This window comes from Sinorhizobium sp. GQ132, from assembly GCF_059758575.1.
This window is the reverse complement of record NZ_JCAXDX010000005.1, coordinates 1-445668: the sequence shown is the minus strand read 5'-3', so window position 1 is coordinate 445668 and position 445668 is coordinate 1. Positions and strand designations below refer to the sequence as shown.

The following is a 445668-nucleotide window of genomic DNA, read 5'->3' as shown; positions in this document are numbered from 1 at the left end:
GCCCGGCGACAGCGCGTGGCCGCTCGTGGTCTATGCCTCGACAATGGCCGGTGTCGTGCTGATCGCGCGCCGGCAGTTGCAGTCCAGAAGGCACGCCCAGGCATGATTGAAGAGGAAGTCGGGCAAAAGCCCGGCTTCCACGCCCTCAAGCGAGGGTGCTGAACCCTTTGTTAACGCTGATCTGACAGAAGTGAAGCCCAGTATTGCGTAATGTCAGGGTGTCCTCGTGTTCATGGCGGTATGTCAATCGGCCGGACGAATGCTGCCGTCGGCGCTGAGATATCGCCTGCCTCTTCTTTTGCACGGCCTCGCGTCGCTTCTTGCAGGGGACGATCCCAGGAACCGTGCACAGCGCGTGGCGCTCATCGCCTTTCTGATCCGTATCGTCAGCGCAGCCATCGCCTTCGTCTCGCAAATCGTCCTTGCGCGCCTCGTCGGCGAGTTCGAATACGGCATCTTCATTTTCGTCTGGGTGCTGGTCGTCCTCTTCGGAAACCTGTCCTGCCTCGGTTTCCATGCGACCGTGATCCGCTTTCTGCCGGAATACCATACGACCGCGGCGCTTGCGAATATCCGCGGTTTGACCACGACGGCGCGGGTCTTTTCGATGCTTTCCGCGACCGTTCTCGCCGCAGTCGGCGGAGCCGGCCTCTGGCTCTTCGGCTCCGCCATCGAAAGTTACTATGTGATTCCCCTCTATCTCGGCCTGTTCACTCTGCCGATGATCGCGCTCGGCGACGTACTGGACGGCACCGCGCGGGCGCATAGCTGGCCCATCGTCGCGATGAGCCCGACCTATCTCGTGCGGCCGCTGCTGATCCTCGGTTTCATGGTCATCGCGATCGCCGCCGGGCTTCCGCGCGATGCGACGACAGCCATGGGCGCTGCGCTGGGGGCGGCCTATGTCACCACGCTCGGACAATTCGTGACGATGGCATGGCGGCTCCGCCGCCATTACGTGCGCGGGCCGATGAAGATCGAGCTCGGGCGGTGGCTCAGCGTCTCCCTTCCCATTTTTCTGGTCGACGGTTTCGGTTTCCTGCTCACCAATTCCGACGTCGTCATCGTGGGCCTCTATCTCAATCCCGACGATGTGGCGGTTTATTTTGCGGCGGCCAAGACCATGGCGCTCGTCCATTTCGTGATGTTCGCCGTCAAGGCGGCAGCAGGTCCGCGTTTCTCTGCGGCAATGGCCGCGGGCGATCGCAGGCAGCTGGCTGAAATCGCCGTCGAAAGCGCGCGCTGGTCCTTCTGGCCGTCCCTGGCGATCGGCGGCTGCGTACTCGCAGCCGGCAACACCCTGCTTTCGCTGTTTGGCCCGGCGTTCACGGCGGGCGCCCCCTTGATGGCGATCCTGCTGACGGGAATTCTCGCCAAGGCCTTTGTCGGACCCGCCGAAACGCTGCTCACGATGGCGGGGCGGCAAAAGCTCTGCGTCCTGCTCTATGCGGCCGCGCTCGGAGTCAACATCGCCTTGAACGTGACACTCATCCCGGTCTTCGGCCTGACGGGCGCAGCGGCCGCCACTGCCGGCGCGATGTTCGTGGAGGCAGCCATCCTGCATTTCGCCGTAAGGCGCACTTTCGGCTTTCCCCTGCTGGCCGTTGCCGGCGCGGGGAGCGTGAACAACAAGAACGAGGCGATTTGAGCCATGATCGGCAATGTCCTTCCCGCAGACGTGAACGGCAGCGCCAACCGCCTGCTTGGCAGCCTCGCGCAATCGGGTTCCGATACGTTGCAGTCCGAGCGGACATTGATGGTCGGAAGGCCCGGACGGCACCTCGCGGTCTATCCGGCGAGAGCGGGATACGACCTGCAGCGGGAGCTCGACTTTCTCTCCAATCGCGCCATCGAGCAGAACGTCTTCTTTACCGGGCGCTTTCTCGCGCCGGCCATGCCGCGCCTCGAGGACCGGGTAATCCGGCTTGCGGTCATCCGCGACCAAAGCGAGCAGAGAAGCCGCATCCGCTTTCTCATGCCGTTCTCGATAGAGAAGCCGGGTTTTTCGATCGGCGCGACCATTATTCGCGCCTGGTCCAATCCATTCGGGCCGCTGGGCACGCCCCTCCTCGATGCCGAAGACGCGGCCGAGACGATCAGCAATCTTTACGAAGCGCTGGCCGCGCCTTCCGCCGGCCTGCCGCCGGTGCTCGTGCTTCCGGACATCAGGTTGAACGGCAAATTTGCGCAGCTTGCCCGTGCCGTCGCGATCGGCGAAAACCTGCCGCTGACGGTGACGGATACATTCAGCCGGCCGATGCTCGAAAGCCTGCTGGACGGCCCCACCTATTTGCGCGAGGCCGCGGGCCCCCAGCGCCTGAGGGAGCTGAAGCGGCAGTGGAACAATCTCGCGAAGCAGGGATCGCTGGCCTACAATGTCGCGCGCCAACCCGATGAGATCCGCCTGCGCATGGAGGAGTTCCTGGTCCTCGAAGCGTCCGGCTGGAAAGGCCGCGAACGCAGCGCCATGATCATGGACCGGTTCCGCGCCGCTTTCGCGAGGGAAGCGGTAAACAATCTGGCCGAGGCCGACAGCGTCCGCATTCACACGCTCGATCTTGACGGCAAGGCGATCGCGACCATCGTCGTTCTGCTGATGGCCGGCGAAGCCTATGCCTGGAAGACCGCCTATGACGAGCGCTATGCGAAATACTCTCCGGGCAAGCTCCTTGTCGCGGAGCTCACGGAGTGGCATCTCGACGATGCCAATATCATCCGCTCCGACTCCTGCGCCGTGCCCGATCATCCGGTGATGAGCCGCCTGTGGCAGGAGCGAGAGGAAATGGGCACGCTCGTGATCGGGCTGGCACAGAACCGCGACCGCGACGTGCGTCAGGTCGCCGCGCAGCTCCACCTTTATCGCAATACCCGAAATATGGCCCGGCTGCTGCGTGAAAAGATCCGGGCGTTGGCAGGCCGCTGATCTTTCAACCGAACATCAGCCGCCGGACGCGGCGCGCGCCTCTGCCGCCGCCTTCTCCCGCAGAAGCCGGCGGATCACCTTGCCCGAGGTGGTCAAAGGCAGGCTGTCGACGAAAGCGATCTCGCGCGGATATTCATGCATCGACAGCCTGTTCTTCACCCAGTCGCGGATCCCTGCCGCGGTCTCGTCGCCGGCAGAGACGCCGGGTTTCAGCACGACATAGGCCTTGACGATCTCGGTCCGGAGCGGGTCCGGTTTGCCGACGGCCGCGGCGAGCTGCACGTCCGGATGCCCGGCGAGACAATCCTCGATCTCGCCCGGGCCGATGCGATAGCCTGACGACGTGATGACGTCGTCGTCACGTCCGAAAAAGGTGAAATAGCCCTCTTCGTCCATCGCGCCCTGGTCCCCGGTTGTCATCCAGTCGCCGATGAACTTGGACTCGGTCGCCTCTTCGTTGCGCCAGTAGCCGAGGAACATCACCGGATCGGGACGCCTGATCGCCACCTGCCCGACCGCGCCGGGCGGCAGAACCCGCCCCTCGCCGTCGATGATCGCGACCTGATGACCCGGTGCCGACTTGCCCATGGAGCCGGGCTTCGCCACGCCGAGATCGGTCGCAGAGGAGATGACGATATTGCATTCCGTCTGGCCGTAGAATTCGCTCACCTCGACGCCGAGCGCCGCCCTCGCCCATTCGAAGGTCTCCCGCCCGAGCGCCTCTCCGGCCGAACCGACGGTGCGCAGCTTGAGCGCGTAGCGATCGCGCGGCCGCTCGACGGATTTGAGGAGCCTGAGCGCCGTCGGCGGGATGAAGGCGTTGCGCACATCCATTTCCTCCATGATCCGGAACGCGGTATGCGCATCGAATTTCTGCGCCGGCGAGGATACCACTGGCACGCCGAAGAAAAGCGACGGCAGCAGAGCGTTCAGGAGACCGCCCGCCCAGGCCCAGTCGGCAGGCGTCCACATCCGGTCGCCAGGCTGCGGCAGGAAGTGGTGATGGAACTGGAACCCCGGCAAATGGCCGAGCAGCACGCGATGGCCGTGCAGAGCTCCCTTCGGCGGCCCGGTGGTCCCCGAAGTGTAGATCATCAGAGCGGGATCGTCCGGCTTCGTTTCCGCGGGATCGAATCGGCCCTCCCGGGCCACGAGTTCACCGAACCGCACGGTGCCGGATTCGTGCTGTTCTTCGGAAAGCACCACCAGGCGCAAATCCGGCAGCTCTTCCCGGATCGCCGTTAGCCGCTCAAGGCCGAAGCGATTGGTGACGATCGCTGCCGCACCCGCATCCTTCAGCCGGTAGGCAAGCGCCTCGGCGCCGAAAAGCAGAGCCAGCGGCAGCGCGATACCACCCAGCTTGTAGATTGCCGCATGGGCTATCGCCGGTTCGAACCCCTGCGGCAGCAGGATGGCAACGCGATCGCCGGGCTTCACCCCATGCGCGGCAAGTCCGCCGGCAAAAGCGGACGAACGGGCGGCAAAGGCGCCATAGGTCAACGCAAGATGCGCGCCGTCCGAGCTGAAATGCTGGAGACAGACGCGCTCCGGCTCCCGCGCACCCCAGGCGTCGCTGACGGCTACGCCGATGTTGAAGGTATCGGGTATCCGCCAGCGGAATTCGCCGTAGAGTTCGTCATAGTCTTCGATCTTCGGTAGCATGAGCTTGCTGCAGCTGGGTTTTGCTGCAATGCAGCTAGCATTTGAGCGCGGGGGAATTCAATGGCGGTGCCGACCGTGGGCGCGGATTTCGGGGAGAGGCGAACGCACCGGGGTCGGTGCGTTCTTTCCGGTTCGATCGGCCATCGACGTTATTGCTCGATGCCGCGGTCTTTGAACGATTGATCGATTGCCTTATCCACTTTGGCCCGCGGCGCAGCTATTGGTCGCGCCGAGAACCGAGGAATATTCCAGCAGAATAGACGGAAAACAGATCAGAATAAGATGAAGGTTTTGCGAATGGCGCGAGGACTATCAGACGCCAGAAGAAAAAAGCGCAATGAAACCAACACGATAAGGTAGTTGTGGTGCCCCATGCCGGAGTCGAACCAGCACTCCTTTCGGAACTCGATTTTGAGTCGAGCGCGTCTACCAATTCCGCCAATGGGGCTAGAGGCATGCGTGATATCAGCGCTTGCGATTTACACGATCGATTTCGGGCCGGTCAACCGCGAAGTTGCGAATTTCGCCGATCGTGTGAATTTGGCCGAGTGCTCCCACGAAAAGGGCCGCCGGCTGCTCCATACGATCACAAAAGCGTGCAGGCGGCCGAACATGCGACCCGATTTACAGAGCCGGCGATCCTGCCTAAGAAGGCGGCGTTCGATTTCACTGGCGCCCGGGCGGCATGTTCGCCGCTCCGCGCGCCGAGGGGTGTGCATGTTTGCAGTTTCGTTCGCTCAGCGCCGGCAACTCATTTGTGCCGTACTCGTCACCATCGGCATGGCGGCGACCGTCGGCGGTGCGCTCGGCTTCGAGCATATCGGCGGCTATATCCCCTGCGCGCTGTGCCTGCTTCAGCGCGATCCCTATTATTACGGCATTCCGCTCGGAGTTCTCGCCATCGCAACCAGCGTGCTGAAGCTGCCCGGCTGGACCACCCGCACGCTGCTCCTCGGCGTCGGCATACTGATGCTGGTGGGTGCGGGCCTCGGTGTGTACCATGCAGGCGCCGAGTGGCACTTCTGGGAAGGCCCCTCGACCTGCGCCACCACGGCGCAAGGCATTTCTTCCGATGTCGGCGACCTGCTCGGTGATCTGGATGCGAAGCACGCGCCCTCCTGCACGGATGCGGCGCTGCGCGTGCTCGGGCTTTCTTTCGCAGGCTGGAACGTCATTGCGAGCCTGATCCTCGCGGGGATCGCTCTGCGTGGTGCCTTGAAGGCATCAGCTCAGGGTCGGGCGTCTTAACCTTACGGCTGCAGCTCGACATCCCAGTAGAGATAATCCATCCAGCTGTCATGCAGGTGGTTGGGCGGGAAAAGGCGGCCGTTATTGTGCAGATCCTGAACCGTCGGGTGATAGGGCTTCTGGTGCGGGAACATGCCGGCCTGCTTCGGCAGCTTGCTGCCCTTGCGCAGGTTGCAGGGAGAACAGGCGGCGACGACGTTTTCCCAGGTGGTCTGGCCGCCATGCGCACGCGGGACCACGTGGTCGAAGGTCAGGTCGTCCGGCGAGCCGCAATACTGGCACTCGAATTTGTCCCGCAGGAATACGTTGAACCGGGTGAAGGCCGGGTGGCGTGACGGCTGGACATAGCTCTTCAGACAGACGACGCTCGGCAGCCGCATCGAGAAACTCGGCGACGAGACGGAGTGTTCGTATTCGGCGAGGATAGTCACACGGTCGAGAAAGACCGCCTTGATCGCGTCCTGCCAGGACCAGAGCGACAAGGGATAATAACTCAGCGGCCTATAGTCGGCGTTCAACACGAGCGCCGGCAGGGCCTGAGGTGAGACTGCAATCGTCAAGCGTATTCTCCTGAGCGATTCGGCATCTGCCTCTTCTATATTAGGCGCGTTGCGACAGGATTGTGAAGCCACAAAGAAAAGGGAGCAAAGGATCCGCTTTTTTCTTCAAGGCGTCACGGGAAGCGCATCGCGGCGCATCTCCTGCGCATAATAGGCCCAAAAAAGCCGCGCGGCGACACTGCGCCATGGCGACCAGCCGCCCGCGAGCGAGTCGACCTCGCTTGCCGTCGGTCGCAGTTCGAGCCCAAGCGCATGGCCGATGGCATTCTGCAGGGCGACATCGCCGGCCGGGAACACATCCGGATGGCCGGCGCAGAAGAGCAGATAGACCTCGGCGGTCCAACGGCCGATGCCCTTGATCGCCGTCAGTTCGTGAATTGCCTTGACCGCTTCGGCATTGCAGATGGCATCGAGATCGATCTCGCCCGCAATTGCGGCAGCGGCGACCCTTCTCAGCGTATCGGCCTTGGCCCGGGACAAGCCGAAGCGTCGGCAATCTTCGTCGTCGAGCGCAAGCACCGCGTCTGCGCTGATCTCGCCGAGCGAGGCCTCCATCCGGTTCCAGATCGCCGCCGCGCTCGCCTTCGAGACCATCTGGGAGACGATTATGTTGGCGAGGCCGCGGTAACCGGGGTCGGTGCGCCTCAACGGTACCGGCCCCGCCTTGTCGATGACGTGTTCGAGCCGGGCATCGAGCATCACCAGACCGGCAAGACCGGCCTCTATATCCTCGTGTGTCCGGATGATCCGCATGCATCCTCCCACTGCACGTGTCCGGGATCGTCGCCGATTTACGGACGAAGCATGCAGGAATTCAAAGTGCTACAGAGCCCTTGGTGCGCAGGAAGACGCACGGCCCTGTAGAAAGCGGGTGATCTTTACAACGCTTCCATGGCAAAGGAAAAGAATGCCGATTTCACGACCAGAACAACCGGTTTTTCGTTTCGCGCCGAGTCCGAACGGTCTCCTGCATCTCGGCCACGCCCTGTCGGCGATCCTCAATCACGACATGGCGACAGCCATGGGCGGCCGTTTCCTGCTGAGGATCGAAGATATCGACCGGACGCGCTGCCGGCCGGAATTCGAGGCGGCGATCTTCGAGGACCTCGCCTGGCTCGGTCTCGATTGGGAAGAGCCGGTGCGGCGCCAATCCGAACATCTCGGCGTCTATGCCGCTGCGCTCGAGCGCTTGAACGCGATGGGCCTCGTCTATCCCGCCGTGATGACGCGCGGTGAAATAAGGGCGGCGGTGGCCGCGGCAGAGGCGAAGGGGCAAGCGTGGCCGCGCGATCCGGACGGGACACCCCTATATCCCGGCCGCGAGCGCGGCTTCACGCCGGACGAGCAGGCGGCTCTCCTGGCGAGCGGCCGCCCCTATGCCTGGCGTCTCGACATGGGAGAGGCCCTGCGGCGGGCCGGCGGGCCACTCACCTGGCGAGAAACGGGATCGAGCCAATCGGGCGAAGCCCAATCGGGCGAAGCGGCCTCGGTCGTCGCCGATCCGGCCGCCTGGGGTGATGTCATCCTGTCGCGTTCGGATGCGCCGTCGAGCTATCATCTCTCGGTCGTGGTCGACGATGCCCTGCAGGGGATCACCCATGTCGTGCGCGGCCGCGACCTCTACCACGCGACTTCGGTGCATCGCCTGCTGCAAAGACTTCTCGGCCTGCCGCAGCCGGTCTATCACCATCATCGCCTCGTTCTCGGGCCGGACGGACGGAAACTGTCGAAGAGCAACAGCGACACCGGCATCGCCTCCTTCAGGGCTTCGGGGCACAGGCCTGCGGATGTCAGGTCCATGATTCTCGGCGAGCGATGAGAAGAGAAATCCGCGGCCTTACTCTCCTCGGCCCCCCTGGAAACTGCGCCTGACCATGAGCTTCACCTTGTATTTCAGGATGGCAGCGTTGATTTCCGCGCCGATGATGAAGATCGCGCCAAGCATGTAGAGGAAGACCAGGACGATCATGATGGAAGCGAGCCCGGCATAGGTCGTCACGTAGTTGGAAAAATTGGCGATGTAGGAGGCGAAGGCGTAGCCGCCGACGGACCACAGCACCAGCGTGAGGAAGATGCCGGGCAGGACGTCGACGACGTTGCGGTGGCCGGCCGGCAGCCACAGATGCGCGACGAGCAAGCCTGCCGTCAGCATGGTCAGTGTCAGGGGCAAGCCCCAATCGTCCACCGCCGCCATCAGCGTATCCAGCCAGGGGAACCACTGATCCGCATTGCGGACCGCCAGAGGAACCGCGACCAGAAGAAGGCTGAGGGCGGCCAGAATGAGCACGGCGCCGAGCACGAAGCCGAGGCTCGCAAGCCGCGTCACATACCAGTAGCGGCTTTCGGCAACCCTATAGGCGCGATTGAGCGCGATCCTCAATGCTTCGACGCCGTTCGACGCGAAATAGGCTGCAGCAAGAACGGAGATCGTAAGCAGGCTGCCGCGCGGGATGGTCAATACGCGCACGACTTCATCGGCGACCGGCTTGGCGATCGATTCCGGCCAGGTGTCGAAGATCAGATGGACTGCCGTCTGCGCGAACTGATCGGCGCCCAGAAAACTGGCAAGCGCGGTGCCGAAGATCAGAAAGGGAAAGACGGCCATAAGGGAAGAAAGCGCCACGTGACTGGCCATCGCCCAGCCATCGTCCTCGCTGAAATGCCAGAGCGCATCAAACACGACCTTCCAGATGATGCGAACGAATGCCGGCATTCCGTCTCCCACTCTTTCACCAATCCCGCTCCTGATGAGGACCAGCCGGCGCAGTACCTGCGAACGGCCTTGACGTCACGTTCCGGTCCCAGCCATCGCCTTTGCAATTCAATTGTATCCCAACGATGAATATGGGAAATGGGGCTTGGATTTCTACAGGAATCGCGTGGATGCCGGATCGCCCCACAATCATCGTCACCGGTTGCTCGTCAGGCATCGGGGCCTATTGCGCCCGGGCGCTGCAGCGGGACGGCTGGCGGGTCTTCGCGACCGTGCGCCGGCCGGAGGATCAGGCGCCGCTGGAGGCCGAAGGCATCGAGACCTTCATCATGGACTATACCCGGCCGGAGACGATTGCCGCGCTGGTGGAAGCCGTGATGGCGCTGAGCGGCGGACGAATCGATGCGCTTTTCAACAATGGCGCCTACGGCCAGGCCGGCGCGGTGGAGGATCTGCCGACGGAGGCCTTGCGGCTCCAGCTCGAAACCAACGTCATCGGCTGGCACGACCTGACGCGGCGCGTCATCCCGGCGATGCGCGCCCGCGGGCATGGTCGCATCGTCCAGTGCTCGTCCATTCTCGGCCTCGTGCCCTATCGCTGGCGCGGCGCCTACAATGCCTCGAAGTTCGCACTCGAGGCGCTTTCGCTCACATTGAGGATGGAGCTCGCCGGCAGCGGCATCGGCGTGAGCCTGATCGAGCCCGGCCCGATCGCCTCGAAATTCACGACCAATGCGATCGCCTATATCGAGCGGTTCATCGATCTTGAGAATTCCGTCCATCGAGCGGAATACGAGCGGCAGATGCGGCGCCTGCGCGGCGAGAGCAAACCGGCAGCCGGCAAGCTCGGGCCCGACGCCGTTTATGCCGTACTGAAACACGCTTTGACGGCACGCCGTCCGAGGCCGCATTATATAGTGACAAGGCCGGCCAGGCAGGGAGCGCTTCTCAAAAAGCTCCTGCCGGCGGCACTGTTCTACCGCATCATCGGTCGTCTCGGCTGACCGAACCACAAGGATTTACGCCATGAACAGCTTCCTTACCGGTCTGACCCTGCTCGTCATGGGCCTGGTAGCGATCGTGCTGATCCGCGGCCTGCTCAACATGGCCAGGGGCGGCAGCGGCAACACCTCCAACAAACTCATGCAGGCCCGCGTGCTGTTCCAGGCCATCGCCATCGTGCTGATCATGCTGACGCTCTGGGTGACCGGCGGCGGCCGTCCGAGCTGAGGTAAAGCGACAGCATCATGGTGAAATTGAACAAGATCTACACCCGGACAGGCGACAACGGCACCACCGGCCTCGTCTCCGGCCCGCGCCGCCTGAAAAGCGACCTCAGGGTCGAGGCCTATGGCGCCATTGACGAGACGAATGCCTTTGTCGGCCTCGCCCGCCAGCACACGCATGCGATTCCGGATCTCGACGCGATGCTCATGCGCGTCCAGAACGATCTCTTCGATCTTGGCGCCGATCTCGCCACACCGGATACGGGCGAGAAGCCCGAATACGAGCCGCTTCGCATCGTCGCTGCCCAGGTCGAGCGCCTCGAACGGGAGATCGACCGGCTGAATGCCGACCTCGAACCGCTGCGCTCCTTCGTCCTGCCGGCCGGCAGCGCCGCTTCGGCCGCGCTCCATGTTGCCCGTACGGTAGCGCGGCGCGGCGAGAGGCAAATGGTCGCACTCGCATCGATGGAAGGCGAGGCCGTCAGCGCGGAGGCGATTGCCTATGTCAACCGCCTTTCGGATTTCCTGTTCGTCGCGGCCCGCTGGGCGAATGACAAGGGGCGCGCCGATGTCCTTTGGGTCCCCGGCAACAACAGATAACGTATTTTTGTTTCGGCGCGGGTCGTCTCGGGGATCGCATGTTCATACCGCTGCATGACAGGAACGAGCTGAAACACATAAGGGTGCAGTATGTGACGATCACGCTGATCGTCATCAATTTCGTTGCCTGGCTCGCTACCGGACCCGTCGCAAGCGAGGATTTCGCCAATGCTGCGATCCTCGGGCTAGGCTATATCCCCGCGATCATCTTCGAGTATGCCGCCCTCGATCCCTCGCTGGTGATCGTTCCGGACGAATTCACCTTCGTCACCTACTCGTTTCTGCATGGCGACTTCATGCATCTCGCCATGAACATGCTTTTCCTCTGGGTCTTCGGCGACAATGTCGAGGACGCGCTCGGGCATTTCCGATTTCTCGTTTTCTATCTTCTGTGCGCGGCGGCCGGAGCGCTGGCCCATGGGCTCCTCGATCCGGCCTCGGAGGCGCCGCTGATCGGCGCCTCCGGCGCCATATCCGGCGTCGTTGCCGCCTATTTCCTCCTGCACCCCAAGGTGCGGGTCTGGGTGCTCGTGCTCTTCCGCATCCCGCTGCCGCTCCCCGCCGCCATTCCGCTCGCCTTCTGGATCGGCCAGCAATTCTTCATGTTCGTGGCCGATCCCGCCGGCGGCGTTTCCTGGAGTGCGCATGTCGGCGGCATCGTCGCGGGTCTCCTGCTCGTTGTCGTTTTGCGACGCCGCGGTGTGCCGCTGTTCGATCGGACCATCGTCACTCCACGCGCCGTGGAGCACAGGACGAGAGCGCCCGATGAAACGTTGCCGGCAGCCGCCGGCGCTTCGAAGCCCGCTCCGCAATGGGGCCGGCCGGGTTGATTTTCGAGGGGAGCCCGAGAAATAAAGGTCGAGTTTTCAAGGGATTGCATGCCCTGCGTTGGGGGTCATGCCCGATAGAAGCCGGCCTTACGCCTCCGCTTGCCAGCGGATTTTTTTACCTGTACGTAAACGTAAGTATGAATAAGCCTGGTCATATCGAATTGGCGTTGGTTCATCGCATTTTAGCGTCAAGAACGGCTTGTCTATGGAGCAAAAACGCGTATCGATGTCGCCAACCGACAATCAGGCCGCCTTGTTAAGGCGCATTTTCCTGCGAACGTTCTTGGAGGGAAAGAATCCATGAAAATACTTGTGACGGTGAAACGGGTCGTCGACTACAACGTCAAGATCCGGGTCAAAGCGGATGGAACGGGCGTCGAGCTTGCCAATGTGAAGATGTCGATGAACCCCTTCGACGAGATCTCGGTCGAAGAGGCGCTGCGGCTGAAGGAAGCCGGCAAGGCGAGTGAAGTGGTGGTCGTGTCGATCGGCCCGGCCAAGGCGGAAGAGACGCTCAGGACCGCGCTCGCCATGGGCGCCGACCGGGCGATCCTGGTCGAGACCGAGGACCAGGTCGAGCCGCTCGCTGTGGCCAAGATCGTCAAGGGCGTCGCCGAGGCCGAACAGCCGGGGCTGATCATCGTCGGCAAGCAGGCGATCGACGACGATTCCAACCAGACCGGCCAGATGCTGTCGGCATTGCTCGGCTGGGCCCAGGGCACCTTTGCCTCCAAGGTCGAGATCGGCGACGGCAAGGTCAACGTCACCCGCGAGGTCGACGGCGGCCTGCAGACGGTCGAACTGAAGCTGCCGGCGGTCGTCACCACCGATCTGCGCCTCAACGAGCCGCGCTATGCCTCGCTGCCGAACATCATGAAGGCGAAGAAGAAGCCGCTCGACAAGAAGACTCCGGCCGATTTCGGCGTCGACACGGCGCCGCGGTTGAAAGTCTTGAAGACCGAAGAGCCCTCCGGCCGCAAGGCCGGCGTCAAGGTGAAGACGGTCGCCGAGCTCGTCGACAAGCTCAAGACCGAAGCCGGCGTTCTTTAAGTTCATGCGTCCGGAAAGCGGACACCGGCTTCCGGACAAACGCATGAACCACTTCAGACTCATGAGCTCCGATCCGGAACGGATCGTTGAGCTCGATCGAAAGGGAGAATTCTACCATGGCCATTCTGCTTCTGGCTGACCACGACAACAGCCACCTTTCCGACCAGACGGCGAAGGCGCTGACGGCGGCAACGAAGATCGCCAGTGGGACCGGAACCGACGTGCATGTGCTGGTTGCCGGTCAGAACGTCAAAGGGATTGCCGAGCAAGCCTCCAAGCTTTCGGGCGTCGCCAAGGTGCTGGTCGCCGAGGACGCCTCGCTCGCCAACAATCTCGCCGAGCCGCTGGCCGCGCTGATCGTTTCGCTCGCCGGCAATTACGACACCGTCGTTGCCGCCGCCACCTCGGTCGGCAAGAACGTCATGCCGCGGGTCGCAGCCCTTCTCGACGTCGCCCAGGTTTCGGAGATCATCGAGGTCGTCTCGCCTGATACCTTCAAACGGCCGATCTATGCCGGCAACGCCATCCAGACGGTGCAGACGAGCGAGCCGAAGAAGGTGATCACCGTGCGCACCGCCTCCTTTGCCGCCGCTCAAGACGGCGGCTCGGCCCCGGTCGAGACGGTTGCCGCCGCGGCGAATCCCGGCCTTTCCGCCCATGTTTCCGATGCGCTGTCGTCCTCCGACCGGCCGGAACTGACCTCGGCGAAGATCATCATCTCCGGCGGCCGGGCGCTCGGCTCCTCGGAGAAGTTCAAGGAAGTCATCCTCCCGGTTGCCGACAAGCTCGGCGCCGCCGTCGGCGCCTCACGCGCCGCCGTCGATGCCGGCTATGCGCCGAACGACTGGCAGGTCGGCCAGACTGGCAAGGTGGTCGCCCCCGACCTCTACATCGCCTGCGGCATTTCCGGCGCGATCCAGCACCTCGCCGGCATGAAGGACAGCAAGGTGATCGTCGCCATCAACAAGGACGAGGAAGCGCCGATCTTCCAGGTCGCCGACTACGGCCTCGTCGCCGATCTCTTCGACGTCCTGCCGGAACTCGAAAAGGCGCTTTGACGCACCGGGCACCGGCACGAAAAAGCTGGAAAAAGCGCCGACATGGCATTAACAATCATACCGGGCCGGCCCTGCCGGCCCGGTAATTTTGCATTTGCGGCAGCGTCATTGCCGCAACCTGTTGAACATGGGTGTTCGCTTCAATGATCAAGACGGTGGGAATTATCGGCGCAGGACAGATGGGCTGCGGCATTGCCCATGTTTCGGCAGCCGCCGGATATAAGGTTCAGCTCTACGATATCGCCGCGGACCGCATCGAGGCGGGGCTTGCCACCATCAACGGCAATCTTGCCCGGCAGGTCTCCTCCGGCAAGATGAGCGACGAGGACCGCAAGCGGGCGCTTTCCCTGATCAAGGGCTCAGGCGACATCAACGACCTCGCGCAGGCCGATCTCGTCATCGAGGCGGTCACCGAAGACGAAACCGTCAAGCGCAAGATCTACGGTCAGGTCTGCCCGGTCATGAGGCCGGATGCAATCCTGGCGACCAACACATCGTCCCTGTCCATCACCCGGCTCGCCTCCGCGACCGATCGTCCCGAACGGTTCATGGGCATCCACTTCATGAATCCGGTCCCGGTCATGAAGCTGGTGGAGCTCGTACGCGGTATCGCCACGGAGGAAGAGACCTTCAAGGCGGCAAAGGAATTCGTCGCGCATCTCGACAAGACCGTCACCGTCGCCGAAGATTTTCCCGCCTTCATCGTCAATCGCATCCTGTTGCCGATGATCAACGAGGCTATCTACACGCTCTATGAAGGCGTCGGCACCGTCGATGCCATCGACACGGCCATGAAGCTCGGCGCCAATCATCCGATGGGCCCCTTGCAGCTCGCCGATTTCATCGGCCTCGACACCTGTCTGTCGATCATGCAGGTGCTGCATGACGGCCTGGCGGATTCGAAGTATCGCCCCTGCCCGCTGCTGGTGAAATATGTCGAGGCCGGTTGGCTCGGCCGCAAGTCCGGCCGCGGCTTCTACGACTACCGGGGCGAGGTGCCCGTACCGACGCGCTGACCTTTCAGATCAGGCGGAAGGCTCCTGCGGCGACCCCTCAACTTCCCGCAGGCGGAGCCAGCGCCGCTTCGATGAGGTTCTTCGCGTCATCGCTGTCCCATACGGCCGGTCCGTTCATCGACCCCAGAAGGCAGCCCTTTTCGTCGAGAAGCAAGGTAGCGGGAAGGCCGAAGGCGAGCCCCTCCTTCTTGAGCGTGTTGAAAACTCCCATCGAGGCATCGCGGTAGTAGCCGAGCGCATGAACGCCGACCTCGTCGAGGAACGCCTTCGGCTTGTCGTCGGCACCGGTGTCGATGTTGATTGCGACCACCTCGAAGCGGTCGCCGCCGAGCGCCTGTTGCAGGGCGTTGAGCGCCGGCATCTCCTCGCGGCAAGGCACGCACCAGGTGGCCCAGAGGTTGACGAGGACTGTCTTGCCGGCAAAGGCGGCAAGCGTCAGCGGCTTGCCATCGGGACCTGCGAAATCGAGGCCGCCGATCGGGCGCGCGTTGTCCGCCGGCGTCATCGCCGCCACCTGGCCGCGCATCAGCGGGGTGAGCGAAGCCACCTTTTGCCCGGCCAGCGGGCAGCTCGCATCCGCCGTCGCCGCGACGCCGCCATTGCCAGACCCCGTCTCCTTCACGTATACCGCAGCCGCACCGGCGATCACGCCCAGAAGGGCGGCGAGCGCGAACAATTTAAGGGCCGGAGGGCGTTTCTTCTGGTCTGGCATTTCATTCTCCAAGGCGGGCATCCTGATGGCTGACGGCAGTTCCGAGACGAAATCCTCCAACCAGATGTGGGGCGGTCGCTTCGCCTCGGGCCCGGACGCGATCATGGAGGAGATAAATGCCTCGATCGGCTTCGACAAGAAGCTCTATGCCCAGGACATCCGCGGCTCAATAGCGCATGCGACGATGCTGGCGCATCAAGGCATCATTTCCGCCGAAGACAAAGACAAGATCATTCACGGCCTCGACACGATCCTGTCAGAGATCGACAGCGGCGCATTCGAATTCTCGCGCCGCCTGGAAGACATCCACATGAACATCGAGGCGCGGCTGGCGGCGCTGATCGGCCCGGCCGCCGGGCGCCTCCATACGGCGCGCTCGCGCAACGACCAGGTGGCGCTCGATTTCCGCCTGTGGGTGAAAGAGGAGCTGCAGAAGACCGAGAAGGCGCTGACCGGTCTCATCGCTGCCTTTCTCGACCGCGCCGAAGAGCATGCCGACACGGTGATGCCCGGCTTCACCCATTTGCAAACGGCGCAGCCGGTCACCTTCGGACATCACTGCATGGCCTATGTGGAAATGTTCGGCCGCGACCGCGCGCGCGTTCGCCACGCGATCGAGCACATGGACGAAAGCCCGATCGGCGCAGCCGCGCTTGCCGGCACCGGCTTCCCCATCGATCGGCACATGACCGCCAAGGCGTTAGGCTTCCGCGAGCCGACGCGCAATTCCATCGATACTGTCTCCGATCGCGACTTCGCGCTCGAATTCCTGTCGATCGCCGCGATCGCGGCGACCCACCTGTCGCGGCTCGCGGAAGAAATCGTCATCTGGTCCACGCCGCAATTCGGCTTCATCCGCCTGTCGGACGCCTTTTCGACCGGTTCGTCGATCATGCCGCAGAAAAAGAATCCCGATGCGGCCGAGCTCGTGCGCGCCAAGACCGGGCGCGTCAACGGCTCGCTGGTTGCGCTGCTGACCGTGATGAAGGGTCTTCCCCTCGCCTATTCCAAGGACATGCAGGAAGACAAGGAACAGGTCTTCGATGCGGCCGAGAGCCTCGAACTCGCAATCGCGGCCATGACCGGCATGATCCGCGACGTGACGATACGCGCCGACCGGATGAAGGCCGCAGCCGGCTCCGGCTACTCGACCGCCACCGATCTCGCCGACTGGCTGGTGCGCGAGGCAGGCCTGCCCTTCCGCGACGCCCACCATGTGACCGGCCGCGTCGTCGCGCTTGCGGAACAGAAAGGATGCGACCTCGCCGACCTCCCGCTGGCCGAGCTGCAGGCGATCAATTCCGCGATAACGGACAAGGTCTACGGCGTCCTGACGGTCGAGGCCTCCGTGGCAAGCCGCACCAGTTTCGGCGGCACTGCGCCCTCCGAAGTCCGCAAGCAGATCGCCTGGTGGCGGGCGCGCAACTAGAGCGCTTCAGGAAAAGTGTGTAACGGTTTTCCGTTGCAGAATGCGTCGGCTCCAATGCTGCTCTCTCCTGCGCAGAAACAGGGTGCACAAGGCGCTGAAAAATCGGTAAGACATCGCACCGGAGCGGCGCAGGAACATGTTCCTGCCGCCCCCGCGCTCCCAAGATCAATCGGCTCTCAGCTTCGGCAAAGGGAAATGACGATGACATTCAGGAAGGCCGCCCGAATCGCGCTTCTTCTGGCAATCCCGGGGCTGGTTCTCGCCGGCTGCGGGCGTAAGGGCGACCTCGACCGGCCGGGGGCCACCGCACCGATCAATACGAAAGCGCCCGCCGGTACTGTCGCGCCGAAGCAAACCGTCGACGACCGCCCATTCCTGCTTGACCCCCTCCTCTGAGCCGAGGAAAGACCGTGAATCATTTCCAATACCGTGACGGAATTCTTTACGCCGAAGACGTGCCTCTGACGGAGATCGCGCGCGCCGTCGGGACGCCGTTCTACTGTTATTCCACCGCCACGCTGGAGCGCCATTACAGGGTCTTTTCGCAAGCCTTTGCCGATGTGGACGCCATGGTCTGCTATGCGATGAAGGCCAATTCGAACCAGGCCGTGCTGAAAACGCTCGGCCGTCTCGGCGCAGGCGTGGACGTGGTGTCCGAGGGTGAACTGCGCCGCGCCCTTGCAGCGGGCATTCCGGCAGGCCGGATCATGTTCTCGGGCGTCGGCAAGACCGCGCGCGAGATGGATTTTGCTCTCGAGGCAGGCATCTATTGCTTCAATGTCGAATCCGAGCCGGAATTGGAGGTCCTGAACCAGAGGGCCGTACGCGCCGGCAGACGAGCACCGGTTTCCTTCCGCATCAATCCCGACGTCGATGCCCGCACACATGCGAAGATCTCGACCGGGAAGAAGGAAAACAAGTTCGGCATTTCCTGGGAGCGGGCCCGTAGCGTCTATGCTCACGCCGCCGAGCTTCCCGGCATCGAAGTGACCGGGATCGACATGCATATCGGCAGCCAGATCACCGAGCTGCAGCCTTTCGACGATGCCTTCAAGCTGTTGCGCGAACTGGTCGATACGCTGCGTTCCGACGGGCATGTCATCGAGCACGTCGATATCGGCGGCGGTCTCGGCATTCCCTACCGTGAAGACAACAACCCGCCGCCCTTGCCGGATGCCTATGCCGATATCGTCAAGAACCAGCTCAAGGGCCTCGACTGCAAGATCGTCACCGAACCGGGCCGGCTGATCGTCGGCAATGCCGGCATTCTCGTGACCGAAGTGGTCTATGTGAAGGACGGCGGCGACAAGACCTTTGTCATCGTCGATGGAGCGATGAACGATCTCATCCGCCCGACGCTCTACGAGGCCTATCACGAGTTACGCCCGGTGAGGATTTCCGCGGCCAGCGCACCGCGCATCAAGGCCGATGTCGTCGGGCCGGTCTGCGAGACCGGCGACTATCTGGCGCTCGACCGGGAGATGGCGATGCCGAAGCCCGGCGATCTTTTCGCGATCGGCTCGGCGGGCGCCTACGGTGCCGTACAGGCGGGAACCTATAACAGCCGCCTGCTGGTGCCCGAGGTGCTCGTCAACGGCGATCGTTTCCACGTGATCCGCCCGCGCCGGGGCTACGACGAGCTGATCGGCCTCGACTCGGTGCCGGACTGGCTCGACTGACCTCGAGCGACGCTTTCACGATTGGGGTCGCCGGCGGCGATCACGCATTGTTTTACGGGCCGCCCTCGTCTTCGCCACAAACAATGTTATCCTGACCGTTGACCCCCTGCGGTCGAAGGATCGAAAGGAAGTTTCGGCGGATGACGCAATTCCGGCAGGATGAAACGCCAAAACCGCAGTCGTTCGCCAGGATGCTGGCGGCGAAGCGATTCCTCGCCCGTTTTGTTCTTTTGGCCGAAGAGCTGCTGCCACGCATGCTCGTCCCCGCCTCGCTCGTTCTTCTGTTTCTCTCCGCCGGCTGGGTCGGCCTCTTTCGGGCTGCGCCGTTCTCGCTGCATGTCGCCCTTCTTCTCGCTTTCGTCATAGGGCTGTTCATCTCCCTGTTGCCGCTGACCCGCATTCGCTGGCCCGAAACGCCCGAGGCGGACCGGATGCTGGAGGAGCGCAACCGGCTGCCGCATCAGGCGATCCGCGTCCAGGAAGATGCACCCGCGACGGAGGGCGCGTTCGGCGCCGCACTCTGGCGCGAACATCAGGCGCGTATGGCGCGTATGGTCAGGGAACTCGACACGGGTCTGCCGCGCCCCGATATCGCACGGCATGACCCGTGGGCGCTGAGGGCGGTCCCCGTCCTCCTTGCCTGCGTCGCCTTCGCCTATTCCTATTCGAATCGCGCCGGACTGGTTTCGGATGCCTTCCGCCTGCCCGAGCAAGAGGCAGCGACGGCCGACATCCGTATCGATGCATGGGTGACACCACCCGCCTATACCGGCCGCGCACCGATCTTTCTTACGGGTCGACAGGACGCGACGGCCCCGGCCGAGGACAAGGAGCAGGATCCGCAGGAGAAGCCTCAGATCACGATACCTCAGTTCAGCGATCTTACGGTCCGGATAACCGGCGCCGGGGCCGAGGAACCGGTCAGCTACGCAGCCGCGGGCGACGAACCCTTGGTTATCCCTCAGTCGGACGCCAAGGCGGAGACGACATCCGGGCCGGAAAAAGCCAAACCGGAAACGCCCCAGGCAACTCCCAATGCGGTCCGCAATCATGTTTACAAGATCGCCAAGGACGGAACGCTCTCCGTCGGCGGCCAGAGCTGGAGCTTCAAGATCACGCCCGACAGCGTGCCCGACATCGCTTTCGACGGCGAACCGCGTCCAACGGTCAATGCAGCGCTCGACATCAGCTACCTCGCCCATGACGACTACGGCATCGCGCAGGCCTGGGCCGAGATAAAGCCCATCGAGGAGCCCGCGAAGGACGCCCATCCGCTCTACGGCCCTCCCGAATATCGCCTCGATCTGCCGCGGCGCAATGCCCGTGAAGCAAAGGGTACCACGAGCCGCAATCTGAGTGAGCATCCGCTTGCCGGAAAGCGCGTGAGCATCACGCTCGTCGCTCGTGATGCAGCCGGCCAGGAGGGACGAAGCGTGCCGCAGGAGATCGTTCTGCCGGCCCGCCGATTCTTCGAACCCCTCGCCGCTGCCGTCGCAGAACAGCGCCAGGTCTTCGCGCTCGACGCCAACCAGTTGCCGCGCGCGATCGATCTCAACGATGCGCTGACGCTTTATCCCGAGGAGACGATTCCCAATGCCACCCACTTCCTGCTGCTGAAATCGGCACGCACGCGCATGCAGCTCGCCCGGAACGACGACATGCTTCGCGACGCCGCCGACCACCTGTGGGAAATCGCGCTCGGCATCGAGGACGGTGACCTGTCGCTCGCTGACCGGCGGCTGCGCGACGCGCAGCAGGCGCTGTCGGACGCGCTCGAACGTAACGCCTCGGACGAGGAAATCGCCCGGCTGATGGACGAGCTTCGCCAGGCGATGCAGGAATATATGCAGGCGCTCGCCGAGCAGGCCGCGAAGAACCCCGCCGTTGCCGCCAATCCTGAGATGAACAACGTGCTGCGCCAGCAGGATCTGCAGAAGATGATGGACCAGATCGAAAATCTGGCCCGCTCCGGCGCGCGCGATCAGGCGCGGCAGATGCTTTCCGAACTGCAGAGAATGATGAACAATCTCCAGGCCGGACGCATGCAGCAGATGGGCGAGCAGAACAACGCCATGCGGCAGCAGATGGACAAGCTCGGCGAGCTTATGCAGCGGCAGCAGCAGCTGATGGACGAAACTTTCAAACTGGACCAGGCACTACGCGACCGGATGCAGCGCGGCGATCCGCTCGAAGGCGAGGACGAGGAACTCTTCGGACAGGACATGCCGCAGGATCCGGGGCAGCGGAGTGACCCCAACGGCCAACCCAACCCCATGGACGATATGACCGCCGAGCAATTGAGGGAAGCTCTCAAGCAATTGAGAGAGCAGCAGGAATCGCTTGGCAAGCAACTCGGCGACCTGCAGAAGGGTCTCGAGAATTTGGGCATCAAACCCGGCAAGGGCTTCGGTCAGGCGCAGCGCGAGATGGAAGGTGCCGCCGGCGCTCTCGGGAAGGGCCAGGGCGAGCAGGCGGTCGGCAGCCAGGGCCGGGCCCTGCAGGCCCTGCGCGAGGGAGCGCAGGACATGATGAACCAGATGCAAGCCCAGGGACAGGGACAAGGTCCCGGACAAGGCGTTCCGCAATATGGTCAGAACGGACGTGACCCCCTCGGCCGCCGACAGCAGAACGCCGGTCCCGATTTCGGCGATCAGGTCAAGGTGCCCGACGAAATCGACACGCAGCGCGCCCGCCAGATTCTCGAAGAGATCCGTCGCAAGTTGGGTGACAGCCTGTCGCCGGAACTGGAGCGGCAGTATCTCGAGCGGCTGCTCGACATGCGATAATGGGTCTGCGGGACGTGGGGTCGCGCGGCCTCTCCGAAGCCCCTCTTCCCGCGTCCCGCATCAAAAGTTTACGAACGGCGTCAGGCGGCCAGCGCGAGCGCGACGGCCTTGCGAATGTCGGGCAGTGAAAATGGCTTCTCGATGACGTCGACGACCTTGCCGGAGAGGTCGTCGGCACGCTCGCGTTGCTCGGCGTAGCCGGTCATCAACAGGATTTTCAATGCCGGAAAGGCAGCGGACGCCTGATGCGCAAGCTCGATGCCGTCCATGACCGGCATCCGGATATCGGATAGCAAGAGATCGAACGGCTGATCGCGAAGGCAGGCAAGCCCATCGGCTCCGTCCCCGGCTTCAACCGTTTCGTGCCCGTCGAGCCGCAACGCGCGCGCCACGAACGAGCGCAGGCCGTCTTCATCCTCGGTGATCAGGATTTTCGCCATCATGGCCTCCCGTATTATTTCTGCGGGGAGCGGCGCGGCGATTGGATGCCATTGACGCTCCATTGGATCTGCGTATCGTCCGCCGCCTCATGCGACCGCGATACGTCTTCCAAACAAACAGCTTTTCGTTTGATTCCGGTAAACGCGATAGGAGGCATTTTAATCATTCAGCACGCCGGAACGATCCCCCGTGATGGGGCCACGACAGAAACGGCGCGCCCGGTTACGTTGCGTCGCCGGTCACAACCCCGACGAACGGCAGTTCGCGGAACGCGTAGGCCACATCCATTCCGTAGCCGACTACGAAATGATCCGGGCATTCGAAGCCGACATAGTCCGCTTCGAGATCGACGCGGCGCTTCACCCGCTTGTCGAGCAATACCGCGATCGTGACGTTTCGTGCGCCGCGCTCCAGAAGCAGGTCCTTGGCGAAACGCAGGGTGCGGCCGGACTCCAGAATATCGTCGATGAGGAGTACGTCGCGATCACGCACGTCGCTGTCGATATCCTTGGTGATCTTGACGCCCTTGGATTCGGTCCCGGTTCCGTAGCTCGAAAGCGTGATGAACTCGACCTCCGGAGCAAGGCCTGCCGCATGCATGGCGCGGATCAGATCGGCCGCGAAGATGAAGGAGCCCTTCAGGATCGAGATGACCAGGAGATCCTTGTGCGGCCCGCGAACGATATCGCCGGCCATTTCCTGATTTCTCTCCGCAATGGTTTCGGCGCTGTAGAGGACTTCGATATTCTTGCCGCGGACGACGGGCATACGGGTATCTCCATTCGCAAGGAAGAACACCGGCCTTCCCTTCTTCAGCCGCGCTTAGCACATTCAGCGATCGGAAGCACCGCCTTTTCCGCCCTCCATCGGCAACGGGTGCATGTCGGCCCGTCCGTCGCCCCCGAAACCGGCGATCAGCAGGAAAACCGTAAGTCCGAGAAAGGCGGCCAGGCCGGCAAAGCGCCGGGGCGACATCGCATCGATCCTGGTCCCGGCCGCGACCAGGATCCGCCGTGCTGCCCTCCGCATTCCCGGGGCGGTCGCCGCGCCGGCCTTCGGCCGGGCGCCGGCCCGGCGGTTGTCGTTGAACACCGGATACGGGCTGCGCCGTGCGGTCGGCGCAACCGTTTCGAACTCGACATCGATATAGTCGAGCCGCCTCGGCTGAGCGGCGCTCGAACGCGAGGCGCGCTCCGGTGGAATGAGGTCGATGCCCGCGGTCTTTGCGCGAAATGCCTGCATGGGCGCTCCCCGAACGCGGCGCCGGACGTCTTGCCTGCAGCGCCGTACGTCTTCGCTCGATGCACATGCCATCCGCGATGGATGCAAGGCATTGCTTCGAATCCTGACGAGACGTAAACCGAAATGGTTAATCTTTTGAAAACGAGGCCGCGAAAGCGGCGTCTTTTCATGGAACGTTAACCCTTGCTTAACCATGGTGTCACGCACGGTTTTGCCTTGGCAGAAGCGCAGTCCTACTGCATGTTCCTGAATTCGGAGCCGGTGCAGGCAGACATGCGGTGCTTCAAGTGCTTCACCGCCCGTCGCGCATCTGATAGACGGGTGGAGCTGCGATAATCCGGCCTTCGGCGGATTTGGCGAGGGTCGTGACGAGAGACTGGGCTGTCCCATTGATTCATTTTGAAAACGTCGGCTTGCGCTATGGCATGGGACCGGAGATCCTCCGGGACCTGACATTCGATATCCCGCGCCGTTCCTTCCAATTCCTCACCGGTCCGTCAGGCGCCGGCAAGACGACGCTGCTCCGCCTCCTCTTCCTGTCGCTCAAGCCGACGCGCGGCCTCATCCGCATGTTCGACCGCAACATCTCCTCCATTCCCCGTGAGGAGTTTCCGATGCTGCGCCGTCGGGTCGGCATCGTCTTCCAGGACTTTCGCCTGCTCGACCACCTGACGACCTATGAAAACGTCGCCCTGCCGCTCCGGGTCCGCGGCAAGGAGGAGTCGAGCTACCGTTCCGACGTGCTCGAACTCCTTAAATGGGTCGGACTCGGCGAGCGCATCAACGTGCTGCCGCCCGTGCTCTCCGGCGGCGAGAAGCAGCGCGCCGCCATCGCACGGGCGCTGATCGACCGGCCGGAGATCCTGCTTGCCGACGAGCCGACCGGCAACGTCGATCCGCCTATGGCGCGCCGATTGCTCAATCTCTTCATGGAACTCAATCGGCTCGGGACCGCGGTGGTGATCGCCACGCACGACCTGTCCTTGATGGATCAGGTCGAGGCCCGGCGCATGATCCTGTCACAGGGACGGCTCGACATCTATGAATGAGAACCGCGTTGCCCGCCGCGAGCCTACCCCTCCGCCGCAACAACAGCAGCGTCGCAGCGAGATGCGCGTGCGCCCGACCGGGCCGATCGTGCCTTCGGCCAACGTTTCCGGCCACGCGCTCATGTGCGTCATCGCCATCATGTCCTTTCTGGCCTGCCTGACCCTCGGCGGCGTCAGCATGGTGCGCGCGACCGCCCAGAGCTGGCAATCACAGATCTCCCGCGAGATCACCATCCAGATCAAGCCGGACGACAACCTCGACATGGAGAGGGCTCTCGCCGACGCCCGTGATCTGGCCCTGACCTTCAACGGCACGACAGGCGGCACGATCATCGACCGCGCTGCGACCGCGCGCCTCCTGGAACCGTGGCTCGGTGGTGGACTCGACCTGAACGAACTGCCCGTGCCGCGGCTCGTCGTCATCACGATCGACGAGAGCAATCCCCCCGATTTCGCCGCGATGCGAAAGGCGCTCACCGAAACGATCCCGCAGGCCTTTCTCGATGATCACCGCACCTGGGTCGATCGCCTGGTTGCGATGGCGAGCACGACCACGATGATCGGCACCGGCGTCCTGGTACTGGTCTTCTCCGCAATGGTGCTGACGGTGGTTTTCGCCACCCGCGGCGCCCTTTCCGGCAACCGTCACATCGTCGAGGTCCTGCATTTCGTCGGGGCGGAAGCGAGTTTCGTCGCCGCCGAATTCCAGAAGCACTTTCTCCGAATCAGTCTTAAGGGCGCCGGCGCCGGCGGCCTTCTCGCTGCGCTCTCCTTTGCGCTGGCGAGCTTCTGGCAGTCGCAGACGCTTGCAACCCCTGAAACGGATCAGGCGACCGCTCTGTTCGGTACCTTCGCCATCGGTTACACCGGCTATCTCGGCATCTTCGCCATTATCGTCGTGATTGCCCTGCTGACGACCTTGACGGCGCGCCTTACAGTCATGCGGACCATCTACGAAATCGACCTTATCCGATCCGATCCGGGCCGGACCGACACCTTTCAGGGTTGAAATCGGCCGGAAGACCATGAATTGCCCGCAATCGATCTATTCCCTGCCGCAATCTGCGGCTATGTGATGGGAATCATGAAGGCGGGAGAACTACGCGGGAGCGGGATGGCCGAAAGGGGCAAATGGCTGGAGAGGGCCGCGCGCCGTCGCCAGTCCCGCAGCCTGTTGCGCAAAGTGCTGCGCCGCGGCTTCTTCGTGCTGCTCGCCTTTCTCACCATATTCATCGCCGGCTTCCTGCAATTCGCCGACACCGTCGCCTCGCTGCAACCGCCTGCCACTCCGAAAGCGGATGCGATCGTCGTGCTGACCGGCGGCTTCCAGCGAATAGACCAGGCTGTCGATCTCCTGAAACTCGGCGCCGGAAAGCGGCTCTTGATTTCCGGTGTTCATCCATCGACGACACGTAGCCAGATCCGGCGCAATACGCAGAGTTCGGCCGACCTGTTCAAATGCTGCGTCGATATCGGTCGTGCGGCGATCGATACGATCGGCAACGCCACCGAAACCTCGCAGTGGATCCGCAACCGAGGTTATCGGACGATCCTCGTGGTGACGAACAATTACCACATGCCGCGCAGCCTGCTGGAACTGCGCCGCGCCAGGCCCGAAACCGAATTCATTGCCTACCCGGTCGTCAATTCGGATCTCAAGACGACCAACTGGCTGCGCAATCCGCTGGTGCTGAAGGCCATTCTGCTCGAATACGGAAAATACTCCGTCGCCTCGCTGCGCGATGTGATGGGCGCCCGCTGGACGAACGGCCTCAGGACGGAGCCCTTGCCTGTTGCGCCGGCCGGGCAATAGCGCCGCCGGAGAAAGGCGCTCCCGTCGCGAGGCTGTTTTCCTCCGCCGCATATTCGTGTAGGCAGCGTGTCGCCCCCGCACCCGCACCCGAGAGTCTGCCTGATGATCATCCTGCGTTCGATCCTCTTCAATCTGGTCTTCTACGTTAACCTGATCGTGCAGATGATCGTGCTGACGCCGTTCTATTTCCTTGTGCCCCGCAAGACGGCCTGGTTCGTGCCCAAGAACTGGGCGCGCAGCAACCATTGGCTGCTCGCGAAGATCGTCGGTACGACCTTCGAGATCGAGGGCCTCGAGAACATTCCGAAGGGCGCCTACATCTTCGCGCCGAAGCATCAGTCCTTCTGGGATGCCTATGCGCTTCTGCCTTGGCTCGACGATCCCTTCTATATTCTCAAGCGGGAACTCACCTGGATACCTCTGTTCGGCTGGTACATCGTCAAGCAGCGCATGGTTCCGGTGAACCGCGCCGCGCGCGGCAAGGCGATGACAGAGGTCATGGACCGCACGAAAAACGAGATGGCGACCGGGCGTCAGTTGATCATCTATCCCGAGGGGACGCGCCGCCCGCCCGGCGCACCGCCGGAGTACAAATACGGCATTGCCCGGCTCTATCGGGATCTCCAGGTGCCGGTGGTTCCCGTCGCGATGCATCCGGGGCTGTTCTGGCCGCGGCGCAAGTTCCTCCGTTTCCCTGGCCACTTCAAGGTGCGTGTCCTCCCGCCGATCGAGGCCGGGCTGGATCCGGACGCATTCCTGGCGAAGCTGGTGGAAGTTACCGAGGCTGCGAGCGACGACCTCCTCATCGAAACCGTGCGGGCCAATCCGCACCTGCCGTTGCCGCCCACCGCTGAACAGCGGCTGCGCGAACTCGGGGCACGGTAGCCTCCCTTCAGGCCCGGACGGACGCAGCTCCGCCGGCCGTCAACTTCGCGGCAACTTCCTCCAGCCAATGGTCGCGGATCCCCATTTCGCGAAGATGTTCGAGCGTATTGAGAACGTATTCGCTGTTCGGCCCGGACTTGCCGGCGGCGACGGCGACCGTCGCGGCCGCCTCCTCCGCGCTCAGCGCACCGGCATACTGGACATGGCAGCGGTCGATCACATAGGTCAGCGCGGGCACGCGGTGTCCGCTGGAAAGTTGCACCGGCATGATCCTTTCCTTGTAGACGTGCGTGACCAGCTCGCGTTCGCGCAGGTAGTCGATCACCTCCGCCTTTTGCGCAGGCGCCACGCGGAATGCCGTCCCGATGCAGGAGCCGCCATAGTCGAGCCCGAGCACCAGGCCGGGGTGCCGTTCGGTCCCGCGGTGAACCCAGGAGCGCACGCAGAGGGATCGGCGGTAGCCGAAAGCGCGCGCCGTCAGCTTCTCCTCGAAGCGAAAGCCCGGATTCCACATCAACGACCCGTAGCCAAAGACCCAAAATTCGTCCATATCCGCTGCCATTCAAACATGCCGCCGGCCGGCCACCGAATCAGTCTACCGAATCAGTGTTCGACGCTCCTGCGGCGTACCGAAATTTTTACTGCATAATTCCCGGGACCGTACCGGTCGAAGGACAAAATTGTGCAGCAATTCTCTTGCAATCGAACTGGTCGCGCCGATAGCCCGTGTCGCGATTGCGGATGAAGGTTAGTTCGCCGCATGGGAGTCGGCCACGCGAAACGCCCTCCCGGCGGCAAGAGCGAGATGAGGTTCAGGTCGACCCGACCTGAAACCGTCGTGATCTAGTGTGGAGTACCCGACAACATGACTGTGACCGCCGTCGCCAAGCCATCGCCTACCGGCAGGAAGTTCTTGTGGCTGGCAGCAGGTATCGTGTTCGTGATCGGCCTTTATTCCGCCGGTTGGTTTCTCGCCGCCGACCAGATCCAAAGGCGGCTGACCGCCTATCTGACGAAGGGGCAGGCGATCGGCTTCAGCGGCGAATGCGCCGAGATGGAGGTGCGTGGCTTTCCCTTCCGCCTCGGTTTGTTCTGCGACAAGGTTCGCCTCGACGATACGCGCCGCGGCGCCTCCGCGTCCTTCGGCGCCCTGCGAACGGCGGCGCAGGTCTATCAACCCGGCCGTGCGGTCCTCGAGCTCGACGGCCCCGCCGAAATCCGTGTTTCTCCCGGCGTCACCGTTTCCGCCGACTGGACGCTGCTCCGAGCAAGTGTCGCGGCGACCCTCTCCGGCATCGACCGGACCTCGGTGGCCTACGACAATCTGACCGGCACCGCGCGCTCTCCCCTGACGGGCGAAGGCCTCGGCTTCGGCGCCAGCCATGGCGAGCTCCATCTGCGCCAGAACGACGGTAACCTGGACGCGGCACTCAGCATCGAAAAGCTCGACCTGCGTCCGGACCAGGGACCCAGTCTTGCCGCACCGGCCGATGTCGCAATGGACCTGACCGTTACGGACAAGGCAGAATGGCTTCAGGCGGGCGCTTTGCCCCCCCATATGCTCCGCGGCACCAGAGGCGAGTTGCGGCAATTGACACTCGATGCCGGCTCCGGAATGAGCGCAAAACTCACCGGGCCCTTTTCGGTGAATGATCAGGGGCTGATTTCGGGGGAATTCTCTCTCACGCTTGCGAATATCGACGCCTGGCGGGAAAACTTCGTGAAGATCGCTCCGGACGAAACCGACCTGATCGACAACGTCGCCAACATGTTGAAGGCGCTTGCCGGCGGCAAGAACGAAGCGACGGTCAAACTGAACGTCCGCGACGGGACCGCCTTCCTCGCCTTCGTTCCGATCGGTATGCTGCCGGCTCTGTGAGCGACGGTCTTCGCAGCCGACTTCCCGCAGCCTACTTCTGATCCATCGCGTGCCGGCCGAAATCGGGCATGGCGGTGTCCTGACCGGCCTGAACGATCGAGCGGCGTATCGCCCGCGTGCGGGTGAAGAGATCGAAGAGCTTGTCGCCGTCGCCCCAGCGGATCGCGCGTTGCAGGGAGGCGAGATCCTCGGAGAAGCGGGCGAGCATTTCCAGGATCGCGTCCTTGTTGTGCAGGCAGACGTCGCGCCACATGGTCGGGTCCGAAGCGGCAAGGCGGGTGAAGTCACGGAACCCCGAGGCCGAGTATTTGATCACTTCGGACTCGGTCACCGTTTCCAGGTCGTCCGCGGTGCCGACAATGTTGTAGGCGATGATATGCGGGAGATGCGAAACGATCGCCAGCACCTTGTCATGATGTTCCGGATCCATCTCGTCGACCATCGATCCGAGCGTTTCCCAGAACAGCCTGAGCCTGGCGACCGCGTCTTCGTCCGTGCCGGCCGGCGGCGTCAGAATGCACCAGCGCCCGCGGAAGAGGCCCGCAAAGCCGGCATCCGGGCCGGAATGCTCGGTACCCGCGATCGGGTGACCGGGCACGAAATGGACGTCCTTGGACAGGTGCGGCGCCATCTGCGCGATGACCGATCCTTTGGTCGAACCGACATCGGTGACGATCGCACCGGGTTTCAGATGGGCTGCGATCTCGGCGGCGACTGCGCCGGATGCCCCCACAGGCACCGACACGATGACGAGATCCGCGCCCTCGACAGCCTCGGCCGCCGAAAGCGTGTAGCGGTCGCCGAGGCCCAGCTCGCCGGCGCGCTTCAGCGTCGCTTCGCTGCGCGTCGTGACCACGATCGTACCGGCGAGCTGCTTCTCGCGAATGTCCCGGGCGATGGACGATCCGATCAGGCCGATGCCGATGAGGGCGATGGTTTCGAACTGCTGAGCCATCATTTCCGTCCCATGAATTCAGTCAGTGCCGCGACCACGCCCTCATTCGCTTCTTCCGAGCCGATCGTCATTCTCAGCGCATTGGGGAAACCGTAGGCGCCGACGGCGCGCAGGATGAAGCCGCGGCTCGTCAGATAGGCATCCGCGTCGCTGGCCGACATGCCCGCTTCCTCAGGGAAGTGAATCAGCACGAAATTGGTGACCGAGGGGGTGACGCGCAGGCCGATATCCGTCAGCGCCTGACCGACCTTTGCCAGCCAGGTGTGATTGTGGTCAGCCGCCGCGGCAACGAGGGCCTGATCGCGGATCGCCGCGGCACCGGCGGCGATCGCGGGCGCGTTGAGATTGAAGGGACCGCGGACGCGGTCCAATGCCTCCACCACGTCGCGCGGCGCGTACATCCAGCCGATGCGCAGACCGGCAAGGCCGTAGATCTTCGAAAAGGTTCGGGTCATCACCACGTTGCGGTTGGACGAAACGAGCTCCAGTCCCGCCTCGTAGTCGTTGCGCCGTACATATTCCGCATAGGCCGCATCGAGCACCAGCAGGACGCCGGCGGGCAGGCCCGCATGCAGACGCCGGACCTCCTCGACGGGGATATAGGTGCCGGTCGGATTTGCCGGATTGGCGATGAAAACGATCTTCGTCCGCTCGGTCACGGCCGCGAGTATCGCATCGACGTCGACACGCTCCTCCCTCTCCTTGACCGTGACGGGTATCCCGCCCGACGCGGTGATCTGGATCCTGTAGACGAGAAAACCGTGTTCGGTGACGATCCCCTCGTCCCCGGGGCCGAGATAGGTATGGCAGAGAAGACCGAGCAGTTCGTCCGACCCGTTGCCGCAAAGGATGTTGGCGGGGTTGAGCCCGTGAACCGCCGCGATCGCTTCCTTGAGCGCATTCGCCTGACCGTCCGGGTAGCGTTCGAGATTGAAAGCCGCCTTCTGGAAAGCCTCGACCGCGCGCGGGCTCGCGCCGAGCGGCGTTTCGTTCGACGACAGCTTGTGAACCTTTGCGGCGCCGGGCGCATGTTCCTTGCCAGGCACATAGGCGGCGATGTCCAGGATGCCGGAACGCGGCGCAGGGCTTTTCAGGGCAAGATTCATCGGACCAGCTTTCACGGGAAGAATGCGGTCCAGCCAATACCGGGGACGGTGATATTTGTCGAGTGCGACGTGACGGCCGGTGCGGCAGGAGGCAAAGGGGTGACGGGCAGCAGACTGCGACCTACGGCGCTTTCGTTGCCCGACTGCGCGTGCTGGGCACGCCCCGCGGAGCCAGCACCGGGACGAAGACGCGGCGCGAGGCGCGTGCGGCCACCGGCAGGCCCTGATAAAGCCGCTTCTGCGCCTCGACGATGATCACCCCCGAAAAGACCGGCCAGAGCGATCGCCCGAACCGTTCCAGACCGTGGCGCAGCCGAAGGGCAAGCTTGCGCTTCGAGGGCGGAAAGAAGAGCGCCTCCGTCGTGGCGCCGGGCGTGAAGTTGGTCTCGCGCAAGAGCGCCGTCAGCTGCCCGCGGGAATAGGGCCGCCCCGAGCCGAAAGGCGTGTGCTCCATCTGTGCCCAGACGCCGCGGCGATTCGGTACCACGATGATCAGACGTCCGCCGGGCGCCAGCACGCGCCAGATCTCCTTCATCGTTTCGCGCGGGCTTTCGGCAAATTCCAGGGAATGGACCATCAATACGCGATCGATCGAGGCATCCGGCAGCGGCAATTCCTCGTCGAAGACCAGTGCCGTCGAGGACAGGTCTGCGACCGGCCAGTTCACCGCACCCTGCCCGGCCGGCATGAAGGCGAATGTCCGCTCCGTATCGGCACGGAAGCGCTCGAGATAGGGCACCGCATAGCCGAGCCCAAGGAGCCTTTCCTCGGGCAGGCGTGCCCAGATGGAAGCAAGGGCTGAGCTCACCGACTGTTCCGCCATGCGGCCGAGCTCGGAGTGATAGAATTGGCGGAGATCGACGATATCAGTGTGCATGGGCAACATGTTAGACTCCAAGCGGTAGACTTCAAGGCGAGCCTCGCTACATTCGAACCGAGCGGGACTCGCCGCTTTCCGATGCCCCACACCGATCGGAGGACCAAAACATGGCCGCGCTCGAACTCGATCTCTTCCTCTGCCGCACCGACAATTACGGTGTGCTCCTCCACGACCGGATTAGCGGCGCTACGGCATCGATCGATGCACCGGAGGAGCGGCCGATCCTCGACGCGCTCGAACGGCGCGGATGGCAGTTGACGCATATCCTCACCACGCATCACCACGGTGACCATGTGGCTGCGAATGCCAGCCTGAAGGAACGCTTCGGCCTCACCATCATCGGGCCGAAGAACGAAGCGTCGAAGATCCCCGGCATAGACAGATCCGTGGGACATGGCGAACGCTTCGACTTCGCCGGCCATCCGGTCGATGTCATCGAAACGCCGGGGCACACGTCCGGCCACGTCTGCTACCATTTGCCCGAGGACAGGCTGCTTTTCGCCGCCGATACGCTTTTCGCGCTCGGATGCGGCCGTCTCTTCGAGGGAACGGCCGAAACGATGTGGCAATCGCTGAGCCGGCTGATGGCGCTTCCCGACGACACGGCCATCTATTTCGGCCATGAATACACCCTTGCCAACGCCCATTTCGCCGTCACGGTCGATCCGGAAAATACGGCCTTGAAGGAGCGTGCGGCCGAGATCGAGGAGACCCGCTCAGATGGCGGCTTCACCGCGCCGACGACGATGGGCCTCGAAAAGCGGACAAACCCGTTCCTGCGCGCCGGCGATCCGAAGATCCGCGCGCTGCTCGGCATGGAAAAGGCGAGCGATGCCGCCGTCTTCGCGGAAATACGAAAGCGCAAGGACAATTTCTAAATGGCGACTCGGGAAATGACGGCGGCGGCTATCATTGAAACGCTGGGTCTCGCCCGGCATCCGGAAGGCGGCTGGTACGGGGAGACGTTCCGCGATGCCAATGGTGGCGCGCGTGGCCACTCGACGGCCATCTACTACCTTCTCGAACGGGGCGACCGGTCGCATTGGCACCGGGTCCACGATGCCGCCGAGGTCTGGCACTACTACGCCGGCGCGCCGCTCGCGCTCAGCATCGCCGAGCCGGGCAGGCCCGCTTCGCAGACCCGGCTCGGTCCCGACCTGCTCGGCGGGGAAAGGCCGCAACAGGTCGTGCCCGCCGGCTGGTGGCAATCCGCCACTTCGCTTGGGGAGTGGACGCTCGTCGGTTGCACCGTCGCACCCGGCTTCGACTTCGGCGCCTTCGAGATGGCTCACCCCGATTGGCGGCCGGCCGAGGAGTGAGTTCTACTCCGCCGGTAACGTGACCCTGCCCTTTCGGAAGATCATGTCCTTTGCCGCAAGCACGGCGCCGCCCGTCACCAGCAGGCAGGCAGCCACGATCCGCCAGGACGGCTCGGCAAAGCCGAACAGAATGAGGATCAGGGTCGAAAGCACCGGCGCCGCATAGCTTGCGACGCCCAGGAATTGGATGTCGCCGTTCTTCACGCCGTAGTCCCAGGCATAGAATGCGGCACCGACCGGCAACAGGCCGAGCCCCGCCACGGCGAGCCACTCGAAGGTGGTTTCAGGCCAGACCGTCGTTTCGAGTCCGAGATGGCAGAGGAAGGACAGGGCGGACGTCGCAAGGCAGAAACCGGTCACGACATCGGTGGATACCGCGTCAAAGCGGCGCGTGATCAGCGAATAGCCGGACCAGGTAAAGGCGCAGAGGAATGCTGCGCCGTAACCGAGTGCATAGGCGTCATCGAAGGCGATGCCGTTGCGCGCAACGATCAGGATCGTTCCGACGAGCCCCGCAAGGGCGCCTGCAACATGATGCCAGCGAAGCTTCTCGCCCGGCAGCAGCGCCGAGCCGACAACAATGAAGAGCGGCCAGAGATAGGCGATGAGCCCCGCCTCCACGGCCGGCGCATTGCGAAGCGCCGTGAAATAAAGAAAGTGGTAGCCGAAGAGACCGGCAATGCCGATGATCCACACCCTTGCCGGCTGCTTCAGAAGTGCGAATCGCTCGGGCTTCGACGCCAGGACGGCGATGCCGGGCAGGCTGCCTATGAGAAAGCACACGGCGGAGAGTTGGAACGGCGGCATCTTGCCGGATGCGGCAGTAAGGAGCGCCAGCAGCGACCACATGAGGATCGCGGTGAAACCGATCAGCGTTGCCTTGAACTTCATTCCCCCCTCCGCGGCCCTGCTGAATGCTCTTGTCCTTTGATCGTAGCCGATCAAAGGACAAAAACATGCAGCAGATCAACGTGTATACTTCGGCGGACGCGGCCAGCACCCCACCCGAATCCCACTGATCTATCGCGCTTAGGTGATTCCGGGAAGAGGGAGTGCGATTCTTGAGGCCCCGTCAGGAAAGGGCCCGGAGAATCCCGCCGGCGGGCTCAATCGCCGAAGCGCGTCGCCGAAACCGTGACCGCTCCGATCTTCGTCGGTATGCGGGCATAGACCGGAGCATAGACGTCCACTCCGTTCGCCTTCGCGTACCAGATCTCCATCGTTCCCAGGCGGCGCAGATATTCGACGTCCTCGCGGCCCTTCCGGTATCCCGCCTTCGGTACGAAGCGGATGCCGCAGACGATCACCTCACCCTCGAATCCCCTGGTTTTGAAGTTTCGCGTTCCCTTCGGAGACAGTCTTATGTCGAGCCGGGATTCCCCGTCGAAGATCGGCAGCGTGTTGGGGCAGACCCGGGCTTTTGCCGGAATGAGCAAACCGGAAAGCGGGTCCAGCACATTGCGCATGTCCCGGCTCGTGACCGGCACCCAGTTCTTCGGCAGTGGATTACGCTTCGGAACCATGCTTGCGCGCACGACATTGCCGTTTCGGAAGCTCACATTGATGGCGCGGCCCTTCCGGCCGCTGCGGTAGGACATGGAATATTCGCTTGCCCGGAGATGGTCGCGGTCGATTACTCCGGAGACGCGCGTCTGCCCCGTGGTGCGGCTGATGATATCCACGAGGCCCGCCGAATTCAGGGTTCCCGAAATCGTGTAGCGATTCTTTTCGACCTCGGTGTGGAACGATGCGCGCGCCAAAGGCAGGCCGGCGAGCGCGATGCTGTAGTCCGTCTGGTGCGAGACTTCCGCAGCAAGCGGGGCTGTGGAAAACATCATGGCGGCCAGGAGTGCCGGCGCGCGAAAACCAATGCACAACTTCATGCCCGAAAGCCCCATTCTCTCCTGCATGGCCCTGATACCGGACCGGCTCAAACTCCATGCAGCGGTTCACAGTGTTGCAGCGACTTGCCGATCCGAAGACAGCCGGCGCATTTATGTCGCAATCCCCCGGAATGCAGGCGGTTTGCGGCATAAATGCGCCCGCTCGAAATCTGGCGCAGTCCTCATGGAAAAGATAGCGCATCGGCCGCTCTCTTGGAATGCGTCTTGCGCGCCGGAACGGCCGTCCTTATGAGTGCAGAACAGGCCAAATCGCCCCGATCGCTCGGGAATGCAAAGGTTTGACTTGACTGGCGGGCCACCTGTGACTATAGAACCGCGACTTTCCAATAATGGCCAACAGGAACGCGGCCTGGGCTCTAGGCCCGCTACCGCATTGTCCGGCGGCGATAAGAGAATAGGTGTACCATGTCCCGTAGTTGCGAATTGACCGGCAAGGGCGTCCAGTCGGGCAACAATGTCAGCCATGCCAACAACAAGACCAAGCGCAAGTTCCTGCCGAACCTGTGCAACGTCACGCTGATTTCCGATGCTCTCGGCCAGCGCTTCCGCCTGCGCGTTTCCGCTGCGGCTCTCCGTTCGGTCGAACACCGCGGCGGTCTCGACGCCTTCCTGCTGAAGGCCGACGAAAACGAGCTCAGCATGCGCGCCCGCCTGCTGCGTCGTCAGATCGTCAAGAAGGCTGCCGAAGCCGCCTGATAGCGCCGGTACTTCTGCCGAGATCTTGAAGAGGCTTGCGGGTTTGCCCGGCAAGCCTTTTTCTCGTGTCGTCCATCGCCGCGCAAGCACCTGCCTGCGCATCCGTCAACTGGTGGCATAACCCAGGATAAAAAAATGCTGATCAACCGTACGTTCTACCTTTATGTGGCGCTGATGACCTTCGTGGTCGTGGCGTCGAACTTCCTCGTCCAGTATCCGCTCCCCGGTTCGATCGCCGGGATGCAACTGGGCGACCTCCTGACCTGGGGCGCCTTCAGCTATCCCTTCGCCTTCCTCGTCACAGACCTGACCAATCGCCAGTTCGGGCCGCGAATCGCGCGCCGCGTCGTCGTTGCCGGCTTCGCGGTCGCCGTCATGCTCTCCGTTCTCGCCGCGACGCCGCGCATCGCGATCGCCTCCGGTTCAGCCTTCCTGCTCGGCCAGCTTCTGGATATCTCGATCTTCAACCGGCTCAGGCGCCAGACCTGGTGGCAGGCGCCGCTCGCGGGCTCGCTGATCGGTTCGGCCCTCGATACGGCGATGTTCTTCTCTTTCGCCTTCGCCCCGTTCTTCGTGTTCTTGGGTGCGAATGACGGCTTTGCGCTGGAAACCGCGCCCGTTCTCGGCCTGCTCAGCGTCGACGCCCCCCGCTGGATTTCCTGGGCGCTCGGCGATCTCGCGGTGAAGATCCTCTGCGGTATCGTCCTGCTGCTTCCCTATGGCGCACTGATGAGCGTCGTCAAACCCATGCCGGCGGCAAAAGCAACCGCCTGAAACCCTCAGAGCACTTCCGCATGCGGAAGTGCGTGGTTCAAAGCATTGGAGCGGCGGGGCATTCGGCCCCGTTTCACTTGATCAGCCGGAACTCGAGCATCAGGTTTCGCTCGAGGATCGAGTGGTTGTCATCCGAGACCAGGATCAGCCGGATCTCGCCGTCAGGCCACGAGATGACGTCGAGCGCCTCCATATTGTCGATCTGATAGCTCATGTCCGCTTCGAGCATGACGTCGCCGTCGACCACGGCCCCAGGTCGGATTTTCCCCGCGGCGATACGGCGAACACGCATGCCGAGACCGGAGGCGAAATTGAATCGCCGCTCGAGGAGAAGCAGGTCGCCATCCGGCAGAAAGGCGCCGTCGGTTACCGAATAGGGATCCGCGCGCACGACCGTGAAGGCGCCTTTCATCGGCCCCTCCAATATCCCCGCAAAAAGATTGTCCGCCTTGTCGACGCTGCGCTCGGAGACGACCACGGCCGCGCCGCGAAGCGGGCCGTTCTTCGGCGCGATCGCGATCGTCTCGATGCCGCCATTGCTGCGCAGCTCTTCGACGGAGAACGGCAGGGTCATCTGCCCCAGGGGACGCGCCTCGGCGAAGCCGGGAAAAGGATAGATTTCGATGCGTGGAGACTGCTCGAAGCTGACGACCGCCTGACCTTCGCGCAGGGCCAGCCCTTCGGAATCGACGCGCCATTTCTCGAGCTGCGCTTCGCCCGTCGCGTCGGTCATCGGCGTGACCTTGAGATCGGTCAGCCCTTCGAGCCCGCCGGCATCGTCGCGGATGACGGCCCCCTCGACCCAATGGCCGGTGTCCATCACCGCCACGAAGGACTGGCCGTCCGACAGGAACCGGATCGCCGACAGCGCACCGAACAAAGGGTTGGCCGACGTCATCTCGATGCCGCCCATGAACTCGAGCGCGCCGAAGACCATTTGACCGGAGCCGACCTTGAACTGGGATATCTGCCGGCTCTTGACCGGAACGATCTCGCGCGCCGGCTCCGCGCGCGCGACAGCAGCCGAAATCAGCAGGAAAAGGACGGCAAAGTTTCGGCAGAACATCTGAAGAATGACCTTACGGGTGGCCGCGGCCGGAAATCCGTTAACCGGCGCGACGTGCTCCGCCCGGGCGGCGGCGCATACTCTCGTCCTCGAAGAGCGCCGCAAGCTGATCCGTCATCGCCCCTGCCAGTTCGTCCGCATCGACGATGGTCACGGCGCGGCGATAGTAGCGCGTGACGTCATGGCCGATGCCGATCGCAAGCAGCTCGACCGGCGAGCGCGTCTCGATCTGCTCGATAACGGCGCGCAGATGCCGCTCGAGGTAATTTCCGGGGTTGACCGACAGGGTGGAATCGTCGACCGGCGCTCCGTCCGAGATCATCATCAGGATGCGTCGCTGCTCGGACCGCGCCAGGAGACGATCATGCGCCCACATCAGCGCCTCGCCGTCGATGTTCTCCTTGAGCAGTCCCTCGCGCATCATCAGGCCGAGATTGCGGCGCGCGCGACGCCAGGGCGCGTCGGCGGACTTGTAGATGATGTGACGCAGATCGTTGAGGCGGCCCGGCGACTGAGGCTTGCCGCCGGCAAGCCATTTCTCGCGCGATTGTCCGCCCTTCCACGCCTTGGTCGTGAAACCCAGGATTTCGACTTTCACGCCGCAGCGCTCCAGCGTGCGCGCAAGAATATCGGCGCAGGTCGCGGCGACGGTGATCGGGCGGCCGCGCATCGAACCGGAATTGTCGATCAGGAGCGTGACGACCGTGTCGCGGAAGTTCGTGTCCTTCTCGCGTTTGAAGGAGAGCGGCTGCATCGGATCGATGATGATGCGCTGCAGGCGGGCGGAGTCGAGATAGCCCTCTTCGAGATCGAACTCCCAGGAGCGGTTCTGCTGTGCCATCAGGCGGCGCTGCAGGCGGTTTGCGAGGCGTCCGACCGCGCCCTGGAGATGGGCGAGCTGCTTGTCGAGAAAGGCGCGCAACCGATCGAGTTCCGCCTCGTCGCAAAGCTCCTCGGAGGCGATGGTTTCGTCGAACTCCCGGGTATAGACGGAATAATCGACCTTCTCGTTGAAATCCGCGAAGGGATGGTTCGGCCGCTTCACCTCGCCGGGCGTTTCGCTGTCCTCGTCGCTCTCGTCCTGGAGATCGTCGTCGGAAATTTCCGCGCCATCCATCTCGCCTTCTTCCATCTGCTCCTCGGCAGACTGGTTTTCGTCGGCGGGCGCGGCGTCGGAGCCTTCTTCCTCGTCGCTGGCGTTTTCGTCCTGCTCCTGGCTGCGCGGCTGGTCCTCGTCGGTCTCGCTCTCCTGCTCGTCCGGCTCGTTATCGTCCTCGCCGTATTTCTCGGCGACATCCATCGAAGACAGCATGTCGCGCACGACGCGGGCGAAAGCCTGCTGGTCGTTGATCGTACCCGCCAGATTGCGCATGTCGGGACCGGCCTTCTGCTCGATGAAGTCGCGCCAAAGGTCGAGGACCTGACCAGCCGACTCCGGCGGCTTCTCCCCGGTCAATTTCTCGCGCACGAGCAGTGCCACCGCCTCTTCGAGCGGCGCGTCCGCTTGAACGTCGATGGCAGCGAAATTCGCCTTGCTGTATTTCTCCTCGAGCATGGAGGAGAGGTTGCCCGCCACGCCCGGCATCCTGAGTGCGCCGATCGCCTCGACGCGCGCCTGCTCGACCGCATCGAAGATCGCCCGCGCGTCCGCCCCTTGCGGCGACATCGTCGCATGGACCCGAGCATCGTGGCAGGCCTTGCGCAGCGCCATGGAATCGCCGAGGCCGCGCGCCACCGCCAGTTCCTGGCGGGTCGGGCGCTTGGAGAGCTCCGGCAGCCGGATGCGTTCGGCTGTCATTCCGGGCCGCTCATTGGCGAAAGCGACCTCCAGCTCCGCATCGCCGGCGATCGACCGGATGCAGCCGGAAAGCGCCCGCTTGAACGGTTCGGCGGCGTTTTCCCTCGTAGTCGGTTTCGCCTTGGAATTCGAACTCACGACAATTCCTTCTTCAACCGGATCGGCCGTTATGCGAGCACATCGATTTTCAGGCGGTCGCTTCCAGGACGATGTTGGCAGCGCTCTCCTTGAGTTCGACGCCGAAGGCGCGCTGATAATGCTCGGCGACCAGCGCCCGCTCCAGCTCGTCGCACTTGTTGAGGAAAGTCACGCGGAACGCAAAGGCGATGTCGCCGAAGATATAGGCGTTCTCGGCCCAGGTGATGACTGTACGCGGGCTCATGACGGTCGACAGGTCGCCGTTGATGAAGGCGGCACGGGTCAGGTCGGCGACACGAACCATCTTGGAGACCGTCTCGCGGCCCTTGTCGGCGACGAAGCCCTTGACCTTGGCGGAAACGATATCGACTTCCTTGTCGTGCGGCAGGTAATTGAGCGCCGTCACGATCGACCAGCGGTCCATCTGGGCCTGGTTGATCTGCTGCGTACCGTGATAGAGGCCGGTCGTGTCGCCGAGACCGACGGTGTTCGCCGTCGCAAACAATCGGAAGGCCGGATGCGGGCGGATGACGCGGCTCTGGTCGAGCAGCGTCAGGCGGCCGGAGGATTCCAGCACGCGCTGGATCACGAACATGACGTCGGGCCGGCCGGCATCGTATTCGTCGAAGACGAGCGCGACATTGTGCTGATAGGCCCAGGGCAGAATGCCGTCCTTGAACTCGGTCACCTGAAGCCCGTCCTTGACGACGATCGCGTCCTTGCCGACGAGATCGATGCGGCTGACATGGCTGTCGAGGTTGACGCGCACGCATGGCCAGTTGAGCCGCGCCGCGACCTGCTCGATGTGGGTCGACTTGCCGGTGCCGTGATATCCGGAAACCATCACGCGCCGGTTGTGGGCGAAGCCGGCGAGAATGGCGAGCGTCGTCTCACGATCGAAGAGGTAGTCCGGGTCGATTTCGGGCACATAGGCATCGCCCTTCGAATAGGCCGGAACGCGCAAATCCGTGTCGATGCCGAAAGCCTCCCGGACAGAGACCGTCGTGTCGGGGAGGTTGGAAATGTCGAGGTCAATCTTGCTCATCATAACTCCAGAGCGGACGCCCGCCGGCACCCGCGCATTCGCCTGCAGATAGTGCTTCTGTCATAATCCGGGTTGTTAGCAGAAACCAGCCTGTTTTAACAATTGGTAGGCTTGAATAACCGCCCGGAAGCGGTCTTCCGATCCCCTGTCTCCGCCATTTGCGTCGGGGTGGTGCTTCTTGACGAGCTCCTTGTATGCCGCCTTGATGTCGGCGGTCGTCGCCGAGGCCGCAAGACCCAGCGTCTCGAAGGCCTTCGCCTCGAGCGTCTTCAGCTTGCGCAGGCGCGGCTCGTGCCGTGCCTGTCGGGCGCGCGCCTCGTTGAAAAATCCGAAAGGATCTCGCATGCGCGCCTGTGCGCCGGCGGTGCCGGAGCGCATCTGCGACTGTGTCGGGCCGTTGCGGGCGCTCTTGTTGACGCCGACCGTCCAGGTCGGACGATGGCCGGTCACCGCTTCCTTCTGGTAACGGGCGATCTCGGTATCGGAGAGGCCGGAAAAGTAATTGTAGCCCTTGTTGTATTCCTTCACATGCTCGAAGCAGAACATGAAATACTCGCCCTCGGCATTGCGCCCGACGGGAGCCCGATGGACCGCCGTCTTGTCGCAGCCATCCCATTGGCACACCGGCGCGGACGGCTCCACGCGCGCTTGACCCCGGGGGCGCGTTCGGATGCGGTCGAAATATTTTGAATCGAGCTTCATGACGCACATTATGGGGTTTGCGGAGGGTCACAACAAGAATTGACAAAACGGAATGTTGCTGGCTTTGTGCGGGCATTTTGCATTGCGCGGATGATGCTGCCGCCTGGCTCCAGCGCCCGCAGCAAAACAGGGAAATGGGACTGAAAATATGTCGCTGCAACGCCGCATCGAAGAGAAGCTCATGGAAGCCTTCCATCCCGAGCGGCTGATGGTGATCAACGAGAGCGGTCAGCATGCCGGTCACCAGCCGGAATTCGACGGCGGCGGCGAAACGCATATGCGCGTCCGCATCGTTTCGAGCGCCTTTACCGGCATGAGCCGTGTGGCCCGCCACCGAGCGATAAACGATCTGCTGAAGCCGGAACTCGATGCCGGCCTCCATGCTTTGGCGGTGGAACCCGCAGCGCCGGGGGAACCGACGCGGTGGTGAAGTGCAAAAGGCAGAGGGTGCGTCGCTGAGCCGCCGTTGCGGACTTGTCTTTGAAGTGCCCTAACCCACCTGCCCCTCGTCTTCGGCCGCGCGGATGCGCAGCTTGGTGATCCGGTTCTTCACGCGCTTCATCACGGTGAAACGCTTCCCATAGAACGTGAAAGCCTGCCGCTCCTCCGGAATGCTCTTCGATTCATGGATCACGAGGCCGGCAACTGTCGTCGCCTCCTCGTCCGGCAACGACCAGTCCAGCGCCCGGTTGAGGTCGCGGATCGGCACGGAACCATCGACGACGATCGAACCGTCGGCCTCCTGACGTACGCCCTGGATGTCGATGTCGTGTTCGTCGGCAATGTCGCCGACGATCTCTTCGAGAATATCCTCCAGCGTGACGAGCCCCTGCACCTGGCCGTATTCGTCGACCACGATGGCAAGATGCAGCTTGCGGCGCAGGAAGGCATTGAGCTGGTCTTTGAGATTGGTCGAGTCCGGAACGAACCAGGGTTTCTGCGCAATCTTGACGATGTCGAGCGTCTCGGGCTCCACATTCGGCTCGGCGAGCGCCCGGAGCAGGTCCTTGGAATGGACGACGCCGATGATGTTGTCGGCCGAGCCGCGCCACAACGGCAGGCGTGTAAACGGACTTTCGAGGATCTCGCGCACGCAGGTCTGGGGCGGGTCATCGGCATTGATCGCCCGCATGCCTGTCCGGTGGATCATGACGTCGGAAACCTCGAGTTCGCCGAGATCGAGCACCCCGCCGAGCCGGTCGCGGTCAGCCTTGATGACCGACCCTTCGCGGTGGAGCAGATTGACCGCGCCGCGCAGTTCCTCATGCGCGGTGAGCATCGGCAAGTCGGAAGAAAGATTGATGCCGAAGAGATGCAGGATGCGCCGGACGATTGCGTTGACGAGGGAGGATACCGGACCCACGACGACAACGAAGGGGCGGACCAAAGGCGCAACCGCCAGCGCAAACCGGTCCGGCGACGCGATCGCCCAGCTCTTCGGCAGGACCTCGGAGAAGATGACGAGCAGTACCGTCATGGCGACGGTGGCGATCGCCACGCCCGAATCGCCGAAGAGGCCGATCAGCAGGCTCGTCGTCAGCGACGAGGCCAGAATGTTGACGAGGTTGTTGCCGATGAGCAGCGTCCCGATCAGACGGTCGCGGCGCTCGATCAGCCGGGTGACCATACCCGCCCGCTCATCGCCGTTGTTCTCCAGCGTATGCATCCGCGAGCGCGAGGCCGCGGTCAGCGCCGTCTCCGAGCCGGAGAAAAAGGCGGAAATAACGAGAAGGGAAATAACGGAAAGCAGCGACAGCCAATATTCCGTCAGAAAGCCCAGTAGCACATCGGTCATCGCGGGTGCTTTTCCGTAAGAAAGCTCAACACCTCCGAGGAGGGCACGTCGTCCGCCACGAAGGACTGGCCGATGCCCCTCGTAAGGATGAAGGTGAGCTTGCCTCCCTTCACCTTCTTGTCCTGGGCGATCGCCTCCATCAGCCGATCGGCCGGCGGCAATGCCCCGGGAATGTCGGCCAGGCGCGTCGGCAGGCCGACGATTTTCAGATGGGCCTCCACGCGCCGCGCATCGTCAGGGCTCGCGAGATTCATCCGGGCTGAGAACTCATGCGCCAGAACCATGCCGATCGCAACGCCCTCCCCGTGCACCAGCCGCTTGCTGTCGTAATCGGTGGCGGCCTCCAGCGCATGGCCGAAGGTATGGCCGAGATTGAGGAGCGCGCGACGTCCGTTTTCGCGCTCGTCCGCGGCAACGACGTCAGCCTTTGCCTGGCAGCTGACGGCAATCGCTTCGATCCGGGCGGGTCCGCCTGCAAAAACCGCCTGCCAGTTTTTCTCGAGCCATTCGAAGAACTCCGGCTTGTCGATCAGCCCGTATTTCGCGACCTCGGCATAGCCTGCGCGGAACTCGCGCGGGCTCAGCGTGTCGAGCGCGGCGGTATCGGCGAGGACGAGGTCCGGCTGATGGAAGACGCCGATCAGGTTCTTGCCGTGCGGCGAATTGATCCCTGTCTTGCCCCCGACGGAGGAATCGACCTGCGCCAGCAGCGATGTCGGGATCTGGATGAAGCGCGAACCGCGGCGGACGATACCGGCGGCAAAGCCGGTAAGATCGCCGATCACGCCGCCGCCGAGCGCGATCACCGCGTCGTTGCGCTCGATTCTGGCGCCGAGGACGGCCTCGCAAACCGGGATCAGATGCTCGAAGCTCTTGGTCTTCTCGCCTGCCGGCAGGATCAGGGAGACAGCCTCGATGCCGCTTTCCCCGAGGCTCGCTATAAGCGGTTCGAGGTAGCGGGGCGCGACGTTCTCGTCGGTGATGACCGCCATCTTCCGGCCCTTGAGCCGGGAAGCGACCTCCCGGCCTGCCGCGGCGATCAGACCGGGGCCGATGAGAATATCGTAGGAACGCTCTGCGAGATCGACGCGGACCCTGCGCTCGGCGGTTGGCATCACATGGCTGGTCATGGCTTCAGGCCTTCTGATGATCGGCGATGGCGGCGAGAACCTCCTCGACCATCGCTTCCTTTTTCACATCGCGCGAGAGAACGGTCAGGTCCGCCTCGGCATAGATCGGGTAGCGCGCGCGCATCAGGTTCTCGAGCGTCTGCTTCGGATTCTCGGTCTTCAGAAGCGGCCGGGTGTCGCGCTTGTTCACCCGCTCCCATAGCACGTCCAGCTCGGCGTTGAGCCATATGGTCAGGCCGCCCTTCTTGATATGCCGCCGCGAGCGCTCGTTGATATAGGCGCCGCCGCCGGTCGACACCACCCGCGGGCCGGACCTGAGCAGGCGCTTCAGCACGCGGGCTTCCAGCGCCCGGAACTCTTCCTCGCCGTAGGTTGCGAAGAGATCGCTGACCGTCATGCGCGAGACCCGCTCGATCTCGTGGTCGGAATCGACGAAAGGAACGCCAAGCGCCTGGGCGGTCAGCCGACCGATTGCCGATTTACCCGCCCCCATCAGGCCGATGAAAACGAGATTACGCTTACCGAGAGTGCGCTTCGCCCTTTCGGCCAGCGTCGCGGAAACCGGTTCGGTCACATCGTTCATTGCGCTTCAAATTCCCCATTCCTCTCCGGTATCGACAAAACGGGGGGGAGCGTCAAGCCGTCGCTTGGTGTCGCGCGGGCTTCTTGAACTTCAGGGCGGGCCCGTTCATATAGATCACGCATCCGCGCCAGCGAACGCCCTGCTCGACTGCAGCGATCGTGGTAACGCTTCGAACAGACGGCATGATCCGATGCCGTACCGTTCCTTTCCGGCGCCATGCAGAGGAGACTTGAATGCCCACCCTCTTCCGCTTCCTGTTCATCTGCGCCGTCGGAGCCGGCATGGTCTATGGCGCGATGGTGGCGCTCGTCACTTTCGTCGACCCGGTTGAGCGGGACGTAACCGTGCGCATTCCCTCGGAACGGGTCAACAAGCCGCAATGACGGATATGTCCGCAGCCTACGTCGAATCCTTCCTGGAAATGATGAGCGCCGAGCGTGGAGCGGCGGTAAACACGCTGCAATCCTACGAGCGCGACCTCGAGGACGCGCGTTCCTTCCTGCGCACGCGCGGCACCGGGCTCACCGACGCCTCGGCCGACGATCTCAGAAGCTATCTCTCCCATCTCGCAGGCCAGGGCTTCAAATCGTCATCCCAAGCGCGGCGGCTCTCGGCGCTCCGGCAGTTTTACAAGTTCCTCTATGCTGAGGGGCTGCGCACGGACGACCCGACGGGCATCCTCGACGCGCCGAAGAAAGCCCGCACACTCCCCAAGACGCTGAGCATCGAACACGTCACCCGGCTGATCGGTCAGGCGGAAGCGGAGGCGAAGTCCGGCAAGGGCGATGCGATGGCGAATTTGCGCATGCACGCGCTGATCGAGCTCCTTTATGCGACAGGCATGCGCGTCAGCGAACTCGTTTCGCTTCCGGCAAGCGTGCTTGCGCAGAACGGGCGTTTTCTCATAATTCGCGGCAAGGGTAACAAGGAAAGGCTCGTACCGCTGTCGCAGGCGGCGATCCGCGCCATGCGCGCCTATGGCGAACAACTGCAGGAAGACGGTGCGGACAGCCCCTGGCTGTTCCCATCCAACGGCAAGACCGGCCATCTACCGCGGCAGGTCTTTGCCCGCGACCTCAAGAGCCTCGCGGCGCGGGCAGGCATCCGGGTGGCGGCGATTTCGCCGCACGTGCTGCGCCATGCCTTCGCCAGTCATCTGCTCGCCAACGGCGCCGACCTTCGCGCCGTGCAGGAACTGCTCGGCCATTCAGACATTTCCACGACACAAATCTATACGCATGTGCTGGAAGAACGGCTTCACGACCTCGTGCAGAACCATCACCCCCTTGCCAAACAGGCGAAAAAACAGGATTAGGTCCGCCTGATGGAATGACTTGGCAGGGCGGCCCTTGTCGAAAAACGATCGGAAACGCGTCTGATGCACAATTATCTCGACTTCGAAAAACCCATCTCTGATCTCGAAGGCAAGATTCTCGAACTGAAGAAGCTCGCCAGCGAAGACGAGAGCGTTAACACATCAGACGAGATCGCCCGATTGGAAGGGCGCGTCCGCGATGCGATGGTCGAGATCTACTCCAAATTGTCCCCCTGGCAGAAGACCCAGGTCGCTCGCCACCCCTCGCGTCCGCATTTCCTGGACTATGCCTCGCGCCTCTTCACCGAGTTTACGCCGCTTGCCGGCGACCGGAATTTCGCCAATGACGACGCGATCCAGGCGGGGCTGGCCCGCTTTCACGGCACGCCCGTCGCCGTCATCGGTCAGGAGAAGGGCAACGACACCAAGTCGCGTATCAAGCACAATTTCGGCAGCCCCCGCCCCGAGGGCTATCGCAAGGCGACGCGCATAATGGAGATGGCCGACCGTTTCGGCCTGCCGCTGATAACGCTGGTCGACACGGCAGGCGCCTATCCGGGCGTCAACGCCGAGGAGCGGGGCCAGGCCGAGGCGATCGCCCGCTCGACCGAAATGTGCCTCAACGTCAAGGTGCCGATCGTCACCGTGGTGATCGGCGAAGGCGGCTCGGGCGGCGCGATCGCGATTGCGACCGGCAACCGCGTCTACATGCTGGAGCACGCGATCTACAGCGTGATCTCCCCGGAAGGTGCGGCCTCGATCCTCTGGCGCGACTCGACGCGCGCCAAGGAAGCCGCCAGCAACATGAAGATCACCGCCGAAGACCTGAAGTCGCTCGGCGTCATCGACGGAATAATCCCGGAGCCTGTCGGTGGAGCCCACCGCGACCCGGACGCGGTCATCAGCCGCACGGAAACCGTGATCGGCGACGCTCTCAAGGAGCTTTCCGCACGCAATGGCGACGAATTGCGGGCCGACCGGCGGCAGAAATATCTGAATATCGGCCGTAACCTCTGATTACGGCTCCGTCCGAGCCGTTCCAATCCGAACCATTGCGATTATTCCAGGCGGTCGGCAACCGGAAATCGGACTGTGGCCAAATCTTGGCCATATTCATCAGGTCATGAGAGGTGGCCATTCGCAGGGGGCGCCTGCACGGTTAAGATTTCGTGAAGAATAATAACGTACTGATTCGTTGACGCCTGCCCTTCGTGGAACAGGCGTGCACGGATAGAATGTGGCTAGAACGGGCTTTTGCCGATGCGTTTCAGGAACCTTGTCCTCACCGCCGCTGTCGCAGCCGCTCTTGCGGGCTGCACCAACGAGACGCTCGATTCGGTCAACCTGTCGTCCGTCAAGAACAAGACCGAGTATCAGCTTTCGGGCAAGATGGTCAGCAAGATGCGCGAGCTGGGCATGCAGAAGACGTCCCCGATCCTGTTGCGCATCTTCAAGGAAGAAGGGACGCTCGAAGTCTGGAAGGCGAACACGGCGAACCGGTTCCAGCTTCTGAAGAGCTACAAGATCTGCGCATGGTCGGGCAAGCTCGGGCCTAAGATGAAGGAGGGAGACCGGCAGGCGCCGGAGGGATTTTACCCGCTCTATCCGCACCAGATGAACCCGAATTCGAGCTACTACCTGGCGATCAATACGGGCTATCCGAACACATATGACAAGGCCAACGGCCGCACCGGCACCCATCTGATGATCCACGGTGCCTGCTCTTCGGCCGGCTGCTATTCGATGACGAACGAGCAGATCATCGAGATCTTCGCGCTCGCCCGCGACGCGTTCAAGGGCGGCCAGGAAAGCGTGCAGCTTCAAGCCTTTCCCTTCCGCATGACGGCGGAAAACATGGCGCGCCACCGCGACAATCCGAACATCGAATTCTGGAAGATGCTGAAGGTCGGCTACGACCAGTTCGAAGTGACCAAGCGCCCGCCGGCAGTGAATGTCTGCGAGAGGAAATACGTCTTCAATCAGCAGGCTGAGGGGCAGTTCAGTGCGGCCGGCCAGTGCCCTGCCATGACGACGCCGCCGGCGCTGCAGATGGCGATGGCGAGCTACGACAAGGACTATCGGCGCGACTACGAGAAGGCCTTGAAGAAATTTGAGGGCATGGTCTGGTACGAGCCGACCGAGGCCGAACGCAAGGCGGTCGTCGCCGATCAGCGCAAGGGCCGCGAGCTTGCCTATGCGCCGACCGGCACCTCGCTCGATGCGGGCAAGCTGCTCAAGGTAAGCGATCTCGAAAAGAAGCTTGCCGAACAGAAAGAGGCCGAGGAAGCCAAGCAGGCAACCTTGATCCAGAAGGAAGCGCTGGAAAAGGCGGCCCGCGAAGGCAAGGGCCCGCCGGTGCCGCAGGCCAACCCGCTCGAGCGCCCCGTGGAGCAGGCAGCGGTACAGGCCGAGCCCCCGAGGAAGTCGCTCTGGGGCCTGTTCTCTCGCAACGAGCCGGCGGCCGCGCCAGCCGCACCCGCCGCCGGGACTCCCGCGCAGCAGGCCGCAGGCCAGCCAACCGCTCAACAGCCCGCACCGGGCCAGCCGCCAGCCGCCGCCGGCGGGCAGCAGGCAGCACCGCCGGCGCAGGACAATGCTCAGGTGGCCGCCGCTCCCGCCGGGAATGCGCAAGCGCAAGCACCAGAACAGCAGCCCGCCGAGCAGCCGAAGAAGCGCCCGTTCTGGAAACTCTGGGGCAATTGATGCCCGAGGAAGCGAGGCTACGCTACGATCTGAGGGGGCTGAAATGTCCCCTTCCCGTTTTGAAGACGCGCAAGCGAATGGAAAACCTGCCGCCCGGCGCGCTCATCGAGATCGAAACGACCGACCCGCTGGCCGTGATAGACATCCCGCATTTCTGCAACGAGGACGGGCACCGGCTGGAGCAGGCTGAGCCGCTCGCAGACGGACATCGTTTCCTCATTCGCAAGCGGTGCTAACTAAATTGGCGGCGCATCGCGCCTTCGGATCTGTCACAGCCAGTTCTCGACCCTTACACCCGGCATGCGGACGATCTCGCGTATATTGTTGGTCACGACAATCAGCCCTTCGCTGCGCGCATTTGGGTGAGCATCAGAACGATCCGCGCGTTTCCGCCACCGGCTGCTTACGCTCGCTCATGAAATCCTCGCTGAGGCGCGGCCCGCTGGGGAACAGATCGTCCCATCTTTTGCCCTGGGGCACGATCACGCGGCTGCGGCCGATCTTGAGAATATCGACCTGATGCACGCTCTCGGGAAAGGCGAAGGCCTTTGGCAGCCGCACCGCCTGGCTACGATTACTGATGAACACGGTCGAACTGGCCAAGACCCATTCCTTTCTCAAGCCCACCGGCGAGCGGGTGCTGATGAAGAAAGTCCGGCCGGAGCCGTCAGAACTTCATCCCCGGCACCGCCAGGGGGTTGTCCGCGAGCGCCTGCGCATCCGGTCGGTCGACGCGCGGCTTGCCGGTGAAGGCGTCGAAGAGGTCGCGCACGAATGCTTCCTCCAGGCCTTTGGTGATCAGCACCATTCGCGTCCGGCGATCGGCCGGGTCGGGCCAGGCGGCAAGCCGTTCCGGCGCGTGAAAGACCGTCTGCACGCCGTGCAGCACCACCGGCCTCTCCGGATTGTCCGCGACGGAAACGATCGCCTTCATGCGCAGCAGCTTTTCTCCATGGGCCGAGCGCAGGAGGTCGATGAACATCTCTAGCGCCATCGGTTCGATCGGCCGGTCATGCACGATGCTGAATGAGCGGATGTCCGAACCATGACGATTGACGTCGTGATGGTGGTTCCCATGGCCGTGGCCATCTTCGTGGTGGTGGTCATGGTGGTGGTGGTGGTGGTGGTGGTCGTCCGCATGGGCCTCGTCCTGAAGCCAGCGCCCGACATCGGCGACCTTGGTCGAGGCGTCGTAAAGACCGCAGGCGAAGAGATCGGCCCGGCCCGCCTTTTCCGTGTCGCCGTCGATGATCGGCGCGCGCGGGTTGAGATCCCTGAGCTGCGCCTCGAGCCTGCCGATCCCATCACCTTTGGCGTGCCCGCTCTTGCTGATCACCAGCCGGTCGGCCACCGCGATCTGCTTCATGGCCTCCACATGATTGGCGATCGTCTGCTCGCCATTGACCGCATCGACGACGGTGACGACTCCGTCCAGCCGGAAATTCTGGGCAATCACGGGATTGCCGAGGACGGATTGAAGCACCGGTGCCGGATCGGCAAGACCGGTGGTCTCGATGACGACGCGCTTCAGCGGTTTGATGCGGCCGGTCTGCATCCGGTCCATGAGATCGGCCAGCGTATCGACGAGCTCGCCGCGCACGGTGCAGCACAGGCAGCCGTCGGAAAGCTCGATGACGCCGTCACTCGAAGCCTCGACCAGGAGGTGGTCGATGGAGACATCGCCGAATTCGTTGATGATAACGGCCGTGTCGGCAAGCGCCGGATCCTTGAGCACCCGGTTCAGAAGGGTCGTCTTGCCCGCGCCGAGAAAGCCGGTGAGGATCGAGACCGGCACCACCGGCATTGGACCGTTCATGAAAGACTCCGTTCAGAAGCTCGGGCGCGGGATCGGAATCGGCACATTGGCGATCTCGACCGCATCGCCCTGTGCCGTGGCATCGCTGCCGGCTTTTGCCGTCTTGTCGTCGCTGCCGGGTATGAGGCCGGCGAAGGCAAGTTTCAGCGGGCGGTCGATCTCGTGGATATAGGGTGAAAGCAGCTTCTGCCGGCCGGCCTCGTCACGCCCCTCGCTGCGCACCTTCGCCGCCTGCTTCGAGCAGATTTCCTTGCTGATATCGGCAACCACCTCGCGGGTTTCGCCATACGGCACGATCTCCGCAAGCGAGGGCTTGCCCGTGCCCACCGTGGTAAAAGCCATCTGCAGGAGCCTGGCCGACTCGTCGGCACGCGCTGCAAGGCTGTCTTCGCCGAGCACAACCGAAACCACCCTGCGGCCGCCGCGGCTCGCCGAGGAGACCTGGTTGAAGCCCGAGGCGCAAATGAACCCCGTCTTCATGCCGTCCGCGCCATCGAAGCGGCCTATCAGCATGTTGTAATTGGGATAGTCCTTCTTGCCGGTGGTGAAGCCTTCCAGCGCGAAATAGGAAGCATATTGCGGGAATTCGCGCTTCAGCGTAAGCGCGAGCACCGCAAGGTCCCGGGCCGTCGTATATTGCCCTTTGCCGGGCAGGCCGTTGGGATTGATGAAATGCGACGAGGTCATGCCGATGCGGCGCGCCTCGGCATTCATCTTGTCGATGAAGGCCTGTTCGGATCCGCCGACCGTCTCGGCGATCGCAACGGCGACGTCGTTCGCCGACTTGATCAGCATCATCTTCAACGCGCTGTCGAGCGTCATCTTCTGGCCAGGCTTGTAGAACATCTTGCTCGGCGGCTCCGAAGCGGCGTTCTTCGTCATGACCACCGGGCTTTCCAACGTCAGCTGCCCCGCCTGGATGGCCCGGAACGTGGTATAGGCCGTCATGAGCTTGGTCAGTGACGCCGGATACCATTTCTGGAAGATGTCCTGATGCTCGTAGACCTTGAGCGTATCCACGTCGATCACCAGCCGCGGATTGGCCGATGCAGGCAGCGCCGCAGCCAGGACGACCGCGCAAGCTCCCGCAAGCATGCCTATCCTGCCCAATCTGTCGCCCAACGGGAATCGTGCTATTGCCACAATCCAAACCTCGAAATTCCGGAGTTGCCTCGTATCGTCCCGCTATTTAGCCTATATGGCAAGGAGATGGCAAAGCCCATTCATCGGGCTGCCGCGCCAATCCACCGCCCGGACACTCCAGCGGCGAGACTCCAGCCGACGCTGAAGCGTCGGGACTCGCGTGTCGAACCGAAGTGAACGAACAGACCGACAGGAACGAACAATGCCGATTCTAAACCGTGCCGCCGAGCTCAAGAACGAAGTGACCGAATGGCGGCGCCATCTGCACCAGAACCCGGAGCTCCTGTTCGCGGTGGAAAATACGGCAGCCTTCGTCGAAAAAAAACTGAGGGAATTCGGCGTTGACGAAATCGTGACCGGCCTCGGCCGGACCGGGGTCGTCGGCCTCATCCGCGGCAATCGCGGCCCGGGCCGCACCGTCGGGCTCAGGGCCGACATGGACGCCCTGCCGATCACCGAAGCAAGCGGCAGGTCCTGGTCCTCGACGGCCCCCGGCAAGATGCATGCCTGCGGCCATGACGGCCATACGGCCATGCTGCTCGGCGCGGCGAAGTATCTTGCCGAAACGCGTAACTTCGCCGGCAATGTCGCGGTGATCTTCCAGCCGGCGGAGGAAGGCGGCGGCGGCGGCAACGAGATGGTGAAGGACGGCATGATGGAGCGCTTCGCGATCGAAGAGGTCTACGGCATGCACAACATGCCGGGGATGCCGGTCGGCCACTTCGGCAGCCGCGCCGGCCCGATCATGGCCTCGACCGACGAGTTCACCATTACCGTCAAGGGCCGCGGCGGCCACGCCGCTCAGCCGCACAAGACGATCGACCCGATCGCCATCGGCGCCCAGATCGTCAACGCGCTGCAGACGATCGCCTCGCGCACCGTCGATCCGCTTGCCTCCGTCGTCGTCTCCGTCACCAAGTTCAATGCCGGCTTCGCCCACAATGTCATCCCCGAACAGGCCGTACTCGCCGGCACCGTGCGCGCGCTGACGCCGGAAGTGCGCGACACCGGCGAAGCCCGGATCCGCCAGATCGCCGACAACATCGCCGGTGCCTACGGCGCCACCGTCGACGTCTGGTACGGCCGCAACTATCCCGTGACCGTTAACCACGCCGCCGAGACCGGTCACGCGCTCGCCGTCGCCGCCACGGTCGCCGGCGAAGGCAACGTCAACGCAGCGCTCGACCCGATGATGGGCGGCGAGGACTTTTCCTACATGCTGCTGGCCCGGCCGGGCGCCTTCGTCTTCATCGGCAATGGCGATACGGCGGGACTGCATCACCCGGCTTACGACTTCAACGACGAAGCCATTCCGCACGGAATTTCCTATTGGGTGAAGCTCGCCGAAACACGGCTTGCCGCCTGAGGCACGGAAAGCGGGAGGCGACCATGCACCAGATCGACAAGACGGACCGGAGAATCCTCAATATCCTGCAGGCGGACGGGCGGATTACCAATCTGGAGCTGGCGGACCGGATCGGGCTTTCCCCGACGGCGACCAGCGAACGCCTGAGGCGGCTGCTGAAGGAAGGTTACGTCTCCGGCTTCGGTGCGCGTCTCGACCCGCACAAGCTCGGCTTCGGGCTGTTGGTCTTCATCGAAGTGATGCTCGACAAGACGACGCCGGAAGTCTTCGACCAGTTCGCGGCCGCCATAAAGCAGGCGCCCGCTGTGCTCGAATGCCACATGGTCGCGGGCGGCTTCGACTATCTCGTCAAGACCCGCTTCGAGGACATGGCCGCCTACCGCAACTTTCTCGGCCAGGTGCTTTGGACGCTCCCGGGCGTCAAGGAAACCCGGACCTATGCGGTGATGGAAGAGATCAAGAATGACGGGCCGCTGCCGCTGCTTTGAGTAGCGGCAGCGGCCCGTCAGAGCGGGATTAAGAAGTGTGCGGTTTCCGCCCGCAATCACCTATCGGAATCGATCACGCCTTGATCGATTCCATGTCGATCACGAAGCGGTAGCGCACGTCGCTTCTCACCACCCGCTCATAGGCCTCGTTGATCTGCTCCATGCGGATCGTCTCGATCTCCGAAACGATGCCGTGCTCGCCGCAGAAATCGAGCATTTCCTGCGTCTCCTTGATAGAACCGATCATGGAGCCGGAAATGCTGCGCCGTGCCGGCACCAGCGAGAAGGCATGGACCGGCACCGGATTCTCCGGAATGCCGACGAGCACCAGATCGCCATCGACCTTCAAGAGGTTGAGATAGGCGTTCCAGTCGATTTCGGCCGCGACCGTGCAGATGATCAGGTCGAAGCTGCCGGCGAGTTTGGTGAATGTCTCCGGATCCTTCGTCGCGTAGTAGTGATCCGCCCCGAGCTTAAGCCCGTCCTCTTTCTTCGAAAGCGTCTGGCTGAGCACCGTAACCTCCGCGCCCATCGCATGGGCGAGCTTCACGCCCATATGGCCGAGACCGCCCAAGCCGACGATCGCCACCTTCTTGCCGGGGCCGGCCTTCCAGTGACGCAGCGGCGAGTAGAGCGTGATGCCGGCGCAAAGCAGCGGTGCGGCAGCGTCGAGCGGAAGGTTGTCCGGAATGGAGAGCACATAACCCTCCTTGACGACGATATGGTCGGAATAGCCGCCCTGGGTCGGTGTTCCATCTGCCTCGACGCCGTTGTAGGTCACCACCAGGCCGGGCAGATACTGCTCCAGATCGAGGTCGCGCTTGGCGCAGGTCGTGCAGGAGTCGACGAAGCAGCCGACGCCCACCCGATCGCCGATCTTGAACCTGGTGACCTTGGAGCCGACCGCCCTGACGATGCCGACGATTTCGTGGCCGGGTACCATGGGGAAGGTCGAATTGCCCCATTCGTCGCGCGCCTGGTGGATATCGGAATGGCAGACGCCGCAATATTTGATGTCGATCACCACGTCGTCGTCGCGCGGTTCGCGACGCTCGAAGGTGAAGGGTGCGAGCGGCTTCGACGCGTCGGTCGCCGCATATCCTCTTGCAATGGCCATGGGTCTGTCCTTCATGTCTGGGAGTGGCATGTCTGCGAGTGGCATGTCTGGGAGTGGCGCGCCCATCGGCCTATGGACCGCAGGCGGCAGGGCGGACTATGCTGCCTCACAAGGCCATTGCGTTAGTGCGATCCTGCAAAACTTTTGCACGATTCTGCGAGAATCGCCGAAGGCAGCTGGCGCGATAGCACCGACAACCTATCTGACCCCCTGTCTCCGCACGGATCTAAGCTATTGGAAAGTCCACCGAAGATGACAGAATCACAGCGCGTGCCGCGTCAGGAAATGATCGACATCATTGCCCGGATCGCCGGAGAGGACGGCGATCATCCAACGATTATACCAGGGCTGAGCGTTCACCGGCATTCCGTTTCGGCGAAGCCGAATTGCGCCGCCTACAAGCCGAGCCTGGCGATCATCGTCCAGGGAGCCAAACGTGTCGTGCTCGGTGAGGAAACCCTCGTCTACGGCGCCTCGGACTACCTTTTGACCTCCATCGACCTGCCGGTTCTCTCTCAGATATCGCTCGCCTCGCCCGAGGAGCCCTATCTCAGCATGGCCTTCCAGATCGATACGACGAGGCTTCCGGCGCTCCTCGACGCAATCGGCCCGGAGGCGGCGAAAGCTCCGGGTTCGCCGCGCGGCATGACGGTCAGCAAGCTCACACCCGATCTTGAGGACACGGCGCTTCGGCTGCTGCGGCTCCTCGACAGACCGGATGACATCGCGGTGCTGCTGCCGCTGATCGAGCAGGAACTGCTTTATCGCCTGCTGCTCGGACCGCACGGCGCCAGGCTCCGCCAGATGGCGACCACGGAGAGCCAGCCGCACCAGATCGGCCGCGCGGTGTCCTGGCTGAAGGAACATTATTCCCGCCCCTTGCGCATCGACGACCTCGCAAGCCGCGTCAGCATGAGCGTCTCCTCGCTTCATCACCATTTCAAGGCGATCACGGCGATGAGCCCGCTGCAGTACCAGAAGCAACTGCGCCTGCAGGAGGCAAGGCGGCTGATGCTCGAGGAGCGTCTCGATGCCGGCGATGCCGGCCACAAGGTCGGGTATGAGAGCCAGTCCCAGTTCAGCCGCGAATATGCCCGCCATTTCGGCGAGCCGCCGATGCGCGACGTCGGCCGCGTCCGCCGAAGCCTCATCGGCCGTACGATCGGCGAGGTTGAGATGCTGAGCGAGGGTTAGAGCACTTCCAGGAAAAGTGTCGGACGGTTTTCCGCCCGGAGAGCGGAGCCGCTCAGCTTCGTTCGATATCGCGGCGCAGAACGATCGAGGTCGTCAGATCCTCGACATTGTCGAGCTGCGCGACTTCGTTGCGCAGCTCGTTCAGCGCGTTGATCGAAGCGACCTTCACTTCCACGATGAGATCGAGCTGACCGCTGACCGAGAAAACGCGTCTGACGGAGGAAAACCCGGCTAGCCGATCGAGCACGCCGAGCGAGGGCGTCCGCTTCAGCGTCACCAGCAGGAAAGCCTCGATCTCCCCCTCCTCCAGCTGGCCGATGTCGGCGCGATAGCCGCGAATGACGCCGGCCTTCTCCAGCCGCGCGACACGCTCGGCCGTCGCGCTGCGCGACAATCCGATACGCCCGGCAAGCGACTTCATGGGAATACGCCCCTCGCGGCTCAATATGCTGAGGATCGTTCGGTCTGTCGCGTCGATATCCTGCCTCCTGCGGCCGGCCAGAGGGACTGCCGGGCGGCTGTCGAGCGCCGCCGACAAGATGACGGTTATAATAACCAAAGTGCCGGTGCAACCGGCGAAATGCCGGATGCACATACCGAACGGGCGTGCAACTCTCGTGACAAGAGCGGGGGTCTCCATGAACGACATGCTGAAAACGACGCCGGATTTCACGATCGAGGAAGCACAAGCCCTCCTCGCGCAGCACTTCGGCCTGGACGGGTCACTTCAGCCGCTGGACAGCGAGCGGGACCAGAACTTCAAGGTCAATACCCGTGATGGCCGCTGCTACATTCTGAAGATCGTCAACGGCGCCGAACCGGAAATCGAAAGCGACTTCCAGACAGCGCTGCTGAAGCACGCCGGCGAAAATGCAGGAGACCTGCCGGTTCCGCATTTGCAACCGACTCTGTCCGGCGAGAACCTCGCGACGACCACGAGGCGCGGGACCGTCCATCGATTGCGGCTGGTCACCTGGGTTCCGGGAACTCCGCTCGCACAGTCCGATCGGAGCGATGGAGCACTTCACTCCCTCGGCCGGATGCTCGGCCGCTTCGACGCCTCGCTCAAAGGCTTCATGCATCCGGGCGCACTGCGCGATCTCGACTGGGACATCCGCAATGCCGGACGTTCTGCCGGACGGCTCGCATATGTGGCCGATCTCCAGGATCGTGCTCTTCTCCAGCGCTTTCTCGACCGCTTCGACGAGCGGGTCGCCCCGCGGCTCCCGATGCTGCGCTCCGCCGTCATCCATAACGACGCAAACGACTGGAACGTCCTCATCGACGAAGACGACCACGACCGCATTTCCGGCATCATCGACTTTGGCGACGCCCTCTACGCGCCCGTCATCGCCGAAGTCGCGATCGCCGCCGCCTATGCCGGCCTCGACCACCCCGATCCGATCGGCGCTGCGGCTGCGATCGCCAACGGCTACCATGCCGAATACCCGCTCCTCGAAGAAGAAGTCGATCTCCTCTTCGACCTGATCGCCATGCGGCTGGTCACCTCGGTGACGATCTCTGCATCACGCCGGGCGCACACCGCCGACAACCCTTATCTCGCGATCAGCGAAAGGCCGGCCTGGGCGCTGCTGCGCAAACTCGATGCGATGAACCCGCGTTTCTCAACGGCGATCCTGAGAAAGGCCTGCGGTTTCGAGACAGTAGCCGGAGCCCGCGCCGTCGCCTCCTGGATCGTCGGAAATCGCAAGAGCCTCCTGCCGCTTCTCGATCGTCCAGCCGCGGCTTATCCGGCCGCTCTCGTCCCCTACGGCGATCCGGCGCATCCGATGACCGTCAGTTCGGCGGCCGGCCGGCCGCATGACGCGCAATCGGTCTGGGAAGAGCAATGCCGCAGGGCCGGCGTCGAGCTCGGCATCGGCCCCTGGGGTGAAGCCCGCACCGTCTATTCGGGCGAGATGTTCGTCTCCCGCATGATCGAAGAGACGCGCCGCACGCGCCATCTGGGTCTTGACCTCTTCATGGCCGCGGGCACCAAGGTCCATACGCCGCTTGCAGCCACCGTCGCGAGCGTCGAGATCGAGAAGGATCCGCTCGGATACGGTTGCCTTATCGCTCTGCGCCATGAACCGGACGGCTGCCCGCCTTTCCTGACGCTATGGGGCCATCTTGCCCATGAGGCCGTCGGCCGGCTGAAGGCCGGCGACCGGCTGGAGGCCGGCGCGCTTGTCGGTGAAATGGGCGCTCCGGAAGAAAACGGCGGCTGGGCGCCGCATCTGCATCTGCAGATCTCCACCGACACAAGTCTCGCAGCGACGGACATCCTCGGCGTCGGCGAGGAGCGCTACCTCGACGTCTGGGCGGAGCTCTTCCCCGACGCGAGCACATTTGCCGGCATCGCGCCGGAATTCTACGACCGGAGCGGCCGCCCCCACGAGGACATCATCAGGCAACGGAAAGAGCTGCTGCTGCCGAACCTGTCGATCTCCTACGAGAAGCCGATCAAGTTCGTGCGCGGCGAAGGCGTCTGGCTGATCGACGATCGCGGCCGCGCCTATCTCGACTGCTTCAACAATGTCTGCCACATCGGCCACGCCCATCCGGCCGTGGTGGACGCATTGGCCCGGCAGGCAGGGACGCTCAACACCAACACGCGCTACCTGCACGACAACATCGTCGCCTATGCCGAGCGGCTGACGGCCACGATGCCGAAGGAACTCGCCGTCGCCGCCTTCGCCAACAGCGGCTCCGAAGCCAACGGTCTCGCCCTGCGCCTGATGCGGGCGCATACGGGCAAAGAAAACGCCGTCGTGTTGGACTGGGCCTATCACGGTACGACGCAGGAGCTGATCGATCTCAGCGCATACAAGTTCCGCCGCAAGGGCGGAAAGGGCCAGAAGCCGCATGTTCACGTGGCGGCCGTTCCGGACAGTTACCACGCGCCGGCCGCCTGGCCGCCGGAGGAACACGGCAGGCGCTTCGCCGAAGACGTGGCCGAGCTGATCGCGGCGATGCGCGCCCGAGACGAAGCGCCGGGTTTCTTCCTCGCCGAATCCATTCCGAGCGTCGCAGGCCAGGTGTTTCTGCCGGATGGCTACCTCAACGAGGTCTACCGCATGATTCGGGAGGCCGGCGGCGTCTGCATCGCCGACGAGGTGCAGGTCGGCTTCGGCCGGGTCGGCAGCCATTGGTGGGCCTTCGAGACGCAAGGCGTCGTTCCTGATATCGTCACCATGGGCAAGCCGATCGGCAATGGTCATCCACTCGCCGCAGTCGTCACGACGCGTGAGATCGCGGCCTCGTTCGACAACGGCATGGAGTATTTCAACACCTTCGGCGGCAACCCGGTGTCCTGCGCCGTCGGTCTCGCCGTGCTCGACGTCATCGAAGGCGAGGACCTGCGCCGCAATGCGCTCGATATCGGCAATCATCTTCTCGCCGCCTTCCGGACCATGCAGGAGCGCTACGAGGTCATCGGCGACGTTCGCGGCCTCGGCCTGTTCCTCGGCATCGAGCTCGTCAGCGACCGCAGAACCAGGGCGCCGGCGACGGAGATCGCCCGGGCCGTCGCGAACGGAGCCCGCCAGCGCGGCGTGCTGATGGGCACTGAGGGCCCACATGACAACGTCCTGAAAATGCGACCGCCGATGATCTTTTCGAAGCGCGACGCGGATCACCTGATCGCCGTGCTCGAGGAAACGTTCGAGGCCGTGCTGGCGCGAGCCGGATAATTACGAGGTAGCGGTATCACCGAAGAACCAGACCACTCCGGGCGCGACGCGCGTCCTGGAGCTCAATGATTGCGTCTTATAACGGAGGAGGACAGGACGATGAAAACCGGCATTTTGGCACTCTTTGCGACGGCGTTTCTTGCCGGCACGACGGCGCAGGCCGCAACCCTCGACGTCGTCAAGCAGCGCGGCGAGCTGCGTTGCGGCGTGAGTCAGGGCGTGCTCGGCTTCTCCGCCCCGGACGATAAGGGCGAGTGGTCCGGCTTCGACATCGATTTCTGCCGTGCGGTCGCGGCCGCCACCCTTGGCAGTCCGGAGAAGGTGAAATATGTGCCGCTTTCGACCAAGGAGCGCTTCACCGCGCTCCAATCCGGCGAGGTCGACCTGCTTTCGCGCCAGACCACCTGGACGCTTTCGCGCGACACGGATCTGGGCATGAGCTTCGTCGGCGTGAACTATTATGACGGTCAGGCCTTCATGGTGCGCAACGATATCGGCGTGAAGAGCGTCAAGGAGCTCTCGGGCGCCTCCGTCTGCACGGAGACCGGCACCACGACCGAACAGAACATGGCGGACTATTTCAGCGCCAACAGCATCGAGTATCAGGTGATCGCCTTCGAAAAGGCGGACCAGACGATCCAGGCCTTCAATTCCGGCCGCTGCGACGTCTATTCCACCGATGCCTCCGCCCTCTATTCGCAGCGGCTGACGCTCAATGATCCTGACCGCTTCGTCATCCTGCCGGAAGTCATTTCCAAGGAGCCGCTCGGCCCTGCCGTCCGCCAGGGCGACGATCAATGGTTCAAGGTCGTTCGCTGGACGCTCTTCGCGATGATCGAGGCAGAGGAGCTGGGCATCACCCGGGACAATGCCGCTTCGCTCCTCGAAAGCGGAACCGCCGCACAAAAGCGCTTCCTCGGCATCGACAACGAAGCCGGAAAGGCGCTCGGGCTCGATCCGAAATGGGCCTACCAGACGGTGGCTGCGGTCGGCAATTACGGTGAGATCTTCGAGCGTCACCTCGGCAAGGAGAGCGCGCTCAGGATCGATCGCGGCCTCAACAGGCTCTGGAACCACGGCGGCCTGATCTACGCGCCGCCGGTCCGCTGACCTACTGCATGTTTCCTTCGATCGCAGCCGATTGAAGGACAACGACACGCAGCGGAAAGCAGGCGCCGCAGGGAATTCCGGCGGCGCCTTTCTCCTACCATCCCTCTTCGAGCACCCTGGCCAGCATATCGGCGAAGAAATCGGCGCTCTCCCGGGCGAGGCAAAGCGGCGGTTTGATCTTCAGGACGTTCAGATGGTCTCCGGTCGGCTGCATGACGATGCCGAGATCGAGAAGGCGGTCGCAGATCGCCGCGGTTTCCTCGGTGGCCGGTTCGAGCGTTTCGCGGTCGCGGACGAATTCGACGCCCAAGTAAAGCCCCATGCCGTGAACGGCGCCGACGAGAGGAAACCGGTCCCCGAGCGCCTCGAGCCGACTCTTGAGATGGGTGCCCACCGCGCGGGCATTTTCCTGCAGGGCGTCGTCGTGAAGAATGTCGAGGACGGTCAGGCCGACGACGGAACTCACGGGGCTGCCGCCGGCGGAAGAGAAGAAATAGCCTTCCTTCTCCAGCGCATCGGCAATCTCGCGCCGCGTGATGACCGCGCCCAGCGGATGGCCGTTGCCCATGCCCTTGGCGACGGTGATGATATCGGGCACGACGCCCTGTTGCTCGAAACCCCAGAAATGATGACCGAGCCGCCCGTAGCCGACCTGCACCTCGTCGGCGATGCAGACGCCGCTCCTCTCCCGGACCATGGCATAGACCGCTTCCAGATAGCCGGAAGGCAACGGAATGCCGCCGGCATTGCCGTAGACCGATTCTGAGATGAAGCCGGCGAGCTTCCCGCCTTTCTCGTCCAGTTCCGCGAGCTTTCGAGACACGGCGTCGACATAGTCGCCCGTCGAACCCTCCCCGCGGAACGGGCCTCGATAGGTGTTCGGCGAGACGACGGGCTGGACCCAGTCTGGACGCGTCGTCAGCGCCTGCGGATTGTCAGCGATCGAGGTGGAAACCGCGTCGCTCGCGACCGTCCAGCCGTGATAGGCCTCCAGCAGCGAGATCATGTTGCGCGCTCCGGAATGGGCCCAGGCGAGCCGGATGGCGAGATCGTTCGCCTCGGATCCGCTGTTGACCAGAAAGACAGTGTCGAGACCTTCCGGCGCGAGCGCCGCAAGCCGCTCGGAAAACTCCGTCACGGCAGCATAGTGGAACCGCGAATTGGTGTTGAGCAGCGACCATTGCCGCCCGACCGCAGCCGACAGGCGCGGATGCCCGTGGCCGACGAGCGTGACGTTGTTGACCATATCGAGGTAAGCGCGCCCTTCGACGTCGAAGAGATGCTCCTTCCAGCCGCGCTCGATCTGCGGCGGCGTGCGGTAATAGTTCTTCTGCGGCCGGGCATAGTGCCGGCGGCGGCGCTCGAGGAGCCCGGCCGCGTCCGGCAAGGCCGCGTCGCAATCGAAGCCCAGGATGGGCGCGGGCGACGGGCACAGCCGGCGCCATGCCTCCGCCTGATGCGACGCAGCGAAGGCGGGCGGGTCCACCTCCGGCGTCGTGCAAAGCTGGACGCGCATGAACCCCAGGGCCGACGGATCGCCGGGGACCACGCCGATCCGTGCGCCCGCCTCGAACGAGTCTTCGGCGAGGTCGGCTGCCTCCACGCCGTAAAGATGGAGATGGAGACCTTCGCCCGAGAAGATCAGCTTGCCGCCGCGCTGGTGGAGCCGGCCGGCAAAAGGCGCGTGCACGGCAGTCTGCCCATGCAGGCATAAATCCACGTGCAGGGCGAATGTCCGGGGGGCGCTTGCCTGCAGGAGCCTGGTTTCCGTCAGCCGGTACTCGCCATAGCGCGTGGCCGCGGCACCGGCCGCGCGCGCCGCCGATTGCAGGAGCAGGGCTTCGGTGTCCTCGTAATGCCAGCGATCGGCAGGAAGGTGCGGGCCGAGCGAGGAAAGATCGACGATGCCTATTTCCGAAGGGTCGAGCTCGGGCAGCAGCCGACCGCCCATCTCGGGCGGAGAAAGCTGCGGAGCCCTCTCCACGGCCTCTCCGATCGCATGCTCCATGAGTTCGAGAGGCACGGAAACGGCAACGTCGAAGATTTCCCGCTCATGCGCGGCATTGCCTTCGACATAGGCATTTTCCGGATCGACCTCGAGCTGCTGCGCCGTGCTCGCCACGAGAACGCAGGCACGCGCGACGATCAACGGCCACAGCGCCTTCAATTCGGCATCCGTCAAAGGGCAGACGGCATGGAACGCCTTCACCGCCGGCAGGATATGGAAGGGGTCTCCGTCCGAGTGATGCAGCAGCGATGCGCAGGTAACGGCAAGATCGGCGACCACCCATCCTTTCAGCACGTCGCCGAAATCGATGACGCCGTCGGGGATGAGGCGCCCGCTCCTGTTCGCGCGGCTCACGACATTGTCGTCGGTGACGTCCTGATGGATCGCCTGCAGGCGCAGCTCCGGCATCAGCGGCTGAACCCTGCGCATGGCGCCGACCATCGCCTCGGCAATGCGCTGGCGCAGATCGATGTCGCTCATGGCCGAAAGCAGGTGAAGCGCGACCGGCCCCGCCTTTCTGAGGTCCCATTGCAGCTCCCGCTCGAGCCCCCGGTGATCGAAATCCCTGAGTGCGACGGCCAATCGACCTGCAAGATCGCCAAGTGCCGCCACGGTTTCCACGGCCAGGTGCCTGCGGCGCGTCAGAGGCGTGCCGTCAAGATAGGTGAGCAACCGGAACTGATAGGTTTCCTCGCGAACGGATGCGGCAACGATTTCCTCGCCGCTCAAAGCGGACATCACTTCGGGCACTTTGGGAGCATCGGGCCTGGTGGCGACATGCCGCAAAGCGGCATTCTGGGCTTCGATCTCGGCCCGCGGATATTCGGCACGCGCGATCTTGAGGACGAAACGCCCCTCGCTTGTGTCGACGCGGTAGTTGCGGTCCTGCTGGCTGCCGAGTTCCGTAAGATCGCCGGAAAGGCCGTAATGTTGAGCCAGGATCGCCTGCGCCTCTTCGATCGACACATCCGGTCTCGCAAGCTGCGTGCGGCGCTTCAGCAATTCGTCTTCCATCATTTCCTTCCCGTCTCTGCGAAGGTGTCCTTCTTACTGCGAAACACCTTCAAGACGATAGCGCGTACCCGGATAGGTGAGCCACGCGACCGTCACATTCGCAGCTTCCGACCAGGTCCGTCGACGGATCATCAGGCACGGTTCGCCGCGGCCGATCGAAAGGAGCTTGCATTCCCACGGCTTCGGCAGAACGGCTTCGACGATCTGCTCCGTCCGCGTGATCGGCGCCACCAACGTCAGATAGACGTTCGGGGTCATGCTGGTGAAATCCTGTTCCAGGTAATTGGGGCAGATCGCAGGATTGACGAAACGGTCCTCGATCTGGATCGGAACGTCGTCCTCCGCGTGGACGATGATCGAGTGAAAGACCCGCGCGTTCGTCGCAAGCCCGAGCGCCTCTGCGACCCCGGTGCTTGCCTGCTCCTCCTCGAGGAGCGTGATCCGCGAGGTATGCCTGTGGCCGCGCTCGCGAATCTCGTCGGCGATATTGCGCACCTCGAGAAGGGCCGTGCTGCCCTTGTGGGCAGCCACGAAGGACCCTACCCCCTGGACCCGCGTGATCGCACCCTCGCTCGCCAGTTCGCGAAGTGCGCGATTGGCGGTCATCCGGCTGACTCCGAGATCGGCGACGATATCGTTTTCGGACGGTATGCGATGGTGCGGCGGCCAATCGCCGCTTTCGATGCGGCTGCGGATGAACTGCTTGACCGCTTCATAGCGCGGTACCGGCCCGTCGTCGAAAACCGCCCTGTCGCTCTTACGACCCGATACCGCCATGCGATGCTCCGTTGCGGCCGGGCGCCGCCGGCCCGGCAAATCAGCGCTTGTTTTCCTTTATTTCCAGCTTGCGCGCCACAAGAAAATATCTATAGTTCCATATACAACCACGCACAGGAACGGCGCTCATGACAGCTTTGTCCGCTCATCGACTGTTTGCCGAACAGGCGCTGCTGCCGACCGGTTGGTCCAAGGACGTCGCGATCTCCGTCGACGCGGCGGGACGCATTCTCGCGGTGGAAGCAGGGCAATCGAAGGCACCGGGCGACGAGCATCTGTCCGGACCCGTCGTGCCGGCGATGGCGAACCTGCATTCCCACGCCTTCCAGCGTGCGATGGCCGGCCTTGCGGAAGTGGCCGGAACAGGCGACGACAGCTTCTGGACCTGGCGCGAGGAGATGTATCGCACCGTCGGCCTGGTCGACCCGGACGATCTCGAGGCAATCGCCGCCAAGCTCTATGTGGAAATGCTGAAAGGCGGCTTCGGCCGTGTCGTCGAATTCCACTACCTTCACCATCAGCTCGACGGCACGCCTTACACGGACCCGGCGGAAATGTCGCTGCGGATACTAAGGGCCGCGCAGACGAGCGGTATCGCCCTCACCCATCTGCCGGTCTTCTACGCCCATGCCAATTTCGGCGGAGCTGCGCCGAGCGCGGGGCAGCGTCCCTTCCTCAATGATCCGGACCGCTTCCTCGCGCTGCTCGATCGTCTCTCGCCCGCTTGCAATGCGACAGGCGCGAGGCTTGGCTATGCGATCCATTCGTTGCGCGCGGCGACGCCGGAGGAAATGCGCGCGATCCTGGAATCATCGCCCCTCACCGGCCCCATCCACATCCATGTCGCCGAGCAGCCCCGCGAAGTGGAGGATTGCCTGGCCTGGAGCGGCCGGCGCCCGGTCGAATGGCTTCTCGACAACATGCCGGTGGACGAGCGCTGGTGCGCGATCCACGCGACGCACATGACGCCCGACGAGACGAACCGGCTCGCCCGGTCGGGAGCGGTCGCCGGCCTTTGCCCCGCGACCGAGGCCAATCTCGGCGACGGAATTTTTCCCGCGGTCGATTTTCTTGCGGCAGGCGGACGTTTCGGGGTCGGAACCGACAGCCATGTCGCGACGAGCGTCGCGGAAGAGCTTCGGCTCCTCGAATACGGGCAGCGCCTGCGCGACCGCAGGCGCAACCGGCTCGCCGCACCCGGCGCCTCCGTCGGCAGGACAGTCTTCGATGCGGCGCTTGCCGGCGGCGCCCAAGCGGCCGGACATGCCGCCGGAATGGAAGAGCCGGGCATCCGCGTCGGCGCGATAGCCGACCTCGTCGTTCTCGACGGATCCAATCCCTATATCGCCGCGGCAAGCGGCAACCAGATTCTCGACCGCTGGCTCTTCGCACTCGGCGGGGATACGGTTCGCGACGTCATGATCGCTGGCGAATGGAAGATCCGCGACGGACGGCATGACCGGGAGGAAGACATCGATCGCGCCTTCGCGTGCGTTCTGAACAAGCTCAAATAGCAATCGAATCGCGATTAAAAATGGGGGAATGCGCATGTCGATCAGCACAATGAGACTCACCTTCGCTGCCGCCGGCCTGATGCTGGCGGCTTCCGCCAGCGGCGCCAATGCTTCCTATTGCGGCGACGGCAAGACCGTGACCTTCGCCGGCATCGACTGGGAAAGCGGCGCCTTCATCACCGAGGTCATGAAGACGATCCTTTCCAAGGGATACGACTGCCAGGTCGACTCGATCCCCGGCAATTCCGTGACTCTCGAACAGGCAACCGCCAACAACGACGTGCAGATTTTCGCCGAGGAATGGCTCGGCCGTTCGGACGTCTGGAACAGGGCGGTCGAAGAAAAGAAGGTGGTGGCCGTCGGCAAGACCTTCGTAGGTGCCAGCGAAGGCTGGTTCGTGCCCGACTATGTCGTCCACGGCGATCCCGCTCGCAATATCGAAGCCAAGGCGCCGGACCTGAAAAGCGTATCACAGCTTACCGATCCGAAGATCGCCGAGATTTTCGCCGATCCGGAGGAGCCATCCAAAGGCCGGTTCCTCAACTGCCCCTCCGGTTGGACCTGCGAGGGCGTGAGCACCGCCAAGCTCGAGGCCTACAAGCTCGATGAGGCCTATGTGAACTTCCGGCCGGGGACGGGAACGGCGCTGGATGCGGCGATCACCTCCGCCTATCTCCAGGGTGAGCCTATCCTCTTCTATTACTGGTCGCCTACCGCGATCATGGGGAAATTCAAGCTGATCCAGCTCGAAGAGCCGGCCTATAACGAAGCCTGCTGGAAAGAACTGAGCAGCGCCAACGGCAAACGTGACGAAGGCTGCGCCTTCCCTTCCGTCGACGTGGCCTATGGCGTGAACAGCACCTTCGCTTCGGAAGCGCCGGAAATCGTCGAGATTCTGGAAAAGGCAACATTCCCGCTCGAGGAGGTCAACGCCAGCCTCGCCTATATGGCCGACAACAAGGTCGACGCCACGGCGGCTGCCGCCGAATTCCTGAAAACCAAGGGCGACGTCTGGAGCAAGTGGGTCTCGGAAGAGGCGCGCGGCAAGATCGAAGCCGGTCTCAAGTAAAAGCGGCCTTTCCGGCGATGGTAGGGAAAGGGCTGCTTCCCCGGGCCAGGAGGGTCTTGGCTTCGCGCCGCCGCCCTGAACAAGGAACGATATCCGATGTTTCCGGACTCTCTCAATCTCTCGATCCGCGCGCCGGTGAACGATTTCATCCAGGCGCTCGTCACCAATTACGGCTGGGTCTTCAAGGCGATCAGCGCCGTCATCCTGAAAGCCGTTCTGTTCATTGAATGGATCCTGCGCGGCCTGCCCTGGTGGCTCGTCATTCTCGCCTTCATGGCGCTTGCCTGGCGGAGTTCGCGGCGCTGGTCGCTGACGCTGGCGGTCGGCGCGTTGCTGGTTGCCGTCGGCGTCCTCGGACTCTGGGACCTGACGATGCAGACGCTCGCGCTGATGCTGATGGCGACCATCGTCTCGGTAGTGATCGGCGTGCCCATGGGGATTCTCGTCGCGAAGAGCCGCACCGTCCGCAACATCACTCTGCCGGTGCTCGATGTCATGCAGACCATGCCGAGCTTCGTCTATCTCATCCCGGCGCTGATGCTCTTCGGGCTCGGCAAGGTGCCCGCTATCCTCGCGACCATCATCTACGCCGTCCCGCCGCTGATCCGGCTCACCGATCTCGGCATCCGCCAGGTCGACGCGGAAGTCGTCGAAGCTGCGACGGCGTTCGGCGGCAGTCCGCGACAGATCCTCTTCGGCGTCGAACTGCCCCTTGCGACGCCGACGATCATGGCCGGCCTCAACCAGACGATCATGATGGCGCTGTCGATGGTCGTCGTCGCCTCGATGATCGGCGCGCGCGGCCTCGGCGAACAGGTGCTCAACGGCATTCAGACGCTCGACGTCGGCAAGGGCCTCGAGGCCGGCATCGGCATCGTCATTCTCGCGATCGTGCTCGACCGCATCACGCAAGGCTTCGGCAAGCCCCGGACGGAGGACGCCCGCAATGGCTGATATAGAGATCCGGAACGTCTACAAGATATTCGGGCATGACGCCAAGAAGGCGCTCGCCATGCTCAAGGACGGTCTCGATAAGGCCGATATCCTGGCGAGGTCCGGCTGCAGCGTGGGCCTCAACGATGTCAGCCTGAAGATCGGCGCCGGAAAGATCTTCGTGATCATGGGGCTTTCCGGATCGGGCAAGTCGACGCTGGTGCGCCACCTCAACCGGCTGATAGAACCAACGAGCGGCGAGGTCCTTTTCGACGGCGACAACATCCTCGACCTGGGTGCGAAGGCGCTGCGTGCCTTCCGCATGCGGCGCGTCAGCATGGTCTTTCAGAGCTTTGCCCTGATGCCGCACCGGACCGTGCTCCAGAATGTCGTCTACGGACAGCGCGTGCGCGGCGTGTCGAAGGACGATGCCCGCGAAATCGGCATGAAATGGATCGAAACGGTCGGCCTGTCCGGCTACGACGCGAAATTTCCCCATCAGCTCTCGGGCGGCATGAAGCAGCGCGTCGGCCTTGCACGAGCGCTCGCCGCCGACACCGATGTGATCCTGATGGACGAGGCTTTCAGTGCCCTCGACCCGCTGATCCGCGGCGACATGCAGGACCAATTGCTGCAACTCCAGCAGAATCTTGCAAAGACCATCGTCTTCATCACCCATGATCTCGACGAGGCCCTACGCATCGGGTCGGAGATCGCGATCCTGAAGGACGGTCAGGTCGTTCAGGTCGGCACACCGGGCGACATCCTCGACAACCCTGCCAACGACTATGTTGCCCGGTTCGTCCAGCGCAGGCACGAAAGGCCGGAGACCCATGGGTGAGATGATTTCGATCGATGGGCCGCTTACCTGGCGCGAGATCGCTTCGATCGCCGAGGGCGTCCGCCTCGACCTGTCGGAGCCTGCGCGCCGGCGGATCGCCCATGCCCGCCGGATCGTCGACGCATTGGTGGACCGCGGCATCCGTGGCTACGGCATCAACACCGGCGTCGGCGCCCTTTGCGATGTCGTCATCAGCCGTGAGAACCAGCAGGCGCTCTCGCGCAACATCATCCTGAGCCACGCTTGCGGCGTCGGAGATCCGCTAGGTCTAGTGGAAGCCCGGGCCGTCATGGCAGCACAGATAGCCAACTTCGCCCACGGCTATTCCGGCGTGCGGATCGAGACGGTCGAAACACTCTTGGCGCTGCTCAACGCCGACATCATCCCTCTCATTCCGTCGCGTGGTTCGGTTGGATATCTGACCCACGCCGCCGCGATCGGCCTCGTGCTGATCGGTCACGGCTCGGCCATGCTGGGGACTGAAAGACTGAGCGGCGGCGATGCCCTCGCCCGTCTGGGGCTTGTGCCGTTGCGGCTCGAAGCGAAAGAAGGTCTCAGCCTCGTCAACGGAACCCCGTGCGCCACCGGTCTGGCGGCGCTGGCGCTCGCACGCACGGAAAGGCTCTTCGCCTGGGCCGATGCAGCCGCGGCGATGACTTACGAAAACCTCGGCAGCCAGGCCAATGCCTTTGCCGAATTGCCCTTGGCTCTGCGCCGATCCCCTGGCCTGAACGCAGTGGGCGAAAGCCTGCGCGACTGGCTGGCGGATAGCCCGATGCTGGCAGGTACGGCCGGCACCCGCACCCAGGATCCGCTGAGTCTCAGGGCCGTGCCGCAGGTGCATGGCGCCGCCCGCGACGCCTTTGGCCAGGTAGCCGAAATCGTCGATCGCGAACTTGCAAGCGTTACCGACAACCCGGCCGTTGCCGGTGCGCCGGAGGCACCCGAGGTGCATTCGCAGGCCCATGCCGTCGGTGCCGCGCTCGGCCTCGCAATGGACAGCCTCGCCGTCGCGGTGGCGGAGGTCGCAGCGATGTCCGAGCGCCGCATCGACCGGCTGGTGAACCCTCTGGTGAGCGGTTTGCCTGCCTTCCTCGCCGGCGACAGCGGCGTGTGCTCGGGGTTCATGATCGCGCAGTACACGGCTGCCGCGCTCGTGGCGGAGAACCGGCGGCTCGCAGCGCCGGCCAGCCTCGACGGCGGCATCACCTCCGCGCTTCAGGAAGACATGCTCACCCACGCGACACCGGCGGCCTGGAAAGCGCTCTCGATCGTCGACAATCTCGAGCGGATCCTGGCGATCGAACTGCTTGCGTCCGCTCAGGCCTATGAACTGCAGCCGCAGGGACCGGGCAAGGCGCAACGCACTGCTGCCCTTTACGGGCGCATACGCTCGGCGATTCCAGCCTATCGCGACGATCGCCCGATGAACGAAGACTTCGACCGGATGCGGCTGTTGATGCGAGCCGCGCCGGCGAAGGCCAGCCTGTAACCCCGCTCTGAACGGGAAGGGAGGAGACGACATGACGCACATCACCACCGAGGCAGGGGGCTCGCGCGGCGGCGCAGCCTTGCGGCTCATTCTTTTCAGCCTCATCGGCATATTTCTGTTCTTCGTGCCGGTCGAAATCGCCGGCAAGTCGACGATCCTGCTCGACCATGCGGCAACGGCCATATCGACCCATGCACGGCCGGTGGCGATCGGCTTCGTATTGCTGCTGATGGCGTACGGCGCCTTCGGACCCATCGTGAAGGGGACCTGGCGCAAGACGACGACCGATGCCGTCTTTTCGGTCCTGCGCGTCCTCGGACTGGTGCTTGCCGGCCTTTATCTCGCCGGCATCGGGCCCGCGATCCTCTTCGCGCCCGACATGCTGCCCTTCCTCTTCGACAAGCTGGTGCTGTCGGTCGGGCTGATCGTACCCATCGGCGCTTTGGCACTCGCCTTTCTGATCGGCTACGGCCTTCTCGAATTCACCGGCGTGCTCGTCCAGCCCGTGATGCGGCCGATCTGGCGTACGCCGGGCTGGTCCGCCATCGACGCCGTCGCTTCCTTCGTCGGCAGCTACTCCCTTGCACTCCTCATCACCGACCGCGTGTTCCGCGAAGGCAAGTACACGGTGCGCGAAGCGGCGATCATCGCGACAGGCTTTTCCACCGTGTCGGCCACGTTCATGATCATCGTGGCGAAGACGCTGGGGCTCATGGATATCTGGAATTTCTACTTCTGGACGACGCTCGTCGTCACGTTCATCGTTTCTGCCATCACCGCCCGGATCTGGCCGCTTTCCCGCCTTGCGCACGAGGGCGATCGGGACCAGCCGTTGCCCCCGGGGCGCAGCCGCCTGAGCGTCGCCGCGGAGACCGGCCTTGAGCAGGCGGCAATCGCCAAGAGCCTGCCGGCGCTGCTGCGCGAAAGCTTCCTCGACGGACTGCGCATGGCGGCGATGATCCTGCCGAGCATCATGGCAGTCGGGCTCATCGGACTTCTCGCCGCCAAGTTCACGCCGATCTTCGACATTCTCGGCCTGACGCTCTACCCCTTCACCTGGCTCGCGCAGTTCGGCCAGCCGATGCAGGCGGCAAAGGCGCTCGCCTCCGGGCTCGCCGAGATGTTCCTGCCCGCCATCCTGCTCAAGGAGGCAGTGCCCGAGGTGAAGTTCCTGGCCGCGGTGGTATCGGTCAGCCAGGTTCTGTTCCTGTCCGCCTCGGTCCCCTGCGTGCTGGCGACCTCGATCCCGCTCAGCTTTCGCGATCTTCTGGTGATCTGGTATATTCGCGTCGTATTGAGCATACTGGTGACGGCGCCGATCATTTGGATCGGAACGTCGATGGGATGGCTCGGCTGACGATGATGCGAATTCTGCGCTCGAGCGAGTACAGGCATATGCCGTGGAAGAACGGCGGCGGAGAGACGGTGGAAATCGCCGTCTCTCCGGACCGTGCCACCATCGCCGATTTCGACTGGCGCATAAGCATGGCGACCGTCGCCACCAATGGCGCCTTCTCGATCTTTCCCGGCATCGACCGCACCCTGTCGATCCTGGAGGGTAGCGGGATGACGCTCGCGATCGAGGGCCGGCAACCGAAACTGCTGACCGCCTCGGACGCCCCCCTCACCTTTCCTGCCGATCTGCCGACGTCCGCGACCCTCGCGGATGGCCCGGTCACCGATCTCAATGTGATGACACGCCGCCAGGCATTGAAACACCGCGTACGCAGGATTCATGTCGAGGGCTGGCAGCCGGTGGCTACGAGCGCCCGCGATCTCGTTCTCTTCTGTCATCGCGGCAGCGTTGCGCTCGTGACCGAAGGCGTTTCCGCAACCCTGCACGGGCTCGACACGGCGGTTCTCGTCCAGCCGGCCACGCTCACGCTCTCGGCCGACATCGCGTCGGAAGTTTTCCTGATCGAGATCGGCCCGGCCTGAACGCCGCGCCGTCGGCCGTTTTTGTCTCGTCCGGGAACCGGGAGGCACGCTGTTTCAGCGCATGCCGAAGAGCAGGAGAATGCCGCCGATCACCATGAGCACGACGCCCAGCCAGTTGCGCAGCGGGCTCAGAAAACGGAGCCCTTGCCCGCGCGGCTCAAGCGTCTGCTTGGGATTGCCTTGCGGCGGCTGGCTCAACCGCCGCCGCCCGAGCGCCTCCCAGGCCATGTAGAGAAGCCCGCTGATAAAAAGAACTGCACCGGTGAGAGTTGCCCACACGTGCGCCTCCTGCGGCTGCTGCTGCGTGTATCGCCGTTTCGACGGAACAGCGAACGATTAGACGGCGATGGAAACGCGGAGATGTCAGCGCATGCGCGTCTGAGGACGCACGATGTTCATCTGAAGCTCGTGGCTGGATGCAAATCGCCCGAGAACCCTGATCAGGCGGCGTTCCTCGGCCTTGTGGATGCCGGTGCGCCTGCAATACTCCGCCACATCCCAGACATGCCTGGCCTGGGATTTGTCGAGCTTTCCAATTTCCGCGTGTTTCATCCTGCGCCTCCCAACTGCGTTGGTACTAACGCCGGACGGGCACAAATGGTTCCGCATCGCGTTAAGTCCGGCGGACGCTCCCGGGGCCGGAACCTTTGCGCGCGGCCGCGGTTTCGACCATGACCTACCGGAGGTGATGTCATGACCCGAACCTGGGAGCGACTGGCGCTGATCGGCGCCGCCGTCATCATAATCGCCAGTGCGATTTTCTACGTCTATGTCGACCGCTTCCCCTCGACCAATTCCACCAGGATCGAGGACACCAAGGTCAATGCCGACGGCATCAACACCATCGATGAAAATCCGCCGAGCGCCACGGGCGACAAGGATAACCCTTCGTGAGCCCTTCCCCTCGCGCCCTCGCGGGGGCCCGAATGGCACGCGCCCGCACGAGGCCGAAGCGGACCGGCTCGGCGCAAGGGCATGGGGCCGAAAGGCCGGAAGCGGCTCAAGGACCTCAAGGGCCTCCTGCCATCGACCCCACGACCACCATCACCACCGCGTCGACGTCGATTTCTCCGTTGACCGCGAGCTTGTCTCCCGCCTGGCGGACCTGAAGCTTCGAAGGGTTTTCTGCCGCCTGCCGCTGAAGTTCTTCGATAACGGCATTGATGGCCTTCGCCTCCAGATTGCCTTCGTTCAGATGGCTGGTACCCATTTCCAGAAGACCCCTTCCTTTCGCTCGGGATAATATTTGAATTCGCACTCGAACCGCCGCCCGTATGCGGCTGCCTCGGCTAAAGCCGTTTCCGAGGGCGGGTTCATTCCCGTTCCCGGGGCGAACCAGTCCTCCAGGAGATCGTCGGGGATATAGGCCCCGATTCTCAAGGGAAGACTGGTCAATGCGGAATCCATCTCTTTCGGCGCCGGCATGCGATCCTCCTGACCGACCCGGAGCGGGATGAGGAAAAGTGTGTGCGATTTTCAACCCGCATCCGCTCCAACTTCTTGGAATCGATCACGGTTGTGTTTTTGGGTCAACCAGACCTGAAAACATCGTGATCTGGAGCATTTCCGCTCCGCCAATGCTCTAACCTTTCGTTGCCGCAATTCCGAACGGAAGACGTCTGCGCACTTTCCCGGAATTGCTCGAACAAAGCCGGCGCAGGGAAGTTCCGTCGCGGCTCATTCGTACACACAATGCAGCCGCGTCGACCGAGCGTTGCCGTTCGTTGCAGCGTGCTGAACGGCGCCGTGCGTCCGGAAACGCGCGGCACCATATGCTGGCGGCCGTTCGGCTATACTAGCAGAAGAGGCTCAACCTATGCGAGGACATCCCGGCCGATTTGCGAAATAGACGGTCGTAAGCCGACCGCGCCGGCCGACACCGTCGACCGCAACCTCGCGCCGCGTGATCGACCGGATATCCGGATCGCGGATTCCAAGCCGATAGGCGCGACGGATGGCCTGACGCTCGCTGCAGCCGCGAGACCGACGATAATCATAGTCGTCATCGTCGTATCTGCGATCACGCAGCTGCGGACCGTCCGGACCGATGTACAGGTCGAATGACTGGGCTGACGAAGCAGAAGGTACAGCAGCCGCCGCGCCGCCCAAAATCAACCCGGCCGCGAAAAGCCTGCCGATGTTCATGACTTCTCCTCCATGCTCTCATTTGAGAGTTTGCTTAAACTCATATTTGAACGGCAGGGGAGCGGATTGGTTCCGCCCATCAATGGCATTTGGCTCGCCATCTTCATGCGGAATGATCTGGGATATTTCGACCTGGAGCAGAGGACTTTGCAAACCATCGACAATCCGTTCGGCACGAAATTGTCACCCATGCCTTAGGTACATTCTGTTACCTATGTCTTCGGGCTGGACAAATGTCTGATTGGTAGCGGAGGAGGGATTCGAACCCCCGACACAAGGATTATGATTCCCGTGTCAACCTTGTTTTTAATGAGCTTTTTGCATTTATGTCGCAGTTATGTCGCAATGAGCCCTGCCTTGTCGCGCTAGCCTTTAGCCCAGAAGGGACCGCTCAGCAGCGGCTAGCTCGTCGGCATCGTCGCCGCGCGGGAAAAGATGCCCGTAGGTGTCCAGCGTCATCTGAATAGAAGAGTGGCCCAGCCTTTCCTGCACCGACTTGACCGGCAGCTCTAGGCCGCCGTCAACCTTTCGGTTGATGCACCACGAGGCGAAGAAGTGCCGGAGCGAGTGAAGGCCCGTGTACTTCGCCAGCATGACGGGTTTGCCGTTCTTGCCCAGCTCCTCTGAGGGAACCGAGACCCCTGCCCTGATACCAGCCGGGATCAGCGCCCGGTTGATGATGTTGGCGTGGCTTTCGATGTTGCCGTTCCCGTTGGGGAAGACGTAATGAAGCTCGAGAATGGGATTGCCGGCAGCATCGACCCGGCCGGTATCACGTCGCGGGCAACCAAGGCGCCATTCCCGGAGAGTGTTGATGACGAATGGCGGGATCGGAATTGTCCTCTCGCCCGCCTCCGTCTTCGGTCGCCCGATTTTACCGTACTCGTCCGCTCGTTGGGTGACGCTAATCGAACGTCCCTCCAGATCAACATCCTCCCAGCGCAGTCCGCGCAACTCCGAAGATCGCATACCGCTGAAGATCGCGGTTATCAGCAGCGGACGCCAGTGACTCATGCCGTCGAGCGCATTGATGATCGCGCGGACCTCGGCCGGCGCCGGGATATGCACGCCCACCTTGAGCTTGCCCTTGTGACGCTTCTCAGCCCGGGCCTCTTTTCCCTTTCGGCGCTGGCGCATGTCCCTGACTGGGTTCCGCGTTGCCAGCCCGCGTTCAACCGCATCGCCCAGGATACCGCCGAGTGACACGAGCACCTTCTTGATCATCGCGGCAGACCGGCTATTCTCCCTGAGCTTGTCCTCGAACTCCCGAATCAATGGCACCGACAGCTTGGAGACCAGCGTATCGCCGATAAACTCCTCGATATGAAATTTCAGATGACGCTTTCGCTGATCTATGGAGCTGCGCTCAAGGCCCTCCCCTTCGCCGGTTGCAATCCATAGCTCGGCGGCCTTCTTGACGGTAACGCTATCGCGGTCGGCAACGTGAACGCCTTCCTTAACCTCCATATGTGCTTTGCTGGCGAAGGTGTCCGCGTCTTTCTTCTTCGCGAACGTCTTCTGGCGCTTTACCCCTTTGGTGTCGAAGTAAGTGACAATCCACGCCTCTTTCTGAACGCCGTGCCCAGTCCATGTGCGCTTACGTACCGACATGATCAGTTCCTCCCTCTCGGTTGCGCTTCATTCGTCGTCCTCGCCTAAACGGTCCTCCTCAATGGCCTGGAGCATGACCCGCACCATCTTGGCCCTCTCTTCCGCCTCTTTCCGGATTCCATCGGCTTCCTTGGTCTTGTCGGTCACCTTGCCGTCGGCCCGCAGGCGGTGCACCTGCTCCGTCAATGAGGTCACTTCAACCATGAGCGGCGTAAGCGCCTTGGTAAGATCGCCGAGAGCGAGAAGCGCGGCTTTTAAGGTCAGATCATGATCGAGTGGATCAGATGTAATCGCGTCGGTGCGGCTGAGAAGCTGCACGTACGCCTCTCGCAGCTGGTGATAGATGCCGTCGACCGGCGCATCGACCCGCAAGGCCAGTTGGGTTAACCGCCTCACGGCATCTGCCCGGGTTCCTACGCGGTTGTTGAAACGCCATGTGTCAATCGCTTCAAGCTCGCCGGGCGAGATCAGCATATGCAGGCGCTCGGTCTTCTTTGATTGGGCGGCGTCATCATTCGTCATCTACGATCCCCTTTCTGTCTCTTCATGCACCTTATGCACATATTGTTGTTGTGGGCAATCCGTGTTCGTCCTATGTTATATGTGCATGTGACACATTAACCGCATATAGAAGGGATCGAAGATGACGCTCGACGAAGCACTTTCCCGCCCGACGCTTCCCGTCCCTGATGCAGGCCGCGTCTTCTATGGCCTGAGCCGTAACGGCAGCTATGAGGCGGCCAAGCGTGGCGACATTCCAACAATAAAAATCGGCCGCAAGATCATGGTGCCCGTTGCATTGATCGCAGACCGGCTAGGACTTCATCACAATCTAAGTGAGCAAAGTTGATTGGGCCTGCCGCTGAAGTTTGCCGCGCGCCAGGCTCAGGCTCGATCACGATGGTGGGGGAAGTGAACATATAGTCTGAGTTTTGGCCTGGGTCAAAATCGGCGGCGGTTTCCGCGTAACGGAGACCCATCCATGAAACACAACATTTCGGCTTCTCGCCGCCGTCGCCTACGACATTCTGTGGATCAGCTGCAACTGTTCGCCGAACTGATCGAAACAGCCACGACCCGCGACCAGCCGTTCGAAGTTGCTGACGGCTGGGGGACAAAGGTCACCCGACCGCCCGGTCGCGGCTGGCGCATCGCGGATTTCTCGCACGATAAACGGACATGCTGGGTGCGGCGCATGCCGGTCCTCTTGCCGGTTCGGCCCTCGGCCGGCGGCTGGAGGCGGCGATGACGGTTCCAGTGAACGGGCATGGGCCGCTGCGTGCGGTCTTGGAGGCGGCGCGTCAGGAGCAGCGCTGCGGACAGGGCGACCTCACGGTGCTGGCGACCCAGAACGACCCCTATCGTCTCGACACACCAGCCAATCATCGCGATGCCGCATGGTTCCGCGAGCAGTTCGAGCGGTGTGGTCGCCGCCGAATTCATCTCCGAGGTCTGCATTATTCCGTGGTGGCTCGCGGAAACGTCCTGAGACCTAATGGCTTGCCATTAATCTCGTCCGCCTGGCCTTGGCCAGAGCAAACGCGGGCTCTGAGGGCGCGCAAATCCTACGAGGATAAGTCATGAGCGACCTCGGTTCGCGCGAGGTCGAGAGCTTGACGGGCGACCTCCTGCAAGCGGCCTTGGAATATGCCTCGCGCGGCTGGCCGGTCTTCCCGTGCGATCCGGCGACGAAACGCCCGCTCGTCAAGCACGGCTTCAAGGCGGCAACAACCGCCCCGGCGACGATCCGGCGATGGTGGAAACAATGGCCGGCCGCGATGGCCGGAATGCCGACCGGCGAGCCCTCCGGGGTTGTCGTCATCGACATCGATGTAAAGTGCCCGTTCGAGGCAGATGAGATCGATGGCGAGAAATCGTGGAACGACCTGCTCGTCGATCATGCAGCGGCCGAACCGGCAACACGGATCGTCCACACGCCATCTGGAGGGCGGCATCTCTATTTCCGCTGGCAAGCGGGAATTGGCAACTCGGCAGGTCGGCTCGGACGCGGCATCGATACACGCGGCCGGGGCGGCTATGTCGTCATTCCGCCATCCGTCAACGCGCAGGGTGTCGCTTACGAGCTTTTTCACGACCGTCCCGTTCTGCCGCTCCCCGTGTGGCTCGCTAGCCTGCTGGAGCGAGACGATGACTAGGGGCAACGGCGTGGATCAGGATCGAGCCTGGGCGCTGGCGGCGCTCAATGCCGAATGCCAGACTGTGGCCGGTACAGCCAAGGGCGGACGAAACGACCAGCTCAATCGGTCGGCTTTCGCCATAGGCCAAATCGTCGGTGGCGGGCACCTCGCGGAAAGCGAGGCGGCCGAACACCTTTGGAAAGCCGCGAAAGCCTGCGGCCTCGGCAACGCCGAGATCGCGCCGACCCTCGGCAGCGGCCTCAAGGCGGGCAAGGTCAAACCGCGCCATCCGCCCGCCCGTGGCTACGACAGCAACACTCGCTTCAGGTCAAACCCGGATCGCGGCAACGGAGGCGAAGCCGGGGCTGGAGGCGCCATCCGATTGCTGACTTTCCAGGAATTCCGCAGCAGCCAAGCTCATTCCTCGGCCGATTCGCTTATAAGCGGCCTGATGCGGCTTGGCACCATCGTTGCAATCGGTGGCCGGCCCGGCAGCGGCAAGACCGCGTTCGCGGTGGCGCTCGGCCAAGCGCTGGATCAGGGCGAGCCATTCCTTGAACGGGAGGTCAAACAGGCTGCCGTAGCCTACATCGCGGTTGAGGATGCCGGCGACGTGGCGAACCGGCTGGAGGCAACGGGAGCCGATGGAGTGCTCCTCGTTCATTCGGAGGAAGGCATCCCGTTGGCCAAGCCCGCTCGGGCAAGGGCCATCATCGCCGAGGTCATCCAACACGCTCGGCAACGCAGGCCGGGTCGCCCGATTTTCGTGGTGATCGACACGCTGCGGGCCGCGCTGGGCGGCACCTCCGTCTTGGAAGACAAGATCGTATCGCCGGCCTTGAACGCCCTCCGTGAGCTTGCGGAGGCCGAGAACGCGGTGATCTGCATCCTCAACCACACGAACCGCGCCGATCCGAAGGCGATGAAGGGGGAGACACTGGAAGCGGTCGCCGCCTTGGAAATGATCCTGCTGCCGGGCGAAGGCGATTGGCACACGATCCATGTGGGCAAGAACCGCTCGGGGCCGGGAAACCGGCAGATCGGTCGGCTCCGTTTCACCTCGGTCAAAGTCGGCGGCGTCGAGGCGGCTATCGTCGAGGAAATTGTTTGCGATGAACAGGCCGGCGACGGCCCGAAGGATCGAAAGCCCGGCGCGAACCAGAGGCTCATCCTGAAAATCCTGACACGGGAGGTTCTGGCTTCCGGCATCGACTATCGGCCCTATGGCAGCAACGGCCCGCAGGTGAAGGCGGTTCGCGAAGGCGTGCTCCGGGACGAGTTCTTGAAGATGAAGGCCGGCGACAATCGCAACTCGAAGAATGTTGCCTTCAATCGTGCGCTCGATTGGCTCTTGGAGCGTGCCGAAGTCGTCCGCAACGAGGATGAGGCTGGCGTCGGCATGATCTGGTTCGGAAGCCGGGATGACGAGGACGACGCGATGCGGCAGCGCCTCAAGGTTGCACCGGGCAATGACGCCGGGCGAGAAGGCGGTGACGGGTGACATTTTCGAGAAGGCCCGGAAAATCGGGCGAAAAGGGCGGTGACATTTTCCCTATCCAAGGTTTTGTCACTTATGTCACCGCTTAAAAAGAGGGTGGTGACATCGGTGACATTTCTTGGGGGGAATAGGGAAATGTCACTTTTGTCACCGGCAACCAGAACATGAAACCGCAAAGGAGACCGTCATGGAACGCCCAAGAACCCCCGCCGAGGCGATGCAGCGCATCCTGTGCGACCGGCTGATCGAACGTTGCGCCGTCACCATGTTCCAGAAGCTCGACGCGCCCGTCGAGGTGATCATCGACCGGCTTGCCGCCTACACCTTCGCACAACTGGTCCAGATCGAGGGCCGGAACGACGCGGCCCGCATCCTCCGTGATTTCGCTCAGCAGATCGAGGACGGCGCGCTCGATGCCTACGAGCGGGGCGAGGGAAATTGACCATGCGGGAATTCTTTCCTATCATGTGGGCGGCTCGATTGGATCGGCGCACCGGCTGGACCGGGCGCTCAAGCCGACGATCCACCTTCACGTCACCGGCTGGTCCGGGACCGAAGCTTTGAAACGGGCACCATGCCCGCGCTTTGTGTGAAGGTGAGCCATGAGCTATTTCTCGAAATTCGATCCAACCGCGATCCGCCTCGCCCCGGCGCTCGACCTTGAGGTCAAGGCGGCCGGCGACGGATTGATCGAGGGCTATGCGTCTACTTTCGGCGGCAAGCCGGATCGTGCCGGTGATATCGTCGCCAAGGGCGCCTTTGCCCGGACCCTCGCCGAGCACGCCCGCGAGGGCACGACGCCCGCCATGCTCTGGAGCCATCGGATTGAGGAGCCAATCGGCAAGTGGACGGCCCTCCGGGAGGACCGTGAAGGTCTGCACGTCGCCGGGCGGATCAACCTCAAAACCACGCGCGGCCGGGAGGCATTCCAGCATATCGCGGCCGGCGATGCCGGCGCTTTCTCGATAGGCTATCTGATCCCGGAAGACGGCCGGAAATATAATGGCGATGGCTCTTTCACACTCCTCGATGTCGATCTGGTCGAGGTGAGCGTCGTCGCCGTCCCGGCCAATCCGCGTGCTCGGATCGCTGCCGTCAAAAGCCTCTCCAGCAAGGGCGAGCTTGTCGATCTCCTGCATCATGTCGGCCTCCCAAAGGCCGCCGCTAAACAGGTCGCGAACGGCGGTTGGCGGGCGCTTGCTGGCGATGATCAGAGCGAGAAAGCAGCGCGGCTGATGGCCGCCATAGACGCCGCCACGGCGCGATTGAAAGGAAATTTGACATGACCATGCACAACATCCCCATGACGCGCTCTGCCGCCGCTCTGCTGGCCGCTGGCGGGCGAATTCACCGCAAGGACGCGGGCGGCGACGACGTGCTTGACGCATTGAGCGCGCGCTTCGGCGAGCATGCAGCGGAAGTCTTGCGGAAGCTTGGCGAAGCCGACGAGAAAATGGCGTCATTCGCCGAGCAGCTTTTCGAACTTGAGCAGAAAGGCGCGCGAGGCAGCTTCGGTGGCGGCGGCGGAAACCGCGTCCCAACGTGGGGCGATCAGGTTGTAAAATCCGCCGAGCTTCGCTCGTTCGCCGAAGGCGGCAGGAATGCCAAAACGCGAATTCCGGTCGAAACGAAGGCGACGCTTACCAGCACCGACTTCCCAGTGATCCCCGATTTCGACCGCGAGATTGTGCCCCTTGGCCGCCGCCGGCTGCTTGTCCGTTCACTCCTCGGCTCCGCGAACACGACGAGCAACGCGATCAGCTACAGGCGCGAGACCGGCTTCACCAATTCCGCCGCGCCGGTCGCCGAGGCCGCTTTGAAGCCGGAAAGCGATCTCAATTTCGAGGAAGTGACGGCGCCAATTCGGACAGTCGCACATTGGCTCAAGGCGTCGCGGCAAGTTCTCGACGATGATGCTCAGCTTCGCAGCGAGATCGATACTACATTGCGCTACGGCTTGGGCTTCGTGGTCGAGGGGCAGTTGCTCCATGGCGATGGCAGCGGCCAGAATTTGCATGGTCTAATCCCGCAGGCGACCGACTTCGATGAAGCCCGGCGCGCGGCGGGCGACACGGCGTTCGACATTTTGTTGAAAGCGATCAGCCAGAGCGAGGAGGCCGACTATCCGGCGAGCGGCGCGATCATTTCAACGCGCGACTGGTACGCGATGATGGGCGTCAAGGACTCGCAGGGTCGATACATCGGAGGAGGTCCTCTGGGCGATGTCCCAGACCGTGTCTGGCGTCTACCGGTCGCGCCATCGAACGCCATGCCGGTCGGCCAGTTCCTCGTCGGCGCGCTCGATCTGGCTGCGAAGGTCTACACGCGCACGGACGCGACGGTCGAACTCGGATACGTGAATGACGACTTCATCCGAAACCTGCTGACGATCCTCGGAGAGGAACGCCTGGCGCTCGCTGTGCGTAGGCCGGAAGCCATCGTCTATGGATCGTTCACGCCGCCGGCTTGATCTGCAATCGGGGAGCGCGACCACCTCAGCGTGCTTTTTCGCGGCGGGTCTGATTAGCCGACGTTCCCCGGGCGTGCCGCGCTAGCAGGGGATCGCATCATAATCAATCCTCTCGAAACGGTCGTTCTGCTTCATCAGCACGGTCCAATCGAAATCATAAAGTTGGGCGTCGGCCCAATCATCCGGATACTTGATCCTGAATAGGGAGCCGATCGAAGGCTCCATCGGGTGATAGCCATATCCGGAAAACGTGACCCCTTCCGAACCCGCAGTGAAGTCCTGATCGCGAAACTGCGAGGAAATAAGGACCAGAAGGCCGGCGACAGCCATTACAAGGTTCTCAAGATTTGCCTTCTTGAACTCGTCTTGTCGGTCGTGCTTGCTTGCATTGTAGGCTCGGTACCAAGGGAGGCTTAAGCCGCCGGGATTTGGTAGGCCACGCGCTGACTTCCACGGCTCGAAAGGCTTTAAGATCGGCGGCACGCCATTCCAGATCGGAAGCATCACCTCGTAGGAGGATAAGTGGTGCGTAGCGTCCACCTTTCTATAGTCGGTCATATTGACTGACCGGTTCGGAGGGGGAGTGAAAGTGTTTTCCTCCAAAATCGCCTTGAAGTTGGCCTCAATCTCAATGCAGGTGCGCATAAGCAGCGCGTGTATCCGGTACGAATATGCAGTCCGACACTCATCGCTCGGCTCCAGATACTCGAAAATCGACTGGAGATCATTTTGGATCAAGGTGAATGCGCGCACGTAGTGCTCGGCATTCTTCGCGTAGTCGCGGTCACGGATGTAGGCCCAACCGCTGTAGCCCGACTGCGGACCTGGTTTCATGGCCCGATAGTTTCGATGAAACGGCTTCGCTAGACTCACGGGCCCCCCTCTTGCGATATTAAACGTCAGTCTATCGCACGCATTTTAGATCAGCGCCACCGCGGCGGCCGTGGGCGTGGAATCCGGAGGAAGCTACCCACAACATACGAAATGCAAGGGGGGCGGATGAAACTCGCCAAGGCAAGCGGCCTCGGGGCCCGCGTCCACCACACGCGGAGATTTTTTCTCGCGCAGAAAAAAACAGGTTTCCCGGCAAACGTTCTCCCAAAAACAGCATTATTTTCTACCGTTATGGAAAACGCAACGCGATCAAAGGGACGGCCGGCGCATGATCCATCCGCAATGACGCGGCGCTTTGTCGAAGCGATGGCTGGCGCGAGCGTGCCACAAAGCGAGATCGCCGCCGTGCTCGCCGTAACCGTGCCGACACTGCGCAAGCATTACCGCAATGAATTGCGGCGTGGAGCCGCAATTATTGAGGCGCGCCTCGCTAGTCACCTGTTGCGCATCGCTAGCGGCAGCGATGGCACGGCGCTCAGGGCCATCATGTTCACGCTTCAGTGTCGCTTTGGTTGGTCTCGATATGCACCGCCGCCATTGATCGCCTCGCGAAAATGAATAAGTATTCTTAAACTCTCAGATTTTTATAGCGGTCCTGAAGAAATGTTAAAGTATGACGCAAAATAGGCGCCACTTTAACGACGTCGTTATAGTTATCCTCCAGCGCCTCTTCCGCCAGATATTCATGAGAAGTTGTATTTCTGTGACCGATCATGTCAATCCAAATGGCTTCGTCGTGAAGCCACCCGATTCGGAACGCCTCGGTTACACTCTCGCGCGGCGTGTTGGGATGAATGCCTTCGTACTTCAAAGCGCGCTTCAAAGTTTTCCACGTCAATTCAATAGTCACTTCAAACCGATGTATAGTGCCTTCAAAAACCAACTCGCGGTCACGCGGAACAGCGAGCGCTTTCTCCAAATTTGAGACGGCCTTTTCTAAATTAGATAAGCTATCAAGAAGCTTTCGTTCGCTCATAGATCACTAGTCCCTGCTCTAATACTCTAGTTTTCAACTTAGCTGGCATGCCTTCCAACTGAGTTACGGCTACTTTGTATAACGTCCGTGCTTTCGCGATATCATCTCGCAGAAATATCAGCTCCCTTCTCGTCAACTCTGGCGCAGCAATAGCTATATCAATGTCAGATCGCTGATCGTGGTCTCCTACAGCACGCGAGCCGAACAATATTATACGCTCCACCTTTGAACAGGAGATCAGGCACTCTAATGCACAAGCGGCACTCTCGGGTAGGTTGAACGAACTAGGCACAGGGGTTCTCCATCGGCGGCAATGCTTATTCAAACGCTATCGAGTCGTCCAAAACTATTAGGCGCGAGATCGTCGGGATGTCGTAATTGTACCGGGAAAAAAGCATCATTAGCGTGTCAGCATTTGCGCGAAGTGGCCGGATTGGCTGCGTCGGCCGGACGGGCGCGGCTGAAGTATGGGTTCCGAACCTCGGTGGGGCGGAGCTTGATTTTGGACGGCGCGGACATGGGGAAAGAATGCCGGATTCGCGGGGAAGCGTCACTACTTTCAGCGCCAACTTATGTCGCAGTCTATGTCGCATGGACTTGCCGGCACTAAAAAGGACTCGTTGAAAAACAAAGGTATTTATTGCGACATAACTGCGACAAAGGCCCCGAGAACCCGGAGCCTTTTTCTCACTAAGCCGCTGCTTTTCTTAGAGAATTTGCTGGTAGCGGAGGAGGGATTCGAACCCCCGACACAAGGATTATGATTCCTCTGCTCTAACCTACTGAGCTACTCCGCCGCCGGTGCCGTGAAGCTTCTGAACGAAGCCCGTCTCGGCTGGTCGGGCGGCTTATAAGGCGCTGTTCCGGCTAGTGTCAAGCAATGTCTTCGGGAAAAAGCGATGTTTTCCCGCCACGCCGGGATCCCCCGCTTTACGCTGCCGCCGGCGCCTGCAAAAGCGCCTTCAGCGCCGCTTCCGCGGCCGGCTCGCGCTCGGACCTGCGGATGAAGCCGCCGCCATAGACGCGCGCATCCTCGCCGGTGCCGGAATAGAGCGCGCAGGCCTGGCCGGGCGCGACACCCGCCTCGCCTTCGACGAGCTCGACATAGAGCCCTTCGGCATCGCTCTTGAGCACCGCCGGGGCGGGGCGGCGGGTGGAGCGCACCTTGGCAAAGCATTCGAAGCCCTGCCCGGCTGCCGCGTCCAGTTCCGCGTCACCAAGCCAGTTGACGTCGCGCAGGTAGACGCGGCGCGTCTCCAGCGCCTCCTTCGGGCCGACGATCACGCGGCGCGAGCGGGCGTCGAGATAGACGACATAGAGCGGCTCGCCGGTCGCGACACCGATGCCGCGGCGCTGGCCGATCGTGTAATGCAGGATGCCCTCGTGCGCGCCCAGCACGCGACCGTCGAGGTGGACGATTTCGCCGGCAAGCGCCGCGTTCGGCTTCAGCTTCGAGACGATGTCGCTGTATTTGCCCTGGGGCACGAAACAGATGTCCTGGCTGTCGGCCTTCTTGGCGACGACAAGGCCCATCTCCTCGGCGAGCGCCCGGGTCTCGCTCTTGGGAAGACCGCCGAGCGGGAAGCGCAGATAGTCGATCTGCTCCTGCGTTGTCGCAAAGAGGAAATAGCTCTGGTCGCGCTCGGCGTCGGCCGGCCGATAGAGCGCGCGCTGGCCGGCATAACGCGGCTTCGGGCTCGGCCGCGACCGGATATAATGGCCGGTGGCGAGCGCATCGGCGCCGAGTTCCTTAGCGGTCGCGAGCAGGTCGGCGAACTTGACCGTCTGGTTGCAGGCGACACACGGGATCGGCGTCTCGCCGGCGATATAGCTTTCGGCGAAGGGATTGATCACCGTCTCGCGGAAACGCGCCTCGTAATCGAGGACATAATGGGGAATGCCGATCGTCTCGCAGACGCGCCGGGCGTCGTCGATATCCTGACCGGCGCAGCAGGAGCCGGCCCTGTGCACCGCCGCGCCATGGTCGTAAAGCTGCAGCGTGATACCGAGAACGTCGTAGCCCTCGCGTTTGAGAAGCCCCGCCACGACGGAAGAATCGACGCCGCCGGACATGGCGACGACGACGCGCGTATCTTCGGGCTTGCGGTCAAAATCGAGACTGTTCACGGGATCCAATCCGGCATCCGGGGGCGGCTCCTGTGCCGGCACCCTGTTTCACGCTTGAGGCCGCACGGCGACACATGAGGGCGGCGCGGCATTTTCTGAAGGGTTTACGCCCTTGCGGTATTTTCTTCGTGCATATCGTCACCCAAAACCGCTCTCGGTGCCGGGCGGCATGCATCAGACTTTTCCGTGCCGCGACATATAGAAACTTGCGCCCGTCAGGGCAAGAGCGGACGCGGAACGTCCGCCGAGCGCTCGATCCGTCAGATCAGCTTCATCCGCATCGCCCGGGCGATCGCCTGCATGCGGTTGACGGCGTCGAGCTTACGGGTCGCGCTCTTGAAATAGCTGCTCACCGTATAGGCGGATATTCCGAGAATGATGGCGATCTCGTCGCTGCTCTTTCCCGCCGCCGCCCAGCGCAGACATTCGACCTCCCGGCTCGAGAGCTTCTCGCGGGCGCCGCTGCCGGCATCGAAGGTGCGCTCGAGGCATTCGAAAAGCTGCAATAGCGCCAGATAGAGCGTCGCACGCTCGGCGCCGGCCGGCTCGTCCCGCGTGCCGGAGAGCACTGCCACAAAAGGCTCGCCATAAGTCGTGTGCAGCAGTACCGCGAAGTGACCCATACCGGCATGGGGCGGGAGGCGGAAAACCGCGGCCTTGCCGCCCCCCTTGCCCGCGGGCTCCATGAGTTCAGGGCCGCCGGTGACGGGCAGCTTCGTCTGACGCAGCCGCTCGACCAGCTCGCTCGTCTGGAACGTCTCGCCGGCATCATACTGCCGCACCAACTCGGCGGGCCAATTGCTCAGCACGAGGCGCTCGGAAAAGCGTTGCTCGTCGGCGAGAGGCAGGCGCGCAATCATGAAATGCGCGAAGCCGTAGCGCGAGATCAGCCGCCGCAGCAGATGCAGGAGCTCGTACTCCGTGCGTACCGAGGCGGGGTCGACCTCGAAAGGCATGTTCGTTTCGGCCTCACGCCGCGAGGCCGGTTCGTTCGAATCCTTCATTCCGGTCACCGTGCTGCCGGCGTTGCCGCCGCTATGGAGACTAAGGCGGTCTTGGCCTGGTGGGGCTGAGAGGGCCGCCCTGCCCGCGCCGCGGACATGAGCCGCGCCGCCCGCAAACTGCGTGACGCCCGGGTTTATTCCGGGAGCGTCCACGCGGACGCGGTTGATCCGGCGCCCTGCCATCGCTCCAGTCGAAGCGAAATGTGGTGATTGCATGGCCTGCATGGCGAAAAGTCGTGGAAGGCCCGCCGTTCCCTTGCGTCACGAACAGCCGCCCGTGCGACCAATCCGTGGCCGAGGCCGCTCAAATGATGATCAAATGGTTATCGGCGGTTTAGGCAATTATTAAATGTGGCAAGCTAAGGTCACAGCCATATGGTCTTGAGTTTGTGTAGAGAGTCCCATGACCGAAATGATGCGTCCACGCGTGAAATATGTCATCGGCCCCGATGGCAGTCCTTTGACGATCGCGGACCTGCCGCCGGCCAATACCCGGCGCTGGGTCATCCGCAGGAAGGCTGAAGTCGTCGCCGCCGTGCGTGGTGGCCTGTTGAGCCTCGAAGAGGCATGTGAGCGTTACACGCTGACCGTAGAGGAATTCCTCTCCTGGCAATCCTCGATAAATGACCATGGTCTCGCCGGCCTGCGCACGACGCGCATCCAGCAATATCGCCACTGATCAATCCCTGCAGGGCCATAATTCGAGCCGGCGGCTGGGGTGTTCCCGAGCCGCCGGTTTCGTTTTTGCCGATTTGACGATAAAACCATCCAGCACATCATGCTGCAGCTACGGTATCGCCACCAACGCATAGGCAACGAAGGACGCCCGATGGACATCGCCCAGGAAGAAACGGATACCAAAGGCCGCTACACGGCGACGCTCGACGGCCACACCGGGGAGATGACCTATTCCAGGTCGTCGCCGCATCTCATAATCGTGGACCACACCCTCGTTCCGGACGCCTTGCGCGGCAAGGGCGTCGGCCAGGCGCTGGCCCTTCACGCGATCGAGGAGGCCCGCAAGGGCAGCTGGAAGATCATCCCGCTCTGCCCGTTCATGCGCGCCCAGGTCATGCGCCATCCGGAATGGCGGGATGTAATCCAGGGCTGACGCAAGGGACCCCCTTGTCCTACCCCATCGGCCCGAAAATCGGAATCGATTTTCCGAAAGGACGTTGCGTCGGTTTAATAGTTGTAGCGTTCTTTGTGCGTGCATTCCGACGCACGGCGCTCCAAGACACCGCGCGTCTCATCAGATACGCGGTGCCGTAGCTGCTCTCTCAGGCGCGCAGCCGCGCGCCCGTATCCCGCTCCTCGAGCGCTGCTGCCCTCGCATATTCCGCCTGCACCTCCTCGAGCGCGAGCTCGGCCGCATCCTGCTGCATCTTCAGCTCGCGAATGGAAACCTGGAGATTATCGGCCCGCTGGCGGGCAGCCTTGGCGAAGGTGGGGTAGGCGAAGTGCGAAGGGTCGGAAATTCCCGACTTCTTCTCCTCGAAGACGATCTGGTTTTCCAGATCCTTGGTCATGCGCTCGAACTCGGCCATCATCATCTGAAGCTGACTGAGCTGGCGCTGCTTTTCCCGAACCTGAAATTCCTTCAGTCGGACTAGGCTCTCACGTGCTTTCATACGCAATACTCCCGTGGATACCGAGACCCCGGTTACTGTTCCCGAGCGGAATAAGGGAAAGGTGTGACGAAGATCTCCGCCCGCATCCCGCTCTAACTCCTTCTAGCCGACCACATTCAGATCCCGGACTCCGGAATCGTCGCGATCTGCGGCCCGTTGTGCCGGCCCAACCGAGCCGGAAACAAAAATCGACCGCGGCCTTAACAAATGCCTACCGCTGGTAACCTTTCGTTTACGGGCATCGTTAATCATAGGTGCGATGATTTAAGGCTCCGTAAATGCTGATGCATGAAATGTGGACTTTCGAGCATTTACGAGTCGGTAGAGTCAGTTAACGGCATTCCCTCATATATCACATGAGGAGCGCAATTTCAGATTTACGTTTTGAATCAGGGGACTGCTAAAAATATTTAACATTTTCGATACACCTTGCCAGAGTGAATCAGAATTTGTTAACCATTTGGTGGCAGCCTCCAAATCAGGCAACGACTGGATCCGTATCGCGTAAGGATGCCACGACAACCTTGGGCGGCGGAAAAGGGGAAGACTATGCGGGTTCTACTGATCGAAGACGACAGCGCGACGGCTCAGAGCATCGAGCTCATGCTCAAGTCCGAAAGTTTCAACGTCTACACCACCGATCTCGGTGAAGAAGGCGTCGATCTCGGCAAGCTTTACGACTACGACATCATTCTCCTCGACCTGAACCTGCCGGACATGTCCGGTTACGAAGTTCTGCGAACGCTGCGTCTGTCGAAAGTCAAAACACCGATTCTCATCCTTTCGGGTATGGCGGGCATCGAGGATAAGGTCCGCGGCCTCGGCTTCGGCGCCGACGACTATATGACCAAGCCTTTCCACAAGGACGAGCTGGTGGCCCGTATCCACGCGATCGTGCGCCGCTCCAAGGGCCATGCCCAGTCGGTCATCTCGACGGGCGAGCTGATCGTCAACCTGGACGCCAAGACCGTGGAGGTCGGCGGCCAGCGCGTGCATCTGACGGGCAAGGAATACCAGATGCTGGAGCTGCTCTCGCTGCGCAAGGGCACGACGCTCACCAAGGAAATGTTCCTGAACCACCTTTATGGCGGCATGGACGAGCCGGAGCTGAAGATCATCGACGTCTTCATCTGTAAGCTGCGCAAGAAACTCGCCAATGCCGCCGGCGGCGCCAATTACATCGAAACCGTCTGGGGCCGCGGCTATGTGCTGCGCGAGCCGGAAGGCAGCGACTACCTGGAAACCGCCTGATTTCCGGCATTACCGGGCCGCGAAAACCCCGCATCCGCCCCCTGCCCCCAAAAGCAGCCGAACCCGCCTAGTCTGGGCGGGTTTTTTGTTGTTACCCTTCGCCTGCCCCGCACCGTGCTCGAAAGAAAGCAGGAAACGGATTGGCGGGCAAAAATGGTCGAGATTTAGAGAAAGCCGGTTGAGTGTGGCTGCCCTTCGGGGGCCCCCACTCAGGTCAAAGCCTTGGGCTGGCCGAAATTCCGGCACAAACGGGGATCAAGGGTAGACCACGCGCAGATGAATGCTTGCGGGCTCTGTATCAGGCTGCCATGGACTGACCGGCGAAAACACTCGTCAGTATCTTGCGGTCGAAGGGCTTCAGCAGGAAATCGTCGGCACCGGCCCGCTTGCCGGCCATCATCTTCTTGAGATCCGCCTGGACGACACAGTAATAGATCCGCACCGAAGCGCCCTCAGGCAGGCGACGGATATTGCCGATCAGGTCGAGGGCGCCGTCTAGCCCCGCGTCGACGATAAGGATGTTCGGCAGTTCGGCCTCGCATCGCACCAGCGCTTCAAGGCTGCTCGGCGCCTCGGAAACCAGGAATCCCATTCCCGACAGGATGCGCTTCCCGACCTTGCGCACAACATCCGATCCGTCAGCAATCATCAAGCGCCGCACGTCCATCTCCTTCCCGCTTCGCCACACGCGAAACCATCTCCATCAAGCAATCCTATACGGATTTGGCAAAGAAACAGTTACCGCGGTGACGCGGCATCACCCGCCGCGCTGAAATCCGCCGGTGCTTCCCGTCGGTTGGAGCGATGCGGTCGTGAAGCATGCGGGAGGGCGCGTGAGTCCTCCCGTCACCAGAGCAATGAGACGATGGAATTGGCCAGATGTGCCGAAAGCCGCGCTCGGTTCCGCCTCAGGCGCTCACCGTTTCGGGCGCTACCACGCGAGCGGTGAAGACGATCGCTTCGCCGGTCGATACGACGTCGATCTCCATGCCGGCCTCTTCCGCCAGGAGCACCGTGTAATAGGGCTGGATCGAATGGGCGTCGACCGCCTCCTCCGGCGTGCCGGAGATGAGCTCCACCAGCTTCGGCGGCACGCGCATCATCCGCCCCTTGGCACTGAGGGTGAATATCGCGTCGAACTCCGGATTTTCCAGAGTGATGTCGATGACGCCGCCACGCGGGATCGAGCCATAAGCGATCAGGAACAGGTTCAGGAGCAGCTTGACGCGGTTCTTGGCGATGATCGCGCGCGGTCCGTTCCAGTTGACCTCGGTCTTCTTCTCCGAAGCGGCAAAATCCTTGGCGGCCTTCTCGGCCTCGCCGGTGTCGATCGAGGCGCCGACCGAGCCCGAGGCCCCGAAGGCAAGGCGCGCGAATTTCAGCCGTACGGAAGCATTGAGCGCGCTGGTGCGAATCAGGTCCATCGCATCCGCATCGGCGCCGCCCTCGTCGAGGAGTTCGAGACCGTTGTTGATGGCGCCGACCGGCGAGATGATGTCGTGGCAGACGCGGCTGCACAGCAGCGCGGCCAGATCGTGTCCCGTCAACGTCAGATTCGGATTCTTTGCCATCATTCTTCCTTGCTCGCTTCAAACCGGATCACGGGCTGTCGCGGCGCCGGGCGCGCATAAGCCCGACGCAGCTCCCGCACGGTCGTGAGTAAGATCATGAGGCGGGCGGTCGTGCCATATGTCGATAAGCCATAATGACATCACATTTGGTAAACCGATTGTTAAGATGATCCGTTCAAATTGTTGGAGCACCCCGATTTCAGGTGGGTTCCTGGAAGCCGATAAGGTGCACTCGTTCCAAATGCTAGTGCGTTCCGCGCGCATGCTTGTGAAAAATGGCCCGTGCCGGCACCGACGGCGCAGCCGATGGAAGAGCCGGTCATGACGGCCGGCGCGCGAGCCGCTTTCGCGCCCCGACGGAGGAAACGATGCAGCCGATGATGAAGACCACCCTGATGGCTGTCCGCGCTATTGTGACCATGATGGCCGTGGTGGCCAGCACCCTGATCGCCGGCACCTCTGGCGCACAGGCGCAATCCCAAAACTCCAGCCAGTACACGATGCAGGAGATCGTCGACGCCGGTCACGGTTTCTTCGGCGAAACGTCCGGGGGCCTTGCCAAGGTCGTCGAGCGCGCCTTCGAGCGCTATGGTCTGCCGAACGGCTATATCCTCGGCCAGGAAGGATCCGGTGCCTTCATCGCCGGCGTCACCTATGGCGAGGGCGAGCTCCATACCAAGAATGTGGGGCAGCACAGCGTTTTCTGGCAGGGCCCGTCGCTCGGGCTCGACTGGGGCGGCCAGGGCAGCCGCGCCATGATGCTCGTCTACAATCTGCCGAGCGTGCCTGCTCTCTACAAGCGCTTCGGCGGCGTCTCCGGTTCGGCTTACGTGGTCGCCGGCGTCGGCATGACGGTGCTGACGGACGAACATGTCGTGGTGGTGCCGATCCGCACCGGCATCGGCGCGAGGCTCGGCATCAATGTCGGCTATCTCAAGCTGACGCAGCAGCCGACCTGGAACCCCTTCTGAAGCGCCCGCGACACGGCACCGATGAACCCTGCCCGAAAAGACGTGCAAGCTTGCGGTAATTGTTGCAGCATTTCCTGCATCATGCTTACTGCATGAACGCGAATGACTGCCTGCTGCAGACCCGGTCCACACTGAAACGGCCAGCACGTGATTGAATATGCGCTCCTCTTTGCCCTGGGCTTCCTGACGGCGGTCGTCATCGGCCTTCTCGTCGCCCCCGCCATCCAAAGGCGCATCGTGCGCTTTGCGGAGGACAGGCTGAAGGCAACGATGCCTCTGAGCCCGCAGGAAGTGCGCGCGCAAAGGGATGCGGCGCGCGCGACCTATGCCGTCGAAAACGCCAAGACGCTTCAGGCGCTGCGCCGCGAGCGCGACAAGGCTGTCGCGCTGATGGTGCAGCATGAAAGAACCCTGAGGGACACGCGCCATCTGGTGAGCGAAAACACCGAACTTCAGGCGCAGCTGGCGGATATGAACGTCGAGGCGGCCACCATGCGCTCCACGATCCGTCGGCTGGAACAACGCGTGGAAAGCATGGAGGCGGCTGCCAAAAGCTCGGCACGAGAAAACGGCGCGCATTCCGAGACCGTCCGCGCGCTGCAGAGCCGGGTCGACAAGCAGAGCGCGGACCTCGACGGCCTCAAGATAGACCTTGCGGCGCGCGACACCGAAATCGAGCACCTGAAGAGCCGGATGCGAGCGATCCAAGACGAGCGCGAGACTTTGCGCGCCGACCTGGAGGCGGAAACCGCCCGCGCCGGGGAAATGGAGCAGCGCCTCACCCAGGACGAGACACGCATGCATCAACTCGAAAACCGGCTCGCCCGCGAAACGGCGGCCAACGCCGATCGCGAGAGTGCCCTCGAACAACGCGCGGCAGAGATCGCCCATTTGAGGTCGCAGGTCAAAACGCGCGGCGTGAAGCGTTCGAAGCATGCGGACGAGCACGACGCCACGATGGATGGCCTCGACACGGCCGCGCTTTCCGACGATCTCAGAAACCGGGCGACAGCGCTTTCCGAACGCCTTGTCGGCTCCAAATCGGCTGCTCACGATGAGGCGCTCCGCGAGGAGATGGCCGAAATCGCAGCAGGCATGGTCACCCTGACGGCGACGCGCGAGGGCAACACCTCGCCCATACACGGCCTTCTTGCCGGCGAAGATGCCGAAGGGCGGGCAGGCCGAAGGAGCCTGGCGCGGCGGGTGAAGGAGATGCTGGAGCCCGAATGAGATCAGGCCGGGGATGCCGGCGGCAGCATCCGCACCGATCGTGCCGAAACGCTCGCCGTTCCGCTCAAACCCTGCCGTTGATGCTTGCAACCTGATGAAGCGCGATGCCCGCCGCCATCGCCACGTTGAGGCTGTCCAGGCCGGGCCGTTGCCGGATGCGGGCCGTGCGAATTTCCGAAAGTATCGTTTCGGGCAGCCCCTCGCCCTCGGTGCCGACCAGCAATGCGGTGCGCGGCGCCGGCGGGATGGCGGTAATGTCGGCGGTGCCGCGCGGGGACAGACCCCAGAGGACGAAACCTGCCGTCTGAAGACGTTCGATCATCTCCGCCGCTGTGCCCTCGCGCGCGAAGGGCAGCGTGAGCACCGACCCCACGGATACGCGGATTGCCTTGCGGTACATCGGATCGCAACTCATCGAGTCCATCAGCACCGCATCGACCCCGAAGGCCGCAGCGTTGCGAAAGAGCGACCCCATATTGTCGTGGTTCGATATGCCGCAGGCGGCGAGCACGAGGCTCGACTGCGGTAATCCTGCAATCAGCGCATCGCTGCCGGGCGCAGCATCGCGCCGGCCGAGCGCCAGCACGCCGCGATGCATGTTGAACCCGGCGATCGCGTCGAAGACGCGGCCGGTCGCCACATAGACCGGAACGTCCGGCGGAAACTGCGCGAGCAGGTCAGCGATACCGGCCACCCGGCTCTCGAGGAGCAGGATCGCCTCGGCTGCGATGCCGCGCCTTTCGCGATGCGCGGCCGCAAGCATCCTGAGCACGACGGTCCCCTCGGCGATGAAGCGGCCCTGCCGTCCCGTCAGATCGCGCTCCTTGATCGACAGGAACCCGGCTATGCGCGGGTCCGCCGGATCGTCGATGCGAAGGAGAGGTTCAGTCATATCGTCAGTTGGTCCTGACAGTGACGTCGGCGACGATGCGGCCGGCCCTGATGTCGAAAACGATCGCACGCGGCTCCGCACCGGGCAGGCTGCCGTAGAAGACGAGCTGCGAGCCGGAAAGCGCCACATTGCTCACCGAGAAGCCGGCCGGCAGCGCCGCAATGGCGCTTACCGGGGCATCGCCGGGCACGCTCAAGGCCGGCTGCGCCGCCTCGGCCCTTCCGTCCGTGCGGGTCAGCTTGTAGACAATGGCTCCGAGGACGGCCATAAGCATCACCAGCATCACGCCGGCCGAGACGAGCTGCAGGCGCACCATCTTGCGACGGACGTTCTCCATCGCTGGATCAAGCGGCTTGTCTTCCTGTTCTTCAGGCTCGATTGCGGTCATGGTCGGCTTTCTATCGGAATTGGAACGGAATGAACGATCCCTTTAAACAAGCGCCCGGCAATAGGAAAGTCCTGACGGCAGGCGATGACGCGGCCGGGCGTCTCGACGCCTTCCTGACGGAAGCGCTTGCGGGCGAGTTTTCCCGCAATCGCATCAAGGGCCTGATCGAGCAAGGAGCCGTCTCGATCAACGGCGCGACCGTCACCGAACCGAAGCGAAAGGTTCACCCCGGCGACTCCTTCCGGATTGCCCTGCCCGAGCCGGAGGATCCCGAACCCAAGGGTGAGGCGATCCCGCTCGACGTGCTTTACGAGGATGCCGACCTGATCGTACTGGTCAAGCCGGCCGGCCTGGTCGTGCATCCCGGCGCCGGCAATTGGACGGGAACCCTCGTCAACGCGCTCATCCACCATTGCGGCGACAGCCTTTCCGGCATCGGCGGCGTGAAGCGCCCCGGTATCGTGCATCGCCTCGACAAGGACACGAGCGGCGTCATGGTGGTCGCGAAGAACGATGCAGCACACCGCCACCTTTCGGATCAGTTTGCCGACCACGGCCGCAGCGGGCCGCTCGAGCGCGCCTATCGCGCCGTAGTCTGGGGCCGGCCGCGCCAATTGAAAGGCAAGATCGACGCGCCGCTGGGGCGAGCCGGCGACCGGACGAAACGGGCCGTCAAACGCGAAGACAGCGACGATGCACGCGAGGCGATCACACATTACGAGGTGGTCGAGCGCTATCACGAGAAACCGGACGGCACCTCTCTCGCCTCCACGGTCGAGTGCCATCTGGAGACCGGGCGTACCCACCAGATCCGCGTGCACATGGCCCATATCGGTCATCCGCTGATCGGCGATCCGGATTACGGCGCGGCCTTCCGCACCAAGGCCAATCTGCTGCCGGAACCGGCGAGAGCCGCCGTCAACCGCTTTCCACGACAGGCCCTGCACGCCTACATGCTGCAGTTCGAACACCCCGCAACCGGCGAAACCATGCATTTCGAAACGCCCGTGCCGGCGGATATGCAGGAACTGATCGCGGCGCTGCGGGTCGGAGCCCCTTGAATTTGCGTGTGAAGATTCCAATCTTATAGGCGTTTCAACCCGCCGATTTCTTTCTCCAGTTTCACGACAGCGTGAAACTGGATTCCTTGAATCATGCTTTCGCCGCACTTATCTATTAGCCTCGTGGGGTCTTGGATGAAGACCCACAGGCCCGGCCTGCCGTCCCGGAGGCCGGCGACGCACAAAGGGGGTGCTTCATGGCCCGCAATACCTTGCCGACCATTGCTGCTGGAGAGGGCGGTCTCAACCGCTATCTCGACGAAATTCGCAAATTTCCCATGCTCGAGCCGCAGGAAGAGTACATGCTCGCCAAGCGGTACCAGGAGCACGACGACCGCAAGGCCGCGCACAAGCTCGTAACGAGCCATCTTCGCCTCGTTGCCAAGATCGCGATGGGTTATCGCGGCTACGGTCTGCCGATCGGCGAAGTCATTTCCGAAGGCAATGTCGGCCTGATGCAGGCGGTCAAGAAGTTCGAGCCCGATCGCGGCTTCCGCCTCGCGACCTACGCCATGTGGTGGATCAAGGCTGCCATCCAGGAATACATCCTGCGTTCGTGGTCTCTGGTCAAAATGGGCACGACGGCCAACCAGAAGCGCCTGTTCTTCAACCTGAGACGGCTGAAAGGCCGCATCCAGGCCCTCGATGAAGGCGATCTCAAGCCGGAACAGGTGAAGGAGATCGCCACGACCCTGAAGGTCAGTGAGGAAGAGGTCGTCTCGATGAACCGTCGCCTTTCGGGCGACGCTTCGCTCAATGCGCCGATCAAGGCGAGCGAAGGCGATTCCGGCCAGTGGCAGGATTGGCTGGTGGACGATCACGACAATCAGGAACAAATCCTGATCGAACAGGACGAGCTCGAGAGCCGCCGCGCACTGCTGGCCAATGCCATGAAGGTTCTGAACGACCGTGAGCGCCGGATTTTCGAGGCCCGCCGCCTCACCGAGGAGCCGATCACGCTGGAGGATCTCTCGACCGAGTTCGACATCAGCCGCGAGCGCGTGCGGCAGATCGAGGTTCGGGCCTTCGAAAAGGTGCAGGAGGCAGTTCGCAAGGCCGCGCTGGAAAGAGCCAGTGCGCTGCGCGTGGTTGAAGGCGCTTAAAGCCCACACATTCACCCCCACAACGAAATTCCCGGCGGGAGATCCAGCCGGAATTTTTCATGTCTTCATGTGTTCTGACACTGCGCACTTCCGGATGGGCGGCGGCCGCGAGATGATAATGGCGTTGAAGCTCTGGTCGGTTTTGTCGGCACGGATGGCGATGCGCTTGAATTCCATGAGTACCGAGCGAGCAGCAGCTCAAGTGCTACAGCGACCTTTGCGCGTCTCGTAAGACGCGCGGCGCTGTAGGACACTTTTCGGAGGGCTGCAATCTCTCCTCATCCTCATCTCTCTGTGCTTGTCACAGAGATCCAGCAGCGCCGCGTCTGCGGCGCGGGAAGCTTTCTTTCAGCCCAAGGACTTGGCCTGGCTGGATTCCTGTGACGAGCACAGGAATGAGGGACCGGGATGTGCGGCTCCTACATTCTCGCATCGAAGCGAAGCGGGACGCTTTACACGGGCGTGACCCGCCTTCCGCGCCGCCTCACCATCTTCACGGTTTATGAAGCGCGCCGAGGGACCGCACCCTCTCAACCCCCATCTCTGTGCTCGTCACAGGAATGAGGCGATCAAACAGGCGGCGGCGGGTGGCCCGGATCTCAACAGGTCTTAGACTATTGCCCGCTGGAAGCTGTGCTGCCGGGACTTCCCCAAGCCTGCAAGGCCTTGTTGAAGGCGTCCGCTCCGCCCTGCCCTTTCTCCAGGGTGAGAAGAGCGCGGCGGCCGTTGCGGTAGGTGATCGGGATATCGATCCAGCTGCGGCTGCGCAGAAGCTCGGTGTTGTTGCTGACCGCTTCGGCAAAATCGTTGAGTGCGATCATGTGGAAGTCGTCGGTGATCTTCGCCGGAACGGCGATCAGCGGATCGCCGCGGTCCTGCTCGGTTCGCTTCATCGAGACGCGCTGGACGCCGTCTATGGCGCCGCCCTCGAAGCTCTCGGGCAGCGAAAACACGAATTCGATCACGTGGCTTGCCGGCAAGGACGGATCGGCATTGCGCTTGATGGTCATCAGAGCCGTGAGGCCACGATCGGGAACCGTGATCTGCGCCTGGATGGCGGGCTCGGGCTTGGCATCGCCGCCTGGCGACTCCTCCTTGATCGACCAGGCGACGGTGCCGGGGATCGCGGTCGGCGAGGACTGGCCGAGCCTCTCTTCATAGAGGAACATCTTCTCGCCATCGGCGACGGAAACCTCGGGCTGCGCTGCTGCCTCGCTGGCGGTCTGGCCGGGCACCGGCGAGGCCGTCTGGTCCGCTGCCGCCTGTTGCACGCCGGCATTGGCGTTCGGCGGCTCTACCGCATGCGTCCGTGCAGCGACGGATTTGCCTTCCTGAGAAGCGGCCGTCTCGGTCGCGACGGCAGGTCCCTCGTCCCTTTCCGTTCCATCGGCAAGCAGCCGCTGGGTGAACTTGGTGGAAGCAGCATCGGAAAGCGCCGTATTTTCCTCGGTGCCGGACTGTTCGGCCGGTTGGTTCGCCGGCTCGGCCTCGCCACCGGGTGTCGCCGGTGCCGGCGTCTCGGCGGGATCGCTCGGCATGATCTTCGCGACCATGCCCGTGAGCCAGGCATTGCCCGCCTCTCTATTCTGCCAGTAGGCGTAGCCGCCGGCGCCGAGGAGAAGCACGACCGCCCCGCCGATCGCCAGGCGTTTGATGCTGAACCGGCTGGGCTTGGGCGTGGCGCGATAGGACGCGGGGCGAGCGGGAACCGCAGGCGGCGCGGCAAGGCTGCTGTCTTTGTCCTTGTTGCTCGCCGAACCATTCGCCGTCCGGCCGTCGTCCTCAAAACCGAGCAGATCGTCGACATGATCCCAGGCAGTGCCGGCACGCTCTTCCTGGTTCGCGGCGGCCGGAGCCTTCTCGACGGGCCACGACCATTCGGAAATTTCCGGCTCGTCTGCCGGCCGGTCCTTCTTGCCTTCGGTACCTTGGGCGAAGGGATCGCTGTCGTCGAATGACCAGGAGCGCGCTGCATCCGCCTCGCCGCTATGCTGTTCCGTTTCGGCCTTTTCCGGCTCGACCGGATGTATCCCCAGCCGCTCGGGCTCGGCCGGCGACGTCTCGTCCTGCCTATGGTCTTCCGGCTCGACCGGGACCTCGCTCGGCCGTGGCGAGGGGGTGGTATCCTCCCATTCGGGCAAAGCCCACTCGGATGGTCCCCGCCTGTCCGGCACATCATCGGCCTGGACCTCCACCGGCGTCGCCTCGGCCGGTGCCGGCTCGGCCGGATATGATTCGACCTCAGCCTCATTGCGGCTGACATCCTGCGGATCGGGCTCGGCGGCCGTCACGTCTTGGGCAGGATGTTCCTGCTGCGCATCGGCTTCGGCGGCCGGTTGCTGTTCCTCGGCCGGCTCATCCCGTTGCGGAACAGCGGCGGCAGCGTCGGCCGGCTCCTCTTCGTGAAGCGGTGCCTCGTCGCGCATGTCGACCGTGGGTGCCTCGGCAACCGGTGCGGGCGGCTCCTCATCGGGGGCCGATTGCACCGGATCTTCGGGCTCTTCCGGGGCGGCTTTAGAAGCAGGCTCGTCGGCCGGCGTTGGGGCGGTCTGCTCCGCTTCGACGGAAGCGGCCGGCAGTGCCTCGGGCTCCGCCTGCTGTGTTACCGGTGTGGCGGCCTCCTCGCCCGGCGGTGCTTCGAGCGTATCCGGCTCGAGAGCTTCGGTCTCCTCGACCGGCGGCAGGGCTTCGGCGTGCTCGCTTTCAACCTCGGAGATTGCCTGTTCCAGCTTGTTGAGCTGGCGGTTGATCATGTCGTCCGACGGCCGGGGGTTCATGCTCTCGAGCTGGCGGCGCACGGCACCGCGCGCCTTCTCGTAGACCCTGCCTCGCATTTCCAGTGTGTTTTCCGACAGGCCGTCGACCGTCCTGCGAATAACTGCAACAAAATCCGCCATCAGTACTTTCTCAATTTCCAGACCCGCGGCAATTGCCGCGTCGCCGCTTTCCTTGCGCCGACACTAGTCCTCAAAAGGGTCCGTCACAAGTATCGTGTCGTCCCGTTCCGGGCTGGTCGAAAGTAGCGCGACCGGCGCGCCGATCAGTTCCTCGACCTGGCGAACATACTTGATCGCCTGCGCCGGAAGATCGGCCCAACTGCGGGCGCCCACCGTCGATTCTTTCCATCCCTCGAGCGTGATATAGACCGGCTTTGCCGAAGCTTGCTGTGCCTGACTTGCGGGAAGATGGTCGATCTGCTGTCCATCCAGAGTATAGCCGACGCAAATCTTCAACTCGTCCAGCCCGTCGAGCACGTCGAGCTTGGTGAGCGCTATGCCCGTGATGCCGTTAGCGGCCACCGACTGGCGCACCAGCGCAGCATCGAACCAGCCGCAACGGCGCTTGCGCCCCGTCACCGTTCCGAATTCATGGCCGCGCTCTCCCAGGAAGCGGCCGATCTCATCGTCGAGTTCGGTGGGGAACGGCCCTTCGCCGACCCGCGTCGTATAGGCCTTCGTGATGCCGAGGATATAGCCGAGCGCGCCGGGGCCCATGCCCGAGCCGGCGGCGGCCTGACCGGCGACCGTATTCGACGAGGTCACGAAGGGATAGGTGCCGTGATCGATATCGAGCAGCGTGCCCTGCGCGCCTTCGAAGAGAATCCGTGCGCCCTTGCGGCGCTGCCGGTCCAGCAGCAGCCAAATCGTGTCCATGAACGGCAGCACGCGCTCGGCAACCGACGACAACTCGTCCATGATCGCCTGATGGCTGATTTCGGCCTCGCCGAGGCCGCGGCGCAACGCGTTGTGATGCGTCAGCAGCCGATCGACCTTTGCCGGCAGCGTGTCGAGATCGGCGAGATCCATGACGCGGATCGCGCGGCGGCCGACCTTGTCCTCGTAGGCCGGACCGATGCCGCGGCGGGTCGTGCCGATCTTCGTGCCGCTGTTTGAAGCCGCGTCCTCGCGTATGCCGTCGAGCTCGCGGTGCAGCGAGAGAATGAGCGTGGCATTGTCGGCGATGCGCAGGTTCTCGGGCGTGACCTTGACGCCCTGGGCCGCAAGCTTGTCGATCTCGGCGAGCAATGCATGAGGGTCGATCACCACGCCATTGCCGATGACGGCGAGCTTGCCGGGGCGGACGACACCCGAAGGCAGCAGCGACAGCTTGTAGCTGACGCCGTCGATCACCAGCGTGTGGCCGGCATTGTGGCCGCCCTGGAAGCGCACCACGATGTCGGCGCGTTCCGAGAGCCAATCCACGATCTTGCCTTTGCCTTCGTCGCCCCACTGGGATCCGACCACCACGACATTCGTCATAATTCTCTTCCTGTTTACGCGCGCATGCGGACGTTGCGCTGTTCTCAAACCCGCGCATCTATACTGTGTTGTCTTTCGGAAAGCGACCCCGTTATGAGCGGTGGCCAGCCCTTTTTGAATGACAAACCGCGGATTTAACGCCTATATCTCGAACTCTCGTGCCATTCCGGCAATCCTCCTCCATCCCGCACGGACCGTATCATCGTGAACGCCAGAGCCTATTTCTATCTCGGTATTACCGCGCTCTTTTGGGGCGGCAATTCAGTGGCGGGCAAGATGGCGGTCGGGCACGTCAGCCCGATGATGCTGACGACCTTGCGCTGGTTGCTCGCGCTTGCGGTCATCCTGGCCCTGATGACGCCGCAGATCCGCCGCGACTGGCAAAAGATCCGCCAGCACTGGCTGCAGCTGCTTGCCTATGGCGCCGTCGGCTTCACCATGTTCAATGCGTTCCTGTATTCCGCGGTGCAATACACCAGCGCCATCAATGCCGTCATCCTTCAGGCCGGCATTCCGATGCTGATCTTCATCTTCAATTTCGCGCTTTTCAAGATGAAGGCGTCGCTCGCCCAGGTCATCGGCTTTACCGTGACGTTGATCGGCGTGCTCATTACCGCCGCCCATGGCGATCTCGGAAGCCTCATGCGCCTGAGCTTCAATTTCGGTGACGCGCTGATGATCCTCGCCTGCATCGTCTATGCCGCATATACGGTTGCGCTGCGGTGGAAACCGGCAATGCATTGGCAGAGCTTCATAGCCGCCCCGGCCTTCGGGGCGCTGCTGAGCGCCATACCGCTCCTCTTGTGGGAGATCGGGAAAGGCACGGCAATCATGCCGGATGCGACCGGCTGGGCGATCGTGATCTATGCGGCGATCTTCCCCTCGCTGATGTCGCAGGTTCTCTATGTCCGCGGCGTCGAGATGATCGGCGCCAATCGTGCCGGCCTGTTCATCAACGCCATTCCCGTGTTCGGGACCCTTCTCTCCGTCCTTCTGGTCGGCGAGATATTCCACCCGTTTCATCTCGCGGCTTTGGCACTCGTCCTCGGCGGCATCGCCATTGCCGAACGCGGCCGGCCGAAGCTGCCGCGGTGACCTATATCGTAAAGCCCCTCCCCTGCGGACGCCTGCGGGAAGGGGCAATTTGAAAGCCCGAGTGCGGCTCAGTCGATATTGAACACCAGCGGCTTTGCCTGGCGGATCGCTTCGTTCGCCCGCAGCTTGTCGAGCACGGTCTCCGAAACCGGGCCATCGACGTAAAGCAGCGCGATCGCATCGCCGCCCTGCTTCTCACGGCCGAGCTGGAAATTGGCGATGTTGACGCCCGCGTCGCCAAGGGTCGATCCGATGAAGCCGATCATGCCGGGAACGTCGGTGTTGGTTATGTAGACCATGTGATTGCCGACATCCGCATCGAGATTGATGCCCTTGATCTGGATGAAGCGCGGCTTGCCGTCGGAGAAGACGGTCCCTGCGACGGAGCGGGTCTGGTTCGCCGTCTTGACAGTCAGCTTGATGTAGCCGTCGAAGACACCGGTCTTGTCGCGCTTGACCTCGGAAAGGATCACACCCTTTTCCTTGACCATGACCGGCGCCGAAACCATGTTGACGTCGGCCACCTGCGGGCGGATCAGCCCGGCGAGCGCCGCGCTCGTGAGCGCCTTGGTGTTCATCGCCGCGGTCGAGCCGTCGTAGAGGATCTCGATCTCCTTGATCGCGCTTTCGGTGACCTGCCCGACAAAGGCACCCAGAACGTCCGCGAGCCGGATGAAGGGCTTCAGGATCGGCGCCTCTTCCGCCGTGATCGACGGCATGTTGATGGCGTTCGTGACCGCACCCTTGACGAGATATTCCGACATCTGCTCGGCGACCTGCAGAGCGACGTTCTCCTGCGCCTCGGTCGTCGATGCGCCGAGATGCGGCGTGCAGACGACGTTCGGCAGGCCGAAGAGCGGGCTCTCGGTGGCGGGCTCGACCTCGAAGACGTCGAAGCCTGCGCCGGCGACCTGGCCGGACTTGAGGGCCTCGGCAAGCGCCTTTTCATCGACGAGACCGCCGCGGGCGCAGTTGATGATACGCACGCCCGGCTTGGTCTTCGCAATCGCCTCCGCGTTCAGGATGTTGCGGGTCTTGTCCGTCAGCGGCACGTGCAGGCTGATGAAGTCTGCCTGGGCGAGGAGTTCGTCGAGCTCGACCTTGACGACGCCCATTTCCTCTGCCCGCTCCTTCGACAGGAACGGATCATAGGCGATGACGTGCATCTTGAGACCGATCGCGCGGGCGCAGACGATCGAGCCGATATTGCCGGCGCCGATGACCCCGAGCACCTTGCCGGTGATCTCGACACCCATGAACTTCGACTTTTCCCACTTGCCGGCCTGGGTCGAGCCGTCGGCGGCGGGAAGCTGCCTTGCAACGGCGAACATCAACGCGATGGCATGCTCGGCGGTGGTGATCGAGTTGCCGAAGGGCGTGTTCATGACGATGATGCCGCGGCGCGAAGCGGCGGGAATGTCGACATTGTCGACGCCGATGCCGGCGCGGCCGACGACCTTGAGATTGGTCGCGGCGGCGATCAGCTTTTCGGTCACCTTGGTGGCGGAGCGGATGGCAAGGCCGTCGTAATTGCCGATGATCTCGGCAAGCTTCTCCTTGTCCTTGCCAAGCTTCGGCTGGAAATCCACTTCCACGCCATGGTCGCGGAATATCTGGACAGCGGTTTCCGACAGTTCATCGGATACGAGAACGCGAGGTGCCATGAAGGCCTCCTTGAAAAACAGGTCTGAACCATTGGGGATTAGGCTTCGCCCTCAGGGAGAGCGAAGCGGATCGCATCGGATCAGGCGGCAGCCTGCGAAAGCGTCGCCTTCTGGGTCTCGAAAGCCCAGGCGAGCCAAGGCATCAACGCTTCCATGTCGGACGTCTCGATCGTCGCGCCCGCCCATATGCGAAGCCCGGACGGCGCATCGCGATAATGGCCGATGTCGAATGCGACGCCTTCCTTTTCGAGGAGGGCCACGACCCCCTTGGCGAAGGCGGCCTGTGCGTCCGCGTCGAGCGCCGACACATCATTGTCGGCGATCTTCAGGCAGACCGACGTATTGGAGCGGGTTTCGGGCTTCACCGCGAGGTTGGCGATCCAGTCATTGGCCGCAACGAAACGGTGAATGACCTCGGCATTGGCATCGGCGCGGGCCATCAGACCCTCGAGGCCACCGACCGACTTCGCCCAGAGAAGCGCGTCGATATAGTCCTCGACGCAGAGCATGGACGGCGTATTGATCGTCTCGCCGGTGAAGATACCCTCGATCAGCTTGCCGCCCTTGGTCATGCGGAAGATCTTCGGCAGCGGCCAGGCGGGGACATAGGTCTCCAGCCGTTCGACTGCGCGGGGGCTGAGGATCAGCACGCCATGGGCGCCCTCTCCGCCGAGCACCTTCTGCCAGGAGAAGGTCACGACGTCGAGCTTGGCGAAATCGAGCGCCTGCGCGAAGGCGGCGGAGGTCGCATCGCAGATGGTCAGGCCCTTGCGATCCGCGGGAATGAAATCGGCATTCGGGACCCGCACGCCGGAGGTCGTGCCGTTCCAGGTGAAGACCACGTCGCGATCGAAATCGACCTTGGACAGGTCCGGGAGCGCGCCGTAATCGGCCTCCAGGCGGCGGACATCGGAAAGCTTCAACTGCTTGACGACGTCGGTCACCCAGCCGGCACCAAAGCTCTCCCAGGCCAGCATGTCGACGCCGCGGGCGCCGAGGAGCGACCAAAGCGCCATCTCAACGGCACCGGTGTCCGAAGCGGGCACGATACCGATACGGTAATCGGCCGGAACTTCGAGAATTTCGCGGGTGAGGTCTATCGCTTGCTTGAGCTTTGTCTTTCCGATCTTGGCTCGGTGCGAGCGACCGAGCGGGGCATCGGAGAGAGCTTCGAGCGTCCAACCGGGACGCTTGGCGCAAGGACCAGAAGAAAAATGAGTATTGGCCGGGCGCATGGCCGGCTTGGCAGGCTTCGTCATATGCTATCCTCTCAGATAGAAGCCCCTCGTTGGGGAGGGGTGTCCCGCCGCCGGGAATATTGCGGCTCGGAGAGGAAGTCAAGCGGTCGCGTCGCGTTTGAAGAAACTTTTGCCGTTTCGAGCAAACCGGCACCGCATCACCAAAGCGCGAAACGCAAGCCGACGCGGAACTCATGACGCGACAGTCCATCGTCATAGCCCTTCGCGCCCCCGGAGCCAAACATGTCGCCATCCGCAATCTGCGAATAGCGATAGCCGGCATCGAACTTCAGCCGATCCGTGACGTCGTAGGAGGCGCCCGCCATGAGGGCATAGGTAAAGCGCCAGCTGTCCCGCCCGCCATAGGAAGCACCGCCCGCCGCCCCGGAGCAGGCCCCGCCTGCCCCGACGCAGGTCGAGGTCTCATGGGTCGTTTTCCAGTCGATCCGGGTCGCTCCGATACCGGCACCGAGATACGGCGTGAACCCAGCAAGCGTCGCCAGATCGACATAACCGTTTGCCATCAGGCCGAGCGCGGAAAAATTGGCGCTATGGGAAAGCGCGCACCTCGTCCCCGCGCCCTCGCCCGCGCACGGACTGGCCGACAGCGACGCCCCGTCGAAGCGGCCCTCGAAATATTCGGCCGTTAGATCGGCGCGAATGACGTCGGTGAATTGATAGCCCAGGCCGATGGTGGCGGAGGCCGGCTTGTCGAAGCGCGCGTCGTCGAAGGAAACGGCTCCCGTGCCGCCAGAGGAGCGGTAGAAGGGATCGCCCTCGTCCAGCCAGGCTGCGTAGCCGATGTCGCCACGCAGATAAAGGCCGCCGCCGGTCGCTTCCGGCGAAATCGTGATCTCGGGCGCGTCGAGCAGTTCTTCGTCGGCGGCCTGCGCAGAGAACGGCGCCAACAGGCCGGCGCAGAATGCCATGCTGCAAAATCCCCGTCGCCAATCCATGCCATGCCCTTTCGCTCGGCCAGGTGCTGCGGGCTTGCGCATATATGGGGAGACGCAAAGCGCTGCAGCATGAAGCTGGCCATTCGCGTTAACTATTGCAGGCACGGGTTAACTACGGGTTAACCATGTCTCTTAGGAAGGTGGAAAGCGATCAATGGACAAAAACATGCAGCAGCTCAAAGGGCTACAGCGCCGTTTGCGCGTCTCATAAGACGCGCGGCGCTGTAGGCAACTTTTCGCAGGACTGCAATCTGGCCTCTGCCTCGTCCCTGTGCTTGTCACAGGGATGAGGCGATCAAACAAGCGGCGGCGGTGGCCCGAATCTCAACGGGCCTTAGCCCGGATCACTTATATACGATCGGCTCGGCCGGCGGCACATAGGCCGCTTCGCAATTGTTGCCGAAGGAATAGCGCAGGCCGGCGCGCGCCTCGTGCACATAGATGTCCTTGTCGTAGGCCGGACCGCTGTTGAGATTGTAGCCGAACATGTTTCCGCCGTTGATATGGCGGAAGCGGTAGCCGACATCGGCCTTGAGATTGCAGGTGAGATCCACGGCGGTACCGGCCATCAGCGCATAGGTGAAGCGCCAATCGCTTTCGCCCTTGTGCTCGATCGTCGGGTCGCAGTTGCCGGGATCCGTAACGTCGCAACTCGTGTTGCGCAGGGTTCCCCACTTTACCCGGGTGCCACCGATACCGGCACCGACATAGGGCGTGAAGGCGCCGTAGGTCCCGAGGTCCACATAGGCATTGGCCAGCAGGCTCCAGGCGGACATCGATGCGACATCGTTCGAGACGCAATTGACGGCAACCCCGCAACCGCCGCTGGTAGAGCCCTTGAAGTCGGACTCGCCGAGATAGTCGAGCGTGACGTCGGCACGCAGATAGCTGTTGATCTGGTATCCGACACCGCCGCCAAGGACGTAGGAGTCATCCACATCGGCGCGGTCGAAATCGACCAGGTTGCTGTTCGAGCCCTGGAAATAGTGGGCCCCGCGCAAGTCGTTCCACGCGTAACCGACGTCGCCACGCAAATACCAGCCGCTGGCTTCGACCACCTCCACCGGCTGCTCGACGAACGGTGCTTCTACGGGCGGCTGATAGACGTCCGCTGCATAAACCGGCGTGCCGCTCAGCAGAGCCGCAGCAACGCCCCTAAGAATCTTCTTCATGCCCCAACTCCAATACATTAGTGTATTCTTGAATGGCTGACGGATCATAGTCGCAGCCGTTTCGTATGCTTCAACGCATGATGAAGGGGAAAGGTTAATCCCTGATTAACTACAAAAATTTACCTTGAATATTAACTTTTGGAAGTATTCGGTCGCTATATTCACGTACAGTGACTGCCCCCTCATCGGCCAGCGAATGAGGGGGCAGCGGCTGCTTCTTAATCAGGCAGCGTTGCGCACGCCGCCGATCACGTTGACGAGTTCGTCGACGATGCGCTCGACCTGACCGCGGTCGTCGCCCTCCGCCATGACGCGGATCAGCGGTTCGGTGCCGGAGGGCCGGATGAGCAGCCGCCCGTTCTTGGCGAGCTGCGCCTCCGCATCGGCGATCGCCTGCTGCACGCCGGCATCCTCCAGGGGCTTGCCGGCCGCAACGCGAACGTTCTTCAGGACCTGCGGCACGGGCTCGAAACGACGGCAGATTTCGCTCACAGTCTTGCCCTGGCGCTTTACGACCGCGAGGATCTGCAGCGCCGCGACGAGGCCGTCGCCGGTGGTGCCGAAATCGGAAAGCACGATGTGGCCCGATTGTTCGCCACCGACGTTCAGGCCGTCCTGACGCATCTGCTCGACGACGTAGCGATCGCCCACCTTGGTTCGGTGGAGCTTGAGCCGGCGCGCCTGAAGGTAGCGTTCGAGGCCGAGATTCGACATGACGGTCGCGGCAATGCCGCCGCCCTTGAGCATGCCATCTGCCGCCCAGCTGTCGGCGATGACCGCCATGAGCTGGTCGCCGTCGATGACCGCCCCCTCCTCGTCGACGATCAGAACACGGTCGGCGTCTCCGTCGAGCGCGATGCCGATATCCGCCCTTACCTCGTGCACCTTCTTCTGAAGCGCCGCCGGATGCGTCGATCCGCACTCAAGGTTGATGTTGACGCCGTTCGGCTCGGTTCCGATCGTAACGACTTCTGCGCCCAGTTCCCAAAGGGCGGAGGGCGCGACCTTGTAGGCGGCACCGTTTGCGCAATCGATGGCGATCCGAAGACCTTTCAGCGTGACGTCGCGCGGCAGCGTCCGCTTGGCTTGCTCGATATACCGGTAGATGTCACCGTCGACGCGCTTGGCCCGGCCGATATCCTCCGGCTTGGCGAGCTGCCCGGACATATCCTGCTCCAACAGTTCTTCGATCTTCTGTTCGATGTCATCCGAGAGCTTGTAGCCATCGGGTCCGAAGAGCTTGATGCCGTTGTCGCGGAACGCATTGTGCGAGGCGGAGATCATCACGCCGATATCGGCCCTCAGCGACCGCGTCAGCATGGCAACGCCGGGCGTCGGGATCGGGCCGAGCAGAAAGACGTCGAGCCCCGCTGCCGTGAAGCCCGCGACCATCGCGTTCTCGAGCATATAGCCGGACAGGCGCGTGTCCTTGCCGATCACCACCCGGTGGCGGTGAGCGCCGTTTCTGAAAATCGTTCCTACTGCAATGCCGACCCGCATGGCGAGGTCCGGCGTCATCGGAAATATATTGGACTGGCCGCGAATGCCGTCGGTGCCGAAATATCTGCGCTTCATAAAAACTCCATTGTCCTGCTTCGGCGTCGCTTCTTGTGCCGGCCGCGTGCGCCTGCGTGTTCCGCTTTTGGTTTTCATAGTTCCGCGACCCGCCCGCAAATCTGCGCCATATTTGCCATAAAACCGCAATATACGGCACCGATCATAACATCAGAAATCATTACAGCGCGTTACAACCGGATCTTTCCCTGAGCAATGCTTGGGCGCACCACTGTTCCACTGAAACGCGAACATCCAAAAATGCCGCCGCCCCTTCCGGAGCGGCGGCATTGGATTTGCGCATGTGTGGGAACCTATTGCGGCTGCGGTTCGAAGCCGCCTTCGGGCTCCTCGCCCTTGGTGCCGGCTTCCTTCTTCGTGCCGGCTGAAGGCACTGCAGAGCCGCGATGCGGTGGTGTGTCGTCGCCGAGATCGCGCGCCGGCTTCTCGCCGCGAATCAGAGCCTTGATCTCGTCGCCGGTCAGCGTTTCGTATTCGAGCAATCCTTCCGCGAGAGCCACGAATTCATGGTTCTTTTCGATGAGGATGCGGCGCGCCGTCTCATAGGCCTCGTCGATCAGCCGGCGGATTTCGTTGTCGATTTTCTGGGCGGTCGATTCCGAAACGTTCTTCTGCTGCGCGACGGAATGGCCGAGGAAAACCTCCTGCTGATTCTCGCCATAGGCGACCTGGCCGAGCTGGTCGGAGAAGCCCCATTGCGTCACCATCGCCCGGGCAAGCTTCGTCGCCTGCTCGATATCGGAAGATGCGCCGGAGGTGATGTTCTCCTTGCCGAAGGTCAGTTCCTCGGCAACGCGCCCGCCCATCATGATCGCAAGCCGCGAGATCATCCACTTGTAGCTCATCGAGTAGCGGTCGCCCTCGGGAAGCTGCATCACCATGCCGAGCGCACGGCCCCGGGGGATGATCGTCGCCTTGTGCAACGGATCGGCCGAGGGGACGTTGAGCGCGAGGATCGCATGGCCCGCCTCGTGATAGGCGGTCAGCTTCTTCTCGGCTTCGGTCATGGCCGAAGAGCGGCGCTCGGCGCCCATCATGATCTTGTCCTTGGCGTCCTCGAACTCCTGCATGGTCACGAGGCGCTTGTTGCGCCGCGCCGCCATCAGCGCCGACTCGTTGACGAGATTCATGAGATCGGCGCCGGAGAAGCCCGGCGTGCCGCGCGCCAGCACCTTGAGGTCCACGTTCGGTGCGAGCGGCACGTTGCGGACATGCACTTTCAGGATCCGCTCGCGGCCGTTGATGTCCGGGTTCGGTACGACGACCTGGCGGTCGAAGCGGCCCGGACGCAGAAGCGCCGGGTCGAGCACGTCCGGCCGGTTCGTGGCGGCGATGAGGATGATGCCCTCGTTCGCCTCGAAGCCGTCCATCTCCACCAGCAGCTGGTTCAGCGTCTGCTCGCGCTCGTCGTTGCCGCCGCCGAGACCGGCGCCGCGATGGCGGCCGACCGCATCGATTTCGTCGATGAAGATGATGCAGGGTGCGTTCTTCTTCGCCTGTTCGAACATGTCGCGGACGCGCGATGCGCCGACACCGACGAACATTTCGACGAAGTCCGAACCCGAGATCGTGAAGAAGGGGACGTTCGCCTCGCCGGCGACCGAGCGGGCAAGCAGCGTCTTACCGGTGCCGGGCGGTCCGACCAGCAGCACGCCGCGCGGGATGCGGCCACCGAGGCGCTGGAACTTCTGCGGGTCGCGCAGGAATTCGACTATTTCCTCGAGATCCTGCTTGGCCTCGTCGACACCAGCGACGTCGTCGAAGGTCACGCGGCCATGCGCTTCCGTCAAAAGCTTTGCCTTGGACTTTCCGAAACCCATCGCGCCGCGCGAGCCACCTTGCATCTGCCGCATGAAGAACAGCCAGACGCCGAGGATCAGGAGCATCGGCAACAGCGTTCCGATATAGCTGAGGAAGCCCGACGAGCCGTCCGTCTCCGGCCGAACCGTGACCGTGACGTCCTTGGCTTCCAGCCGCTCCGTCAGCGCCGTGTCGACGGCGGGCGCATAGGTCTGGAAAGTCGCCCCGCTTTCGGTGTAGCTGCCGATCACCTTCGAACCGGTGATCACCACGTCCTTCACACGGCTCGCGTCTACGTCCTTGAGGAACTGCGAGAATGGAATTTCACGCGAGCCTGCTCGTTCGGTCGGCTGCTGGAACATGCTGAATAGCGCTATCAGGAGAAGCGCTATGATTGCCCAAAGGGCAAAATTTCGAAAATTAGGGTTCATCGAACTCCCCGGAACCTGTCGCAGCCCGCGCATTCGCCGGACTGTATTGTTGGTCCTAACATAGGTGTCCGGGGTGACCTTGCCAAGGAAAACCGCCGGTTACGTTTCCATTTCTATCAAAACATCGTGCACCGGCGGCGCGGGGTATCGATCACGCCCAAACGACACGGCGACCGCATCCGCCATGATCCTGTCGAAACCCGGCAAAAAGGTGTCGTAAAGCGCGATGTGGTACTCGACTTTCGCCGGAGCCTCGCCGAAGGCGAGCCCCGCGCCGTCCGCCGACGCGATTTCTGGTGCCACCATGGATCCGCGCTTGGCAATCCCCGTCGGCAGCCCTGCGTCAATAAGCCTCTGAGTCCACAGCCTCCCCGACGCGTCCGCGGCGACCGTAACCGCTGACCCGCCGCTCTTTACCGTGAACCGCCCATCCCAAATACCCTGCCCGCCCGGTCCGACGGCGAGCCCCGGCAGGTTGCGCGCCTCTCGATAGAGATAGAGACCGCTTGCTCGCCGGTCGAAGACGACCCGTCCCGCCGTCATGCGGCCGGGCTCACCCGATAGCAGGAACTGCGAAAGCCGCTGCACCGTGGCGCGAGCGGGCATGTAGTCGCGCCCGCCGAGAACCGACGCGACCGTCAGGAGCGCACGGCGCCAGTCCGCATCGTCGATCTCCCCGGCATGCCGGGCCGAGACCTCCGCGACGAGCGCCTCGTGAACGCGGATGCGCTTCTCGATCAGGGCGGCGGCTCTGGCGGAAGAGGCGGCGCGCTGGCGCCCGTTGCACAAGGGCGCCGGCATCCCCTGGGATGTCGCTATCCGGGCACGCACCCGGACCCGCTCGAAGGCGGGGTTGGCATTGCTCGGATCGTCGATCCAGGAGACGCCGCATGCCTGGAGAAAGCTGCGGATGTCGGCGCGCGCCAAGCCGAGAAACGGCCGCAACACCCAGATCCGCCGTCCGTACAACATGGCCGCGGCCATGCCTGCGCCGCCATGCCCCTCGCCCTGCCCGTCGTCTCCCGCGCCATCGCTTCTGCCGCGGGCAACGCGCATGGCGACGGTCTCCTGCTGGTCGTCGCGCGTATGGCCGGTCGCGATGCAATCGGCGCCAAGCGCCCCCGCGGCCTCGGCCAGCAATTCGTAGCGTTTGTTTCGAGCCGCCGCCTGAATGCCGGTCGACGGCTTCGCGCCCTCCCAGCGATACACCCGGTGGGCAATACCGAGCGCGGCACAAAAAGCCGCCACATCTTCTGCTTCGCGAGCCGACTGCGGCCTCAGCGCATGGTCGACGGTGCAGGCGGCAAGGGAAAATCCGCGGCGCTCATCTGCGGCGATCGCCGAATGCAGGGCTACAAGCAACCCCATCGAGTCGCTGCCACCGGAGACGGCAACCAGAATCCTGCAGGGCCTGATAAAGGATCGGAGAAAATTTCGGGCCGTATCGAGGACGGCATGGGGCATCCTGGCCCGCCTCAGCAGCCGAAACGGCTCTGCTCGCTCGCCACCTTCGCCTTCACGGCGGGTGATGCTTTCGGATAGCGCTTGTTGACCTCGCGCAGCGTGGCGCAGGCGGTCTCCTTGTTGTCGAGGGCGCCGAGGGACATGCCCAGCTTCAAGAGCATTTCGGGAGCCTTCGGTGACTTGCCGTGGCTCTGATGCGCGTTGAGGAAGGTCTTGGCCGCGTCGCTGTACTTGCCTTGCGAATACTGTGCCTCGCCCATCCAGAAGCTCGCATCCGCCGCCTTGTCACCGCCTGGAAAGGCATCGAGATAATCGCGGAATTCCTGCTCTGCGATGCTGTAATCACCGGAAAGCACGTGGCTGTAGCCTGCTTGGTAAAGATCGCCCGGATCGCTGAGAGACGCGGTCGCCTGTCCGCTGTCCGGCACGCTTCCCGGATTGTCGTTGAGGCCACCGCCCTGGGTCGCAAGCCCTGTATCGACGCCGGGCAGAGTGGCGTTGGCCCCGGGCTCTACGCCCGCCGTTGCAGAGACGGGGTTGCCGTTCTCGTCGAAGATGATCTGCCCCAGCGTCGTCGGCGCGGGCGCTGCGCCCGGCCCGATGGGATCGACACCCGCCCTATCGGCACCGCCGGCAGCCGGTGCGCCCGAAGGCCGGCTATCCGTCACCCCGGGGGTGACGGACGCCTGATCATTCGATTTCGGCGTTTCAAGCGCGCCGCTCTTCTTGGAGGAGGACCTGCCGTTTTCCAGGTCCTGGAAGCGGAACTCGTTGTCCTCCTGGAACTTCCGGATCTGCTCCTGCATCTGCAGGAGCTGGAAGCTCATTTCCTCGATACGCCCGTTGAGAGAGCGGATCTGTTCCTCGAGTTGACCGACCCGTGCGATATCGGATGACTGCACCTTCATTACCGGAAGGTCGCCCTTGCTGCCGGCATCGGTCTGCGTCGTACGGGCAAAGAGCCCGGAAAGCGGCATGGCATCTGCTGTAGAGCCGAGACCCGCAAGGGTCACGAGGCCAAGCAGTCCTGCCACGACAAATTTCTTCATTTCATTTGTCCTGTTCGTAACCGATTATCCCGCCCCTGAATCGCCTTGCGCAGTACATTCGTCGAATCCGAGGTGGGGTGCCGCACAGTTTTCCAACTCCCGTGAAAAAGCAACGGAGTTCGGCCAAAGTGTGGTAAAAAAGAAAGGGCGGCCTGCAGGCCGCCCTTTCGAATCCCCCTCGTTGCCGAATAGTCAGCTGCCGGCGCCGCCGAGAACGGTAACGGCGCGGCGGTTCTGCGACCAGCAGGAGATGTCGTCGCAAACGGCGACCGGCTTTTCCTTGCCGTAGGAGATCGTGCGCATGCGGTTTCCAGGGACGCCGCGGCTGACGAGATAGTCGCGGGTCGCGGCAGCGCGGCGGGCGCCGAGCGCGAGGTTGTATTCGCGGGTGCCGCGCTCGTCGGCATGGCCTTCGATGGTGATTGCGTAGTTCGGATATTTTGCCAGCCACTGCGCCTGGCGGTCGAGCGTCGCCTGTGCGTCGGCTCGGATCGATGTCGAGTCGGTATCGAAGAAGATGCGGTCGCCGACGTTCACGGTGAAGTCCTGCTGTGAGCCCGGGGTCGCCGCGCCTGCGCCGAGTCCGAGGCCGGCGGCATCGTTCGGGAGGTTCTTCTTGGAAGCGCAGCCAGCAAGGGCAAGCGTCATGACGAGCGCGATCATGACCGGATTGCGGGCGATGGTCTGCATGCGGCTTGCTGCCGGGGTGTCAATTCGGCTCATGGGCCGGGTCTCCTTGAGAAGTGTCAAATTCACGGTTGCCAGACTGTAACCGGAAGCGGTTAATTGCTTTTCAACGGATATGGTTAACAAATCGACAATGTGCGTCAGGGCGCCTGCTACACCAGCACTTTGCGGCGAGAAAGCGGCACATTCGCCTCATTCCCTGCCATAACTGTGGACGCGCGATCACGAAGAATTTCGGGCCGTATCGGCCCGAAATCTTTGAATCTCATCAATTCTCTCGATCGGGCCTGCCGGCGGCCCTATTCCATCAGCGGCGACCAGGCCGGGTCCGAGGCGAAGCCCTGCGTCTGGACAAGCTGTTCGTTGTAGCCCGTCAGATCGATCGAATAGAGCTGCGGACCTCCCGCACCGGCGTTCTGGCGGAAGAACATGAGAACGCGGCCGTTCGGCGCCCAGGTCGGGCCTTCATTGTGGAAGCCGGTGGTGAGAATGCGTTCGCCCGAGCCGTCCGGCTTCATGACGCCGATCGAGAACTTGCCCCCTGACTGCTTGGTGAAGGCGATGAGGTCGCCGCGTGGAGACCAGACGGGCGTCGAATAGGAGCCGTCGCCGAAGGAAATGCGCGTCTGGCCGGAGCCGTCGGCGCCCATGACGTAGAGCTGCTGCCTGCCGCCGCGGTCGCTTTCGAAGACGATCCGGCTGCCGTCGGGCGAGTAGGAGGGAGAGGTGTCGATCGCCGCGGTGTTGGTGAGCCGCGTCGTCGTGCGCGAGCGTAGATCCATCGTATAGATGTTGGCGTTGCCTTCCTGCTGCAGGCTCATGATCACCCGCTGGCCATCCGGCGAGAAACGCGGGGCGAAGGTCATGCCCGGGAAATTGCCGACGACCTCGCGCTGCCCCGTTTCGAGCTGCAGCAGATAGACGCGCGGCTGCTGGTTCTCGAACGACATATAGGTGATTTCCTGACGGTTCGGGGAGAAACGCGGCGTCAGCACGATGTCGTTGGCATTGGTGAGCGCCCGGGAATTGGCCCCGTCCTGGTCCATGATGGCAAGTTGGCGCTTGCGCGCGTTCTTCGGCCCGCTTTCGGCGACGTAAACGATGCGCGTGTCGAAATAGCCCTTCTCGCCGGTGATCCTCTCATAGATCGCGTCGGCGATGATGTGGGCGACCCGGCGCCAGTTCTCCGGCTGGGTGTAGAACTGCTGACCGAGCATCTGCTGGCCGGCAAAGGTATCCCAGAGGCGGAACTCCGCCTTCAGCCTGCCGTCGCCTTCCTGCGTGACGCGGCCGATGACGAGCGCCTGCGCGTTGATCACTTTCCAGTCCTCGAAACGCGGTGCGGCATCGGGATTGGAGATCTTCTCGATGAAGGCGCCCTTGTCGATCGGCGCGAAAAGCCCGGAGCGCTTGAGGTCTGCGGCAACGACGTCGGAGATCTTCCGGGCGAGGTCGCCCTGCAGGAAGTCCGTGATCGCGATCGGCAGCGGCTCGACGTTACCCTTGTTGATGTTGATCTCGACGAGCGCATTTGCCGGCGAGGCAATGAGCCCGCAGCCGGCGACCAGCACCATCAGGAGGCGGAAAAAATTGCGTCTCAGCATTTCCATAAAGCCTTTCAGCCTTTCGTGTTCCGAGCAGGATGAGGCGCAATGTTCCGCCCACAACCAGCCCAACCTGTCTAGAGCATCGAGCTCGGGTCGAAGTTGACCACGACCTCGCTCCACGAATCGTATTTGTCGGCCGGCAGCCCCTTGAAGGGAGCAGACTTCAGAATGGCCCGGCGTGCACCACCCATGAGTGCCCGCCGCGCCGCATCCGAGCCGCCGCTGGCTTCCACTTCCGGTTCGCCGATCAGGTCGCCGTTCGGGTCGAGCCGCATCGTTACCTTGATGCGGACATCCGCCGCGTCGGCCATGCCGGGAATGATCGACCAGTTGTTCTGGATCTGGCCGCGAAGCGCGTCCATTTCGCTCTGCGAAAGCGTATTGCCGCTCGTCGTCTTCTTGCCGCCGAGGGCCGCCTCCTCGGTCGAGCGCTTGGCGCCGCCGCCGGAGGATTCCTGCTTGTTGAGCAGCGCCGCGATCTCGTCGGCATTGAAGTCGCTCTCCTTCTGGGAGGACGCCTTCTTCTGCTCCTTCTTGGCCTCGTCCTTCTTGCGTTCGGGCGTCTTGGCCGTCTGCGCGGGCTTTTCGACCTTGGGCTTCGACTGCGGCGTCGGCACCCTGTCCGGCAGAGCCTCGGCCTCGGGATTTTCCGCAGGCTGTTCTTCCGCCGGCGCGGGTTCGGGCTTGGTATCCGGCTTTACTTCCTGCTTGGGCTCGGGGAGCGCGGCCACTTCCGTCGCCGGCTCGGCCGCCGGCTTCTCCTCGACGTTCTCGATCGCTTCCTTCACCGGATCGGGCGTCGGCGGTGCCTTTTCGGTCTTCTGCGGCGCTGCGGCCGACTCGTTTTCGACCGGCTTGACATTAGGCGTGGGCGGCGTCTTCAGGTCGACGTCGTTCTCGCCGACATTCTCGGCGTTTTCGACAGGCGTCGGCTTCTTGGTCGGAACGGGCGATGCCCTTTCCTTGGCCGGAGCCTTCTTGTCGCCCTGTTGGATCTGCGTGATCGACTCGACCGGCACGATGTCGACCGGCAGCGCCTCGACATCCGCGACCTCGAAATCGGCCGGGCTGCCAAGCGACACCAGCGCCCAGGTGAGAACCAGAGCGTGGAGGACAGCAGATGTAGCGATACTGCCCTTCATTCGGACGATCACTTCTCTTGTTCTTGAAGCGTTACGAGACCCAGATTCTTGAAGCCTGCCGCGGAGATGCGTGCCATCACCTTCATCACGGTGCCGTAATCGGCACTGGTGTCGCCGCGCACATAAATGCGCTCATTGTAGCCGGTCGTGGCAATCGCCTCGAGCTTCGGCACGACCTCGTCGATCGCGATCGGAGTCTCCTGCAGGAAGATCTCGCCCGCCGGGTTGACCGAAACGGTGATCGGCTGGGTATCGGCGTTCATGGCCTTCGCCTGCGTTTCCGGCAGATCGATCGGCACGCCGACCGTCATCATCGGCGCGGCCACCATGAAGATGATGAGGAGAACCAGCATGACGTCGACGAGCGGCGTTACGTTGATCTCGCTGATCGCGCTTCTTCTGCCGCCACGGCGGCGGCGCCCGCCGCCCGCCCCCTTGGCTCCGCCAACTGCCATACCCATCAGCGTGGTCTCCGTGCTTTGAGGTCGTTATTGCGCGGCCTGACGAGAAGGCTGCAGCTTCTCGTCGATCTGCCGCGACAGGATGGCGGAGAACTCGTCGGCAAAGGCTTCCATGCGTGCCGTCAGCTTGCCGGCATCCGCGGTGAACTTGTTGTAGGCGATAACGGCAGGAATAGCGGCGAGCAGACCGATGGCGGTCGCCAGCAGCGCTTCGGCGATACCGGGCGCAACGACGGCGAGGTTGGTGGACTTGGAACCGGCGATGGCCTGGAACGAGGTCATGATACCGACGACGGTACCGAAAAGGCCGATGAAGGGTGCAGCCGAGCCGATCGTCGCCAGCGAGCCGAGCCTTGCCTCGAGCGCTTCGGATTCCCGGGCGAGCGTCACGTCCATGGCGCGGTCGATACGCATCTGCAGGCCGATCGGCGCGCGCGCGCCGCGCTCGAAGCTTTTCTTCCATTCGCGCATGGCCGAAACGAAGATCGCGCCCATTCCGCTCGTCTGCCTGTCCGAGAGGGTCCGATAGAGCTCCTCCAGCGATTGACCCGACCAGAATACCTGCTCGAAATTGTCGAGCTGCCGGCGGACGCGCCCGTAATTGAGGCTCTTGTCGACGACGATCGCCCAGGTCCAGACCGAGGCGGCGATGAGCCCCAGCATGACCAGCTTCACGACCAAGCCCGCTTGCATGAAGAGCGACCAGAGGGTCACGTCGCTCGTCGCGGCCAATCCAACCTGTTCCATCGATTTCAGTCCCCGAATCCAAACACCCGGCAGAGCAACTCATGCTCGAGACCGGGTCGCCCAAACGTCCTGCAGCAGGAATGCCCCGGTATTGCCACCGATCGCGGCATTGCGATCTACTCGCGTCAGCCTGCCTTCTTGCCGTCAATTTTGGTCAAAGGATGACGTGCACTGCACAAATCCTGATACACGGATTAAGACACCATTATGGTTAAGGGAGTATTACCGCGCGCGCAGTTCGACTGAGCTTGAGCGACACGGAACTTCGCACCGGGTCGCACGTTTCGGTGCCATGAGCCCCTGGCCCCCGAAACATATAGCCTTCCAGCCGAAATCGGGCTGACGATCCATGGCCGCTCGCAATCAACCGCTTTCCGAATACAACCGGCGCCGCGATTTCACGCGGACCAGCGAACCCAAGGGTGCGGTCGCGCGGCGCAGCGGGGACAACAGGATGCGGTTTCTGGTCCAGAAGCACGCTGCGACCCGCCTGCATTACGACTTCCGCCTGGAATGGGAGGGTGTGCTGAAGAGCTGGGCGGTGACCCGCGGCCCGAGCCTCAACCCCGAAGACAAGCGTCTGGCCGTGCGTACCGAAGACCACCCGCTTGCCTATGGCGATTTCGAAGGAACGATACCGAAGGGAGAGTACGGCGGCGGTACCGTGATGCTCTGGGATACCGGTTGGTGGGAGCCGGAGGATGATCCGTCGAAGGCCTTGAAGAAGGGCAAGCTCTCCTTCAAGCTGCATGGCAGCCGAATGAAGGGCGGCTGGGCGCTGGTGCGCATGCGGCCACGCGAAGGCGAAAAGCGCGAGAACTGGCTGCTCGTCAAGGAAACGGACGAGATCGCCTCCGAAGACGGCGAGAGTCTCATCAACGAGAACATCACCAGCATCGTCACCGGCCGGACAATGGAGGAGATCGCCAACGGCAAAGGCGAGAAGCAGGCACGGGTCTGGCATTCCAACGAGAGCATCGCGGCCAATCTCAAGGCCGGCGCGATCGCCGACACCGGCAATGCGGGCAAGTCTGTGACGCGAAAAGCCTCCGGTAAGCTGCCCGCCTTCAAGGCACCGCAGCTGGCGACCCTGGTGACCAAGGTGCCTGCCGGCGATGCATGGCTGAACGAAGCCAAGTTCGACGGCTACCGTCTTGTCTGCGCCGTCGGCGCCGGCACCGTGCGCTGCTACACGCGCAACGGCCTCGACTGGACCGAGAAGTTCCCGGCAATTGCCGCCGCCCTTGCCGAACTCGACTGCAGGTCCGCCCTCATCGATGGCGAAGTGGTGGCGCTGTCGGAAGGCGGATCGACGTTCTCGGCCTTGCAGAAAGCGCTTAGAACGGGGGCCAGCACACGGCTTTACGCTTTCGACCTCGTTGAGCTCGACGGCAAGGATTTGAGCCGTAAGCCGCTCGTGGAACGCAAGGAACGGCTCGAAGCTCTGCTCCAATCGCTCGGCACCAACTCGACCATACAATTCAGCGAGCATGTCCGCGGCAATGGCGAGCACGTGCTTTCCGCGATATGCAAGGCCGGCCAGGAGGGTATAATCGCCAAGGAGGCGGATGCCCCCTATCGCAGCGGGCGCAGCCGAAGCTGGCTGAAGGTGAAATGCACGAAGCGCCAGGAGTTCGTCATCGGTGGCTATACCCCATCTTCGAAGAAAGGACGCGCCTTTGCCTCGCTTCTTGTCGGGACGTTCGAAGGCCGGAAGCTGATCTACCGTGGCGGCGTCGGCACCGGATTCAGCGGAAAGACGATGAAGGAACTCGCTGCGGCCTTCGCGAAGCGCAGACGCGACACGTCGCCCTTCGACAGCGTGCCGCGAGAGAGAATGCGAAATTCGGTATGGCTTGAGCCGGACCTGGTGGCGGAGGTGGATTTCGCCGAGTTCACGGCTGACGGACATGTCCGCCACGGTTCATTCGAGGGATTGCGCGAGGACAAGGAGGCCAGGGCCGTGAAACTGGAGACAGCGAAGCCGTCGGAAGCGGAGCCGGAGACCGCCAAAAGCAAAACCTCGGCCAAGCCGCGCAAGACGCCGGCTGTGCAAGGAGACGGCGATGTCCTCGGTATCCGCATCTCGCATCCGGACCGGGTGCTCTTCGAAGGCCAGGGCATCACCAAGATCGATCTCGCCCGCTATTATGCCGTCGTCGCCGAGAGGATGCTCCCCTTTGCCGCCGATCACCCCGTTTCGCTGGTGCGCTGCCCGCAAGGCGGCGACCGGCACTGCTTCTTTCAGAAACACGCGAGCGACGGCTTCCCCGAGGCGATCCGGGAAGTGCCTATCACCGAGTCATCGGGCGACACCGAGAACTATATGTACATCCACGATGCCAAGGGCCTCGTCGCCGCCGTGCAGATGGGAACGCTCGAGTTTCACATCTGGGGTTCAGGCATCGATCGACTGGAGAAACCCGACCGTCTGGTCTTCGATCTCGACCCCGATCCGAGCGTCGACTTCGAGACGGTCAAGGCGGCCGCCGTCAAGCTTCGCGACGAGCTCGCCGAGATCGGCCTGAAGACAGTGCCCATGGTGACCGGCGGCAAGGGCGTCCACGTCATCGTTCCGCTCCGCCCCCATGCCGAATGGGAGGAGGCCAAAGGCTTCGCCAAAGCGCTCGCGCGATCTATTGCCGAGCGCGATCCGGATAATTTCGTCGCCACCATGTCGAAGGCGAAGCGCAAGGGAAGGATTTTCATAGACTGGCTGAGAAACGATCGCGGCGCCACGGCGATCGCACCCTATTCCACCCGCGCGCGCTCCGGCGGACCGGTGGCCACTCCGGTCGGCTGGGACGAACTCCAAGGGCTCGAGGCCGCCAACGGGTTTCACATTCCGGACATTGTCGAGCGGATAGAATCCGGAACCGATCCGTGGCGGGAGATCGGCAAGATCAGTCAGTCGCTGACGAAGAAGATATTGAACTCGGTCGAGTGAGCCGGCCGCTCACCCGGAAGCCGCCTGCGCAGCAAGGAATTTCGTTGCCAGTGCCTCCGGCAGACGCCTCGGCCGCCCCTGACCGTTGATGACCGCAATGATTACCTTGGCCGCGATCAGCAGCGCGTCGCCGCGCCTGATCTGCTGCTGCAGGATCATTTTTGCGCCGCCGGCCTTTTCGGTCGCGGTCTCGATGGTGAGGACGTCGTCCATGCGCGCCGGCGCCTTGAAGTCGATTTCCATACGATGGACGACGAAGACGAGGCCTTCCACGTCGCCTTCGATCGCCAGCGACGCCTGCTCGACGCCGAGAAGCCGCAGATAGTCGGTCCGGGCGCGCTCCATGAAATGCAGATAGCGGGCATGGTAGACGACGCCGGAAAAATCGGTGTCCTCGTAATAGACCCGCTGGATCAGTCGGTGGCCGGTCTCGGTCAGCTCGCCGGCAAGCGAAATCAGTGACATGGCATTCTCCGGGAGGATTTTTTGCGTTTTCCTGTGCAGGAACAAAAAGACATTTGCAAGCACTGCAGCTTTGTCACAATCCTATCCTATCAGGACCCTGTCCTCTTCCCGAGCAGGAGAATCGTGCATGAAGATTGCAGTCCTCGGCGGTGATGGTTTCGTCGGCTGGCCCACCGCCTTGCATTTGTCCGATGCGGGCCACGACGTTCACATCCTCGACAATCTCTCCCGCCGCTGGATCGACACGGAACTCGGCGTGCAATCTCTCACGCCGATGGATTCCATCCAGGAGCGCACGCGCATCTGGCACGCCGAAACCGGCCGGCGTATCCACTTCAATCTGATCGATCTCGCCCGCGACTACGAACTCCTGAAGAATTGGCTGGCGGAGCATCGGCCCGATGCGGTCGTCCACTTCGCCGAACAGCGAGCCGCTCCCTATTCGATGAAGAGCGACAGGCACAAGAATTACACGGTCAACAACAACGTCAACGCGACCCACAACCTCCTCAACGCACTGGTCGAACTCGACCTCGATGCGCATCTCGTGCATCTCGGTACGATGGGCGTTTACGGCTATTCCACGATCGGGGCCGCGATCCCTGAAGGCTACCTGCCCGTCGGCATCGAGACCATGGGCGGAGAGACGGTGAACCAGGAAATCCTGTATCCTTCCAACCCGGGCTCCGTCTATCACATGACCAAGTGCCTGGATCAGCTGCTTTTCCAGTTTTATGCGAAGAATGACGGCCTCAGGATCACCGATCTGCATCAGGGCATCGTCTGGGGCACGCATACGGAACAGACGCGGCGTCATCCGCAGCTGATCAATCGCTTCGACTACGACGGCGATTACGGAACCGTCCTCAACCGTTTCCTGATCCAGGCAGCAATCGACTATCCGCTGACGGTTCACGGAACCGGGGGCCAGACGCGTGCCTTCATCCATATTCAGGACTCGGTGCGCTGCATCGAACTCGCGCTCAAGAACCCGCCGGCGCGCGGCAGCCGTGTGGAGATATTCAACCAGATGACGGAAACGCATCGCATCCGCGATCTCGCCGAGATGGTCGCACGCATGACCGGCGCGAAAATCGCTTGGCTTCCCAATCCGCGCAAGGAAGCGGCCGAGAACGAGCTCGTGGTGCAAAACGAGAAATTCCTCGCGCTCGGCCTCAATCCGGTTCGGCTCGAAGACGGGCTGCTTTCGGAAATCGTCGATGTGGCGAAGAAATTCGCCTATCGCGTCGATCGCTCGCGCGTGCCGGCCGTTTCCGCCTGGACGAAGGACATCGCCCCCTTGATCAACCACGATCCGGAGGGCAAGCGGCTGAAATCCGTTTCATGAGCCGCGTCTTCGCCAGTCCGGAGGGGCTCAGCCCCTCCTCTACGGTGACTGCGCGCCACGCTTTCGTGACGCTCGTCACCAATAGCGACTACGCGCTCGGTGCGCGGGCCCTGCTCAGATCGATCCGCCTCACCCGGACGCCCGCCGATATCGTCGTGCTCCACACCGGAGGGGTGGATGCCGCCGCTCTCGAGCCGCTGCGCGAGTTCGACTGCCGCCTGATCGAAACCGACCTGCTGCCGCTCTCGGACGGATTCAACGCCCGGCATCAACGCCGCAACGTGCATGAGCAGGCACCCTTCACCAAAGGACGCAAGCCCGATTTCCATTCGCCGCTCGACAATTTCTGCAAGATAAGGCTGTGGCAACTCGTGGAATACGAACGCTGCATCTTCATCGATGCCGACGCGATCGTGTTGCGCAACATCGACAAGCTGTTTCTCTATCCGGAATTTGCCGCAGCGCCGAACGTCTATGAGAGTCTCGCGGACTTCCACCGCCTGAACTCCGGCGTCTTCGTCGCCGAGCCGGCAGTCGCGACCTTCGAGAAGATGCTCGCGGCCCTCGATGCGCCGGACGCCTTCTGGCCGCGCACGGACCAGACCTTTCTGCAAAGCTTCTTCCCCGATTGGCATGGACTGCCGGTGACGATGAACATGCTGCAATATGTGTGGTTCAACCTCCCTGAGCTTTGGGACTGGCGCTCGATCGGGGTGCTTCACTACCAGTATGAAAAGCCGTGGGAGAAGGATCATCCGCGCGCGGACGCGCTGCGCCCGCTGATCGGTCTCTGGCACGCCTATCTGACCGGCAGGGAGATTCCGGATATTGCCGGTCTTGCCAATCCGCCGCAGCCGGGTCCGACGTCGCCATGACCCGCGTTCTCGTCTCCGGCGGCACCGGATTCGTCGGCCGCTTCATCGTCGAGCACCTGCTGGCAAACGGCTATGAAGTCACGGTCGGCGGGCGCTCGCCGCCCCCTGCTGGCTTGTATTCGCAACGGGTGTCCCATGTGCCGCTGCGGCTCGATGCGGATGCGGACCAGGCCGGCGCGTTCGACGATATCTATTTTTTCGTCCATGCCGCCTTTGAGCATGTCGAGGGCAGATATCGCGGAGGAGAGGGTGATGACCCCCAGGGGTTCCGCCGCGCCAATCTCGACGGCTCCGTTCGCCTTTTCGAGGAAGCGCGCGCCGCCGGCGTACGCCGCTGCGTTTTCCTGTCGAGCCGCGCGGTCTACGGCGACACCGCGCCGCCCCTTGTCGCAGAGACCTCACCTGCCGCTCCGGACACGCTCTACGGACAGGTAAAGCTCGCCACCGAGAACGCCTTGAAGTCGATGGCCGACCACAGTTTCGTCACGACGAGCCTGCGCGTCACCGGTGTCTATGGTCCCGCGGGCCCGGGACGAAAACACAAGTGGAGCGATCTCTTTTCCGATTACATTGCCGGCCGGCCGGTACCATGGCGCATCGGCACGGAAGTCCACGGCGACGATGTCGCCCAGGCCGTCCGCCTCATGCTCGAGACCGAACCGGCGAGAATATCCGGTCAGGTGTTCAACGTCTCCGACGTGCTGACCGACAACCGCGAGATTCTCTCCTTTCTCCAGGCCGCAACCGGCTGTCCGCACCCGCTGCCGCCGGCAGCGGAAGCCGCCGAATTCAAGACGATGTCGACGGAGAAGCTGCGCGCTCTCGGCTGGGTGCCGGGCGGAAGGGAAAGACTGGCTGCGACGATCCGGGAACTTGCGGAGAGACGGTGACTGGCAGGCGGATGAGGGGCGATTTCCCACTTATCCGAGATCGACGACCACAATTTCCGGCGGCACGCCGAAACGGATCGGCGCGATGGAGCAGCCGAGGCCGCCCGAGACGATGAGGTTGCGATCATGCTCGACGATATGACCATAGGCGTACCGGTCACCGAAACGCGACGGCACGACGGGCGAGTGGCCGGCAAAGCGCACCTGTCCGCCATGGGTGTGACCGGATAGCGTCAATGCGACCCGCGAGGGCACCTTCGGAAAAATGTCCGGCTCGTGCGCGAGCAGGATCACTGGCGCCTCGTCCGTCACCTGTGCGAGCGTGCCATCGAGATCGTCGAGCCCGCCCATCCACGCGCGTTTCCACTTCCGTCCCGGCAGGAGCGCAAGCTGGTCCTCGAGCCCTGCGAGCCAGAAAGGGAAGCCGCTCTTCTCAAGCCGGACCGCGCGATTGCTGTGCACCTGAATGCCGGCCCCGGCCAATGCCCGATGACCGAAGGTATCGCCGCCGCCGTTCTTCTGGGCGGTCGCGTCTTCCCACCAATCATGATTTCCCATGATGGCATGGACGCCGAGGGGCGCCGTGAGCGTGGCAAGCGCCTTCGACCACTCGCTCGCATGGACATACCGCGTCACGAGATTCATGCCGGAAGCGTAGTCGCCGAGAAGGACTGTCACGTCGCCGCCGAGGTCGTTGGCGCGCTCGCAGATGGATGCGATGCGGCGCGCAGACATCCAGGGTTCGCAGGCGTGAATATCCGCGAGCGCGACCAGGCGGAGCTTCAGGCCGGGCGTCCAGCCGGGTGGCGTCAGGGCGTAGCGGGCCACCCTCAGACGCGCAAGCGGTTCGATGGCGAAGGCGTAGCTGCCGAGGGCCACGGCGCTCGCCAATCCACCTCCGAGGACCCTCATGAAGCCCCGCCGGGTGATCATTTCAGTCGTCCTCGAGCGTCAGCCGGAATTGGCTTGCCTCGACATCCCGTGGCGGATTGAGGCCGAGATGCTTCCAGGCATTCGCCGTGAGCACGCGACCACGCGGCGTGCGCTGGATAAAGCCCTGCTGGATCAGATAGGGCTCGATGATGTCTTCGATCGCGTCGCGCGGCTCGGAAAGCCCGGCGGCGATGGTCTCGATCCCCACCGGCCCGCCGCCGAAATTCTGGGCGATCATCGTCAGATACCGCCGGTCGAGCTGGTCGAGACCCATGCTGTCGACGAGCAGCCGGGTCAGCGCCTCGTCGGCAATCTTCCGCGTCACGGCCTCCGCCCGTGCGACCTCGGCGAAGTCGCGCACCCGGCGCAGGAGACGGCCGGCGATGCGAGGCGTGCCGCGCGCCCGGCGGGCAATCTCGCGCGCGCCTTCGTCGGTCATGCCGAGACCCATCAGCCGCGCGCCACGCCGGACGATCAGCTCCAACTCCTCGACCGTATAGAAATTGAGCCGCACGGGGATGCCGAAGCGATCGCGCAGCGGCGTCGTCAGCAGTCCGAGGCGCGTCGTCGCCGCCACCAGGGTGAACTTCGCGAGATCGATCTTCACCGAACGGGCCGCCGGCCCCTCGCCGATGATGAGGTCGAGCTGGAAATCCTCCATGGCCGGATAGAGAATTTCCTCGACGGCCGGATTGAGGCGGTGGATTTCATCGATGAAGAGCACGTCGCGCTCTTCGAGGTTGGTGAGCAGCGCCGCAAGGTCACCGGCCTTGGCGATCACCGGCCCGGAAGTCGAGCGAAAATTGACGCCGAGCTCCTTCGCCATGATCTGCGCCAGCGTCGTCTTGCCGAGCCCGGGCGGACCGACGAAGAGCACGTGGTCGAGCGCTTCGCCGCGATTGCGCGCCGCCTCGATGAAGATCTTCAGATTGGCGCGCGCTTCAGCCTGGCCGGTGAAGTCGTCGAGCGTCTGCGGGCGCATGGTCGCATCGAGGTCTTCGCCTCCCTTTTCCGGCGCGATCAGACGTGCGGCTTCGCTCATGTCACTGCTTCCGTTTCGGGCTGTCCGCGGCCATAGGGGCACCGGCGTCGAGGCCGGTCACCGTCGCTGCCGCGCTCAACCATAATAGCGGCGCCCGGATCAATCCAGCGAGAACGGCCAGCGTCCCTCTATTCCAATGCTTTTGTGGCCGCAGGAAGGCTCGTGGCTTCCTCACCGCGACAGCTCCTTCAAGCCGAGGCGGATCAGCTTGGCGCTGTCGCCGCCCTCCCCGCCGTTTTTCAGCGCAGCCGCAACGGCATTGGCCGCCTGGTCTCGCGAATAGCCGAGATTGGTGAGCGCCGAGACCGCGTCCGCAACCGGCGCCGCGGCAACGCCTTCGCCGAGCTCCTGCTTCAGGCCGATCGACGGTGCCATCTCGCCGGCGAAGGCCGGAGCCTTGTTCTTCAGTTCGGTGACGATACGCACGGCAACTTTCGGACCCACGCCCGGCGCGCGCGAGATCGACGTCTTGTCCTGCAAGGCGATCGCGTTGGCGAGTTCCCCGGGGGTCAGCGTAGAGAGCACCGCCAGCGCCACCTTGGATCCCACACCCTGAACGCTCTGAAGCAGTCGGAACCATTCGCGTTCCAACGCGCTCAGGAACCCGAACAGCTTCAGCTGATCCTCGCGCACATAGGTCTCGATGAAGAGAACGGCCGCCTCTCCGGCGCTTCCGAGCTTTCCGAGCGTGCGCGCCGAACAATGGGCGACATACCCGACCCCATGCACGTCGAGAACCACGTGATCCTCGCCGATCTCGTCTATCGTGCCCTTGAGCTTGCCGATCATCTGGTCTCTCTGGATGGTGTTGGTCCGTCGTCTTTGAAGAAATGCCGTTGCCCGGCCTACCCCGCAAGCGCCGCAAGGCGGCTCGTCACCGCCTGCCTGTTATGGGCATGGCAGATGGCGATGGCGAGCGCGTCGGCGGCATCGTTGCCTTTGAACTCGGCCTTGGGCATCAGCACCTTCAGCATCATGTGTATTTGCTGCTTTTCGCCGTGGCCGACGCCGATCACGGCCTTCTTGACGGCGTTTGGCGCATATTCCGCGACCCTCAAGCCCGCCCGGGCCGGCACCAGCATGGCGATGCCGCGCGCCTGGCCGAGCTTCAGCGTCGCCGTCGCATCCTTGTTGACGAAGGTCTGTTCGACAGCGGCCTCGTGCGGCTGATAGCCGTGCACCACCTCGGCAAGTCCGTCATGCAACTGGCAGAGACGGGAGGCAAGATCCATCTCGCCATCGGAGGTGACGGTGCCGGAAGCGACGAATCGCAGCGAATTGCCGAGCGTTTCGATGACCCCCCAGCCGGTGCGCCTCAAGCCCGGATCGATGCCGATAATGCGAATCGTAGTCTGCATGCTTCACCCTATTTCGGTCGGCGGGACGCTGCCAGCAAAAAGTGAACAAAACAAAAACATTGCACAGAAATGGTCGCGCCTTGCCTAAAAGCGCCGGCGCACCCTTGGCGTAAGGAAACTTGAACCTACATTGCGGAAGATCAATTTCTCTTAATTGAAAGCCCCGCCATGATCCCCTTCTCCATTCTCGACCTGTCGCCGATCACCGAAGGGGGCAGCATCGCAGAGTCGCTCGAAAATTCGCGGCGGCTGGCAATCGCCGCGGAGGAGAACGGCTATGAGCGTTTCTGGCTGGCCGAACACCATGGCATGAAAGGCATTGCCAGCGCCGCGACGTCTCTCGTGATTTCGCATGTGGCTTCGGCCACGCGAACGATCCGCGTCGGCTCGGGCGGCATCATGCTGCCCAATCATTCACCGCTCGTCATTGCCGAGCAATTCGGCACGCTTGCGGCGCTTTACCCCGGCCGCATCGATCTCGGCCTCGGCCGCGCGCCCGGCACGGACATGAGAACGGCGCAGGCGCTCCGCCGCAACATGGAGGCGAGCGCCAACAACTTCCCGAACGATGTCGTCGAACTGCAGGCGTTGCTCGGCCCGGCGACCGAAGACCAGAAGATCATCGCCGTTCCGGGCGCGGATTCGAACGTGCCGATCTGGCTGCTCGGTTCGAGCCATTTCAGCGCCCATCTCGCCGGCATGCTCGGCCTTCCCTTCGCCTTCGCCTCGCATTTCGCGCCGGACATGCTGCTTTCCGCGCTCGAAATATATCGCGAGCGCTTCACCCCGTCGGCCCAGCTCGACAAGCCGCATGTCATGGTGGGCGTCATGGGTGTCGCCGCGGACACCGACGATGAGGCGAACCACCTCTTCACCTCCATGCAGCAATCCTTCGTCGCGCTTCGCCGCAATGCCCGCGGGCGCTTTCCGCCGCCGGTCAAATCGATGGACGGCCTCTGGAGCCAGGACGAGAAGATTTTCGTCGACCATGCAATGAGCTACGCGGTGGTCGGCGGCCCCGAGACGATCCGCCGCAAGATCGAGGCATTCGTGGATCTCACCAGAGCGGACGAGCTGATCGTATCAATGCCGATCTTCGACATGGAAGCGCGGTTGCGGTCGGTGAAGCTGTTTGCCCAAGCGCAACGCGATCTCGCCGCCGCCTGACGCGAACAGCAAAGACCCGCATCGCTCGGAGCGATGCGGGTCAATTGCATTGGGATGTTCCGAACGCTCAGGCGGAAAGCTTCGCCAGAACCTCGTCGGAGACCTCGAAGTTCGAATAGACGTTCTGGACGTCGTCGTCATCTTCGAGATTGTCGATGAGCTTCATCAGCGACTGTGCCTTTTCCTCATCCACCGGCACGGTATTCTGCGGCTTCCAGACGGCCTTTACGGTCTCCGCCTCGCCGAGCGCGCCTTCGAGCGCCTTCGATACTTCGCCGATATCCTCGAAGCCGCAGGTGATGGTGTGGCCTTCCTCGTCGGTCTCGACGTCGTCGGCACCCGCTTCGATTGCCGCTTCCATCACCTTGTCGGCGTCGCCGGCGGAAAGCTTGTAGGTGATTTCACCGACCCGATCGAAGGAGAAGGAAACCGAACCGGTTTCGCCGAGCGCCCCGCCCGCCTTGGTGAAGGTGGAGCGTACGTTGGAGGCGGTGCGGTTGCGGTTGTCCGTCAACGCCTCGACGATGACTGCGACGCCGCCCGGGCCGTAGCCCTCGTAGCGAACTTCTTCGTAATTCTCGGCATCGCCGCCCGCAGCCTTCTTGACCGCGCGCTCGATATTGTCCTTCGGCATCGACTGCGCCTTGGCGTTCTGGATCGCCAGACGCAGGCGCGGGTTCATCGTCGGGTCGGGAAGGCCGGTTTTTGCTGCGACGGTGATTTCGCGCGCGAGCTTGGAAAACATTTTGGAGCGCACCGCATCCTGACGGCCCTTGCGGTGCATGATGTTCTTGAACTGTGAATGGCCAGCCATGACGCCCTCTGCATGCGTGATTTTGGTGAGATCGGGCGCCTTATAGTTTCATTGCCGCGTCCAGTCCAGCAGGCGCGTCGTGTTTTCAGGAGACGGAAATGCGTTGCCGCCGTCCTCAAACACCCTGCAGGACATAGATGAGCGGTCTCCTCGGCAGGGAGCGCAGCGACACCTTCACGGAAGGTTCCGTGGCGAAGCGCTTGTCGAAGTCGTCTCCGAACATCGCCAGAAAGTTGTTGGTCATGGGCCTGTGCATCGGCAGGATCAGCGCCGAGCGCAGCCGCGAGACGACGCGGCTCATGCTCTCCGCTCCCATCGTCAGACCGCCGTCCACCGGCACCATGAGCACGTCGAGGCGGCCGATTTGCCGGTAATGGCTTTCGTCGAGCTCGTGGTGCAGATGGCCGAGATGGCCGATGCAGAGCCCGGCAATCTCGAAAATGAAGATCGAATTGCCGTCCCGTTCCATGCCCTCGAAGCCTGAACGGATATCCGTCGTCACATTGCGGATATAGGCGTCGCCGACGACGAGATCATGATCCGCCGGCTCGCCGTTGTCGCCCCAGCCGTGCAGGACATGCCGGATCGCCGGATCTGGCGCCAGGGTGTAATGACTGGAATGGGCCCTGTTCATCGTCACCACCGTTGGCGGCGACGGCGTGCGGAACCAGCCGTTGTAGTCGGTGGCGATCGAAACTCCGCCCGGCGTTTCGATCAGGAAGGTCGAATGACCGAGAAAGGTGATCGTCACCTCGCTTGTGTCGGCAGAGGCCACGGGAGTGGCGGCGGGGACCGAGAAGCTGGCGAACGTCGCCGCCGGCGTGGCTGCCGCGATCGCCTGGCATTGGCTCACATGGGCTTCCGCCTGCTGCGCGTGCGCCGGTGTCGGCCAGAGCGCATGGATAATCCAGATGACGGTCACGGTGTAGGCAAGGTATCGCAGCAGCATCCTTCACCTCTCGCATGTGCGGGAAGAAAAACTTGCTCTGGTACTCCGCCCGCATAGCGCATTGCTGCTCATGCCGGGCGGCACGCAGGATCATTCAAGGCCGCGATCGCGTCCAGCGTCTAACGACCGGCGGCCGCTCACAATTGCGTCATTGCCGATGCACCGGTCTCTTCACTCCCCCGGCGCCGGCGCCGGCGCGGCCGCCGGTGCACGCTTGCGCCGCAATGAGCGCAGGGCCACATAGAAGACCGGCGTCAGGAACAGGCCGAGGACGGTGACCCCGAGCATGCCGGCAAAGACCGCCGTACCGAGCGACTGGCGCATTTCGGCGCCGGGCCCGGTGGCGATGACCAGCGGCACGACGCCGAGGATGAAGGCGAAAGCGGTCATCAGGATCGGCCGCAGCCTGAGCCGGCTCGCATCGATCGCCGCCTCGATCGGCGTCTTGCCCTCCTCCTCGCCCTGGCGGGCGAATTCCACGATGAGGATCGCGTTCTTCGCGGCAAGACCGATCAGGACGATAAGCCCGATCTGGGTCAGCACATTGTTGTCGAAGCCCCGGATCGAAACGCCGAGAAGCGCAGCGAGCACGGCAAGCGGCACGATCAGGATGATGGCCAGCGGCAGCACCCAGCTTTCGTATTGCGCAGAGAGCGCCAGGAAAACGAAGACCACCGAAAGCGCGAAGATGAAGACCGCAGTGTTGCCGGTCTGGCGCTCCTGCAAAGCGAGTTCCGTCCATTCGAAGGTGGTGCCCTGCGGCAGGATCTGACCTGCAAGCGCTTCCATCTTGTCCAGGGCGCTGCCCGTAGAAACGCCCGGCGCCGGATTGCCCTGAACGGGGACCGAGACATACATGTTGTAGCGCTGGACGAGCGCCGGTCCGCTCGTATCGCGGATCTCGACGAGCGTGCCGAGCGGCACCAGGGCGCCCGAGGCGGAGCGTACCTTAAGCGCAAGTATGTCCTCCCGCTCCAGCCGGAATTGCTGGTCGGCCTGGGCACGGACCTGATAGACGCGGCCGAAGGCGTTGAAATCGTTGACGTAGGACGTCCCCAGATTGATCGAGAGTGTCTCGAAAATATTGGGAATCGGGACGTTCAGCGCCCGCGCCTTGTCGCGATCGATCGCCAGGAAGAATTGCGGGCTGGAGGCCGTGAAGGTGGTGAAGACGCCGGTCAGCCCCTCCGTCTGGTTGGCCGCTCCCATCATCTGATGGGCGAGCCCGAGCGCCCGGCGCATGTCGGCGCTCTGGCGGTCCATGATCTGCATCTTGAAGCCGCCCGAATTGCCGATGCCTCGCACGGAGGGTGGCGGAACGGCGATGATGAAAGCCTCCTGAATGCCTTGCATCGCACCGAAGATCTGGCCGATGATCTGTTCCGCACTCTGCTTTTGCTCGAGGCGTTCTTCGAAGCTGTCGAAGGGCGTGAATATCACGCCGGAATTGGATGCATTGGTGAAGGTCGCGCCGTTGAAACCGGCAAAGGCGACCGCATCCTTTACGCCGGGTACCTCCCGGATAATCTCCGAGGCCCGCCGGACGACCTTATCGGTGCGCTCGAGAGAGGCACCGTCCGGAAGCTGAATGACGACGATGGCATAGCCCTGGTCCATCGTGGGTATGAAGCCGCGAGGTACGACCTGTGCCATGTACCAGGTGGCTCCGAGCAGGGCGACGAAGACGACGAGCGCCCCGGCTAACGCGATCCGCGTCCTGACGAGGTGGCGCACCGTCCATGCATAGCCATCGGCCATGCGGTCGAAGCCGCGGTTGAAGCCGTTGGCAAAACCGCGGCCGATCCGCGTCAGGGGATTGCGGCTCTCATGCTCGTGGTTCTCGTGCGGCCGCAACAGGATTGCGGCAAGCGCCGGCGAGAGCGTCAGGGAATTGACCGCGGAGATCACCGTCGCGACTGCGATCGTCACCGCAAATTGCAGGTAGAACTGCCCGGCAATACCCGGAATGAACGCGGTCGGCACGAACACTGCCGTCAGGACGAGCGAGATCGCTATGACCGCGGCGCCCACCTCGTCCATAGTCACATGCGCCGCCTCTCGCGGCGTCATCCCGCGCGCGAGGTTGCGCTCGACGTTCTCGACAACGACGATCGCGTCGTCGACCACGATGCCGATCGCGAGAACCAGGCCGAACAGCGTCAGCATGTTCAGTGAAAAGCCGAAGGCATAGAGAAGCGCGAATGTGCCGACGAGCGAAACGGGGATGGCGACGATCGGAATGATCGCCGTGCGCCACGACTGCAGGAACACGATCACGACCAGAGCGACGAGGAGCGCGGCCTCCCCGATCGTCTTGTAGACCTCGTCGATGGATTCCGAGATGAATTCCGTCGGATTGTAGATGATCCTGTATTCGAGCCCTTCGGGAAAATCCCGCGAAAGTTCGGCCATCGTCGCCTGGATCGCGTCGGCCGCAGCGAGCGCATTGCTGCCGGGGCGGGAGAAGATGCCGAGCGCGACGGCGGGGCTGCCGTTGAGATAGCTGTTGGTCACGTATTCGCGCGCACCGAGTTCGATGCGGGCGACGTCCTGCAACTGGACGAGCCTGCCTTCTTCGGTCGCTTTGACGATGACGTAGCGGAACTGGCGAGCGTCGCTGAAGCGGCCGTCGGTGGTCACCGTATACTGGAAGGCGCTGTCGCTCGACATCGGCGGACCGCCGATGGATCCGCCCGAGACCTGGACGTTCTGCTCGCGCAGCGCGGAGACGACATCGCCTGCGGTCATGCCGTAGGCGGAGAGCTTCTGCGGGTCGAGCCAGATGCGCAGCGCATATTCACGCTCGCCGAACAGAAGAACGTCGCCGACTCCGTCCAGCCGGACCAATATGTCGCGGATGCGCGTGCGGGCGTAGTTGGAAACATAAAGCTGGTCATAGCGGTCGTTCGGCGAAAGCAGATGAACGACCATCATCAGGTCCGGCGAGCTCTTCGTCGTGGTTACGCCGATGCGCCGGACTTCCTCGGGAAGCCGGGGCTCGGCGATCGAAACACGGTTCTGCACCAGCACCTGCGCCTGATCGAGATCGGTCCCGAGCTTGAAGGTGATCGTCAGCGCCATCGAGCCATCAGCGGTGGCATAGGAGGACATGTAGAGCATGTTCTCCACGCCATTGATCTCCTGCTCGAGCGGGGTGGCAACGGTATTGGCGACGGTCTCCGCATCCGCGCCCGGATAGGAGGCGCGCACGACGATGGTAGGCGGCGCGATCTCCGGATACTGCGCCACCGGAAGCTGGAAATAGGCGATGCTGCCGACGATCAGCAGAACGATCGAAAGCACCGACGCGAAGATCGGTCTGTCGACAAAGAAATGCGCGAACCTCATTGGGCATTCTCCGCCGATTGCGCGGCCTCGGGGGGCAGGACGATGAGCTCGGGTTTAACCTTCACGCCCGGACGGACGCGCATGAGACCGTTGACGACGATCGTCTCGTCCCCCGTCAAGCCACTGCGGATGACCCTGTAACCGTGGAGCCTGGGACCAAGACGCACCGGTTTGGTTGCGACGCTGCCATCCTCGCCTACCGTGTAGACGATGCGTTCGTTCTGGTCGGCGGCGATTGCCTCGTCCGGCACCAGAACCGCCCGGTAGGTGTTCGATCCCTCCACTTCTACGCGCCCGAACAGGCCGGGCTGCAGGATCAGTTTGGGGTTTGCGAGGCGCGCGCGCACCCGCATCGTACCCGTCTGGTTGTCGACCCGGTTCTCCGCGAAGTCGAGCTTGCCCTCGAACGGCGGCTCGTTGGCGTCGGCGATCGTGACCAGCACCGGAATGGAGCCCGCCCCCTCCTGCAAAGCGCTGCCGCGGTCCCGAGCCGTACGTGCATAGGAGAGCAGCCGGCGCTCGTCGACGTCGAAATAGAAATCGATCGGATCGAGCGAGACGATCGTCGTCAGCACCGTCTGGTCCGCTTGTACCAGATTGCCGGGGGAAATGAGACGCCGGTCGACGCGTCCGCTCAGCGGCGCCGTGATGGTCGTGTAATCCAGATCCAGCTTCGCGCGCTCGACGGCCGCCTCGGCGCCGCGCACATTCGCCTGGGCCGCGAGCAGCGCACGGCGGTCGTCGTCAAGCCTGGACACCGAGAGCGTGCCCGATTCCGCGAGCGATTCCGTTCGCTTGAACGTGGTCTCCGCGAAGACAAGGGTCGATCGCGCAGCCTCGAGCGAGGCTTCCGCCTGGGAAAGGGCGGTGCGGAACGGCCGCTGGTCGATGACGAAGAGCTTGTCGCCCTTCTTCACCATGGCGCCGTCGGTGAAGAAGACCTGATCGAGATAGCCGCCGACCCGTGCGCGGATCGCGACCTGGTCGACCGCTTCGAAGCGGCCGATGAATTCGTCGGCGTCGACGACATCGCGCACGACGGGTTTGGCGACGGTCACCGTCGGCAACTGCGCATCCTGCGCGCCTGCCGGGACCGAGACGAGAAGGGAGACGAAAAAGCCGGCGATGGCCGGCAGACGCCACTTTCGCAACATGCACGCTCTCCAGATATCTGAACGTCAGATCGCCGGCACCGGGACTGCAATTGGTGCGGCGCCTTTGGATACCGGAGCGCCACAGCGACTCTGTGCGCCCGACCGAGCTGCGACGCTATGGAACTCCGGCTGCATTACCTGCATGTTTCCCTTGATCGTTTTCGGTCAAAGGAAGACACATGCAGCAATCAAAATGCTGCAGCGACCTCTGCGCGTCTGAGGAACGCGCGGCGCTGTACGCCGGGATGAGGGAAAATATGAGCGCTTCCGCCCGCATCCCGTTTCAATTATTGGCATGGAAACTTACGAATAGCGGCCGCGTGCGGTGCGGCTCTCATTTTGGTCGCTAACCTGCCACCATTTGGCGGGTCTGTCACCCTTGAAAAAAGGAGATCCGAACAGAGCGCCCGCATCTGGAAATGGATGCGCAGACGGAGGATGCTTTGCCGCTCAAACCCAGAATTGCGGGATCGTCTCGGCCAGGCGCGGGCCGATCCTGAGCGGCGCGATCTTCTCCGCCAACCCCGTCCGGTCCGAAATCTCGATCCCGACGCCGCAGATGGTGGCCGGGCCGGATGCCGCTTCGAAGCGACCCTTGGGCATCTTCGAGATGAAGCGGTTGAGCGGCTCTTCCTTGTCCATCCCCAAGGACGAGTCGTAGTCGCCGCACATGCCGGCATCGCTCATATAGCCGGTGCCACCGTTGAGTATCTGATGGTCCGCCGTCGGCACATGGGTATGCGTGCCGACCACCAGGCTGGCACGCCCGTCGACGAAGTGGCCGAAGCATTGCTTCTCGCTCGTCGCCTCGGCGTGAAAATCGAAGACGACTGCATCGGCCTGCTCGCCGAGAGGGCAGGCGTCGAGGATCGTCTCGGCCGTCTTGAAGGGATCGTCGAGCTCGGGATGCATGAAGACGCGCCCCATGACATTGGCAACCAGAACGCGGGCGCCGTTTCGCGCGAAGAAGAGATTGGAACCGCGACCCGGAGTCCCGGCAGGATAGTTTGCCGGCCGCAGGAACTGATCGTGCCGCTCGCAGAAGACCACCGCCTCCTTCTGATCCCAAACGTGATTGCCGGTGGTCACTACGTCGGCACCGGCGCTGATCGTCTCGAGAAAGATGTCTTCGGTGATGCCGAATCCGCCGGCAGCGTTCTCGCCATTGACGATAACGAAGTCGAGCTTGAGATCGCTCACGAGTCCCGGGAGGCGCTCCCAGACGGCCATGCGGCCCGTCTTGCCCACCATATCCCCCAGAAACAGAAGTCGCATGCCGTTCAATCCCGCTTGGACCAAGGCAATCTGGATCGACTCCAATTCATGCACGTGGTCGGTTCAATGAATTTTAAGCAGGATGTGGCGGAATCCGCGCAAAATCCTCATCCCGCTCAGAAATGCCGAAAACCGCTCTCCGTCAATACGGCGTCCAGCGCCACGTCGTGCGGTTCAGCCGGCACTGATGCCACTTCCTGGCAGTCGAATGCAATCCCGATCAGGCGCGGCATGTGGCCTTTGCGGCGCAGCCGGTCGATCGCCCGATCATAATAGCCGGCGCCATAGCCGATCCGATGGCCCACGGCATCGAAGGCCGAGAGCGGTACGAGCATGATGTCCGGATCGACTTCCGGCGCATCGGGGCCAGGGCCAGTGGTGCCGAAACCGGTTTCGACGACCGCGATGCCGTCGAGCAGTTCCCGGAAAACGATGGCCTTGCTGTCCAGGATCACCGGCAGGCAGAGGCGCGCACCGCGATCCCTGAGCCGCACCATCAGCGGCCGGACGTCGGCCTCCGAACGGATCGGCCAGAAGCCCGAGACGACGTGTCCGGGATCGAGCGCGATGACCTCGGCCGCATGATCGGCCATGGCAAGGCTCGCCTCGATACGCGCTTCCGCCGGCATGGCATCGCGGAGCGCCAGGCGCTCCTTCCTCAAAGCTGCTTTCAGATCCTTGGGTGACATCCAACCTTCCCCTGCGGGCAAATATTGCCGCGGTGACCAACCTCAACGCCATGCCATAGCGCAAAACGACCCCGAAGCGGAACCACGCGGGCGCCGCTTTCGCAATACTTCGCGACTCGTGCGTGTGTCACAATGGCTTTGGATGCCAATTCTCGAAGGAAGTTGCCTCAGAGCATCCAGTGCAGATGCCGGACTGCGTCACGGTGGCGCCGGTCTTCCTCGCATGCGAGGCGATAGGTGTCGGGGATAGCGGCGTCTGCCAGAAGGTGCCGGTCGCCGCGGCGGCTCACCAGCGCCCATTGCGTGCGAAGCGAAAGCCACAGCCGCCAGCGCGCAAGGGCCGTCGCAAGCGGCGGGGAGGAGCTTCTGACGGGCTGTGCTGAGACGACCAGAACGGGCATGGCGAGGACCTCGGAAGGGATGGCGACAGGTCCATCTTTGCGCCGTCCTTGACATGTGACAAATGAATTGCAACCATGCCTGTCATCAGCGTTTCTTATGGCAGCGACATGACAGCACCGCTCGACAGCGACCTGCTCAGAACCTTCCTGGCGGTGGCCGACACCGGCAATGTCACACGCGCTGCCGACATGGTGCGGCGAACCCAATCGGCCGTCAGCATGCAGATCCGCAGACTTGAGGATCTCATCGGATCCGCGCTCTTCGAACGCCATTCGCGTGGCGTGATACTGACCGGTGAAGGCCGGCGCCTTGTCGACAATGCACGCCGTATCGTTACCCTCCTCGACGATACGGCTGCGGCGATGCGCTCACCGGCGCTCGACGGGTCCGTCCGGATCGGGATTTCCGAGGAATATGTCAACTCCACCCTGCCGAAGGCGCTCGGCGCTTTCGCGGCCATTCATCCCGGCGTCGAAGTGACGGTGCGTCAGGAAACCTCCATGGCCAACTCGGCGGCGCTCGCGGCCGGAGAACTCGACATCGCCGTCGTCTTCGAGCCGGGCGGACGAACCCGCAGCGAGGTTCTGATGGTAAACCCAACCGTTTGGGCCACCTCCGAGCAGCATGGCACCCATTTGCGGCAGCCCCTGCCCATCGCGACCTATACCTATGCGGAAGGCGGCTGGTGCGACGACCTGGCCCTGCGCAGCCTGACGACCCGGAATATCGAGAACCGCGTCGCCTATGTGAGCCGCACGAGCGGCGGGCTCATCGCCGCCGTCGTTTCAGGCCTCGCCATTGCGCCCCTGTCGCGAAGCACCATACCGCCCGGCTGCCGCGAGCTCACCGAGGCGGATGGCTTCGGCATCATCGATATGTCGAATGTCGTGCTGCGGACGAGGCGCGGGAACCGGTCGCCGACGGTCGAGGCGATGGCGGATGCAATCCGCCGCGCTTTCCGGGCACCGAGCGAGAAGGAAAGGGAAGAAGTGCGATCCACGACGACCGATGGAGAGTTTACGATCCCGGGTACCTACTAGGTAGGTGGGCACCGTATGCCCGGACCCACGGGTCCGGCCAGGGACAGTTCCCTTGAGATCGTGTATGGCCCCGGGGATTGTGGTTCCTGTCGGGAAGCGCAGATCGCCCCGCAGATATAGAGCGTCCCGGGGCTTTTCACCAGAGCCGGATGCCGCGGAGCTGCATAATTTCTGCGAAATCGCAGGCCGGACTCAATTTGCCGGGGGAGTCGGCCGCCCGTTGAGCTTGGCGGCGATGTCCTGAATCTGCGCCGTCACTTCACCGAGCGCCGAGGCAAGCGCCTCCTCGCTTCTCGTGTGATCCGAAAGCGCGGTGTCGCGGCCTCTCTTCAGATCGTCCACTTCGGCTTCGATACTCTTCAGCCGGCGATTGACCTCGCTCAACTCGTCCATGACCATGATGCCTGCCATGACGGTGATCCTGAGGTCGCCTATTTCGCCGAACTGGGCCTTCAGATGGCCGACATACTGGTCGAACCTGGTCGCGAGGTCGCCGAGGTGCTCTTCCTGCCCTTCCTCGCAGGCCATGCGATAGGCCTTGCCGTCGATCGTTACCGTCACCTGCGCCATACGTTCAGAACCTCAGCGATCCAGCACCGCGCGAATGGTCTCCATCGCCGTCACGAGACGACGGGATACCTCGCGATTGACCTCTTCCAACCGGTTGGCGCGGAATTGGGATTGGTCGAGTTCCTGTGCCAGGCGAGACCGGTCCTCATTGACCCGCCTGACCTCGCCTTCGAACTCGCTCACATCCTTTTCCTTGTCGAAGCGGCCGTCGATCGCGATTTCAAGTGACTGAACCGCGTTGCGCAACTCGTCGATCGCCGCCTTGACCGTCTTTGCCGGCATGTCTTCCGATACCTCTCTAGGGGGAGCGGCTTCGCCCTGCCCTAAAACAAAGTGCGGAGCGCTTGCACCTTGCCTGGACGGGCCTCGCTCCAAGGCCGAATCGTAGAGCTTTCATCACTTCGGCCCTTTTCTTTTTAAACCTATTACGCAAGTCTCAACAATGCCAAGCGCGGCATTGAACTGCGGAAGCTGTGGATGGTCGATTTCGCCTCCCGAACCGGCAACCGGCCGGCGGCGTTCCTGCCGTTCGAGAGGCACCGCGCGGGGGCCGCCGCATTTGGTCGCGGAGGGCCCGTATTTATTGACTCGGCTCACGCACCTGCTATGTGTCTGCCGCTTCTCATGCGGTCTTTGGAGGATAGAGACCGTCCCCTGACCACCGAACGCAAACGGAACAGTCATGATCTCTCGCGAAAAACACGACCGGATGGCGAATGCAATCCGCTTCCTCTCCATGGACGCCGTCGAGAAGGCAAATTCCGGCCACCCCGGCCTCCCGATGGGCGCCGCCGATATCGCAACAGTGCTGTTCACCCGCTATCTGAGCTTCGACCCTAAAAACCCCGCCTGGCCGAACCGCGACCGCTTCGTCCTGTCGGCCGGCCATGGGTCCATGCTGCTCTATTCGCTGCTCTACCTCACGGGCTACGACGACATCACCATCGACGAGATCAAGAACTTCCGCCAGCTGGGTTCGCGCACGGCGGGCCATCCGGAATACGGCCACGCCGCCGGCATCGAGACGACCACCGGTCCGCTCGGCCAGGGCATTGCCAATTCCGTCGGCATGGCGATCGCCGAGCGCAAGCTGCGCGAGGAGTTCGGCAGCGAGTTGATGGAGCATTATACCTATGTGCTGGCCGGCGACGGCTGCCTGATGGAAGGCATCAGTCAGGAAGCGATCGCGCTTGCCGGCCACCTGAAGCTCAACAAGCTGATCGTCTTTTGGGACGACAACAACATCTCGATCGACGGTCCGATCTCCATTGCCGACTCGACCGACCAGCACGCCCGCTTCCGCGCCAGCAAATGGCACACGATCGCCATCGACGGCCATGATCCCGAAGCGATCGCCGCCGCGATCGAGGAAGCCCAGAAGTCCGACAAACCGACCATGATCGCCTGCAAGACCGTGATCGGCTTCGGTGCGCCGAACAAGGCCGGCACGCACAAGGTCCACGGCTCTCCGCTCGGGGCCGAGGAAATCGCCGCCACCCGCAAGGCCCTCGGCTGGGAAGCCGAGGCTTTCACGGTTCCCTCCGACGTGCTCGACGCCTGGCGCATCGCAGGCCTGCGGTCGGCCAAGGCGCGCAAGGAATGGGAAGAGCGGCTCGAAGCCGCAGAGGCGGAGAAGAAGGCGCAGTTCGTCCGCCGCTTCTCCGGCGAGCTCGAAGGCAGCCTCGCCTCGGCGATCGGCGCCTACAAGCAGAAGCTTGCCGAGACCAAGCCCTCGCCGGCGACGCGAAAGGCTTCGGAGGATGCGCTGGAAGTCATCAACGGCGTACTTGCCGAGACGATCGGCGGCTCCGCCGACCTGACCGGCTCCAACAATACCAAGACGAGCCAGACGCACTCCATCACGCCGGACGATTTCTCCGGCCGCTATATCCACTACGGCGTGCGCGAGCACGGCATGGCGGCCGCGATGAACGGCATGGCGCTGCATGGCGGCCTCATCCCCTATTCCGGTGGCTTCCTGATCTTCTCGGATTACTGCCGCCCGTCGATCCGCCTTGCCGCGCTCATGGGCATCCGCGTCATCCACGTGCTCACGCATGATTCCATCGGTCTCGGCGAGGACGGGCCGACCCACCAGCCGGTCGAGCACATGGCCGCGCTTCGGGCCATCCCCAACCTTCTGATGTTCCGCCCCGCGGATGCGACGGAGACCGCCGAATGCTGGCAGCTTGCCCTGGAAAACCGCAAGCGCCCCTCCGGTCTTGCGCTCACCCGCCAGAACCTGATGGCGGTGCGCACGGAATATGAGGAGCAGAACCTCTGCGCCCGCGGCGCCTACGACCTGATCTCCGCAAGCGATGCGCAGGTCACGATCTTCGCCACCGGCTCGGAAGTCGAGATCGCCGTCAAGGCCTGCCAGACGCTGACCGCCAAGGGCATTGCGACGCGCGTCGTCTCCGTCCCCTGTTTCGAGCTTTTCGCCGAGCAGAGCGAGGACTACCAGCAGGCAATCATCGGCACGTCGCCGGTCAAGATCGCCGTCGAAGCCGGCATCCGCCAGGGCTGGGACCACTTCATCGGCAATGACGGCATCTTCATCGGCATGTCGAGCTTCGGTGCTTCGGGCCCCTACAAGGATCTCTACAAGCACTTCGGCATTACGCCGGAAGTCGTGGTTGCGTCCGCCGAAGCCAAGCTGTCCTGATCAAGCCAGGAGGACATTCCCCGATGCCCTCCTTTCCACCCCACGCATTCTGACAGGGAGAGACCCGATATGACAGTGAAAGTCGCCATTAACGGTTTTGGCCGCATCGGCCGTAACGTTCTCCGCGCCATCGTCGAATCCGGCCGCACCGACATTGAAGTCGTTGCCATCAACGACCTCGGTCCGGTCGAGACCAATGCTCACCTGCTGCGCTTCGATTCCATCCACGGCCGCTTCCCGGCCGACGTGAAGGTCGACGGCGACGCGATCGTCATCAACAACGGCAAGCCGATCAAGGTGACCGCCATCCGCAATCCGGCGGAACTGCCGCACAAGGAACTCGGCGTCGACATCGCGATGGAGTGCACCGGCATCTTCACCGCCCGTGACAAGGCAGCCGCTCACCTGGAAGCCGGCGCCAAGCGCGTCATCGTCTCGGCCCCGGCCGACGGTGCGGACCTGACCGTCGTCTACGGCGTCAACCACGACAAGCTGACGAAGGATCATCTCGTCATCTCCAACGCATCCTGCACGACCAACTGCCTGGTACCGGTCGCTAAGGTGCTGCACGATGCCATCGGCATCGATCACGGCATGATGACCACGATCCACTCCTACACCAACGACCAGCCGTCGCTCGACCAGATGCACAAGGATCTCTACCGCGCCCGCGCCGCGGCGCTGTCGATGATCCCGACCTCCACGGGTGCGGCCAAGGCGGTCGGCCTCGTTCTGCCGGAGCTCAAGGGCAAGCTCGACGGTATCTCGGTGCGCGTGCCGACCCCGAACGTCTCGGTGGTCGACCTGAAATTCGTCGCCAAGCGCGAGACGACCAAGGAAGAGATCAACGCCGCCATCAAGGCTGCCGCCGACGGCCCGCTCAAGGGCGTTCTCGGCTACACGCTTCAGCCGAACGTCTCGGTCGACTTCAACCACGACCCGCATTCCTCGGTCTTCCACATGGACCAGACCAAGGTGATGGAAGGCAAGTTCGTGTCGATCCTGTCCTGGTACGACAATGAATGGGGCTTCTCGAACCGCATGGCGGATACGGCGGTTGCCCTGAGCAAGCTCCTCTAAGACCGATGTTCCGGGCCCTTTCCTCAACGACGGTGCGCTGGCGCCCGCTCGAAGGGGAAGGGCTCGAACATCTGACGCTCAGGACTTTCGACACATCGCTCGGCGCGGCCATCCGCGCCGAAAGCGTTCTCATCGGCGAACGCGGCGCAACGGCCTATGGCGTCCGCTACCGGATCGACTGCGATGCCGGCTGGCGCGTCTTTTCCTTTCTCATCGAGACGACCCAAGGGCTGAGGCTGCACCTCATGTCCGATGGGCACGGCCATTGGCGCAAGGCAGACGGAACGGCCTTGCCGCAATTCGACGGTTGCGTCGATATCGACCTCGCCGGCACGCCCTTCACGAACACGCTGCCGATCCGCCGCCTGGGCCTCACCCGGCAATCCGGCACCGCCAGGCTCGACATGCTTTACGTGCCCTTCGACAGCTTCGAACCGACCGTCGACGGTCAGCATTACACCTGCCTCGACGACGGCAAGCTCTACCGTTACGAGGCGGCGGACGGCAGCTTCACGGCGGACCTGCCAGTGGACGAGGATGGCCTCGTCATCGACTACCCTACCCTATTCCAGAGACTATCACCGGAGACCATCTGATGACTTTCAAGACTCTCGACGATCTGACCGACATCGCCGGCAAGCGCGTTCTCGTGCGCGTCGATCTGAACGTGCCTGTCAAGGACAATCAGGTGACCGACACCACCCGCATCGAGCGCGTGGCGCCGACCATTCGCGAACTCTCCGAGAAGGGCGCGAAAGTCGTTCTGCTCGCGCATTTCGGCCGGCCGAAGGGCGAGCCCGTCGCCGGCATGTCGCTGAAGGCGATCGCCCCCGCCGTCGAGGAGATTCTCGACCAGCGCGTCTATTTCGCTGCCGACTGCATCGGCGACAAGGCCGCCAACGCCATTGCCGAATTGAACGACGGCGAAGTGCTGCTGCTCGAGAATACCCGCTTCCACAAAGGCGAGGAGAAGAACGATCCGGACTTCGTGACGGCGCTCGCCGCCAATGGCGACATCTATGTCAACGACGCCTTCTCCGCCGCCCATCGCGCCCACGCCTCGACCGAAGGGCTTGCTCATCACCTTCCCGCCTATGCCGGCCGCACCATGCAGACGGAGCTCGAAGCGCTTGAAAAGGGACTCGGCAATCCGAAGCGCCCGGTGGTTGCGATCGTCGGCGGCGCCAAGGTCTCGACCAAGATCGACCTTCTGCAGAACCTCGTGAAGAAGGTCGACGCGCTCGTCATCGGGGGCGGCATGGCCAACACCTTCCTCGCGGCGCAAGGCGTCGATGTCGGAAAGTCGCTCTGCGAGCACGATCTTGCGGAGACCGCCAAGGCCATCCTCGCGGCCGCCTCGGAAGCGGGATGCGCAATCGTTCTTCCGGTCGACGGCGTCGTTGCCCGTGAGTTCAAGGCCGGTGCGGACAACGAGGCCGTCGATATCAACGCCATCCCTGCCGACGCCATGGTGCTCGACGTCGGGCCGAAATCGATCGATGCCATCAACGAATGGATCTCCCGCGCCGAAACCCTCGTGTGGAACGGCCCGCTCGGCGCCTTCGAGATCGCGCCGTTCGACAGGGCGACCGTGGCAGCCGCGAAACACGCGGCATCCCGCACGCGCGCAGGCTCGCTCGTCTCCGTCGCCGGGGGCGGCGACACGGTCGCAGCGCTCAACCATGCCGAGGTCGCCGACGATTTCACCTATGTCTCGACCGCCGGCGGCGCCTTCCTCGAATGGATGGAAGGCAAGCCCCTGCCGGGTGTCGATATTCTCCGACAGCGGAACTGAGCCCGGCTACGGTGCTCTGCATGCAAGGTGCGTCGCATTCAAATCACTCATGCGACGCGCCCATCGCCTCGATAGCTGAACCCGACAAGTTGTTCCAGATTCGAACGCCTCGTCGTGCAGGTGACATGCACCTTCGCGCCGGAACTAAGCCACCCGAAATAATTACGATTTTTCAAACGATTAAAATTATTTAAATCGTTTTAGCCCGTTTTACTGCCATTTTCCCGCACGGTATCTTCTGTTAACGCGGCTTTGTTCCCGAGGCGCGAAAGACGGTTCTGCGCCTCGCTCCGAGATTGGTTTCATTCGCTGTTCCGATTGCTGATCAGCGCTGTGTGTAGGAGAAGAATATGAGCGAAAGACTGGAAGACATTGCGGTTGCCATGGTGGCAAACGGCCGCGGCCTGCTTGCGGCCGACGAGTCGACCGCGACGATCAAGAAGCGCTTCGACAGCATCGGCCTGGAGTCCACCGAGACGTCGCGCCGCGACTATCGCGAGATGCTGCTGCGCTCGGACGATGCGATGCGCGAGTATATCTCCGGCGTCATCCTCTATGAGGAAACACTGTTCCAGAAGGCTGCCGACGGCACGCCCCTCACCGACGTCATCCGCAATGCGGGCTCGATCCCGGGGATCAAGGTCGACACCGGTGCCAAGCCGATGGCCCATTTCCCGAACGAAACGGTAACCGAAGGCCTCGACGGGCTCGCCGCCCGCCTTGCCAGATATCATGAAGCCGGCGCCCGCTTCGCCAAATGGCGGGGCGTGATTGCGATTTCCGACGCTCTTCCGACCTGGGGCGCGATCAGGGCCAATGCCCATGCGCTCGCCCGCTATGCCGCGCTGTGCCAGGAGGCGAAGATCGTACCGATCGTGGAGCCGGAAGTGCTGATGGATGGCGCCCCCGGCGATCACTCGATCGAGCGCTCGGAAGAGGTCACCGAATGGGTCCTGCGCACCGTCTTCGAGGAACTTGGCGAACTCCGCGTCAGCCTCGAAGGCATGATCCTGAAACCGAGCATGGTGATCGACGGCAAGAAGGCGCGCAAAGCGTCCGTCGATGAGGTCGCCGAACGCACCATCAAGGTGCTGAAGCGCACCGTTCCGGCGGCTGTTCCCGGCATCGCCTTCCTCTCCGGCGGCCAGTCGACCGAAGAGGCGACGGCGCACCTTTCAGCCATGAACGCGGCGCACGACCTGCCCTGGCAGCTTACCTTCTCCTATGGCCGGGCGCTGCAGCAGGAAGCGCTCAATGCCTGGGGCGGCAAGTCGGAAAACGTCGCGGCCGGCCAGCGCGCCTTCGCCCATCGCGCCAAGATGTGCAGCCTCGCCGCCAAGGGAAGCTGGACGAAGGACTTCGAAAAAGCCGCCTGAGCGCCAGAATAGTTAGAGGGAGCGAGGAGAGGCCCGGTGACAGCGATGCCGCCGGGCCTTTTTTATGGCGCCGCCTTGCTGCCTCGACAATTGTCAGGGAGACAAGTTCGCTGTTCAGCGGCGCCGGCGACGACTTTAAATCTACGCCATCTGCGACCGACCGGAGGGCCCATGAACACCGTCTCCTTCATTACCGTCGACGTCTTCACGACCGACCGTTTCGCCGGCAATCAGCTTGCCGTCATCCCGGATGCACGGGTCTTGAGCGACGCCCAGATGCAGGCGATCGCCACGGAGTTCGGCTATTCCGAAGTCACCTTCGTCCTTCCGCCCGAAAATCCGGAGAACACCGCGCGCGTGCGCATCTTCACGCCGACGACCGAAGTGCCTTTCGCCGGCCACCCGAATGTCGGCACGGCCTTCGTGCTCGGCCGGCAACGGGAAGTCTTCGGCCGCAAGCCGGGCGGCGCATTGCGTTTCGAGGAAAAAGCGGGCCTTGTCGAAGTGAGTCTTCTCGGCAGTGACGGCATCGTCACGGGCGCAAGGATCGTCGCCCCGCAGGCGCTGCAAATCGGACCCGCCATAGACGCCGCGACGATTGCCGCCTGCGCATCGCTGCGCCAGGACGACCTCGTCGACCGAACTCATCCGCCGGTGCGCATTTCGGTCGGCCTGCCCTTCTCGGTCGCCGAGGTGCGCGACGTCGATGCCCTTTCGACAGCGCGGCCGAACGTCTCGGCCTTCGAGGAGGCGAACAGCCGCTATCCGCTTGCGGAAGACAGCTTCAGCCTGTTTCTCTATGCCCATACGCGCGAGCGGCCCGGCCATATAAGGGCACGCATGTTCGCTCCGCTCGACAACGTCATCGAGGATCCGGCAACCGGCAGCGCTTCGGCGGCGCTCGGCGCTTACCTCGTCTCGCTGCTTCCCGAGGCCGACGCGAAGGCCGAACTCGTCATCGAACAGGGCGTGGAAATGGGCCGCCGCAGCCTCATCACGGTCGGTGTCGACAAGAGGAACGGCACAGTCCGCAACGTCAGCGTCTCGGGCGACTGCGTTTCGGCGATGCGCGGGGAGATCTTGATCTGATCGCCGTAATGTTCAGCGCCTTCCGACCTTGCACTCTGTGAGCGCGTCGAGGAGCGCGCGGAAGCGCGGATCGTCGCGTATGAGGTCCAGGTCCGGATCCTGGTTGAACCACTGGACATGGTAGCTGGAGCTCAGCGGCACCACGGTTTCCAGCAGTTCCAGCGCGCGCTCGCCCTCACCGAGGAGCGAATGGACGCAGGCTGCATTGTACCGCGCGACGATATCGTCCGGATCGATCGCCAGCGCGCGAGAAATCCATTCCTTCGCACGTTCCGCCTCGCCCATATGCGCCAGCGCCAATGCACCGCGATGCGCCGGGCTGGCATTCTCGGGGTTCCGCTCCATCGCGCTTTGCGCTCTTTCGATACCGATCCGCGCCCAGCGCTGGCGCTCGGTCTCCATACCAAGGGACAGGTGGCAACCCATCAAATGGATCGGCGAAAAGTAATCGTCCGACCGGATTTCCGCCGCACGCTCGAAGAATCCGATCGCTTCCCGGAAGCGGCCCTGCGCGAAGAGAAAACGGCCATAATAGAGATTCGCCTCATAGAGCGAAGGATCGAGCGCCAGGGCCTGCAGAAACTCACGACTTGCCTCCTCCGTCTGGCCGTCGTGGTTCAATGCGAGCCCGCGCGAGGCATGCGCTTCCGCCAGGTTCGGATCGAGCGTGAGCGCCCTGGCGCTCATGTCGAGTATGCTCTCCAGCGGAAACTCCTTTTCGTGCCAGTCCCTGATCGCACATTCGCACTCGGCGATGCCGGCATAGGCACGCGCATAATTCGGGTCGAGTTCGACGGCCTTCAGGAACATGCGGCGTGCGAGCAGCAGATAGGGCCGCGTCCACGTATGGGAGAACTGCCGACCGCGGAGATAGTACGTATAGGCCTCGACCGAGGTCGTCGGGTCGCTTTCGATCGCCCTCTTTTCCTCCGGCAGAAGCTTTATCTTGAGCTGGTCGACGATGGCATGAGTGATCTCGTCCTGAATAGCGAAAATATCCGTCAGATCGCGGTCGTAGCGGTCGGCCCACAGATGCCCGCCGGTCTGGGCGTCGATCAACTGGCCGGTGATGCGCACACGTCCGCCCGCCTTGCGCACGCTGCCTTCGAGGATGAAGCGAACGCCGAGTTCATGGGCGATCTGCTTAACCTTCACCGACTTGCCCTTGTAAGTGAAGACGGTGTTGCGGGCGACGACGTGCAGGCGCGAAATCTTCGAAAGGTCGGTGATGACGTCCTCTGTGATGCCGTCGGAGAAATATTCCTGCTCGGGATCATGGCTCATATTGGTGAAGGGCAGGACGGCGATCGATAATTCGTAGCCGCGGTCGACGACGCCGGACGGCTCCCCACGCTTGCCGAGCGAATTGCCGCCGAGCGACACCGTATAGACGCGGACGGTCGATGCGATGTTCTTCAGGCTGTATTCGCCCTTGTCGATGAAACCGACATCGAGTCTCGAGCCGACATGGTCCCGCACGGAGGCAGAAACGGCGATGCCGGAAGGATCGGCAAGCCCTTCGAGCCGTGCCGCGACATTGACGCCATCGCCGAAGATGTCGCCGTCCTCGACGATCACGTCGCCGAGATGGATGCCGATCCTGAGTTCGATGCGCCTGCTCTTCGGCAAGCCTTCGTTGCAGGCGAGCATGCCGCGCTGAATCGCGGCGGCACAGGCAACAGCGTTCACCACGCTCGAAAACTCGACGAGCATGCTGTCTCCCGCCAGTTTGACGATTCGGCCTTTATGTTCGGCGATCTTTGGTTCCAGCAGCTCGCGGCGATGGCGCTTCAGCGCCGCGAGCGTGCCGGCCTCATCCGCTCCCATGAGGCGGCTGTAGCCCACGACATCGGCTGCGAGAATGGCGGTGAGACGACGTTCCAACAGAGCCTCGATCTTCATCTTGTGGCCGAGCACGGTAATTTAACCTTTTCCTGTCGTCATGTCGTGCGGAGATAGAGCAACTTGAGCGCGACAATAGCGCGGCCCTTTCCCAAGTTGCTGTTTCTCAAGGAACGCCGAAGCCGCCGGACTTCGAAATCTCGCGCGGCACCGCAGGAGGCTCAGGGACGCACGAGCACCGTGACCATCATCACGACGATGGCGAAGACGGCAATCTTCCAGAAATCGCGGCGCTGCCTCAGTCCCGGATAGCCGAGCGGCTTGATGAGCTGGACGCACATGGCCAGCAGCAGGAGAACCGTCAGTGCCTTTGACATTCGCTCATTTCCGGGAAGATCCGCTGCAATGGGAGCGACGTCATACGGACGTCACTTTTCGTCGCATAGAGGGCTATTGTTTTCGCCGTCGATTTGCAATGACCGGTGGTATTGATTTCCATCGGCAGAGCGGCGGTCCTCGTCACGACACGCCGAAGGGCGAACGAATTCCGGGTGGACGATGAGAAATAACCTGCTTCCCGTTGCCGCGCTGCTGCTTGGCACCCTGTTTCTCTTCCTCGGAAACGGTCTGCAGGGCCTGCTCCTGCCGGTGCGCGGCACCGCGGAGGGCTATCCGACAACCATCCTCGGTCTGTTCGGCACGCTCTGGGCCACCGGTTTCGTGCTTGGCTGCTTCTTCTCTCCGAATGTCGTCAAGCGCATCGGGCATGTGCGCGCCTTCAGCGTGTTCACGGCCCTGATCGCAATCGTTTCCCTGCTGACGGGCATTCTGATCGACCCGGTCTGGTGGCTGGCGCTGCGCGCGGTGACGGGTTTCTCCACTGCCGGAACGTCGATGATCATCGAAAGCTGGCTGAACGAGCGCGCCACCAATGAGAGCCGCGGCGTGATCTTCTCGCTCTATATCGCCATCACCCTTTTCGGCGTCGTCGGCGGCCAGATGATGATTCCCTTCGGCGAGACGTCCACGACCTTCTTCTTCATGATCTGCGGCATTCTCTATTGCGTAGCGATGCTGCCGACGCTGTTGTCCAGGGCCGCCTCGCCGCAGCCGCTGAAACAGGTGCGCCTCGACCTGCGCGGCCTCTACCGCAATTCGCCGGTTTCCTTCCTCGGCATCCTGCTCATCGGCATCGCCAACGGCGCCTTCGGCACGCTCGGCGCGGTCTTCGGCCGCCAGGCCGGGCTGTCGGACAGCACCGTCGCGGCGATGATGAGCGTGGCGATCTTCTCGGGCGCCGTCATGCAACTGCCGGCCGGCCGCATCTCCGACCGTATCGACCGCCGCTATGTGCTTGCCGCGCTCGCCGGGGTCGGCGCTTTCGCCGGCCTCCTGATCTTCCTCGTCGAGCCCGGCCAGGTCTGGATCGTTCTGACGTTGATCGCGATCTACGGCGCAGCCGCCAATGCGCTCTACCCGATCGCGGTTTCCCACGCCAACGACTTCGCGACCCCCGAGGATTTCGTGAAGGTTTCCGGCGGGCTCCTGCTGCTCTACGGCATCGGCACGATTATCGGCCCGACGATCGGCGGGCCGATAATGACCGCCAGCGGGCCTTATGGCCTCTTCATGATCACGGCCTGTGCGCATATGCTCATCACTGCCTATGCGATCGTCCGCAGCCGCCGGCGCGCACCGGTGCCCGCGGCCGAGCGCGAAAACTTCTCGCCGGTCAATGCCGGTACGGCGACGACGCCGGAGAGCCTGCAGCTCTCGCCGCGTGCGGCTCCGCTGGAGGAACTGCCGGACGAAGGCGCCGACGATCCCCAGGAAGAGGAGAGATCGAATGAGCCTGTTTGACGATGACCAACCGAAAAAGAAGACCGAGCACGAGATCGGCAGCGATCTTTCGCTGCTCTCCGTGGACGAACTGACCGCGCGCATCGCGCTTCTGACGGAGGAAATTGCAAGGCTCGAAGCGGAAAGACAGCGCAAGTCGGCGAGCCGTTCGGCCGCCGAAAGCCTTTTCCGGTGAGCGCGGGCTGGAATGATTGCGGACTTTTAATCCAGAAGAATGCTTGGGCTTTAACCGCAAATTAAGCATTTTCTGCGATTGTCCGAGCATCCGGTCCTTCCGGACTCAGACAATTTCACCGACTGGCGAATGGGTCTGATTTTTCTCCCTGTTTTCCCTTGAGAGCCGCTTCACGCGGCTCTTTTTTTGCTTTGCGACAGGGCGGCCTCCAAAGAAGTGTGGAGATTAACCCTTTCTTAAGAATGCTCTTGCGCGGAATGCGGTATGGGATCATTCTTCGAGCATGGAGGGGCCTCAGGAAACTTTTCCCAGAGCCGCCCGTTTCCTGACAGTTGTGATGCGTTGGAACCAGGGAATACAGGCATGTCCGAAAGAGGATTGAATACCGTCAGTTTCGCCGGTCACGCTGCGTCTTCGGCGCAGTTCAAGGCGCTCTACGCTGAAGGGATGGGCCTGGTCGAGGAAACGGCAAGCTATCTCGATGGCCCTGGACGCACCGCCGCCAAGGTGCTGCCGCGCATGGCATCCGTTCTCTATGCTGCCGAGTCGATGCGCCTCACCACCCGGCTGATGCAGATGGCGTCATGGCTCCTGCTGCAGCGCGCCGTCAACAATGGCGAGATGAGCCGCGAGCAGGTCCTGTCTGAAAAGAGCAAGGTGCGCCTGGACAGCTTCAACGTCGACCGCAGCGCGCCGGGCTGGAACGATCTGCCGGAGAGCTTCCGCGAGCTCATCGAGCGGTCGCTCCGGCTGCAGAACCGGGTCGCATTGCTCGACCGCGAGATTTATCGGCCGCAGGAAGCAACGAGCTTCGTTCCGGACAACCAGAACGGCGTCAAGGCGCAGATCAAGCTGCTGCAGACGGCCTTCGGAGCGAGTTGAGCGAGGCAGAACCCTGCCGCTGTAAGCCAAAGCCCGGCCATGTGCCGGGTTTTTTGTTGGCGCGGGCGTGATTGCGGGTGGATCCTCGCGTCAAGCCCAGGGTCAAGCCCGAGGATCCATGCACGGACGACTTGAGCGAGAAAGCACCTGCCCAAAGCCCGCAGGAAAGAGTGAAAGCCAACAAAAAAGCCCGGCAATGCCGGGCTTCGAAACACGCTGTCGAGCGGCTGAATCAGAGGCCGAGGCCTTCGAAGCGCTTCTTGAACTTGGAGACGCGGCCGCCGCGGTCGACGAGCTGCTGGTTGCCGCCGGTCCAGGCCGGATGCGACTTGGGGTCGATTTCCAGGTTCATGGTCGCACCTTCCGTACCCCAGGTCGAGCGGGTTTCGTATTCGGTGCCGTCGGTCATGACAACCTTGATCGTGTGGTAGTCGGGATGGATGTCTGCCTTCATAACAATCTTCCTAGAGTTCCAGGGTCCAATTGTCGCAAGGCATTGCGACTTTGGGACCGAACACGTAAATGAAGCCGCAGACCGCTCTTGGGCCGCGGCTTCCCAATTCGATGCCGTGCCTATACATGAAGGTCTGCGGGATAACAAGTGCCGCGCGGAAGACTTGTGATCTCTGCATGGTTCGTCGGATCGGCACGGTCCGGGGCGCCAGCAGATCGCAGTCGCACAGCTCTGGCGCCTCGGCGGCGTACAGGCCTGTGGCCCCGTGACAGGCGAACGGGGGGCTACGTGCCAAGACAAGAAAAACAACCGCCGGCGCGCAGGTCCATCCGCCCGCTCGCAACCGTGCTGCCTTATCTCTCGCGTTACCGTGGCCTCGCCATCGGCGCCGCCGTCTCTCTGACCGTTGCAGCGGCCACCACGCTGACCTTGCCGCTGGCCGTTCGACGGATGATCGATCACGGCTTCTCCAGTTCCGACTCCGGCTTCATCAACACCTATTTCTCCATGCTAATGGTGCTTGCAGTGGTCCTCGCCCTTGCCAGTGCCGCCCGCTATTACTTCGTGATCTCGCTCGGCGAGCGCATCGTCGCCGACCTCAGACGCGACGTCTTCGCACGCGTCATGCAGCTCTCGGCCTCATTCTTCGACGTCAATCAGTCCGGCGAAATCGTCTCGCGGCTGACGGCCGACGCGACGCAGATCAAGTCGGCGGTGGGTGCGACGGCATCGGTGGCGCTGCGCAACCTGATCCTCTGTCTCGGCGCAATGGGCATGATGGTCTATACGAGCCCGAAGCTTTCGAGCCTCGTGCTTGCGGCGATCCCCCTCATCGTCTTCCCCCTCGTCGGCTTCGGACGCTCGGTACGCCGGCGTTCCCGCGAAGCGCAGGACATGCTCGCGGCCGCCTCCGCCTATGCCGGCGAAGCGATCGCCGCCACCCGCACCGTGCAGGCCTTCAACGGTGAGGAGAGCGCGCGCTCGCGCTACGGCAGCGCTGTGGAGGCTGCCTATCGCGCCGCGCGCGCTGCGACCAAAGCGCGCTCGGTGCTGACCGCCTTTGCCATCACCATGATCTTCGGAAGCGTCGTCGCCGTGCTCTGGTTCGGTGCGCGGGACGTCCTGGCGGGCTCGCTTTCCGCGGGGACGCTCGGTCAGTTCCTGCTCTATTCCGTTTTTGCGGCAGGCAGCCTCGGCGCACTCTCGGAAGTGTGGGGAGAGCTCTCGCAGGCGGCGGGGGCCGCCGAGCGTCTGAACGAGCTTCTGAGCGAAGTGCCGGAGATCGGGGCGCCCGAGCATCCGGTCGCAATGCCCGTCCCTGCCGCGGGTGCGGTGGAGTTCGACGGTGTCCACTTCGCCTATCCCGCCCGGCCGGACTATAAGAGCCTCCGGGGCTTGACCTTTGCGGTAAGACCGGGCGAGACGGTGGCCATCGTCGGCCCGTCCGGCGCCGGCAAGAGCACGGTCTTCTCGATGCTCCTGCGTTATTACGACCCGGCGAAAGGCACCATCCGCGTCGACGGTACGGACATACGCGCCGTCGATCCCGCGAATCTTCGGGAGAGACTTGCGATCGTGCCTCAGGACGTGACCATCTTCGCCACCTCGGTGCACGACAACATCGCCTTCGGCGTGCCGGAGGCAAGCCGCGAAGCGGTGCGCGCCGCCGCCGTCGCGGCGCAGGCCGAAGAGTTCATCGGCAGGCTGGATCAGGGCTACGACACGCTGGTCGGCGAGCGCGGGGTGACCCTTTCGGGCGGCCAGCGCCAGCGCATCGCGATCGCCCGCGCCATCCTCAAAAACGCTCCGATCCTTCTCCTCGACGAGGCGACCTCGGCGCTCGATGCGGAGAGCGAAACGGCGGTGCAGAAGGCGCTTGAGAACCTGATGCAGGAGCGCACGACGCTCGTCATCGCCCATCGGCTCGCCACCGTGCTCAAGGCGGATCGCATTCTGGTAATGGAGCACGGCCGTATCGTCGAGGAAGGAACCCACGAGTCGCTGATCCGCCAGGGCGGGCTTTATGCGAAGCTCGCGCGGCTCCAGTTCGATCACGGCGCAGAAGCACTGTTCGTCGGCTCGCGAGTTTAGCTGACGTTGATAGCTGCTCCTTCTTCGCAAAGCTGCAGGCGTGGGCGTCCTCTTTGAACCACGCACTGCCGGAAGGAAGATCGTGGCAAACCTCCCGCAGGTGGTCCGGAATTCGCGCGCTCCTACTTCACCTGGCGAAGATAGTTGTCGAGCCTCTCGCCCTCCATGACAAGTTTGGAACGCAGTTTGCCCGCCTTCTGCAGGACGGCTGCGAGATTGGCCGGCTCGCCGGCCTTGATCACGCCGATCATGCTCATCATCAAATGGGGCGGGCAATAATAGACATAGACACCAGGCCGTTCGATCTTAACGGTGGCTCTTTCGTCGAGCGGCGTATTCCAGGTTTCCACCCCCTCTGGAACCGCATAGGAACGCACATTGTGGCCGCTGTTGGTGGGCACAAACGTGACTGTATCACCCACCTCCACTTCAAGAAAACCAGGCTCGAACACCATGCTGCCTTCGGCGCCGTAGTTCACCATTTTCACTTCATGGTCCGCCGCCTGGGAGACAGGCGGCACGGCAATGGTTGCGAGCATGATCAGGGCGACTTGGGCGAGGCGGTGCATTGTTTTCTCCGGCTGAGGCATGGGAAGGGATTTCACGCGAGAACGGATCGCTTGGGGCGCACGACGGGCGCGCCGGCACTGTCGGTAAGTATCTCCACTTCCACGCCATAGGTGCGGCCGATGAGGTCAGCGTCGAGGACTTCGGATGGACGTCCCACCGCCTTCACTTGGCCGTCACCGATGAGGATCAGCTGGTCGGCGTATTGAGCCGCGAGGCTGAGGTCGTGCAGGACAAGGATGCTGATCCGGTTGCGCGAGCGGGTCTCCCTATGGGCGAGGTCTAGGAGTTTCTGCTGGTGGTGCATGTCCAGCGCACTCACCGGTTCGTCCAAAAGAAGAATGTCCGGATCCCGCAGCAGCACTTGGGCGAACAGGGCGAGCTGCCGCTGGCCGCCACTGAGCGACAGAATGTCGTGTTCCGCCAGATGCGCGATACCCGCCGCCTCCATGGCCTCGGCCGCCGCGCGCAGGGTGTCGTCATCGACGTGGAAGGAGAGTTCGCCCATGCGCCCGAGAAGCACCACCTCGAGGGCAGTGAGCGAGGCATCGATGGTTGTATCTTGCGGCATGTAGCCGACAGCGTTTCGCCACGCGCGCAGATTGCGATGCGACAGAGCGGTACTCCCGCGACGGATCGTGCCCGCAACCGGCCGAATTTCGCCGAAGAGCGCGCGCAGGAGCGACGATTTTCCCGCTCCGTTTGGGCCGAGGATGACATGCATCTGCCCAGGCAGGAAGCGCAGGTATAGGTCCTTGGCGACGCAATGACGGCCGCGATACAGGGTAAGATCATCCAGGACGAGTTCGCTCATCGGCGTCGCGCCAGCATGATCCAGAAGAAGAACGGCACACCGACCATGGCAGTGACTATACCGACGGGAAAGAGGGCGCCGGGGATAACGACTTTCGAGATGATGGACGCCATCGACAGGAATGCCGCCCCCGTAATCATGGAAAGCGGCAGGAAGAAGCGCTGATCCTCGCCTGCAAGCAATCGCGCGACATGCGGCGCAACGAGACCGACGAATCCGATGATTCCGACGAAGCTGATCGCGGTGGACGTCATTAGCCCGGTAAGAACCAGCGTCGTCAGACGCAGACGGGTGAGATCGACGCCGAGGCTTTGCGCGCGTGCCTCGCCAAGGCGAAGCGCCGTAAGCTTCCAGGCGTCACGAAACAGCAAGGTAATGCAGAAGACCGTCACGCCGAGCGTGACCCAGAGGTTCGTCCACGTGGTCTTGGTGAGGCTGCCGAACAGCCAGAAAAGGATCTGCTGGCCGACTTCCGGCGAGGCGATGAATTGCAAGAGCGAGAGCAGGGATTGGAAAAAGAAGAGGAGCGCGATGCCAGCCAGCACGAGCATGGTCGAGGTTATGTTCGCAAAGCCGGCGAGCAGGAACAGGAAGGCCGAGGCCAGCATCGCAAAGACGAATGCGCCGAGCGGCACGGACATTGCGGGATGCAGGCCGAAGCCGCCTGTAAAGATGCTGATGGCCGCGCCGAAGCCGGCGGCGGCGGCGAGCCCGAGTGTATAGGGACTGGCCATCGGATTGTTGAGAAGCGTCTGAATTTCCGCTCCCCCGGCACCGAGCGCACAGCCGACGACGAGAGCCATCAAGGCCATGGGCAAGCGGAGATCGTTGACGATGGCTAGCGTCATATCGTCGGCGGCTTCCGCGCGGAAAAGCGCGGCGAGCACCTGGGCTGGCGACACCATGGATGGTCCGGTGCCGATGTCGATCACCAATGTTACACAACAGAACAGCGTCATGCCGAAAAGCAGGCGCCAGCGCCGCCGCTCCCGGCGACGCTGGCCTGCCATGGCTGAAGCGACCAATGTGGCGCCAGTCATGTGGGATCACCCACCAGCCTTGTCGGAAAGCGACACCGTGAAGGTGCCTTCCGGAACGACGGGCAGATACTTTTTGTAAAAGTCCCTGTAGGTTTTCTCCGGGTCAAGATCGGCGAAGAGATCGGGATAGAGCGCCTTGGCGAAGAACTGCATCATCGCATGATCGGCCAGCGTACGCGATGCACCCTGATAGACTCCGAAGATCCGCCCTTGCCGGGCCGCAGGGATCTGGTCCCAGCCTGCGCGGGCAGTGAAGCCCTTCAGGCGCTCCAGTGCCTCGGCTTTGCTAATGCCTTCACCCATCAACATTGCGGTCGGATTCTTGCGGGATTCGGTGCCCGATATGACAATCACATCCGGTTTGGACGCCAGAACCTGCTCAGGATTGATCGGGCCCCACCACTCCACGAAAGGGGCGGCGATATTGTCACCGCCGGCCGCCGTCGCCATCGCGCCCCACATATTCTTGCCATAGGTGAAGCTGTATTCAGCTGGCCCCTTATTGCCGAATTCCACATAGATTTTCGGCTCCTTTTTGCCGGATTTGGCGAGCCGCTGACCAATCAGGTCGACGGTCGCCCTGTAGTCCGCTGCGATCGTGCTAGCCCGCTGCTCTTCGCCGGTGATCAGGCCTAGAATCCAGGCGCTATCGAGGTGCCGCTCCAGCGCCTGGGCATTGAAGTCGACAACGGCAATCGGAATGCCCGCATCCTCGATGCGATCGGCATCTAGACCAAGGCCCTTATACTGCCAGTCCGCCAGCACGACGATGTCCGGCTTCAGCTCCAAAACTTTCTCGATGGAAAAAGTCTGGGCTTCGACCTCTCCGACATCGGGGATTTTGTCGAGCGACGGCCGATGGGCGACGTATTTGGCCCAGCTGGTCGGCCGCCAACCCTCCCAGGCCTCACGGGAGATGCCGACGACCTTGTCATAGGAAGCCTCGCGGCCCACGGCCATGTAGTCTTCGAAATAGAAGCCGAGCAGAACCCTTTTGGCGGGCAGGTCAGCCTTCACCTCTCGACCGATGACGTCAACGAACGTCTTTTCTTCGGCAGCGGCTCCCGCGACATCGAGCAGTGCGGCAACAGCGAACGCGAATCCAACGGCTGTGGATCGGACCAGGCAAAGAGTCAAGTTTGAATCATCAGGAAACAAGCGTCAGTAGAGCGAAGGTAAGACACCCGGATGGTTTGTTGAAAAACTGAAACGTTGCAACGGTTTGTACCCTGCCCGAATCCGAGCGGACGCCCTTTACTGGGAAATGCTTCGGCGTTTGGCCCTCGACCTTCCCGCCGGCGCAGCACGCCGCGTCAGTCGGGAAAAGATGCAGCCGCCGACAGCGCCGCCGCCCGGCACGGAGCGTCACGCACGGCGAGCATCGACAGCCCTGCCGCGTCCAAGGAAGGGCAGACGGCGAGAAGTCAGTGCGACCATCATGCCGACGTCTATCCAACACGCAGGGGAGCTTATTTCTCCGTGAGCTTGAGCTCGATGCGGCGGTTCTGCGCGCGTGCTTCCTGGCTTTCGCCCGGTGCGATGGGCTGATACTCCCCGAAGCCGGCCGCCACCAGCCGGTCGGCCGGAACGCCTTTCGAGATCAGGAACTTGACGACGGACGTCGCGCGGGCGGACGACAGTTCCCAATTGTCCCGGAAGCGCCCTATCCCCGACAGCTGAACGTCGTCCGTGTGGCCGTCCACGCGCAGTACCCAGTTGATCTCCGCCGGGATCTCCTTGGCAAGGTCGAGAAGGGCTGTCGCAAGTTTCGCCATCTCGGCCTGCCCTTCCGGGTTCAGGTCGCTGCCGCCCGATGGAAAGAGCACTTCCGACTGGAAGACGAAACGGTCGCCGACGATGCGGATATTTTCCCGATCCGACAGGATTTCCCTCAGCCGGCCGAAGAAGTCCGAACGGTAGCGGTTGAGCTCCTGGACACGCTGCGCCAAGGCGACGTTCAGCCTGCGGCCGAGATCGGCTATCTTGGCCTGCGAGGCGTCGTCCTTCGCCTCCGATGCCTGGAGTGCGCCTTCGATGGCGGCGATCTGGCTGCGAAGCGCTGCGATCTGCTGGTTCAACAGTTCGATCTGACTCATGGCCCGGGCGCTGACCTGCCGCTCGTTTTCGAGCTCGGACCCAAGCCGGCCGATCTTTTCGTCGGCGACTTCGGCACTGCCGGCGCCCCGGTCGAGCAGGGCCTGCAGGCGGGACCGCTCGCCTTCCGACTGTGAAAGCGACGCCTGCAGGTTGGCGAGCGAATCCTCCAGATCCTGCTTGCCGCTTTTCTCGAGCGCCAGAAGCTGGGTGAGTTCGTTGATCTGGCTGTTCAGCCGGTTCAGCACCTCGTCCTTGCCGCTGATCTCCCGGCCGAGCAGGAACTGCGCGGTGACGAAAACGCTGAGCAGGAACATGATCGCCATGAGCAGCGTCGAGAGCGCGTCGACGAAGCCCGGCCAATAGTTGATCGCCCGCGGATCGCGGCGTCGGGAAAGCGCCATGCTCAATCCCCTCCGCCGTCTTCGATGCGGCTGAGCTTCGCCTGTCCTGCGGCCTTCTCGCTTTGCACGGTGATCCGGTCGGCCTGGCCGATGCGCGCCGTCAGCCGGTCGAGAGTCTTGCGCATCGCCTTGGCTTCCTCCTGCTGCGCCTCGATCCAGTCGCGCAGCATCTGCTGCTCGCCGCGCATGTTCTTGACGAGGCCCTGGATGCCTTCGGCGAGGCTCGCCATGGCCGCGGTGGTGCGCTGGTTCACGCCGCCGTCATGCGTCAGGCGCGTAAGCTGGTCGGTGAGCCGCCGCAGCTCTTCCACCGGAGCGCCGTCGGTCATGTCGCCCGGCGAGGAAAAACCGGAGCTGACGTCGGTTACCGACGAGAGCCAGTTCTCGAGCTCCGTATAGAAGCGATTCTGCGCGCGTCCCGCCTGCAGATCGAGAAAGCCCACGATGAGCGAACCGGAAAGACCGAAGAGCGAGGCGGAGAACGCCGTTCCCATGCCGGTGAGAGGTGCCGAAAGACCGCTCTTGAGGGAGCCCAGGAGGTCGTCGGTGCTGCCGCTTCCCGCATCCAGCGACTGGATCACGGTGTTGATGGAGCCGATGGTGCCGAGCAGGCCCCAGAACGTGCCGAGCAGGCCGAGGAAAACGAGAAGTCCGGCGAGATAGCGGGTGATGTCGCGCGACTCGTCGAGGCGCGCAGCGATTGAATCCAGGATGGACCGGAGCGCGGCCGTCGAGATTGCCGTCGTTTGGCGCCCCCCGATGAGAGCACGCATTGGCGCAAGCAGCACCGGATCGCGCCCGACCTTATCGGCGCTGCCGGCGGCACGGAAGGAGTTGAACCAGCGAACCTCGGGTCTCAGACTGAGGACATGGTTGAACGCCAGCAGGATACCGATCACGAGCACGCCCAGGATCAGCCCGTTGAGGCCGGGATTGCCGGCGAAGGCCTCGCTTGCCTGGCGGAAGAGGATCGCAGCGACGAAACCGACGATGATCAGGAAAAGGACCATCGTCCAAAAATAGGGCATCGGGCTCGAAAGCTTGTGCGGACCGTAGTCCTCCTCCACGTCTTCGCGATCGCGCCAGCCGGACAGATTCAGTTTCGCCATAAGTTCGCCAGTCTCCCGGTTTTGCGGCAGTTTCCGCGCCTGTCCGACGAACAAGAGGGCGGCCGCATCACTCTGAATTGCTACACCATTCCCAAATCGAAGACGATCGAAGAGCAGTGCTGCCGATGGCCTGAGGCCATCCGTATTGGCCCGGAGACTAGTGGAAGTTTGCGCCGAATTGAAGGGAAAACAAAGGGCACGGCACTAAAGCGCGTCGCATTCAAATCGAATTCACACGGCACGCTTCAGCTTGCTGTTTTATGCATGTTGCCCTCCCGGAAACGTTGCACCGTTCCGGGCGAACTATATTGCCGTTACTTGGACGGAATCGGGCGCTGGATCACCTCGCGAAGCGCCTTTGCGATATGCTCGTTGCCGCAGACGATCGAACCTGCTTCCAGCGGTTTGCTGCCGCCTTCGGCATCGGTGGACCACCCGCCGGCCTCGCGGATGAGCAAGAGGCCGGCAGCCATGTCCCAGGCGGCAAGGTCCCGTTCCCAGAAGCCGTCGAAGCGGCCGGCCGCAACATAGGCGAGATCGAGCGAGGCGGAGCCCATGCGGCGAATGCCGGCGACCTCGCCCATTACGTGGCGCAGCTCGACCAGATACTTGCCGTGATTGCCGCGGCCGAGATGGGGCGTGCCGGTCCCGATCACGGCATCGGAGAGGGCCTTGCGCGCGCCGACGCGCAGGCGGCGGTCGTTCAGGAAGGCGCCGCCGCCTCGCTCGGCGGTGTAGAGCTCGTCCGTCGCCGGGTTGAAGACGACCGCGCCGACGATCTCGCCCTGGCGCTCGAGCGCGACGGAGATGGCGAAATGCGGAATGCCGTGCAGGAAATTGGTGGTGCCGTCGAGCGGATCGACGATCCAGCGATGGGCGCCGTCCGTTCCCTTGATCTCCTCGCCCTCCTCGCCGAGGAAGCCGTAGGTCGGGCGAGCCTTCATGAGCTCCTCACGGATGATCCGCTCGGCCTTGCGGTCCGCCTGCGAAACGTAGTCGGCCGGTCCTTTCAAGGAAACCTGCAGGTTCTGTACTTCGCCGAAATCGCGTGCCAGCGACTTGCCGGCCTTGAAGACGGCCTGGACCATGACATTGAGAAGGGCGGAGCGGGCCATACGGCAATTCCTCTAGCGAAGGCCGGCCGAGACCGCTCGACCGGACATTGAACCTGTCTGACAGTTCGCATGCGGGCCGCAGCTCGAAGCGCGGGCAGGAGAACCGTCGTCAAAAAACCGAGTGAGATGTCACTCCGTCCGCGGCGGCACAGGGGTGGAAGGCCGCGGAGAAAACCGGGGCTTCAAGACCACAAAAACCCCGGAAGTTCAAGCGAAATAGATCGGGTCTGCCGGCGCGTGTCAGGTCGAGCGATATTTGTTTGCCGCCGCCAGCGCCGATTTCTGCTGCGTTTCGTTGAGGCCGAGATAGAAATCCTCGAGCGCATCGTCCTTGAGGCCGGCCCGGCGCGAGAGCACGTACCACTTTGCCGCCTCCACCGGGTTCGGACGGGTTCCAATGGCATTGACGTAGAGATGGGAAAGCCGGTTCTGGGCGACGACGTTGCCGCTTTCGGCGGCGCGTTTCATCCAGGCAAACCCCTCTTCCAGATTGCGGTCGCCGGCAATACCCTCGATCAGCCAGATGGCAATGTCGAGCTGGGCGGTATCATAGCCCGCCCGCGCCGCCCTGAGCAGCCACTCGCGCGCACGGGCCCGCTTGCTCTCCTCTATGCCGTCGACATTGAGATAGATCTGCGAGAGCGCATACTGCGCATCCGCAATGCCCTGCTCGGCGGATTTCTCGTAATAGGGCATCGCCGCCTTCAGCCCCCGCTCGCCCGGCATGTCGGCCACGAGCGTTTGCCCGTAGTTGAACTGGGCCGAGGCGTTGCCGAGATCGGCAGCCTTCTTCATCAGTTCGTCGGCCTTCTTCCGGTCGCGCTTGACGTAGCGGCCCTCCATCAGGATCAGCGCATATTTGAACATGGCCGCCGGGTCGCCATTGTTCGCCGCCTGGCCGTACCAGAACGCCGCCGCCTTGGCGTCGCGTGCAACGCCGAGACCCTGTTCCAGGATCGCGGCGACGAGCGTCTGGGCGGCGGGGTCGCCGAGCTGAGCCCGCGGCAAGGCAAGGTCGATCGCCGTCAGATAGTACCCTCGCTGGAAGGCGCCGTAGGCTTCGTCGATCTTGCCGGTGAAGGGCTTTTCCTCGGGAAGAGCCGGCAATTCGGCTCCCATGCGATCGAAAACGGTGACGCCCTTCGAAGGCGCACTGCCGTCGCCGGGCTTCGGCTTTTCCGGAGCGGCCGCTGCCGGTTTGCGCTCCGCATCCTCCGGCAGTACCGCGCCGTTGAAAGGCGTGATCCGCCCGCGCTTCGACGCGCTGCCCTCGTCGGCCGGCGCGCCCGGTTGCTGAGCCACGGCGGGCGCGACTGCAAGAAGCATCGCGGCGGCAAGGGCTGCGGGCCGGCTGGATTTGAGGAGAGAGCGGATTACCATCGGCAGGTCTTAACCTTCAAACCGTGGCGCTTTTTCGTCAAGCAATGCGTTGACGGCCGCAACCACCGACGGCGCCTGACCGGCCTCGCCGAAGACGGCAAGGCGGAGCGCAACGAACTCGGCACCGGTTTCGGCGACCGCAAGCGCGGATTGCGGATCCGTGCCGCCCATGACGATGCAGGGAATTTCGATCATCGACGCCCACCATTCGGCGAGTGCCAGGTTCTTCGGATGCGCCTCCGGCTTTATGTCGCCATCCGTGCGGCCAAAGAAAACGTAATCGGGCCGCAGCTCGCCGATCTCGAGCGCATGGTGACGGTCTGTGGCGTTGCCGCCGCCGACGATCAACTTCGGCGCGTGCCGCTCGATCGCATCTGCAAGCGCATCCGGACCGCCGGCGATGTGGAGACCGTCCGCCTTCGCCCGTCCGGCGACGCGCGTGTCGCCCTCGATCAAGGCCGCGGCGCCGGCCTGCTGGATAACCGGCACGAGCGCTTCCGCATGCATCTGGAAATCCGCATCGCCGAGCGCGTATTGCGGCACGATCACCGACGCTACGTCGCCGCCCCTCAGCGCCTCGCCGACGAGTTTCGCGCGTTCCGCGCTATCTGCGATATCCGGAACGACCAGCACGAGGCGGCAGCGGTCTTCAATGTTGCTCATGGGTCAATCCTGGCGATCTCGCTTCGGGCCGGAAGCCGGCACTCGATTTCATTGCGGAAAACCGATAGACGGAGATGACAAAAGGATCAACCGCCGCCAATGCTTCCCGACATCGACTTCTATCTCGTTGCCGTTCCGGCCGTCGTGCTCGTTGGCCTGTCCAAGGGGGGCATGGGCGAGGCCCTGTCGCTGATGGGCGTCCCGATCCTGTCGATGGTCGTTTCGCCCGTACAGGCCGCGGCGCTGCTCCTGCCGATCCTCATCGCCATGGACATGGTTTCCCTTTTGATCTGGCGCAAGCACGGGGATCGGCAAACCCTCGTGATGCTCCTCCCGGGCGCCCTCGCCGGCATCGCGGTCGGCTGGGCCACGTCCGCCTATGTGCCCCGCGACGCGCTGAGGCTGATCATCGGGCTCATCACCGTCGTCTTCGTACTGCGCTATGTCTACACCCTGTGGCGCAGCCGCAATGGTCCGCCCATCCAGCCGAAACCGCAGCGCGCCGGTCCGGCGGCACTCTGGGGCTCCTTCGCCGGCTACGGCAGTTTCGTCGCCCATGCCGGCGGTCCGCCCTTCCAGATATACGCACTGCCGCTGAAGCTCGCGCCGCGCGAATATACCGGCACCATCGTGCGCTTCTTCGCGACCCTCAATGCGGTGAAGCTCATCCCCTATTTCGCCCTTGGCCAACTCGATCTCAGCAATCTCAAGACCTCGGCAACGCTCTTCCCGCTGGCCATGGTCGCGACCGCCTGCGGCGCCTGGACCGTCCGGCGGATGAAGCCGCAGGTCTTTTATCCCTTCATGTACACGATGGCCTTCCTCGCCGGCTCGAAGCTTATATGGGATGGGCTCCGGAGCATCGTATCGGGAGGAGTATAGCGGGTGCTGCTGTGCGAAGCACGTTCCGCACCGCACAATTTTCTTGCCGCTCCGGGGGAATTCGCCTAACGTCCGCGCATGACGATCGCGGACCCATTCGATGCCATTGCGGATCCGAACCGGCGCCATCTGCTGGAGGAACTCAGGCGCGCGCCAAGAACCGTCAACGAGCTCGCCGAAGGTCTGCCGATCAGCCGGCCCGCCGTCTCCCAGCATCTGAAAGCCCTGCTTGACTGCAGCCTGGTATCAGTTTCGACCAGCGGCACACGGCGGATCTACGCGATCAACAAGCCGGGTTTCGACCGGCTCAACCTGTGGCTGGACCAATTCTGGTCCTGATGCATTCCGTCCGGCCGCGCAAAGCCGACCGGACCTTGGTCCGGTCAAGCAATGCAATCTATCTTTTCGGGATTGCTTTGACCCTATCGTTGCATCGCCTCTGCAGTTCCGCGTGGCGATGCATCCCGATACAATCGGGAGTACCGTTCACGCTCAGTGCGTCGAGGAACGGAGTCTTTCGATTTCGTCCTTGATGCGCAGCTTCCGTCGCTTGAGTTCGCTGATCAGTTCGTCCTCGCAGGACGGAGAGTTCAGAGCCTCGTGTAGCTCCTCTTCAAGGACGCCATGTTTTTTCTCAAGCGTTGCAAGATGAGCCTCAATGGTCATTGGCAGTCCCTTCCCTTTAGCTTGCATCCGGCACGCAAATGCCGGATGTTCCATGGTTGAAACCTTTTTAATGTGCCATGCCATTTTTCATTTGTCGAAGGCGAAATGATGACGCCGGGTAACTTCCCGTCGCCAACCAAGATGTGGTAGAGCGACGCAGGAATTTCCGGATCGCGGATCGGCGAAGCCGGGCTTATGGGGATCGCTTTGCATGCCGGACCAGGACCAGGCCGAACTCAGACTGACTATCGCGCGCCTGAGGCAGGAACACGAAGACTACGACGCGGCAATCAACGCGATGATCCAGACGGGTTGCGACGCCTTGCGCGTCCAGCGCATGAAAAAGAAGAAGCTGGCCATCAAGGACAAGATCACCAAGATCGAAGACCAGATCATTCCCGACATCATCGCCTGAAATGGATCGAGACGTGACCGATACTACGCCCCCGCCCGTCGCCATCATCATGGGAAGCCAGTCGGACTGGGAGACGATGAAGAACGCGGCCGACACGCTCGAGGCGCTCGACATCGCTTACGAAGCCCGGATCGTTTCCGCCCATCGCACGCCCGACCGCCTGGTCCGCTTCGCCAAGGGCGCGCGCGACGAGGGGTTCCAGGTGATCATCGCCGGCGCCGGCGGTGCGGCGCATCTTCCCGGCATGTGCGCGGCCATGACGCCGCTGCCGGTCTTCGGCGTCCCGGTCCAGTCGAGAGCGCTTTCCGGCCAGGACAGCCTGCTGTCGATCGTGCAGATGCCGGCCGGCATTCCGGTCGGCACGCTTGCGATCGGCAAGGCGGGCGCCATCAATGCGGCACTTCTGGCCGCCGCCGTGCTCGCGCTGGGTGACGAGGATCTTGCCGACCGTCTCGACGACTGGCGCGAACAGCAGACCGTATCGGTCGCGGAATATCCGGTAGACGAGGCATGAAGACCATAGGCATCATCGGTGGCGGCCAGCTTGGCCGCATGCTGGCCATGGCCGCTGCCCGCCTGAACTTCCGCACCGTGGTGCTCGAGCCGCAGCCGGACTGTCCGGCGGCGCAGGTGGCGAACGACCAGATCATTGCCGCCTATGATGATCCGCGCGCATTGGACGAGCTTGCGCGGGTGGCGGATCTCATCACTTACGAATTCGAGAACGTCCCGGTCGCGGCCGCCGAGCAACTCGCCCGTTCGCGGCCGGTCTTCCCGCCGCCGAAGGCCTTGGAAGTCGCGCAGGACCGTCTCGTCGAGAAACGCTTCATCAACGGCTGCGGCATCGCCACCGCCGGATTCCATCCCGTCGACAGCCAGGCCGATCTGGAGGCCGCCCTTGCGGACTTCGGCGGGGCCGGCGTGCTCAAGACCCGCCGGCTCGGCTACGACGGCAAGGGCCAGCGCGTCTTCCGTTCCGCTGCCGACGATCCGGCCGGCGCCTATGTCGCGCTCGGACAGGTCCCGCTGATCCTCGAAAGCTTCGTGCCGTTCGACCGGGAGATCTCGGTCATCGCCGCACGCGCGCCCGACGGCACGACCGCCTGTTTCGATCCTGCCGAAAATGTGCATCGCAACGGCATTCTTCACACATCGACCGTGCCCGCATCCGTCGGCGGGTCGACCACGGAGGCCGCCCGCAAGGCGGCAACCGCCATTCTCGACGCGCTCGGCTATGTCGGCGTCATCGGTGTCGAGTTCTTCGTTCTGGCCGACGGCGGCGTCGTCGCAAACGAGATCGCGCCGCGCGTACACAATTCCGGCCACTGGACGGAGGCCGCTTGCGTCGTTTCGCAGTTCGAGCAGCATATCCGCGCGATTGCAGGCCTGCCCCTCGGCGACCCGTCGCGCCATTCGGACTGCGTGATGCAGAACCTCGTCGGCGACGACATCGCCCGCGTTCCGGACCTGCTTGCCGAACGCAATGTGCTCCTTCATCTCTACGGCAAGGCCGAGGCGCGGTCCGGCCGCAAGATGGGGCACTTCACCCGCCTGCTCTGACCGGGACGTCATGGAAGGCGGGGACAGTCGGCAAAATCCCCGTCATGCGGTTGACACGATTGGGGCGACACGGTATGTGCCTGCCTACTTGAACAGCGCGCTGAACGGCGCGCTTTTGATTGTTGGAATTACCGGGCGAATTTTCGTTCCCCGAAACCCTGCGGATCAGGAAAAATGAAGATCAAGAATTCGCTCAAGTCCCTGAAGACCCGTCACCGCGAAAACCGTCTGGTTCGTCGCAAGGGCCGCGTCTACATCATCAACAAGCTGAACCCGCGCTTCAAGGCACGCCAGGGCTGATGCTTGCTGCAGGCCGTGCCTGCAGCGCCGCGCGTCTTGGCGGATGCGCAAAGGTCGTAGCACTCGGCTTGCTGCACGTCTCCTGAATCGGCGATTCAAGGAAAATCCGGAACACGGCGGCTTGCTCGCCGATTTCCCAAAATTGATTTGATCTTGTTTCATGGCGGGCTACGATGTCCGCCATGCGTGTTTTCATGAAGCTGATACTGGCATCTCTTGCCGTGACCGCCGCCGCGATAGTGGCCGCCGCTCCGCTTAGTGCGGCAGAACCCTCGCCTCAGGCCGAGGTCGCTGCGCTTACCACTCCGAAAGAGCGCGTCGATGCCCTCTTCGCCGATCTCAAGAAGGAAGGCGATGAGGGCAAGGCCCGGCAGGTGGCCGATCGCATCCGCCTCGAATGGCAGGATTCCGGTAGCGCGACCGTGAATCTCCTGATGCAATGGGCCAACAAGGCGATTGCCGATGAGAAGCAGTCGGCGGCGCTCGATCTTCTGGACCAGGCGCTTGCCCTCGCCCCCGACTATGTCGAAGGCTGGAACCGCCGCGCCACGCTGCACTACCAGATGGGCAACTTCCGCAAGTCGATGTCCGACATAAATCATGTCCTTGCCCTGGAGCCTCGCCATTTCGGCGCGCTCGCCGGCATGGCCACCATGCTCGAGGCCGCCGGGAAGGATGAACTTGCCATGCGCGCATGGCAGCAATTCCTCGACATCTACCCCTCCGACCGGAAGGCGCAGGAGCAACTCGGCGAACTCGCGGAAAAGCTTGCCGGCAGCCGCACGTGACCGGCACCTGAGGACGCGAGAATGCCCCTCGTCCGGCCGCAGGCGCAAGGCGTCGCCACCGGCCGTCCGGAAGTGCGTTGAATCAAATGGTTAGAGCATTTCAGTGTTTCTATGAAGCGTTGAAATGCTCTAAGACGCGCTGTGAACGTGGAGAGCGGACGAAGTCGGCGCCGCGAGCCCCTTCGCCCCGTTTGCGGGGAGAAGGTGCCGGCAGGCGGATGAGGGGCTGCGTCGAAAAGCGCTCGATCGAGCAGGCGGCGGCTCAGATGCCCGATTGGCCGTCCGAGCCGATATAGGCGATGCGCAGCATGTTGGTGGCGCCGGGGGTACCGAGCGGCACGCCGGCGGTAACGATGATTCGGTCTCCCGGCTTCCCGAAGCCTTCCGTCGAGACGATTCGACAGGCGCGGTTGACCATATCGTCGAGATCGGTCGCATCCCCTGTGACGACACAGTGCAGCCCCCACACCACGGAAAGCCGGCGAGCCGTCTGGACGATCGGCGAAAGTGCGATGACAGGCACCTGGGGGCGCTCGCGCGCAGCGCGCAGCCCGGTGGTGCCGGAGGAGGTGTAGGTCACGATTGCGGCAAGCTTGAGCGTCTCGGCGATCTGGTGAGCGGCAAGCGAGATGGCGTCCGCGCCCGTTGCTTCCGGCGGCGTGCGCTGAGCGTAGATGATCCCCGGATAATGCGGATCGCGCTCGACGTTGCTGGCGATCGACGCCATGGTCGAAACCGCCTCGACAGGGTACTCGCCGGAGGCGGATTCGGCCGAAAGCATCACCGCATCGGCCCCCTCGAACACGGCGGTCGCCACGTCCGACACTTCTGCGCGCGTCGGCACCGGCGAGGAAATCATCGATTCGAGCATCTGCGTGGCGACGACGACCGGCTTGCCCGCGCGCCGGCAGGCACGCGTCAGTTGTTTCTGAAGCCCGGGTACGGATTCGAGCGGCATTTCGACGCCGAGGTCCCCGCGTGCCACCATCAGCGCATCCGAAAGCTCGATGATCTCGTCGATCCGCTCGATCGCCTGCGGCTTCTCGATCTTCGACATCAGTCCAACGCGACCGCGGGCGATCTTGCGAACCTCGGCAAGGTCCTCAGGGCGCTGGATGAAGGAAAGCGCCACCCAATCGACCTCTCCTGTCGCCAGCACGGCGTCGAGGTCGACGCGGTCCTTGTCGGTCAGCGCGCCGACGCCAAGCAGCGTATCGGGCAGGCTGACGCCCTTGCGGTCCGAAATCCGCGTGCCGGAAACGACCGTGGTGACGATGCTCTTGCCATCGGACTTTTCGGCGCGCAGATGCAGCTTGCCATCGTCGATGAGCAAGCGATGGCCGGGCTTCACCGCTTCGAGGATCTCCGGATGCGGAAGATAGACGCGGCGGCTGTCGCCGGGCACATCGCGGTTGTCGAGCGTGAAGGTCTGGCCGATCTTGAGTTCGACCTTGCCTTCGGCGAACTTTCCGACGCGCAGCTTCGGCCCCTGCAGATCGGCGAGGATGCCGATCGGACGGCCGCAGCGCGCCTCGACCACACGGATCCGTTCGATCAGCGTGCGCATGACCTCATGGCTTGCATGGCTCATGTTGATTCGGAACAGATCGGCCCCCGCCTCGTGCAGCTTCTGAATCATCTGCTCGTCGGCCGATGCCGGCCCGAGTGTCGCGAGGATTTTGACTTTCCTGTTCCGTCTCATCAATTCTGGCTTTCCTGCGTGCCGGGCGTGTCGGAAAGCTGAACCATCCAGCTTCCCTGCCGCCCCGTGTCGTATTCCTTGAATCCCATGCGCTGGAAGCCGCGGGCGAAGCAGTCCTGCACGCCGACGATCTTGAACTCGTTTTCGGCCACGCACATGTTGACGTCGCCGGTCCAACGGCCGCCCTTGGCCGCATCTTCCGCGTAGAGATAATAATATCGGGACTGAAGTTCGCCTTCGATCAGCGTGGCGCAGGTCGTCGCCGGAACCTGCCACCAGCCTTCGGTCACCCAGCCTTCCTTGGCCCGATAACCGATCGCCACGCCGACCAGAGTCTGCGTCCCATTGCAGACTCGAAAATCGGCGCGGGCATCGCCGGCAGAGAGAAATGAAGCGGAAATTGCCAAGGAAAACAGGAGGATGGATCCAAACGTCATCGACCCCGGCTTCACTCTGGAAAAAGGATATCTAGACACGGCTTCCTACGGAACTCCGTTTTGATTTGCGTGGCACTTTCTTGCGACGCCCAGCCCTGAAAGTCAACGCAACTCTAATCGATTATAATCGTCATTCCTGTGACGGAACGGCATAAGAGCTTCGCGTTTTTCTTGCGAATGGCGGCTTTGCGTGCAATCAGGTGGGTACCTTTAGCCTGGCAGGAGCCGAATGCACCATTACTCTCCTTACGAGATCACCGGGGGCGATCCGGCAAAGGGTCTCGTGCTGGTTGCCGACCATGCAATGAACCGGCTGCCGCCGGAATATGGCCGGCTCGGCCTGCCCGAAAGCGCCTTCGAGCGTCACATCGCCTACGATATCGGCATAGAACCGCTGACGCGGCGATTGTCGGACGCACTCGGCGCACCGGCCGTGCTCGGCTGTTTCTCGCGCCTCCTGATCGATCCGAATCGCGGCGAAGACGACCCCACCCTAATCATGAAGATTTCCGATGGCGCGATCGTTCCGGGCAACCACCCGATCTCGGACGAGGAGTGGCAGAACCGCATAAGGCGCTTTCACCGCCCCTACCACGAGGCCGTATCCGAAACCATCGCCCGGTCCGCCGCGGCCTTCGGAAGAGCGCCTCTCGTCATTTCCCTGCATTCCTTCACGCCCTTCTGGAAGGGCGTGGCACGCCCCTGGCATGCCTCGGTTCTCTGGGACAACGACCCGCGCGCCGTGTTTCCGCTGATCGAACGGCTGGAGGCCGCCGGCGACATCGTCGTCGGCAACAACGAGCCCTATGACGGCGCGCTGCGTGGCGATACCATGTACCGGCACTGCATGGCTCCCGGGATCGCGCATGCGCTGATCGAGGTCCGCCAGGACCTGATCGCCGATGCCGCGGGTGTCGCCGCCTGGGCGGAGCGTCTGACGCCCATCCTTGCGGCGCTCAACGCCCTGCCGGAGCTTCATGCCTACCAGCGACACCCGTCCCGCACGGGCGCTTACAGCGACTGAAGAAGAGGAGGCCACCCCGATGAACGAAATCAGCCCGGAACAGCGCACCGCTTTCGAGGCCGCGGCTTTCCGCCGGCTGCTCGAACATCTGCGCGAACGCAGCGACGTCCAGAACATCGACTTGATGAACCTCGCCGGCTTCTGCCGCAATTGCCTGTCGAACTGGTATCGCGAGGCGGCAGAGGCCTCCGGCGTGCCGATGAGCAAGGAGGAATCCCGGGAGATCGTCTACGGCATGCCCTATGAGGAATGGCGGGCGCAGAACCAGGTTGAGGCCTCGCCCGAACAGAGAGCCGCGTTCGAACGCAATCGCCCGGAGGAGTAAGACCTGCGCGGGAAATGCCTGTGTTGTTGCGCAATCGCCCTTGACCTCGGCGGCCGTTCACGGCAGTTCACAGCACCCGGAAAATTCATCCCCACAAGGAGACGACCATGTCGGATGCTCACGGCATTGCCCGCGACCAGCTTCGCGCTTTCATCGAACGGATCGAACGGCTGGAAGAAGAGAAGAAGACCATCGCCGACGACATCAAGGATGTCTATGGCGAGGCAAAATCGATGGGCTTCGATGCCAAGATCCTGCGCAAGGTGATTTCTATCCGCAAGCAGGACGCCGACGAGCGCATGGAACAGGAAGCGATCCTTGACACCTACCTCCAGGCGCTGGGCATGATCCCTGCCGCCGAATCCGAGGACGCTGCCTGACAACTCGGCAAAAAGCCCGCCGGCGGACTGACCTGGCGGGCTTTTATATTTAAGCGGCAATCGAAGGCTCAGTTTGTGTTGAACTTCTTCACTTCCATGAAGTTGACCGCGCTGCCGCTGAAGCGCGCCGTATCGACCGCTCCGCTATTGCTGGTGAAGCCGGCCGCATAAACGGTCGTCGGCGCGACGCGGAGCGACTTGCTTACGAAGCGCGGCGCCTTGACCGGCTTCGACAGGGTAGCCACACGGCCCGCCGAGAGTGCCCACTCGGAAATGATCTTCTGCGTCAGTTTCGGTTCCGTGCGTACGGAAGACCGGCTCTTCGCCTGGGCATCCTGCCTCTTGGGACGGGCGCCCTTCGAGGGAGCATCGGCCTCCGTGTCGAAGACGCTATCGAAGATCGCCTCACGTGAAGCCGAACCCGACTGCGGCGCATAGGCCGCGACCTCGATCGCCGGAGAAAATGCAGGCGCCCGATTCTCGCTGGTCGGCGCTGCGAGGGCAACGCGCGTACCGGCGGCACTCGGCGGCTGCGCCGCGGAAGCGAGCGCAGGCCCATCCGCAGAAGCGGGAATGGTGACCTCGGCGTGAGCCACGGCCGCGAGCGCCTCTTCGCCGGCCGGACGCATTCCCGGCACCGGCACGAAGCCGAACTCCTGAGCCTGGCCGTCGGCGGAGGCGACGAGCGTCTCGTTGGCGATCAAGGCGTTCATGTCGCGACGGTCGAGCATTTGCGGAACCGGAACCTTGAGGGTGCTCAGATCCGCGAATTCCGAAGGCACGGCCGCTGTCTGCGGCATGGCAGCTGCCAGCGCCTCCTGGGCACTGTTCTTTTCCGGCGCGACGAGTGCAACCGCTACGCCGCCGTCAGCCGGAGTTTCCTTGAATGCCGGTCGCACGGCCGGCACCGGTGCGTTGATATCCTGCTGCCCGGCAGGCGCCGCAGTGGAACCTGCAACACCGGGAAGAGCATCCTGGGCCGCCGGCGCCGATGCGGTCTGAACCCTGGCCGGAGCTTCCTCTTCGGCGCCGCCGGCAGCGATTGCCGCGGGTTCTTCATCCTCGTCGCCGCCTCCGCCGAAGAGCGCGGCGAAGAGGTTGCGGCGCTTGCCGGTATCGCCCGGCCCCTTGGCGCCGCCGCCTGCGACCTGGATCGCCGATGCGCCGACGCGGCGCTTGTAATCGGCCACAGCCTGCTCATAGCCCGGCAGCGGCTTTCCGTCGGAGGGAATATGCATGGTCTTGCCGTCCGGGAAGAGCCGCGCGAGCTCGTTGCGCGTCATGCGCGGCCATGCGCGTACCCCGCCGACGTCCATATGAACGAAGGGCGAACCGGAAGTCGGGTAATAGCCGACGCCGCCGACCTGGAACTTCATGCCGATCTCACGCAGCGCCTTGAGCTTCACGTCCGGTATATAGAAGTCCATCGCCTTGCCGAGCATGTGCTGGCTCTTCTTCGCCACGCCCTTCGACCGCGACCTCAGCATGCCGTTCGTGGCCGGCGAGCGATAGGCGGAAACGACGTGGATATAGTCGCGCGAACCGCTCTTCTGGTAGACTTCCCAGACGAGATCGAGCAGGCGCGGATCCATTTTGGTCGGTTCGTTCCGCCGCCAGTCGCGCAGGAAACGATTGATCTGCTGCAAACCCTTCTGATCGTAGCGACCGTTGCGCTTGAAGGTGATCTGCGCCTTTTCCTTGGTGTGGATGAAATACAGCTTGAGGGTGCGTGTCTGGCCGGCGGCCTCGACCGGAGGCGCCATCCCGGGTGTGACGAGGGAGCAAACCAGCGCGATGGACGCCAGGACCTGGGGCGCCTTTCGAGCGACCGCCGAGCAGAGTCTGCGCGCAAAGGAACCGACTGGTTCCTCCAAACCGAACAAATTTGGCATTCAATCCCCGTCCGACGGACAACCGTGCTTTGCTGTCTCAGATGACTGTCAAATAAGGTGACAGCATGGCAATTATGCCACAGTGTTCACCGCCCCTTATAATATAGTGAACAGTTTGCTAACAAGGTCTAAACGGCGGTGGACGATTTGCACGGCAAATGAGGTGTGAATGCGTCGATTTTATGCCGCTTCACGCAAGGGGTTGTCGGGATCGATGCCGTAATCCTTGAGTTTGCGATAGAGAGTCGAGCGGCCGATTCCCAGTTTGCGCGCCACCTGGCTCATCTGGCCGCGGTAGAATTTCAGGGCAAAGCGAATCAGCTCCTCCTCGACCTCGGCGAGCTTCCTGACCTCGCCGCCCTCGCTGAGGCTGGCGATGGCGTTTTCCAGGCGGCCGTCCGGAGTCGTCTCGGAATGCGGTTGTTCCCGTGGGCCCGCGTCGGCCGGGGCGGCGGCGAGCTGAGCGGAAGCGGGACGGCGTTCCGGGCCGGCTTCGCCCCAGGAGAGACCGCTGCGATCGGCAACGATGTATCCCGGTATCTGGGTGGCGACCTGCGGAAAGTCCCGGACCGTGAGCTCGTGACCTTCGGCGAGGACGACGGCGCGGAAGATGGCGTTTTCGAGCTGGCGGATATTGCCCGGCCAGTCGTAGGACGTCAGCAGCGCCATCGCGCCGCTCGATACCGTCAGCCTCTGATCCAGCCTCTGCTCGGCGGCGAAGCGCTCGACAAAGGCGCGTACGAGAACGGGGATATCCTCCTTGCGTCGGCGTAGCGCCGGAATGGTGATCGGGAAGACGTTCAGCCGATAGTAGAGATCTTCGCGGAACCGGCCCTCGCGAACCTCGGTGATGAGGTCCTTGTTGGTGGCCGAGATGAGGCGCACGTTCACCTTCTGCGGCTGACGCGCCCCGATCGTCTCGATCTCGCCCTGCTGGACGGCGCGCAACAGTTTTACCTGGACCTCGAGCGGAAGATCGCCGATCTCGTCGAGAAAGAGGGTGCCGCCATCGGCATCGACGAACTTGCCGCTGTGCTTTTCGCTTGCGCCCGTAAACGCTCCCTTCTCATGACCGAAGAGAATGCTCTCGACGAGGTTGTGGGGAATGGCGCCGCAATTGACGGTGACGAAAGGCTTCGCCGCCCGGTCGCTGGCCGCCTGGATGGCGCGGGCCACCATTTCCTTGCCGACGCCCGACTCGCCCTCGAGCACGATCGGAATGTTCGACTGGGCAGCGCGGCGCGCGAGATCGATGACGCGGATCATCGCCGGGCTTGCCGAGACGATATCGTCGAAACCGACGGCCCCGCCGCGCGGACGCCGTGCGGTTTTGACCTTGCCGTCGCGGCTCGCCATCTTCAGCGCGTTGCCCAAGGCGATCGACAGCCGCTCCGGCGAAACCGGCTTTACGAGAAAATCGAAGGCGCCGGCCTGCATCGCCTGGACCACCGTTTCGATGCCGCCCTGCCCTGTCTGAACGATGACCGGGATGTCGATGCCACGCTCGGCGAGCGCCTCGAGAAGGCCGTGCCCGTTCATTTCCGGCATCAGAAGATCGAGCAGGATGACGTTGATGATCCCGCCCTTGCGTTGCAGGAGTTCGAGCCCGCTGCGCCCGTTATCGGCGAGATGCGCGACATGGCCCAGCCGCTCGATCATGTTCGTCAACAGCCGCCGCTGCACCGGATCGTCGTCGATGACAAGAATATGAGATGTCACGAAAGCCTCCTGCTTGGGACACGCGGGGTACCTTTGGCCAGCATCATGTGCCAAATCATACCGGCCATTCGTCCCACAAACGGCTGAACATCCTGTTTTGAGAAATGCTTGCATTTTATCCATCGCGGGCGGTAGCAATGGGCGCCATGCCGTTGCCTCGCTTCAGGGTTAAGGCCTGTTCAAAACGAGAGAACCGACGATGAATTTTGCCTCGCCACGCCTCGCCGCCTCCGGGCAATCCCTCATGCGCGCCTCGCTGGTGAATTCCGGGGCCGGACAGGCTTCAGCAGCGCCGGACGAGCTCGGCGAGCTGCCGTCCTGGCGGCTCACGGACCTCTACCTCTCGCCCTCTTCCGAGGAATTCCGCTCGGACCTCGCGAAAGCGGAAACCGACGCGATCGCCTTCGAAGCGAAGTGGAAGGGCAAGCTCAAGGAGGCTGCCGGCCGAACCGGTGATCAGGGCATCGGCGCGGCCGTGAAGGAATTCGAGGCGCTGGACGACCTCATGGGCCGCATCGCCTCCTTTGCGGGGCTTACCTATTTCTCCGATACGTCCAATCCGGCGAACGGAAAGCTCTACGGCGACGTCCAGTCGAAGCTTACCGACATATCGGCGCATCTCCTGTTCTTCTCGCTGGAACTCAACCGCATCGACGACAAGGTGATCGACGCCGCCCTCGCGACCGACAGCCTTGCCGCCCACTATCGGCCCTGGATCCTCGACCTGCGCAAGGACAAGCCCTTCCAGCTCGACGACAGGCTGGAGCAGCTTTTCCTCGAAAAGTCCATGACCGGCGCAAACGCCTTCAACCGGCTCTTCGACGAGACGATCGCATCGCTGACCTTTTCGGTGGACGGCAAGGAGCAGCCGCTGGAAGTGACGCTCAACCTTCTGCAGGACCCTTCAGTCGAAGTGCGCAAGAAGGCCGCGCTTGCGCTCGCGGAAACCTTCAAAGCGAATATCCGCACCTTCACCCTCGTCACCAACACGCTTGCGAAGGACAAGGAAATCTCCGACCGCTGGCGCGGTTTCGAGGATATCGCCGACAGCCGCCATCTCGCCAACCGGGTGGAACGTGAGGTCGTGGACGCTCTGGCAGCATCGGTGAAGGCCGCCTACCCCCGGCTCTCGCACCGCTATTATGCGATGAAGGCCAAGTGGCTCGGCATGGAGCAGATGGATTTCTGGGATCGGAACGCCCCTCTGCCGGAAACGCCGAACGCGCTTATTCCCTGGAACGAAGCAAGGGATACGGTCCTTTCCGCCTATCACGCCTTCGCCCCGGAAATGGCGGCGATCGCGCGGCGCTTCTTCGACGATAGCTGGATCGACGCGCCGGTCCGACCGGGCAAGGCGCCGGGCGCTTTCGCGCATCCGACCGTCCCTTCCGTGCACCCCTATGTTCTGGTCAACTACATGGGCAAGCCGCGCGACGTGATGACGCTCGCTCACGAGCTCGGCCATGGCGTCCATCAGGTCCTTGCCGGCGCCCAGGGCGCGCTGATGGCCTCGACGCCGCTGACGCTTGCGGAAACCGCATCCGTGTTCGGCGAGATGCTGACCTTCCGCGCGCTCCTCGACCGGACCAAGGACAAGCGCGAACGCAAGGCGATGCTTGCGCAGAAGGTCGAGGACATGATCAACACGGTCGTCCGGCAGATCGCCTTCTATGATTTCGAGCGCAAGGTGCATACGGCCCGCAAGGAAGGCGAGCTGACGGCCGAGGACCTGGGCCGGATATGGCTATCGGTGCAGAGCGAAAGCCTCGGCCCGGCGATCCGGCTTTCTGAGAGCTACGAGACCTACTGGGCCTATATCCCCCACTTCATCCATTCGCCCTTCTACGTCTATGCCTATGCCTTCGGCGATTGCCTGGTGAACTCCCTCTATGCCGTCTATCAGAACGCCGAGCGCGGCTTCCAGGAGAAATATTTCGAGATGCTGAAGGCGGGTGGAACGAAGCATCATTCCGAACTTCTCGCGCCCTTCGGGCTCGACGCCACCGATCCGTCGTTCTGGGCACAGGGCCTGTCGATGATTGAAGGGCTCATCGACGAACTGGAGGCGCTTGATAAGGCGTGACCCGCTCGGGCCGTATCGGCCCCCGTCGGACCGAATTGACAGCGACCGACCTCGATGATCGAACACGCGCCCTATGTCCTCTTTCGGGACGACAGCGAGAACCGCACGACGGTTTTCGCCGAGCCTTTGCGCGTCATCACGGCACGGACGAGGGCTGAGTTCCACCGCGGCCTTGGCGAAATCGAGGCGGCCCATCGTGCCGGCAAATGGATCGCGGGCTTCATGGCCTACGAAGCGGGCCATCTTTTCGAGAAGAAACTGGCCCCCTTCGCGCCGGAGAACCGGGAAACGCCGCTGATGTCCTTCGGCGTCTTCGACGCGCCGGCAAAGGACCATCCGCTTGCGGTGCCGCAGCGGCGCATCGAGAACGAGCCCCTCCTCGCGGAGCCTCGTGCAGGCTGGGATTTTCCTGCTTATCGCCAGCGCTTCGAAAAGCTGCACCGGCATCTGCGCCAGGGCGATTGCTACCAGGCCAACCTGACCATGCCGATCCATGCGCGCTGGTCCGGCGATCCGCTCGCCGCATTCTGGTCGTTGATCGAGCGTCAGCCGGTGAAATACGGCGCGCTCGTCGCCCTCGACGGCCCGGTCCTGATCTCGCGCTCGCCGGAACTTTTCTTCCGGGTCGACGCCGACGGCTGGATCGAGACGCATCCGATGAAGGGCACGGCGCGGCGCGGCGCGAGCCCTGATGAGGATGACGCGATCATCGCGGCGATGCGCGCCGACGAGAAGACGCAAGCCGAGAACCGCATGATCGTCGACCTTCTGCGCAACGACATCTCCCGCGTGACCGAAGTCGGCACGCTCGACGTGCCGAAGCTCTTCGACATCGAGACCTATCCGACGGTCCACCAGATGGTGAGCCACGTCAGGGCGAAGCTTCTGCCCGAGATCGGCATCGCCGACATTTTCGCCGCGCTCTTTCCCTGCGGCTCCGTGACCGGCGCCCCGAAGATTCGGGCGATGGAAATTCTCCACGATCTGGAGTCCGGGCCGCGTGACGCCTATTGCGGCGCGATCGGCTACATCGCCCCGAACCGCACGATGCGCTTCAACGTCGCGATCCGCACCATATCGCTCTTTGCCGGGGGCCGGGCTGTGTTCAATGTCGGCGGCGGCATCGTCTTCGATTCCAAGGCCGAGGCAGAGTACGAGGAATGCCTGCTGAAGGCCCGCTTCGCCGTCGGCGATGCCGAGATCGCCCGATGACCGGTTTTTCCCTGATCGAGACGCTGCGCTACGAACCGGAGAATGGCTTTACGAGGCTGCGGCTGCATCTGGCGCGACTGACGCGCTCCGCCAGGCGCCTCGGCTTTTCAGGTGCGGCCGCAGCCGAGGCGACGCTGGAGCGAGCCGTTGCGGGCGCGCGAGCGCCGCTGCGCGTGCGCCTCACGCTCGACCGCGACGGCAGCATCGACGTGACGACGGCGCCCTTCGTGCCGCTTGCCGACGGCGCGGCGTGGCGGGTGCGGATCGCCTCGACGCGGCTCGATTCCAGCGACCGCCTCCTCCGGATGAAGACCACGCGCCGGAGCCGCTACGAGGCGGCACGCAGCGAGTTTTCCACGGCCGAGGCCGACGAGGTCATCCTGCTCAATGAAAAGGGGGAAGTCTGTGAGGGGACGATAACGTCGGTCTTTCTCGATGACGGCAGCGGGTACTTGAAGACGCCGCCGATCGCCTGCGGCCTCCTCGCCGGCGTTCTGCGCACGGAGCTCATCTGCCAGCGGCGAGCACGGGTCGAGCGATTGGCTCCCGCCGACCTCGCAAGCGGCCGTCTTTACATCGGCAATTCCCTAAGGGGTCTGATCCGGGCTGAACTCACGGTCTGATCCGGGTAGCGTATGGCGCTTGACGCGATCGCGCCCTTCACGCTTGGCGATGTAAAGGGCATCGTCCGCGCGTGAATAAATGTCCCTGACGCTGTCGCCCTCCCGATACTCCGCAAGTCCTACCGAACAGGTGTAGAAGAACTCCGGTATGTTCGAAAGCGGTCTGGCGTTGCGGACCCTGTCCAGCAGCCGATCGAGGATGAGGTTCGCTTCGCTGACGGTGGTGTCCGGCAGGATCAGCATGAACTCTTCGCCGCCGATCCGCCCGAAGCAATCGGAGCGCCGGACGAATTCCTGCATCTGCCGGGCGAAGTCGAGCAAGACCTCATCACCGCGATGATGGCCATAGCGATCGTTGATCGCCTTGAAATAGTCGATGTCTATGATTGCCACGCACCCCCACATGTGCGGGTTCTCGGCGCAGTTGCGGATGAACTCGTTGAGCCTTTCCATCGTGTAGCGCCGGTTGGGCACGCTGGTGAGTTCGTCCACCTGTGAGGCCCTGAGCGCGAAATCCCGGTCCTGGCGAAGCTTGCGCTCCCCCGCCCGCACCTCCGTAATGTCGACGGCGATGCACAGCATCCAGCCTTTCTGGTCCACGGTCTCCGTCATCCAAAGCCAGCGGCCGTCGTGAAGGTCGGTCTCGACCGTGCGGAAAGGCACCTTCCCGCGCCGGTGGACCGTGGCGGCGATCCAGCCTTCGAGGTCGTCAGTCTTGAGAACGGTGCCCCTGCCCGCGGCATGATTGCGGCGCATGATCTCCGCCCAGGTCGGCGCTTCGCCCTCGCCGACGTGGTAGGCCGATCGAAAGGCTTCATTGGCGTAGCGCAGCCGATCCTGCGGATCATAGAGCGCGATGAGCACCGGCGTTGCGGCTTGCAAGCCCATCAGGGCCTTGAGGTGATCACCAGTCACGTTGGTCTGCTCCAGGAACTTCGGTCGCGATGCGAGGCAATGGGCTCTGTTGAAGCTATAGCACGATGCGCTTGCGGCAAGCTGCCCGCATCGCGATGATTCCGGAATCGACCCGAAGTCGTGCCGGTGCGGCCGCGGCATCGCTGCCCCTGGAAGATAGCCGGTTAAGCAAAGTCGCAGGTGCCGCCTTGACGGGACCGCTCTTTATTGTGACAGGAAACTGTGCTCTACAGCGCCGCGCATCTATCCAGACGCACGAAAGTCCGCTGCACTCTATAGTTTGCCTGAGTGGTTCTGCCCGACATGCAGTCCTCATCAGGAATTCGAGGCTCGCTTCTCGCGCGCATCCAAGCATCGCACAGGGATGTTTTCTCAGGAGAAAGACAAAAATGGCAGACACCACCTATCCGGTTTATGGCGAGATCGCCGGCCCGATCGTGATGATCGGCTTTGGGTCGATCGGCCACGGCACCTTGCCGCTGATCGAGCGCCACTTCAAATACGACAAGAACCGGTTGATCGTGGTGGAGCCCCGTGAGGACGCCAAGGACGCGGAAATATTCGCGCGCCATGGCGTGCGGCACGTGCGGGCGGCCGTCACCAAGGACAACTACAAGGAACTGCTGAAGCCGCTCCTGACGGAAGGCGGCGGCCAGGGCTTCTGCGTCAATCTCTCTGTCGACACCTCGTCGCTCGACCTGATGAAGCTTTGCCGCAAGCTCGACGTCCTCTATGTCGACACGGTCGTCGAACCGTGGCTCGGCTTCTACTTCGATGCCGAAATGGACAATTCCGAGCGCACGAATTACGCCCTGCGCGAAACGGTACGCCGGGAGAAGGAAAAGAACCCGGGCGGCACCACGGCGGTTTCGACCTGCGGCGCCAATCCCGGCATGGTCTCCTGGTTCGTCAAGAAGGCCCTTCTCAATCTCGCCGACGATCTCGGCCTGAAATACGAAGAGCCGCATCAGGACGACCGGGAAGGCTGGGCGAAGCTGATGAAGAAAGCGGGCGTCAAGGGCATTCACATCGCCGAGCGCGACACCCAGCGCGCCAAGCACCCGAAACCGCTCAACGTGTTCTGGAACACCTGGTCGGTGGAAGGCTTCATTTCGGAAGGCCTGCAGCCGGCCGAGCTCGGCTGGGGCACCCACGAGAACTGGATGCCGAAAAACGCCAAGAAGCACAAGAAGGGCTGCAAGGCGGCGATCTACCTGGAGCAGCCGGGTGCAAACACCCGAGTGCGCAGCTGGTGCCCGACGCCCGGCCCGCAATACGGCTTCCTGGTCACGCACAACGAAGCGATCTCGATCGCCGACTTCTTCACCGTCCGCGATAAGGACGGCGACGTTTCCTACCGCCCGACCTGCCATTACGCCTATCACCCGGCCAATGACGCCGTTCTCTCGCTGCACGAGATGTTCGGCAACGGCGGCACGGCGCAGCCGGAGCTGCACGTCCTCGACGAGCACGAGCTCGTGGACGGCGTCGACGAGCTCGGCGTGCTGCTCTACGGCCATGCCAGGAACGCCTACTGGTACGGCTCCCGCCTCTCGCTGGAAGAGACACGCCGCATCGCGCCCTATCAGAACGCCACCGGCCTGCAGGTCACGAGCGCCGTTCTTGCCGGCATGGTCTGGGCTTTGGAGAACCCGAAGGCCGGCATCGTCGAAGCCGACGAGATGGACTACAAGCGCTGCCTGGAAGTGCAGATGCCTTATCTCGGCCCCGTCGAGGGGCACTACACCGACTGGACGCCGCTCGACGGGCGCCCGGGCCTTTTCCCGGAAGACATCGACACGAAGGACCCCTGGCAGTTCAGGAACATCCTCGTCCGCTGAGGATCACGCGACGAAGCACGCCCTGTCGGCCCGGAGCAGTCCTGCTCCGGGCCTTTTCTATTCGAATGCCGAGCGCGCCGCGCGCATGCCCGCTCTTGCTTTCAACTCATGATCGCGGCATGTTTCGCGCACGCGTGTCTCAAAAGACGCACAACGGTCGTTGCGGTGCTGTGAGACGCCGCACAATTGTGCGTCGATCGGTTTCGATTCACGGAATTATGCGGTAGAGCGGGACAGGAAAGTATGAAGCGGTTTTGCGTTCGCATCCCGCTCAACTCGTGACGCGGGAGAAACGCCGATGAAGCCATTCGCCATCCTCACCCTCCTGGCAACTGCCGCCGCGCTGGCATCCTGTCAGTCTCAGCCTCGGGAACTCCGGCCAATGTCGTCGGCGCCGCAGGCGACGGGTGTCGAGGGTTCCTGGGTCGATCCGAACGGCATCGTCTCCACTTTCGCAGGCGGCACCTTCTCGACGCGCACGACCGACACCAACCAGCTTCTCGCCTCCGGCAACTATGTGAACGTCAGCCCGACGCTGGTGGAAATCAACATGACCTCGCTGGTGCGCAACACCCAGTCCAAGGTCAACTGTGCGCTGGCAACGCCGGCGCAGCTGAACTGCACGACGGACTCCGGCGCACAGTTCTCGCTGGCGCGCCGCGGCTGACACGGCGCCAGATGATGAACGAGGGCCCTGGACGGGCCCTTTTTCTTGCCGGGACGGCTTAACCTTGTCTGAAATCCGGCGGCGTCGGCATGCGTTTGCGGCTTGAAGTCGATCCCGACTGGTGAAAACATCCGCTGCAGCGCGGCGGGTCTTACCTGCGACTCGGCCGGCAGCACACAGGAGCACACCATGATCAGACACATGCGGACCGGCCTCGTTGCCGCTTCCCTTCTCGCGCTCTCTTCGGGCGCAGCTTTTGCCGATTATGAACTGAACATCCTGCACATCAACGACCTTCATTCGCGCATCGAATCGATCAACAAATTCGATTCGACCTGTTCGGCCGAGGAAGAGGGCAAGAACGAGTGCTTCGGAGGCGTCGCCCGCCTCAAGACGCTGATAGACCAGAAGCGCCAGGAACTGACGGGCAAGAACGTGCTCCTGCTCAACGCCGGCGACAATTTCCAGGGCTCGCTCTTCTTCACCACCTACAAGGGCACCGCGGAAGCGGAGTTCCTCAACCTGATGAAGTTCGACGCGATGACCGTCGGCAACCACGAATTCGACGAAGCCGAAGATGGCCTTGCGAGCTTCCTCGACAAGGTGACCTTCCCCGTCGTCACCGCCAATGTCCTGCCGAGTCACAAATCGAAGATCGGCGATCGGATCAAGCCGTCGATCGTTCTGGATGTCGGCGGCGAAAAGATCGGCATCGTCGGCGCGGTCGCAAATGACACGCCTGAGCTCTCCTCGGTCGGGCCGGACATTCTGATCGGCGAGGACGTGGCGACGATCGCCAGCGCGATCGAAGAGATCAAGAAGCAGGGCGTCGACAAGATCATCGCGCTGACCCATGTCGGCTATCCGCGCGACCTCGCGGCGATCGCCAAGATCCCGGACGTCGACGTGGTGGTCGGCGGCCATTCCCACAGTCTGCTGTCCAACACCGACGAGAAGGCCGAGGGGCCATATCCCACCATGGTCGACAACCCCGGCGGCTACCAGGTGCCGGTGGTACAGGCCGGCTCCTACAGCAAATATCTCGGCGACCTCGTGGTGACGTTCGACGACGACGGCGTCGTCAAGGCCGCCAAGGGCGACCCGATCCTCGTCGATTCCTCCGTGAAGCCGGACGAGGCCGTGGCCGCACGGATCAAGGAACTCGCAAAGCCCATCGAAGAGTTGCGATCGAAAGTGATTGCCAAAACCGAGGCGCCGATCGACGGATCGCGCGAGACCTGCCGCGCCAAGGAGTGCGAAATGGGCAGTCTCGTGGCCGACGCGATGCTCGATCGCGTCAAGGGCCAGGGCGTGACGGTCGCCATCACCAACGGCGGAGGCTTGCGCGCCTCGATCGACGGCGGCGACGTGACGATGGGCGAAGTCATCACCGTCCTGCCCTTCCAGAACACGCTTTCCACCTTCCAGCTGAAGGGCTCCGACATCCGCGCAGCCCTTGAAAACGGGCTCAGCCAGGTCGAAGAAGGCGGCGGGCGCTTCCCGCAGGTCGCGGGCCTCAAATATTCGTTCGATCGTTCGAAGCCCGCCGGCAGCCGGCTCGTCAGCGTCGAGGTCAAGGAGGGTGACGCGTTCGCGGCACTCGATCCGGAAAAGACCTATTCGCTCGTCAGCAACAACTTCATGCGCGGCGGCGGCGACGGTTACGCCGTCTTCAAGGACAAGGGCGAGAATGCCTATGATTACGGTCCGGGCCTCGAAACCGTGCTCGCCGACTACCTCGCCGCCCACCAGCCCTTCAAGCCCTACACCGACGGCCGCATCACGGAAGTGGCTGCCGCAGCCCCGGAGGCCGCGCCCAGCGCTGCACCGGAGCCGGACGCCGCCGCACCGGAGCCGGAAGCCGCCGCACCGGAGCCGCAGGCCGCCGCAAAGCCGGCGGAAAGCGAAGCGGCCACCACTGCTCTCGAGGCTTCGCCCCCGGCGGCAGCCGCTGCCGAAGGCCCACGCAAGCACGTCATAGCGCGCGGCGATACGCTGTGGGACCTCGCGGACTCCTTTTACGGCAGCGGCACCGAATGGAGGAAGATATCGGCCGCCAACGGGGATCCGGCGCCGCGAGCGCTTGAAATCGGCCGCGAGCTGGACATCCCGGCCGAGTAAGACGATTTGCCTCGACATTTGGGACCGGCGCGGGCTTTCCCGCGCCGGTTTTTCTTCTTAGAAGGCTTTGAAACTGCCGGCGCGACCACCACCTTGCAAAGGTGCGCGCCTCACGAGGACCGAAATGACCGCCATGGATGCCGAGCCGAACACCAATCACCCCGCCATCAGCTACGGAAAGGTCGGCGTGCTCCTCGTCAATCTGGGCACGCCGGACGGTACCGACGTCGCCTCGATGCGCCGCTATCTGCGGGAGTTTCTGAGCGACCGCCGCGTGATCGAATGGTCGCGTCTCTTCTGGTACCCGATCCTCTACGGCATCGTGCTCAACACACGTCCGCGCAAGGTCGGCAAGGCCTACGAGCTCATCTGGAACAAGGAACTGAACGAAAGCTGGCTCAGAACCTATACGCGCAATCAGGCGGCACTGATGGCGGATGCCTTCGGCGGTCGGCCGCAGGTCGTCGTCGACTGGGCGATGCGCTATGGCCAGCCCTCCATCGCGTCGCGCATCGAGGCGCTGCAGAAAGCCGGATGCGAGCGGATCCTCGTCTTCCCGCTCTATCCGCAATATGCCGCCGCCACCACCGCCACAGTCAACGACAAGGCCTTCGAGGCCTTGCTCAAGATGCGCTGGCAGCCGGCGCTCAGAACCGTGCCTCCCTATCACGACGACCCGGTCTACATCGATGCCCTGGCCACCTCGATCACCAAGCATCTCGCGACGCTCGACTGGGAGCCGGAGCTGGTGCTCGCCTCGTTCCACGGGATCCCGAAAAGCTATTTCGAAAAGGGAGATCCCTATTATTGCCAGTGTCAGAAGACCGCACGCCTTCTGCGCGAAAAGCTTGGCTGGCCGAAAGAAAAGCTGCAGGTGACCTTCCAGTCGCGATTCGGCCCCGAGGAGTGGCTGCAACCCTATACCGACGCCACCGTGGAACGGCTGGCCAAGGAGGGTGTGAAGAAGATCGCCGTCATCAATCCGGGCTTTGTTTCCGACTGTCTGGAAACGCTCGAAGAGATCGCCGGGCAGGCAGCCGAGAGCTTCCACCACAATGGCGGCGAACAATTCGCCCATATCCCCTGTCTGAACGACAGCCCTGAGGGCATGGCGGTGCTCAACCACGTCGTGCGCCGCGAGCTGGAAGGTTGGTTGTAGAACAGCGCCATTCCCGACCGGGAATCGCCGCGACCTAAATCCTCCCGAAGTCGAAGGCGAATACGCCGTCCTCGACTATGGCGTTCGTAATGGCGGTTGCGAGAGGCAGAAGGGTGGCAGCATCGTCGATTTGCCGCAACAACGAGCCGACCATCCGTGCGGTGTCGATGCCTTCGACCGTTTCGCCGCCGAGCTCGCCCGACATCACGTTCGCAACGGTTCGGCCAAGCCCGAGGCCGTGACCGAGCCGGCTGTTGCGTCCGCCGCCCACCGTCACGTGCAGATCGCCGATGCCGGCGCGGTCGAAAGCGGAAGCACGGTTGCCGCCGATCCGTTCGCAGAGCAAAGCCATTTCCTGAGCCGCCTGATTGAAGGCCGCCGCAGTCGGGTTTTTTGACTGGCCGTCGGCGCGCAGCCCGTCCGGATAGCGGGTCTGCATGGCGCTGACACCGATTGCGAAGAAATTCTTGAGCGCCGCGCAGGCCTCGACGCCGGTCACATCCTCACCCACCGCGAGCCGGTAATAAGGTGTCCGCATCAAGCCCGCGGCGAAGTCCGCGGCCGCCCTGTCACGGCTGGCATAGATGCTGGACGTCGGATAGCGGTTGGCAAGCTCGCGCGCGATACATGGCCCACCGATGCCGATGAAGCTCTCCATATTGGCGATCCGCGGCGGCAGCGTCTCGGCATAGGTGACGACCCGCTCACCCTCGCGGTCGAGACCCTTCGTCACGAAAGCCACCGGCTTTTTCGAGCGCAGCAGACCGCTCAGCCGGTCGGCCGCCCAGGCGACACCCGGGCTGCTGACGCCGACGACGATGAGATCCGCCGTGTCGGCATGTTCCGGGCGGAGTTCCTCGTCCGCGAGGATCGTCACCGTTTCGGCAAGCGTCGCGTCGAGCTTCGGATGGATTTCACCCGCCTTCATCCTGCTGACAGGCAGCGTGTCGAGCGGCGTGCCGGCCAGCAGTACCCTGTGGCCGTTGTCGCTGGCAGGCACGGCAAGGGCAGTACCCATGACGCCTGCCCCTAAAACGAGGATCGTTGCCATATGTGCCCCCCGCGACTGTTCAGCGCATCATCGCGGCGACATTGCCGCCGTCGACGGTGACGACCGCGCCGGTGGAGGTCCGTGCCTTGGCCAGATGCACGAAGGCCGCCGCCACGTCGGCGCCTGTCACCTCGCGGCGAAGCATATTGCCTCGCATATAGTCCTCAGGCGTCACGCCCCGCGCCTTCGAGCGTTCCTCCACCATCTTGTCGGTCATAAGACCGGTACGGATACGGTCTGCATTGACGGCGTTCGAGGTGATGCCGGAGCCGCCGTGCTCGATCGCATATTGGCGCATCAGCGCCATCAGCGCCGCCTTTGAAGTCCCGTAGGGGCCGAAATCCGCGCCGGGATTCACCGCTTGTTTGGAGACGTTGAACACCAGCGCGCCGCCCGTTTTCTGCTGCTCCATGACGCGTACCACGGCACGCGCGACATAGTGATGGCTCCAGAAGTTAAGGTCGAAGGCTCTGCGGAAGGTCGCCTCGTCGACGCCAAGCAGCTTTCCCTGGAAGGCGGCCCCGGCATTCGAGATCAGAATGTCGACACCGCCATAATGCGCCACGGCCTTGGCGACGGCTGCGTCTACCGCCTCCGGATGGGTCACGTCGCACAGCACCGGCAGCGCGCCGAGCTTTTTCGCAGCCGCGTTCAGCGCGTCCTCGGAAATGTCGAAGAGCGCGAGTTCGGCACCCTCCGCCTTCAGTGCCTCTGCCACCGCGAGGCCCAGCCCGCTTGCTGCGCCGGTAACGATCGCCACCTGTCGGGTCAAAGGCTTTTCCTGCACCTTTGCCAGCTTCACCTGCTCAAGCGACCAGTATTCGATGTCGAAGAGATCGGCCTCAGAGAGCGCCTCGAACGCCTCGATGCCTTCCGCTTTGGTGATGACGTCGATGGTTGCTTCCGCCACGTCCGCACCGACGATCGCATTCTTTCGCGCCGCGCCGGCGGCGAAGAGGCCGATGCCGGCGACATAAAACACCCGAGGCTTCGGGTCGAGCATCCGCTTGCCACCGCCGACACGGGCATTGTTGCGCTCGAAATAGTTCCTGTAGTCGGCCTCGAAGGCGGCAACCGCCGCCCGCGCCTGCTCTGCCCATTCGCCGAGCCTGTCCTTTTGCGGCGCCGGCAGTGCCACTCCGAAGCGTTTGATGTGGATCACGTGCTCCGGTGTCGCATTGCCGCGGCGCGTCAGGCTGTCGACGTTTTCGGCGTTGCAGAATTCGAGGATCTTCTCGCCTGTACGGTGCTCCAGAACGAACCGCTTCGGGGTACCCTCGAGGCCCGTCTCGATCGCCAAAGCCCCGCGCAGGATCGGCGCAATCTCCGCGGCGGAGGCCAGGTTGTCGGGAAGGACGATGCCCGCGAACGGCTTCGCCCTGCCCTCAGAAAGACGCCGCTCGGCCTTGTCTATCTTGGCGATCATGTCCTCATAGGCCTCTCGCGGCTCGTCCGACCAGGTGAAGATGCCGTGCTTCAGCAGGATCATGCCATCGCCCTTCGGGTTTGCCTTGAAGGCGGCATCGCAGGCCTTCGCCAGATCGAAGCCCGGCATCACATAGGGAACGATGATCGACTCGGGAAAGAGTTCTCGGATCAACTCTTCGCCATGCGGCTGATTGGTGAGCGAAACGATCGCATTCGCATGGGTGTGATCGATGTGCTTGAAGGGAAGGATCGCATGCAGGATGGCTTCGACGGACGGGTTGGGCGAAGCTGGATCGATAAGCAGGCGGCGTTGGAGCATCACCATGTCGTCGTCGGAGAGCGTCTCGAAGCCGATCATCGCCTGCAGCGGCTGCAAGCGCACCGCCGGCAGTCCCTGCGGCTCGATCGTACCCATGTCCCATCCGCTGCCCTTGACGCAGAGTACCTCCATCTCGGTGCCGTCCATCTCTTTGAACGTGGTCTTGACCGATGTGTTTCCGCCGCCGTGCAATACCAATTCCGGATCGGAGCCCAGCAGCCGGGTCGTATAGGTGCGGACCGCAAGATCGGGATTGACGCCTTTGGCGGCATAGCCCTCTACGGTCGAAGTGAATTCGGAGTCCAACCAGCGCGATTTCATGACAGTTCCTTTCCTGGCCGGCACCGCGTTCGAGCGGCCGGCTCCCAGTCGATCAATAGTGTAATGTCCGGTCCGCAGCGGTCAGATGCGGACCTCGGTCTCGGCATCGAACACGTGCACCTTGGAGGGTGGGATCGCAAAGCGAACCTCGGCGCCCTCCGAAAACCGCTCCGCCTTGTCGACGACCGCGACGAAGCTTCCCTCCGGGCCCTGGCAGAAAAGCTGCGCGTCATGGCCAAGCCGCTCGGTGAGGATCGCTTTGGCTGCAAGCGGACCTGCGGAATCGACCACCACGTCGGTCGGGCGCAGGCCGAGGACCACCTTCCTGCCCGGCTTCAATGCCGGGGACGCCTCCACGGCCAGCCGGCCGGCCGCCGTATCGACGGCGGGAGCGCCATTGTCCGCCACCACGGTTCCGGGGAGGAAGTTGATGGACGAAGAGCCGATGAAGTCTGCAACATATTTGCTGGAGGGCCGGTCGTAGACGTCGTCGGGCGAGCCGATCTGCTCGATCTTGCCCGCGCGCATGACGACGATCTTGTCGGCCATGGTCATGGCTTCGATCTGGTCATGGGTGACGTAGATGGTGGTGGTCTTCAGCCGGTTGTGCAGCTGGCGGATTTCCGTGCGCATATGAGCGCGCAGCTTGGCATCTAGATTCGACAGCGGCTCGTCGAACAGGAACACCTCCGCCTCGCGCACCATGGCGCGACCCATGGCGACGCGCTGGCGCTGGCCGCCGGAAAGCTCCTTTGGGTAACGATCGAGATAGGGGGTGAGGTTGAGGGTTGCGGCCGCCCATTCCACTCGCTCCTTGATCTCCGCGGAAGGAACCTTCGCCACTTCCAGGCTGAAGGCGATGTTGTCGTAGACCTTCATCGTCGGATAGAGCGCGTAGTTCTGAAAGACCATGGCGATCGAACGGTCACGCGGATGCACGTCGTTCACACGCTTTCCGCCGATCATGAGATCACCTTCGCTGACGGCCTCGAGGCCGGCCGTCATTCTGAGCAAGGTTGTCTTGCCGCAGCCCGACGGTCCGAGCAGGACCACGAATTCGTGGTCCTCGATTCGGAAGGAGATGTCGCGCATGATCGTGACGGCACCGAAGGACTTGCCGATATTCTGATATTCCACGGTCGCCATCGGTCGTTACTCCCCTGTTCGTTTCGGCCGGCCGTCGCGGCAGCTCTGTCTCAATACTTCTGCCGCGTCGGCGTGATGACGATTTCCTGGACGATCGCGCGTTGCGGCAGCCGATAGGCGTCGAGGATGAGGTCCGCGACGATTTCGGCTGAAATACCGCCGCCGATCGCCGCCTTGTTCGCCTTGTAATTGGCAAGAGTGGTCTCGTCCTTCACGTGGTCCAGCACCTCCGTTTCAATGATGCCGGGGGAGACGACGATGACGCGCACGTCGTGCGGCGCCAGATATTCGCGCAGACTTTCGGACACCGCGTGGACGAAGAACTTTGTGCCGCAATAGACCGTATGGTCCGGGTAGACCTTGCGTCCGGCGATCGAGCTCATCATCACCAGCGTTCCCTGCTTCCGCTCGATCATACCGGATAGCACCGCATGCACGCTGTTCATCACACCCTTGGTGTTGATGTCGATCATCTCGTCCCATTCTTCCGGTGCCTGACGGGCGATGTCGCCGAGCCGTGCGATGCCGGCATTGGCAAACATCATGTCGACCGGCCCGAATTTCGCCTCGGCTTCGCCGACCGCATCGGCAAGTGCAGCGCGATCGCGCACGTCCGCCTTCTTCAGAACGGCATTGGGCAAGTCCAGGGACTCGAGCCGGTCGAGCCTGCGGGCTATGAGCAGCAACGGATGGCCGGCCTTGGAGAAGGCGCGCGCGACGGCCTCTCCAATGCCGGAGCTGGCGCCAGTGATCGCTATCAGCGGTTTTTCGGGCATGGTGGTCCCCTGTTTTTGCGTTTGTCCCGGCTGGAAGGGGCACCGCTAAGACGGCGCGCGCTTGCCGATGCGCAATGTCGCCGCCGCATCCGACATGCAGCGGCACCCCATCCGGATGTGCGTCAGCCTTTCAGAACGGTTTCGACCTGCGAGGCGATGTCGTCCATCGCCTCCTTGGAGGAGCCGTAGCTGCCGGCGAAATACTTGCCGAGACCGACGGGAATCGTATCGCTCGACAATTGCGCCCATTCCGGCAAGTCCGGTTCCGAGCCCATGTATTTGTCGATCGTCTCGCGGACGACCGACAAGTGACGGGTCGTGCCGGCGCCGACGCGGGCATTGGCCTTGACGCGCGGGTCGTCATAGACCGAGGCGCGGGTGGGGCCGGTGCCGCCGCCGAGCGTGGTGATGAGGGCCTGCGTGTCGGCGCAGGTGGCCCATTGCATGAAGATCCAAGCCGCATCCGGGCTTTTCGAATATCTGGACACCGCCAGCGACGAGCCGCCCTGGTGGCCGGTACCGGGGATTTCGCCGTAGCCGCATTCTTCGGGCTTCCTGAGCGCGGCCGGCTGCGGCGGGACGACCGCCTCGCAGAGGCCGGAAACCTTGGTCTGGCTGGCATCGTCGAAGTAGGGAAAGAACTCGCCCCAGGAGAGCATGGAGGCGGCAACCCCCTGAGCGATCGCCTGGCCCTGGCCGTCCCAGGTCCACTGGTCGACACCCGGCGGCATGGTTTCCTTGAGCCTGGTGTAATAGTCGAGCGCGGCGATGCCCCGTTCGTCGTTGCCGAGGAACTTCTTGTCGGCATTGAAGATCGAGCCGCCATTTCCCCAGAGCATGGAGGTCCACTCGCACTCCAGCGCATAGTGGCCCGACTTCATCTGCCCGGCATAGCCGTAGAGGTTCGGCCCCATTTCCTTCGTGATGGCGGCGGAATTGTTCAGCAGGTCCTCGAACGTCGTCGGCGCCTTGAGACCGAGCTTTTCGTAGATGTCCTTGCGGTAGATCATGATGAAGATGGGAATGTCGTAGGGAACGCCAACCCAGCGATCCTCATACTTGGCGATGCCGTCGACGAGCGCCGGCATGAAATCGTCGATGTTGTAGTTCGGCATGGCGAGGTCTGGCTTGTCCTGAAGCTGCTCGCGCGGATCGAACACGTCCTGGCTGAAGGATGCCGACCAGCTCTGGTCGATGTAATAGAGATCGTAGGTTCCGAGCGAAGAGGCGACGTCGAGCGTCAGCTTCTGCAGAACCTGTTCGAGCGGCAGGACCTCGATCTCGACCCTGATGCCGGTCGCTTCCTCGAAATATTTCTTCAGCTGCGAGTTGATGGCGTTCGACGGCGGAGTGGATTCCGTGGCGAGCTTCAACGTCGTTCCCGCAAAGGGCTTGGCGACGTCCTTGAGCCAGGAGATCACCTCGGCCGACGGCTGAAGCTGCTCCTGAGCGAGCGCCCTGCTTAGGCCGAAGGGGCGGCTGCCGAAACCCATTCCGAGCGCGGTTGCGCCGAGGCCGAGCGTGCCGGCGGCGCGCAGGAAGCTGCGGCGGTCGATCTGGCCGCGGACGAAGCGGTCGGTCACAGACGCGAGATAAAACTTTCTGTCTTTCTCTTTCATGTCTTCCTCCTCTATCGGCGCCGGAAATGGCCCCGATCTCTCCTGTTGTCGGCGCGAGCGCCGCATTCTCACTGCTTCAGCGACCCCATCGTCAGGCCACGGACGAGGTGGCGTTGAACGAGCAGGATCACGACGAAGGCGGGCACGATCGCCGCTGCCCCGAGGGCGGCCATGTTGCCCCAGGCCGTTCCGATCGATGTCACGAAGGTCGACGACACGACCGGCACGGTCTTCAGCCCGGTCTGCGTCAGGGTCAGGACGAAGAGAAACTCCGTCCACGAGAAGATGAAGCAAAGTACGGCGGTAGCGGCGATGCCGCCCTTGGCCATCGGCAGCACGATGCGTCGGAAGATCGTCCAGCGCGACGCGCCGTCGAGCAGCGCGCTCTCGTCGATCTCCGCCGGTATGTCGTCGAAGAAGCTCTTCAGAAGCAGTACCGCCAGCGGCAGGTTCATGAGACCGTGCACGAGGATGACACCCGTATAGGTATCGAGCAGGTTGAACTGCTTGAATATGAAGAACATCGGGATCGCCACCGCTACCGGCGGCATCATGCGGGTCGACAGCACCCAGTTGACGAATTCATGGCGGCCGCGGAAATGCATGCGCGACAGTGCATAGGAGGCAAGTGTCGCGACCACGATCGCCAGCACCGTCGAGCAGGATCCGACGACGATCGAATCCCAAAGGCGCGGCCCCATGTAGAAGTTGCCGCCACCCGGTGTTACGGCTTCCTGGCTGCCGAAGCCGAAACCCAGCGATATGCCGAAGACTTGCTCGAAATTCCTCACGGTCGGCTGGAAGCCGAAGAAAATCGGTGGCCAGTTGAAGATGTCCTTTGCGTCGCGGAAGGCGACCGATGTCCAGAAATAGATCGGGAAGAAGAAGGCTCCGACGACGAGCCAACCGGCAATGGTGCGCAGCGTGCGGGCGAAAGCGCTCTGATGCATGTTACCACCTCACCTTTGCAACGCGGATGAATGTGTTGGCAATGACCATGACGATGACCAGGCTCGTCAGACTCAGCGTGGCGCCGTAGCCCCACTTCAGGAACGAGAAGGTCTGCTGCCAGGCATAGAGGCTGACCGTATAGGTGGCGGTGCCTGGCCCGCCCGAGGTCATGACGAAGACGTAGTCGAACACGCGGAAGAGGTCGATGCCGCGCAGCAGCACCGCGACGGCGATGACGCGCGACATCATCGGCAGCGTCAGCCGGCGGAACATCTGCCAGGACGATGCGCCGTCGATCATCGCCGCCTCGTAAGGCTCCGCCGGCAGCGAGCGAAGCCCGGCCAGGAAGATCAGCACCATGAACGGCGTCCATTGCCAGACTTCCGCGATCAGAACCCCGATCAGCGCGAGCGAGGACGTGGCAAGCATCGGCGTCGCCTTGTCGAGCAGGCCGACGAGGCCCAGCAGATAGGAGAGCGCCCCGAACTGCGAGTCCTCCATCAGGAGAAACATCATGCCGGCAATGGCGGGGGGGATGACCAGCGTCATCGAAAGCACCGCGCGCAGCATCCCGAAACCCGGCAGTTCGGCGTCGAGGAGAAGCGCGATCGCCATGCCGAGGACGATTTCGATCGTCAGGGCCACGGCGAAATAGAGGAACGTGACACCAAGTGCACCCCAGAAGCGACTGTCGTTCCAAAGTTGAATCCAGTTGTCGACGCCGACGAACTTGAGTCCTCGGCTCTTCGGCACGAATTCGTGGAAGCTCAGCCAGACATTGTAGATGAACGGATAGATGGTGAAGACGGCGAGCAGCGCGATAAGAGGCAGGAGCCACGGCCACGGCGAATCCGAGATCGCGATGCGTTTTACCTGTGCAATCGACATTGCCTTCTCCTCCCACGGACGCCAGTCGCGGCGGTAACCCGCCCTGGTCCGTCCCCTCCGACAATTCGACGGTGCGGAACACCGTCGTCTCCCCTCGTGCGCCCGCCTTCCCCGGAAGCGGTCCTAGCCTGCCGCGCGCGCCGCCTCGCCGCTGCGGCGCCGTTCCTGCATGTATCTGTCGAGCGCCTCTATCTCCTCGCTCGTCATCCGCAGTCCCGACTTCGTGCGCCGCCAGACTGCGTCGGCAGCCGTCAGTGCAAACTCGCGCTCCATCAGGAAGATGATTTCCGCCTCGGTCATGGAGCCGCCGAAGTCGCGGCCGAGATGGGCGCGCTCCCGCGCCTTGCCGAGAATGCCGCGTGCCTCCAGTCCGTAATGACGCACCAGTCGGCGCGCCTCCCGCCAGGTGAGATAGGGATGCTCGGAGAGAATGGCTCTTGCGAGATCGTCGGCCGTTCCAACCGGAAAGGCGCCACCCGGAAGCGGCTGCGCCGCCGTCCAGCCTCGCTGCCTGTTCCACTCGGGAAAGACCGTCGCGAGCTGTTCCAGGACATCCTCGGCCAGGCAGCGATAGGTGGTGATCTTTCCGCCGAAGATGGAGAGCATCGGCGCCTGCGCTTCCGGCCGATCGAGCTCCAGCACGTAATCGCGCGTCGTCTCCTGCGCGTTGGCTGCGCCGTCGTCGAACAGAGCGCGCACGCCGGAATAGGTCCAGACGACGTCGGCTGCGGAAAGATCGGCACGGAAATAGGACGATGCTGCGGTCAGCAGATAATCTATCTCCTCCGCCGACGCGGTGACCTCTTCGGGAGCGTGCCTGTAATCCCGATCGGTCGTGCCGATGAGGGTGAAATCCTCCTCATAGGGAATAGCGAAGAAGATGCGGCCGTCCGGATTCTGAAAGATGTAGCAGCGGTCGTGCTCGTAGAGCTTCCTGACGACGATGTGACTGCCCTGAACCAGGCGTACGCGGCCCGCCGCACCGACGCCCGCGACCTCGGACACGATCTTGTCGGCCCAAGGGCCCGCGGCGTTGACGAGGGCGCGAGCCGTCGCTTCGCTCTTCAGGCCGGTCTCGGCATCTTCGAAAGTCAGCCTCCAGAGACCGCCTTCGCGGCGCGCGGCTACGCAGCGTGTACGCACCCTGATGTCGGCGCCTCTCATCGCCGCATCGCGCGCATTGAGTACGACGAGTCGGTTATCCTGCACCCAGCAGTCGGAATACTCGAACCCAACTGACGAGACGTCGCGCAGTGGCTCCCCTGCAGGGTGGTTCCTCAGCCGCACGGTCTGCGTTGCCGACAGGAGCTTGCGCCCGCCCAGATGATCGTAGAGGAACAGGCCGAGCCGCAGCAGCCAGGCGGGACGCAATCCCTTGCGGTGCGGCAACACGAAGCGCAGCGGCCAGATGATATGCGGCGCGATTCCCCAGAGCCGCTCGCGCTCTTCCAGAGCATGGCGGACCAGTCGAAACTCGTAGTGTTCCAGGTAACGCAGGCCACCATGAATGAGCTTGGTGGAAGCCGAGGATGTGGCCGAACCGAGGTCGGATTGTTCGGTGAGCAGAACCCTCAGACCGCGGCCAGCCGCATCGCGGGCGACGCCTGCTCCGTTGATGCCGCCGCCGATAATGGCAATGTCGAAGGCCGCTCCCTTCATGCCGCGTCCCTCCCCGACCGGGCGTCGAGGATGTGGTTCGCAACCTCGACGAAGCCGTGACCTCCCTCGCGGGCCGCCACATAGGTCGGCTCCGCCTCGATGCGACCTTTGAAGGAGAGCACGTTCGCAACGCCACAGGCATTGGGGAAGAAGCCGAACATAGGCGCATCGTTCGGGCTGTCGCCGACGAAAACGATCGTCTCGCGCTCGCTGTCGATGTCGACGCCCAGAATGTCTGCGGCGAAGCGACGCGTCGTGGTCAGCTTGTCATAGGCGCCATACCAGCCGTTGACATGGATGGAAGAGATCTTGGCGACGGCACCCTCCTCCTCGAAGATGCGCTTGATCCGGTCCACCTCCGATGCCGGGAGCGCCGGCACGTCCTCGCAAAAATCGATGGCGAGATCGGCCTCTCGGTAGAGCTGATCGGCAGAGACCGCTGCGCCGCGCACTTCCGCGAGGATACGGGCGCTCACCTGGCTGAGCTTCTCGCGGTCGGCGGCACGCTGGGCTTCGGCGATAGCGAAGCGGCGGCGCATGCGATGCTCCGTCTGGTCATAGGCGAAATAGAAGGCGCCATTTTCGCCGACGACTCCCGCGACCGGCCACATGCGGGCGATCATGTCGCACCAGCCGGCCGGTCGCCCGGTAATCGGGGCAACGGCAACGCCCGCCTCGGCGAGGCGCTCGACGGCGTCGTAGGCGGCCGCCGGCAGCCGGCCTTCGTTGGTCAGTGTGTCGTCGATGTCGGCAAAGAGCACCTTGATCCGGGCGGCGACATCGATCGGCATCTCGGCAACCGCACGCATCGCCTCACGCCTCCCCGGCGGCGAAATCCTCGAGGATGCCCGCGTCGGCGGCGATATCGAGGAAGGTGAAACGGTTGCGCATCTCGCGGCAGTGCAGCACGGCCTCCCGATAGGTATCGGCGGGCAGGCCGAGGTCGGCCGCCGTCATCGGGCCGCCGGCATCCCGTAGAAGTCTCTCCATCTCGGCCACCGGCAGTGCGAAAGCCTCCAGCTCCCGGCGCAGCGTCGGCCAGAGTTCGGAGAGCTTTTCGTTGATCTCGCCGGCGGAAGCTGCATCGAAAATCTTCGGCTGGATTTCGGCGTAGCACTGGGCGGCGATGTCGTCGCCCATACGCCGGGCCATCTCGGAAGGGTCGATCTTCGTGGGGCGGACGACCGGCGGCTTGTCGCTGTCGAGGAAGATGCGCTGCAGCCGCGCCATGGTCAGCGTTGCTACCCCCACCTGCTGGCCGTGCAGCGTGCCCGGATGATTTTCGCCGGCAAAGCAGTCGATATAGTGAGATATCTGATGCTCGCCCATCGAGCCGTGGTTCGACATTCCGGTGAAGGAGACGCCGAAGCCGCAAAGCGTCAGGACGCGATGAAGGTAGCCGTTGGCCTCGATGCGACCTTCGGCAATGCCCGCCGCACGTGCGTTCAACGCCCGCTCGTCGGCACCCTGGAGGATATAGGGTACGCTGGAATAGAGACTGCCCGTCAGCCGGTGGGACATCCACCAGTCGATTTGCGCGACAGAGCGCACGAGGCAATCGGCGAAACCGGCCGCCGAGAGATAGCGAGGCGCCGCGGCCGTGACCGCGAGATCGACGAAAAAGCCGGCCGGCGCATGCGAGGGAAGCGAGACCTTCAGGCCGTTTTCCAAGGTGATGGAGGCAGTCGTCGAAGTATAGCCGTTCATCGAGGCGGCCGTCGCGAACACGGCGTATCGGCGATTGGTGCGCCCGGTGACGAATTTGCAGAGATCGTTGATCGTGCCGGAACCCACCGCGATTACGGCATCCGCTCCGGAAAGCCTTTCGGTCAACGCGCTCACGGCACCCATATCCGCATGCGGATGGTCGAGAATGACCGCATCGACCGGACCGAGGCTCTTCAGCGCGGATGCGACGCGCCCGCCCATCGCATCCCAGGTGGCCGCGTCGGATACCACCGCATAGCGTTCGCCCAAGCCGAGGCTGGCGACGAGATCGGCCTCGGCTCCGTCCAGCGATTCCGCAATGGCGATCTTCTCGTAGGGAACGCTGGCCGGCCTACCCGTTTCGGGGTTGATCCAGTTCCCGGCAAGAATGTCGTCGATGAGGACCGCCCAGCCTCCTTCGGGCGCACATGCGGCGGTGTTCTGCTGGCTTGCCGTTTCCATACCCTCGTTCCGTGCTCTCAATCTCGTAGCATGTGACAACATGAATTGGCATATGTCAATACACATGCCAGAGATGATTGACAAATGCCATCAGGCTCTGCCAGATAGCGCCATGGCAAGGGAAAAGACTTCCGGCAGGACCGGCGAGGAAACCACGGCGGGGATACCCACCGAGTTCGATGATGCGGTGATGTGGGCCGCCTGGCTCTACTATGCCGACCAGATGACGCAGAGCGAGATCGCCAAGCAGCTCAACGTATCGCGAGCCACCATCGTCAATTACCTGCAGGAGGCACGCGAGCGCGGCATCGTCTCCGTGAACATCAACCCCAAGGCCGGCGGCCGCACCAGCGTCGCCCGTGCGCTGATGGAGAAGTTCGGCCTTCAAGGCGCCTTCGTCATCCCGAACGGTGACGAGGAGAGCCTGTCGCAGCGGCTCGGCGAAGCCGGCGCGCGCGTGTTGGCCGACCAGATCGAGGACGGCGATACGATCGGCGTCGCCTGGGGGCGCACCGTACTCGCCGTCGCAGACCGCATTTCCCTGACGCGCCCTGTCGGAAATCTGACCGTGGTGCAGGTCTCCGGCAGTTCGACCGGCGAGCCTAACTTCTCGCCCGAACTCTGCACCTCCCTGCTTTCGAACCGCATCCACGCCCGCTGCGTCAACCTTCTGGCGCCTGCCGTTCTGTCGACGCGCGAGCTGAAGGCGGCGTTGCTCAACGAACCGGTGCTGAGGAAGCAGATGGATCTGGTGCATTCGACCAACCGCATTCTCTTCGGCGTCGGCGACATCGGCCCGAAGAGCACGGTGCGGGCCTCCGGCATCGCAAGCCGGGAGGAGATAGACGACTATGTCGCGCGCGGTGCCACGGCCGTGATTATCGGTCGCTTCATCGATGCGCATGGTGCCGCGATCGGCGGAGACCACGATGAAAGGATGGTCGGCATTTCGCTCGACGAGCTGAAGCAGGTGGCGAGCCGCATTTGCGTGGCCGGAGGCGCGGTCAAGATCGCCGCGATCACCGCCACGCTCGAAGCCGGCTACGCCACCCATTTCGTAACCGACATCGCCACGGGAGAGGCGTTGCTGGCGAAGTGATCAGGGCGACTCCGGTCGTCCGGTGCGGCTGATCTCGGCCGGGTGGGAGGGCCAATGCGTGTGGTGCGGTCTGAGGAGGGCCGCATAGTGCTGAGCCGTGGAGGAGGTGCGCATGCAACTGGACGAACGCTATGTCATCGGCTTGGATTCATCGACCCAATCCGTCAAGGCCATCGCCTGGACAGCGGACGGCACACCGCGGGCCGAGGGCCGCGCGCCGCACCGCATCTCGACGCCGCATCCGTTCAAGGCGGAGCAAGATGCCGAGGACTGGTGGTCGGCCGCCTGCCAGGCGCTGTCATCACTCATGCGCCAGATCGATCCGGCCCGGGTCGACGGTATTGCGATTTCGAACCAGCGCGAAACGATGGTCCTGCTCGGCCAGGACCGAAAGCCGCTCAGCCCGGCAACCCTCTGGCTCGACCGCCGCGCGCAGGACGTGGTTCAGCTGCTCGCGGAGGAATTCGGCGCCGAGCGGCTGCATGCGACCTCGGGCAAGCCGGTCGACACCATTCCGTGCGTGTATCGCCTTTTCTATTATCGGCAGTATGAGCCGGAAATGCTGGACCGCGCGACGCAGATCCTGAGCGTACATGATTACCTAACTCAGAGGCTGACTGGCGAGGCCGCTGCAAGCTGGACCAGCGGCGATCCCTTCGGGCTCCTCGATATCGAGACGAAGCAATGGTCCCGCGCGATTCTCGACCACCTCGGCATTCCGCTCACCAAGTTGCCGCCGCTTTACCGGCCCGGTACGCTGATCGGCCAGGTAACCGCGGATGCCGCGGCGGCGACGGGCCTTGCCGCGGGGGTGCCGGTCTATGCCGGCGGCGGCGACGGCCATTGCGCCGGCCTGGGAGTCAATGTGATCAAACCGGGCGTCGTCTACCTCAATCTCGGCACGGCCGTCGTCGGCGGTTGCTGGACCCCGACGCGCAAGCTCAGCCGCTACTGGCGCACCCTGGTTTCGCCGAGCGGCGAAGGCTATCTGCTCGAAAGCTGCCAGCGCGCAGGCGCCTATTTCGTCAACTGGCTGCTGGACACCTTCGCCGGAGGACGATCGGATCCCTCAATTTTCGAGAGGCTCGAAGCGGACGCGGCCAGCCTGAGTGTCGGCTCCGGTGGCGTCACCGTCTGCTCCTACCTCATGGGCTGCATGGACCCGCACTGGGACGCGGATGCCCGCGCAGCCTTCACCGGCATGGGTCCTGAGACGGGCATGGGCCATCTCTACCGTGCCTCGATGGAAGCCATTACCCTGGAATTCGTCCGGTCCCTGCGCGAGATGAGATCGATGGGCGTATTGGCCGACCGCATCTTCGTCATCGGCGGCGGCGCCGGCAGCCCGCTTTGGCGGCAGATGATCGCGGATGCCAGCGGACTGCCTGTCATTCGCAGCCTTTCCAACGAGGCCTCCGCACTCGGGGCCGGGATGTCCGCTGCCGTCGGCGCCGGCTGGTACGGGCATTTCAGCGAGGCCGCCGACGCCATGTCGCGCCTCGCCGAACAGGTCGAACCGCGCCCAGCCACGGCCGAAGCATGGGCGGCGCTGTCCCGCCGGCAGGCAAACCTCTACCGCGCGATCCGCCACCTCGATCATGCCGATACCGGGACCTGACTTTGTCTTGACGACAGTTGGCCGTGCGGCATCGCAGAAACGCGCGGACCTTCCCGACACGCTTGAATTATCCCCGCGAATCGCCACCTGATCACTCGGGCGCGACTCCAAACGCTGGAGTTGCAAAAGGAAGGGGCTGTCATGGGCGGTATGGATATCGCAGTCGTCGCATTCGTCGTTGTCGTGATCCTCGTGCTCTTTGCCGGGATCAAGACGGTGCCGCAGGGCTACCGCTATACGGTCGAGCGTTTCGGCCGTTACACGAGGACGATGGAGCCGGGGCTTAATCTCATCGTCCCTTTCATCGATCGCATCGGTTCCAAGCTGAGCGTGATGGAACAGGTGCTCGACGTTCCGACGCAGGAGGTCATCACCAAGGACAATGCGAGCGTGTCGGCGGATGCGGTCGCCTTCTATCAGGTCCTGAACGCCGCACAGGCGGCTTATCAGGTCGCCAATCTGGAAAACGCGCTCCTCAACCTGACGATGACCAACATCCGCTCCGTCATGGGCTCGATGGATCTGGACGAACTCCTGTCGAACCGCGACACGATCAACGATCGATTGCTCCACGTCGTGGACGAGGCCGCCAACCCCTGGGGCATCAAGATCACCCGCATCGAGATCAAGGACATCGCGCCGCCGAAAGACCTGGTCGACGCCATGGCCCGGCAGATGAAGGCGGAACGCGAGAAGCGCGCACAGGTGCTCGAAGCGGAGGGCTCCAGAAATGCGCAGATCCTGCGTGCCGAAGGCGCGAAGCAATCGGCGATCCTCCAGGCCGAAGGACAGCGCGAGGCCGCCTACCGCGAGGCGGAGGCGCGCGAGCGACTGGCCGAGGCGGAGGCCAAGGCGACCCGGATGGTCTCCGAGGCGATCGCAGCCGGCGACGTGCAGGCGATCAACTATTTCGTCGCGCAGAAATATACCGAGGCCCTTGCCGCGATCGGAACGGCGAGCAACCAGAAGATCGTCCTGATGCCGATGGAAGCCTCGTCGCTCATCGGCTCGCTCGGCGGCATAGGCGCGATCGCGAAGGAGGTCTTCGGTGAAGGCACCGCGTCCTCCCCGCGCCAGCGCCAGTCCACGCCCCGAACCGGTCCTTCCGTTCCCTCGGAAACGCCCTGAGGATCGCCCATGATCACGCGCATCATCCTCGAACTCGGCCCCTGGAGCTGGTGGGTCCTCGGCCTCCTGCTGCTGGCGGCGGAGCTGATCCTGCCCGGCGTCTTCCTCGTGTGGATCGCGCTCGCCGCGCTCGTCACCGGGGCCCTCTCGCTCTTCTTCTGGGAGGCGCCGTTCTGGAGCTGGCAGGTGCAGTTCGTCGCCTTCGCTTTGCTGTCGGTCGCTTCCGTCCTTATCGGGCGGCGCTTCGTCTCCTCTTCCGCCGAGAGCGACGAGCCTCTGCTCAACAGGCGCGGCGAAAGCCTCGTCGGACGGACGGCAGTGCTCGAGCAGCCGATCAAGGAGGGCCGCGGGCGCGTGCGGCTCGACGATACGACATGGTCCGTCGAGGGCCCCGACCTTCCGGTCGGCACACGCGTGCGCATCGTCGCCAGCAGCGGCCGCCACCTGACGGTCGAGCAGATCTGAACACATCCGCGTTCGGAAACTGCGGTAGAGAAACGATTGGTTAACCACGCACCTTTACGATTGCGAAACGATTGCAATCAAATTGCGGACAGACGGCGCATGGTGCCCAATATTTCACGCTCGATGATGGCGGGCGCCTTGCGTGTGAAGCCGCCGGCATGGCTGCTGGCGGGTTGCGCTTTCCTCGCCTGTGCGCCAGCGAGTGCGCAAAGCCTCGGCAATCCATCCGCGGCGGGCGTCTCCGTCGCCGCCCCAGCGGACCAGCCGCTTCCGGTCATCATCGATCCGCAGGAGACCGGCGCCCTTGCCGGCACCGACCTCTCGCCGGCCCTGGACGAGGACTTCAACCGCCTGAACCGGCGCGAGGAGACGATCGACGGGCTGCGCAGGCGCATCGATCCCGATGACGGTCAGGCGCCCGGCATTCGCATCGGCACCTTCGTTCTGAAGCCGGCGCTCAGCGAGACCTTCAACCACGAACGGCAGAAGAACGGCGGCAGCAGTCAGAGCCGGAGCTTCATGGAGACCGGGCTCAAGGGTTCGCTCACCTCGGACTGGTCCCGCCATCAGCTCAGCGTGACCGGCGAAGGCGTGATCCAGGACAACATATCCGGTGAGGGCCAGGAGGAGCCGCGCGCCGACATCGACGCGGAACTGCGCCTCGACCTCGGCGCGGAGACCATTGCAAGGCTGAGGACAGGCTACAGTTTCGAACGCGAAGATGCGAACGACCCCAATGCCATCGCCAATGCAGACAGCCAATCCGGCGTCCATAGCTATCGCCTGGGTGCCGCGGTCGAGCGCGACCTCGGTCTCATTCGCGGCTCGCTCGGCGTTGATTTCGAGCGCCGCACCTATGGCGATGTCGAGCTCGACAATGGGACGACGCTCTCGCAAGAGGATCGCGACCGCAATCTCGGCACCCTCACCGGGCGGATCGGCTACGAGCTTTCGCCGGCGCTCATCCCCTTCCTCGAGGCCTCCGTCGGCAAATCGATCTATGATCTGCGTCGGGATACGTTCGGCTTCGAGCGTTCCTATCAGAGCTATGCCGGCCGCGCCGGCATGGAGGTCGATCTCGGCGAAAAACTCAACGGTGAACTGGCGCTCGGTTACGAGACCTTCCGCTTCGACGATGAACGGCTCGGCGACCTCAACGGGTTCTCGCTCGACGGCCGCGTCAACTGGTCACCGCACCGCGGCACCGACGTCCTTTTCGGCGTGCTGACCTATGTCGATCCGTCGACCACTCCGGGCGAGGCGGGATCGATCAATTACGAGCTGACGAACGTGGTCACGCATCAGTTGCGTTCGAGCCTCGTCGGCCGGCTTTCGAACAGTCTCACCCTGCGCGATTTTTCTTCGGATGCCACCGCCTCCGACGAGACGACCTGGCGAACCGGCGCCGGGCTCACCTGGGACATGAGCCGCTATCTCGCGCTCACCGGAGACGTGAGCTACGAGCGCACGGATAGAGACGAGGGTAGCTCGACCGATACCACGCGGATTGGCCTCGGCCTGACGCTCCGGCGCTGATCGGGACGGCCGCGCTCGCGGCCTCCCCGGCTACGTGCGAGCTTACTTCAGACCCTGCAGGAGCGTCTTGAGCGGCCCTTCCACGATGGGGCGGATATCGCCGCGCTCGAGAGCGAAGGCGACGTTCGCCAGGATGAAGCCGTCCTTGGCGCCGCAATCATACGTATCGCCGCGGAAGCGATAGGCGGCGAAGGCCTGAGCTTCGGCGAGCTTCACCATGCCGTCGGTCAGCTGGATCTCGTTGCCGGCGCCGCGTTCCTGCTTTTCCAGGATCGGGAAAATCTCCGGCTGCAGGATGTAGCGCCCATTGATGAAGAAGTTCGACGGAGCCGTCCCCTTGGCCGGCTTCTCGACCATCTTGGTGATCCGGAACCCGTCGCCGACCGTCTCGCCCACTCCGACGATTCCGTATTTATGCGCCTGGTCGGGCGCGCATTCCTCGACCGCGACGACGTTGCCGCCGGACTCTTCGTAGAGCTCGACCATGCCCTTGAGGCAGCCCTTCTCGCCCTTCATGATCATGTCGGGCAGGAGCAGCGCGAAGGGCTCGTTGCCGACGAGATCGCGGGCGCACCAGACGGCATGGCCGAGGCCCAGCGGTGCCTGCTGACGGGTGAAGCTCGTGGTACCGGCCTTCGGCAGCATGGCTTCGAGGAGCTCGATCTCCGCCTTCTTGTTGCGCTCGCGCAGCGTCTGGTCCAATTCGACCTGGATGTCGAAATAGTCCTCGATGACCGCCTTGCTGCGGCCGGTCACGAAAATCAGATGCTCGATGCCGGCTTCGAGCGCCTCATCGACGACATATTGGATGACCGGCTTGTCCACCACCGTCAGCATCTCCTTCGGAACCGCCTTGGTCGCGGGAAGGAAACGGGTCCCGAGACCTGCAACGGGGAAAACGGCTTTGCGGACTTTGCGCTTGTCGTGCATTGGCACCTCCTTGCAGTGCATCTCAGTCTAGCCTGAAACAGGAAAATTGAATTGGATTTAGTCGCCGATTGCCAATTTTTTACGAAGGAAGACGACTCGGTTTTTTCATGGTAAAGACTTTGTTGACTTCGTTTCTGTAGGCTTCTCCCTCGATCGGGTACGGCTTGCGCCGTCCGGTCCCTAGAAGAACCGCATACTGCCCTTTCCAGTGGCCTGGTGCGGGCAAATTGCGAACCTCGGAGTAGTCGGTTCGGCATGAACGCCGGCTGAACGCTCCACCGAGAAACGGAACCGACAGCAGATGATGAAAAACCGCAGGACGTTCTTCCGACATATCGCCGCCGCTCTCGTTGTTGCCGCCGCTTTTGGGTCGTCGCCCGCGCGTGCGGATCAGGGTTTTCAAAACTGGATCAATAACTTCTATGCAACGGCTGCCAAGAGCGGCATCAGCCAGGCGACCTATCGCAAGGCCTTCGCCGGCGTGAAGACGCCTGATCCGGCCGTGCTGGAGAAGGCCGCTTATCAGCCCGAATTCAAGCACAAGATCTGGGAGTATGTCGACGCGCGTGTCAATCCGTACACCAAGCGGATAGGACAGGAAATGGCGGCGAAGCATGCCCGCACGCTCAATGCCCTCGAACGGCACTACGGCGTCGACAAATCCATCCTGCTCGCCATCTGGTCGATGGAATCGAACTACGGCGCGATTCTCCAGAAAGACGACCGGCTGCACTACGTGCCGCGGGCGCTGGCAACCCTTGCCTATGCCGACTCAAGGCGGTCCAAATTCGCGAAGACCCAGCTCATCGCGGCACTGAAGATCCTGCAGAGCGGCGACATCACCCCGCGGGAGCTGACGGGTTCCTGGGCGGGCGCCATGGGACACACCCAGTTCATTCCGACGAGCTACCTGCTCTATGCGGTCGATGCCGACGGCGACGGCCATCGGGATATCTGGCACTCAGTGCCGGATGCGCTCGCAACGGCTGCCAATCTCTTGCGGAAGAACGGCTGGCGTCCCGGCGAAACATGGGGTTACGAGGTCGTCCCGCCGGCCAATGCGGCGAAATATTCGGGCCAGACCAAGACGCTCGGCCAGTGGGCGGCCCTCGGCTTCGCCCGCCCGGGCGGCAAGGGCTTCAGCAATCCGAAGATGCGGGCCGAACTGAAGCTGCCCGGCGGCGGCAACGGCCCCGGATTCTTGATGACCAAGAACTTCTTCGTCATCAAGCGCTATAACGCCTCGGATTCCTACGCGCTCGGGGTCGGGCTTCTTGCGGATCAGATCGCAGGATATGCCGGCATGCAGCAACGCTGGCCGCGTCCGGACGGTTCGCTCGACATCAGCGAAAAATTCGAGCTGCAGAACCGGTTGAAGGAACTCGGTTATTACGACGGCGAAGTCGACGGCAATTTCGGCTCGGGCTCGAAAGCAGCAATCCAGGCGTTCCAGACCCAGAACGGCCTGGCGCCGGACGGGGAGCCGACACAGCGTCTGTTGCGCGCCCTGCGCCGGTGAAACGCACCCGCAGCTTTCTCTCATCACGGCGATTCCCGATCAAACGGTGCCAATCGCCGTGATCTGGCGTATGGTTGCGGGAATGTCTGCCATTCGACGGTGAAATGATCATGCTGACGATCCGATACCGCGGGAAGGGACTGTTTTCGCGTTTGCTTCGGCTGGCTCCCGTCTTGCTCGGCGCTGCGGCGATGGTCGCCGCCGGTTTCTTTGCCACTGTGGCCGAGGCCCAGGAGCGGGTGCCACGACGCAACGTGCTGCAAAGGCTCTTCGGCGTCTTCACGCCGCAAAGGCGCGTCTATTACGAGGATCAATACGATTTTCGGCGCCAGCCGCGGCCGCAGCGCATCCAGAAGCGCCGAGCGCAACCATCGGAGCCACGGCAGTCGCGCCCGAGCCGGGCCAAGCCGCGGCCCGCCGCGGCGCCGCCGCCCGCGCCGGTCGTCGTGGAGAAATCTCCGGACGCCAAGAAGGTCCTGGTGGTCGGAGACTTCGTTGCCGGCAGCCTTGGCGACGGTCTGAAGGTCGCGTTCGAAACCACGCCCGGCATCGTGATCGAGACGCGCGCCAACGGGTCCTCGGGTATCGTCCGCGACGACTATTTCGACTGGCCCAAGGCGCTGCCCGACGCCATCGCGGAACTCAAGCCCGCCGTCATCGTCGTGAGCCTCGGCGCCAATGATCGCCAGATGATGCGGATCGGCGACGTGCAGGAGAAGTTCCGGACCGACGCCTGGACGGAAGAATACCGCAAGCGCGTCAATGCACTGGCGACGCTTGCGCGCAAGGACAATCGTCCGGTTCTCTGGGTCGGAATGCCGCCCTTCCAATCGACGTCCATGACCGCCGACATGGTGACGTTCAACGGAATCTACCGCGAAGAGGTGGAGAAGGTCGGCGGCCAGTTCATCGACATCTGGGACGGCTTCGTCGATGAAGGGGGAAAGTTCGTCCTGACCGGCTCCGACATCAACGGGCAGCAGGTCCGCCTCAGGGGTTCTGACGGCATCAACCTGACGAAGGCCGGCAAGCGCAAACTGGCCTTCTATGTCGAAAAGGACATTCGCAAGCTATTGGGCGAAGCGGCAGCGTCCACGGACGTTCCGGGTGCGGAAGGCCTGAAGGACCTGGTCGTCAGCAAGCCGCTTGCCAACGAAGATATCATCAAGACGCAGCCGATCAGCCTCATCGATCCCGAACTCGATGGAGCGACCGCCCTTCTCGGCGGCGACACGCCCCTCAAGAGCACGGGCAAGAGCCCGCGCGACCGGCTGATCGAAAAGGGCGAGGTGGTCGTCGCCCCGGCCGGACGTATCGACGATTTCCGGCTGACGAAGCAGGGGCCGCCGGGCAGTTCTACCCGTTGATGCGGAAATGCGGGGCTCCGGGAACTCCGTTTTTGCCCCCCATTCGCCTGCCGGGCCCGGCGAGGACTGGCCCTACCGCGGCAGCACCGTCCAGCCCATCAGCGCCTCGTCGATCGCGCGCGCTGCCTGCCGGCCTTCGCGGATAGCCCATACGACGAGCGACTGGCCGCGGCGAATGTCGCCCGCCGCCCACAATTTGTCGACCGAAGTCCTGTAGTCGCGCTCGTTGGCCACGACATTGGTCGAACCGCGGCGGTCGGTGTTGACCGTCAGCTTGTCGCCGAGATCCTTGAGGACGCTGTCTGCGAAGGGCCCGCGGAAACCGATGGCGATGAAGGCGAGATCGGCCTTGATGATGAACTCGGTACCGGCGATCGGCTTGCGGCGCTCGTCGACCTGACAGCATTTGACGCCGGTGAGATTACCGTCCTCGTCGCCGACAAATTCGAGCGTCGCAACCTGGAACTCGCGAACCGCACCCTCGGCCTGGCTGGAGGAGGTGCGCATCTTCGTCGCCCAGAAGGGCCAGACCGCAAGCTTGTCTTCCTTCTCGGGCGGTTGCGGACGAATATCGAGCTGTGTCACCTTGACGGCGCCCTGGCGGAAGGCGGTCCCGACACAGTCGGATGCCGTGTCGCCGCCGCCGACGACGACGACATGCTTGCCGCCGGCGAGGATCGGCTCGGACGGCCAGCCCACGCTGTCGATGTTCTCGCGGCCGACGCGACGGTTCTGCTGTACCAGATAAGGCATGGCATCGTGCACGCCGACCAACTCCACGCCGGGGATGCCGGCGTCGCGCGGCGTCTCGGAGCCGCCGCAATAGAGCACGGCGTCGTTTTCATCGACGAGCTTTTGCACCGCGACATCGACACCGACATTGACGCCGCAATGGAAGGTCACGCCCTCGCCCCGCATCTGCTCGACGCGACGGTCGATGAAGTTCTTCTCCATCTTGAAATCGGGAATGCCGTAGCGCAGCAGCCCGCCGGGCTTGGACTCGCGTTCGTAGACATGCACCTCGTGGCCGGCGCGCGCCAGTTGCTGGGCAGCCGCCATGCCGGCGGGCCCGGAGCCGATGACCGCGACCTTCTTGCCGGTCTTGGTCACGGCCGGCTGCGGCACGATATAGCCCATCTCATAGGCCTTGTCGGCAATCGCCTGCTCGACCGTCTTGATCGCCACCGGCACGTCTTCGAGGTTCAGCGTGCAGGCTTCCTCGCAGGGCGCCGGGCAGACGCGGCCGGTAAATTCCGGGAAGTTGTTGGTCGAGTGCAGGTTGCGGATCGCCTCGTCCCAATTGCCGTTATAAACGAGGTCGTTCCAGTCCGGGATCTGGTTGTGCACCGGGCACCCCGTCGGCCCGTGACAATAGGGAATGCCGCAGTCCATGCAGCGAGCGGACTGCTTCTGCACTTCCTGATCGGACATCGGAATGGTGAATTCGCGGAAATGGCGGATGCGGTCGGATGCCGGCTGGTACTTCGCCACCTGCCGGTCGATCTCCAAAAACCCAGTAACCTTGCCCATCTTATGATCCTGACATCTTCAATCTCAACAGGCGCGCTCGAGCGCGCGTGATGGCCCCTGACCCGGGCGGGCCGGGAGCCGTATTCACGAGGGCCGGTTACTCGGCCGCTTCAGCCATCTTCATGCGCTCCATGTCCTCGAGCGCGCGGCGGTACTCTACCGGCATCACCTTGCGGAATTTCGGCCGGTAGTCCGCCCAGCGATCGAGGATCTCCTTGGCGCGGACCGAACCCGTATAGTGCAGGTGGTTCGAGATGAGCTGGTAGAGGCGCTCCTCGTCGTGGCGCGTCATGTCGCCCGAGACGTCCACCATGCCCTTGTGCATGAGGTCGCCGCCGTGGTGATGCAGCTTCTCCAGCATGTCGTCCTCCTCCGGAACCGGCTGCAGTTCGACCATGGCCATGTTACAGCGCCGGGCGAAGTCGCCCTCCTCGTCGAGCACGTAAGCGACACCGCCCGACATGCCGGCCGCGAAGTTGCGGCCCGTGCCGCCGAGAACGACGACGACGCCGCCGGTCATGTATTCGCAGCCGTGATCGCCGACGCCTTCCACGACCGCGATCGCACCGGAATTGCGCACGGCAAAGCGTTCACCGGCGACGCCGTTGAAGTAGCACTCTCCGGAAATCGCGCCGTAAAGCACGGTGTTGCCGACGATGATCGACTGGTGCGGCACGATCCGAGCGTTCTCCGGCGGCCGGACGATGATGCGCCCGCCCGAGAGGCCCTTGCCGACATAGTCGTTGCCGTCTCCCACGAGATCGAAGGTGATGCCGCGGGCGAGGAACGCGCCGAAGGACTGCCCAGCCGTGCCCTTGAGGGTCACGTGGATCGTATCGTCCTTCAGCCCCTTGTGGCCCCAGCGCTTGGCAAGCGCGCCCGAAAGCATCGCGCCGGCCGAACGGTCGACGTTCCTGATCCCGGCTTCGAAGGCGACCGGCACCTTGGTCTCGAGCGCGAGCTTCGCCTTCTCGATCAGCCTGCGGTCGAGAATGTCGTCGATCGGATGGTTCTGGCGCTCCGTCCAATAGGTCGCTTCCTTCGGAGCCTCCACCTTGTGGAAGATCTTCGAGAAGTCGAGGCCCCTCGCCTTCCAGTGCTCGATCATCCGGTCGCGGTCGAGCAGATCCGAGGCTCCGATGATGTCGTCGAGCTTTCTGGCGCCAAGCGATGCGAGGATCTCGCGCACTTCCTCCGCAACGAAGAAGAAGTAGTTGACGACATGCTCCGGCGTCCCCTTGAAGCGCTTCCGGAGCACCGGATCCTGGGTGGCGACGCCGACGGGACAGGTGTTCAGGTGACACTTGCGCATCATGATGCAGCCGGCCGCGATCAGCGGCGCGGTCGCGAAGCCGAATTCGTCGGCGCCGAGCAGCGCTCCGATGACGACGTCACGGCCGGTCTTCAGGCCGCCATCGACCTGCAGCGCGATGCGGGAGCGCAGACCGTTGAGCACCAGCGTCTGCTGCGTTTCGGCAAGGCCGATCTCCCACGGACTACCCGCATGCTTCAGCGAGGTCAGCGGCGAAGCACCGGTGCCCCCGTCGAAGCCGGCAATGGTGATGTGATCGGCGCGTGCCTTGGCAACGCCGGCCGCAACGGTGCCGACACCCACTTCCGATACCAGCTTGACCGAGACATCGGCTTCCGGGTTGACGTTCTTCAGGTCGTAGATCAGCTGCGCCAGATCCTCGATCGAATAGATGTCATGATGCGGCGGCGGCGAGATCAGGCCGACACCCGGTGTCGAATGCCGCGTCTTGGCGACGGTCGCATCTACCTTGTGACCCGGCAGCTGGCCGCCTTCGCCGGGCTTTGCGCCCTGCGCCACCTTGATCTGCAGAACGTCGGCATTGACCAGATATTCGGTGGTGACGCCGAAGCGGCCGGAGGCGATCTGCTTGATCGCCGACCGCTCGGGGTTCGCAGAGCCGTCCGGCAGCGGCAGGTAGCGATCGCTCTCCTCGCCGCCTTCGCCGGTGTTGGACTTGCCGCCGATCCGGTTCATCGCGACCGCGAGCGTGGTATGCGCCTCGCGGCTGATCGAGCCGAAAGACATGGCGCCCGTCGAGAAGCGCTTGACGATCTCCGCAGCCGGCTCGACCTCTTCGATCGGGATCGGCTTGCGGCCAGCCGCCTCGGCCCCCTTGATCGTGAAGAGCCCACGGATCGTGTTCATGCGGCTCGCCGACTCGTTCATCGTCGCCGAGAATTCGCGATAGCGGTCCTCGGCATTGCCGCGCACGGCATGCTGCAGCGAGGCGATGGCGTCCGGCGTCCAGGCATGGCTTTCGCCGCGCATCCGGAAGGCATATTCGCCGCCGATGTCGAGCGTATTGGCAAGCACCGGATCGCTTCCGAAGGCCGCCTTGTGACGCGCCACGGTTTCGGCAGCGATCTCCTCGAGGCCGATGCCTTCGATCGTCGTCGCAGTACCGAAGAAGTACTTGCCGACCAGCGCGGACGAAAGGCCGACGGCGTCGAATATCTGCGCGCCGCAATAGGACTGGTAGGTGGAAATGCCCATTTTGGACATGACCTTGAGGATGCCTTTGCCGACCGCCTTGATGTAGCGGTAGACGACTTCCTTCTCGTCGACTTCCTTCGGAAACTCGCCGCGCTTGTGCATGTCGACGAGCGTGTCGAAGGCGAGGTAGGGGTTGATCGCTTCCGCGCCGTAGCCGGCGAGCAGGCAGAAATGATGAATTTCGCGCGGTTCGCCCGACTCGACGACGAGGCCGACCGACGTGCGCAGACCCTTGCGGATCAGGTGGTGATGGACGGCCGCGGTCGCGAGCAGCGCCGGAATCGCCACGCGATCGGGACCGATCTGCCGGTCGGAAAGCACGATGATGTTGTAGCCGCCCTTGACTGCCGCTTCCGCCCTTTCGCAGAGACGATCGAGCATTTCCAGCATGCCTTCGGCACCGCGCGAAATGTCATAGGTGAAGTCGAGCGTCTTCGTGTCGAAGCGGTCTTCGGTGTGGCCGATCGAGCGGATCTTCTCGAGGTCGCCATTGGTCAGGATCGGCTGGCGGACTTCCAGCCGCTTCGCATGCGCCATGCCCTCGTGGTCGAGGATGTTCGGGCGCGGGCCGATGAAGGAGACGAGGCTCATCACCAGTTCCTCGCGGATCGGATCGATCGGCGGGTTGGTGACCTGCGCGAAGTTCTGCTTGAAATAGGTGTAGAGCAGCTTCGGCTTGTCGGACATCGCCGAGATCGGCGTGTCTGTGCCCATGGATCCGATCGCCTCCTGACCGGTCGTCGCCATCGGCGACATCAGGAGCTTCGTGTCCTCATGGGTGTAACCGAAGGCCTGCTGGCGGTCGATCAGCGACACGTCGCGCCGCAGCGCCCGCGGCTCGACCGGCTTCAGTTCTTCGAGGATCAACTGGGTGTTGTCGAGCCATTGGCGATAGGGATGCTTGCCGGCGAGCGACGACTTCACCTCCTCGTCGGAGATGATACGCCCCTCTTCCATGTCGATCAGCAGCATCTTGCCGGGCTGCAGCCGCCATTTCTTGACGATCTTGTCTTCGGCGACCGGCAGCACGCCGGCCTCCGACGCCATGATGACGCGGTCGTCGCTGGTGACGATGTAGCGCGCCGGACGCAGGCCGTTGCGGTCGAGCGTGGCGCCGATCTGGCGGCCGTCGGTGAAGGCGACCGCCGCCGGTCCGTCCCACGGCTCCATCAGCGCCGCATGATATTCGTAGAAGGCCTTGCGCTCAGGCGACATGAGCTGGTTGCCGGCCCAGGCCTCGGGGATCAGCATCATGACGGCATGCGAAAGCGAATAACCGCCGCGCACGAGGAATTCGAGCGCATTGTCGAAACAGGCCGTGTCCGACTGCCCTTCATAGGAGATCGGCCAGAGCTTGGAAATGTCGTCGCCGAAGAGCGGCGAGGAAACGGAAGCCTGCCGTGCGGCCATCCAGTTGACGTTGCCGCGCAGCGTGTTGATCTCGCCGTTATGCGCAACCATCCGATAGGGATGGGCGAGCTTCCAGGACGGGAAGGTGTTGGTCGAGAAGCGCTGGTGCACGAGTGCGACGGCCGACTGGAAGCGCTCGTCGGCGAGGTCCTTGTAATAGGCACCCACCTGGTAGGCGAGGAACATGCCCTTGTAGACGATGGTGGTGGTCGACAGCGACACGATATAGAAGCCGAGATCGCCACCATCGGCTTCCGCATAGATGCGGTTGGAGATCACCTTGCGAAGCGTGAACAGCCGCCGTTCGAATTCATCGCTGCTCGCGGCCTCCCGGCCAGCGCCGATGAACACCTGGACATGGTGCGGCTCGGTCGCGGCGATGTCGGGCGCCTTGGAGAGAGACGCATTATCGACCGGCACGTCGCGGAAGCCGAGCATTATCTGCCCTTCCTCGGCCACGACTTCGCTGATCACCTCCTTGAAATGGGCAATGAGCTTCTCATCGCGCGGCATGAAGAGATAGCCGACCGCATATTCGCCGGCCCTCGGCAGGGTGACGCCCTGTTTCGCCATCTCCTCGCGGAAGAAGCGGTCGGGGATCTGGACCAGAATGCCCGCGCCGTCGCCCATCAGCGGGTCGGCACCGACCGCTCCGCGATGGGTCAGGTTTTCGAGCATGAAGAGGCCGTCGCGCACGATCTGATGCGACTTCTCGCCCTTGAGATGGGCTACGAAGCCGACGCCGCAGGCGTCATGTTCGTTTCGTGGATCGTACAGCCCCTGTTTTCGCGGCAGGCCGGAGGGGAATGCGGGCGTTTTCACAGCCGTCGCAGCGTCTTGTGCGAGGTTGAGCCCAATCTGTCGTGATGGCGAATGATCCGTCATCTTTTCCCTCCTGTTGAACCCGGGAATTCCGGGCATAACGCGGCCCGCACGCAGTTGCCGCATGGTGCTTTTCGCACGGCGGCAAGCCGGGCTTTATCGTCGCATGATCCTGATCAGGTCGCAAATGAAGCGCGGCCGCGTCAGGCACCGATGTCCGCGACCATCCTGACGCCAAGGAATAACGACCGGATGAAATCCGGCGAAACCCCCTCGCGCTTCACGCCGGCTGCCGCTTTTCACGGTGCTTCCGGCGATTGTTCCGGCCCCTAGACCGAAATAGGACAGCAAACCTGTCCTATTTCATGCGCTCTATGCCAGAAACCGCCCTCCTTCGCAAGGGCCTCGGCCGCAAATAATGCGAGAGATTTTGCCGAACATTGCCGGAAATTACCCGGGTTTGAAATTTAATTACCCGTATCCGGCACTTTCTTTACTTTGGTTTCAAACTGGTCTCCGGTTGGCACTACAAGGCAGGCACAGTCGCGCGCAGCCGTTTGCTTGCCGACGGGACTCGGCTATGGTCGCGCCGGCGCGCGCTCCGCACGGCGTGGCTCGATGTAAACAGGGTAAACTTCAGATGATCTTCTCCTCCGACAACTGGGCCGGCGCCCATCCGGCGATTGCCGAAAGTCTGGTCACGAATGCGCAGGGCTATGCTTCCGCCTACGGCACGAGCGAGCTCGATCGGAAGGTGGAACAGCGCTTTTCGGAGATTTTCGAGAGGGAGGTCGCGGTATTCTTCGTGGGCACCGGAACCGCCGCAAACTCCCTTGCACTTTCGAGCGCCAATCGGGCGGGCGGAATCGCTTTCTGCCATCGCGAAGCGCATGTGAACGTCGACGAGTGCGGCGCGCCGGAGTTCTTTTCGCACGGCGCGAGGCTGTGCCCGGTCGGGGGCGCCCGCGGCAAGATGGAGCCGGCGAAGCTCGAGGCCGAAATTCGGCGGTTCCCGAAGGAGAACGTCCATGGCGGTCAGCCGATGGCGGTGACGGTGACGCAGGCGACCGAGAGCGGCACCGTCTATTCGCTCGACCAGATCGAAACGATCGCCTCGATCGCCCGGTCTCATAAAATACCGCTGCACATGGATGGCGCTCGTTTCGCCAATGCCCTGGTCAGCCTTGGGACGACACCGGCCGAGATGACCTGGAAGCGTGGCGTCGATCTGCTCTCCTTCGGCGGAACCAAAAACGGCTGCTGGTGCGCCGAGGCGCTGGTGCTCTTCGACCTTTCGAAGGCGCAGGAGATGCACTTCCTGCGCAAGCGCTCGGCTCAGCTCTTCTCCAAGTCGCGCTTCGTCGCCGCCCAGTTCGACGCCTATTTCGCCGGAGATCTCTGGCTCGATCTCGCGCGCCACGCCAACGCGATGGCGCGGCGCCTCGCCGACGGCATCACCGCTTCGGCCGAGAGCCGGCTCGCCTGGGCGCCGGATGCCAACGAAGTCTTCGTCGTACTGAAGCGGGAGGCCGCCGGCCGGCTGCAGCAGCAGGGCGGCCTTTTCTACGATTGGGAAGTGCCGCACGATCTCGAAGGCAACCTCGCGGAAGACGAAGGGCTCTATCGCCTGGTCACCAGCTTCGCCACCCGCGCCGAGGACGTCGACCGTTTCGTCGCCGCCTGCTGATGCGGATATGGCAGATGTCGAAGCGCGCCGCATGAAATCGCTTGAATGCGGCGCGCATTGCGACCGATGGAGCGGGATGAGGAAAAGTGCGTGCGGTTTTCCGCCCGCATTCCGCGTCTCAACTTCTCGGAAGCGATCACGTTCATGTTTTTGGTCGACCGGATCTGAAAACATCGTGATCTAGTGCTTGCATCCGGCTTCCGGTTGGGCTTACACGGCAAGCACCATGCGCCGCTATCTCCCCGACACCTTTACCATCCTCCTGATGCTGACAGTCGCTCTCGCAGCGGTTTTGCCCATCGACGGAGCCGCCGCGGCCTGGTTCGCCATCGCGACGAAGCTTGGCGTCGGCCTGATCTTCTTTCTCCACGGCGCACGGCTTTCGCGCGAGGTCGTCATTGCCGGTTTCCTGCATTGGCGGCTGCACCTGGCGATTCTGTTTTCGACTTTCGCCCTTTTCCCGCTCATCGGCCTCCTGGTCGGTTTCGTCCCGCCATGGATCCTGCCGCCGTCGCTCTATACCGGCATCCTTTTCCTCTGCGTTCTGCCTTCGACGGTACAGTCGTCGATCGCGTTCACGTCGATGGCCGGCGGCAATGTTCCGGCAGCCGTCTGCGCGGCGTCGGCATCCAACATCTTGGGCGTGTTCCTGACGCCGCTTCTCGTCGGCGTCATCTTCTCGGCCGGCGGACATGGTGGCGTATCGCTCGACGCGATCGAACAGATCCTCCTGCAGCTGCTTGCGCCCTTCGTCGCAGGCCAGATCCTGCAGCCCTGGATCGGCGGCTGGATTCGCGCCCGCAAGAAACTGCTCGCACCGGTCGACCGCGGTTCGATCCTGATGGTCGTCTATCTGGCTTTCAGCCAGGCCGTCACCGCCGGCCTCTGGCAGTCCTTCACCCTGACGGACCTCACGGTTTTGACGCTAATCGAGATTGCTCTCCTCGCGCTTATTCTGGCGGCCACCACATTCGGCAGCCGGCTTCTCGGCTTCGACCGCGCGGACGAAATCGCCATCACCTTCTGCGGATCGAAGAAGAGCCTGGCGAGCGGCATTCCGATGGCAAGCGCGATCTTCGCCGGGCAGAACATCGGCATGATCGTCCTGCCGGTCATGCTGTTCCATCAGATCCAGTTGATGGCCTGTGCGGTCATTGCCCAGCGCTATGCCGCCAAGGCGGCAGAGCTCGAAGGAAACGCCGTCCCGGCTACGCCCACCTGAGGAGCATAAACGAAACGGCGCGTCGTCTTATCAAGCGTCGGTATCGTGGGATGACAGGAAACGAGAGACCGTTTCCAGGCACAAGTCCTTCTCCTCCACATGCGGCATGTGGCTGGAATGCTCGAACAGCACCCATTCGCAGCCCTTCACGCGATCCACATACGGCTTGACGACGAGCGGCGTGGCCTCGTCGTATTTTCCGGAAATCAAAAGGGTCGGCGCTTCGATCCGCATCAGCCGGTCCTCGATCGTCCAGTCCTTCATCGTGCCTATTACGTGGAACTCGGTCGGGCCGTTCATGTTGCGATAGACCGTATTGTCCTCGTCCATGATCGCAAAGGTGCGCGCGACTTCGGCAGGCCACGGGGTGACGCGGCAGACATGGCGGTCGTAGAAGACGCGCGAGGCGGCGATGTATTCCGGATCGGTAATCGTCCCGGCCTGCTCATGCCTGAGCAGCGTATCCTGAACCGCCTTCGGCAGTTCCCCGCGCAGGCGATTGGCTTCCGCCACCCAGGTATGCATGTTGGCCGGCGAATTGGCGATGACCAGCGCCTTCAGACCCGTGGGCTTCAGAACCGCATGTTCCGCACCCAGCATGCCGCCCCAGGACTGTCCGAGAAAGGCATAGCGATCCTGGATGTCCAGATGCTTCAGCAGCGCGTCGAGTTCCCCGAGGAACAAAGCGGGCGTCCAGAAATCCGGGCCCTTGTCCGGAAGGCGCGTGGAGTTGCCGTTGCCGAGCTGGTCGTAGTGAATGACCGCGCGTCCGTCGATCTCGCTGATCTCCTTGAAGGAATCGACGTAGTCGTGGGTGCAGCCCGGTCCGCCGTGGGCAACGACCAGCGGCAGCTTGCCGCTGTCGAGCGAACCGGTGATGCGATACCAGGTCTGGTACTCGCGAAAGGGCAGGAAGGCTTCCTTCGACGCGACGGCGGCCACATGCATCTCCATGTCTGACGGACAACGGAGGGAACATAACGCGGGGTTTCAAGCCGTGGCAGCTATCACAAGTTATAGGATGGGCGCTCTTCGAGCAGCCGGTAGTGCGTGGCGCGGACAACCGCCTGGGTCCGGTTCTTAGCGCCGAGTTTCTTGGCCGCGGCGTTGAGATGCATGACCACGGTCGGCACAGAACGGTGGATGATACGCGAAATTTCCTTGGCCGAGTGACCCTCGGCGGAATGGCGGAGGCATTCGCGCTCCCGCTCCGTCAGCCTCGCGGTGCCGGCGTTGAAGGCCTGCGCGTCGAACAGCGAATAGGCCGCCTCGTGAAACACATGGGCGAGCAGGTTGAAATCGGCGATGTACCGCAGCGCATGCCGCTCGAATGCCCGGTTGCCGCCGAAACGCACACCCGTGACCGTCGCATAGTCGCCGCGCGGCATGTGGACCGGAACGGTGACGCCGGTCGACATGTCCCGTTCGCTCAGATAGCGGGCGACGGGCGCCGTATCATCGCTCATGAAGCGTCTGATCAGCGTGTCCGCATCGGGATCATAGTTCCAAAAGAACGGTGTTGACGTGCGCAGCGCCACCTGCTGCACGGGATCGATGCGGAAATAGCCGCGATCGAACCAGTAGTCGTGCATATCCTCAGAGATGTTGCGAAGTTTCAGCAGCGACGGGACCATGATGGTGCCGTCGAGATCGCGGGGCACCGGCGTATAATCGTAGATCAGCGCCTCGAAGCCGATCGCCTTCATCGCCTCGAACACCTGGTCTATACGGCCATCCAGCGTGTCGTGCGCGGTGAACTGGTTCCTGATCGTCCCGAGTTCGTCAAACATCCTTGTCTCCGGTCCCGCTCACTCGCCAACCTATCACTTCTTATAGCTGGGCGCCGGTCGGCCTTTCGGATAAAATTTAGCCGTGCTCAAATATTGAGCAAGCAGTTTCTTGCCGGGGCGGTCAATGTGGCGTGATATCGAGCCGGAGGCGCGACACGAAATCGAAGTCGATGGCTACAAGGTGGTGGCCTACAGCTTCGGTTCGGGCCCGGAGACCTTGTTCTGCCTGAATGGCGGGCCGGGACTACCCTGTGACTATCTGCGCGAGGCCCATTCGTGCCTCATCGACAAGGGCTATCGCGTCGTCGCCTTCGATCAGCTCGGCACCGGCGCCTCCGACCGCCCGACCGATCCTTCGCTCTGGACGATCGGCCGGTATGTCGAGGAAACCGAAACGGTTCGCAAGGCGCTGGGGCTCGGCAAGGTGCACATGCTCGGCCATTCCTGGGGCGGCTGGCTGGCGATCGACTACGCGCTGACATACCCGGAAAACCTGCAGACGCTGATCCTGGAGGATACGGTCGCCGACATGCCGCACCTCGTCACCGAGCTTGAGCGGCTGCGCGCCGCCCTCGGCCCGGAGACCGTCGCCATGATGCAGAAGCACGAGGCGCAGGGCACATACGATCATCCCGAATATTTGGCTGCCATCACCATCCTGAACTATCGCCATGTCTGCCGCCTGCCGGAATGGCCCGCGCCGGTACGCCGGTCCCTGGACGACTGGAACATGGGTCCCTACGGCACGATGCAGGGCCCGAACGAGTTTCTCTATATCGGCAATCTCAAGGACTGGAACCGCATTCCCGACCTCCCCGGCATCAAGGTTCCGACGCTGATCACCACGGGAGAACACGACGAGCTCACGCCGGCCTGCGCGTTGAAGATGAAGCTCGCCCTCCCCGAGGCCGAACTCAGGGTTTTTGCCAACGCAAGCCACATGCCGTTCTACGAGAACCCGGCGGACTATTATCCTGCGCTGATCGATTTCCTGTCGCGGCACAGGCCGAACTGATGCAAAACATGGCGAGAGACATCCGAACGAGACGGAGGCGCGCGCATCGCCATGCATCGCTATAGGTTCGTGCTCACTCGACCTTTGCAGTTCCTGCCGGTCATCTTCGGGATCAGCATCATAACCTTCATTCTGGTGCGGCTCATCCCCGGCGATCCGGCGCGCAATCTGCTCGGAGCCCGCGCCACCCCTTCGGCCATCGCCAAGATCCGCGCCCAGTACGGCCTCGACGAGCCGATGTGGCAGCAATATTTCTACTTTCTGAAGAATCTCGCCGATGGCGAGATGGGCAAGTCGATCCTCTACAAGATCGATGTCCTGAAGCTTATCGCCACCCGTATCGAGCCGACCGTCGCGCTCGTGCTGTCGAGCGTCGTTCTGGCGGTTCTCATCGCCGTGCCCATGGCGGCGCTTGCAGCGCGTAACTCCGGCAGGGCGCCGGACCATATCGTCCGGATTGTTTCCACATTCGGCATCGGCTTTCCGCCGTTCTGGCTCGGCCTGATGCTGATGATCCTCTTCAGCGTCAAGCTGGATCTGCTGCCGGTGTCCGGCTACGGGGCGACCTTCGGCGACAAGCTCGCCCATCTGATCCTGCCGAGCCTGACGGTCGCTCTTTCCCTGTCGACGGTGCTGGTTCGCAGCCTGCGCGCGGCAATGATCGAGTCCCTGAAGTCAGACGTGGCGACAGCCGCCCGCGCGCGCGGCATGCCTGAGCGCATCGTCTTCTGGCGGCATGTCGTTCCGAATTCGCTGGTGCCGACCATCAACCTTCTGGCGGTCAACATCGGCTGGCTGATCGGCGGCACGGTCGTGGTCGAAAGCGTCTTTGCCCTGCCGGGCATGGGACAATTGCTGGTACGCGCCATCTTCTCGCGCGATTACATGGTCGTGCAGGGTGTCGCCATGGTGTTTGCCTGCGCCACTGTGCTCGTCAATTTCGTCGCCGACATCGTCACCGTCGCCATCGATCCGCGGGTGAAACTATGAGCGCCGGTACGGTGCCCTCGTCGCCGGCCGGCTGGCGGTTGCTCTTCGGCCGGCGGCTGGCCCTCGTCATTGGCGCGGGAATCCTGTTGTTTTTCCTCCTGCTGGCGATCGGCGCACCCGTCCTCGCCCCCTATGACCCGATCCTGCAGAACGGCGCAGCCCGCTTGCAGCCGCCGTCGCTTCTGCATCCGTTCGGAACCGACAACTTCGGCCGCGACCTCCTTTCACGCGTCATCTGGGGCACACGCATCGACCTGCAGATCGCCTTGATCGGCGTCGCCTTCCCCTTCGTCATAGGAACGATCGTCGGCACCGTCGCCGGCTTCTTCGGCGGCATTGTCGACGCGCTGTTCATGCGCCTCGTCGACATTATCCTCGCCTTTCCATTCCTCGTATTGATGCTGTCGATAATCGCCATTCTGGGTCCGGGTCTCGGCAGCTTCTATATCGCCATGGCGCTTGTCGGATGGGTTTCCTATGCCCGATTGATCCGGGCACAGATTCTCGTTCTGAAGAACAGCGACTATGCGGTGGCCGCCGTCAGCCTTGGTTTCGGCCGCTTCCGCATCATGTTCCGGCACTTGCTGCCCAATGCCATTGCCGGCTCGATCGTCTTTGCCATGTCGGATGCCGTCCTGGTGCTGCTGAGCGGGGCGGCGGTCAGCTATCTCGGTCTCGGCGTCCAGCCGCCGGTCGCCGAATGGGGCATCATGGTCGCGGAGGGCCAGAGCTTCATCACCACGGCCTGGTGGATCACGCTGTTTCCCGGCCTTTCCATCGTCTGCCTTGCCTTCGGCTTCAGCATGCTTGGCGACGCGCTCGGAGAATTGCTCGGAGTGCACGAATGAGCGTCTCGGTCCTGTCTGTCCGCGACCTGACCGTGAAGGCGCATCTCCAGGGAGAGACGCGCACGCTGCTGGATGGAGTCTCGCTCGACCTCGCCAAGGGCGAGATCCTCGGCCTAGTCGGCGAAAGCGGATCGGGCAAGAGCCTGCTGTGCCGCGCGCTGGTTCGCCTCCTGCCATCATCCTTGCTCAAGATCGAAGGCGGTGCGGTTCTCCTCGGAGAGCGCGACCTCACTGCCATCACCGACGCCGAGATGCTGGAGGTACGCGGCGCCGAGATCGGCATGATCTTCCAGAACCCGACCAGCCACCTCGACCCGGTCATGCGCATCGGCGACCAGATCGCCGAGGGCATCCGCTACCATCAGGGCCTGAGCCGCCGCGATGCGCGGGCGGCAGCGGTCGAGATACTGGGGCAGGTCGGTTTCCCTGACCCCGCCCGCCAGTACGACAGCTACCCGCACGAGCTTTCCGGCGGCATGCGTCAGCGGGCCATGATCGGGGTGGCCCTGTCCTGCAATCCGCAAATCCTCATAGCCGACGAACCGACCACCGCGCTCGACGTCACGATCCAGGCGCAGATCCTGAAACTCCTGATGGACATCCGCGACAGACGCGGCCTGTCGATCATTCTCATCACCCATGATCTCGGCATCGTGGCGCAGACCTGCGACCGCATTGCCGTGCTGCGCGGCGGAAAGCTGCTGGAACAGGGTCCTAAACGGACGATCCTGTCCGCACCGCAGGACCCGTACACGGTTCGCCTCATCCACAGCCATCCATCCATGCCTGATGCGGCGCTCCCCGCCATCAGTCTCCCAACGCCCTTGCATGGAACGACAAGGCCGCTTCTGGAGATCGATGACCTGCATGTGCGCTTCCCGTCGGGCGGCAGTCTCTTCAGGGGTAAGAACGCCAGGACCGTCAGCGCCGTTTCGGGGATCAACCTGCAGATCATGCCCGGCGAAACGGTTGGTATCGTCGGCGAATCCGGCAGCGGCAAGAGTACGCTTGCCCGCGCCATGCTGGGCCTGACGCCGATTTCCGCCGGTCGCGTCAGCTTCGATGGTATCGATCTTTCTCAGCAGAGGGGTGCGGGTCTCGCCAGGCTGCGACACGAGTCTGCCATGGTCTTTCAGGATCCGTTCAATGCACTGAACCCGCGCCTGACCATCGGCCAGACTCTTGCTGAAGTTCTGAGAGTGCAGAAAAAGATCGGCGGAGCCGACATTCCGGCACGCATCGGCGAGCTGCTGGATCTTGTCGGCCTCGAGCGCGAATTCGCCCACCGCAAGCCGCGCAGCATGAGCGGCGGCCAGTGCCAGAGGGCGGGCATCGCCCGTGCGCTTGCCGTCGATCCGAAGCTGATCATCGCCGACGAATGCGTCGCAGCACTCGATGTCACGATCCAGGCGCAGATCGTCGACCTCTTCCGCAAGCTCGCCCGCGACCTTAACCTCACGCTGATCTTCATCGCCCACGACCTCGCGATCGTGCGCAATCTGTGCGAACGCACCGTGGTGATGCATCGCGGAGAGATCGTCGAGGAGGGCCGCTCCGAGGACGTCTTCTCCCGGCCGAAACATCCCTACACCGCCGCATTGATCGCCGCGATCCCCGACATCGATCCCGACAGGTCGTTGCTCGGCCCTACCGATGCGGCGCCAGTGGAACCGATCCTGTCCGTCAAACGCCTGCCACAATAACGAAGGGAACAAACAATGATCAAAAGGTGGAACAATATCGGCCGGGCCGCTTTCGCAGCCGCCCTTATGCTCAGTGCCGGTTATGCGGAGGCCGCCGGTATCCTCTCCATCGGCCGCCGCGAAGATTCGACGACTTTCGATCCGATCAAGTCGGCCCAGAACGTCGACAACTGGGTGTTCTCCAACGTCTTCGACGTGCTTGTCCGCGTAGACAAGACCGGCACCAAGCTGGAGCCCGGCCTCGCCGAAAGCTGGACCCTTTCCGACGACGGCCTGACCTACACGTTCAAGATCCGCGACGCGAAGTTCTCGGACGGCTCGCCGATAACGGCCGAGGATGCCGCCTTCAGCTTGCTGCGCATACGCGACCACGAAGGCTCTCTGTGGAGCGACAGCTACAAGATCGTCGAAACCGCCGAGGCGGCCGATCCGAAGACACTGGTCGTCAAGCTGAAGACGCCCTCCGCCCCCTTCCTGTCGACGCTTGCCCTTCCGAACGTCTCGGTGCTTTCCAAGAAAGCCGTCGAGGCTGGCGAGGACGCCTTCGCCGAACTGCCAACGGCATCGTCCGGCGCATTCACCGTCAAGGAGTGGCGGCGCGGCGACCGGGTCATCCTCGAAAAGAATCCGAACTTCTGGCAGGCGGATCGTGTGAAACTGGACGGCGTCGAATGGATTTCCGTTCCGGACGACAACACGCGCATGCTGAACGTCCAGGCCGGCCAGCTCGACACGGCGATCTTCGTTCCGTTCTCGCGCGTCGAGGAATTGAAGAAGGACCCGAACCTCACGGTCCACATCGATACCTCGACCCGCGAAGACCATCTGCTCATCAACCATGAGCACGGCATGCTTGCCAAAAAGGAAGTGCGCCAGGCCCTGGATATGGCGATCGACAAGAAGGCGATCGTCGACACGGTCACGTTCGGCCTCGGCACGGTCGCAAATTCCTACATCCCAAAGGGCTCGCTCTATCACTACGACGCCAACTACCAGTATCCTTACGATCCGGAGAAGGCCAAAGTGATGCTGGCCGAGGCGGGGGCATCGGACCTGACGCTGAACTATGTCGTAAACGCGGGCAACGAGGTCGACGAGCAGATCGCCGTGCTGCTGCAGCAGCAGTTTGCAAAGGCGGGCGTCACGGTCAATCTGCAGAAAGTCGACGCGAGCCAGAGCTGGGACATGCTCGTCGCCGGGGACTACGATATCTCGGTGATGTACTGGACGAACGACGTCCTCGATCCGGACCAGAAGACCACCTTCGTGCTCGGCCATGACACCAATATGAACTACATGACCCGCTACAACAGCGAGAAAGTGAAGGAGCTTGTCGCAGCGGCACGTCTGGAACTCGATCCGGCGAAGCGCGAGGCCATGTATGTCGAGATCCAGAAGACGGCGAAGGACGACGTCCACTGGATCGACCTTTACTACAGCCCCTACCTCAACGTTTCGCGCAAGAACATCGAGAATTTCTACCAGAACCCGCTCGGCCGATTTTTCCTGGAAGATACGGTGAAGAACTGACGGGTTGCCCGTCACAGGCATCCCCGCAAAACGAAGACGGCGCCCTTTTGGACGCCGTCTTTACATTAGTGCGCAGCTTCAAAGACTTTAGAGCCTTTCAATGCTTCCATGAACATGGAAGCGCTCTAGGCGGTCTGCGCCTCGATTTGCTTCGGCTGCGAAGCCGCCGCTGTGATCTCGATGCGGCGCGGCTTGGCCGTTTCCGGGATATTGCGCAGAAGATCGACGTGGAGCAGGCCGTTCTTCAGCGAAGCGGACTTGATCTCGACGTGGTCGGCAAGCTGGAAGCGGCGCTCGAAGGCGCGCTTGGCTATGCCGCGATGGAGAAACTGGGTTTCCTCACCCTTTTCTTCGCTCTTTTCGCCCTTGATCGTCAGCGTGTTTTCACGCGCTTCGACCGAAAGCTCGCTTTCGTCGAAACCGGCAACGGCCATGGTGATGCGATAGGCGTTTTCGCCGGTGCGTTCGATGTTGTAAGGCGGATAAGTCTGCGACTGATCCGGCTGACCAAGGCTATCCAGCATGGTGAACAGACGGTCGAAGCCGACAGTCGAGCGGTAGAGGGGAGAAAAATCAAAGTGACGCATGATGTCGTCCTCCATAAGAGCAACGGTTGCGATGTCTGGCCAGCCACCCCGTTCCGGCTGTGGCTCGACCGGTGAACGGACCCTTCTTCGGCGCCCGCGGAGAAGACATGGGAATGCCCGCGCGCGAGTTCAAGAGGGATGCCGCCGCGCTTCCTGAACAATGGATGAACGACGGGTTCGGCCGCCGTTCAGCCGCCGTGGAGTAGAAAGGAGATACTGGGTCTTCCCAGGGCTGAAGTGACATGTCCCTTCTCCCTTCAGCGGCCGGAAACGGTGATCGTCCGGATTTCATCCACCGTTTCCGGCTTTTTTCTTTGACGGGTGGCGGGCCGCCGCCTATCCCTATCTGCATGTTCCTTCTGGCCCGCTCCCCATGACCACGCTCCTTCATTCGATGCCGGAAAATCCGATGCCGGGCGATCCCGTGGTGGGCTTTTTCGACGGAGCCGGCAACCGCAAGATCCGCTACGCGGTGTTCAGGTCGAAGGCCCCGGTCATTCGCGGCACCATCGTCCTGCTGCAGGGTCGCAACGAGTCGATCGAGAAATATTTCGAAACGATCGGCGATCTCGTGGCCGCCGGTTTCTGGGTCGCGACCTTCGACTGGCGCGGACAGGGCGGCTCCGAACGGCTGTCGCCGCACTGGACCCACGGCCATGTGGAGGATTTCACCGATTACGAGCGCGATCTGACTATTTTCCTCGACGAGATCGTCCTGCCCGACACCCGCCTGCCCTTCTCGATCGTCGCCCATTCCATGGGGGCGCTCGTCGCCCTGTCGCTCGCTCCCATGCTCGCAAGCCGGATCGACCGGATGGTGCTGCTTGCCCCCTTCGTCGGCCTGGGCGGTCAGGCGATCGGCGAACGGGGTATCGGGGCGATCGCGACGGCGATGCGCTGGATCGGCCTCGGGAGGCTGCCGCTGAGCGCCGACAAAGGCAACCGTACCCCTTTCAAGGGCAATGTGCTGACCGCGGACGAGCGGCGCTACGCTCGCAACCTGGCGCTCATCGATGCGCGTCCGCAACTGCGGGTCGGACCGCCGACGGCCCGCTGGCTGAGCGAAGCTTTCAAAACGATCCGGCGCGTCCTCAGGCACGAACATCTGACGAGGATCACCATACCCGCCGTCATACTCGCCCCGACGGCCGATAAGCTCGTGCCGTATCTACCGGTCGAGCGGCTGGCCAGCAATTTCCGTGCGGGGCATCTGATCCCGATCGACGGAGCGCGGCACGAACTCCTGCAGGAGGCCGACCGCTATCGCGCCCAGGCGCTGGCCGCGATCCTGGCCTTCCTGCCGGGCGCCGATGCCGAGGATCCCGCGTCCCTGCCGCGACAGTTGGAAGAGGCTTAACCCCGGCCCTTGAGGGCCTCAAGCGCCTGCGCATGCAATTCGCGACTGCCGGCAGCTATGATTTCGCCACCCATTTCCGCCGGCCCGCCCTTCCAGTCGGTGATGATTCCGCCCGCCTGCTCGATCAGCGGAATGAGCCCGCCGACGTCGTAGGGCTTCAGGCCGCATTCGACGACGAGATCGACATGGCCGGCTGCGAGCAGCGCGAAGGCATAGCAGTCGCAGCCGTAGCGGAAGAGCCGCACCTTCTCCTGCAATGCCTCGAAGCGTTCCTTGAGCTCGCCCGTGTAGAGGTGCGGGGATGTCGTGAACAGGACGGCATCCGAAAGCGCACGGCAGGGCCGTGTGGCGAGCACCCTCTCTCCGTCGGGTCCCCGATAGAGCGCCTTCTCGCCGTCGGCGAAAAATCGCTCGCCGGTGAAGGGCTGATCCATAAGCCCCATGACGGCCTTGCCGTTCCGGTAGAGGCCGATCAGCGTGCCCCACACCGGCAGGCCGGAGATGAATGCGCGGGTCCCGTCGATCGGGTCGATGACCCAGACGAGCTCGCGGTCGAGGCCGATATTGCCGTGCTCTTCGCCGAGAATGCCGTGTTCCGGAAAGCTGCTCTCGATCAAAGCGCGGATCGAGGCCTCCGCCGATCTGTCGGCTTCCGTCACCGGGTCGAAGCCGCCTTCGAGCTTGTTGAGAACACTCGTGCCGACCCGGAAGCGCGGCATGGTTTCGGCCTTGGCGGCGTCGGCGAGACGGTCGAAGAAGGTACGGTCGGGCAGCATGTCGCTCTCTGCGAGGAAGGAGGTTCGATCTGAATAGACGAAATTCAGCGAAAGGCAACGGACCGACGTCGGCTGCCGCTTCAGTGAGGCACGCCGGAAGACGGCGCCCTGTACCGATACGAAAGTCTGCGTCTTCGAATCTTGACAATTGTGCAGCGCAGCATTACAGTTTTTCTGCAGTCACTCGTGGCTGCAAATACCCTCCTTGGGTGTTTCCTCCCTAGACTTGACCGCGCCGCTGGCGCGGTTCTTTTTGAGCAGCGTTGCGCCGCCGGGCACGCAAAAGCCCTTTCGCGTTGCTATTCCGCTGCCAGCGGCAGATAGGCGGCGAAATCCTCGACGTGCCGCGCGAGCGCCGCGATAAAGGTTGCGAGGTCGGCCTCGAGTGCCGCAAATCCCGGCTTTTTGATCAGGGTTGCCTCGTCGACATAGAGGCCGCGGTTGATTTCGATCTGCAGCGCATGCAGTCCACGCGTCGGTCGGCCGTAATGTTCCGTGATGAAGCCGCCGGCATAGGGCTTGTTGCGCGCGACCGCGTAGCCGAGCTGCTCCAGAAGCTCCACCGCCACCCGGGACAGTTCCGCCGCCGCACTCGTTCCGTAGCGATCGCCGATAATGAAGTCCGGGCGATGGCCGCTTCCCGGCAGGTGCACGTTGCCCGGCATCGAGTGGCAGTCGATGAGGATCGACATCCCGAACTCGACATGGGTGCGGGCGATCAGCTTTCTGAGCGTCGCATGATAGGGCTTGTAGATCGTCTCGATGCGCTCGAGCGCCTGCTCGACCGGAAAACGGCCACGATATATTTCCATATTCTCGGCGACGAGGCGCGGCACGGTGCCAAGGCCGCCGGCAACACGCATCGAACTGATATTGGCGTGCGGCGGCAAGGCGCCATCGAACATGCGCGGGTCGAGTTCGTAGGGTTCGCGGTTTACGTCGAGGAAGGCGCGCGGGAAATGCGCCCGAAGCAAGGGCGCCCCCAGAAACGTGGCGCTGCGAAACAGTTCATCGACGAAATGGTCTTCGGAGCGGCGGATGGAATGCGGATCAAGGCGCGACTGGTCGAGAAAGAACTGGGGATAATGCCGGCCGCTATGCGGCGAGTTGAAAACGAAGGGTATCCTCTGGCTTGCGGGTTCCAGAACCTCGAAAAACTCCCACTTAACCGCTTCCCCCATCGGAACCCTTTTTACCATGTCCGGTTCTTGCTATTCAGATCATGTTGCCAGTTGGTCGCCTCTGTGTCCATAGTGGCCGCCCGCTGGTTCAAGGGACTTGATCGCGCCCGTTCACCAGATATTTACCATGTTGCGGTTTGCTGAGCTGCCGCAATTCACCAGCATCCAGAAGAAGTAGCCACGGCCAGATATGACTGCGAAAATCCTCCTTGCCGAAGACGACAACGACATGCGCCGGTTTCTAGTGAAGGCGCTGGAAAAGGCTGGCTACAAGGTCCTTTCCTATGACAACGGCGCCAGCGCCTATGACCGGCTTCGCGAAGAACCCTTTTCGCTTCTCCTGACCGATATCGTCATGCCGGAGATGGATGGCATCGAGCTCGCGCGCCGCGCGACCGAACTCGACCCCGACCTGAAAGTGATGTTCATCACGGGCTTCGCCGCCGTTGCGCTGAACCCGGATTCCAAGGCGCCGAAGGATGCCAAGGTCCTTTCCAAGCCCTTCCACCTGCGCGACCTCGTCAACGAGGTCAACAAGATGCTGGCGGCCTGAGCAGCGATCTTATGTGCGCCGAGCTTTCCGGCGCCCCGTTCGCCCAAGCCTGAGACGCGCTCCGCGCAAGCATTGCCTCTAAGCCGCCCTCGATCACCAGCATCGAGGGCGGCTTCGTTATTTCAATGCGTTAGCGCGCCCGCCGCATCTGCAGGAGGTCCGAAAAGAGTGCCGGTCCCCCTGAAATCATGGCGCGCGGACCTTGCGCAATTTCTGTCAAAAAACCTTCGAAGAGCCTATTGACGCGGGCGCCGGTTTTGTGGTCTATGCGCCGCATCGGATGGGCGTGTAGCTCAGCGGGAGAGCACTACGTTGACATCGTAGGGGTCACAAGTTCGATCCTTGTCACGCCCACCATCCTTTTTCTTTATGAATCAACACGTTGAAGGCTCCGCAAGGGGCCTTTTGCGTATCTCCCTACAGGTTCACTGAACCTTGAGTGGCTGAGGTTCACGGCCCTTTTATCACCGCCATGATCGCCTTGTAATAGGTCACCACCCACACGAACACCGACGTTCCCGATAGCCAGATGAGGAACCGCACGGCCTTCTGTGCGCCCCTCGCCTCGGTCAACAGAGTGTGGATCTCGTCTACCTTGGCGCCCATTTTGTCCACGTCTTCTTTTAGCGCCTTCAGTTCTGTCTCCATTCGAATAACTCTGTCTCGCGTATCTACATCAGGGCTCATGCCGGCTCACCTCGGGCGAGCAATTCGCAGACGCTGGACGACGGCACAACGAAGCCGTAACCGACGAGCGAATGAGAGAAACCCATCGGAGCCCCCATAACTCCGACCGTAATCCCGATCAGCCGGCCATCAGCATCGAAGACGGGGCCGCCAGATTGGCCCATGACGGTCGTAATGTCCGTGACGAACACCGATTGCCAAGGACCGAACTTGCGGGGCTCGCCGGCAATACGGCCGAAGGCGGCGGCAAACTCGACGTTCAGCGGGTTGCCGTATGAGGTGATGAAGTCGCCGGACTGCGCAAGTCGGCAATCGAGGGCCGCGGCGTCCATCTTCGTGTCTGCGGAGCGCAAGAGAGCTATGTCGTATTCTTTGTTCGCCCAGAGGATCGTAGCCTGGCGGATCTTGCCGTCTTTCGTTTTCAGCGTGGCCGTCTTAGCGTCCTTAACGACATGCGCCGCGGTGAGGATGTACCCGTTGCCGATATGGACTCCGGAACCGTGCCCGTCCTTCAGCATGACTTTGACCAAGGTCGTTTCGGTCTTCAGATAATCCGGAGCCGCGAAACGAGCGATGGCGTCGGGCGTCGAGAACAGCCAACCGAGAAGCAGAAGGAACAGCGCGACGATGGCGCCAAGGTAGAAGGCGAACTCCTTATTCATCTGCGCAGTCCTTTCACGGTTTCCACTTGCAAGCCTTCTCGCCGTAGCGGTTCAGCTTGAGAATTTGCGATTGGGTTCCGTCCGTCAGGGAGTCCTTCAGAGAGGGGCGAATGGGGCTGGCGATTTGGCAGAAGTCGCCGCTACTTGTCGCGCAGCCACTTAGAAAGCTCATCGCGACGGCGAGCGTCAGACATGCCATCAACTTCATCGTCGGTTTCCTTTTTCTGCTTGATTGCTTCTGCCTGCCTCTTGGCCTGCTCCAGCATGGCGGCGTTCTTCCCGTCTTGGCGGGCGCGGAAATAGGCGAAGGTTAGGAAGATGGCGGCGCCGAGCGCTGCGGCGGCGTATCCCTTGATCCGGACGAAGAGGGCGAGGAGCATCACTCGGCCCGATCCGCAATATATTTGTTGATGATGTTGCGCCGATTGATCTTGGACCTGTCGAACAGCCACCAGACCAGAACAAGGATGTTGACGCCGAGCCCGACGAATGCATCCACCGTGGCGGAGTCGAAATAGCCCTTGGCAAGGAGGATGCCGCCGACAACCTGGAGAAGCTGGCGGAGGATTGGGATGAAGAGATCAATTGTCATGGAGACACACCTTTAATAACGAGGCGCGCTGATTAACGCCTCTTAAATAGCGAGAAGAGCGCTGCGAGAATGTGGGACAGCCAGTTGGCGGATGCGGGCGGGTTGCTTCCGTTGGGCATCGACGGCGCCGACCCGGCCATGCGGGTAGCCTCGGCCCGCACATCGGAGACACGGCGGGTCCAGCCCTTACCGAATGTCTTCCATGTGCTCAGGTCTTTGAGGAAGGCCATGCGCTTGTCGCACAGGGCGTTGACTACATCCGCGGCCCGCTTAGATCTGACGGCCTTCAGCGTGGCGGGGCCAATCCGACCGTCCTGCGTAACGCCGACGACGGCCTGCAGGTATTTGGCGGATCGAGAGGGGCCGCTGTTCACGGCAAAGTCGAATGCGGCGTAGTCGATGCCGTCCGGAAGCTCCGCGCCATGCACGGCGTCCCAGTAGTGCCGGCGGTAAACCGTCGCCAGTTGCTCATCCGTGATCCTGCGAAGATCGGCCTTGGTCGCCGTTGGCTTCACGTACTGGCGAAAGCTCGCGAGGGTGACACCCTTCATGGTCGCGCCGCCCGGATCTTTCGGATGGTCGCTCCATCCGCCTTCATGCTTCAGGACGAGCGAAAGCGCCCGCTTGAAATTGCGGTCCATGAGATGTTCCTGGTTATTACTGGATTTGCGGAAAGGGTATAACGCCGCGTCAGTGGCGGAGGCTCGATGCGAACTGCATCAGCATCTCAACGATGTCGGCCTTAGAAACGTCTTTGAGCTTCATGGGGCCGTCCATCAGCTCGTAATACGTATTCGCCCCGTCCTTGCTCACGCGGATGTGGAGGCGGGTGTTGATCTGCTTTGCTTGGTCCATGTCAGCGCCTCAGCCATTCGAGATATTCGGCACCCTTTTTCACGTCCACGAATGCCTGACAGCGGGCCGCTTGCGTCGTGGCGTTGGGGTCGAACACGACCAAGATGGATTGCCCTTCGTCCTGCTCGTATTTCCCGATGCGTCTTGCAAAGCCGTCGAGATGCTTATACCCGCGGACGCGGATCATAAGGGGAGCGTTTCCCTGTTCGGCCTGCTCCCACTGGCTGACGGCCCAATTGTGCTTATGGCCGCAAACGAGAACATCGATGTCATTCCCGAACTTCGCGGCCTTGACGACGCCGTGAACTGGGTTCCACATGGAATTGCCTGCGAAGTCGTGAGCCGCGTTGATGCGGAATTCGACTCCATTGGCGAATTGGAGGGTAAACCGAGCCTCCCAGTCCAACATCGGAACTCGTTGGGTTCCATAGCGCTTGTTCATCTGCTCATGAAGCGCTGAACTGTCGCCCATGTGCTGGTGATTGCCGTGAAGCCAAACCAGCCAGGACACTCCGCTTTCGAGGAGAAGCCATTCCACGAGGCGCCTTGCGGTGTGTACCGATGTGTCTTGGTCGGCATATTTCTTGATGAGCCGGCCTCCCCAATCGTTCCCAACGTCGCCGATGTTGACGGCGAACATTCCTTCCGTGTTCTTGGCGATGTCGATGTGCTCTCGGAGCAAGGGCCAATGGCATCCGTTGTCATCGAGGTGCGGATCGCCAACGAATAGAATGCCGATCGGCTTATTGTCCCGGATCTTGATCGGGAACCACTTCCGAGCGTCGTTCGCCTTCTTGGCCCTCTCAAAGTTACGCGTCATGCGGTCAATGACTTCTTCGATCGGTTCTCTCTCGTCGACGAGGTCCGGGAACTCGACAATGGCGGGGTTCACAATCCCCTTCTTCTCCGCTGCCCTATATCTGTCTCGGAATGTCTCCCTGCTTATGCCGAGCGCGTCGGCCGCTTTCTGTTTGTTGCCGCCGCTTGCGTTGAACGCAACGACAGCCTCACGCAACTCTTCGTCGCTGAGGGGCATGGTCACCTCGTTGATGGGGATGGGACAATAGGATATCAACCCCTTCTCAATTCGGAGGGGTTGCTTGCATGTTCAATATTGATCTGGTTATTTCGCGGCTAGAAGCGCTCACCGCGCCGAGCAGGCCAGTAGACGGGCAAATCGCAACCTTGATCGGCTACGAGAAACGAACGGTCGATATCGAAGATCAGAAGACAGGCCAAACGCGAACGCATGTGCAGTGGGCCAGCCCATCCGGAGAATGCCCGGCTCCCGTTCCTGCCTATACGGGTAATCTCGATGCCGCCTTTGATCTGGCGCGGGCTATCGCCCCCGGAATTGCCGGTGGCTGTAGCTGGGACCAAGATCAAGGCAGGGCGGTGCTAGACGGGATAGAGAACTGCCACGCAGCTACAGCCGCCATTGCGCTTTGTGTGGCGGCGCTGAAGTTTAAGAGGCGATCAGGTCCATGAACACGGCAGCCGACGAGACAGCGCGGCCGAGTGCGTATCTCTTCTTCGTGTCGTCGGTGCTCTTTATCATCTCAAGAATGGCCGGGGTCAAAAACCCGTCCAGCAAGTGAAGGCGGGACGCGGTATAATCCGCCGCTATGTCGTTGGCCTTCTCTCTGGGCAACAGGAAACGGTCTACACTACGGATGCCTGCCCTGCCTTTAAGGCCGTGCATGGGCTTGCGACCGTGGATAAAGCGCCTCTCCCTTGCGGCGGACGAAAAGATAGGAGCGACTTCTTTCTCCGCGAGGGGGAAGGCATTGAGCGCCGGGAAAAGCGCGTCAATAATCTCGAAGGAGAGTTCCCCGAAAAGCTGCCATTCCGCATCCTTACGCCGCGCCAGTTCATATGCCGACACAGAATAGAGCGGATCGGCCGATGCGAAGTAAGGCGCCCTCGCCGCTCCCGCCCCGCCATAATGGATGCGATTTCGAAATCTCACGTAGTGCTCAAACAGGCAGGCCCCGATTGTCCCTTGATGGAAGCAGACCTCCGTCACGAAGGCATCCTCTGCCGCCGACTGGTCGCATAGGAAATGCCGGCGTCCCCCAAAGATCGAGAACATTTCCCGGGCGACTTCCTCGGTCATCGGCTGACTGAAGAAGTCATTGCGCCGGCCTTTTTTGTAGTATTGGACCTCGCAATAGTAATTGCGCCACAGTTCGCCCATCGCCCCGGTGATCACGACGAAGCCATCCCGGCGATTGCGCATCCTGAACGCTACGTCATCTAGCCAGCGCACCCCGGCGCAGGACCCGGAGTTCGCTCTGAATTGCTCTTCAGAAACGAAGTCCTCCGCATATGGGCTGACTATCATGTCGATGTCGAAGGCGTGAGCGACACGTTCGGCTATGATCCTGTCGGGGTGTGCCGCGCCTCCCCGCGTCAGGAAATCTAGCCGTTCATGAAGGCCGAGATGCATTGCAGCGGCAAGAGTCACGCGACTGTCCAAGCCGCCCGTCATTTCGAGGACGATGCGTTCGTGTTTCTCGGCGATGGCCGTGAGATTTTCGAGGATCTCGTCTATCGCTCGGGCCTTCAATGCCTCGTCGGTGAGGGTATCGACAGTATCGTCGCGCGTGCTTTCGATGACCGCTCGCCCGTTGCGAAGAGTCACCTTCGACTGAATTGGCAGGAGGCGAGCACCCTTTACCGGAAGTCGCGGGGTCTGGAGGTTCCCCATCGCGACTGTTGTCCCGAGCGCTCCAAGGTCTGCCTCGACCGGGATGCCCAGCTCCCGCATTGAACTGACAAGGTTTGCAATGCTGGTGGATGCTAGCGCAACCCCCATCCCCTCATAGACATACGTCAATGCAGCCCCGAGTGGGTCTGGCGACACACCGTTTGGGCCGATGTCGGCAAAGGTGCCGCGCCCGTTCGCATAGTGGACGCCGGCTCTGGTCGCAGAGTCATCTACTCGGCGGAGAGCCGGGAGCCATTTCTTTTTCGATATTGCTACTGTCAAGAAAAGCCCTCCCCAAAGCAGAGAGGGCCTAACACGCTACGGTTTAATTGTGAAGTTATGTCGCCTTGGCGATTGCATTTTCGTAGGCGCTAATAATGGCGTCCTTGCCGTATATCTTATCCACATCGGCAAAATCGATGTTCGCAAGGTTGAACTCAGCGGCCAGCGCACGGAGGGGGAACACGGTCCCGAGGTCGTTCCCGACCGCCTTGTAAATCGCGCCCTGAGAATTCCAGGCGACCGCGCTTTCCGACCAGGGGAGGACGATATCGCCCTCTGCATCTACCGCCTTTCCCTTGTCTGTCCATGCGGACTCTACGATTGCCAATGCGCTTTCGAGGATAGGTTTGATTTCCATTACGGTATCCTGCAAAGTTCGACGGTGTAGCTTTCGAGCGTGACGCTTTCAGCGGCGGCGGCGAGCGTGCCCTGGATCAGAATTGTCACGTCGGCCGTTGTGTCGGTCGTGAAGGTGAGCGCCGCTCCGCCGCCCGCCCCGATGCCAGAGAAATTGCCCTGTGCGGCAACTTGGGAGTTGGTCGCGTTCCGGTTCTCGATCTCACAAAGGTAGCGCGCGTTCAACTGCGTGGTGGCCGTGATCCCCTGAAGGTTGGCCCCGGCCCAGCGGACGCGAGATGTTTTCGTGTTCGTTCCTGTAAATGACCACATCGTGGTGATACGGAGTTTACCGTTTGCCCCCATCGCGTTAGCCGGGATCGTGATCGTGGCAAGAGTTGTTTCTGTTGTGCTGCCGGTGTGTGAAGCCGCCACTGCCGAATGCGCGATAATTTCCCATTTATGGGGCCGCTCGACAATGCAGGTTCCGGCTTCGTCGGCGACGTATGCTGCAACATACGCGGGGGTGAGAGCTTGGCTGAACACAACGCGCGTGTTTGTGGCCCCAGGCCGGTTACGGATGAACCGAGTCTGGTCCGTAGCTGCGGAGGTGGTCAACTCGGGCTCGATGATCTTGACGTTGTCAGATCCCGTATCGATGCGGATAGGCCACGACGGGGTCGTGGTGCCGCGATTGACGAATTTCGGGTTCAGGAAGGTTACATCACTATTGCCTTGAGAGAAGTACGGGCTGAATGAATTCGAGCCCGCGTTTGTCCAAGTGGCGATGACCATTGGCCTAATAAACGTGATGTTTCTGTTGCCGAAGGTACCGAGATCGGTGCGTACCCGTATGCCGTAGCCTGATACGTCCGCAACGACAGCCGGGATATCGACGGTGGTGCCGACAAAAGTTAACTCCTCTGAGTCGTCTATAACCACGCCGCCTTGTTGGCTATCGGCGGGATTAAGCGCCATATTGATGGTACCGCCTCGAACAACCCCAAGTCGAGAGAACCCTACCGCGATACCACGAACGCAATTTTCTGAAGCCATTGCGTTGATATCGAACCCTTCAACATTGCGCACCTTTAGCGTCTCGGCCGTCGTGTTATCGAGGTCGTAGATGTTGCTAATGATAAGGCCCCGGGAACGCTGGGCGCTGCGATCCGTGATATAGACGATGTGTCCCGGCTCGACCGTCTCCTCAGCGTCCCGGCCCTCGAGGTGGTCAAGGAACATCCCGTCGAACTGGCGTCCCAGAATCCCGAAGTCGTATTTATCGAAATAGCAGTTTGTGACCCTGGCGCGCTCGGCAAGCCCCGTTGATCCCGCCTGCGTTCCGTGGAAACCAACACCAGCGGTGAAGTTGTACGTTTTCAGGCCGTTGACAGTGAAGTCATCGCCGTTCACCTGCAGAATTGCTGAGTGGTAGACGATGCCGGCTCGATACGGCCCGCTTGATGCCGTTCCTGGCTTCGGCTGCGTCGAAATGATGTTGATATCGGCATCAAAGGTGAAATTGTTCGTATCGGAGATGAAGGCGGGGACACCTGCCGTGGTCTGCTCGATCTCGACATATCCGGTGCTAGTAATCGCTGTCGGGGTCGTCGCAATGACAGGAGCCGTCAAGACATACTTGGCTGACGGCGGGACAATCTCGACGTTTCTCCCAACACTTACGGCAGCCTGAAATGCGGCGGTGTCGTCCGCAACACCGTTGCCGAGCGCCCCGAACCATCTCGGATCTACCGCGCCGAAGTATACGCGCACCCACGCCCCGGAAGTCGCGGCAATGGCGTCCGCCTTGACATATATGCCTTCGAGTGTGTCAGCAGCGATCTGCGCTGAGAAGTCACCCGTCTTCCAGTTGAATATTCCTTCCCGTCCCGTCTCCGTCAGAATGGCAACCGCGTCCTTTGTCGTGTCCAGCGCCTTGAGGGCCGTGCGCGTTGCGACATAAGGAGCCGTGTCGAGGAAGTTTCGGACATCTGCGGCCAGCGCAAGAGCCAGTATCGAGGTCCCAGCCGCGCCAGGGACGACGCCGGAAAGGGTGTCCAGATTGGCGCTGTGCTGTTGGATATCGACGCCAAGGCGAGAATCTACATGCTGCTTCGTCGTTAAAGGCGTCATGGCCTTCGTGGGGTCTGTTCCCGCCTCTGCCTCGGCCTGAGAGGCCAGGGGACGCCCGGCGCTCACAAGATCGGCAATGGGCACCTTACGCGTGGTCCCGTTGTCGATGGCCACAAAATCCGTGGGCACAGCAGGAGACGCATCGGGAAGGTCCCGAATCCGAATATCAACCATTTGGGGGACCTTATTTAGAGTTTGATGCAGTAAAGGAGGACGGATGAACGCGGGCGCGTTTCTGTGGCCGTCCTGGCTATCAATGAGGCATCGAAAGTAGTGATCCGGGCCGGCAGGGTGGGTGCCGTGTTTTGCACCGTGTTCGCGACCGTTGTCGTTCCGCCATCCTTGAAAGCGCCAACGTGACCGTCGATTATCTCGCCGTTGTCAGCCCTGCGGATTGAGGTAAAACGCCCCGTGATGTTCTGCAGTGCGTCGTCCTGGGTGGCGCCTACCGTCAAGGCGCTGTCGTAGCCGAGGCCATCATCTGCCCCGCGCAAGAACCTTGAGCGGGCATCGAAAAGCGGCATGCGCTTGGCAGCGGCGAAGTCTGCCGCGGCGGAAGCACCTCGCGTCGTTACAGCCCCGGCGCTGGTTTGGATGGGAAGAATGGTGTTATTGAACTGCTCCCAAAGAAGAGTGAAAAGCTCTTCGGTATCAGCGTTAGCGCGATTGGTTGCGCCAGAAGCCGCGCTCCCGATAGTACCGCCATTCTCCTTGATCCACCCAGTGGGGGGCGTCGTGCGGCGAAACCCTTGGACGGCGCCCGTTGGAACGGTCGATGATGTTACCGACGCAATCACGTCATTGAGCTGCGCCATCGTGACATAATCGCCATCCGCCACGCCGACAGCCGCATTGGTAATTTTGAACCCGGCCATCGAAAGATTGCCATTCATCGGGGCCACGCCTGAGCGCAACACGACTTGGCTTAAAGCTGCGGCTATGTCCTGCAATGGCGGGTTATGCTGGCTTGCTAATATTGTCTGGCCTGAAACGGCTAGGTAGCCGTTTGGGAGACTGTAGTTACCGTTGCTGTCAAAGGGCATAGCTTGTTCCCAATGCAAAAAGCCCCGCGGATTGCGAGGCTTGTTGAGGTCGTGTAGGATTCAGATTTTCAGGAAAGGTATTTGATGGGCTGGAAGCTCTTCCAAGCGGCCATCTTCTGGTCGATTATTGTTTTAGCAATTGAATACGAATGGGAGGCGGACGGCCTCGCCATTGGCGTCGTTGGCGGAATGGCAGCGTGGTATGCTACCGGTCTCGCAACCGCTTTGCTTTCTCTTGGGCGGCGACTTGCTGGCCTATCAGGGCCTCGACAACGCCGGCCATCCGTGGGTCACCTAGACGCGTGGGCCCGAGAAGTTGGTTTGCTAGATAAGCCTGGACGGGACGCGACATAAGCGCTCGACCGGCGACCGCTGGAGCGACTACACCCGCCAAGGCGCCCAATGCTGCCCCAGCAGGACCGCCCGCAAGCGCTCCCGTTCCAGCGCCACCCACGCCCATGACGCCGCCGAGCGTGCGCGCATTGAGCCGCGTTGAGGTGCCGCTATCCGGGAGAGGACGCAGGAGGGATTCGCCGGCTCTCGCCAGTTCATCGAAATCTCCCTCTGCTCGGGCATATTGGCCGCTCCTTCCGGAAACAGCCGCCTGACGCAGCTTGGCAGGGGAAATGCTACCGAGGGCCGCATTCTCGCCCGCCCCGGTCGCTGCCTTCTCAAGAACCTTCATATTCCCGTATTCACGCCGCAGCCTAGCCCATTCGGCCGCATCCTCCGGAGTTACGGAACGGGCCATTCCGTCATCCAAGGAATTCCGAAGCCCGCGAATGGCGTCTGCGAATTCTGTGTCCGAATTCCGGGCCTTGTGAGCCGTCTTGGTGAGCCTCGAACGGATCGTCTGATAGTCGGTTCCGGGCATCGTGCCGCCGCCAGCGCGGAAGCGCGTAACGATATCGTCTGCCAGGTTTTGGACTATCTCGCGCTGTTCACTGGGAAGGACGCGCCGGTACGTGTTCAGAGTGCGGCCGATATCCTGCCCGAGCTGTCCGTCTGCTTGAAGGACATTTCGAGCCGAGATGTCACGAAACCCGGTCGAAAGCCGATCGTTCATGACCGTCATGTTCTCGGGAGTAGCAAGACCTTGCCCGCCTGCACGACGCATAGCCGCATCCGTGAAGGCGGCTGCCTGGTCATCGAGGAGAGCGGCAGTTGCCCCTCCCCCGAGTTCGCTTTCCATCGCTTTCAGGTTTCGGTTTCCCGTCAACTGGCCTGCGGTCGGGCGAACACCTTCGGCTCGCAATACGTCTGCCGCAGCAAGCCGCTCAGGGGCAATCCGCATGGGGGTGATCGCCCGCGAAACCAGCGCAGGAGCAACCGGCGATACCAACGCGGCAGCAACTCTTGCATAGGGCTCGGCTTCGCTCCCTTCCGTCACCTGCCCTGCAGCCTCGCTTGCCGTTCCCGGAAGAACGCCAAAGCGCAAGAGATTGGAAGGCGACATGCCACCGAACGCGGCAGCACCCGGAAGGAATTCTCCGACCGTTCCGGCGAATTCACCTGCCGTTGTCTGAGGGTCGTATTCCGATGCACCGCCCGTCACCGCGGACAGGCCAGCGCGCGCGCGGGGACCGCTTACAGGGCTCTGCGTCTGCGCCTGCAATTCAGGGGAAAGACCCGACATGCCGGCGAAGAACGTTCCCGGCTCGGGAGCGCTCCCGGTAGCCGTCTCGTATCCCGTCCGCAGCAGCCAATCCATTCCGGACTTGCCGAGATCGGAAAGGGTGCCGGGAAGGCCCACGAGGTCAGCCGCGCCGCGAGCAACGCCAGACGCGCCAGAAGCCGCAACGTCTTGCAGAGTATCAGTCCATCCGTCACCTGCAGCCGAGGGCGCACCCTGAGACTCCTGACGACGGCGACGAGCACGCGCCAAAGCAAGGGCTTTCTGCTGTTCTGGCGTCATTGGAACAGCTTCCTTTCTTCCGGCGTCATGAATTCCCAATCGGCGGGGTCGATCCCCTCCGGGGGGCTCCCGGCGTCCTGCTTCTGAGTACCGAACTGCTTGAGGATCTTATTGTAGTTATCAAGCGGGTTCTTAAGATCACGTATCCTCTGCCGGCCTTCTGTCGGGGTGATGGCCCGATCAGCGACCATATCGGCGATCTGGCCCATCTCCATCTCGTATTGCGCGATGCCACGCATGGTCTGGAGAATGGTCTGGTTGCCCCCGGGCTGGTTGATGAGGCGAGGCAGAGAGTTGCGGAACATGGCGATGTCAGCATCAGACATAGGACCGGAGCCAGGCGGGCGCTGTTGCGGGACCATCTGTTCCAGAAGCGCGCGTGTGGCCTGGATGGAGTCGAGTCCTTCTGTTGGGATACCTAGATCGCCCAACGTCTGCTTAATGGCAGCCTCTGCGCCTTGCGGGGATTGCGTGAGGAGGGCGTCGAGGCGATCGATCTGAACCATCTTGTTGCGCGCCTGCACGCCGCTGTCCGACATGGCAGCGAATGTCTCGGCATTCTTCTTATCCAGGTTCTCATAGAACTTGTCGCCCTCGCCGACGTTCGTCGTTACATTCGTTGCGCCGGCCTTCCGCATCTGCTGCTTGAAATCGGCGAACGTGCCTTCAAAACCCTGAGAGCGAGCGAAGTTGTATTCTCGGATTTCGTCTGTCTCTTTCGGCTGAGGATTGCGCAGAGCTTCGTTTTCAAGTTGCAGCTTCTCAAGACCGAGTTGATACGCGGGATCGGCCTGCTTAAGCTGCATCTCCTGAACCGCTTGCTGTTTAGCCTGTTCCTGCTGGAGAAGAAGGGCGGCAATGCGCTGCGTCTCTGGAGTAGCCTGCGGGTTGGTGAGGGCTTCAATGATGGCGGGGTTGATGCCGGATGCCTGGGCGACCTGAACGGGGGCTGGTGCGGGCGCTGCGATGGTTTCGGCTACAGGAATGGAGGCGACTTCCCGCAGGGCGTCAAGCGGCGGCGCAACGGGCTGGGTTGCCGCCGCAGCGTCGTAATTTGGCGCGCTAACCATCGGGTCTACGTAGCCGGAAGGCGCTACCGTCTCGATCGCATCAGTCGCCGTCTGAGGAGATGCGCTCGCAACTTCCGTTACTGCAGGCTGAAAGCCGAGCGGCCGAGCGTTCTCAAGGCCAGTTCTCGCCCCTACTCCGACTTTGGCAGCGCCATACCATGGCGACCAACCGCCTTCGGCAGCCTTATCAAGAGCGAAGTCAATCTGCTGGTTGACGGTCGAGGGATCGGCAGGGGATTTGCCATAAATGCGCTGGAACTCGTCGCCGAGACCCCCGCCGACAAGCAACTGGAACGGCCCGTACGAGGTTTCACGCTTCCCGGCCTTGTTGATGACCTTGCTCTGCCAAATGCCCGGGCCAAGGCCTTCTGAGCGCGCTACGCGAACGGCCACATCTGGATCAATGCCGCGTTTGGCCGCCGCCTCTCTGATATAGCCTTCGACGCCAGAAACGTCCGTTAGGCCTGCGCCAGAGGGGGCAGGAGCCGTGGCCGACACCTCACCCGCGGCAGAAGTCATCGGGATAGCCGAGGATGTGGCGGGAGCCGAAGCGGGAGCCGAAGAGCCCGCGCTCAACAGGCTGGCGATCAGGTTCTTGTTGACACCCGCGATTTCCTGTTCTCCGGCCGCGGCGCGTCGTTCCTTGAGAACGCCCCCGAGGGCATCCACGACACGCGCAGCGCCCTGCGTCCAATGCCCGACAGGATCGGTATTGCCGGCGCGCATGAGAATGGCGTCAGCCATTTCCCGTTCGCGTGCAATCTCGTCGGGCGTCTTCTTGGTGCCGCCCTGCCCCCAAACGAAGAAGTCGCTTACAGCCATCAGGCCATCTCCACCGCAATATCGTAGCGAACGCGCTTGAATCCGCTCGGGTCTTCGTTAACCGCGTGAGGAACGACGCGCTCCACCTCGTCAGCCATCAGGCCGATCTGGGTTTCAGCTTCGCCCTTGTAGCGGTAGCTGTAGACGGTGAGACCGTTATCCAGCTTGCCGACGCGGGCAATGTCAGTCTTCAAACGGCGGTCGGAGAAAAGGCCAAGGCCAGCCGAAGCCAGCCCGAACAAGCCGCCCATCTTCGCCTGCGAGTTGGCGAGATTGCTCTGGTACTGCTGATTGACGAGGCCGGTGTAGTCGACCCCGCCGACGCTGGTCTGTGGCGTGCTGACGAAATTGGGCTGCTGAACCTGAGCGCCAGAGAGGAGCGCAGAGATTTCATTCAACGGCTGCGCGCGTTCGTAGCTCGCCTCCTGGAATGCCTGCTGCCGGCCAGTGAGAGCCAACTGGTTATAGGCGTCGTTCTTGGTCTGGCCGAAGTCGTTCATCGCCGCTGAATAGGCAGCCGTGCCGGGACGAATGCCAGAGTTGATGAGCTGCGTGCGCAAAGCCTCCTGCTCGCGGGCAAAGCGCGGGTCAAGGCGGGAGGAGCCGAGTTCGTTGATCTTGGCTTCCGTCGCGGCGTTTACGTCGAAGTCCTTGGCGAGATAGTCCTTGAGGAAGGCGGAGCGCTCATTGGCTATCGTGCCGAGGTTCAGGTTCGCGGCCTGCGTCTGGTCGAGGATGGCCTGCTGCTGGGGCGTGAGGGTCGTGGTCGCCGTGTATTTCGGCGTCTCGATCCATTTGCCGTTCGAGTCCTGGAACCGGTTCACGCCGTTCTGCGTGTAGGTCAGGTTCCCATACGGGCCGACCTGATCCACCATATTAAGCTGCTGTTGCGTGATGGCAGTATCGCGGTTCATACCGCCTTGCGCAGCAGCTGTTTCTTTCGGATCTGGCGCTTTGGGTGAAGAAACCAATTCTATAATCCTTTCAATGGCTTACGCCACATCATGGCGGAGTAGTTTACCATCAGAATTTCCACTCATCGCGCAGGAACCCGACAACGAAAGCGTTGCGCCCCCGACCGAAGTGATTTCGCATCAAACCCTCTACCTGTCCGCCCAGCCTTTCAGCCAAGCGAACCACTTCCGGCTGCTCTGTTAATGCCGTGATGCGCTCGCATTTGAGGATATCGAAAGCGTAGTGGCCGACTTCTGCGAGAAAGCCCTTAGTCCACCCAGATCCGGCGACGGACATGTGAACGTCCGCCCCCTCGAATATGTTGAACAAGACGCCGGCTATAACCTCGCCGTCCCGTTCAATTCCCATAACCGTGTAAGGAGGCACGAAAGCAACGCCGGTCTTTTCGCTCACAAACCGGGCGACACGCTCATCAGTAACGATCACTAAGATCCCCAATCGGCAGACTGGAACGAGAAATCCAGGGCGATAATCTCCGCATCAAGCGGGATGATCGACCCAGACGTGACCTGCATTGCCGGCGCGAGCGAATAGCCGATGTTGCCGGCAGACTGCCATTCTCCCTGCCATATCTTGGCGCGCTGCGTTCCCCATACGCTTTGGCCCCAGATGCCGACGCCCCACTCTGAGCCTTCCGGAACCGGAGTAGCCGCGGGAGGAGAAGGCAGGCTAACAACCCAATTGGATTGCGTGCTCATCTGCGGAGAGATGGAATATGGGCCGCGGGATTGAACCCGCGCCATCAGTCCTATCTTTTGGGCGCCGGAGTCGCTGAAGTCCGAGAAGAGCGGGACATAGGTGGCCGTGTACGGGAGGCCTTGATCGAGACCGGTAACCCAAGCCTCAACCACTTTCCCATCTTGCGAACCAAAAAAGAGCCGCCCGTTGAATATTTCAAAGCAAGTCCCACTCCAACCGGTGAAGTTCGCCCAAGCGCCCGTTCTGGCATTCGTGACCAGCATGGAAGGTGGCTGTTCGTTCTCTGTCGGGAGAGACACGAGCACCATCTGTTTCTCAGGCCAGGTTATCGCGTCCCAATATCCCGTTGCTCGGAGCTGAACGGCTTCATTCCATGCCGTTTCGATCGGATAGGATACAGCCGAGCCCGCCAGGACCGAAAAATCAATCTGAACAGCCTGGGACAACGGCACGAAACCGATATTTGTTGCAAATATCAGATCGCCACCAGCGCGAATGAAGCTCTTCGGTCCCCTCGGCTTGCCGATCTGATAGCGACCGTTCTTGAACCACGTCGTAGCGGTGGCCGGATTGTCGCCGTTATAGACTGCCACCTCGCCTTCATCCGTTATGAAGACGCAGCTTTCCTGAAGGCCATCGCCGGCAGACAGGGACCATTGCGAGCCGATGAACAACTTCCCGCCAAGGCTGAATTCGGAGCCAAGCGGGAGAAGCGTTGCCGCCCCGGTGATCTGGTCCACCGGGAGGTAATAGGCGTCAAGGCTATCCTTCAGAATGAAGAACAGCCGATGCTTATACGTCCACACATAGCTGAAATCGCTGGTAAGAAGCGCAGAGCCATCTGGCTTGGTGCCGGTGATAGCGCCAAACAGTTGCGTGTTAGCGCCGTCAGCCGTCGCCGCGCCGCCTGCCCCATCCGTAATGGGCTCGTTGTCCTGAAACGGTCCTCCGGTGATGGCGCCAAGGATGAGATGCCCTGTTGCGCCGTTGTCGACCACTTGCACAATCGTAGCAGTAGCGCCCGAAGTCCCGCCTGTAACCGTCTGACCGACCGTGAAAGGGGCTGTCTCTGCGTCGTAGTTCAGGCGATTGACCGGATCTCCCGTGATGGCATACCAGGCCGTCCCGTCAAAGATATGCATCGGATCGGAGCCATTGACGATAACGAGGTAATTACCGCCCGTTGTCGAATACTGCGCATCGATCCAATCGCCGCCCGTCATCCCCTGGATGACTTCGAGCCCTGCCGTCGAGAGTTGGCCAATATAATCGCCTAGGTCGGTTATGAGGTTATCGCCGCCCTCATCCGCGAGCTGGTAATTGATCGGGGAGGAAATGGTCGTGATGTCGTAGACGGTCGTGGCCGTTGAGGCGAAGAAATGCTTATTGTTCCCGTAGTTATAGGTGAACATTGCAGTAACATCAGAGTCACCGCCTCCGAGCGTGGCATAGATTGCCGAACCACGCCGGATCTCTCCACCGATCGCGGTCGGGAAGATGTTCTCGAGCACCATCGCACCCTGTGGGCCAGACGTGGGAGCGCCGATGTTTTGGTTCTGGATCCATCCCGCGATAGGAGCGGGAAACTTCGCCGTATTGGCAATACGCTGCGCTGGTCTCGGTTGGACGGCGGCCCGCATGAACATCATTCACTCTCCAAACTTAGAGACCGCCGAGCGTCCAGGGATACGAGGTTCTGAAGCGCATACCCGGCCAGCGGCGGCCGGTCGTGAAGATCGGCTTGGCGCCTGCGTCACGATTGGAGATGTGGGAGAATAGCTCGTCAAAATTGGCTTGATCGGACGAGTAGTCTAACCGTTTCTGTTCTCTCCAGCGCCAGATGACGCCAAGGGTGAGCAAGCGCTCATCAACGAAAAAGCTGTCCCCGTCCGCGGTAAACGAGGACTTTGGATCGCCGTTAACGTCAGTCGCGATCTGGTTGGAGATATAGAGAAATCTCGCCTGGTCGCCATCCTTCGGGGCCGGAAGGAACTGGATCTGATTGTCAAGCAGGATCCACCATCCCGGTGTGATCATGCTGAAATTGCGCACTTCGAGATATTGCCACTCGTCGTATCGCGTGACGCGCTGGTAACCCCACGCCCAATTCGTGGCGCTGTAGATGTTGGTATCGAGAAGCTGGCGGTCGTAATCGTCGGGAAGCGGGAATGCCGTTGTGGTCCCGTCCCCGACGATTTCATGCGTTTTCATCAGTCCTTGCCAGTCGTGCTCATCCGCAATGCTCTTCGCCACTTCGTTCGCCAGGTCGACAAGCTCCACTTCGAACTGTTCTGTGCTGGAGAAAAAGGTGGTGGGCTTCCGGCCTATCAGGCGGACAGAAGCGCTCTGCAGTGCGGAGAGGATGGTCATTCGGGGGCAGCCTCGCTGGCGGAGCAGTCATCGGATGGCGTTTCCAAATCTTCAAACGCCAAGTCCCAGTTGTTTTCGTGGGTGGAGAGCCTCGCACCTTCCTCCAGACGGAAGGGGATCCCGCCTATGTGTACGAGTGTGCCCTTCTCGACAGTCCGCGTTTCAATGGTCATGCGGCAAGCTCCTTGGCAGCATTGACGAGCCAGGAATGAGAGGGATTGCCGCGAGGGGCAGCGCCCGTCTTGTCCTTGATGAAGGCCTTCAACTCGGCTTCCGTCATCGCCTCGAATTCCTTGTCGGCCGCGGAAAGGAGGGCATCGATCTCTGCCGGCGGTGTTTCATGGGGCGGGATAAGCGCCTTGAGTCGTTCAAGCTCTGCCTTCAGCTTGTCCATTTCGGTGTTGGTGGACTCGATGGAACGGTTCGCGTGATCTTCCACCCAGCGCCGCGCCATCGCCTTCAACTGGTTGGCCGACATGCCGAGAGCCTTGATCTGCGGGCCGTCGATCGCATGAAGGGCTTCGATGCTGTAGATCTTCAGCGCGCGGCAGATGGAGAGCTGGGCCGGCGTGATGCCGTAATCCACGAGCATTTCGAGAGCCGTGCCGCCTGCTTTCTGATCGTCGCCCATGAGGAAGGCGCGATACTGCTCGGCGAAGCGCTCGGCATAGGTGACAACGCGGTCACCGACCCTGCGCCACATCGAGTCGGCAGGGAGGACGGGAGAATAGTTGCGGTCGCCGGCAAAGCGGAGTTCAACGACTTCCTTCAGGTCATAGACGGGCTTCCCTGCCGTTTCCGACTGGGCCACGTTGAGGAAGGAGCCGTGCTTGAAGAATGCCGTGATCGTGTGGTTAGCCGCCGTTTCGAAGGGCAGCCGAACGTTTTCCGGCAAGCCGGGTTGAATGTCTGTCATGGTTGGGTTCCTTGTCTGAGGTCAAAGAAAAAGGGCGCCCCGTTAAGAGCGCCCCTCATTGTCAGAATGGTTGGGCCATCAGGCCGGGACAGCGTTCCAGGCGCCGCGGCGCACGTGGAAGAACTGGCCGTTGGTGATTGCCGTGGCCGGGGGAGTGTAGAAGCCACCAGCGCCGGTTGCGACCGTGTAGCCCGGGAAGGTGATGGTCACCTGAGTTCCGGTGGTTGCGGTCGCTGCGATGTCGGCCGAAGCCTGCACCCAGAAGTATTCTCCACCATCGCTACCACGAACGACAGTGCCGAGCTGGTACGACGGAAGGGTCACGGATGCCTGATCGTAGAACGTCGGGTCATCGTAGACCATCGTGAGCGCTGGGCCGAGATCCGGCGAAGCGCGGAAAACATGATCAATAGCCATGTTCTGTTCTCCTTACGGGGTCGGGGTTGCGATGAGGCGACCCGAGAAGCGCGGGTTGCGCAGGATGAGTTCGCCGACCCACAGGAGGTACTGAGCGTATGCATCCTGGTTGATCGGCATGGCGCCCTGGCCGGGGAAGAGCGGGACCATGTTGTAATCAGCCATGAAGCGTACTTCGAGACCGTCAGGGTCGATGAAGTAGCAGGTGTTGGCCGGCATGACCGAACCGACGCCCGTTGCGCAGTAGAAGGTCACGTTGCCAACCGGCGTTGCGACTTCGAGGCCGTTGAAGCCAAGAGTCGGTTCGCCACCGCCATCGCGGGTGATGCGCTGGATTGCCACCATCGAGGCCGAGAGGGCCTGATAGGAGTTCAGATCAGCGATCCAGATCGACGGATAGCGCCGTCCCTTCGAGCGACGTGCAGTGACGTTCTCGACAATGGCGCGTGCCGTGGTCGAGTCCCAACCGGTGGCACCAAGAGCGGTGAAGTCGGTTGCCGCGTCGAACACAGACGGCTGCCAGATGGTGTGCAGTGCGCGGTCAATGCCGCCATACACGCCAGCAGTCGGGATGATCGGCAGAGCGCCGCCAAAGCCGACCATTTCACGGCCGCCAGTGCCAGTGCCAGCGCCGTGGAGGGAGATTTCCCACTCGTCACGCATGGAGTCCTGGGCATTGTCGAGATATGCCTCATACAGGTCGATGACCTGCGTGCGACCTTCGTTGCCGCGAAGCTCAGTGCCGGAGAGCGAGAAGCCCACGGCAAGGTTCTTCGGGGTGAAGAGCGCGGAGTTAAGGATTTCCTTCGGCTCGTTGTTGAGCTTGTCGTACCCAGTGAACCACTGACCCTCGAGCTTGTCGATCGTCAGCGGGACGCGGATTTCCGGGCCGGTGAAGGATTTGAACATGCCGCGTTCACGAAGGATCGCGGATACTGGGGTGGAGTTGAAAACCAGATCCTGAATTTCACGCTGGCGATAGGCGAGCGCGGCGGTCAGGACCTGCTGGTAATTGCGATCTGCAATGATCGGACCAGCCATAGCCTTACCTTTCTAGGGATTAGCGAGCGTGGGCGGCGAAAGCCGCTTCCAGTGCATCGCGATTGGATTTGAAGCGCTTCGGCGGCTCAGAGGACTGGCCGTTGGTTGGAGCGCCCTTGATGGATTTCTGGCCGTCAGGATCGACAGGACGGGCCGCGGGCTGGCTCTGGACAGGCGCGGGCTGCTCTTGCTGCGCTACGGATTGTGAAGGGGAGCGACCCCCAGCCATCCGATGCGCCTCTGCAAGTTTCTGCACGGGCGACAAGCCATTGCCGTAAATCTGCTCAATCACGCCAGATTTCAGGATCGCTTCGATCTGTGGTTCAAGGGCGTGATAATCGGGGTGTTCATCAATGAAGCGGTCGATCACCGGAATGATCGCCTGGGCCTTCATCGACTGAATTTCGTGGCGCAGCTCTTCAATCTCGGGGTTGGACTGCTGCTGCGGCTGCTGAGCCTGGGGCTGCTGCTGCGTGAATTGATGCGCCTGCGGGTTCTGCATGACGTGCTGCGCATACTGCTCGGGAGTGAGACCGATATTGCGCAGGACTTCCGCCACGCCGCGCGCCGGGTTGGAGCGCAGCAGGTTCTCGATGTTCGTGTAGGATTGCAGCGCCGTCTTCAGATCCGTGCCGCTTGCCTTTGCCTGCTCGGCGAATTGGCGCACCTGCTCGTAAGCCTCGTGAGACTCGCGATATTTGGCCGTCTCGGCTTCCATCTCCTGCGAGACGCGATGAAACTCCGCCTTGATGTTGGACGGAACATTGGCCCACTTCTCGCGAGCCTCGGGAAGGAAACGAGCGGGCGGCTCCCGATAGCGCTGGGCCTCAGACTCCCTGCCTTCTGGCGCTGCCCGCTCGCTTGCGGCCGCTTCGGGCGCGCCCTTGTCTGCCTTAGCATCGACGGCAGGTTGTTCCGTCTGCGCCTTGGCGAATTTCCCGTCTTCTGCCCGCGTCTTCTCGACCTTCGGCGCCTTCTCCGCTTCGGCTACCTTGGCCTTTGCGTCCTCGGTAGCGACCTTGGCCTTCTCCTCGACGGCCTTCTGGTTGTCGTCAAAAGCCTTGGCGATGGCCTCGCGTGTGGAGAGCGGCTTTGCGTCTTCCTGCTTCTGCTCGCCTTCCGGGAGGTGGACGCCGCGGCCGAGGGCATTTGAGGACTGGCTATCGTCAATAACGCGAGAGTCGGAGGCAAGCGGAGTGACATCCGCCTCCACCGTCGTGGATTCGTTGGTCATGGATTCACCTGTCTGAGAGGTTGTGATATACGGATTGCAGTGACGGCAGCGTGGAAGGACACGCCCTTGTCAAAAACTCGGAAGATTGGCTATCGGAGCTGATCTTTTCGAGGGCAAGTAGCATTTCAAGGGAAACGCTTGATTCCGAACCAAGCGTTAGCAGGTATCAAGCCCTGCCCGTCACCTTCATTAGACCGGCAGTTCAGTCAGCACAGGCGGAGCACGTCCCGCCTCTACATCGGCAATAGCGCGCTCAATGGCAGCACGGTCGCCAGCTCGATCACGCTCCGGCCGCTTGAATTCCTTCATCGGCTCATTGCCCAGCTCGATCATTCCGGCTGCCTTGTACGTCTTCCGAAGCTCGGACTTGGACGTGTACATTTTGCCGTCAAGCATGGACTGCGTTTCGGGCATGGTATCGAGCGAGAGCATGGGAACGGGAAGGGACGAGCGAGCCGGCGCGGCTTCCGGGATAGACCGGAAGACTTTTCGGCCGTTCCCGAGATCCAGCCAAACCTTAGCCATTATTTCAGAGCCGCGTTGATCGCGTTGATCTTGGCAGCGAGAGAGGCAATGGCGTTAGCGACTTCCGTCTGGCTATACGTCGCGCCCACAACAGCAATCGTGCCAGACGCCGTGCCACCGCTGTTGTCGGTCAGGTTGGCGAGTGCTGCGATCGAGGTCTTAGCCGCCACAGCCGCTTCAACGCCCGCCTGAGTGCCAGTCACGTCAGCCCATGCGACAGCGCCGCCCGACGCGGTCGTCACGACTTCATCGATCACCTTGGCAGTTTCGGCGGGGACGCCTACCGCCATCATTTTCCGAATATCTGCAATTGCCATTTCAATTCTCCTTGTTAGCCACAGACCCAACTGTTACCGTTACAAAACACAGGCACTGTATTCGCTCCTCCCCCACCGACAGGGGTATTCCATGTAGGATTCGAAGCGTCGGTGACGAATGCACGAGCGCCCTTCAGCGCAGGGCTGGCAGCCGGAAGATTTGCGACGATATATTCCCCCGTCTTGACCGTGTTGGAGAAGGTTGCGTCTCCTGCCCCCGCCAGCTTGAGGCGAACAATTCCACCCGCCCTGAGTGTGATATCGCCACCAGTCCCCTTTGCAGAGATGTCTAGACCGATATCAGTCCCTGCACCCGTGGCACCAATCTGCGGAAGGCCCGTTGAGATAGCGCCAGCGATGAAAACGCCATTGCCGCCGGCCGGAAGGATGGTTTGCGTTCCTGTCGTGCTGAATGCACCAACGTGCGCCCAAGCACCAGAACCGGAGGTGGACGTAATGCCAGTTACGCCGAGCGCCTGGCCACCATTGATAGACAGAACGTCTGTGAAGGCGTTGCGGGCGTCATTCGCAAACCGGAACTTGATCGAATTGGAGATAAACAGCAGATCCGCCGAACGGTTGTTTGCCGTATTCGACTGATCATAGAATTGCTGCATCGCCCAAGTGGGAGCGCCGCCCAGGCTGATACCGCTATTCGTCGGGCTAGGGAGAGATGTGTTTGCGGACGAACCAAGCTGACCGGCTACCGCAACATTGCCAGCAAACGTGGCAGAAGCACTAAAGGTAGCATTCCCCGTCGTGCTGAATGTTCCGGTTACAGCAGTCGGGCTCTTGAGGTTGATCCCTGCCGCGCCCTTCGCTGAGATATCGAGGCTGATATTACCGTTCGCTCCGACAGCTGAAATCGCAGGCGTGCCGCCATTGGCGCTAGGTGCGATAGCAACGCCATTCCCGCCGCCTTGCAAGACGTTAGTGGTTTGGGTGAATGTATGCGCACCCGTCCAAGTGGGCGCGATGGACTGATCGAGAGCCGGCGCAGCATCCGACCGCATGATGGTGTCAGCCGTGCCATTCTTCGCCGTCAGACCAACCGTTACAGACGGATTAGCCGTGCTCGCGCCAAATTCGCCAGTGTCTTCCCAGTTCGCGGCGTTCGTGCCGGGATCGGCCACGAGATAGAACACATGCGGAGGCGTGAAATCGGTACGAATGCAGATGGCCGGCGAAGTGACTGCGAGTGCCAGCATCTCGGCTTCTGTGGCCGCGCGTGCGATATCGTGTTCAAGCGGGGGAAGCTGCGAGGTCGGTATCTTGCCATCCGGACCAAGCGGGCCAGCCGGATCTCCGGGAGAGCCAAACGGAATAGCCGACGCCGGGATATCGCCCTGAAGCGAGACAGGAACGCCCTTGTCGGTAATGGTTACGGGAATGCCGCCCATGTCAGCGTCCTTTCGTCAAGTGTTTGGCGATGTCCATGCGGCGATCCTTGCGCGCGTCGGCGGCAAAGAATTCCTTGGCAACGCTGACCGGAACGCCGGCCTTCTTCGCGAATGAGGGGTTGTGGGCCGCTGCCTGCATGAAGCGGGCCTGCTTGGCAGACTTACTTGGCATTCTGCGCATCCTTCTCAGCCTGCCGTTCGGCCAACGTCTGCTGACGCTCGCCCTGACGTTCGCTGAAGTCCTGCTGCCGATCCGCACGCTGTTCCGACCGTTCGCCTACCCGCTCTTGGAACGACTGCTGGCGCTCGCCCATCTGGGCGTCACGCTCCTGATTGACCGCGTTTAGCTGCTGATCGGTCTGGCGAAGCTGGATATCTGCTGCGGTCTTCAGGTCTTCACGCTGTTCGCGATGGGCCTCGATGCCTAGCTTCTGCTCGGCAAGCTGGATGTCCGCATAGATCTTCTCGATCTTGGCTGATGTCTCGGCGATCTTCCCGCGCGAGTCCTCGATCTCCAGTGCAAAGCGCTGTTGATCGGCCTTGGCCTTCTCCTGCGCCTCTGCCGTGCGGAGTTGAAGCTCCTGCATCTTGAGAGCGGCGTCCGCCTGCACCTTCTCGGTCTGTGCGGCTGCCTTCTGAAGCTCGGCCTGTGCAAGCTGCTTATTGGCCTCTGCGAGGGCTGCTTCACCGTCACTGCCGCCAGCCTGAGCCAGTGCAGCGGGAGCGGCTTCGACAAAGTCGTCAATCATGCCGTCAAGCTCACGGCCTGCACGGAACGGAGCGAGAGCGAACTTGAGCATTGCGCCAGCTAGTTTCGCACCTGGCTCACCAGCCATGAGAAGCGGCTGAACCGCAGCACTTGCGCCCGTAAACGCTGTGAGGAATTCCCCGCGGGCCTGCTTCTCGGCAAGCTCGTCCGTCATGATCGTGCTGTCGGTCTCGATATCGATCGCAAAGGCGCGTGCCTTCTGATCGCGGAGGAAGGACATCACGTCTTCAATCGGAACCTGCTTGCCGATCTCGTCCAATTGCATTTGATATTTCTGGATGATCTGCTGCTGAGCCTGGTTGAACTGCTGTTCGGCTGCCTGCGGATCGATCTCCTCGCCAGACGCCTTGGCCTGCTCTGCCGCCTGCATGGCCTGCTCTTCGAGAGAATCCATCTCCTGCTTGGCCGCAGCCTCCAGCTCCTTCACCTTGGCCTTCAGCTCGGCCTTGGTCGGGATCTGCATCTGCGCCATGCTGAGGAGCGTGTCAGCATCGAACTTCTCGGCGATGATCTCTGCCGTGATGCGAGCGCTATCGCGGGCAATGCGCTGCAGCTCGTCAATCTTCTCGCGAACACGCACGGAGCCGTATTGGCTCTTGAGCTGCTGGGCGCCTAGCGTTTCCTCGGCTTCGGTCGCTCCGCGCATGATGTCGGAGATGCCGGAAAGCTCATAGAAATTGTTGATCAGCTCGCGACGGGCATTCAGCAGTTCCGTGACCGTGGCCGCGAATTCCTGCAGCGGAAGGAACTGCACAAAGCCAGCCGTGCCAGAGCTGCCAGACATCAGCGCCGCGCCCGGGACCGGAATAAGCAGAACGTCATCCTCGACGTTCGCCAGAGCCGTCTCGACAGCCTGCGCCACCTCGCCACCAGCCGGGATAAGACCCTTGACCTTGATCCACGTCAGCAGGTTGTAAATGCGGAACGTGAGCGTGTTGATCTGCTCTAGGTGCCGCTCATAACGCACATAATCCGGCACAGGAATGAGCGTGCGGCGCTTCTTCGTGCCATAGGCAGGACGCGGGCAAGGGAAGAAGCCTTCGAGATCCAGGAACGGCTTCTGCTCGTCAAGGAATGTCTCAATGCCTTCCGTCACCCAATAGACGCGGTTGTCGGCCTTGTGCCAGACTTCCCACACCTTGCACTTCGCTACCGTGTCAACGCGGTGATGGTCGTTCGGATCGCGCTGGACGTTGTATTGCGCCTGATCGGCGTCAGCCTTCGGGAAGCGCTTCTTGAATGCCTTCTTGTCGAGATAGGCCGCGAATGCCACCCAGCCGACTTCACTCCACTTACGCGCCGGCTCATGCAGGAAGTCGTTACGGTCTACGTGATCGTTGCAAACCTGCTTGCCGTTGTCGTCCGTCTCATACGTCGTGCGGATCGATCCACGCGCCGCAATGATCAGGTCATCGCGCACTTCCAGCATCGTCTGATCGAAGTCGGTACGCTCGAATGTCGAATTCAGGCAGCGCTCCAGAAGCTCGGAAGCAACCGACGCAACCTTGTTACGATCATTGAACCGTGGCGCAACGACGGCCATCGGAGGCTTGCAGTAGACGGCCGGCTTCAGGATCTCCAGGCTCGACCAAAGCAGGTCGAACTCCTGGTCATTGAAGAAATAGCCCCGCTGCAGCATAAGCTCGCCAGACGCAGACACGAGGCGGTCGATAATGTCGCAATAACGCAGGTACGGCTCGAACTCTTCCTTGGCCTTGCAGATGGCTTCCCACACGATCTGAGCCGAACGTGGCTCGTCGGGGTCGCGCATCGTGTCGATGTCGCCAGTGGTGGAGTAATTGACCATTAGCGCCTGCTCTTCTGCTTGTAGTTCAGTTGGGGCGCGAGAATGTCGCCGGTCGTTGCCATGACGTGCGGCTTCTCAACCGGCTTAGCGTCTGGAATGTCCTGCCAAGCCATCGAGAGATATCGGAAGGCGTCGGCCAGGTGCGATGACCAGTCGTGCACCTCGTTCGCCTTGAACGTCTTCTTGTCGTCGTCCCATTCGCGGCGGTATTGCTCCAGAGCAGAGACGCCCTGATCTTCACAGCGAGGATGGAACACAGCGCGGGCCAGCGTCTTGCGAGCTGCGTTGATGCCGTCGAGCTTCGAGGCCATCGGCACAACGCGAGGATTGAGCCCATAGCCCTGCATCGTCTCGACGCGGGTTCGACCCGTTCCCCACTCCTTCACGCGAGCGTCGTGCGGGACGAAATCAACGCCGTCCTGCCATCCGTGCTCTTTGCGGCGCTGCTCGATGATGTCTGCGTAATGATCGAGACCGACGCCAGAGGCCGAATAGCAATCCAGGATGAACACCTGCGTGCCGACAACCTGGAACCACCAGATGGACGTATCGTCCTTTACGCCGATGTCCCATGCCCGATGGACTGGACGATCAAGCGCCTCGATATCTGCAATGCGTCCCTCTCTGCGCACGGCGACCATTTCGCGGGCATAGAACGCGCCGAGAATTGCAGCATTGAATGAACACTCATACTCTTGCTCAAACTGCGCACGGCCGATGTCCTCACCATAGAGAGCGCAATACTCCTTCAGAGACTCGTCTAGCTGCTCTTGGCTGAGAGCGTTCGTGTCATAGATGCTACTGATCTCAGCGAACCAGCGAGGGTTGTCCTTCGCCAGGTCGTACATGGCCTTGGCGTGGTTGCGACCGCGAGGCGTGGTAATGAACGTAGCCCAGCCGTCGTTCTCCTCCATCATCGGGCGGATGTAGCCCCATGCGGAAGGATTGCAGAGCGCCCACTCAGAGAACACAACGCCGGCCACGCCAGCACCGACAAGGCCGTTATAGCGATCGGAGCCGATCACCTGCCATGTCGAGCCGTTCTTGAACCGGATGAACATTTCGTCATCGACGGTCTTCTCTCTCAGCTCCTGAGGGAAAGCCTCATCGATGCGCCGCTTACCCGTATGCGGATTGACGGCATTCCAGATTGCCTTACGGGCCTGTGTGTATTCCGGCAGAGCGTGCCAATATGTTGCAACGCGCTTATGAGCCTCGATAGCCGTGTGATGCAGGATAACGTCATCCTTGCCCCATCGGCGGTGCGCAATCTCAATGGCTCGCTTCTTGCCTTCGTTCTGTAATGCGTTCCAGAGCTTGAACTGGTAGCGCCGCGGCTGCCAGTTGTTCGGCAGTTCAATCGTTGGCAAGGGTGAATTTCTTCACGACGATCTGGAGAGGGCCGCCATCCTCGCCGGAAACCTCAACGGACGAGAGATCAGGCAAAACCTTCTTCAGCAACCCGAGGCCCGCAGAAACCTGCGTAGCGTTCATATCTCTCTTCCCCTCGACGTGCTCAATCAAGGAATTGAGAATATTACTGTTTTGTATTTTAACCCGGTGCTCGTCCGACATACGGAAACCGGCCTTACGACCACGCGCAGCCATTAGACGCTAGCCTCGTAACGCCTCCGGCCCTCTTCACCCTTCAGAGCATCAACCTCGCGACGCAACTCCTGGATCATCTCGCCGGCTCGGCGCAGTTCGCTGAACAGGACGCTATCCGCGTTCATCGGGTCAATTACTACGGCGGTCCCGTCAAGCGGGCTAACGTATGCCATTTGCGGCTCGATGTAGCCGTTTACGTCCGAATTGCGAAGCATTGTTATTCTCCGGTCTGAGAGGAGAGGTTTAGGAAAATTATTCCTTCTGGCCGGTGAGGCCATTGCATTTCGCGATATGAATTTTCTACGGAACGGGTGCTATTTCTTATGAAAGCCCGCGAGCACCATAGCCAACTCAGCACGCTTGCGGGTCTTTTCGCTGCCCGAGTGCTCTAGCTGGGAGATATCCGACTTGGAGAGCTTCTGGTCGCCCTTGATGAGGTGGTCGCCCTTGATGAGGTGGTCGCGCTTGGCGGTGGCGCGGAGAGAGCCGGGCTTCTTGATGGCGCCTGCAATCCAGTTCTTCTTGCCGGCCATGAATGCTCTCCTCTGTTAAGCCTCTTGGCGCTTGAAGAACAGTACCCAGTGATACGTGCTGCGCTCTATTACCTGGTGGAGCGCATACCCTTCTGCTGCCTTCTCATTGATGAGGGCTTGCATACCGGGGAGGCCGAGAGGGCCGGAGTCGTAGGGGAGGACGAGGTATGCGGGCATTCGCACCTCCTCAAAAGGGAACCCCGCTACGGCGGCAACCGTGCGGGGTTTATTGGTGCCCTCTGTCGGACGCAGGTCCGATCATGTAATTTCCTTATTAGCCTGATTTACCTTCAACCACAAGTCCCCTATGCCATATCAGGGCGTTCAGCCCCCGAGTTAGCCACAACAATTGTGTGTCGGGCATAGTACGCATGCCCTCGTAGTCCATTACACAGACGTTGAAGACGGTTGATTTTACTCGTGGGCCGTCTTGGCACCGAAGCAACACGCCTTCCAGCTCCATCATCTTGTTCGAAGCGGCGCGGGCACGTCTTGCCTGCTCGGCGGTCGTTTCTCCCCCGAAACCAGATATACTGAACAGATCCTGAGCCCGAGCGGACGGGAAAGGCACGCCAACCGCGCTGTAATATCTCGCCATCTGCTCGGCGTAGTAGTCGCCGGCCTCTAGCTGCTGCTTGTTGACCTTGCCGTCTATGAAGAGGCGACCGAGCGTGTACCCGGAATACCCGCTTGCGTGATAGTCAACGCCGTGAACCCGTTTCAGAGCTTCGATTGCCACGGCTTTCACCTCTTTCTCGGTTTCGGAATGGCGGATTTGCCCACCGGGATATCTCTCCACACCTTCCTTCTTTGGCCTCCCCGCCCTGACTGCGCGCTTAATCCTGAGCTTCGAGGCTTTTGATGTCATGCTTGCTCCTTAAGGGCTGCTTGGAGATGACGAACAACCGATCGTCTCTGGGCGTCCGCAGAAATGGCCCAGATCATCTTCGGGTCTGTCTCGCTTGTCTTGGTGAGGCTGTTAAGCGGGATTTCTTCGATGAACGGGATAATCGCCTCTATGGCGGCGCGGGCGGCATTGACGTGAAATCCTCTATCAATGACCGATGCTGTTTCGAAGTCGCCTAATTCGTGGCTATCCCATATCGCTCGCGCCACGCGCTCTACCATCGTGCTCATGCGCTTTCCTTTGCTCTTTGCGCCTCGATCTTCCTGACGGCGTGCAGCGCGGTTGTGTGGTCACGTCCGCCGAACAGGCGCCCTAATTCCGGATAGCTGATGGATGGCTTCACGAAAGTCTTAAGCTCCCACATGATGAGCTGGCGGGGGTAGCAGTGGCGGCGGAAGCGGCTTGACCCGACGATGCCCTCGTAAGGGACGCCCAGCTCCTCACAGCGCCGCTTGATGTAATTCCGGCAAGGACTGCCCTGCATTGCCTTCCACGCTTCCCACGAGCGCACATGCGCATCCTTCGGGTTCTTGTCGCGGTAAACGATGACGATCTCCGGCCGCTTCGGAGCCGGTTTCGATTGCACTTCAGAGGTCCTGGTGGCCGGCGTCATCAGCCTTGCCCGCCGTTCTGAATAGGCGCTGATCATCGCAGCGCTGCTGACATATGTTTCTGCCTGTAGGGGCTGGTAGTTCATTGGATGAGCCCCCTTCGCAAGCAGTGAGCTATAAGGGCCGTGGTCGTCGGGCATCCTGTGGCGTTTTTGGCGCGCTGAAGGTGACGAGTGACCGTCATCAGGCAAATTCCGAGCATCTCCGCGATGTCCTGATGCTCTTTGCCGGTCGAGAGAAGCCAGATTATCTCCTTCTGGCGCTCGCTAATCGTCTGGTAGTTATGACCGTAGTGGCCGAGCGTGCGAGGAGCCGGCCGCATCCTCGGGCGCTCGATGCAATCCTGCTGGCTCATTGGATCCACCCTTCCCTAAGCGCCGTGGCGACAAGACCGGTAGCGGTCATCTTGCCCCCGGCTTTCAGCTTAGCCGTGACGATATGGCTGCTGACGGTGTTCGGGCTGGTGGCCGTTTCGCGGGCGATTTCCTTCGCCGTCATCCCCAGAGACATGAGGTGCACGATCGACAGCTCCCGCCTAGACAATGGGCACTCACGCTGCATTGCTCTGCTCCTTATTCTCAGCGGACCCGATAGGCCCGTAAATCTCTCCGGTGCTCCAATGCCAGACCGATCCAACAGGGAGCCGCTTCTGCTTTGCCATCTCGGCGAACCGCTCGAATGTCACTGCTTCTGCGAGGAGTGAACGGCGTTCTCTGCGGGCGTTTTCGCGTTGGCGGGCTGGGTGGTCGATCATGACTATTCCCTGATGAGCATGGAGAGCGCTTTCGATAAACACTCTTCGCATACGCACGCCTCTGGTCCGCCCCACTCAGAGTCTTCACCAAGCCCCACAAGAAACTCAGATGAAGCGCCACATTCGTCGCACTCGATCGTCGTCCAGCTTTCATTGCCGATGATACGGTTGATATTCTCGGCCGTTACCTGATCTCCTGAAAGCGCACGAAGTTTCGGTATCTTTGCGCTGTGCTGCGGATATATGCCGTCGCCGTACTGCTTCTCGTATCGGTCGGCAGCACTGGCTATCACGTCGCTTCTACGGATGATCTCCATCAGTGCGTCCTCATAGCTGCTGCCGTCTCACGAAGCCTGCGGGCCATCTCCGCCTTGCGGGCGCGTTGTTCGGGTGTTTCGGGCTCTGGAGCGTGTGCGGGCTCTGGCCGGCCGTAGTTGGCCGATTGCGCGGGCATGGGGTTGCGCTCGTCGCGGAAGCTCTTGCCCTTCTGCATCCATTCGGCCTTGAAGCCCTGCCATCCGCGGTTAAGGTGCTCCTCTGCGGCCTCCACGGCATTGCCGGTCATCTCGTACTGCTTCAGCAGGGCCTTGGCGCCGCGGGCCGTGAGAGGGCATTTCAGGCCGCGCCGATGCGCGATTACGTCCTTCGCTAGTTCTTCGCCGAGGACAGGCGCTAGAATTTCAAGGATCTCTTTCAATTAAACCTCCACAATCTTGACTGCGGGAAACATCGCCTCGACCATCGCCTTTTTCAGCTTGTACTCAGGCGTGCGGAAACCTTTGGCATCTTCGACAATGCGCTTGTGGCCGTCGAAGTAGGCGAAGTCCGCGATGTATTTTGCTTGGCGCCCGTTCGGGTAGCCTTTGGATCGGATGAGAACCGGCCGATCGCCAACCTTGAGCTTAAACACCGGCTGCAGCTCTAGATGGGAGATTTCCCCCGCATCTTGGCGCGCCTTGAGCATCAGATAGCGCTGGGCCTCTCTCTTGCTGTCGAAGAGGTGAGAGCCGACGCGGACCTTCTTGTTGCCGTACTTGCTCGGCTTCCGCGGTTTGCCTTCTCGATATTCGGCTGCGCTCATGCGTTCGGTCACGCGGCCTCTCCCTGCCTCTGCGCTGCCCTACGGCAAAGCTCCGCTATCCTCTCGGCCCAGGCGAGACGGCGGCGCTTGTTCGCTATGTTCTGATCTGGCCAGGGCCGCTTTGATCCGGGGCCGTGGTCCTCCATCCACGTTTCGAGTTCGTGGACGTACTTGTCGGCCTCTGCTGCCATGTCAGCGTAGGAGGAGAACTCGGTCATTCTTCGCCGTCCCTGCCCTTCAGCTCCGGGCAGATCCATTCACCAAGCGACGAACCCCATTCGCGGAGCTTAGCGGCGATCCTCATGCGCTGAGACAAGCTGAGCCATCTGACGAATATGGGCGGTCTTGGCACGGTATTCGGCATGTTCTTTCCTCGCTTCCCGTAGCTCTTCTGCCGTCATGTAAAGCTCGACCATCTGGAAGTGCTTTACGATACGGCTTTCCTTGTTCCACCATCCTCGAAGGCGGCGCTCTGTCCATTGGTTCTCAGGGTCCGACCTATGAGGGAACCTAGCTCGCAGCTCCTTGAGCGCCGTACGGAGCATATCTCCGACGTGTCGCTTACCGCCGATCTCTTCAATCAAGAAATTTGCTGTTGCTACATCGTCCATTTTCTTGCTCTCTGCGTACTTTAGCTTTCCCAGATATTCGGGTGACTTTCCCGGCATTTCCTGAACCTCCTGTGCGATTGTCTCCTTGTTGAAGGAGATGCACATGCACAGGACATTCACACTTCACGTTCAGGAGCCGCGCGCCGCTGACGCCAATCAAACCGGCGCCGGCTCCCCTTCAAATTCCTTGCCTCATGTAGTCGCCTTGAATGATCTTCGCGGCACCACGATAAGCAGCGGCGGCCTCTTCCTTGGTTGCAAAGGTGCCGAGATGGACTGGCTTGCCGGCCGCTTTGATCAGGGCGACAAATCTCCCCTCGGTTACAGCTCTACGGACGCCTTTGAACCCTGTCGTGTTGCTCCTGGGGATACCGGTGTTATGGACGCTCTGGAGCGCAGTAGCTTCCCGCAGGTTGAAAGGACGGTTGTTCAGAGAATTCCCATCGATGTGATCAATGATCGGCGGTACATCTTCGAAATCGATACCCCGGCTCAAGGCGAAAACAACTCGATGCGCCATGAGAAGACGGTTGTTGACGCAGACCCTGAGTCTCGTTTTCTTCTTGTCGAGAACCCCCGCGACACGTCCGACACGCCTAGCGTTTATCCTTCTTGCATCGGCCTCGTCCCTGAAGTGACTGACGGGCCTCGCACGCCAAATAAGCGATCCGGTCTCCTCACGGAGATCGAAACACTCCCTAAGGAAGGAGAGAGTGATGGCTTTGAAGTCGATCTTGATCTTAGTCATTTCGTTAGCCTTGGTAGCGCTACAAACGCAGTCGTCATGCGGCTGAGTTCGAAACTGCCTCGGTTGAAAGTGACGCGGCTGACTCCGAGGGAGGAGGATCAGAGCCAGCCGCTATGATCGCCGGGGAGGAGGGAGCGGCGATCAATCTTGTTTCGGAGGAGCCGGGAGAGGCTTCCAATGGGTAGGTCTCCAATGGACGGGAAGACCTGTGTATGCATTGACCCAGAAACCGCAGGCCTCTCGCCGGTAAAACACGGGCTCCATTATCCCGGCTGTATGAGCAACCCAAACGGGCGTGCCGTCCTTCGGGGCGGTCTCGATCGGTTGCCACTCGCTCACTTGCCGGCCCTCACGCGAACCGGCGCCCAAAGCTCATCAGCCTTGGTCTGCGCCTTTTCGTGATCGACGGGCTCGTATCCAGCCTGCTCGAACACCTCGCAGCAGAACGCATAGACGCCGCAGCCAAAGAACATGCCGTTTACGAGAACCAGGAATGACCAGCCAAGAAATGCAGGGAGGTCGAGAATGATTTGCTCAGACATTTTGCGTTCCTCCGATGAGGCGTTCGAATTCGGATGGGGTTTCGTCGTGGCGGCGGTTCCAGCGATCGGAAGCGATCTCGCCGATGCCGATCGGTCCCTCAGCGTGACATTCACTGCACGTGACGAAGGCGTGCCCGCTCAGGCAATCGACCTTCTCTGGCTTGCCACCGCAGAAAGGGCAGTTCTTGAGCTTGACCCGATCGTCCTTGCTGAGATTGAGCGCGTTCATGGTTCAAGCCTCCGGCCATTCGGGCCAGCGCATCCAAGCCTTGGGTTCCTCGCCCTTCTTGAACATGCACCAGCGCTCCTGGTCTGGTATCCAGTAGGACACAGTGACCTTGCCGCACTTGCTGGCGAGGATGACTTCCTCCTGCTGGAAAGCCTCGAACGTCTTGTCGCCGTCCTTCGTGGTGACGGCCTTGGTGACCATCCTGCCGCGGGGGGCGGCTGCAATATCGAAATTCCAGTTCATATCGACCTCCGCGAGGTGCTGTGATGACCGTCGTGGGCAAGATGGGAGGAGATCGGGAAGGTCACATCACCCTCCTTGACTCTCTCCAGCCACGCGCAGAACGTGCATTCAGTTCAGATAGAGAGGGTTGGCTATGAGCCGAAATGACAGAGTTGGTAAACTCGAGATTGGCAACAGTGCATTTGACGTTTTCGATGACGGCGTTACGCCAGTATTCGTTGACCTGTTTTCCGAGTGCTCTGTTGTAAATGGCGTCATGAGAATAGGACTGGTTTCCGTTACCGCAGACGGCGACGGAGCGGCCGTAGCCCATGTCGTCAGCCGTCTGCGCATGAACCTCGCGACCGCTACCGACCTCCGCAATGCGCTTACCAATCTTCTCGATGGCAACGCCGAGGCGCGTGAGAAGGCTAATTGAACTCATTGAACGCCCTCCGGTACTTCCTTGAACCAATCGCGCATCTTGACCTTGCCCTTCGTGATCCTATCGATCATGTCGATCATCTCGATCGAAGGGCGGCGTTTACCGTTCACGTACCGGGTCACGGACGTTTGCGTGGTGCCGATCAAAGACGCGAATTCCGCGTGCGAGATGGCCTTGGTTTTGAGGTATGTTTCCAGCTTCATACCGCCAACATACCATAATGGCATAAGCAGTCAATACCAAATCATGCCGATATGGTTTTTGATTCCGATATCAATCTGGAATATTTTGCCGGGATGACGATGATCAGGGTTCTCCGCGAGAAATTAGGCTTAACGCAGCAGCAGTTAGCTGATGCGGCCGGAACTTCTCAGCCGCAAATCAGGCGCCTGGAGGCTGGCGATAGGAAGCTCACGAAGGAGTGGGCAGAGCGCTTGGCGCGCCCTCTCAACACAACCCCTGAAATTTTACTGTTCGGTGATCCGGCGAAGATTGCTACCGTTAACGATATCGGCTCCGTGCCTTCGACCACGTCAATTTCTGATCTTCCTAATGCAGAAATTCGCGGTAAGGTCGAAGGTCTTGGCCGAAAGATCCCGGTCTATGGGCAGGCCGTTGGGGGAGTTGACGGGGAGTTTTTGATGAACGGTACAATTCTGTACGAGGTAATGGCGCCGCCAGTTATCTCACACGTAAATAACGCCTATGCCGTCGCAGTTTCAGGGGACTCCATGTCCCCGCGATACGAGGACGGGGAGATTTGCTTTATCGACCCAGAAAGGCGCGTTCGGAAGGGCGATTACGTTATCGCTCAAGTCAGATTTGAGGAACATGGAGCGCCACTGGCTTACGTCAAGAGGTTCGTGAAACATAATTCGATCGAGCTTGTTTTGGAGCAGCTCAATCCGAAAAAGGAGCTGCGTTTTCCCGCTTCAAGCGTCGTCTCGGTTCACTTCATTGCTCTAGCAGGAATTGCCTGATCTCACCCTTCTAACAATTACCCTTCAGAGCAAGAACCTATAAACTAAATAACCTTTCCGTATTTCAGCTTACGTATATTCTAGGGCAACCATTGCCACAATATCGTAGCAGCCATTGCACTTATTGGTATGCTACAGCCATGGAAAATTAAGCGCGTAAATGTTTCCCACGTTCGGCCTTGAGGTGCGCAAGATGAGCTTATAGTCATCTGCGCACAATTTATCCAAGGCGCTCGAAACGGCGCGTCTGCTTACCCCCGTCTCTCTAGAAATCGTGTTTATCGTCGGCCAGCAAAATTGCTGGGTCGCGCGCAGTCGCATGGCTATGTGCACGGCGACCCGAGCGGCGGTGTGATCCAGATCGGGATCGTTAACCACCATCCGAATCCAGGCATCGCGATTCTTCAAGAATTTGGTCGTCTCGGTATTTTTTTCGCTCATACCAAGTTTATATACCGATACGGTATTGACTGTCTATGCCATTCTGGTATTCTCTCCTCATTGAAAGCAGCCACGAAGACGCCGCGGCAGATCTGGTTGCCTCACTCAAACGGAGACGAGAGATGCACCAGTCAGCCTTCATCAACTACCTGAACACCGAAGCTCGCGGCATCCCGGCTGCCATCGTCCTACAGGTCAAGCGCGAAGCTAGAGCACGCATCGTAGAACGCCTTCAGGCTGGCCGCGCTGATTGCGAACTCACCTTCACCGATTTGTTCGATCGCTGCGAAGGCGCCCGCCTGAAGTGATCCCCTTCGGCATCCCGCACACAGCGGCGGGATATCGAAAGTGATCTCCCACGCAAGGAGCTACGCAAATGAGCATCCCCGACATTAAGCAAATCATGATCGGTCGCATTGAGGAACTGTTCGTGTCGATCTCGGGCAATAGCAGCGACGAAGACTGCCAGCATGCGCTGAAACGCTACCTCATGAGCAATTACTCAGACCTCGCCTCTCTGAGCTTCTGGCTTGGCTGCAACGCAGAGGTATTCCAGAGGGAGGCCGTTCCTGCCGCTGATCTGGTGGACGATGCGTATTTCGAGCTGATGAGAGAGCGCGAATTCGAAGACCCGACACCCCGCCAGCCCTATTCCACGCTCAACGCTCGCCAGCAGTTCGGCGCCGTAGTCGAAGGAGCCCAGCTATGAGCGAGAAGATCGAAGACGGCGTTTATGCACAGGGGTTCGGAGATGGAATTCGAGAAGCCGCCAAGGCGCTGCGAGATGCCGCAAGGGGTCACGACGAACAGTCTGTCTCAAGCAAGAAGGTTCTTGAGTCTCAGGCCCATAAATTGGCTTCAGCGATCCTATCCAGTTGGGCGAATGGCCTAGAAATCAATGCCGAAGGCTTCGGAAAGGTAGGATCCTAATGCGCGCTGAGAACGAAACCCTCAAGGCAACATTGCGCATGCAGCTCGCATGGATCCGCCATTGGCGCGATGACCTGCGGCACAACCTGCGCCCGACGCTCGACAGCCTCGCAGACGCGGAAGAGGCGATCAACTCCGCCCTGTCCCGCACTCGCAGTCTGGAGGACGCGGCATGAGCATCATCCTCGCAATCATCATCCTACTGATCGGCATCGTCATAGGCGCAGCGCTCGTTTTCTGGCTGGGCAAATCAGCCGGGCCGATGTTTTGAGGGAAACACCATGCACATTTCACACAGGCATTCCGACGAAGACACAGTAACGAGACTGAGATCGGGACCGAACAGTTCAGACCCAGTATTTGAAGTGGCTGCCGATGAAATAGAGGCGCTTAGATCTGAGGTTGAACACCTCAAGTCCTTGAATAAGGACGCTCACGCCATCATCGACAAGATTTGGGCCATCTTCGGCACGCCTACCTACGAGCAGCTAGAAGGCAGATCGATCTACGACATGGTTCAGAACTGCGTAGATAGGGAGCGCGAAGCAGCAGCAGTCAATGAACAGATGATTGGCGTCATAATGGACCGGGGCGCAGAACTAGAGGCCAAGGAAGCCGAGAACAAATCTATTCGAGAAATATATGCCAAGGAAGGTGCGAAGGCCCTTGTCTTGCAGGAGAAGCTTTCGGCTGCCCAAGAGGCATTGAGGCGAATAGCCAAGGCCGATTTCCTCGATTTCTCCCTAGCTCCTGAACGAAGCGCGGCAGCTATCGCTCGAAGAGCCCTAGAGGACCGGTCATGACCCGCTTCCTCCGCACCAGATCCGCCGAACTTGCCTTTGCCGTCGCGGTCTTCGCGTGGCTCGGCTTCAGCTTTGCCGGCGCCCTTTAACACCGAGAGGACTTTCTAATGTCTGCAGTTGTCAAACATGAAGAGATCGAAACCGCGCCGGCCGTGACGTCGGAGAGCGCCGCCATCTTCCATATCATCGAGCGCGCCGCCAGAGACCCGAACGTAGACATCGACAAGATGCAGCGCCTGATGGAGATGCGTGAGCGCGAAATGGCGCGTCTGGCGCAGGTCGAGTTTAACAAGGCGATGAAGGCCGCCCAGGCTGATATGCCTCAGGTTGTCCGGGATGCCGACAACGATCAGACCAAATCGCGCTATGCACGGTATGAGACGATCAGCGAGGCAATCCAGCCGATCATCACGAAACACGGATTTTCGCTGACGTTCAGCGAGGGGACGCCAGCGAAGGACAACCACATCCGCGTCCTTTGCGACGTGATGCACGAGGGCGGCCACACCAAACAGTATCACGCCGATATCCCGTTCGATAACGTCGGCATGAAGGGCAACGCCAACAAGACGAACACTCACGCGTACGGCTCAACGAAGAGTTACGGCAAGCGATACCTGAAGTGCGATATCTTCGACGTTGCCCTCAAGAACGAGGATGACGACGGCAATTCGGCCGGCGGAGAGACACCTCAGGAGCGGATCAACGAAGAACAGCTCCAAGCGTTGCAGAAGTTAATCGAAGAGACACAAAGCGACATCGTGAAGTTCTGCCAGTTGGGCAAGATCGCGGCGCTTCCGGACATGCTTGCTCGCGACTTCGAACCGGCAGTTCGCCTTCTCAATGAGAAAAAGGCGAGGATGCCGAAATGATGCGGGTCTTCAACATCGAGCAGGGCGAGAAAGCTTGGCGCCTAGCCAGGCTCGGCATTCCAACGGCAAGCAAGTTCTCGACGGTGATGGCAAAGGGCGAAGGAAAGACGCGCAGTGAATACATGCGCCTCCTAGCTGGGGAAATCCTGACGGGAGAACCCGCCGAGACCTTCAAAAATGCCCACATGGACCGCGGGAAAACCATGGAGGATGAGGCGCGGGAAACCTACGCATTCATCGAGTCCGCCGAGATTACTCGCGTTGGCTTCATCCGCAACGGCAACAAGGGCGCTAGCCCGGACAGCCTCGTAGGCGAGAACGGAGGGCTGGAGATCAAGACGGCCCTGCCGCACATCCAGATCGATCGGCTCGAACGGAACCGGCTTCCTCCCGAGCATAAGGCCCAGGTTCAAGGCAATATCTGGCTCGCAGAGCGTGAATGGTGGGATTTTGTGAGCTACTGGCCGCGCCTGCCGCTCTTGACCGTCCGCGTCTACCGGGACGCCGAATACATCAAACAGATGTCCGACGAGATCGACCGCTTCAACGATGAGTTGGCGGGGCTTGTCGAGCGCATCCGTGCCTATCACCCATCAAACAGCATGGAGGCCGCGTAATGGCTGGCTCAGTCAACAAGGTAATTCTTATCGGCAACGTTGGGGCTGATCCGGAAATTCGGCGCACCCAATCAGGAACGCCAATCGCGAACCTTCGTATCGCTACATCGGAGAGTTGGAAGGATCGCAGCAGCGGTGAGCGCAAGGAAAAAACAGAGTGGCACACCGTGGTGTGTTTCAACGAGGGCCTTTGCAAGGTCATCGAGCAGTACGTCAAAAAGGGCTCGAAAGTATACGTCGAGGGCTCCATCCAGACCAGGAAATGGGCCGACCAGCAAGGCAACGACCGATATTCAACAGAGGTCGTGTTGCAGGCCTTCGGCGGGACGCTCACGCTTCTAGACGCCCCCAGCGGAGACCGCCAGCCAAGGCAGCAGAGCGGCAACGCTAGCGGATACAAGCAGCCGGCCGGCTACAACCCCGACAATCCAGACGATTTTCCGTTCTGAGGTGGGCCATGGCGAAGAAACCAGAGAAGCCCGTTTACGCATTCATCCGCCACGGCAACTCGTTGCGGCCAGAGATGCAGTACGACATGCAGGCCCTCGACGGCATCGAACAAGGCCAGCGCGTCAAGCTCGAAATCAAGCAATGGCGCAACCTGGACCGGCTCAAAGCCTATTGGGCGACCCTGCAGGACTGCGTTGACGCGACAGGCTGCGCGCCCAGCAAGGAAGCGCTGGACGCCTATATCAGGCCGGCAGTCAACTTTGTCGACACCATCCGCCTCGCCAACGGCTTTCTGGTTGGCGTCCCGCGCGCGATCAACACCAGGCAGTGCGACGAGCCCGAGATGATCGCGTTTTTCAATTCGGTCACGGAATTGCTCGCGAGAGATTTCGGCTACGTCGCGCCAACTCCCGAGGAAAGAGCGAGGGCAGCAGCATGATGACACCCGACCAGAAGATCAAGATGCTACACGACATCTGCGACCGTCATCCTCATATGCGCATAAACAACGCGCTGTGGAAGATCCGCAAGGCAGAAAAGGCGGAGGAGTTGCGCCGGCCGGCAGTCAACCCGCGCGGTATCGTGAAGATGCTGTGGAAATTGACAGGTCGTGCGTAGATGGCTCGCAAGTCCTTCTCCAGAACAGAGCGCGTTCGCCTCTTCGACCTCCACGGCGGCAAATGCCATCTATGCGGCGAGAAGATCAAGGTCGGCGATGCGTGGGACCTAGAGCACCTTGTCCCGTGGGAACTGACCAGAGACGACTCCGACGACAACGTCAAGCCCGCGCACAAGTCCTGCCACAAGGCAAAGACGGCTGACGATGTTGCGGCCATCCGCAAGGCCGACCGGATCCGCGCGAAGCATATTGGCGCGTGGCCGAAGTCGAAAAGCACCATTCAGAGCCGCGGCTTTCCGAAGTCGAGAGAGCCATTCAACGCGAGGGAACGGACATGACGGACCACCGAGAGATATGGCTCAACTGCAAGTGCTCCGAAGGTCATGGCAGGGAATGGTGCCAAGATCCGGTTTTCGCCCGCTGCGAAGAATGCGGCGCCGAGCCGGTCAAATACATTCGCGCTGATCTTGCCTGCCTTCTCGATAAGCCGGAGGCGGTAGAGGGGGAGCCGGTGGAGTGGCAACGCTTTGTTGAAGGCTTTGGCTGGCAGCGCGTCAATGACGAGGACGTTGCGCATTACCGAGACAAGGGTGTCACGCTTCGCCCGCTCTACACGCGCCCCGCCGATCTGGACGCCGCAAAGAGCGAGATTGAGCGGCTACGGAAAGCGTTGAAGCCGTTTGCGATGGCGGCCAAGAACGACACGTCTAAGCTGACGGTTTCTGACTTTAACGCAGCCCTTGCTGCATATGGCGCCGAGAAGGAAGGGCGATGAGCGCTTCACGTCGGCTTGTCATAGAAGTTTCGCGGCCGTCTCTGCGGCTTCTCCTTCTCCGCCGGTCGGATTTCCTCGATGTCATCGACATAAAGCGTAACGGGCGTGGCAATACCGCGAAGCCTTACGGAGATCATGCCGTCGTCGCCTATCCTCGTGACGGTGCCAGAGAGCAGAACGCGACAGCCTTTTTCAATTTTCCTCGACATTCAAATTACATGGGGCGCCAAGGAGCGCGGGCAAGATGAGCGAGAGCGAGAGGTGGGCCGACATCGAAGGCTTCGAAGGTCTTTACCAAGTCTCGGACCAAGGGAACGTTCGCTCGCTGAGAACGGGGAAAAACCTATCGACGAATAGCAAAACAGCCGGAGGGTATGTTCCCGTTCAGCTTCACAAAAACGGAAAGCCGAAAAGAGTGGTCGTACACCGCCTTGTCGCTGCTGCATTCGTTGACGGCGAAGGGCCAGAGGTAAATCACAAGAACGGATGCAAAACGGACAATCGTGCAGAAAATCTTGAGTGGGTTACCAGATCTGAGAACGTGACCCACGCTTATTACGAGCTTGGCTACCGGGTTAGGCCGGTTATCGCAATCAGCGTCATTGACGGTTCAACACGAGAGTACCGATCGGTTTGCGAAGCCGCCAGGGACGGTTTCAGGGATGCTCACATTTATCGGTGCCTGAACAACCCTCACAAAATTACAAAAGGTTATTACTGGAGACGTCCTACCGAGGCGAAAGAAGGTGAGAGATGACGGACGAACGTTTTAAATCCACCCCTCCCGCAGCGCCGGTAAGGGTGCCAGCGCCCCATGTACAAATGACGGGTATCGATCTGCTTCGCCGCGAGGTCGAGAAACTTTGCACCCGCGACCAAGGGGAGGACGGCGCGCTTGTTTCTAGGGCATCCGTCCTTGCGCTCATCGATCTTATGCCAAGTGGGCTTCACTCTGACGATCTCGCCGTAGACCGCTTCGCTGTTGCGATGAAAGCGAAGCTCGCAAAGAAGCGTGCTGACGGGCGCGGCGGTTGGGAAAATCCCGACGAGTGCTCCATTGCCTTCCTATCCGAACTGCTTCGAGAGCATGTCAACAAGGGCGATCCCGTCGATGTAGGCAACCTCTCCATGATGATCCATCAGCGCGGAGGGATAATCGAATGAGCCAGCATTGCAAAGCTAACCCATGCTGTGGCGACGTCCCATGCACCGGAATTCCGCTTCCGCAACACGCATCCGGCCTTCCGGCGCACAATAAGAACATTCACATGGGAGCGGCCCAGAGAACGTCGCCAGCGGATCACGACAAACTAGCTGTTGCTCTTAAGGGGTTGCTCGCGATCATCTCAGACAGCGTTGGCGTATCCGGATATGAGCCGGGACGAGTAACGCCGTGGGACGAGTTTCCCGAGGTGGCCTATGCCCTCTCCGCCTCTCCCTCCCCGGTTGGCCGGGAGCTGATAGAGCGGCTGGTGACACCGCACTCGTATGCTCAGGAATACGAGTTTCGCGGCGACGGCGGGGATTATGTCCCGACAGATGGCGAGCGCACGATGATCGAAGACGCGATCTGCGGCTATCTCGGTGAGGTCGATGACGCACGCGACGCCATGCGGGAGGCGCTGAAAGAGATTGCTGCGTATGAACCGGTGAAGCCGAGCGACAACCCTCTCGCGTGGCGCTTTATCCAAAAAGCCCGCACCGCCCTCCTCGCAGCCAAGGAGCAGCAGCCATGACCGATAAGCTTACCAAGTGCCTAGCATGCAGCGGTCTAGGCTATCACCGTTGCGATTGCTGGCCGGGTGATTGCATCTGCGGCCACGGCGACGAGACGTGCGAAGAATGCGGCGGCGATGGCTTCATCGATCCTAGCTACGACGACTTCGACCCACACTTCGAGACCCCCTCTCCCAAGCCGGAGGCGGTGAGCGAAGGAGGTGATGACGAATGACGACGCTAGTATTCACCCCGGCCAGCCTTGCAGAGCGCTGGGAATGTTCCGAGCGGCATGTAAGGAACCTGATATCATCGGGCGAATTGCCTTCCTTCCGTCTCGGGGGCAAGCTGCTCAGAATCCGAAAAGAAGACGTGGAGAAGTTCGAATGCCAGAATGGCGTATCACCCGACTACGCGGAGAATTCTGCATCACCTGGGACGACAAGGATGGAGTCCGCAGACGTTATCGCCTTGGAACGACCGATGCCCAAGAGGCGGCCCGCCGCGCCCCGGCTCGATACGCGGAACTCACTCGGCCGGTAGGAACAAACGTCAAGGCCCTATGGGATAGCTACGTGCTCGACAAGGACGGCCTAGCCGTCCTTTCTACTATGAAGCACACGTGGAAGGCCCTAGCGCCGCGCTTCGCCAATCTGGATGGCTCGGCCGTTTCCGTCGCCGACTGCAGGGCTCACACCGAGGAGCGTAGAAAGGCCGGGATCAAAGATGGCACGATCCACACAGAGCTAGGGCATTTGCGCATGGTGTTGAAATGGGCTGAGAACAACAGCCTGATCAGCAAGGCGCCGCATATAGAGCGACCGGCAAAGCCAGACCCGAAAGAATACCACATCACGCGGGTCGAAGCGGCGCGGCTACGTGAGAGCGCGAACTCTCCGCATATCGCCCTTGCAATACGGCTGCTGATAGCGACGGGAGCACGCAGCACGGCGGCCCTGGAGCTGACGTGGGATCGCGTTGATTTCGAAAGGGGGATTATCAATCTTCGAAACCCGTTCGACCGCACGCGAAGGAAGGGGCGCGCGGCAGTCCCGATGAACGATCAGCTTCGCGCCGATCTGCTGGACGCCAAGAAGGGCGCCATGTCCCCATTCGTAATAGAATGGGCCGGGAACAGGGTGAAGTCGATTAAGAAGGGATTGAAGGCGGCGGGTAAAGCGGCAGGGCTGCCGGAAGTGTCACCGCACGTCTTGCGCCACTCTGCTGCCGTTTGGATGGCAGAGGACGGGCACAGCATGTCAGAGATTGCCCAATTTCTGGGGCACAGCAATACGAAGGTCACGGAAAAGGTATACGCGCGCTTCAGCCCGAATTATCTGCGCAATCTAGCCTCGTCCCTGACCTTCTAGTTTGCGTAGTGCTCCCTGGCACGGCTGAACCCGTAAACAAGAACGAAACATGATTGGCATGCCGAAAACCGCATGTTGCGTAGCGCTCTTTTCCCGGAAACACAGGGCTTGCGGTACGGGGAAGAATGTTGACATCGTAGGGGTCACAAGTTCGATCCTTGTCACGCCCACCATCCCAGTTTCAAAAGGGCTTACGGGAGACCGCAAGCCCTTTTTCATCCCCCCAGCCTCGCTGATCGGAGCAGAGCATTTTCCGCCCGTAACCGAAGCCCGGTCCGGAACCTCTAAACGGCGGCGATTCTGCCGGCTTGTCGAAAGCGCGCGCGGGTTTTCGAATCGTTGTCACATGGTCTTCATGTTCGCTTGTTAAGAGATACCCACCTCGCCATTGACCACGGATGTACTGGCATCGGCTGAAGGTGTTGAGGAAGGTCGGGTTCAGCCCGGCCTTTTTTCTTGCGCGGAGCCGAGCCGGTGCGAGCACGCGCCGCCGGAAATAATCTGGCGCGGAAGATGACGCGCGCGCAATTTTGCGCTACTACCCCCCTGCAACGGCGCTCTGCGATCGCCACATCCGCCTAATGACATTCGTCCGTGAAGGAACACGTTCATGCCTGCCTATCGCTCCCGCACCACCACCCACGGCCGCAACATGGCCGGCGCCCGCGGCCTCTGGCGCGCGACGGGCATGAAGGACAGCGACTTCGGCAAGCCTATCATCGCGGTGGTGAACTCGTTCACGCAGTTCGTGCCGGGCCATGTGCATCTGAAGGACCTCGGCCAGCTCGTCGCGCGCGAGATCGAGGCGGCCGGCGGCGTCGCCAAGGAATTCAATACGATCGCGGTCGACGACGGCATCGCCATGGGCCATGACGGCATGCTCTACTCGCTGCCCTCGCGTGAGATCATCGCCGACAGCGTCGAATATATGGTGAACGCCCATTGCGCCGACGCCATGGTCTGCATCTCCAATTGCGACAAGATCACCCCCGGCATGCTGATGGCGGCATTGCGCCTCAACATTCCGGCCGTCTTCGTCTCCGGCGGGCCGATGGAGGCCGGCAAGGTGGTGCTGCACGGCAAGACGCATGCGCTCGACCTCGTCGACGCGATGGTCGCTGCCGCCGACGACAAGATTTCCGACGAGGACGTCAAGATCATCGAGCGCTCCGCCTGCCCGACCTGCGGCTCCTGCTCCGGCATGTTCACGGCCAATTCGATGAACTGTCTGACCGAGGCGCTTGGCCTGTCGCTGCCCGGCAACGGCTCGACGCTCGCGACCCATGCCGACCGCAAGCGCCTGTTCGTCGAGGCCGGCCACCTCGTCGTCGATCTGGCGCGCCGCTATTACGAGCAGGAGGATGAGCGGGTGCTGCCCCGCAACATCGCCACCAAGCAGGCCTTCGAGAACGCCATGGCGCTCGACATCGCCATGGGCGGCTCGACCAATACGGTGCTCCACATCCTTGCCGCCGCCTATGAGGGCGAGATCGACTTCACCATGGACGATATCGACCGGCTGTCGCGCAAGGTCCCGTGCCTGTCGAAGGTCGCTCCGGCGAAAGCCGACGTGCACATGGAAGACGTACACCGGGCCGGCGGCATCATGTCGATCCTCGGCGAGCTGGACAAGGGCGGCCTTATCAACCGCGACTGCCCGACTGTCCACGCCGAGACGCTCGGCGCCGCCATCGACCGCTGGGACATCACCCGCACGTCGAGCGACACTGTCCGAAACTTCTTCCGCGCCGCTCCCGGAGGCATTCCGACGCAGGTCGCCTTCAGCCAGGAGGCACGCTGGGACGAGCTCGATACCGACCGCGAAAACGGCGTCATCCGGTCGGTCGAACATCCCTTTTCGAAGGATGGTGGCCTCGCGGTACTCAAGGGCAACATCGCGCTCGACGGCTGCATCGTGAAAACCGCGGGCGTGGACGAGAGCATCCTGAAATTCTCCGGCCCGGCGCGCGTCTTCGAGAGCCAGGACGCCGCCGTGAAGGGCATCCTCTCCAACGAGATCAAAGCCGGCGACGTCGTCGTCATCCGCTACGAGGGGCCGAAGGGCGGACCGGGGATGCAGGAAATGCTCTACCCCACGAGCTACCTGAAGTCGAAGGGTCTCGGCAAAGCCTGTGCGCTGATCACCGATGGACGCTTCTCCGGCGGCACCTCCGGTCTTTCGATCGGCCACGTCTCGCCCGAAGCGGCGAACGGCGGAACGATCGGGCTGGTGCGCGAGGGCGACATGATCGATATCGACATTCCGAACCGGACCATCAGTCTGCGGGTGGACGAGGCCGAGCTTGCCGCTCGCCGCACCGAACAGGACGCCAAAGGCTGGAAGCCGGTCGAGCAACGCAAGCGCCGGGTGACGACCGCGCTCAAGGCCTACGCGGCCTTTGCGACATCAGCCGACCGCGGCGCCGTGAGAGATCTGGGCGACCGTTAAGCTAACGGCATTGCAGCTGTCGAACAGGCTCCCGCCGCGGCGGGAGCCTTTTCGTTTCGGAGCTGTCAATTCACATGTGCCGCGTCTCGGCCGGTGCATTCCACCAGTTGTTGTGGAGCCCGTCCATATATCGGATCGGCAGGGCCGCAAACTCGGCAGGATCGACCCCGTCGAGGCATGCGACATTGATGGAGACGAAGGCGCCGCCGATCTCTTCGACATAGCCGTGGCCATAGGGCGTCACGCCGCACGCCGTGCAGAACCGATGATGGCCGCTCATCGTGCCGAACTGATAATCGCCGATGCCTGCCTCCTCGCACATCAGCCGGAAATCCTCCGGCTTCACGCTCGCGCCCCAATAACGCAGTTTCGAGCAGTACGAGCAATTGCAGCGGCTGGTTCCCGCTTCGAGATCGATGTCGACCTCGAACCGGATCCGTCCACAGTGGCAGCTGCCCTGATAGGTCTTTTGCATCCTCGTTTCTCCCCGTTTGAACTTAAATCTTCCAGATTCCTTGATGTTCAATGATCGCAGGCTTGCCAAGCATCGAACATAGTGACAACATGTTGTCATCTAAGCGGAACGACAATATGTTGTCAATATGAATCCAAGCTCTCGTACACCGCCCGGCGACGCCTTCGCAGAGTTCGCCATCTCGGTCCTTCGCCTCGCCGGACATCTGACCTCCGAAGGAGATAGGCTCGCGCAACCATCCGGCCAGAGCAGCGCCCGCTGGCAGGTTCTGGCCGCGGCTCGACATGCTGCCATGTCGGTTGCCGATACCGCGCGTGCACTCGGGCTCGCCCGGCAGGGGGTACAGCGCATTGCCGACATTCTGAAAGCCGAGGGTTTGATAGAGTACCGGGACAATCCCGCACATCAGCGCGCGAAGCTGATTGTGCTCACGCCGCGGGGCGAGACGGTCCTCGCCGAGATCACCGCACGCCAGACCGTCTGGGCGAATGAGCTTGGCAGCGAAGTCGGAGAGGAAAAGCTGCGGCGGGCGACAGTGCTCGTCGGAGAAATCATCGCGCTCTTCCGCGAGCGCGGTGCGGCGGCCCCGCCGTAAGCGCCGCCGGCAAACGGTTGTTGCAAACGAAGACGGCAGCGGCGGTGTCGCCGGCTATCGCTAGCTACCCTTCCGCTCCTCGTTCCCGTGCCTGTCACCGGAATCCAGCCAGCCCAAGTCCTTGGGCTGGAAAGAACCCCCACGCCGCGAAGGCAGCGCTGCTTGTGCTTGTGACAAGCACAGAAATCAGGAAAACACGAAATCACAATGATTTAGGTCGGGCCGACCTGAATCATGATCGATTCCAGAAGACGCGGGATGCGGGCGGAAAACCGCACGCAATTTTCCTCGTCCCGCTACAAGCGCAAGCAACCGTCCGTCAGCCGCCGCGCTCGATTTCCGCGAAGATCTTCTCCGCGGCCGCCTTCGATTTTCCGGGATATTTGATGCCCTTGACCGCTTCGAGGTTCGCCGGCTCTCCGACCACGATGGCGCCGATCATGCCCATGCCCAGATGCGGCGTGCATTGATACATGTAGACACCGGGCTCGCTCAGCGTCACGCTGACCTCTTCGTTGATCTTGCCCTTCCAGCTCTCTGCCCCTTCCGGCGCACCGCCCTTCATCAGAGCTGAATTGTGCCCCTTGTTCGTCGCCACGAAGGTGATGGTGTCTCCGGGCTGGGCACGCACGACTGCGGGCTCGAATGCCATTATCCGGCCGTCGGCGGCCTTGTTCAGCATTTCGATGCGAAATTCCTCGGCCTGTACCTGACCTGCGTACGCCGCCCCCAACATCGCCAAAAGCATCATTCTTGTCTTCAACGCACTCTCCTCTGCTTGACGAGCAACGCTCGCATGACGCCGATCACTCGGCCTTTCCGGCAACCGTCGAGACATAAAGCGCGACGGCCTCGATTTCTTCGTCCGTGAGGATTTCGTTGGCCGGCATCGGGCCTATGCCGTTGATGACGGCCGTGCTCACCCTCTCCGCGTCCGGTGCGAGTTCGTCGAGGTTGGGTCCAACTTCCCCGACGGCCTCCGCATCCGCCAGCGTATGACAGAGCGCACATTGGGGTTCCGACCGTTCGAGGAATATCTCTTTACCGAGCGCAAGCTTGTCTTCTTCGGCGGATGCCGTGATCGTCGACAGGCCGATGGTTACGCAGGTGAGCACGGCCGCGATACGGCGGCTTGAAGCATAGGTCATGTTCTGATCCGAAACTGATGGGAGAAGATCGTGAAACAGGGTTCCGCGGCATCCGCAGCGGAACCCTTCGTTTCATCAGGAGACAGTGAGCTTGACGCCCGGCGCACGCCAGCCGTTATGGCTGTAGCCGGCTCCATTCATTTCGCTTTCCTCGGGCTGTACGTTGCCCTCGGTGTCCGTCGCACGGCTGACGAGCGTGTAGGTCCCGGGCGCCAGGTCGGCCGAGAGGACGAAGACGCGCCAGGCGAAACGTCCAAGGTCGGGTCCGACGAACTCGGCTTCCTGCCACGTCTGGCCGCCGTCCACAGAGACTCCCACGCTCTTGCAGGCATTCATTCCGCCGAAGGCGACGCCGGCAATCTGAACCGGGCCCGCTTTTGCGGCCTCCTGCGCGGTGGTGATCCAGGACTTCACCGGCTGCTCCCAGACCGACGGCTGGTCGGGAGAGCCTTTCTCTCCGAGTGCGTGCACCCGATAGCTGGACTTCTGGATCTTCGCGTCCGTCTCGGCCTCGGTCAGGGCGACAGCCTTGACATATTTGATGTTGTTGACGCCGGAATAGCCGGGGACGACCATGCGCAGCGGGCCCCCATGGGCGAGGGAAAGAGGCCTCCCGTTCATTTCCCATGCCAGGATCACATTATCGAGGTTCGAGATCGGGACGGAGCGCTCGACCACCAGAAGCTTGGGGTCGAGCCCTGCCGGAAGCTCCTCACCGCCCGTCCCCGTGATGAAGCGGGCGCCTTCCGCCGGGCCGCCGAGGGCCTCGACAACGGCCTTCAGAGGGACGCCGCTCCAGATGACGCAGCCCGCAGCACCCACCGTCCAGGGCGTGCCGCTCATTTTCTGACCTTCCGTCAGTTGATCCTTGAAATATTTGCGCCCATTGCCTGAACATTGCAGAACAGTCGCCGCCGTCACCAGGCCCAGAGTCTTCAGTTCGGCGACCGTGAGCGTCCGCGGCTCCTTTACGCCTGATATCTCCACCTTCCATCCGTCGCGATCGGCAAGAATCGATTCCGGAGGCGTGTTGACGTTGTTGCGGATGTAGAGCTTCTCCTCGGGCGTGATGACGCTGGTGCCGAACTCGCTCCGCTTGGTCTCCAGCGTCTTGTCGCTATGGACGATCAGCGCATCGGCGTCCTTCCAGGCAAGGTAGTCGGGCAGAGGCGTCGTCTCCTTGGCCTCTGCAAGCCCAGCGGTTCCGGCAGCAACGACAGCTCCGGCGCTCCCGGTCAGAAAACTCCGCCGCTTCATGGTCAGCATCTCAGTCAAGTCGCGTCTCCCTTTTCCCGGATGGCAGCATGCCGATCCGATCGTCCCCGAAATGACTGGAAGAGACGAACGACGCACCGGAAAATTCCCTCCGGCTGATCATTTTTCTGAACTGGCAGCGTCGCGCGTCCGATCGGGCGCAGCGTCAGCCGATGCACGGCGCACGCGTCGCGCCGAGGCTTGCGATTATTTTCTGCTTTCCCCGGCCATCCCCTTCGCTCGCCAGTTTCAGAGCGCCGGCGAGAAGGGCGAAACGGGCTTCGTCCATTCCCCGGGCGACAAGCAGGAAGCTTGCGGCGTCGCCCGACCAGGAGGCATGAAGCAGGCCGTTATCGATCGACATGTCGAAACCGTGCTCCGCGTCCGGGCGACCGATCCGGAAGAGGCTCAGCCGACAACCGGAGCTGCCGACATAGCCCGTATGCAATGCTGCCTCCCCATTCACGGAAGTTTCGCGAGTAAAGGCGGGCGTCAGTCCGGCCGCGAACATTTCCGGCACGAAAACATCGGGCGGTGAGGAGGCCGGAAGCATGGGCGGCGTGAAAGAGCCTCCGATCCAGGCCGCATGCTCCAGCGCGGCATCGCGAACCGCCGCGTCCCCGGGCAGCCCCGCCGGCACCCACATCGGTGCCCTTGCCAGGCCGAACCAGGCCACCGCAAAAACCAGCAGACTGGCACACGCACCCGCGGCAAACGACAGCATCCATCTGCTGGCCGGCCGCGGACGCGGCACCGTCACCACCACGATCTCGGGAGCCATTCCCGCAACTGCCGCCTTCATCTCGGACAGATTGGCCGCGCGCCGCGCCACGGCTTCGTCGGACGCAATCAGACGTGCGACCCGCGACGCCTCCTCGGGCTCGAGTTCGCCGTCGATATAGGCGCTCAAAATATCGGGATCCAGGTCGTTTTCTCTCATTTCCGGCCTTCTCGATGCGGCGCGAGTGCGACGACATTGGCATCGCCGAGGTGTGACGCCAGCGCCCGCCTTGCGCGGCTGACCCGGCTCATGACGGTACCCTTGGGCACGGCGATCATCGTTGCCACCTCCTCGTAGCTGAAACCGGATATGTCTACCAGCGCGAGGATTTCGCGATGCTCGGTGCTGAGGCGGGTAAACGCCTGGCGGACCGAAAATGCATCGACCAGCACGGTTCAGGGGCGACCGGCGCGGGCACAAGGTCCGTGACGAACTCCTGTTCCAGGTCGGAGCGCCGGCGGCGCAAGCGCGACTGGTCGATCCAGATGTTCCGAAGGATGGCGAAGAGCCATGCGCGAAATGCCGGCTCCGTTTCGGGCACGCTTCGCGCATCCAAGGCGCGGGCGATGCACTCCTGGAAGATATCCTGTGCTCCGTCGCGATCGCGCGAAAGCGCGACGGCATAAGCGAAAAGCCGCGCATAATGCGGTTCCAGTCTCCGTTCAACGCGCGAGCGCATGATACCCGATCAGGGCTGCTCGCGTTCCCGCCTCGATGCTTCCGGTTCGTCCCATTTTTCCTCCGCGGCGTAGAGACGAGCGAGTTGCCCCGCTTATTCCATGATGCGCTACCTCCGCTCGCGATTTCTCGGCGCGCTTGCCGGCCCATCAGGTCAGTGCGAGAAGATCTGCCCGCAGACGTTGCGCGCCGCCCTCCCCCAGACCTTCGTCGAGCGCTTCATGGGTTGCCTTCCAGATCGGCAGGGCTTCGGCGAGCAGCCGGCCGCCCCCCGCCGTCAGCCGCACGCGTTTCAGACGCCTGTCGCCAGGGTCGGCGAACGCCTCTACAAGGCCTCGTCGCTCCAGCGGCTTCAGCGCCGCCGTCAAGGTCGTGCGGTCCATGGCGAGCACGGCGGCAACCGCGCTCATGCTCGGCGGGTCCGGCCGGTTGAGCGACATCATCAGCGAGAACTGACCATTGGTAATCTCGAGCGGCCTCAGCGCCTCGTCGAACCGGCGGGCGAGCGCCCGAGCGGCGCGCTGGACATGCAGGCACAGGCAGGTGTCCCTGACGAAGAGCGTGGTGGAAAAAGGTATCGGCAGCGGCTTTGACATAAAATAGTAATGTTGATATCAACATAATTAGTCAAGCGCCGGCGTGAGGCGAGCGCAAAGGAAGCACGGAAGGATCCTTCGGCCGCTGAGCGACGTTTCAGCGCCGCGCCCGGCGAAGGGGACGGCTGTGCACGACCATGGGAGGGAATCGTGAAAATAGAGCCGCAGGAAGAACACCGATGGCTGGAACAGCTGCTCGGCGAGTGGACCGTCACGTCGGAGGATTCGACGGGAAGCGGCGAGGACAGCCAGCCCTGGATCGAAAACGTCCGCTCGATGCACGGTCTCTGGGTCGTGTGCGAGGGACAGGGCATCATGCCCGGGGGAAGCCCCGGCCAGACTTTGATGACGCTCGGCTACAATCCCGACACCAAGCGTTATCTCGGCACCTGGATAGGATCCATGATGACGCATATGTGGGTCTATGACGGCGGGATCGAGGACGACGGGAAGACGCTTGCCCTCAATTGTGAAGGCCCCGACTTCGAAAATCCCGGCAAGACCGCACGATATCAGGATAGAATAACGCTCATCGACGCGAACCGCCGGACCCTTACGGCCCGCGTCCAGACCGAAAGCGGCGACTGGAAAGAAATGATGCGCGCGGAATACCGCCGCCGCTAGAGAGGAATCGAGGAAAAGTGCGCGCGGTTTTCCGCCCGCATTCCGCGCTGACTTACAGGCGATCACGTTCACGATTTCAGGTCGACAACGACATGAAGCGCGTGCGGACGGACCGGAACTAGCCTTCGATTGCGTTCGCGTTCCCCCACGCGACCGTCCGTCGCCGCCCGCAACGACACATCCAGAACAACCGGAGGACCGACAATGCATGGGAAATTCGTCTGGTACGAACTGATGACGACGGACGTGAAGGCGGCGGAAGCCTTCTACAGGGACATCGTTGGCTGGAGCGCGCGCGACGCGGGAGTGCCCGGCATGAACTACACGCTCTTTTCCGCCGGAGACCACCAGGTAGCGGGTCTCATGACGATGCCGGAAGGTGCGCTCGACATGCAGATACCGCCGGCATGGCTCGGCTATATCGCGGTCGACGATGTCGACGAGACCGCCGCCAAACTCGCCGCCGAAGGCGGAACGGTCCATCGAGCGCCGGAGGACATTCCGAATATCGGCCGCTTCGCGATCGTGACCGACCCGCACGGCGCCGCCTTCGCCCTCTTCAGGGGCGACGGCGATCCGCCACCGGCCATGGAACAAATGGCTGCCGGCAATATCGGCTGGCACGAACTGATGGCCGGCGACCTCGATACGGCCTTCAGCTTCTATTCCAAGCTGTTCGGCTGGACCAAGGACCAGGCGATGGATATGGGCGAGATGGGCGTCTATCAGATCTTCGCCCATAATGGTCAGCCGATCGGCGGGATGATGACCAGGCCGAGAGAGGTTCCCAATCCTTTCTGGCTCTACTACTTCAATGTCGAGGCGATCGACGCGGCAATCGACCGGGCGCAATCCGGCGGCGCGAAGCTGTTGATGGGTCCGATGGAAGTGCCCGGCGGAGCGTGGATCGCGCAGTTCACCGACCCTCAAGGGGCGCTCTTCGCGCTGGTCGCGCCGAAACGCTGAAGGTTGACGCCTCTCGAAATGCGGGAAGGCGGCGAACATCTTCGCCGCTGTCCTGCTCCGGCGATCATCTCATGCCGGTGCCGGTACCGGCGAAGTCCGGCGCCTGCCCGCGTCCTGCCCCGGCGTGACGCGGGCATGGCGGGCGAGGAAATCGAGGACGGCGCGGACGCGCGCGGGCAGAGCGCCGCCCTGGCCGAGATAGACCGCGTGAACCTCCTCGAGATCGCCCGGATTAAGGTCTTCCAGAACCGGCAGGAGCCGCCGGGCGCTGACGTCTTCCCTTACGGTGAACTCCGCAAGCCGTGCCAGCCCGGCGCCGGCAAGCGCCAATTGGCGCAACCCCTCGCCATCGCTCACCTGTACCGCCCCCGAGGCCGGCAGCACCACCGTTTCCCCGCCTCTCCTCAACGGCCAGCCGTCGACGGCGCGCGCGTAGCAGAAGCCGAGCCGCTCATGCTCCTTGAGCTCCTCGATCGAGGACGGCATTCCGTACCGTTCTATGTAGGACGGTGCCGCCACGATCATCATCCGCGTCGCCCCGAGCTTGCGCGCAATCAGCGTCGAGCTCTTCAGCGGCCCCGCGCGGACAGCCACGTCGGCGCGCGCCTCCATCAGGTCCACGACGGCGTCGGTCATGACGATGTCGAGGCTGACGGCAGGAAAATGCGCCCGGAACTCGGGCACCAGCGGCATCAGGACGTGGGTGCCGAACGAGGCGTTGACGTTCAGCCGGACCCGGCCGACAGGGCTCTCGCCGGCCGATGCAGATCGCTCCGCCTCGTCGATATCGGCGAGGATGCGCACCGTGCGCTCGTAGAATGCATGTCCCTCCGGCGTCAGCTGCAGCTTTCGCGTCGAGCGGTTCACCAGCCTCACGCCAAGCCGCTCCTCGAGGCGCAGCACGAGCTTGCTGACGGCCGAAGGCGTCATCCGGTAATGACGGGCAGCAGCCGAAAATCCGCCAAGCTCCACCGCCTTCGCAAAGATTTCCATTTCGCCCGAGCGATTGACCGAGGGTCTCGACATATGAATTCAGCTCACAGATAATATTCCCGGCGACAGTCTATATCCAAAGCGAGTGCAGCTCCATCTTCATGTGACTGATTCATGAGCAAGAGTGGAGTTGCAGCTATGGAATATCGACGGCTTGGTTCCTCGGGACTGAAAGTACCGGTCCTCAGCTTCGGAGCGGGGACCTTCGGCGGCAAAGGGCCGCTCTTCGGCGCCTGGGGCAGTACGGATGCGTCCGAGGCGCGCCGCCTCGTCGACATTTGCCTGGAGGCGGGCGTCAATCTTTTCGACACGGCAGACGTCTATTCCGACGGCGCTTCGGAAGAGGTTCTTGGCGCCGCGATCAAGGGCCGGCGCGACGACGTCATTCTGTCGACGAAGCTGTCGCTTCCTGTCGGCGAAGGACCGAACGCCGCAGGCTCGTCGCGCTCGCGCCTGATCAGCGGTGTGGAAAAGGCGCTGAAACGGCTCGGAACCGACTATATCGACCTGCTGCAACTGCACGCCTTCGATGCCGGAGCGCCCGTCGAAGAGGTGCTGTCGACCCTCGACACGCTCGTGCGCTCGGGCAAGCTGCGCTATGTCGGCGTTTCCAATTTTTCCGGCTGGCAGCTGATGAAATCCCTCGCCGCCGCCGACCGCCACGGATATCCGCGCTACGTCGCCAACCAGGTCTATTATTCGCTGGTCGGCCGCGATTACGAATGGGAACTGATGCCGCTCGGTCTCGATCAGGGCGTCGGCGCACTCGTCTGGAGCCCGCTCGGCTGGGGGCGGCTCACCGGCAAGATCCGCCGCGGCGAGCCCTGGCCCGAGGGCAGCCGCCTGCACGACACCGCCGCCTTCGGGCCGCCGGTCGACGAGGAAAAGCTCTACGACGTCGTTGAGGTTCTCCATGCCATCGCGCAGGAAACCGGCAAGACCGTTCCGCAAATCGCCATCAATTGGCTTCTCCAGCGCCCGACCGTTTCAAGTGTCATTATCGGCGCGCGCAATGAAGAGCAGCTCAGACAGAACCTCGGCGCCGTCGGCTGGTCGCTCACCGCCGAGGCGGTTGCCCGGCTCGACGCGGCGAGTGTGACGACCGCCCCCTACCCTTACTTCCCCTATTACCGGCAGGAAGGCTTCGCGCGGATCAACCCGCCGGTCGTCTGAAGAAACGGGACATGCACGCAAGCGGCGAAGCCGGCAGCTCCAAACGGGCCTGCCGGCCATCTGCCGAAAGCTTCGCCAGCGAAACATTCCATATTTGTGATACATGGTCGAATCGGAATCGGCGGCTCAGCCGATGATGTTGCGCGAGCGGGGCGTCCGGCAGGAGTTGGAATGGCGAAGAGGCAGGCGGCAGGGCCGGAACAGATGAGCCGAATCGAGGGCGGCGGGGCCTTTGGCTATCGCGCCTTGCCCGGCGTCGCCGACGAAATGCTCGACGCGCGCGGCAACGTCCGGCCGGTATGGCAGCGACTGCTCGGCACGCTCGGCCGCATGGACGAGACGGATCTTGCCAACCGCTTCGCCCGCGCGGACCGGTATCTGCGCGATGCCGGAGTCTTCTATCGCGCCTACGGCAAGGAGAATTCCGAGCGCGGCTGGCCGCTTTCGCACATTCCCGTGTTGATCGACGAGGCGGAATGGGCCACGGTTTCCGCCGGCCTCGTCCAGCGGGCCGAACTGCTCGAGCGGGTGCTTGCCGACGTCTATGGCGAGAACCGGCTAGTCAAGGCCGGCCTTCTGCCCCCCGCGCTCATCGCTTCCAATCCGGAGTTCCTGCGCCCGATGGTCGGTCTCGAACCGGCGAACGGACATTTTCTGCACTTCTGCTCCTTCGAGATCGGACGCGGCCCCGACGGAAACTGGTGGGTGCTTTCCGACCGGACCGAGGCACCCTCCGGCGCCGGCTTTGCGCTCGAGAACCGGGTGGCGACGACGCGCGCCTTTTCCGACCTCTATGCAGAAAGCCATGTCCATCGCCTGGCTGGATTCTTCGGGGCCTTCCGCGACACGCTGCAGGGGCACAAGCAGCATGCGGACGACCGCATTGCCGTGCTCTCGCCGGGCTTCGCCAACGAGACCTATTTCGAGCATGCCTACATTGCCCGCTATCTCGGTTTCATGCTGCTCGAGGGCGAGGATCTGACGGTTGTCGGGGGACGGGTCATGGTGCGCACGGTGGCCGGCCTGAAACCCGTCGGTGTGCTCTGGCGCCGCCTCGACGCATCGTTTGCCGATCCGCTGGAACTCAATCAATCCTCCCATATCGGCACCGCGGGTATCGTCGAGGCGCTGAGGGCCGGCTCCGTTTCGATCGTCAATGCACTCGGATCCGGTATCCTGGAAACGCGTGCCTTCCTGGCTTTCATGCCGGCGATCTGCCGTCATCTGCTGGACGAGGAGCAGAAGCTGCCGTCGATCGCCACCTGGTGGTGCGGACAGGAAGCCGAACGGCGGCATGTCGCCGGCAATATCGAGCGCATGGTCATCGGCCCGGCCTATTCGACGCGGCCCTTCTTCGACGACGAAGGCCAGTCGGTACTCGGCGCCTCCTTTCGCGAAAGCGCCGGGACCTCCGTCGGCGAATGGCTCGCCGCGGATGGCGGCAAGCTGGTGGGCCAGGAGGCCGTTACGCTGTCGACGACGCCGGCCTGGGTGCTTGGCCGGCTCACACCTCGACCGATGAGCCTCCGGGTGTTTGCCGCGCGCACGCGCGACGGCTGGCAGATCATGCCGGGCGGCTTCGCTCGCATCGGCTCCGGCGATGACGTGGCGGCAATAGCGATGCAGGCCGGCGGCACTGCCGCCGACGTCTGGATCGTGAGCGGCAAGCCCGTTGACCGCACGACCTTGCTTCCGGCGGAGGAAAGCTTCACCCGAAACCTGCCCGGCAGCCTGCCCAGCCGGGCTGCGGACAACCTCTTCTGGCTCGGCCGCTATATAGAAAGGGCGGAAGGCGCCCTTCGGGTTCTGCGCGCCTGGCACGGGCGTTTCGCCGAATCCGCCGATGCCAACATGCCGCTCCTGAAGGACGTGAGCGACTACCTCGCCGTACTCGGAATCAACACCGGAGAGCCGGTACCGGACAGCTTGCTTTCCAGCATCGACAGCGCCCTTTTCAGCGCCGGGAACATCCGCGACCGCTTCTCGCCGGACGGGTGGCTCGCGCTCAACGACCTCTCCAGAACGGCGCGGAAGTTCCACGCGACCGTGCAGGCGGGCGACGACGCCACGCACGCGATGACGGTCCTTCTGCGAAAACTCGCCGGCTTCGCGGGCCTGGTGCACGAAAACATGTATCGCTTCACGGGATGGCGGTTCCTGTCGATCGGACGCTATCTCGAACGCGGCCTGCAGATGACGGGACTGCTCGGCCACATGTCCGGCCCGGAGGCTCCCGACGGCGCCTATGACATGCTGCTGGAGATCGGCGACAGCGTCATGACGCACCGCCGGCGCTACAACGTCAACACAGCGGCACCGACGGTCACCGACCTTCTGGCGCTCGATCCGCTCAATCCGCGCTCGGTGCTTTATCAGCTCAACGAGATCAAGAAAGAGGTCGAGCTCCTGCCGAATGCCTTCGTCAACGGGCAGATGTCACCGTTCTATCGCGAGACGATGCGGCTTCATTCCGGGCTTGCGATCATGACGCCGGAGCAGATGGATATGGCCGTCTACAGGCGCCTGATGCAGGATCTCGAACGGCTGTCCGAACTGCTGGCGCAGACCTATCTCGGCTGAAGGAGATGGCTGCCGTGCTCTACGACATCAGCCTGAAGATCACCTACGGTTACGAAGCTCCGGTAAGCGGCGGAAGACATCTCTTACGTGTTTTGCCGGTATCCATTCCCGGGCGGCAACGTCTTGTCGCCGGATCCGTGACTTGCCAGCCGGTGCCCTTCGAACGCCGGGAAGGCAAGGATTTCTTCGCCAATCACACGACGTCGATCCTGTTCCGCTCCGTGCATGACCATCTCGTCATGCGGATGCAGGCGCGTGTCCAGGCCGAGGCGCCGGCGCTCACGGCCGACCTCTCGCCTCCGCTCGGCGGTCTTGCGTCCGAGCTTGCCGCCTGCTGGTCGGTCGACGCCGAATCCCCGCATCATTTCCTGGGTCCGAGCCCGCTCCTTCCCGCCGTGCCGGAGATCGCCGCCTATGCCCGCGCGATCGCCGGCAACGCCATGACGGTCGAGCAGATCGGAGCCGCCGTCTGCGATCGCATCCACCGCGACTTCGCCTACGACCCCGAAGCGACCACCGTGAACACCGCCCCCGGCGAGGCCTTCGAGCTGAAGCGCGGCGTCTGCCAGGACTTCGCCCATGTGATGATCGTGGCGCTGCGCAGCCTCGGGATCCCCGCCGGCTATGTCAGCGGGTTCCTGAGAACCCTGCCGCCGCCGGGCCAGGACCGGCTGGAAGGCGCCGACGCGATGCATGCCTGGGTCCGCTTCTGGTGCGGCACCACGGGCGGCTGGATGGAGCTTGATCCTACCAACAATATTCCGGCCGGCATCGACCACATCGTCGTCGGCCATGGCCGCGACTACGGCGATGTCGCCCCCGTGATCGGGGTGCTGAAGGGCTACGGCCGTCACACGACGGAGCAGGCCGTCGACGTCGTACCCGTCGGCTGACCCGAAACGGCACATATGTCCTGCTTCGGCACGGCCGCACCGGGCGAGATTTCCATTAGAAGCCATGGGTTTTTCAGGAACTTCGCTAAAATTCAACCGATTTCCTGAACTTGAGAGCAAGGTATCGCCGCTAATTGTCGCCCTGGGCTTGCAATGTATTTGCTGGGGTGTTCACAGATGCGAAGACGTTCAATCATAAGCCGATCCTTCTTGGCGATGCTGCGCGATCGGGGCGGCAATTTCGGGATGATGACGGCGCTGCTCGCGCCGCTGCTCCTGGCCGTCGGCGGAGTGTCCGTCGATGTCGCCAACATGCTGATGACAAAGAACCAGCTTCAGGACGCAACCGACGCGGCAGCGCTCGCGGCGGCTTCCGCGCTCGTATCCGATGCGAGACCGGACATCGAAGAAGCGAAGGCGATCGCACGCAAGTTCCTGAAGACCCAGACGGCAGTGGCCTCCGCGACGGACATGCCGGGCAAGGAACAGCAGGTTGGCACCCGCCGGGCTTCGGAGAGCGAGGGACCGGCGGCCGCAGCACCACAATGGGACGACATCAACACGACGGAGATCAATATCGCCGCGACGGCGAACGGCGCGAAGGGGATGTCGTTCCAGGTCACGGTCGCCAACAAACACCGCCTCCAGCTCAATGCGATGACACGCTTGCTCGGACAGGAGTCGGTCGAGATCGAAACTCAGTCGACCGCCCAGAGCGCAACGGAGAGCAAGAACGCCCTGTCCATGTATCTGGTGCTCGACCGCTCCGGTTCGATGGCGTGGAAGACCAACACGGTCAACACGGCAAAGGCGAAATGCCAAAACTACACGGAAGCGAACTGGAGCAAGTATCCTGACCTGAAGGCGACCAGCCCCTGTTACGTCACCAAGGTCGACGCTTTGAAGGCAGCCGTCGCCGACCTCCTTCGCCAGCTTGTGACGGCGGACCCGGAATCGATCTATGTCCGTACCGGCGCGGTTTCCTACAACTCCGCTCAGGACACGGCGAGCGGTCTCTCCTGGGGCACGAAGGGTGCAGCCGACTATGTCAACGCCCTCGTGGCAACGGGCGGAACTGCCTCCGGCAGCGCCTTCAAGACCGCCTACCAGAAGGTGACAGCCCTGACCGAAGACAGCGCGCACGGCGCCAGGAACGGACAGGTGCCGACGAAGTACATCGTCTTCATGACCGACGGCGAAAACAACTACGCCAATGACGATACCGTCACGAAACAATGGTGCGACACGGCCAAGGCGAGCAAGGTTCAGATCTACAGCGTAGCTTTCATGGCGCCGGACCGCGGCCAGAAGTTGCTGAAATACTGCGCCTCGTCCTCCTCGCATTATTTCGAAGCCGACGAGGCGTCCGATCTGGTCGCCGCCTTCAAGGCGATCGGCGAACGCGCCTCTGCACTGGCTTCCCGCCTGACGAAATGACCCGGGAGTCCGGCTGAAGTGCCGCCCGGTCCTGCCGGGCGGCCTTGATGTTCAACTGCTGCCGGAAGCGGGGGCTGACAAGCATCTGCTGTTTTAATCCTTTTAAAAACACCTGTTGCAAGCGCTTCGGATCGATGCATAAATTGCCCTTGAACCTGGTCGGTTCCGACCTGGGGCTTTCCGAAATGCAATAAGGGTATGACAGTTCTCATGATGACTCGGCTCTCAACCACCGAACTGCCGCAACCCGCCCTCAGATCCTCGGAACCCAGCCAGCTTGCAGTCGAGATCCTCGAGCGTCTGAAATACCGCATCGGCAAGGACCCGAAAGTCGCCAAGCCGCACGACTGGCTGACGGCCGCCATCCTCGTGGCGCGTGACCGCATCACCGACAAATGGATGGACTCCACCCGCAAGACCTATTCGACCGGCGCCAAGCGCGTCTACTACATGTCGCTCGAATTCCTCATCGGCCGTATGATGCGCGACGCGATGACGAATCTCGGCCTCATGGACGAGATGCGCGATGCGCTCGCCTCGCTCGGCGTCGACATCGACGTGGTCGCGGCTCTGGAGCCGGATGCGGCGCTCGGCAATGGCGGTCTCGGCCGCCTCGCCGCCTGCTTCATGGAATCCATGGCGACCGTCGACGTGCCTGCATACGGCTATGGCATACGCTACATGCACGGCCTTTTCCGTCAGCAGATGGCCGACGGCTGGCAGGTCGAACTGCCGGAGACCTGGCTCGCCCACGGCAACCCCTGGGAATTCGAGCGCCGCGAAAGCTCCTACGAGATCGGCTTCGGCGGCAGCGTCGAAACGGTCAACATCGACGAGGAAGTGCAGCGCTACGTGTGGAAGCCGGCCGAGCGCGTTATCGCCACCGCCTTCGACACGCCGGCCGTCGGATGGCGGGCAACGCGCGTCAACACGCTTCGCCTCTGGGCCGCGCAGCCGATCGACCCCATCCTGCTCGACGCCTTCAATGCCGGCGACCATATCGGGGCGCTGCGCGAAAGCAACAAGGCGGAAAGCCTGACGCGCGTGCTCTATCCGGCCGACGCTACTCCGGCCGGCCAGGAACTCAGGCTCCGGCAGGAATATTTCTTCTCCTCCGCCTCGCTCCAGGACATCCTGCGCCGTCATCTGCAGCAATATCCGGACTTCACGTCGCTGCCGGACGCCGTCGCCATCCAGCTCAACGATACGCATCCGGCGGTCTCCGTCGCCGAACTGGTGCGTCTCTTGACCGATGTCCACGGGCTCGGTTTCGAACAGGCCTGGGACATTTCTCGGCGGACCTTCTCCTATACGAACCACACGCTGCTGCCCGAGGCGCTCGAGAGCTGGCCCGTTCCCCTCTTCGAGCGGTTGCTGCCGCGCCACATGCAGATCGTCTACGCCATCAACGCCAAGATCCTGATCGAGGCACGCCGGGAGAGGCACGCGACGGACGAGGCGATCCGCAACATCTCGCTGATCGACGAGACGGGCGACCGGCGGGTGCGCATGGGCAATCTCGCCTTCGTCGGCTCGCACTCGATCAACGGCGTATCGGCTCTCCACACCGAACTGATGAAGGAAACGGTCTTCGCCGACCTTCACGGGCTCTATCCGGACCGCATCAACAACAAGACCAACGGCATCACGCCGCGCCGGTGGCTGATGCAGTGCAATCCGGGTCTTTTCGGCCTGATCCGGGAGGCGATCGGCGACGAGTTCATGGACAATACCGAGGCGCTTCAGGCCCTCGACGCCTTTGCCGACAAGGCGGATTTCCAGGAGCACTTCGCAGCCGTCAAGCGCGCCAACAAGGTGCGGCTGGCAAAGCTGGTCCAGGCGAATCTCGGCATCCGGATCGATCCCTCGGCGATGTTCGACATCCAGATCAAGCGAATCCACGAATACAAGCGGCAACTGCTGAATCTAATCGAAGCCGTGGCGCTTTACGACCAGATCCGCTCCCATCCGGAGCTCGACTGGGTGCCGCGCGTCAAGCTTTTCGCCGGCAAGGCGGCACCGAGCTATCATAACGCCAAACTGATCATCAAACTTGCCAATGACATCGCCCGCGTCATCAACAACGATCCGGCCGTCCGCGGGCTCCTGAAGGTCGTCTTCGTCCCCAACTACAATGTGTCGCTTGCGGAAGTCATGGTGCCGGCGGCCGATCTCTCCGAGCAGATCTCGACGGCGGGCATGGAAGCCTCGGGCACCGGCAACATGAAGTTCGCGCTCAACGGAGCGCTGACCATCGGCACGCTCGATGGCGCCAATGTCGAAATGCGCGACTGGGTCGGTGAGGAAAACATCAAGATCTTCGGCATGACCGCCGAGGAGGTGGGCAAGGCGCGAGCGGAAGGACACAATCCGCGCGCCGTCATCGAAAATTCGCGCGAACTCTCGCAGGCGCTCGATGCGATCGCTTCCGGCGTCTTCTCGCCCGACGACCGCAATCGCTTCTCCGGCCTCGTGGACGGGCTCTACAACCACGACTGGTTCATGGTTGCAGCCGATTTCGAGGCCTATGCCAAGGCCCAGCGCGAGATCGACCAGCTCTGGACCACGCCGTCCGCCTGGTATTCGAAGGCGGTCCGCAACACCGCCCGCATGGGCTGGTTCTCGTCCGATCGCACGATCCGGCAATATGCCGGAGAGATCTGGAGAGCCGGATGACGGTTCCGCCCGGCAAGGACCCAGCCCCCGCCCCGTCAGGCATGCTGCCAGCGCCGGAAATCGCGGCAATACTTTCCGGTACCCACAGCAACCCCTTCGCCGTCCTTGGCGTTCATGCCGCCGGCAAGACCTATATCGCCCGGTGCTTCGTGCCGGGCGCGGACACGGTGGTCGCGGAAACGCTCAGCGGCAAGGAACTCGGCACGCTCGAGCGGCGCGACGAGGCCGGCTTCTTCGAGGGTCCGGTGGCGCTGCGCAAGGAGCAGCCTATCCGCTACCGCGCCCGCAACGACGGCGGCGAGTGGACCGTCATCGATCCCTACAGCTTCGGCCCCGTGCTCGGGCCGATGGACGACTACTATATCCGCGAGGGCTCGCATCTTCGCCTCTTCGACAAGATGGGCGCGCACCCGATCAGCCACGACGGCGCCGAGGGCTTTCACTTCGCCGTCTGGGCGCCGAACGCCCGCCGCGTGTCGGTGGTCGGCAGTTTCAACGACTGGGACGGACGCCGGCACGTCATGCGCCTGCGCGCCGACACGGGCATCTGGGAGATCTTCATTCCCGGCGTGCCCGTGGGGACGCCCTATAAATACGAAATCGTCGACAGCAATGGCACGCTGCTGCCGTTGAAGGCCGACCCCTTTGCCCGACGCTCGGAGCTCAGGCCCGACACGGCTTCGATGACCGCAGGCGAGATCGCCCAGGACTGGGAGGACGAGGCGCATCGTCGTCACTGGGCCGAGATCGATCCGCGCCGCCAGCCGATCTCGATCTACGAGGTCCATGCCGCCTCATGGCAGCGCCGCGACAATGGCGACATGCTCACCTGGGACGAACTGGCGGAAAGGCTGATCCCCTATTGCGTCGATATGGGCTTCACGCACATCGAGTTCCTGCCCATTTCGGAATATCCCTATGATCCGTCCTGGGGCTATCAGACCACGGGTCTCTATGCGCCGACCGCACGCTTCGGCGAGCCGGAGGGCTTTGCCCGTTTCGTCAACGGCTGCCATAAGGTGGGGATCGGTGTCATCCTCGACTGGGTGCCGGCGCATTTTCCGACCGACGAACACGGGCTTCGCTGGTTCGACGGCACCGCGCTTTACGAGCATGCGGATCCGCGCCAGGGTTTCCATCCCGACTGGAACACGGCAATCTACAATTTCGGCCGTCAGGAGGTCGTCGCCTTTCTGGTCAACAACGCTCTTTACTGGGCGGAAAAGTTCCATGTCGACGGCCTGCGCGTCGATGCGGTCGCCTCGATGCTCTATCTCGACTATTCGCGCAAGCATGACGAATGGGTGCCGAACGAATATGGCGGCAACGAAAATCTCGAGGCCGTGCGTTTCCTGCAGACGTTGAACACCCGCATCTACGGCATTCACCAGGGCGTACTGACCATCGCCGAGGAATCGACGTCCTGGCCGAAGGTCTCGCACCCGGTGCATGCGGGCGGGCTCGGCTTCGGCTTCAAGTGGAACATGGGCTTCATGCACGACACGCTGCAATATCTCTCGCGCGAGCCCGTGCACCGGAAGTTCCACCACAACGACATGACCTTCGGGCTGCTCTACGCCTTCAGCGAGAATTTCGTGCTGCCGCTGTCCCATGACGAGGTCGTCCACGGCAAGGGGTCGCTGATCGCCAAGATGGCCGGCGACGACTGGCAGAAATTCGCCAATCTCCGGGCCTATTACGGCTTCATGTGGGGTTATCCCGGTAAGAAGCTCCTTTTCATGGGACAGGAATTCGCCCAATGGCGCGAGTGGTCCGAGGACCGCGGCCTCGACTGGAATCTGCTCGAATACAATCTGCATGAGGGGATGCGCCGTCTGGTGCGCGACCTGAACGGCACCTATCGCTCGAAGCCGGCGCTGCATGCGCGCGACTGCGAGGGCGACGGCTTCGAATGGCTGATTGCCGACGACCGCGAAAATTCCGTCTTCGCCTGGCTCAGGAAGGCGCCCGGAGAGAAGCTGGTCGCCGTCGTCACCAACTTCACTCCGGTTTACCGGGAGCATTACGACATACCGCTTCCCGTGGCAGGGCGCTGGAAGGAAGTGCTCAACACCGACGCGGAAATCTATGGAGGCAGTGGCAAGGGCAACGGCGGCGCCGTCCAGGCAGAGAAGAGAGCGAACGGAGAGACAATCGCCACCATCACGCTGCCGCCTCTGGCGACGCTGATGCTGGAGCAGGATTAGAGCGTCCCGCCCGACGGGGACTGGCTCGACGGGCGGAACAGGAGGAAATCGTTTGGGCGCGAGGCGTCGAAGAGGCGCCAAGCAGTCCCCCGAAATGATTTTGGGGAGGATAAATGGTGGAAAAACGTACGCAACCCCTGGCCCGTGATGCCATGGCCTATGTTCTCGCCGGCGGCCGCGGCAGCCGGCTCAAGGAACTCACCGACCGGCGTGCGAAACCTGCCGTCTATTTCGGCGGAAAGGCGCGGATCATCGATTTCGCGCTTTCAAATGCGCTGAATTCCGGCATCCGGCGCATCGGCGTCGCCACGCAGTACAAGGCCCACTCGTTGATCCGGCACCTCCAGCGCGGCTGGAACTTCTTCCGGCCGGAGCGTAACGAGAGCTTCGATATCCTGCCGGCGAGCCAGCGTGTCTCCGAAACGCAGTGGTACGAAGGCACCGCCGACGCGGTCTATCAGAACATCGACATCATCGAGGACCATGGCGTCGAATACATGGTGATTCTCGCCGGCGACCACGTCTACAAGATGGACTACGAACTGATGCTGCAGCAGCACGTCGATTCGGGCGCCGACGTGACCGTCGGCTGCCTGGAAGTGCCGCGCATGGAGGCGACGGGCTTCGGCGTCATGCATGTGGACAACGCGGACCGCATCATCGCCTTCGTCGAAAAGCCGGCCGATCCCCCGGGCATCCCCGGCAATCCGGACATGGCACTCGCGTCCATGGGCATCTACGTGTTTCACACGAAATTCCTGATGGACATGCTGCGTCGGGATGCCGCCGATCCCAAATCGAGCCGCGACTTCGGCAAGGACATCATTCCCTACATCGTCGAACACGGCAAAGCGGTGGCCCACCGCTTCACCCATTCCTGCGTCCGGTCAGACTTCGAGCGCGAGGCCTATTGGCGCGACGTCGGCACCATCGACGCCTATTGGCAGGCCAATATCGATCTCACCCATATCACGCCCGAGCTCGACATCTACGACAGCACCTGGCCGATCTGGACCTTCTCTGAAATCAAGCCGCCGGCCAAATTCGTCCATGACGACGAGAACCGCCGCGGCTCGGCCACGTCCTCGCTCGTATCGGGCGATTGCATCATCTCGGGTGCCGCTCTCAACAGGAGCCTGTTGTTCACCGGCGTCCGGGTGAATTCATACTCCAGACTCGAAAATGCCGTAGTTCTCCCTGACGTGACGATCGGTCGGCATTCGATTCTGCGCAATGTCGTCATCGACAGCCGCGTCGTCATTCCGGAGGGCCTGGTCGTCGGTGACGATCCGGAACTCGATGCTAAACGCTTCCGCCGCACGGAGAGCGGCGTTTGCCTGATCACGCAAACGATGATCGACAAGCTGGGAATGTAGCCGCGTATGAACATCCTGTCAGTTGCGTCCGAAGTCTACCCGCTGGTGAAGACGGGGGGCCTCGCCGATGTCGTCGGCGCGCTGCCCTCCGCACTTCTCCCGCATGGTGTGCGGACGCGCACGCTGGTGCCCGGCTATCCCTCGGTGCTGAAGAAGCTGAAGAAGAAAAAAACGGTCGGCCGCTTCGACAACCTCTTCGGCCATCCAGCCACGGTGCTTGCCGCCGAGGTCAACGGAATGGACCTGCTCGTCCTCGACCAGCCCGCTCTCTATGCCCGGGACGGTGGCCCTTATCTCGATTCGACCGGGCGGGATTACCCCGATAATTTCCGACGCTTCGCCGCACTCTCGCTGGCGGCTGCGGAGATCGCGGGGAACGGCATCATCTCCAACTGGAAGCCGGACATCGTTCACGTTCACGACTGGCAGACGGCACTCACCCCCGTCTATATGCGCTTTGGCCCGGCGCCGGACCTGCCGACGGTGATGACGATCCACAACATCGCCTTTCAGGGTCAGTTCGGCGCCTCGGTGTTCCCTGAACTGGCGCTGCCGCCGGAAGCCTTCTCCACGCAATTCGTCGAATATTATGGAGATGTCGGCTTCCTCAAAGGCGGCCTGCAGACGGCAAGCGCAATCACGACGGTCAGCCCTTCATACGCGCAGGAAATCCTGACGCCCGAGTTCGGCATGGGTCTTGACGGGCTCCTGTCGAGCCGTGTCGCGGACCTGACGGGCATCGTCAACGGCATCGACGGAGACACGTGGGATCCGCAGACGGACCCGCACCTTCCGGCGCATTACGGGCCCGGCACGCTCAAACGGCGCGCCGGCAACCGCAAGGCGCTGGAAGAGCGTTTCGGCCTCGAAAAAGGTCCGGGGCCGATCTTCTGCGTCATCAGCCGCCTCACCTGGCAGAAGGGCATGGACCTCGTCGCCGAAGCCGCCGACGATATCGTGGCTCTCGGCGGCAAGCTCGTCGTGCTCGGCTCCGGCGATCCGGCGCTGGAAAGCGCGCTTATGGCAGCCGCGTCGCGCCACCGCGGACATATCGGCATGGTGACCGGTTATGACGAGCCGCTGTCGCATCTCATGCAGGCAGGCGCCGATGCGATCCTCATTCCGTCGCGCTTCGAGCCTTGCGGCCTGACGCAGCTCTATGGCCTGCGCTATGGTTGCGTTCCGGTCGTGGCCCGCACCGGCGGTCTCACCGACACGATCATCGACGCCAACGAGGCGGCGCTGTCTGCGAAGTGCGCGACCGGCTTTCATTTCCTGCCGGTGACCACCGACGGGCTAAAACTTGCGATCCGGCGCGTCCTGCGCGCATACAATGAACCCAAGCTCTGGGCACGCCTGCAGAACCAGGGCATGAAATCCGACGTTTCCTGGGCCAAAAGCGCGGAACGCTACGTCTCGCTTTACTCCGCTCTTCTCGCGAAAGGCTAAACAGATGACAAGAACCGTCTCGACCAACCCCTATGGGGACCAGAAACCCGGCACCTCGGGCCTGCGCAAGAAGGTCCCGGTATTCCAGCAGAAGAACTATGCCGAGAACTTCATCCAGTCGATTTTCGACTCGCTCGAGGGCTTCGAAGGCCAGACGCTGGTGATCGGCGGCGACGGCCGCTATTACAACCGCGAGGTCATCCAGAAAGCCGTCAAGATGGCGGCGGCGAACGGCTTCGGCCGCGTGCTCGTCGGCCGCGGCGGCATCCTCTCGACGCCAGCCGCATCCAATATCATCCGCAAATACAAGGCCTTCGGGGGCATCGTGCTTTCGGCAAGCCACAATCCCGGCGGGCCGACCGAGGATTTCGGCATCAAGTACAATGTCGGCAATGGCGGCCCGGCTCCCGAAAAGGTGACGGATGCGATCTTCGCCCGAAGCAAGGTGATCGACAGCTACAAGATCGCCGACGCGCCGGACGTCAATCTCGATGTCGAAGGCAGTCAGCAGGTCGAGGACATGACCGTGACGGTCATCGATCCCGTCTCCGACTACGCCGAATTGATGGAGAGCCTGTTCGACTTCGATGCGATCCGCAAGCTGATCGCCGGCGGCTTCCGTGTGGTGTTCGACGCGATGAGCGCGGTCACCGGGCCCTATGCCAAGGAGATCATCGAAAAACGGCTCGGCGCCCCGAAGGGCTCGGTCATGAACTTCATACCGCTGCCCGACTTCGGCGGCCATCATCCGGACCCGAACCTCGTTCACGCCCGAGCGCTCTACGAGACGATGATGGCGCCGGACGCCCCCGATTTCGGCGCCGCATCCGATGGCGACGGCGACCGGAATTTGATCATCGGCAAGGGAATCTTCGTCACTCCGTCCGACAGCCTCGCCATGCTTGCCGCCAATGCGCATCTGGCGCCGGGCTATGCCAAGGGACTTGCCGGGATCGCTCGCTCCATGCCGACGAGCGGCGCGGCCGACCGTGTCGCCGAAAAGCTCGGCATCGGCATCTATGAGACGCCGACCGGCTGGAAATTCTTCGGCAACCTGCTCGACGAGGGCTTGGCGACGATCTGTGGCGAGGAAAGCGCCGGCACCGGATCGAACCATGTACGCGAGAAGGACGGGCTCTGGGCCGTGCTGCTCTGGCTCAACATCCTCGCCGCGCGCAAGGAAAGCGCACTCGAAATCGCCCGCAAGCACTGGGCGACCTACGGCCGCAACTATTATTCCCGGCACGACTACGAAGAGGTCGACACCGATGCGGCCAACGGCCTGGTTGCCGCGCTCCGCGACAAGCTCGCCGCGCTGCCCGGCAAGAGCTTCGGCGCGCTCACGGTCGATACTGCCGACGATTTCTCCTACCACGATCCGGTCGACAAATCGGTTAGCAAGAACCAGGGCATCCGCATCCTCTTCGAGGGCGGATCCCGCGTCGTCTACCGCCTGTCGGGCACGGGGACGTCGGGGGCGACGCTGCGCGTCTATATCGAACGCTACGAGCCGGATCCGGCGCGCCACGATCTCGATACCCAGGAAGCGCTTGCCGATCTGATCGCCGTTGCCGACGAGATCGCCGAGATCAAGGAGCGTACCAACCGCGACCAACCGAGCGTAATCACCTGAGGGTGCTGTACCAAGCGCCACTTCCTGCGCCCTTTACCCCCCTCTGCTTTGCCGAGCATCTCCCCCGCAAGGGGGAGATCGACTCGTGGCAAACCCATGCGATACTAGACTTCGAAAGAGGCCCCCATGCCGACGACCGGAATTTCACCTCTCGGCGTGACGCGCACACCCGACGGGAGGCGCTTTGCGGTCTGGTCGCACAATGCCGCCCGCATCGATCTCTGCCTGTTCGACGAAGCGGGCGACACCGAACTCAGCCGCCTGCCTATGCTGCGCGAGGGCGATGTCCACAGCATCGCGCTGCCCGACATAGCTGCCGGCACCCGCTACGGCTTTCGCGCCGACGGGGTCTACTCGCCGGACCATGGGCTTTGGTTCGATCCGTCGAAACTTCTGGTCGACCCCTATGCGGTGAGGCTCGACCGGCCCTTTCGTCACGACCAGCGGCTGACGGTCTTCGGCGAAGAGACGGCGCACCTCGTGCCGAAAGCCATCGTCACCGAGGCAAAACCGCTGGAGCCGAAGCCGCCGCTATTTCAGGCCGGGGGACTGATCTACGAGATTGCAGTCAAGCCGTTCACCATCCTTCATCCGGACGTGCCGGAAAGGAAGCGCGGCACGGTGGCTGCTCTCGCCGAACCCGTCGTCATCGATCACCTTACGAGGCTCGGCGTTTCCGCGGTCGAACTCATGCCGATCACGGCCTGGATCGATGAGCGGCACCTGCCTCCGCTCGGTCTCCACAATGGCTGGGGCTACAATCCGATCGCGCCGATGGCGCTCGATCCACGCCTGGTGCCGGGCGGCATCGAGGAGTTGCGCATGACCGTGGAGGTCCTGCACGAGGCCGGTATCGGCGTCGTCCTCGATCTCGTCTTCAACCACTCCGGAGAGAGCGATCGCTTCGGTGCCACGCTTTCGATGCGCGGGCTCGACAACCTGACCTATTATCGCCACGCGACGGGGCGCCCGGGCGGGCTCATCAACGACACCGGCTGCGGCAACACGATCGCCTGCGACCATCCGGTCGTCCAGCGTCTGATCCTCGACAGCCTGCGCCATTTCGTCCTTGCCGCCGGCGTCGACGGCTTCCGCTTCGACCTCGCATCGATCCTCGGCCGCGACATGGGCGGCTTCCGCCGCGATGCCGCGCTCTTCTCGGCCATCTGCGCCGACCCCGTCCTTTGCGACCGCGTGCTCATCGCCGAGCCCTGGGACACCGGCCCCGGCGGCTACCAGCTCGGCAATTTCCCCCATTCCTTCCTCGAATGGAACGACCGGGCCCGCGACGACATCCGCCGCTACTGGCGCGGCGACCGGCACGCGATCGGCGTCCTTGCAACCGCGCTCGCCGGCTCCTCGGACAGCTTTTCCCGCTGGGGCGAGACGGCCACGCGCAGCGTCAACTTCATCGCCGCCCATGACGGCTTCACGCTGATGGATCTCGTTTCCTACGCCCGCAAGCACAATGAGGCGAACGGTGAAGGCAATCGGGACGGCCACGACGAGAACTTCTCGTGGAACAACGGCGCCGAGGGTCCGATCGACGATCCGGAGATCGCCGCCTTCCGGCAACGCGATGTCATGGCGCTCCTCGGCACGCTCTTCACCTCGCGCGGCGCAATCATGCTGACGGCCGGGGATGAAGGCGGGCGCAGCCAGGGTGGCAACAACAACGCCTATGCGCAGGACAATGCCGTGACCTGGCTCGACTGGAGCAAGCTCGACGGCAAGCTCGTCGAGCATACCGCCAGGCTTTCCGCCATGCGCCGGCGCTTCTCGGTCTTCGGCGAGACCGGGTTCTTCACCGGCAGCGGCGACGTCGCCTGGCTGCGCCTCGACGGGGAGCCGCTTGCGGTGGAGGATTGGGAGCATCCCGCAACCGACAATCTCGTCGTGATGCTCGCGACCGACGACCGCCGTCAGGGGCGCGCGACCCGACTTGCGGTGGTCATCAACCGCAGCCACTCGCCGCACCCATTCCGCCTGCCTTCGAGCCTTGAGGGCGAATGGCGCAACGCACTCTCGGACCTTAGCGCACCATCCTTCGCGCCGGCCCGTTCGGTCACCGTTCTCGCCGAGGTTTTCGAGAGCGCTCCGAAGAAAAGGGTCTAACGGTTTCTGTCCGGAAGTGCCCGGCTCCAGAGAGTTGGATGGTTTCGCTGTTTCAAGAAAACAGTGAACCATCTCAAGACTTAGGACCACTTGCTAGACCTTGCCGAGCCGGCCTATAGATCAGCGGGGAGGCCCCATTTTCAGGAAAATCATATGCCGCAGGATATTTCACTTTCGGATATCAAGGATCTGATCGGCAAGGAGCTCGGCGTCTCCGACTGGATCACCGTGACGCAGCAGACGATCGACCGTTTTGCCGAGGCGACGAGTGACTTCCAGTTCATCCATACCGACCCGGTGCGCGCCGCGGCGGAGACGCCTTTCGGCGGCACCATTGCGCATGGTTTCCTCTCGCTGTCGCTGCTTTCGGCGATGAACTACAATTGCCTGCCCAAGATCCGCGAGCAGACGATGGGCATCAATTACGGCTTCGAGAAGGTGCGCTTCGTGGCGCCGGTCAAGAGCGGCGCGCGCGTGCGCGGCCGCTTCACCATGGCAGACGCACGCTTCCGCGGGGCCGGCATGCTGATGATCACCTATGACGTCACGGTCGAGATCGAAGGCGAAAGAAAGCCTGCCCTGACCGCCACCTGGCAGACGATCATCCAGTTCGACCCGAAGGATCGGCCGGACGATGTCTGAGGGGAGACCGGACGGGACCCACGTTCGCCATGCCTTCCGCGGCCAGGCGAAGTCCTGTGACGAGCTGGGATCGCCATTTACGGCCCGACTCTGCCGTCTCGTCGCCGACCGGATCGATGCGGACTCGCCGGTGGGCGAGCGTGTCCTCGGCTGGTCGGGCGACCCGACTTCGAAGGGCGATTCCGTCGCGCTCCGCCTTGCCGGTGCTCTGCACGCGCTGGTTCTATCCGGCCGCAGCGCGGCCCTCGGCGCGTGCTATCCGCCGAACCGGACGGACGACGACACTCTCTGGCAGGCGATCGCTCAGGCTATGGAGCGGGAAGCCCCCTTCATCCTCGATCGTCTCACCTCCGCGCCGCAGACGAACGAGGTGCGCCGCTCGGGCGCCCTGCTTCCCGGTTTCCTCACCGTGGCACAGCTTTTCGGGAAGCCGTTGATCCTTTCCGAGATCGGCGCCAGCGCCGGCTTGAATCTCCATTGGGACCGCTACCGCTACGATCTCGCGAACAGCCATTGGGGCGATGCAGCCAGCCCCGTGAGCATAGCCCCCGAGTGGTCGGGAGCAGCGCCGCCTCTGCGACCCGTCGAAGTGATCGAACGCGCGGGCTGCGACATCAACCCCCTCGATCCGGCCGATAGCGAGGATCGGCTACGGCTCCTCTCCTACGTCTGGGCCGATCAGCAAGACCGGATTGACCGCACGCGGCAGGCGCTGGAGCTTGCCGCCTCCCAAAGGAGCCTTGTCGAGCAGGCGGACGCGATCGACTGGCTGAAAACACGGCTGGCGCGCGTCCATCCGGGCGCTGTCCACGTCGTCTATCATTCGATCGCCTGGCAGTATCTGCCGGAAGCTGCGCGGGAAGAGGGCGAGGCCCTGATCGCTGCCGCCGGGGCGACCGCGACATCCGAGGCCCCGTTTGCCCGTTTGCAGATGGAAGCCGACGGACAGTCGCCGGGTGCCGCATTGTCATTGCAGATTTGGCCGAAGGGCGAAAGGCATCTCGTCGGCCGCGCCGACTTCCACGGACGCTGGATCGCCTGGCAGGGATGGCCGGCGGACGGCTGACCGTGTGGCGGCCGTATCAGAACGTGATCACGTGGCGTATCACGCGGCCCTGGTCGAGAAGATCGAATGCCTCGTTGATCTCCTCCAGCGGTCCGGTGCTCGACAGCAGCCGGTCGACCGGCAGCCTGCCGCGTTCGTAGAGCGCAATGAAACGCGGGATATCGCGGGAGGGCACGCAGCTTCCCATGTAACTGCCGCGCACACTACGCTCTTCCGCAACCAGGCTCACCGCGGGGATGGCTATCTGGCTTGAAGGATGGGCGAGCCCTGCGGAAACCGTAAGCCCGCCTCGCCGCGTAATGCGATAGGCGAGCTCGAAGGCTTTTACGGAGCCCGCGGCCTCGACCGCATGGTCGACGCCGCCGCGGGTCGCCTGTCGGACAGTCTCGGCCACATCCGGATCGGCTGCAAGGAACGTGTCCGTCGCGCCCAGCGCGCGGGCAAGCTTCAGCTTGTCCTCGGCGAGATCGATCGCGACGACGCGCTGGGCGCCGGCGGCAACGGCACCCAGAAGGGCTGCCAATCCCACCCCGCCCAGCCCGATGACGGCAACGGATTCGCCCGGCCGAACCCGGCACGTATTGACGACCGCTCCGACGCCGGTCAGCACGGCACAGCCGAACAGCGCCGCCTCTACCATCGGCAGGTCCGTCTCGATCTTGACCGCGGAATGGCGCGAAACCACCGCATAATCGGCAAATCCGGAGACGCCGAGGTGATGGTTCACGGGGACTTCACCGCAATGCAGCCGGCGTTCCCCCGAAAGCAGCGTGCCCTTGCCGTTTGCTTCCGCTCCGGGAACGCATAGCGCCGGCCGGCCTTCCGCGCATGGGAGGCAATGGCCGCAGCTCGGCATGAAACTCATCACCACCCGGTCTCCCGGGGCGATGTCACCTATGCCGCTTCCGACCGCTTCCACGGTGCCGGCGGCCTCGTGGCCGAGCGCCATCGGCACCGGCCGCGGCCTGTCGCCGTTGATGACCGAGAGGTCGGAGTGGCAGAGTCCGGCGGCGCCGATCCTCACCAGCAACTCGTCCGGTCCCGGCGGATCGAGATCGATCGTTTCGATCGAGAGCGGCCTCGTATGGGCATAAGGCCTTCCGACCGGTGACTTCCTCAGCACCGCCGCACGCGTCTTCAAGGTCGCTCCTCCCGTTTCCGAATCCCAGTTCGACCGGCAGAACTTAGCGCGATCGCTCCTGAGGAGGAAATGCCCCTCATCCGGCTGCTGCAACCTTCTCCCCGTTTACGGGGAGAAGGAACATGCGGGCACTGCCTCGCCCTCTTTTCAGGACGGCGAAGAGGACTGGAGCTTGCCGCGAGTCACCTTCACCCGGCGAGGATAGGGTGGCCGGCAGGCCGGATGAGGGGCCGGAAATTGCCTCTTCAGTGCCCCGCGTCTTCCGCGCCTTCGGCCAGCAGCCCAAACACGAAGGACGAGAACGACCGCCAGCACTCGACGCGGAACGTATCCTCGGCGGTTCGGAAAAGAACGATTTCCGCCTTGCCGAAGATCGTGCGCGAGCAGGCACCGACGGGGAAAATCGCCAGCGACAGGTCCTGCGGGCAGCCGCTGTTGATCGCAGCTTCCGCGCCCGCCCCGCTGACGATGACGGCAGTGTTCCGGTGCGAAACGTCGACGGCCGAATGCACGGTCCCGCTCGATGCGGCCGCCGCCATCAGGTCGGCGCCGTCCTCGTCGATCACCAGCCACTCATCGGGACCGAGCCAGAGGACATGACGCCGGCCGGTCGAGGCGGACGTCTTCGGCCGCACGGGAATGGTCACGCCGAGAGCTGCCGAGAGTGCGGGAACCGCGTCGGCGCCGGCGCGCAGCGATATCCGCGAAGCGGGTTCCGCAGGGGTAAGGATCGCCGCCGGCGAGCCGCCACGGCGGCCGGCAAGCGGAGCTTTGCGTGTAGCGATTGCGTGGTCAGCCATGGAGGCGACCTCCTTCCTTGTCAAAGAACACCATGTCGCTCACCTCGACGGCGATCGTGCGGTCGGCCATCGGCACGTAGAGCGTCTGCCCGAGGCGTGCGCGGCCGCCGGCGACGACCGCGAGCGCGATCGAGCGGCCGCAGTTCGGCGACCAGTAGGACGAGGTCACATGACCGAGCATGGTCATCGGCTTGGCTTCGTTCGGATCGGCAACGATCTGCGCCCCTTCCTCCAGCACCACCTGCGGGTCCTTCGTGAGGAGGCCGACGAGCTGTTTGCGGCCTTCCTTGACGAGGTCGGGCCGCTTCATGCCGCGAATGCCGACGAAGTCCTGTTTCTTCTTCGATACCGCCCAGGAAAGGCCGGCATCGTCCGGCGTGAGGGTTCCGTCCGTGTCCTGGCCGACGATGATGTAGCCTTTTTCCGCGCGCAGCACGTGCATGGTCTCGGTGCCGTAGGCGCAGGCGCCCATCGGCTCGGCCCGAGCCCAGATCGCCTCCCACACGGCTTGGCCGTAGTCGGCCGGTACGTTGACCTCGAAGCCGAGTTCGCCGGTGAACGACATGCGGAAGAGCCTGGTCGGCACACCGCATATGCTGCCTTCGGCAACGCTCATATGGGGGAAGGCTTCGTTCGAGAGATCGATGCCCTCGACGAGGGGCGCGATGATCTCGCGCGCCTTCGGACCCTGGACCGCGATGACGGCCCATTGCTCGGTCGTCGACGTCAGCCACACCTTCAGATGCGGGAACTCCGTCTGGAGATAGTCCTCCATGTGGTGGAGGACGCGCGGCGCGCCGCCGGTCGTCGTCGTCACATGGAAGCGATCGTCGGCAAGCCGGCCGACGACACCGTCGTCATAGACGAAGCCGTCGTCGCGCAGCATGATCCCGTAGCGGCAGCGGCCGGGCTTCAGATTGTCCCAGGCGTTGGTGTACATGAGGTTCAGGAACTTGGCGGCATCGGGGCCGACCACTTCGATCTTGCCGAGGGTCGATGCGTCGAAGACGCCGGCCACCTCGCGAACCGTCTTGCACTCGCGCGCGACCGCCTCGTGCATGTTTTCGCCCGCTTTCGGATAGAACCAGGCACGCTTCCAGTTGCCCACATCCTCGAATTCGGCGCCCTGCGCCTCCTCCCAGGCATGGATCGGCGTCTTGCGGGCCGGATCGAAGAGGTTTCCGCGCGAATGGCTGACGATCGCTCCGAAGGTCACCGGCGTATAGGGCTGGCGGAAGGTCGTGAGCCCCACCTGCGGGATTTCCTTGCCGAGCGCTTCCGCCGCGATCGCCAGGCCGTGCATGTTGGAAAGCTTGCCCTGGTCGGACGCCATGCCATTGGTGGTGAAGCGCTTGATGTGCTCGATCGAATGCATCCCTTCACGCACCGCGAGCCGGATATCCTTGGCGCAGACGTCGTGCTGGAAGTCGATGAAGGCCTTGACCGTCGTGTCTCGCCCCGCGCCTTCCGCCGCGCCAATCATGCCGCCTGTCCATTCGAAAGCGTTGCGGCCGGAGAGCGCGACCTGACCGCCGCCTTCCGCACCCGCGGCACGGGCCGCCAGTTCACCGGCGGCGAGTGCCTCGTCGATCGTCGCCTGCAGGTCGTCCGTGCCATTGCAGGCGCCGACGGAGAGGCATTCCTGTGCATAGGTTCCCGGCAGGAACCGCTCCGTCGCCGCATCGAACGTCACCTTGCCCCGCGACTGGGAGAAGAGATGCACCGAGGGGGTCCAACCGGCCGAGACGAGCAGGGCGTCGACCGCGATCTTGCGCGATGCTCCGCCGCCGTTGCGAGCCACACTCATGGATGCAATCCTGAGCTTGCCGGCGGTATTGACGACCGAGTGGCCGCTCAATACCTCGATGCCGAGGCTGCGGGCTTCGGCGAGCACCATGTCGCCCGGCCTGTCGCGGCAGTCGACGATCACGGGGACGTCGACGCCGGCCTTCCTCAGGTCGAAGGCCGCCTCATAGGCGGAATCATGGGCCGTGTAGATGCCCACCTTCTTGCCGACTGCGACGCCGAAATGGTTGAGATAGGTGCGGCCGGCCGAGGCCAGCATGATTCCAGGACGGTCGTTGTTGGCGAAGACCATGTGGCGCTCGATCGCGCCATTGGCGAGGATCACCTTCTTCGCGCGCACCTGCCATAGACGCTCGCGCGGAAGCCCCTTGTCGGGGGCCGGGAGGTGGTCGGTCACGCGTTCGACGAGGCCGACGAAATTGTGGTTGTAGTAACCGAAGGCCGTCGTGCGGGTCAGCAGCGTGACATTGTCCATCGCCGCAAGCGCCTTGCCCGTCGCCAGCGCCCAGTCATAGCCGGGCTGGCCGTCGATCACGGTGCCGCTGTCGTAATGCAGCGCTCCGCCGACTTCAGGCTGTTCGTCACACAGGATCACCTTCGCACCGGCATTCGCGGCCGCGAGTGCGGCCGCAAGTCCGGCAGCGCCGGCGCCGACCACCAGCACGTCGCAATGGACGTAGCGGCTTGCGTAATGGTCCGGATCGGTCTCCGTGGGCGCCACGCCAAGACCGGCGGCACGGCGGATGAAGGGCTCGTAGATCTTGTGCCAGGCGGCCTTCGGCCACATGAAGGTCTTGTAGTAGAAGCCCGCCGCGAAGAAGGGCGACAACAGATCGTTGAAGCCGCCGACGTCGAAGGCGAGCGACGGCCAACGGTTCTGCGACGACACCTTCATGCCGTCGAAGACTTCCTGCACGGTGGCGCGCACGTTCGGCTGCCGGCGCGCGGCATCGCGCGAAACGTCGAGCAGCGCATTCGGTTCTTCGGCGCCTGCCGAAAGGATGCCGCGCGGGCGGTGATATTTGAACGAGCGGCCGACGAGATGGATGTCGTTGGCGATGAGCGCGGAGGCGATGGTGTCGCCCTCGAGCGCCGTCAGCGTCCGGCCGTCGAAGGTGAAGCGGGCGGTGCGCGCCGGCGTCAGGCGCCCGGCGCCCGAAATTCGATTGACCCCGGTCATTCTGCCACTCCTTCCAGCGCCTCGTAGGTCTCGACCGTTTCGCTCGTCTTCGGCTCGGCATTGAGATCGGGCTTCGGCTCACCGGCCTTGTAGGTCACGTGGAAGCGGTCGCTCACCGTATCGCGAGCCGCATTGAAGAAGCGACCGCAGCCGTGGATGTGCCGCCACCTTTCATAGATCAGCCCTTTCGGATTCTGACGGAGGAAGAAGTACTCCTCGAACTCCTCGTCGCTGATCTCGGCGATGTTGGCCGGTCTGACGATGTGGGCATCGCCGGCATTGCGGAATTCGAGCTCCGAGCGCTCTTCCTCGCAATAGGGGCAGTAAATCAGAAGCATCTGGAATGTCCTCGATCAGAGCGCCGCGCCTTTCTTGAAAGGCGCAAGGCCGCTCTCCGTTCTTTCTCTGAAGCGTAATCCTATCGATCTTGGCTTCGCTCCGTCGGATCATGTTTTAGTGCGCAACGGCGGCCGCGGCCGCCTCGTCGATGAGCCGCCCGGTGCGGAAGCGCTCGAGCGTGAGCCCCGCGGCAAGCCGGTGCGGCTCGCCGCGCGCGATGAGATGGGCAAAGAGATTGGCCGAACCCGGCGTCGCCTTGAAGCCGCCCGTCCCCCAGCCGGCATTGAGGTAGAGCCCGGGCACCGGCGTCACGCCCTGGATCGGCGAACGATCCTGGGTAACGTCGACGATCCCGCCCCATTGCCGCATCATCTTGACGCGGCGGAACATCGGGAAAAGCTCGCAGATCGCATCCAGCGTATGCGTGATGATCTGCAGGCCGCCGGTCTGCGAGTAGGAATTGTACTGGTCGGTGCCGGCGCCGATGACGAACTCGCCCTTGTCCGACTGCGAAATATAGGCGTGCACGGAGTTCGACATGACAACGCAGGGGAAGATCGGCTTCAAGGGCTCGGAAACGAGCGCCTGCAGCGGCTGGCTCTGCAGCGGCACGCGCACATCCGCCATCTGCATCAGGACCGACGAGTGGCCCGCAGCGGAGATGCCGACCTTCTTCGCGCCGATGAAGCCGCGGTTGGTATCGACGCCGGTCACGCGGCCGGTTTCGTCGCGGCGGATGCCGGTCACTTCGCAATTCTGGATGATGTGGACGCCGCGATCCGAGGCCGCGCGCGCATAGCCCCAGGCGACCGCATCGTGGCGCGCAGTGCCGCCGCGGCGCTGCAGTGCCGCGCCGTTGATCGGGTAGCGGGCAGTCTTCGCTATGTCGAGCGGCGGGCAGTAGGCCTTGGCCTGCTCCGGCGTCAGCCACTCGTTGTCGATGCCGTAGAGCCGGTTGGCATTGATGTGACGCTTGAAGGACTGCTGGTCATGGATGTTGTGCGACAGCATCATCACGCCGCGCGGCGAATACATGACGTTGTAGTTCAGGTCCTGCGACAGGTTTTCCCAGAGCTTCAGCGAATGCTCGTAGATGTCCATGCTCTCTTCATAGAGATAGTTGGACCGAATGATCGTCGTGTTGCGGCCGGTGTTGCCGCCGCCGATCCAGCCCTTTTCGAGCACGGCGACGTTGGTGATGCCGTGCTCTTTGGCGAGATAATAGGCGGCGCCGAGGCCGTGGCCGCCGCCGCCGATGATGATTGCGTCATATTGCTTGCGCGGCTCCGGCGAAGCCCAGTGCGGGCCCCACCCTTTGTGGCCGCGCAGCGCCTCGCGCGCCACGGCAAAAACAGAATATTTGCGCATCAGCCTGCTACTCCATGAACCCGGTAACGTTCGTTGGCGTTAGAAATCGCAAATCCGAGGACCACGCAACGTTTCTTTTGCGACGCGATCAGGCGGACTTGCGCGGTCTTGCGACATCGACGGCCCGCCGCCGCAGAGGTATTGGCGCTTTTTCCCTGCGCGCTTTCTCTCGCCGCTGGACTTTCGGCACGCGATCTGTTATCCGCTCTTTCAATCGTAGGGTTCTCGCCCAGCGAACGCAAATTTATTGCCTCTCCAAACCTGATGGTGAGGCTTGCCAACTCGAAGCAAAGGAACGGGATTCACGTGCAGGTACTTGTCCGCGATAACAATGTCGATCAGGCGCTCCGCGCTCTTAAGAAAAAGATGCAGCGCGAAGGCATTTTCCGCGAAATGAAGATGCGTGACTTCTACGAAAAGCCGTCCCAGAAGCGTGCGCGCGAAAAGGCAGAAGCCGTCCGCCGCGTTCGCAAGCTGGCCCGCAAGCGGGCGCAGCGCGAAGGCCTCGTGGCCCGCTGATCGTCTTTTTTTCGACGCTTTCCAATGCAAGTGGCGGAGGCGAGGGATCGCCGCCGCCATTTTGGTATGGACACCCAGTCCGTCGACAGTCTAGCGTGACGGCTGGCGACGGTCAGCCGCCGCACTTGCGTGCTCTGTAAACGGAAAGCCGATGGCTTTCGGGCCTTGTCGCATTGAGGGATCGACTTTGACACTTGCTGCCATGACTGCGGACGTCTCCGGCCTCATCACCGAGGAGGCGAACCGCCGCCACCAGCGCAAGCCGAAGCTTGCCGCCTTTCTCGTGCTCGGCTCGGCCCTGCTGATCGCAGGATGCCAGACCGACAAGCCCGAATCGATGTTCCGCGTCGAACGGGCACAGGGCTCGGAAGAAAACATCGCCTCGCTCTCGAGCGTCATCGCGTCCAATCCGAGCGACCCCGAGGGCTACAATGTGCGCGGCTCGGCCTACGGCCGCGCCGGCGAATTCCGCCGCGCGGTCGCCGATTTCGACCAGGCGATCCAGCTCAACCCACGCTTCTATCAGGCCTATGCCAACAGGGCGCTGGTTCAGCGCAACCTGGGCAACCAGCAGGCCGCTCTTGCCGATTACAATGCGGCGCTGCAGATCAATCCGAATTACGATGTCGCCTATATCGGCCGCGGCAATCTCTACCGTCAGGCGAACCAGCTCGACGCCGCTTTCAACGACTTCAACAAGGCGATCGAACTCGATACGGCGGACCCCCGCGCCTACCACAATCGTGGCCTGATCTATCAGGCGCGCAACCAGCACGCGCAGGCTATCGAAGATTTCTCCAAGGCAATCTCGCTCTCGCCGAGCTCACCCGAACCCTATAACGGCCGCGGCATCTCCTATGTGGCGCAGGGCGACGACGACAATGCCTTCTCCGACTTCAACACGGCCATCAACCTGAATGGCAAGCTGGCGGAGTCCTGGGCAAACCAGGCGCTGATCTACGAGCGACGCGGTGACAAGGCCAAGGCAGCGAAGTCCTATTCGCATGCCTTGTCGCTCGATCCCAAATACGAGCCGGCGCGTGCCGGCCTTGCCCGCGCCAAGGCGATGTCCTGACGTCGCCCATTCTCCGTTAGACATCAGACGCCCGCGCCTGTCGCGGGCGTCGTCGTTTCATCAAAGCCGAACAGGGTCGCGGAACCATCCTGAATTCAATCCGTTTGACCATGGCCTAGAAGCACTTCCAGGAAAAGTGTGTAACGGTTTTCCGTCCGGAAGTGCGTTGGACCAAAGGGTTAGAGCATTTCCAGGAAAAGTGCGTAGCTGTTTTCCGTCCGGAAGCGCCTGGTTTCAGCGGGTTTAGAGCGTTTCGCTGTTGGATGAACAGTGAAACGGTCCAGCACGGAGATCCGAGCCATGATTCGACAGACCCTCACTACGGCAATCGCCTTTGCGGCGCTCACCGGAGCTGCCAGCGCCCAGAATTACGTCACGCTCGGGCGTCTCACATGCGGCTCGGAAGGCGGCACCGGGCTGATCGTCACCTCGACCAAGAACCTGATGTGCACCTTCTCGCCGGCGGATGGCTCGCCTGGAGGAGTCTACGCGGGCAAGATCACCAAGATCGGCCTGGACATCGGCTCAACCGGCAAAACCGTCATGATCTGGGACGTGCTGGCCAAAACCGGCACTCCGCTGAACGAATATGCACTGGCTGGCGAATATGTCGGCGTCGGCGCCGATGCGAGCTTCGCAGTCGGTGGCGGAGCGAAGGTCATTGCCGGCGGCACGAACAAGGCTTTCATGCTGCAACCGGTCAATGTCCAGGTACAAGAGGGCCTGAATGTCGCCCTTGGCGTGGATCATCTGGTCCTGGCGCCGGCCGGTTGATCGCGGGGCGAGCGGTGAGGCCGGCTCCTCTCCCATCCCCCTGTCCGAGCCACATTGCGTGGTCCGCACGGCCCACCTTGCGCGGCGCCGCAAGTCGCTGCACTGTGATGGTGATGATCGTTGCCGGACGCGGTAACGCCGGCACGACGGGATGCAGGATGAAGGAACAGCTGATCCGCGACATCGTTGTGTGGATGTCGGACGAGGGAATTCGAGGCCTGAAGGAGCAGGACCTTCTTGCCGGCTTCTGTGAACGGTGCCACGCCGCGGGCCTGCCCATAGATCGCGCGCTCGGCATCATCGATACGCTGCACCCGGAGTTCGAGGGCCGCGCCTTCCAGTGGAACAGCGAAAGCGGCGAGGTTCCCGAGGTCGTGCAATACGGGTCGACCAGCGGCGGCGAGGCCCAGACCAACTGGCAGCGTTCCGTCTTCTTCCATATGCTCAAGAACAATGAAACCGAGCGCCGCACCCGCCTTGCCGGAGAGAAGCATATTCCCTTCACCATGCTCGACACGCTCAAGGCAGAGGGCCACACCGACTGCGTCAGCATGATTCATCACTTCACCGACCGCGGCCGCATAGGGCAGATGGATTGCCTGTACTCCTATTGGACCACAAAGAAGCAGGCCGGCTTCCGTGAGGAGGACATCGCGGCACTGAGAGTGTTGCTGCCCACCCTCGCGCTCGCGGTGAAGGCAGCCTCGTGCATGCGCATCATCGGGACGCTTGCGGATGTCTATCTCGGCCCCGACGCCGGCCGCCGCGTCGTCGAGGGCAGCATCGAACGGGGCTCGGCCGAGCGGATCGAAGCAGTCATGTGGTTCTCCGATCTGAGGAACTACACGCGCATAGCCGACAGCGTCGCGCCGGAGGATGTCATCCCCTTTCTGAACGACTATTCCGGCATGGTGATCACCGCCGTCCACGATCATGGCGGCAGCGTATTGAAGCTTATCGGCGACGGAGTGCTTGCCATCTTCAACGGCCGCAAACCGGCCGAGGCCTGCGGCGCCGCCATCGCGGCGGAGCGTCAACTGCGGGTCATGCTGGCGGAATTGAACGCAAGGCGGCTCGACGAGGGGAAGCCGACTACCGACGTCTATCTGGGCCTGCACATCGGCGAGGTCTTTTACGGCAATATCGGCAGCCAGAACCGGCTGGATTTCACCGTCGTCGGACCGGCCGTCAACGAGGTGAGCCGTATCTCCGCCATGTGCCGCTCCGTCGAGCGGCACGTGATCATGTCTTCGGAATTCATCGCCGCCTGTCCGCCCGAGCATCGGACAAATGCCGTTTCGCTCGGGCGCTTTGCGTTGCGCGGCATCGCCAGGGCGAAGGAGCTCTTCACCTGGGATCCGGAGATCGCCTCCAGTTAAATGGAGCCGATACCCTCAGTGATTGATCGCCTTGACGATCTCCTCGGTCATCTTCTTGGCGTCGCCGAGCAGCATCATCGTTCCGTCCTTGTAGAACAGCGTGTTGTCGATGCCGGCATAGCCGGAGCCGAGCGAACGTTTGACGAAGAGGCAGGTCTTGGCCTTGTCGACGTCCAGGATCGGCATGCCGTAGATCGGCGAGGACTTGTCGTCGCGGGCCGCCGGATTGGTGACGTCGTTGGCGCCGATGACATAGGCGACGTCGGCCTGGGCAAATTCCGAATTGATGTCCTCCAGTTCGAACACCTCGTCATAGGGGACATTCGCTTCGGCGAGCAGCACGTTCATATGGCCCGGCATGCGGCCGGCGACCGGGTGGATCGCGTATTTCACCTCGACGCCGTTCTCCTTGAGCTTGTCGGCAAGCTCCCGGAGCGCGTGCTGTGCCTGGGCGACTGCCATGCCGTAGCCCGGCACGATGATCACCTTCGAGGCGTTCTGCATCAGGAAGGCGGCGTCGTCGGCCGAGCCCTGTTTCACCGTCCTCTGGACCCCGTCGTCGCCCCCGGCAGCCGCCGTCTCGCCGCCGAAGCCGCCCAGGATCACCGAGATGAAGGACCGGTTCATGCCCTTGCACATGATGTACGAGAGGATCGCGCCCGACGAGCCGACGAGCGCCCCGGTTATGATGAGCGCCAGGTTGCCGAGGGTAAAGCCGATGCCGGCCGCGGCCCAGCCGGAATAGGAGTTCAGCATCGACACGACGACCGGCATGTCCGCGCCGCCGATCGGAACGATGATCAGGACGCCGAGCGCCAGCGACAGGGCGACGATCGCCCAGAAATCGAAATGGCTTTCGCTGAGCGCCAACCCGACGATGAAGAAGACGACGAGTGCGGCAATCGCGAGATTGATCGCGTGGCGGTAGGGCAGAAGGATAGGCTTGCCGGACATGCGGCCGTCGAGCTTCAGGAAGGCGATGATCGAGCCCGTGAACGTGACGGCGCCGATCGCCACGCCAAGCGCCATTTCGACCAGCGCCTGGGCGTGAATCGAGCCGACCTCACCGATACCGAAGGAGGACGGGGCATAGAGTGCGGCGGCCGCCACCAGAACGGCAGCGAGACCGACGAGTGAGTGAAAGCCGGCCACGAGCTGCGGCATCGCCGTCATCGGGATGCGCTTTGCGATATAGGCGCCGGCACCGCCGCCGGCGGCCAGACCTACGACGATCAGGAGAAACCCGCCGATCGACGGCTGTGCCAGGAACAGCGTCGTGACGATCGCGATGCCCATGCCGACCATGCCGTAGGTATTGCCCTTGCGGCTGGTGGTCGGATGCGACAGGCCGCGTAGCGCCATGATGAAGAGCACGCCCGAGACGAGATAGAGGAAGGCAGCGAAATTAGCGTTCATCGGCCCGCCTCACTTTTCTTTTTTCTTGTACATGGCGAGCATGCGCTGGGTGACCAGGAAGCCGCCGAAGATGTTCACCGAAGCAAGCACCAGTGCGACGAAGCCGAAGCCGGTGGCAAGCCCCGATGCGGAAATCCCGACCGCGAGCAAGGCGCCGACGACGATTACCGACGAGATCGCATTGGTCACCGCCATCAGGGGCGTATGCAGCGCCGGCGTCACCGACCAGACGACGTAATAGCCTACGAAGATCGCCAGCACGAAGATCGCGAGGCGGAAGACGAAGGGATCGATCGCGCCGCCGGTCGCGCCATGCGCCACCGCTCCGGCCGCATCGGGCACGTATTCGGCGGCGGTCTTCACCGCCTCGACCGCCCGTTCCAGATCGGTCAGTGCCTTGTCCAGAAGTTCGTTCGCCATCTTACTTCTCCCCCCTCATGGCGCCGCCGAAGGCCGGATGCACGACTGCCCCTCCATGGGTCAGCGCCGTGGCCTTGACGAGCTCGTCCTCCATGTTCAATGCCAGCGCCTTCGTCTCCTTCGAGACCATCGTCTCCAGGAAGGTGACTAGGTTCTTGGCATAGAGCAACGAGGCGGAAGCGGCGATGCGGCCCGCCACGTTCAGATGGCCGACGATCCTGATGCCCCCGACCTCCGTCACCTTGCCGGCTTCGGCGCCCTCGACGTTGCCGCCGCGCTCGACTGCAAGGTCGACGACGATCGATCCGGGCTTCATGGAATCGAGCATTTCGCGGCTAAGGAGCCGCGGCGCCGGGCGGCCGGGGATCAGCGCCGTGGTGATGACGATGTCCTGCTTGGCAATGTGCTCGGCGACGAGCGCCGCCTGCTTGGCCCGATACTCCTCAGACATTTCTTTGGCATAGCCGCCGGCGGTCTCGGCCGCCTTGAACTCCTCATCCTCGACGGCGATGAACTTGGCGCCGAGGGAGGCAACCTGCTCCTTGGCGGCGGGGCGAACGTCCGTCGCCGAGACGACCGCGCCCAGGCGGCGGGCGGTAGCGATCGCCTGCAGGCCGGCAACGCCTGCGCCCATGACGAAGACCTTGGCGGCCGGCACGGTGCCGGCCGCGGTCATCATCATCGGCAGCGCGCGGTCATATTCGTAGGCGGCGTCGATCACCGCCTGATAACCGGCAAGGTTTGCCTGGCTGGAAAGCACGTCCATGGATTGGGCGCGGGTGATACGCGGCATCAGCTCCATGGCGAAGGTCGTGAGGCCCGCGCCGGCCATGGCCGATATCGCTTCCTCGTTACCGTAGGGATCCATGATGGCTATGACGACAGCGCCCGACCGGTAGCCGGAAATCTCCTGCGCGGTCGGCCGACGGACCTTGAGGACCACGTCGGCGGTTTTCGCATCCGCGGCCGTACCGATCCGCGCACCGGCCTTCTCGTATTCCTGATCGGGTATGCGTGAACTGAGGCCCGCACCCGCTTCGACAACCACGTCGAAGCCAAGCGCCTTCAGTTTTTTCACGCTCTCGACGGAGCCGGCAACGCGTCCCTCGTTCGGATCCGATTCCTTGGCGATAAAGACGATCTCGCTCACAAATCCCCCTCCCCGGTCCGCCCCGGCTGGCCGGGTTGCGGACGTTGTCCTCCAGACGACAGCATTGCACGCCGCCTCTTCACTCACACGGTCCCCGAATCGAGCCGATTTCGGAAGAGAACCATGCGGCACCTCGATGCGCTACAGCGACCTTAGTGCACCCTCCGGGGCGTCGTCGTAGCGACAGAAACTCCTCCTGCGGGGGCGGAAACATCCGCCGCCGAGACGATACTCCCACGTGGTGCGGGAAAAACGCGATGGGCCCGCGACAAAGATGGGGACCCCTCCCCATCTTCGGCGGGACGGATCAGCGACGCCGGTCAGCGAAGAAAGAAGTAACCGGCGACGTTGATGAGAATGAAAAGAACAAGCGAGCTGAAGAAGCCCATCGTCGTAAAGAAAGCAGCAGCCATCGCAATCAGCAGCGCGACGCAAAACAGAGTGCCGTATTTCGTGGCACTGATGAAGAAATCATATGTCTTCTCATGCTCGGAATAGTCCATCGGAGCGCCCGTTTCGACCGGTCCCGAATGATGCTCTGCCATCGTCCAATTCTCCAAAATTCTGCGGCGCCGCCGATGGCGGCCCTGTCTTATCCACCCATCACCGCTTGCCCGCGAGGCGCAATCGGTTCCTTTAGCTCCGCATACACAATGCGCCGGCCATTCGCAACGAAAACCGCCCCGCAAGCCTGCGGCATAATCGAATGAGCACTTTCAGGAAAAGTGCATGGCGGTCCGTCGGAAGTGCGCAGGCTCGTCTTTTCATTGCCCAAGCCGTTCCGCCGGAGACGAGGGAGTACCGCGCTTCTCCCGTTGACTTTTTAAAGGTTCTGGCGGCATGGCTTTTGCGGATAATAACCGGAGTCTGACGATGTCGAAACCTGTCGTTGCCATCCCCTGCGATTTCCGCGAATTCGACGGCAATGTCTGGCATGTTGCCGCCCACCAATATGTCCGCGCGGCGGTCGAGGGCGCCGGGCTGATGGTGTTTCTCGTTCCCGCTCTGCAGGCCGGGAACGATGCGGACGAGATTCTCGACCGCGTCGACGGGGTGCTCGCCAGCGGCGCTCGCTCCAACGTCCACCCTTCGCTCTATGGCAGGGAGGCGACCGAAGCGGACGGGCCTTTCGACCCGGGCCGCGATGCGACCAGCCTGCCGCTGATCCGCCGCGCAATCGATCGCGGCGTCCCGCTGTTCGCGATCTGCCGCGGCATACAGGAGCTCAATGTTGCGCTGGGCGGCACGCTTGCGAGCGAGATCCAGGAGCAGCCCGGCATCTGGGACCATCGCAAGCCGGAGGTTCCGGATCTCGATGTCGCCTATGGCATTCGCCAGGATGTGGTCGTGAAGGAAGGAAGCTGCCTTGCCCCGGTCCTCGGCACGGGCCGCGTAAGGGTCAATTCGCTGCATCGCCAGGCGATCGGCGCCGCCGCTCCACGCCTCGCAGTCGAAGCCGTGGCCGACGACGGGACCATCGAGGCGGTCTCGGTCGTCGGCGCCAAGGCCTTTGCCGTCGGCGTGCAGTGGCATCCCGAATACTGGGTGCGGACCGACGCCCCGTCAGCCGCCCTGTTCAAGGCCTTCGGAGATGCCGCGCGCGCCTATCGTGAGAGCAAGGCCGGTTAGTTAGACCACTCTGCGCCGGAACGGCGTCTCGACCACCGGCGTCAAAGCCTCGCCCGTCGAGAACCATGCCTTCAGATTGTCGACCACGAGATCGGACATCGCGTTGCGCGTGACGACCGACGCCGACGCCACATGCGGCAGCAGGGAGACATTCGGAAACGAAAGCAGCGCTTCGGGAACATGCGGCTCGTTTTCGAAGACGTCGAGACCGGCTCCGGCAATGGTGCCGTTCCGAAGCGCGGCGATGAGCGCCGCCTCGTCCACGGTCGATCCGCGGCCGACATTGATCAGTACGCCCTTCGGGCCGAGCGCCGAAAGGACATCCGCATCGACAGCCCTCAGCGTGCTCGCCGTCCCGGGTACGATGACGATGAGCGTGTCGACGGCCTCGACCATACCCGAAAGGGTCGGATGATAGGTGAAAGCGAGCCCTTCGCGCGGCGTTCGCGTGTGGTAGGCGATCGAGACGCCGAAGGCTTCGAGCCGCCGTGCGATCGCGAGGCCGATCCGGCCGAGGCCGAACAGCCCGACCGTACGGCCGCGGAGCGATAGCGGCGATAGCGGGAAGGCGCCCTCGCGCGCCCAGCGGCCCTGGCGCAGCCATTGCTCGGCCTGCGGCAGGAGGCGCAGCGTGTTGAGGAGGAGGCCGATGGCCGTGTCGGCGACTTCCTCCGTCAGGACATCAGGCGTATTGGTGACGACAATCCCTCGGGCTGCTGCGCGCGAGACATCGACGCCGTCGTAGCCGACGCCGAAATTCGCAACGATCTCGAGGCTGGGGAATGCATCCATCAGCGGCACCGGCAGCTTGCCCGAAACGGCGATACCGGAAACGTCGTGCATGTCGGCTGTCACCAGAGCCGCATCGGCGCGCTCGATGCACACGGTCTCGAACATTTCCGGCAATCGTTCGAGGACCCTCGGGTTTATCTTGCCGGGCACGAGAATTCTGGGACGACTCATCGGGTTTCCTTTCCGGACATAGCGGGAATGCGGACGAACACTCACGCATCCTGTTCAGACTCGGAGGAATCGATCAAGCCGTTACCCGCAGCGGGCCGGTCGACTGGCGGATGCGCATTTCCGGCTTGATCAGATGGATGCCGTCCGGTTCATGGCTGCCGGAAAGCTTGTCGAGGAGCGCGCGCGCAGCGCTGCGGCCCACCTCCGCCTGGCCGTTCCAGACGGTCGTCAGCGCGGGCGTCGCGATCGACGCTTCCTCGAGGTCGTCGTAGCCGGTGACCGAGATGTCGACGCCCGGCACGAGGCCGGCGCGGGCAATGCCGTTCATCATCCCGATGGCGACCAGATCGTTCCAGCAGACGACCGCGGTCGGCTTCTGCGGCAGTGAGAGGAGATGCACGGCGGCCTCGAAACCGCCCTGCTTGGAGCGCGGCCCCGGGATGCGCAAGTCCGGATCGACCTCGATATTCGCCTTGCGAAGCGCGTTGACGTAGCCCTGATAGCGGTCGCGGCCGGTGGAGGTCTGGTCGGTTCCCCCGACCATCGCGACGCAGCGATGGCCGAGCCCGATGAGGTGATTGGTCGCAAGCGAAATGCCATAGGCGTCGTCACCGCGGAAGATCGGGACGTCGAGCCCCTCGATCGAGCGGGCGATCAGGATCGCCGGCATGCCGTTGTCCTCGGCAAGCTGAATGTCCTGCGGCGGCGTGCCGATGGCCGGCGACATGATGACGCCGTCGCCGCCGAGCTGCAGCAGCGTCTCGATGAAATCCCGCTGCTTTTCGACGGAATCGTAGTGGTTGGACAGAATGAAGGTCTGCTTGTCGCGATCGAGCTCAGCCTCGATCGCCTTGAGGATCTCACCATAGAACGGGTTCATGATGTCGTGCACGACGACACCGATGATGCCCGAGCGCGACGTCCTGAGACTTGCGGCACGGCGGTTGTAGATATAGCCGAGTGCGCGCGCCTGCTCCTTGATCTTGTCGCGGGTGACCGCCGCCACCAGCGGGCTGTCGCGCAATGCCAGGGATACCGTCGCCGTCGAAAGGCCGAGTGTTTCCGCGATTGTCGAAAGCTTGACCTTTTGCGCCACCATATCCCCCGTTGCAGTCGCTGCCGTCAGCCAGTTTAAATTCCTTTAAACTGTTTGAAATATCGCTGCAATCGGGAAGTTCAAGCCGCCCTGTTCTCACACCGCGGCTCAATCCGCAGCTCTGGCGGCCTGCAGATTGCTGTCGACCGCGCGCAGGAGCTTCATGAGAGTGCGCACCTGCTTGTCGGTCAAACCGCGTGTTGCGAGCTTCTCGGAATGCTGGCCCGCTTCCGCGATGATCTGCAGGCGATCACGGCCGAGCTCTGTCAGATAGACCTTGGTCAGCCGGGCATCGTCCCTGTCCGGCCGGCGTTCGAGGAAGCCTTGCGCTTCCATGCGGCCGATCGTGCGCGTCATCGTCGGTGCCTTGACCCCGAGCTTGCCCGCCAGCGCCCCGGCCGTGAGCCCGTCGGTTTCGGCAAGGGCTAGCATGACGCCGTCCTGCCCGGCATAAAGGCCGCTCGCGACGAGGTTGCGAGAGAGCACGGTGCGCATCGAGCGGGCCGCCTGGACGAGAACCGAAGCCAGATCGTGATCGTTCGCCTCGGCGACGATCTCGTCCTTCTTCTTGCCGTTCTTGCCCTTCCTTTCGGCTTTGCTCTTCTTGCCCATTGGACCTCCCGCCGAATCCCCTACACAACACTTATAGCAATAAGGCTTGAGTTTACGAACTGTATGACTCAAATAACGATTTTACGACAAACCACGCCGAGGTCCGAGTAGAAATGTCGCTGCCGAAGCCACGATGGACCGACAATTCCACCGCACTCGAACCTGTCGAGCGGCGGGACTGGATCGCGGTGCTCCCGCTCGGCGCACATGAACAGCACGGGCCGCATCTCCCTTTCGAAACAGACCGGCTGATTGCGGCGGGCATCGTCGAGCGCGTTATCGCCGCACTCCCCCAAGCCCTGCCCGTGACCTTCCTGCCTGTCGAACCGGTCGGCTATTCGATCGAACACATGGACGTGCTCGGCACCCGAACGCTCGCCTATGACGAGGCGGTCGAACGTTGGCTCGGCATCGCCGAGGACCTCGCCGGACTCGGCATCCGCAAATTCGTGATGCTGAACGCGCATGGCGGCAATTCGCCCCTGATGACCATCGTAGCGACGGAGGCGCGGATACGCTTCCGGATGCTTGCCGTGGCGACGAGCTGGACACGCTTCGGACAGCCGGATGGCTGGATCGGCGCCGAGGACAAGGCCGTCGACATCCATGGCGGCGATATCGAGACCTCGGTCATGCTGGCGCTCCATCCGGATAAGGTGGACATGGCGAAGACCCGCGACTTCCCCTCGCGGCAGAGCGAGTTCGCGCGTTCCTTCAAGCATTTGCGCGCCTACGGCCCGCACGCCTTCGGCTGGAAGATGTCGGATCTGAGCCCGGACGGCGTCGCCGGCAATGCCGCCGCCGCCACCGCCGAGCGCGGCGAAGCGCTGCTTGCGCATGCTGCGAAAGGCATCATCGAACTGCTCGAGGATGTGAACGCCTTCGATGCCGGCGAGCTCGACTGATTTTTTCTCCCGCGTCGATCGCGACACAGGTCTGTATTTGCGCATCGCCACCTCATCTCTTATATGAGAACCCAACCATCGATGCCCGCGGCGCATCGCCAACCCTCGAGGTTCCCATGACCGAAACATCCGCGCAGAAGCCGATCCCCGTCACCGTGCTCACGGGCTATCTCGGCTCCGGCAAGACGACGCTTCTGAACCGCATCCTCAGCGAGAATCATGGCCGAAAATATGCGGTCATCGTCAACGAATTCGGCGAGATCGGCATCGATAACGACCTGATCGTCGAGTCCGACGAGGAAATCTACGAGATGAACAACGGCTGCGTCTGCTGCACCGTTCGAGGCGACCTGATCCGGGTCGTCGAAGGACTGATGCGCCGTCCCGGACGCTTCGACGCGATCATCGTCGAGACCACCGGCCTTGCCGACCCGGTGCCGGTCGCGCAGACCTTCTTCATGGATGACGACGTTCGCGCCAAGACGGAACTGGACGCGGTCGTGGCGCTCGTCGACGCCAAGCACCTGCCGCTGCGTCTGAAGGACAGCCGCGAGGCCGAGGACCAGATCGCCTTCGCCGACGTGGTGCTCCTCAACAAGACCGACCTCGTGACGCCGGAGGAACTCGAGCGCGTCGAGGCGACCGTGCGCGTCATCAATCCGTCCGCCCGCATCTATCGCACGCAGCGCTCCGAGATCGACCTCGGAAAGGTGCTCGACCAGGGTGCCTTCAATCTCGACAGGGCGCTCGAAAACGATCCCCACTTCCTCGATCAGGACGATCACGACCACGTCTGCGGTCCCGATTGCGACCACGATCACCACCATCATGATCACCACCATCATGATCATGATCATGACCATGAGCATGATCATGACCACCACCATCACCATCACGACGGCCCCTCGCCGATCCATGACGTGACGGTGCAGTCGATTTCGCTGCGCGGGGGCGAAATGAATCCGGATCGCTTCTTCCCCTGGATCCAGAAGATCACCCAGACCGACGGTCCGAACATCCTGCGCCTCAAGGGCATCATCGCCTTTGCCGGCGACGCCGAGCGCTATGTCGTCCAGGGCGTTCACATGATCATCGAAGGCGATCACCAGCGCCCGTGGAAAGACGGCGAGAAGCGCGAAAGCAGGCTCGTCTTCATCGGCCGCGATCTCGACCGCGAGAAGATCGAGCGCACCTTCAAGGCCTGCGAAGTCCCGGCATGATCCCGGATAAATCCATGATGAAAAAAGAAAGTCCGTCAAACTGATGCCGACCGTCGCTCCGCTCGATCTCGAAGGTCACGTCGTCGGCGTGGCTTTCCTCAAGGATGTTCCCTTCTTCGCCGGGGCCGCCGGCACGATCCACCGGCTCGATCACGGCCACAAGACGACCGAAGCACATGACGGGCTGCTGTCCCTTGTTGTCGACGAGGCGAACGACACGCTGCTGACCGGCGGCGAAGACGGCAAGGTAATGCGCATTTCGGCAGACGGCACGGCGAGCCTCGTTGCCGACACGGGTCGCAAATGGATCTCGCAAGTTGCGGCCGGACCGCAAGGTGCGGTCGCTTACGCCTACGGCAAGACGACGCATGTCCGCCTTTCCGACGGTACCACCAGGGACTTTCCCGAGCAGCGGACCGTCGAAGGCATCGCCTTCGCACCCAAGGGCCTGAGGATCGCCTCCGCGCGCTACAACGGCGTCTCGCTGCACTGGGTGGCCATGGCAGGCCAGCCGGTCGATCTCGAATGGAAGGGCGCCCACACCGCCGTCACCTTCTCTCCCGACGGACGCTTCGTCGTCACGGCAATGCAGGAAAATGCGCTGCATGGCTGGAAGCTCGACGCGAAGCCCGGCGCCGAGGCGCGCCACATGCGCATGACCGGCTATCCGGCCAAGGTGAAGTCGCTTTCCTGGTCAGCGAAGGGCAAGTGGCTCGCATCGTCCGGGGCGCCGGCGGCGATCGTCTGGCCATTTCAGGGCAAGGACGGGCCGATGGGCAAGGCGCCGCTCGAGCTCGGCACCCGCGCCAACATCATGGTGACGACGGTCGCCTGCCACCCGGCGGACGATATCGTCGCCATCGGCTATGAGGACGGGATGATCCTTGCCGCCCGCTTCGCGGACAGCAAGGAAGTGCTGTTGCGTCGCCCGGGCAATGGCGCGATCACCGCCATGGCCTGGAACAAGAGCGGCCGCCAACTCGCTTTTGGATCGGCGGCGGGCGATTGCGGTGTGGTGGATATCGCCGGCTAGCAGGGGCGGATGCATGCCCCCGCTGCGGCGAAAGACGGGGGCAGGCGGATGAGGGCCAGCTCCGCTGGTTCTCACCATTCCAGTTCCAGATGCGGCCGCCCGTCCGATGTCGTCTCGACCGTCCGCCCGCTCTCATCGATGGTGGCGGTGACCCGCTGGCGGAAGGCGGAGAAGCTCTCGAACGTGACGACGTCGACAGGCTCGTCGAACTTGAACGTCAGGCGATAACGTCCCGGCTTCGCGCCGATCGCCTGGGCCGAGAGGACTTCCGCTTCGAAAGGCTGGCCGAGATAACGGCCTTTGACCCGCGCCCCGAGCATCCATGGATTGAAAGCAGGTCGGTTGCCGACAGCCGCGTGCAGCGTGTTCCAATCGCGATAGCCATATTGGGCGGCGATCAGCTCGAGCGACTTGGAGTGGGTGACTTCGTCACCCTCCGACACAAGCCGGGATCTCAGGCGTCTGGCCTGGTCCTTCAGCGCATCGAGCGAGGGAAGGCTTCGTAATTCATGCGTCATGACAGGGTCTCCTGTTACGGCATGCATTTCCGGGATGGGTGTCCGCATTGCCATCGGTAGCATGCCGCGCGGCGTGACCGTGTCGACAAGAGAGACTTCACCGAAGCTTGACGCTCGCGGACGGCAGGGGCCCTCGCCCGGCGCCTGAAATAGGGGAAACTTTGCAGGCTGTCAAACGCGCGGGGCCGCCGGCGATGCCACTTGCACGCAAGCGACCGCCATGGGACGACTTGGCGTCGCCAAGAGCGGATGAGGAAAAGTGATCCAGGGAGCACGTCATGAGCGAAGTCACCATTCTCGCATTCGCGCTTGTCGCCTTCATCGGCATTGCAACGCCTGGACCGACCGTGCTTCTCGCCCTCACCAATGGTTCGCGTTATGGCGTGAAACGGGCAACGGCAGGAATGATCGGCGCGATGCTCTCGGATTTCGTGCTGATCGGCGCGGTCGCACTCGGGCTCGGCGCACTGCTCGCAGCGTCGGAATTCTGGTTCTCCGTGATCAAATGGCTGGGCGCCGCCTATCTCGCCTATCTCGGCGTCATGCTGCTGCGATCGCGCGGGACGCTGGAACTCCCGCCGCAAGCATCGCAGGCCATGGATGCCGGGGCGACGCGCTCCATCTTCACCAAGAGCCTCCTCGTGGCCGTCACCAATCCCAAGGGCTATCTGTTCTTTTCGGCCTTTCTGCCGCAATTCATCGATCCCGCCCTGCCACACGCGCCGCAATACGCCATGCTGGCCATCGTCTTCGCGTCGATCGATTTCATGGTGATGTTCGGTTATGCCCTGCTCGGGTCGCAGGCGATACGCTTCATGAGGCGCTCCGGCGCGATCTGGCTCGACCGCATCTGCGGCGGCGCACTGCTGGCGCTCGCCGGATCTCTGGCGCTCTATCGCCGCGCTGCGAATTAGAAGGCTTCGGCACAGCGTGTGGCATGGTCATTCGAAGGGAATGGCCGTGCTTCAACATGTCATAGAAACACTGAGATGCTTCAACCGTTTGATCCAACAGACTCCGCGAGGGAAAACCGTTACAAACTTTTCCTGGAAGTGCTCTGAGGCGCCACAGCGCTCCCGCCGCCAAGGGCGGCAGGAGCGCTGCTGATAATCCACCTCCGCAGGGTGGGAGGCGGAAGAAATTCAGGCCGCGCGGCGAAGCGGCGGCAAAGCGAGTTTCCGGCCGCTGGGAACCAGCATCCCGGCAGCACCGTCGAGCCAGCCCTCCTTGAGCTCGAGCGCCAGGAAGCGGTTGCGTTCGAAAGGACCGGGCATCACGAGATGCTGCGCGCGCTGCGCGAAGAAGCCGAAACGTTCGTAATAGGCGTCGTCGCCGACGAGCAGGACAGCGCCATGGCCGCGGTTCTTGGCTTCCTGGATCGCCGCGCGCATCAGCATGCCGCCAATACCTTTGCCCTCATGCGCCGGATCGACCGCAAGCGGGCCGAGCAGCAGCGCCGGCACCGCCTGGCCCTCGCGGTTGACGCCGGCCTCGACGTTCCAGAGGCGCACGGTGCCGATGACGTGACTGTCCGCATCCCGCGCGACAAGGGCAAGGCCCTCGGCAGGCACGCGGCCGCGGCGCAGCTTCTCCGACGATTTCCTGCGGCGACCCGCGCCCATGGCACGGTCGAGCAGGTTCTCGCGCGCAACGACATCGCCCGGGTTTTCCGAGTCGATTATAAAGGTGGTTGGCGCGAAGAACGCGCGCAGGGAATCAACAACAGCGGCCATCTGGGCCTCCCGTCATCAAAACCGCTTCAGGCGGACCGGACATGAATTGTGAAAGCCGCTCCCGCTTGAGCGGGAGCGAGCAGGATCAGATGACATAGGCCTTCAGAGGCTCGAAGCCGTTGAAGGCGACGGCCGAGTAGGTCGTCGTGTAGGCGCCCGTGCCTTCGATCAGAACCTCGTCGCCGATCGTCAGCGAGATCGGCAGCGGATACATGTTCTTCTCGTAGAGCACGTCGGCCGAGTCGCAGGTCGGGCCGGCGAGCACGCAGGGTTCCATCGCATCGGCATCGCGGGCCGTACGGATCGGATAGCGGATCGCCTCGTCCATCGTCTCGGCGAGACCGCCGAACTTGCCGATGTCGAGGAAGACCCAACGGTGGCTGTCGTTGTCCGACTTCTTCGACACGAGAACGACTTCCGCCTTGATCACGCCGGCATTTCCCACCATGCCGCGGCCCGGCTCGATGATCGTCTCCGGAATGTTGTTGCCGAAGTGCTTCTTCAGCGCGCCGAAGATCGCCTGGCCATAGGCTTCGGCCGACGGAACGTCCCTGAGGTACTTCGTCGGGAAGCCGCCGCCCATGTTGACCATCTTGAGCTCGATGCCCTGCTTGGCAAGCTGGACGAAGACACGCTTGGCATCGGCAAGAGCCGCATCCCATGCGTCGAGCTTCGTCATCTGCGAGCCGACATGGAACGAGACGCCGTAGGAAACGAGCCCGAGCTGGTGCGCATAGACGAGCACGTCGACCGCCATCTGCGGCACGCAGCCGAACTTGCGCGACAGCGGCCATTCGGCGCCTTCGCCATCGGTGAGCACGCGGCAGAAGACACGGGCGCCGGGAGCGGCGCGCGCGATCTTCTCGACCTCTTCGTGGCTGTCCACCGCAAAGAGGCTGATGCCCAGCGCATGGGCGCGCGCAACGTCCCGCTCCTTCTTGATGGTGTTGCCATAGGAGATGCGGTTCGGCGTCGCGCCTGCATCGAGCGCCATTTCGATTTCTGCGACCGACGCGCAATCGAAGTTGGAGCCGAGGCCGGCGAGAAGGCGCAGGACTTCCGGCGCCGGATTTGCCTTCACGGCATAGTAGATCGCGCTGTCGGGCAGCGCATGACGGAAGGCCTTGAAATTGTCGCGCACGACGTCGAGGTCGACAACGAGGCAAGGACCTTCGGGTCGTCGGGTGTTGAGGAAGTCGATGATACGTGCGGTGGTCATGGCCATATTCCCCGATCCATTAGACTCCACATTTGTGGAGGACAAAGGGCATACGCACGCCTGCACTGGAACCAGCCGGTGGAGACCCCGGAACCATGCATGCGCTCGATGCGCGAATGTGAATCAAAGCCCGCAAAGGCTAGGATTCGGCTTTGTCTGCCATGGATTGGAGGGAATAACCCAACCGCACTTCCGGCAATGAAGGTGTGCCTCTTCAGTAACCCCGGCTGTTGGAAAGCCGGCAGACACCAGAAAGGCCCGCACCGTCGTTGCTTCAAGATGTCCTCGCATTTCCCGGTTGGCCGGAATAGCGACTGGAGGGGTTAGTTCCAGGTACCTTACCGATAACCTCACCTAATCGAGGGTCGGCGGACACCCACAGGCACGTGCGACTTTGGGCAAGGCGTAGGTAAGAAAAATCATTGTCGTAATCAAGAGGTTTTTCCATCTCGCCGCTAATTTTTTCTGGACCGGGCAACGGCGCCAGTGTTCACTTTGGCTGAACGATCGCAGCAGGCCGTGCGTGCGGACGGGAACCGGAGACCCGTCTACCCAAGCGCGTTTTCGCCTGCACGCCAGAGAAAGACGAACCATGGATACCTTGACCCGCATCCGCGCCTTCATCGATGTCGTGGACGCGGAAGGCTTTTCGGCCGCGGCCCGGCGCATCGGCAAATCCAAGGCGCTGCTGTCGAAATATGTGCGCGAACTCGAGGACGAGCTCGGCGCGCTGCTGTTGAACCGCACGACGCGCCAGTTCTCGCTGACCGAGGCCGGCCACACCTATTACCGCAGCGCATCGGAAATCCTGAAGGAGATCGACAACCTCGCCGATCTCGTGCGCGCCAACAATTCCGACCTCAAGGGCCGATTGCGAATCACCGTGCCGAGGACTTTCGTCGATGCGGATATCGGCCAGTCCCTGATCGACTTCGGCAAGGAGCATCCCGAACTGTCGCTCGACATCGTCTCGGACGACCGGTTCATCGACCTCGTCGAGGAAGGATTCGACGTCGCCATCCGAATCACCCGGCTCGAGGACTCGACGCTGATCGCCCGCAAGCTCGACGACTTCCAGGTGCTGGTCTGCGCCTCGCCGGATTTCATGGCCAGGGCCGGCGCCCTCGGGCATCCGAGCGAACTGTCCAAGCTGCCGTGCATCCTCGACACCAACGGCCGGTCCTATTCGAGCTGGCGTTTCGTCGAAAAGGACGGTTCGCCATTCACCGTGCCGGTCAGCGGGCAGATCGAGGTCAACAGTCCACTTGCCGCGGCGCGCGCCGCGGTGAGCGGCATCGGAGTGGCGGTCCTTCCCGATTTCATCGCCCGGCCGAAGATCGCTTCCGGCGAGCTCGTGACGTTCTTCGACGATTTCCTGCCCAAGGATCGCGGCATCTACGCCATCTATCCGCATCGTCGTTACCTCCCGACCAAGGTTCGCACCTTCGTCGACTTCCTCCACAGCTGGTTCCGCAGCACGCGCTGATGCGACTGCGATCCTTCCTCACGCGTTGGAACGACGCGCTGCAAGTCCCAATTCCGTCTCATTTACGGTACATTCGGGGACGATTCGCGCGGCCCCGGCCGAAAGGATTCCCATTCCCATGAAAATACAAAGCCTCGTCATGGCCGGCCTTGCGACGCTCCTCGCGCCCACGCTCGCCTTCGCCCACCCGCATATATTCGCGGAAGCCCGCCTCGAGATCGTCTCGGACGACACGGGCGGGATCGGCGAGTTGAGGAATGTCTGGCGGTTCGACGAGCTGTTTTCGGCAAGCGTCGTTCTCGACTTCGACAAGAACGCGAACGCCACGCTCGACCCGGATGAACTGAAGGAAGTCGGCCAGACAGTGCTCGAGTCACTGGCGGAGTACAACTATTACACGTCGATTTCCGACAACGGCAAATCCGTGAAGGTCAGCAGACCCGACAGCATCACCGTCGACTACAAGGATAACCAGCTCCTGATGATGTTTGCGGTCAAGCCTGCGGAGACCATGCCGCTTAAGGGCAAGCTTTCCTTCGGCGTCTACGACCCGACCATGTATACCGCCATGGATTTCCCCACCGACGAGGACCTCTCCGTCGTCGGCGAAAAGATCGAGGCCTGCCAGCATCAGGTGGTGCGGCCCGATCCCGACGAAGTGCTGGCGGAGAACAAGGACACGCTGACCGACGCCTTCTGGAACGATCCGACCGGGACCGACACGTCGAAGCTTTTTGCAACCAGGATCGAGATCACATGCTGAATGCCCGCGACGCCGGCCGCCTGATCGCGGCCGCCTTCCTGTTGACGGTATTTTCCGCAACCGTCGCCGCCGCACAGTCGCCTCTCGGCATCGGCACGGCCGAGCCCTCCATCCGGACGACGGGCTTTCTTGGCGGTTTCTTTTCCTGGGTGAACATGGAGCAGCAAGGCTTCTACCGAATGCTGACCGACGCGCTCAAGGACATGCGCGAGAATCCGTGGCAGCTCTGGTCCTTGATCGGCCTTTCCTTCACCTACGGTGTCTTCCACGCCGCCGGTCCGGGCCACGGCAAGGCAGTCATCTCCTCCTACATGATCGCCAATGAGACGGAACTGAAGAGGGGCGTGCTGCTTTCCTTCCTCTCCTCGATCCTGCAGGGCGTCGTTGCCATCCTCCTGATCGGCGCCGTCTATCTCGTGCTGCGCGGCTCCTCGATCAGCATGACGAACGCCACCCGTGCACTCGAAATCGCGAGCTATGCGCTGATCGCTGCCTTCGGCGGTTGGCTGGTCTTCCGCAAGCTGCGATCGATGCTGCGTCCGGCCCCTGCCACGATGCATGCCGATGACGTTCATGGCCACGAGCATCATCATCATCACGATCACCACCACGCACACGGGCCTGGCGAGGTCTGCGCCACCTGTGGCCACGCCCATGCACCCGATCCGGCACTCCTGAAGGGCGACCGTTTCGCGCTCAGCGAAGCCTGGTCGGCGATTGTCGCAGTCGGCTTGCGGCCCTGCTCCGGCGCGCTGATCGTGCTGTCCTTCGCCCTCCTGAACGGGCTCTATCTCGGCGGCGTGCTTTCGGTCTTCGCCATGTCGATCGGTACGGCAATCACCGTTTCGATCCTGGCGACCATGGCCGTCACGGCCAAGGGCATTGCCGTGCGCTATGCCTCCAGCGATTCGGCCGCGGCGCGTATCTCGAACGGCATCGAGATCGCCGGTGCTTTGCTTGTCCTGCTGCTCGGGCTGGTGCTTCTGGGCGCGGCACTGCAGAGCTGAGGCGCACCGTCAGCGCATGCGGGCGCGTCGATCGCGAGAATTACAGCCCCTTCCGGCGCTGATGGCGGGCGCGCAGCCAGAAGATCAGGAAGAAGCCTATCACGAACAGGCAGCCGACCGCGGCCGCAAGCCATGGGGATATGTCGCCGAGCCTCACCATGATCGACGGCAACGCGAAGAAGCCGATCCCGACCACCAGCAGAATGATGGCTGCCGCGACGGCGGGCGATTTCTCCTTCTCGGGCGTGCTCACCTTCGCTCCTCCCCAGCGCCAAGCGTTGCGCGGATATCCTCGAGGCGCTGCTTCTGGCGCCCATCGCGATCGAAATTGTCGGGCGAAAGCCAGTGCTCGAAAGCGGCCTTGATGAGCGGCCATTCGCGATCGATCATCGAGAACCAGGCCGTATCGCGATTGGCGCGCTTCGAAACCATGTGCTGACGGAAAATGCCTTCGAAGGTGAAGCCGAGGCGCGCCGCAGTGGTGCGGCTCGCCTGATTTTCGCTGTGGCACTTCCATTCGTAGCGCCTATAGCCGAGGTCCTCGAACACGTGCCTGGCCATGAGATAGTGCGCTTCCGTCGAAAGCGGCGACCGCGCCATGGCGGCCCCGTGCGCGACGCCGCCGACCTCGACGACGCCGTTGGCGGGATCGGCGCGCATGTAGTTTGCCATGCCGACGACCTTGCCGCTCGCCCGTTCGCGAAAGACTTCGGTCACCCAGGCCGACTTCTGCTGGACCGCGGAAAGCCAGGCATCGAAATCCTCTATGCCCGAAAAATCGTCCTGGGAGAAATATTTGAGCAGAGGATTGATGGACATGCCACCGAAGGCATCGTTCCAGAGAGCATTCAGATGCTTCGCCCGGTCATAGGGCTCGACGATAACGTATCGTCCCTCGATGAGCACCGGTTTCGGCGCCGGGCATCCCTTCCAGTCGGCAAGGTCACGCATCAACTGCTCCCGCGTTTGCATTCGTGTTTGGCAATAGGACAGACGCGGGGCGGTGACAAATTCAAACTCGTGATGCGACCCATGAGCGGAACGGATCGGCGCCCGCCCTTGAATCCGTTCAAACCGGGATCTTTGCCGCAGAAACCGTCGCCTCGATATGGTCGACGAGCGCATCGGCCAGGCCGAGTCGTCCGGCAAGCAGGTCGAGATAGCCGCGCTCGGCCCGGCCGTCCGGCTCGATCGCGAGACGGGATGCCGTATAGATCTCCACCCGCTCCTCCTCAGTCTTCCCGGCGGAGATGATGGCGTCGAGATCGATCGGATTGACGAGTTCCGCTTCCAGGAAGGCCGCCGCATCCGCGGAAAGGCCCGAAACGGACAGCTTGTCCATGATGCGGCTGCGCTCGGCGCCGTCGATATGGCCGTCCGCGCGCGCAGCGGCGATCATGGCGCGCACCAGCACGAGCGCGAAGTCGTCGCTCAGCGCTTCGGGCGCGGCGAAGCCGGAGTCGGCGGGAGGCGCGGGCAACTGGGCCGGTGCGCGTGGTGCGGGCTCGGCCACCGGCTCCTTGCCGGACTGGTAGTTCTTGTAGGCCTGATAGCCAAGGCCGGCGATGGCGGCGAGACCGCCGAGGACGGCGGCATTGCCGGCCAGCTTGCGTCCGGATTTCGTGCCGAGCAGAACCGCGGCGATCGCGCCGGTGGCAAGCGGATTGTCCTTTGCGACTTTGGTCACCTGATCCGCCCGGCCGCGGACAGACCCTCCGGCGCCGGGCACCTGCGATCCCAGGAACTGGTCCAGCAATTTCTTCGCGTCGAACATCAGGCTTGCTCCTTTTCGGTCCATGCGCGGTGGCGAGCATGAACGCCCCACCCCGCTCCGTCGTTGGCCGATTGAGACATAGGAACGTTGCCGCGGAAATACAAACCGGCGTGAAGAATGAAATGGCCGGACGACTGCCGGCCCTCCTCCATCACGTGCCGTCTGGGATCAGCCCTTGAGCGCGAAGGCCTCGGCCGCAAGCTTGGTGATGCCGGCCCAGTCGCCCCTGGCGACCAGGTCCTTCGGCGCCACCCAGGAGCCGCCGACGCAAACGACGTTGGGAAGCGTCAGGTAGTCGCGCGCATTGGCAAGCGAAATGCCGCCGGTCGGGCAGAACAGGGTGCCTGCGAGCGGCGATGAGAGCGACTTCAGATAGGCGGCGCCTCCGGCCTGCTCGGCCGGGAAGAACTTCATCACCCCGTAACCTTCCTCGCGCAGCCCCATGACCTCGCTCGCCGTCGCCGCACCCGGAAGCAGCGGCACCTCGTGATCGTTGGCGACGTCGATCAGTTCCTGCGTCGTGCCGGGGCTGACGATGAACTGCGATCCGGCCGCGACGGCCTCTTCGAACTGGGCGGCATTGAGGATGGTGCCGGCTCCGGCAACGGCGCCCTCCACCTCACCCGCGACCGCACGGATCGCTTCCAGTGCGGCCGGCGTGCGCAAGGTGATCTCGATCGCCTTGAGGCCGCCGGCGACCAGCGCCCGCGCGAGCGGTACCGCCGACGCCGCATCGTCGATCACCAAGACGGGCACCACCGGCTGCAGCTTGAGGATTGAGAGAAGCTTGTCCGTTTTCGCGCTCATGCCGATCGTCCTTTTAAAACGATTGAATAATACCCCTCGCATAGCGTGCCAGTCTGCGGTTGTCGAGCCCGACGGATCTGGGCGCGGAAAACTATTCGCGCCATACCGCCCGCTTCCGCTCTAACTTGTCGGGACCGGCCACGTTCACGACTTCAGGTCGATCCGATCTAAAATCATCGTGATCGAAGGGACAAGACTTGAGCGACATCGATTAAACGGTAGTCTGTGCCGGCCGACATCTCGAAATGGCAGGAGATCCATGGCAAAGGAGATTGAGCGCAAGTTTCTTGTCGCCACCGACGGCTGGCGGCAACACGCGGACAAGGGCATCAGGCTACGTCAGGCCTATATCGTCACCATGGAAGACCGCTCCGTACGCGTGCGCATTCACGGCAACAAGCGGGCACGCCTGACCATCAAGATCGGCAAATCGGCCCTCGTCCGCAACGAGTACGAATACGATCTCCCCATGAACGACGCGCGGGAATTATTGACCCAGGCGATCGGCATTGTCATCGAGAAACGGCGTTTCCGGATACCGCACAAGGGGTTCACCTGGGAGGTCGACGTCTATGAGGGCGCGCTCGAAGGGCTCACCGTCGCCGAAGTCGAAATGAAGCGGGAAACGGACCTGCCCAACCTGCCGGCCTGGCTGGGGCGCGAGATCACCGGCGATCGCCGCTACTCCAATCAGGCGCTTGCCACCGAAGGACTGCTGGAAGCGCAAGCATGACCTTTGCTTTCCATCCGAAACGCCCCTTTACCGAGGATTTCCGCGCCGTCGGAGGGGAACAGATCGAACGCGCAATTGCAATGCTCGAGGTTCAACCCGAAGGCGTGCATGAAGCGATCCACGATGCGCGCAAGAGCTTCAAGCGCCTGCGCTCGCTCTATCGCCTCGTGGTCGCGGATGCGCCACTCTTCCAGAGGCAGGAAAACGCACGCTTCCGCGCCATGGCACGCAATCTCTCGACATTCCGCGACGCGGCAGCGCTGGTCGAGAATGCCGGCTATCTGCGCCAGCATGCGGCGAGCGAAGAGCAGCAGCTGGCCCTCGACAAGGTCTGCTCGATCCTCGCAAGCCGGCGCGACCGGATTGCCGAAGAACGAGGCGACCTCGACCGGAAGATCGAAGAAACCATCGTCAATTGCCGAAAGGCGCACGCCGCGCTCGCTCATGTTTCCTTCCATGACGGCAGGCGGAAATCCGCCCGCCGCCTCGCGAAGGGCTGGCGGCAGACGTTGCGGCGCGCCGCACGCGCCAGGGCAGCCTGTGCGGCCAGCACCGATACGGCGCTGTTTCACGACTTGCGCAAAAGCGCGCAGGATTACCGAATGCAGCTTGCCCTGCTTCGCGAGGCGTGGCCATCGGGGATGCGGGCAAAGAGAACGGAGGCCAGCGACCTGGTCGACGTGCTCGGCCACCTGAATGACATCGCCGAATTGATGTCGCTCGTCGACGAGCGGCCCGACCTTGCCGGCAACAGCAGGGAACATTTTCTTTCGAATGTCGCGGCCAGGCAGGACGCGCTGAGGCGTGAGGCCTTGAAGCGCGCTGATGCGGTCTTTCTCGACCGGCCGCGGAGGGAGAGCCGAACCCTCGAACTGCTCTGGCTCGAAGCCGGGAGGTAGAACGCTTCCCGAAAGCCAGGCTCAGGCGTGATTCGCCCCAATTGCACTTGGCGCCCGAAAGCTGTATTTGCGTGCCGCATGACCGACATGCTCACGACATCGCGCCGCCCGGAGACGCCGGGCCAGTTTCTGGTGGCCGCCCTCTACCATTTCGTATCCTTTCCGCGCTTCGCCGCTTTCCGCGAGCCGCTGCAGGCGATCTGCGACGCCAATGGGGTGAAGGGAACGCTGCTTCTTGCGCATGAGGGCATCAACGGGACGATCGCCGGCACCGAGGAAGGCATTGCGGCGGTCCTGGCCTGTCTGCGCGCGCAGCCGGAATTCGCCGGCCTGGTACACAAGGAGAGCCGGGCCTCGGCCATGCCCTTCCTGCGCATGAAGGTGCGCCTGAAGAAGGAGATCGTCACCATGGGCGTCGAAAACATCGACCCCAAAAAGGTGGTCGGCACCTATGTGGAGCCGAAGGACTGGAATGCGCTGATCTCCGATCCGGAAACGCTGGTCATCGACACGCGCAACGACTATGAAACGGCCATCGGCCTCTTCCAGGGAGCCGTCGACCCCAAGACCAAGACGTTCCGGGAATTTCCCGAGTGGGTGCGCAACAATAGCGGCCTGCACAACAAGCCGAAGATCGCCATGTACTGCACAGGCGGTATCCGCTGCGAGAAGGCGACGGCCTTCATGAAAGAGCAGGGCTTCGAGGAGGTCTATCACCTCAAGGGAGGCATCCTCAAATATCTCGAGGAAATACCGCCGGAAGAGAGCCTCTGGGAAGGCGCCTGCTTCGTCTTCGACGAGCGCGTGTCCGTAACCCACGGGCTGCAGGAGGGCGAGCACACGCTCTGCCATGCCTGCCGCCAGCCGCTGACGCCCGCCGACCTCCAGTCGCACCTTCACGAGGAAGGCGTCTCCTGCGTTCACTGCCACGACACCCGCACCGAAGAGGATCGCGAGCGTTACCGCCAGAGGCAGAGGCAGATCATGCTTGCCAAGAAGCGCGGCGCGCGGCATCTCGGAAGCTAGAGCACGTCCAGGAAAAGTGCGTAACGGTTTTCCGTCCAAAAGTGCGTTGGATCAAATGGCTAGAGCATTTCAGTGTTTCCATGAAACGTTGAACTGCTCTAGCAGGCTGCTGAAAAACCCGCTGGCTTTTGCCGTAACCGACCTGTTCACCAAATCCGAACCGACACCTTAACGCGCAGCAGCCATCACACACGGATTGAGATCGGGGGAGTAGGGCGGCAAAAACCAGAGCCTGGCACCAGCAGCGCGGATGAACTGGCGCACGAGCGCCGACTTGCGACTCAAGCCAAGGTCATGCCGCCGTCGGCATGAAGTTCGATCCCGTTTACGAAGCTGCCCTCGTCGGAGGCGAGGAAGAGCGCTGCGCGCGCCAGCTCCTCCGGCCTTCCCATTCGCCCCGCCGGGATGAGTGACGCCATGTGATCCTCGAATGCAGGGCGTTCCGCCTCCAATACGCCGAGCTTGCCGAGGATTTCGGTCTCGACCGGCCCGGGGCTAAGAATGTTGACGCGGATGCGCCGTGCCTTGAATTCGATCGCCCAATTCTTAGCGAAGGCGGCTACGGCGGCCTTCGAGCCGGCGTAAACCGCGTGGTCCGGCAACACCTTTGTCGCCGCCAGCGAACTCGTGACGATGATACTGCCGTCATTGCGGATTAGAGGCGCGATCGTCTGGACGCCGAAGAACACGCCGCGCGTGTTGATGGCGAAATGCCGATCGTAATCTTCCGGCGTCACATCGCCGGATGCGGTTAGACTAATGACGCCGGCATTGGCCATATAGATGTCGACGCCGCCGAAACGGTTCTGGATCATGTCCGCCACCCTGTGGTGATGTTCGAGATCAGCGACATCACCCACGACCCCCAAGGCATGATGACCAATATCGCGCACCGCTTGGTCTACGACATCCTGCCGCCGGCCGGTGATGATGACCCGCGCGCCTTCCTCGGCGAAAAGCTTGGCGGTCGCCCTGCCGATGCCGCTATTGCCACCGGTGATAACGGCGACCTTGTCTTCGAGACGTTGCATTGTTTATCTCCTTTCAACTGAGCTTGAGATAAACGGCGGCACGCTCATCCATTAGATCATGGGCACGCACATGATCTGTGCCGCGGAGTTGCGAATGCCGAACCTGCTGAACGAGACTTCTGGATTGATAGCCTTTGTGCGAACGGTGGAGGCCGGTTCCTTCAGCGCCGCGGCACGCAATCTCGATACGACGCCATCGGCGGTGTCGAAGAGCGTGGCGCGGCTTGAAAAGAAGATCGGCGCGCGTCTCTTCCTGCGCTCCACCCGGGCCCTGACGTTGACACAGGACGGCCGGATTTTCTTCGAACGCGTCGCACCGCTCCTGCGGGATCTGGAGTCGAGCGACGAGGGGATCGGGTCAGATGCCGCACTCTCCGGCCGTCTACGCGTCAGCATGCCAGCCGAGCTGGCGCCCCTGCTGCTGCCGCGGCTGTTTACAGGCTTTGCGGCCGACAATCCGAACTTGCATCTCGATATCGGCCTGACCGACCGGTTCGTCGATCTGATCCGGGAGGATTTTGACGTCGTGTTGCGCGCTGGCAATCCGACGCAAGGCGATTTGATCGTCCGTCATCTGGCCGACCTGCAGATGGTGATCGTCGCCTCTCCGGCTTTTCTTGAGACCTGGGGCAATCCGCTGCCTGTCAAAAGTTTTGCAGCCTTGCCCTTTGCCCGATACGTCCTCGGCGGATTGGTTCAGCCCGTGCGCCTGGCAGACGGGAGCAGCTTTGTGCCTGTCGGCCGCGTCGATTGCGATTCGGGCGCCGCACTCATCCAGGCGGCGCTCGCCGGGTTGGGCGCCGCTTATCTGCTGCGGTGCTTGGTGGCAAAGGAACTGCAAGCGGGTACGCTTGTCACGCCCGCGCCAGAGATCGCACTTCCAAGCCTGCCATTCAATGCACTGCATGCCTTCGGCCGCACCGTGCCATTGCGCGTCAAACTGTTCTGCGACTTCATCGCGCGCGAGGCGAGAGCCATCGAAGCGATGTGATCACAACCTATCATCGGCGACGCCGGCCTGGGCAAAAATCGATCCTGTCAGAACCAGGCGCCGCCGGCCTCGCGCATCGCCATGGGCAGCGTCTCCCAGGCCCTGATCAACTCGCCGATCGATCCGGCCTCCATCTTGCGCATGACATTGGCGCGGTGCAGCTTGACAGTGACCTCACTTATCCCGAGGTCGAATGCGATCTGCTTGTTGAGCCGCCCCCGCGCCACTTCACGCAGGATCTCGCGCTCGCGATGCGTGAGCGTCTCCAGGCGTTCGACGTTGCGCCTGACGACCATGGCGTTGGCCCGTCGCGACGCATCGAGCGCAATGCCGGCGATCACCGCATCGAGCAGCGTCTGGTCGCGCACGGGTTTGGTAAGGAAATCGACGGCACCTGCCTTCATCGCCTGCACCGTCATCGGAATATCGCCGTGTCCGGTCAGGAAGATGATCGGCTTCCCATTGCCGCTCTCCGCCAGATGGTGCTGCAGGTGGAGGCCGCTTGCCCCAGGCATGCGAACGTCAAGGATCAGACAGCCAGGGCTGTCCAGTATGTCGGCGTCGAGCACTTCCCGGGTCGAGGCGAAGGCTACGGCCTGGAAGCCCGCCGAGAGGATCAGTTCCGACAAGCCTTCGCGAACAGCCGCGTCGTCATCGACGATGATGACGACGGGCTCACTTGTGTCATTCTTGTGCTGTGGCGACAGCACTGCCGATCTCCGGAGCGGCTGGTCAATTCTCATAATCACCCTCCATTTCTCGATTTCTGCAAAGCTTCCCCTATCGCGATGAGCAGGGCAGGCGCATCGAAAGGCTTGCGGAAAAAGCCGCTGATGCCCCGCGCGCGGCCCTGAGAGGCGATCTCGTGGCGGCCGGTGACCAGGAATACCGGCAGTTCCGGACGCGCCTTGTTGACGATGTCACGAAGTTCAAAGCCGTTCATGCAGGGCATGCCGATATCGGTGATCAGCAGGTCCAGGTCCGACAGGCCGCGGGCGAGCAGGTGCTCGGCCGAGCGGAGGCAGCAAGTTGCATATCCAGCGGATTCCAGCAGTTCTTCCAGCGACTCGAGCAGCCTCGGGTCGTCATCGACAACCGCGACGACTGGTTTGGTGTTCTCCATGATCAATTTCCTCCCGTTCGGCGCGAATGGGTGATCGGTATTCCCAGTCGCTCCGCTATGCGCACCAGGTCGGCGAGTGATGCCGCGGCCATTTTCTGCATCACATTCCTTCGATGGACCTGCAGCGTCACTTCGCTGATTCCCAGTTCCGATGCCGCCTGCTTGTTGAGGAGGCCGCTGACCACGAGCGGCAGCACGTCGCGTTCGCGCAACGTCAGTTCGAGATAACGCTGCCTCAACACGCTCAGTTCAGCCCGTTCCGATCGGTTTTTCCGATCCTCGGAAATCGCCGTATGCACCGCAGCCATGAGGTCCGCGTCGCTGAACGGCTTGGTGAGGAAATCCACCGCACCATGCTTGATCGCCCGTACCGAGGAGGGAATGTCGCCATACCCGGTGATGAAGACGATGGGTGGATGATCGCCCTCGGCGATCTGGCGCTGCAGTTCAAGTCCGTTGATATCAGGCAATTCGACGTCGAGGATCAGGCAAGAAGGCACATCCGGTTTCTCGGCGCTGACATAATCGCCCGCCGAACCGAAGGCGATGGCACGCATCCCGTGGGTCTCCAGGAGCTCGCCGAGAGCCTCCGTTATGCGCTTGTCATCATCGACGATGAAAACGACGTGGTCATCCGCTGTCATGGCGCCGCTTTCCCCGCGATTGGTAAGGTGAAAACGAACCGCGCGCCATGCGGTTCATTTTTCTCGGCCCATAAACGCCCGCCATGCGCCTCGACGATCGAGCGGCAGATGGCGAGACCCATGCCCATTCCATTCTCTTTCGTCGTGAAGAAAGGTTCGAAGATCTGATCCGGAAACTCGATACCGCTTCCCCGGTCGCCAATTTCGGTCTGCACCTCACTGCCCACGCGATAGGCGCGCACGGTGAGCAATTTTTCCACCGCGACGGCCTCCATTGCTTCCATGCCATTGCGCATGAGATTGACCAGGACCTGCTGGATCTGAATGCGGTCGATTGCGATGGGCGGAAGCATGACTTCCGCGTCGATGTCGAGCCGGATGCGACGGCGCAAAGCCTCCCCCGCCACCAGGTTACACGCCTCGGCGATGACGCCGGAGAGCGACAGGCTGGTCCTATTCTCCACGGATTGCTTGAACAGCGCCCGGATACGGCCGACGACTTCCGCCGCTGAGTTGGCGTCGCGGATTACCCGTTCGGTCGTGATCTTGGCGCGCGCGACATTGACGGGCTCAGCCGACAGCCAGCGGTAGCACGCATGCGAATTGGCGACGATCGCCGCCAAGGGCTGATTCACCTCATGGGCGATGGAGGCCGACAGCTCCGCGAGGCTCGCGGCTTGGCTGGCGCGCGCAAGTCGCTCCTGCGCCAGGCGCAGCTCTTCCTGCATCCGCACCTCGCCATCGATATCCAGGCAAATAACGTTCCATTGCACGATGGTGCCGTCGTCCTTGCGCATCGGCGCGGCGCGCGTTTCGACCCAGATATATTCGCCGTCGAAGCGTCGTAGGCGGTGCTTTCTGAGATAGGGTTCGCCGGTCGCCACGCACTGGGCAAAATGCTCCTTGACGCCCGCGACATCGTCGGGATGGACCGCGGCATCGAGCGTGCCGTTCAGCCGCGTTTTGGCCTTCCCATCCAGTTCCTCCAGCTCATAGCCAAGGAACTCGCGCAGTTGCTGGCTGCGATAGACAGGTTCGCCGTTCGGTGCGACACAATCAATCATCGCCGGCAGTGTTTCCACCAGTTGCCAAAGGAAGCGTTCTCTCTCGCGCAATGCCGCCTGCGCGCGCATCTCGTCCTCAATGTCGATCGAAGCAATGTACCACTGCACGATTGTGCCATCTGCATCACGGAACGGTTGCGCCCGCGCCTCTTTCCAGCGATAGACGCCCTGCTTGTTTCGCCCGCGAAATCGGTTCACGAAAGGCTCACCGGCCGCAAAGCCATCCGATGCCCTCTGAAACATCGCTGGAAAGTCGTCGGGGTGAGCCACGTCCCGGGCCAGCGCATCAAAGTCTTGGAAGTCTGCCGTCGGCGAACCAACGTCGTCGAGATATCGCTTGCTGGTGTAGGTCATCTTGCCTGAAGCGGCGAAGCTCAGGATATTGAAAGGCATGGCGTCGATCATTTGCTCCAATTGCCGCTTGCTGCTCTTCAGCGCTTCTTCGGCCTGCACCTGTTCGTCGATGTCGATGGACACCTGATACCAGTGAACGATCGTTCCATCTTGATCGCGCAGAGGCTGCGCGCGTGCCTCTATCCAGCGATAGCTGCCATCTTTCCAACGCCGGCGATAACGCCTCATGAAGGCGTCGCCAGACTTAAGGGAGTTGGCTGACGCTCGAAGGACCTCGGGGGCATCTTCGGGATGTACCAGCTTTTGCGCCACCCGGACGGAATCTTCGAAATTCGCCTTGGAAAGGCCGAGATCCTCCAAAGATCGCTTGTTGACGTAGGCCAGCTTGCCAGCAGGCGTCCAGCTCCAGATGTGGACTGGCAAGGCGTCTACGAGCTGCGAGAGCTCCCGCTCCCGGTCGCGCAAGGCCTCCTGCGCGCGCACCTCATCATCTATGTCGATTGAGATTGCGTACCATTGCAAAATCGTCCCGCCCTCGTCTCGCAAGGGTTCCGCTCGGCCATCAACCCAGCGATACACGCCGTCCGCGCGGCGCATGCGATATTTCATCGAGTATGGCTCGCCTCTGGCGACAGCATCGCGGACCGCCTGCAATAGACCGGGCGCATCATCCGGATGGACAAGAGCCTCAATGTTTGCCTCTAGCTGACTTGTGCCTGGCCTGTGCAACTGTTGCAGATCCAGACCGAAAAAATCCACCAGGCGCTTGTTGAAGAAGGTCGGCTCGCCTTCGGGCGTCAGGCGTCTGATGTGGACTGGGACCAAGTTCACGATCTGCGAGAGCTCTCGCTCTCGGTCGCGCAGGGCCTCCATGCTTTGGCGCAATGTCAGCAACGCGAGCTGGTGCTGCCGGGACATGGCGGCCACGACCAGGGCCGAAAATGCGGAGATCGCCAGGAAGAGTTGCAGCATGATCTGGTTGTGGCGTTGGTTCTCGGCGTTTCCGGCGAACTGGCTGGCGCCGGATATCGTGAAGACCGCGGTTATTAGCGCGAGGAGGGCGAGGGTAACGGCAGCCCCCTTGAACTCAAAGCGCACCGCAGCCCAAAGCAGCGGCGGCATGATTATATAGGCGAAGGGCAGGTAGCCGCCGAGCGAAAGGGTCGCGACGCCGAGAAGGATAACTCCCACGACGCATGCCTCTATCCATCGCGCAGCCGTTAGCTCGGCCTTGCCGTTCCAGTTCTGGATCACGGCGAGCGCGAGCGGCGCGACGAGCAGGACCCCAGTGGCGTCCCCGATCCACCAGAGAGGCCAGGCCACCAAGAACGTTTGCGAGAATATGCCGAACCAGGCAAGCGTCGCGCTCCCTATCGTCGCACTGACCACCGGGGCAGCTCCAGCGCCCACCACGACGAACACAAGAACTTCCCGCAAGGATTCCAGCCGAACCGGCCGACCCAATACCCGATTTACGAGCCATGCGCCGACCATCGCTTCGAGCGCGTTGCCGGTATAAATCAAGACGGCGGCCGGCAGCGGGCTCTGGAACCACAGGACATTGCCGAATAGCTCGCCAAGGCAGCCGACCAGCACCCACCAGGGCCAGCTCTGCTTGGGTGTAAGGATAAGGGTTGCAACGAAAAGCCCACTCGGGGGCCATATGGAAATGCCTGTTCCGGGTACGACTGCAAGTGCCTGCGCGAAGCCGCAACCCAGGACATAAGCCAGAAAAAACAGACCCAGGTGCAGGAATTGGGGGCGGTTCGACCAGACGTCCGTCATCGGCGGCTCCTGCAGGGAAATAAAGCTCGGGCGGCGCCAGCATATCGAATGGCTAGTCTCGACCTCAGCGCCAGCGATCCCGTGTCGTACACTATTCGCGCCACTGGACAGCCACAACTTATGGAAATCCATGTATCGGCGGCGGCGCCGTCGCTTGGCCGGCTTGGTAGAAAACTGTCATGTCTCAACGATATCCGACATCCGCTTGGATGGTTCTTGTCAGTCCAAAAGGAGCAGCGGCGTGGCATCCACGTCGAGGTCCGACGAACTGCCGCCTCGTTCCAGCGGCGCGCGCGGCCGTCCATCGGACCGCATCATTCTGGGAAAATCGCGCCAGCGCGTCGCTTCCGGGGACGAGCAGTTCCGGCAGATCGTCCTGGCGAGGCGCGCCGAGCTGGAGGAAATGTTGATGATATGTCCTGACGTCTGCAGGGTGTCGATCTCCGCCTTGAAATCATCTTCAGAGACCTATTCGACAGGGCCTGGATGCGGATAGCCGGCCTTGTTCAACAGCACGTCGAAGCATCCGGACCGTTCCATCGCGGTTGCGACTGCGCCCTGCGATGCGACCTGTCCGTCACATCGCGTTCAATGGGGACAACCTGCTCGCCGTAGCGCCGCGCGAAGTCGAGGAGGCGGTTGACGTCTCGAGCGCACAAGTTCGGCCGTGCTGGGGCCGATTCCGCTGGCGCTGCCGGTTATGAGCATGGCGCGAATTGCCGCCCCAAGCGCGGACGGGATGTGGAGCACGGCGGGCTGCTCCACATCCCGCCTGGGATCAGGCCTTAAGGAAGGCGAGCAGGTCGGCGTTGACCTGGTCCTGATGCGTGGCGGTAATGCCGTGCGGCGCGCCGGGATAGTAGATGTCCTTGGCACCCTTGATCAGCCGAGCAGATTTGACCGCGGAATCCTTGACCGGCACGATCTGGTCGTCCTCGCCGTGCAGGACGAGCGTCGGCACATCGAACTTCTTCAAATCTTCGGTGAAGTCGGTCTCCGAGAACGCCTTGACGCATTCATAGGCGTTCAAGAGACCCGCCTGCATGCTCCAGAGCCAGAATTGGTCGAGCGTGCCCTTGGAAACATTCGAGCCGGGTCGATTGGCGCCGTAGAATTGCGGGGCAAGGTCACGGTAGAATTGCGAGCGATCCTTGATGAGACCAGCACGGATCGCGTCGAACGCCTCGATCGGCAGGCCTTCCGGATTGGCCGCCGACTTCACCATGACTGGCGGCACGGCGGCGATGAGGACGGCCTTGGCGACGCGCTTCGTACCGTGCCGGCCGATATAGCGGGCAACCTCGCCCCCGCCGGTGGAGTGACCGACCAGCGTTGCGTCCCTGAGGTCCAGCGCCTCGATAACGGCCGCCAGATCATCGGCGTATCCGTTCATGTCGTTCCCCGACGTCGGCTGGCTTGAGCGTCCATGGCCGCGGCGATCGTGCGCCACGACGCGAAAGCCCTGCTGGACGAGGAATAGCATCTGGCCGTCCCATGCATCGGAGTTCAGCGGCCAGCCGTGCGAGAAGGTGACGACCGGACCGGTGCCCCAGTCCTTGTAATAGATTTCTGTGCCGTCCTTGGTGGTGATGGTGCTCATGGCTTGCTTTCCGTGGTTAATGGTGGCGGTGAGAGGCTGCTTCGGAGTGTTTGCGGCGGCAACCGCCGGCAAGGCCGTTGCGATACCGGCGGTAAGGCTGCCGAGCAGCGCGTCGCGGCGCGAGACGCCGACAGCCGGTGGGTTTGAAATGTCCTGCATATTTTATCCTTCACCATGATTGAAATGCGAAAGGGATGGGAACCGCCGGCCCGAGCCGATCGCGTCGAACGACCCGTCGCGACCACTGCGTCAGAGCGACAACATATTGATATCTTTGAGCATCTTCTTGAGCATCTGCTTTCTCCTAAGGCAGCGGTTGCGCATGCCGGGAGAATGCGTGGGTTCGCGATCGCACACCATTCTACATGGGACGCGACCTTCCTCTGCCGAAGTATAGGAGGAGGTGGACCAAACGACGGGAAGCCTAATCGATCGGAAAGGCTCAGTTCCATCAGACGCGCATCGGGCGCGCCTTCCGGACAGATGGATGATCCGCCATGCCGTGGATAGTTGGTGATCCGGGCGACCCGCGTGGCTTCGACCCGATCGCAATCAATCCACGGAGAGCAGAATGACCGGACGTTTGAACATATTGACCAGGAAGAATGACGGAGTCGATGGCCTCGTCGCCGTCGAAGCCTGGATTGCCAAAAGCTTCGACCCCAAACTAATGGAGATCGTCAAGGTGCGCGTGTCGCAGATCAACGGTTGCGCCCATTGCCTGCACATGCATCGTCAGGACGCCCTGAAACGGGGCGAGACGGAAGAGCGTCTGCTTCTTCTGAGCGCCTGGCGCCAATCGCAGCTATTCAGCGACCGTGAGCGCGCAGCACTCACCTGGGCCGAGTCGCTGACCAATATCGCCGAGAGCCGTGCGCCGGATGCGGATTATGAAATTGCTCAAAGCGTCTTTTCGGAAGACGAACTCCTGGTGCTCTCTATCGGCATCGCCATGATCAATGCATGGAACCGGCTGGCGATCGGATTTCGGCTGCAGCATCCGGCAGACCACAAGCGCGCCTCTTGATCACTGAGCAGACGCGAACGCACCGGGCGGATTCATCCGCTCTGGAGGGTCCGATGCAAAGCGTCTGCTCCTTCTGCCGGCCTCTGCCAAAATCTCGCTCTGCCAAAATCTCCGCTGCGGCCGCACAGAGAGCATAGGCTGCCCTATCCTCAGGTATGGCCTTTCCTCTTCCTTGGCCGGATCGACCGCCAAACACGCCTCAATATAAAATCCGCCCTGGCTTGTAACCGACACGTTTCAATTACGCAGAACAGGAGCGCATCATGCCGCAGACAGAAACCATACCCCCTTCGATTGCTCAGCAGGAGACCAGCATGAGCTTGGACAACAACTCACACCTCGGCAGAACGGGACCCGAAGAGTTGGTCCCGTCGCGCTATGCGGTGCGAGTCGGTGAGATTGACGTGCTGGTGGTCAGCGACGGGGTGCTACCGCTCCCAACCGAAATGCTGGGACACAACGCTGATCCAGCCTCCCGCGCGGCCTGGCTGGGCGAGATGTTCTTGCCAGCGGATGCGTTCGACTGGTCGCTCAACGTGGCCCTGGTGCGCAGCGGTGATCGAACCATCCTGATCGACGCAGGGCTGGGACTGGATCCTAATCTGAACCTCCCGCGTGCTGGCCAGTTGGTCAGGCGACTGGATTCAGCGGGCATTGATCTTCGGTCTGTAACTGACATTGTGCTGACCCATTTGCACATGGACCATATCGGTGGCCTCCTTGTAGAAGGTGTGAAGGACCGGCTGCGGCCAGATCTGCAGATTCACGTGGCAGCCGCCGAGGTCACGTTTTGGGAGTCGCCCGACTTCACCCACGCTCACATGCCGCAGGGATTCCCGGACGCTCTTAGGGCAACCGCCAAGCGTTTCATGGCAGAATACCGGAGCCATCTGCGGCCGTTCGATGAGCAGCATGAGGTCGCGCCAGGCGTGATCGTCCAGCGCACCGGCGGCCATACGCCCGGTCACAGTATAGTTCGTGTGGCATCTGGCAGTGACCGCCTGACGTTTGCCGGCGACGCCGTATTTGCGGTCGGCTTCGACCACCCCGACTGGTTCAACGGTTTCGAGCACGATCCTGAGGAAGCGGCTCGAGTCCGCGTGCGACTTCTGACGGAGCTGGCTCAGACTGGCGAGCAACTCGTCGCCACTCACCTGCCCTTCCCATCCGTTGGCCGGGTGGCGATTGACGGCGATGCCTTTCGGTGGGTTCCGGTCTTCTGGGATTACTGACCGACTATTGGCTCAGGCGGCTCCCGGCTCTGCCACAGAACCCCAGATCCGGGTCGACCTGAACCAGACCCTGTGACCACCCTCGGCAACCAATGAACAACGCGGCACGCTCAGCGTGCCGCCCCTGGAGAAGCTCATGAAAATCGTCATTATTGGCGGAACCGGCCTAATTGGTTCGAAGACGGCCGACCGCCTTCGCAGGCAAGGCCATGAAGTCATTGCCGCCGCCCCGAACACCGGCGTCAACACGATCACGGGTGAAGGTCTCGCCGAGGCGCTGGCCGGGGCCTCCGTCGTTATCGACCTCGCAAACTCGCCGTCGTTCGATGACAAGGCCGTGCTCGAATTCTTTGAAACATCGGGGCGCAACCTGATGGCAGCGGAGAAGGCGGCCGGCGTAAAGCATCACATCGCGCTTTCCATCGTCGGCGTCGACCGGCTGCCCGACAGCGGCTACATGCGGGCCAAGGTAGCCCAGGAAAATATCATCCGGGAATCCGGCATTCCCTACACGATCGTTCATTCGACGCAATTCATGGAATTCCTCGGCGGCATCGCCCAGTCCGGCACGGTCGGTGACACCGTGCATCTGTCGCCAGCCTACGTCCAGCCTATCGCCTCCGACGATGTGGCCGACAACATGGCCGCCGTTGCGACGGCCGCGCCCATCAATGGCATTGTGGAGATTTCGGGTCCGGAGCGGGTCCGGCTGCACGAACTCGTTAGTCGCTTCCTGAAAGCAAAGGGCGATGCCCGGAAAGTGGAGGCAGATCCGGAGGCTCGCTACTTCGGCGCCAAATTGGAAGATGGCTCGCTCGTTTCCGACAACAATCCCCGCCTCGGCCGGATCACCTTCGAGCAGTGGTTCGCAACCTCTACCCGCAACTGAATGGATGACGGTGTACCGCCTCCGCGGCGCACCCTCCGGTTTTCGAGAAAGGAATTCGACATGACCAAGCCAATCCTTGCCCTTGCCGTAGCTGCCCTCTTGTCCACGACGGCCACGGCCCACGACGCCGGCGACAAGGACGCCAAAGTCACGCTCGTCTACGAGCACGAATTGCCCAACGTCCCGGGCAAGAGCATGAAGGGCGTCCTCGTTGAATATGGTCCCGGCGGTTTCTCTTCGGCTCATACCCATCCAAACTCCGCCTTCATCTATGCGACGGTGCTGGAGGGTGCCATCCGCAGCCAGGTCAACGACGGCCCCATTACCGTTTACAAGGCGGGCGAAAGCTTCTCGGAAATCCCGGGCGACCGCCACGGCGTCAGCGAGAATGCCAGCGATACACAGCCTGCGAGGCTGCTGGCGGTCTTCGTCGTCGACACCAATGAGAAGGAGCTGACCTTCCCGATCAAGAAGTAGCCCGCGAGGCCGGGTGCCCACGCCCGGCCTTTCCGCCCAGTTGCACATCATTCCGGGTGAGCCTTGCCATGTTCGCCGAACATCATTTTCTGCCGCTCGCCCTGATCAATCTTCTGGGTCTTGCCGGCATTCTCGTATGGCACATTCAGGGGCGCAATCGTCCGACCGGGCGCTTGATTGTGCAGATTCTGTTTTTCGCCACCATGAGCCTCGTGCTCGGCATGGGCAGAATATCGCCTTTCCAGCTCGACCAGGCCGAGCTTAAGGGCGCCGGCCTGTTGCTTGCCAAATCGGCGAGGATCCTCTGGTGGAGCCATCTTGCATGGACGATCATCGGCTTCCTGCACATCTATATCGGCCTCAACCACAGGCCGCGGGAGGCACATCTCCTGCAGGATCTGATCGTAGCCCTCGTTTATCTCGGCGTGGCGCTATCGATCATCGGCTTCGTCTTCGGCGCGCCAATAGGCCCGTTGGTCGCCACCTCGGGCGTGGTTGCCGTCATCATCGGCCTGGCGCTGCAGAATACGCTCGCCGACGTCTTTTCGGGGATCGCGCTCACGCTCGGACGGGCTTATGTCATCGGCGACTGGATCCGGCTCAGCGACGGCACGGAAGGGAGAGTCGCCGAAACCAACTGGCGCTCGACGAATCTGCTGACCGGCGCGCATAATGAGTTGGTGGTGCCCAACAGCGTCCTGGCGAAGCAAGGAGTAACCAACCTCAGCCGTCCTGACGAAACGCACTGGCTTGCGTTTGCCGTGCACATTGCCGCCACCCACGCGCCGTCCGTCGTTGAAGAGATCATGCTAGGCGTTCTGCGGAGCAGCGAGCGAATCGTCAAGGTTCCGGCGCCGGCCATAGCGCTCAAAGCGATCGATGCGATGGCTATCGAGGTCGAGCTGCAGTTCTGCGTGGCGAGCCCGGCGAGCCGAATGCCGGCCAAAAACGAGGTCATCGATCTCGTCTACCGCGGCTGCAAGGCGAACGGCCTTTCTCTGGCAATGCCGCCGGAGAGCCTGCTCTGGGGGCCAGCCGTTGCGGCTGGCGAGCCTGCAGCCAACCTCACCCCGCTCTCATCGCGCTATGCGCGCGCTTCAGATAATGAATGATCAGCCATGGACATCGAACCGAGGCGCAGGATCGAAGAGCTTGAGCAGCAACTACGCTCCGCAGCGGCCGAGAATGCCAGCCTGCAATCGGAGCTTGTCATTGCGCTGGAACGCCAGACTATCACCGCGCAAATTCTCAACGTCATCTCCACGTCGCGAACCGACGTGCAGCCCGTTTTCGACGTCATTTCTGAGAGCTCTCGGCGGCTGCTCGGCGGGCAAACGGCGCTTGTGACGCGCGTCGCAGGTGGTATGCTTCATCTGGCGGCATGCACGGCGGGAAGCCGGGCCAGCCACGAGGAGATCCGGGCTTCATTTCCTGCTCCGTTGGCATCTTCAGGGATCCACAGTCGAGCCGCAATGAACTCGACCATGGTGTTCCGCTCCGATATCGAAACCGAACCCGGCATCCCTCAAGCCGTCAAGGAGATGGCCCGCGCCAGGGGGTACCGAAGCATCATCGTGGTGCCCCTGCTTCGCGAGGGCATCGCTATTGGCACGATCGGTGTTTCGCGTGCCGAACCGGGCACCTTCACCGACAGCCAGATCAAACTCCTAAACACGTTCGCCGATCAGGCCGTAATCGCGATTGAGAACGCGCGGCTGTTCGAAGAAATCCAGTCGCGGACCACGCTGCTCGCCAAGTCTCTTGACGACCTGCGCGCCGTAAAGGATCGTCTGGTGCAGACTGAAAAACTCGCCTCGCTCGGCCAGCTCACAGCCGGCATCGCGCACGAAATCAAGAATCCGCTCAACTTCGTCAACAATTTCGCGGCGTTATCGGTCGAATTGACGGACGAGTTGAATGATGCGCTCGCGCCGGCCGCGCTCCCGGACGATATTCGCGACGAACTCGATGAACTGCGCGGACTGTTGAAGGACAATCTGCAAAAGATTGTGCAGCACGGCAAGCGAGCCGATTCCATCGTCAAGAACATGCTCTTGCATTCGCGCGGAGGCGGCGGCGAACACCGGCCAACGGACGTGAATACGCTGGTCGAAGAAAGTCTCAACCTCGCTTTTCATGGTGCGCGCGCCGATAAGCCGCAGTTCAACGTGACCCTCAAACGGGCATTCGATTCCGACGCCGGCGTCGCCGACGTGTTCCCGCAGGAGATCACACGCGTGCTGCTGAATCTGATGTCCAATGGATTCTACGCCGTAGCCAAGCGGAGCCGTGATGACAGCCTCGGCTTTGAAGCCGAGCTCTGCGCCAGCACACGCAACCGTGGCGAACATGTCGAAATCCGCATCCGCGACAACGGCGGCGGCATTCCGCCAGAGGTTAGGGAGAAGATATTCAATCCATTCTTCACGACCAAGCCGCCTGGCGAAGGCACTGGCCTCGGGCTCTCCATGAGCTACGACATTATCGTGAAGCAACACGGCGGCACGATCGATGTCGAGACCGAGCCCGGTGCGTTTACCGAGTTCATCATCCTGCTGCCGCGCAAGCAATTTCGCACAGTAGGAGAAGAGCCGTGACTCAATTGGTTCTCGTGGTGGACGACGAAGCCGACGTCGAAGTCTTGTTACGCCAGCAATTTCGCCGCGATCTTCGCGCCGGACGTTTTGTGATGGATTTTGCGGCCTCAGCAGCGCAGGCCCTGACCCGCATTGCCGACACTGGTGAGCAAACGCTGATTTTGATTTTTTCCGACATTAACATGCCTGGGATGACCGGTCTCGACATGCTGCCGGAAATGCGCGCACGTAGGCCGGACGTTCCAGTCATCATGATCACCGCCTATGGAGATGCCGAGACACACAGGACTGCGCTGGATCGAGGCGCGGAGGGCATGCTGACCAAACCGATCGACCTCAGCCAGCTGCGGCAGGCCATCGAGGCGAGACTGGGACCGGCCGCATGACCGCAACTATTCTCGTGGTCGATGACGAGCCAGACTTGGAGACGCTTATTCTGCGGAAATTCCGAAAGCAAGTTCGCGACGGACGCATCAGTTTTGTGTTCGCGCGTGACGGTGTTGATGCGCTCCAGGCGATCGAGCAGCATCCCCATGTCGATCTTGTGGTCATGGACATCAATATGCCGCGCATGGATGGCCTCTCATTGTTGGCGAAACTCCAGGAGAGAGAGGACAAGAAATCGGCCATCATCGTCTCGGCCTACGGTGATATGAGTAATATACGGACCGCGATGAATCGCGGTGCGTTCGACTTCCTAACCAAACCGATCGATTTCGCGGATCTGGAAGCGACGATCCTGAAGACCATCCATCATGTCGAGGTCTTGCGCGAGGCACGCCGCCGCCAGGCGGAAGCGGAGCGCGCGCATGCGTCGCTGTCTCGCTATTTTTCGCCCGAACTTGCCAGGCGCCTTGCCGCTGGCGGTGATAACGATGACATGCAGGTACGCTGGCGCAACATCGCTGTGATCTTCACGGACATCACAGGCTTCACCTCGCTGGTCGAGACAGCCGTTCCCGAGGTGCTGGCGGAATTGCTCAACGAATATGTCGGCGGCCTGGCGGATGTCGTCTTCATGCATGAAGGAACCGTGGCCAAAGTAATCGGCGATGCCGTTCAGGTGCTGTTCAACGCACCTGACGACCAAGCCGACTATGCGGCCCGCGCGATCGCCTGCGCACAAGCACTCGACCAATGGGCAGAAGCGTTTCGCCTGCGCTGGAAACAGAAAGGCGTTGACTTCGGGACCACACGTATCGGCGTTCACGCAGGTCCCGCGCTGGTCGGCAATTTCGGCGGCGATCGCTTTTTCGATTTCACCGCCTACGGCGACACAATCAACACCGCCGCGAGGCTAGAAGCCGCAAACAAGGCACTGGGCACGCGGATTTGCGTCAGCGACAGTGTCGCGAGCGGGGCAAAGAAATTCAGCGGGCGGCCGATCGGCGATCTTGTCCTGCGCGGACGCAGCGAGCCGTTGCGCGCCCACGAGCCCTTGTCGGCGGCGGAGTTCGATGCGCCGATCACGGCGCAATATCTGAAAGCCTTTGCCAAGCTCGAGCAGAACTGCGCCACGGCCATGCCGGCTTTCGCCGCGCTGGTTGGCATGCACTCCGATGATCCGCTCGCCAGCTATCATTTGAGGCGGCTGCTCAACGGCGCCACGGGCATCCGCATACAGGTGGGATGATCGAGCACTTGTAAGCGGTCTTCGCAGAATGCCCCTCATCCGGCTGCCGGCACCTTCTCCCCGAGGGTGGGAAGAAGGGGCCCGTGGCAAGCGTCTCGACTGCCGTTAACACCGGCTTTCGCGGGGCATGTATCCGCTTCCCGCCGGTGCGATCTTCACCAGCTCGGGATAAGCGCACCTTTGAAGTGCTCTACGATGAAGGCCTTGATCTTGTCGTCATGGTAGGATTCCACGAGCGTCTTCACCCAGGGCGCATCCTTGTCTGCGCTACGCACCGCAATCACGTTGGCGTAGGGGGACTTCTCACTTTCGATGGCGATGGCGTCTTCCTTCGGGTGGAGATCGGCCTCGAGCGCGTAATTGGTGTTGATCACGGCCGCGTCGACATCGGCCAGCGAGCGCGGCAGCTGGGCCGCATCGAGCTCGGCGAACTCGATGTTCTTCGGATTTTCCGTCACGTCGGCCGGGGTGACCTTCAGCCCGGCATCCGGATTGACCTTGATGAGGCCCTTCGATGCGAGAACCAGGAGCGCGCGGCCGCCATTGGTCGGATCGTTCGGGATGGCGATCGTGGCGCCGTCCTCCAGCTCATCGAGGCTCTTCACCTTGTTCGAATAAACGCCCATCGGCGTGGTGATGGTCAGGCCCACGCTGACGATGTCGAAGCCACGATCGGCGATCTGGTTGTCGAGATAGGGCTGGTGCTGGAAGGAATTGGCATTGAGGTCTCCGTCGGCGAGCGCCTGGTTCGGAACCACGTAGTCGGAGAATTCGAGGATTTCGATGTCGAGGCCCTTGGGGGCGGCGACTTCCTTCACCTTCTCCATGATCTCGGCATGCTCGCCCGGGGTCACGCCGACCTTGATGGTCTCTGCAAGCGCCGTGCCGGCAGCCAGGGCGGCGAAGGCCGCCGCGAGAATGAGGTTTTTCATGGATGTCTCCTTGTTGCTGGTGGTGTGTTGGAAAGATCAGGTCTTGCGGCTGCGCTTGTCGAAGCGCCGCGCCATCCGGTCGCCGGCGCTCTGGACGAGCTGTACGAGTATGATGAGCACGACGACCACGACGAGCATCACGTCGGGCATGAAGCGCTGATAGCCGTAGCGGATGCCCAGATCGCCGAGACCGCCGCCGCCGACCGCGCCGACCATCGCCGAATAGCCGATGAGGCTGACGATGGTCATGGTGAGCGCCAGCGTCAGCGCCGGCCGCGATTCGGCGAGCAGGACCTTGAAGACGATCTGCATCGGGGTGGCGCCCATGGCGCGCGCCGCCTCGATCAGCCCCTTGTCGACGTCGCGGATCGCCGCCTCGACAAGGCGGGCGACGAAGGGAATGGTCGCAATCGTCAAAGGCACGATCGCCGCTTTGGTGCCGATGGAGGTACCGGTGATGAGGCGCGTCAACGGAATGATCGCCACGACGAGGATGATGAAGGGCGTCGACCGCGTCGCGTTCACCACAAGTCCCACCGCGCGGTTGAGATTGGGTGCGGGAAACAGCTCGCCCTTGCCGCTGGTCGCCAGGAAGATGCCGATCGGCAGCCCGATCAGCGAGCCCACGAGGCCGGCGATCGCCACCATGTACATCGTGTCGAGCGTGGCGCTGCCTATGCGAAGCAGAAGATCAGGCGACATAGCCGAGCACCTCCGTGACCAGTCCGTTTTCGGCGAAGAAGCGCTCCGCCTTGCCCGAGGTTTCGGCATCGGCGCCATAGGCGACGACGAGCGAGCCATAGGGCTTGCCGCCGATCTCGTCGATCGTGCCGGCGATGATGTTGACCTCGGCACCGACCGACTGGATGAGCTGCGAAATCAGCGGGCGCTCCGCCGCTGCCCCGAAAAAGGTGAGGCGCACCACGACGCGATCGCCGCTTGCCGCCGCCGGCTTCAGGCCTCTGGCAACGGCTTCCGGCAGTTTCGAACCCGCCAGACCGGAAAGCAGCGCCCGCGTCGTCTCGTGCCTGGAATGCGTGAAGACATCGAAAGTGTGCCCTCGCTCGACGATCTCGCCCTTGTCGATCACTGCCACGTCGGAGGTAATCGCTTTCACGACCTCCATCTCGTGAGTGATGAGCAGAACGGTAAGGCCCAGCTCCGCATTGATCCGTCTGAGCAATTCCAGGATCGACTGCGTCGTTTCCGGGTCCAGCGCCGAGGTCGCCTCGTCCGAAAGCAACAGCTTGGGTTCGGTCGCAAGCGCCCGGGCGATGCCGATGCGCTGCTTCTGGCCCCCGGACAGTTCCGCCGGATAGCGCCCGTGCTTGTCGGCAAGACCGACGAGTTCGAGAAGCGGGCGCACACGCTGCTCGATCGCGCGCCGATCCATGCCGGCGATTTCGAGCGGCAGCGCGACATTGCCGAAGACGGTGCGCGAGGAAAGCAGGTTGAAATGCTGAAAGATCATGCCCACGGAGCGGCGGAGATCGCGCAGGCCCGCCTCGTCCAGCGCACCCACATCGACGCCATCGACGAACACCTTGCCGCTCGAAGGCTTTTCGAGGCCGTTCACCAGCCGGATCAACGTCGATTTGCCGGCGCCGGAACGGCCGATGATACCGGTGATCGAGCCGCGAGCGACCGTCAGGCTGACATTGTCGAGCGCAGTGAAGGCCGTATTTCCGCCGGAGGCGGCAAAGCGCTTGGACACGGCATCGAAGACGACCGCATCACCGGCCGATATCTCGGATCGAGGGAGTGTCATTGTCCGGTCGCCCCCGCAGGAGGGATCAAAACGATGGGAGGATACATGATGCTCTCGGATGTTCGAAACTCCGGTCCCTGCTAAATAGGGCCGGCACGGAAAAAATGTCGCCTCGTCAGACAAACATTCGGCAAGGCATTCGAAACGTGGAGCAACTCTCTATCATCGGCCAACCGGTCAGTTCAACGCCTCCTCGGCATGACTGCCATGCCGAGGAGCATGTGGATCTTATGGCGCGCGAGCGCGCCCTTTTACAGGTACGTTTTTCCGGAGCCCCAAAGTGCGACGCAAAAGTCTACTCTTTTTGTGCAGAACTGCCGTCCGCCCGCTCCGGCATCATCCCGGCTTGTGGTTGCCCCTCGGAAACCGTTCCGCCAGATCCTTATACCAGCGACCGCTTTTCTTGATCGTGCGGACCTGTGTCTCGTAATCGACGTGAACGATGCCGAAGCGCATCCGGTAGCCCTCCGCCCATTCGAAGTTATCCATCAGGCTCCAGGCGAAATAGCCCCGCATCGGATAACCCTTGGCAATGAGATCGGCGGTGACGGCGAGGTGGTCCGAGATGTAGTCGAGCCGAGGCTGATCGTCGACGGTGCCGTTCTCGACGCCCATATTGTAGCAGGCGCCATTTTCGGTGATGTAGCAATCGGGGAGCCTGTAGCGCGCATTGAGCGTCTCCACCAGGCTGTCCAAAGCCGGCGCATAGACTTCCCAGCCAATATCGGTCTTCACGTCGCTGACAGGTTTGGCATTGACGGCCGCCGGATATTCGGCGCCTTTCGCGGAGTCTGCCGAAACGCGCATCGGCGTATAATAGTTGAGCCCCCACCAATCGAGCGGCTGGGCGATCGTTGCCATGTCGCCGTCCTCGATCGCCGGCATGCGCTTGCCGAGCGCGGAGAGGAAACCCTCCGGATACTCGCCCTTGAAAATCGGATCAAAGAAGACGCCGTTGTGGAAATCGAAGGCGCGCTCTGCAGCGGCCTTGTCCTCGGCGCTGTCGCTGCCGGGATAGATCGAATGGGCATTGATGACGATGCCTACCGGCAGCTCCGGCCGTTCCGAGCGGATCGCCGCGACCCCCAACCCATGGGCGAGATTGGTGAAGTGCAGTGCGGCAAGTGCTGCATCCATGTTGCGCTCGCCCGGTGCATGGACACCGTAGAGATGGCCGAGCCAGACGGAACACCACGGTTCGTTGAAGGTCGCGACCGCATCGAGACGATCGCCGAGACGCGCAATCACGGTCTTGGCGTAACGCTGATAGGCATAGGCGGTCGTGCGCGCCGTCCAGCCACCGTCGCCCATCAGCGCCAGCGGCAGGTCCCAGTGATAGAGGGTTGCAAACGCCTTGATGCCACGCGCCTTCAGGCCGTCGACGAGGCGGTCGTAAAAGTCGAGCCCCTTCTCGTTGATCGGCCCGGTGCCCTCCGGTACGATCCGCGGCCAGGCGATCGAAAAGCGGTAGGCCTCGACGCCGAGGCCGCTGATGAGGTCCAGATCCTGCTCCAGCCGGTTGTAATGGTCGCAGGCGACGTCCCCGTTGTGGCGCCCGTAAACGCGCCCCGGCATATTGGAGAAGGCGTCCCAGATGGAGGCTTTGCGCCCGTCCGCCTTGCTGGCTCCCTCGATCTGGAAGGATGCGGTCGCAACGCCGAAGACAAAGTCGCCGGGAAAACGCTCTGCCAGTTTCTTGGCTTCGATCATCGTTTGAGCCTCATCGTCTGCGCAGCCGGACCGAAGGCATGGCTGCGTTCGGGTCAATGGTAAGGCGGGCCATGGTAGTCTCGCCCTCGTCTGTGGATGTGGCCTAAGGCCGCGGTGGCAAATGTCAATGAAAAAGGGCGAGGTATCCCCGCCCTTCCCTGGAACATTTCCATTTTTCACCGAGTCGCGGAAATGCTCCGGCTTACATGGTTCAGACCTTGATCCAGGCGCCGTTGCGCTCCGAGGAACGCACGCAGGCATCGACGAAGGTCATGCCCTTCATGCCATCGTCTATCGTCGGATAGATGACGGAAGGATCCGCCTTCCCGCCGTTGCGCTTGGCATAGATCGCCCGTGCCGCTTCCGTATAGATATTGGCGAAGCCTTCGAGATAGCCCTCGGGGTGGCCGGACGGAATGCGCGATACGCGTGCCGCCGCCGGCGAAGCGCCGGCTCCTGCGCGCGTCAACAGACGCTTCGGCTCGCCGAAGGGCGTGTACCAGAGGTAATTCGGATCCTTCTGCGTCCATTCGAGACCGCCCTTGGTACCGTAGACGCGCACCATCAGGCCGTTCTCGTGGCCGGGCGCCACCTGGCTGCACCACAGCATCCCCTTGGCGCGCGTTCCGTCCTTTTCCCTGAAGCGCATCAGCACATGCGCGTTGTCGTCGAGCTGCCGCCCGCCAACGAAGCTGTCGAGATCGGCGGAGAGCTCCTCGAGTTCGAGGCCGGAAACGAAGCATCCGAGATTATAGGCATGCGTGCCGATGTCGCCGGTCGAGCCGCCGGCGCCGGAGCGCGCCGGATCGGTGCGCCAGGCGGCCTGCTTCTGGCCGGACTGCTCGATATTCTCGGTCAGCCAGTCCTGCGGATATTCCATCTGCACGAGGCGGACGGCGCCGATGTCGCCATTTTCGACCATTTCGCGCGCCTGGCGCACCATCGGATAGCCGGTATAGTTGTGCGTCAGCACGAAGAGCGCATCGCTTTCGTCGGCCGCCTTCTTGAGCTTCTTCGCATCGGCGAGCGTCGACGTCAGCGGCTTGTCGCAGATGACATGGATGCCGCGCTTCAGGAATTCCTTGGCAGCAGCATAGTGAACATGGTTCGGGGTGACGATCGCCACCGCCTCGATGCCGTTCTTCAGCTTCGCCTCACGGATCGCCATTTCCTTGAAATCCGAATAGACGCGCGATGGGTCGAGCCCGAGCTCGCGGCCCGAAGCCTCGGCCTTTTCCGGTGTCGACGAGAGCGCGCCGGCGACAAGCTCGTAGTGATCGTCGAGCCGGGCGGCGATCCGATGCACCGCGCCGATAAAGGCGCCCGAGCCCCCGCCCACCATTCCGAGCCGAATGCGCTTCTGACGCGTTTCCGTACTGCTTCCCTCGATAGCCATTCTGTTTCCTCTTCTGAAGTGTTTGGCGTGGAACTGCCCCTCATCCCGCTGCCGCGACCGTCTCCCCGCAGGCGGGGAGAAGGACTCGTGGCGACGCCTCCTTTTGTCAGGACCGCGGGGCAAGTCCCCTCTCCCCGCTTGCGGGGAGAGGGTCAGGGTGAGGGTCAGACAGTGAGATCACGAACTAGATTCCCAGCATCCGCCGGTTCGCCGCCTCGTCGGTGCCGCTGTCGGCGAAATCGTCGAAGGCCTTTTCGGTGACGCGGATGATATGCGCCTTCACGAACTCGGAGCCTTCACGCGCGCCGTCTTCGGGATGTTTCAGGCAGCATTCCCACTCGACGACGGCCCAGCCGGCAAAATCATTGGCGGCCATCTTCGAGAAGACGGCCCCGAAATCCACCTGACCGTCGCCGAGCGAGCGGAAGCGGCCGGCACGGTTCACCCAGCTTTGATAGCCGCCATAGACGCCCTGGCGTCCGGTCGGGTTGAACTCCGCGTCCTTGACGTGGAACATCCGGATGCGGTCCTTGTAGATGTCGATATTCTCGAGATAGTCGAGGCACTGCAGCACATAGTGCGACGGGTCGTAGAGCATGCAGGCGCGGGCATGGTTGCCGGTGCGCTCCAGGAACATCTCGTAGGTGATGCCGTCGTGCAGGTCCTCGCCCGGATGGATCTCGTAGCACACGTCGACGCCGCAATCCTCCGCATGGTCGAGGATCGGCTTCCAACGCCGCGCGAGCTCGTCGAAGGCGGTCTCCACCAGGCCCGCCGGGCGCTGCGGCCACGGATAGACGAAGGGCCAGGCGAGTGCGCCGGAAAAGCTTGCCATCGCATCGAGGCCGAGGTTCTTCGAGGCGGTCAGCGCCAGCTTCACCTGCTCGACCGCCCACTCCTGGCGCGCGCAGGGATTGCCGCGAACTTGCGGAACGGCGAAACCGTCGAAAGCCTCGTCATAGGCGGGATGCGCCGCAACGAGCTGGCCCTGGAGGTGGGTCGAAAGCTCGGTGATCTCGACGCCGTTGTCGCGAGCCTTGCCGGCGACCTCGTCGCAATAGGTCTTCGATTCGGCAGCCTTCTTCAGGTCGAAGAGCCGGCCGTCCCAACTCGGGACCTGCACGCCCTTATAGCCGCAATCGGCTGCCCATTTGGTGATCGAATCCCAGGAATTGAAGGGTGCGGCATCGCCGGCGAATTGCGCAAGAAACAGCCCCGGTCCTTTGATCGTCTTCATACAACTTCCTCCCAGATAGAGCGGTGTCCGATGTGCCGGCACTACGGCCGACCGTTGACTTCGAGTGCTTCCGGCCCGCGAATTCGCAGAAGCTGATACACCTGCAACGTTGCAGGAGCCAGAAGCTAGCAGATTCTTCGCGAGGGGCAATCGGCTTGTGCCCCCCTCGCGAAAAAGGATCTCCGTGCCCGTCAGACGTAGCGATTGACCACGTTTTCCAGAAGCTCCTGCCTGCCGGATTTCGGCTGCGGGTTGACGTCGGCCTTCCGCACCCAGGCCTCGATCTCCTCGAGCGAGAAGCCGCCGTCGAGCATCTTCTTTGCCTCCGGCACGTTCCAGCCGGCATAGCGCGTTTCGAGCGGTGCGGAGAGCGCCTTGTCCTCGATCATCTTCGCGGCCGCCTTGAGGCCGCGCGCGCAGCAATCCATGCCGCCGATATGGCCGATCAGCAGATCTTCGGGGTCGATCGACTGGCGGCGCAGCTTCGCGTCGAAGTTCGTGCCGCCGGTCTTGAAGCCGCCGCCCGCAAGCACGTGGTAATAGGCGAGCGCCATTTCCGGCACGTTGTTCGGGAACTGGTCGGTGTCCCAGCCGGACTGGTAGTCGTTGCGGTTCATATCGATCGAACCGAAGATGCCGAGCGCATTGGCGAGCGCCAGCTCGTGCTCGAAGGAATGTCCGGCAAGGATCGCGTGGCCCTGCTCGATGTTGACCTTCACCTCGTTTTCGAGGCCGTATCGCTTGAGAAAGCCGTAGACGGTCGCGACGTCGTAGTCGTACTGGTGCTTGGTCGGCTCCTGCGGCTTCGGCTCGATCAGGATCGTGCCCTTGAAGCCGATCCTGTGTTTGTATTCGACGACCAGATTGAGGAAGCGGCCGAGTTGATTGAGCTCGCGCTTCAGGTCGGTGTTGAGCAGGGTCTCATAACCCTCGCGTCCGCCCCAGAGCACATAGTTCTCGCCGCCCAGCCGCTGCGTCGCGTCGATGCAGGTCTTCACCGTCGCGGCGGCAAAGGCGAAGACGTCCGGGTCCGGGTTCGTCGCAGCCCCGGCCATGAAGCGGCGGTTGGAAAAGAGGTTCGCCGTGCCCCACAACAGCTTGACGCCGGTCTCTTCCTGCTTCCCGGCGAAATAATCGACGATCTCGTTGAGATTGCTCGTGTTCTCGGCGAAGTTCCGCCCCTCCGGGCGCACGTCCGCGTCGTGGAAGCAGTAGTAGGGTACGCCGAGAAGCTGGAAGAATTCGAAGGCGACATCCGCCTTCAGCTTGGCGGCATCCATCGAATCCTTGAACCAGGGGCGTTCGAAGGTCTGCCCGCCGAAGGGATCGCCGCCCGGCCAGACGAAGGTGTGCCAGTAGGCGACGGCGAAGCGCAGATGATCCTCCATCCGCTTGCCGAGGACGACGTCCTCCGGATTGTAATGGCGGAAGGCGAGCGGATTGGTGCTTTCCGGTCCCTCGTATTTGATCTTGGCGATATCGCCGAAAAATCCCGTGCTCACGACAGTCTCCTCTCATGGATTGTGAATTGGCGGCACCGTTCGCGACGGAGCCGGCTATCGGGTGGAAGGCAGGTGGTGGATGCGCCGAAACTGCTCACAGCGCCGCTTCCTTTATCGCCGGATAGAGCCGGCGATAGCGCTGGTAAGCATCTTCATAGGCGGGCACGAGCGATGCCTCCGGCGCGATCGTTTCCGCCGTCTCGGGTGCGGTGCAGACCGCGGCCGGGTCAGCTCCGGTGGCGGCGATCAGGCCGAGCCGCGCCGCGCCGAAAGCAGCGCCGAAATCGCCGTCCGCGGGCAGGTCGACCGGCAGGTTCAGTGCGGTCGCGATCGAGCTCAGCCAATAACGCGAGCGCGAACCGCCGCCGATCGCCGTCACCCGCGTGAGCTTCGTGCCGGCCGCGCGCAATGCCTCGAGACTGTCGCGGATCGCGAAGGAAACGCCTTCGAGCACCGCCTGCGTCAGCACCGCCCGGGAGCTCTCGTGCCCGAGGCCGGCGAAGACGCCGCGGATCGCCGCGTCGTTGTGCGGCGTGCGCTCGCCGGAGAGATAGGGAAGAAACGTAACCGAGCCCGGCGCCTTGAGGCTCTCGCCGAGTTCATTGGCGAGTTCCGCAGCACTCCGGCCGGTGATGCCGGAATGCCAGTTCAGCGCGTCCGTCGCCGAGAGGATCACGCCCATCTGGTGCCAAGTGTTGGGCAATGCGTGGCAGAAGGCGTGGACCGCGCTCTCCGGGTTGGGGAGATAGCTTGCATTGGCCGCGAAAAGGACGCCGGACGTGCCGAGCGAGACGAAGGCCTGCCCCTCCCCGACGGTCCCCATGCCGCAGGCCGAGGCTGCGTTGTCGCCCGCACCGCCGGCGACCACGACGCCAGGCCCCATCCCCCAACGCGCGGCGAGCTCCGGCCGCAGCGTGCCGGCTACATCGGTACCCTCGACGAGTTCGGGCATCTGCCTCTCCTCGAGCTGCGTAGCGGCAAGCAGGCTCGCCGACCACTTGCGCTTGCCCGTATCGAGCCATGACGTGCCGGCCGAATCGGACATTTCCGACATGTGCTCGCCGGTCAGCCAGAGGCGCAGGTAATCCTTCGGGAGCAGCACCCAGCGAATCCTGGCGAACAGCTCCGGCTCGTTTTCACGCACCCAGGCGAGCTTCGGTGCGGTGAAGCCCGGAAAGACGATATTGCCGGTCAGCGCCCGAAACTGCGGATCGCCGTCGAGCGCTGCCGCCTCGCGGAAGCTGCGGGTGTCGTTCCACAATATGCACGGCCGCAGGACCGCATCGCCTTCGTCGAGCAATGTCGCACCGTGCATCTGGCCGGAAAGGCCGATGCCGCGGACCGCGGCAAGCGCTTGCGGATGCGTTTCCCTCAATCGGGCGATCGCCTCCTCGGCGGCACGGATCCAGTCGGCCGGATCCTGTTCCGACCAGCCGGGATGCGGCCGGTCGACGTCGAGCGCGCCGCTGGCGGAGCCGATGATCCGCTGCTCGCCGTCCATCAGCATGGCCTTGACGCCGGACGTGCCGAGATCCAGTCCGAGATACATGGTGCCCTCCTATTCCTGCTCGAGCGGCAGGTTGTCCTTCAGGAAAATATCGATGCGGATGCGCTCCTGCGCCGCGATGACCGGCAGCCCGTCCGCCTTTGCTTTCAGCACCCGGATGGCGCTCCTGACCTCGTGACCCGCATTCTGGTTGAGCAGCGCGTCGATCGTGCCGGAAAGAAGCCCGGCGCGGCTGTGCGGCGTCAACTCATGCGCGATCGTGCAAACGGCCCTTCCTTTGCCCGCCTTTTCGAGCGCCGCGACAAGGCCGCGGTTTCCGGCACCGAGGCTGTAGATGCCGGCAAGATCGGGATGCTGCCCGAGAAGTGCGCCGACGAGCGTCTCGACACGCGACGGATTGTCCTGCCCCTCGATCACCGGCCGTATCCGGCGCGAGGGGAACTCCTCGCTCATGACAGCCTGGAAACCCTCCAGCCGATCGCGGTGGTCGCGTACCATCATGGAGCCGGCAAGCACCGCGACCGGTCCTTCGCCGCCGAGAAACCGGCCCATCAGGCTGCCGGCGGTGCGGCCCGCGGCGACATTGTCGACGCCGGCGAAATGGTCGCGCCCCGACCCCGGCAGATCGGAAACCAGCGTAACGACGGCAATGCCGTCTTCGCGGAGCCGCTTTACCGCCTCCGTCACGTCCGGCGCGTCGACGGCAACCACCGCGACACCCGCCGGCCGGCGCTTACGCGCCTCGAGCAGCGCGGCGGCGAGCGCCGCTGCGTCGAAGGCTGGAACGGAGAGGATGGTGATATCCAGCCGCTCTGTCGCGGAACGCGACATTGCCGAGCGAACCTCCGCCTCGAGACCGCGCATGAAGGAGTTTTCGCCGGCGGGCAGGATGAAGACCAGAGGATAGCTGCGGCTCTTCGCAAGATTGGCAGCGGCGACATCGCGAACATAGCCGAGCGTGGCGATCGCCCGTTCCACCCGCTCGCGCGTGACGCTTCTCACGCCCGGACGATTGTTCAACACCCGGTCGACCGTGGCGAGGCTGACGCCCGCCTCGGCGGCGATATCGTGAACTGTCGGTCGCATCTCTTCCTCCCGGCAAAACCCATTAGAGGAATTTTTGATGTACGTAAATCAGAAAACTCCGGGCGACGCTCGAATGGACGATTTCCGGAATGTCGCTTCAGTCGAAACGCTTGCTGAAGGCCTGCGTGAACACGACGTGGCCATGCTCGCCCTCGGCCTCGCCGAAGGCTACATCCATGAAGCTGCCGGTCACGCGCACGACCGCGAAACCGCCGAGAAAGGCCGCCTTGGGCTTGAAGACGTCGATCCCGCCGACCCTGTAGGCCATGACGCGGTCATGCTCGTGCCCATGGAAGAGGCCGACGACGTTGTAGCCCTGCACGTGGTCGAGCAATGCCTGGCGTTCGTCGGCGCTCCACCAATGCGGCTCGCCCTCCCCCTTGTCGTCAAAGGTCTTTGCCGCCGGATCCCAGGCCTCGGTCGAAAACGCGTCCCAGCCATAATGCTGGAAGAGGACGACCGGCCGGCCATCGGCGGCACGGGAGGAGAGATCGCTCTTGAGCCACGGCAATCCGCTCACCGCGCCCTTGTTCTCGTCGCCTCCGAAACGCTGCAGGTGTACGAGATGAAGACCGCCCCAGTCCCAGGAATAGCTGTCCGATAGCGGATCGTAATTGGCGACCGGCACCGGCGGCTTGTAGAAAACGGTCTGACGATGGGTAAGCTCGACATAGTCCCGCAGCTCCCGGCGATACCAGTCGGCATTCGGCGGCGGCCCGTCCTGGTCGAGGTCATGGTTTCCAAGGCCGACATAAACGGGAATGTGGATATGGTGCGGGCCCGGCGCCTGCTCGTATCGGCTCTGGAACTGCTGTAATTGCCGCCCTTCGCGGGGCTGGCGAACCTGGCCGCCGCCGTCGTCGGTGATGTCGCCGCCGAGCACGAGACCGAGCGGACGCGAAATCCTCGTGCCCGCACTGGCAAGGCCGCTCGGCTTCCCTGCAACGGCATGCGGCCAGTGCTGTGCCGTCAATGCGTTCAGCGCGGCGACGTGGCGCAAGAGGCTGGCGTCGGTCTTGCCCTCCGCTTCACAGTTCGGCGCCAAGCCGTCCGTCGAAACGAGGCAGGCATGGATATCCGCGGCAAAGAGAAAGGTCACGTCAACCGGAGGGCCGGCCGCCCTCGCAGGTCTGCCGCCGACGGTCATCGAGAGACCGAATCCGACCGCACCGGCGAGGAACATCCGCCGCGAAGGCCGTAGGCAAGGATGATCGTTCATGCGCCGCCCGCGCGTTGCTCCGCGCGCCCTCCGACAGCTTCGACGAGACGGAATATTGCAGCGAACTCGAAACCGCGTAAAGCGCTGGAGCGGAATAAGGGCAGCCACCCCGCGGCATCGGCGCCCTGCGGATCACGTTGATCTTGGGCGGGTCGACCTAAGATCATGAACGTGATCGATTCCAACAGGTAGAGCGGGACGCGGGGGGAAAACCGCGCACACTTTTCCTCATTCCCGCTCTAATGCCCGCCGCCTCCTGGGCCGGCGCCTTGTGGCTTGGCGATCATCAGTACGCCGGCGATCATCGACAGGAACAGGACGGTGAGCAATACGAACACGTCGATGAAGGACATGATCGCCGCCTGCTGCTGGACCATCGCCGCCAGCTGCTTGACCGCAGCCGTGGTTCCGTCGAGGCCATGCGCAGTGAAGGTCGTGGCGATGTTGCGCATCCGTTCGACGGCCTCCGGATTGCCCCATTCCACGTGCTCGGCGAGCCGGGCGTAGTGGAAATCCTGGCGTTGCGTGAGGATCGTGTTGATGACCGCCAGCCCGACCGCGCCACCGAGGTTACGCGTCAGGTTGTAGAGTCCCGACGCATTGCGGATGCGCGCCGGCGGCAGGGTGCCGAGCGCGATATTGTTGATCGGCACCATGCAGAGCATCAGCGAGCAGCCGCGCAGGATCTGCGGAACGAGCAGCTCCCAGAAATCCCAGTCGGCGGTCATCTGGCTCATCAGCCAGGTGCCCGCGGCAAAGCCGGCAAAGCCGATGGTCATCATTGCCCGCGGATCCATTCGCCCGGCGAGGAAACCCGCAACCGGCGCGGTCAGGAACATGGCTAGACCCGAGACGAACATGGTTTCGCCGATCATCAGGGAGTCGTAGCCGCGGATACGTCCGAGATAGAGCGGATAGAGATAGGTGAGCCCGTAAAGGCCGATCCCCATGACGAAGGAGAAGAGCGAGCCGAAGGTAAAGTTGCGGTTGGCGAAGGCCTTGAGATCGACGACCGGGAAATCGACCTTGAACGCCCGATAAAAGAAGACGGCGGCGGCGACCGTGGCGGCGACGGCACCCATGACGATGTGCTCGTCGTTGAACCAGTCATTGGCATTGCCTTCCTCCAGCACGTATTCGAGCGAGCCGAGAAAAACCGCCATGGAGAGAAGTCCCCACCAGTCGAACTTCTTGATCAATCCGAGTTCCGGCTTGTCGAAATCGATGAAGATCCAGGTGACCGTCGCGACGATGATGCCGGGAATGACGTTGACGAGGAACAGCCAGTGCCAGGAAAAGGCATGGCTCAGATAGCCGCCGACCGTGGGGCCGATGGTCGGCGCAAGCGTCGCGATGAGCCCGATGATGGGCGAGACGACGTTGCGCTTCGACGGCGGGAAGATGGTGAAGGCTGCGGCAAAGACCGACGGGATCATGCCGCCGCCGATAAATCCCTGAATCGCCCGGTAAACGATCATCTGTTCGATGTTGGTGGCCGTGGCGGCAAGAGCGCTGGCGGCCGTGAAGCCGGCCGCAGCCACGGAGAAGAGCACCCGCGTCGAGACGATGCGGGCAAGCGTGCCCGAGAGCGGGATCATGATGACTTCCGCGATCAGATAGGCGGTCTGCACCCAGCCGATCTCGTCAGATCCGGCCGACAGGCCCGCCTGGATCTCGGCGAGCGAGGCGGAGACGATCTGGATGTCGAGGATCGCCATGAACATTCCGACGACCATCGCGAAAAAGGCGATGAGCCGCCGCGGGTCCATATGCTCCTCGGCCTTGGGTAGGCTCGGCGCAGCCGCGCCCGCTGTTGCTGTTGCGGCCATTTCCGCCACTCCTTGGGCCTTGAGCCCTTTACTTCGCGGCCGCGACCTTCGACTGTTCCGGTGCGGTGCGGGTATCGACGTCGACCACGACGCTCAGCCCCGCGCGCAGGTGCCCTTCCGCCAGCACGTCGGTCGGCAGCGTGATGCGCACCGGAACGCGCTGGATGACCTTGGTGAAGTTGCCGGTCGCGTTTTCCGCCGGCAGCAGCGAAAAGACGGAGCCGGACGCCGGCGAGATCGATGCGACGGTGCCTTCGATCGGATGATCCTCATAGGCGTCGACATGGATCTGGACCTTGGAACCCGGCACCAGATGCGCGATCTGCGTTTCCTTGAAGTTGGCGTCTATGTAGAGCTCATCCGTCGGAACGAGCGCCGCCAGCCGCTGGCCCGCCGAAACGAGATCGCCGACCTGAACCGCCACATTGCCTATCACGCCGTCATAGGGAGCCTTCAGCACCGTGAAGGCCAGGTCCCTGTTTGCCTTGTCGCGGGTAAGCTCCAGAGAGCGGATCGTGCTTTCCGCTTCCATCCGCTGAGCTTGGAGCACGGTGATGTTGGACTTGGCCGCAGCAATGTTCGCCTCCGCGCCGGCGAGGTTCGCGCGAGCCTGATCGAGTGCGACCTGTGCGCTGTCGAGGGAAGCGTCGGTGCCGAAGGACTTCGACTGCAGCTCGCTGGCGCGTTTCTGGGCCAGTTCCGCGCCACGTACCGTCGCCTCGAGCGCCTTCTTCTGCGCTTCGGTTTGAGTAAGGCTCGCCTTGGCGCCGGCGATCTGCGCATCGAAGCGGTCGAGCGCAAGCTTCTGCGTGGCGATCTGCGCCTCTGCCTGTTCGGCCGCGATACGATAATCGCCGTCGTCGAGCGTCACGAGGGGATCTCCGGCCTTTACATGCTGGTTGGCGACGACGTCGACCTTGGCGACATAGCCGGACACCTTGGGCGAGATGGTCGCGATGTCCCCTTCTATGTAAGCGTCGTCGGTCGAGACCAGGAAACGGCCGTTGGTCCACCAGTCATAGCCGTACCAGCCGGCGGCACCGAGGAGCACGAGACCCAGCACCGGAAGGATTTTGCGCCGCTTCTTCGGGGGCGCAGCGCTTTCGGTCCCGGTTTGCTCTGCGGCTGCAGCGTCGGTTCCGGGCCCCTTGGCCTCGGCCTTCTGGGTATCCATTTCGAAATCGTCGCCTACGGGACGAACACGGGCAGCACTGGAAGAGCTGGAAGCGGACATGGGCCACCGATCTGATTTGGAATTGAACTGAACCGTTCGGTTCGATGACGCTTGACATAATGCCTTTCGCACCGCATATCAAGAGCAAATCGAACCGGCCGGTTCGATTTGCAATGTGAAGATGATTTGGAAGGTGAAGATAAAGTGTGCGCGTTCTCTCCGCGCCCGCTATTCTCATTGGAATCGATCTGAACGCGTTCCCGTGACGCAGCTAGATCAAAGGAGTGGATACGTCCGGCAGCCATGACGTCAGCGAAAAGCGCAGAGCAGGAAAAATCCCTGCAGGACCAGCACGAACACCCGTCCACCGGCGGGCGGCACGCCGCCGGCGAGGATCCGGTCAAACGCGAGCGAATTCTCGACGGCGCCAAACGCGTTTTCATGCGGAGCAGTTTCGACGCCGCCAGCATGAACGACATCACGCGCGAGGCCGGCGTTTCCAAGGGCACGCTCTACGTCTATTTCGATAACAAGGAAGACCTGTTCACGGCGCTCATCGCGCGCGAGCGGAACATTATCGTCAACAGCGTCAAGCAATCGTTGAACGGCAATGAACCGATCGAGGAGGCGCTTCACGCTTTCGGCGTGAAGCTGGTGACGAGCATAACGTCGGATTACACGATCCGCGCGATGCGCACGGTACTCGGCGTGATCGACCGGATGCCCCGGCTGGCGCAGCGCTTCTTCACTGCGACGCCGGAGAACGGATACACCGTGCTCAAGGCCTATCTCGACCAGCAGGTGTCGGCAGGCACGCTCTCGATCGAAGACACGGAAATAGCCGCAAAGCAGTTCATCGATCTCGCCATGGCCGGCATGTTCAAGGGACGGCTTTTCGGCATGTGCGATGCGGTCTCGGCCGAAAGCATCGAAAAGAACGTCAGATCCGCCATCCGCGTTTTCCTCGCCGCCTACGGAAAGACGACGGGCACGAAGTAAACGCCCGGCGCCTTGCCGGCGAAACATGCCGCACCATCTTCTTGCAATCCAGCAATCGCGATCAAACGCGCTCGCCTGAAAGGCCGTAAGACCTTGCGTGTCCACAAAGGGAGTGACGATGAGTGCCATCGGAAGGGCGATCTGGTTCATTGAAAGCCATTTCGCCGAGGATATATCACTGGATGACATCGCCGCGGCCGCCGGCCTTTCGCGCTATCATCTTTCGCGCGTATTCGGCCTTTCGGCCGGTCGCTCGATCAGTGCCTATATCCGCGGCCGACGCCTGAGCGGCGCCGCGCTTGCCCTCGCAAACGGCACATCCGGCATTCTCGAAGTGGCCCTCGAGGCGGGCTACGGCTCGCACGAGGCTTTCACCCGTGCCTTTCGCGAGCAGTTCGGGGTGACGCCCGAGTCCATCCGCAAGCAGGGGCACGTCCGCAATGTCGAGCTTTTGGAGCCGATCAGAATGGACGACGCACGCACTTTGAAGATCGAGCCGCCGCGCTTCGAGGAAAGCCCGGGGCTTCTTCTCGCCGGTCTCGCAGAGACCTATGACTACAACCGCACCGAAGGCATCCCTTCCCTCTGGCAGCGTTTCAACGCCTATTTCGGCAGCATTCCCGGTCAGCACGGCAATGTCGCCTATGGCGTCTGCACCCAGTCGGACGGCGAGGCGGGCCGCTTCCGCTACATGGCTGCGGCGGAGATACGGGAAGCCGAGGCCCTGCCCACCGGCTTTTCGACACTCAAGCTGCCCCGGCAGCGTTACGCGATCTTCATCCATCGCGGGCACATTTCCGGGATCGCCAACACGGCCCATCACATCTTCACGACCTGGCTTCCGCAGTCCGGCCACCGACACGGTGAATTGCCCGACCTGATGGAACGCTACGACGAGCGCTTCGATCCGCATTCCGGCATGGGTGCGGTGGAGATCTGGGTGCCGCTGAAGGGCTGATTTCCGGTGCACGGACAGCTGCAGCCGGCTTTCCTTCGACAATTCCACCTTTTCGATCACCTGGAGCCGACAACGTCGCCGCGAAACGCGCGGCGGCGCTTGCGACTTTCGCAAGTATCCCTAAATACTGCGCCATCTGTCGTGTCTCGAAAAGGAAACGTTGCCGATGCAGGAAATCCTCACGCTTGCTCAAAGCCCGGAGGCTTGGATCGCCCTCATCACACTCATCGTAATGGAGGTGGTCCTCGGCATCGACAATCTCATTTTCATCTCGATCCTCACCAACAAGCTGCCGCCGGAAAACCGCGTCAGCGCCCGGCGCATCGGCATCGGCCTTGCACTCGTCATGCGGCTGGCGCTGCTCGGCACCATCGCCTGGATCGTTCAACTGACGCAGCCGGTCTTCGAGGCCTTCGGCCACGGCTTTTCCTGGAAGGACATGATCCTGATCGCCGGCGGGCTCTTCCTCGTGTGGAAGGCGACCAAGGAAATCCACCACAGTGTCGATCCGAGAGATCACGAGGAGGATTTCATCGCCAGCTCCGCGATCAACAGCTTCGCGGCCGCCATCGGCCAGATCCTGCTTCTCGACCTCGTCTTCTCGGTCGACAGCATCATCACTGCCGTCGGCATGACCCCGCATCTGCCGATCATGGTCGTCGCCGTCGTCGTCGCCGTGACCGTCATGCTGGTTGCAGCGAACCCGCTTGCGAACTTCATCGAGCGAAATCCGACGATCGTCATGCTGGCGCTGGCCTTCCTCCTGATGATCGGCACGACCCTGATCGCCGAAGGCATGGGCTTCCACGTGCCGAAGGGCTACGTCTATGCTGCGATGGCCTTCTCCGCACTGGTCGAGGTTCTCAACATGGTCGCCCGCAACGCGCGCATGAAGCGACAGACCGCAAGGACGAAATAGAAGCACGACACGACAGGGCCCGCATCGCACCAATGCGGGCCTTCGCGGCGATCTTTGTTGTTTGCGTGCGGCGAGACGACGACATTGCCGCCCGCGGCTTTCCGTTGACATACAGGGCTTTCTATGGTCTCACGCCTGCCGACTGGAATTGCCTGGCTAAACCGCTGGTGCGGAACTCTTGCGGGCCTTTCCTTCCCATAAAATGCGCGCCCGCAAGCCGGAGAGCACTCCGGCAAAGGGCCCTGAAAGCACGTCAAGACGGGCAAAGACAATGGCAGATTCTGCAGTCCGGGTGCGTATCGCACCTTCCCCCACCGGCGAGCCGCATGTCGGCACCGCCTATATAGCGCTCTTCAACTATCTCTTCGCCAAGAAGCACGGCGGCAAATTCATCCTGCGCATCGAGGACACGGATGCGACGCGCTCGACGCCGGAATTCGAGAAGAAGGTGCTCGACGCGCTGAAGTGGTGCGGACTGGAATGGTCGGAAGGTCCCGATATCGGCGGCCCCTACGGCCCCTATCGCCAGAGCGATCGCAAGGACATCTACAAGCCTTACGTCGAGAAGATCGTTGCGAACGGCCACGGCTTCCGCTGTTTCTGCACGCCCGAGCGGCTGGAGCAGATGCGCGAGGCGCAGCGTGCCGCCGGCAAGCCGCCCAAATATGACGGCCTCTGCCTCAGCCTCTCGGCCGAGGAAGTGACGTCGCGCGTCGACGCCGGCGAGCCGCATGTCGTGCGCATGAAGATCCCGACCGAGGGCTCCTGCAAGTTCCACGACGGCGTCTATGGCGATGTCGAGATCCCGTGGGAAGCCGTCGACATGCAGGTACTGCTCAAGGCCGACGGCATGCCGACCTATCACATGGCAAACGTCGTGGACGACCATCTGATGAAGATCACCCATGTCGCACGCGGCGAGGAATGGCTCGCCTCCGTGCCGAAGCACATTCTGATCTATCAGTATCTTGGCCTCGAACCGCCTGTCTTCATGCATCTGTCGCTGATGCGCAATGCCGACAAATCGAAACTGTCGAAGCGCAAGAACCCGACCTCCATCTCCTACTACACGGCGCTCGGCTACCTGCCGGAAGCGCTGATGAACTTCCTCGGCCTGTTCTTCATCCAGATCGCCGAAGGCGAAGAACTGCTGACGGTGGAGGAGCTGGCGGAGAAATTCGATCCGGAAAACCTGTCCAAGGCCGGCGCGATCTTCGACATCCAGAAGCTCGACTGGCTGAACGCGCGCTGGATCCGCGAGAAGCTTTCCGACGAGGAATTCGCAGCCCGCGTCCTCGCCTGGGCGATGGACAACGAGCGGCTCAAGGAAGGTCTGAAGCTCTCTCAGACCCGCATTTCGAAGCTCGGCGAACTGCCTGATCTCGCCGCCTTCCTCTTCAAGTCGGATCTCGGCCTGCAGCCCGCCGCCTTTGCCGGGGTGAAGGCCTCGCCCGAGGAGATGCTCGAAATCCTGAACACCGTGCAGCCGGATCTCGAAAAGATTCTGGAATGGAACAAGGAATCGATCGAGACGGAGCTGCGCGCCAGCGCGGAGCGGATGGGCAAGAAGCTGAAAGCCGTGGTGGCGCCGCTCTTCGTCGCCTGCTCGGGCTCGCAGCGCTCGCTGCCGCTGTTCGATTCGATGGAACTGCTCGGCCGTTCGGTCGTGCGCCAGCGGCTGAAGGTCGCCGCGCAGGTCGTCGCCTCCATGGCGGGCAGTGGAAAGTAAGGACGAGACCATGACCGACAAGACACAGGCAGCCGGCCTTTCCTCCGACGCGACGGAAGTGCGCTCCCAGAAGCTCGACCTTCTGCGCCAGCAGATCGGCGATGTTTATCCCGCGCATTTCCACCGTACGCTCACCAATTCGGAACTCGCGGAGAAATATGCCGGGCTGGAGCCCGATACCGAAAGCGGCGAAACGGTAACCGTTGCCGGCCGCGTCTTCTCCTCGCGCAATTCCGGCATGTTCATGGATCTTCATGACGCTTCCGGCAAGATCCAGATCTTTTCGCACAAGGATACGGCACCGGAGGAGGCGCGCGCGCTTCTGCCGATGATCGATCTCGGCGACATCATCGGGGTGACCGGAGAAGTGCGCCGCACCAAGCGCGGCGAACTGACGGTCAACGCCAAAGAAATCACCATGCTCTGCAAGTCGCTCCTGCCGATGCCGGAGAAGTATCACGGGCTTGCCGACATCGAGACGCGCTATCGTAAGCGTTACCTCGACATCATGGTCAACGAGGAATCGAAGCTGCGCTTTCAGCAGCGAAGCCGCATCGTATCGAGCCTGCGCCGATTCCTCGAGGACGAAGGCTTCATGGAAGTCGAGACGCCGATGCTGCAGCCGATCTATGGCGGCGCGACGGCCGAGCCCTTCAAGACGCATCACAACACGCTGAAGCTCGACATGTATCTGCGCATCGCGCCCGAGCTTTACCTGAAGCGCATTCTCGTTTCCGGCCTTACCGACAAGGTCTTCGAGATCAACCGCAACTTCCGCAACGAAGGCGTCTCGACCCGGCACAATCCTGAATTCACCATGATGGAGTGCTACTGGGCTTATGCCGACTACGAGGACGTGATGGGTCTCGTGGAACGCATGTTCGAGACCCTGGCGCTTGCGGTTCACGGCAAGACGGAATTCGAGTTCGGCGACAAGCAGCTCTCCTTCAAGGGGCCGTTCCCGCGCGTCTCCATGCCGGCGGCGGTCAAGGATGCGACCGGAATCGATTTCCTTGCCATCAAGAGCGACGAGGAGGCCCGGCAGGCGGCTCGCGACGCCGGTGTCGAGATTGAGAAGGACGCGACCTGGGGCGAGGTGCTCGCCTTCCTCTTCGAGGAGAAGGTCGAAGCGACCTTGATCCAGCCTGCTCACGTCATCCACTTCCCGAAGGACATCTCGCCCTTCGCCAAGGAGGTGCCGGGCGAGCCGCGGCTCGTCGAGCGCTTCGAGACCTATTGCAACGGATGGGAGATCGGCAACGCATTTTCCGAGCTCAACGACCCGGTCGAGCAGCGCGCCCGCATGGTCGAGCAGATGGAACAGGCGCATGCCCGCGGCGAGAAGGAAAAGACGCTGGACGAGGACTTCCTCGATGCCATGGACCAGGGCATGCCGCCGGCCGGGGGGTTGGGGATCGGTGTCGACCGGCTGATCATGCTGCTCACCAACTCGCCGTCGATCCGCGACATCATCCTCTTCCCGGCCCGCCGTCAGAAGGCCGATTGATACCCTGGAGCAGGCCCTCCCCAACGGGGGGAGGGTTGGGGAGGGGCTCTCCCTTAATGACTCGCCTGTTCCTCGGCCGGCGCAGCGGCCGCGACATCGCCGGCTGCCGACGGATCGTTGCACATGGAGCGGTCGTCCATCTTGGCCATGATGGCGCGGACGTCGTCCAGTTCGAGCGTCACGACCTTGCCGTGGAACCTGCCGGCAGCGTTGGCCGTGGCCTCGTTATAGGAGGCGCGGAAGGGTTCATCCAAACCCGGCACGCTCCGCGGACCGGGGGCGAAGAGCACCTCCGCGCCGATCGCCGAACCGCGCACGCCTGCGCGATCCTCCGGACCTGCCGCATCGAGCACGACCACCTGGTAAAGATCGGCCTCCTCCTTTTTGGCGAGGCCGCCTGCGACGCGCAAGGCGGTCCTGATCCGATCCGGCCCGGTTGCCCGGTCCGTCTTCACATGCATGCGGATCCACCGCTGCCCCTTGTGGTCGAGCTTCAAGGTCCGGAGCGCGGTGCATTCGAGGCCGGAGGCGGAGGGCTCCGCGAAGCGCGTCAGTATCTTGTCGCGACCGACATAGACCGCGGCACCGCCGGATGCGGCGGAGACCCCGAAGGCGGCGGACAGGATGATCACCAGCCGCTTCGAAGGGCGCAATTTGCTGAGAATGGCCTTCAAGGGATGGCTCCGCTGTCGTCGTAAAGGATCGCAAGAAAGGCCCGAAGGCGTCTTCGAAGATAGACGAGCCACCTTTCGGAAAGTTTAAACGGAGGCCTCCGGCAGGCGGCCAGAGATTGACTTTCTTCCGCAGCTTGTCCATTGCGCCATGCACAACGTCGCTGTAGGCGGGAATCCCCCGTAACCAGGAAGAGGCGGTATGCACAAGGTTATTTTCGATACGGATCCGGGCGTCGACGATGCGATGGCCCTCCTCTTTCTGCACCGTCACCCGGCCATAGAGCTGCTCGGCATCACCACGGTCTTCGGCAATGCCTCGATCGAGACGACGACGCGCAATGCGTTGTTCCTCAAAGGGGCATGGAATATTGCCGCACCGGTTGCCAGGGGCATGGGCGAGACGTTCGATGCCGGCCGGCCGCATGTCGAATGGCCGACGGGCATTCACGGCGATGACGGGCTCGGCAATATCGGCGTGCCGGCGCAGATGGACCTGCCGCTCGACCCTCGTCCTGCCCACCGCTTCATCATCGACACCGTGCGCGCCAATCCCGGCGAGGTGACGCTCGTCGCCGTCGGCCGGATGACCAACCTGGCGCGCGCCTTGCGCGACGATCCGGAGATTGCCGCGCTCGTCAAGGCGGTGGTGATCATGGGCGGCGCCTTCGATGTTCCCGGCAACATCACGCCGGCGGCGGAAGCCAATATCCACGGCGACCCGGAAGCGGCCGATGTGGTGATGACGGCGCCATGGCCGGTGACCGTCATCGGTCTCGACGTGACGACGAAGACGGTGATGAGCCGCGCCACGCTCTCCGAGATCGCCGAACGCGGCGGTTCACCGGCGAGGCTTCTTTCCGACATCTCGCAATTCTACATCGACTTCTACGAGCACCATGTGGATGACGGCATGATCGTGCACGACAGCTGCGCCTGCGCCTATGTCGTCGCGCCCCAATTCTTTCAGACCCGTGGCGGCGCCATCCGGGTCCTTTGCGGCGGCATCGCCGACGGCCAGACCGTTCAAAAACCGGATGGGCGACTGTTTCCCCCGAACGCCTGGGACGGCTTCCCAAGCCAGCAGGCCTGTATCGACATCGATGCCGAAGCGGTGCTGAAACTCATCGGCGATACGCTCGCGGGCGGCAACTAACCTCCGGAAAGCGCCCCTCCCCAACCCCTCCCACAGGTGGGAGGGGCTTGACCCGTCGCACTGCCGCTTCCTGACGCCGGCGCTGGGAGGAGTTTTATCCGCGGACGGCCCGCAGCCGCCTTACGGCGAAAATCTTTCGCGGATAGCTGGCAGATGCGCCGCCGCCGGCTATCTTTATCCGTATGAAGCCGGACGCTTTGCTCTTTCCCGCCCCCAAAGGTCTCTACTGCCAATACGGGGATTTCTATATCGACCCGGTGCAACCGGTCGAGAGGGCACTCATTACCCACGGACATTCCGACCATGCGCGCGCCGGACATGGCCATGTGCTCGCGACGCGCGAGACGCTCGACATCATGCGCCTGCGCTATGGTGACGACTTCTGCGGCGCGAGCCAAGACGCGCGCTTCGGCGAGACGATTTCGGTCGGCGGCGTGCGCGTCCGTTTCCACCCGGCCGGCCATGTGCTCGGTTCGGCGCAGATCTCCGTCGAGGCAGACGGGACGCGGATCGTCGTTTCCGGCGATTACAAGCGACGACCCGATCCGACCTGCCCGTCCTTCGAGCCGGTCGCCTGCGACGTTTTCATCACGGAAGCGACCTTCGGCCTGCCGGTCTTCCACCACCCGGACGACAAGGGAGAGATCGCCCGGCTCCTCCAGTCTCTCCGGCAGTTTCCCGAGCGTGCGCATGTGGTCGGCGCCTACGCCCTCGGCAAGGCACAACGTCTCATCGCGCTCATACGCCAGCGGGGCTACGACGAACCTATCCACATCCATGGCGCACTCGCCAGGCTGTGCGAATATTACCAGAGCCAGGGCATCGATCTCGGCGATATCCGTCCGGCAACGCTCGGCCAGGAAAACCGGCAGGACCTCGCCGGCGCTATCGTCCTCGGGCCTCCGGCGGCTTTTGCCGAACGATGGGCGCGCCGTTTCGCCGATCCGCTCGCCATCTTCGCCTCCGGCTGGATGCTCATCCGACAGCGCGCCAAGCAGCGCGGCGTCGAGCTGCCGCTCGTCATCTCCGATCATTGCGACTGGGTCGAGCTCACGGCCACGATCCGCGAAATCGCGCCTGCCGAAGTCTGGGTGACGCATGGCCGTGAGGAGGCGCTGGTCCGCTGGTGCCAGTTACAGGGCATACCCGCCCGGCCATTGCATCTTGTCGGTTACGACGATGAGGGAGAGTGAGCGATGAGAGCATTCGCCGAATTGCTCGACCGGCTCGTGCTGACGCCGCAGCGAAACGGCAAGATCCGGTTGCTCGTCGACTATTTCCGCGGCGCACCCGATCCGAGCCGCGGCTACGCGCTGGCCGCGATCGCGGGCACGCTCTCGCTCAACACGGTAAAGCCGGCCCTCATTCGCGACCTCTTGCTCGAGCGCATGGACGACGTGCTGTTCCACTATTCCTACGACTATGTCGGCGACCTCGCGGAAACGGTCTCCCTCGCCTGGGAGCCGCCGCCGGACGTCGCCCCCGAGGACATTCCGCTCGGCGAGGTTGTCGAGCGGCTGCAGCGGGCCGGCCGCTCCGAGGTTCGCTCGCTCGTCCGCGACCTTCTGGACCGGCTCGACACCTCCGGCCGCTTCGCACTCCTCAAGCTCGCGACAGGAGGCTTGCGGATCGGGGTCTCGGCGCGGCTCGCAAAACAGGCGCTTGCGGAGATGGGCGGCAAGGAGGTGAGCGAGATCGAAACGCTCTGGCACGGATTGGAGCCGCCATACCTGCCGCTTTTCCTCTGGCTCACCGGTGAGGCGGAGATGCCGGTGCTCAAGACACCTGCGGTCTTTCATTCGGTGATGCTCGCGACAGCGGTCGGAGAGGGCGATCTCGAAGGGCTCGACCCGGCCGACTTCGCGGCCGAGTGGAAGTGGGACGGCATCCGCGTCCAGCTCGCCAATGTCGGCGGGACTCGACGCCTCTATTCACGCAGCGGCGACGAGATATCCTCCGCCTTTCCCGAGATCATCGAGGCTGCCGATATCACCGGCGTCATCGATGGCGAGCTTCTGGTCGGCGGAACGATGCGCAGCAACCGCGCCACCGCGACATTCGCCGACCTGCAGCAAAGGCTGAACCGCAAGACCGTCAGTCGCAAGCTGATGGACGAGTTTCCGGCCTTCATCCGTGCCTACGACATTCTCTTTTCAGGCGAGCGCGATATCAGGCCCGAGCCCTTTCACCTCCGCCGCGAGGCGCTGTCGGCGCTGATCGAGGCGGCCTCTCCGCAGCATTTCGATCTCTCGCCGCTCGTCGGCTTTTCAAGCTGGAAGGAGCTTGACGAGCTGCGCTCCAACCCGCCCGATCCGGTGATCGAAGGCGTCATGCTGAAACGGCTGGATTCGCCCTATATGGCCGGACGGGCCAAGGGGCCCTGGTTCAAGTGGAAGCGGGCGCCCTTCAATATCGACGCCGTGCTGATGTATGCCCAGCGCGGCCATGGCAAGCGGTCCAGCTATTACTCCGATTTCACCTTCGGCGTCTGGGCGCAGGGTGAAGACGGGACGAGCCTCGTTCCCGTCGGCAAGGCCTATTTCGGCTTCACCGATGCCGAGCTGGAGGTCCTCGACCGGTTCGTGCGCGACAATACGGTCGAACGCTTCGGCCCCGTGCGCGCGGTGCGCGCCGAACCCGACAGCGGCTTCGTCGTCGAGGTTGCCTTTGAAGGCCTCAACCGCTCCACGCGCCACAAATCCGGGGTGGCCATGCGCTTCCCGCGGATCGCCCGCCTCAGACCCGACAAGCTGCCTCGCGATGCAGACAGGCTCGAAACACTGCAGGCGATGATCGGAACGCAACGCTGAAGCGCTTGGACCACGCGTTACCGAGAGTTATTTCAGAAACCCCGAATGAAGGTTTGTTAAGGAGAGTCTGGAATTATCCGGGCTTGCTGCATGCCGTCCCCGCCCCTTTGTGGGCCACGTCCTGGAATTGCTCTTTTGAAGCCGCATCATGCCATGTCCCGTCTGTCGCGCTTTCTCACCCCCAGCTACCTTCCGGCCCTCATCGCGGCCGTTGTGGTAGTCGCCGCCGGGGTTCTCGCGGACAATCAGAACCGGATCGTTTCGGAAGCGCGGCTGCGCTCCGAGGTTGCCGACGCGCTGAACCCGATACGCTCGAGCCTCGAGAGCAGCGTCAACGGCAATATTCAGCTGGTCCGGGGCCTGATCGCCACGATCGAGACCGAACCCGACATGCAGCAGCAGCGCTTCGCAGAGCTCGCACGCAGCGTCTTCAGCGGCGGCTCGCAGCTTCGCAACATCGCCGCCGCGCCCGAACTGGTGGTCGCGATGGTCTACCCGCTGACGGGTAATGAGAAGGCGATCGGTCTCGATTACCGCGCGAACGACAAACAACGCAGTTCCGTCATGCGCGCAGTGGCATCCGGAGAAATGGTGCTCGCGGGCCCTGTCGACCTCGTGCAAGGCGGTCGCGGGCTGATCGGCCGCTTCCCGGTAACCACCGGTCCGGAAGGTGGCAGGCGCTTCTGGGGCGTTGTATCAGCGGTGATCGATGTCGATCGCCTTTATCGCGACAGTGGGCTTTCATCGCCGGCGCTCGACATCGACATCGCCATTGCCGGCCGCGACGGCACGGGACGCGGCGGCCCGCATTTCTTCGGCGACCCGGCAATCTTCGAAAGCGCCCCTGTCGAGATGAGCGTATCCTTGCCCGGCGGTTCCTGGCGCATGGCCGCGATCCCCAAAGGCGGGTGGCCGACGACACCGCAGAATGCGTGGCAGGTCCGCTTCCTCATCATATTCGGCGGCCTGATGATCGTCGCTCCCATGATCGTCGCCGGCCGTCTCATGGCCGAGCGGCAGGCGAACTTTCGCGCATTGAGGCAGAGCAAGGATCAGCTTCAGGAGCTTTCGCACCGGCTGAGGATCGCTCTCGACACTTCGAAGATCGGCATATGGGAGCTCGACGTCGACAGCGGCACGCTCCTGTGGGACAGCCGCATGAAGGAGCTCTACGGCATCGGATCGTCGATGCGCGAGGTCTACGAGGACTGGCGGAACACGCTTCATCCCGACGATCTCGCCCGTGCCGAGGCGGAATTCGCCGAAACGCTCGCCACGGGCGGCGCATACAACACGGAATTCCGCATCCGCCTTCCGGATGGGGAAGTCCGCCATATCCGCGCGATCGGCTCGACCTATGCCGGAACGAACGGCAACAGGAAGATCGTCGGCGTCAACTGGGACGTGACGGCCGACGTGAAGACACGCGCGACGCTATCGGAGGCCAAACGTCTCGCGGAAGCTCACAGTGCCGAGTTGGAGGCGGCACGCCATCGCATGGAATTCAACGCGCTGCACGATCCATTGACCGGTCTGCCCAATCGCCGCTTCCTGGACCAGATTCTCTTCGACCGCAGCCGGCGGGCCGACGCAAATGCGAAGATCAGCATCTTCCATATCGATCTCGACCGTTTCAAGCAGATCAACGACACGATGGGCCATGCAGCCGGCGACGAAATCCTGAAGCATGCGGCAAGCCTTTTGCGGGACAATGCACGCCAGGACGATTTCGTCGCCCGGATCGGCGGCGACGAGTTCGTCATCATTCGCGCAAGCGGCGGCGGCGACGAAGACGCGGCTCTGGCTTCCCGCGTGATCGAGGCGATGAGCGTTCCGGTGCGCTACGAAGATCAGGAATGCCGCATAGGCGTGAGCATCGGGATTGCCGCTCAAACCGATGCGACGGATGACCTTTCCCAGGTACTGGTCAACGCCGATATCGCCCTCTACGAGGCCAAGCGCCGGGGCCGCAACCGGCAAGAGACCTTTACGGGTGCGCTGAAGACCGCCGTGCTCCAGACGAAACAGACGGCCGACGAGATCCTGCGCGGTCTCGAGCAGAACGAATTCGTCGCATATTTCCAGCCGCAGTTCTGTCCGAGCTCGCTCGACATTATCGGCGTCGAGGCACTCGCACGATGGGATCATCCCACCAAAGGGCTTCTCGGCCCGCACGCCTTTCTCAAGACGGCGGAGGACATCAACGTCGTCGCTGCGATCGATCAGAAGATTCTCGAACAGGCGCTCTTTCAGATCTATCGCTGGGAGGCAAACGGCATCTACGTGCCGAAGGTGTCGGTCAATCTCTCCTATCCGCGCCTGAGAGACGAGGGACTGATCGACCGGCTGGAGGAGCTTTCCATACCCGAGGGGCGGCTTTCCTTCGAACTGCTCGAATCGATTTTCTTCGACGAGAACGATGTGACGGTCATGTCCAACATCCGGCGCATCAAGGAACTCGGCATCGACATCGAGATCGACGACTTCGGTACCGGCTATGCCTCGATCCTGAGCCTGCTGAAGCTGACGCCACGCCGCCTGAAGATAGATCGGCAACTGGTGCTGCCTATTCTCGCCTCTCCGGCGGAGCGCCGGCTCGTGGCATCGATCATCGACATCGGCACATCGCTCGGGATCGAAGTGATCGCCGAAGGTGTCGAAACGCTCGAGCACGCCCGCATCCTCAAGGAAATGGAATGCCATGGTCTGCAGGGCTACGCCTTCGCCCGGCCGATGAACGCCAACGACCTTGCCACTTTCGTCTTTGAGCGGCGGTGGCGCGCCGCTTGACCGGGACCCGGACCCCGCTTTCGGAGGCGGACTGCACAGACGCGGCTTTTTCTTGCTGCTAAGGCTTGGCAGCCGTCCGGAAAATAGTCATAAAAACATATGCCTCCTGCCGCTTATGCGAACGCGCGGACCTCGTCCGCGTGGCCCGTCCGGCGTCAGACTCGGGGGACCGAAGTCCCGACCTCCAATACACTCGGAAGGAGACAAAACGATCGAATACGCGGAGAAATTGCTTTCTGTTTTCATTCTTCTCCCCTTCGCGGGAAGCCTCATTGCAATCTTCTTCCCGTCCGATCAGCGCGGTGCGATTTCCTGGTTTGCAGGTGCGATCGCGCTTGTCTGCTTCCTGGTGACCGCCGGCCTCTACCCCTACGTCGCCTCGGGCGGCGTCCTCCATTACCGGATCGACTGGGTTCCGCAACTCGGGCTGAACTTCACCCTCAGGATGGACGGCTTCGCCTGGCTGTTTTCGGCACTGATCACGGCGATCGGCGTTCTCGTCGTGCTTTATGCCCGCTACTATATGGCCGAGGAGGACCCGGTCCCGCGCTTTTTCGCGCTGTTCCTCGCCTTCATGGGATCGATGCTGGGCGTCGTCCTTTCCGGCAACCTCATTCTGCTCGCCGTCTTCTGGGAGCTGACCAGCATCGTCTCCTTCCTGCTGATCGGCTATTGGCACCATAACGCACACGCCCGCGACGGCGCCCGCATGGCGCTGACGATTACCGGCATGGGCGGCCTCGCCATGTTCGTCGGCCTGATACTCATCGGCAAGATCGTCGGCAGCTATGAACTCGACGCGGTCCTCGCCTCGGGCGACGCGATCCGCAACCATCCGCTCTATGGCACGGTACTTGTCCTCGTCCTGCTCGGGGCGTTGACGAAGAGCGCCCAGTTCCCCTTCCATTTCTGGCTGCCGCACGCGATGGCGGCCCCGACGCCGGTTTCGGCCTATCTGCATTCGGCGACGATGGTAAAGGCCGGCGTCTTCCTGCTCGTGCGGTTCTGGCCGGTGATGGCCGGCACGGAAGCCTGGTTCTGGATCGTGGGCCTTGCGGGCCTCACAACGCTCCTGCTCGGCGCCTATTTCGCGATTTTTCAGCAGGATCTGAAAGGACTCCTCGCCTATTCGACGATCAGTCATCTCGGGCTCATCACCGTTCTCCTGAGCCTCGGCAGTCCGCTGGCGGCGGTCGCCGCGGTCTTCCATATCGTCAACCACGCGACCTTCAAGGCCTCTCTCTTCATGGCGGCCGGAATCATCGACCACGAATGCGGCACCCGCGACATGCGCAGGCTGAGCGGGCTTTTCCACTTCATGCCGATCACCGCGACGCTCGCCATGGTGGCGAGTGCCGCCATGGCCGGCGTGCCGCTGCTCAACGGCTTTCTCTCCAAGGAGATGTTCTTCGCCGAGGCGATCGAGACGCATCTCGTAAACCCGCTCGACACGGCTACGCCCTATGTGGCGACGATCGCGGGCATGTTTGCCGTCACCTATTCGCTCCGCTTCATCCACGGCGTCTTCTTCGGCCGGCTGCCGGCGGACCTCCCGAGAAAGCCGCATGAGCCACCCCGCTGGATGCGGGCGCCGGTCGACTTCCTCGTCCTCGCCTGTCTGGTCGTCGGCATAATTCCCGCCCAGACGATCGGTCCCTTCCTTCACACGGCCGTTCTCTCGGTTCTGCGCGAGGGAACGCCCTATTACAGCCTTTCGGTCTGGCACGGCTGGAACATTCCGCTGATCATGAGCTTCGTCGCGCTTTCGGGCGGCATCGGCCTCTACTTCCTGATGCGCTCCTATCTGGCGACGGCCGTCGAGGGTCCGCCGGTCTTCCGCCTGCTCCAGGGGCAGCGCATTTTCGAGCGCGTGCTGGTAACGCTTTCCTGGAAGTGGGCCCGATGGCTCGAACAGCGGCTCGGCACGCGTCGCCTGCAGCCGCAGATGCGTCTCCTCGTCTTTCTTGCGCTTGCGGCAGGGGCATCGCCGCTTCTTCTCGGCAATTTCGAACTGCCGCCGCTCGTGATCCGCGGCATCGATCCCGCCTTCGCTCTGCTTTGGGCGATCGGCATCGCCTGCGCCATCGGCTCCGCCTATCAGGCGAAATTCCACCGTCTCGCCTCGCTGGTCCTCCTCGGCGGAGCAGGGCTCGTCACCTGCATCACCTTCGTCTGGCTTTCCGCACCCGATCTTGCGGTCACCCAGCTCCTCGTGGAGATCGTCACCACCGTGCTCATTCTGCTCGGATTGCGCTGGCTTCCGAAGCGCATCGAGGAGCCGATAGCGGCGGAGGACATCTCGATCAGGGTCCGCCTGAGGCGCTTGCGCGACCTGCTGCTGGCGATCGGCGCCGGCGGAGGAATGATGCTCATCGCCTACACGGTGATGACGCGGCCCCTCCCCGAAACCATCGCCAGCTATTTTCTCGAGCGCGCCTATCGGGAGGGCGGCGGCACCAATGTCGTCAACGTCATCCTCGTCGATTTCCGCGGCTTCGATACGCTTGGCGAGATCGCCGTGCTCTGCATCGTCGCGCTGACGGTCTTCGCGCTTCTCTTGCGCTTCCGCCCGCAGTCCGACAGCCTGGAGACGCCGGAGCAGCAAAGGGTGCAGAACGCCTTCGACGACGATCATCCCGACCGCGCCGCCGGGGACAGCGTCGCCGAATATCTCTTCATCCCGGCAGTGATCATGCGCTGGATGTTTCCGGTCACAGGAATGCTCGCGGCTTTTCTCTTCCTGCGCGGACATGATCTGCCGGGGGGCGGCTTTGCCGCCGGCATCGCCATGTCGATCGGCTTTATCCTGCAATATATGTCCGGCGGCACCCGCTGGGTCGAGGAACGGCTCCGCATCCATCCGCTTCGCTGGATGAGCATCGGCCTGCTGGTCGCGACGGCCACGGGCGTCGGGTCCTGGTTCTTCGGCTATCCGTTCCTCACCTCCCACGCGCAATATGCAAGCCTGCCGGTCGTCGGCAAGTTTCCGCTCGCAAGCGCGATCCTCTTCGACCTCGGCGTCTTCTCGCTGGTGCTCGGCGCCACCGTTCTCATCCTGATCGCGCTGGCGCACCAGTCGGTCCGTGCACCGCGTGCGCATGCGAAGGCCGCACGCTCGGACAAGGAGGCGGTACGCTAATGGAACTCATTCTTTCGGCCGGGATCGGCACGCTGACCGCATCGGGCGTCTATCTTCTCCTGAGGCCGCGAACATACCAGGTGATCATCGGGCTTTCGCTGCTCTCCTTCGCCGTCAATCTCTTCATCTTCGGCATGGGCCGGTTGCGGGTGAACGCCCCTCCGATCCTCGATCCCGGCGGCGTCGGCGATCTCGCCCGCTATACCGACCCGGTGCCGCAGGCACTGGTGCTGACGGCGATCGTCATCGGCTTCGCCATGACCGCACTTTTCCTCGTGGTGCTGCTCGCCTCCCGCGGCTTCACCGGAACCGACCATGTGGACGGAAGGGAGCAGCGCGGTGACTGATTGGCTCGATCATCTTCTCATCCTGCCGATCCTCCTGCCGCTTGCCGTGGCTGCGGTGTTGATCCCGATCAACGAGCGCGACCGGACATTGAAGGGGGCCATCGGCTTCGCGTCCACGCTCGTCGTCTTCATCCTCTCGATGATCCTCATGCGACTTGCCGCGGCCGGCACCGGCAGCCTGCCCGGATCAGGGGTCTATCAGCTCGGAAACTGGCCCGCCCCCTTCGGGATCGTCCTCGTGCTCGACCGCCTGTCGGCCCTGATGCTGTGCCTGACGAGCGGCCTTGCACTCGCCGCGCAGGCCTATTCCATGGCGCGGTGGCACACGGCGGGGCATCACTTCCATTCGCTTTTCCAGCTTCTCGTAGCCGGTCTCAACGGCGCCTTTCTCACGGGCGACCTCTTCAATCTCTTCGTCTTTTTCGAAATGATGCTGGCCGCCTCTTATGGCCTGCTCCTGCACGGCTCCGGTCCGCTGCGCGTGAAGGCGGGGCTGCATTATATCGCCGTAAACCTCGCCGCCTCGGCGCTGTTCCTGATCGGCGTCAGCCTTATCTACGGCGCCGCCGGCACGCTCAACATGGCCGACCTCGCGACGAAGCTCGCAGCCCTCGAACCCAGAAGCAGAACACTCGTCGAAATGGGCTCGGCCATCCTCGGCGTCGCCTTTCTCGTCAAGGCGGGCATGTGGCCGCTCAGCTTCTGGCTGCCGACGGCCTATGCCGCGGCGACGCCGCCGGTCGCAGGCGTCTTCGCGGTCCTGACCAAAGTCGGCATCTACGTCATCATCCGCCTGCATCTGCTCGTCTTCGGCACCGCGGCGGGCGCATCGTCCGGTTTCGGCCAGGACTGGCTCGTCACCGGGGGAATGCTGACGATCGCCTTCGGCGGCATCGGCGTGCTCGCCTCGCAGGCGATGGGCCGCCTTGCGGGCTACTCCGTTCTCGTATCCTCGGGGACCCTGCTCGCCGCGGTCGGCCTCGGCCACGACGGAATGCTCGCCGGCGCACTCTTCTATCTGGTCAGCTCGACACTGACGATCGGGGCCTTCTTCCTGCTGATCGAGCTCGTCGAACGCGGCCGGGACGCCGGCGCCGATGTTCTGGCCGTGACGATGGAAGCCTATGGCGATTTCGACGAGGACGAGGAGGAGGAGGAGGTCGGCGTCGCCATTCCCGGCACCATGGCCGTTCTCGGCCTCTGCTTCTGCCTCTGTGCCCTGCTGCTGGCCGGCCTGCCGCCTTTCTCCGGCTTCATCGCCAAATTCGCGCTCATCAGCGGCCTCTTCGACATGCCGGCCGCCGAGCTCGCAACGGCAACGTCCGCCGCCGACTGGACCTATGTCACTCTCCTCATCCTGTCCGGGCTCGCTGCCATGATCGCGATGAACCGCATCGGCATCCGAACGTTCTGGGCGTCGATCGAGGGTACGATCCCGCGGGTCGTCGTGATCGAGATCACGCCGGTCGTCGTCCTGCTCGCAGCCTGCATCTTCCTGAGCCTGCAGGCGGGACCCGCGATGCGTTACATGCAGGCGACGGCTGACGATCTGCTCGCGCCCCTCACCCACAGCGATCGCGTGCTTTCGGCGCCGCGGGCCGGGAGCCAGTAGCGATGCGTACCTGGTTCCCCTACCCGCTGCTCTCGATCGCGCTCCTCCTCATGTGGCTGCTTCTGAGCCAGTCCGTGACGCCGGGCTCGATCGTCCTCGGCCTGGTGGTCAGCACGGTTCTCGCATGGGTGACGCTCAACCTGCATCCCGCCCGCTCGCGTCTCCACCGCTGGAGCAGGATCGCCGGATTCATCCTGCGCGTCGTCGGCGACGTCATCCGCTCGAATATCGCCGTCACGCTCATCATCCTGCGCGCAGGCAGGCGTCCGGTGAATGCGGGCTTCATGACGGTCAGCCTCGATCTCGCCGACGAGAACGCCCTGGCGCTGCTCGCCTGCGTCGTCACGGCGACGCCGGGCACCGCATGGCTCGAATATGACCGTCGCCGGAAGATCCTGCTCTTCCACGTGCTCGACATCGAAAACGAGGACCTGTGGCGGGAAACGATCACGCGCTATGCGGCCGATTTGAAGGAGATATTCGAATGATGGAGCTTGCCGTCGTCTGGTCCGTGCTCGTCGCGCAGACCATGCTTGCGCTCGCCATGGCCTTCGCGCTCTACCGCATGGCCAGAGGACCGAGGGCCCAGGACCGCATTCTCGGTCTCGACACGCTCTACATCAATGCGATGCTGATGCTCATCACCTTCGGTATCCGTACGGCGAACACGGTCTATTTCGAAACGGCGCTGATCATCGCAGTGATCGGCTTCGCCTCGTCCATCGCGTTGGCAAAATTCCTCATGCGCGGCGAGGTGATCGAATGAGCCATCTGACCGACCTTCCGCCATGGGCGGCGCTGCTCGTCTGCGGGCTGATGCTTATCGGCGCCGCGACCACCCTGATCGGATCGCTCGGGCTCCTGCGCCTGCCCGATTTCTACGCGCGCCTGCACGCCCCGACGATCGCGACCAGCGGCGGCACCATCCTCCTCTGCCTCGCGTCCATCCTCTGCTTCGCCGTCCTGCAGAGCCGCTGGGTATTCCACGAAGTTCTCATCATCTTCTTCGTGACGGTGACGACGCCCGTGACCCTGATGCTGCTTGGCCAAGCGACCCTCTACCGCGACCGCTTCGAGGAAAGGCAGGGCGTGCCGCGCAAGCAGAAACCCGCACCGGGTGAAGAATAGCTACTCGCCCGCCTGACGAAGCGCCTCCGGCGTCTCATCCAGGTGAAGCGCAAAACCGGACGCAGTCTGATCTCTCAGTCCGGGGCGGAGCTGCATGCTTGGAATGAGATAGTCTCCGCCATTTTGCTGCCTATATGGAATGGGTGAGACGGTCCCGATCGTCCGCATCCTTTCCCGAAGCCCCTCAGCGGCCTCAGTGAATCCGGCTTCGTCGAGGCGATCGGCGCGATAAGCCACGAAGGGAGGAAGCACGTCGTAGCCGGGATAATAGAGGATACCGTGATTGATCGGGAACAGAAGGTCGTCGATCGGTCCGTTCACCCCGCGGGCCGAATAGTGCTCTTCCCAACCCCCGGCGGTGACGATCAGCATCGCGCGTTTGCCTGCCAGGCTGCCTTCGCCATAGCGGTCGCCCCAGCGCTTGTCGCTATGTTCGCCGACGCCATAGGCGAAGCCGTAGGCGAACACCCGATCGACCCAGCCCTTGAGAATGGCCGGCATGGAAAACCACCAGAGCGGGAATTGGAGGATCAGAACGTCGGCCCACAGCAGCTTGTCGATCTCCGCCCTTACATCTTCCGTCAAAGCACCGGTTTCGAAGGCTTTCTTGGACGCCGCGACCGGCACCAGCCGCGCATCCGGCGGCAAAAGGGGGAAATCGGCGTGACCGACTTCGGACTTCCAGCCGTCGGCATAGAGGTCAGAGATCCGCACTTCGTGACCTTGGGTCATGAGCTCCTCGACGGCGACGTCGCGGAGCGCTCCGTTGAGCGAACGCGATTCAGGGTGGGCAAAGACGAGCAGAATTTTCATGGATCATTCTCCTGTTAGTAGGTCGCCTCACTGTAGCCGGAGCATGAGTATTCCACTATATGTTTGGAATGGATATGATTGAGCCATATAATGGATAAATCGGACGTCACCCTCGAACGGATACGCACCTTCGTTCGCGTCTCGGAACGGGGCAGCTTGTCGGCAGTGGCGCGAGAGCTCGGCATCGGCCAATCCACCGTGACGCGGCATCTGCGCGAACTCGAGGAGGCCGTCGGCGCGCCTTTGCTGAGCAGGACCACCCGGCGCGTCACGATGACCGACGAAGGCAGCCGCTACTATGCTCGAAGCGTCGAGATCCTGCGCCTGGTGGAACAGGCCAGCGACGAGGTGCGCGTTACGCGCGGCGCCCACGCCGGCACGATCCGCATCTCCTGCACGGCGGCTTTCGGTGTGCTGCATGTAAGCCGGCTTATCTTCGAATTTCAGGACGCCTATCCGAATATCGGCGTCGATTTGAGCCTTACCGATGAGCGGATCGACCTCGTGCGGGAGGGAATTGATGTGGCGCTCCGCCTGGGGCCTCTTACCGACAGTTCGATGCGGATGAAGGCGCTTGGCCAAAGCCGACGGCTGCTGGTGGCAGCGCCGGCCTACCTGGCGAAGCGAGGAAGACCGGCCACTCCACAGGAGCTCATCGGACACGAAGGCATCCGGATGTCGAATGTGGCAGGCAGCGAAACCCTCGCCCTGCAGGGGCGGGATGGGAGGTACCACGCCGTTCCCTTCGGCGGTCGCTTGAGAGTGGACCATGGCCTCGCCGCACGCGAAGCGCTCGTCTCCGGACGCGGCATCGCGCCTGCGCATCGATGGCTTGTCGGCGATCTTCTGGAGTCGGGAAGGATCGAGGTCGTGCTGCCCGACTATTCGCTTCCTTCCGTGCCGCTCAACGTGCTGGTCGTACCGGAACGCGCCGGCATCTCCCGGGTCCGCCTTCTCATCGACTTCCTCGCAAATGAGATCGGCAAGCTTCCGGGAATGGACCGTTCGCCGAACGGGCAATGATCAGCCGGCGCTTTTCTGCGGCGCCGCGTGTCTTATCAGGAAAGCTCGCTGTAACACTTTGAACGATGCCCGCCCGTTCAATCGCGCCCGCGGAAGCGGCGCTGATAGGCCGGGTCGTAGAGCGAGCTTTCGCGGAAATCCGATGCCTCCAGGCCCGGTCCGACGAAGATCAGCGCGGTGCGTTCGATCGGGTCCGCCGCGACCCTGGCCGCGATATCGCCGAGCGTGCCGCGGACGACGCGTTCGTCCGGCCAGGAGGCCTTGGCCACGATCGCGACCGGGCAGTCGGCGCCGTAAAGCGGCGTCAGCTCCTCGACCACCTGACCGAGCGCGTGAATCGCAAGATGGATCGCAAGCGTCGAACCGGTGGCGCCGAAGGCGGCGAGCGTCTCGCTGTTCGGCATGGGCGAGGCACGACCCGAGACGCGGGTCAGCACCAGACTCTGCGCGACCGCCGGGATCGTCAGCTCGCGGCCGAGCGTCGCGGCAGCGGCAGCGAAGGCGGGGACGCCCGGGGTCAGCGTGTAGGCGATCCCATTCTTCTCCAGCCGGCGGATCTGTTCTGCCACCGCGCTCCAGACGGAGAGATCGCCGGAATGCAGCCGGGCGACATCCTCGCCGGCTTCGGCAGCGCGGACATATTCCGCCTCGATCTCGTCGAGCGACATCGGCGCCGTATCGATAATGCGAGCGCCCGGCGGGCAATATTGCAAGAGCTCGGGCGATACGATCGAACCGGCGTAGAGGCAGACGGGGCAGCGGCCGATCAGGTCCCTGCCCCTGATCGTGATGAGATCTGCCGCGCCCGGGCCTGCGCCGATGAAATGAACCGTCATGATCTGTCCTCTCGAAAAAGCATGGCTCGTAGATCGGCTCACGCCTTGATCCACGACCATTGCGTGACCGGCATCGCCGGCCGCCAGCCCGTCATGGCGCCGACGGGCGAGGCCCGGGCGATGTCGATCCGCATCAGCGAGCCGCCGAACCGCGCGTGTCGGTCGAGCAGCACCGCTTCCATCTCCGTCGTCACGGCATTGGCGACGAGACGTCCGCCGGGCGCGAGCGCCGCAATCGCCGCCTCCATCACCCCGGGCTGGCTGCCGCCGCCGCCGATGAAGATCGCGTCCGGCTGCGGAAGGCCGCGCAGCGCCTCCGGCGCCTGCCCTTCGGCGACCACAAGCCCCGGAACGCCGAAGCGGGCGGCATTGCGGCCGATCCGCGCAGCCCGTTCGGACGACGCCTCTATGGCGACGGCGCGCATCGCCGGATCGGCAAGCATCCATTCGATCGCGATCGAGCCTGAGCCGGCGCCGATGTCCCAGAGGAGTTCGCCCTTGCGCGGCGCGAGTGCCGAGAGCGTCAGCGCCCGCACCTCCCGCTTGGTGATCTGGCCGTCATGCTCGAAAAACCGGTCGTCCAGGCCGCTGGCAAGCGTCAGAACGCGTGCATCGGCATCGGCCACCACCTCAAGTGCGCAGACGTTCAGAGCGTCGAGTTCCTCCATCGCGAAGCCGGAAGCGAGGTGGCGGGAGACACGCTCGCTTGCGCCGCCGAGCGCTTCGAGAACCGTAAGCCGTGACTGACCGAATCCGCTTCCTGCAAGCAGCCCGGCAAGCGCTTTCGGCCCGTTCTCGTCCGAGGTCAGCGCCAGAACGCGCGCGCCCGGCTGAAAATGCGGCCGTATGAGATCGAGCGGACGGCCGTGCAGCGAAACGGTCGCGACCTCCTGCAGCGGCCAGCCCAGCCGGGAAGCGGCGAGGCTGAAGGCGGACGGCGCGGGGATGGTGCGCATTTCCGCGGCATCGACGCGGCGCGCCAGCGTGGCGCCGACGCCGTAAAGAAACGGATCGCCGGAGGCGAGCACAACGACAGGGCTGCCGCGGCGGGCGACGATCGCCTCCACCGCCTTTTCAAACGGGCTCTGCCAGCTATGGCGTTCGCCGCCGATCAGCGGCGCGGCGAGTTCCAAATGGCGGGCCCCGCCGAAGACCACGGGAGCTGCCTTTATCAGGCGCTTGGCCTCGTCGCCGAGACCGGCTACACCGTCTTCTCCGATACCGATCACGATGAGCCAGGGAGCGACGATGGCCGAGCCACTGTTCGACATGTCAGCCACGGGCAGACCTCGCATTCTGATCCTGGGTGGAACGACCGAGGCGCGGCAGCTCGCAGAGCGCCTGGTCTGCGAACCGCATTACGATACGGCGATCTCGCTTGCCGGCCGTACCGCCGATCCCCGCCCGCAGCCGCTTCCGACGCGCATCGGCGGCTTCGGCGGCGCCGAAGGGCTTGCCGCCTTTCTGCGCGAACGAAATATCGCCCTGCTGATCGATGCGACGCACCCCTTCGCCGCCCGCATCTCGCTCAACGCCGCCGCAGCGGCCAAGATGACCGGAACGCCGCTCATTGCGCTCCGCCGCCCCGCCTGGGCGGCAGAGCCCGGCGATCGATGGACCTGCGTCGGAAGCGTCGCGGAAGCGGTGTCCGCATTGGGCGAGGAACCGCGCCGCGTCTTGCTGGCAATCGGCCGGCAGGAGGCTTACCATTTCGAGAAGGCGCCGCAGCACAGCTACGTCGTGCGCAGCGTCGATCCGGTGATGCCGCCGCTCGATCTGCCGGATGTCACCGCCATCCTCGCCTCCGGCCCCTTTGCGCAGACCGACGAAACAGAACTGCTCGAACGCCACGGGATCGACGTCATCGTCGCCAAGAACAGCGGCGGTGCGGCCACCTACGGCAAGATAGCGGCGGCGCGTCACCTCAGGATCGAGGTGGTGATGGTCGAGCGCCACAAGCCTGCCGACGTTCAATCGGTCGGCGACTGCGACGAGGCGCTCGAACGCATCCATCAATGGCTTTCTCCGGTGAAGGACCGCGGCGTGTAGACGAGGTCGTGCTTACCCTCGCGGGCGATAGTGCGCGTCTCCGGCGAACCGATGATCACGCAGGTCGCCATGTCGGCGCGGTCGGGGTCGGCCTCACCGAGCGGCATGACCGCGATGCGCTCGTCCGCCCGGCCGGCGGCGCGGCCGAAGATAACCGGAACGCGGGCCGGCAGCACCTGCCGAAGAACCTCGAAGGCCTCGCCGAGCTGCCAGGGACGCGCCTTGCTGATCGGATTGTAGAGCGCGATGACGAGCCCCGCTTCGGCGGCAAGCCTCAGTCGTCTGGTGATGACATCCCACGGCTTCAGGTTGTCGGAAAGCGACATGGCGCAGAAATCGTGTCCGAGCGGTGCCCCGATCCGGGCTGCGACTGCGAGCATCGCGGTGACGCCGGGCGTGATCGTGAGATCGACCTCACGCCATTCCTGCGGTCCCTTGTCGATCGCCTCGCAGACGGCGGCCGCCATCGCGAAGATGCCGGGATCGCCGCCGGAGACGACGCAGACATCTGCCCCGGCTGCGGCGCGCGCGAGTGCTGCCCGGGCACGGTCCAGTTCCTCGCGGTTGTCCGAAGCGATGCGCCGTTGATCCGCCCGAAGATGCAGGCGATCGAGATAGGGGCCGTAGCCGAAGAACTCGGTCGCGACCGCAATCGCATCCTCGGCCTCGGGCGTCATTTGCGCCGGATTGCCGGGGCCGGTGCCGACGATGAAGAGCTTTCCGGTCATGCGCTGCCCTCCGATCCGGGCCTTTCCTTCCGGCCGGGCCTGTCCTTCCAGCCAGGGACGAGCACCAGCGAGAAATAGGGCGCCTCGTCGTCGGGCTTCTCGCCGAGCGGAACCATCGCCGCATTCCTCATGGTGCCGCGCTCGACATAGACGGCCGCCTCGAGCCGGCCTGCCGCCGCCAGCGCCCGGCGGATCTTCGGCAAGTTGCGACCGACCTTCATGATGACCGCGGCTTGCGTGTCGGCGAGGCGGCGCTGAAGCTCGCCCTCGCCCATCGTGCCGGGGAGAACCGAAAGCACGTCGTCGCCCTGCACCAGCGGCAGACCTGCGAGCGACCAGCAGCCCGACATTGCGGTGATGCCCGGAATGACCTCGGCCGGGAAGCGGCCGGCAAGCCGCACATGAAGGTGCATGTAGGAACCGTAGAAAAGCGGATCGCCCTCGCTCAGCACCGCGACCGTCCGTCCGGCGAGGAGATGCGCCGCGACGACCTCGGCCGAGGCGTCGTAGAAATCGGTGATCTGGCGCTTATAGGCGTCGTGATCCTTGTCGATCTCGGTCGTCACCGGGTAGTAGAGCGGCAATTCGGTCATGTCCGGCTTCAAAAGACCTTCCACCACCGCGCGGCCGTTGCCGTTGCGTCCGGCCTTGGCGAAATAGGCGACGACATCCGCTTCGCCGAGTGCCCGGACGGCCTTTACGGTCAGGAGTTCAGGATCGCCGGGACCCGTTCCGACGCCGATAAGCCGGCCTGATTCCACGCCGCTCACAGACCCGGCCTCGCGAGAGAATTCAGCGCGGCGGCGGTCATCGCACTGCCGCCCAGACGGCCGCGAACGATCGCAAAGGGAACGCCATAGGAATTTTCGGCAAGCGCGTCCTTCGATTCGGCCGCACCGACGAAACCGACGGGCATTCCGAGGATCGCCGCCGGCTTCGGCGCGCCGTCGCGCAGCATTTCGAGCAGATAGAAGAGCGCGGTCGGCGCATTGCCGATCGCTACCACGGAGCCAGCCATCCGCTCGCCCCAGAGCTTCAGCGCCGCTGCGGAACGCGTATTGCCGATCTCGGTGGCGATCTCCGCGGTACGCGCATCGCGAAGCGTGCAGATCACCTCGTTGCCGGCGGGCAGCCGGGCGCGCGTCACGCCATGGGCGACCATTTCGGCGTCGCAGAAGATCGGCGCGCCGTCTTTCAGCGCCGCGCGCGCGGCGGAGACGAAGCCGGGCGAGAACACGAATTGTCGCACCGCCTCGACCGATCCGCAGGCATGCACCATGCGTATGGCGAGATCGGCTTCTTCCTCCGAAAATCCGGAAAGATCGGCTTCCGCGCGGATGATCGCGAAGGAACGCTCATAGATGGCGTTGCCATCGCGGATGTAATCGTAATCAGGCATTTCTATCCCTGTTCAAACGCGGCGGCGATGCGCGCGGTCCCGAGCCGTGTAAGACAGGACAGCGCCGATTCGCCAGCGTCTTTGTTTTCCCGCACGAGCGCGTTCAGCGCGCCGAACGCAGATCCTATTCCGTTTTCATCCCTGTAGGCACTCGACGCGACGGAAGCAGTGCCATTTACGACAAGCGCATATCCTGATGGCGCACCGACGAGCGTCAGCGGCGACACCGTGGGTCTGGCGCAACCCTTGGGACAGCCGGAGAGATGCACCGTCACCGAACCGTCGAGGAGATCCGGCGCGGATTCGACCAACAGCCTCGCCGTCGCCTTTGTGTCCATTCGCGCCGAGGCGCAGGCGAGGCCTGCGCAGGCGGCTATGTGATTGCGCGGATCGTCGGAGGCGACCAGAAAGCCGTGCGAGCAGGCAAGGCGTTGCACGACGGCCGCCGTTTCGCCCGAGAGACCGAGGACGAACAGACCGCGCGGGGGTGCCAAGCGTATCTCGTTTGCGCCGAGTTCCTCCGCCTGTCTGAGGAATGCGACGAGACTGCCCGCATCGGTTTGCGCGAAGGCCAGGCCGACGCCGAGCACGGTGCCGGCGCCGCCGAAGTGGTGAATGCCCGCCGGTGGCGGCGAAAAAGCGGGACCGTCCGCGCGCGGCAGGGCATCGCCGGCCGCCGCGCGCCGCCGAAGAAGATCGGCATCAAGGTCGCGGGCGCGGGTAGCGGGGCCGAGTGCAGCGAGATCTCCCAGGATTTCGAGAACGATAGGGACGATTTCGTTCGATTCCAAGAGCGCGACGGGCTTTGCCGAGCGCGCCGTCCCGCCGAGCGAAAGCAGCCATCGCACGCCGTCCTCATGCTCGAACGCAGAGACACGCAGGTCGGCGGTCAGGCTTCCCAGGTGGAAGCGGCCGCCTCCATCCACGACGATCGAAAGTTTCGGCGCGAGCCTGAGCGCCTCACCCGCGCCGGAGATCGCTATGCGCAGCGCGCGGGCGAGCGGGCGAGGATCGGCGACTTCGTCCGGGTCGAATCCGGCAAGCGGCGGCGTCTCGATCGCCACCCCTTCGGCAATGGCTATCTCCGCCGCCCCGATCGCTTCGGCGAGCGCCGGAACGCTTTCCGGCGTCAGGCCGCGGATCTGCAGGTTGCCGCGCGCCGTGACCTCAATGATCCCGCTGCCGCATGTCGCAGCCGCACCGGCAATCGCCCTCATCTCGGCCGGCGTCAGGCCGTCGCCTGCCGGTCGCAGCCGCACGAGCAGGCCGTCCCCGGTCTGCATCGGCGCCGCCAGCGAAGGACAGCTCCCGCGGCGCATCGATGCGCCGGTCGCAGATCGGTCGGCTCGTGGGGCGGCGCAGCTTTTCATTCGTCTCGGTAATCCTTCGGTATCTGCGAGCCAACCCGGCACGCCTGATCGATCGAGCCTATATCACAGGGGGAGCGTCGAGAGAGATCAAAGATCTGCCGCCGAGAGCAGGGCAACGCCCGATTACTCTTCGAAATCGGCGCCCTTGCGGAGCAGATAAATATCCATGATCCAGCCCATCCGCTCGCGCGCCGCGGCCCGCGCTTCGAGAATCCGCTCTTTCACCTCGGCGAGGCGCCCTGAAATGACGATCTCGTCGGGCGTGCCGAGATAGGCCCCCCAATAGATCTCGGCGTCCGGATCCTCGATCTTCCGGAACGCCTGCTCGCCGTCGAGCATGACGACGGCCGTCTCGCTTTTGTGCGGAAAACTTTCGGCGAGCCGCCGGCCAGTGGTGATTTCCACCGGCTTGCCGACGAGGTTCAACGGGATGCGATGGCTGGCACAGAGCGCCTGCAGGCTGGTAATGCCCGGAATGACGTCGTAGCCGAAGGCGACCCGGCCACCCGACTTCACCCGTTCCACGATGCGGATCGTGCTGTCATAGAGCATCGGATCGCCCCAGACGAGGAAGGCGCCGGTCTGGCCTTCCGCGAGCTCGCTCTCCAGCAGCGCCTCGTAGGCGGCGGCGATGCCCGCATGCCACTCGTCCACGCTTTCCACGTAGCTGCGGCCTTCGGTGCGGCGGACGGGCACCGCGAATTCGACGGTGCGGCTGCCGGCCCGCGTCACGTAGCGGGCGCATATCGCGCGGCGCAGCTCGGCCAGCTCGGTCTTTTTCTCCCCTTTGGTCGGGATGAAGAGCACATCGGCCCGATTCAGCGCATTGATCGCCTGAACCGTCATGTGCTCGGGGTTGCCGGCACCGATACCGATGATCAGGACGTGTCGCATGCCGTCTCCCATTGCGCCACCCGCATAGTCGGGCAATCCCACCCGCATAATCGCGTCAGTCACACCCGCATAATCGGGCCAGTCCCGCCCGCATTATCGGGCCAGTCTTTGACGGATCGCCGCGGCAGGTGCAAGGCCCATTCGCGACGGCAAGCGCTACGGCCGCGTCAGCAGTTCGGCGCCAGCTGCCGCTCGACGGCCAAAGGGGGATCTTCCGGCAACCGCCAATCGATCGGATCCAGCCCCTTGGACGTCAAAAACGCATTCGCCTTGGAGAAATGCCGGCAGCCGAAGAACCCCGCATGGGCCGATAAGGGTGACGGATGCGGTGCGGTGAGCACGAGATGACGCGAACGATCGACAAAAGCGGCCTTGCGTTGTGCGTAGGAGCCCCAGAGCATGAAGACGACAGGCTGCGCCTGCTCGTTGACCGCCCGGATTACGGCGTCGGTGAAGCGCTCCCAGCCCTTGCCCTGATGCGAAGCCGCGCGGCCGCGTTCGACGGTCAGCACGCTGTTCAGAAGCAGCACGCCCTGGCGCGCCCAGCTTTCGAGGAAGCCGTGGCGCGCCGGCGGAATGCCGAGGTCTTCCTGCAATTCCTTGTAGATGTTGACGAGAGAGGGCGGCGTGCGCACGCCCGGACGAACGCTGAAGCAGAGCCCATGCGCCTGCCCGTCGCCATGATAGGGGTCCTGGCCGAGGATGACGACGCGTACCCTGTCGAGCGGGGTCAGATCGAGCGCACGGAAATATTCGACGCCCCTCGGAAAAATCTGCCGACCCTGCTGCTTTTCCTCCAGCAGGAACCGCTTGAGCTCGGCCATGTAACCGTGGCGGAATTCCCCGCCCAGAACGGCTTTCCAGCTTTCTTCCAGCCTGATCGTCGCGTCCATGTGGATCGTCCACCTCCTTGGGTCTCGTTCCGGAATTTAGACGCATGAGCGCCTATCGCAAGCGCTCGCGTCGTCTCCGCCCCATCGGTTCACCGATTTTGACTACAGCGCAACGGCCGCATTGTATTTCCACGAATATAGCGGTAACCAAAATACCGGAGCGCTATATCTTGGGAAATATCACGAACCGGGAGACTTGGGTGTGACAACGAGAAGAGATTGGCTCAAGGGCGTGTCACTGGTGCTCGGCGTGGTTCTGGCGGGAACGACCTTTGCACCGGCTCAGGCGGCGGAGAAGGTCACCGTGTTCGCCGCGGCGAGTCTCAAGAATGCACTCGATGCGATCAACGGCGAATGGCTCAAACAGACCGGCAAGGAAGCCACCGTTTCCTATGCGGCGAGTTCGGCACTGGCGAAACAGATCGAACAGGGCGCGCCCGCCGATGTGTTCATCTCGGCCGACCTCGCCTGGATGGATTACCTCGCAGACAAGAAGCTGATCAAGGCCGGCACGCGCTCCAACCTGCTCGGCAATCGTATCGTCCTCGTCTCCGGCAAGTCGGATGCCCGGGCTGTCGAGATCGAGCCGGGTCTCGACCTTGCCGGTCTTCTCGGCGACGGACGATTGGCCATGGGAGCCGTGGAATCCGTCCCTGCCGGCAAGTATGGCAAGGCCGCGCTGGAAAAGCTCGGGCTGTGGCCGAACGTTGCCGGAAAGGTCGCCGGCGCCGAAAGCGCGCGCGCCGCCCTCCTCCTCGTGTCACGTGGCGAGGCGCCCTACGGCATCGTCTACCGAACCGACGCTGCAGCGGACGCCAATGTGAAAGTGGTCGGCACCTTCCCCGAGGACAGCCACCCCCCAATTATCTACCCGATCGCGATCACCGCGGACAGCAGGAACGCCGATGCCGCCGCCTACCTCGAATTCGTCCGCTCGCCGACGGCGGCGGCGCTTTTCCAGGCCGAGGGCTTCACCGTTCTGGAATAGAACTTGCCGAATGATTGCACGACACGGCGCATCAGGAACGGGAGTACGAGCTTGGACTGGATGGCATTGAGCGACGCGGAGTGGACGGCCGTCCGCCTGAGCCTGCGGGTCGCCACCGTTGCGATGCTTGCGAGCTTGCCGCCGGCGCTCCTTGTCTCGATGATACTTGCGCGCGGCCGCTTCTGGGGCAAGTCGCTCCTGAACGGCCTCGTCCATATGCCGCTGATCCTGCCGCCGGTCGTCACGGGCTTCGCTCTGCTGCTCCTTTTCGGCCGGCGCGGCCCGATCGGTGCATTTCTCGCTGAGAATTTCGGGCTGGTCTTTTCGTTTCGCTGGACGGGAGCGGCACTCGCCTGCGCGGTGATGGGCTTTCCATTGATGGTCCGCAGCATCCGGCTGTCTATCGAAGCAGTCGACCGCAAGCTCGAAGAAGCGGCGGGAACCCTTGGCGCTAGCCCCGCCTGGATCTTCCTGACGGTCACATTGCCCCTGATCCTTCCCGGCATTCTCGCCGGCATGGTCCTCTCCTTTGCCAAGGCCATGGGCGAGTTCGGCGCGACCATCACCTTCGTTTCCAATATCCCCGGCGAGACCCAGACGCTTTCCGCCGCGATCTATACCTTCACACAGGTGCCGGGCGGCGACGCCGGCGCGATGCGCCTTGCCGCGATCTCCGTCGTTATTTCGATGGCGGCCCTGATGCTTTCGGAAGCCATGGCTTCAGCCGCGGCGCGGCGGACGGTGGCGGCATGAGGCTCGAGGTCGAAGCGCGCCTTCGTCTCGGCTCCTTCGCGATCGACGCCGCCTTCGGCTCGGAGGGCGGCGTGACCGCCCTTTTCGGCCGCTCCGGCTCCGGCAAGACCTCGCTCGTCAACATCATCGCCGGCCTCCTCCGGCCCGATCAGGGCCGCGTCGTGCTCGACGGCGACACGATCGCCGACAGCGAGCGCCGGCTTTTCACCCCCGTCCACCGCCGCCGCTTTGCCTATGTGTTCCAGGAAGCCCGCCTCTTTCCGCATTTCAGCGTCCGCAGAAATCTCGCCTATGGCCGCTGGTTCGCAGGCGCGGCCCGATCGGGGCCCGAATTCGGCAGGATCGTCGAAATGCTCGGCATCGGACATCTGCTCGATCGGATGCCTTCGACGCTCTCGGGCGGCGAGCGGCAGCGCGTCGCCATCGGCCGGGCGCTGCTCGCTTCCCCCCGCCTGCTCCTGATGGACGAGCCGCTCGCCGCGCTCGACGACGCCAGAAAGGCCGAAATCCTGCCCTATCTGGAGCGGCTGCGCGACGAAACGCGGATTCCGATCGTCTATGTCAGTCATTCGGTGGCTGAAGTGGCGCGGCTGGCGGAGCGCGTCGTCGTCATGGAAAACGGCCGGGTCAAGGCCTTCGGCAAAACGGCGGCCGTTCTGAACGAGCCGTTTCCGACATCCGCCGCCGACCGGCGGCAAGCGGGCACGTTGATCGAGGGCACCGTCGACAGTCATGACGAAGGCCACGAACTGACCGTGGTGCGCGCCGGAGACTGCCTGATCCGCGTGCCGCATCTCTTCGCCGAGGCCGGGCAAAGTCTACGCCTCTACATTGCCGCGCGCGACGTCATGCTGGCGACCCGTCGCCCGGAAGGCATCAGCGCCCTGAACGTGCTTCCGGGAACGATCGTCGGCGTCTCGTCGCCGCGGCAAGGAAGCGTCGACATGCGCGTGGATTGCGGCGGCAACGTCATCGCCGCGCGCGTGACGACCGTCTCCCGCGATGCGCTCGCGCTTGGCCCGGGAAAGCAGGTGCACGCCATCATCAAGACCGTCGCCCTCGATTATTAGAGAAGCAAATGGTTAGAGCGGCTTTCCGGTTGGCTCCTCTTGCGGAGCACCTTTGCAGTCGCGCATGGCGTCGAGCCAATCGAGATCGTCCGCGATCGCGGCCTGCGCCTTGGCCTCCATCGCCCGGAAGCGCTCGATCAGCATCTCGCCGAAAGCGGTGACCACGGCGCCGCCGCCCTGCTTGCCGCCGCGCTGCGAGTCCACCGCCGGCTCCTTGAACATGCGGTTCAAGGCGTCGACCAGCAGCCAGGCACGGCGGTAAGACATATCCATGGCCCGCCCGGCAGCGGAAATGGAGCCGGTCTCGCGGATGTGTTCCAGAAGCATGATCTTGCCGCGCCCGAGACGGCTGTTCGGCGGCAAGTCGATGCGGAGGATCGGGCGGGGGTCGGCTTCGGTATCGTGCATGGAGCGAACATAAAGCCTGGCGCAGGAGACGGGAAGGCGCGACCGCTCAAAGACGATGCGGGAGCTTCGGGCACGGGAACTGTGCATCGCCGCCCGAAACCGGCCAAGCAGGCTTGATCGAAGCCGACATTGGATGCAGCGATAGGCATAACTGAACAAACCCAAGAGATGATCATGCCCGGCCCCGCTCTCGACCCCGTTGAAACCGATGCTTCGCTGCCCGGTAGTGCCGACGTCGTCATCATCGGCGGCGGTATCATCGGAGTAAGCACGGCGCTCTTTCTCGCCGAGCGCGGCGTCAAAGTCGTCCTGTGCGAGAAGGGCGATCTCGGCGGCGAGCAATCGAGCCGCAACTGGGGCTGGGTGCGCGTCATGGGCCGCGATCGGCGCGAGATTCCGCTGGCGATGGAGGCGCTGAAGATCTGGGACACCCTCGATGCGCGCGTCGGCTGCGAGACCGGATTTCGCCGGAGCGGCATTCTCTATATTTCCGAAACGGAGCAGGACGTCGCCAACCGCGATGCCTGGCTCGCGCTTGCGAAACCCCATGGCGTCGACAGCCGCCAGCTCACCGCCGACGAGACCCGGGAGCGCATGGCCGGGACGGCGATCCGCTACAAAGGCGCGCTCTATACGCCGCGCGACGGTCGAGCGGAGCCGCAGAAGGCCGTGCCCGCAATCGCGGCCGGAGCACGCCGAGCCGGCGCACATATCGTCACCGGCTGTGCGGTGCGGGGGGTTGAGAAGAGTGCGGGTCGGGTAAGCGCCGTCGTCACCGAAAAGGGCCGCATCGAAGCCTCGACGGTGGTGCTTGCGGGCGGCGCCTGGTCGCGGCTCTTCTGCAAGGGCCTCGGCATTCGGCTGCCGCAGCTAAAGGTGCGCAACACCGTGCTCAGGACCGCTCCGGTCGAGGGCGGCCCGGCCGGCGCAGGCGCAACGGCGACTTACGCCTATCGCAAACGCCTCGACGGCGGCTACACGATCGCCACCGCGGGTGCCAACCTGCATCCGCTCGTGCCGGACACCTTGGCATTCTTCCGCGATTTTCGCGCGGCGAGAAGGGCCGAGGGCGAGGCCGTGCAGGCAGGCTTGAGCGCCCAGAGCTGGCGCGAGCTTTTCGAAATCGCATCCGTGCCCCTCGATCGGCCCGGCGCCTTCGAGCGCCACCGTATCCTCGATCCTCGGCCCGATCCGAAATCCGTGCTCAAGGCATTCGAGGAAGCAAGAAAGGCTCTTCCGAAGCTGCGTACCGTCGAGCCGGTGCAGATCTGGGCCGGCCTGATCGATGTCACGCCGGACGTCGTCCCGGTCATTTCGCACGCGAAAGAGGTGCCGGGCCTCGTCATCGCCACCGGCTTCTCCGGTCACGGCTTCGGCATCGGCCCCGGGGCCGGACATCTCGTCGCCGATCTCGTCACCGGAGATCCGCCCATCGTCGATCCCTCCGAGTTCCGCCTTTCGCGCTTTTCCGACGGCAGCCCGATAGAGATCGCGCCACCGGTCTGAAGGCCGGGTCGCCCGCCCGCCTCACGAAAGAAAATTGCCCGCCGCCAGCGCCGGCACCGGCCCGGCGTTCGGTGCCGCATGCGTGCCGGCACGAATCTGTCTTTCTTCGCGCAGCAGCCGGGCGCGGCGGCGAAAGCGCTTCATCTGGCCCCTGACTCGTGGCAGTCTGTGCCCATATCCTGTCGGGAGAGCGGGATGCCGTAGCGGTATGGCAGGCGGGGCGGAGGACACCCCAGGCGCCAGCCGGGAACCGCCGGGCGGCGGCGCCGTTCTTCCGGGAATGGAGTTGCGCGACGCGCAATCCGGAAGGGAGGCCGGAATCCGCATGGATGAATTCAGCCGATTGAGCCTGCATGTCCCCGAACCGGCCGTCCGGCCGGGCGATCTGCCCGATTTCTCCAACGTGAAGATACCGAAGGCGGGCTCGGTGCCGCGGCCGGAAGTCGATGTGGACCCCGAGGAGATCCGCGACCTCGCCTATTCGATCATCCGGGTTCTCAACCGCGAGGGCGAGGCAGTCGGCCCCTGGGCCGGTTTTCTTTCCGACGAAGAGCTGCTGAGGGGTCTCAGGCACATGATGCTGCTGCGCGCCTTCGACGCGCGCATGCTGATGGCGCAGCGCCAGGGCAAGACATCCTTCTATATGCAGCATCTCGGCGAGGAGGCGGTGAGCTGCGCCTTCCGCAAGGCGCTTCGCAAGGGCGACATGAATTTTCCGACCTACCGCCAGGCGGGGCTCCTGATTGCCGACGACTACCCGATGGTCGAGATGATGAACCAGATCTTCTCGAACGAGCTCGATCCCTGCCATGGTCGGCAGCTGCCCGTCATGTACACCTCCAAGGAGCACGGCTTCTTCACGATATCGGGCAACCTCGCCACTCAATATGTCCAGGCCGTCGGTTGGGCCATGGCATCCGCCATCAAGAACGATACGCGGATTGCCGCCGGCTGGATCGGCGACGGCTCGACCGCCGAGTCGGATTTTCACTCCGCGCTGGTCTTCGCTTCCACCTACAAGGCGCCCGTCATCCTCAACATCGTCAACAACCAGTGGGCGATCTCCACTTTCCAGGGCATCGCCCGAGGCGGTTCCGGCACCTTCGCCGCAAGGGGCCTGGGCTTCGGCATTCCGGCGCTCAGGGTCGACGGCAACGACTACCTGGCCGTCTATGCGGTGGCGCGCTGGGCGGCCGAGCGGGCGCGGCTCAATCTCGGTCCGACGCTGATCGAATACGTGACCTACCGCGTCGGCGCCCATTCGACTTCCGACGATCCGAGCGCCTATCGCCCGAAAACGGAATCGGAAGCCTGGCCGCTCGGCGACCCGGTCCTGCGCCTGAAGAAGCACCTGATCCTACGCGGCGCCTGGTCGGAGGAGCGGCATGCGCAGGCGGAGGCGGAAATCATGGACGAAGTGATCCAGGCACAGAAGGAAGCGGAACGCCACGGAACGCTGCATGCCGGCGGCAGGCCGTCGGTGCGGGATATCTTCGAAGGCGTCTATGCAGAGATGCCGCCGCACATCCGCCGTCAACGGCAGAAGGCGGGGTACTGACATGGCCAGAATGACGATGATCGAAGCGGTGCGCAGCGCCATGGACGTCTCGATGGCACGCGACGAAAATGTCGTCGTGTTCGGGGAGGATGTCGGTTATTTCGGCGGCGTTTTCCGCTGCACCCAGGGGCTTCAGGCGAAATACGGCAAGACGCGTTGCTTCGATACGCCGATCAGCGAGTCCGGTATCGTCGGCACGGCCATCGGCATGGCCGCCTACGGGCTGAAACCGTGCGTCGAGATTCAGTTTGCCGACTACATGTATCCCGCTTACGACCAGCTCACGCAGGAGGCCGCGCGGATCCGCTACCGCTCGAACGGCGACTTCACCTGCCCGATCGTCGTGCGCATGCCGACGGGCGGCGGCATCTTCGGCGGCCAGACCCACAGCCAGAGCCCGGAGGCGCTCTTCACCCATGTTTGCGGGCTGAAGGTCGTCGTGCCGTCGAATCCCTATGACGCCAAAGGTCTGCTCATCTCGGCGATCGAGGATCCGGATCCCGTGATGTTCCTGGAGCCGAAGCGGCTTTATAACGGCCCCTTCGACGGCCACCACGAACGCCCGGTCACGGCCTGGTCCAAGCACGAGCTCGGCGACGTTCCGGACGGCCACTATGCGATCCCGATCGGCAAGGCCGAGATACGCCGCAAGGGATCAGGCGTGACTGTCATCGCCTATGGTACGATGGTGCATGTGGCGCTCGCGGCAGCCGAGGAGACCGGTATCGACGCGGAAGTGATCGATCTGCGCAGTCTGTTGCCGCTCGATCTCGAGACGATCGTGCAATCCGCGAAGAAGACCGGGCGGTGCGTGGTCGTGCACGAGGCGACGCTGACCTCGGGATTCGGTGCAGAGCTCGCCGCTCTCGTTCAGGAACATTGCTTCTATCACCTCGAGTCTCCGGTCGTCCGGGTAACGGGTTGGGACACGCCCTATCCGCACGCGCAGGAGTGGGATTATTTCCCCGGTCCGGCACGCGTCGGGCGTGCGCTCGCCGAAGCGATGGAGGGCTGACCGGTGGGTGAATTCATCATCAAGATGCCGGATGTCGGCGAGGGTGTCGCGGAGGCCGAGCTCGTCGAGTGGCATGTGAAGCCCGGCGATCCGGTGCGCGAGGATATGGTGCTCGCCGCCGTCATGACCGACAAAGCCACGGTCGAAATCCCCTCGCCCGTCACCGGCAAGGTCCTGTGGCTCGGAGCGGAGGTCGGCGACACGGTCGCGGTGAAGGCGCCGCTGGTCAGGATCGAGACCGCCGGCGAGGCGGGCGATGCTGTCCCGGACAGCGTCCCGGAGGCGCTGGCCGAAAACGTGCTGGACGAGCCCGTCGCCGTCTCCTCCCGGCCTGCGGCCAAGGCGCCGCCGCAGCCTGAAAAACCTGCGCCGAGAACCGCGCCGGCGCCGCGCGAAACGAGGGATCTTTCGCCAAAGCCACTCGCCTCCCCGGCAGTGCGGCTGCGCGCCAGGGAGAGCGGCATCGATCTCAGGCAGGTGGCCGGCACCGGGCCGGCCGGCCGGATCACCCATGAGGATCTCGATCTCTTTATCAGCCGTGGCGCCGGGCCGCTGCCGGCGCAGGCCGGCCTCGTCCGCAAGACCGCCGTCGAGGAGGTCAGGATGACCGGCCTCAGACGCCGGATCGCCGAAAAGATGTCGCTCTCCACCTCACGCATCCCCCACATCACCTATGTGGAAGAGGTGGACATGACGGCGCTCGAGGATCTGCGCGCGACGATGAACCGCGACCGCAAGCCGGAGCAGGCCAAGCTCACGATCCTGCCTTTCCTGATGCGCGCGCTGGCGAAGACCGTCGCCGAGCAGCCCGGCGTCAACGCCACGTTCGACGACCATGCCGGCGTCATTCACCGCCACGCTGCCGTCCATATCGGCATCGCCACCCAGACGCCCGCCGGGCTGACCGTTCCGGTGGTGCGCCATGCCGAGGCGCGCGGGATATGGGACTGCGCGGCCGAGCTCAACCGGCTGGCGGAGGCGGCCCGCACCGGAACGGCGACGCGCGACGAGCTTACCGGCTCGACCATCACCATCTCCTCGCTCGGCGCCATCGGCGGAATCGCCACGACGCCGGTCATCAACCATCCGGAGGTGGCGATCGTCGGCGTCAACAAGATTGGCGTCCGGCCCGTCTGGGACGGCGCGCAATTCGTCCCGCGCAAAATCATGAATCTCTCGTCGAGCTTCGATCACCGGGTCATCGACGGCTGGGATGCCGCGGTCTTCGTCCAGCGCCTGAAGACGCTGCTCGAAACGCCGGCGCTGATTTTCGTTGAAGGATAGGCATCCATGAAGGAAATCTCCTGCAAGCTCCTGGTTCTCGGCGCCGGACCCGGCGGCTATGTCGCGGCGATCCGCGCCGGCCAGCTCGGCGTCAACACGGTGATCGTCGAGAAAGCGAAGGCTGGCGGCACCTGTCTGAATGTCGGCTGCATTCCGTCGAAGGCGCTGATCCACGCGGCGGACGAATATCACAAGCTCCGCACGGCTGCCTCGGGCAAGAACCCGCTCGGCCTTTCGTTGAGTGCTCCGGCGATCGACCTCCGGCGAACGATCGCCTGGAAGGACGGCATCGTCGGACGGCTGAACGGCGGCGTCACGGGGCTCCTGAAGAAGGCGGGCGTCAAGGCGGTCATCGGCGAGGGACGCTTCGTCGACGGCAAGACGGTGGATGTGGAAACGGAAACCGGGCTTCAGCGCATTCGGGCGGAAGCGATCGTTATCGCGACCGGTTCGGCGCCGGTCGAGCTTCCCGACCTTCCCTTCGGCGGAAGCATTATTTCCTCGACTCAGGCGCTGGCGCTGACGGACGTGCCGCAGACGCTCGCGGTGATCGGCGGCGGCTATATCGGTCTCGAACTCGGAACCGCCTTCGCCAAGCTGGGCTCCAAGGTCACCGTGCTCGAAGCGCTGGACCGGATCCTGCCGCAATACGACGCCGACCTCTCAAAGCCCGTGATGAAGCGGCTCGGCGAACTCGGTGTGGAGGTCTTCACCCGCACCAGGGCCAAACGGCTCTCCGCCGACCGGCGGGGCCTGCTTGCCGAGGAGAACGGCCGCGCCTTCGAGGTCCCGGCGGAGAAGGTTCTCGTCACCGTCGGCCGCCGGCCGGTGACCGACGGCTGGGGGCTTGAAGAGATCGATCTGGACCGGTCGGGCAGGTTCATCCGCATCGACGACCAGTGCCGCACTTCGATGCGCGGCATCTATGCGATCGGCGATGTGACCGGAGAGCCGATGCTTGCGCACCGGGCGATGGCACAGGGCGAAATGGTCGCGGAAATCGTCGCCGGTCATAAGCGGAGCTGGGACAAGCGCTGCATTCCGGCGGTCTGCTTCACCGACCCGGAAATCGTCTCCTCCGGCCTCTCGCCGGAAGAGGCGCGCGCTGCCGGCATCGACGTCAAGATCGGCCAATTTCCCTTCCAGGCGAACGGCCGCGCCATGACGACGCTCTCCGAGGACGGCTTCGTGCGGGTCATCGCCCGCGCCGACAATCACCTGGTCCTCGGCATTCAGGCTGTCGGCCATGGCGTTTCGGAACTGTCGGCGACTTTCGCGCTGGCGATCGAGATGGGCGCGCGGCTGGAGGACATCGCCGGTACCATCCATGCGCATCCGACGCAATCGGAAGCCTTCCAGGAGGCGGCCTTCAAGACGCTCGGGCACGCTCTGCATATGTGAGCGGACCCGGCATCCCAGGCCCCTTGCGGAGCCCGGCGACCAGGCCTCAGCCCATCCGTTCCGACGCGTAGGAACCCGGGCTTGGCGGGAAGACGACGACGCGGTTGCCGTTGATGAAGCAGCGGTGATGGATATGGGCGTGCACGGCGCGGGCCAGCACCTGGCTTTCGACGTCGCGGCCGATCGAGACGTAGTCCTCGGCCGACTGGGCATGGGTGATGCGGGCGATATCCTGCTCGATGATCGGACCCTCGTCGAGATCGGCGGTGACGTAATGCGCCGTCGCGCCGATCAGCTTCACGCCGCGCTCATAGGCCTGCTTATAGGGGTTCGCCCCCTTGAACGACGGCAGGAAGGAGTGGTGGATGTTGATGATCTTCCCCGACATCTTCTTGCAGAGCGCATCGGAAAGCACCTGCATGTAGCGGGCCAGCACGATCAGCTCGGCGCCGGTCTGCTCGACGACGTCCATCAGCTGGGCTTCGGCCTTGGGCTTGTTCTCCTTCGTCACCTTGATGCAGTGGAAGGGGATGTCGTGGTTGACGACCACCTTCTGGTAGTCGAAGTGGTTGGAGACGACCCCGACGATGTCGATCGGCAAGGCGCCGATCTTCCAGCGGTAGAGAAGATCGTTCAGGCAATGGCCGAAGCGCGACACCATGAGCAGCACCTTCATGCGCTCCTCGGAATCACGGATCTCCATCGTCATCTCGAAGCGCTTGATCACCGGTTCGAAGCCTTCGCGCAGATCTTCGAGCTTGGCGCCTTCCTGGCTGATGAAGGTGAGACGCATGAAGAACAGGCCCGTCTGGAAATCGTCGAACTGCGAGCTGTCGCTGATATAGCAGCCCTTTTCGGCGAGATAGCCGGTGATGGCGGCGACGATGCCGCGAGTGGATTTGCAGCTGACGGTCAGCACATAGCTTTTCATCGATGAATCTCTCGTTTGAGGTGTTCCCACGCCCTTACACGGGCAGTCGCGCAAAAACTAGCTTGGCGATCTGCGGCCCGCCGATCCATTCGCGACATCGGCTTGGCGGAACAGGCCACACCGATGTGCGAATGACGAAATCGCATCCGAAACGGGGTCAAGGTTTTGCGCGGTCGGGATGCGCCCTTCGGAAGGCGTCGATGGCGGCGCAGCGGCGATCTATGGCAACGATCCGCGGGCACGCCGAAAGATCGACATCCCAGCGCCGTGCATTGTAGACCTGCGGCACGAGGCAGAGATCCGCCATCGTCGGACGATCGCCATGGCAGAATTCACCGGTCGCGGGGCGGTCCAGCATACGCTCGAAGGCAGAGAGACCCTCGCCGATGAATTTCTGCATCCACTCGCGCCGCGCAACCTCGCCGTCGCCCGCGCCCGCCATCACATGAGCGACGACGCCGAGATTGCAGACGGGATGGATATCCATCGCCACGGCATAGGAAAGCGCGCGGACGCGTTGCCGGTCGACGGGATGGGACGGGAGGAAACCCGTCCCCTCCCGCGTCTCCGCAAGATATTCGATGATGGCGAGCGACTGGGTGAGGCGCTCGCCGTCTATGTCGAGCACCGGTACCAGTCCCTGCGGATTCCGGGCGAGATGCTCCGGCGCGCCATGAGCCTTTGCCAGCAGGTCGACCGGTACGGAGCGATAGGCTTCGCCGATCAGGTTGAGCGCGATCCGCACCCGGTAGCTCGCCGACGAGCGCCAATAGTCATAAAGCACGGTTTCGTTCGCCACACCCGTCTCCACGCTGTCCGACCTCAGCCGCGCTCGTATTTTCCGACCTTCTGTTCGATGGCGCCGAAAATCGAGTGGCCGGTGCGATCCTTCATCTCGATGCGGACGACATCGCCGAATTTCAGGAACTGCGTTTTCGGTGACCCGCCTTCGATCGTCTCGATCATGCGCAATTCGGCGATGCACGAATAGCCGGCCCCGCCTTCGGAAACCGGCCTACCCGGCCCGCCCTCGAGCTTGTTCGAAACGGTGCCCGAGCCGATGATCGTGCCGGCCGAAAGCAGCCTCGTTCGCGCGGCATGCACGATCAGCTGCGGGAAATCGAAGGTCATGTCTATGCCGCCATTGGCCCGCCCGAAGGGCTCGCCATTGAGATCGACGTGGAGCGGCAGATGCAGTTTCCCGCCATCCCAGGCTTCGCCGAGTTCCTCCGGCGTCACGGCGACCGGCGAGAAGGCGGAAGACGGCTTCGATTGATAGAAACCGAATCCCTTGGCGAGTTCTCCAGGAATGAGGCCGCGCAGGGAGACATCGTTGACGAGCATGACGAGTCGGATCGCGGCCCTTGCTTCCTCGAGCGTCGCGCCCGTGGGCACGTCGTCGACGATGACAGCAATTTCGCCTTCCATATCGATGCCCCAGCCATCGTCGGCCATAAGGATCGGATCGCGTGGGCCGAGGAAACTGTCGGAACCGCCCTGATAGATCAGCGGATCGGTCCAGAAACTTGCCGGCATCTCGGCATTGCGCGCCTTTCGGACGAGCTCGACATGATTGACATAGGCCGATCCGTCCGCCCACTGAAAGGCGCGCGGCAGCGGCGAGGCGGCGTCGTGCTCATGGAATCGCATGGTCGGCTGCGCCCCGGTCTCGATCCCCTCGGCGACGCGCTCCAGCCGCGGACCCGCATGCGCCCAGTCGTCAAGCGCCGCCTGCAGCGTGCGGGCGATATGACCCACCTCCGAGCAGCGGGTCAGGTCTTTCGAGACCACGACGAGCTTGCCGTCGCGGGTGGAATCTTTCAGCGTTGCGAGTTTCATGGAGTGGTGTTCCCGATGCGTTGTTGATTCTCGCCGGGGCGGCGCGGATATTGCAGCATGTCACGGTTCGGCGGCGGAAGTCACTTGATTCCCGGCGTGCCGTCGAATTTCCGTTCGAGGCCGGACCAGCAATCCATGTAGTCGTCCTGCAGAGTCTCGAGCTCTGCCGCAAACGTCGTCAGCTGCTGGGGGAAGCGGGTCTCGAACATGAATGCCATGGTGTTGTCGAGCTTCACCGGCTTCAGCTCGCCGTTCGACGCCTTCTCGAAGCCGGAGAAGTCCGGTCCGTGCGCCAGCATCATGTTGTGCAGGCTCATGCCGCCCGGAACGAATCCTTCCTCCTTGGCATCGTAGCGCCCGTAGATCAGGCCCATGAACTCGCTCATGATGTTGCGGTGATACCAGGGCGGGCGGAACGTATGCTCGGCGACCAGCCAGCGGGGCGGGAATAGGACGAAGTCTACATTGGCCGTCCCCTCCTCTCCGGAAGGGGCCGTCAACACCGTGAAGATGGACGGATCGGGATGGTCGAACAGGATCGCGCCGACCGGCGAGAACGTCTTGAGGTCGTATTTGTAGGGCGCGTAATTGCCGTGCCAGGCGACGACGTCGAGCGGCGAATGGCCGATCTCGACCATATGGAATGAGCCGCACCACTTCACCTGGACCCGGCAGGGCGTTTCCTTGTCCTCGTAAGCGGCGACCGGCGTCTTGAAGTCGCGCGGATTGGCGAGGCAATTGGCGCCGATCGGGCCGCGATCCGGGAGCGTGAACTTCGCGCCGTAATTCTCGCAGATGTACCCGCGCCAGACCTTCTCCTCTCCGAGGCGCGTGACCTTGAACATCATGCCGCGCGGTACGAGGCAGATTTCAGACGGCTCCACCTCCATCCTGCCGAGCTCGGTGAAAACCTGGATCGCGCCCGTTTCCGGAACGATCAGCAGCTCGCCGTCGGCGTTGAAAAAGTAGTCATCCACCATGTCGGCATTGAAGGCATAGGCATGCGCAGCCATGCCGGCTTGCGTCAGCGCGTCGCCCGCCGTCGTCATGGTGCGGATGCCTTGAAGAAAGGTCAGGCTCTCCGGGGGCGCCGGCAAAGGACTCCAGCGCAACTGCCCGAGCGCCAGGGAATGCTCGCCCACATGCGGCGCCGTCTTCCAATGCGGATAGTCGATCTTGCGGAAACGCCCGGTGTGGCGGACGCTCGGTCGGATACGGTAGAGCCAGGAGCGCTCGTTGGTGCCGCGCGGTGCCGTAAAGGGTGAGCCGGACAGCTGTTCGGCATAAAGGCCGTAATTGCATTTCTGCGGGCTGTTCTGCCCCTGCGGCAGCGCCCCGGGCAGGCTTTCCGTCTCGAAGTCGTTGCCGAATCCAGGCATATAGCCGGCTGTGCGCTGCTGACCCGAACCTACCCGCCGCTGTTTTTCCGCCTTCTCCAACATGGCTTGAGCCTCCTCTTCTCTTCGCTATATTAGTTACAATCGTAACTATCGATTTTGTAACTATCAAGGAAGGAAGGCCATGGCCGAAGAGCGGTTCGAACTGGAGAACTTCCTGCCCTATCGGCTGAACCGGGCGGCGGAATTCGTCGCCTTGCGCTTTGCCGCACAATACAAAGCGCGTTACCAGCTGACGCGGCCGGAATGGCGAACGCTTGCGGCACTCGGCAGCTCCCGCCGCAGCATGACGGCAACCGAAATCGGCGCGCACTCCGCCATGCACAAGACGAAAGTAAGCCGCGCGGTCTTCAGCCTCGAGCAGCGCCGCTGGTTGAAGCGCGAGCAGGACGGACGAGACCGCCGTTTCGAGCATCTGGCGCTGACGCCGGCGGGCCGGCAGGCCTTCAGGGAGCTGACGGAGCTTGCGAGCGACTATCAAACGGAGCTGCATTCCGTGCTTGGGGCAGAGAATATGGAGGCGCTTTCGCAGGGCCTGGGCGCCGTGGAACGGGCGATAAACAATCTCTAGCGAGGCCCTTCCCTAGCTCTGCCGCCTACCCCTTCATCCGCGCCGGTATCGGCAGACCCTCGAAACTCTTGAGCGTCTCCAGCACGATCGATGTCTTGACGTGCTGCACGCTGTCATGCGGCAGCAGGACCTCGTTGACGAAACGGGAGAGCCCGGCAAGATCCGGCGTCACGACGCGCAGGTGGTAGTCCATTTCACCGGTCAGCGCATAGGCCTCCAGCACCTCCGGCAGAGCCGAGACGAGATTGCCGAAACGCTTGGCATTGTCGCGATTATGCGTGGCCAGCGTGACCGAAATCACCACCATCAGATCAAGCCCCAGCTTCTGACGGTCGATCTGCGCCTGATAGCCGGTGATGAACCCTTCCGCCTCCAGGCGCGTACGCCGGCGCGAACATTGCGAAGGAGACAGCGCGACGCGCTCGGACAATTCATTGTTGGTCAGATGACCGTCGCGCTGCAGTTCACTCAGGATCTTGAGGTCGAATCCGTCAAGCAGCTCCATTCATGCACCCTCAAACGCTTTTCTGCACAATTCATGCGCCGATCATCGCGAATCGCGCAAGAATACAAGCACCATGCATCGGAACTGCGCCATAATCCAGCAGAGTTTGGAGGATAAGAGGAGACTGACGATGGGCCCGTTCCCCCATGACGCACCGCCGCCGGCGATTTCGGCGGAAAACCCCGCCGGGACGGACGGTTTCGAGTTTGTGGAGTTCGCCCACCCGGAGCCTGAGAAGCTTGCGGAGCTCTTCGGCCGCATGGGCTATTCGCCGGTCGCCAGGCACAAGACCAAGGACATCACCGTCTGGCGGCAGGGCGATATCAACTATGTCCTGAACGCGGAGGCCGGATCGCATGCCATGCGCTTCGTTGGCGAGCACGGGCCCTGCGCCCCCTCGATGGCCTGGCGCGTCGTCGACGCGAAGCACGCCTTCGAACATGCCGTTGCCAAAGGCGCCGAAGCCTATACCGGCAGCGACAAGTGCCTGGACGTGCCGGCGATCGTCGGCATCGGCGGCTCGCTTCTCTATTTCGTGGAAACCTACGGCGAAAAGGGATCAGCCTACGACGCCGAGTTCGATTGGCTGAGCGAGCGTGATCCGAAGCCGGCCGGAGTCGGCTTCTACTATCTCGACCACCTGACCCACAACGTCTATCGCGGCAACATGGACAAGTGGTGGGCCTTCTACCGCGAACTGTTCAATTTCAAGCAGATCCATTTCTTCGACATCGATGGCCGCATCACCGGCCTCGTCAGCCGGGCGATTACCTCGCCCTGCGGCAAGATCCGCATTCCCCTGAACGAATCGAAGGACGACACGAGCCAGATCGAAGAATATCTGAAGAAGTACAAAGGCGAAGGCATCCAGCACATCGCCGTCGGTACCGAGGCGATCTACGATGCGACCGACAAGCTCGCCGCAAACGGTCTGAAGTTCATGCCGGGGCCGCCGGAAACCTATTATGAAATGTCCCATCAGCGTGTTCACGGACACGACGAGCCGATCGACCGGATGAAGACACACGGCATCCTGATCGATGGCGAGGGCGTGGTGAACGGCGGCATGACGAAGATCCTGCTGCAGATCTTCTCGCGAACGGTGATCGGTCCGATCTTCTTCGAATTCATCCAGCGCAAGGGCGACGAGGGCTTCGGCGAGGGCAATTTCCGCGCATTGTTCGAATCGATCGAAGCCGACCAGATCCGGCGCGGCGCCCTTGGCCACGAGGCCGCGGAATAGCGGCTGCGCCGCAGACACGCCGCGCGGCAGCCCGCGCGTCAAGGCCTGTTGAGATTCCGGCCACCCGCCGCCGCTTGCCTGATTTCCGGATTCCTGTGCTCGTCACAGGAATCCAGCCAGGCCAAGTCCTTGGGCTGAAAGAACGCTTTCCGCGCCGCAGACGTGGCGCTGCTCTCATCCCTATGACAAGCACGAGAGAGATCGCAGTCCTCCGAAAACTTTCTACGGCGCCGCGCGTCTTATCAGACGCGCAAAGGGCGCTGTTAGCACCTTGGACTGCTCAAGGCTCTGACGGTCAGTTGCGCCAGCGCGTCGGCGACGGCGTGCGGGAAGGGCCCAAGCCTCCGTCGTTTCTGAAATAGCGGGAGGCCGCCTCGGTGCGATTGCGCACGTTCATCTTCTTGTAGATGTTGCGCACATGCACCTTGACGGTGTTTTCGGACAGTCCGAGGCGATCTGCGATGATCTTGTTCTGCGTGCCCATGCAGATGAGATCGAGGATCTGGATTTCGCGTGTCGTGAGGACGACCTGGCCAAATCCTTTCCCGCGCTCCGGATCGACGCCTTCAGAGGCCGTCTCGTCCTGGGTGGCGAGGTCCCGCTCTCCAGGATTCTTCGGCGCAAGGCGCCTGAGCAGTGCGGCGGGAAAATGTTCGCCGCCCTTCATCAGGAGGTCGATGGCGGTAAGGCAAACGTCGAGGTGGAGATTCAAGGGCAACACGCCGTGGATCATCCCCTCCTCGACCAGATGCGAAACCGATGCGTCGATCCCTTCCGCGTTTTCGACCAGCAGACCGACGGCCGCTTTCGGGTGGAACTCATGAATCATCCTGATGATCGATAGAAAGTTCGCCATCGGCACGCGGTAGAGCATGACCAGCGTCACACCTACGAGGTTGCCGTCCAGAAGGCTGTCGGCGTCCGAAAGCCGCACCACTTCCTGGTCCTGAAAACGTGCGCCGATCGCCTGGGTCAGACACTCGGCGAAGAGGTCCGTCCTGGCTAGCATGACTATTTTGCTTTTTTTGGGTGTTACACTTTTGCTGTCTTCGAACCCGCCCAACCCCGAACTCGCACGATACATTATCCCCTCCTCGGACTTCCCCTTGGTTTTTACGGGTTTTTTACCCATGTGGAGAAAGGCCCGCGTTGTGAAAATTGCTTGGATTAAAAAAATTTCTGGAAAAAAAGAATTTATGTTGGCTAATGTATCGTAAATATGGGGGATGTAAAACCGCCCAAAAGGATTAGGTGGCGGCCACAATCCTGTCTAAATCGTTCAAGAACGAACCAATTTTGGGCGAATCCGCGAAATTCGTGCGGGATCGGCAACGGTGCTCTTGCCTTTCGCCGGACCCTCGCTTTTGAGGGGTGAACCGCACCCGGCGCCTCGTCAAACCCGATATGGTCGTCGTAGTAACTCGGACAAGAATTCGCCACTCCGTCCGACGAGGTCGATACTCACATCGGGTTATCGCGAAGGTAATGCGGGCGCGGTCAGTTCGGTCGATCGCGTGCTGAGGCAGACGCCCGACGCACTTTCCGCCAACGAACCCTGCAGCCGGCCTTCGCTCCGCAATTCAAGCGTGCCCGGGCAAACGAACTGCACGACCGAGATTACGATTGTCAAGTATTTTCAGTGCGTTAGCTGACCGCATCGATCGAGGTACATGCACAGGCATGGCGAGGCGATCGCGAGCTGCACTCGAAACGAGTGCGTCGGTTGCCGCGCATCGAACATCGAGCGAAAAATCCGAGACGGGCCGGCGCCGAGTCTCATAACCACAATAGGTAACTTTCACTCGACTGCGTTCCAGATCAAACTCCAATGGTCGCACCAACATTCTGTGCGTCTTCGGTCGTTGTTTCGCGTAGAAGATCGGAAATATAGATATTTACGTTTATATGACAAATATTATGACTATGCGTTACCATACGTATGAATTTAGGCGCTTAGTATCGCGCTGAAATGACATTGCAAGCAGAGACGGAAGATTCATTTCCGCTAAACCGCCAAAAGAGCCAGCGCCTCAAGAATCCTATAAAAGATGAAGGGTTTCGGTGCTGGCTCCCCCTCTTATGAGGAAGTGCTTATGCCCGATTCCTCACAGAAGAATCTTGGGCTCCACGACAACTTCAGTGCCGATGACGAGCTGAAGACGGGTGCGCTTGCCGATGGCGTAGCGATGAACACGTCCAGCAGGTCGGTTGCCGGTGGCAGCACCAGTCTCACCGAGACCGCCGGGGGTGACTTTGCCTTCTCCCTCGGCGACGGCTTTTCCTTTTCCCTGAATGTCGACAATGTTCTGGGCAACGGCGCCAGCATCTACGAAGCCGGGTTCAGCCTCGCCCAGGCCAATAGCCTGGCCGATCAGGACCGCGCCTATGACGCCGGCAAGAGCGGCAATACCGATCCCGGCACAGGCAGCGGAGAACCTGGTGGCGACGGCCTCACCACGGACGGTTGGGATCTCAAGGGCGACGAGGGTGCATCCCACTCCTCGACGGAGACGCCGCACGGCCCGGCAAGTCCGGACTTCCACCACGAAATCGTCCAGGGCGCGAACCTTCTCAGCAACGCCGACGTCAGCACCACCGTTGGCGATCCGGGCGTGACCCCGGCGGGGTCGGATAGCGACGTCGAATGAACGACCGGATGCACCGGCCGTGCTGGATACCGATCGCGGGCGAACGCCAGCACGTTTCCTTCACTCGTATCCGATTGAAGAAAAAAAGAGGTTAGAGGCACCCTTTGCTGCGGAAAGGGGAAGGATCGGACGATGCATTCGGAGAAGATCAACGAGATCGTTGCGCATTTCATAGGGCTGTTCAACACGGCGATCGATGACGCGCGTATGAGATTTGAATACCTGCAGGGATATGAAACCCCGAAGACTGCGCAAAAGGAGGACTCCGACGACGTACAGTCGGCTGATTTCCGGTCTGACTTCGCGTTGAAAAGCTACGATCCCGAGATCTCCTACGAACTCCGGGCTTACGACATTGCCCGGCTCGACTCCGCCGATCATGCCGCCCCGTCACGGCATCACCTCGACCAACCGGCCGCCGCGGCGCAAGCCGGACAGGTGGATGCCCGGTCCAGGGAGGACCACGGCATTTCCGGCAACGGCCCCGAGGCCACGGATACGATGACTCCTGCGGGTCCCGACGCGGGCTTCAGCCATATCTATCAGGCAAGCACCCTCCATGACGACGATGTCGTGAACCTGACCGGAATGCTTGGGGAGCCGCGCAACCTGACGCATGTGGACCAGACGCTCGAAGGCTTTCTCGCGGAAGCCCTTGAAGCCTCGCCCTTCGCGCAGATCGGCGCCGCCGAAGCACCCGCCTCTTTCGCCGCTGTGGCTGCGAAACTTGAAGCACTTGCCTCCCTGGCGGGCGCCAGCCAACAGGCCGTTCCGCCCGCGCCCGCGACAGGCGGACCGGAAAACCTTCCGCAGGCCGCCTCTCCGGACGAATTGGTGAAGAACGAGGCGGGCGATGCCGTTCTCATCGCAGAACGCATCGAGGGCACCTATGTCAACGGCACCCGCGCCGACGCCGCGCCGGAACTGCGCGACAACCTTCCGGGGCGAGAGCACACTGCTCACCCCGCCGGGACGCCTCTAGCCAAGCCGCTCCAGAACGGCGACCTCGACATTCATGCGGGAGCCAATGTCGTCGCCAATGTTGCCAGCGTCGTCGGCGCTGTGGAGGCCCCACCCGTGACCGCCGTGATGGGTGACTACCATCAAATCGATGTCATCTCGCAATCCTACGTCTATGCCGACAGGGACACGCTCGACGGCGCGATCTCCGGTACATGCGCGACGATGACCACGACCGTCGCACTGAACATAGCAAGCTTCGGTGGCGGAGAAACCGGGGCATGCCTGCCCCAGGAAGCGGAGATTCCGGCCGAATCTTCGACATTCCCGACAAGCTGGCGCGTGAACGTCGTCGAAGGCGATCTTTCCATCGTCCATTGGGTCGAGCAGTACAACTTCGCCAGCGACAATGACAGCCTGACCGTTACCAGGACGGGTGCGGAGACGACCGTGCTCAGCGGCGGCAACACGGCAGTGAACGTCGCGTCGTTTCTCGGCATTGCCGAGCACTACGATCTGATCCTCGTCGGCGGCCGCCTGGTCGATCTCGACATCATCAGCCAGATCTCCATCCTCTACGACAATGACGAGATCGCAGGCGTATCCGCCGGCAAAGGCATCGCGCTGGACACCGGCGGCAATCTCGTCTGGAACATGGCCTCGATCGGAAACGTGAGCTCCGGCGTCCGCTTCGAGGCGATGCCGGACTACTTTCATGAAGCCGCCGACCAGATGCACGAGGGCGACGGCACATTGCCGGACGAACTCCTGCGCGACAATGCTTTCGAAGGCTATGCCGACCTGCACATCCTGTTCATCACCGGTAATCTCTATGACGTCACGATCGTCCAACAGGTCAGCATTCTCGGCGACGCCGATGCCGTCTCGTTTGCCGCGGGCAAGTTGCTCGAAGACGGACCGGAGGCCTCGGTCGCGGTGCATACGGGAAACAATGGCGTCTTCAACGTCGCGGAGATCATCGACTCCGGCGGGACGACCTATGTCGGCGGCGAGATCTATTCCGACGCAGTGCTCATCCAATCGGGAATAGTCGACGGAATGCCGGACCTTCAGCGGGACAGTGGCGGTCTGACGACCGAACTCATCGCCTTTATCGGCGAGGATACGGCGCCGCAGGGCGGAGACATGGACGGCGATCACGGCACCGACCTGTCCGGCAGCCAGTGGAGCGACGTCATGCATACGATACTGGCTTGAAGCCGATCCGCTTCGAGCTCTCAGGGTTGCACAGCTTCGAACGGAGATCCGTTGGACGGTCCTGACCGCAACGACTTCAAGAGCCAAGCGCAGGGGAGCGAGCATGAACGACATGTCGAAGTGGTATGCCGGGCGAGGCAAGCCGCAGCGCCGGGATGTCGCACGGCTGGAGCTGCCCGAGATAGCCGAAGCCGAGGCTGTGGCACCCTTCGAAAGGCCGCCAGGGCCGAACGGAAAGGCAGACGCGGCAAGGTTCTCGGAGCAAAAGCAAGCATCGGCATCGGCCGATGCGTGCCGCGACGAGGGCGACGTTCCCAAGGTGGAAAGACGACAGGCCCCGGGGCTGCCGCGAACGATCGAAAATCACCCGGGCCCGATGAAGCAAGACGACCTTCGCCCGGTTGAACGCAGCGCAACAGGTGAAGGGAAAGCGAGCGAAGACGGCGGCGGCAGGAGCACGCTTCACAAGCGCATGGGACCGGCGAACTTCGCCGCCAGCCTGCACAACGGCATGGCCGCTGTCCGGCGCAACATGCTGATCGTCATCGCTTTCACCCTGGCCATCAACGTCCTCGTCCTGGCCATCCCGATCTATTTGTTCCAGATCTCCGACCGGGTCCTGACGAGCCGCTCGCAGGACACGCTGGTCATGCTGACGGTCGCCGTGCTCGGCGCCGTGGCGCTTCAGGTCATTCTCGACGCGATCCGCCGCTTCATCCTGATGCGCACCGCCGTCGAAATCGAGGTCCAGCTCGGCACACCGATCCTCAGTGCGGCAGCCCGGGCCTCGCTGCACGGAAGCGGTCGGGACTACCAGATATTGGGCGACCTGCAGCAGCTTCGCGCCTTCATCACCTCCGGCACGCTTACGGCTTTCCTCGACGCTCCGCTGACACCGCTCTTCGTGATCGTGGTCTACCTCATACAGCCACAACTTGGCATGATCGTCATCCTGTGCTGTACGGTTCTGATCGTCATCGCCTATCTCAATCAGAAGGCGACGACAAAACCATTCAGCGAAGCCAATGCCTCGCTCGGCCGGGCCAATTTCCATCTCGATTCGATGGCGCGCAACGCCCAGATCATCAATGCGCTGGCGATGATTCCGGAAGCGGTGAGAATGTGGGGCCAGGAGACGGCGGCCTCGCTCAAGGCGCAGGTCTACGCTCAGGACCGCAACATAATCTTCACCGGCGCATCCAGGGCCGTGCGGATGTTCACCCAGGTGGCGCTTCTCGGCTGGGGAGCGCATCTGGCGATGGAAGGGCAACTGACCGGCGGCATGGTGATCGCCGCTTCGATCATTGCCGGGCGTGCGCTCGCGCCCGTCGAAGGAGCCATCGAGGGCTGGAACCAGCTCAACCACTCCCGCGCCGCCTATCAGCGAATCAGGCAGCTCTTGCTCACCTCGCCCTTGAACTTCCCGCGGCTGCGTCTGCCGAAGCCGGAAGGCCGGCTCGACGTCGAGCGCATCCTCTTCGTACCGCCGCCGCAGAAGCGCGTGATCCTGAACGGCATCTCCTTTTCGCTGGCAAAGGGGGAATCGCTTGCGGTCATCGGCAATTCCGGCTCCGGCAAGACCACCCTCGGCAAGATGCTGGTCGGCTCGATTCTGCCCACATCCGGCAGTGTTCGTCTCGATCTCATGGATCTGCGCAACTGGGATCAGCGCCAATTCGGCGAAAGCATCGGCTACCTTCCCCAGGACGTTCAGCTCTTTCCGGGAACGATCAAGGCAAATATCTGCCGCATGCGTGAGGATGTGGACGACAGCATGGTTTATGAGGCGGCGGTGCTCGCCGACGTGCACGAACTGATCGCAACCTTTCCGCAAGGCTACGAGACCGTGGTCGCCGCTGACGGCGCCCCGCTGTCGGGCGGTCAGAAACAGCGCATAGCTCTGGCGCGCGCCTTCTTCGGCAATCCGAAATTCGTCGTCCTCGACGAGCCGAATTCGAACCTCGACAGCAATGGCGAGGCCGCACTTGCCCGCGCGCTGGCGCATGCGAGGAAGGAGGGCATCACCACCGTCACCATCACGCAGCGCCCTGCTCTCCTGCAATGTGTCGACAAGATCATGGTGCTGCACGAAGGAACGGTGGCGATGTTCGGCGCCCGAAACGAGGTGCTCGCCGCGCTTGGCGCAAAGGCCGAAGGCGACCGCGGGCAATCCCGCATTCACGGAGATTGACGATGCAAAGCGACAGGCGGAGCACCGAACCTCGAAATCCGGCGGAGTGGTATGCCGAGGTCCCCCGTTCGATCCGGCTCCACAGTCTGGTTGGCCTGGCGCTGATCGCGATCTCCTTCGGCGGCTTCGGCTACTGGGCTTTCGCGGCACCGCTTGCCGCGGCAATCATCGCCCAGGGAAGCTTCGTCGCCAACGGCAACAACAAGATCGTCCAGCATCTGGAGGGCGGCATCATCGAGGAACTGCTGGTCGCCGAGGGCGACAAGGTCAAGGCCGGCGACATTCTCGTGAAGCTCGATCAGACGGTCGCCCGGGCCAACGCCCGTATGCTCAACCTCAAGCGCCTCCGCCTGGAGGCAGTCGTCGGGCGGTTGAGGGCGGAGGCGGTGGGCGAAGATGCCTTCAGCGTACCCGAAATCGTCGCCCGGCAGGCCGACGATCCCGACATTCGCGCCATCATGGAAAGCCAGAACGTCAATTTCCAGAGCAAGAAGATCAAGCTGCGCGACCAACTGAACCTGATCGACCAGAACATTCGTTCGCTTGAATTCCGGGCCAGGGGATACGCTCTGCAGCAGGCATCGTTCAATCGGCAGTTGGAGATTCTCAACGAGGAGCGGGAGGCCAAGAGCAAGCTCGCCGACAAGGGCCTGATCCGGCGCCCGGAACTCATGGCGTTGGACCGCGCGATCGCCGACGCGATCGGCGAGATCGGCCGGCTCGAATCGGAGGTCAAGGAGAGCTACACGCAGATCGACCGCTACCGCCAGGAGGCGGTCATCGCCGTCAATACCAACAAGCAGGCGGCGCTCGACGGCCTCGAAGCGGCCGAGGCCGATCTCGACAGCGTACGCGAGCAGGTTCGCGAGGCGTCCGAAGTGCTCGGCCGCGCCACCATCCGTTCGCCTGTCGATGGCACCGTCGTACGCAGCTATTTCCATACGGCCGGCGGCGTCATCGCAAGCGGAAAGCCGATCATGGAGATCCTGCCGGCCAACGTCCCGCTGATCATCGAGGCGCAGCTGCTGCGCACCGCCATCGATCAGCTCAAGGTCGGCGAAGACGCCACGATCCGGCTTTCGGCGCTCAACCGCCGCACGACGCCGGTGCTGAAAGGCAAGGTCTTCTACGTCTCGGCGGATTCGATCGAGGAGGAAGTAGCCGGCGGCCAGCAGCGCGACGTCTATATCGTGCGCGTCGAAGTGCCTGCGAGCGAGATCGGACGCGTCCACGGCTTTCACCCCGTGCCCGGAATGCCGGCCGAAGTGTTGATCACCACATCGGAGCGCACCTTCTTCGAGTATCTGACGAAGCCCATCACAGACAGCATGTCGCGCGCGTTCAAGGAGACCTGAATGCAGGACGTCTATGGAAGCCGGTTTCGATCGGCGGAATATGCAAGTGCGCAAATCCGGTTCCGGCGCATCATTCTCGGGACCGCTTGGAGATCGCCATGGCGGCTGCACAGGATGTGCTTTTGCTCGTTGGTCGCCTGAACTACGTGTGGACCAACACCGAAAGCCTGCTCATCTACGTGATCGCCCACCTTCTGGGGGTGGAAAAGGACGCGGCCATCGTCGTTTTCCTGACTCTGAATACGACGCGCGCCCGAATCGATCTGACAGAGCGCCTGGCGAAGCTGCCGCGGATCCCGGCGGCGACTCGCGACGAGGTGCTCGCCATTACCGTGCGGCTGAAGCAGCAATCGAAGATGCGCAACAAGTACAATCATTGCATCTACTCCGTCGACGAGCAGGGCGAGATTTCGAGCACGCAGTTGATGCGACTCGTCGAAGGCGAGAAGGACGTGCGCTACGGCAAGGTCGAACAGCTCGATGCCCGCGAGTTGGCGCGTCTCGACAATGCGGTTCGCGAGATCACCGATATCAGCAGACGTCTGTGGACGTTCATTCGATCGAGACCGAACTTCGACGAGCGCTCGATATAGGGGAGCAGCCGAATACCGGCACTCGGTAGTTGTCCTGCGCAGTTGGACGGTGTATACTGAACAGAAGCATTATTGTATTCAATTATTCACTAACGTAACGATTTTGGCGTGTATCGAGTATATTGCCGCAAAGAGACGACAATGACAGTCCACGTTATCGACTGCATCGAAGAATTTAAAAAAAATCATAGAAACTGGAACAAGATATATCGTTCAGATCCGGAAGCGCACGCTTTTCTCTCCTGGCCCTGGCTGCAGGAATACCTTCCGCACCGCGAGAGGTGGCTCATTCTGGCCTGGAAAAACCGCGCCGCCGGAAAACGGTACGACGCGTTCCTGCCGCTCGAGCTGGCGACCTCTCAGGACGAGGACACGGGTCTCTTCGTCGACGAAATCCTGATGATCGGCAATCACGGAACCGGACGCACCGGTTTTCTCTGCGCACCTGGCCTTGAAAGCGAGGCGGCGGACGCATTCGCCGGCATCCTCGCGTCCGAAAACTGGACAAGCATCCGATTCGACCGCTGCGGCGCGGCCTCGGCGCGGCTCGAACGGTTGCTCGATGCCTTTCCCGAAGGGGAGTTTGCGCGCGTTGACACCGTCGACGAGGGAGAGAGGATCGACGCCTGCGGGCGTCGCCTCCGCAGTATGCTTCTTAGAACCCTCACGGGCAGGAACCTGCGCGACTGCCTCAATCGCCGCAGCCTGGGCATCGTCTTGGAGCGGGCGGTGGCGCTGCACGCCTTCGGCGACTTCGACGGAGCCGAAGCGGGCTATCGGCAGCTGATCCGCACCGTTCCGGGACATATCGAGGCGCGCTGTCGCCTTGCGCATCTCTTGAGCGACGTGGGCGAATATGGAGAGGCGGAGCATCTTTATCGCACCTTGCTGCCGGCAGTGCCGAACGCGGACGACGTTCTCCACTGGCTCGGCGACACGCAAATGGCGCAGGCATTCTACCGCAAGGCGGGCAAGACGTTTCAAGAGCTGCTTGCCCGCTACCCGCATCGAGGCATCCTGCGCTACAAACTCGCGGTCGCGCGCTTGGCTTCGGGCCAAAGGGATGCCGCTATCGCCACCTTCCAGAGCTTCCACGACATCGTATCCGACGACGCGAACCACGTCCTCTGCAAGACGAGGGCAGAGGAGATCCTGATCCGCCTGAGGGGTGTCGCCGGCATGGAGGAGCAGGATGAGGAGCAGGAGCCCGAGCCGGAGCAGGAGATGCAGGCGCACGAGGATGCGATTCGGTTGACGGCAGCTGCGCAGCCGCTCCTGACACCTCTGCTGCCCGCCGGCTCATCCGCCCATCTGCATGCGAGACCGTCGCCATATGGCTGGAAGGCCTCGAAATTGAAGCACTGAAACCGGTTCCTGTCCGCACCCCGCCACAGCGGCGCGTGCTGCCGGGGCGCGCGCAGTCGCTGCGGGATCTCGATCATGTTGATCGAATCCAACAGGTTGGAGCGGGATGCGGGCGGAAACGGCACACGCTTTTCCGCATCCCGCTCAGCTTTAGGAACGCTTCTGAATGATCCCGTAGACGACGTTGCGGTTCGCACCGAACTGCACGCGCGCTTCGATGGCTTCCCTGTCGGCGCTGGCATGAATGATCTGCCACATGTCGAACTCCGATCGAAGCAGCAGCGCCCAGTTCATGAAGGTTTCCATGTAGCCGTCGACATGGATGTCGCGCGCGAAATTGGCAAAGAGGAAGACCCCGTTCGGCTTCAGCATTTCCAGGCATCTCCGCGTGAGCTTCACCGCCACCTTTTCGGTGAGGTAGTCGTAAAGCCCGGCGGCATAGATGAAATCGAACTGGCCGAGCTCCTGTGACCTGGTCAGAAGACTTTTGACCGACCCGTCGACTGCCTCGATGCGAGTTCCCGTGAAGTCGCGCGCGATCGAACCGACGCTCAGCGGATCCTGATCGAGGGCGACCCACCGTTTCAGGCTACCCTCCCGCAAGGCTGCCGAGCGGTTGGCCTCACGCAGGTGCCCGGCGGCGATCGTCAGGATCTCGGCCTCCCCTCCCCGCGTCGCCGCAATCTCGTCGACATGGCGCGTCAGCAGGTCGCGCCGCTCCCGCACGGCCACCGAAGATGAGGCGTCCTTGGTGTAATCGTAGAGTGCTCGCCCGAGCGGCGTGGCCCTTGCGACATTCCCGGCAATGCTCGGATGTCCATAGATGAAGTCGAGCAACTGGGCGTCGCCGGAATAACCCCGGGGCTTTTCGAACGACCAGCGCGTAAACGGGTCCTGGAGGAAGAATTCCGACACCGTGTGATTCTGGATCAGTGGTATCAGCTCCTGCCAGACGCTCGGCTGATATTTATTGCGCACATCATGAAGAGACCCGGCAATCCGATGTATTATCTCCGCAGGGTCTCGCTGCTGCCCGAACTGTTGCTGCGCGATGTTCAGAATCAGCGCAATCTCGGCCTTTGCTGTCGCCAGCTGTTCTTCGTAAAACTCGATTCTCTGGGAATTGAATTCGGTTGCGATGGCGGCGGGCGTAATAAGGCTCTCGCCGTCTAGTACGATCTGAAATTGGCTCACGCGTGACTCATCCGTTAACTGTTTGTTAACATTATGCCCAGGACCCGGCACCGCGCCAGCCGGGTTTCAAGTTTTCGAATAATATGGTTAATAAAAACAGGTATTGGATTGTTTCAATACACTATTGAGCGCTCTTCTGATCTTTGACAATTCAGCAAAACTTAATTTGCCTCGACTATTGTGCCGGACGTTCCTGACTGTCTTCGTAGGGTGCTTGTTGGGATTGGATGGGGCGTGAAGCGACAAGAGCCGGAAAAGGAAAAGTGTGTGCGGTTTTCCGCCCGCACCCCGCGTCTCAACTTTTTGGAATCGATTACGCTCATGGTTTCAGGTCGAACCGATCTAAATCATCGTGATCCAGGACGCGTCGACCGCCGCAAGGAGTTTCAGCCTCGCGGCGGGCGGCGCAAAGCGATTGGGATCGGTGCATGAGGCACACGTTGGCCGAGGGAATTGAGATCGATCTGCAGGCGCAGCCGCCCAGACTGCAATCTGTAGAGCTGCAAACGCTCTATCGGAGAGAAGGCGAAGTCGCGCGCCGGACGGCAAGCCGCCAGGGCCTCTGGGTGGCCGTGGCCGTCTATCTGCTGTTCGCGGCCACGGATATCCTGCTCGTTCCCGACGTCGCGTTTTATGCAATCCTGGCGCGCCTTGCGGTGGGCGCTACGGCGATTGCCGCCATCGAGGTGTTGTTTCGGCTGGATGCCGAGACGAAGTGGTTCGATCTCACCTGCGCAGGCGCACTGGTGGCGGGTTATTGGGGTTGGCTGTTTCCGTCGCTGATGACCAGCCAGACCGAGAGTATTTCCTATTATATGATCTTTGGCGCGATATTCATGATGGGCGCCAATCTATTCTTCAGTTTCCACTTTCGCCTGTCGGTCGTAACCTCGGGAATCGTCCTCGCCACGTTCTTTCTTGCCTTGGTATTCTATATACCGAAAAGCGTATCCTATCAGGTCGCCTTCGGAACCTTCTACGTCTCGTGCTTCGTCTTCACGTCCTATGTGAACTGGAAACTCAACCGGGAGCGCTACAAGGTCTTTCTCAATGCCTTCGAGGCGAAGATCCAGCAGAAGGAAGCCTCGGACCGCGGAAAAGCGCTGCTGCGGCTGTCGCATACCGATTCGCTCACGGGCCTCGACAACCGCCGCGCGGTCGATCAGAAGCTCCGGGACTATTGGAGCGACTGGCAGAGAGGCGGGAAGAGCTTTGCGGCAATCCTTATCGACGTCGATTTCTTCAAGAGGTACAACGACTTTTATGGCCATCAAGAAGGCGATCGCTGCCTCGTTCTCGTTGCCAATGCGCTGAAGGAGTCGATCGCGCCCTACGATGGGTCGATCGGCCGTTATGGCGGCGAGGAATTCATCGTGCTGGCACGGCTGAAGACGCGGGAGCAGGCGGCGGATCTGGCGGAAGCCGTACGGCACAGCGTCGAGACCCTCGCTCTGCCGCACGAACAGCGGCGCGACGGCATGTCGATCGTGACGGTGAGCGTCGGCGCGGGTTTCACCCGCAACCAGATCGGTTCGAAGCTCGAGAGACTGATCCATGAGGCGGATCGCGCTCTCTACGGGGCAAAGGCGAACGGCCGCAACTGTGCGCGCCTCTTCGATCCGAACGACCCGCAAAGCAGCGACGAGAGCGAGAACATCGCCGCGCTCCTGAAAATTGCGATCGACCAGAATCTCGTCTCACTGGTCTATCAGCCCATACGTGACGTCGCCACCGGCCGCGTTGACGCGGTCGAGGCCCTGATGCGGCTGAAGATGCTGGACGGCACGTCCGTCCCTCCGAGCCTCTTCGTGCCGATTGCCGAGCGGACCGGGGCCATCCTCGATCTCGGCCGCTGGGTGATAGGCGTGGTGTGCCAGGAACTCCTGGCAAGCGAGCATGTGCCCGTTGTCAGCGTGAACGTCTCGCCGATCCAGCTGAGATCGCCAGGCTTCGCGGCTTCGGTCGCTGCCATTCTCGGCGAGACCGGGGTGGCCGGCAGCAGGCTCGCCTTCGAAATCACCGAGGGGCTCGAGATGGAGATGCATTCCGATATCCTGCGTTGCATCGCCGATTTGAAGACGCTGGGCATCAGGATATGGCTCGACGATTTCGGAACCGGCTTCGCCGGCCTGTCATGGCTGCGCCTGATCGACTTCGATACGGTGAAGATCGACCGATCGTTCCTTCACGACTGCGACACGCCCAAGGGCAAGGCGATGCTCAGGGACATTATCGGCCTGGTGCGAAACCGCGGGCACAAGATCCTGGTCGAGGGTGTCGAGACGGAGGAACAGCTCGCGCTCATGCGGCAATTCCGGATCGACCACGTCCAGGGTTTCCATGTGGGGCGACCCGCGCCTGCGCGAAATTTCCAGCCGCCCCCACCGACAGACAAGCGCCGGACCCGCGCGGGTCCGCATTGATCGGACCGACGGGCAAGGGCGGAGGGGACGCTCCCCCCATCCTCTTCGCAACCGCTGTACGAGCGCGGATCGCTACTTCCGCGCGAGGCTGAAGGAAAAATGACTGCCGCGGTGATAGTCGACGGAATAAACGACCGGCACGCCGCTTGCATTGAAACAGGTCTCGCGGATCAGCAGCGCCGGCCCGAAATCCCGCAGATCGTTGCGCTCGACCACGTCCTCAGGAAGCATCACTGCCGTGACCGTAGCAGCGGACATGCGCGGCCGGTGTCTGTACTGCTCGAGCAGATCGAGCAGCGAGCCGCCCCATTCGATGTCATAAAGGCGGTTCGGAATGATGCTGCGCGGGATGTAGTCGAGACAATAGAGTATCGGCTCGTCCTTGTGCAGACGCAGCCGCTCGAGACGGATGACGCGCTCGCCATTTGCAAGCTGCAACTGCCCCGCCGTGACCGCGTCGGGCATTTCCTCGGCGATCGAGAGTACCTTGTTGACGGTCGCATAGCCATAATGGCGCGTCATGTCGGTGACGCTCTCGAAGACGGTGATCGGCCTTTCGACATGGACCGCAGACATCGCCGACACGAACCGGCCGCGGCCGTGCTCGACATAGATGACGCCATCCTGTTCCAGTAGTTTCAATGCCTCCCGCAGCGCCGGGCGGGAGATCCTGAAACGCTCCGTGAGCTGCGCCTCCGTCGGAAGCTTGTCGCCCGGAGCGAGCCCCTGCTCCCGGATCAGATCGGCGATGCGGTCGCGAAGCTGTATGACCAGGGTGCGCGTGTCGCGAAGCGGCTCGGGCAATTCCTCTCTCCAAATGACGGCAAAATATGATCCTTCTTGTCTGACAAATCCAGGAAGGTCAAGGGACAGTTCTGCTACCCTATATCCTTACGGGAGCTCGCTGGCAGAAGGTGTATCCGGCCGATTATCTCCCTTGACATTCTCAGACAATGTTGTCAGTTGTCTTACAACATTGCCGATGCCAGCCGGCGATCGCCACCAACTGTCGAGAGAGAACCATGCTGAATTTTGACGAACAGAGATTTCTACGCATTCAGTCGGGCGCCGTTGCCCTGCGTCAACGCCTGGACGACGTCGTCGTCTCCTGCCTTGAAAAGGGTGCGGAAAACGTCTTCTTCCTCGGGACCGGCGGTGCCGCCATTCTCATGCAGCCGGCCGCCCAGTTGCTCCAGCGCAGGTCGCGCTTTCCGGCCTTTATCGACCTGCCGGCCGAGCTCTTCATTACCGGTTCGGTCAACCTGACGGAAAAGTCGATCGTCGTCATACCGTCGCTCTCCGGCACGACCAAGGAGAGCGTGGCTCTGCTGGCAAAGGCGAAGGAGGCCGGCGCGACAGTCCTGTCGCTGGTGGGTCACGAGGAAACGCCCCTCGGCAAGGGTGGCACCCATGCCTTCGTCAACTTCGCCGAAGACGACACGTCCTGCGAGTCCTTCTACCTGCAGTCCCTGTTCATCGCCCTGTCTATCATGCGTCACCGCGGCGAGATCGAGAACTACGACCAGATCGCCGCTGAACTGGAACGACTTCCTGAGCTTCTCCTCGAAGTGAAGCGCGGCTACGAGGACAAGGCCGAGGCCTTCGCCCGTGTTCTGGCAGGCTCCGATTACCACATCATCACAGGCGCCGGAAACGCCTGGCCCGAGGCATTCTACTACGGCATGTGCATCCTCGAAGAGATGCAGTGGATCCGGACACGCCCGGTCCATGCCTCGGACTTCTTCCATGGAACGCTCGAGCTCGTGGAAAAGGGCGTCAGCGTCATCCTCTTCAAGGGCGAAGACGCTCTGCGGCCGCTTGCCGACCGGGTGCAGAATTTCGCGCCCAACTACACGGACAGGCTGACGGTCCTCGACACGGCGGACTTTGCGCTGCCAGGCATTTCGCAAGAGGTGCGCGGCCTCGTTTCGCCCATCGTTCTCGCAACCGTGCTCGAGCGCATCAGCGCGCATCTCGAAGTGATGCGCAACCACCCGCTGACGACGCGGCGTTACTACAAGCGCGTAGCCTATTGAGCATAGACGCCCAATGAACTAGCACGGTCGCGACTGCTCCGGCATTCGCGGCCCTGCTGGCGAAACAAGAGAATTCCATGACCAGATTCCGATTTGCGGCCGTCGGCGACAATTGCATCGACCGCTATCGCGCGCCGCTTAGCCAATCCTATGTCGGCGGCAACGCTATCAATGTCGCCGTTCAACTTGCAAGGCTCGGCCACGGATCCTTCTATTTCGGCGCCGTCGGCCGCGATTCCGACGGCGCCCAGGTTCGCCGACTGCTGCTCGCGAACGGCGTCAATGTCGACCACTTGCTCGCGCGCGACACCAACACGGCCTACACGGATATCGACGTGACACCTGCCGGCGACCGCATCTTCGTTCATGAAGACTTCGGCGCCTGTGCCGGATACCGCCCCGATGCCGGCGAGATCGAGCTGCTGAAGACCATGGACCATGTGCATATCGGCTGGCTGGACGACGGCGGCGTGTTGCGCCGTGCGTTATCTGCCGCAGGCGTCAGCATCTCCCAGGACGTCTCGGTCAATGCGGCAGCCGCAGATCTCGACGTCGACGACCTTTCGATCGCCTTCGGTTCGGCCGGCGAGGACGAAAGCAGTGCAGAGAGGCTGGCCGGCGAATTTCTCGCGCGCGGAGCCCGCCTTGCGGTGGTCACGCGTGGTGCGCTCGGCTCGCTCGCGAGCGACGGCACCAATATCGCATCTGCCGGCATTCGTCCGGTCGAAGTCGTGGACACGACCGGCGCCGGCGACAGCTTTATCGCCGGCTTCATCGCCGCCCGCCTGGAAGGGCGCACCCTTGCCGCATGCCTCGCAGCCGGCAGGGACCTGGCCGCGAATACCTGCACGCATGTCGGCGGCTTCCCGCAGGAACCGCAATCGATCTGACGTCGGCTTGCCTGCGTTGCCGGTGCCATCGCCGGGAACGGCGGATCAATGGGGTCGCATCGTCGCCCTCGCCGACTCCGATGGAAGACCCATCGGGGTGATGGACGCCTTCATCGCCGCCATCGCCGCGCACCGACTTACCCTGGTCACCCGCAACACCAAAGACTTTGAAACGACCGGAGTGCGTTTGTTCAACCCCATGGTCTGAGGGAGCCGATACATGACCCCGTATCTGTGCCTTCACCGACAACCGGCACCGCCAGCGGCGACGGCAGCGCACAGTCCTGCGATATGCATCAGTGCAGGAGCTGGCTGAGGAACAGGCTCGCCCGATCCGTCTTCGGATGCGCGAAGAATTCGTCCGGTTCGCCCTCTTCGACGATGCGGCCCTGATCCATGAAGATCACCCGATCCGCGACTTGGCGCGCGAAGCCCATTTCGTGGGTGACGCAGACCATCGTCATGCCCTCGTTTGCGAGCGCCACCATGGTGTCCAGCACTTCCTTGACCATTTCAGGGTCGAGTGCAGAGGTCGGCTCGTCGAAGAGCATGACCTTCGGATTCATGCAGAGCGCCCGCGCGATCGCGACGCGCTGCTGCTGTCCGCCCGAAAGCTGGCCCGGATATTTGTTCGCCTGCTCCGGAATGCGCACGCGGTTGAGATAGTCCATCGCGATCTCCGTCGCCTGGGCGCGCGGCAAGCGCTTGACCCACATCGGCGCCAGAATACAGTTTTCGAGGATCGTCAGGTGCGGGAAGAGATTGAACTGCTGAAACACCATTCCCACTTCGCGCCTGATGGCATCCACCTTGCGCTCATCTTCGCCGACTTCGACGCCACCGACGACGATGCGGCCCTGCTGATGCGCCTCGAGCCGGTTGACGCAGCGGATCAGCGTCGACTTGCCGGAACCGGAGGGTCCGCAGATGACGACCTTCTCCCGCGGCGCGATGGACAGGTTGATATCGTCAAGGGCATGATACTGGCCGTACCATTTATGTACGCCGCTGAGCGTGATCTCCGGCGAAGCGATGTCGATCGATGTGGGCATTGTTGTCTCCAGGATTATTTCAGGACGAGCCAGCCGGAAAGCACGATGACGAGGGCGCCCGCGACCGTGTGCAGTTCGATGGGGGCGGCAAAGAACAGCACCCCGTAGAGGCAGCCCCAGACGATCTGGCTGTATTGGAAAGGCGCAACCACCGAGGCGTCGCCCATGCGGAAGGCGCGCACCAGCAGCAGATGACCGCCGAGCATGAAGAGGCCGGCGAAGAAGGCGATCAGCAGATCGCCCGGCCCGACCGGCGCCAATCCGCCGCCGATCGACGCAACCGCCAGCGCGACCGCCGCGAGCACGACGAGCAGCGTCGAGACGAGGGCAAGGTCGCTCTCCGTCGCCCTGGCGCGCCGCAGCAGCACGAGCGAGAGCGCAAAGACGAGAGCCGACCCAGCCGCCGCGGCGTGGCCCGGATTAAGCGGCGCGATCCCCGGCCTGAGCGCAACCGCAACACCGAGGAAGCCGACGACCACGCCACACCAGGCAACGATGGACAGGCGTTCCGCCAGCAGGGCGAAGGCCAGCACCGCCACAAGAACCGGAGTGAGGAAGGCGAGCAGATAGGCTTCCGACAGCGGCAGCACCGAAAATGCGTAGTGGATCAGGAGCGTATCGACGGCGAGCAGGAACGCCCTCAGGAGCGCAAGCCCCGGATGACGCGGTCTGAGCGACGCCGTGGTGCCGGTGACGCCGGCGTAGACGGCAAGCATCGCGAGCGCCGCGAGCGTCACCATGAAGGTCACCTGCGGCACGACGAAGCGCTCTGCGAGAAGCTTCACCAGCACATCCGTGCCCGAAAAAACGGCGAACGCCAGGAGGCCCAGGGCGGCAGCGCGCAGGTTGCGCGGCATGCCGGCCGCGGCCGGCGCGACAGTCGCGTCAACGGACATTGAAGCGCCCAAACCGTGCTTCGATGCGCGATTGCATATATTCGAGGCCGATCGAAAGGATCCAGTAGATCATCGAGGCCGTGATCAGCATTTCGATGTGGCGGAACTCGGTCTGTCCCTGGGTGCGGGCGAGATACATCAGCTCCCAGACGCCGACGACGGAGATCAGCGAGGAGTCCTTCAGCATCGCGATGAACTGGTTTCCGGTCGGCGGGATGATCACGCGCATCGCCTGCGGCAGGATCACCAGGCCCATCGTCTGGCTCGGGTTCAAGCCGAGCGCGGTCGCGCCTTCCGTCTGCCCCCGCGGGATGCTCTCGATCCCGGCCCGGAAGATTTCGGTCATATAGGCGCCGTAGCACAGCGAGAGCGCGAGGATGCCGGCCGGCACGGCGCTGATGACGTAGCCCACCTGCGGCAAACCGAGATAGATGATATAGATCTGCATCAGGAGCGGCAGGCCGCGAAACAGCGACGTGTAGAAGGTGGCGAGGCCGTAGATCACACCGTTCTTCGACAGTTTTGCAATCGCGCCCACAAGCGCGATGACGGTCGCGACGGCGATCGAGATCACCGAGATGTAGAGCGTGGTGACGACGCCCTGCGAAATCAGGAAGCTGATCTTCTTTGCGATGAAGGCAAAGGAAAGATTGAAGGAATAGAAGAAGAGCATCAGCAGCGCGAAGAGCTCCAGCCAGACGCCGACCACCTGCCAGGGGCGAGGCAGCTGCCGCAGGGCCTTCCAGTTCAGCGCCGCTATCACGGCGATCATCACCGCGCTGACCAGCCGCCCGAGCGCGGGATTGGCGGCCAGCCACTCCGAGCTTGTCGGCAGCACGAGGCCGATCCAGGCCGGGCTTACACCCAGGCTGTAGATCGTCAGGGTTATCAGCGCGAGCAGGAGAAACGTCCCGGTGCGCCGCGCTGCATCCGGATACGTCAGAATCATACGACCGATCATTTGGTTCTCTCCGGCATTCAGGCCGCGCGCTCGCGCCACCAGTCTTGAGCTTGCAGTTTCCAATAGGTGAGCTGGGCCACCGCCAGCCCGGCATAGCCGCCGGCCCAGACGAGCCCGAAGGGCTTGAACAGCTTGTAGCGGTCGGACTGACCCAGAATGCCTTCGGCCACCAGCTTTCCGCCGATGGCGGTTGTGTTCAGCCCGTGACCGCCAAAGGCCGTGCAATGCCATACTCCGGCTTGCATCTCTCCGATCTGTGGCATGAGGTGGCGCGCATAGGACATCAGTCCCGACCAGGCGAGCTCGGTCTTCAGATCCTTGAGCTGCGGATAGGTCCCAACCATTTCGCGCCGCAGTTCCCCGGCCAAGGCTGCCGGCGAGGCCGCGCGGGTGGTGATGCGCCCGCCCCAAAGTAGGCGTTTCCCGCCTTCGACCAGGCGGTAGTAGTCGCCGGCGCGGCGGTTGTCGCCGATCGCGTCCGTGGTGGCGATGGCGGTACGGATGAGTTCCGGCGCTTCCTCGCTCAGCATGACATAGGTCGCGATCGGCAGGAACGAACGTTTCAGCCGTCCGTTCAAAGGACCTGTGTAACCGCCGGTGGTGAACACGACATGACGCGCTCTGACACTTCCACCCGACGTGGACACCGTCTTCTCGGCACTGTCGAGCACGCTCCCGGTCGCGGCCGACCCCTCATAGATCCGGCCGCCAAGGCGTTCGATCTCGCGCGCCAGTCCGCGAAGATAGTTGAGCGGGTGCATGTGGAAGGCTTTGCGGTCGCGCAAGGCGTGGAAATACCGGTTCGACTTCAACACCGAACGGACCTCGTCGGTGGAGAGATAGTCGAGTTCATAGCCGTAGATGCGTCTCATCTCGTCGGCATGCGCCTTCAGGCTGCCGCCCTCGTCGTAGCGCAATACGCTCGTGATGCCGGGCTGCGGCCTCGCCTCCTCGATCTTCAGCGTCTCGATCGTTTCGCGAACGAATTCGACGCCTTCGATCGAAAGCCGGTGTATCTGTCGCGCCGCTTCGGTCCCGGCCATCCGGGCGATGTTGTCGCTGCCGGTGGCAAAACCCGGGCTGACGAAACCGCCATTGCGGCCGGAGGCCCCGAAACCGACGCTTTCGGCTTCGAGAACGATGACCGACTGTCCGGCGCGCACCAGCTGCAACGCCGTCGTCAGACCGGCGAGCCCGCCGCCGATGATTACGCTATCGCATTCGACCATCCCGGAGAGGGCCGGCCTGACATTCGTTTCGGCTATTGTCTGTTTGTAATAGGTATTGGGATAGGACATTTTCTCTCGCCCGTCGACCGCGGTGGCAAGGCGAAGGGGCAGCAAGCCGCCCCCCGCAGGTATCGGTTCAGTCGGCGCTATAGTCCTTGCCGTACCACTTGGTGGTCAGCGTCGCGAGCGTGCCGTCCTTCTTCATCTCGTCGATGATGGCGCCAACCTTCTTCGTCCACTCCGGATCGACCTTTTCGGCGATGACCACCAATGGCTCCCTGAAGGCATACTCGCCCTCGAGGACGCGCAGCGGATAACCGTTTTTCATCGCGTTGAGCGCTGTCTGCTCCGGCGCGATGACGGCATCGAGGCGAACACCGTCGCCAAGACGCAGATCGTCGAAGGGCAGCATGGAATCGGCAAAGGTGCGGACCTCGCCCGGCTCGATCTTGTATTCGATCGGCGGCAGGCCAGGCGCATCGATCTCCAGCCGGCGGCGAATGAAATCTTCCGACGTGGTCGCCGTTTCGACGCCGATGACCTTGCCGTTCAGGTCTGCGACGGATTTCGCCTGGCTGTCCTTGTGCAGCACGTAAACATAGGGGCTGAAGTAATAGATGCCGACGAAATCGATGACCTGAGCACGCGCCTTGGTCGGGGTGACGGAGCCAACACCCAAATCGTAGCGCCCTTGCCAGCGGCCGCCGGTCAAGGTCGCCCAGTCGGGCGTTTCGAAGCTCACTTCGACACCAAGGCGCTTTGCGATCTCCTTGGAGACGTCGATATCGAAACCGACCAGTTCGTTGCTGTCGTCGAGATAGCTCTGGGGCGGCCAGCCGCTGTTGGTGGCGACCACCATGGCCTTCTTGCCCATGACGCGGTCGAGCGTCTCACCCGCCTGAGCGGCGGTTACGAACGCCAGTGCGGCAACGCCGATAGCGACCTTTGCAATTAGTCCTTTCACGCAATCCTCCTCTTCGATCGGTCAGCCCTACAGCGTCGCTTGCCTCGCAAAATTCGCTGTAGCACTTCGACTTTGCTGCATGATCTGCGGAACATGCAGCGTGCTCCCAGTTATAAGATGTCTGACAACTGAATTAGTAAATCCTGCTGACGCGGTGTCAAGGCCGCATGGCGCACGGGTCCATGAAACGAAATGATGAGACGATGCGAATCGGTGATGGACTCGGCCGGAGCGCGAAGGATAAGGCGGTGTTGAGAGCGACGGGGAGCCAGGCTCCACACACTGGCCCCAAAGCGCGCCAAGGAGTGGACGCGGAGAGGCGGGGCCGGCTTCCGCCTGAGCCCCGCCTCGCATGTGACGAGCACTTCACATAGGGATCACTCGGCAGCCGTTGCGGTACGGCCGCCATTGGACTGCATCAGCCCTTGCGCACGCTTCAGGCATTCGGCCTGCTCGTTGCGATAACGCGGCCCGATCTCCATCATCAACACGGTCTCCGGGAGGAAAGTCAGTTCACGGAAGATATCCTCCCAGTCGATGTCGCCCCAGCCGAGCGGCATGTGCAGGTCGCCGATGCCGAGTGCCGTCGCCTCCTGCGGATAGAACGCCTGGTAAAAGGCCTGCGGGCGGCCGAAGGAATCGTGGACGTGGAGATGACCGGCAACGGGCGCCATGGCGCGGATCTGATCGCGAAAATTCAAGCCGCGATAGCTGGACTCGATGTAGGCATGACTGAAGTCGATCAGCGCCACCAGATTGGAATGGTCGACGGCCCTCACCGTCTCGGCGATCTCGGCCGGTGTCTGGCGATACTGTCCCGGTGCCGTCGAAAAGATATTTTCGAGCGCTATGCGCACGCCGTAGGGCCGTGCGAATTCCGCGAGCTCGAACAAAGCGTCACGCTCGCGCCGGTCTGCCTCCGCCCGCTCGAAAAGCTGCTCGGCACGCAGGTGACCGCCGTGCTGCACGATGATGCCGGCGCCGATGCGATCGCAGATCTCGACCAGGGCCTTTGCCGCCTCCAGCTGATAACCCGCCGTTGCCGGATCCATGAAGTTCGAGGAAACGAGACCGTGAACAGTGTAGCGAAAGGGAAACCGGCGGGTCAGCGCCACAAGCCGCTCCACGCGCTCCTTGATCAATCTTCCGCCGGCGATGAGGTCTATGCTGGTCAGGCCAAGCTCGACCGTGTCGACGCCGAGTTCCCCCAGTCGGCGCAGGTCGGACTCGAGGCTCTCCAGTTCGCCGTCGACGGAACCCGAACTGAAGCCGGTTGCGATGATATTGCTCATTGACTGTCCCCATTGAGATGACCGGCTGCGACCGGACTGGAAAATACACGCTGTCGGAAACCGCTACACCTTTTCCTCTAAGCGCATCGATACGACTTCGGCGTCACGTAGAGCGAGCGCCAGGTCGGGACTGTCCGAGGTCAGATGCCCGATTCCCCTTTCGAGCCAGCGGCGGACGCCCGCTTCCTCGTTGACGGTCCATACGCAAAGCCGCTCCACAGGCACCGAGCCACGGATGAGTTCCCACTCGTCCGCCATCAATTCGTGGTGGATCGCTACTAAGTCCACGAGGTCGTCGGCGGCCGCGAGAAAGGCGGCGAGACCGCCTTGCCGCGCCGCCCAGTCGGCATTGACGGAGACGAGACGCGCGACATGCGGCGCACGGAGGCGGCAATCCTCGAGGACCGATCTATCGAAAGACGTGAGATGGGAGCGGTGGTCGACGCCGAAGCGCCGCAGCTCCTCAGCTACTCGGGCGGCGATGCCAGGGTAAGGCGTTCCCGTTTCGTCGGACTTGATCTCGACATGCAAGTGAAGTCCGTCCCTGGCTGCAAATATGCCCAGCACGTCACTCAAGGTCGGGATACTCTCGTCCGTATCGCGCAACGGCGTCGCGAGCCGCACCGCCGGTGTCATCCGGCGCACCGGCCCGGTCGCGTGTACCGTCCTGTCCAGCGTGGCGTCGTGGATGACGACCAGCTCTTCTGAATCGGTCAGGTGCACGTCGAACTCGATGGCATCGACGCCGAGCCGCAGCGCATTGCGGAAACCCGTCAGCGAGTTTTCCGGCCAGAGATTGCGGGCGCCGCGGTGACCGATGATTTTGGTCATGGGATTGGTCCTTAACGCACGGTGGGATCGAGCTTGTCGCGAAGCCAGTCGCCGACAAGCGAGATGGAAAGGGTCGTGAGCATGATGACGGCAGCCGGAGCGAGCATGATCCAGGGAGCGCGGGTCAGATATTCGCGCCCGAAGCCGACCATGTTGCCGAGGCTCGTTTCCGGCGGCTGCACGCCGAGACCGAGGAATGACAACCCGCTTTCCATCAGGATGATCTCCGGAAACGTCAGCGTCATCGACACGATCAGCGTCGATGCGACATTGGGCAGGATATGGCGGAGATAGACCCGCGCCGGGGTGGCGCCGAGTTGGACCACCGCGGCAGCATAGCCCTGCGCCCCGGCCGAGATCGCAAGGCCGCGGGCGATGCGCGCGTAGCGTTCCCAGCCGTAGAAGCCCATGAGACAGACGAGCAGCACCATGGAGGAGCCGAAGAAGGCCAGCACCGCCAGCGACATGATGAGAAATGGCAGGGCCGCCTGGAAATCGGCAAGCGCGAGGACCAGATGCTCGGTCAGGCCCCGGAACCGCGCTGCCGCGAAGCCGAGCGCCGTGCCGAAGACCGCCGAAAGCAGCGTCGCACCGAAGGCGATGATCAGCGAGACGCGGATCGACTGGATCAGCCGCGACAGCACGTCCCGGCCGAGCTCGTCGGTGCCGAGCCAGTGCTTGAGCGTTCCGGGCGCCGACAGCCGGCTCGTCAGATCCATCGCCGTGATGTCATAGGGGCGCAGATACCCGGCAAAAAGCGCGATGACGATCATCGCTGCGAGCCAGAGGAAGCCGAAGGCCACCGAAAGCGGCACCTTGCGGCGAAGGAAGGAAAGGGAGCCTCGTAGCCATCCCGCAAGAGGCGATCTCTCTGCCAGATCAACGGAAGCCATAGCGCATCTCCTTGGATCTAATGCCCGGCATGCGAACGCAGCCGCGGGTCGAGCCAGCCATAGAGCAGGTCGACGACGAGGTTCGACATCACCATTGCTGCAGCGATGATCAGCAGGATGCACTGAACGACGGCGAGGTCGCGGTTGCTGACCGAGACGATCAGCAGCCGCCCGATACCGGGCCAGGAGAAGATCGACTCCACCACCACCGCGCCGGCGATCAGCGAGCCGACCATGAAGCCGACGATGGTGACGATCGGGACTGCGGCGTTGGGAAGCGCATGGCTCCAGATGACGTCGCGCCATTTCAGCCCCTTCGCCGAGGCCGTGCGGATATAGGGCTGCCCAAGCACCTCGATCATGGCGCTGCGCGAGAAACGGGCAAGAATGCCGATCCCGCCGATGCTCAGCGTGATCGTCGGCAGAATTCCATGCATCCAGGTATCCTGGCCCCCGGAGGGCAGCATGCCGAGAAGAACCGAAAAGATCAGTACGAGCACGAGGCCCATGACGAAGGACGGAACGGTAAAGCCGATGATCGCCAGCGTGATCACGCCGCGATCGGCGAAGCTCTGGCGGTGGAGCGCGGCATAGACGCCGGCGGGGATACCGATCATCAGCTTCAGGATCAGCGCCGGAAGCGTCAATTGCAGCGTCGCGGGCACCCGCTCCAGGACGAGGTGGAGCGCCGAGGCCTTGTCGCGCATGGACACGCCGAAATCTCCGGTGAAGATCGACTTGATATAGGCGAGGTATTGTATCCAGATCGGCTGGTCGAGGCCCCAGGCTTTGCGGAACGCATCGACGGCGTCCTGAGGCACATCGGGACCGAGCATCACCTGGGCCGGATCGCCCGACATGCGCAACACGACGAAAGCGAAGGTCACCACGGCCAGGATGGTAATCACGGCGCGCATCAGACGCACGAGAACGAAGCGGATCATGCCCGTCTCCTCATGGTCTCGACCGAGGCGGTTTCGCCCGCCACGGCATGACAGGCGGCCGTCCGGCCGTTGCCGGTCCGGAGAAGCGCAGGCACGCTCGTGCGGCAAATGTCGCGCGCAACGGGACAGCGGGGATGGAAGGCGCAGCCCGACGGACGATCGGCCGGGTTCGGCGGCTCGCCCTGCAGGATCACCCGGCCTTCGAGCGGCTTGCCCGGGACCGGGACGCTCGAAACCAGCGCCTTCGTATAGGGATGCTGCGGCGACCGGAAGATCACGTCGGAAGAAGCCTCCTCCACGATCCGGCCGAGATACATGACCGCGACGCGATCGGCGACGTTGCGTACGACCTTCAGATCGTGGCTGATGAAGATCATGGCGATGCCGTTCTTTTCCTGGAGGTCGCGCAGCATATTGACGACCTGCGCCTGGATCGAAACGTCGAGGGCGGAGACGGGTTCGTCGCAGACCAGGAGCTTCGGCCGCGAAGCAAGGGCGCGGGCGATGACGGCTCGCTGCCGCTGGCCGCCGGAAAGCTCGTGCGGGAAGCGCCCGGCCTGGTCGGGGCGAAGCCCGACAGCCGCCATCAGCTCGGCAATGCGGGCGGCCTGGTGTTCTTTCGGGACGAGCCCGTGAATATCGAGCGGCTCGCCGATTTGCGCCGCAATCGTCAGGCGCCGGTCGAGTGCCGCAAGCGGATCCTGGTAGACGAGTTGCATCTTGGCACGCAGCGCCCGCCACCCGGCGGTGCCGTATTTCGGCATAGGGCTTCCCGCGAAGCGCACCTCGCCGGCCTGCGCCGGGTCGAGCCCCAGAAGCATCCGCCCCAATGTCGATTTGCCGGACCCCGATTCGCCGACGATTCCGAGCGTCTCGCCGGGCATGACCGCGAGCGAAATCCCGTCGACGGCGCGCACGGGGCTTGGGCGGCCGAAGAGCCCGCGCCGGACCTCGTAGTTGCGCACGAGTTCGTCCGCTTCGATGAGCGCAGTCACGACATCAGCCCTTCGGGAATTCTTCTCTCCGCGTCGCCGCGCGTGACCGTCGGTACGGGGCGCATGCAGGCAAGGCGGCGCCCGTCGCCTTGGGGCTCGAGATGCGGGTAATCGCTCCCGCAGGCGTCGACGGCGCGGGGGCAGCGGGGCGAGAAGGAACAGCCCGCAGGCAGATGTTTCGGATTCGGTACGGTCCCCCGGATAGGGATCAGCCGGTCGCGCGGCCCGTCGATGCGCGGAATGGCATCGAACAGTCCCCGCGTATAGGGATGCCGCGGCTCCGAGAAGAGTTGCGCCACGCTTCCCTCTTCCACGATCCGGCCGGCATACATGACGCATACGCGATCGCAGACCTGCGAGACCGCGCCCAGATCATGGCTGATGAAGACCAGCGCCATGCCGGTCTCGGCCCGAATCGTGTTCAGAAGATCGAGGATCTGCGCCTGGATGGTCGCGTCGAGCGCCGTGGTCGGCTCGTCGGCAATCAGCAGGTCCGGCTGGCCCGCGAGCGCCATCGCGATCATCAGGCGCTGGCACTGCCCACCGGAAAATTCGTGCGGATAGAGATCGAAGCGCCGCGCCGCATCGGGAATGCCGACCATGTCCATCAGCCGCAGGGCCTCGAGGCGCGCCGCATCCCCGCGAAGACCGCGGTGAATGTAAAGCGCCTCGGCGACCTGGCGGCCGATGCGCAATACGGGATTGAGAGAGCTCGAAGGGTCCTGGAAAATCATTGCTATCCGCCCGCCGCGGACCTTCTCGAGAGCCGCGCGGCGTGCCCCGCACAGTTCCCGGCCGTCGATCCGGACAGAACCCGTGACCGCCGCCTTGCCCGGAAGCAGCCCGAGAGCCGCGAGCCAGGTCACGGACTTGCCGCATCCCGACTCGCCGACGAGGCCGACAGCCTCTCCTTTGGCAACATTGAGATCGATGCCATGCAGAACCTGAACGCCATCGAAAGCGACCTTCAGGTCCCGCAACGCTACGAGATGCGGTTTGGCAGCGCCCATTTCTCATTCCCGGTGTTTCGACCGCGGCATCGCCGCTCGGTCCTCAAGGAATTCCGGCAGCCGCCGGGCTGCCGGAACACGGCTGGATCGAATTCAGCTCGCCCAGTTGGCGGCGCGGAAGTCCATGGCGAAGGCGGGCGCCGCCTTCCACTTCAACGAAGACTTCATGCCGGTGAAGACCGCGTTCTGGTGAAGCACCTGATAGACCGGGTCCTCGCGCTCGCAGATCTCGAGCATGCGGGCGAATGCCTTCTTGCGCTTCGCATGATCGGTTTCCGTTTCGAGGATCTGGGCCATCTGGTTGGCCTCGGCATTTGCCCAGTCCTTCTTCTGCTGAACCTCGCCGTTAGGCCCGAACTGGGCGACGATCGAGGAGACCGGATCGCTGAAGGAGGCGCCGGCCGACCAGTCGCGCACGCCTTTCGTGCCGGACGGGTCGTGGATCTGGCCCCAATTTTCCTTCATCTGGATTTCGACATTGAGGCCGACCTGCTTCCACATCTCGACCATGATCTGGCCGTTCGCAGTCTGGTTCGTGTAGTAATTGTTGAGAAGGCGGAACGGGATCGCATCGCCCTTGTAATTGGCCTGCTTCAGGAGGTCCTTGGCGAGTTGCGGATTATATTCCGGAACCGTCCAGCCCTCGACGAACATGTCACCGTAGAAGGGGAACTGCAGGCCGGCCGGCACGGTCGTCTGACCGGACCAGAGCGCATCGACGATCGCCTGGCGGTCGATCGAATGGGTCATCGCCCGGCGGACGAGCGGGTCCTGAAGGGTCGGGTTCTGGACATTGAAGACGGAAATGCGGTGGTTGTGGATCGTCGAGCCCTGGACCTCATATCCGGGTGCGGCCTGAACCGCGGCGATCTGGTCCGGCGGCAGGTCGCAGGCGAAGTCGTATTCGCCGGAGAGCAGGCCGTTGACGCGGGATGAAACCTCCGGAACCTCGACGAAACGGATCTGCTCCAGCGGGGGGCGGCCGCCCCAGTAGTCGTCGAAGGCGACGAGCGTCAAGGAAACGTCCGGCTTATGTTCGCCGACCATATAGGGGCCGGTGGTGATCGGCTTGCGTGCCCAGTCCATATAGGTCGCCGCCTCGTCCCAGGCGCGACGGTTGGCAATCTGGCTGCCGAAGGCATAAAGGCGGCCCTCGATGGTGACGTCCGGCGTCGCGTTGTGGAAGCGAACGGTATATTTGTCGACGGCCTCCACGCCGGCAAGCGCCGGCCACAGGCGCCGCCCGGTGCCCGGCACGACTGCCGGCAGCTCCTTGGCGGTTGCGGGCTTGTGCTCATCTTCGAAAACGGTCTTGCCGCCTGCGGGCTGAGTGTCCCCGAACACGCGCTGCGCGGAGAAGCTGAACACGACGTCGTCGGCCGTGAGTTCGTCGCCATTGTGGAACTTCACACCCTGGCGCAGCTTCAGCTCGAGAGTCTTGTCGTCGATACGCTTCCATTCCGTCGCAAGGCCGGGGACCGGACCCTGATTGCCCATCCAGTCGCGCAGGATCAGCCCCTCCCAAAGGTTTGGGAAGAACACGCGCTCACCGACATTCGACTGCTCGTTCCAGACGTCGAGCGTATTGTTGATGGTGATCTTCTGCACCGCGATGGTAACGGACGGGCGCTTGCCTTGGCTGAACGCGAAGCGCGGCAAGATCAAGCTGCCCGCAGTCGCGCCCATGAGGCCGAGCGCGGCTCGCCGATTGATTGAAAGCATGAGACTCTCCTTTTGGATGGAATCGAGCACCCGCCCGGATGCCGTTCAGCGTCGGGTCTAGTTCCGTCAGACGTCGTCTTCCTGATGTTTGGGTGAAACTTTCGTGACAGGGGCTCGACGGCGAGCCGTTAGGCGCCTCAGCTCCTTCGGAGGGATCGTCTGCGCATCCGCGCCGCCGGTCGACGCGCAGTGCAAAGCGACAATGAATGAAGCTGCAGTCATGGGGAGTAAGGCGTCCAACTGAAAATCGTCAGAAGCCAATTAGTTCACATGTGTAACACTGATGTGACGTATGTAACTCTTCTCCATGTCGCCTTGCCCGATTATGGATGACATGCGGTCTGAGCAGACGCGCAACGTTGCAGGGGGGGTGCATGGGGCAGCAGAAACTGATGGCCAAGGCCGCTTGGCTCTACCATGTGGAAGGACTGACGCAGGCCCAGATCGGCGAGCGCATGAATCTCACACGCCGGAGGGTGAACGAGCTTCTTGCCGCGGCGCTGGAGCAGGGCGTCGTCCGGGTCAGCTTCAGTTCGCCCCTTGTCGAGAGTGTCGAACTGGAATCGCGGCTGCGTGACCGTTTCGGCTTGGATGATGCCGTGGTCATGCCCACCCCTGCCGATCCGCGCTTTGTTCATGCCGTTATCGGGCGCGGAGCCGCCGCCTATCTCGATCGCCTGATCCAGGCGCGGAAACCACATTCCATTGGCGTTGGCTGGGGAGCGACCTTGCGCGAGACGATGCAGCATATGACGCCCGCCAACGAGCCCAGGATCGATGTCCGATCGATGATGGGCGGGCTGACGCATGGTTCGGAGATCAACACCTTCGAGATCGTCCGCGGCTTCGCGGAGGTGCTGAAGGCGCAATGCCACTATTTCGTCGCGCCGATCTATGCCGAAACGCCGCAATCGCGCGAGGCCGTGATTGCCCAGTCGGTGTTCCGCAGGACCTTCCGCCAGATCTGCGACGTCGACATATCCTATCTCAGCGCCGGCGACATGTCGCAGCACTCCCTGCAGGTGCGCTATGGCCTTCCGGAGGGGACGAAGGTCAGCGACCTCATAGCCCTCGGTGCGGTCGGCGATCTCCTCGGCCGGTACATCGACGCCGAAGGAAATCCCGTCGATCACCCGCTCAACCGTCAGGTGCTCTCGCCCGAGTTCGACGAATACCGCCGCATCCCCTGCCGCATCGTCGCCTCGGGCGGTTCGCACAAGCACGACATTCTCCTGGCCCTGGCACGGGCGAGGCTGCCGACGATCATGATCACCGACGCCGACAGCGCCATGGCGATGCTGCAGAGGTGATGGACCGGAATCCGCATTGGACGACGGCCGCATCGGCGCTGGGAGGGCCCCAAACGCAAAAAGGCCCGCTGATGCGGGCCTTTTTGCGTGTATA

The 445668-nt window shown here is 62.7% G+C and carries 441 protein-coding genes, 3 tRNA genes, 1 other RNA gene and 4 pseudogenes (1 of these 449 only partly in view); 207 read left to right on the top strand and 242 right to left on the bottom strand.

Annotated elements, in window-relative coordinates:
* The 3 genes from cml to AC6CIG_RS16415 form a co-directional block, all read left to right on the top strand.
* A protein-coding gene (gene cml, locus AC6CIG_RS16425; RefSeq protein WP_127708897.1) for a CmlA/FloR family chloramphenicol efflux MFS transporter crosses the window boundary here: on the top strand, window positions 1-106 show its final stretch. 1094 nt of this gene lie to the left of the window's left edge; only the last 106 of its 1200 coding nucleotides appear in the window; the start codon falls outside the window, past its left edge; its stop codon occupies window positions 104-106.
* Between the two features lie 153 nt (window positions 107-259).
* The gene (locus AC6CIG_RS16420; protein WP_437412829.1) at window positions 260-1648 is read left to right on the top strand and encodes a lipopolysaccharide biosynthesis protein; all 1389 of its coding nucleotides are present in this window, start codon (window positions 260-262) and stop codon (window positions 1646-1648) included.
* A 3-nt stretch (window positions 1649-1651) separates the two neighbouring features.
* Complete coding sequence (locus tag AC6CIG_RS16415; RefSeq protein WP_127708899.1) at window positions 1652-2923, top strand: GNAT family N-acetyltransferase; 1272 nt, start codon at window positions 1652-1654, stop codon at window positions 2921-2923.
* A 15-nt stretch (window positions 2924-2938) separates the two neighbouring features.
* Here AC6CIG_RS16415 and AC6CIG_RS16410 read toward each other — a convergent pair whose 3' ends face one another.
* Both AC6CIG_RS16410 and AC6CIG_RS16405 read right to left on the bottom strand, forming a co-directional pair.
* Window positions 2939-4585: an AMP-binding protein gene (locus AC6CIG_RS16410; RefSeq protein ID WP_127708901.1), complete on the bottom strand. Its 1647-nt coding sequence runs from the start codon at window positions 4583-4585 to the stop codon at window positions 2939-2941.
* A 363-nt stretch (window positions 4586-4948) separates the two neighbouring features.
* Window positions 4949-5033: transfer RNA gene (locus AC6CIG_RS16405), tRNA-Leu, on the bottom strand.
* A 269-nt stretch (window positions 5034-5302) separates the two neighbouring features.
* Between AC6CIG_RS16405 and AC6CIG_RS16400 the strand changes: the two genes are divergently transcribed.
* Entirely contained in the window at window positions 5303-5833 is a 531-nt protein-coding gene (locus AC6CIG_RS16400) for a disulfide bond formation protein B (protein WP_437412828.1), read from the top strand.
* Between the two features lie 2 nt (window positions 5834-5835).
* On the opposite strand, the gene AC6CIG_RS16395 is transcribed toward AC6CIG_RS16400, so the two are convergent.
* Together AC6CIG_RS16395 and AC6CIG_RS16390 are read right to left on the bottom strand one after the other, a co-directional pair.
* Window positions 5836-6393 carry an HNH endonuclease gene (locus AC6CIG_RS16395; protein WP_003533486.1) on the bottom strand — a complete coding sequence of 186 codons (558 nt, stop codon included), beginning with the start codon at window positions 6391-6393 and terminating at the stop codon, window positions 5836-5838.
* A gap of 105 nt (window positions 6394-6498) precedes the next feature.
* A complete protein-coding gene (locus AC6CIG_RS16390) occupies window positions 6499-7146 on the bottom strand; it encodes a DNA-3-methyladenine glycosylase family protein (protein ID WP_100674197.1) in 648 nt (215 codons plus the stop codon).
* Window positions 7147-7300: 154 nt separating this feature from the next.
* On the opposite strand from AC6CIG_RS16390, the gene gluQRS reads away from it, so the two are divergent.
* Window positions 7301-8212: a tRNA glutamyl-Q(34) synthetase GluQRS gene (gluQRS, locus tag AC6CIG_RS16385; RefSeq protein ID WP_127708905.1), complete on the top strand. Its 912-nt coding sequence runs from the start codon at window positions 7301-7303 to the stop codon at window positions 8210-8212.
* Window positions 8213-8230: 18 nt separating this feature from the next.
* On the opposite strand, the gene AC6CIG_RS16380 is transcribed toward gluQRS, so the two are convergent.
* A complete protein-coding gene (locus AC6CIG_RS16380; RefSeq protein WP_018096930.1) occupies window positions 8231-9106 on the bottom strand; it encodes a YihY/virulence factor BrkB family protein in 876 nt (291 codons plus the stop codon).
* 170 nt (window positions 9107-9276) lie between these two features.
* Here AC6CIG_RS16380 and AC6CIG_RS16375 point away from each other — a divergent pair, with 170 nt between their 5' ends.
* The 7 genes from AC6CIG_RS16375 to AC6CIG_RS16345 all read left to right on the top strand — a co-directional run bounded on the left by AC6CIG_RS16375 (window position 9277) and on the right by AC6CIG_RS16345 (window position 14886).
* A complete protein-coding gene (locus tag AC6CIG_RS16375; RefSeq protein ID WP_100674195.1) occupies window positions 9277-10110 on the top strand; it encodes an SDR family oxidoreductase in 834 nt (277 codons plus the stop codon).
* A 22-nt stretch (window positions 10111-10132) separates the two neighbouring features.
* Window positions 10133-10336 carry a twin transmembrane helix small protein gene (locus AC6CIG_RS16370; protein WP_018096928.1) on the top strand — a complete coding sequence of 68 codons (204 nt, stop codon included), beginning with the start codon at window positions 10133-10135 and terminating at the stop codon, window positions 10334-10336.
* Window positions 10337-10353: 17 nt separating this feature from the next.
* The gene (locus tag AC6CIG_RS16365) at window positions 10354-10932 is read left to right on the top strand and encodes a cob(I)yrinic acid a,c-diamide adenosyltransferase (protein ID WP_018096927.1); all 579 of its coding nucleotides are present in this window, start codon (window positions 10354-10356) and stop codon (window positions 10930-10932) included.
* A gap of 38 nt (window positions 10933-10970) precedes the next feature.
* Window positions 10971-11762 carry a rhomboid family intramembrane serine protease gene (locus tag AC6CIG_RS16360; protein WP_018096926.1) on the top strand — a complete coding sequence of 264 codons (792 nt, stop codon included), beginning with the start codon at window positions 10971-10973 and terminating at the stop codon, window positions 11760-11762.
* A gap of 300 nt (window positions 11763-12062) precedes the next feature.
* Entirely contained in the window at window positions 12063-12812 is a 750-nt protein-coding gene (locus tag AC6CIG_RS16355) for an electron transfer flavoprotein subunit beta/FixA family protein (protein WP_127708907.1), read from the top strand.
* Between the two features lie 116 nt (window positions 12813-12928).
* The gene (locus tag AC6CIG_RS16350; RefSeq protein ID WP_127708909.1) at window positions 12929-13870 is read left to right on the top strand and encodes an electron transfer flavoprotein subunit alpha/FixB family protein; all 942 of its coding nucleotides are present in this window, start codon (window positions 12929-12931) and stop codon (window positions 13868-13870) included.
* A 143-nt stretch (window positions 13871-14013) separates the two neighbouring features.
* Window positions 14014-14886: a 3-hydroxybutyryl-CoA dehydrogenase gene (locus tag AC6CIG_RS16345; RefSeq protein WP_010970098.1), complete on the top strand. Its 873-nt coding sequence runs from the start codon at window positions 14014-14016 to the stop codon at window positions 14884-14886.
* Between the two features lie 37 nt (window positions 14887-14923).
* Here AC6CIG_RS16345 and tlpA read toward each other — a convergent pair whose 3' ends face one another.
* Window positions 14924-15598: a thiol:disulfide interchange protein TlpA gene (gene tlpA / locus AC6CIG_RS16340; protein WP_127708911.1), complete on the bottom strand. Its 675-nt coding sequence runs from the start codon at window positions 15596-15598 to the stop codon at window positions 14924-14926.
* Between the two features lie 25 nt (window positions 15599-15623).
* Here tlpA and argH point away from each other — a divergent pair, with 25 nt between their 5' ends.
* The 4 genes from argH to AC6CIG_RS16320 all read left to right on the top strand — a co-directional run bounded on the left by argH (window position 15624) and on the right by AC6CIG_RS16320 (window position 21492).
* The gene (gene argH / locus AC6CIG_RS16335) at window positions 15624-17027 is read left to right on the top strand and encodes an argininosuccinate lyase (protein ID WP_127708912.1); all 1404 of its coding nucleotides are present in this window, start codon (window positions 15624-15626) and stop codon (window positions 17025-17027) included.
* Between the two features lie 195 nt (window positions 17028-17222).
* The gene (lptM, locus tag AC6CIG_RS16330; RefSeq protein ID WP_018096921.1) at window positions 17223-17423 is read left to right on the top strand and encodes an LPS translocon maturation chaperone LptM; all 201 of its coding nucleotides are present in this window, start codon (window positions 17223-17225) and stop codon (window positions 17421-17423) included.
* A gap of 14 nt (window positions 17424-17437) precedes the next feature.
* Entirely contained in the window at window positions 17438-18706 is a 1269-nt protein-coding gene (lysA, locus tag AC6CIG_RS16325; RefSeq protein WP_127708914.1) for a diaminopimelate decarboxylase, read from the top strand.
* Window positions 18707-18846: 140 nt separating this feature from the next.
* Window positions 18847-21492 carry a TIGR02302 family protein gene (locus AC6CIG_RS16320; protein WP_127708916.1) on the top strand — a complete coding sequence of 882 codons (2646 nt, stop codon included), beginning with the start codon at window positions 18847-18849 and terminating at the stop codon, window positions 21490-21492.
* Window positions 21493-21572: 80 nt separating this feature from the next.
* Here the strand turns inward: AC6CIG_RS16320 and AC6CIG_RS16315 are convergent, their stop codons facing one another.
* From AC6CIG_RS16315 to AC6CIG_RS16305, 3 genes are all read right to left on the bottom strand, one after another.
* On the bottom strand, window positions 21573-21932 hold the full coding sequence (locus tag AC6CIG_RS16315) for a response regulator (RefSeq protein ID WP_026168803.1): 360 nt from the start codon (window positions 21930-21932) through the stop codon (window positions 21573-21575).
* A 223-nt stretch (window positions 21933-22155) separates the two neighbouring features.
* Entirely contained in the window at window positions 22156-22701 is a 546-nt protein-coding gene (hpt, locus tag AC6CIG_RS16310; protein WP_498323015.1) for a hypoxanthine phosphoribosyltransferase, read from the bottom strand.
* Between the two features lie 63 nt (window positions 22702-22764).
* Entirely contained in the window at window positions 22765-23175 is a 411-nt protein-coding gene (locus tag AC6CIG_RS16305) for a hypothetical protein (RefSeq protein ID WP_127708918.1), read from the bottom strand.
* A gap of 425 nt (window positions 23176-23600) precedes the next feature.
* Between AC6CIG_RS16305 and ftsE the strand changes: the two genes are divergently transcribed.
* From ftsE to AC6CIG_RS16285, 4 genes are all read left to right on the top strand, one after another.
* Window positions 23601-24224 carry a cell division ATP-binding protein FtsE gene (ftsE, locus tag AC6CIG_RS16300; protein WP_234704940.1) on the top strand — a complete coding sequence of 208 codons (624 nt, stop codon included), beginning with the start codon at window positions 23601-23603 and terminating at the stop codon, window positions 24222-24224.
* Window positions 24217-25233: a cell division protein FtsX gene (locus AC6CIG_RS16295; protein ID WP_018096914.1), complete on the top strand. Its 1017-nt coding sequence runs from the start codon at window positions 24217-24219 to the stop codon at window positions 25231-25233. The genes ftsE and AC6CIG_RS16295 overlap by 8 nt, the downstream gene beginning before the upstream one ends.
* Window positions 25234-25338: 105 nt before the next feature.
* Window positions 25339-26037, top strand: coding sequence for a YdcF family protein (locus tag AC6CIG_RS16290; protein WP_018096913.1), 699 nt, complete (start codon window positions 25339-25341; stop codon window positions 26035-26037).
* A 102-nt stretch (window positions 26038-26139) separates the two neighbouring features.
* Entirely contained in the window at window positions 26140-26922 is a 783-nt protein-coding gene (locus tag AC6CIG_RS16285; protein ID WP_127708920.1) for a lysophospholipid acyltransferase family protein, read from the top strand.
* 7 nt (window positions 26923-26929) lie between these two features.
* On the opposite strand, the gene AC6CIG_RS16280 is transcribed toward AC6CIG_RS16285, so the two are convergent.
* Window positions 26930-27484: a gamma-glutamylcyclotransferase gene (locus AC6CIG_RS16280; RefSeq protein WP_018096911.1), complete on the bottom strand. Its 555-nt coding sequence runs from the start codon at window positions 27482-27484 to the stop codon at window positions 26930-26932.
* Between the two features lie 303 nt (window positions 27485-27787).
* Between AC6CIG_RS16280 and AC6CIG_RS16275 the strand changes: the two genes are divergently transcribed.
* A complete protein-coding gene (locus tag AC6CIG_RS16275; protein ID WP_127708922.1) occupies window positions 27788-28801 on the top strand; it encodes a DUF2125 domain-containing protein in 1014 nt (337 codons plus the stop codon).
* 31 nt (window positions 28802-28832) lie between these two features.
* Here the strand turns inward: AC6CIG_RS16275 and AC6CIG_RS16270 are convergent, their stop codons facing one another.
* From AC6CIG_RS16270 to AC6CIG_RS16260, 3 genes are all read right to left on the bottom strand, one after another.
* Window positions 28833-29759 (bottom strand): prephenate/arogenate dehydrogenase family protein, encoded by a 927-nt coding sequence (locus AC6CIG_RS16270; RefSeq protein WP_018096909.1) that lies wholly within the window; start codon window positions 29757-29759, stop codon window positions 28833-28835.
* Window positions 29756-30862 (bottom strand): histidinol-phosphate transaminase, encoded by a 1107-nt coding sequence (gene hisC, locus AC6CIG_RS16265; RefSeq protein ID WP_498323013.1) that lies wholly within the window; start codon window positions 30860-30862, stop codon window positions 29756-29758. Before hisC ends, AC6CIG_RS16270 begins: the two co-directional genes overlap by 4 nt.
* A gap of 121 nt (window positions 30863-30983) precedes the next feature.
* Entirely contained in the window at window positions 30984-31748 is a 765-nt protein-coding gene (locus tag AC6CIG_RS16260; RefSeq protein ID WP_010970111.1) for a class I SAM-dependent methyltransferase, read from the bottom strand.
* 101 nt (window positions 31749-31849) lie between these two features.
* Between AC6CIG_RS16260 and gloB the strand changes: the two genes are divergently transcribed.
* Window positions 31850-32620, top strand: coding sequence for a hydroxyacylglutathione hydrolase (gene gloB, locus AC6CIG_RS16255; RefSeq protein WP_018096907.1), 771 nt, complete (start codon window positions 31850-31852; stop codon window positions 32618-32620).
* Complete coding sequence (locus AC6CIG_RS16250; RefSeq protein WP_437408098.1) at window positions 32621-33061, top strand: cupin domain-containing protein; 441 nt, start codon at window positions 32621-32623, stop codon at window positions 33059-33061.
* Between the two features lie 3 nt (window positions 33062-33064).
* Here the strand turns inward: AC6CIG_RS16250 and yddG are convergent, their stop codons facing one another.
* Complete coding sequence (gene yddG, locus AC6CIG_RS16245; RefSeq protein WP_127708928.1) at window positions 33065-33952, bottom strand: aromatic amino acid exporter YddG; 888 nt, start codon at window positions 33950-33952, stop codon at window positions 33065-33067.
* Window positions 33953-34167: 215 nt separating this feature from the next.
* On the bottom strand, window positions 34168-34959 hold the full coding sequence (locus AC6CIG_RS16240) for a DUF3108 domain-containing protein (RefSeq protein ID WP_164866804.1): 792 nt from the start codon (window positions 34957-34959) through the stop codon (window positions 34168-34170).
* A 411-nt stretch (window positions 34960-35370) separates the two neighbouring features.
* Here AC6CIG_RS16240 and rpmB point away from each other — a divergent pair, with 411 nt between their 5' ends.
* Together rpmB and AC6CIG_RS16230 are read left to right on the top strand one after the other, a co-directional pair.
* The gene (gene rpmB / locus AC6CIG_RS16235; RefSeq protein ID WP_003527451.1) at window positions 35371-35661 is read left to right on the top strand and encodes a 50S ribosomal protein L28; all 291 of its coding nucleotides are present in this window, start codon (window positions 35371-35373) and stop codon (window positions 35659-35661) included.
* Between the two features lie 135 nt (window positions 35662-35796).
* Window positions 35797-36435, top strand: coding sequence for a VUT family protein (locus AC6CIG_RS16230; protein ID WP_018096903.1), 639 nt, complete (start codon window positions 35797-35799; stop codon window positions 36433-36435).
* A 73-nt stretch (window positions 36436-36508) separates the two neighbouring features.
* Here AC6CIG_RS16230 and AC6CIG_RS16225 read toward each other — a convergent pair whose 3' ends face one another.
* The 4 genes from AC6CIG_RS16225 to AC6CIG_RS16210 all read right to left on the bottom strand — a co-directional run bounded on the left by AC6CIG_RS16225 (window position 36509) and on the right by AC6CIG_RS16210 (window position 41193).
* Entirely contained in the window at window positions 36509-37501 is a 993-nt protein-coding gene (locus AC6CIG_RS16225) for an esterase-like activity of phytase family protein (RefSeq protein WP_127708932.1), read from the bottom strand.
* Between the two features lie 40 nt (window positions 37502-37541).
* The gene (gene cobT / locus AC6CIG_RS16220) at window positions 37542-39437 is read right to left on the bottom strand and encodes a cobaltochelatase subunit CobT (protein ID WP_018096901.1); all 1896 of its coding nucleotides are present in this window, start codon (window positions 39435-39437) and stop codon (window positions 37542-37544) included.
* 49 nt (window positions 39438-39486) lie between these two features.
* Window positions 39487-40482, bottom strand: coding sequence for a cobaltochelatase subunit CobS (gene cobS, locus AC6CIG_RS16215; RefSeq protein ID WP_003527456.1), 996 nt, complete (start codon window positions 40480-40482; stop codon window positions 39487-39489).
* A gap of 75 nt (window positions 40483-40557) precedes the next feature.
* A complete protein-coding gene (locus AC6CIG_RS16210; protein WP_013844827.1) occupies window positions 40558-41193 on the bottom strand; it encodes a J domain-containing protein in 636 nt (211 codons plus the stop codon).
* A gap of 139 nt (window positions 41194-41332) precedes the next feature.
* Here AC6CIG_RS16210 and AC6CIG_RS16205 point away from each other — a divergent pair, with 139 nt between their 5' ends.
* Window positions 41333-41614, top strand: a complete 282-nt coding sequence (locus AC6CIG_RS16205; protein WP_018096899.1) for a BolA family protein — start codon at window positions 41333-41335, stop codon at window positions 41612-41614.
* A 60-nt stretch (window positions 41615-41674) separates the two neighbouring features.
* On the opposite strand, the gene AC6CIG_RS16200 is transcribed toward AC6CIG_RS16205, so the two are convergent.
* From AC6CIG_RS16200 to AC6CIG_RS16190, 3 genes are read right to left on the bottom strand one after another with little or no spacing between them, the layout of a single operon-like run.
* The gene (locus tag AC6CIG_RS16200) at window positions 41675-42979 is read right to left on the bottom strand and encodes an HlyC/CorC family transporter (RefSeq protein WP_018096898.1); all 1305 of its coding nucleotides are present in this window, start codon (window positions 42977-42979) and stop codon (window positions 41675-41677) included.
* Entirely contained in the window at window positions 42976-44109 is a 1134-nt protein-coding gene (aroB, locus tag AC6CIG_RS16195) for a 3-dehydroquinate synthase (RefSeq protein WP_018096897.1), read from the bottom strand. The genes AC6CIG_RS16200 and aroB overlap by 4 nt, the downstream gene beginning before the upstream one ends.
* 4 nt (window positions 44110-44113) lie before the next feature.
* Entirely contained in the window at window positions 44114-44692 is a 579-nt protein-coding gene (locus tag AC6CIG_RS16190; protein WP_003527461.1) for a shikimate kinase, read from the bottom strand.
* A 233-nt stretch (window positions 44693-44925) separates the two neighbouring features.
* Here AC6CIG_RS16190 and AC6CIG_RS16185 point away from each other — a divergent pair, with 233 nt between their 5' ends.
* The 5 genes from AC6CIG_RS16185 to AC6CIG_RS16165 all read left to right on the top strand — a co-directional run bounded on the left by AC6CIG_RS16185 (window position 44926) and on the right by AC6CIG_RS16165 (window position 48946).
* The gene (locus tag AC6CIG_RS16185; protein WP_018096896.1) at window positions 44926-45075 is read left to right on the top strand and encodes a hypothetical protein; all 150 of its coding nucleotides are present in this window, start codon (window positions 44926-44928) and stop codon (window positions 45073-45075) included.
* Window positions 45072-46007, top strand: coding sequence for a site-specific tyrosine recombinase XerD (gene xerD, locus AC6CIG_RS16180; protein WP_100674166.1), 936 nt, complete (start codon window positions 45072-45074; stop codon window positions 46005-46007). Before AC6CIG_RS16185 ends, xerD begins: the two co-directional genes overlap by 4 nt.
* Window positions 46008-46070: 63 nt before the next feature.
* Window positions 46071-47024: an acetyl-CoA carboxylase carboxyltransferase subunit alpha gene (locus AC6CIG_RS16175; RefSeq protein WP_003527479.1), complete on the top strand. Its 954-nt coding sequence runs from the start codon at window positions 46071-46073 to the stop codon at window positions 47022-47024.
* Between the two features lie 243 nt (window positions 47025-47267).
* Window positions 47268-48710: a L,D-transpeptidase family protein gene (locus AC6CIG_RS16170; protein WP_018096894.1), complete on the top strand. Its 1443-nt coding sequence runs from the start codon at window positions 47268-47270 to the stop codon at window positions 48708-48710.
* Window positions 48710-48946 (top strand): sulfurtransferase TusA family protein, encoded by a 237-nt coding sequence (locus tag AC6CIG_RS16165; protein ID WP_018096893.1) that lies wholly within the window; start codon window positions 48710-48712, stop codon window positions 48944-48946. Before AC6CIG_RS16170 ends, AC6CIG_RS16165 begins: the two co-directional genes overlap by 1 nt.
* Before the next feature lie 33 nt (window positions 48947-48979).
* Here the strand turns inward: AC6CIG_RS16165 and AC6CIG_RS16160 are convergent.
* The 4 genes and pseudogenes from AC6CIG_RS16160 to AC6CIG_RS16145 all read right to left on the bottom strand — a co-directional run.
* Window positions 48980-49069: pseudogene (locus tag AC6CIG_RS16160) on the bottom strand (VapC toxin family PIN domain ribonuclease); the annotation flags it as partial.
* A 10-nt stretch (window positions 49070-49079) separates the two neighbouring features.
* Window positions 49080-49313 (bottom strand): type II toxin-antitoxin system VapB family antitoxin, encoded by a 234-nt coding sequence (vapB, locus tag AC6CIG_RS16155; protein ID WP_127708934.1) that lies wholly within the window; start codon window positions 49311-49313, stop codon window positions 49080-49082.
* 64 nt (window positions 49314-49377) lie between these two features.
* A complete protein-coding gene (locus tag AC6CIG_RS16150) occupies window positions 49378-50526 on the bottom strand; it encodes a CobW family GTP-binding protein (protein WP_127708936.1) in 1149 nt (382 codons plus the stop codon).
* Window positions 50527-50538: 12 nt separating this feature from the next.
* Window positions 50539-51621 carry a D-alanyl-D-alanine carboxypeptidase family protein gene (locus tag AC6CIG_RS16145; protein ID WP_127708938.1) on the bottom strand — a complete coding sequence of 361 codons (1083 nt, stop codon included), beginning with the start codon at window positions 51619-51621 and terminating at the stop codon, window positions 50539-50541.
* 250 nt (window positions 51622-51871) lie between these two features.
* On the opposite strand from AC6CIG_RS16145, the gene AC6CIG_RS16140 reads away from it, so the two are divergent.
* Together AC6CIG_RS16140 and AC6CIG_RS16135 are read left to right on the top strand one after the other, a co-directional pair.
* Window positions 51872-53035, top strand: a complete 1164-nt coding sequence (locus AC6CIG_RS16140; RefSeq protein WP_127708940.1) for a M20 aminoacylase family protein — start codon at window positions 51872-51874, stop codon at window positions 53033-53035.
* A 23-nt stretch (window positions 53036-53058) separates the two neighbouring features.
* Window positions 53059-53523, top strand: coding sequence for an Lrp/AsnC ligand binding domain-containing protein (locus AC6CIG_RS16135; RefSeq protein ID WP_010970133.1), 465 nt, complete (start codon window positions 53059-53061; stop codon window positions 53521-53523).
* A 73-nt stretch (window positions 53524-53596) separates the two neighbouring features.
* Here AC6CIG_RS16135 and AC6CIG_RS16130 read toward each other — a convergent pair whose 3' ends face one another.
* Window positions 53597-54640, bottom strand: coding sequence for an NAD(P)-dependent alcohol dehydrogenase (locus AC6CIG_RS16130; RefSeq protein ID WP_018096888.1), 1044 nt, complete (start codon window positions 54638-54640; stop codon window positions 53597-53599).
* Between the two features lie 252 nt (window positions 54641-54892).
* Here AC6CIG_RS16130 and AC6CIG_RS16125 point away from each other — a divergent pair, with 252 nt between their 5' ends.
* Window positions 54893-55834, top strand: a complete 942-nt coding sequence (locus AC6CIG_RS16125) for an AraC family transcriptional regulator (RefSeq protein ID WP_127708944.1) — start codon at window positions 54893-54895, stop codon at window positions 55832-55834.
* A 52-nt stretch (window positions 55835-55886) separates the two neighbouring features.
* Here the strand turns inward: AC6CIG_RS16125 and AC6CIG_RS16120 are convergent, their stop codons facing one another.
* Complete coding sequence (locus tag AC6CIG_RS16120) at window positions 55887-56429, bottom strand: Lrp/AsnC family transcriptional regulator (RefSeq protein WP_164866806.1); 543 nt, start codon at window positions 56427-56429, stop codon at window positions 55887-55889.
* A gap of 43 nt (window positions 56430-56472) precedes the next feature.
* Here AC6CIG_RS16120 and AC6CIG_RS16115 point away from each other — a divergent pair, with 43 nt between their 5' ends.
* Both AC6CIG_RS16115 and AC6CIG_RS16110 read left to right on the top strand, forming a co-directional pair.
* Window positions 56473-59526 (top strand): aminotransferase class III-fold pyridoxal phosphate-dependent enzyme, encoded by a 3054-nt coding sequence (locus tag AC6CIG_RS16115; protein WP_127708946.1) that lies wholly within the window; start codon window positions 56473-56475, stop codon window positions 59524-59526.
* Window positions 59527-59625: 99 nt separating this feature from the next.
* Entirely contained in the window at window positions 59626-60636 is a 1011-nt protein-coding gene (locus AC6CIG_RS16110) for an amino acid ABC transporter substrate-binding protein (RefSeq protein ID WP_127708948.1), read from the top strand.
* 94 nt (window positions 60637-60730) lie between these two features.
* Here the strand turns inward: AC6CIG_RS16110 and AC6CIG_RS16105 are convergent, their stop codons facing one another.
* The gene (locus AC6CIG_RS16105) at window positions 60731-63661 is read right to left on the bottom strand and encodes an aminotransferase (protein ID WP_498323008.1); all 2931 of its coding nucleotides are present in this window, start codon (window positions 63659-63661) and stop codon (window positions 60731-60733) included.
* Between the two features lie 30 nt (window positions 63662-63691).
* The gene (hutC, locus tag AC6CIG_RS16100) at window positions 63692-64435 is read right to left on the bottom strand and encodes a histidine utilization transcriptional repressor HutC (protein ID WP_018096882.1); all 744 of its coding nucleotides are present in this window, start codon (window positions 64433-64435) and stop codon (window positions 63692-63694) included.
* Between the two features lie 128 nt (window positions 64436-64563).
* Here hutC and hutF point away from each other — a divergent pair, with 128 nt between their 5' ends.
* From hutF to AC6CIG_RS16065, 7 genes are all read left to right on the top strand, one after another.
* Entirely contained in the window at window positions 64564-65949 is a 1386-nt protein-coding gene (gene hutF, locus AC6CIG_RS16095) for a formimidoylglutamate deiminase (RefSeq protein ID WP_127708952.1), read from the top strand.
* 34 nt (window positions 65950-65983) lie between these two features.
* On the top strand, window positions 65984-67018 hold the full coding sequence (locus AC6CIG_RS16090) for an ABC transporter substrate-binding protein (protein WP_127708954.1): 1035 nt from the start codon (window positions 65984-65986) through the stop codon (window positions 67016-67018).
* Between the two features lie 96 nt (window positions 67019-67114).
* A complete protein-coding gene (locus tag AC6CIG_RS16085; RefSeq protein WP_018096879.1) occupies window positions 67115-67972 on the top strand; it encodes an ABC transporter permease in 858 nt (285 codons plus the stop codon).
* Window positions 67965-68792: a quaternary amine ABC transporter ATP-binding protein gene (locus tag AC6CIG_RS16080; RefSeq protein ID WP_127708956.1), complete on the top strand. Its 828-nt coding sequence runs from the start codon at window positions 67965-67967 to the stop codon at window positions 68790-68792. Before AC6CIG_RS16085 ends, AC6CIG_RS16080 begins: the two co-directional genes overlap by 8 nt.
* The gene (locus AC6CIG_RS16075) at window positions 68785-70284 is read left to right on the top strand and encodes an HAL/PAL/TAL family ammonia-lyase (RefSeq protein WP_127708958.1); all 1500 of its coding nucleotides are present in this window, start codon (window positions 68785-68787) and stop codon (window positions 70282-70284) included. The genes AC6CIG_RS16080 and AC6CIG_RS16075 overlap by 8 nt, the downstream gene beginning before the upstream one ends.
* A gap of 31 nt (window positions 70285-70315) precedes the next feature.
* A complete protein-coding gene (locus tag AC6CIG_RS16070; RefSeq protein ID WP_018096876.1) occupies window positions 70316-71641 on the top strand; it encodes a YjiH family protein in 1326 nt (441 codons plus the stop codon).
* Window positions 71629-72222 (top strand): HutD/Ves family protein, encoded by a 594-nt coding sequence (locus AC6CIG_RS16065; RefSeq protein ID WP_127708960.1) that lies wholly within the window; start codon window positions 71629-71631, stop codon window positions 72220-72222. Before AC6CIG_RS16070 ends, AC6CIG_RS16065 begins: the two co-directional genes overlap by 13 nt.
* A gap of 54 nt (window positions 72223-72276) precedes the next feature.
* On the opposite strand, the gene AC6CIG_RS16060 is transcribed toward AC6CIG_RS16065, so the two are convergent.
* Both AC6CIG_RS16060 and AC6CIG_RS16055 read right to left on the bottom strand, forming a co-directional pair.
* Window positions 72277-72501 (bottom strand): hypothetical protein, encoded by a 225-nt coding sequence (locus AC6CIG_RS16060; RefSeq protein ID WP_127708962.1) that lies wholly within the window; start codon window positions 72499-72501, stop codon window positions 72277-72279.
* 84 nt (window positions 72502-72585) lie between these two features.
* Entirely contained in the window at window positions 72586-72774 is a 189-nt protein-coding gene (locus AC6CIG_RS16055) for a hypothetical protein (RefSeq protein ID WP_018096873.1), read from the bottom strand.
* A 141-nt stretch (window positions 72775-72915) separates the two neighbouring features.
* Between AC6CIG_RS16055 and AC6CIG_RS16050 the strand changes: the two genes are divergently transcribed.
* Complete coding sequence (locus AC6CIG_RS16050; RefSeq protein ID WP_127708964.1) at window positions 72916-73116, top strand: hypothetical protein; 201 nt, start codon at window positions 72916-72918, stop codon at window positions 73114-73116.
* A gap of 115 nt (window positions 73117-73231) precedes the next feature.
* Here AC6CIG_RS16050 and AC6CIG_RS16045 read toward each other — a convergent pair whose 3' ends face one another.
* The 5 genes from AC6CIG_RS16045 to AC6CIG_RS16025 all read right to left on the bottom strand — a co-directional run bounded on the left by AC6CIG_RS16045 (window position 73232) and on the right by AC6CIG_RS16025 (window position 76500).
* A complete protein-coding gene (locus AC6CIG_RS16045; RefSeq protein WP_018096871.1) occupies window positions 73232-73432 on the bottom strand; it encodes a hypothetical protein in 201 nt (66 codons plus the stop codon).
* Window positions 73414-73647: a hypothetical protein gene (locus AC6CIG_RS16040; RefSeq protein WP_018096870.1), complete on the bottom strand. Its 234-nt coding sequence runs from the start codon at window positions 73645-73647 to the stop codon at window positions 73414-73416. The genes AC6CIG_RS16045 and AC6CIG_RS16040 overlap by 19 nt, the downstream gene beginning before the upstream one ends.
* 384 nt (window positions 73648-74031) lie before the next feature.
* Entirely contained in the window at window positions 74032-74367 is a 336-nt protein-coding gene (locus tag AC6CIG_RS16035) for a hypothetical protein (protein ID WP_018096869.1), read from the bottom strand.
* A 372-nt stretch (window positions 74368-74739) separates the two neighbouring features.
* The gene (locus AC6CIG_RS16030) at window positions 74740-75978 is read right to left on the bottom strand and encodes a tyrosine-type recombinase/integrase (RefSeq protein WP_498323005.1); all 1239 of its coding nucleotides are present in this window, start codon (window positions 75976-75978) and stop codon (window positions 74740-74742) included.
* A gap of 27 nt (window positions 75979-76005) precedes the next feature.
* The gene (locus AC6CIG_RS16025) at window positions 76006-76500 is read right to left on the bottom strand and encodes a hypothetical protein (RefSeq protein WP_498323004.1); all 495 of its coding nucleotides are present in this window, start codon (window positions 76498-76500) and stop codon (window positions 76006-76008) included.
* 121 nt (window positions 76501-76621) lie between these two features.
* Between AC6CIG_RS16025 and AC6CIG_RS16020 the strand changes: the two genes are divergently transcribed.
* The 7 genes from AC6CIG_RS16020 to AC6CIG_RS15990 all read left to right on the top strand — a co-directional run bounded on the left by AC6CIG_RS16020 (window position 76622) and on the right by AC6CIG_RS15990 (window position 82084).
* Window positions 76622-76828 (top strand): DNA-binding protein, encoded by a 207-nt coding sequence (locus AC6CIG_RS16020; RefSeq protein WP_318920276.1) that lies wholly within the window; start codon window positions 76622-76624, stop codon window positions 76826-76828.
* 132 nt (window positions 76829-76960) lie between these two features.
* Window positions 76961-77227 carry a hypothetical protein gene (locus AC6CIG_RS16015; RefSeq protein ID WP_498323002.1) on the top strand — a complete coding sequence of 89 codons (267 nt, stop codon included), beginning with the start codon at window positions 76961-76963 and terminating at the stop codon, window positions 77225-77227.
* A 331-nt stretch (window positions 77228-77558) separates the two neighbouring features.
* Complete coding sequence (locus AC6CIG_RS16010; protein WP_498323001.1) at window positions 77559-78134, top strand: bifunctional DNA primase/polymerase; 576 nt, start codon at window positions 77559-77561, stop codon at window positions 78132-78134.
* Window positions 78127-79617, top strand: a complete 1491-nt coding sequence (locus AC6CIG_RS16005) for an AAA family ATPase (protein WP_498322999.1) — start codon at window positions 78127-78129, stop codon at window positions 79615-79617. The genes AC6CIG_RS16010 and AC6CIG_RS16005 overlap by 8 nt, the downstream gene beginning before the upstream one ends.
* Before the next feature lie 184 nt (window positions 79618-79801).
* The gene (locus AC6CIG_RS16000) at window positions 79802-80056 is read left to right on the top strand and encodes a hypothetical protein (RefSeq protein WP_498322998.1); all 255 of its coding nucleotides are present in this window, start codon (window positions 79802-79804) and stop codon (window positions 80054-80056) included.
* A 160-nt stretch (window positions 80057-80216) separates the two neighbouring features.
* Entirely contained in the window at window positions 80217-80900 is a 684-nt protein-coding gene (locus AC6CIG_RS15995) for an HK97 family phage prohead protease (RefSeq protein ID WP_498322996.1), read from the top strand.
* Window positions 80897-82084 carry a phage major capsid protein gene (locus AC6CIG_RS15990; RefSeq protein ID WP_498322995.1) on the top strand — a complete coding sequence of 396 codons (1188 nt, stop codon included), beginning with the start codon at window positions 80897-80899 and terminating at the stop codon, window positions 82082-82084. Before AC6CIG_RS15995 ends, AC6CIG_RS15990 begins: the two co-directional genes overlap by 4 nt.
* Before the next feature lie 81 nt (window positions 82085-82165).
* On the opposite strand, the gene AC6CIG_RS15985 is transcribed toward AC6CIG_RS15990, so the two are convergent.
* Window positions 82166-82957 (bottom strand): hypothetical protein, encoded by a 792-nt coding sequence (locus tag AC6CIG_RS15985; RefSeq protein WP_498322993.1) that lies wholly within the window; start codon window positions 82955-82957, stop codon window positions 82166-82168.
* 126 nt (window positions 82958-83083) lie between these two features.
* On the opposite strand from AC6CIG_RS15985, the gene AC6CIG_RS15980 reads away from it, so the two are divergent.
* A complete protein-coding gene (locus AC6CIG_RS15980) occupies window positions 83084-83536 on the top strand; it encodes an RNA polymerase subunit sigma-70 (RefSeq protein WP_498322991.1) in 453 nt (150 codons plus the stop codon).
* A gap of 10 nt (window positions 83537-83546) precedes the next feature.
* Here AC6CIG_RS15980 and AC6CIG_RS15975 read toward each other — a convergent pair whose 3' ends face one another.
* The 5 genes from AC6CIG_RS15975 to AC6CIG_RS15955 all read right to left on the bottom strand — a co-directional run bounded on the left by AC6CIG_RS15975 (window position 83547) and on the right by AC6CIG_RS15955 (window position 87301).
* A complete protein-coding gene (locus AC6CIG_RS15975; protein ID WP_498322990.1) occupies window positions 83547-83954 on the bottom strand; it encodes an HI0074 family nucleotidyltransferase substrate-binding subunit in 408 nt (135 codons plus the stop codon).
* Entirely contained in the window at window positions 83932-84177 is a 246-nt protein-coding gene (locus AC6CIG_RS15970) for a nucleotidyltransferase domain-containing protein (protein ID WP_498323028.1), read from the bottom strand. Before AC6CIG_RS15970 ends, AC6CIG_RS15975 begins: the two co-directional genes overlap by 23 nt.
* 497 nt (window positions 84178-84674) lie before the next feature.
* Window positions 84675-84751: transfer RNA gene (locus AC6CIG_RS15965), tRNA-Met, on the bottom strand.
* Window positions 84752-84884: 133 nt separating this feature from the next.
* On the bottom strand, window positions 84885-86081 hold the full coding sequence (gene mnmA / locus AC6CIG_RS15960) for a tRNA 2-thiouridine(34) synthase MnmA (RefSeq protein ID WP_127708966.1): 1197 nt from the start codon (window positions 86079-86081) through the stop codon (window positions 84885-84887).
* 260 nt (window positions 86082-86341) lie between these two features.
* Complete coding sequence (locus tag AC6CIG_RS15955; protein ID WP_164866809.1) at window positions 86342-87301, bottom strand: helix-turn-helix transcriptional regulator; 960 nt, start codon at window positions 87299-87301, stop codon at window positions 86342-86344.
* Between the two features lie 187 nt (window positions 87302-87488).
* Here AC6CIG_RS15955 and sciP point away from each other — a divergent pair, with 187 nt between their 5' ends.
* Together sciP and AC6CIG_RS15945 are read left to right on the top strand one after the other, a co-directional pair.
* A complete protein-coding gene (gene sciP, locus AC6CIG_RS15950; protein ID WP_003527546.1) occupies window positions 87489-87764 on the top strand; it encodes a CtrA inhibitor SciP in 276 nt (91 codons plus the stop codon).
* 150 nt (window positions 87765-87914) lie between these two features.
* The gene (locus AC6CIG_RS15945) at window positions 87915-88196 is read left to right on the top strand and encodes a GNAT family N-acetyltransferase (protein ID WP_127708970.1); all 282 of its coding nucleotides are present in this window, start codon (window positions 87915-87917) and stop codon (window positions 88194-88196) included.
* 169 nt (window positions 88197-88365) lie between these two features.
* On the opposite strand, the gene AC6CIG_RS15940 is transcribed toward AC6CIG_RS15945, so the two are convergent.
* The gene (locus AC6CIG_RS15940; RefSeq protein ID WP_003527555.1) at window positions 88366-88716 is read right to left on the bottom strand and encodes a hypothetical protein; all 351 of its coding nucleotides are present in this window, start codon (window positions 88714-88716) and stop codon (window positions 88366-88368) included.
* A 549-nt stretch (window positions 88717-89265) separates the two neighbouring features.
* Between AC6CIG_RS15940 and ctrA the strand changes: the two genes are divergently transcribed.
* A complete protein-coding gene (gene ctrA / locus AC6CIG_RS15935) occupies window positions 89266-89967 on the top strand; it encodes a response regulator transcription factor CtrA (RefSeq protein ID WP_003527557.1) in 702 nt (233 codons plus the stop codon).
* Window positions 89968-90265: 298 nt separating this feature from the next.
* Here ctrA and AC6CIG_RS15930 read toward each other — a convergent pair whose 3' ends face one another.
* Together AC6CIG_RS15930 and chpT are read right to left on the bottom strand one after the other, a co-directional pair.
* Entirely contained in the window at window positions 90266-90634 is a 369-nt protein-coding gene (locus tag AC6CIG_RS15930) for a response regulator (protein ID WP_010970151.1), read from the bottom strand.
* A 241-nt stretch (window positions 90635-90875) separates the two neighbouring features.
* Entirely contained in the window at window positions 90876-91538 is a 663-nt protein-coding gene (chpT, locus tag AC6CIG_RS15925; RefSeq protein WP_018096865.1) for a histidine phosphotransferase ChpT, read from the bottom strand.
* A gap of 368 nt (window positions 91539-91906) precedes the next feature.
* Between chpT and AC6CIG_RS15920 the strand changes: the two genes are divergently transcribed.
* Together AC6CIG_RS15920 and AC6CIG_RS15915 are read left to right on the top strand one after the other, a co-directional pair.
* On the top strand, window positions 91907-92509 hold the full coding sequence (locus AC6CIG_RS15920) for a DUF1134 domain-containing protein (RefSeq protein ID WP_026168799.1): 603 nt from the start codon (window positions 91907-91909) through the stop codon (window positions 92507-92509).
* 147 nt (window positions 92510-92656) lie between these two features.
* Complete coding sequence (locus tag AC6CIG_RS15915; RefSeq protein ID WP_127708972.1) at window positions 92657-93739, top strand: coiled-coil domain-containing protein; 1083 nt, start codon at window positions 92657-92659, stop codon at window positions 93737-93739.
* A gap of 64 nt (window positions 93740-93803) precedes the next feature.
* Here the strand turns inward: AC6CIG_RS15915 and AC6CIG_RS15910 are convergent, their stop codons facing one another.
* Window positions 93804-94631 (bottom strand): TrmH family RNA methyltransferase, encoded by an 828-nt coding sequence (locus tag AC6CIG_RS15910; protein WP_018096862.1) that lies wholly within the window; start codon window positions 94629-94631, stop codon window positions 93804-93806.
* A gap of 4 nt (window positions 94632-94635) precedes the next feature.
* Window positions 94636-95019 carry a hypothetical protein gene (locus tag AC6CIG_RS15905; RefSeq protein ID WP_018096861.1) on the bottom strand — a complete coding sequence of 128 codons (384 nt, stop codon included), beginning with the start codon at window positions 95017-95019 and terminating at the stop codon, window positions 94636-94638.
* A 29-nt stretch (window positions 95020-95048) separates the two neighbouring features.
* Between AC6CIG_RS15905 and AC6CIG_RS15900 the strand changes: the two genes are divergently transcribed.
* A complete protein-coding gene (locus AC6CIG_RS15900; RefSeq protein ID WP_127708974.1) occupies window positions 95049-96080 on the top strand; it encodes an RluA family pseudouridine synthase in 1032 nt (343 codons plus the stop codon).
* A 197-nt stretch (window positions 96081-96277) separates the two neighbouring features.
* On the top strand, window positions 96278-97183 hold the full coding sequence (gene rpoH, locus AC6CIG_RS15895) for an RNA polymerase sigma factor RpoH (protein WP_003527567.1): 906 nt from the start codon (window positions 96278-96280) through the stop codon (window positions 97181-97183).
* A gap of 614 nt (window positions 97184-97797) precedes the next feature.
* On the opposite strand, the gene AC6CIG_RS15890 is transcribed toward rpoH, so the two are convergent.
* Both AC6CIG_RS15890 and AC6CIG_RS15885 read right to left on the bottom strand, forming a co-directional pair.
* Complete coding sequence (locus AC6CIG_RS15890; RefSeq protein ID WP_127708976.1) at window positions 97798-100080, bottom strand: hypothetical protein; 2283 nt, start codon at window positions 100078-100080, stop codon at window positions 97798-97800.
* Window positions 100081-100143: 63 nt separating this feature from the next.
* The gene (locus AC6CIG_RS15885; protein WP_018096856.1) at window positions 100144-101442 is read right to left on the bottom strand and encodes an adenylosuccinate synthase; all 1299 of its coding nucleotides are present in this window, start codon (window positions 101440-101442) and stop codon (window positions 100144-100146) included.
* 204 nt (window positions 101443-101646) lie between these two features.
* On the opposite strand from AC6CIG_RS15885, the gene AC6CIG_RS15880 reads away from it, so the two are divergent.
* Window positions 101647-102537 carry a DMT family transporter gene (locus AC6CIG_RS15880; protein WP_018096855.1) on the top strand — a complete coding sequence of 297 codons (891 nt, stop codon included), beginning with the start codon at window positions 101647-101649 and terminating at the stop codon, window positions 102535-102537.
* A gap of 68 nt (window positions 102538-102605) precedes the next feature.
* On the opposite strand, the gene serA is transcribed toward AC6CIG_RS15880, so the two are convergent.
* The 13 genes from serA to tolQ all read right to left on the bottom strand — a co-directional run bounded on the left by serA (window position 102606) and on the right by tolQ (window position 118530).
* Window positions 102606-104201 (bottom strand): phosphoglycerate dehydrogenase, encoded by a 1596-nt coding sequence (gene serA / locus AC6CIG_RS15875; RefSeq protein ID WP_018096854.1) that lies wholly within the window; start codon window positions 104199-104201, stop codon window positions 102606-102608.
* 80 nt (window positions 104202-104281) lie between these two features.
* Window positions 104282-105460: a phosphoserine transaminase gene (locus AC6CIG_RS15870; RefSeq protein WP_018096853.1), complete on the bottom strand. Its 1179-nt coding sequence runs from the start codon at window positions 105458-105460 to the stop codon at window positions 104282-104284.
* A gap of 137 nt (window positions 105461-105597) precedes the next feature.
* On the bottom strand, window positions 105598-106395 hold the full coding sequence (locus tag AC6CIG_RS15865) for an outer membrane protein (RefSeq protein ID WP_127708978.1): 798 nt from the start codon (window positions 106393-106395) through the stop codon (window positions 105598-105600).
* Window positions 106396-106739: 344 nt separating this feature from the next.
* Window positions 106740-107615 carry an outer membrane beta-barrel protein gene (locus tag AC6CIG_RS15860; protein WP_498322987.1) on the bottom strand — a complete coding sequence of 292 codons (876 nt, stop codon included), beginning with the start codon at window positions 107613-107615 and terminating at the stop codon, window positions 106740-106742.
* A gap of 174 nt (window positions 107616-107789) precedes the next feature.
* A complete protein-coding gene (glmM, locus tag AC6CIG_RS15855) occupies window positions 107790-109142 on the bottom strand; it encodes a phosphoglucosamine mutase (RefSeq protein ID WP_100673061.1) in 1353 nt (450 codons plus the stop codon).
* A 293-nt stretch (window positions 109143-109435) separates the two neighbouring features.
* Window positions 109436-111373 carry an ATP-dependent zinc metalloprotease FtsH gene (gene ftsH, locus AC6CIG_RS15850; RefSeq protein WP_018096849.1) on the bottom strand — a complete coding sequence of 646 codons (1938 nt, stop codon included), beginning with the start codon at window positions 111371-111373 and terminating at the stop codon, window positions 109436-109438.
* A gap of 99 nt (window positions 111374-111472) precedes the next feature.
* Window positions 111473-112837 carry a tRNA lysidine(34) synthetase TilS gene (gene tilS / locus AC6CIG_RS15845; protein WP_498322985.1) on the bottom strand — a complete coding sequence of 455 codons (1365 nt, stop codon included), beginning with the start codon at window positions 112835-112837 and terminating at the stop codon, window positions 111473-111475.
* 11 nt (window positions 112838-112848) lie between these two features.
* Entirely contained in the window at window positions 112849-113886 is a 1038-nt protein-coding gene (gene ybgF / locus AC6CIG_RS15840; RefSeq protein WP_127708982.1) for a tol-pal system protein YbgF, read from the bottom strand.
* 192 nt (window positions 113887-114078) lie between these two features.
* Entirely contained in the window at window positions 114079-114609 is a 531-nt protein-coding gene (gene pal / locus AC6CIG_RS15835) for a peptidoglycan-associated lipoprotein Pal (RefSeq protein ID WP_018096846.1), read from the bottom strand.
* Window positions 114610-114872: 263 nt separating this feature from the next.
* A complete protein-coding gene (gene tolB, locus AC6CIG_RS15830; RefSeq protein WP_018096845.1) occupies window positions 114873-116183 on the bottom strand; it encodes a Tol-Pal system beta propeller repeat protein TolB in 1311 nt (436 codons plus the stop codon).
* A gap of 71 nt (window positions 116184-116254) precedes the next feature.
* On the bottom strand, window positions 116255-117322 hold the full coding sequence (gene tolA, locus AC6CIG_RS15825) for a cell envelope integrity protein TolA (RefSeq protein WP_437412146.1): 1068 nt from the start codon (window positions 117320-117322) through the stop codon (window positions 116255-116257).
* Window positions 117323-117330: 8 nt separating this feature from the next.
* On the bottom strand, window positions 117331-117783 hold the full coding sequence (tolR, locus tag AC6CIG_RS15820; RefSeq protein ID WP_127708984.1) for a protein TolR: 453 nt from the start codon (window positions 117781-117783) through the stop codon (window positions 117331-117333).
* 27 nt (window positions 117784-117810) lie between these two features.
* A complete protein-coding gene (tolQ, locus tag AC6CIG_RS15815; protein WP_003527594.1) occupies window positions 117811-118530 on the bottom strand; it encodes a protein TolQ in 720 nt (239 codons plus the stop codon).
* Window positions 118531-118879: 349 nt separating this feature from the next.
* On the opposite strand from tolQ, the gene ligD reads away from it, so the two are divergent.
* Window positions 118880-121477, top strand: coding sequence for a DNA ligase D (gene ligD / locus AC6CIG_RS15810; protein ID WP_018096842.1), 2598 nt, complete (start codon window positions 118880-118882; stop codon window positions 121475-121477).
* 9 nt (window positions 121478-121486) lie between these two features.
* Here ligD and ybgC read toward each other — a convergent pair whose 3' ends face one another.
* A complete protein-coding gene (ybgC, locus tag AC6CIG_RS15805) occupies window positions 121487-121942 on the bottom strand; it encodes a tol-pal system-associated acyl-CoA thioesterase (protein ID WP_100672982.1) in 456 nt (151 codons plus the stop codon).
* Window positions 121943-122069: 127 nt separating this feature from the next.
* Between ybgC and AC6CIG_RS15800 the strand changes: the two genes are divergently transcribed.
* The 3 genes from AC6CIG_RS15800 to AC6CIG_RS15790 are packed head-to-tail and all read left to right on the top strand — an operon-like array spanning window position 122070 to window position 125055.
* Window positions 122070-123290, top strand: coding sequence for an NAD-dependent epimerase/dehydratase family protein (locus tag AC6CIG_RS15800; RefSeq protein WP_018096840.1), 1221 nt, complete (start codon window positions 122070-122072; stop codon window positions 123288-123290).
* Window positions 123287-124165, top strand: a complete 879-nt coding sequence (locus AC6CIG_RS15795) for a glycosyltransferase (protein WP_127708986.1) — start codon at window positions 123287-123289, stop codon at window positions 124163-124165. Before AC6CIG_RS15800 ends, AC6CIG_RS15795 begins: the two co-directional genes overlap by 4 nt.
* Entirely contained in the window at window positions 124162-125055 is an 894-nt protein-coding gene (locus AC6CIG_RS15790) for an NAD-dependent epimerase/dehydratase family protein (RefSeq protein WP_498322981.1), read from the top strand. The genes AC6CIG_RS15795 and AC6CIG_RS15790 overlap by 4 nt, the downstream gene beginning before the upstream one ends.
* A gap of 30 nt (window positions 125056-125085) precedes the next feature.
* Here the strand turns inward: AC6CIG_RS15790 and AC6CIG_RS15785 are convergent, their stop codons facing one another.
* The 4 genes from AC6CIG_RS15785 to ruvC all read right to left on the bottom strand — a co-directional run bounded on the left by AC6CIG_RS15785 (window position 125086) and on the right by ruvC (window position 128388).
* Complete coding sequence (locus AC6CIG_RS15785) at window positions 125086-125988, bottom strand: metallophosphoesterase (protein ID WP_127708990.1); 903 nt, start codon at window positions 125986-125988, stop codon at window positions 125086-125088.
* Between the two features lies 1 nt (window position 125989).
* On the bottom strand, window positions 125990-127030 hold the full coding sequence (gene ruvB / locus AC6CIG_RS15780; RefSeq protein ID WP_018096836.1) for a Holliday junction branch migration DNA helicase RuvB: 1041 nt from the start codon (window positions 127028-127030) through the stop codon (window positions 125990-125992).
* Window positions 127031-127201: 171 nt separating this feature from the next.
* A complete protein-coding gene (ruvA, locus tag AC6CIG_RS15775) occupies window positions 127202-127819 on the bottom strand; it encodes a Holliday junction branch migration protein RuvA (RefSeq protein ID WP_003535964.1) in 618 nt (205 codons plus the stop codon).
* A gap of 56 nt (window positions 127820-127875) precedes the next feature.
* A complete protein-coding gene (gene ruvC, locus AC6CIG_RS15770; RefSeq protein WP_018096835.1) occupies window positions 127876-128388 on the bottom strand; it encodes a crossover junction endodeoxyribonuclease RuvC in 513 nt (170 codons plus the stop codon).
* 168 nt (window positions 128389-128556) lie between these two features.
* Here ruvC and AC6CIG_RS15765 point away from each other — a divergent pair, with 168 nt between their 5' ends.
* Complete coding sequence (locus AC6CIG_RS15765) at window positions 128557-129555, top strand: LLM class flavin-dependent oxidoreductase (protein ID WP_127708992.1); 999 nt, start codon at window positions 128557-128559, stop codon at window positions 129553-129555.
* Window positions 129556-129622: 67 nt separating this feature from the next.
* Here AC6CIG_RS15765 and AC6CIG_RS15760 read toward each other — a convergent pair whose 3' ends face one another.
* The 7 genes from AC6CIG_RS15760 to AC6CIG_RS15730 all read right to left on the bottom strand — a co-directional run bounded on the left by AC6CIG_RS15760 (window position 129623) and on the right by AC6CIG_RS15730 (window position 138185).
* Window positions 129623-130369 (bottom strand): YebC/PmpR family DNA-binding transcriptional regulator, encoded by a 747-nt coding sequence (locus tag AC6CIG_RS15760; RefSeq protein ID WP_010970171.1) that lies wholly within the window; start codon window positions 130367-130369, stop codon window positions 129623-129625.
* Between the two features lie 115 nt (window positions 130370-130484).
* Window positions 130485-131318 (bottom strand): MBL fold metallo-hydrolase, encoded by an 834-nt coding sequence (locus AC6CIG_RS15755; RefSeq protein ID WP_018096833.1) that lies wholly within the window; start codon window positions 131316-131318, stop codon window positions 130485-130487.
* Between the two features lie 171 nt (window positions 131319-131489).
* Complete coding sequence (locus tag AC6CIG_RS15750) at window positions 131490-134666, bottom strand: efflux RND transporter permease subunit (RefSeq protein WP_127708994.1); 3177 nt, start codon at window positions 134664-134666, stop codon at window positions 131490-131492.
* On the bottom strand, window positions 134663-135820 hold the full coding sequence (locus AC6CIG_RS15745; RefSeq protein WP_018096831.1) for an efflux RND transporter periplasmic adaptor subunit: 1158 nt from the start codon (window positions 135818-135820) through the stop codon (window positions 134663-134665). The genes AC6CIG_RS15750 and AC6CIG_RS15745 overlap by 4 nt, the downstream gene beginning before the upstream one ends.
* A gap of 450 nt (window positions 135821-136270) precedes the next feature.
* Window positions 136271-137095 (bottom strand): TIGR00282 family metallophosphoesterase, encoded by an 825-nt coding sequence (locus AC6CIG_RS15740; RefSeq protein ID WP_026168796.1) that lies wholly within the window; start codon window positions 137093-137095, stop codon window positions 136271-136273.
* A 116-nt stretch (window positions 137096-137211) separates the two neighbouring features.
* The gene (locus AC6CIG_RS15735; RefSeq protein WP_026168795.1) at window positions 137212-137784 is read right to left on the bottom strand and encodes a 5-formyltetrahydrofolate cyclo-ligase; all 573 of its coding nucleotides are present in this window, start codon (window positions 137782-137784) and stop codon (window positions 137212-137214) included.
* Window positions 137785-137951: 167 nt separating this feature from the next.
* A complete protein-coding gene (locus AC6CIG_RS15730) occupies window positions 137952-138185 on the bottom strand; it encodes a hypothetical protein (RefSeq protein WP_018096829.1) in 234 nt (77 codons plus the stop codon).
* Window positions 138186-138260: 75 nt separating this feature from the next.
* On the opposite strand from AC6CIG_RS15730, the pseudogene AC6CIG_RS15725 reads away from it, so the two are divergent.
* Window positions 138261-139085: pseudogene (locus AC6CIG_RS15725) on the top strand (LysR family transcriptional regulator); the annotation flags it as partial.
* A gap of 90 nt (window positions 139086-139175) precedes the next feature.
* Here AC6CIG_RS15725 and ssrS read toward each other — a convergent pair.
* The 3 genes from ssrS to AC6CIG_RS15710 form a co-directional block, all read right to left on the bottom strand.
* Window positions 139176-139334, bottom strand: a non-coding RNA gene (ssrS, locus tag AC6CIG_RS15720) — 6S RNA.
* Window positions 139335-139418: 84 nt separating this feature from the next.
* The gene (locus AC6CIG_RS15715; protein WP_100672970.1) at window positions 139419-139796 is read right to left on the bottom strand and encodes a cell division protein ZapA; all 378 of its coding nucleotides are present in this window, start codon (window positions 139794-139796) and stop codon (window positions 139419-139421) included.
* A gap of 12 nt (window positions 139797-139808) precedes the next feature.
* On the bottom strand, window positions 139809-140078 hold the full coding sequence (locus AC6CIG_RS15710; protein ID WP_018096826.1) for a DUF4164 domain-containing protein: 270 nt from the start codon (window positions 140076-140078) through the stop codon (window positions 139809-139811).
* A gap of 400 nt (window positions 140079-140478) precedes the next feature.
* On the opposite strand from AC6CIG_RS15710, the gene tkt reads away from it, so the two are divergent.
* The 6 genes from tkt to AC6CIG_RS15680 all read left to right on the top strand — a co-directional run bounded on the left by tkt (window position 140479) and on the right by AC6CIG_RS15680 (window position 147801).
* Entirely contained in the window at window positions 140479-142461 is a 1983-nt protein-coding gene (gene tkt / locus AC6CIG_RS15705; protein WP_018096825.1) for a transketolase, read from the top strand.
* 69 nt (window positions 142462-142530) lie between these two features.
* Window positions 142531-143541 carry a type I glyceraldehyde-3-phosphate dehydrogenase gene (gene gap / locus AC6CIG_RS15700; protein ID WP_018096824.1) on the top strand — a complete coding sequence of 337 codons (1011 nt, stop codon included), beginning with the start codon at window positions 142531-142533 and terminating at the stop codon, window positions 143539-143541.
* 5 nt (window positions 143542-143546) lie between these two features.
* Window positions 143547-144137, top strand: a complete 591-nt coding sequence (locus tag AC6CIG_RS15695) for a putative glycolipid-binding domain-containing protein (RefSeq protein WP_018096823.1) — start codon at window positions 143547-143549, stop codon at window positions 144135-144137.
* The gene (locus AC6CIG_RS15690; RefSeq protein WP_018096822.1) at window positions 144137-145336 is read left to right on the top strand and encodes a phosphoglycerate kinase; all 1200 of its coding nucleotides are present in this window, start codon (window positions 144137-144139) and stop codon (window positions 145334-145336) included. The genes AC6CIG_RS15695 and AC6CIG_RS15690 overlap by 1 nt, the downstream gene beginning before the upstream one ends.
* A gap of 350 nt (window positions 145337-145686) precedes the next feature.
* Window positions 145687-146712, top strand: coding sequence for a class I fructose-bisphosphate aldolase (locus AC6CIG_RS15685; RefSeq protein ID WP_127708998.1), 1026 nt, complete (start codon window positions 145687-145689; stop codon window positions 146710-146712).
* Between the two features lie 171 nt (window positions 146713-146883).
* Window positions 146884-147801, top strand: a complete 918-nt coding sequence (locus AC6CIG_RS15680) for a PhzF family phenazine biosynthesis protein (protein ID WP_127709000.1) — start codon at window positions 146884-146886, stop codon at window positions 147799-147801.
* A gap of 12 nt (window positions 147802-147813) precedes the next feature.
* Here the strand turns inward: AC6CIG_RS15680 and AC6CIG_RS15675 are convergent, their stop codons facing one another.
* Both AC6CIG_RS15675 and AC6CIG_RS15670 read right to left on the bottom strand, forming a co-directional pair.
* Entirely contained in the window at window positions 147814-149718 is a 1905-nt protein-coding gene (locus tag AC6CIG_RS15675; RefSeq protein WP_437408067.1) for a TPR end-of-group domain-containing protein, read from the bottom strand.
* A gap of 146 nt (window positions 149719-149864) precedes the next feature.
* Entirely contained in the window at window positions 149865-150020 is a 156-nt protein-coding gene (locus AC6CIG_RS15670; RefSeq protein WP_018096818.1) for a hypothetical protein, read from the bottom strand.
* Between the two features lie 181 nt (window positions 150021-150201).
* Between AC6CIG_RS15670 and AC6CIG_RS15665 the strand changes: the two genes are divergently transcribed.
* From AC6CIG_RS15665 to rcdA, 3 genes are all read left to right on the top strand, one after another.
* Window positions 150202-151503 (top strand): MFS transporter, encoded by a 1302-nt coding sequence (locus tag AC6CIG_RS15665; RefSeq protein WP_018096817.1) that lies wholly within the window; start codon window positions 150202-150204, stop codon window positions 151501-151503.
* The gene (locus tag AC6CIG_RS15660) at window positions 151490-151678 is read left to right on the top strand and encodes a DUF1192 domain-containing protein (RefSeq protein WP_018096816.1); all 189 of its coding nucleotides are present in this window, start codon (window positions 151490-151492) and stop codon (window positions 151676-151678) included. Before AC6CIG_RS15665 ends, AC6CIG_RS15660 begins: the two co-directional genes overlap by 14 nt.
* A gap of 363 nt (window positions 151679-152041) precedes the next feature.
* Window positions 152042-152560, top strand: a complete 519-nt coding sequence (rcdA, locus tag AC6CIG_RS15655) for a protease adaptor protein RcdA (RefSeq protein WP_018096815.1) — start codon at window positions 152042-152044, stop codon at window positions 152558-152560.
* Window positions 152561-152792: 232 nt separating this feature from the next.
* Here rcdA and rpmE read toward each other — a convergent pair whose 3' ends face one another.
* A complete protein-coding gene (rpmE, locus tag AC6CIG_RS15650) occupies window positions 152793-153014 on the bottom strand; it encodes a 50S ribosomal protein L31 (RefSeq protein WP_010970183.1) in 222 nt (73 codons plus the stop codon).
* 288 nt (window positions 153015-153302) lie between these two features.
* Between rpmE and AC6CIG_RS15645 the strand changes: the two genes are divergently transcribed.
* Window positions 153303-155105 carry an ABC transporter transmembrane domain-containing protein gene (locus AC6CIG_RS15645; RefSeq protein WP_018096814.1) on the top strand — a complete coding sequence of 601 codons (1803 nt, stop codon included), beginning with the start codon at window positions 153303-153305 and terminating at the stop codon, window positions 155103-155105.
* A gap of 122 nt (window positions 155106-155227) precedes the next feature.
* On the opposite strand, the gene AC6CIG_RS15640 is transcribed toward AC6CIG_RS15645, so the two are convergent.
* The 9 genes from AC6CIG_RS15640 to AC6CIG_RS15600 all read right to left on the bottom strand — a co-directional run bounded on the left by AC6CIG_RS15640 (window position 155228) and on the right by AC6CIG_RS15600 (window position 164291).
* Window positions 155228-155674 carry a pseudoazurin gene (locus AC6CIG_RS15640; protein WP_018096813.1) on the bottom strand — a complete coding sequence of 149 codons (447 nt, stop codon included), beginning with the start codon at window positions 155672-155674 and terminating at the stop codon, window positions 155228-155230.
* 32 nt (window positions 155675-155706) lie between these two features.
* Window positions 155707-156486, bottom strand: a complete 780-nt coding sequence (locus AC6CIG_RS15635) for an ABC transporter ATP-binding protein (RefSeq protein ID WP_437408066.1) — start codon at window positions 156484-156486, stop codon at window positions 155707-155709.
* A complete protein-coding gene (locus AC6CIG_RS15630) occupies window positions 156483-157526 on the bottom strand; it encodes a FecCD family ABC transporter permease (protein ID WP_201269660.1) in 1044 nt (347 codons plus the stop codon). The genes AC6CIG_RS15635 and AC6CIG_RS15630 overlap by 4 nt, the downstream gene beginning before the upstream one ends.
* A 6-nt stretch (window positions 157527-157532) precedes the next feature.
* A complete protein-coding gene (locus AC6CIG_RS15625) occupies window positions 157533-158663 on the bottom strand; it encodes an ABC transporter substrate-binding protein (RefSeq protein WP_437412144.1) in 1131 nt (376 codons plus the stop codon).
* Between the two features lie 332 nt (window positions 158664-158995).
* Window positions 158996-160024, bottom strand: coding sequence for a peptidoglycan -binding protein (locus tag AC6CIG_RS15620; RefSeq protein ID WP_018096809.1), 1029 nt, complete (start codon window positions 160022-160024; stop codon window positions 158996-158998).
* Between the two features lie 2 nt (window positions 160025-160026).
* Window positions 160027-161133: a MotA/TolQ/ExbB proton channel family protein gene (locus AC6CIG_RS15615; protein WP_127709005.1), complete on the bottom strand. Its 1107-nt coding sequence runs from the start codon at window positions 161131-161133 to the stop codon at window positions 160027-160029.
* A 314-nt stretch (window positions 161134-161447) separates the two neighbouring features.
* Window positions 161448-162248 (bottom strand): inositol monophosphatase family protein, encoded by an 801-nt coding sequence (locus AC6CIG_RS15610; protein ID WP_018096807.1) that lies wholly within the window; start codon window positions 162246-162248, stop codon window positions 161448-161450.
* A 240-nt stretch (window positions 162249-162488) separates the two neighbouring features.
* Window positions 162489-163628, bottom strand: coding sequence for a tetratricopeptide repeat protein (locus AC6CIG_RS15605; RefSeq protein ID WP_127709007.1), 1140 nt, complete (start codon window positions 163626-163628; stop codon window positions 162489-162491).
* A 9-nt stretch (window positions 163629-163637) separates the two neighbouring features.
* Window positions 163638-164291, bottom strand: coding sequence for a thiamine phosphate synthase (locus tag AC6CIG_RS15600; protein ID WP_127709009.1), 654 nt, complete (start codon window positions 164289-164291; stop codon window positions 163638-163640).
* A 99-nt stretch (window positions 164292-164390) separates the two neighbouring features.
* On the opposite strand from AC6CIG_RS15600, the gene AC6CIG_RS15595 reads away from it, so the two are divergent.
* Both AC6CIG_RS15595 and AC6CIG_RS15590 read left to right on the top strand, forming a co-directional pair.
* Window positions 164391-165173 carry a sulfite exporter TauE/SafE family protein gene (locus tag AC6CIG_RS15595; RefSeq protein ID WP_127709011.1) on the top strand — a complete coding sequence of 261 codons (783 nt, stop codon included), beginning with the start codon at window positions 164391-164393 and terminating at the stop codon, window positions 165171-165173.
* Between the two features lie 78 nt (window positions 165174-165251).
* On the top strand, window positions 165252-165512 hold the full coding sequence (locus tag AC6CIG_RS15590; protein WP_100672955.1) for an ArsR/SmtB family transcription factor: 261 nt from the start codon (window positions 165252-165254) through the stop codon (window positions 165510-165512).
* 153 nt (window positions 165513-165665) lie between these two features.
* On the opposite strand, the gene AC6CIG_RS15585 is transcribed toward AC6CIG_RS15590, so the two are convergent.
* On the bottom strand, window positions 165666-165839 hold the full coding sequence (locus AC6CIG_RS15585) for a YdcH family protein (RefSeq protein WP_003536026.1): 174 nt from the start codon (window positions 165837-165839) through the stop codon (window positions 165666-165668).
* Window positions 165840-166050: 211 nt separating this feature from the next.
* Between AC6CIG_RS15585 and AC6CIG_RS15580 the strand changes: the two genes are divergently transcribed.
* The 5 genes from AC6CIG_RS15580 to AC6CIG_RS15560 all read left to right on the top strand — a co-directional run bounded on the left by AC6CIG_RS15580 (window position 166051) and on the right by AC6CIG_RS15560 (window position 168902).
* Window positions 166051-166254 (top strand): YdcH family protein, encoded by a 204-nt coding sequence (locus AC6CIG_RS15580; protein ID WP_003536028.1) that lies wholly within the window; start codon window positions 166051-166053, stop codon window positions 166252-166254.
* Between the two features lies 1 nt (window position 166255).
* Window positions 166256-166768 (top strand): 5-(carboxyamino)imidazole ribonucleotide mutase, encoded by a 513-nt coding sequence (purE, locus tag AC6CIG_RS15575; protein WP_018096802.1) that lies wholly within the window; start codon window positions 166256-166258, stop codon window positions 166766-166768.
* Window positions 166765-167814 carry a 5-(carboxyamino)imidazole ribonucleotide synthase gene (locus AC6CIG_RS15570; RefSeq protein ID WP_127709013.1) on the top strand — a complete coding sequence of 350 codons (1050 nt, stop codon included), beginning with the start codon at window positions 166765-166767 and terminating at the stop codon, window positions 167812-167814. The genes purE and AC6CIG_RS15570 overlap by 4 nt, the downstream gene beginning before the upstream one ends.
* A 174-nt stretch (window positions 167815-167988) precedes the next feature.
* On the top strand, window positions 167989-168114 hold the full coding sequence (gene ykgO / locus AC6CIG_RS15565) for a type B 50S ribosomal protein L36 (RefSeq protein ID WP_010970191.1): 126 nt from the start codon (window positions 167989-167991) through the stop codon (window positions 168112-168114).
* 173 nt (window positions 168115-168287) lie between these two features.
* Window positions 168288-168902 (top strand): tetratricopeptide repeat protein, encoded by a 615-nt coding sequence (locus AC6CIG_RS15560; RefSeq protein ID WP_018096800.1) that lies wholly within the window; start codon window positions 168288-168290, stop codon window positions 168900-168902.
* A gap of 262 nt (window positions 168903-169164) precedes the next feature.
* Here the strand turns inward: AC6CIG_RS15560 and pyk are convergent, their stop codons facing one another.
* Window positions 169165-170604 carry a pyruvate kinase gene (pyk, locus tag AC6CIG_RS15555; RefSeq protein WP_018096799.1) on the bottom strand — a complete coding sequence of 480 codons (1440 nt, stop codon included), beginning with the start codon at window positions 170602-170604 and terminating at the stop codon, window positions 169165-169167.
* The gene (locus tag AC6CIG_RS15550) at window positions 170604-171041 is read right to left on the bottom strand and encodes a DUF1036 domain-containing protein (RefSeq protein WP_003531042.1); all 438 of its coding nucleotides are present in this window, start codon (window positions 171039-171041) and stop codon (window positions 170604-170606) included. Before AC6CIG_RS15550 ends, pyk begins: the two co-directional genes overlap by 1 nt.
* A gap of 229 nt (window positions 171042-171270) precedes the next feature.
* Here AC6CIG_RS15550 and AC6CIG_RS15545 point away from each other — a divergent pair, with 229 nt between their 5' ends.
* From AC6CIG_RS15545 to AC6CIG_RS15535, 3 genes are all read left to right on the top strand, one after another.
* Entirely contained in the window at window positions 171271-172065 is a 795-nt protein-coding gene (locus AC6CIG_RS15545) for an N-formylglutamate amidohydrolase (protein WP_127709015.1), read from the top strand.
* Window positions 172066-172084: 19 nt separating this feature from the next.
* Complete coding sequence (locus AC6CIG_RS15540; protein ID WP_127709017.1) at window positions 172085-172390, top strand: DUF1244 domain-containing protein; 306 nt, start codon at window positions 172085-172087, stop codon at window positions 172388-172390.
* A 107-nt stretch (window positions 172391-172497) separates the two neighbouring features.
* Window positions 172498-172770 (top strand): DUF2312 domain-containing protein, encoded by a 273-nt coding sequence (locus tag AC6CIG_RS15535; protein ID WP_018096796.1) that lies wholly within the window; start codon window positions 172498-172500, stop codon window positions 172768-172770.
* A gap of 68 nt (window positions 172771-172838) precedes the next feature.
* Here the strand turns inward: AC6CIG_RS15535 and AC6CIG_RS15530 are convergent, their stop codons facing one another.
* Both AC6CIG_RS15530 and AC6CIG_RS15525 read right to left on the bottom strand, forming a co-directional pair.
* Window positions 172839-174662 carry a peptidoglycan L,D-endopeptidase MepK gene (locus AC6CIG_RS15530; protein ID WP_127709019.1) on the bottom strand — a complete coding sequence of 608 codons (1824 nt, stop codon included), beginning with the start codon at window positions 174660-174662 and terminating at the stop codon, window positions 172839-172841.
* Window positions 174663-174842: 180 nt separating this feature from the next.
* Window positions 174843-176381 (bottom strand): sigma-54-dependent transcriptional regulator, encoded by a 1539-nt coding sequence (locus AC6CIG_RS15525; RefSeq protein WP_018096794.1) that lies wholly within the window; start codon window positions 176379-176381, stop codon window positions 174843-174845.
* A gap of 199 nt (window positions 176382-176580) precedes the next feature.
* Between AC6CIG_RS15525 and AC6CIG_RS15520 the strand changes: the two genes are divergently transcribed.
* Genes AC6CIG_RS15520 through AC6CIG_RS15510 form a run of 3 tightly spaced genes read left to right on the top strand, consistent with a single transcriptional unit; the run spans window position 176581 to window position 180299 of the window.
* The gene (locus AC6CIG_RS15520) at window positions 176581-178464 is read left to right on the top strand and encodes a M3 family oligoendopeptidase (protein WP_100672946.1); all 1884 of its coding nucleotides are present in this window, start codon (window positions 176581-176583) and stop codon (window positions 178462-178464) included.
* 54 nt (window positions 178465-178518) lie between these two features.
* Window positions 178519-179676 carry an aminodeoxychorismate synthase component I gene (locus AC6CIG_RS15515; RefSeq protein WP_127709021.1) on the top strand — a complete coding sequence of 386 codons (1158 nt, stop codon included), beginning with the start codon at window positions 178519-178521 and terminating at the stop codon, window positions 179674-179676.
* On the top strand, window positions 179673-180299 hold the full coding sequence (locus AC6CIG_RS15510) for an aminotransferase class IV family protein (protein ID WP_127709023.1): 627 nt from the start codon (window positions 179673-179675) through the stop codon (window positions 180297-180299). Before AC6CIG_RS15515 ends, AC6CIG_RS15510 begins: the two co-directional genes overlap by 4 nt.
* On the opposite strand, the gene AC6CIG_RS15505 is transcribed toward AC6CIG_RS15510, so the two are convergent.
* On the bottom strand, window positions 180264-181214 hold the full coding sequence (locus AC6CIG_RS15505; RefSeq protein ID WP_164866789.1) for a sensor domain-containing diguanylate cyclase: 951 nt from the start codon (window positions 181212-181214) through the stop codon (window positions 180264-180266). The genes AC6CIG_RS15510 and AC6CIG_RS15505 overlap by 36 nt on opposite strands.
* 389 nt (window positions 181215-181603) lie before the next feature.
* On the opposite strand from AC6CIG_RS15505, the gene AC6CIG_RS15500 reads away from it, so the two are divergent.
* From AC6CIG_RS15500 to hemH, 4 genes are all read left to right on the top strand, one after another.
* A complete protein-coding gene (locus AC6CIG_RS15500; RefSeq protein ID WP_018096789.1) occupies window positions 181604-183055 on the top strand; it encodes a homospermidine synthase in 1452 nt (483 codons plus the stop codon).
* 298 nt (window positions 183056-183353) lie between these two features.
* Window positions 183354-183722: an outer membrane lipoprotein Omp10 gene (gene omp10, locus AC6CIG_RS15495; RefSeq protein ID WP_003531074.1), complete on the top strand. Its 369-nt coding sequence runs from the start codon at window positions 183354-183356 to the stop codon at window positions 183720-183722.
* 189 nt (window positions 183723-183911) lie between these two features.
* Entirely contained in the window at window positions 183912-185843 is a 1932-nt protein-coding gene (locus AC6CIG_RS15490; protein WP_437408064.1) for a 5'-nucleotidase C-terminal domain-containing protein, read from the top strand.
* A 124-nt stretch (window positions 185844-185967) separates the two neighbouring features.
* Window positions 185968-187002, top strand: coding sequence for a ferrochelatase (hemH, locus tag AC6CIG_RS15485; RefSeq protein WP_127709029.1), 1035 nt, complete (start codon window positions 185968-185970; stop codon window positions 187000-187002).
* A 34-nt stretch (window positions 187003-187036) separates the two neighbouring features.
* Here the strand turns inward: hemH and AC6CIG_RS15480 are convergent, their stop codons facing one another.
* The 10 genes from AC6CIG_RS15480 to AC6CIG_RS15435 form a co-directional block, all read right to left on the bottom strand.
* Complete coding sequence (locus AC6CIG_RS15480) at window positions 187037-188053, bottom strand: glycerol-3-phosphate dehydrogenase (protein ID WP_127709031.1); 1017 nt, start codon at window positions 188051-188053, stop codon at window positions 187037-187039.
* Between the two features lie 19 nt (window positions 188054-188072).
* Window positions 188073-190121, bottom strand: a complete 2049-nt coding sequence (locus AC6CIG_RS15475; RefSeq protein ID WP_127709033.1) for a bifunctional aldolase/short-chain dehydrogenase — start codon at window positions 190119-190121, stop codon at window positions 188073-188075.
* A gap of 81 nt (window positions 190122-190202) precedes the next feature.
* On the bottom strand, window positions 190203-191267 hold the full coding sequence (locus AC6CIG_RS15470) for an ABC transporter ATP-binding protein (RefSeq protein ID WP_127709035.1): 1065 nt from the start codon (window positions 191265-191267) through the stop codon (window positions 190203-190205).
* 50 nt (window positions 191268-191317) lie between these two features.
* Window positions 191318-192043 carry an SDR family oxidoreductase gene (locus tag AC6CIG_RS15465; protein ID WP_127709037.1) on the bottom strand — a complete coding sequence of 242 codons (726 nt, stop codon included), beginning with the start codon at window positions 192041-192043 and terminating at the stop codon, window positions 191318-191320.
* Window positions 192044-192165: 122 nt separating this feature from the next.
* A complete protein-coding gene (locus AC6CIG_RS15460; protein WP_437412142.1) occupies window positions 192166-193662 on the bottom strand; it encodes an ABC transporter substrate-binding protein in 1497 nt (498 codons plus the stop codon).
* Window positions 193663-193730: 68 nt separating this feature from the next.
* Complete coding sequence (locus tag AC6CIG_RS15455; RefSeq protein ID WP_127709039.1) at window positions 193731-194612, bottom strand: carbohydrate ABC transporter permease; 882 nt, start codon at window positions 194610-194612, stop codon at window positions 193731-193733.
* A 1-nt stretch (window position 194613) separates the two neighbouring features.
* Window positions 194614-195501 (bottom strand): carbohydrate ABC transporter permease, encoded by an 888-nt coding sequence (locus AC6CIG_RS15450; RefSeq protein WP_127709041.1) that lies wholly within the window; start codon window positions 195499-195501, stop codon window positions 194614-194616.
* A 123-nt stretch (window positions 195502-195624) separates the two neighbouring features.
* Window positions 195625-197160, bottom strand: coding sequence for a glycerol-3-phosphate dehydrogenase (gene glpD, locus AC6CIG_RS15445; protein WP_127709043.1), 1536 nt, complete (start codon window positions 197158-197160; stop codon window positions 195625-195627).
* Window positions 197157-197969 carry an HAD-IIB family hydrolase gene (locus AC6CIG_RS15440; RefSeq protein ID WP_127709045.1) on the bottom strand — a complete coding sequence of 271 codons (813 nt, stop codon included), beginning with the start codon at window positions 197967-197969 and terminating at the stop codon, window positions 197157-197159. Before AC6CIG_RS15440 ends, glpD begins: the two co-directional genes overlap by 4 nt.
* 4 nt (window positions 197970-197973) lie before the next feature.
* Entirely contained in the window at window positions 197974-199329 is a 1356-nt protein-coding gene (locus AC6CIG_RS15435) for a sn-glycerol-1-phosphate dehydrogenase (RefSeq protein WP_127709047.1), read from the bottom strand.
* Window positions 199330-199441: 112 nt separating this feature from the next.
* Here AC6CIG_RS15435 and AC6CIG_RS15430 point away from each other — a divergent pair, with 112 nt between their 5' ends.
* The 5 genes from AC6CIG_RS15430 (at window position 199442) to AC6CIG_RS15410 (ending at window position 205175) form a co-directional block, all read left to right on the top strand.
* Window positions 199442-200428, top strand: a complete 987-nt coding sequence (locus AC6CIG_RS15430) for a sugar-binding transcriptional regulator (protein WP_018096776.1) — start codon at window positions 199442-199444, stop codon at window positions 200426-200428.
* A gap of 112 nt (window positions 200429-200540) precedes the next feature.
* A complete protein-coding gene (locus AC6CIG_RS15425) occupies window positions 200541-202046 on the top strand; it encodes a xylulokinase (protein ID WP_127709049.1) in 1506 nt (501 codons plus the stop codon).
* Between the two features lie 141 nt (window positions 202047-202187).
* Complete coding sequence (locus tag AC6CIG_RS15420; protein WP_018096774.1) at window positions 202188-203174, top strand: SPFH domain-containing protein; 987 nt, start codon at window positions 202188-202190, stop codon at window positions 203172-203174.
* Window positions 203175-203183: 9 nt separating this feature from the next.
* The gene (locus AC6CIG_RS15415) at window positions 203184-203639 is read left to right on the top strand and encodes an NfeD family protein (RefSeq protein WP_127709051.1); all 456 of its coding nucleotides are present in this window, start codon (window positions 203184-203186) and stop codon (window positions 203637-203639) included.
* Between the two features lie 99 nt (window positions 203640-203738).
* A complete protein-coding gene (locus tag AC6CIG_RS15410) occupies window positions 203739-205175 on the top strand; it encodes an outer membrane beta-barrel protein (protein WP_127709053.1) in 1437 nt (478 codons plus the stop codon).
* A gap of 42 nt (window positions 205176-205217) precedes the next feature.
* Here AC6CIG_RS15410 and galU read toward each other — a convergent pair whose 3' ends face one another.
* Window positions 205218-206105 (bottom strand): UTP--glucose-1-phosphate uridylyltransferase GalU, encoded by an 888-nt coding sequence (galU, locus tag AC6CIG_RS15405; protein WP_018096771.1) that lies wholly within the window; start codon window positions 206103-206105, stop codon window positions 205218-205220.
* A gap of 301 nt (window positions 206106-206406) precedes the next feature.
* On the opposite strand from galU, the gene AC6CIG_RS15400 reads away from it, so the two are divergent.
* Both AC6CIG_RS15400 and AC6CIG_RS15395 read left to right on the top strand, forming a co-directional pair.
* Window positions 206407-207624, top strand: coding sequence for a lytic murein transglycosylase (locus AC6CIG_RS15400; RefSeq protein ID WP_018096770.1), 1218 nt, complete (start codon window positions 206407-206409; stop codon window positions 207622-207624).
* Window positions 207625-207728: 104 nt separating this feature from the next.
* Entirely contained in the window at window positions 207729-208991 is a 1263-nt protein-coding gene (locus tag AC6CIG_RS15395) for an SGNH/GDSL hydrolase family protein (protein WP_437408105.1), read from the top strand.
* Between the two features lie 72 nt (window positions 208992-209063).
* Here the strand turns inward: AC6CIG_RS15395 and AC6CIG_RS15390 are convergent, their stop codons facing one another.
* Both AC6CIG_RS15390 and gltB read right to left on the bottom strand, forming a co-directional pair.
* On the bottom strand, window positions 209064-210521 hold the full coding sequence (locus AC6CIG_RS15390) for a glutamate synthase subunit beta (RefSeq protein ID WP_127709057.1): 1458 nt from the start codon (window positions 210519-210521) through the stop codon (window positions 209064-209066).
* Between the two features lie 97 nt (window positions 210522-210618).
* On the bottom strand, window positions 210619-215343 hold the full coding sequence (gene gltB / locus AC6CIG_RS15385) for a glutamate synthase large subunit (RefSeq protein ID WP_127709059.1): 4725 nt from the start codon (window positions 215341-215343) through the stop codon (window positions 210619-210621).
* Between the two features lie 577 nt (window positions 215344-215920).
* On the opposite strand from gltB, the gene AC6CIG_RS15380 reads away from it, so the two are divergent.
* A complete protein-coding gene (locus AC6CIG_RS15380; protein WP_018096766.1) occupies window positions 215921-216967 on the top strand; it encodes a threonine aldolase family protein in 1047 nt (348 codons plus the stop codon).
* Between the two features lie 226 nt (window positions 216968-217193).
* A complete protein-coding gene (locus tag AC6CIG_RS15375; protein WP_127709062.1) occupies window positions 217194-218189 on the top strand; it encodes a bile acid:sodium symporter family protein in 996 nt (331 codons plus the stop codon).
* A gap of 30 nt (window positions 218190-218219) precedes the next feature.
* Here AC6CIG_RS15375 and AC6CIG_RS15370 read toward each other — a convergent pair whose 3' ends face one another.
* Complete coding sequence (locus tag AC6CIG_RS15370) at window positions 218220-219143, bottom strand: proline iminopeptidase-family hydrolase (protein ID WP_164866791.1); 924 nt, start codon at window positions 219141-219143, stop codon at window positions 218220-218222.
* 53 nt (window positions 219144-219196) lie between these two features.
* Window positions 219197-219979: a helix-turn-helix transcriptional regulator gene (locus AC6CIG_RS15365; protein ID WP_018096762.1), complete on the bottom strand. Its 783-nt coding sequence runs from the start codon at window positions 219977-219979 to the stop codon at window positions 219197-219199.
* 124 nt (window positions 219980-220103) lie between these two features.
* Here AC6CIG_RS15365 and AC6CIG_RS15360 point away from each other — a divergent pair, with 124 nt between their 5' ends.
* The 5 genes from AC6CIG_RS15360 to AC6CIG_RS15340 are packed head-to-tail and all read left to right on the top strand — an operon-like array spanning window position 220104 to window position 226065.
* Window positions 220104-220994, top strand: a complete 891-nt coding sequence (locus tag AC6CIG_RS15360) for a proline iminopeptidase-family hydrolase (protein ID WP_127709066.1) — start codon at window positions 220104-220106, stop codon at window positions 220992-220994.
* Window positions 220995-221045: 51 nt separating this feature from the next.
* Window positions 221046-221984, top strand: a complete 939-nt coding sequence (locus AC6CIG_RS15355) for an ABC transporter permease (protein ID WP_127709068.1) — start codon at window positions 221046-221048, stop codon at window positions 221982-221984.
* Window positions 221981-222832 (top strand): ABC transporter permease, encoded by an 852-nt coding sequence (locus tag AC6CIG_RS15350; RefSeq protein ID WP_127709070.1) that lies wholly within the window; start codon window positions 221981-221983, stop codon window positions 222830-222832. Before AC6CIG_RS15355 ends, AC6CIG_RS15350 begins: the two co-directional genes overlap by 4 nt.
* Window positions 222829-224535 (top strand): dipeptide ABC transporter ATP-binding protein, encoded by a 1707-nt coding sequence (locus AC6CIG_RS15345; protein ID WP_127709072.1) that lies wholly within the window; start codon window positions 222829-222831, stop codon window positions 224533-224535. The genes AC6CIG_RS15350 and AC6CIG_RS15345 overlap by 4 nt, the downstream gene beginning before the upstream one ends.
* A gap of 15 nt (window positions 224536-224550) precedes the next feature.
* Complete coding sequence (locus tag AC6CIG_RS15340) at window positions 224551-226065, top strand: ABC transporter substrate-binding protein (RefSeq protein ID WP_127709074.1); 1515 nt, start codon at window positions 224551-224553, stop codon at window positions 226063-226065.
* 125 nt (window positions 226066-226190) lie between these two features.
* Here AC6CIG_RS15340 and AC6CIG_RS15335 read toward each other — a convergent pair whose 3' ends face one another.
* Entirely contained in the window at window positions 226191-226652 is a 462-nt protein-coding gene (locus tag AC6CIG_RS15335) for an Hsp20 family protein (RefSeq protein ID WP_003531141.1), read from the bottom strand.
* Window positions 226653-227025: 373 nt separating this feature from the next.
* Between AC6CIG_RS15335 and AC6CIG_RS15330 the strand changes: the two genes are divergently transcribed.
* Window positions 227026-228009, top strand: coding sequence for an alpha/beta fold hydrolase (locus tag AC6CIG_RS15330; protein ID WP_127709076.1), 984 nt, complete (start codon window positions 227026-227028; stop codon window positions 228007-228009).
* Here AC6CIG_RS15330 and hisN read toward each other — a convergent pair.
* Both hisN and AC6CIG_RS15320 read right to left on the bottom strand, forming a co-directional pair.
* Entirely contained in the window at window positions 228006-228785 is a 780-nt protein-coding gene (gene hisN / locus AC6CIG_RS15325; protein ID WP_100672918.1) for a histidinol-phosphatase, read from the bottom strand. The two genes, AC6CIG_RS15330 and hisN, sit on opposite strands and share 4 nt — an antisense overlap.
* Window positions 228786-229084: 299 nt before the next feature.
* Window positions 229085-229966: an N-formylglutamate amidohydrolase gene (locus AC6CIG_RS15320; protein WP_020487499.1), complete on the bottom strand. Its 882-nt coding sequence runs from the start codon at window positions 229964-229966 to the stop codon at window positions 229085-229087.
* 190 nt (window positions 229967-230156) lie between these two features.
* Between AC6CIG_RS15320 and cpdR1 the strand changes: the two genes are divergently transcribed.
* Together cpdR1 and AC6CIG_RS15310 are read left to right on the top strand one after the other, a co-directional pair.
* Entirely contained in the window at window positions 230157-230519 is a 363-nt protein-coding gene (gene cpdR1, locus AC6CIG_RS15315; protein ID WP_003531148.1) for a response regulator CpdR1, read from the top strand.
* Between the two features lie 282 nt (window positions 230520-230801).
* A tRNA-Val gene (locus tag AC6CIG_RS15310) sits at window positions 230802-230876 on the top strand.
* Between the two features lie 93 nt (window positions 230877-230969).
* Here the strand turns inward: AC6CIG_RS15310 and AC6CIG_RS15305 are convergent.
* The 7 genes from AC6CIG_RS15305 to AC6CIG_RS15275 all read right to left on the bottom strand — a co-directional run bounded on the left by AC6CIG_RS15305 (window position 230970) and on the right by AC6CIG_RS15275 (window position 234351).
* Window positions 230970-231167, bottom strand: a complete 198-nt coding sequence (locus AC6CIG_RS15305) for a hypothetical protein (protein ID WP_127525122.1) — start codon at window positions 231165-231167, stop codon at window positions 230970-230972.
* 35 nt (window positions 231168-231202) lie between these two features.
* On the bottom strand, window positions 231203-231868 hold the full coding sequence (locus tag AC6CIG_RS15300) for a S1C family serine protease (RefSeq protein ID WP_498322965.1): 666 nt from the start codon (window positions 231866-231868) through the stop codon (window positions 231203-231205).
* A gap of 140 nt (window positions 231869-232008) precedes the next feature.
* Window positions 232009-232251, bottom strand: coding sequence for a hypothetical protein (locus AC6CIG_RS15295; protein WP_498322963.1), 243 nt, complete (start codon window positions 232249-232251; stop codon window positions 232009-232011).
* Complete coding sequence (locus AC6CIG_RS15290) at window positions 232248-232460, bottom strand: Pam3-gp28 family putative phage holin (RefSeq protein WP_498322962.1); 213 nt, start codon at window positions 232458-232460, stop codon at window positions 232248-232250. Before AC6CIG_RS15290 ends, AC6CIG_RS15295 begins: the two co-directional genes overlap by 4 nt.
* A 32-nt stretch (window positions 232461-232492) precedes the next feature.
* Window positions 232493-233101: a glycoside hydrolase family 108 protein gene (locus AC6CIG_RS15285; RefSeq protein ID WP_498322961.1), complete on the bottom strand. Its 609-nt coding sequence runs from the start codon at window positions 233099-233101 to the stop codon at window positions 232493-232495.
* A gap of 49 nt (window positions 233102-233150) precedes the next feature.
* The gene (locus AC6CIG_RS15280) at window positions 233151-233315 is read right to left on the bottom strand and encodes a hypothetical protein (RefSeq protein ID WP_498322960.1); all 165 of its coding nucleotides are present in this window, start codon (window positions 233313-233315) and stop codon (window positions 233151-233153) included.
* 1 nt (window position 233316) lies between these two features.
* Window positions 233317-234351, bottom strand: a complete 1035-nt coding sequence (locus AC6CIG_RS15275; RefSeq protein ID WP_498322958.1) for a helix-turn-helix domain-containing protein — start codon at window positions 234349-234351, stop codon at window positions 233317-233319.
* 68 nt (window positions 234352-234419) lie between these two features.
* On the opposite strand from AC6CIG_RS15275, the gene AC6CIG_RS15270 reads away from it, so the two are divergent.
* The gene (locus tag AC6CIG_RS15270) at window positions 234420-234803 is read left to right on the top strand and encodes a hypothetical protein (RefSeq protein ID WP_498322957.1); all 384 of its coding nucleotides are present in this window, start codon (window positions 234420-234422) and stop codon (window positions 234801-234803) included.
* On the opposite strand, the gene AC6CIG_RS15265 is transcribed toward AC6CIG_RS15270, so the two are convergent.
* The 41 genes from AC6CIG_RS15265 to AC6CIG_RS15065 all read right to left on the bottom strand — a co-directional run bounded on the left by AC6CIG_RS15265 (window position 234781) and on the right by AC6CIG_RS15065 (window position 264590).
* A complete protein-coding gene (locus AC6CIG_RS15265; RefSeq protein WP_498322955.1) occupies window positions 234781-236307 on the bottom strand; it encodes a hypothetical protein in 1527 nt (508 codons plus the stop codon). The two genes, AC6CIG_RS15270 and AC6CIG_RS15265, sit on opposite strands and share 23 nt — an antisense overlap.
* Window positions 236308-236362: 55 nt before the next feature.
* Window positions 236363-236665 carry a hypothetical protein gene (locus AC6CIG_RS15260; RefSeq protein ID WP_498322954.1) on the bottom strand — a complete coding sequence of 101 codons (303 nt, stop codon included), beginning with the start codon at window positions 236663-236665 and terminating at the stop codon, window positions 236363-236365.
* On the bottom strand, window positions 236665-238950 hold the full coding sequence (locus AC6CIG_RS15255) for a pectate lyase family protein (RefSeq protein ID WP_498322952.1): 2286 nt from the start codon (window positions 238948-238950) through the stop codon (window positions 236665-236667). The genes AC6CIG_RS15260 and AC6CIG_RS15255 overlap by 1 nt, the downstream gene beginning before the upstream one ends.
* Before the next feature lie 14 nt (window positions 238951-238964).
* Window positions 238965-239819, bottom strand: coding sequence for a hypothetical protein (locus tag AC6CIG_RS15250; RefSeq protein WP_498322951.1), 855 nt, complete (start codon window positions 239817-239819; stop codon window positions 238965-238967).
* Between the two features lie 205 nt (window positions 239820-240024).
* Window positions 240025-241572 (bottom strand): hypothetical protein, encoded by a 1548-nt coding sequence (locus AC6CIG_RS15245; protein ID WP_498322949.1) that lies wholly within the window; start codon window positions 241570-241572, stop codon window positions 240025-240027.
* Between the two features lie 158 nt (window positions 241573-241730).
* The gene (locus AC6CIG_RS15240) at window positions 241731-243626 is read right to left on the bottom strand and encodes a hypothetical protein (protein ID WP_498322948.1); all 1896 of its coding nucleotides are present in this window, start codon (window positions 243624-243626) and stop codon (window positions 241731-241733) included.
* Complete coding sequence (locus AC6CIG_RS15235) at window positions 243626-244597, bottom strand: tail fiber domain-containing protein (RefSeq protein ID WP_498322946.1); 972 nt, start codon at window positions 244595-244597, stop codon at window positions 243626-243628. The genes AC6CIG_RS15240 and AC6CIG_RS15235 overlap by 1 nt, the downstream gene beginning before the upstream one ends.
* 52 nt (window positions 244598-244649) lie before the next feature.
* The gene (locus AC6CIG_RS15230; protein WP_498322945.1) at window positions 244650-245027 is read right to left on the bottom strand and encodes a GNAT family N-acetyltransferase; all 378 of its coding nucleotides are present in this window, start codon (window positions 245025-245027) and stop codon (window positions 244650-244652) included.
* A complete protein-coding gene (locus tag AC6CIG_RS15225) occupies window positions 245027-246949 on the bottom strand; it encodes a hypothetical protein (protein WP_498322943.1) in 1923 nt (640 codons plus the stop codon). Before AC6CIG_RS15225 ends, AC6CIG_RS15230 begins: the two co-directional genes overlap by 1 nt.
* Before the next feature lie 13 nt (window positions 246950-246962).
* On the bottom strand, window positions 246963-247670 hold the full coding sequence (locus tag AC6CIG_RS15220) for a phage adaptor protein (RefSeq protein WP_498322942.1): 708 nt from the start codon (window positions 247668-247670) through the stop codon (window positions 246963-246965).
* Entirely contained in the window at window positions 247667-247843 is a 177-nt protein-coding gene (locus tag AC6CIG_RS15215; protein WP_498322941.1) for a hypothetical protein, read from the bottom strand. Before AC6CIG_RS15215 ends, AC6CIG_RS15220 begins: the two co-directional genes overlap by 4 nt.
* The gene (locus tag AC6CIG_RS15210) at window positions 247840-248586 is read right to left on the bottom strand and encodes a hypothetical protein (RefSeq protein ID WP_498322940.1); all 747 of its coding nucleotides are present in this window, start codon (window positions 248584-248586) and stop codon (window positions 247840-247842) included. Before AC6CIG_RS15210 ends, AC6CIG_RS15215 begins: the two co-directional genes overlap by 4 nt.
* 78 nt (window positions 248587-248664) lie before the next feature.
* Window positions 248665-249003 carry a hypothetical protein gene (locus tag AC6CIG_RS15205; RefSeq protein ID WP_498322939.1) on the bottom strand — a complete coding sequence of 113 codons (339 nt, stop codon included), beginning with the start codon at window positions 249001-249003 and terminating at the stop codon, window positions 248665-248667.
* Between the two features lie 12 nt (window positions 249004-249015).
* Window positions 249016-250044, bottom strand: coding sequence for a phage major capsid protein (locus AC6CIG_RS15200; protein WP_498322938.1), 1029 nt, complete (start codon window positions 250042-250044; stop codon window positions 249016-249018).
* A gap of 19 nt (window positions 250045-250063) precedes the next feature.
* Window positions 250064-251257 (bottom strand): hypothetical protein, encoded by a 1194-nt coding sequence (locus tag AC6CIG_RS15195; RefSeq protein WP_498322936.1) that lies wholly within the window; start codon window positions 251255-251257, stop codon window positions 250064-250066.
* A gap of 210 nt (window positions 251258-251467) precedes the next feature.
* Window positions 251468-251674: a hypothetical protein gene (locus tag AC6CIG_RS15190; protein WP_498322935.1), complete on the bottom strand. Its 207-nt coding sequence runs from the start codon at window positions 251672-251674 to the stop codon at window positions 251468-251470.
* 128 nt (window positions 251675-251802) lie between these two features.
* Window positions 251803-252120 carry a hypothetical protein gene (locus AC6CIG_RS15185; RefSeq protein WP_498322934.1) on the bottom strand — a complete coding sequence of 106 codons (318 nt, stop codon included), beginning with the start codon at window positions 252118-252120 and terminating at the stop codon, window positions 251803-251805.
* Window positions 252121-252134: 14 nt separating this feature from the next.
* Window positions 252135-253520 (bottom strand): hypothetical protein, encoded by a 1386-nt coding sequence (locus AC6CIG_RS15180; protein WP_498322932.1) that lies wholly within the window; start codon window positions 253518-253520, stop codon window positions 252135-252137.
* Window position 253521: 1 nt separating this feature from the next.
* Window positions 253522-253692: a hypothetical protein gene (locus AC6CIG_RS15175; protein ID WP_498322931.1), complete on the bottom strand. Its 171-nt coding sequence runs from the start codon at window positions 253690-253692 to the stop codon at window positions 253522-253524.
* Window positions 253682-256096 (bottom strand): hypothetical protein, encoded by a 2415-nt coding sequence (locus tag AC6CIG_RS15170; protein WP_498322929.1) that lies wholly within the window; start codon window positions 256094-256096, stop codon window positions 253682-253684. The genes AC6CIG_RS15175 and AC6CIG_RS15170 overlap by 11 nt, the downstream gene beginning before the upstream one ends.
* Window positions 256096-257466, bottom strand: a complete 1371-nt coding sequence (locus AC6CIG_RS15165; protein WP_498322928.1) for a terminase large subunit domain-containing protein — start codon at window positions 257464-257466, stop codon at window positions 256096-256098. Before AC6CIG_RS15165 ends, AC6CIG_RS15170 begins: the two co-directional genes overlap by 1 nt.
* Window positions 257453-257704 carry a hypothetical protein gene (locus tag AC6CIG_RS15160; RefSeq protein WP_498322926.1) on the bottom strand — a complete coding sequence of 84 codons (252 nt, stop codon included), beginning with the start codon at window positions 257702-257704 and terminating at the stop codon, window positions 257453-257455. The genes AC6CIG_RS15165 and AC6CIG_RS15160 overlap by 14 nt, the downstream gene beginning before the upstream one ends.
* On the bottom strand, window positions 257704-257919 hold the full coding sequence (locus AC6CIG_RS15155) for a hypothetical protein (RefSeq protein WP_498322924.1): 216 nt from the start codon (window positions 257917-257919) through the stop codon (window positions 257704-257706). The genes AC6CIG_RS15160 and AC6CIG_RS15155 overlap by 1 nt, the downstream gene beginning before the upstream one ends.
* Before the next feature lie 99 nt (window positions 257920-258018).
* Window positions 258019-258237 (bottom strand): hypothetical protein, encoded by a 219-nt coding sequence (locus AC6CIG_RS15150; RefSeq protein ID WP_498322923.1) that lies wholly within the window; start codon window positions 258235-258237, stop codon window positions 258019-258021.
* 274 nt (window positions 258238-258511) lie between these two features.
* Window positions 258512-259105 carry a hypothetical protein gene (locus tag AC6CIG_RS15145; RefSeq protein WP_498322922.1) on the bottom strand — a complete coding sequence of 198 codons (594 nt, stop codon included), beginning with the start codon at window positions 259103-259105 and terminating at the stop codon, window positions 258512-258514.
* Entirely contained in the window at window positions 259102-259374 is a 273-nt protein-coding gene (locus AC6CIG_RS15140) for a hypothetical protein (protein ID WP_498322921.1), read from the bottom strand. Before AC6CIG_RS15140 ends, AC6CIG_RS15145 begins: the two co-directional genes overlap by 4 nt.
* Window positions 259371-259757 carry a helix-turn-helix domain-containing protein gene (locus tag AC6CIG_RS15135; RefSeq protein WP_498322920.1) on the bottom strand — a complete coding sequence of 129 codons (387 nt, stop codon included), beginning with the start codon at window positions 259755-259757 and terminating at the stop codon, window positions 259371-259373. The genes AC6CIG_RS15140 and AC6CIG_RS15135 overlap by 4 nt, the downstream gene beginning before the upstream one ends.
* Window positions 259758-259837: 80 nt before the next feature.
* Entirely contained in the window at window positions 259838-260110 is a 273-nt protein-coding gene (locus AC6CIG_RS15130; protein WP_498322919.1) for a helix-turn-helix transcriptional regulator, read from the bottom strand.
* Window positions 260107-260298: a LuxR C-terminal-related transcriptional regulator gene (locus tag AC6CIG_RS15125; protein WP_498322918.1), complete on the bottom strand. Its 192-nt coding sequence runs from the start codon at window positions 260296-260298 to the stop codon at window positions 260107-260109. Before AC6CIG_RS15125 ends, AC6CIG_RS15130 begins: the two co-directional genes overlap by 4 nt.
* Window positions 260299-260511: 213 nt before the next feature.
* Window positions 260512-260826 carry a hypothetical protein gene (locus AC6CIG_RS15120; RefSeq protein ID WP_498322916.1) on the bottom strand — a complete coding sequence of 105 codons (315 nt, stop codon included), beginning with the start codon at window positions 260824-260826 and terminating at the stop codon, window positions 260512-260514.
* Window positions 260826-261206, bottom strand: a complete 381-nt coding sequence (locus AC6CIG_RS15115; protein ID WP_498322915.1) for a hypothetical protein — start codon at window positions 261204-261206, stop codon at window positions 260826-260828. Before AC6CIG_RS15115 ends, AC6CIG_RS15120 begins: the two co-directional genes overlap by 1 nt.
* A complete protein-coding gene (locus AC6CIG_RS15110; RefSeq protein ID WP_498322913.1) occupies window positions 261207-261602 on the bottom strand; it encodes a DUF1064 domain-containing protein in 396 nt (131 codons plus the stop codon). It lies immediately after the preceding gene.
* Window positions 261599-261808 (bottom strand): hypothetical protein, encoded by a 210-nt coding sequence (locus AC6CIG_RS15105; RefSeq protein ID WP_498322911.1) that lies wholly within the window; start codon window positions 261806-261808, stop codon window positions 261599-261601. The genes AC6CIG_RS15110 and AC6CIG_RS15105 overlap by 4 nt, the downstream gene beginning before the upstream one ends.
* A gap of 69 nt (window positions 261809-261877) precedes the next feature.
* A complete protein-coding gene (locus AC6CIG_RS15100) occupies window positions 261878-262306 on the bottom strand; it encodes a hypothetical protein (RefSeq protein WP_498322910.1) in 429 nt (142 codons plus the stop codon).
* A 73-nt stretch (window positions 262307-262379) separates the two neighbouring features.
* Entirely contained in the window at window positions 262380-262949 is a 570-nt protein-coding gene (locus AC6CIG_RS15095; protein WP_498322909.1) for an HNH endonuclease, read from the bottom strand.
* 141 nt (window positions 262950-263090) lie between these two features.
* Window positions 263091-263288, bottom strand: a complete 198-nt coding sequence (locus tag AC6CIG_RS15090) for a DUF551 domain-containing protein (RefSeq protein ID WP_498322908.1) — start codon at window positions 263286-263288, stop codon at window positions 263091-263093.
* Complete coding sequence (locus AC6CIG_RS15085; RefSeq protein ID WP_498322907.1) at window positions 263285-263491, bottom strand: hypothetical protein; 207 nt, start codon at window positions 263489-263491, stop codon at window positions 263285-263287. The genes AC6CIG_RS15090 and AC6CIG_RS15085 overlap by 4 nt, the downstream gene beginning before the upstream one ends.
* A complete protein-coding gene (locus AC6CIG_RS15080; RefSeq protein WP_498322905.1) occupies window positions 263484-263720 on the bottom strand; it encodes a hypothetical protein in 237 nt (78 codons plus the stop codon). Before AC6CIG_RS15080 ends, AC6CIG_RS15085 begins: the two co-directional genes overlap by 8 nt.
* Window positions 263721-263723: 3 nt before the next feature.
* Window positions 263724-263963: a hypothetical protein gene (locus tag AC6CIG_RS15075; RefSeq protein ID WP_498322903.1), complete on the bottom strand. Its 240-nt coding sequence runs from the start codon at window positions 263961-263963 to the stop codon at window positions 263724-263726.
* 61 nt (window positions 263964-264024) lie between these two features.
* Window positions 264025-264387, bottom strand: coding sequence for a hypothetical protein (locus AC6CIG_RS15070; protein WP_498322902.1), 363 nt, complete (start codon window positions 264385-264387; stop codon window positions 264025-264027).
* Window positions 264384-264590 (bottom strand): helix-turn-helix domain-containing protein, encoded by a 207-nt coding sequence (locus AC6CIG_RS15065; RefSeq protein ID WP_498322900.1) that lies wholly within the window; start codon window positions 264588-264590, stop codon window positions 264384-264386. Before AC6CIG_RS15065 ends, AC6CIG_RS15070 begins: the two co-directional genes overlap by 4 nt.
* Window positions 264591-264641: 51 nt before the next feature.
* On the opposite strand from AC6CIG_RS15065, the gene AC6CIG_RS15060 reads away from it, so the two are divergent.
* A complete protein-coding gene (locus AC6CIG_RS15060; protein WP_498322898.1) occupies window positions 264642-265367 on the top strand; it encodes an XRE family transcriptional regulator in 726 nt (241 codons plus the stop codon).
* A gap of 132 nt (window positions 265368-265499) precedes the next feature.
* Here the strand turns inward: AC6CIG_RS15060 and AC6CIG_RS15055 are convergent, their stop codons facing one another.
* On the bottom strand, window positions 265500-265748 hold the full coding sequence (locus tag AC6CIG_RS15055; protein ID WP_498323026.1) for a helix-turn-helix domain-containing protein: 249 nt from the start codon (window positions 265746-265748) through the stop codon (window positions 265500-265502).
* Between the two features lie 182 nt (window positions 265749-265930).
* Here AC6CIG_RS15055 and AC6CIG_RS15050 point away from each other — a divergent pair, with 182 nt between their 5' ends.
* From AC6CIG_RS15050 to AC6CIG_RS14995, 12 genes are all read left to right on the top strand, one after another.
* The gene (locus AC6CIG_RS15050) at window positions 265931-266116 is read left to right on the top strand and encodes a hypothetical protein (protein ID WP_498322897.1); all 186 of its coding nucleotides are present in this window, start codon (window positions 265931-265933) and stop codon (window positions 266114-266116) included.
* Window positions 266117-266184: 68 nt separating this feature from the next.
* Window positions 266185-266517 (top strand): hypothetical protein, encoded by a 333-nt coding sequence (locus AC6CIG_RS15045; RefSeq protein WP_498322895.1) that lies wholly within the window; start codon window positions 266185-266187, stop codon window positions 266515-266517.
* Window positions 266514-266738, top strand: coding sequence for a hypothetical protein (locus AC6CIG_RS15040; protein WP_498322893.1), 225 nt, complete (start codon window positions 266514-266516; stop codon window positions 266736-266738). The genes AC6CIG_RS15045 and AC6CIG_RS15040 overlap by 4 nt, the downstream gene beginning before the upstream one ends.
* The gene (locus AC6CIG_RS15035; RefSeq protein ID WP_498322891.1) at window positions 266738-266914 is read left to right on the top strand and encodes a hypothetical protein; all 177 of its coding nucleotides are present in this window, start codon (window positions 266738-266740) and stop codon (window positions 266912-266914) included. Before AC6CIG_RS15040 ends, AC6CIG_RS15035 begins: the two co-directional genes overlap by 1 nt.
* A 105-nt stretch (window positions 266915-267019) precedes the next feature.
* A complete protein-coding gene (locus AC6CIG_RS15030; RefSeq protein WP_498322890.1) occupies window positions 267020-267541 on the top strand; it encodes a hypothetical protein in 522 nt (173 codons plus the stop codon).
* A gap of 107 nt (window positions 267542-267648) precedes the next feature.
* Window positions 267649-268413 (top strand): ERF family protein, encoded by a 765-nt coding sequence (locus AC6CIG_RS15025; RefSeq protein WP_498322889.1) that lies wholly within the window; start codon window positions 267649-267651, stop codon window positions 268411-268413.
* Window positions 268410-269030, top strand: coding sequence for a lambda exonuclease family protein (locus tag AC6CIG_RS15020; protein WP_498322887.1), 621 nt, complete (start codon window positions 268410-268412; stop codon window positions 269028-269030). The genes AC6CIG_RS15025 and AC6CIG_RS15020 overlap by 4 nt, the downstream gene beginning before the upstream one ends.
* Window positions 269030-269479, top strand: a complete 450-nt coding sequence (gene ssb / locus AC6CIG_RS15015) for a single-stranded DNA-binding protein (protein ID WP_498322885.1) — start codon at window positions 269030-269032, stop codon at window positions 269477-269479. The genes AC6CIG_RS15020 and ssb overlap by 1 nt, the downstream gene beginning before the upstream one ends.
* 8 nt (window positions 269480-269487) lie before the next feature.
* Window positions 269488-269919, top strand: coding sequence for a hypothetical protein (locus AC6CIG_RS15010; protein ID WP_498322883.1), 432 nt, complete (start codon window positions 269488-269490; stop codon window positions 269917-269919).
* Window positions 269919-270098, top strand: a complete 180-nt coding sequence (locus AC6CIG_RS15005) for a hypothetical protein (protein ID WP_498322882.1) — start codon at window positions 269919-269921, stop codon at window positions 270096-270098. Before AC6CIG_RS15010 ends, AC6CIG_RS15005 begins: the two co-directional genes overlap by 1 nt.
* A complete protein-coding gene (locus tag AC6CIG_RS15000) occupies window positions 270099-270437 on the top strand; it encodes an HNH endonuclease (RefSeq protein WP_498322880.1) in 339 nt (112 codons plus the stop codon).
* Complete coding sequence (locus AC6CIG_RS14995) at window positions 270434-270874, top strand: hypothetical protein (RefSeq protein ID WP_498322878.1); 441 nt, start codon at window positions 270434-270436, stop codon at window positions 270872-270874. The genes AC6CIG_RS15000 and AC6CIG_RS14995 overlap by 4 nt, the downstream gene beginning before the upstream one ends.
* A 5-nt stretch (window positions 270875-270879) precedes the next feature.
* Here AC6CIG_RS14995 and AC6CIG_RS14990 read toward each other — a convergent pair whose 3' ends face one another.
* Window positions 270880-271011 (bottom strand): hypothetical protein, encoded by a 132-nt coding sequence (locus tag AC6CIG_RS14990; RefSeq protein ID WP_498322877.1) that lies wholly within the window; start codon window positions 271009-271011, stop codon window positions 270880-270882.
* A 107-nt stretch (window positions 271012-271118) separates the two neighbouring features.
* On the opposite strand from AC6CIG_RS14990, the gene AC6CIG_RS14985 reads away from it, so the two are divergent.
* The 7 genes from AC6CIG_RS14985 (at window position 271119) to ilvD (ending at window position 276409) form a co-directional block, all read left to right on the top strand.
* Window positions 271119-271631 (top strand): NUMOD4 domain-containing protein, encoded by a 513-nt coding sequence (locus tag AC6CIG_RS14985; protein ID WP_498322875.1) that lies wholly within the window; start codon window positions 271119-271121, stop codon window positions 271629-271631.
* Window positions 271628-272038: a hypothetical protein gene (locus AC6CIG_RS14980; protein WP_498322874.1), complete on the top strand. Its 411-nt coding sequence runs from the start codon at window positions 271628-271630 to the stop codon at window positions 272036-272038. The genes AC6CIG_RS14985 and AC6CIG_RS14980 overlap by 4 nt, the downstream gene beginning before the upstream one ends.
* 104 nt (window positions 272039-272142) lie before the next feature.
* Window positions 272143-272610, top strand: coding sequence for a hypothetical protein (locus tag AC6CIG_RS14975; protein WP_498322872.1), 468 nt, complete (start codon window positions 272143-272145; stop codon window positions 272608-272610).
* Window positions 272607-272825, top strand: a complete 219-nt coding sequence (locus tag AC6CIG_RS14970) for a hypothetical protein (RefSeq protein WP_498322871.1) — start codon at window positions 272607-272609, stop codon at window positions 272823-272825. Before AC6CIG_RS14975 ends, AC6CIG_RS14970 begins: the two co-directional genes overlap by 4 nt.
* Window positions 272822-273133 carry a helix-turn-helix domain-containing protein gene (locus AC6CIG_RS14965; protein WP_498322870.1) on the top strand — a complete coding sequence of 104 codons (312 nt, stop codon included), beginning with the start codon at window positions 272822-272824 and terminating at the stop codon, window positions 273131-273133. The genes AC6CIG_RS14970 and AC6CIG_RS14965 overlap by 4 nt, the downstream gene beginning before the upstream one ends.
* A 32-nt stretch (window positions 273134-273165) precedes the next feature.
* Window positions 273166-273960 carry a tyrosine-type recombinase/integrase gene (locus AC6CIG_RS14960; protein ID WP_440852326.1) on the top strand — a complete coding sequence of 265 codons (795 nt, stop codon included), beginning with the start codon at window positions 273166-273168 and terminating at the stop codon, window positions 273958-273960.
* Between the two features lie 610 nt (window positions 273961-274570).
* Window positions 274571-276409: a dihydroxy-acid dehydratase gene (ilvD, locus tag AC6CIG_RS14955; protein ID WP_127709078.1), complete on the top strand. Its 1839-nt coding sequence runs from the start codon at window positions 274571-274573 to the stop codon at window positions 276407-276409.
* A gap of 70 nt (window positions 276410-276479) precedes the next feature.
* Here ilvD and AC6CIG_RS14950 read toward each other — a convergent pair whose 3' ends face one another.
* Window positions 276480-276884 carry a GFA family protein gene (locus AC6CIG_RS14950; RefSeq protein ID WP_127709080.1) on the bottom strand — a complete coding sequence of 135 codons (405 nt, stop codon included), beginning with the start codon at window positions 276882-276884 and terminating at the stop codon, window positions 276480-276482.
* Window positions 276885-277011: 127 nt separating this feature from the next.
* Between AC6CIG_RS14950 and AC6CIG_RS14945 the strand changes: the two genes are divergently transcribed.
* A complete protein-coding gene (locus AC6CIG_RS14945) occupies window positions 277012-277479 on the top strand; it encodes a MarR family winged helix-turn-helix transcriptional regulator (protein WP_437408062.1) in 468 nt (155 codons plus the stop codon).
* A 319-nt stretch (window positions 277480-277798) separates the two neighbouring features.
* On the opposite strand, the gene AC6CIG_RS14940 is transcribed toward AC6CIG_RS14945, so the two are convergent.
* The 6 genes and pseudogenes from AC6CIG_RS14940 to AC6CIG_RS14915 all read right to left on the bottom strand — a co-directional run bounded on the left by AC6CIG_RS14940 (window position 277799) and on the right by AC6CIG_RS14915 (window position 281936).
* A complete protein-coding gene (locus tag AC6CIG_RS14940; RefSeq protein ID WP_127709084.1) occupies window positions 277799-278242 on the bottom strand; it encodes a pseudoazurin in 444 nt (147 codons plus the stop codon).
* A 43-nt stretch (window positions 278243-278285) separates the two neighbouring features.
* The gene (sorU, locus tag AC6CIG_RS14935; RefSeq protein WP_018096746.1) at window positions 278286-278627 is read right to left on the bottom strand and encodes a SorU family sulfite dehydrogenase c-type cytochrome subunit; all 342 of its coding nucleotides are present in this window, start codon (window positions 278625-278627) and stop codon (window positions 278286-278288) included.
* A gap of 75 nt (window positions 278628-278702) precedes the next feature.
* Window positions 278703-279902, bottom strand: a complete 1200-nt coding sequence (sorT, locus tag AC6CIG_RS14930) for a SorT family sulfite dehydrogenase catalytic subunit (RefSeq protein WP_201269662.1) — start codon at window positions 279900-279902, stop codon at window positions 278703-278705.
* A 145-nt stretch (window positions 279903-280047) separates the two neighbouring features.
* Complete coding sequence (locus AC6CIG_RS14925) at window positions 280048-280821, bottom strand: anti-sigma factor family protein (RefSeq protein WP_127709085.1); 774 nt, start codon at window positions 280819-280821, stop codon at window positions 280048-280050.
* Window positions 280818-281341: pseudogene (locus tag AC6CIG_RS14920) on the bottom strand (RNA polymerase sigma factor). The gene AC6CIG_RS14925 and the pseudogene AC6CIG_RS14920 overlap by 4 nt, the downstream one beginning before the upstream one ends.
* Window positions 281342-281489: 148 nt before the next feature.
* On the bottom strand, window positions 281490-281936 hold the full coding sequence (locus tag AC6CIG_RS14915) for a MarR family winged helix-turn-helix transcriptional regulator (RefSeq protein ID WP_127709086.1): 447 nt from the start codon (window positions 281934-281936) through the stop codon (window positions 281490-281492).
* A gap of 150 nt (window positions 281937-282086) precedes the next feature.
* On the opposite strand from AC6CIG_RS14915, the gene AC6CIG_RS14910 reads away from it, so the two are divergent.
* Both AC6CIG_RS14910 and AC6CIG_RS14905 read left to right on the top strand, forming a co-directional pair.
* On the top strand, window positions 282087-282560 hold the full coding sequence (locus AC6CIG_RS14910; protein WP_437408061.1) for a DUF1579 domain-containing protein: 474 nt from the start codon (window positions 282087-282089) through the stop codon (window positions 282558-282560).
* 204 nt (window positions 282561-282764) lie between these two features.
* Window positions 282765-283526, top strand: coding sequence for a VOC family protein (locus tag AC6CIG_RS14905; RefSeq protein ID WP_127709089.1), 762 nt, complete (start codon window positions 282765-282767; stop codon window positions 283524-283526).
* 69 nt (window positions 283527-283595) lie between these two features.
* Here the strand turns inward: AC6CIG_RS14905 and AC6CIG_RS14900 are convergent, their stop codons facing one another.
* Entirely contained in the window at window positions 283596-284552 is a 957-nt protein-coding gene (locus AC6CIG_RS14900; protein ID WP_127709091.1) for a LysR family transcriptional regulator, read from the bottom strand.
* Between the two features lie 105 nt (window positions 284553-284657).
* Here AC6CIG_RS14900 and AC6CIG_RS14895 point away from each other — a divergent pair, with 105 nt between their 5' ends.
* The 12 genes from AC6CIG_RS14895 to AC6CIG_RS14840 all read left to right on the top strand — a co-directional run bounded on the left by AC6CIG_RS14895 (window position 284658) and on the right by AC6CIG_RS14840 (window position 303766).
* Complete coding sequence (locus tag AC6CIG_RS14895) at window positions 284658-285692, top strand: aldo/keto reductase (protein ID WP_127709093.1); 1035 nt, start codon at window positions 284658-284660, stop codon at window positions 285690-285692.
* A 171-nt stretch (window positions 285693-285863) separates the two neighbouring features.
* Entirely contained in the window at window positions 285864-288272 is a 2409-nt protein-coding gene (locus tag AC6CIG_RS14890) for a circularly permuted type 2 ATP-grasp protein (RefSeq protein ID WP_127709095.1), read from the top strand.
* Between the two features lie 5 nt (window positions 288273-288277).
* The gene (locus AC6CIG_RS14885; RefSeq protein ID WP_164866793.1) at window positions 288278-289165 is read left to right on the top strand and encodes a transglutaminase family protein; all 888 of its coding nucleotides are present in this window, start codon (window positions 288278-288280) and stop codon (window positions 289163-289165) included.
* A gap of 177 nt (window positions 289166-289342) precedes the next feature.
* A complete protein-coding gene (locus tag AC6CIG_RS14880; protein ID WP_127709099.1) occupies window positions 289343-290602 on the top strand; it encodes a vWA domain-containing protein in 1260 nt (419 codons plus the stop codon).
* A gap of 198 nt (window positions 290603-290800) precedes the next feature.
* Window positions 290801-293278 carry a glycogen/starch/alpha-glucan phosphorylase gene (locus tag AC6CIG_RS14875; protein ID WP_437412140.1) on the top strand — a complete coding sequence of 826 codons (2478 nt, stop codon included), beginning with the start codon at window positions 290801-290803 and terminating at the stop codon, window positions 293276-293278.
* Window positions 293275-295485 carry a 1,4-alpha-glucan branching protein GlgB gene (gene glgB / locus AC6CIG_RS14870; RefSeq protein WP_018096733.1) on the top strand — a complete coding sequence of 737 codons (2211 nt, stop codon included), beginning with the start codon at window positions 293275-293277 and terminating at the stop codon, window positions 295483-295485. The genes AC6CIG_RS14875 and glgB overlap by 4 nt, the downstream gene beginning before the upstream one ends.
* A gap of 113 nt (window positions 295486-295598) precedes the next feature.
* Complete coding sequence (gene glgC, locus AC6CIG_RS14865; protein ID WP_003533906.1) at window positions 295599-296861, top strand: glucose-1-phosphate adenylyltransferase; 1263 nt, start codon at window positions 295599-295601, stop codon at window positions 296859-296861.
* A gap of 6 nt (window positions 296862-296867) precedes the next feature.
* Window positions 296868-298310, top strand: a complete 1443-nt coding sequence (glgA, locus tag AC6CIG_RS14860; RefSeq protein ID WP_127709103.1) for a glycogen synthase GlgA — start codon at window positions 296868-296870, stop codon at window positions 298308-298310.
* Window positions 298311-298314: 4 nt separating this feature from the next.
* Window positions 298315-299943, top strand: coding sequence for an alpha-D-glucose phosphate-specific phosphoglucomutase (locus AC6CIG_RS14855; RefSeq protein WP_127709105.1), 1629 nt, complete (start codon window positions 298315-298317; stop codon window positions 299941-299943).
* 126 nt (window positions 299944-300069) lie between these two features.
* The gene (gene glgX / locus AC6CIG_RS14850; protein WP_498322865.1) at window positions 300070-302058 is read left to right on the top strand and encodes a glycogen debranching protein GlgX; all 1989 of its coding nucleotides are present in this window, start codon (window positions 300070-300072) and stop codon (window positions 302056-302058) included.
* Between the two features lie 153 nt (window positions 302059-302211).
* Window positions 302212-302700, top strand: coding sequence for a MaoC family dehydratase (locus AC6CIG_RS14845; protein ID WP_018096729.1), 489 nt, complete (start codon window positions 302212-302214; stop codon window positions 302698-302700).
* Window positions 302693-303766: a DUF2332 domain-containing protein gene (locus tag AC6CIG_RS14840; RefSeq protein ID WP_127709109.1), complete on the top strand. Its 1074-nt coding sequence runs from the start codon at window positions 302693-302695 to the stop codon at window positions 303764-303766. Before AC6CIG_RS14845 ends, AC6CIG_RS14840 begins: the two co-directional genes overlap by 8 nt.
* Window positions 303767-303782: 16 nt before the next feature.
* Here AC6CIG_RS14840 and AC6CIG_RS14835 read toward each other — a convergent pair whose 3' ends face one another.
* From AC6CIG_RS14835 to AC6CIG_RS14815, 5 genes are all read right to left on the bottom strand, one after another.
* Window positions 303783-304907, bottom strand: coding sequence for a zinc-dependent alcohol dehydrogenase family protein (locus AC6CIG_RS14835; RefSeq protein ID WP_164866794.1), 1125 nt, complete (start codon window positions 304905-304907; stop codon window positions 303783-303785).
* Window positions 304908-305152: 245 nt separating this feature from the next.
* A complete protein-coding gene (locus AC6CIG_RS14830) occupies window positions 305153-305707 on the bottom strand; it encodes a sarcosine oxidase subunit gamma (protein ID WP_018096726.1) in 555 nt (184 codons plus the stop codon).
* Window positions 305700-308693, bottom strand: a complete 2994-nt coding sequence (locus tag AC6CIG_RS14825) for a sarcosine oxidase subunit alpha (RefSeq protein ID WP_127709112.1) — start codon at window positions 308691-308693, stop codon at window positions 305700-305702. Before AC6CIG_RS14825 ends, AC6CIG_RS14830 begins: the two co-directional genes overlap by 8 nt.
* Window positions 308690-309031, bottom strand: coding sequence for a sarcosine oxidase subunit delta (locus AC6CIG_RS14820; protein WP_003533888.1), 342 nt, complete (start codon window positions 309029-309031; stop codon window positions 308690-308692). Before AC6CIG_RS14820 ends, AC6CIG_RS14825 begins: the two co-directional genes overlap by 4 nt.
* Window positions 309032-309146: 115 nt before the next feature.
* Window positions 309147-310400, bottom strand: coding sequence for a sarcosine oxidase subunit beta family protein (locus tag AC6CIG_RS14815; RefSeq protein ID WP_018096724.1), 1254 nt, complete (start codon window positions 310398-310400; stop codon window positions 309147-309149).
* A gap of 306 nt (window positions 310401-310706) precedes the next feature.
* Between AC6CIG_RS14815 and rpsU the strand changes: the two genes are divergently transcribed.
* The 4 genes from rpsU (at window position 310707) to AC6CIG_RS14795 (ending at window position 314147) form a co-directional block, all read left to right on the top strand.
* The gene (gene rpsU / locus AC6CIG_RS14810) at window positions 310707-310919 is read left to right on the top strand and encodes a 30S ribosomal protein S21 (protein ID WP_025424858.1); all 213 of its coding nucleotides are present in this window, start codon (window positions 310707-310709) and stop codon (window positions 310917-310919) included.
* Window positions 310920-311070: 151 nt separating this feature from the next.
* The gene (locus AC6CIG_RS14805) at window positions 311071-311994 is read left to right on the top strand and encodes a tetratricopeptide repeat protein (protein WP_013844854.1); all 924 of its coding nucleotides are present in this window, start codon (window positions 311071-311073) and stop codon (window positions 311992-311994) included.
* 300 nt (window positions 311995-312294) lie between these two features.
* Window positions 312295-312768 carry a DUF992 domain-containing protein gene (locus AC6CIG_RS14800; protein ID WP_127709114.1) on the top strand — a complete coding sequence of 158 codons (474 nt, stop codon included), beginning with the start codon at window positions 312295-312297 and terminating at the stop codon, window positions 312766-312768.
* A 107-nt stretch (window positions 312769-312875) separates the two neighbouring features.
* Window positions 312876-314147 (top strand): adenylate/guanylate cyclase domain-containing protein, encoded by a 1272-nt coding sequence (locus AC6CIG_RS14795; RefSeq protein WP_127709116.1) that lies wholly within the window; start codon window positions 312876-312878, stop codon window positions 314145-314147.
* Window positions 314148-314162: 15 nt separating this feature from the next.
* Here the strand turns inward: AC6CIG_RS14795 and AC6CIG_RS14790 are convergent, their stop codons facing one another.
* The 4 genes from AC6CIG_RS14790 to AC6CIG_RS14775 all read right to left on the bottom strand — a co-directional run bounded on the left by AC6CIG_RS14790 (window position 314163) and on the right by AC6CIG_RS14775 (window position 317678).
* Complete coding sequence (locus AC6CIG_RS14790; RefSeq protein WP_127709118.1) at window positions 314163-315563, bottom strand: NAD(P)(+) transhydrogenase (Re/Si-specific) subunit beta; 1401 nt, start codon at window positions 315561-315563, stop codon at window positions 314163-314165.
* Window positions 315564-315572: 9 nt separating this feature from the next.
* On the bottom strand, window positions 315573-315983 hold the full coding sequence (locus AC6CIG_RS14785) for an NAD(P) transhydrogenase subunit alpha part 2 (RefSeq protein WP_003528932.1): 411 nt from the start codon (window positions 315981-315983) through the stop codon (window positions 315573-315575).
* A gap of 1 nt (window position 315984) precedes the next feature.
* On the bottom strand, window positions 315985-317133 hold the full coding sequence (locus AC6CIG_RS14780) for a Re/Si-specific NAD(P)(+) transhydrogenase subunit alpha (RefSeq protein WP_127709120.1): 1149 nt from the start codon (window positions 317131-317133) through the stop codon (window positions 315985-315987).
* 320 nt (window positions 317134-317453) lie between these two features.
* Window positions 317454-317678, bottom strand: coding sequence for an aa3-type cytochrome c oxidase subunit IV (locus AC6CIG_RS14775; RefSeq protein WP_003528928.1), 225 nt, complete (start codon window positions 317676-317678; stop codon window positions 317454-317456).
* A gap of 328 nt (window positions 317679-318006) precedes the next feature.
* On the opposite strand from AC6CIG_RS14775, the gene AC6CIG_RS14770 reads away from it, so the two are divergent.
* Window positions 318007-318762: a gamma-glutamyl-gamma-aminobutyrate hydrolase family protein gene (locus AC6CIG_RS14770; RefSeq protein ID WP_127709122.1), complete on the top strand. Its 756-nt coding sequence runs from the start codon at window positions 318007-318009 to the stop codon at window positions 318760-318762.
* Here AC6CIG_RS14770 and AC6CIG_RS14765 read toward each other — a convergent pair whose 3' ends face one another.
* The 3 genes from AC6CIG_RS14765 to AC6CIG_RS14755 form a co-directional block, all read right to left on the bottom strand.
* Window positions 318763-319725 (bottom strand): 2-hydroxyacid dehydrogenase, encoded by a 963-nt coding sequence (locus tag AC6CIG_RS14765; RefSeq protein WP_127709124.1) that lies wholly within the window; start codon window positions 319723-319725, stop codon window positions 318763-318765.
* Between the two features lie 73 nt (window positions 319726-319798).
* On the bottom strand, window positions 319799-320821 hold the full coding sequence (locus tag AC6CIG_RS14760) for a LacI family DNA-binding transcriptional regulator (protein ID WP_026168787.1): 1023 nt from the start codon (window positions 320819-320821) through the stop codon (window positions 319799-319801).
* 108 nt (window positions 320822-320929) lie between these two features.
* Window positions 320930-321433, bottom strand: a complete 504-nt coding sequence (locus AC6CIG_RS14755; protein WP_003528917.1) for a MarR family winged helix-turn-helix transcriptional regulator — start codon at window positions 321431-321433, stop codon at window positions 320930-320932.
* Between the two features lie 113 nt (window positions 321434-321546).
* On the opposite strand from AC6CIG_RS14755, the gene AC6CIG_RS14750 reads away from it, so the two are divergent.
* From AC6CIG_RS14750 to AC6CIG_RS14740, 3 genes are all read left to right on the top strand, one after another.
* Window positions 321547-322338, top strand: a complete 792-nt coding sequence (locus AC6CIG_RS14750; protein ID WP_018096715.1) for a creatininase family protein — start codon at window positions 321547-321549, stop codon at window positions 322336-322338.
* Between the two features lie 116 nt (window positions 322339-322454).
* Window positions 322455-323558, top strand: coding sequence for a CobW family GTP-binding protein (locus AC6CIG_RS14745; protein ID WP_018096714.1), 1104 nt, complete (start codon window positions 322455-322457; stop codon window positions 323556-323558).
* A 43-nt stretch (window positions 323559-323601) separates the two neighbouring features.
* Window positions 323602-324591, top strand: coding sequence for a WD40 repeat domain-containing protein (locus tag AC6CIG_RS14740; protein WP_018096713.1), 990 nt, complete (start codon window positions 323602-323604; stop codon window positions 324589-324591).
* Between the two features lie 71 nt (window positions 324592-324662).
* Here AC6CIG_RS14740 and AC6CIG_RS14735 read toward each other — a convergent pair whose 3' ends face one another.
* Window positions 324663-325109: a glyoxalase superfamily protein gene (locus AC6CIG_RS14735; protein ID WP_100672890.1), complete on the bottom strand. Its 447-nt coding sequence runs from the start codon at window positions 325107-325109 to the stop codon at window positions 324663-324665.
* A 278-nt stretch (window positions 325110-325387) separates the two neighbouring features.
* On the opposite strand from AC6CIG_RS14735, the gene AC6CIG_RS14730 reads away from it, so the two are divergent.
* Entirely contained in the window at window positions 325388-326023 is a 636-nt protein-coding gene (locus AC6CIG_RS14730) for a LysE family translocator (RefSeq protein ID WP_127709126.1), read from the top strand.
* Window positions 326024-326251: 228 nt separating this feature from the next.
* Here AC6CIG_RS14730 and AC6CIG_RS14725 read toward each other — a convergent pair whose 3' ends face one another.
* Window positions 326252-326842 carry a GNAT family N-acetyltransferase gene (locus AC6CIG_RS14725; RefSeq protein WP_127709128.1) on the bottom strand — a complete coding sequence of 197 codons (591 nt, stop codon included), beginning with the start codon at window positions 326840-326842 and terminating at the stop codon, window positions 326252-326254.
* An 85-nt stretch (window positions 326843-326927) separates the two neighbouring features.
* A complete protein-coding gene (odc2, locus tag AC6CIG_RS14720; RefSeq protein ID WP_234841209.1) occupies window positions 326928-328067 on the bottom strand; it encodes an ornithine/lysine decarboxylase in 1140 nt (379 codons plus the stop codon).
* 586 nt (window positions 328068-328653) lie between these two features.
* Between odc2 and AC6CIG_RS14715 the strand changes: the two genes are divergently transcribed.
* The 3 genes from AC6CIG_RS14715 (at window position 328654) to AC6CIG_RS14705 (ending at window position 331317) form a co-directional block, all read left to right on the top strand.
* Window positions 328654-329547, top strand: coding sequence for a LysR family transcriptional regulator (locus AC6CIG_RS14715; RefSeq protein WP_127709131.1), 894 nt, complete (start codon window positions 328654-328656; stop codon window positions 329545-329547).
* 118 nt (window positions 329548-329665) lie between these two features.
* Window positions 329666-330310, top strand: a complete 645-nt coding sequence (locus tag AC6CIG_RS14710) for a DUF1007 family protein (RefSeq protein WP_018096707.1) — start codon at window positions 329666-329668, stop codon at window positions 330308-330310.
* On the top strand, window positions 330304-331317 hold the full coding sequence (locus tag AC6CIG_RS14705) for a nickel/cobalt transporter (protein ID WP_498322861.1): 1014 nt from the start codon (window positions 330304-330306) through the stop codon (window positions 331315-331317). Before AC6CIG_RS14710 ends, AC6CIG_RS14705 begins: the two co-directional genes overlap by 7 nt.
* A 40-nt stretch (window positions 331318-331357) precedes the next feature.
* Here the strand turns inward: AC6CIG_RS14705 and AC6CIG_RS14700 are convergent, their stop codons facing one another.
* From AC6CIG_RS14700 to AC6CIG_RS14685, 4 genes are all read right to left on the bottom strand, one after another.
* Entirely contained in the window at window positions 331358-331570 is a 213-nt protein-coding gene (locus AC6CIG_RS14700; protein WP_018096705.1) for a hypothetical protein, read from the bottom strand.
* The gene (locus AC6CIG_RS14695; protein ID WP_127709133.1) at window positions 331567-332268 is read right to left on the bottom strand and encodes a GNAT family N-acetyltransferase; all 702 of its coding nucleotides are present in this window, start codon (window positions 332266-332268) and stop codon (window positions 331567-331569) included. The genes AC6CIG_RS14700 and AC6CIG_RS14695 overlap by 4 nt, the downstream gene beginning before the upstream one ends.
* 118 nt (window positions 332269-332386) lie before the next feature.
* Window positions 332387-333091: a tellurite resistance TerB family protein gene (locus AC6CIG_RS14690; protein ID WP_127709134.1), complete on the bottom strand. Its 705-nt coding sequence runs from the start codon at window positions 333089-333091 to the stop codon at window positions 332387-332389.
* A 168-nt stretch (window positions 333092-333259) separates the two neighbouring features.
* Window positions 333260-333898, bottom strand: coding sequence for a 2-dehydro-3-deoxy-phosphogluconate aldolase (locus AC6CIG_RS14685; protein WP_018096702.1), 639 nt, complete (start codon window positions 333896-333898; stop codon window positions 333260-333262).
* 259 nt (window positions 333899-334157) lie between these two features.
* On the opposite strand from AC6CIG_RS14685, the gene AC6CIG_RS14680 reads away from it, so the two are divergent.
* The 3 genes from AC6CIG_RS14680 (at window position 334158) to trhO (ending at window position 336556) form a co-directional block, all read left to right on the top strand.
* Window positions 334158-334631 (top strand): CYTH domain-containing protein, encoded by a 474-nt coding sequence (locus AC6CIG_RS14680; RefSeq protein ID WP_127709135.1) that lies wholly within the window; start codon window positions 334158-334160, stop codon window positions 334629-334631.
* Window positions 334628-335530, top strand: a complete 903-nt coding sequence (locus AC6CIG_RS14675; protein ID WP_127709136.1) for a CHAD domain-containing protein — start codon at window positions 334628-334630, stop codon at window positions 335528-335530. The genes AC6CIG_RS14680 and AC6CIG_RS14675 overlap by 4 nt, the downstream gene beginning before the upstream one ends.
* Before the next feature lie 78 nt (window positions 335531-335608).
* A complete protein-coding gene (gene trhO, locus AC6CIG_RS14670) occupies window positions 335609-336556 on the top strand; it encodes an oxygen-dependent tRNA uridine(34) hydroxylase TrhO (protein WP_127709137.1) in 948 nt (315 codons plus the stop codon).
* 171 nt (window positions 336557-336727) lie between these two features.
* Here trhO and AC6CIG_RS14665 read toward each other — a convergent pair.
* Window positions 336728-336838 (bottom strand): annotated as a pseudogene (locus tag AC6CIG_RS14665) (transposase); the annotation flags it as partial.
* Window positions 336838-337587, bottom strand: coding sequence for an SDR family NAD(P)-dependent oxidoreductase (locus AC6CIG_RS14660; RefSeq protein WP_018096698.1), 750 nt, complete (start codon window positions 337585-337587; stop codon window positions 336838-336840). The gene AC6CIG_RS14660 and the pseudogene AC6CIG_RS14665, both read right to left, overlap by 1 nt.
* A 58-nt stretch (window positions 337588-337645) precedes the next feature.
* On the opposite strand from AC6CIG_RS14660, the gene AC6CIG_RS14655 reads away from it, so the two are divergent.
* Window positions 337646-338578 carry a LysR family transcriptional regulator gene (locus AC6CIG_RS14655; RefSeq protein ID WP_201269663.1) on the top strand — a complete coding sequence of 311 codons (933 nt, stop codon included), beginning with the start codon at window positions 337646-337648 and terminating at the stop codon, window positions 338576-338578.
* Window positions 338579-338625: 47 nt separating this feature from the next.
* Here the strand turns inward: AC6CIG_RS14655 and AC6CIG_RS14650 are convergent, their stop codons facing one another.
* The 5 genes from AC6CIG_RS14650 to AC6CIG_RS14630 all read right to left on the bottom strand — a co-directional run bounded on the left by AC6CIG_RS14650 (window position 338626) and on the right by AC6CIG_RS14630 (window position 345307).
* Entirely contained in the window at window positions 338626-339321 is a 696-nt protein-coding gene (locus AC6CIG_RS14650) for a response regulator transcription factor (RefSeq protein ID WP_018096696.1), read from the bottom strand.
* Between the two features lie 2 nt (window positions 339322-339323).
* Entirely contained in the window at window positions 339324-339701 is a 378-nt protein-coding gene (locus AC6CIG_RS14645) for a response regulator (RefSeq protein WP_018096695.1), read from the bottom strand.
* A gap of 2 nt (window positions 339702-339703) precedes the next feature.
* On the bottom strand, window positions 339704-340345 hold the full coding sequence (locus AC6CIG_RS14640) for a response regulator transcription factor (protein WP_018096694.1): 642 nt from the start codon (window positions 340343-340345) through the stop codon (window positions 339704-339706).
* A complete protein-coding gene (locus tag AC6CIG_RS14635; RefSeq protein WP_127709139.1) occupies window positions 340342-343548 on the bottom strand; it encodes a PAS domain-containing protein in 3207 nt (1068 codons plus the stop codon). The genes AC6CIG_RS14640 and AC6CIG_RS14635 overlap by 4 nt, the downstream gene beginning before the upstream one ends.
* 778 nt (window positions 343549-344326) lie before the next feature.
* Window positions 344327-345307, bottom strand: coding sequence for an alpha/beta fold hydrolase (locus AC6CIG_RS14630; RefSeq protein WP_018096691.1), 981 nt, complete (start codon window positions 345305-345307; stop codon window positions 344327-344329).
* A 412-nt stretch (window positions 345308-345719) separates the two neighbouring features.
* Between AC6CIG_RS14630 and AC6CIG_RS14625 the strand changes: the two genes are divergently transcribed.
* The 8 genes from AC6CIG_RS14625 (at window position 345720) to AC6CIG_RS14590 (ending at window position 353003) form a co-directional block, all read left to right on the top strand.
* Window positions 345720-346175 carry a carboxymuconolactone decarboxylase family protein gene (locus AC6CIG_RS14625; RefSeq protein ID WP_127709140.1) on the top strand — a complete coding sequence of 152 codons (456 nt, stop codon included), beginning with the start codon at window positions 345720-345722 and terminating at the stop codon, window positions 346173-346175.
* Window positions 346176-346438: 263 nt separating this feature from the next.
* Complete coding sequence (locus AC6CIG_RS14620; protein ID WP_164866796.1) at window positions 346439-347407, top strand: MBL fold metallo-hydrolase; 969 nt, start codon at window positions 346439-346441, stop codon at window positions 347405-347407.
* Window positions 347408-347543: 136 nt separating this feature from the next.
* Window positions 347544-348296 carry an SDR family oxidoreductase gene (locus tag AC6CIG_RS14615; protein ID WP_018096688.1) on the top strand — a complete coding sequence of 251 codons (753 nt, stop codon included), beginning with the start codon at window positions 347544-347546 and terminating at the stop codon, window positions 348294-348296.
* Window positions 348297-348356: 60 nt separating this feature from the next.
* Window positions 348357-348773 carry a cupin domain-containing protein gene (locus AC6CIG_RS14610; RefSeq protein WP_026168784.1) on the top strand — a complete coding sequence of 139 codons (417 nt, stop codon included), beginning with the start codon at window positions 348357-348359 and terminating at the stop codon, window positions 348771-348773.
* A gap of 68 nt (window positions 348774-348841) precedes the next feature.
* The gene (locus tag AC6CIG_RS14605; RefSeq protein ID WP_437412135.1) at window positions 348842-349885 is read left to right on the top strand and encodes a mechanosensitive ion channel family protein; all 1044 of its coding nucleotides are present in this window, start codon (window positions 348842-348844) and stop codon (window positions 349883-349885) included.
* 6 nt (window positions 349886-349891) lie between these two features.
* Window positions 349892-351370, top strand: coding sequence for a sensor histidine kinase (locus tag AC6CIG_RS14600; RefSeq protein WP_127709142.1), 1479 nt, complete (start codon window positions 349892-349894; stop codon window positions 351368-351370).
* Complete coding sequence (locus AC6CIG_RS14595) at window positions 351367-351756, top strand: response regulator (RefSeq protein WP_127709143.1); 390 nt, start codon at window positions 351367-351369, stop codon at window positions 351754-351756. Before AC6CIG_RS14600 ends, AC6CIG_RS14595 begins: the two co-directional genes overlap by 4 nt.
* Window positions 351753-353003 (top strand): adenylate/guanylate cyclase domain-containing protein, encoded by a 1251-nt coding sequence (locus AC6CIG_RS14590; RefSeq protein ID WP_127709145.1) that lies wholly within the window; start codon window positions 351753-351755, stop codon window positions 353001-353003. Before AC6CIG_RS14595 ends, AC6CIG_RS14590 begins: the two co-directional genes overlap by 4 nt.
* A gap of 155 nt (window positions 353004-353158) precedes the next feature.
* On the opposite strand, the gene AC6CIG_RS14585 is transcribed toward AC6CIG_RS14590, so the two are convergent.
* From AC6CIG_RS14585 to AC6CIG_RS14530, 12 genes are all read right to left on the bottom strand, one after another.
* Window positions 353159-353935 carry a MetQ/NlpA family ABC transporter substrate-binding protein gene (locus AC6CIG_RS14585; RefSeq protein ID WP_018096682.1) on the bottom strand — a complete coding sequence of 259 codons (777 nt, stop codon included), beginning with the start codon at window positions 353933-353935 and terminating at the stop codon, window positions 353159-353161.
* Window positions 353936-353971: 36 nt separating this feature from the next.
* Complete coding sequence (locus AC6CIG_RS14580) at window positions 353972-354637, bottom strand: methionine ABC transporter permease (RefSeq protein WP_127709147.1); 666 nt, start codon at window positions 354635-354637, stop codon at window positions 353972-353974.
* Window positions 354627-355703 (bottom strand): methionine ABC transporter ATP-binding protein, encoded by a 1077-nt coding sequence (locus AC6CIG_RS14575; RefSeq protein WP_018096680.1) that lies wholly within the window; start codon window positions 355701-355703, stop codon window positions 354627-354629. Before AC6CIG_RS14575 ends, AC6CIG_RS14580 begins: the two co-directional genes overlap by 11 nt.
* A 336-nt stretch (window positions 355704-356039) precedes the next feature.
* Window positions 356040-357413: a GH1 family beta-glucosidase gene (locus AC6CIG_RS14570; RefSeq protein ID WP_127709149.1), complete on the bottom strand. Its 1374-nt coding sequence runs from the start codon at window positions 357411-357413 to the stop codon at window positions 356040-356042.
* Between the two features lie 211 nt (window positions 357414-357624).
* Window positions 357625-358809 (bottom strand): Gfo/Idh/MocA family protein, encoded by a 1185-nt coding sequence (locus tag AC6CIG_RS14565; protein WP_100672875.1) that lies wholly within the window; start codon window positions 358807-358809, stop codon window positions 357625-357627.
* A 184-nt stretch (window positions 358810-358993) separates the two neighbouring features.
* Window positions 358994-360046: a sugar phosphate isomerase/epimerase family protein gene (locus AC6CIG_RS14560; RefSeq protein WP_127709153.1), complete on the bottom strand. Its 1053-nt coding sequence runs from the start codon at window positions 360044-360046 to the stop codon at window positions 358994-358996.
* 191 nt (window positions 360047-360237) lie between these two features.
* Window positions 360238-361548 carry a xylose isomerase gene (gene xylA / locus AC6CIG_RS14555; RefSeq protein WP_127709155.1) on the bottom strand — a complete coding sequence of 437 codons (1311 nt, stop codon included), beginning with the start codon at window positions 361546-361548 and terminating at the stop codon, window positions 360238-360240.
* Between the two features lie 94 nt (window positions 361549-361642).
* The gene (xylB, locus tag AC6CIG_RS14550) at window positions 361643-363097 is read right to left on the bottom strand and encodes a xylulokinase (protein ID WP_018096675.1); all 1455 of its coding nucleotides are present in this window, start codon (window positions 363095-363097) and stop codon (window positions 361643-361645) included.
* A gap of 9 nt (window positions 363098-363106) precedes the next feature.
* Window positions 363107-364141: a LacI family DNA-binding transcriptional regulator gene (locus AC6CIG_RS14545; protein ID WP_498322855.1), complete on the bottom strand. Its 1035-nt coding sequence runs from the start codon at window positions 364139-364141 to the stop codon at window positions 363107-363109.
* Between the two features lie 97 nt (window positions 364142-364238).
* Entirely contained in the window at window positions 364239-365324 is a 1086-nt protein-coding gene (locus AC6CIG_RS14540; RefSeq protein WP_127709228.1) for a metallophosphoesterase, read from the bottom strand.
* A gap of 275 nt (window positions 365325-365599) precedes the next feature.
* Window positions 365600-367189: a DHA2 family efflux MFS transporter permease subunit gene (locus AC6CIG_RS14535; RefSeq protein WP_100672870.1), complete on the bottom strand. Its 1590-nt coding sequence runs from the start codon at window positions 367187-367189 to the stop codon at window positions 365600-365602.
* A 28-nt stretch (window positions 367190-367217) separates the two neighbouring features.
* Complete coding sequence (locus tag AC6CIG_RS14530; RefSeq protein WP_127709159.1) at window positions 367218-368423, bottom strand: HlyD family secretion protein; 1206 nt, start codon at window positions 368421-368423, stop codon at window positions 367218-367220.
* A 243-nt stretch (window positions 368424-368666) separates the two neighbouring features.
* On the opposite strand from AC6CIG_RS14530, the gene AC6CIG_RS14525 reads away from it, so the two are divergent.
* From AC6CIG_RS14525 to lysS, 5 genes are all read left to right on the top strand, one after another.
* Window positions 368667-369362, top strand: coding sequence for a TetR/AcrR family transcriptional regulator (locus tag AC6CIG_RS14525; RefSeq protein ID WP_018096670.1), 696 nt, complete (start codon window positions 368667-368669; stop codon window positions 369360-369362).
* 118 nt (window positions 369363-369480) lie between these two features.
* Window positions 369481-370320: an AraC family transcriptional regulator gene (locus AC6CIG_RS14520; protein WP_018096669.1), complete on the top strand. Its 840-nt coding sequence runs from the start codon at window positions 369481-369483 to the stop codon at window positions 370318-370320.
* Between the two features lie 166 nt (window positions 370321-370486).
* On the top strand, window positions 370487-371239 hold the full coding sequence (locus AC6CIG_RS14515) for a TerC family protein (protein ID WP_018096668.1): 753 nt from the start codon (window positions 370487-370489) through the stop codon (window positions 371237-371239).
* Between the two features lie 271 nt (window positions 371240-371510).
* Window positions 371511-372968 carry a glutamate--tRNA ligase gene (gene gltX, locus AC6CIG_RS14510; RefSeq protein WP_018096667.1) on the top strand — a complete coding sequence of 486 codons (1458 nt, stop codon included), beginning with the start codon at window positions 371511-371513 and terminating at the stop codon, window positions 372966-372968.
* Window positions 372969-372978: 10 nt separating this feature from the next.
* Window positions 372979-374475 carry a lysine--tRNA ligase gene (lysS, locus tag AC6CIG_RS14505; RefSeq protein ID WP_100672864.1) on the top strand — a complete coding sequence of 499 codons (1497 nt, stop codon included), beginning with the start codon at window positions 372979-372981 and terminating at the stop codon, window positions 374473-374475.
* A 53-nt stretch (window positions 374476-374528) separates the two neighbouring features.
* On the opposite strand, the gene AC6CIG_RS14500 is transcribed toward lysS, so the two are convergent.
* Window positions 374529-375149: a hypothetical protein gene (locus AC6CIG_RS14500; RefSeq protein ID WP_127709161.1), complete on the bottom strand. Its 621-nt coding sequence runs from the start codon at window positions 375147-375149 to the stop codon at window positions 374529-374531.
* 199 nt (window positions 375150-375348) lie between these two features.
* Here AC6CIG_RS14500 and AC6CIG_RS14495 point away from each other — a divergent pair, with 199 nt between their 5' ends.
* From AC6CIG_RS14495 to mnhG, 10 genes are all read left to right on the top strand, one after another.
* Window positions 375349-376302 carry a nucleoside hydrolase gene (locus AC6CIG_RS14495; protein ID WP_127709163.1) on the top strand — a complete coding sequence of 318 codons (954 nt, stop codon included), beginning with the start codon at window positions 375349-375351 and terminating at the stop codon, window positions 376300-376302.
* Between the two features lie 182 nt (window positions 376303-376484).
* Complete coding sequence (locus tag AC6CIG_RS14490; RefSeq protein WP_127709165.1) at window positions 376485-377495, top strand: ligase-associated DNA damage response exonuclease; 1011 nt, start codon at window positions 376485-376487, stop codon at window positions 377493-377495.
* A gap of 3 nt (window positions 377496-377498) precedes the next feature.
* Entirely contained in the window at window positions 377499-379112 is a 1614-nt protein-coding gene (locus AC6CIG_RS14485; RefSeq protein ID WP_018096662.1) for a cisplatin damage response ATP-dependent DNA ligase, read from the top strand.
* A 153-nt stretch (window positions 379113-379265) separates the two neighbouring features.
* Window positions 379266-381902: a bifunctional diguanylate cyclase/phosphodiesterase gene (locus AC6CIG_RS14480; protein ID WP_498323024.1), complete on the top strand. Its 2637-nt coding sequence runs from the start codon at window positions 379266-379268 to the stop codon at window positions 381900-381902.
* A 229-nt stretch (window positions 381903-382131) separates the two neighbouring features.
* A complete protein-coding gene (locus AC6CIG_RS14475; RefSeq protein WP_164866798.1) occupies window positions 382132-385041 on the top strand; it encodes a monovalent cation/H+ antiporter subunit A in 2910 nt (969 codons plus the stop codon).
* Window positions 385041-385388, top strand: coding sequence for a Na+/H+ antiporter subunit C (locus AC6CIG_RS14470; RefSeq protein WP_003528841.1), 348 nt, complete (start codon window positions 385041-385043; stop codon window positions 385386-385388). The genes AC6CIG_RS14475 and AC6CIG_RS14470 overlap by 1 nt, the downstream gene beginning before the upstream one ends.
* Window positions 385357-387000: a monovalent cation/H+ antiporter subunit D gene (locus tag AC6CIG_RS14465; RefSeq protein WP_164866800.1), complete on the top strand. Its 1644-nt coding sequence runs from the start codon at window positions 385357-385359 to the stop codon at window positions 386998-387000. Before AC6CIG_RS14470 ends, AC6CIG_RS14465 begins: the two co-directional genes overlap by 32 nt.
* 2 nt (window positions 387001-387002) lie before the next feature.
* Window positions 387003-387488, top strand: a complete 486-nt coding sequence (locus tag AC6CIG_RS14460; protein ID WP_018096658.1) for a Na+/H+ antiporter subunit E — start codon at window positions 387003-387005, stop codon at window positions 387486-387488.
* Window positions 387485-387766 (top strand): K+/H+ antiporter subunit F, encoded by a 282-nt coding sequence (locus tag AC6CIG_RS14455; RefSeq protein WP_003528834.1) that lies wholly within the window; start codon window positions 387485-387487, stop codon window positions 387764-387766. Before AC6CIG_RS14460 ends, AC6CIG_RS14455 begins: the two co-directional genes overlap by 4 nt.
* Complete coding sequence (mnhG, locus tag AC6CIG_RS14450; RefSeq protein ID WP_018096657.1) at window positions 387763-388128, top strand: monovalent cation/H(+) antiporter subunit G; 366 nt, start codon at window positions 387763-387765, stop codon at window positions 388126-388128. Before AC6CIG_RS14455 ends, mnhG begins: the two co-directional genes overlap by 4 nt.
* On the opposite strand, the gene AC6CIG_RS14445 is transcribed toward mnhG, so the two are convergent.
* Window positions 388129-388941: an NAD(P)H-dependent oxidoreductase gene (locus tag AC6CIG_RS14445; RefSeq protein ID WP_127709171.1), complete on the bottom strand. Its 813-nt coding sequence runs from the start codon at window positions 388939-388941 to the stop codon at window positions 388129-388131. It abuts the gene before it with no gap.
* Window positions 388942-389031: 90 nt separating this feature from the next.
* Here AC6CIG_RS14445 and AC6CIG_RS14440 point away from each other — a divergent pair, with 90 nt between their 5' ends.
* Window positions 389032-389964: a LysR family transcriptional regulator gene (locus tag AC6CIG_RS14440; RefSeq protein WP_018096655.1), complete on the top strand. Its 933-nt coding sequence runs from the start codon at window positions 389032-389034 to the stop codon at window positions 389962-389964.
* A gap of 77 nt (window positions 389965-390041) precedes the next feature.
* Here AC6CIG_RS14440 and cobM read toward each other — a convergent pair whose 3' ends face one another.
* Both cobM and cbiE read right to left on the bottom strand, forming a co-directional pair.
* A complete protein-coding gene (cobM, locus tag AC6CIG_RS14435; RefSeq protein ID WP_127709173.1) occupies window positions 390042-390800 on the bottom strand; it encodes a precorrin-4 C(11)-methyltransferase in 759 nt (252 codons plus the stop codon).
* Between the two features lie 38 nt (window positions 390801-390838).
* Complete coding sequence (gene cbiE, locus AC6CIG_RS14430) at window positions 390839-392071, bottom strand: precorrin-6y C5,15-methyltransferase (decarboxylating) subunit CbiE (protein ID WP_164866802.1); 1233 nt, start codon at window positions 392069-392071, stop codon at window positions 390839-390841.
* Here cbiE and AC6CIG_RS14425 point away from each other — a divergent pair.
* Window positions 392049-392849, top strand: a complete 801-nt coding sequence (locus AC6CIG_RS14425) for a cobalt-precorrin-6A reductase (RefSeq protein ID WP_127709177.1) — start codon at window positions 392049-392051, stop codon at window positions 392847-392849. The two genes, cbiE and AC6CIG_RS14425, sit on opposite strands and share 23 nt — an antisense overlap.
* On the opposite strand, the gene AC6CIG_RS14420 is transcribed toward AC6CIG_RS14425, so the two are convergent.
* The 6 genes from AC6CIG_RS14420 to ung form a co-directional block, all read right to left on the bottom strand.
* Window positions 392813-393577 (bottom strand): precorrin-3B C(17)-methyltransferase, encoded by a 765-nt coding sequence (locus tag AC6CIG_RS14420; protein WP_100672853.1) that lies wholly within the window; start codon window positions 393575-393577, stop codon window positions 392813-392815. The genes AC6CIG_RS14425 and AC6CIG_RS14420 overlap by 37 nt on opposite strands.
* On the bottom strand, window positions 393574-394347 hold the full coding sequence (locus AC6CIG_RS14415; protein ID WP_018096650.1) for a precorrin-2 C(20)-methyltransferase: 774 nt from the start codon (window positions 394345-394347) through the stop codon (window positions 393574-393576). Before AC6CIG_RS14415 ends, AC6CIG_RS14420 begins: the two co-directional genes overlap by 4 nt.
* On the bottom strand, window positions 394344-394976 hold the full coding sequence (locus AC6CIG_RS14410; RefSeq protein WP_018096649.1) for a precorrin-8X methylmutase: 633 nt from the start codon (window positions 394974-394976) through the stop codon (window positions 394344-394346). The genes AC6CIG_RS14415 and AC6CIG_RS14410 overlap by 4 nt, the downstream gene beginning before the upstream one ends.
* 2 nt (window positions 394977-394978) lie before the next feature.
* Window positions 394979-396346, bottom strand: a complete 1368-nt coding sequence (gene cobG / locus AC6CIG_RS14405; protein WP_498322851.1) for a precorrin-3B synthase — start codon at window positions 396344-396346, stop codon at window positions 394979-394981.
* 123 nt (window positions 396347-396469) lie between these two features.
* Window positions 396470-397240 carry a precorrin-6A synthase (deacetylating) gene (gene cobF / locus AC6CIG_RS14400; protein WP_127709181.1) on the bottom strand — a complete coding sequence of 257 codons (771 nt, stop codon included), beginning with the start codon at window positions 397238-397240 and terminating at the stop codon, window positions 396470-396472.
* Window positions 397241-397407: 167 nt separating this feature from the next.
* Complete coding sequence (gene ung, locus AC6CIG_RS14395) at window positions 397408-398133, bottom strand: uracil-DNA glycosylase (protein WP_018096646.1); 726 nt, start codon at window positions 398131-398133, stop codon at window positions 397408-397410.
* Between the two features lie 202 nt (window positions 398134-398335).
* On the opposite strand from ung, the gene modA reads away from it, so the two are divergent.
* From modA to modC, 3 genes are read left to right on the top strand one after another with little or no spacing between them, the layout of a single operon-like run.
* Window positions 398336-399121 carry a molybdate ABC transporter substrate-binding protein gene (modA, locus tag AC6CIG_RS14390; protein ID WP_127709183.1) on the top strand — a complete coding sequence of 262 codons (786 nt, stop codon included), beginning with the start codon at window positions 398336-398338 and terminating at the stop codon, window positions 399119-399121.
* A 60-nt stretch (window positions 399122-399181) separates the two neighbouring features.
* Entirely contained in the window at window positions 399182-399874 is a 693-nt protein-coding gene (gene modB / locus AC6CIG_RS14385) for a molybdate ABC transporter permease subunit (RefSeq protein ID WP_018096644.1), read from the top strand.
* Window positions 399871-400944 carry a molybdenum ABC transporter ATP-binding protein gene (gene modC, locus AC6CIG_RS14380; RefSeq protein ID WP_127709185.1) on the top strand — a complete coding sequence of 358 codons (1074 nt, stop codon included), beginning with the start codon at window positions 399871-399873 and terminating at the stop codon, window positions 400942-400944. The genes modB and modC overlap by 4 nt, the downstream gene beginning before the upstream one ends.
* Before the next feature lie 12 nt (window positions 400945-400956).
* On the opposite strand, the gene AC6CIG_RS14375 is transcribed toward modC, so the two are convergent.
* Window positions 400957-401352, bottom strand: a complete 396-nt coding sequence (locus AC6CIG_RS14375) for a winged helix-turn-helix domain-containing protein (RefSeq protein WP_127709187.1) — start codon at window positions 401350-401352, stop codon at window positions 400957-400959.
* Between the two features lie 168 nt (window positions 401353-401520).
* Here AC6CIG_RS14375 and AC6CIG_RS14370 point away from each other — a divergent pair, with 168 nt between their 5' ends.
* Entirely contained in the window at window positions 401521-402858 is a 1338-nt protein-coding gene (locus AC6CIG_RS14370) for an NAD(P)/FAD-dependent oxidoreductase (protein WP_127709189.1), read from the top strand.
* A gap of 21 nt (window positions 402859-402879) precedes the next feature.
* On the opposite strand, the gene AC6CIG_RS14365 is transcribed toward AC6CIG_RS14370, so the two are convergent.
* Window positions 402880-403002: a hypothetical protein gene (locus tag AC6CIG_RS14365; protein ID WP_018096640.1), complete on the bottom strand. Its 123-nt coding sequence runs from the start codon at window positions 403000-403002 to the stop codon at window positions 402880-402882.
* Window positions 403003-403183: 181 nt separating this feature from the next.
* Here AC6CIG_RS14365 and AC6CIG_RS14360 point away from each other — a divergent pair, with 181 nt between their 5' ends.
* The 4 genes from AC6CIG_RS14360 to lpdA are packed head-to-tail and all read left to right on the top strand — an operon-like array spanning window position 403184 to window position 408116.
* A complete protein-coding gene (locus tag AC6CIG_RS14360) occupies window positions 403184-404416 on the top strand; it encodes a 3-methyl-2-oxobutanoate dehydrogenase (2-methylpropanoyl-transferring) subunit alpha (RefSeq protein WP_026168781.1) in 1233 nt (410 codons plus the stop codon).
* Window position 404417: 1 nt separating this feature from the next.
* Window positions 404418-405431, top strand: a complete 1014-nt coding sequence (locus AC6CIG_RS14355) for an alpha-ketoacid dehydrogenase subunit beta (protein WP_018096638.1) — start codon at window positions 404418-404420, stop codon at window positions 405429-405431.
* 3 nt (window positions 405432-405434) lie between these two features.
* Window positions 405435-406715 carry a dihydrolipoamide acetyltransferase family protein gene (locus AC6CIG_RS14350; protein WP_127709191.1) on the top strand — a complete coding sequence of 427 codons (1281 nt, stop codon included), beginning with the start codon at window positions 405435-405437 and terminating at the stop codon, window positions 406713-406715.
* Between the two features lie 6 nt (window positions 406716-406721).
* Complete coding sequence (lpdA, locus tag AC6CIG_RS14345; protein WP_127709193.1) at window positions 406722-408116, top strand: dihydrolipoyl dehydrogenase; 1395 nt, start codon at window positions 406722-406724, stop codon at window positions 408114-408116.
* Window positions 408117-408162: 46 nt separating this feature from the next.
* Here lpdA and purU read toward each other — a convergent pair whose 3' ends face one another.
* The 4 genes from purU to hmgA all read right to left on the bottom strand — a co-directional run bounded on the left by purU (window position 408163) and on the right by hmgA (window position 412328).
* Complete coding sequence (gene purU / locus AC6CIG_RS14340; RefSeq protein WP_018099360.1) at window positions 408163-409047, bottom strand: formyltetrahydrofolate deformylase; 885 nt, start codon at window positions 409045-409047, stop codon at window positions 408163-408165.
* Between the two features lie 157 nt (window positions 409048-409204).
* Window positions 409205-409858 carry a maleylacetoacetate isomerase gene (gene maiA, locus AC6CIG_RS14335; protein ID WP_127709195.1) on the bottom strand — a complete coding sequence of 218 codons (654 nt, stop codon included), beginning with the start codon at window positions 409856-409858 and terminating at the stop codon, window positions 409205-409207.
* Between the two features lie 11 nt (window positions 409859-409869).
* Entirely contained in the window at window positions 409870-410886 is a 1017-nt protein-coding gene (locus tag AC6CIG_RS14330; RefSeq protein ID WP_127709197.1) for a fumarylacetoacetate hydrolase family protein, read from the bottom strand.
* An 80-nt stretch (window positions 410887-410966) separates the two neighbouring features.
* Entirely contained in the window at window positions 410967-412328 is a 1362-nt protein-coding gene (hmgA, locus tag AC6CIG_RS14325) for a homogentisate 1,2-dioxygenase (protein ID WP_127709199.1), read from the bottom strand.
* A 79-nt stretch (window positions 412329-412407) separates the two neighbouring features.
* On the opposite strand from hmgA, the gene AC6CIG_RS14320 reads away from it, so the two are divergent.
* Entirely contained in the window at window positions 412408-412854 is a 447-nt protein-coding gene (locus tag AC6CIG_RS14320; RefSeq protein WP_127709201.1) for a MarR family winged helix-turn-helix transcriptional regulator, read from the top strand.
* 25 nt (window positions 412855-412879) lie between these two features.
* Here AC6CIG_RS14320 and AC6CIG_RS14315 read toward each other — a convergent pair whose 3' ends face one another.
* Entirely contained in the window at window positions 412880-413359 is a 480-nt protein-coding gene (locus tag AC6CIG_RS14315) for an Lrp/AsnC family transcriptional regulator (protein WP_018099355.1), read from the bottom strand.
* Window positions 413360-413489: 130 nt separating this feature from the next.
* Here AC6CIG_RS14315 and hppD point away from each other — a divergent pair, with 130 nt between their 5' ends.
* Window positions 413490-414602 (top strand): 4-hydroxyphenylpyruvate dioxygenase, encoded by a 1113-nt coding sequence (hppD, locus tag AC6CIG_RS14310; protein WP_127709203.1) that lies wholly within the window; start codon window positions 413490-413492, stop codon window positions 414600-414602.
* Window positions 414603-414897: 295 nt separating this feature from the next.
* Here the strand turns inward: hppD and AC6CIG_RS14305 are convergent, their stop codons facing one another.
* Window positions 414898-415686 carry a helix-turn-helix transcriptional regulator gene (locus AC6CIG_RS14305; protein WP_437412835.1) on the bottom strand — a complete coding sequence of 263 codons (789 nt, stop codon included), beginning with the start codon at window positions 415684-415686 and terminating at the stop codon, window positions 414898-414900.
* A gap of 1009 nt (window positions 415687-416695) precedes the next feature.
* Here AC6CIG_RS14305 and AC6CIG_RS14300 point away from each other — a divergent pair.
* The 6 genes from AC6CIG_RS14300 to AC6CIG_RS14275 all read left to right on the top strand — a co-directional run bounded on the left by AC6CIG_RS14300 (window position 416696) and on the right by AC6CIG_RS14275 (window position 424932).
* Window positions 416696-417250: a hypothetical protein gene (locus AC6CIG_RS14300; protein WP_018099352.1), complete on the top strand. Its 555-nt coding sequence runs from the start codon at window positions 416696-416698 to the stop codon at window positions 417248-417250.
* Between the two features lie 132 nt (window positions 417251-417382).
* Complete coding sequence (locus AC6CIG_RS14295) at window positions 417383-419428, top strand: hypothetical protein (RefSeq protein WP_127709205.1); 2046 nt, start codon at window positions 417383-417385, stop codon at window positions 419426-419428.
* Window positions 419429-419531: 103 nt separating this feature from the next.
* A complete protein-coding gene (locus AC6CIG_RS14290; RefSeq protein ID WP_127709207.1) occupies window positions 419532-421619 on the top strand; it encodes a type I secretion system permease/ATPase in 2088 nt (695 codons plus the stop codon).
* A 2-nt stretch (window positions 421620-421621) separates the two neighbouring features.
* Window positions 421622-422974: an HlyD family type I secretion periplasmic adaptor subunit gene (locus tag AC6CIG_RS14285; protein WP_127709209.1), complete on the top strand. Its 1353-nt coding sequence runs from the start codon at window positions 421622-421624 to the stop codon at window positions 422972-422974.
* A 98-nt stretch (window positions 422975-423072) separates the two neighbouring features.
* Window positions 423073-423567: a hypothetical protein gene (locus AC6CIG_RS14280; protein WP_018099348.1), complete on the top strand. Its 495-nt coding sequence runs from the start codon at window positions 423073-423075 to the stop codon at window positions 423565-423567.
* A 141-nt stretch (window positions 423568-423708) separates the two neighbouring features.
* On the top strand, window positions 423709-424932 hold the full coding sequence (locus AC6CIG_RS14275; protein WP_102762224.1) for a tetratricopeptide repeat protein: 1224 nt from the start codon (window positions 423709-423711) through the stop codon (window positions 424930-424932).
* Window positions 424933-425082: 150 nt separating this feature from the next.
* Here AC6CIG_RS14275 and AC6CIG_RS14270 read toward each other — a convergent pair whose 3' ends face one another.
* Window positions 425083-426126 (bottom strand): class I SAM-dependent methyltransferase, encoded by a 1044-nt coding sequence (locus tag AC6CIG_RS14270; RefSeq protein ID WP_127709211.1) that lies wholly within the window; start codon window positions 426124-426126, stop codon window positions 425083-425085.
* 428 nt (window positions 426127-426554) lie between these two features.
* Between AC6CIG_RS14270 and AC6CIG_RS14265 the strand changes: the two genes are divergently transcribed.
* Window positions 426555-428549: a putative bifunctional diguanylate cyclase/phosphodiesterase gene (locus AC6CIG_RS14265; RefSeq protein WP_018099345.1), complete on the top strand. Its 1995-nt coding sequence runs from the start codon at window positions 426555-426557 to the stop codon at window positions 428547-428549.
* 72 nt (window positions 428550-428621) lie between these two features.
* Here AC6CIG_RS14265 and AC6CIG_RS14260 read toward each other — a convergent pair whose 3' ends face one another.
* Window positions 428622-429353: a GntR family transcriptional regulator gene (locus tag AC6CIG_RS14260; protein ID WP_100672826.1), complete on the bottom strand. Its 732-nt coding sequence runs from the start codon at window positions 429351-429353 to the stop codon at window positions 428622-428624.
* Between the two features lie 218 nt (window positions 429354-429571).
* On the opposite strand from AC6CIG_RS14260, the gene AC6CIG_RS14255 reads away from it, so the two are divergent.
* Window positions 429572-430585, top strand: coding sequence for an SIS domain-containing protein (locus AC6CIG_RS14255; RefSeq protein WP_100672825.1), 1014 nt, complete (start codon window positions 429572-429574; stop codon window positions 430583-430585).
* A gap of 77 nt (window positions 430586-430662) precedes the next feature.
* Window positions 430663-431475, top strand: coding sequence for a PfkB family carbohydrate kinase (locus AC6CIG_RS14250; protein WP_127712715.1), 813 nt, complete (start codon window positions 430663-430665; stop codon window positions 431473-431475).
* A 296-nt stretch (window positions 431476-431771) separates the two neighbouring features.
* Here the strand turns inward: AC6CIG_RS14250 and AC6CIG_RS14245 are convergent, their stop codons facing one another.
* The 12 genes from AC6CIG_RS14245 to AC6CIG_RS14190 form a co-directional block, all read right to left on the bottom strand.
* Window positions 431772-432527 carry an amino acid ABC transporter ATP-binding protein gene (locus tag AC6CIG_RS14245; RefSeq protein WP_018099340.1) on the bottom strand — a complete coding sequence of 252 codons (756 nt, stop codon included), beginning with the start codon at window positions 432525-432527 and terminating at the stop codon, window positions 431772-431774.
* A gap of 14 nt (window positions 432528-432541) precedes the next feature.
* Window positions 432542-433423: a DMT family transporter gene (locus AC6CIG_RS14240; RefSeq protein WP_498322846.1), complete on the bottom strand. Its 882-nt coding sequence runs from the start codon at window positions 433421-433423 to the stop codon at window positions 432542-432544.
* The gene (locus AC6CIG_RS14235; protein WP_026169099.1) at window positions 433413-434384 is read right to left on the bottom strand and encodes an amino acid ABC transporter permease; all 972 of its coding nucleotides are present in this window, start codon (window positions 434382-434384) and stop codon (window positions 433413-433415) included. The genes AC6CIG_RS14240 and AC6CIG_RS14235 overlap by 11 nt, the downstream gene beginning before the upstream one ends.
* A gap of 17 nt (window positions 434385-434401) precedes the next feature.
* The gene (locus AC6CIG_RS14230; RefSeq protein ID WP_127712714.1) at window positions 434402-435682 is read right to left on the bottom strand and encodes an NAD(P)/FAD-dependent oxidoreductase; all 1281 of its coding nucleotides are present in this window, start codon (window positions 435680-435682) and stop codon (window positions 434402-434404) included.
* Window positions 435683-435749: 67 nt separating this feature from the next.
* Window positions 435750-436577, bottom strand: coding sequence for a transporter substrate-binding domain-containing protein (locus tag AC6CIG_RS14225; protein ID WP_018099336.1), 828 nt, complete (start codon window positions 436575-436577; stop codon window positions 435750-435752).
* Window positions 436578-436954: 377 nt separating this feature from the next.
* On the bottom strand, window positions 436955-437869 hold the full coding sequence (locus tag AC6CIG_RS14220) for a TIM barrel protein (RefSeq protein ID WP_127712713.1): 915 nt from the start codon (window positions 437867-437869) through the stop codon (window positions 436955-436957).
* Between the two features lie 63 nt (window positions 437870-437932).
* On the bottom strand, window positions 437933-438700 hold the full coding sequence (locus tag AC6CIG_RS14215; RefSeq protein WP_127712712.1) for a glycerophosphodiester phosphodiesterase family protein: 768 nt from the start codon (window positions 438698-438700) through the stop codon (window positions 437933-437935).
* 11 nt (window positions 438701-438711) lie between these two features.
* Entirely contained in the window at window positions 438712-439593 is an 882-nt protein-coding gene (locus tag AC6CIG_RS14210; protein ID WP_018099333.1) for an ABC transporter permease, read from the bottom strand.
* Between the two features lie 17 nt (window positions 439594-439610).
* Window positions 439611-440537 (bottom strand): ABC transporter permease, encoded by a 927-nt coding sequence (locus AC6CIG_RS14205; protein ID WP_127712711.1) that lies wholly within the window; start codon window positions 440535-440537, stop codon window positions 439611-439613.
* Window positions 440534-441532: an ABC transporter ATP-binding protein gene (locus AC6CIG_RS14200; protein WP_127712710.1), complete on the bottom strand. Its 999-nt coding sequence runs from the start codon at window positions 441530-441532 to the stop codon at window positions 440534-440536. The genes AC6CIG_RS14205 and AC6CIG_RS14200 overlap by 4 nt, the downstream gene beginning before the upstream one ends.
* Window positions 441529-442542, bottom strand: coding sequence for an ABC transporter ATP-binding protein (locus AC6CIG_RS14195; RefSeq protein WP_127712709.1), 1014 nt, complete (start codon window positions 442540-442542; stop codon window positions 441529-441531). Before AC6CIG_RS14195 ends, AC6CIG_RS14200 begins: the two co-directional genes overlap by 4 nt.
* A 93-nt stretch (window positions 442543-442635) precedes the next feature.
* Window positions 442636-444264: an ABC transporter substrate-binding protein gene (locus tag AC6CIG_RS14190; protein WP_018099329.1), complete on the bottom strand. Its 1629-nt coding sequence runs from the start codon at window positions 444262-444264 to the stop codon at window positions 442636-442638.
* Between the two features lie 374 nt (window positions 444265-444638).
* Between AC6CIG_RS14190 and AC6CIG_RS14185 the strand changes: the two genes are divergently transcribed.
* The gene (locus AC6CIG_RS14185) at window positions 444639-445574 is read left to right on the top strand and encodes a sugar-binding transcriptional regulator (protein ID WP_437409380.1); all 936 of its coding nucleotides are present in this window, start codon (window positions 444639-444641) and stop codon (window positions 445572-445574) included.
* Window positions 445575-445668: the final 94 nt, after the last annotated feature.

Excerpts from the sequence above, each read along its gene's own strand:
- AC6CIG_RS16420 (WP_437412829.1), top strand. The coding sequence starts at position 260 with ATGCTGCCGTCGGCGCTGAGATATCGCCTGCCTCTTCTTTTGCACGGC.
- AC6CIG_RS16415 (WP_127708899.1), top strand. The coding sequence starts at position 1,652 with ATGATCGGCAATGTCCTTCCCGCAGACGTGAACGGCAGCGCCAACCGC.
- AC6CIG_RS16410 (WP_127708901.1), bottom strand. The coding sequence starts at position 4,585 with ATGCTACCGAAGATCGAAGACTATGACGAACTCTACGGCGAATTCCGC.
- AC6CIG_RS16400 (WP_437412828.1), top strand. The coding sequence starts at position 5,303 with ATGTTTGCAGTTTCGTTCGCTCAGCGCCGGCAACTCATTTGTGCCGTA.
- AC6CIG_RS16390 (WP_100674197.1), bottom strand. The coding sequence starts at position 7,146 with ATGCGGATCATCCGGACACACGAGGATATAGAGGCCGGTCTTGCCGGT.
- gluQRS (WP_127708905.1), top strand. The coding sequence starts at position 7,301 with ATGCCGATTTCACGACCAGAACAACCGGTTTTTCGTTTCGCGCCGAGT.
- AC6CIG_RS16380 (WP_018096930.1), bottom strand. The coding sequence starts at position 9,106 with ATGCCGGCATTCGTTCGCATCATCTGGAAGGTCGTGTTTGATGCGCTC.
- AC6CIG_RS16375 (WP_100674195.1), top strand. The coding sequence starts at position 9,277 with ATGCCGGATCGCCCCACAATCATCGTCACCGGTTGCTCGTCAGGCATC.
- AC6CIG_RS16370 (WP_018096928.1), top strand. The coding sequence starts at position 10,133 with ATGAACAGCTTCCTTACCGGTCTGACCCTGCTCGTCATGGGCCTGGTA.
- AC6CIG_RS16365 (WP_018096927.1), top strand. The coding sequence starts at position 10,354 with ATGGTGAAATTGAACAAGATCTACACCCGGACAGGCGACAACGGCACC.
- AC6CIG_RS16360 (WP_018096926.1), top strand. The coding sequence starts at position 10,971 with ATGTTCATACCGCTGCATGACAGGAACGAGCTGAAACACATAAGGGTG.
- AC6CIG_RS16355 (WP_127708907.1), top strand. The coding sequence starts at position 12,063 with ATGAAAATACTTGTGACGGTGAAACGGGTCGTCGACTACAACGTCAAG.
- AC6CIG_RS16350 (WP_127708909.1), top strand. The coding sequence starts at position 12,929 with ATGGCCATTCTGCTTCTGGCTGACCACGACAACAGCCACCTTTCCGAC.
- AC6CIG_RS16345 (WP_010970098.1), top strand. The coding sequence starts at position 14,014 with ATGATCAAGACGGTGGGAATTATCGGCGCAGGACAGATGGGCTGCGGC.
- tlpA (WP_127708911.1), bottom strand. The coding sequence starts at position 15,598 with ATGCCAGACCAGAAGAAACGCCCTCCGGCCCTTAAATTGTTCGCGCTC.
- argH (WP_127708912.1), top strand. The coding sequence starts at position 15,624 with ATGGCTGACGGCAGTTCCGAGACGAAATCCTCCAACCAGATGTGGGGC.
- lptM (WP_018096921.1), top strand. The coding sequence starts at position 17,223 with ATGACGATGACATTCAGGAAGGCCGCCCGAATCGCGCTTCTTCTGGCA.
- AC6CIG_RS16320 (WP_127708916.1), top strand. The coding sequence starts at position 18,847 with ATGACGCAATTCCGGCAGGATGAAACGCCAAAACCGCAGTCGTTCGCC.
- AC6CIG_RS16315 (WP_026168803.1), bottom strand. The coding sequence starts at position 21,932 with ATGGCGAAAATCCTGATCACCGAGGATGAAGACGGCCTGCGCTCGTTC.
- hpt (WP_498323015.1), bottom strand. The coding sequence starts at position 22,701 with ATGCCCGTCGTCCGCGGCAAGAATATCGAAGTCCTCTACAGCGCCGAA.
- AC6CIG_RS16305 (WP_127708918.1), bottom strand. The coding sequence starts at position 23,175 with ATGCAGGCATTTCGCGCAAAGACCGCGGGCATCGACCTCATTCCACCG.
- ftsE (WP_234704940.1), top strand. The coding sequence starts at position 23,601 with ATGGGACCGGAGATCCTCCGGGACCTGACATTCGATATCCCGCGCCGT.
- AC6CIG_RS16295 (WP_018096914.1), top strand. The coding sequence starts at position 24,217 with ATGAATGAGAACCGCGTTGCCCGCCGCGAGCCTACCCCTCCGCCGCAA.
- AC6CIG_RS16290 (WP_018096913.1), top strand. The coding sequence starts at position 25,339 with ATGGCCGAAAGGGGCAAATGGCTGGAGAGGGCCGCGCGCCGTCGCCAG.
- AC6CIG_RS16285 (WP_127708920.1), top strand. The coding sequence starts at position 26,140 with ATGATCATCCTGCGTTCGATCCTCTTCAATCTGGTCTTCTACGTTAAC.
- AC6CIG_RS16280 (WP_018096911.1), bottom strand. The coding sequence starts at position 27,484 with ATGGCAGCGGATATGGACGAATTTTGGGTCTTTGGCTACGGGTCGTTG.
- AC6CIG_RS16275 (WP_127708922.1), top strand. The coding sequence starts at position 27,788 with ATGACTGTGACCGCCGTCGCCAAGCCATCGCCTACCGGCAGGAAGTTC.
- AC6CIG_RS16270 (WP_018096909.1), bottom strand. The coding sequence starts at position 29,759 with ATGATGGCTCAGCAGTTCGAAACCATCGCCCTCATCGGCATCGGCCTG.
- hisC (WP_498323013.1), bottom strand. The coding sequence starts at position 30,862 with ATGAATCTTGCCCTGAAAAGCCCTGCGCCGCGTTCCGGCATCCTGGAC.
- AC6CIG_RS16260 (WP_010970111.1), bottom strand. The coding sequence starts at position 31,748 with ATGTTGCCCATGCACACTGATATCGTCGATCTCCGCCAATTCTATCAC.
- gloB (WP_018096907.1), top strand. The coding sequence starts at position 31,850 with ATGGCCGCGCTCGAACTCGATCTCTTCCTCTGCCGCACCGACAATTAC.
- AC6CIG_RS16250 (WP_437408098.1), top strand. The coding sequence starts at position 32,621 with ATGGCGACTCGGGAAATGACGGCGGCGGCTATCATTGAAACGCTGGGT.
- yddG (WP_127708928.1), bottom strand. The coding sequence starts at position 33,952 with ATGAAGTTCAAGGCAACGCTGATCGGTTTCACCGCGATCCTCATGTGG.
- AC6CIG_RS16240 (WP_164866804.1), bottom strand. The coding sequence starts at position 34,959 with ATGGGGCTTTCGGGCATGAAGTTGTGCATTGGTTTTCGCGCGCCGGCA.
- rpmB (WP_003527451.1), top strand. The coding sequence starts at position 35,371 with ATGTCCCGTAGTTGCGAATTGACCGGCAAGGGCGTCCAGTCGGGCAAC.
- AC6CIG_RS16230 (WP_018096903.1), top strand. The coding sequence starts at position 35,797 with ATGCTGATCAACCGTACGTTCTACCTTTATGTGGCGCTGATGACCTTC.
- AC6CIG_RS16225 (WP_127708932.1), bottom strand. The coding sequence starts at position 37,501 with ATGTTCTGCCGAAACTTTGCCGTCCTTTTCCTGCTGATTTCGGCTGCT.
- cobS (WP_003527456.1), bottom strand. The coding sequence starts at position 40,482 with ATGAGCAAGATTGACCTCGACATTTCCAACCTCCCCGACACGACGGTC.
- AC6CIG_RS16210 (WP_013844827.1), bottom strand. The coding sequence starts at position 41,193 with ATGTGCGTCATGAAGCTCGATTCAAAATATTTCGACCGCATCCGAACG.
- AC6CIG_RS16205 (WP_018096899.1), top strand. The coding sequence starts at position 41,333 with ATGTCGCTGCAACGCCGCATCGAAGAGAAGCTCATGGAAGCCTTCCAT.
- AC6CIG_RS16200 (WP_018096898.1), bottom strand. The coding sequence starts at position 42,979 with ATGACCGATGTGCTACTGGGCTTTCTGACGGAATATTGGCTGTCGCTG.
- aroB (WP_018096897.1), bottom strand. The coding sequence starts at position 44,109 with ATGACCAGCCATGTGATGCCAACCGCCGAGCGCAGGGTCCGCGTCGAT.
- AC6CIG_RS16190 (WP_003527461.1), bottom strand. The coding sequence starts at position 44,692 with ATGAACGATGTGACCGAACCGGTTTCCGCGACGCTGGCCGAAAGGGCG.
- AC6CIG_RS16185 (WP_018096896.1), top strand. The coding sequence starts at position 44,926 with ATGCCCACCCTCTTCCGCTTCCTGTTCATCTGCGCCGTCGGAGCCGGC.
- xerD (WP_100674166.1), top strand. The coding sequence starts at position 45,072 with ATGACGGATATGTCCGCAGCCTACGTCGAATCCTTCCTGGAAATGATG.
- AC6CIG_RS16175 (WP_003527479.1), top strand. The coding sequence starts at position 46,071 with ATGCACAATTATCTCGACTTCGAAAAACCCATCTCTGATCTCGAAGGC.
- AC6CIG_RS16170 (WP_018096894.1), top strand. The coding sequence starts at position 47,268 with ATGCGTTTCAGGAACCTTGTCCTCACCGCCGCTGTCGCAGCCGCTCTT.
- AC6CIG_RS16165 (WP_018096893.1), top strand. The coding sequence starts at position 48,710 with ATGCCCGAGGAAGCGAGGCTACGCTACGATCTGAGGGGGCTGAAATGT.
- AC6CIG_RS16150 (WP_127708936.1), bottom strand. The coding sequence starts at position 50,526 with ATGAACGGTCCAATGCCGGTGGTGCCGGTCTCGATCCTCACCGGCTTT.
- AC6CIG_RS16145 (WP_127708938.1), bottom strand. The coding sequence starts at position 51,621 with ATGCTTGCGGGAGCTTGCGCGGTCGTCCTGGCTGCGGCGCTGCCTGCA.
- AC6CIG_RS16140 (WP_127708940.1), top strand. The coding sequence starts at position 51,872 with ATGCCGATTCTAAACCGTGCCGCCGAGCTCAAGAACGAAGTGACCGAA.
- AC6CIG_RS16135 (WP_010970133.1), top strand. The coding sequence starts at position 53,059 with ATGCACCAGATCGACAAGACGGACCGGAGAATCCTCAATATCCTGCAG.
- AC6CIG_RS16130 (WP_018096888.1), bottom strand. The coding sequence starts at position 54,640 with ATGGCCATTGCAAGAGGATATGCGGCGACCGACGCGTCGAAGCCGCTC.
- AC6CIG_RS16125 (WP_127708944.1), top strand. The coding sequence starts at position 54,893 with ATGACAGAATCACAGCGCGTGCCGCGTCAGGAAATGATCGACATCATT.
- AC6CIG_RS16120 (WP_164866806.1), bottom strand. The coding sequence starts at position 56,429 with ATGTGCATCCGGCATTTCGCCGGTTGCACCGGCACTTTGGTTATTATA.
- AC6CIG_RS16115 (WP_127708946.1), top strand. The coding sequence starts at position 56,473 with ATGAACGACATGCTGAAAACGACGCCGGATTTCACGATCGAGGAAGCA.
- AC6CIG_RS16110 (WP_127708948.1), top strand. The coding sequence starts at position 59,626 with ATGAAAACCGGCATTTTGGCACTCTTTGCGACGGCGTTTCTTGCCGGC.
- AC6CIG_RS16105 (WP_498323008.1), bottom strand. The coding sequence starts at position 63,661 with ATGATGGAAGACGAATTGCTGAAGCGCCGCACGCAGCTTGCGAGACCG.
- hutC (WP_018096882.1), bottom strand. The coding sequence starts at position 64,435 with ATGGCGGTATCGGGTCGTAAGAGCGACAGGGCGGTTTTCGACGACGGG.
- hutF (WP_127708952.1), top strand. The coding sequence starts at position 64,564 with ATGACAGCTTTGTCCGCTCATCGACTGTTTGCCGAACAGGCGCTGCTG.
- AC6CIG_RS16090 (WP_127708954.1), top strand. The coding sequence starts at position 65,984 with ATGTCGATCAGCACAATGAGACTCACCTTCGCTGCCGCCGGCCTGATG.
- AC6CIG_RS16085 (WP_018096879.1), top strand. The coding sequence starts at position 67,115 with ATGTTTCCGGACTCTCTCAATCTCTCGATCCGCGCGCCGGTGAACGAT.
- AC6CIG_RS16080 (WP_127708956.1), top strand. The coding sequence starts at position 67,965 with ATGGCTGATATAGAGATCCGGAACGTCTACAAGATATTCGGGCATGAC.
- AC6CIG_RS16075 (WP_127708958.1), top strand. The coding sequence starts at position 68,785 with ATGGGTGAGATGATTTCGATCGATGGGCCGCTTACCTGGCGCGAGATC.
- AC6CIG_RS16070 (WP_018096876.1), top strand. The coding sequence starts at position 70,316 with ATGACGCACATCACCACCGAGGCAGGGGGCTCGCGCGGCGGCGCAGCC.
- AC6CIG_RS16065 (WP_127708960.1), top strand. The coding sequence starts at position 71,629 with ATGGCTCGGCTGACGATGATGCGAATTCTGCGCTCGAGCGAGTACAGG.
- AC6CIG_RS16055 (WP_018096873.1), bottom strand. The coding sequence starts at position 72,774 with ATGAAACACGCGGAAATTGGAAAGCTCGACAAATCCCAGGCCAGGCAT.
- AC6CIG_RS16050 (WP_127708964.1), top strand. The coding sequence starts at position 72,916 with ATGACCCGAACCTGGGAGCGACTGGCGCTGATCGGCGCCGCCGTCATC.
- AC6CIG_RS16045 (WP_018096871.1), bottom strand. The coding sequence starts at position 73,432 with ATGGGTACCAGCCATCTGAACGAAGGCAATCTGGAGGCGAAGGCCATC.
- AC6CIG_RS16040 (WP_018096870.1), bottom strand. The coding sequence starts at position 73,647 with ATGCCGGCGCCGAAAGAGATGGATTCCGCATTGACCAGTCTTCCCTTG.
- AC6CIG_RS16035 (WP_018096869.1), bottom strand. The coding sequence starts at position 74,367 with ATGAACATCGGCAGGCTTTTCGCGGCCGGGTTGATTTTGGGCGGCGCG.
- AC6CIG_RS16030 (WP_498323005.1), bottom strand. The coding sequence starts at position 75,978 with ATGTCGGTACGTAAGCGCACATGGACTGGGCACGGCGTTCAGAAAGAG.
- AC6CIG_RS16025 (WP_498323004.1), bottom strand. The coding sequence starts at position 76,500 with ATGACGAATGATGACGCCGCCCAATCAAAGAAGACCGAGCGCCTGCAT.
- AC6CIG_RS16020 (WP_318920276.1), top strand. The coding sequence starts at position 76,622 with ATGACGCTCGACGAAGCACTTTCCCGCCCGACGCTTCCCGTCCCTGAT.
- AC6CIG_RS16015 (WP_498323002.1), top strand. The coding sequence starts at position 76,961 with ATGAAACACAACATTTCGGCTTCTCGCCGCCGTCGCCTACGACATTCT.
- AC6CIG_RS16010 (WP_498323001.1), top strand. The coding sequence starts at position 77,559 with ATGAGCGACCTCGGTTCGCGCGAGGTCGAGAGCTTGACGGGCGACCTC.
- AC6CIG_RS16005 (WP_498322999.1), top strand. The coding sequence starts at position 78,127 with ATGACTAGGGGCAACGGCGTGGATCAGGATCGAGCCTGGGCGCTGGCG.
- AC6CIG_RS16000 (WP_498322998.1), top strand. The coding sequence starts at position 79,802 with ATGGAACGCCCAAGAACCCCCGCCGAGGCGATGCAGCGCATCCTGTGC.
- AC6CIG_RS15995 (WP_498322996.1), top strand. The coding sequence starts at position 80,217 with ATGAGCTATTTCTCGAAATTCGATCCAACCGCGATCCGCCTCGCCCCG.
- AC6CIG_RS15990 (WP_498322995.1), top strand. The coding sequence starts at position 80,897 with ATGACCATGCACAACATCCCCATGACGCGCTCTGCCGCCGCTCTGCTG.
- AC6CIG_RS15980 (WP_498322991.1), top strand. The coding sequence starts at position 83,084 with ATGAAACTCGCCAAGGCAAGCGGCCTCGGGGCCCGCGTCCACCACACG.
- AC6CIG_RS15975 (WP_498322990.1), bottom strand. The coding sequence starts at position 83,954 with ATGAGCGAACGAAAGCTTCTTGATAGCTTATCTAATTTAGAAAAGGCC.
- AC6CIG_RS15955 (WP_164866809.1), bottom strand. The coding sequence starts at position 87,301 with ATGCAATCACCACATTTCGCTTCGACTGGAGCGATGGCAGGGCGCCGG.
- sciP (WP_003527546.1), top strand. The coding sequence starts at position 87,489 with ATGACCGAAATGATGCGTCCACGCGTGAAATATGTCATCGGCCCCGAT.
- AC6CIG_RS15945 (WP_127708970.1), top strand. The coding sequence starts at position 87,915 with ATGGACATCGCCCAGGAAGAAACGGATACCAAAGGCCGCTACACGGCG.
- AC6CIG_RS15940 (WP_003527555.1), bottom strand. The coding sequence starts at position 88,716 with ATGAAAGCACGTGAGAGCCTAGTCCGACTGAAGGAATTTCAGGTTCGG.
- ctrA (WP_003527557.1), top strand. The coding sequence starts at position 89,266 with ATGCGGGTTCTACTGATCGAAGACGACAGCGCGACGGCTCAGAGCATC.
- AC6CIG_RS15930 (WP_010970151.1), bottom strand. The coding sequence starts at position 90,634 with ATGGACGTGCGGCGCTTGATGATTGCTGACGGATCGGATGTTGTGCGC.
- chpT (WP_018096865.1), bottom strand. The coding sequence starts at position 91,538 with ATGGCAAAGAATCCGAATCTGACGTTGACGGGACACGATCTGGCCGCG.
- AC6CIG_RS15920 (WP_026168799.1), top strand. The coding sequence starts at position 91,907 with ATGCAGCCGATGATGAAGACCACCCTGATGGCTGTCCGCGCTATTGTG.
- AC6CIG_RS15910 (WP_018096862.1), bottom strand. The coding sequence starts at position 94,631 with ATGACTGAACCTCTCCTTCGCATCGACGATCCGGCGGACCCGCGCATA.
- AC6CIG_RS15905 (WP_018096861.1), bottom strand. The coding sequence starts at position 95,019 with ATGACCGCAATCGAGCCTGAAGAACAGGAAGACAAGCCGCTTGATCCA.
- AC6CIG_RS15900 (WP_127708974.1), top strand. The coding sequence starts at position 95,049 with ATGAACGATCCCTTTAAACAAGCGCCCGGCAATAGGAAAGTCCTGACG.
- rpoH (WP_003527567.1), top strand. The coding sequence starts at position 96,278 with ATGGCCCGCAATACCTTGCCGACCATTGCTGCTGGAGAGGGCGGTCTC.
- AC6CIG_RS15890 (WP_127708976.1), bottom strand. The coding sequence starts at position 100,080 with ATGGCGGATTTTGTTGCAGTTATTCGCAGGACGGTCGACGGCCTGTCG.
- AC6CIG_RS15885 (WP_018096856.1), bottom strand. The coding sequence starts at position 101,442 with ATGACGAATGTCGTGGTGGTCGGATCCCAGTGGGGCGACGAAGGCAAA.
- serA (WP_018096854.1), bottom strand. The coding sequence starts at position 104,201 with ATGGCACCTCGCGTTCTCGTATCCGATGAACTGTCGGAAACCGCTGTC.
- AC6CIG_RS15870 (WP_018096853.1), bottom strand. The coding sequence starts at position 105,460 with ATGACGAAGCCTGCCAAGCCGGCCATGCGCCCGGCCAATACTCATTTT.
- AC6CIG_RS15865 (WP_127708978.1), bottom strand. The coding sequence starts at position 106,395 with ATGGATTGGCGACGGGGATTTTGCAGCATGGCATTCTGCGCCGGCCTG.
- AC6CIG_RS15860 (WP_498322987.1), bottom strand. The coding sequence starts at position 107,615 with ATGATCCGTCAGCCATTCAAGAATACACTAATGTATTGGAGTTGGGGC.
- glmM (WP_100673061.1), bottom strand. The coding sequence starts at position 109,142 with ATGAAGCGCAGATATTTCGGCACCGACGGCATTCGCGGCCAGTCCAAT.
- ftsH (WP_018096849.1), bottom strand. The coding sequence starts at position 111,373 with ATGAACCCTAATTTTCGAAATTTTGCCCTTTGGGCAATCATAGCGCTT.
- tilS (WP_498322985.1), bottom strand. The coding sequence starts at position 112,837 with ATGCCCCATGCCGTCCTCGATACGGCCCGAAATTTTCTCCGATCCTTT.
- ybgF (WP_127708982.1), bottom strand. The coding sequence starts at position 113,886 with ATGAAGAAATTTGTCGTGGCAGGACTGCTTGGCCTCGTGACCCTTGCG.
- pal (WP_018096846.1), bottom strand. The coding sequence starts at position 114,609 with ATGAGCCGAATTGACACCCCGGCAGCAAGCCGCATGCAGACCATCGCC.
- tolB (WP_018096845.1), bottom strand. The coding sequence starts at position 116,183 with ATGGAAATGCTGAGACGCAATTTTTTCCGCCTCCTGATGGTGCTGGTC.
- tolA (WP_437412146.1), bottom strand. The coding sequence starts at position 117,322 with ATGAAGGGCAGTATCGCTACATCTGCTGTCCTCCACGCTCTGGTTCTC.
- tolR (WP_127708984.1), bottom strand. The coding sequence starts at position 117,783 with ATGGGTATGGCAGTTGGCGGAGCCAAGGGGGCGGGCGGCGGGCGCCGC.
- tolQ (WP_003527594.1), bottom strand. The coding sequence starts at position 118,530 with ATGGAACAGGTTGGATTGGCCGCGACGAGCGACGTGACCCTCTGGTCG.
- ligD (WP_018096842.1), top strand. The coding sequence starts at position 118,880 with ATGGCCGCTCGCAATCAACCGCTTTCCGAATACAACCGGCGCCGCGAT.
- ybgC (WP_100672982.1), bottom strand. The coding sequence starts at position 121,942 with ATGTCACTGATTTCGCTTGCCGGCGAGCTGACCGAGACCGGCCACCGA.
- AC6CIG_RS15800 (WP_018096840.1), top strand. The coding sequence starts at position 122,070 with ATGAAGATTGCAGTCCTCGGCGGTGATGGTTTCGTCGGCTGGCCCACC.
- AC6CIG_RS15795 (WP_127708986.1), top strand. The coding sequence starts at position 123,287 with ATGAGCCGCGTCTTCGCCAGTCCGGAGGGGCTCAGCCCCTCCTCTACG.
- AC6CIG_RS15790 (WP_498322981.1), top strand. The coding sequence starts at position 124,162 with ATGACCCGCGTTCTCGTCTCCGGCGGCACCGGATTCGTCGGCCGCTTC.
- AC6CIG_RS15785 (WP_127708990.1), bottom strand. The coding sequence starts at position 125,988 with ATGATCACCCGGCGGGGCTTCATGAGGGTCCTCGGAGGTGGATTGGCG.
- ruvB (WP_018096836.1), bottom strand. The coding sequence starts at position 127,030 with ATGAGCGAAGCCGCACGTCTGATCGCGCCGGAAAAGGGAGGCGAAGAC.
- ruvA (WP_003535964.1), bottom strand. The coding sequence starts at position 127,819 with ATGATCGGCAAGCTCAAGGGCACGATAGACGAGATCGGCGAGGATCAC.
- ruvC (WP_018096835.1), bottom strand. The coding sequence starts at position 128,388 with ATGCAGACTACGATTCGCATTATCGGCATCGATCCGGGCTTGAGGCGC.
- AC6CIG_RS15765 (WP_127708992.1), top strand. The coding sequence starts at position 128,557 with ATGATCCCCTTCTCCATTCTCGACCTGTCGCCGATCACCGAAGGGGGC.
- AC6CIG_RS15760 (WP_010970171.1), bottom strand. The coding sequence starts at position 130,369 with ATGGCTGGCCATTCACAGTTCAAGAACATCATGCACCGCAAGGGCCGT.
- AC6CIG_RS15755 (WP_018096833.1), bottom strand. The coding sequence starts at position 131,318 with ATGCTGCTGCGATACCTTGCCTACACCGTGACCGTCATCTGGATTATC.
- AC6CIG_RS15750 (WP_127708994.1), bottom strand. The coding sequence starts at position 134,666 with ATGAGGTTCGCGCATTTCTTTGTCGACAGACCGATCTTCGCGTCGGTG.
- AC6CIG_RS15745 (WP_018096831.1), bottom strand. The coding sequence starts at position 135,820 with ATGTTGCGAAAGTGGCGTCTGCCGGCCATCGCCGGCTTTTTCGTCTCC.
- AC6CIG_RS15740 (WP_026168796.1), bottom strand. The coding sequence starts at position 137,095 with ATGCGACTTCTGTTTCTGGGGGATATGGTGGGCAAGACGGGCCGCATG.
- AC6CIG_RS15735 (WP_026168795.1), bottom strand. The coding sequence starts at position 137,784 with ATGTCACCCAAGGATCTGAAAGCAGCTTTGAGGAAGGAGCGCCTGGCG.
- AC6CIG_RS15730 (WP_018096829.1), bottom strand. The coding sequence starts at position 138,185 with ATGCCCGTTCTGGTCGTCTCAGCACAGCCCGTCAGAAGCTCCTCCCCG.
- AC6CIG_RS15715 (WP_100672970.1), bottom strand. The coding sequence starts at position 139,796 with ATGGCGCAGGTGACGGTAACGATCGACGGCAAGGCCTATCGCATGGCC.
- AC6CIG_RS15710 (WP_018096826.1), bottom strand. The coding sequence starts at position 140,078 with ATGCCGGCAAAGACGGTCAAGGCGGCGATCGACGAGTTGCGCAACGCG.
- tkt (WP_018096825.1), top strand. The coding sequence starts at position 140,479 with ATGATCTCTCGCGAAAAACACGACCGGATGGCGAATGCAATCCGCTTC.
- gap (WP_018096824.1), top strand. The coding sequence starts at position 142,531 with ATGACAGTGAAAGTCGCCATTAACGGTTTTGGCCGCATCGGCCGTAAC.
- AC6CIG_RS15695 (WP_018096823.1), top strand. The coding sequence starts at position 143,547 with ATGTTCCGGGCCCTTTCCTCAACGACGGTGCGCTGGCGCCCGCTCGAA.
- AC6CIG_RS15690 (WP_018096822.1), top strand. The coding sequence starts at position 144,137 with ATGACTTTCAAGACTCTCGACGATCTGACCGACATCGCCGGCAAGCGC.
- AC6CIG_RS15685 (WP_127708998.1), top strand. The coding sequence starts at position 145,687 with ATGAGCGAAAGACTGGAAGACATTGCGGTTGCCATGGTGGCAAACGGC.
- AC6CIG_RS15680 (WP_127709000.1), top strand. The coding sequence starts at position 146,884 with ATGAACACCGTCTCCTTCATTACCGTCGACGTCTTCACGACCGACCGT.
- AC6CIG_RS15670 (WP_018096818.1), bottom strand. The coding sequence starts at position 150,020 with ATGTCAAAGGCACTGACGGTTCTCCTGCTGCTGGCCATGTGCGTCCAG.
- AC6CIG_RS15665 (WP_018096817.1), top strand. The coding sequence starts at position 150,202 with ATGAGAAATAACCTGCTTCCCGTTGCCGCGCTGCTGCTTGGCACCCTG.
- AC6CIG_RS15660 (WP_018096816.1), top strand. The coding sequence starts at position 151,490 with ATGAGCCTGTTTGACGATGACCAACCGAAAAAGAAGACCGAGCACGAG.
- rcdA (WP_018096815.1), top strand. The coding sequence starts at position 152,042 with ATGTCCGAAAGAGGATTGAATACCGTCAGTTTCGCCGGTCACGCTGCG.
- rpmE (WP_010970183.1), bottom strand. The coding sequence starts at position 153,014 with ATGAAGGCAGACATCCATCCCGACTACCACACGATCAAGGTTGTCATG.
- AC6CIG_RS15640 (WP_018096813.1), bottom strand. The coding sequence starts at position 155,674 with ATGCACCGCCTCGCCCAAGTCGCCCTGATCATGCTCGCAACCATTGCC.
- AC6CIG_RS15635 (WP_437408066.1), bottom strand. The coding sequence starts at position 156,486 with ATGAGCGAACTCGTCCTGGATGATCTTACCCTGTATCGCGGCCGTCAT.
- AC6CIG_RS15630 (WP_201269660.1), bottom strand. The coding sequence starts at position 157,526 with ATGACTGGCGCCACATTGGTCGCTTCAGCCATGGCAGGCCAGCGTCGC.
- AC6CIG_RS15620 (WP_018096809.1), bottom strand. The coding sequence starts at position 160,024 with ATGGCGCTTTCCCGACGCCGCGATCCGCGGGCGATCAACTATTGGCCG.
- AC6CIG_RS15615 (WP_127709005.1), bottom strand. The coding sequence starts at position 161,133 with ATGGCGAAACTGAATCTGTCCGGCTGGCGCGATCGCGAAGACGTGGAG.
- AC6CIG_RS15610 (WP_018096807.1), bottom strand. The coding sequence starts at position 162,248 with ATGGCCCGCTCCGCCCTTCTCAATGTCATGGTCCAGGCCGTCTTCAAG.
- AC6CIG_RS15605 (WP_127709007.1), bottom strand. The coding sequence starts at position 163,628 with ATGGTAATCCGCTCTCTCCTCAAATCCAGCCGGCCCGCAGCCCTTGCC.
- AC6CIG_RS15600 (WP_127709009.1), bottom strand. The coding sequence starts at position 164,291 with ATGAGCAACATTGAAGACCGCTGCCGCCTCGTGCTGGTCGTTCCGGAT.
- AC6CIG_RS15595 (WP_127709011.1), top strand. The coding sequence starts at position 164,391 with ATGCTTCCCGACATCGACTTCTATCTCGTTGCCGTTCCGGCCGTCGTG.
- AC6CIG_RS15590 (WP_100672955.1), top strand. The coding sequence starts at position 165,252 with ATGACGATCGCGGACCCATTCGATGCCATTGCGGATCCGAACCGGCGC.
- AC6CIG_RS15585 (WP_003536026.1), bottom strand. The coding sequence starts at position 165,839 with ATGACCATTGAGGCTCATCTTGCAACGCTTGAGAAAAAACATGGCGTC.
- AC6CIG_RS15580 (WP_003536028.1), top strand. The coding sequence starts at position 166,051 with ATGCCGGACCAGGACCAGGCCGAACTCAGACTGACTATCGCGCGCCTG.
- purE (WP_018096802.1), top strand. The coding sequence starts at position 166,256 with ATGGATCGAGACGTGACCGATACTACGCCCCCGCCCGTCGCCATCATC.
- AC6CIG_RS15570 (WP_127709013.1), top strand. The coding sequence starts at position 166,765 with ATGAAGACCATAGGCATCATCGGTGGCGGCCAGCTTGGCCGCATGCTG.
- ykgO (WP_010970191.1), top strand. The coding sequence starts at position 167,989 with ATGAAGATCAAGAATTCGCTCAAGTCCCTGAAGACCCGTCACCGCGAA.
- AC6CIG_RS15560 (WP_018096800.1), top strand. The coding sequence starts at position 168,288 with ATGTCCGCCATGCGTGTTTTCATGAAGCTGATACTGGCATCTCTTGCC.
- pyk (WP_018096799.1), bottom strand. The coding sequence starts at position 170,604 with ATGAGACGGAACAGGAAAGTCAAAATCCTCGCGACACTCGGGCCGGCA.
- AC6CIG_RS15550 (WP_003531042.1), bottom strand. The coding sequence starts at position 171,041 with ATGACGTTTGGATCCATCCTCCTGTTTTCCTTGGCAATTTCCGCTTCA.
- AC6CIG_RS15545 (WP_127709015.1), top strand. The coding sequence starts at position 171,271 with ATGCACCATTACTCTCCTTACGAGATCACCGGGGGCGATCCGGCAAAG.
- AC6CIG_RS15540 (WP_127709017.1), top strand. The coding sequence starts at position 172,085 with ATGAACGAAATCAGCCCGGAACAGCGCACCGCTTTCGAGGCCGCGGCT.
- AC6CIG_RS15535 (WP_018096796.1), top strand. The coding sequence starts at position 172,498 with ATGTCGGATGCTCACGGCATTGCCCGCGACCAGCTTCGCGCTTTCATC.
- AC6CIG_RS15530 (WP_127709019.1), bottom strand. The coding sequence starts at position 174,662 with ATGCCAAATTTGTTCGGTTTGGAGGAACCAGTCGGTTCCTTTGCGCGC.
- AC6CIG_RS15520 (WP_100672946.1), top strand. The coding sequence starts at position 176,581 with ATGAATTTTGCCTCGCCACGCCTCGCCGCCTCCGGGCAATCCCTCATG.
- AC6CIG_RS15515 (WP_127709021.1), top strand. The coding sequence starts at position 178,519 with ATGATCGAACACGCGCCCTATGTCCTCTTTCGGGACGACAGCGAGAAC.
- AC6CIG_RS15510 (WP_127709023.1), top strand. The coding sequence starts at position 179,673 with ATGACCGGTTTTTCCCTGATCGAGACGCTGCGCTACGAACCGGAGAAT.
- AC6CIG_RS15500 (WP_018096789.1), top strand. The coding sequence starts at position 181,604 with ATGGCAGACACCACCTATCCGGTTTATGGCGAGATCGCCGGCCCGATC.
- omp10 (WP_003531074.1), top strand. The coding sequence starts at position 183,354 with ATGAAGCCATTCGCCATCCTCACCCTCCTGGCAACTGCCGCCGCGCTG.
- AC6CIG_RS15490 (WP_437408064.1), top strand. The coding sequence starts at position 183,912 with ATGATCAGACACATGCGGACCGGCCTCGTTGCCGCTTCCCTTCTCGCG.
- hemH (WP_127709029.1), top strand. The coding sequence starts at position 185,968 with ATGACCGCCATGGATGCCGAGCCGAACACCAATCACCCCGCCATCAGC.
- AC6CIG_RS15480 (WP_127709031.1), bottom strand. The coding sequence starts at position 188,053 with ATGGCAACGATCCTCGTTTTAGGGGCAGGCGTCATGGGTACTGCCCTT.
- AC6CIG_RS15475 (WP_127709033.1), bottom strand. The coding sequence starts at position 190,121 with ATGAAATCGCGCTGGTTGGACTCCGAATTCACTTCGACCGTAGAGGGC.
- AC6CIG_RS15470 (WP_127709035.1), bottom strand. The coding sequence starts at position 191,267 with ATGGCGACCGTGGAATATCAGAATATCGGCAAGTCCTTCGGTGCCGTC.
- AC6CIG_RS15465 (WP_127709037.1), bottom strand. The coding sequence starts at position 192,043 with ATGCCCGAAAAACCGCTGATAGCGATCACTGGCGCCAGCTCCGGCATT.
- AC6CIG_RS15460 (WP_437412142.1), bottom strand. The coding sequence starts at position 193,662 with ATGAAAGAGAAAGACAGAAAGTTTTATCTCGCGTCTGTGACCGACCGC.
- AC6CIG_RS15455 (WP_127709039.1), bottom strand. The coding sequence starts at position 194,612 with ATGCATCAGAGCGCTTTCGCCCGCACGCTGCGCACCATTGCCGGTTGG.
- AC6CIG_RS15450 (WP_127709041.1), bottom strand. The coding sequence starts at position 195,501 with ATGTCGATTGCACAGGTAAAACGCATCGCGATCTCGGATTCGCCGTGG.
- glpD (WP_127709043.1), bottom strand. The coding sequence starts at position 197,160 with ATGAAGGGAGCGGCCTTCGACATTGCCATTATCGGCGGCGGCATCAAC.
- AC6CIG_RS15440 (WP_127709045.1), bottom strand. The coding sequence starts at position 197,969 with ATGCGTGCGGTTGCCGAGATGCCGATCGATGTCGCCGCCCGGATCAAG.
- AC6CIG_RS15435 (WP_127709047.1), bottom strand. The coding sequence starts at position 199,329 with ATGGAAACGGCAAGCCAGCAGAACACCGCCGCATGTGCGCCCGAAGGA.
- AC6CIG_RS15430 (WP_018096776.1), top strand. The coding sequence starts at position 199,442 with ATGGCAAGGGAAAAGACTTCCGGCAGGACCGGCGAGGAAACCACGGCG.
- AC6CIG_RS15425 (WP_127709049.1), top strand. The coding sequence starts at position 200,541 with ATGCAACTGGACGAACGCTATGTCATCGGCTTGGATTCATCGACCCAA.
- AC6CIG_RS15420 (WP_018096774.1), top strand. The coding sequence starts at position 202,188 with ATGGGCGGTATGGATATCGCAGTCGTCGCATTCGTCGTTGTCGTGATC.
- AC6CIG_RS15415 (WP_127709051.1), top strand. The coding sequence starts at position 203,184 with ATGATCACGCGCATCATCCTCGAACTCGGCCCCTGGAGCTGGTGGGTC.
- AC6CIG_RS15410 (WP_127709053.1), top strand. The coding sequence starts at position 203,739 with ATGGTGCCCAATATTTCACGCTCGATGATGGCGGGCGCCTTGCGTGTG.
- galU (WP_018096771.1), bottom strand. The coding sequence starts at position 206,105 with ATGCACGACAAGCGCAAAGTCCGCAAAGCCGTTTTCCCCGTTGCAGGT.
- AC6CIG_RS15400 (WP_018096770.1), top strand. The coding sequence starts at position 206,407 with ATGATGAAAAACCGCAGGACGTTCTTCCGACATATCGCCGCCGCTCTC.
- AC6CIG_RS15395 (WP_437408105.1), top strand. The coding sequence starts at position 207,729 with ATGATCATGCTGACGATCCGATACCGCGGGAAGGGACTGTTTTCGCGT.
- AC6CIG_RS15390 (WP_127709057.1), bottom strand. The coding sequence starts at position 210,521 with ATGGGCAAGGTTACTGGGTTTTTGGAGATCGACCGGCAGGTGGCGAAG.
- gltB (WP_127709059.1), bottom strand. The coding sequence starts at position 215,343 with ATGACGGATCATTCGCCATCACGACAGATTGGGCTCAACCTCGCACAA.
- AC6CIG_RS15380 (WP_018096766.1), top strand. The coding sequence starts at position 215,921 with ATGATCTTCTCCTCCGACAACTGGGCCGGCGCCCATCCGGCGATTGCC.
- AC6CIG_RS15375 (WP_127709062.1), top strand. The coding sequence starts at position 217,194 with ATGCGCCGCTATCTCCCCGACACCTTTACCATCCTCCTGATGCTGACA.
- AC6CIG_RS15370 (WP_164866791.1), bottom strand. The coding sequence starts at position 219,143 with ATGGAGATGCATGTGGCCGCCGTCGCGTCGAAGGAAGCCTTCCTGCCC.
- AC6CIG_RS15365 (WP_018096762.1), bottom strand. The coding sequence starts at position 219,979 with ATGTTTGACGAACTCGGGACGATCAGGAACCAGTTCACCGCGCACGAC.
- AC6CIG_RS15360 (WP_127709066.1), top strand. The coding sequence starts at position 220,104 with ATGTGGCGTGATATCGAGCCGGAGGCGCGACACGAAATCGAAGTCGAT.
- AC6CIG_RS15355 (WP_127709068.1), top strand. The coding sequence starts at position 221,046 with ATGCATCGCTATAGGTTCGTGCTCACTCGACCTTTGCAGTTCCTGCCG.
- AC6CIG_RS15350 (WP_127709070.1), top strand. The coding sequence starts at position 221,981 with ATGAGCGCCGGTACGGTGCCCTCGTCGCCGGCCGGCTGGCGGTTGCTC.
- AC6CIG_RS15345 (WP_127709072.1), top strand. The coding sequence starts at position 222,829 with ATGAGCGTCTCGGTCCTGTCTGTCCGCGACCTGACCGTGAAGGCGCAT.
- AC6CIG_RS15340 (WP_127709074.1), top strand. The coding sequence starts at position 224,551 with ATGATCAAAAGGTGGAACAATATCGGCCGGGCCGCTTTCGCAGCCGCC.
- AC6CIG_RS15335 (WP_003531141.1), bottom strand. The coding sequence starts at position 226,652 with ATGCGTCACTTTGATTTTTCTCCCCTCTACCGCTCGACTGTCGGCTTC.
- AC6CIG_RS15330 (WP_127709076.1), top strand. The coding sequence starts at position 227,026 with ATGACCACGCTCCTTCATTCGATGCCGGAAAATCCGATGCCGGGCGAT.
- hisN (WP_100672918.1), bottom strand. The coding sequence starts at position 228,785 with ATGCTGCCCGACCGTACCTTCTTCGACCGTCTCGCCGACGCCGCCAAG.
- AC6CIG_RS15320 (WP_020487499.1), bottom strand. The coding sequence starts at position 229,966 with ATGGGGGAAGCGGTTAAGTGGGAGTTTTTCGAGGTTCTGGAACCCGCA.
- cpdR1 (WP_003531148.1), top strand. The coding sequence starts at position 230,157 with ATGACTGCGAAAATCCTCCTTGCCGAAGACGACAACGACATGCGCCGG.
- AC6CIG_RS15305 (WP_127525122.1), bottom strand. The coding sequence starts at position 231,167 with ATGGAGACAGAACTGAAGGCGCTAAAAGAAGACGTGGACAAAATGGGC.
- AC6CIG_RS15300 (WP_498322965.1), bottom strand. The coding sequence starts at position 231,868 with ATGAATAAGGAGTTCGCCTTCTACCTTGGCGCCATCGTCGCGCTGTTC.
- AC6CIG_RS15290 (WP_498322962.1), bottom strand. The coding sequence starts at position 232,460 with ATGACAATTGATCTCTTCATCCCAATCCTCCGCCAGCTTCTCCAGGTT.
- AC6CIG_RS15285 (WP_498322961.1), bottom strand. The coding sequence starts at position 233,101 with ATGGACCGCAATTTCAAGCGGGCGCTTTCGCTCGTCCTGAAGCATGAA.
- AC6CIG_RS15280 (WP_498322960.1), bottom strand. The coding sequence starts at position 233,315 with ATGGACCAAGCAAAGCAGATCAACACCCGCCTCCACATCCGCGTGAGC.
- AC6CIG_RS15275 (WP_498322958.1), bottom strand. The coding sequence starts at position 234,351 with ATGCCCCTCAGCGACGAAGAGTTGCGTGAGGCTGTCGTTGCGTTCAAC.
- AC6CIG_RS15270 (WP_498322957.1), top strand. The coding sequence starts at position 234,420 with ATGTTCAATATTGATCTGGTTATTTCGCGGCTAGAAGCGCTCACCGCG.
- AC6CIG_RS15260 (WP_498322954.1), bottom strand. The coding sequence starts at position 236,665 with ATGGAAATCAAACCTATCCTCGAAAGCGCATTGGCAATCGTAGAGTCC.
- AC6CIG_RS15255 (WP_498322952.1), bottom strand. The coding sequence starts at position 238,950 with ATGGTTGATATTCGGATTCGGGACCTTCCCGATGCGTCTCCTGCTGTG.
- AC6CIG_RS15250 (WP_498322951.1), bottom strand. The coding sequence starts at position 239,819 with ATGCCCTTTGACAGCAACGGTAACTACAGTCTCCCAAACGGCTACCTA.
- AC6CIG_RS15240 (WP_498322948.1), bottom strand. The coding sequence starts at position 243,626 with ATGGCTGTAAGCGACTTCTTCGTTTGGGGGCAGGGCGGCACCAAGAAG.
- AC6CIG_RS15225 (WP_498322943.1), bottom strand. The coding sequence starts at position 246,949 with ATGATGTTCATGCGGGCCGCCGTCCAACCGAGACCAGCGCAGCGTATT.
- AC6CIG_RS15220 (WP_498322942.1), bottom strand. The coding sequence starts at position 247,670 with ATGACCATCCTCTCCGCACTGCAGAGCGCTTCTGTCCGCCTGATAGGC.
- AC6CIG_RS15215 (WP_498322941.1), bottom strand. The coding sequence starts at position 247,843 with ATGACCATTGAAACGCGGACTGTCGAGAAGGGCACACTCGTACACATA.
- AC6CIG_RS15210 (WP_498322940.1), bottom strand. The coding sequence starts at position 248,586 with ATGACAGACATTCAACCCGGCTTGCCGGAAAACGTTCGGCTGCCCTTC.
- AC6CIG_RS15205 (WP_498322939.1), bottom strand. The coding sequence starts at position 249,003 with ATGGCTATTGATCATGTTTTCCGCGCTTCGCCGGATCTCGGCCCAGCG.
- AC6CIG_RS15200 (WP_498322938.1), bottom strand. The coding sequence starts at position 250,044 with ATGGCTGGTCCGATCATTGCAGATCGCAATTACCAGCAGGTCCTGACC.
- AC6CIG_RS15190 (WP_498322935.1), bottom strand. The coding sequence starts at position 251,674 with ATGCTTGACGGCAAAATGTACACGTCCAAGTCCGAGCTTCGGAAGACG.
- AC6CIG_RS15185 (WP_498322934.1), bottom strand. The coding sequence starts at position 252,120 with ATGGCAATTGCAGATATTCGGAAAATGATGGCGGTAGGCGTCCCCGCC.
- AC6CIG_RS15180 (WP_498322932.1), bottom strand. The coding sequence starts at position 253,520 with ATGGGCGGCATTCCCGTAACCATTACCGACAAGGGCGTTCCTGTCTCG.
- AC6CIG_RS15175 (WP_498322931.1), bottom strand. The coding sequence starts at position 253,692 with ATGCCAAGTAAGTCTGCCAAGCAGGCCCGCTTCATGCAGGCAGCGGCC.
- AC6CIG_RS15170 (WP_498322929.1), bottom strand. The coding sequence starts at position 256,096 with ATGGTCAATTACTCCACCACTGGCGACATCGACACGATGCGCGACCCC.
- AC6CIG_RS15160 (WP_498322926.1), bottom strand. The coding sequence starts at position 257,704 with ATGGCTGCGCGTGGTCGTAAGGCCGGTTTCCGTATGTCGGACGAGCAC.
- AC6CIG_RS15155 (WP_498322924.1), bottom strand. The coding sequence starts at position 257,919 with ATGCTTCGCAATTCGGACGTAAACGGCTACATCGAGCCGCAAATGGCA.
- AC6CIG_RS15150 (WP_498322923.1), bottom strand. The coding sequence starts at position 258,237 with ATGGCCGGCAAGAAGAACTGGATTGCAGGCGCCATCAAGAAGCCCGGC.
- AC6CIG_RS15145 (WP_498322922.1), bottom strand. The coding sequence starts at position 259,105 with ATGACATCAAAAGCCTCGAAGCTCAGGATTAAGCGCGCAGTCAGGGCG.
- AC6CIG_RS15140 (WP_498322921.1), bottom strand. The coding sequence starts at position 259,374 with ATGAGCACGATGGTAGAGCGCGTGGCGCGAGCGATATGGGATAGCCAC.
- AC6CIG_RS15135 (WP_498322920.1), bottom strand. The coding sequence starts at position 259,757 with ATGACGCCGGCCACCAGGACCTCTGAAGTGCAATCGAAACCGGCTCCG.
- AC6CIG_RS15130 (WP_498322919.1), bottom strand. The coding sequence starts at position 260,110 with ATGAGCCAGCAGGATTGCATCGAGCGCCCGAGGATGCGGCCGGCTCCT.
- AC6CIG_RS15120 (WP_498322916.1), bottom strand. The coding sequence starts at position 260,826 with ATGGAGATCATCCGTAGAAGCGACGTGATAGCCAGTGCTGCCGACCGA.
- AC6CIG_RS15105 (WP_498322911.1), bottom strand. The coding sequence starts at position 261,808 with ATGACCGAGTTCTCCTCCTACGCTGACATGGCAGCAGAGGCCGACAAG.
- AC6CIG_RS15100 (WP_498322910.1), bottom strand. The coding sequence starts at position 262,306 with ATGTGCATCTCCTTCAACAAGGAGACAATCGCACAGGAGGTTCAGGAA.
- AC6CIG_RS15095 (WP_498322909.1), bottom strand. The coding sequence starts at position 262,949 with ATGACTAAGATCAAGATCGACTTCAAAGCCATCACTCTCTCCTTCCTT.
- AC6CIG_RS15085 (WP_498322907.1), bottom strand. The coding sequence starts at position 263,491 with ATGTCTGAGCAAATCATTCTCGACCTCCCTGCATTTCTTGGCTGGTCA.
- AC6CIG_RS15080 (WP_498322905.1), bottom strand. The coding sequence starts at position 263,720 with ATGAACGCGCTCAATCTCAGCAAGGACGATCGGGTCAAGCTCAAGAAC.
- AC6CIG_RS15075 (WP_498322903.1), bottom strand. The coding sequence starts at position 263,963 with ATGAACTGGAATTTCGATATTGCAGCCGCCCCCCGCGGCAGGATGGTC.
- AC6CIG_RS15070 (WP_498322902.1), bottom strand. The coding sequence starts at position 264,387 with ATGAGTTCAATTAGCCTTCTCACGCGCCTCGGCGTTGCCATCGAGAAG.
- AC6CIG_RS15065 (WP_498322900.1), bottom strand. The coding sequence starts at position 264,590 with ATGAAGCTGGAAACATACCTCAAAACCAAGGCCATCTCGCACGCGGAA.
- AC6CIG_RS15060 (WP_498322898.1), top strand. The coding sequence starts at position 264,642 with ATGGTTTTTGATTCCGATATCAATCTGGAATATTTTGCCGGGATGACG.
- AC6CIG_RS15055 (WP_498323026.1), bottom strand. The coding sequence starts at position 265,748 with ATGGTGGTTAACGATCCCGATCTGGATCACACCGCCGCTCGGGTCGCC.
- AC6CIG_RS15050 (WP_498322897.1), top strand. The coding sequence starts at position 265,931 with ATGCACCAGTCAGCCTTCATCAACTACCTGAACACCGAAGCTCGCGGC.
- AC6CIG_RS15045 (WP_498322895.1), top strand. The coding sequence starts at position 266,185 with ATGAGCATCCCCGACATTAAGCAAATCATGATCGGTCGCATTGAGGAA.
- AC6CIG_RS15040 (WP_498322893.1), top strand. The coding sequence starts at position 266,514 with ATGAGCGAGAAGATCGAAGACGGCGTTTATGCACAGGGGTTCGGAGAT.
- AC6CIG_RS15035 (WP_498322891.1), top strand. The coding sequence starts at position 266,738 with ATGCGCGCTGAGAACGAAACCCTCAAGGCAACATTGCGCATGCAGCTC.
- AC6CIG_RS15030 (WP_498322890.1), top strand. The coding sequence starts at position 267,020 with ATGCACATTTCACACAGGCATTCCGACGAAGACACAGTAACGAGACTG.
- AC6CIG_RS15025 (WP_498322889.1), top strand. The coding sequence starts at position 267,649 with ATGTCTGCAGTTGTCAAACATGAAGAGATCGAAACCGCGCCGGCCGTG.
- AC6CIG_RS15020 (WP_498322887.1), top strand. The coding sequence starts at position 268,410 with ATGATGCGGGTCTTCAACATCGAGCAGGGCGAGAAAGCTTGGCGCCTA.
- ssb (WP_498322885.1), top strand. The coding sequence starts at position 269,030 with ATGGCTGGCTCAGTCAACAAGGTAATTCTTATCGGCAACGTTGGGGCT.
- AC6CIG_RS15010 (WP_498322883.1), top strand. The coding sequence starts at position 269,488 with ATGGCGAAGAAACCAGAGAAGCCCGTTTACGCATTCATCCGCCACGGC.
- AC6CIG_RS15005 (WP_498322882.1), top strand. The coding sequence starts at position 269,919 with ATGACACCCGACCAGAAGATCAAGATGCTACACGACATCTGCGACCGT.
- AC6CIG_RS15000 (WP_498322880.1), top strand. The coding sequence starts at position 270,099 with ATGGCTCGCAAGTCCTTCTCCAGAACAGAGCGCGTTCGCCTCTTCGAC.
- AC6CIG_RS14995 (WP_498322878.1), top strand. The coding sequence starts at position 270,434 with ATGACGGACCACCGAGAGATATGGCTCAACTGCAAGTGCTCCGAAGGT.
- AC6CIG_RS14990 (WP_498322877.1), bottom strand. The coding sequence starts at position 271,011 with ATGATCTCCGTAAGGCTTCGCGGTATTGCCACGCCCGTTACGCTTTAT.
- AC6CIG_RS14985 (WP_498322875.1), top strand. The coding sequence starts at position 271,119 with ATGAGCGAGAGCGAGAGGTGGGCCGACATCGAAGGCTTCGAAGGTCTT.
- AC6CIG_RS14980 (WP_498322874.1), top strand. The coding sequence starts at position 271,628 with ATGACGGACGAACGTTTTAAATCCACCCCTCCCGCAGCGCCGGTAAGG.
- AC6CIG_RS14975 (WP_498322872.1), top strand. The coding sequence starts at position 272,143 with ATGGGAGCGGCCCAGAGAACGTCGCCAGCGGATCACGACAAACTAGCT.
- AC6CIG_RS14970 (WP_498322871.1), top strand. The coding sequence starts at position 272,607 with ATGACCGATAAGCTTACCAAGTGCCTAGCATGCAGCGGTCTAGGCTAT.
- AC6CIG_RS14965 (WP_498322870.1), top strand. The coding sequence starts at position 272,822 with ATGACGACGCTAGTATTCACCCCGGCCAGCCTTGCAGAGCGCTGGGAA.
- ilvD (WP_127709078.1), top strand. The coding sequence starts at position 274,571 with ATGCCTGCCTATCGCTCCCGCACCACCACCCACGGCCGCAACATGGCC.
- AC6CIG_RS14950 (WP_127709080.1), bottom strand. The coding sequence starts at position 276,884 with ATGCAAAAGACCTATCAGGGCAGCTGCCACTGTGGACGGATCCGGTTC.
- AC6CIG_RS14945 (WP_437408062.1), top strand. The coding sequence starts at position 277,012 with ATGAATCCAAGCTCTCGTACACCGCCCGGCGACGCCTTCGCAGAGTTC.
- sorU (WP_018096746.1), bottom strand. The coding sequence starts at position 278,627 with ATGACCTATGCTTCAAGCCGCCGTATCGCGGCCGTGCTCACCTGCGTA.
- AC6CIG_RS14925 (WP_127709085.1), bottom strand. The coding sequence starts at position 280,821 with ATGAGAGAAAACGACCTGGATCCCGATATTTTGAGCGCCTATATCGAC.
- AC6CIG_RS14915 (WP_127709086.1), bottom strand. The coding sequence starts at position 281,936 with ATGTCAAAGCCGCTGCCGATACCTTTTTCCACCACGCTCTTCGTCAGG.
- AC6CIG_RS14905 (WP_127709089.1), top strand. The coding sequence starts at position 282,765 with ATGCATGGGAAATTCGTCTGGTACGAACTGATGACGACGGACGTGAAG.
- AC6CIG_RS14900 (WP_127709091.1), bottom strand. The coding sequence starts at position 284,552 with ATGTCGAGACCCTCGGTCAATCGCTCGGGCGAAATGGAAATCTTTGCG.
- AC6CIG_RS14895 (WP_127709093.1), top strand. The coding sequence starts at position 284,658 with ATGGAATATCGACGGCTTGGTTCCTCGGGACTGAAAGTACCGGTCCTC.
- AC6CIG_RS14890 (WP_127709095.1), top strand. The coding sequence starts at position 285,864 with ATGGCGAAGAGGCAGGCGGCAGGGCCGGAACAGATGAGCCGAATCGAG.
- AC6CIG_RS14885 (WP_164866793.1), top strand. The coding sequence starts at position 288,278 with ATGGCTGCCGTGCTCTACGACATCAGCCTGAAGATCACCTACGGTTAC.
- AC6CIG_RS14880 (WP_127709099.1), top strand. The coding sequence starts at position 289,343 with ATGCGAAGACGTTCAATCATAAGCCGATCCTTCTTGGCGATGCTGCGC.
- AC6CIG_RS14875 (WP_437412140.1), top strand. The coding sequence starts at position 290,801 with ATGACAGTTCTCATGATGACTCGGCTCTCAACCACCGAACTGCCGCAA.
- glgB (WP_018096733.1), top strand. The coding sequence starts at position 293,275 with ATGACGGTTCCGCCCGGCAAGGACCCAGCCCCCGCCCCGTCAGGCATG.
- glgC (WP_003533906.1), top strand. The coding sequence starts at position 295,599 with ATGGTGGAAAAACGTACGCAACCCCTGGCCCGTGATGCCATGGCCTAT.
- glgA (WP_127709103.1), top strand. The coding sequence starts at position 296,868 with ATGAACATCCTGTCAGTTGCGTCCGAAGTCTACCCGCTGGTGAAGACG.
- AC6CIG_RS14855 (WP_127709105.1), top strand. The coding sequence starts at position 298,315 with ATGACAAGAACCGTCTCGACCAACCCCTATGGGGACCAGAAACCCGGC.
- glgX (WP_498322865.1), top strand. The coding sequence starts at position 300,070 with ATGCCGACGACCGGAATTTCACCTCTCGGCGTGACGCGCACACCCGAC.
- AC6CIG_RS14845 (WP_018096729.1), top strand. The coding sequence starts at position 302,212 with ATGCCGCAGGATATTTCACTTTCGGATATCAAGGATCTGATCGGCAAG.
- AC6CIG_RS14840 (WP_127709109.1), top strand. The coding sequence starts at position 302,693 with ATGTCTGAGGGGAGACCGGACGGGACCCACGTTCGCCATGCCTTCCGC.
- AC6CIG_RS14830 (WP_018096726.1), bottom strand. The coding sequence starts at position 305,707 with ATGGCTGACCACGCAATCGCTACACGCAAAGCTCCGCTTGCCGGCCGC.
- AC6CIG_RS14825 (WP_127709112.1), bottom strand. The coding sequence starts at position 308,693 with ATGACCGGGGTCAATCGAATTTCGGGCGCCGGGCGCCTGACGCCGGCG.
- AC6CIG_RS14820 (WP_003533888.1), bottom strand. The coding sequence starts at position 309,031 with ATGCTTCTGATTTACTGCCCCTATTGCGAGGAAGAGCGCTCGGAGCTC.
- AC6CIG_RS14815 (WP_018096724.1), bottom strand. The coding sequence starts at position 310,400 with ATGCGCAAATATTCTGTTTTTGCCGTGGCGCGCGAGGCGCTGCGCGGC.
- AC6CIG_RS14805 (WP_013844854.1), top strand. The coding sequence starts at position 311,071 with ATGGCTTTCGGGCCTTGTCGCATTGAGGGATCGACTTTGACACTTGCT.
- AC6CIG_RS14800 (WP_127709114.1), top strand. The coding sequence starts at position 312,295 with ATGATTCGACAGACCCTCACTACGGCAATCGCCTTTGCGGCGCTCACC.
- AC6CIG_RS14795 (WP_127709116.1), top strand. The coding sequence starts at position 312,876 with ATGGTGATGATCGTTGCCGGACGCGGTAACGCCGGCACGACGGGATGC.
- AC6CIG_RS14790 (WP_127709118.1), bottom strand. The coding sequence starts at position 315,563 with ATGAACGCTAATTTCGCTGCCTTCCTCTATCTCGTCTCGGGCGTGCTC.
- AC6CIG_RS14785 (WP_003528932.1), bottom strand. The coding sequence starts at position 315,983 with ATGGCGAACGAACTTCTGGACAAGGCACTGACCGATCTGGAACGGGCG.
- AC6CIG_RS14775 (WP_003528928.1), bottom strand. The coding sequence starts at position 317,678 with ATGGCAGAGCATCATTCGGGACCGGTCGAAACGGGCGCTCCGATGGAC.
- AC6CIG_RS14770 (WP_127709122.1), top strand. The coding sequence starts at position 318,007 with ATGTCGAAACCTGTCGTTGCCATCCCCTGCGATTTCCGCGAATTCGAC.
- AC6CIG_RS14765 (WP_127709124.1), bottom strand. The coding sequence starts at position 319,725 with ATGAGTCGTCCCAGAATTCTCGTGCCCGGCAAGATAAACCCGAGGGTC.
- AC6CIG_RS14755 (WP_003528917.1), bottom strand. The coding sequence starts at position 321,433 with ATGGGCAAGAAGAGCAAAGCCGAAAGGAAGGGCAAGAACGGCAAGAAG.
- AC6CIG_RS14750 (WP_018096715.1), top strand. The coding sequence starts at position 321,547 with ATGTCGCTGCCGAAGCCACGATGGACCGACAATTCCACCGCACTCGAA.
- AC6CIG_RS14745 (WP_018096714.1), top strand. The coding sequence starts at position 322,455 with ATGACCGAAACATCCGCGCAGAAGCCGATCCCCGTCACCGTGCTCACG.
- AC6CIG_RS14740 (WP_018096713.1), top strand. The coding sequence starts at position 323,602 with ATGCCGACCGTCGCTCCGCTCGATCTCGAAGGTCACGTCGTCGGCGTG.
- AC6CIG_RS14735 (WP_100672890.1), bottom strand. The coding sequence starts at position 325,109 with ATGACGCATGAATTACGAAGCCTTCCCTCGCTCGATGCGCTGAAGGAC.
- AC6CIG_RS14730 (WP_127709126.1), top strand. The coding sequence starts at position 325,388 with ATGAGCGAAGTCACCATTCTCGCATTCGCGCTTGTCGCCTTCATCGGC.
- AC6CIG_RS14725 (WP_127709128.1), bottom strand. The coding sequence starts at position 326,842 with ATGGCCGCTGTTGTTGATTCCCTGCGCGCGTTCTTCGCGCCAACCACC.
- odc2 (WP_234841209.1), bottom strand. The coding sequence starts at position 328,067 with ATGGCCATGACCACCGCACGTATCATCGACTTCCTCAACACCCGACGA.
- AC6CIG_RS14715 (WP_127709131.1), top strand. The coding sequence starts at position 328,654 with ATGGATACCTTGACCCGCATCCGCGCCTTCATCGATGTCGTGGACGCG.
- AC6CIG_RS14710 (WP_018096707.1), top strand. The coding sequence starts at position 329,666 with ATGAAAATACAAAGCCTCGTCATGGCCGGCCTTGCGACGCTCCTCGCG.
- AC6CIG_RS14705 (WP_498322861.1), top strand. The coding sequence starts at position 330,304 with ATGCTGAATGCCCGCGACGCCGGCCGCCTGATCGCGGCCGCCTTCCTG.
- AC6CIG_RS14695 (WP_127709133.1), bottom strand. The coding sequence starts at position 332,268 with ATGCGTGACCTTGCCGACTGGAAGGGATGCCCGGCGCCGAAACCGGTG.
- AC6CIG_RS14690 (WP_127709134.1), bottom strand. The coding sequence starts at position 333,091 with ATGTTCGACGCGAAGAAATTGCTGGACCAGTTCCTGGGATCGCAGGTG.
- AC6CIG_RS14685 (WP_018096702.1), bottom strand. The coding sequence starts at position 333,898 with ATGAGCGCGAAAACGGACAAGCTTCTCTCAATCCTCAAGCTGCAGCCG.
- AC6CIG_RS14680 (WP_127709135.1), top strand. The coding sequence starts at position 334,158 with ATGGCAAAGGAGATTGAGCGCAAGTTTCTTGTCGCCACCGACGGCTGG.
- AC6CIG_RS14675 (WP_127709136.1), top strand. The coding sequence starts at position 334,628 with ATGACCTTTGCTTTCCATCCGAAACGCCCCTTTACCGAGGATTTCCGC.
- trhO (WP_127709137.1), top strand. The coding sequence starts at position 335,609 with ATGACCGACATGCTCACGACATCGCGCCGCCCGGAGACGCCGGGCCAG.
- AC6CIG_RS14660 (WP_018096698.1), bottom strand. The coding sequence starts at position 337,587 with ATGCAACGTCTCGAAGACAAGGTCGCCGTTATCACCGGTGGCAATAGC.
- AC6CIG_RS14655 (WP_201269663.1), top strand. The coding sequence starts at position 337,646 with ATGGGCACGCACATGATCTGTGCCGCGGAGTTGCGAATGCCGAACCTG.
- AC6CIG_RS14650 (WP_018096696.1), bottom strand. The coding sequence starts at position 339,321 with ATGAGAATTGACCAGCCGCTCCGGAGATCGGCAGTGCTGTCGCCACAG.
- AC6CIG_RS14645 (WP_018096695.1), bottom strand. The coding sequence starts at position 339,701 with ATGGAGAACACCAAACCAGTCGTCGCGGTTGTCGATGACGACCCGAGG.
- AC6CIG_RS14640 (WP_018096694.1), bottom strand. The coding sequence starts at position 340,345 with ATGACAGCGGATGACCACGTCGTTTTCATCGTCGATGATGACAAGCGC.
- AC6CIG_RS14635 (WP_127709139.1), bottom strand. The coding sequence starts at position 343,548 with ATGACGGACGTCTGGTCGAACCGCCCCCAATTCCTGCACCTGGGTCTG.
- AC6CIG_RS14630 (WP_018096691.1), bottom strand. The coding sequence starts at position 345,307 with ATGCAGGACATTTCAAACCCACCGGCTGTCGGCGTCTCGCGCCGCGAC.
- AC6CIG_RS14625 (WP_127709140.1), top strand. The coding sequence starts at position 345,720 with ATGACCGGACGTTTGAACATATTGACCAGGAAGAATGACGGAGTCGAT.
- AC6CIG_RS14620 (WP_164866796.1), top strand. The coding sequence starts at position 346,439 with ATGCCGCAGACAGAAACCATACCCCCTTCGATTGCTCAGCAGGAGACC.
- AC6CIG_RS14615 (WP_018096688.1), top strand. The coding sequence starts at position 347,544 with ATGAAAATCGTCATTATTGGCGGAACCGGCCTAATTGGTTCGAAGACG.
- AC6CIG_RS14610 (WP_026168784.1), top strand. The coding sequence starts at position 348,357 with ATGACCAAGCCAATCCTTGCCCTTGCCGTAGCTGCCCTCTTGTCCACG.
- AC6CIG_RS14605 (WP_437412135.1), top strand. The coding sequence starts at position 348,842 with ATGTTCGCCGAACATCATTTTCTGCCGCTCGCCCTGATCAATCTTCTG.
- AC6CIG_RS14600 (WP_127709142.1), top strand. The coding sequence starts at position 349,892 with ATGGACATCGAACCGAGGCGCAGGATCGAAGAGCTTGAGCAGCAACTA.
- AC6CIG_RS14590 (WP_127709145.1), top strand. The coding sequence starts at position 351,753 with ATGACCGCAACTATTCTCGTGGTCGATGACGAGCCAGACTTGGAGACG.
- AC6CIG_RS14585 (WP_018096682.1), bottom strand. The coding sequence starts at position 353,935 with ATGAAAAACCTCATTCTCGCGGCGGCCTTCGCCGCCCTGGCTGCCGGC.
- AC6CIG_RS14580 (WP_127709147.1), bottom strand. The coding sequence starts at position 354,637 with ATGTCGCCTGATCTTCTGCTTCGCATAGGCAGCGCCACGCTCGACACG.
- AC6CIG_RS14575 (WP_018096680.1), bottom strand. The coding sequence starts at position 355,703 with ATGACACTCCCTCGATCCGAGATATCGGCCGGTGATGCGGTCGTCTTC.
- AC6CIG_RS14570 (WP_127709149.1), bottom strand. The coding sequence starts at position 357,413 with ATGATCGAAGCCAAGAAACTGGCAGAGCGTTTTCCCGGCGACTTTGTC.
- AC6CIG_RS14565 (WP_100672875.1), bottom strand. The coding sequence starts at position 358,809 with ATGGCTATCGAGGGAAGCAGTACGGAAACGCGTCAGAAGCGCATTCGG.
- AC6CIG_RS14560 (WP_127709153.1), bottom strand. The coding sequence starts at position 360,046 with ATGAAGACGATCAAAGGACCGGGGCTGTTTCTTGCGCAATTCGCCGGC.
- xylB (WP_018096675.1), bottom strand. The coding sequence starts at position 363,097 with ATGTATCTCGGACTGGATCTCGGCACGTCCGGCGTCAAGGCCATGCTG.
- AC6CIG_RS14545 (WP_498322855.1), bottom strand. The coding sequence starts at position 364,141 with ATGCGACCGACAGTTCACGATATCGCCGCCGAGGCGGGCGTCAGCCTC.
- AC6CIG_RS14540 (WP_127709228.1), bottom strand. The coding sequence starts at position 365,324 with ATGTTCCTCGCCGGTGCGGTCGGATTCGGTCTCTCGATGACCGTCGGC.
- AC6CIG_RS14535 (WP_100672870.1), bottom strand. The coding sequence starts at position 367,189 with ATGGCCGCAACAGCAACAGCGGGCGCGGCTGCGCCGAGCCTACCCAAG.
- AC6CIG_RS14530 (WP_127709159.1), bottom strand. The coding sequence starts at position 368,423 with ATGTCCGCTTCCAGCTCTTCCAGTGCTGCCCGTGTTCGTCCCGTAGGC.
- AC6CIG_RS14525 (WP_018096670.1), top strand. The coding sequence starts at position 368,667 with ATGACGTCAGCGAAAAGCGCAGAGCAGGAAAAATCCCTGCAGGACCAG.
- AC6CIG_RS14520 (WP_018096669.1), top strand. The coding sequence starts at position 369,481 with ATGAGTGCCATCGGAAGGGCGATCTGGTTCATTGAAAGCCATTTCGCC.
- AC6CIG_RS14515 (WP_018096668.1), top strand. The coding sequence starts at position 370,487 with ATGCAGGAAATCCTCACGCTTGCTCAAAGCCCGGAGGCTTGGATCGCC.
- gltX (WP_018096667.1), top strand. The coding sequence starts at position 371,511 with ATGGCAGATTCTGCAGTCCGGGTGCGTATCGCACCTTCCCCCACCGGC.
- lysS (WP_100672864.1), top strand. The coding sequence starts at position 372,979 with ATGACCGACAAGACACAGGCAGCCGGCCTTTCCTCCGACGCGACGGAA.
- AC6CIG_RS14495 (WP_127709163.1), top strand. The coding sequence starts at position 375,349 with ATGCACAAGGTTATTTTCGATACGGATCCGGGCGTCGACGATGCGATG.
- AC6CIG_RS14490 (WP_127709165.1), top strand. The coding sequence starts at position 376,485 with ATGAAGCCGGACGCTTTGCTCTTTCCCGCCCCCAAAGGTCTCTACTGC.
- AC6CIG_RS14485 (WP_018096662.1), top strand. The coding sequence starts at position 377,499 with ATGAGAGCATTCGCCGAATTGCTCGACCGGCTCGTGCTGACGCCGCAG.
- AC6CIG_RS14480 (WP_498323024.1), top strand. The coding sequence starts at position 379,266 with ATGTCCCGTCTGTCGCGCTTTCTCACCCCCAGCTACCTTCCGGCCCTC.
- AC6CIG_RS14470 (WP_003528841.1), top strand. The coding sequence starts at position 385,041 with ATGGAACTCATTCTTTCGGCCGGGATCGGCACGCTGACCGCATCGGGC.
- AC6CIG_RS14465 (WP_164866800.1), top strand. The coding sequence starts at position 385,357 with ATGTGGACGGAAGGGAGCAGCGCGGTGACTGATTGGCTCGATCATCTT.
- AC6CIG_RS14460 (WP_018096658.1), top strand. The coding sequence starts at position 387,003 with ATGCGTACCTGGTTCCCCTACCCGCTGCTCTCGATCGCGCTCCTCCTC.
- AC6CIG_RS14455 (WP_003528834.1), top strand. The coding sequence starts at position 387,485 with ATGATGGAGCTTGCCGTCGTCTGGTCCGTGCTCGTCGCGCAGACCATG.
- mnhG (WP_018096657.1), top strand. The coding sequence starts at position 387,763 with ATGAGCCATCTGACCGACCTTCCGCCATGGGCGGCGCTGCTCGTCTGC.
- AC6CIG_RS14445 (WP_127709171.1), bottom strand. The coding sequence starts at position 388,941 with ATGAAAATTCTGCTCGTCTTTGCCCACCCTGAATCGCGTTCGCTCAAC.
- AC6CIG_RS14440 (WP_018096655.1), top strand. The coding sequence starts at position 389,032 with ATGGATAAATCGGACGTCACCCTCGAACGGATACGCACCTTCGTTCGC.
- cobM (WP_127709173.1), bottom strand. The coding sequence starts at position 390,800 with ATGACGGTTCATTTCATCGGCGCAGGCCCGGGCGCGGCAGATCTCATC.
- AC6CIG_RS14425 (WP_127709177.1), top strand. The coding sequence starts at position 392,049 with ATGGCCGAGCCACTGTTCGACATGTCAGCCACGGGCAGACCTCGCATT.
- cbiE (WP_164866802.1), bottom strand. The coding sequence starts at position 392,071 with ATGTCGAACAGTGGCTCGGCCATCGTCGCTCCCTGGCTCATCGTGATC.
- AC6CIG_RS14420 (WP_100672853.1), bottom strand. The coding sequence starts at position 393,577 with ATGACCGGAAAGCTCTTCATCGTCGGCACCGGCCCCGGCAATCCGGCG.
- AC6CIG_RS14410 (WP_018096649.1), bottom strand. The coding sequence starts at position 394,976 with ATGCCTGATTACGATTACATCCGCGATGGCAACGCCATCTATGAGCGT.
- cobG (WP_498322851.1), bottom strand. The coding sequence starts at position 396,346 with ATGAAAAGCTGCGCCGCCCCACGAGCCGACCGATCTGCGACCGGCGCA.
- cobF (WP_127709181.1), bottom strand. The coding sequence starts at position 397,240 with ATGCGACACGTCCTGATCATCGGTATCGGTGCCGGCAACCCCGAGCAC.
- ung (WP_018096646.1), bottom strand. The coding sequence starts at position 398,133 with ATGGACGCGACGATCAGGCTGGAAGAAAGCTGGAAAGCCGTTCTGGGC.
- modB (WP_018096644.1), top strand. The coding sequence starts at position 399,182 with ATGGCATTGAGCGACGCGGAGTGGACGGCCGTCCGCCTGAGCCTGCGG.
- modC (WP_127709185.1), top strand. The coding sequence starts at position 399,871 with ATGAGGCTCGAGGTCGAAGCGCGCCTTCGTCTCGGCTCCTTCGCGATC.
- AC6CIG_RS14375 (WP_127709187.1), bottom strand. The coding sequence starts at position 401,352 with ATGCACGATACCGAAGCCGACCCCCGCCCGATCCTCCGCATCGACTTG.
- AC6CIG_RS14370 (WP_127709189.1), top strand. The coding sequence starts at position 401,521 with ATGATCATGCCCGGCCCCGCTCTCGACCCCGTTGAAACCGATGCTTCG.
- AC6CIG_RS14365 (WP_018096640.1), bottom strand. The coding sequence starts at position 403,002 with ATGAAGCGCTTTCGCCGCCGCGCCCGGCTGCTGCGCGAAGAAAGACAG.
- AC6CIG_RS14360 (WP_026168781.1), top strand. The coding sequence starts at position 403,184 with ATGGATGAATTCAGCCGATTGAGCCTGCATGTCCCCGAACCGGCCGTC.
- AC6CIG_RS14355 (WP_018096638.1), top strand. The coding sequence starts at position 404,418 with ATGGCCAGAATGACGATGATCGAAGCGGTGCGCAGCGCCATGGACGTC.
- lpdA (WP_127709193.1), top strand. The coding sequence starts at position 406,722 with ATGAAGGAAATCTCCTGCAAGCTCCTGGTTCTCGGCGCCGGACCCGGC.
- purU (WP_018099360.1), bottom strand. The coding sequence starts at position 409,047 with ATGAAAAGCTATGTGCTGACCGTCAGCTGCAAATCCACTCGCGGCATC.
- AC6CIG_RS14330 (WP_127709197.1), bottom strand. The coding sequence starts at position 410,886 with ATGAAACTCGCAACGCTGAAAGATTCCACCCGCGACGGCAAGCTCGTC.
- hmgA (WP_127709199.1), bottom strand. The coding sequence starts at position 412,328 with ATGTTGGAGAAGGCGGAAAAACAGCGGCGGGTAGGTTCGGGTCAGCAG.
- AC6CIG_RS14320 (WP_127709201.1), top strand. The coding sequence starts at position 412,408 with ATGGCCGAAGAGCGGTTCGAACTGGAGAACTTCCTGCCCTATCGGCTG.
- AC6CIG_RS14315 (WP_018099355.1), bottom strand. The coding sequence starts at position 413,359 with ATGGAGCTGCTTGACGGATTCGACCTCAAGATCCTGAGTGAACTGCAG.
- hppD (WP_127709203.1), top strand. The coding sequence starts at position 413,490 with ATGGGCCCGTTCCCCCATGACGCACCGCCGCCGGCGATTTCGGCGGAA.
- AC6CIG_RS14305 (WP_437412835.1), bottom strand. The coding sequence starts at position 415,686 with ATGTATCGTGCGAGTTCGGGGTTGGGCGGGTTCGAAGACAGCAAAAGT.
- AC6CIG_RS14300 (WP_018099352.1), top strand. The coding sequence starts at position 416,696 with ATGCCCGATTCCTCACAGAAGAATCTTGGGCTCCACGACAACTTCAGT.
- AC6CIG_RS14295 (WP_127709205.1), top strand. The coding sequence starts at position 417,383 with ATGCATTCGGAGAAGATCAACGAGATCGTTGCGCATTTCATAGGGCTG.
- AC6CIG_RS14290 (WP_127709207.1), top strand. The coding sequence starts at position 419,532 with ATGAACGACATGTCGAAGTGGTATGCCGGGCGAGGCAAGCCGCAGCGC.
- AC6CIG_RS14285 (WP_127709209.1), top strand. The coding sequence starts at position 421,622 with ATGCAAAGCGACAGGCGGAGCACCGAACCTCGAAATCCGGCGGAGTGG.
- AC6CIG_RS14280 (WP_018099348.1), top strand. The coding sequence starts at position 423,073 with ATGGCGGCTGCACAGGATGTGCTTTTGCTCGTTGGTCGCCTGAACTAC.
- AC6CIG_RS14275 (WP_102762224.1), top strand. The coding sequence starts at position 423,709 with ATGACAGTCCACGTTATCGACTGCATCGAAGAATTTAAAAAAAATCAT.
- AC6CIG_RS14265 (WP_018099345.1), top strand. The coding sequence starts at position 426,555 with ATGAGGCACACGTTGGCCGAGGGAATTGAGATCGATCTGCAGGCGCAG.
- AC6CIG_RS14255 (WP_100672825.1), top strand. The coding sequence starts at position 429,572 with ATGCTGAATTTTGACGAACAGAGATTTCTACGCATTCAGTCGGGCGCC.
- AC6CIG_RS14250 (WP_127712715.1), top strand. The coding sequence starts at position 430,663 with ATGACCAGATTCCGATTTGCGGCCGTCGGCGACAATTGCATCGACCGC.
- AC6CIG_RS14245 (WP_018099340.1), bottom strand. The coding sequence starts at position 432,527 with ATGCCCACATCGATCGACATCGCTTCGCCGGAGATCACGCTCAGCGGC.
- AC6CIG_RS14240 (WP_498322846.1), bottom strand. The coding sequence starts at position 433,423 with ATGTCCGTTGACGCGACTGTCGCGCCGGCCGCGGCCGGCATGCCGCGC.
- AC6CIG_RS14235 (WP_026169099.1), bottom strand. The coding sequence starts at position 434,384 with ATGATCGGTCGTATGATTCTGACGTATCCGGATGCAGCGCGGCGCACC.
- AC6CIG_RS14230 (WP_127712714.1), bottom strand. The coding sequence starts at position 435,682 with ATGTCCTATCCCAATACCTATTACAAACAGACAATAGCCGAAACGAAT.
- AC6CIG_RS14220 (WP_127712713.1), bottom strand. The coding sequence starts at position 437,869 with ATGAGCAATATCATCGCAACCGGCTTCAGTTCGGGTTCCGTCGACGGC.
- AC6CIG_RS14215 (WP_127712712.1), bottom strand. The coding sequence starts at position 438,700 with ATGACCAAAATCATCGGTCACCGCGGCGCCCGCAATCTCTGGCCGGAA.
- AC6CIG_RS14210 (WP_018099333.1), bottom strand. The coding sequence starts at position 439,593 with ATGGCTTCCGTTGATCTGGCAGAGAGATCGCCTCTTGCGGGATGGCTA.
- AC6CIG_RS14205 (WP_127712711.1), bottom strand. The coding sequence starts at position 440,537 with ATGATCCGCTTCGTTCTCGTGCGTCTGATGCGCGCCGTGATTACCATC.
- AC6CIG_RS14195 (WP_127712709.1), bottom strand. The coding sequence starts at position 442,542 with ATGGGCGCTGCCAAACCGCATCTCGTAGCGTTGCGGGACCTGAAGGTC.
- AC6CIG_RS14190 (WP_018099329.1), bottom strand. The coding sequence starts at position 444,264 with ATGCTTTCAATCAATCGGCGAGCCGCGCTCGGCCTCATGGGCGCGACT.
- AC6CIG_RS14185 (WP_437409380.1), top strand. The coding sequence starts at position 444,639 with ATGGGGCAGCAGAAACTGATGGCCAAGGCCGCTTGGCTCTACCATGTG.